General features: G+C 70.9%; 386 protein-coding genes, 2 tRNA genes, 3 rRNA genes, 1 pseudogene and 1 riboswitch. Of the genes and pseudogenes, 116 read left to right on the plus strand and 276 right to left on the minus strand.

Features of this window, described 5'->3' with window-relative positions:
* On the plus strand, nt 1-1,480 hold a 1,480-nt coding region (gcvPB, locus tag ACXJKD_RS14045), incomplete at its 5' end, for an aminomethyl-transferring glycine dehydrogenase subunit GcvPB (RefSeq protein ID WP_457255238.1).
* A 2-nt stretch (nt 1,481-1,482) separates the two neighbouring features.
* Here the strand turns inward: gcvPB and ACXJKD_RS14050 are convergent.
* Both ACXJKD_RS14050 and ACXJKD_RS14055 read right to left on the minus strand, forming a co-directional pair.
* Nucleotides 1,483-4,569, minus strand: coding sequence for an AAA family ATPase (locus ACXJKD_RS14050; RefSeq protein ID WP_457255239.1), 3,087 nt, complete (start codon nt 4,567-4,569; stop codon nt 1,483-1,485).
* Nucleotides 4,566-5,750, minus strand: coding sequence for an exonuclease SbcCD subunit D (locus ACXJKD_RS14055; RefSeq protein ID WP_457255240.1), 1,185 nt, complete (start codon nt 5,748-5,750; stop codon nt 4,566-4,568). The genes ACXJKD_RS14050 and ACXJKD_RS14055 overlap by 4 nt, the downstream gene beginning before the upstream one ends.
* 135 nt (nt 5,751-5,885) lie before the next feature.
* Here ACXJKD_RS14055 and ACXJKD_RS14060 point away from each other — a divergent pair, with 135 nt between their 5' ends.
* The 3 genes from ACXJKD_RS14060 (at nt 5,886) to ACXJKD_RS14070 (ending at nt 8,732) form a co-directional block, all read left to right on the plus strand.
* A complete protein-coding gene (locus ACXJKD_RS14060) occupies nt 5,886-7,367 on the plus strand; it encodes a glutamate--cysteine ligase (RefSeq protein WP_457255241.1) in 1,482 nt (493 codons plus the stop codon).
* 112 nt (nt 7,368-7,479) lie between these two features.
* The gene (locus tag ACXJKD_RS14065; protein WP_457255242.1) at nt 7,480-8,100 is read left to right on the plus strand and encodes a hypothetical protein; all 621 of its coding nucleotides are present in this window, start codon (nt 7,480-7,482) and stop codon (nt 8,098-8,100) included.
* The gene (locus tag ACXJKD_RS14070) at nt 8,097-8,732 is read left to right on the plus strand and encodes an RES family NAD+ phosphorylase (RefSeq protein ID WP_457255243.1); all 636 of its coding nucleotides are present in this window, start codon (nt 8,097-8,099) and stop codon (nt 8,730-8,732) included. The genes ACXJKD_RS14065 and ACXJKD_RS14070 overlap by 4 nt, the downstream gene beginning before the upstream one ends.
* Before the next feature lie 27 nt (nt 8,733-8,759).
* Here ACXJKD_RS14070 and ACXJKD_RS14075 read toward each other — a convergent pair whose 3' ends face one another.
* Nucleotides 8,760-9,380 carry a histidine phosphatase family protein gene (locus tag ACXJKD_RS14075; RefSeq protein ID WP_457255244.1) on the minus strand — a complete coding sequence of 207 codons (621 nt, stop codon included), beginning with the start codon at nt 9,378-9,380 and terminating at the stop codon, nt 8,760-8,762.
* Between the two features lie 25 nt (nt 9,381-9,405).
* Here ACXJKD_RS14075 and ACXJKD_RS14080 point away from each other — a divergent pair, with 25 nt between their 5' ends.
* Genes ACXJKD_RS14080 through ACXJKD_RS14090 form a run of 3 tightly spaced genes read left to right on the plus strand, consistent with a single transcriptional unit; the run spans nt 9,406 to nt 11,239 of the window.
* Nucleotides 9,406-10,251 (plus strand): PhzF family phenazine biosynthesis protein, encoded by an 846-nt coding sequence (locus ACXJKD_RS14080; RefSeq protein ID WP_457255245.1) that lies wholly within the window; start codon nt 9,406-9,408, stop codon nt 10,249-10,251.
* The gene (locus ACXJKD_RS14085; protein WP_457255246.1) at nt 10,251-10,790 is read left to right on the plus strand and encodes a DUF1697 domain-containing protein; all 540 of its coding nucleotides are present in this window, start codon (nt 10,251-10,253) and stop codon (nt 10,788-10,790) included. Before ACXJKD_RS14080 ends, ACXJKD_RS14085 begins: the two co-directional genes overlap by 1 nt.
* Entirely contained in the window at nt 10,790-11,239 is a 450-nt protein-coding gene (locus ACXJKD_RS14090) for an OsmC family protein (protein WP_457255247.1), read from the plus strand. Before ACXJKD_RS14085 ends, ACXJKD_RS14090 begins: the two co-directional genes overlap by 1 nt.
* On the opposite strand, the gene ACXJKD_RS14095 is transcribed toward ACXJKD_RS14090, so the two are convergent.
* The 3 genes from ACXJKD_RS14095 to tdh are packed head-to-tail and all read right to left on the minus strand — an operon-like array spanning nt 11,236 to nt 14,058.
* Entirely contained in the window at nt 11,236-11,799 is a 564-nt protein-coding gene (locus ACXJKD_RS14095; RefSeq protein WP_457255248.1) for a dihydrofolate reductase family protein, read from the minus strand. The two genes, ACXJKD_RS14090 and ACXJKD_RS14095, sit on opposite strands and share 4 nt — an antisense overlap.
* A 9-nt stretch (nt 11,800-11,808) precedes the next feature.
* Nucleotides 11,809-13,017, minus strand: coding sequence for a glycine C-acetyltransferase (locus tag ACXJKD_RS14100; RefSeq protein WP_457255249.1), 1,209 nt, complete (start codon nt 13,015-13,017; stop codon nt 11,809-11,811).
* Between the two features lie 3 nt (nt 13,018-13,020).
* A complete protein-coding gene (gene tdh / locus ACXJKD_RS14105) occupies nt 13,021-14,058 on the minus strand; it encodes an L-threonine 3-dehydrogenase (protein ID WP_457255250.1) in 1,038 nt (345 codons plus the stop codon).
* Between the two features lie 36 nt (nt 14,059-14,094).
* On the opposite strand from tdh, the gene ACXJKD_RS14110 reads away from it, so the two are divergent.
* The gene (locus tag ACXJKD_RS14110; RefSeq protein WP_457255251.1) at nt 14,095-14,715 is read left to right on the plus strand and encodes an L-threonylcarbamoyladenylate synthase; all 621 of its coding nucleotides are present in this window, start codon (nt 14,095-14,097) and stop codon (nt 14,713-14,715) included.
* A 3-nt stretch (nt 14,716-14,718) separates the two neighbouring features.
* On the opposite strand, the gene ACXJKD_RS14115 is transcribed toward ACXJKD_RS14110, so the two are convergent.
* Entirely contained in the window at nt 14,719-15,594 is an 876-nt protein-coding gene (locus ACXJKD_RS14115; RefSeq protein ID WP_457255252.1) for an aldo/keto reductase, read from the minus strand.
* Between the two features lie 32 nt (nt 15,595-15,626).
* Nucleotides 15,627-16,226, minus strand: coding sequence for a TetR/AcrR family transcriptional regulator (locus ACXJKD_RS14120; protein ID WP_457255253.1), 600 nt, complete (start codon nt 16,224-16,226; stop codon nt 15,627-15,629).
* A 147-nt stretch (nt 16,227-16,373) separates the two neighbouring features.
* On the opposite strand from ACXJKD_RS14120, the gene ACXJKD_RS14125 reads away from it, so the two are divergent.
* Entirely contained in the window at nt 16,374-17,840 is a 1,467-nt protein-coding gene (locus ACXJKD_RS14125; RefSeq protein WP_457255254.1) for an MFS transporter, read from the plus strand.
* 91 nt (nt 17,841-17,931) lie between these two features.
* Here the strand turns inward: ACXJKD_RS14125 and ACXJKD_RS14130 are convergent, their stop codons facing one another.
* A complete protein-coding gene (locus tag ACXJKD_RS14130) occupies nt 17,932-18,342 on the minus strand; it encodes a VOC family protein (protein WP_457255255.1) in 411 nt (136 codons plus the stop codon).
* Between the two features lie 5 nt (nt 18,343-18,347).
* A complete protein-coding gene (locus ACXJKD_RS14135) occupies nt 18,348-18,809 on the minus strand; it encodes a helix-turn-helix transcriptional regulator (RefSeq protein WP_457255256.1) in 462 nt (153 codons plus the stop codon).
* 34 nt (nt 18,810-18,843) lie between these two features.
* On the opposite strand from ACXJKD_RS14135, the gene ACXJKD_RS14140 reads away from it, so the two are divergent.
* Entirely contained in the window at nt 18,844-19,383 is a 540-nt protein-coding gene (locus ACXJKD_RS14140) for a hypothetical protein (protein ID WP_457255257.1), read from the plus strand.
* Here ACXJKD_RS14140 and ACXJKD_RS14145 read toward each other — a convergent pair.
* Nucleotides 19,301-19,660: a single-stranded DNA-binding protein gene (locus tag ACXJKD_RS14145; protein WP_457255258.1), complete on the minus strand. Its 360-nt coding sequence runs from the start codon at nt 19,658-19,660 to the stop codon at nt 19,301-19,303. The genes ACXJKD_RS14140 and ACXJKD_RS14145 overlap by 83 nt on opposite strands.
* A 91-nt stretch (nt 19,661-19,751) precedes the next feature.
* Complete coding sequence (gene cax / locus ACXJKD_RS14150) at nt 19,752-20,849, minus strand: calcium/proton exchanger (protein ID WP_457255259.1); 1,098 nt, start codon at nt 20,847-20,849, stop codon at nt 19,752-19,754.
* 96 nt (nt 20,850-20,945) lie between these two features.
* Here cax and ACXJKD_RS14155 point away from each other — a divergent pair, with 96 nt between their 5' ends.
* The 4 genes from ACXJKD_RS14155 to ACXJKD_RS14170 all read left to right on the plus strand — a co-directional run bounded on the left by ACXJKD_RS14155 (nt 20,946) and on the right by ACXJKD_RS14170 (nt 25,082).
* On the plus strand, nt 20,946-21,458 hold the full coding sequence (locus ACXJKD_RS14155; RefSeq protein ID WP_457255260.1) for a GNAT family N-acetyltransferase: 513 nt from the start codon (nt 20,946-20,948) through the stop codon (nt 21,456-21,458).
* Between the two features lie 252 nt (nt 21,459-21,710).
* Nucleotides 21,711-22,898: a M15 family metallopeptidase gene (locus ACXJKD_RS14160; protein WP_457255261.1), complete on the plus strand. Its 1,188-nt coding sequence runs from the start codon at nt 21,711-21,713 to the stop codon at nt 22,896-22,898.
* An 81-nt stretch (nt 22,899-22,979) separates the two neighbouring features.
* Nucleotides 22,980-24,542, plus strand: a complete 1,563-nt coding sequence (locus ACXJKD_RS14165) for an MFS transporter (protein ID WP_457255262.1) — start codon at nt 22,980-22,982, stop codon at nt 24,540-24,542.
* A gap of 180 nt (nt 24,543-24,722) precedes the next feature.
* Nucleotides 24,723-25,082, plus strand: coding sequence for an RNA polymerase-binding protein RbpA (locus ACXJKD_RS14170; protein WP_056885115.1), 360 nt, complete (start codon nt 24,723-24,725; stop codon nt 25,080-25,082).
* Nucleotides 25,083-25,153: 71 nt separating this feature from the next.
* On the opposite strand, the gene ACXJKD_RS14175 is transcribed toward ACXJKD_RS14170, so the two are convergent.
* The 11 genes from ACXJKD_RS14175 to kdd form a co-directional block, all read right to left on the minus strand.
* Nucleotides 25,154-25,588 carry an FxsA family protein gene (locus ACXJKD_RS14175; RefSeq protein WP_457255263.1) on the minus strand — a complete coding sequence of 145 codons (435 nt, stop codon included), beginning with the start codon at nt 25,586-25,588 and terminating at the stop codon, nt 25,154-25,156.
* Nucleotides 25,589-25,635: 47 nt separating this feature from the next.
* Nucleotides 25,636-26,403, minus strand: a complete 768-nt coding sequence (locus ACXJKD_RS14180) for a polyprenol monophosphomannose synthase (protein ID WP_457255264.1) — start codon at nt 26,401-26,403, stop codon at nt 25,636-25,638.
* Between the two features lie 28 nt (nt 26,404-26,431).
* Nucleotides 26,432-28,072, minus strand: a complete 1,641-nt coding sequence (lnt, locus tag ACXJKD_RS14185; RefSeq protein WP_457255265.1) for an apolipoprotein N-acyltransferase — start codon at nt 28,070-28,072, stop codon at nt 26,432-26,434.
* Between the two features lie 382 nt (nt 28,073-28,454).
* Complete coding sequence (kal, locus tag ACXJKD_RS14190) at nt 28,455-28,847, minus strand: 3-aminobutyryl-CoA ammonia lyase (protein WP_457255266.1); 393 nt, start codon at nt 28,845-28,847, stop codon at nt 28,455-28,457.
* Complete coding sequence (gene kamE, locus ACXJKD_RS14195) at nt 28,847-29,698, minus strand: lysine 5,6-aminomutase subunit beta (protein ID WP_457255267.1); 852 nt, start codon at nt 29,696-29,698, stop codon at nt 28,847-28,849. The genes kal and kamE overlap by 1 nt, the downstream gene beginning before the upstream one ends.
* A complete protein-coding gene (gene kamD, locus ACXJKD_RS14200) occupies nt 29,695-31,284 on the minus strand; it encodes a lysine 5,6-aminomutase subunit alpha (RefSeq protein WP_457255268.1) in 1,590 nt (529 codons plus the stop codon). Before kamD ends, kamE begins: the two co-directional genes overlap by 4 nt.
* Before the next feature lie 77 nt (nt 31,285-31,361).
* Nucleotides 31,362-33,005, minus strand: a complete 1,644-nt coding sequence (locus ACXJKD_RS14205) for an amidohydrolase (protein WP_457255269.1) — start codon at nt 33,003-33,005, stop codon at nt 31,362-31,364.
* Nucleotides 33,006-33,015: 10 nt separating this feature from the next.
* The gene (locus tag ACXJKD_RS14210) at nt 33,016-34,218 is read right to left on the minus strand and encodes an acetate/propionate family kinase (protein WP_457255270.1); all 1,203 of its coding nucleotides are present in this window, start codon (nt 34,216-34,218) and stop codon (nt 33,016-33,018) included.
* Complete coding sequence (gene pta / locus ACXJKD_RS14215; RefSeq protein ID WP_457255271.1) at nt 34,218-36,275, minus strand: phosphate acetyltransferase; 2,058 nt, start codon at nt 36,273-36,275, stop codon at nt 34,218-34,220. Before pta ends, ACXJKD_RS14210 begins: the two co-directional genes overlap by 1 nt.
* Before the next feature lie 9 nt (nt 36,276-36,284).
* Nucleotides 36,285-38,732, minus strand: coding sequence for a phosphoketolase family protein (locus ACXJKD_RS14220; protein ID WP_457255272.1), 2,448 nt, complete (start codon nt 38,730-38,732; stop codon nt 36,285-36,287).
* A 49-nt stretch (nt 38,733-38,781) separates the two neighbouring features.
* Nucleotides 38,782-39,852 (minus strand): L-erythro-3,5-diaminohexanoate dehydrogenase, encoded by a 1,071-nt coding sequence (gene kdd / locus ACXJKD_RS14225; RefSeq protein WP_457255273.1) that lies wholly within the window; start codon nt 39,850-39,852, stop codon nt 38,782-38,784.
* Nucleotides 39,853-39,938: 86 nt separating this feature from the next.
* Between kdd and ACXJKD_RS14230 the strand changes: the two genes are divergently transcribed.
* From ACXJKD_RS14230 to ybaK, 3 genes are all read left to right on the plus strand, one after another.
* Complete coding sequence (locus ACXJKD_RS14230; RefSeq protein WP_457255274.1) at nt 39,939-41,384, plus strand: KamA family radical SAM protein; 1,446 nt, start codon at nt 39,939-39,941, stop codon at nt 41,382-41,384.
* 80 nt (nt 41,385-41,464) lie between these two features.
* Nucleotides 41,465-42,076 (plus strand): biotin transporter BioY, encoded by a 612-nt coding sequence (locus ACXJKD_RS14235; RefSeq protein ID WP_457255275.1) that lies wholly within the window; start codon nt 41,465-41,467, stop codon nt 42,074-42,076.
* Nucleotides 42,077-42,078: 2 nt separating this feature from the next.
* Entirely contained in the window at nt 42,079-42,552 is a 474-nt protein-coding gene (gene ybaK, locus ACXJKD_RS14240; protein WP_457255276.1) for a Cys-tRNA(Pro) deacylase, read from the plus strand.
* Between the two features lie 4 nt (nt 42,553-42,556).
* On the opposite strand, the gene ACXJKD_RS14245 is transcribed toward ybaK, so the two are convergent.
* Entirely contained in the window at nt 42,557-42,979 is a 423-nt protein-coding gene (locus ACXJKD_RS14245) for an Lrp/AsnC family transcriptional regulator (RefSeq protein WP_457255277.1), read from the minus strand.
* Between the two features lie 58 nt (nt 42,980-43,037).
* Between ACXJKD_RS14245 and ACXJKD_RS14250 the strand changes: the two genes are divergently transcribed.
* The gene (locus tag ACXJKD_RS14250) at nt 43,038-44,033 is read left to right on the plus strand and encodes a 5'-3' exonuclease (RefSeq protein ID WP_457255278.1); all 996 of its coding nucleotides are present in this window, start codon (nt 43,038-43,040) and stop codon (nt 44,031-44,033) included.
* Nucleotides 44,034-44,043: 10 nt separating this feature from the next.
* Here ACXJKD_RS14250 and ACXJKD_RS14255 read toward each other — a convergent pair whose 3' ends face one another.
* Nucleotides 44,044-45,393: a DUF222 domain-containing protein gene (locus tag ACXJKD_RS14255; RefSeq protein WP_457255279.1), complete on the minus strand. Its 1,350-nt coding sequence runs from the start codon at nt 45,391-45,393 to the stop codon at nt 44,044-44,046.
* Between the two features lie 253 nt (nt 45,394-45,646).
* Between ACXJKD_RS14255 and ACXJKD_RS14260 the strand changes: the two genes are divergently transcribed.
* A complete protein-coding gene (locus ACXJKD_RS14260) occupies nt 45,647-46,291 on the plus strand; it encodes a LysE family translocator (protein WP_457255280.1) in 645 nt (214 codons plus the stop codon).
* Nucleotides 46,292-46,396: 105 nt separating this feature from the next.
* On the opposite strand, the gene ACXJKD_RS14265 is transcribed toward ACXJKD_RS14260, so the two are convergent.
* The 7 genes from ACXJKD_RS14265 to ACXJKD_RS14295 form a co-directional block, all read right to left on the minus strand.
* On the minus strand, nt 46,397-49,234 hold the full coding sequence (locus ACXJKD_RS14265; protein ID WP_457255281.1) for a DEAD/DEAH box helicase: 2,838 nt from the start codon (nt 49,232-49,234) through the stop codon (nt 46,397-46,399).
* A 10-nt stretch (nt 49,235-49,244) separates the two neighbouring features.
* On the minus strand, nt 49,245-50,144 hold the full coding sequence (locus ACXJKD_RS14270) for a YegS/Rv2252/BmrU family lipid kinase (protein WP_457255282.1): 900 nt from the start codon (nt 50,142-50,144) through the stop codon (nt 49,245-49,247).
* On the minus strand, nt 50,141-50,947 hold the full coding sequence (tatC, locus tag ACXJKD_RS14275) for a twin-arginine translocase subunit TatC (RefSeq protein WP_457255283.1): 807 nt from the start codon (nt 50,945-50,947) through the stop codon (nt 50,141-50,143). Before tatC ends, ACXJKD_RS14270 begins: the two co-directional genes overlap by 4 nt.
* Nucleotides 50,948-50,976: 29 nt before the next feature.
* Entirely contained in the window at nt 50,977-51,264 is a 288-nt protein-coding gene (tatA, locus tag ACXJKD_RS14280) for a Sec-independent protein translocase subunit TatA (protein WP_056921004.1), read from the minus strand.
* Between the two features lie 67 nt (nt 51,265-51,331).
* Entirely contained in the window at nt 51,332-51,643 is a 312-nt protein-coding gene (locus ACXJKD_RS14285) for a hypothetical protein (RefSeq protein ID WP_457255284.1), read from the minus strand.
* 9 nt (nt 51,644-51,652) lie between these two features.
* Nucleotides 51,653-52,636 (minus strand): helix-turn-helix transcriptional regulator, encoded by a 984-nt coding sequence (locus ACXJKD_RS14290; protein ID WP_457255285.1) that lies wholly within the window; start codon nt 52,634-52,636, stop codon nt 51,653-51,655.
* Complete coding sequence (locus ACXJKD_RS14295; protein WP_457255286.1) at nt 52,633-53,622, minus strand: helix-turn-helix transcriptional regulator; 990 nt, start codon at nt 53,620-53,622, stop codon at nt 52,633-52,635. The genes ACXJKD_RS14290 and ACXJKD_RS14295 overlap by 4 nt, the downstream gene beginning before the upstream one ends.
* A gap of 55 nt (nt 53,623-53,677) precedes the next feature.
* Here ACXJKD_RS14295 and ACXJKD_RS14300 point away from each other — a divergent pair, with 55 nt between their 5' ends.
* Complete coding sequence (locus ACXJKD_RS14300; protein WP_457255599.1) at nt 53,678-54,799, plus strand: DUF3866 family protein; 1,122 nt, start codon at nt 53,678-53,680, stop codon at nt 54,797-54,799.
* Between the two features lie 82 nt (nt 54,800-54,881).
* On the opposite strand, the gene ACXJKD_RS14305 is transcribed toward ACXJKD_RS14300, so the two are convergent.
* The 3 genes from ACXJKD_RS14305 to pafA form a co-directional block, all read right to left on the minus strand.
* Complete coding sequence (locus ACXJKD_RS14305) at nt 54,882-55,268, minus strand: FKBP-type peptidyl-prolyl cis-trans isomerase (protein ID WP_457255287.1); 387 nt, start codon at nt 55,266-55,268, stop codon at nt 54,882-54,884.
* 61 nt (nt 55,269-55,329) lie between these two features.
* Nucleotides 55,330-56,277, minus strand: coding sequence for an FKBP-type peptidyl-prolyl cis-trans isomerase (locus ACXJKD_RS14310; protein WP_457255288.1), 948 nt, complete (start codon nt 56,275-56,277; stop codon nt 55,330-55,332).
* Nucleotides 56,278-56,388: 111 nt separating this feature from the next.
* Nucleotides 56,389-57,756, minus strand: a complete 1,368-nt coding sequence (gene pafA, locus ACXJKD_RS14315; protein WP_457255289.1) for a Pup--protein ligase — start codon at nt 57,754-57,756, stop codon at nt 56,389-56,391.
* Nucleotides 57,757-57,813: 57 nt separating this feature from the next.
* Here pafA and ACXJKD_RS14320 point away from each other — a divergent pair, with 57 nt between their 5' ends.
* The 5 genes from ACXJKD_RS14320 (at nt 57,814) to ACXJKD_RS14340 (ending at nt 63,048) form a co-directional block, all read left to right on the plus strand.
* Nucleotides 57,814-59,322: a hypothetical protein gene (locus ACXJKD_RS14320; protein WP_457255290.1), complete on the plus strand. Its 1,509-nt coding sequence runs from the start codon at nt 57,814-57,816 to the stop codon at nt 59,320-59,322.
* Nucleotides 59,315-60,484 carry a hypothetical protein gene (locus tag ACXJKD_RS14325; protein WP_457255291.1) on the plus strand — a complete coding sequence of 390 codons (1,170 nt, stop codon included), beginning with the start codon at nt 59,315-59,317 and terminating at the stop codon, nt 60,482-60,484. The genes ACXJKD_RS14320 and ACXJKD_RS14325 overlap by 8 nt, the downstream gene beginning before the upstream one ends.
* 5 nt (nt 60,485-60,489) lie before the next feature.
* Nucleotides 60,490-61,482, plus strand: coding sequence for an NAD-dependent epimerase/dehydratase family protein (locus ACXJKD_RS14330; protein WP_457255292.1), 993 nt, complete (start codon nt 60,490-60,492; stop codon nt 61,480-61,482).
* 179 nt (nt 61,483-61,661) lie between these two features.
* Nucleotides 61,662-62,297 (plus strand): peroxiredoxin, encoded by a 636-nt coding sequence (locus tag ACXJKD_RS14335; RefSeq protein WP_457255293.1) that lies wholly within the window; start codon nt 61,662-61,664, stop codon nt 62,295-62,297.
* A 25-nt stretch (nt 62,298-62,322) separates the two neighbouring features.
* Nucleotides 62,323-63,048 (plus strand): dienelactone hydrolase family protein, encoded by a 726-nt coding sequence (locus tag ACXJKD_RS14340; RefSeq protein WP_457255294.1) that lies wholly within the window; start codon nt 62,323-62,325, stop codon nt 63,046-63,048.
* A gap of 6 nt (nt 63,049-63,054) precedes the next feature.
* Here the strand turns inward: ACXJKD_RS14340 and prcA are convergent, their stop codons facing one another.
* The 4 genes from prcA to dop are packed head-to-tail and all read right to left on the minus strand — an operon-like array spanning nt 63,055 to nt 66,475.
* The gene (gene prcA, locus ACXJKD_RS14345; protein ID WP_457255295.1) at nt 63,055-63,894 is read right to left on the minus strand and encodes a proteasome subunit alpha; all 840 of its coding nucleotides are present in this window, start codon (nt 63,892-63,894) and stop codon (nt 63,055-63,057) included.
* Nucleotides 63,891-64,718: a proteasome subunit beta gene (prcB, locus tag ACXJKD_RS14350; protein ID WP_457255296.1), complete on the minus strand. Its 828-nt coding sequence runs from the start codon at nt 64,716-64,718 to the stop codon at nt 63,891-63,893. The genes prcA and prcB overlap by 4 nt, the downstream gene beginning before the upstream one ends.
* Nucleotides 64,715-64,921 (minus strand): ubiquitin-like protein Pup, encoded by a 207-nt coding sequence (locus ACXJKD_RS14355; RefSeq protein ID WP_056914404.1) that lies wholly within the window; start codon nt 64,919-64,921, stop codon nt 64,715-64,717. The genes prcB and ACXJKD_RS14355 overlap by 4 nt, the downstream gene beginning before the upstream one ends.
* A gap of 36 nt (nt 64,922-64,957) precedes the next feature.
* Complete coding sequence (gene dop, locus ACXJKD_RS14360) at nt 64,958-66,475, minus strand: depupylase/deamidase Dop (RefSeq protein ID WP_457255297.1); 1,518 nt, start codon at nt 66,473-66,475, stop codon at nt 64,958-64,960.
* Between the two features lie 48 nt (nt 66,476-66,523).
* On the opposite strand from dop, the gene ACXJKD_RS14365 reads away from it, so the two are divergent.
* From ACXJKD_RS14365 to ACXJKD_RS14375, 3 genes are all read left to right on the plus strand, one after another.
* A complete protein-coding gene (locus tag ACXJKD_RS14365; RefSeq protein ID WP_457255298.1) occupies nt 66,524-67,534 on the plus strand; it encodes an alpha/beta hydrolase in 1,011 nt (336 codons plus the stop codon).
* A 66-nt stretch (nt 67,535-67,600) separates the two neighbouring features.
* Nucleotides 67,601-68,590 carry a ribose-phosphate diphosphokinase gene (locus tag ACXJKD_RS14370; protein WP_457255299.1) on the plus strand — a complete coding sequence of 330 codons (990 nt, stop codon included), beginning with the start codon at nt 67,601-67,603 and terminating at the stop codon, nt 68,588-68,590.
* Entirely contained in the window at nt 68,583-69,005 is a 423-nt protein-coding gene (locus tag ACXJKD_RS14375; protein WP_457255300.1) for a DUF3054 domain-containing protein, read from the plus strand. Before ACXJKD_RS14370 ends, ACXJKD_RS14375 begins: the two co-directional genes overlap by 8 nt.
* Nucleotides 69,006-69,022: 17 nt before the next feature.
* Here the strand turns inward: ACXJKD_RS14375 and ACXJKD_RS14380 are convergent, their stop codons facing one another.
* The 4 genes from ACXJKD_RS14380 to ACXJKD_RS14395 form a co-directional block, all read right to left on the minus strand.
* Nucleotides 69,023-69,892, minus strand: a complete 870-nt coding sequence (locus ACXJKD_RS14380) for a sterol desaturase family protein (RefSeq protein ID WP_457255301.1) — start codon at nt 69,890-69,892, stop codon at nt 69,023-69,025.
* A gap of 55 nt (nt 69,893-69,947) precedes the next feature.
* On the minus strand, nt 69,948-71,687 hold the full coding sequence (gene arc, locus ACXJKD_RS14385; protein WP_457255302.1) for a proteasome ATPase: 1,740 nt from the start codon (nt 71,685-71,687) through the stop codon (nt 69,948-69,950).
* Nucleotides 71,688-71,770: 83 nt separating this feature from the next.
* Nucleotides 71,771-72,832: a tRNA (adenine-N1)-methyltransferase gene (locus ACXJKD_RS14390; RefSeq protein ID WP_457255303.1), complete on the minus strand. Its 1,062-nt coding sequence runs from the start codon at nt 72,830-72,832 to the stop codon at nt 71,771-71,773.
* 11 nt (nt 72,833-72,843) lie between these two features.
* Nucleotides 72,844-73,956 (minus strand): site-2 protease family protein, encoded by a 1,113-nt coding sequence (locus ACXJKD_RS14395; protein ID WP_457255304.1) that lies wholly within the window; start codon nt 73,954-73,956, stop codon nt 72,844-72,846.
* Nucleotides 73,957-74,090: 134 nt separating this feature from the next.
* Here ACXJKD_RS14395 and metH point away from each other — a divergent pair, with 134 nt between their 5' ends.
* Together metH and ACXJKD_RS14405 are read left to right on the plus strand one after the other, a co-directional pair.
* A complete protein-coding gene (gene metH, locus ACXJKD_RS14400) occupies nt 74,091-77,816 on the plus strand; it encodes a methionine synthase (protein WP_457255600.1) in 3,726 nt (1,241 codons plus the stop codon).
* A 48-nt stretch (nt 77,817-77,864) separates the two neighbouring features.
* Entirely contained in the window at nt 77,865-78,710 is an 846-nt protein-coding gene (locus tag ACXJKD_RS14405; protein WP_457255305.1) for a RecB family exonuclease, read from the plus strand.
* A 27-nt stretch (nt 78,711-78,737) separates the two neighbouring features.
* Here the strand turns inward: ACXJKD_RS14405 and ACXJKD_RS14410 are convergent, their stop codons facing one another.
* Nucleotides 78,738-79,457 (minus strand): HAD family hydrolase, encoded by a 720-nt coding sequence (locus tag ACXJKD_RS14410; RefSeq protein ID WP_457255306.1) that lies wholly within the window; start codon nt 79,455-79,457, stop codon nt 78,738-78,740.
* A gap of 177 nt (nt 79,458-79,634) precedes the next feature.
* Between ACXJKD_RS14410 and ACXJKD_RS14415 the strand changes: the two genes are divergently transcribed.
* Nucleotides 79,635-80,486 (plus strand): PAC2 family protein, encoded by an 852-nt coding sequence (locus tag ACXJKD_RS14415; protein ID WP_457255601.1) that lies wholly within the window; start codon nt 79,635-79,637, stop codon nt 80,484-80,486.
* 30 nt (nt 80,487-80,516) lie between these two features.
* Here the strand turns inward: ACXJKD_RS14415 and mshC are convergent, their stop codons facing one another.
* From mshC to ACXJKD_RS14435, 4 genes are read right to left on the minus strand one after another with little or no spacing between them, the layout of a single operon-like run.
* A complete protein-coding gene (mshC, locus tag ACXJKD_RS14420) occupies nt 80,517-81,764 on the minus strand; it encodes a cysteine--1-D-myo-inosityl 2-amino-2-deoxy-alpha-D-glucopyranoside ligase (protein WP_457255307.1) in 1,248 nt (415 codons plus the stop codon).
* Nucleotides 81,765-81,786: 22 nt separating this feature from the next.
* The gene (locus tag ACXJKD_RS14425; RefSeq protein ID WP_457255602.1) at nt 81,787-82,659 is read right to left on the minus strand and encodes an SCO1664 family protein; all 873 of its coding nucleotides are present in this window, start codon (nt 82,657-82,659) and stop codon (nt 81,787-81,789) included.
* Entirely contained in the window at nt 82,596-83,135 is a 540-nt protein-coding gene (locus ACXJKD_RS14430) for a DUF3090 domain-containing protein (RefSeq protein WP_457255308.1), read from the minus strand. Before ACXJKD_RS14430 ends, ACXJKD_RS14425 begins: the two co-directional genes overlap by 64 nt.
* Nucleotides 83,136-83,144: 9 nt before the next feature.
* Nucleotides 83,145-83,855 carry an MSMEG_4193 family putative phosphomutase gene (locus ACXJKD_RS14435; RefSeq protein ID WP_457255309.1) on the minus strand — a complete coding sequence of 237 codons (711 nt, stop codon included), beginning with the start codon at nt 83,853-83,855 and terminating at the stop codon, nt 83,145-83,147.
* Nucleotides 83,856-83,913: 58 nt separating this feature from the next.
* Between ACXJKD_RS14435 and corA the strand changes: the two genes are divergently transcribed.
* Nucleotides 83,914-84,894: a magnesium/cobalt transporter CorA gene (gene corA / locus ACXJKD_RS14440; RefSeq protein WP_457255310.1), complete on the plus strand. Its 981-nt coding sequence runs from the start codon at nt 83,914-83,916 to the stop codon at nt 84,892-84,894.
* 18 nt (nt 84,895-84,912) lie between these two features.
* Here corA and ACXJKD_RS14445 read toward each other — a convergent pair whose 3' ends face one another.
* Nucleotides 84,913-85,770 carry an undecaprenyl-diphosphate phosphatase gene (locus ACXJKD_RS14445; RefSeq protein WP_457255311.1) on the minus strand — a complete coding sequence of 286 codons (858 nt, stop codon included), beginning with the start codon at nt 85,768-85,770 and terminating at the stop codon, nt 84,913-84,915.
* Nucleotides 85,771-85,822: 52 nt separating this feature from the next.
* Nucleotides 85,823-86,881, minus strand: a complete 1,059-nt coding sequence (locus tag ACXJKD_RS14450) for an LLM class F420-dependent oxidoreductase (RefSeq protein ID WP_457255312.1) — start codon at nt 86,879-86,881, stop codon at nt 85,823-85,825.
* Between the two features lie 64 nt (nt 86,882-86,945).
* Between ACXJKD_RS14450 and ACXJKD_RS14455 the strand changes: the two genes are divergently transcribed.
* Nucleotides 86,946-87,884, plus strand: coding sequence for an aldo/keto reductase (locus tag ACXJKD_RS14455; RefSeq protein WP_457255313.1), 939 nt, complete (start codon nt 86,946-86,948; stop codon nt 87,882-87,884).
* A 4-nt stretch (nt 87,885-87,888) separates the two neighbouring features.
* Here ACXJKD_RS14455 and ACXJKD_RS14460 read toward each other — a convergent pair whose 3' ends face one another.
* Nucleotides 87,889-88,254 carry a primosomal protein gene (locus ACXJKD_RS14460; protein WP_457255314.1) on the minus strand — a complete coding sequence of 122 codons (366 nt, stop codon included), beginning with the start codon at nt 88,252-88,254 and terminating at the stop codon, nt 87,889-87,891.
* A 39-nt stretch (nt 88,255-88,293) separates the two neighbouring features.
* Here ACXJKD_RS14460 and ACXJKD_RS14465 point away from each other — a divergent pair, with 39 nt between their 5' ends.
* Nucleotides 88,294-88,479 carry a DUF5703 family protein gene (locus ACXJKD_RS14465; protein WP_057377450.1) on the plus strand — a complete coding sequence of 62 codons (186 nt, stop codon included), beginning with the start codon at nt 88,294-88,296 and terminating at the stop codon, nt 88,477-88,479.
* A gap of 44 nt (nt 88,480-88,523) precedes the next feature.
* On the opposite strand, the gene ACXJKD_RS14470 is transcribed toward ACXJKD_RS14465, so the two are convergent.
* On the minus strand, nt 88,524-89,249 hold the full coding sequence (locus ACXJKD_RS14470) for a hypothetical protein (protein WP_457255315.1): 726 nt from the start codon (nt 89,247-89,249) through the stop codon (nt 88,524-88,526).
* Between the two features lie 119 nt (nt 89,250-89,368).
* On the minus strand, nt 89,369-90,709 hold the full coding sequence (locus ACXJKD_RS14475) for a M20/M25/M40 family metallo-hydrolase (protein ID WP_457255316.1): 1,341 nt from the start codon (nt 90,707-90,709) through the stop codon (nt 89,369-89,371).
* Between the two features lie 149 nt (nt 90,710-90,858).
* Between ACXJKD_RS14475 and ACXJKD_RS14480 the strand changes: the two genes are divergently transcribed.
* Nucleotides 90,859-90,946 (plus strand) — tRNA-Leu (locus tag ACXJKD_RS14480).
* A 50-nt stretch (nt 90,947-90,996) separates the two neighbouring features.
* Here ACXJKD_RS14480 and ACXJKD_RS14485 read toward each other — a convergent pair.
* A complete protein-coding gene (locus tag ACXJKD_RS14485) occupies nt 90,997-92,181 on the minus strand; it encodes a phosphodiester glycosidase family protein (RefSeq protein WP_457255317.1) in 1,185 nt (394 codons plus the stop codon).
* A gap of 148 nt (nt 92,182-92,329) precedes the next feature.
* Between ACXJKD_RS14485 and ACXJKD_RS14490 the strand changes: the two genes are divergently transcribed.
* Together ACXJKD_RS14490 and ACXJKD_RS14495 are read left to right on the plus strand one after the other, a co-directional pair.
* The gene (locus ACXJKD_RS14490) at nt 92,330-93,058 is read left to right on the plus strand and encodes a sulfite exporter TauE/SafE family protein (protein ID WP_457255318.1); all 729 of its coding nucleotides are present in this window, start codon (nt 92,330-92,332) and stop codon (nt 93,056-93,058) included.
* Between the two features lie 105 nt (nt 93,059-93,163).
* Nucleotides 93,164-93,346 carry a hypothetical protein gene (locus tag ACXJKD_RS14495; protein WP_056921044.1) on the plus strand — a complete coding sequence of 61 codons (183 nt, stop codon included), beginning with the start codon at nt 93,164-93,166 and terminating at the stop codon, nt 93,344-93,346.
* A gap of 15 nt (nt 93,347-93,361) precedes the next feature.
* On the opposite strand, the gene ACXJKD_RS14500 is transcribed toward ACXJKD_RS14495, so the two are convergent.
* The gene (locus ACXJKD_RS14500; protein WP_457255319.1) at nt 93,362-94,324 is read right to left on the minus strand and encodes an anti-sigma factor RsbA family regulatory protein; all 963 of its coding nucleotides are present in this window, start codon (nt 94,322-94,324) and stop codon (nt 93,362-93,364) included.
* Nucleotides 94,325-94,521: 197 nt separating this feature from the next.
* Here ACXJKD_RS14500 and ald point away from each other — a divergent pair, with 197 nt between their 5' ends.
* The 9 genes from ald to ACXJKD_RS14545 all read left to right on the plus strand — a co-directional run bounded on the left by ald (nt 94,522) and on the right by ACXJKD_RS14545 (nt 101,917).
* Entirely contained in the window at nt 94,522-95,643 is a 1,122-nt protein-coding gene (ald, locus tag ACXJKD_RS14505) for an alanine dehydrogenase (RefSeq protein ID WP_457255320.1), read from the plus strand.
* 49 nt (nt 95,644-95,692) lie between these two features.
* Nucleotides 95,693-97,225, plus strand: coding sequence for an ATP-dependent DNA ligase (locus ACXJKD_RS14510; RefSeq protein WP_457255321.1), 1,533 nt, complete (start codon nt 95,693-95,695; stop codon nt 97,223-97,225).
* A 101-nt stretch (nt 97,226-97,326) separates the two neighbouring features.
* Nucleotides 97,327-97,515 carry a hypothetical protein gene (locus ACXJKD_RS14515; protein ID WP_457255322.1) on the plus strand — a complete coding sequence of 63 codons (189 nt, stop codon included), beginning with the start codon at nt 97,327-97,329 and terminating at the stop codon, nt 97,513-97,515.
* Nucleotides 97,516-97,573: 58 nt separating this feature from the next.
* Nucleotides 97,574-98,017, plus strand: coding sequence for a MarR family winged helix-turn-helix transcriptional regulator (locus ACXJKD_RS14520; RefSeq protein ID WP_457255323.1), 444 nt, complete (start codon nt 97,574-97,576; stop codon nt 98,015-98,017).
* 30 nt (nt 98,018-98,047) lie between these two features.
* Nucleotides 98,048-99,262, plus strand: a complete 1,215-nt coding sequence (locus tag ACXJKD_RS14525; protein ID WP_457255324.1) for an MFS transporter — start codon at nt 98,048-98,050, stop codon at nt 99,260-99,262.
* Between the two features lie 174 nt (nt 99,263-99,436).
* Nucleotides 99,437-100,075 (plus strand): hypothetical protein, encoded by a 639-nt coding sequence (locus ACXJKD_RS14530; protein ID WP_457255325.1) that lies wholly within the window; start codon nt 99,437-99,439, stop codon nt 100,073-100,075.
* Nucleotides 100,069-100,605 (plus strand): hypothetical protein, encoded by a 537-nt coding sequence (locus ACXJKD_RS14535; RefSeq protein ID WP_457255326.1) that lies wholly within the window; start codon nt 100,069-100,071, stop codon nt 100,603-100,605. Before ACXJKD_RS14530 ends, ACXJKD_RS14535 begins: the two co-directional genes overlap by 7 nt.
* 161 nt (nt 100,606-100,766) lie before the next feature.
* Entirely contained in the window at nt 100,767-101,534 is a 768-nt protein-coding gene (locus tag ACXJKD_RS14540; RefSeq protein ID WP_457255327.1) for a HipA family kinase, read from the plus strand.
* Nucleotides 101,531-101,917 carry a DUF3037 domain-containing protein gene (locus ACXJKD_RS14545; RefSeq protein WP_457255328.1) on the plus strand — a complete coding sequence of 129 codons (387 nt, stop codon included), beginning with the start codon at nt 101,531-101,533 and terminating at the stop codon, nt 101,915-101,917. The genes ACXJKD_RS14540 and ACXJKD_RS14545 overlap by 4 nt, the downstream gene beginning before the upstream one ends.
* Nucleotides 101,918-101,927: 10 nt before the next feature.
* On the opposite strand, the gene ACXJKD_RS14550 is transcribed toward ACXJKD_RS14545, so the two are convergent.
* Nucleotides 101,928-102,740 (minus strand): TrmH family RNA methyltransferase, encoded by an 813-nt coding sequence (locus ACXJKD_RS14550; RefSeq protein WP_457255329.1) that lies wholly within the window; start codon nt 102,738-102,740, stop codon nt 101,928-101,930.
* A gap of 132 nt (nt 102,741-102,872) precedes the next feature.
* On the opposite strand from ACXJKD_RS14550, the gene ACXJKD_RS14555 reads away from it, so the two are divergent.
* Nucleotides 102,873-104,639, plus strand: a complete 1,767-nt coding sequence (locus ACXJKD_RS14555; protein WP_457255330.1) for an Ig-like domain-containing protein — start codon at nt 102,873-102,875, stop codon at nt 104,637-104,639.
* Between the two features lie 27 nt (nt 104,640-104,666).
* On the opposite strand, the gene ACXJKD_RS14560 is transcribed toward ACXJKD_RS14555, so the two are convergent.
* The 4 genes from ACXJKD_RS14560 to ACXJKD_RS14575 all read right to left on the minus strand — a co-directional run bounded on the left by ACXJKD_RS14560 (nt 104,667) and on the right by ACXJKD_RS14575 (nt 108,039).
* The gene (locus ACXJKD_RS14560; RefSeq protein WP_457255331.1) at nt 104,667-105,440 is read right to left on the minus strand and encodes a sulfite exporter TauE/SafE family protein; all 774 of its coding nucleotides are present in this window, start codon (nt 105,438-105,440) and stop codon (nt 104,667-104,669) included.
* A 91-nt stretch (nt 105,441-105,531) separates the two neighbouring features.
* Nucleotides 105,532-106,692 (minus strand): SPFH domain-containing protein, encoded by a 1,161-nt coding sequence (locus tag ACXJKD_RS14565; protein ID WP_457255603.1) that lies wholly within the window; start codon nt 106,690-106,692, stop codon nt 105,532-105,534.
* 11 nt (nt 106,693-106,703) lie between these two features.
* A complete protein-coding gene (locus ACXJKD_RS14570) occupies nt 106,704-107,171 on the minus strand; it encodes an NfeD family protein (RefSeq protein WP_457255332.1) in 468 nt (155 codons plus the stop codon).
* A 49-nt stretch (nt 107,172-107,220) separates the two neighbouring features.
* A complete protein-coding gene (locus ACXJKD_RS14575) occupies nt 107,221-108,039 on the minus strand; it encodes an ABC transporter ATP-binding protein (protein ID WP_457255333.1) in 819 nt (272 codons plus the stop codon).
* 32 nt (nt 108,040-108,071) lie between these two features.
* On the opposite strand from ACXJKD_RS14575, the gene ACXJKD_RS14580 reads away from it, so the two are divergent.
* Together ACXJKD_RS14580 and ACXJKD_RS14585 are read left to right on the plus strand one after the other, a co-directional pair.
* Nucleotides 108,072-108,839 (plus strand): hypothetical protein, encoded by a 768-nt coding sequence (locus ACXJKD_RS14580; protein ID WP_457255334.1) that lies wholly within the window; start codon nt 108,072-108,074, stop codon nt 108,837-108,839.
* 42 nt (nt 108,840-108,881) lie between these two features.
* Nucleotides 108,882-110,591, plus strand: coding sequence for an FAD-dependent oxidoreductase (locus ACXJKD_RS14585; RefSeq protein WP_457255335.1), 1,710 nt, complete (start codon nt 108,882-108,884; stop codon nt 110,589-110,591).
* Between the two features lie 16 nt (nt 110,592-110,607).
* Here ACXJKD_RS14585 and glgA read toward each other — a convergent pair whose 3' ends face one another.
* On the minus strand, nt 110,608-111,798 hold the full coding sequence (gene glgA, locus ACXJKD_RS14590; RefSeq protein WP_457255336.1) for a glycogen synthase: 1,191 nt from the start codon (nt 111,796-111,798) through the stop codon (nt 110,608-110,610).
* A gap of 62 nt (nt 111,799-111,860) precedes the next feature.
* On the opposite strand from glgA, the gene glgC reads away from it, so the two are divergent.
* The gene (glgC, locus tag ACXJKD_RS14595; RefSeq protein WP_457255337.1) at nt 111,861-113,114 is read left to right on the plus strand and encodes a glucose-1-phosphate adenylyltransferase; all 1,254 of its coding nucleotides are present in this window, start codon (nt 111,861-111,863) and stop codon (nt 113,112-113,114) included.
* Entirely contained in the window at nt 113,111-113,926 is an 816-nt protein-coding gene (locus ACXJKD_RS14600; protein WP_457255338.1) for an LLM class F420-dependent oxidoreductase, read from the plus strand. Before glgC ends, ACXJKD_RS14600 begins: the two co-directional genes overlap by 4 nt.
* A 378-nt stretch (nt 113,927-114,304) precedes the next feature.
* Here ACXJKD_RS14600 and ACXJKD_RS14605 read toward each other — a convergent pair whose 3' ends face one another.
* Nucleotides 114,305-114,799, minus strand: a complete 495-nt coding sequence (locus tag ACXJKD_RS14605; RefSeq protein ID WP_457255339.1) for a hypothetical protein — start codon at nt 114,797-114,799, stop codon at nt 114,305-114,307.
* 339 nt (nt 114,800-115,138) lie between these two features.
* On the opposite strand from ACXJKD_RS14605, the gene serB reads away from it, so the two are divergent.
* The 3 genes from serB to cphA are packed head-to-tail and all read left to right on the plus strand — an operon-like array spanning nt 115,139 to nt 120,134.
* Complete coding sequence (serB, locus tag ACXJKD_RS14610; protein WP_457255340.1) at nt 115,139-116,362, plus strand: phosphoserine phosphatase SerB; 1,224 nt, start codon at nt 115,139-115,141, stop codon at nt 116,360-116,362.
* Between the two features lie 16 nt (nt 116,363-116,378).
* The gene (locus tag ACXJKD_RS14615; protein WP_457255341.1) at nt 116,379-117,239 is read left to right on the plus strand and encodes a cyanophycinase; all 861 of its coding nucleotides are present in this window, start codon (nt 116,379-116,381) and stop codon (nt 117,237-117,239) included.
* 39 nt (nt 117,240-117,278) lie between these two features.
* Nucleotides 117,279-120,134 (plus strand): cyanophycin synthetase, encoded by a 2,856-nt coding sequence (gene cphA, locus ACXJKD_RS14620; protein ID WP_457255342.1) that lies wholly within the window; start codon nt 117,279-117,281, stop codon nt 120,132-120,134.
* A gap of 31 nt (nt 120,135-120,165) precedes the next feature.
* On the opposite strand, the gene ACXJKD_RS14625 is transcribed toward cphA, so the two are convergent.
* From ACXJKD_RS14625 to fabG, 3 genes are all read right to left on the minus strand, one after another.
* A complete protein-coding gene (locus tag ACXJKD_RS14625) occupies nt 120,166-122,385 on the minus strand; it encodes a tetratricopeptide repeat protein (protein ID WP_457255343.1) in 2,220 nt (739 codons plus the stop codon).
* A 25-nt stretch (nt 122,386-122,410) separates the two neighbouring features.
* Nucleotides 122,411-123,169 (minus strand): enoyl-ACP reductase FabI, encoded by a 759-nt coding sequence (gene fabI / locus ACXJKD_RS14630; protein WP_457255344.1) that lies wholly within the window; start codon nt 123,167-123,169, stop codon nt 122,411-122,413.
* Between the two features lie 82 nt (nt 123,170-123,251).
* Nucleotides 123,252-123,962 (minus strand): 3-oxoacyl-ACP reductase FabG, encoded by a 711-nt coding sequence (gene fabG / locus ACXJKD_RS14635; RefSeq protein WP_457255345.1) that lies wholly within the window; start codon nt 123,960-123,962, stop codon nt 123,252-123,254.
* A 122-nt stretch (nt 123,963-124,084) separates the two neighbouring features.
* Here fabG and ACXJKD_RS14640 point away from each other — a divergent pair, with 122 nt between their 5' ends.
* Both ACXJKD_RS14640 and ACXJKD_RS14645 read left to right on the plus strand, forming a co-directional pair.
* Nucleotides 124,085-124,408: a DUF3099 domain-containing protein gene (locus tag ACXJKD_RS14640; protein ID WP_457255346.1), complete on the plus strand. Its 324-nt coding sequence runs from the start codon at nt 124,085-124,087 to the stop codon at nt 124,406-124,408.
* Entirely contained in the window at nt 124,408-124,617 is a 210-nt protein-coding gene (locus ACXJKD_RS14645; RefSeq protein ID WP_457255347.1) for a hypothetical protein, read from the plus strand. Before ACXJKD_RS14640 ends, ACXJKD_RS14645 begins: the two co-directional genes overlap by 1 nt.
* Nucleotides 124,618-124,647: 30 nt before the next feature.
* Here ACXJKD_RS14645 and moaA read toward each other — a convergent pair whose 3' ends face one another.
* Nucleotides 124,648-125,694, minus strand: coding sequence for a GTP 3',8-cyclase MoaA (moaA, locus tag ACXJKD_RS14650; protein WP_457255348.1), 1,047 nt, complete (start codon nt 125,692-125,694; stop codon nt 124,648-124,650).
* A 32-nt stretch (nt 125,695-125,726) separates the two neighbouring features.
* Between moaA and ACXJKD_RS14655 the strand changes: the two genes are divergently transcribed.
* Nucleotides 125,727-126,524, plus strand: coding sequence for an SURF1 family cytochrome oxidase biogenesis protein (locus tag ACXJKD_RS14655; protein ID WP_457255349.1), 798 nt, complete (start codon nt 125,727-125,729; stop codon nt 126,522-126,524).
* A gap of 13 nt (nt 126,525-126,537) precedes the next feature.
* Here ACXJKD_RS14655 and ACXJKD_RS14660 read toward each other — a convergent pair whose 3' ends face one another.
* The 10 genes from ACXJKD_RS14660 to ACXJKD_RS14705 form a co-directional block, all read right to left on the minus strand.
* A complete protein-coding gene (locus ACXJKD_RS14660) occupies nt 126,538-128,406 on the minus strand; it encodes an ABC transporter ATP-binding protein (RefSeq protein ID WP_457255604.1) in 1,869 nt (622 codons plus the stop codon).
* A 150-nt stretch (nt 128,407-128,556) separates the two neighbouring features.
* Entirely contained in the window at nt 128,557-129,345 is a 789-nt protein-coding gene (locus ACXJKD_RS14665) for an enoyl-CoA hydratase/isomerase family protein (RefSeq protein WP_457255350.1), read from the minus strand.
* Complete coding sequence (locus tag ACXJKD_RS14670) at nt 129,342-130,046, minus strand: sirohydrochlorin chelatase (protein ID WP_457255351.1); 705 nt, start codon at nt 130,044-130,046, stop codon at nt 129,342-129,344. The genes ACXJKD_RS14665 and ACXJKD_RS14670 overlap by 4 nt, the downstream gene beginning before the upstream one ends.
* Complete coding sequence (cobA, locus tag ACXJKD_RS14675) at nt 130,043-131,335, minus strand: uroporphyrinogen-III C-methyltransferase (protein ID WP_457255352.1); 1,293 nt, start codon at nt 131,333-131,335, stop codon at nt 130,043-130,045. The genes ACXJKD_RS14670 and cobA overlap by 4 nt, the downstream gene beginning before the upstream one ends.
* Nucleotides 131,335-132,693 carry a sulfate adenylyltransferase subunit 1 gene (locus tag ACXJKD_RS14680; RefSeq protein WP_457255353.1) on the minus strand — a complete coding sequence of 453 codons (1,359 nt, stop codon included), beginning with the start codon at nt 132,691-132,693 and terminating at the stop codon, nt 131,335-131,337. Before ACXJKD_RS14680 ends, cobA begins: the two co-directional genes overlap by 1 nt.
* A complete protein-coding gene (gene cysD / locus ACXJKD_RS14685) occupies nt 132,693-133,619 on the minus strand; it encodes a sulfate adenylyltransferase subunit CysD (RefSeq protein ID WP_457255354.1) in 927 nt (308 codons plus the stop codon). The genes ACXJKD_RS14680 and cysD overlap by 1 nt, the downstream gene beginning before the upstream one ends.
* Nucleotides 133,616-134,368, minus strand: a complete 753-nt coding sequence (locus ACXJKD_RS14690; RefSeq protein ID WP_457255355.1) for a phosphoadenylyl-sulfate reductase — start codon at nt 134,366-134,368, stop codon at nt 133,616-133,618. The genes cysD and ACXJKD_RS14690 overlap by 4 nt, the downstream gene beginning before the upstream one ends.
* A complete protein-coding gene (locus ACXJKD_RS14695) occupies nt 134,365-134,571 on the minus strand; it encodes a hypothetical protein (RefSeq protein ID WP_457255356.1) in 207 nt (68 codons plus the stop codon). Before ACXJKD_RS14695 ends, ACXJKD_RS14690 begins: the two co-directional genes overlap by 4 nt.
* Nucleotides 134,568-136,244 (minus strand): nitrite/sulfite reductase, encoded by a 1,677-nt coding sequence (locus tag ACXJKD_RS14700; protein WP_457255357.1) that lies wholly within the window; start codon nt 136,242-136,244, stop codon nt 134,568-134,570. Before ACXJKD_RS14700 ends, ACXJKD_RS14695 begins: the two co-directional genes overlap by 4 nt.
* Before the next feature lie 122 nt (nt 136,245-136,366).
* On the minus strand, nt 136,367-137,968 hold the full coding sequence (locus tag ACXJKD_RS14705) for an ABC-F family ATP-binding cassette domain-containing protein (protein WP_457255358.1): 1,602 nt from the start codon (nt 137,966-137,968) through the stop codon (nt 136,367-136,369).
* Between the two features lie 153 nt (nt 137,969-138,121).
* On the opposite strand from ACXJKD_RS14705, the gene ypfJ reads away from it, so the two are divergent.
* A complete protein-coding gene (gene ypfJ / locus ACXJKD_RS14710) occupies nt 138,122-139,048 on the plus strand; it encodes a KPN_02809 family neutral zinc metallopeptidase (protein WP_457255359.1) in 927 nt (308 codons plus the stop codon).
* A gap of 39 nt (nt 139,049-139,087) precedes the next feature.
* Here the strand turns inward: ypfJ and ACXJKD_RS14715 are convergent, their stop codons facing one another.
* From ACXJKD_RS14715 to ACXJKD_RS14775, 13 genes are all read right to left on the minus strand, one after another.
* The gene (locus tag ACXJKD_RS14715; RefSeq protein WP_457255360.1) at nt 139,088-139,453 is read right to left on the minus strand and encodes a hypothetical protein; all 366 of its coding nucleotides are present in this window, start codon (nt 139,451-139,453) and stop codon (nt 139,088-139,090) included.
* Nucleotides 139,454-139,472: 19 nt separating this feature from the next.
* A complete protein-coding gene (locus ACXJKD_RS14720) occupies nt 139,473-139,988 on the minus strand; it encodes an acVLRF1 family peptidyl-tRNA hydrolase (protein WP_457255361.1) in 516 nt (171 codons plus the stop codon).
* A gap of 29 nt (nt 139,989-140,017) precedes the next feature.
* Nucleotides 140,018-140,347, minus strand: coding sequence for a metal-sulfur cluster assembly factor (locus ACXJKD_RS14725; protein WP_345504884.1), 330 nt, complete (start codon nt 140,345-140,347; stop codon nt 140,018-140,020).
* Nucleotides 140,344-140,817 (minus strand): Fe-S cluster assembly sulfur transfer protein SufU, encoded by a 474-nt coding sequence (sufU, locus tag ACXJKD_RS14730; protein WP_457255362.1) that lies wholly within the window; start codon nt 140,815-140,817, stop codon nt 140,344-140,346. The genes ACXJKD_RS14725 and sufU overlap by 4 nt, the downstream gene beginning before the upstream one ends.
* On the minus strand, nt 140,817-142,115 hold the full coding sequence (locus ACXJKD_RS14735) for a SufS family cysteine desulfurase (RefSeq protein ID WP_457255363.1): 1,299 nt from the start codon (nt 142,113-142,115) through the stop codon (nt 140,817-140,819). Before ACXJKD_RS14735 ends, sufU begins: the two co-directional genes overlap by 1 nt.
* Before the next feature lie 29 nt (nt 142,116-142,144).
* Nucleotides 142,145-142,903 (minus strand): Fe-S cluster assembly ATPase SufC, encoded by a 759-nt coding sequence (sufC, locus tag ACXJKD_RS14740; protein ID WP_457255364.1) that lies wholly within the window; start codon nt 142,901-142,903, stop codon nt 142,145-142,147.
* A 32-nt stretch (nt 142,904-142,935) separates the two neighbouring features.
* Nucleotides 142,936-143,292 (minus strand): non-heme iron oxygenase ferredoxin subunit, encoded by a 357-nt coding sequence (locus tag ACXJKD_RS14745; RefSeq protein ID WP_457255365.1) that lies wholly within the window; start codon nt 143,290-143,292, stop codon nt 142,936-142,938.
* Nucleotides 143,289-144,488 (minus strand): Fe-S cluster assembly protein SufD, encoded by a 1,200-nt coding sequence (gene sufD / locus ACXJKD_RS14750; RefSeq protein ID WP_457255366.1) that lies wholly within the window; start codon nt 144,486-144,488, stop codon nt 143,289-143,291. Before sufD ends, ACXJKD_RS14745 begins: the two co-directional genes overlap by 4 nt.
* Complete coding sequence (sufB, locus tag ACXJKD_RS14755; RefSeq protein WP_457255367.1) at nt 144,485-145,906, minus strand: Fe-S cluster assembly protein SufB; 1,422 nt, start codon at nt 145,904-145,906, stop codon at nt 144,485-144,487. The genes sufD and sufB overlap by 4 nt, the downstream gene beginning before the upstream one ends.
* On the minus strand, nt 145,903-146,694 hold the full coding sequence (locus ACXJKD_RS14760; protein WP_457255368.1) for a helix-turn-helix transcriptional regulator: 792 nt from the start codon (nt 146,692-146,694) through the stop codon (nt 145,903-145,905). The genes sufB and ACXJKD_RS14760 overlap by 4 nt, the downstream gene beginning before the upstream one ends.
* Before the next feature lie 75 nt (nt 146,695-146,769).
* Complete coding sequence (locus tag ACXJKD_RS14765) at nt 146,770-149,793, minus strand: helix-turn-helix transcriptional regulator (protein ID WP_457255369.1); 3,024 nt, start codon at nt 149,791-149,793, stop codon at nt 146,770-146,772.
* 12 nt (nt 149,794-149,805) lie between these two features.
* A complete protein-coding gene (locus ACXJKD_RS14770) occupies nt 149,806-150,000 on the minus strand; it encodes a hypothetical protein (protein ID WP_457255370.1) in 195 nt (64 codons plus the stop codon).
* A gap of 123 nt (nt 150,001-150,123) precedes the next feature.
* The gene (locus ACXJKD_RS14775; RefSeq protein ID WP_457255371.1) at nt 150,124-150,309 is read right to left on the minus strand and encodes a hypothetical protein; all 186 of its coding nucleotides are present in this window, start codon (nt 150,307-150,309) and stop codon (nt 150,124-150,126) included.
* A gap of 171 nt (nt 150,310-150,480) precedes the next feature.
* Here ACXJKD_RS14775 and ACXJKD_RS14780 point away from each other — a divergent pair, with 171 nt between their 5' ends.
* From ACXJKD_RS14780 to ACXJKD_RS14800, 5 genes are all read left to right on the plus strand, one after another.
* Nucleotides 150,481-151,191, plus strand: a complete 711-nt coding sequence (locus ACXJKD_RS14780) for an ABC transporter ATP-binding protein (RefSeq protein ID WP_457255372.1) — start codon at nt 150,481-150,483, stop codon at nt 151,189-151,191.
* On the plus strand, nt 151,188-151,961 hold the full coding sequence (locus ACXJKD_RS14785; protein WP_457255373.1) for an ABC transporter permease: 774 nt from the start codon (nt 151,188-151,190) through the stop codon (nt 151,959-151,961). The genes ACXJKD_RS14780 and ACXJKD_RS14785 overlap by 4 nt, the downstream gene beginning before the upstream one ends.
* Nucleotides 151,962-152,196: 235 nt before the next feature.
* Entirely contained in the window at nt 152,197-153,123 is a 927-nt protein-coding gene (locus ACXJKD_RS14790) for a COX15/CtaA family protein (RefSeq protein WP_457255374.1), read from the plus strand.
* A gap of 69 nt (nt 153,124-153,192) precedes the next feature.
* Complete coding sequence (locus ACXJKD_RS14795; RefSeq protein WP_457255375.1) at nt 153,193-153,774, plus strand: ArsR/SmtB family transcription factor; 582 nt, start codon at nt 153,193-153,195, stop codon at nt 153,772-153,774.
* Complete coding sequence (locus ACXJKD_RS14800) at nt 153,771-155,057, plus strand: MFS transporter (RefSeq protein ID WP_457255376.1); 1,287 nt, start codon at nt 153,771-153,773, stop codon at nt 155,055-155,057. Before ACXJKD_RS14795 ends, ACXJKD_RS14800 begins: the two co-directional genes overlap by 4 nt.
* Here ACXJKD_RS14800 and ACXJKD_RS14805 read toward each other — a convergent pair.
* On the minus strand, nt 155,044-155,994 hold the full coding sequence (locus ACXJKD_RS14805; RefSeq protein ID WP_457255377.1) for a heme o synthase: 951 nt from the start codon (nt 155,992-155,994) through the stop codon (nt 155,044-155,046). The two genes, ACXJKD_RS14800 and ACXJKD_RS14805, sit on opposite strands and share 14 nt — an antisense overlap.
* Before the next feature lie 170 nt (nt 155,995-156,164).
* On the opposite strand from ACXJKD_RS14805, the gene tkt reads away from it, so the two are divergent.
* The 6 genes from tkt to pgl are packed head-to-tail and all read left to right on the plus strand — an operon-like array spanning nt 156,165 to nt 164,557.
* Nucleotides 156,165-158,333: a transketolase gene (gene tkt, locus ACXJKD_RS14810; RefSeq protein ID WP_457255378.1), complete on the plus strand. Its 2,169-nt coding sequence runs from the start codon at nt 156,165-156,167 to the stop codon at nt 158,331-158,333.
* Between the two features lie 6 nt (nt 158,334-158,339).
* A complete protein-coding gene (gene tal, locus ACXJKD_RS14815; protein ID WP_457255379.1) occupies nt 158,340-159,479 on the plus strand; it encodes a transaldolase in 1,140 nt (379 codons plus the stop codon).
* Nucleotides 159,476-161,146: a glucose-6-phosphate isomerase gene (locus ACXJKD_RS14820; protein ID WP_457255380.1), complete on the plus strand. Its 1,671-nt coding sequence runs from the start codon at nt 159,476-159,478 to the stop codon at nt 161,144-161,146. Before tal ends, ACXJKD_RS14820 begins: the two co-directional genes overlap by 4 nt.
* Nucleotides 161,143-162,687, plus strand: coding sequence for a glucose-6-phosphate dehydrogenase (zwf, locus tag ACXJKD_RS14825; protein WP_457255381.1), 1,545 nt, complete (start codon nt 161,143-161,145; stop codon nt 162,685-162,687). Before ACXJKD_RS14820 ends, zwf begins: the two co-directional genes overlap by 4 nt.
* Nucleotides 162,684-163,820: a glucose-6-phosphate dehydrogenase assembly protein OpcA gene (opcA, locus tag ACXJKD_RS14830; RefSeq protein WP_457255382.1), complete on the plus strand. Its 1,137-nt coding sequence runs from the start codon at nt 162,684-162,686 to the stop codon at nt 163,818-163,820. The genes zwf and opcA overlap by 4 nt, the downstream gene beginning before the upstream one ends.
* The gene (pgl, locus tag ACXJKD_RS14835) at nt 163,817-164,557 is read left to right on the plus strand and encodes a 6-phosphogluconolactonase (RefSeq protein ID WP_457255383.1); all 741 of its coding nucleotides are present in this window, start codon (nt 163,817-163,819) and stop codon (nt 164,555-164,557) included. Before opcA ends, pgl begins: the two co-directional genes overlap by 4 nt.
* Here pgl and ACXJKD_RS14840 read toward each other — a convergent pair.
* The 11 genes from ACXJKD_RS14840 to ACXJKD_RS14890 form a co-directional block, all read right to left on the minus strand.
* A complete protein-coding gene (locus ACXJKD_RS14840; protein ID WP_082592485.1) occupies nt 164,547-164,897 on the minus strand; it encodes an RNA polymerase-binding protein RbpA in 351 nt (116 codons plus the stop codon). The two genes, pgl and ACXJKD_RS14840, sit on opposite strands and share 11 nt — an antisense overlap.
* A 65-nt stretch (nt 164,898-164,962) precedes the next feature.
* Nucleotides 164,963-165,208: a preprotein translocase subunit SecG gene (secG, locus tag ACXJKD_RS14845; protein ID WP_056921105.1), complete on the minus strand. Its 246-nt coding sequence runs from the start codon at nt 165,206-165,208 to the stop codon at nt 164,963-164,965.
* A gap of 73 nt (nt 165,209-165,281) precedes the next feature.
* Nucleotides 165,282-166,088, minus strand: a complete 807-nt coding sequence (gene tpiA, locus ACXJKD_RS14850) for a triose-phosphate isomerase (protein ID WP_457255384.1) — start codon at nt 166,086-166,088, stop codon at nt 165,282-165,284.
* A 94-nt stretch (nt 166,089-166,182) separates the two neighbouring features.
* Nucleotides 166,183-167,409 carry a phosphoglycerate kinase gene (locus tag ACXJKD_RS14855; protein WP_457255385.1) on the minus strand — a complete coding sequence of 409 codons (1,227 nt, stop codon included), beginning with the start codon at nt 167,407-167,409 and terminating at the stop codon, nt 166,183-166,185.
* A 20-nt stretch (nt 167,410-167,429) separates the two neighbouring features.
* Nucleotides 167,430-168,434, minus strand: a complete 1,005-nt coding sequence (gene gap / locus ACXJKD_RS14860) for a type I glyceraldehyde-3-phosphate dehydrogenase (RefSeq protein WP_457255386.1) — start codon at nt 168,432-168,434, stop codon at nt 167,430-167,432.
* A 145-nt stretch (nt 168,435-168,579) separates the two neighbouring features.
* A complete protein-coding gene (locus ACXJKD_RS14865) occupies nt 168,580-169,752 on the minus strand; it encodes a nucleotide sugar dehydrogenase (protein ID WP_457255387.1) in 1,173 nt (390 codons plus the stop codon).
* 33 nt (nt 169,753-169,785) lie between these two features.
* Nucleotides 169,786-170,766 carry a DNA-binding protein WhiA gene (gene whiA / locus ACXJKD_RS14870; protein ID WP_056921110.1) on the minus strand — a complete coding sequence of 327 codons (981 nt, stop codon included), beginning with the start codon at nt 170,764-170,766 and terminating at the stop codon, nt 169,786-169,788.
* Between the two features lie 171 nt (nt 170,767-170,937).
* Nucleotides 170,938-171,873 carry a gluconeogenesis factor YvcK family protein gene (locus tag ACXJKD_RS14875; RefSeq protein ID WP_457255388.1) on the minus strand — a complete coding sequence of 312 codons (936 nt, stop codon included), beginning with the start codon at nt 171,871-171,873 and terminating at the stop codon, nt 170,938-170,940.
* On the minus strand, nt 171,870-172,799 hold the full coding sequence (gene rapZ / locus ACXJKD_RS14880; RefSeq protein WP_457255389.1) for an RNase adapter RapZ: 930 nt from the start codon (nt 172,797-172,799) through the stop codon (nt 171,870-171,872). The genes ACXJKD_RS14875 and rapZ overlap by 4 nt, the downstream gene beginning before the upstream one ends.
* A gap of 28 nt (nt 172,800-172,827) precedes the next feature.
* Nucleotides 172,828-174,798, minus strand: a complete 1,971-nt coding sequence (gene uvrC, locus ACXJKD_RS14885) for an excinuclease ABC subunit UvrC (RefSeq protein ID WP_457255390.1) — start codon at nt 174,796-174,798, stop codon at nt 172,828-172,830.
* A 108-nt stretch (nt 174,799-174,906) separates the two neighbouring features.
* Nucleotides 174,907-175,419 (minus strand): Rieske (2Fe-2S) protein, encoded by a 513-nt coding sequence (locus tag ACXJKD_RS14890; protein WP_457255391.1) that lies wholly within the window; start codon nt 175,417-175,419, stop codon nt 174,907-174,909.
* A 271-nt stretch (nt 175,420-175,690) separates the two neighbouring features.
* On the opposite strand from ACXJKD_RS14890, the gene ACXJKD_RS14895 reads away from it, so the two are divergent.
* The 5 genes from ACXJKD_RS14895 to ACXJKD_RS14915 all read left to right on the plus strand — a co-directional run bounded on the left by ACXJKD_RS14895 (nt 175,691) and on the right by ACXJKD_RS14915 (nt 180,732).
* The gene (locus ACXJKD_RS14895) at nt 175,691-176,821 is read left to right on the plus strand and encodes a branched-chain amino acid ABC transporter substrate-binding protein (protein ID WP_457255392.1); all 1,131 of its coding nucleotides are present in this window, start codon (nt 175,691-175,693) and stop codon (nt 176,819-176,821) included.
* Nucleotides 176,822-176,936: 115 nt separating this feature from the next.
* Nucleotides 176,937-177,923: a branched-chain amino acid ABC transporter permease gene (locus tag ACXJKD_RS14900; protein ID WP_457255393.1), complete on the plus strand. Its 987-nt coding sequence runs from the start codon at nt 176,937-176,939 to the stop codon at nt 177,921-177,923.
* Entirely contained in the window at nt 177,920-179,050 is a 1,131-nt protein-coding gene (locus ACXJKD_RS14905) for a branched-chain amino acid ABC transporter permease (RefSeq protein WP_457255394.1), read from the plus strand. Before ACXJKD_RS14900 ends, ACXJKD_RS14905 begins: the two co-directional genes overlap by 4 nt.
* The gene (locus ACXJKD_RS14910) at nt 179,043-180,023 is read left to right on the plus strand and encodes an ABC transporter ATP-binding protein (protein WP_457255395.1); all 981 of its coding nucleotides are present in this window, start codon (nt 179,043-179,045) and stop codon (nt 180,021-180,023) included. Before ACXJKD_RS14905 ends, ACXJKD_RS14910 begins: the two co-directional genes overlap by 8 nt.
* Entirely contained in the window at nt 180,013-180,732 is a 720-nt protein-coding gene (locus ACXJKD_RS14915) for an ABC transporter ATP-binding protein (protein WP_457255605.1), read from the plus strand. The genes ACXJKD_RS14910 and ACXJKD_RS14915 overlap by 11 nt, the downstream gene beginning before the upstream one ends.
* Before the next feature lie 83 nt (nt 180,733-180,815).
* Here ACXJKD_RS14915 and uvrA read toward each other — a convergent pair whose 3' ends face one another.
* Entirely contained in the window at nt 180,816-183,932 is a 3,117-nt protein-coding gene (uvrA, locus tag ACXJKD_RS14920) for an excinuclease ABC subunit UvrA (RefSeq protein ID WP_457255396.1), read from the minus strand.
* Between the two features lie 99 nt (nt 183,933-184,031).
* Between uvrA and ACXJKD_RS14925 the strand changes: the two genes are divergently transcribed.
* Both ACXJKD_RS14925 and ACXJKD_RS14930 read left to right on the plus strand, forming a co-directional pair.
* Entirely contained in the window at nt 184,032-185,858 is a 1,827-nt protein-coding gene (locus tag ACXJKD_RS14925) for a glycoside hydrolase family 15 protein (RefSeq protein ID WP_457255397.1), read from the plus strand.
* Nucleotides 185,855-186,592, plus strand: coding sequence for a maleylpyruvate isomerase family mycothiol-dependent enzyme (locus tag ACXJKD_RS14930; protein WP_457255398.1), 738 nt, complete (start codon nt 185,855-185,857; stop codon nt 186,590-186,592). The genes ACXJKD_RS14925 and ACXJKD_RS14930 overlap by 4 nt, the downstream gene beginning before the upstream one ends.
* A gap of 22 nt (nt 186,593-186,614) precedes the next feature.
* On the opposite strand, the gene ACXJKD_RS14935 is transcribed toward ACXJKD_RS14930, so the two are convergent.
* The 3 genes from ACXJKD_RS14935 to ACXJKD_RS14945 form a co-directional block, all read right to left on the minus strand.
* On the minus strand, nt 186,615-187,262 hold the full coding sequence (locus tag ACXJKD_RS14935; RefSeq protein WP_457255399.1) for a response regulator transcription factor: 648 nt from the start codon (nt 187,260-187,262) through the stop codon (nt 186,615-186,617).
* Between the two features lie 185 nt (nt 187,263-187,447).
* The gene (locus tag ACXJKD_RS14940; protein WP_056921120.1) at nt 187,448-188,098 is read right to left on the minus strand and encodes a response regulator; all 651 of its coding nucleotides are present in this window, start codon (nt 188,096-188,098) and stop codon (nt 187,448-187,450) included.
* On the minus strand, nt 188,095-188,583 hold the full coding sequence (locus tag ACXJKD_RS14945) for a sensor histidine kinase (protein WP_457255400.1): 489 nt from the start codon (nt 188,581-188,583) through the stop codon (nt 188,095-188,097). The genes ACXJKD_RS14940 and ACXJKD_RS14945 overlap by 4 nt, the downstream gene beginning before the upstream one ends.
* Nucleotides 188,584-189,072: 489 nt before the next feature.
* Here ACXJKD_RS14945 and ACXJKD_RS14950 point away from each other — a divergent pair, with 489 nt between their 5' ends.
* Entirely contained in the window at nt 189,073-189,966 is an 894-nt protein-coding gene (locus ACXJKD_RS14950) for an EamA family transporter (protein ID WP_457255401.1), read from the plus strand.
* Here ACXJKD_RS14950 and ACXJKD_RS14955 read toward each other — a convergent pair.
* Both ACXJKD_RS14955 and ACXJKD_RS14960 read right to left on the minus strand, forming a co-directional pair.
* Nucleotides 189,955-190,959, minus strand: a complete 1,005-nt coding sequence (locus ACXJKD_RS14955) for a TerC family protein (RefSeq protein ID WP_457255606.1) — start codon at nt 190,957-190,959, stop codon at nt 189,955-189,957. The two genes, ACXJKD_RS14950 and ACXJKD_RS14955, sit on opposite strands and share 12 nt — an antisense overlap.
* 327 nt (nt 190,960-191,286) lie before the next feature.
* A complete protein-coding gene (locus ACXJKD_RS14960) occupies nt 191,287-191,640 on the minus strand; it encodes an MmcQ/YjbR family DNA-binding protein (protein ID WP_457255402.1) in 354 nt (117 codons plus the stop codon).
* A 151-nt stretch (nt 191,641-191,791) separates the two neighbouring features.
* Between ACXJKD_RS14960 and ACXJKD_RS14965 the strand changes: the two genes are divergently transcribed.
* A complete protein-coding gene (locus ACXJKD_RS14965) occupies nt 191,792-192,739 on the plus strand; it encodes a hypothetical protein (protein ID WP_457255403.1) in 948 nt (315 codons plus the stop codon).
* Here ACXJKD_RS14965 and ACXJKD_RS14970 read toward each other — a convergent pair.
* The 3 genes from ACXJKD_RS14970 to uvrB form a co-directional block, all read right to left on the minus strand.
* Nucleotides 192,730-196,572 carry an AAA family ATPase gene (locus tag ACXJKD_RS14970; RefSeq protein ID WP_457255404.1) on the minus strand — a complete coding sequence of 1,281 codons (3,843 nt, stop codon included), beginning with the start codon at nt 196,570-196,572 and terminating at the stop codon, nt 192,730-192,732. The genes ACXJKD_RS14965 and ACXJKD_RS14970 overlap by 10 nt on opposite strands.
* Nucleotides 196,569-198,284, minus strand: coding sequence for an MFS transporter (locus ACXJKD_RS14975; protein WP_457255405.1), 1,716 nt, complete (start codon nt 198,282-198,284; stop codon nt 196,569-196,571). The genes ACXJKD_RS14970 and ACXJKD_RS14975 overlap by 4 nt, the downstream gene beginning before the upstream one ends.
* 162 nt (nt 198,285-198,446) lie before the next feature.
* A complete protein-coding gene (uvrB, locus tag ACXJKD_RS14980) occupies nt 198,447-200,555 on the minus strand; it encodes an excinuclease ABC subunit UvrB (protein ID WP_457255406.1) in 2,109 nt (702 codons plus the stop codon).
* A 95-nt stretch (nt 200,556-200,650) separates the two neighbouring features.
* Here uvrB and ACXJKD_RS14985 point away from each other — a divergent pair, with 95 nt between their 5' ends.
* Nucleotides 200,651-201,874 (plus strand): MFS transporter, encoded by a 1,224-nt coding sequence (locus ACXJKD_RS14985; protein ID WP_457255407.1) that lies wholly within the window; start codon nt 200,651-200,653, stop codon nt 201,872-201,874.
* A 14-nt stretch (nt 201,875-201,888) separates the two neighbouring features.
* Here ACXJKD_RS14985 and ACXJKD_RS14990 read toward each other — a convergent pair whose 3' ends face one another.
* The 10 genes from ACXJKD_RS14990 to ACXJKD_RS15035 all read right to left on the minus strand — a co-directional run bounded on the left by ACXJKD_RS14990 (nt 201,889) and on the right by ACXJKD_RS15035 (nt 210,851).
* Complete coding sequence (locus ACXJKD_RS14990; RefSeq protein WP_457255408.1) at nt 201,889-202,212, minus strand: DUF202 domain-containing protein; 324 nt, start codon at nt 202,210-202,212, stop codon at nt 201,889-201,891.
* Nucleotides 202,209-202,586, minus strand: coding sequence for a YidH family protein (locus tag ACXJKD_RS14995; protein WP_457255409.1), 378 nt, complete (start codon nt 202,584-202,586; stop codon nt 202,209-202,211). The genes ACXJKD_RS14990 and ACXJKD_RS14995 overlap by 4 nt, the downstream gene beginning before the upstream one ends.
* Entirely contained in the window at nt 202,579-203,772 is a 1,194-nt protein-coding gene (gene coaE / locus ACXJKD_RS15000) for a dephospho-CoA kinase (protein ID WP_457255410.1), read from the minus strand. Before coaE ends, ACXJKD_RS14995 begins: the two co-directional genes overlap by 8 nt.
* A gap of 10 nt (nt 203,773-203,782) precedes the next feature.
* Complete coding sequence (locus ACXJKD_RS15005) at nt 203,783-204,247, minus strand: PPOX class F420-dependent oxidoreductase (RefSeq protein WP_457255411.1); 465 nt, start codon at nt 204,245-204,247, stop codon at nt 203,783-203,785.
* Nucleotides 204,248-204,257: 10 nt separating this feature from the next.
* On the minus strand, nt 204,258-205,067 hold the full coding sequence (locus ACXJKD_RS15010) for a DUF4184 family protein (protein ID WP_457255412.1): 810 nt from the start codon (nt 205,065-205,067) through the stop codon (nt 204,258-204,260).
* A gap of 28 nt (nt 205,068-205,095) precedes the next feature.
* Nucleotides 205,096-205,599: a hypothetical protein gene (locus ACXJKD_RS15015; RefSeq protein ID WP_457255413.1), complete on the minus strand. Its 504-nt coding sequence runs from the start codon at nt 205,597-205,599 to the stop codon at nt 205,096-205,098.
* Nucleotides 205,600-205,714: 115 nt separating this feature from the next.
* Nucleotides 205,715-207,838: a hypothetical protein gene (locus ACXJKD_RS15020; RefSeq protein WP_457255414.1), complete on the minus strand. Its 2,124-nt coding sequence runs from the start codon at nt 207,836-207,838 to the stop codon at nt 205,715-205,717.
* 355 nt (nt 207,839-208,193) lie between these two features.
* Nucleotides 208,194-208,751, minus strand: coding sequence for a GerMN domain-containing protein (locus tag ACXJKD_RS15025; RefSeq protein ID WP_457255415.1), 558 nt, complete (start codon nt 208,749-208,751; stop codon nt 208,194-208,196).
* Nucleotides 208,752-208,764: 13 nt separating this feature from the next.
* On the minus strand, nt 208,765-210,087 hold the full coding sequence (locus ACXJKD_RS15030; RefSeq protein ID WP_457255416.1) for an ATP-binding protein: 1,323 nt from the start codon (nt 210,085-210,087) through the stop codon (nt 208,765-208,767).
* A gap of 80 nt (nt 210,088-210,167) precedes the next feature.
* Nucleotides 210,168-210,851: a response regulator gene (locus tag ACXJKD_RS15035; protein ID WP_457255417.1), complete on the minus strand. Its 684-nt coding sequence runs from the start codon at nt 210,849-210,851 to the stop codon at nt 210,168-210,170.
* Between the two features lie 241 nt (nt 210,852-211,092).
* Between ACXJKD_RS15035 and ACXJKD_RS15040 the strand changes: the two genes are divergently transcribed.
* From ACXJKD_RS15040 to ACXJKD_RS15060, 5 genes are read left to right on the plus strand one after another with little or no spacing between them, the layout of a single operon-like run.
* Nucleotides 211,093-212,892 carry an ABC transporter substrate-binding protein gene (locus ACXJKD_RS15040; protein WP_457255418.1) on the plus strand — a complete coding sequence of 600 codons (1,800 nt, stop codon included), beginning with the start codon at nt 211,093-211,095 and terminating at the stop codon, nt 212,890-212,892.
* A gap of 10 nt (nt 212,893-212,902) precedes the next feature.
* A complete protein-coding gene (locus ACXJKD_RS15045) occupies nt 212,903-213,964 on the plus strand; it encodes an ABC transporter ATP-binding protein (RefSeq protein WP_457255419.1) in 1,062 nt (353 codons plus the stop codon).
* Nucleotides 213,961-215,040, plus strand: a complete 1,080-nt coding sequence (locus ACXJKD_RS15050; RefSeq protein WP_457255420.1) for an ABC transporter ATP-binding protein — start codon at nt 213,961-213,963, stop codon at nt 215,038-215,040. Before ACXJKD_RS15045 ends, ACXJKD_RS15050 begins: the two co-directional genes overlap by 4 nt.
* The gene (locus ACXJKD_RS15055; RefSeq protein ID WP_457255421.1) at nt 215,037-216,017 is read left to right on the plus strand and encodes an ABC transporter permease; all 981 of its coding nucleotides are present in this window, start codon (nt 215,037-215,039) and stop codon (nt 216,015-216,017) included. Before ACXJKD_RS15050 ends, ACXJKD_RS15055 begins: the two co-directional genes overlap by 4 nt.
* Before the next feature lie 7 nt (nt 216,018-216,024).
* The gene (locus ACXJKD_RS15060) at nt 216,025-216,984 is read left to right on the plus strand and encodes an ABC transporter permease (RefSeq protein ID WP_457255422.1); all 960 of its coding nucleotides are present in this window, start codon (nt 216,025-216,027) and stop codon (nt 216,982-216,984) included.
* A gap of 124 nt (nt 216,985-217,108) precedes the next feature.
* Here ACXJKD_RS15060 and rpsA read toward each other — a convergent pair whose 3' ends face one another.
* Nucleotides 217,109-218,620, minus strand: a complete 1,512-nt coding sequence (gene rpsA / locus ACXJKD_RS15065) for a 30S ribosomal protein S1 (protein WP_457255423.1) — start codon at nt 218,618-218,620, stop codon at nt 217,109-217,111.
* 152 nt (nt 218,621-218,772) lie between these two features.
* Between rpsA and ACXJKD_RS15070 the strand changes: the two genes are divergently transcribed.
* A complete protein-coding gene (locus ACXJKD_RS15070; RefSeq protein WP_457255424.1) occupies nt 218,773-219,588 on the plus strand; it encodes a class I SAM-dependent methyltransferase in 816 nt (271 codons plus the stop codon).
* A 74-nt stretch (nt 219,589-219,662) separates the two neighbouring features.
* Nucleotides 219,663-221,123: an MFS transporter gene (locus tag ACXJKD_RS15075; RefSeq protein ID WP_457255425.1), complete on the plus strand. Its 1,461-nt coding sequence runs from the start codon at nt 219,663-219,665 to the stop codon at nt 221,121-221,123.
* Between the two features lie 92 nt (nt 221,124-221,215).
* Here the strand turns inward: ACXJKD_RS15075 and ACXJKD_RS15080 are convergent, their stop codons facing one another.
* Entirely contained in the window at nt 221,216-222,178 is a 963-nt protein-coding gene (locus tag ACXJKD_RS15080; protein ID WP_457255426.1) for a DUF3068 domain-containing protein, read from the minus strand.
* Nucleotides 222,179-222,357: 179 nt separating this feature from the next.
* Between ACXJKD_RS15080 and ACXJKD_RS15085 the strand changes: the two genes are divergently transcribed.
* On the plus strand, nt 222,358-223,461 hold the full coding sequence (locus ACXJKD_RS15085) for an acyltransferase family protein (RefSeq protein ID WP_457255427.1): 1,104 nt from the start codon (nt 222,358-222,360) through the stop codon (nt 223,459-223,461).
* Here the strand turns inward: ACXJKD_RS15085 and ACXJKD_RS15090 are convergent.
* Both ACXJKD_RS15090 and ACXJKD_RS15095 read right to left on the minus strand, forming a co-directional pair.
* A complete protein-coding gene (locus ACXJKD_RS15090) occupies nt 223,403-227,572 on the minus strand; it encodes an alpha-(1->3)-arabinofuranosyltransferase domain-containing protein (protein ID WP_457255428.1) in 4,170 nt (1,389 codons plus the stop codon). The two genes, ACXJKD_RS15085 and ACXJKD_RS15090, sit on opposite strands and share 59 nt — an antisense overlap.
* Complete coding sequence (locus ACXJKD_RS15095; RefSeq protein ID WP_457255429.1) at nt 227,569-228,300, minus strand: class I SAM-dependent methyltransferase; 732 nt, start codon at nt 228,298-228,300, stop codon at nt 227,569-227,571. Before ACXJKD_RS15095 ends, ACXJKD_RS15090 begins: the two co-directional genes overlap by 4 nt.
* A gap of 67 nt (nt 228,301-228,367) precedes the next feature.
* Here ACXJKD_RS15095 and ACXJKD_RS15100 point away from each other — a divergent pair, with 67 nt between their 5' ends.
* On the plus strand, nt 228,368-229,534 hold the full coding sequence (locus ACXJKD_RS15100) for a glycosyltransferase family 4 protein (RefSeq protein WP_457255430.1): 1,167 nt from the start codon (nt 228,368-228,370) through the stop codon (nt 229,532-229,534).
* A 35-nt stretch (nt 229,535-229,569) separates the two neighbouring features.
* Here the strand turns inward: ACXJKD_RS15100 and ACXJKD_RS15105 are convergent, their stop codons facing one another.
* Both ACXJKD_RS15105 and ACXJKD_RS15110 read right to left on the minus strand, forming a co-directional pair.
* The gene (locus ACXJKD_RS15105) at nt 229,570-229,710 is read right to left on the minus strand and encodes a hypothetical protein (protein ID WP_457255431.1); all 141 of its coding nucleotides are present in this window, start codon (nt 229,708-229,710) and stop codon (nt 229,570-229,572) included.
* Between the two features lie 10 nt (nt 229,711-229,720).
* On the minus strand, nt 229,721-231,460 hold the full coding sequence (locus tag ACXJKD_RS15110; protein WP_457255432.1) for a hypothetical protein: 1,740 nt from the start codon (nt 231,458-231,460) through the stop codon (nt 229,721-229,723).
* A 66-nt stretch (nt 231,461-231,526) separates the two neighbouring features.
* On the opposite strand from ACXJKD_RS15110, the gene ACXJKD_RS15115 reads away from it, so the two are divergent.
* Nucleotides 231,527-232,657: an acyltransferase family protein gene (locus tag ACXJKD_RS15115; RefSeq protein WP_457255433.1), complete on the plus strand. Its 1,131-nt coding sequence runs from the start codon at nt 231,527-231,529 to the stop codon at nt 232,655-232,657.
* On the opposite strand, the gene ACXJKD_RS15120 is transcribed toward ACXJKD_RS15115, so the two are convergent.
* A complete protein-coding gene (locus ACXJKD_RS15120) occupies nt 232,626-233,477 on the minus strand; it encodes a 2OG-Fe(II) oxygenase (protein ID WP_457255434.1) in 852 nt (283 codons plus the stop codon). The two genes, ACXJKD_RS15115 and ACXJKD_RS15120, sit on opposite strands and share 32 nt — an antisense overlap.
* A gap of 109 nt (nt 233,478-233,586) precedes the next feature.
* On the opposite strand from ACXJKD_RS15120, the gene ACXJKD_RS15125 reads away from it, so the two are divergent.
* The 3 genes from ACXJKD_RS15125 to ACXJKD_RS15135 all read left to right on the plus strand — a co-directional run bounded on the left by ACXJKD_RS15125 (nt 233,587) and on the right by ACXJKD_RS15135 (nt 238,904).
* The gene (locus tag ACXJKD_RS15125; protein ID WP_457255435.1) at nt 233,587-235,059 is read left to right on the plus strand and encodes a bifunctional glycosyltransferase/class I SAM-dependent methyltransferase; all 1,473 of its coding nucleotides are present in this window, start codon (nt 233,587-233,589) and stop codon (nt 235,057-235,059) included.
* An 8-nt stretch (nt 235,060-235,067) separates the two neighbouring features.
* Nucleotides 235,068-237,095 (plus strand): hypothetical protein, encoded by a 2,028-nt coding sequence (locus tag ACXJKD_RS15130; protein ID WP_457255436.1) that lies wholly within the window; start codon nt 235,068-235,070, stop codon nt 237,093-237,095.
* 84 nt (nt 237,096-237,179) lie between these two features.
* Nucleotides 237,180-238,904 (plus strand): hypothetical protein, encoded by a 1,725-nt coding sequence (locus ACXJKD_RS15135; protein ID WP_457255437.1) that lies wholly within the window; start codon nt 237,180-237,182, stop codon nt 238,902-238,904.
* A gap of 3 nt (nt 238,905-238,907) precedes the next feature.
* Here the strand turns inward: ACXJKD_RS15135 and polA are convergent, their stop codons facing one another.
* Nucleotides 238,908-241,580 carry a DNA polymerase I gene (polA, locus tag ACXJKD_RS15140; RefSeq protein ID WP_457255438.1) on the minus strand — a complete coding sequence of 891 codons (2,673 nt, stop codon included), beginning with the start codon at nt 241,578-241,580 and terminating at the stop codon, nt 238,908-238,910.
* A 97-nt stretch (nt 241,581-241,677) separates the two neighbouring features.
* Here polA and ACXJKD_RS15145 point away from each other — a divergent pair, with 97 nt between their 5' ends.
* Nucleotides 241,678-242,070, plus strand: a complete 393-nt coding sequence (locus ACXJKD_RS15145; protein WP_457255607.1) for a PaaI family thioesterase — start codon at nt 241,678-241,680, stop codon at nt 242,068-242,070.
* A 4-nt stretch (nt 242,071-242,074) separates the two neighbouring features.
* On the opposite strand, the gene ACXJKD_RS15150 is transcribed toward ACXJKD_RS15145, so the two are convergent.
* The 3 genes from ACXJKD_RS15150 to ACXJKD_RS15160 form a co-directional block, all read right to left on the minus strand.
* Nucleotides 242,075-242,665 carry a GNAT family N-acetyltransferase gene (locus ACXJKD_RS15150; protein WP_457255439.1) on the minus strand — a complete coding sequence of 197 codons (591 nt, stop codon included), beginning with the start codon at nt 242,663-242,665 and terminating at the stop codon, nt 242,075-242,077.
* 271 nt (nt 242,666-242,936) lie between these two features.
* Nucleotides 242,937-243,458, minus strand: a complete 522-nt coding sequence (locus ACXJKD_RS15155; RefSeq protein WP_457255440.1) for a GNAT family N-acetyltransferase — start codon at nt 243,456-243,458, stop codon at nt 242,937-242,939.
* An 11-nt stretch (nt 243,459-243,469) separates the two neighbouring features.
* The gene (locus ACXJKD_RS15160) at nt 243,470-244,096 is read right to left on the minus strand and encodes an ANTAR domain-containing response regulator (RefSeq protein ID WP_457255441.1); all 627 of its coding nucleotides are present in this window, start codon (nt 244,094-244,096) and stop codon (nt 243,470-243,472) included.
* A 150-nt stretch (nt 244,097-244,246) separates the two neighbouring features.
* Here ACXJKD_RS15160 and ACXJKD_RS15165 point away from each other — a divergent pair, with 150 nt between their 5' ends.
* A complete protein-coding gene (locus ACXJKD_RS15165; RefSeq protein ID WP_457255442.1) occupies nt 244,247-245,260 on the plus strand; it encodes a hypothetical protein in 1,014 nt (337 codons plus the stop codon).
* Between the two features lie 90 nt (nt 245,261-245,350).
* Here ACXJKD_RS15165 and ACXJKD_RS15170 read toward each other — a convergent pair whose 3' ends face one another.
* Nucleotides 245,351-245,719 carry a DNA polymerase ligase N-terminal domain-containing protein gene (locus ACXJKD_RS15170; protein ID WP_457255443.1) on the minus strand — a complete coding sequence of 123 codons (369 nt, stop codon included), beginning with the start codon at nt 245,717-245,719 and terminating at the stop codon, nt 245,351-245,353.
* Nucleotides 245,720-246,181: 462 nt separating this feature from the next.
* On the opposite strand from ACXJKD_RS15170, the gene ACXJKD_RS15175 reads away from it, so the two are divergent.
* Nucleotides 246,182-249,178, plus strand: coding sequence for a helix-turn-helix transcriptional regulator (locus ACXJKD_RS15175; RefSeq protein ID WP_457255444.1), 2,997 nt, complete (start codon nt 246,182-246,184; stop codon nt 249,176-249,178).
* Nucleotides 249,179-249,534: 356 nt separating this feature from the next.
* Here ACXJKD_RS15175 and ACXJKD_RS15180 read toward each other — a convergent pair whose 3' ends face one another.
* The 5 genes and pseudogenes from ACXJKD_RS15180 to ACXJKD_RS15200 all read right to left on the minus strand — a co-directional run bounded on the left by ACXJKD_RS15180 (nt 249,535) and on the right by ACXJKD_RS15200 (nt 251,636).
* Entirely contained in the window at nt 249,535-249,738 is a 204-nt protein-coding gene (locus ACXJKD_RS15180) for a hypothetical protein (RefSeq protein WP_457255445.1), read from the minus strand.
* On the minus strand, nt 249,725-250,303 hold the full coding sequence (locus ACXJKD_RS15185; protein WP_457255446.1) for a class I SAM-dependent methyltransferase: 579 nt from the start codon (nt 250,301-250,303) through the stop codon (nt 249,725-249,727). Before ACXJKD_RS15185 ends, ACXJKD_RS15180 begins: the two co-directional genes overlap by 14 nt.
* A complete protein-coding gene (locus ACXJKD_RS15190) occupies nt 250,300-251,121 on the minus strand; it encodes a methylenetetrahydrofolate reductase (RefSeq protein ID WP_457255613.1) in 822 nt (273 codons plus the stop codon). Before ACXJKD_RS15190 ends, ACXJKD_RS15185 begins: the two co-directional genes overlap by 4 nt.
* A 111-nt stretch (nt 251,122-251,232) precedes the next feature.
* Nucleotides 251,233-251,340, minus strand: a pseudogene (locus ACXJKD_RS15195) (methylenetetrahydrofolate reductase C-terminal domain-containing protein); the annotation flags it as partial.
* An 86-nt stretch (nt 251,341-251,426) separates the two neighbouring features.
* Nucleotides 251,427-251,636 (minus strand): DUF6582 domain-containing protein, encoded by a 210-nt coding sequence (locus ACXJKD_RS15200; RefSeq protein WP_457255447.1) that lies wholly within the window; start codon nt 251,634-251,636, stop codon nt 251,427-251,429.
* Nucleotides 251,637-251,919: 283 nt separating this feature from the next.
* Between ACXJKD_RS15200 and ACXJKD_RS15205 the strand changes: the two genes are divergently transcribed.
* Nucleotides 251,920-254,310 carry an FdhF/YdeP family oxidoreductase gene (locus ACXJKD_RS15205; RefSeq protein WP_457255448.1) on the plus strand — a complete coding sequence of 797 codons (2,391 nt, stop codon included), beginning with the start codon at nt 251,920-251,922 and terminating at the stop codon, nt 254,308-254,310.
* A gap of 308 nt (nt 254,311-254,618) precedes the next feature.
* On the opposite strand, the gene ACXJKD_RS15210 is transcribed toward ACXJKD_RS15205, so the two are convergent.
* From ACXJKD_RS15210 to ACXJKD_RS15220, 3 genes are read right to left on the minus strand one after another with little or no spacing between them, the layout of a single operon-like run.
* Nucleotides 254,619-255,434: a hypothetical protein gene (locus ACXJKD_RS15210; RefSeq protein WP_457255449.1), complete on the minus strand. Its 816-nt coding sequence runs from the start codon at nt 255,432-255,434 to the stop codon at nt 254,619-254,621.
* Nucleotides 255,427-255,972, minus strand: a complete 546-nt coding sequence (locus tag ACXJKD_RS15215; RefSeq protein WP_457255450.1) for an RNA polymerase sigma factor — start codon at nt 255,970-255,972, stop codon at nt 255,427-255,429. The genes ACXJKD_RS15210 and ACXJKD_RS15215 overlap by 8 nt, the downstream gene beginning before the upstream one ends.
* A gap of 7 nt (nt 255,973-255,979) precedes the next feature.
* Entirely contained in the window at nt 255,980-256,606 is a 627-nt protein-coding gene (locus tag ACXJKD_RS15220; protein ID WP_457255451.1) for a hypothetical protein, read from the minus strand.
* Between the two features lie 388 nt (nt 256,607-256,994).
* On the opposite strand from ACXJKD_RS15220, the gene ACXJKD_RS15225 reads away from it, so the two are divergent.
* Nucleotides 256,995-257,771 (plus strand): carboxymuconolactone decarboxylase family protein, encoded by a 777-nt coding sequence (locus ACXJKD_RS15225; RefSeq protein ID WP_457255452.1) that lies wholly within the window; start codon nt 256,995-256,997, stop codon nt 257,769-257,771.
* Between the two features lie 86 nt (nt 257,772-257,857).
* Here the strand turns inward: ACXJKD_RS15225 and ACXJKD_RS15230 are convergent, their stop codons facing one another.
* On the minus strand, nt 257,858-258,292 hold the full coding sequence (locus ACXJKD_RS15230) for a MaoC family dehydratase (protein ID WP_457255453.1): 435 nt from the start codon (nt 258,290-258,292) through the stop codon (nt 257,858-257,860).
* A gap of 203 nt (nt 258,293-258,495) precedes the next feature.
* Here ACXJKD_RS15230 and ACXJKD_RS15235 point away from each other — a divergent pair, with 203 nt between their 5' ends.
* A complete protein-coding gene (locus tag ACXJKD_RS15235) occupies nt 258,496-260,109 on the plus strand; it encodes an alpha/beta fold hydrolase (RefSeq protein WP_457255454.1) in 1,614 nt (537 codons plus the stop codon).
* Nucleotides 260,110-260,292: 183 nt separating this feature from the next.
* On the opposite strand, the gene ACXJKD_RS15240 is transcribed toward ACXJKD_RS15235, so the two are convergent.
* The 22 genes from ACXJKD_RS15240 to ACXJKD_RS15345 all read right to left on the minus strand — a co-directional run bounded on the left by ACXJKD_RS15240 (nt 260,293) and on the right by ACXJKD_RS15345 (nt 282,782).
* A tRNA-Leu gene (locus ACXJKD_RS15240) sits at nt 260,293-260,375 on the minus strand.
* Between the two features lie 187 nt (nt 260,376-260,562).
* Nucleotides 260,563-261,129, minus strand: a complete 567-nt coding sequence (locus tag ACXJKD_RS15245; protein ID WP_457255455.1) for a hypothetical protein — start codon at nt 261,127-261,129, stop codon at nt 260,563-260,565.
* A gap of 7 nt (nt 261,130-261,136) precedes the next feature.
* On the minus strand, nt 261,137-262,360 hold the full coding sequence (locus tag ACXJKD_RS15250; protein WP_457255456.1) for a hypothetical protein: 1,224 nt from the start codon (nt 262,358-262,360) through the stop codon (nt 261,137-261,139).
* Nucleotides 262,357-263,097 carry an ATP-binding cassette domain-containing protein gene (locus ACXJKD_RS15255; RefSeq protein ID WP_457255457.1) on the minus strand — a complete coding sequence of 247 codons (741 nt, stop codon included), beginning with the start codon at nt 263,095-263,097 and terminating at the stop codon, nt 262,357-262,359. The genes ACXJKD_RS15250 and ACXJKD_RS15255 overlap by 4 nt, the downstream gene beginning before the upstream one ends.
* The gene (locus ACXJKD_RS15260; RefSeq protein WP_457255458.1) at nt 263,094-263,540 is read right to left on the minus strand and encodes a hypothetical protein; all 447 of its coding nucleotides are present in this window, start codon (nt 263,538-263,540) and stop codon (nt 263,094-263,096) included. The genes ACXJKD_RS15255 and ACXJKD_RS15260 overlap by 4 nt, the downstream gene beginning before the upstream one ends.
* A gap of 248 nt (nt 263,541-263,788) precedes the next feature.
* A complete protein-coding gene (gene pyk / locus ACXJKD_RS15265; protein ID WP_457255459.1) occupies nt 263,789-265,240 on the minus strand; it encodes a pyruvate kinase in 1,452 nt (483 codons plus the stop codon).
* 94 nt (nt 265,241-265,334) lie between these two features.
* Nucleotides 265,335-266,789, minus strand: a complete 1,455-nt coding sequence (locus tag ACXJKD_RS15270) for a glutamate synthase subunit beta (protein ID WP_457255460.1) — start codon at nt 266,787-266,789, stop codon at nt 265,335-265,337.
* A complete protein-coding gene (gltB, locus tag ACXJKD_RS15275; RefSeq protein WP_457255461.1) occupies nt 266,782-271,356 on the minus strand; it encodes a glutamate synthase large subunit in 4,575 nt (1,524 codons plus the stop codon). The genes ACXJKD_RS15270 and gltB overlap by 8 nt, the downstream gene beginning before the upstream one ends.
* Nucleotides 271,357-271,466: 110 nt before the next feature.
* The gene (gene lgt / locus ACXJKD_RS15280) at nt 271,467-272,318 is read right to left on the minus strand and encodes a prolipoprotein diacylglyceryl transferase (RefSeq protein WP_457255608.1); all 852 of its coding nucleotides are present in this window, start codon (nt 272,316-272,318) and stop codon (nt 271,467-271,469) included.
* A gap of 24 nt (nt 272,319-272,342) precedes the next feature.
* Nucleotides 272,343-273,023, minus strand: coding sequence for a hypothetical protein (locus ACXJKD_RS15285; RefSeq protein WP_457255462.1), 681 nt, complete (start codon nt 273,021-273,023; stop codon nt 272,343-272,345).
* Nucleotides 273,024-273,226: 203 nt separating this feature from the next.
* Nucleotides 273,227-274,006 carry a DsbA family protein gene (locus ACXJKD_RS15290; protein WP_457255463.1) on the minus strand — a complete coding sequence of 260 codons (780 nt, stop codon included), beginning with the start codon at nt 274,004-274,006 and terminating at the stop codon, nt 273,227-273,229.
* On the minus strand, nt 274,003-274,566 hold the full coding sequence (locus ACXJKD_RS15295; protein WP_457255464.1) for a DoxX family protein: 564 nt from the start codon (nt 274,564-274,566) through the stop codon (nt 274,003-274,005). The genes ACXJKD_RS15290 and ACXJKD_RS15295 overlap by 4 nt, the downstream gene beginning before the upstream one ends.
* 1 nt (nt 274,567) lies before the next feature.
* Nucleotides 274,568-275,386: a tryptophan synthase subunit alpha gene (gene trpA / locus ACXJKD_RS15300; protein WP_457255465.1), complete on the minus strand. Its 819-nt coding sequence runs from the start codon at nt 275,384-275,386 to the stop codon at nt 274,568-274,570.
* Nucleotides 275,383-276,669 (minus strand): tryptophan synthase subunit beta, encoded by a 1,287-nt coding sequence (gene trpB, locus ACXJKD_RS15305; RefSeq protein WP_457255466.1) that lies wholly within the window; start codon nt 276,667-276,669, stop codon nt 275,383-275,385. The genes trpA and trpB overlap by 4 nt, the downstream gene beginning before the upstream one ends.
* Nucleotides 276,666-277,457, minus strand: a complete 792-nt coding sequence (gene trpC / locus ACXJKD_RS15310) for an indole-3-glycerol phosphate synthase TrpC (RefSeq protein ID WP_457255467.1) — start codon at nt 277,455-277,457, stop codon at nt 276,666-276,668. Before trpC ends, trpB begins: the two co-directional genes overlap by 4 nt.
* A gap of 70 nt (nt 277,458-277,527) precedes the next feature.
* Nucleotides 277,528-277,785, minus strand: a complete 258-nt coding sequence (locus ACXJKD_RS15315; protein ID WP_457255468.1) for an HGxxPAAW family protein — start codon at nt 277,783-277,785, stop codon at nt 277,528-277,530.
* An 82-nt stretch (nt 277,786-277,867) separates the two neighbouring features.
* Nucleotides 277,868-278,467 (minus strand): Trp biosynthesis-associated membrane protein, encoded by a 600-nt coding sequence (locus tag ACXJKD_RS15320; RefSeq protein WP_457255469.1) that lies wholly within the window; start codon nt 278,465-278,467, stop codon nt 277,868-277,870.
* The gene (locus ACXJKD_RS15325; protein WP_457255470.1) at nt 278,464-280,017 is read right to left on the minus strand and encodes an anthranilate synthase component I; all 1,554 of its coding nucleotides are present in this window, start codon (nt 280,015-280,017) and stop codon (nt 278,464-278,466) included. The genes ACXJKD_RS15320 and ACXJKD_RS15325 overlap by 4 nt, the downstream gene beginning before the upstream one ends.
* Nucleotides 280,014-280,379: a phosphoribosyl-AMP cyclohydrolase gene (gene hisI / locus ACXJKD_RS15330; protein ID WP_457255471.1), complete on the minus strand. Its 366-nt coding sequence runs from the start codon at nt 280,377-280,379 to the stop codon at nt 280,014-280,016. The genes ACXJKD_RS15325 and hisI overlap by 4 nt, the downstream gene beginning before the upstream one ends.
* Before the next feature lie 142 nt (nt 280,380-280,521).
* The gene (locus tag ACXJKD_RS15335; protein ID WP_457255472.1) at nt 280,522-281,085 is read right to left on the minus strand and encodes a hypothetical protein; all 564 of its coding nucleotides are present in this window, start codon (nt 281,083-281,085) and stop codon (nt 280,522-280,524) included.
* On the minus strand, nt 281,069-281,641 hold the full coding sequence (locus ACXJKD_RS15340; protein ID WP_457255473.1) for a CDP-alcohol phosphatidyltransferase family protein: 573 nt from the start codon (nt 281,639-281,641) through the stop codon (nt 281,069-281,071). The genes ACXJKD_RS15335 and ACXJKD_RS15340 overlap by 17 nt, the downstream gene beginning before the upstream one ends.
* A 55-nt stretch (nt 281,642-281,696) precedes the next feature.
* The gene (locus ACXJKD_RS15345) at nt 281,697-282,782 is read right to left on the minus strand and encodes a hypothetical protein (protein ID WP_457255474.1); all 1,086 of its coding nucleotides are present in this window, start codon (nt 282,780-282,782) and stop codon (nt 281,697-281,699) included.
* A gap of 166 nt (nt 282,783-282,948) precedes the next feature.
* Here ACXJKD_RS15345 and ACXJKD_RS15350 point away from each other — a divergent pair, with 166 nt between their 5' ends.
* The gene (locus ACXJKD_RS15350) at nt 282,949-284,094 is read left to right on the plus strand and encodes a sensor histidine kinase (RefSeq protein ID WP_457255475.1); all 1,146 of its coding nucleotides are present in this window, start codon (nt 282,949-282,951) and stop codon (nt 284,092-284,094) included.
* Complete coding sequence (locus ACXJKD_RS15355) at nt 284,091-284,729, plus strand: response regulator (protein ID WP_457255476.1); 639 nt, start codon at nt 284,091-284,093, stop codon at nt 284,727-284,729. Before ACXJKD_RS15350 ends, ACXJKD_RS15355 begins: the two co-directional genes overlap by 4 nt.
* Nucleotides 284,730-284,792: 63 nt before the next feature.
* Here ACXJKD_RS15355 and ACXJKD_RS15360 read toward each other — a convergent pair whose 3' ends face one another.
* The 7 genes from ACXJKD_RS15360 to ACXJKD_RS15390 form a co-directional block, all read right to left on the minus strand.
* Nucleotides 284,793-285,512, minus strand: a complete 720-nt coding sequence (locus ACXJKD_RS15360; RefSeq protein WP_457255477.1) for a phage baseplate assembly protein V — start codon at nt 285,510-285,512, stop codon at nt 284,793-284,795.
* Between the two features lie 90 nt (nt 285,513-285,602).
* Nucleotides 285,603-287,381, minus strand: coding sequence for an ATP-binding cassette domain-containing protein (locus ACXJKD_RS15365; protein ID WP_457255478.1), 1,779 nt, complete (start codon nt 287,379-287,381; stop codon nt 285,603-285,605).
* A 218-nt stretch (nt 287,382-287,599) separates the two neighbouring features.
* Entirely contained in the window at nt 287,600-289,669 is a 2,070-nt protein-coding gene (locus ACXJKD_RS15370; protein ID WP_457255479.1) for a spermidine synthase, read from the minus strand.
* A 58-nt stretch (nt 289,670-289,727) separates the two neighbouring features.
* Entirely contained in the window at nt 289,728-290,540 is an 813-nt protein-coding gene (locus ACXJKD_RS15375; RefSeq protein WP_457255480.1) for an LLM class flavin-dependent oxidoreductase, read from the minus strand.
* 283 nt (nt 290,541-290,823) lie between these two features.
* Nucleotides 290,824-291,378, minus strand: coding sequence for a DUF6529 family protein (locus ACXJKD_RS15380; protein ID WP_457255481.1), 555 nt, complete (start codon nt 291,376-291,378; stop codon nt 290,824-290,826).
* A gap of 147 nt (nt 291,379-291,525) precedes the next feature.
* The gene (locus tag ACXJKD_RS15385; protein WP_457255482.1) at nt 291,526-293,307 is read right to left on the minus strand and encodes an ABC transporter ATP-binding protein; all 1,782 of its coding nucleotides are present in this window, start codon (nt 293,305-293,307) and stop codon (nt 291,526-291,528) included.
* Nucleotides 293,304-295,142, minus strand: coding sequence for an ABC transporter ATP-binding protein (locus ACXJKD_RS15390; RefSeq protein ID WP_457255483.1), 1,839 nt, complete (start codon nt 295,140-295,142; stop codon nt 293,304-293,306). The genes ACXJKD_RS15385 and ACXJKD_RS15390 overlap by 4 nt, the downstream gene beginning before the upstream one ends.
* Before the next feature lie 62 nt (nt 295,143-295,204).
* Between ACXJKD_RS15390 and ACXJKD_RS15395 the strand changes: the two genes are divergently transcribed.
* Both ACXJKD_RS15395 and ACXJKD_RS15400 read left to right on the plus strand, forming a co-directional pair.
* The gene (locus tag ACXJKD_RS15395) at nt 295,205-295,849 is read left to right on the plus strand and encodes a TIGR03085 family metal-binding protein (RefSeq protein WP_457255484.1); all 645 of its coding nucleotides are present in this window, start codon (nt 295,205-295,207) and stop codon (nt 295,847-295,849) included.
* 18 nt (nt 295,850-295,867) lie between these two features.
* The gene (locus ACXJKD_RS15400) at nt 295,868-296,161 is read left to right on the plus strand and encodes a DUF1905 domain-containing protein (RefSeq protein ID WP_457255485.1); all 294 of its coding nucleotides are present in this window, start codon (nt 295,868-295,870) and stop codon (nt 296,159-296,161) included.
* Between the two features lie 111 nt (nt 296,162-296,272).
* Here ACXJKD_RS15400 and hisF read toward each other — a convergent pair whose 3' ends face one another.
* Nucleotides 296,273-297,046, minus strand: coding sequence for an imidazole glycerol phosphate synthase subunit HisF (gene hisF, locus ACXJKD_RS15405; protein ID WP_457255486.1), 774 nt, complete (start codon nt 297,044-297,046; stop codon nt 296,273-296,275).
* Nucleotides 297,047-297,077: 31 nt separating this feature from the next.
* Between hisF and ACXJKD_RS15410 the strand changes: the two genes are divergently transcribed.
* From ACXJKD_RS15410 to ACXJKD_RS15425, 4 genes are all read left to right on the plus strand, one after another.
* Nucleotides 297,078-297,665 carry a hypothetical protein gene (locus tag ACXJKD_RS15410; protein ID WP_457255487.1) on the plus strand — a complete coding sequence of 196 codons (588 nt, stop codon included), beginning with the start codon at nt 297,078-297,080 and terminating at the stop codon, nt 297,663-297,665.
* A 62-nt stretch (nt 297,666-297,727) separates the two neighbouring features.
* Nucleotides 297,728-298,303, plus strand: coding sequence for a DUF5655 domain-containing protein (locus ACXJKD_RS15415; RefSeq protein WP_457255488.1), 576 nt, complete (start codon nt 297,728-297,730; stop codon nt 298,301-298,303).
* A gap of 1 nt (nt 298,304) precedes the next feature.
* Entirely contained in the window at nt 298,305-299,423 is a 1,119-nt protein-coding gene (locus tag ACXJKD_RS15420) for an FUSC family protein (protein ID WP_457255489.1), read from the plus strand.
* Between the two features lie 23 nt (nt 299,424-299,446).
* Nucleotides 299,447-300,643, plus strand: coding sequence for an MFS transporter (locus ACXJKD_RS15425; protein ID WP_457255490.1), 1,197 nt, complete (start codon nt 299,447-299,449; stop codon nt 300,641-300,643).
* A gap of 46 nt (nt 300,644-300,689) precedes the next feature.
* Here ACXJKD_RS15425 and ACXJKD_RS15430 read toward each other — a convergent pair whose 3' ends face one another.
* The 10 genes from ACXJKD_RS15430 to rpe all read right to left on the minus strand — a co-directional run bounded on the left by ACXJKD_RS15430 (nt 300,690) and on the right by rpe (nt 309,270).
* Complete coding sequence (locus ACXJKD_RS15430) at nt 300,690-301,214, minus strand: PH domain-containing protein (RefSeq protein ID WP_457255491.1); 525 nt, start codon at nt 301,212-301,214, stop codon at nt 300,690-300,692.
* The gene (gene hisG, locus ACXJKD_RS15435) at nt 301,211-302,056 is read right to left on the minus strand and encodes an ATP phosphoribosyltransferase (protein WP_457255492.1); all 846 of its coding nucleotides are present in this window, start codon (nt 302,054-302,056) and stop codon (nt 301,211-301,213) included. The genes ACXJKD_RS15430 and hisG overlap by 4 nt, the downstream gene beginning before the upstream one ends.
* Before the next feature lie 110 nt (nt 302,057-302,166).
* Nucleotides 302,167-302,430 (minus strand): phosphoribosyl-ATP diphosphatase, encoded by a 264-nt coding sequence (locus tag ACXJKD_RS15440; protein ID WP_457255493.1) that lies wholly within the window; start codon nt 302,428-302,430, stop codon nt 302,167-302,169.
* Nucleotides 302,427-302,912, minus strand: coding sequence for a 6,7-dimethyl-8-ribityllumazine synthase (gene ribH, locus ACXJKD_RS15445; protein ID WP_056923324.1), 486 nt, complete (start codon nt 302,910-302,912; stop codon nt 302,427-302,429). Before ribH ends, ACXJKD_RS15440 begins: the two co-directional genes overlap by 4 nt.
* Nucleotides 302,909-304,135, minus strand: a complete 1,227-nt coding sequence (gene ribB / locus ACXJKD_RS15450) for a 3,4-dihydroxy-2-butanone-4-phosphate synthase (protein WP_457255494.1) — start codon at nt 304,133-304,135, stop codon at nt 302,909-302,911. The genes ribH and ribB overlap by 4 nt, the downstream gene beginning before the upstream one ends.
* Nucleotides 304,132-304,845 (minus strand): nicotinamide riboside transporter PnuC, encoded by a 714-nt coding sequence (pnuC, locus tag ACXJKD_RS15455; protein ID WP_457255495.1) that lies wholly within the window; start codon nt 304,843-304,845, stop codon nt 304,132-304,134. The genes ribB and pnuC overlap by 4 nt, the downstream gene beginning before the upstream one ends.
* Nucleotides 304,842-305,459 (minus strand): riboflavin synthase, encoded by a 618-nt coding sequence (locus tag ACXJKD_RS15460; protein WP_457255496.1) that lies wholly within the window; start codon nt 305,457-305,459, stop codon nt 304,842-304,844. Before ACXJKD_RS15460 ends, pnuC begins: the two co-directional genes overlap by 4 nt.
* A complete protein-coding gene (gene ribD, locus ACXJKD_RS15465; protein ID WP_457255497.1) occupies nt 305,459-306,481 on the minus strand; it encodes a bifunctional diaminohydroxyphosphoribosylaminopyrimidine deaminase/5-amino-6-(5-phosphoribosylamino)uracil reductase RibD in 1,023 nt (340 codons plus the stop codon). Before ribD ends, ACXJKD_RS15460 begins: the two co-directional genes overlap by 1 nt.
* Nucleotides 306,482-306,601: 120 nt before the next feature.
* Nucleotides 306,602-306,732, minus strand: a riboswitch (FMN riboswitch).
* A 57-nt stretch (nt 306,733-306,789) separates the two neighbouring features.
* Nucleotides 306,790-308,475 (minus strand): MFS transporter, encoded by a 1,686-nt coding sequence (locus tag ACXJKD_RS15470; RefSeq protein WP_457255498.1) that lies wholly within the window; start codon nt 308,473-308,475, stop codon nt 306,790-306,792.
* Between the two features lie 138 nt (nt 308,476-308,613).
* Nucleotides 308,614-309,270, minus strand: a complete 657-nt coding sequence (gene rpe / locus ACXJKD_RS15475; RefSeq protein WP_457255499.1) for a ribulose-phosphate 3-epimerase — start codon at nt 309,268-309,270, stop codon at nt 308,614-308,616.
* Between the two features lie 94 nt (nt 309,271-309,364).
* Between rpe and ACXJKD_RS15480 the strand changes: the two genes are divergently transcribed.
* Nucleotides 309,365-310,375, plus strand: a complete 1,011-nt coding sequence (locus ACXJKD_RS15480) for a tetratricopeptide repeat protein (RefSeq protein ID WP_457255500.1) — start codon at nt 309,365-309,367, stop codon at nt 310,373-310,375.
* 32 nt (nt 310,376-310,407) lie between these two features.
* On the opposite strand, the gene ACXJKD_RS15485 is transcribed toward ACXJKD_RS15480, so the two are convergent.
* The 23 genes from ACXJKD_RS15485 to ACXJKD_RS15595 form a co-directional block, all read right to left on the minus strand.
* The gene (locus tag ACXJKD_RS15485; RefSeq protein ID WP_457255501.1) at nt 310,408-311,469 is read right to left on the minus strand and encodes an LLM class flavin-dependent oxidoreductase; all 1,062 of its coding nucleotides are present in this window, start codon (nt 311,467-311,469) and stop codon (nt 310,408-310,410) included.
* A gap of 51 nt (nt 311,470-311,520) precedes the next feature.
* Nucleotides 311,521-313,056: an RsmB/NOP family class I SAM-dependent RNA methyltransferase gene (locus tag ACXJKD_RS15490; RefSeq protein WP_457255502.1), complete on the minus strand. Its 1,536-nt coding sequence runs from the start codon at nt 313,054-313,056 to the stop codon at nt 311,521-311,523.
* The gene (fmt, locus tag ACXJKD_RS15495; protein ID WP_457255503.1) at nt 313,049-313,987 is read right to left on the minus strand and encodes a methionyl-tRNA formyltransferase; all 939 of its coding nucleotides are present in this window, start codon (nt 313,985-313,987) and stop codon (nt 313,049-313,051) included. Before fmt ends, ACXJKD_RS15490 begins: the two co-directional genes overlap by 8 nt.
* Nucleotides 313,987-314,532 (minus strand): peptide deformylase, encoded by a 546-nt coding sequence (gene def, locus ACXJKD_RS15500; RefSeq protein WP_457255504.1) that lies wholly within the window; start codon nt 314,530-314,532, stop codon nt 313,987-313,989. The genes fmt and def overlap by 1 nt, the downstream gene beginning before the upstream one ends.
* A gap of 70 nt (nt 314,533-314,602) precedes the next feature.
* Nucleotides 314,603-316,672 (minus strand): primosomal protein N', encoded by a 2,070-nt coding sequence (locus ACXJKD_RS15505; protein WP_457255505.1) that lies wholly within the window; start codon nt 316,670-316,672, stop codon nt 314,603-314,605.
* Between the two features lie 27 nt (nt 316,673-316,699).
* A complete protein-coding gene (gene metK / locus ACXJKD_RS15510) occupies nt 316,700-317,920 on the minus strand; it encodes a methionine adenosyltransferase (RefSeq protein ID WP_457255506.1) in 1,221 nt (406 codons plus the stop codon).
* A gap of 108 nt (nt 317,921-318,028) precedes the next feature.
* Complete coding sequence (locus ACXJKD_RS15515; RefSeq protein ID WP_457255507.1) at nt 318,029-319,312, minus strand: bifunctional phosphopantothenoylcysteine decarboxylase/phosphopantothenate synthase; 1,284 nt, start codon at nt 319,310-319,312, stop codon at nt 318,029-318,031.
* 11 nt (nt 319,313-319,323) lie between these two features.
* Nucleotides 319,324-319,587 (minus strand): DNA-directed RNA polymerase subunit omega, encoded by a 264-nt coding sequence (gene rpoZ / locus ACXJKD_RS15520; RefSeq protein WP_457255508.1) that lies wholly within the window; start codon nt 319,585-319,587, stop codon nt 319,324-319,326.
* 61 nt (nt 319,588-319,648) lie between these two features.
* Complete coding sequence (gene gmk / locus ACXJKD_RS15525) at nt 319,649-320,233, minus strand: guanylate kinase (protein ID WP_457255509.1); 585 nt, start codon at nt 320,231-320,233, stop codon at nt 319,649-319,651.
* Nucleotides 320,230-320,547 carry an integration host factor, actinobacterial type gene (gene mihF, locus ACXJKD_RS15530; RefSeq protein ID WP_056923337.1) on the minus strand — a complete coding sequence of 106 codons (318 nt, stop codon included), beginning with the start codon at nt 320,545-320,547 and terminating at the stop codon, nt 320,230-320,232. The genes gmk and mihF overlap by 4 nt, the downstream gene beginning before the upstream one ends.
* 136 nt (nt 320,548-320,683) lie before the next feature.
* Nucleotides 320,684-321,574, minus strand: coding sequence for an orotidine-5'-phosphate decarboxylase (gene pyrF / locus ACXJKD_RS15535; protein WP_457255510.1), 891 nt, complete (start codon nt 321,572-321,574; stop codon nt 320,684-320,686).
* The gene (locus ACXJKD_RS15540) at nt 321,571-322,527 is read right to left on the minus strand and encodes a dihydroorotate dehydrogenase (RefSeq protein ID WP_457255511.1); all 957 of its coding nucleotides are present in this window, start codon (nt 322,525-322,527) and stop codon (nt 321,571-321,573) included. The genes pyrF and ACXJKD_RS15540 overlap by 4 nt, the downstream gene beginning before the upstream one ends.
* The gene (locus tag ACXJKD_RS15545) at nt 322,527-323,435 is read right to left on the minus strand and encodes a dihydroorotate dehydrogenase electron transfer subunit (protein WP_457255512.1); all 909 of its coding nucleotides are present in this window, start codon (nt 323,433-323,435) and stop codon (nt 322,527-322,529) included. The genes ACXJKD_RS15540 and ACXJKD_RS15545 overlap by 1 nt, the downstream gene beginning before the upstream one ends.
* Nucleotides 323,432-326,779 carry a carbamoyl-phosphate synthase large subunit gene (carB, locus tag ACXJKD_RS15550; RefSeq protein ID WP_457255513.1) on the minus strand — a complete coding sequence of 1,116 codons (3,348 nt, stop codon included), beginning with the start codon at nt 326,777-326,779 and terminating at the stop codon, nt 323,432-323,434. Before carB ends, ACXJKD_RS15545 begins: the two co-directional genes overlap by 4 nt.
* Nucleotides 326,779-327,978 (minus strand): glutamine-hydrolyzing carbamoyl-phosphate synthase small subunit, encoded by a 1,200-nt coding sequence (carA, locus tag ACXJKD_RS15555; protein ID WP_457255514.1) that lies wholly within the window; start codon nt 327,976-327,978, stop codon nt 326,779-326,781. Before carA ends, carB begins: the two co-directional genes overlap by 1 nt.
* Entirely contained in the window at nt 327,975-328,739 is a 765-nt protein-coding gene (locus ACXJKD_RS15560; protein WP_457255515.1) for a PH-like domain-containing protein, read from the minus strand. The genes carA and ACXJKD_RS15560 overlap by 4 nt, the downstream gene beginning before the upstream one ends.
* A complete protein-coding gene (locus ACXJKD_RS15565) occupies nt 328,736-330,025 on the minus strand; it encodes a dihydroorotase (protein ID WP_457255516.1) in 1,290 nt (429 codons plus the stop codon). The genes ACXJKD_RS15560 and ACXJKD_RS15565 overlap by 4 nt, the downstream gene beginning before the upstream one ends.
* Nucleotides 330,022-331,026, minus strand: a complete 1,005-nt coding sequence (locus ACXJKD_RS15570) for an aspartate carbamoyltransferase catalytic subunit (RefSeq protein ID WP_457255517.1) — start codon at nt 331,024-331,026, stop codon at nt 330,022-330,024. The genes ACXJKD_RS15565 and ACXJKD_RS15570 overlap by 4 nt, the downstream gene beginning before the upstream one ends.
* Nucleotides 331,023-331,637 carry a bifunctional pyr operon transcriptional regulator/uracil phosphoribosyltransferase PyrR gene (gene pyrR / locus ACXJKD_RS15575; protein WP_457255518.1) on the minus strand — a complete coding sequence of 205 codons (615 nt, stop codon included), beginning with the start codon at nt 331,635-331,637 and terminating at the stop codon, nt 331,023-331,025. Before pyrR ends, ACXJKD_RS15570 begins: the two co-directional genes overlap by 4 nt.
* A gap of 147 nt (nt 331,638-331,784) precedes the next feature.
* A complete protein-coding gene (nusB, locus tag ACXJKD_RS15580; RefSeq protein ID WP_457255519.1) occupies nt 331,785-332,198 on the minus strand; it encodes a transcription antitermination factor NusB in 414 nt (137 codons plus the stop codon).
* A gap of 32 nt (nt 332,199-332,230) precedes the next feature.
* Nucleotides 332,231-332,791: an elongation factor P gene (gene efp / locus ACXJKD_RS15585; protein WP_457255520.1), complete on the minus strand. Its 561-nt coding sequence runs from the start codon at nt 332,789-332,791 to the stop codon at nt 332,231-332,233.
* Nucleotides 332,792-332,931: 140 nt separating this feature from the next.
* The gene (locus tag ACXJKD_RS15590) at nt 332,932-333,849 is read right to left on the minus strand and encodes a hypothetical protein (protein ID WP_457255521.1); all 918 of its coding nucleotides are present in this window, start codon (nt 333,847-333,849) and stop codon (nt 332,932-332,934) included.
* A 2-nt stretch (nt 333,850-333,851) separates the two neighbouring features.
* Nucleotides 333,852-334,856, minus strand: a complete 1,005-nt coding sequence (locus ACXJKD_RS15595; protein ID WP_457255522.1) for an SPFH domain-containing protein — start codon at nt 334,854-334,856, stop codon at nt 333,852-333,854.
* Between the two features lie 65 nt (nt 334,857-334,921).
* On the opposite strand from ACXJKD_RS15595, the gene ACXJKD_RS15600 reads away from it, so the two are divergent.
* Nucleotides 334,922-335,596 carry an NUDIX hydrolase gene (locus tag ACXJKD_RS15600; protein WP_457255523.1) on the plus strand — a complete coding sequence of 225 codons (675 nt, stop codon included), beginning with the start codon at nt 334,922-334,924 and terminating at the stop codon, nt 335,594-335,596.
* Between the two features lie 16 nt (nt 335,597-335,612).
* On the opposite strand, the gene ACXJKD_RS15605 is transcribed toward ACXJKD_RS15600, so the two are convergent.
* The 12 genes from ACXJKD_RS15605 to ACXJKD_RS15660 form a co-directional block, all read right to left on the minus strand.
* Complete coding sequence (locus tag ACXJKD_RS15605; RefSeq protein ID WP_457255524.1) at nt 335,613-336,542, minus strand: intradiol ring-cleavage dioxygenase; 930 nt, start codon at nt 336,540-336,542, stop codon at nt 335,613-335,615.
* A 216-nt stretch (nt 336,543-336,758) separates the two neighbouring features.
* On the minus strand, nt 336,759-337,829 hold the full coding sequence (gene aroB, locus ACXJKD_RS15610) for a 3-dehydroquinate synthase (protein WP_457255525.1): 1,071 nt from the start codon (nt 337,827-337,829) through the stop codon (nt 336,759-336,761).
* Nucleotides 337,830-337,842: 13 nt separating this feature from the next.
* Nucleotides 337,843-338,376, minus strand: coding sequence for a shikimate kinase (locus tag ACXJKD_RS15615; protein WP_457255526.1), 534 nt, complete (start codon nt 338,374-338,376; stop codon nt 337,843-337,845).
* Complete coding sequence (gene aroC / locus ACXJKD_RS15620; RefSeq protein WP_457255527.1) at nt 338,373-339,596, minus strand: chorismate synthase; 1,224 nt, start codon at nt 339,594-339,596, stop codon at nt 338,373-338,375. Before aroC ends, ACXJKD_RS15615 begins: the two co-directional genes overlap by 4 nt.
* 37 nt (nt 339,597-339,633) lie before the next feature.
* Nucleotides 339,634-340,329 carry a prepilin peptidase gene (locus ACXJKD_RS15625; protein WP_457255528.1) on the minus strand — a complete coding sequence of 232 codons (696 nt, stop codon included), beginning with the start codon at nt 340,327-340,329 and terminating at the stop codon, nt 339,634-339,636.
* Nucleotides 340,330-340,342: 13 nt separating this feature from the next.
* Entirely contained in the window at nt 340,343-341,161 is an 819-nt protein-coding gene (locus tag ACXJKD_RS15630) for a shikimate dehydrogenase (RefSeq protein ID WP_457255529.1), read from the minus strand.
* A complete protein-coding gene (gene mltG / locus ACXJKD_RS15635; RefSeq protein WP_457255530.1) occupies nt 341,154-342,347 on the minus strand; it encodes an endolytic transglycosylase MltG in 1,194 nt (397 codons plus the stop codon). Before mltG ends, ACXJKD_RS15630 begins: the two co-directional genes overlap by 8 nt.
* Nucleotides 342,344-342,859 (minus strand): Holliday junction resolvase RuvX, encoded by a 516-nt coding sequence (ruvX, locus tag ACXJKD_RS15640; protein WP_457255531.1) that lies wholly within the window; start codon nt 342,857-342,859, stop codon nt 342,344-342,346. Before ruvX ends, mltG begins: the two co-directional genes overlap by 4 nt.
* Before the next feature lie 20 nt (nt 342,860-342,879).
* On the minus strand, nt 342,880-345,582 hold the full coding sequence (alaS, locus tag ACXJKD_RS15645; protein WP_457255532.1) for an alanine--tRNA ligase: 2,703 nt from the start codon (nt 345,580-345,582) through the stop codon (nt 342,880-342,882).
* A 111-nt stretch (nt 345,583-345,693) separates the two neighbouring features.
* The gene (locus ACXJKD_RS15650; RefSeq protein ID WP_157692923.1) at nt 345,694-345,999 is read right to left on the minus strand and encodes a DUF6167 family protein; all 306 of its coding nucleotides are present in this window, start codon (nt 345,997-345,999) and stop codon (nt 345,694-345,696) included.
* Between the two features lie 5 nt (nt 346,000-346,004).
* Nucleotides 346,005-346,388, minus strand: coding sequence for a DUF948 domain-containing protein (locus tag ACXJKD_RS15655; RefSeq protein ID WP_056923355.1), 384 nt, complete (start codon nt 346,386-346,388; stop codon nt 346,005-346,007).
* Nucleotides 346,389-346,426: 38 nt separating this feature from the next.
* Nucleotides 346,427-347,761, minus strand: coding sequence for a replication-associated recombination protein A (locus ACXJKD_RS15660; protein ID WP_457255609.1), 1,335 nt, complete (start codon nt 347,759-347,761; stop codon nt 346,427-346,429).
* 112 nt (nt 347,762-347,873) lie between these two features.
* Here ACXJKD_RS15660 and ACXJKD_RS15665 point away from each other — a divergent pair, with 112 nt between their 5' ends.
* From ACXJKD_RS15665 to ACXJKD_RS15675, 3 genes are all read left to right on the plus strand, one after another.
* Entirely contained in the window at nt 347,874-350,123 is a 2,250-nt protein-coding gene (locus ACXJKD_RS15665; protein ID WP_457255533.1) for an MMPL family transporter, read from the plus strand.
* Nucleotides 350,120-350,872 (plus strand): GNAT family N-acetyltransferase, encoded by a 753-nt coding sequence (locus ACXJKD_RS15670; protein WP_457255534.1) that lies wholly within the window; start codon nt 350,120-350,122, stop codon nt 350,870-350,872. The genes ACXJKD_RS15665 and ACXJKD_RS15670 overlap by 4 nt, the downstream gene beginning before the upstream one ends.
* Before the next feature lie 106 nt (nt 350,873-350,978).
* Nucleotides 350,979-351,803 carry an alpha/beta fold hydrolase gene (locus ACXJKD_RS15675; RefSeq protein ID WP_457255535.1) on the plus strand — a complete coding sequence of 275 codons (825 nt, stop codon included), beginning with the start codon at nt 350,979-350,981 and terminating at the stop codon, nt 351,801-351,803.
* A gap of 18 nt (nt 351,804-351,821) precedes the next feature.
* On the opposite strand, the gene ACXJKD_RS15680 is transcribed toward ACXJKD_RS15675, so the two are convergent.
* Nucleotides 351,822-352,250, minus strand: coding sequence for a VOC family protein (locus ACXJKD_RS15680; protein ID WP_457255536.1), 429 nt, complete (start codon nt 352,248-352,250; stop codon nt 351,822-351,824).
* Between the two features lie 9 nt (nt 352,251-352,259).
* Entirely contained in the window at nt 352,260-352,730 is a 471-nt protein-coding gene (locus ACXJKD_RS15685; RefSeq protein ID WP_457255537.1) for a helix-turn-helix domain-containing protein, read from the minus strand.
* A 115-nt stretch (nt 352,731-352,845) separates the two neighbouring features.
* Between ACXJKD_RS15685 and ACXJKD_RS15690 the strand changes: the two genes are divergently transcribed.
* Nucleotides 352,846-353,256 carry a hypothetical protein gene (locus tag ACXJKD_RS15690; RefSeq protein WP_457255538.1) on the plus strand — a complete coding sequence of 137 codons (411 nt, stop codon included), beginning with the start codon at nt 352,846-352,848 and terminating at the stop codon, nt 353,254-353,256.
* 19 nt (nt 353,257-353,275) lie between these two features.
* Here the strand turns inward: ACXJKD_RS15690 and ACXJKD_RS15695 are convergent, their stop codons facing one another.
* The 36 genes from ACXJKD_RS15695 to ACXJKD_RS15870 all read right to left on the minus strand — a co-directional run bounded on the left by ACXJKD_RS15695 (nt 353,276) and on the right by ACXJKD_RS15870 (nt 393,747).
* Entirely contained in the window at nt 353,276-354,910 is a 1,635-nt protein-coding gene (locus ACXJKD_RS15695; protein ID WP_457255539.1) for a hypothetical protein, read from the minus strand.
* A gap of 124 nt (nt 354,911-355,034) precedes the next feature.
* Complete coding sequence (gene aspS / locus ACXJKD_RS15700) at nt 355,035-356,852, minus strand: aspartate--tRNA ligase (RefSeq protein WP_457255540.1); 1,818 nt, start codon at nt 356,850-356,852, stop codon at nt 355,035-355,037.
* Between the two features lie 102 nt (nt 356,853-356,954).
* The gene (locus ACXJKD_RS15705) at nt 356,955-357,359 is read right to left on the minus strand and encodes a YchJ family protein (RefSeq protein ID WP_457255541.1); all 405 of its coding nucleotides are present in this window, start codon (nt 357,357-357,359) and stop codon (nt 356,955-356,957) included.
* The gene (locus tag ACXJKD_RS15710) at nt 357,356-358,081 is read right to left on the minus strand and encodes a VOC family protein (protein ID WP_457255542.1); all 726 of its coding nucleotides are present in this window, start codon (nt 358,079-358,081) and stop codon (nt 357,356-357,358) included. Before ACXJKD_RS15710 ends, ACXJKD_RS15705 begins: the two co-directional genes overlap by 4 nt.
* A 10-nt stretch (nt 358,082-358,091) precedes the next feature.
* Nucleotides 358,092-358,766 (minus strand): NUDIX domain-containing protein, encoded by a 675-nt coding sequence (locus ACXJKD_RS15715; RefSeq protein ID WP_457255543.1) that lies wholly within the window; start codon nt 358,764-358,766, stop codon nt 358,092-358,094.
* Nucleotides 358,763-360,469: a CTP synthase gene (locus ACXJKD_RS15720; protein ID WP_457255544.1), complete on the minus strand. Its 1,707-nt coding sequence runs from the start codon at nt 360,467-360,469 to the stop codon at nt 358,763-358,765. The genes ACXJKD_RS15715 and ACXJKD_RS15720 overlap by 4 nt, the downstream gene beginning before the upstream one ends.
* Nucleotides 360,470-360,480: 11 nt before the next feature.
* Nucleotides 360,481-361,596, minus strand: coding sequence for a glycosyltransferase family 4 protein (locus tag ACXJKD_RS15725; RefSeq protein WP_457255545.1), 1,116 nt, complete (start codon nt 361,594-361,596; stop codon nt 360,481-360,483).
* Entirely contained in the window at nt 361,593-363,245 is a 1,653-nt protein-coding gene (murJ, locus tag ACXJKD_RS15730; protein ID WP_457255546.1) for a murein biosynthesis integral membrane protein MurJ, read from the minus strand. Before murJ ends, ACXJKD_RS15725 begins: the two co-directional genes overlap by 4 nt.
* A 63-nt stretch (nt 363,246-363,308) precedes the next feature.
* Nucleotides 363,309-364,109, minus strand: coding sequence for a hypothetical protein (locus ACXJKD_RS15735; protein WP_457255547.1), 801 nt, complete (start codon nt 364,107-364,109; stop codon nt 363,309-363,311).
* A gap of 5 nt (nt 364,110-364,114) precedes the next feature.
* Complete coding sequence (locus ACXJKD_RS15740) at nt 364,115-365,056, minus strand: copper transporter (protein WP_457255548.1); 942 nt, start codon at nt 365,054-365,056, stop codon at nt 364,115-364,117.
* The gene (steA, locus tag ACXJKD_RS15745; protein ID WP_457255549.1) at nt 365,053-366,237 is read right to left on the minus strand and encodes a putative cytokinetic ring protein SteA; all 1,185 of its coding nucleotides are present in this window, start codon (nt 366,235-366,237) and stop codon (nt 365,053-365,055) included. The genes ACXJKD_RS15740 and steA overlap by 4 nt, the downstream gene beginning before the upstream one ends.
* A 95-nt stretch (nt 366,238-366,332) precedes the next feature.
* The gene (gene recN / locus ACXJKD_RS15750; RefSeq protein ID WP_457255550.1) at nt 366,333-368,054 is read right to left on the minus strand and encodes a DNA repair protein RecN; all 1,722 of its coding nucleotides are present in this window, start codon (nt 368,052-368,054) and stop codon (nt 366,333-366,335) included.
* A 48-nt stretch (nt 368,055-368,102) separates the two neighbouring features.
* A complete protein-coding gene (locus ACXJKD_RS15755; RefSeq protein ID WP_457255551.1) occupies nt 368,103-369,077 on the minus strand; it encodes an NAD kinase in 975 nt (324 codons plus the stop codon).
* Between the two features lie 38 nt (nt 369,078-369,115).
* Entirely contained in the window at nt 369,116-369,967 is an 852-nt protein-coding gene (locus ACXJKD_RS15760; RefSeq protein WP_457255552.1) for a TlyA family RNA methyltransferase, read from the minus strand.
* Nucleotides 369,964-370,245, minus strand: coding sequence for a hypothetical protein (locus tag ACXJKD_RS15765; RefSeq protein WP_457255553.1), 282 nt, complete (start codon nt 370,243-370,245; stop codon nt 369,964-369,966). Before ACXJKD_RS15765 ends, ACXJKD_RS15760 begins: the two co-directional genes overlap by 4 nt.
* Nucleotides 370,242-371,027 carry a hypothetical protein gene (locus ACXJKD_RS15770; RefSeq protein ID WP_457255554.1) on the minus strand — a complete coding sequence of 262 codons (786 nt, stop codon included), beginning with the start codon at nt 371,025-371,027 and terminating at the stop codon, nt 370,242-370,244. Before ACXJKD_RS15770 ends, ACXJKD_RS15765 begins: the two co-directional genes overlap by 4 nt.
* A gap of 47 nt (nt 371,028-371,074) precedes the next feature.
* Nucleotides 371,075-372,100 carry an HAD-IIA family hydrolase gene (locus ACXJKD_RS15775; protein ID WP_457255555.1) on the minus strand — a complete coding sequence of 342 codons (1,026 nt, stop codon included), beginning with the start codon at nt 372,098-372,100 and terminating at the stop codon, nt 371,075-371,077.
* Nucleotides 372,090-373,127 (minus strand): tetratricopeptide repeat protein, encoded by a 1,038-nt coding sequence (locus ACXJKD_RS15780; protein WP_457255556.1) that lies wholly within the window; start codon nt 373,125-373,127, stop codon nt 372,090-372,092. Before ACXJKD_RS15780 ends, ACXJKD_RS15775 begins: the two co-directional genes overlap by 11 nt.
* Nucleotides 373,128-373,318: 191 nt before the next feature.
* Nucleotides 373,319-373,435 (minus strand): 5S ribosomal RNA (gene rrf / locus ACXJKD_RS15785).
* Nucleotides 373,436-373,505: 70 nt separating this feature from the next.
* A 23S ribosomal RNA gene (locus ACXJKD_RS15790) occupies nt 373,506-376,619 on the minus strand.
* Nucleotides 376,620-376,982: 363 nt separating this feature from the next.
* Nucleotides 376,983-378,508, minus strand: a 16S ribosomal RNA gene (locus ACXJKD_RS15795).
* The 16S, 23S and 5S rRNA genes sit together here, the layout of an rRNA operon.
* Before the next feature lie 707 nt (nt 378,509-379,215).
* Nucleotides 379,216-380,478: a tyrosine--tRNA ligase gene (tyrS, locus tag ACXJKD_RS15800; protein ID WP_457255610.1), complete on the minus strand. Its 1,263-nt coding sequence runs from the start codon at nt 380,476-380,478 to the stop codon at nt 379,216-379,218.
* Nucleotides 380,479-380,540: 62 nt separating this feature from the next.
* Complete coding sequence (locus ACXJKD_RS15805) at nt 380,541-381,215, minus strand: DNA-3-methyladenine glycosylase (protein WP_457255557.1); 675 nt, start codon at nt 381,213-381,215, stop codon at nt 380,541-380,543.
* The gene (locus tag ACXJKD_RS15810) at nt 381,179-381,931 is read right to left on the minus strand and encodes a succinate dehydrogenase/fumarate reductase iron-sulfur subunit (RefSeq protein WP_457255558.1); all 753 of its coding nucleotides are present in this window, start codon (nt 381,929-381,931) and stop codon (nt 381,179-381,181) included. Before ACXJKD_RS15810 ends, ACXJKD_RS15805 begins: the two co-directional genes overlap by 37 nt.
* Nucleotides 381,928-383,859: a fumarate reductase/succinate dehydrogenase flavoprotein subunit gene (locus tag ACXJKD_RS15815; RefSeq protein WP_457255559.1), complete on the minus strand. Its 1,932-nt coding sequence runs from the start codon at nt 383,857-383,859 to the stop codon at nt 381,928-381,930. The genes ACXJKD_RS15810 and ACXJKD_RS15815 overlap by 4 nt, the downstream gene beginning before the upstream one ends.
* A 52-nt stretch (nt 383,860-383,911) precedes the next feature.
* Nucleotides 383,912-384,727 carry a hypothetical protein gene (locus tag ACXJKD_RS15820; RefSeq protein ID WP_457255560.1) on the minus strand — a complete coding sequence of 272 codons (816 nt, stop codon included), beginning with the start codon at nt 384,725-384,727 and terminating at the stop codon, nt 383,912-383,914.
* 1 nt (nt 384,728) lies between these two features.
* Entirely contained in the window at nt 384,729-385,019 is a 291-nt protein-coding gene (locus tag ACXJKD_RS15825) for a hypothetical protein (protein ID WP_457255561.1), read from the minus strand.
* Nucleotides 385,020-385,123: 104 nt separating this feature from the next.
* Nucleotides 385,124-386,575 carry an argininosuccinate lyase gene (argH, locus tag ACXJKD_RS15830; RefSeq protein WP_457255562.1) on the minus strand — a complete coding sequence of 484 codons (1,452 nt, stop codon included), beginning with the start codon at nt 386,573-386,575 and terminating at the stop codon, nt 385,124-385,126.
* A complete protein-coding gene (locus tag ACXJKD_RS15835; RefSeq protein WP_457255563.1) occupies nt 386,572-387,084 on the minus strand; it encodes an arginine repressor in 513 nt (170 codons plus the stop codon). Before ACXJKD_RS15835 ends, argH begins: the two co-directional genes overlap by 4 nt.
* 5 nt (nt 387,085-387,089) lie before the next feature.
* A complete protein-coding gene (argF, locus tag ACXJKD_RS15840; protein ID WP_457255564.1) occupies nt 387,090-388,025 on the minus strand; it encodes an ornithine carbamoyltransferase in 936 nt (311 codons plus the stop codon).
* Complete coding sequence (locus ACXJKD_RS15845; RefSeq protein WP_457255565.1) at nt 388,022-389,305, minus strand: acetylornithine transaminase; 1,284 nt, start codon at nt 389,303-389,305, stop codon at nt 388,022-388,024. Before ACXJKD_RS15845 ends, argF begins: the two co-directional genes overlap by 4 nt.
* Nucleotides 389,305-390,273, minus strand: coding sequence for an acetylglutamate kinase (gene argB / locus ACXJKD_RS15850; protein ID WP_457255566.1), 969 nt, complete (start codon nt 390,271-390,273; stop codon nt 389,305-389,307). Before argB ends, ACXJKD_RS15845 begins: the two co-directional genes overlap by 1 nt.
* Complete coding sequence (argJ, locus tag ACXJKD_RS15855; RefSeq protein WP_457255567.1) at nt 390,270-391,421, minus strand: bifunctional glutamate N-acetyltransferase/amino-acid acetyltransferase ArgJ; 1,152 nt, start codon at nt 391,419-391,421, stop codon at nt 390,270-390,272. Before argJ ends, argB begins: the two co-directional genes overlap by 4 nt.
* Nucleotides 391,418-391,828, minus strand: a complete 411-nt coding sequence (locus ACXJKD_RS15860) for an ACT domain-containing protein (protein WP_457255568.1) — start codon at nt 391,826-391,828, stop codon at nt 391,418-391,420. The genes argJ and ACXJKD_RS15860 overlap by 4 nt, the downstream gene beginning before the upstream one ends.
* Nucleotides 391,825-392,895 (minus strand): N-acetyl-gamma-glutamyl-phosphate reductase, encoded by a 1,071-nt coding sequence (gene argC, locus ACXJKD_RS15865; protein WP_457255569.1) that lies wholly within the window; start codon nt 392,893-392,895, stop codon nt 391,825-391,827. Before argC ends, ACXJKD_RS15860 begins: the two co-directional genes overlap by 4 nt.
* A gap of 66 nt (nt 392,896-392,961) precedes the next feature.
* Nucleotides 392,962-393,747 carry a class I SAM-dependent methyltransferase gene (locus tag ACXJKD_RS15870; protein ID WP_457255570.1) on the minus strand — a complete coding sequence of 262 codons (786 nt, stop codon included), beginning with the start codon at nt 393,745-393,747 and terminating at the stop codon, nt 392,962-392,964.
* Between the two features lie 151 nt (nt 393,748-393,898).
* Between ACXJKD_RS15870 and ACXJKD_RS15875 the strand changes: the two genes are divergently transcribed.
* Nucleotides 393,899-394,405, plus strand: coding sequence for a hypothetical protein (locus ACXJKD_RS15875; RefSeq protein ID WP_457255571.1), 507 nt, complete (start codon nt 393,899-393,901; stop codon nt 394,403-394,405).
* 37 nt (nt 394,406-394,442) lie between these two features.
* On the opposite strand, the gene ACXJKD_RS15880 is transcribed toward ACXJKD_RS15875, so the two are convergent.
* The 8 genes from ACXJKD_RS15880 to infC form a co-directional block, all read right to left on the minus strand.
* Nucleotides 394,443-395,177 (minus strand): SDR family NAD(P)-dependent oxidoreductase, encoded by a 735-nt coding sequence (locus tag ACXJKD_RS15880; RefSeq protein ID WP_457255572.1) that lies wholly within the window; start codon nt 395,175-395,177, stop codon nt 394,443-394,445.
* Nucleotides 395,174-397,738: a phenylalanine--tRNA ligase subunit beta gene (pheT, locus tag ACXJKD_RS15885; RefSeq protein WP_457255573.1), complete on the minus strand. Its 2,565-nt coding sequence runs from the start codon at nt 397,736-397,738 to the stop codon at nt 395,174-395,176. The genes ACXJKD_RS15880 and pheT overlap by 4 nt, the downstream gene beginning before the upstream one ends.
* A complete protein-coding gene (gene pheS / locus ACXJKD_RS15890) occupies nt 397,738-398,844 on the minus strand; it encodes a phenylalanine--tRNA ligase subunit alpha (RefSeq protein ID WP_457255574.1) in 1,107 nt (368 codons plus the stop codon). Before pheS ends, pheT begins: the two co-directional genes overlap by 1 nt.
* Before the next feature lie 332 nt (nt 398,845-399,176).
* On the minus strand, nt 399,177-400,295 hold the full coding sequence (locus tag ACXJKD_RS15895) for a sensor histidine kinase (protein ID WP_457255575.1): 1,119 nt from the start codon (nt 400,293-400,295) through the stop codon (nt 399,177-399,179).
* Nucleotides 400,296-400,305: 10 nt separating this feature from the next.
* Nucleotides 400,306-401,097, minus strand: a complete 792-nt coding sequence (locus tag ACXJKD_RS15900; protein WP_457255576.1) for a TrmH family RNA methyltransferase — start codon at nt 401,095-401,097, stop codon at nt 400,306-400,308.
* A 73-nt stretch (nt 401,098-401,170) separates the two neighbouring features.
* A complete protein-coding gene (gene rplT, locus ACXJKD_RS15905; RefSeq protein WP_457255577.1) occupies nt 401,171-401,557 on the minus strand; it encodes a 50S ribosomal protein L20 in 387 nt (128 codons plus the stop codon).
* Nucleotides 401,558-401,636: 79 nt separating this feature from the next.
* The gene (rpmI, locus tag ACXJKD_RS15910; RefSeq protein ID WP_457255578.1) at nt 401,637-401,831 is read right to left on the minus strand and encodes a 50S ribosomal protein L35; all 195 of its coding nucleotides are present in this window, start codon (nt 401,829-401,831) and stop codon (nt 401,637-401,639) included.
* A 92-nt stretch (nt 401,832-401,923) separates the two neighbouring features.
* On the minus strand, nt 401,924-402,607 hold the full coding sequence (gene infC / locus ACXJKD_RS15915; RefSeq protein ID WP_457255611.1) for a translation initiation factor IF-3: 684 nt from the start codon (nt 402,605-402,607) through the stop codon (nt 401,924-401,926).
* A 318-nt stretch (nt 402,608-402,925) separates the two neighbouring features.
* Between infC and ACXJKD_RS15920 the strand changes: the two genes are divergently transcribed.
* Nucleotides 402,926-403,312 carry a DUF1844 domain-containing protein gene (locus tag ACXJKD_RS15920; RefSeq protein WP_457255579.1) on the plus strand — a complete coding sequence of 129 codons (387 nt, stop codon included), beginning with the start codon at nt 402,926-402,928 and terminating at the stop codon, nt 403,310-403,312.
* Between the two features lie 77 nt (nt 403,313-403,389).
* Here ACXJKD_RS15920 and ACXJKD_RS15925 read toward each other — a convergent pair whose 3' ends face one another.
* A complete protein-coding gene (locus ACXJKD_RS15925; protein ID WP_457255580.1) occupies nt 403,390-404,622 on the minus strand; it encodes an MFS transporter in 1,233 nt (410 codons plus the stop codon).
* Nucleotides 404,623-404,756: 134 nt separating this feature from the next.
* On the opposite strand from ACXJKD_RS15925, the gene ACXJKD_RS15930 reads away from it, so the two are divergent.
* On the plus strand, nt 404,757-405,089 hold the full coding sequence (locus tag ACXJKD_RS15930) for a DUF952 domain-containing protein (protein WP_457255581.1): 333 nt from the start codon (nt 404,757-404,759) through the stop codon (nt 405,087-405,089).
* Between the two features lie 20 nt (nt 405,090-405,109).
* Here the strand turns inward: ACXJKD_RS15930 and ACXJKD_RS15935 are convergent, their stop codons facing one another.
* The 11 genes from ACXJKD_RS15935 to ACXJKD_RS15985 all read right to left on the minus strand — a co-directional run bounded on the left by ACXJKD_RS15935 (nt 405,110) and on the right by ACXJKD_RS15985 (nt 417,384).
* Nucleotides 405,110-405,853, minus strand: a complete 744-nt coding sequence (locus tag ACXJKD_RS15935) for an SseB family protein (protein ID WP_457255582.1) — start codon at nt 405,851-405,853, stop codon at nt 405,110-405,112.
* Nucleotides 405,850-406,584, minus strand: coding sequence for a bifunctional 1-(5-phosphoribosyl)-5-((5-phosphoribosylamino)methylideneamino)imidazole-4-carboxamide isomerase/phosphoribosylanthranilate isomerase PriA (priA, locus tag ACXJKD_RS15940; RefSeq protein ID WP_457255583.1), 735 nt, complete (start codon nt 406,582-406,584; stop codon nt 405,850-405,852). The genes ACXJKD_RS15935 and priA overlap by 4 nt, the downstream gene beginning before the upstream one ends.
* The gene (locus ACXJKD_RS15945) at nt 406,581-406,991 is read right to left on the minus strand and encodes a hypothetical protein (RefSeq protein ID WP_457255584.1); all 411 of its coding nucleotides are present in this window, start codon (nt 406,989-406,991) and stop codon (nt 406,581-406,583) included. The genes priA and ACXJKD_RS15945 overlap by 4 nt, the downstream gene beginning before the upstream one ends.
* On the minus strand, nt 406,988-407,626 hold the full coding sequence (hisH, locus tag ACXJKD_RS15950; protein ID WP_457255585.1) for an imidazole glycerol phosphate synthase subunit HisH: 639 nt from the start codon (nt 407,624-407,626) through the stop codon (nt 406,988-406,990). Before hisH ends, ACXJKD_RS15945 begins: the two co-directional genes overlap by 4 nt.
* Complete coding sequence (locus ACXJKD_RS15955; protein ID WP_457255586.1) at nt 407,623-408,249, minus strand: hypothetical protein; 627 nt, start codon at nt 408,247-408,249, stop codon at nt 407,623-407,625. Before ACXJKD_RS15955 ends, hisH begins: the two co-directional genes overlap by 4 nt.
* Nucleotides 408,246-408,872 (minus strand): imidazoleglycerol-phosphate dehydratase HisB, encoded by a 627-nt coding sequence (gene hisB, locus ACXJKD_RS15960; protein WP_457255612.1) that lies wholly within the window; start codon nt 408,870-408,872, stop codon nt 408,246-408,248. The genes ACXJKD_RS15955 and hisB overlap by 4 nt, the downstream gene beginning before the upstream one ends.
* Nucleotides 408,873-408,898: 26 nt before the next feature.
* The gene (locus ACXJKD_RS15965; protein WP_457255587.1) at nt 408,899-410,035 is read right to left on the minus strand and encodes a histidinol-phosphate transaminase; all 1,137 of its coding nucleotides are present in this window, start codon (nt 410,033-410,035) and stop codon (nt 408,899-408,901) included.
* 7 nt (nt 410,036-410,042) lie between these two features.
* On the minus strand, nt 410,043-411,389 hold the full coding sequence (gene hisD / locus ACXJKD_RS15970; protein WP_457255588.1) for a histidinol dehydrogenase: 1,347 nt from the start codon (nt 411,387-411,389) through the stop codon (nt 410,043-410,045).
* A 43-nt stretch (nt 411,390-411,432) separates the two neighbouring features.
* Nucleotides 411,433-412,884, minus strand: a complete 1,452-nt coding sequence (locus tag ACXJKD_RS15975) for an MFS transporter (protein ID WP_457255589.1) — start codon at nt 412,882-412,884, stop codon at nt 411,433-411,435.
* A 17-nt stretch (nt 412,885-412,901) separates the two neighbouring features.
* Nucleotides 412,902-415,931: a bifunctional [glutamine synthetase] adenylyltransferase/[glutamine synthetase]-adenylyl-L-tyrosine phosphorylase gene (locus tag ACXJKD_RS15980; RefSeq protein WP_457255590.1), complete on the minus strand. Its 3,030-nt coding sequence runs from the start codon at nt 415,929-415,931 to the stop codon at nt 412,902-412,904.
* 115 nt (nt 415,932-416,046) lie between these two features.
* The gene (locus tag ACXJKD_RS15985) at nt 416,047-417,384 is read right to left on the minus strand and encodes a glutamine synthetase family protein (RefSeq protein ID WP_457255591.1); all 1,338 of its coding nucleotides are present in this window, start codon (nt 417,382-417,384) and stop codon (nt 416,047-416,049) included.
* A 241-nt stretch (nt 417,385-417,625) separates the two neighbouring features.
* On the opposite strand from ACXJKD_RS15985, the gene ACXJKD_RS15990 reads away from it, so the two are divergent.
* On the plus strand, nt 417,626-417,814 hold the full coding sequence (locus ACXJKD_RS15990) for a hypothetical protein (protein ID WP_457255592.1): 189 nt from the start codon (nt 417,626-417,628) through the stop codon (nt 417,812-417,814).
* Nucleotides 417,815-417,913: 99 nt separating this feature from the next.
* Here ACXJKD_RS15990 and ACXJKD_RS15995 read toward each other — a convergent pair whose 3' ends face one another.
* Together ACXJKD_RS15995 and ACXJKD_RS16000 are read right to left on the minus strand one after the other, a co-directional pair.
* Nucleotides 417,914-418,858: a cold-shock protein gene (locus ACXJKD_RS15995; RefSeq protein WP_457255593.1), complete on the minus strand. Its 945-nt coding sequence runs from the start codon at nt 418,856-418,858 to the stop codon at nt 417,914-417,916.
* 491 nt (nt 418,859-419,349) lie between these two features.
* On the minus strand, nt 419,350-420,234 hold an 885-nt coding region (locus ACXJKD_RS16000), incomplete at its 5' end, for an HNH endonuclease signature motif containing protein (protein WP_457255594.1).

Consider the following 420,234-nt stretch of genomic DNA (forward strand, 5'->3'; position numbering starts at 1 on the left):
CCCCCCCCGCGACTACCTCACCCACCCGGTGTTCAGCAGCCACCACAGCGAGACGTCGATGCTGCGCTACCTGCGCCGTCTCTCCGACCGCGACTTCGCCCTGGACCGCGGCATGATCCCGCTGGGGTCGTGCACCATGAAGCTCAACGCGACCACCGAGATGGTCGCGGTGACCTGGCCCGAGTTCGCCGAGCTGCACCCGTTCGCTCCGGCCCACCAGACCGAGGGCATCCGCGACCTCATCGGTGAGCTCTCCGACTGGCTCTGTGAGATCACCGGCTACGACGCCGTCTCCCTCCAGCCGAACGCCGGTTCGCAGGGTGAGTTCGCGGGCCTGCTCGCCATCCACGCCTTCCACGAGGCGAACGGCCAGTCGCAGCGCAACATCTGCCTGATCCCCGCCAGCGCGCACGGCACCAACGCCGCGTCCGCGGTGATGGCCGGCATGAAGGTGGTCGTCGTCAAGACCGCCGCAGGTGGCGACGTCGACATGGAGGACCTCAGGGCCAAGATCGAGCAGCACCGCGATGACCTCGCCGCGATCATGGTCACCTACCCGTCCACGCACGGGGTCTTCGAGGACACCATCACCGAGCTGTGCGCGCTCGTGCACGACGCCGGTGGCCAGGTCTACGTGGACGGGGCGAACCTCAACGCCCTCGTCGGGTTGGCGCGTCCCGGCAAGTTCGGGGCGGATGTCTCGCACCTGAACCTGCACAAGACCTTCTGCATCCCGCACGGCGGTGGCGGTCCCGGCGTCGGGCCCGTCGCGGTGCGCTCGCACCTGGCCCCGCACCTGCCCAACCACCCGCTCGCCGCCGAGGCCGGTCCCGAGGGTGGCGTCGGACCCATTTCCGCTGCTCCCTACGGCTCGGCCAGCATCCTGCCGATCTCGTGGGCCTACGTGCGGCTGATGGGTGGCGCCGGTCTGACCCGGGCCACCCAGGTCGCGGTCCTCAATGCCAACTACATCGCCGCCCGACTGCGCGACCACTACCCGGTGCTCTACTCGGGTCACGACGGCGTGGTCGCGCACGAGTGCATCCTCGACCTGCGTGACCTCACCCGGCGCAGCGGTGTGACCGTCGACGACGTGGCCAAGCGGCTCATCGACTACGGCTTCCACGCCCCCACGATGTCCTTCCCGGTGGCCGGGACCTTGATGGTCGAGCCGACCGAGAGCGAGGACCGCTACGAGATCGACCGGTTCTGCGACGCCATGATCGCCATCAGGCACGAGATCGCCGAGGTCGAGGGCGGTGAGGTCGCGGTCGCCGACAGCATGCTGCGCAACGCGCCCCACACGGCGAAGGCCCTGGCCGGCAAGTGGGAGTACCCGTACGAGCGCTCCGCAGCGGCCTTCCCCGTCGGTGTCGAGGCCGCGGACAAGTACTGGCCGCCGGTGGGCCGCATCGACGGCGCGTACGGAGACCGCAACCTCGTCTGCAGCTGCCCGCCGCCGGAGGCGTTCGAGAGCTGAGCTCAGGCCGCTGGGGCGGACTTGTCGGTGCTGGTGACCAGCGCGTTTGAAACAAGCACCGACGAGCCGCGCTCGGTCTTGCGGACCACGATCTGGCTCGGGATGCGGGTGCGCAGCTCGGCGACGTGGCTGACCACCCCGACGGCGCGACCGCCCTCGCGCAGGTCGTCGAGCACGGCCATCACCTGGTCGAGGCTCTCGTCGTCGAGGGTCCCGAACCCCTCGTCGACGAAGAGGGTCTGCAGGTCGAAGCCACCGGCCTCCTCGCGGACGGCGTCGGCGAGGCCGAGCGCGAGGGCGAGCGAGGCCATGAACGACTCGCCTCCGGACAGCGAGGTCGTCGCCCTCGCCTGACCGGTCCACAGGTCGAGGACCTCGAGACCGAGACCGCTGCGGGCACCGCGCGCGGCCAGCCCGTCGGTGTGGCGGAGCTGGTAGCGGCCCTCACCCATGCGGGAGAGCCGCTCGTTCGCCAACGTCGCGACCTTCTCGAGCCGGGCAGCGAGCACGAAGGCGGAGAGCCGCATCCGCAGCTCGTTGCTCGTGCTCGTGCCTGCCACGGCGTCGGCGAGCTCGCGGATGACCTGATGGTGTGACTCCGCCTCCGTGATGCGCCCGCACCGGGCGGTGATGCTGCCCCGCACGCGGTCGAGGCCGCTCATCGTGCGGCGCACCAGGGTGTCAGCGGCCACCGCAGCCGTGTGGGCGGCATGGGCAGCCTCTCGGCCAGCGGCCAGGGCGGTGACATCGACGTCGGCGGACTCCAGAGCCTTCTGGACCTCGGGTTCGGCCAGGGTCGTGCGCGCCACCACGGCCGCTTCGTCGTGGGCGGCCACGCCGGCACGGAGCCGGGTCACCTCGGCGGCTGGCAGCTGTCCGGCCCGGGCCTCTGCGGGGCCGGTTAAGCCGGCAGTGCGGAAGGAGTCGTCGGTCGCGGTGGCCACCGTGGCCGAGTCACGCTCCGCGCGCTCCAGCTCGACGACGGCGGCAGCGTGGGCAGCCGCGACCGTGACGGCCTTGGCGTGGACGGCGCTGGTGGCGGGCATGCGGTCGGGATCGCGCAGGTCTGGAGCGGCCCCGCGCACCCCTGTCTCGGCACAGGGGCAGTGGTCGGCGTGCTGGCCCAGCGCCTCGACCTGAGCTGCCCGGTCGGTCTCCAGCTGGAGACCGACGTCGTCGATCCGCGACGCAAGGGTCGCGCAGGTCTGGCGGTCCTCCACCAGCCTGGTCGTCAGTGACTCGACGGACGCCGTCAGGGTCGTCACCCGGCTGCGCGCCGGGTCGACGGACTGCGCGCACGTGGTCGCCTCGTCGAGGTCGTGGCGGGCCTGCGTGACGGCCGCGTCGAGCGCGACCTGGTCGCGCGACTCGCCACCGAGCTGCTCGCGAAGCTGGACCACCGTGGCCGCGAGGGCCGCAGCGGTGCGTTCGGTAGCCGCGAGCTCGTCAGCGGCGCGCTGCCACCGGACCTCCGCGTCGGAGACCTGGTCCGCCGTCACCAGGTCGGTGGAGGAGGCGAGGTGGGGATGGTCCAGGGCACCGCAGACCGGACAGGGCTGGTCGTCTGCCAGTCGGCTGGCCAGCTCGCCGGCCATGGCGTCGAGTCGAGCCTGGCGGCGGTCCTGGTAGACGTCGCGCAGGTCCTGCGCGGTGGTGCGCTGGGCGGCCACCAGGGTGTGGCAGGCCGTCTGTCGGTCGAGGGTCTGGTCGAGGCTGCGGCGCGCAGCGAGCACCGCGCGGGCGCGCTCGAGCCGCGCCGTCGCGGACTCGAGCCGCGCCGCACCCTGCTGCGCGGTGGTCAGGGCCGCAGTCGCCTCGACCAGCTCGGCCTCCATCGTGGTCACGCGCCCGGCGGACTGTTCGACACTGCGTGCCATGCTGCCCAGCTCACCCCTGAGCAGGGTGGCCGCGCGCTCCCGCTCCTGCACCGCTGCCTGGATGCGCTGCGCGGTCGACAACGCCTGCGCGCCGACGTCGAGCCGCGCGATGACCTCCTCGATGGCAGTCGAGCCCCGGCCGTCGAGGGCCCACCGGGCCACGTCCGGCTGGGTCGAGGCCACCCGTCCCTGCGCTGACTCCAGGGCCGCGGTCACCCGGTCGAGGGCCTTGAGGTCGCCCGCGACGGAGGCGGCGCGCTCGGCCAGCTCGATCCGCGCGGCGGCGGCGTCTCGGCCCTCGGTCTCGGCCTCGAGGGCAGTCAGGGCCGCCTGGGCGACGAGTCCCCGTGACCGCCGGGCGACGGTCTCCTGTGCAAGGGCATGTGCGGTGGAGGCGGCTTCGTCGGCGAGGCGCGTCGCATCGACTGCAGCCAGCCGGGCGGTTGATCCCTCGTCGAGCGCCCTCCGGGCTGCATCGAGCGCGGCGGGGAGCTCGTCGAGCGGCAGGTCGGACCAGTCGCGCGAACCGTCGCCGAGGTCTGGGGCGTCCGCCAGCACGTCGGCGAGGACCGCCAGCTCGGCGTTCAGCGAGGCTCGCTCGTCGGCCACGATGGCAGCAGTGTGCTTGCGCTGCAACGCAAACCAGTCTTCGAGGCCTGCGAAGGACGAGACGTCGAAGAGTCGCTCGAGCAGCGAACGCCGCTCCTCGGGGGTGGCCCGCAGGAACGCGGCGAACTCTCCTTGGGGGAGGAGCACGACCTTGCTGAACTGCTCGAGACCCATGCCGAGCACGTCCTTGACGACGTCGGCGATCTCGTCGTGACGGGTGCTGAGGGCCACCCACTCGGTGCCGCGTCGCTCCCAGAGCACTGCTCGAGCCTGCACCTTGGTCTCGCCCTTGCCCCGGGCCTTGGGGCGCAGGAACTCCGGCGAACGCTCGATCTTCAGGCGTCGCCCACCGGCGGTGAAGTCGAGAGTCACCGACGGGACGACCCCTCGCTCCGCGTGGTCGCTGTGCAGCTGCTTCTTCGAGCGGGCGCCGGGGACGTCGGCATACAAGGCGAACGCGACGGCGTCGAGCAGGCTCGTCTTGCCCGCTCCGGTCGCGCCACGGATCAGGAAGAGGCCAGCGGCCGAAGCCGCGTCGAGGTCGACCTCCACTGTGCCGGCGAACGGACCGAAGGCGGTCACCTGGAGCCGGTGGAGCCTCACGCGACGCCCCGTCGCGCTGCGGGCAGCGTCATCGGCAGCTGGCCCTCGTCGTCGGCACCGGCACGCTGGACCCGCACGGCCTCCACCCCGGCAGCGAGCACGGCGCGCTCCTCCTCGGAGGGTCCGTGCCCACCGCGGACGTGGCCGAGGAAGGCGCAGCACACGTCGAGGTCGGACTCGGTCGCGGTGCGCTGGGTGTAGCTGCGCACCGGCACGGGTGCGCCCTGCGGGTCGAACTGGAGCACCAGGGTGTGGGGGAAGCGCCGCCTGAGCTGCTCCATCGCACCGAGGGGACGCACCGGGTCGGTCAGGGTCACCTGGCACCACGAGCGCTCGGCCGGGGTCAGGGCAGGGTCGGTGAGCAGCAGGTCGATGTCGCCGCGCAGGACGGCCAGCGGGCGCTCGACCGGGGCGTCCACGGCCTCGACGCTGACACCGGACTCGGTGAGGTCGACGAGCCAGGAACCCTTGGTGTGGCTGGCCTCGCTGAAGGACAGCGGCACCGGTGACCCGCTGTAGCGCACGCCGTCCGTGACCCGCTGGCGTCCGTGCAGGTGGCCGAGCGCGACGTAGTCGGCGCCGGCAAAGACCTTGGGGTGGACCGCGGAGACGCCTCCCACCGAGATGTCGCGCTCGGAGTCACTGGTCGCCCCACCGGTGACGAACGCGTGCGCCATGACGACGGAGGGGCCGCCACGGGCGGCGCGGTCTGCCTCGACCCGGGCCAACGCGGCGCGGAGCACCCCGGCGTGGGAACGCTCGGACGCACCCAGCGAGTCGGCGGCGACGGCCGGCTCGAGGTAGGGGAGGGGGTAGACGGCGACGCCGTCGACGAGGACGGGCACGCCGATCGACTCGGTCGCGGTGCGGATGTGCAGGCCGGCGCGGGACAGCAGCTCGCTGGCGAACCCGAGCCTGATCGCCGAGTCGTGGTTGCCGCTCGACAGGACCACCGCGGCGCCTGCGTCGATCAGTCGCGTGACGGCGGCGGAGAGCAGCTCGACCGTGTCGGGGGAGGGTAGTGCGCGGTCGTAGACATCTCCCGAGACGAGGACGGCGTCCACGCCCTCCGCGCGGACCGTCTCCACGAGGTGGTCGACGAACGCCGCCTGGGCGCCGAGCAGCCCCACCTGGTGGAAGGAACGCCCCAGGTGCCAGTCGGAGGTGTGGAGGAACCGCACGTCTGAAGGCTAGGAGAGCGGACCGACAGCCGTTGGCAGGCGCGCCCTGCGCATGGTTAGGTCATCACACACGTCACATCCTGAGGCAAGGCGCCACACCGGTGTCAGGCCCTGGGGAACACCGGAGGAGGTTCCGTGGGCGAAGAGGTCAACGCGCAGAGCTATACGCGCGAGCAACGCCAGCGGTACCGCGAGAAGGTCCGGCAGAACCTCGACGTCTTCGAGCGGATGCTGGCCCAGAGCCAGTTCGAATTCGACCGGCCGATGACCGGCATGGAGATCGAGCTGAACCTCGTCGACGACGCCTACCAGCCCAAGTTCGCCAACGCCGAGGTGCTCGAGGCGATCGCCGATCCCGGCTACCAGACCGAGCTCGCGCAGTACAACATCGAGCTCAACGTCCCGCCCCGCCCGCTCCCGGGTGACTCGGCCATCGAGCTCGAGGACGAGATGCGCGCCTCCCTCAACGCCGCCAGCGCGGCCGCCGAGAAGCGGGGCGCCCACATCGTCGCGGTCGGGATCCTGCCGACGATCATGCCCGAGCACTTCGAGGGCGACTGGATCAGCGCCAACAACCGCTACACCGCGCTCAACGACTCGATCTTCTACGCGCGTGGCGAGGACATCTACCTCGACATCGAGGGGCCGACGGGGGAGCGGGTCGCGACCTACTGCGACTCGATCGCGCCCGAGTCCGCCTGCACCAGCGTCCAGCTGCACCTCCAGGTCGCGCCGCAGGACTTCGCGGCGCACTGGAACGCCGCTCAGGCGCTGGTCGCGCCGCAGATCGCCCTGGCGGCCAACTCGCCCTACTTCTTCGGCAAGCGGCTGCACGCCGAGACGCGGATCGAGCTGTTCAGCCAGGCCACCGACACCCGCAGCATCGAGCTGAAGAACCAGGGGGTCCGCCCACGCGTGTTCTTCGGTGAGCGCTGGATCACCTCGATCTTCGACCTCTTCGAGGAGAACGTCCGCTACTTCCCGGCCCTGCTGGCCGAGGTGAGCGACGAGGACCCGGTGGCCATGCTCGACGCCGGCGAGGCACCCTCGCTGCCCGAGCTGCGGCTGCACAACGGCACCGTCTACCGCTGGAACCGGCCCATCTACGACATCGTTGACGGCACGCCCCACCTGCGCGTCGAGAACCGCGTCCTGCCGGCGGGTCCGACGTTGGTCGACGTGCTGGCCAATGCCGCCTTCTACTACGGCGTGATCCGCAAGCTCGCGTCTGACGACCGCCCGATCTGGTCGAAGATGAGCTTCGCCGCAGCGGAGCAGAACTTCCACAACGCCGCCCGTGACGGCATCGAGTCGCGGCTCTACTGGCCGGGCTTCGGCGAGGTCAGGGCCGAGGAGCTCGTGCTCCGCCACCTCCTGCCGATGGCCCACGAAGGGCTGGCTGACTGGGGCGTCTCGGAGGCCGTGCGCGACCGCTACTTGTCCGTCATCGAGGGTCGCTGCAAGACCAGCACGAACGGCGCGACCTGGCAGACCGACACGGTCGACCGGCTCGAGGCCGCTGGCCTGGACCGCCAGAAGGCCCTGGCCGAGATGCTCAGGCTCTACGCCGAGCACATGCACAGCAACGAACCGGTGCACACCTGGCCGCTGCCCTGACGGGTAGTGTCGGCGCGGCGCGTTACCCTGTCGGTAGACCTTGACGCCCTTGACGCCTTGCCGCTGGTGACGGCGGCGAGGACGGGGAGTGAGACGACCGGCAGGAGGACCGATGGAGCCACGCACGCGCACGACGACCGATCTCGGACACCACAGCGTCGAGTCCACCAGCGTCGAGTGCACCAGCGTCGAGCCCACCAGCGTCGAGCCCACCAGCGTCGACGCCCTCACCGAGGCGGTCCGCGCCCGGGTGCAGCAGCGCGCTGCCGAGCTGGCGGCGCAGGGACGTCGGCTCGACCTCGGTGACGTCGAGGCGATCGCGGACCGCATGGTGGCCGCCCTGCCGACGGTGCACCCCCTCGACCAGCCGCTGGGTCCGTTCTACGACACGACAGGGCTGGTCGCGTGGCTGGGCATCTCCCGCCAGGCGCTCTTCGACCGGGTGCGGCGTGGGACCGTGCTGGCCTGCCGCACCGCCGACGGCCACCTCGTCTACCCGTCGCTGCAGTTCGGTCGCAACGGCGCGGTCCGCCCGGGCGTGCAGGAGGCGGTCGGTGCCTTCGTCCGCAAGGGAGCCGACGGCTGGTCGATCGGCGCCTGGCTCACGACGCCGTCAGCAGCGTTCGACGACCACAGCGCCGTCGACTACCTCGTGGTGCACCGTTCGTCCCCGACCTCGGTGGCGCGGGTGACGGCAGCCGCTGCTGCCGACGCCAGCCACTGGGCCGCATGACGGCGCGCGAGCGGACTGCCCTCGGTCCGCCGCCGGGCTCCGTGGCCGGCTTCCCGGCATACTCCGTCGCCGCCGACACCGACCTGTACCGCGCCCACGGGCGCGACCTGGGCCCGTGGTGGTTCGGCAACGACGGGGCCGGCCGGTTCGACCTCCGGACGCCGCGCGGCACCTGCTACGTCGCGCTCGACCCGTTGAGCGCCCTGCGGGAGCGGCTGGGCCCGGTCCTCGGCAGCTCGCAGGCGGTCCCCGAGAGCCTCCTAGAGGAGGCGGTGGTCTCGCGACTGCGCCTGCCGGCTGCGCGCGACGTCGCCGACACCCAGGACCGCGGCGCGGCCGAGTTCGGGGTGACCCGTGAGATCGAGTCGACCGTCCCGTATGCCGTGCCGCAGGCGTGGGCGCGCGCCTTCGACGACGCGGGTTTCGGGGGAGTGCGCTACGGCCCGCGGTTCACGCCGGGGGACTCGAGCGCGCTCGCGCTGTTCGACGCGGAGGGGGCCGCGGACTGGCCCGTCGATCCCGATCCCGTTCCGGCGCAGCAGGTTCCGGGCGCTCCCGCGGCCATGCCGAATCCTCGGCGCGGCGACCTCACCGTGGTGCGCCCACCGCGCACGAGGACGACGCGAGACTGACCGACCGCGGCCGTGCGCCAGACCGGGTCAGTGGCCGGTCACGGCCGGCCCATGGTTCCAGACCCGGATGGCGGGCTGCTCGCGCTCGAACTGCAGCACGCTCACCGAACCCGCGTCGAGCAGCAGCTGTGCCCCCAGGCGCGGTTCCTGCCGCAGGAAGACGCTGGTGAGGACGCGCAGGCAGTGTCCGTGCCCGACCAGCGCGACGTCACCCTCGGCCATCGCCGCGATGGCGCGCTTGACGACCCGCGACGTGCGGGCCGCCACCTCCTCGACGGTCTCTCCAGGGGTGTCGCCCGGCGGCACCCCGTCCCGGAAGACGGTCCAGTCATAGCCGAGCTCGTCCCGGATCTGGGGTGTCGTCAGGCCCTCGTAGCCGCCGTAGTCCCACTCGAGGAGGTCGTCGTCGACCTCGGGCGTCAGCCCCGCGAGCTCCGCCGTCCGTCGCGCACGCTGCAACGACGAGCTGAGGGTGAGGACGAAGTCGTAGTCGGCGACCAGCCGACCGGCCTGCCGGGCGAGCTCCTCGCCGTGCTCGGTCAGTGGCACGTCGGTGCGCCCGGTGTGCTTCCCGGACCGCGACCACTCGGTCTCGCCGTGGCGCAGCAGCACGAGTCGGCCATCGGGAGTCGGGGGCGGTGAGGTCACGGCGCCAGTCTGACAGAGTGGGCGCATGCGCTTGAGGTACCGGCTGCTCAACGTCTTCGCACACGCGGACGACCCGTTCTCGGGCAACCCGCTGTGCGTCTTCGAGGACGGCTCCGCACTCTCCGACGACCAGATGCTCGCCCTGGCGCGGCAGTTCAACCTGTCCGAGACGACCTTCCTGGTGCCACCGGTCGACGGCGCCGACGCGGGTGTGCGGATCTTCACGACGTCCTTCGAGATGCCCTTCGCCGGCCACCCGACGCTCGGCACCGCCCACGTCGCCCGCGAGCTGCACGGGCTCGGTGACCGCCTCGGGCTCTCCATGCCGGCGGGAGTGATCCCGGTGGCGGCGCAGGGAGACCGGTGGACCCTCACGGCGAACGCGGGCCGGGTCGAGGCAGACCTCGTCGTCGACGACGTGGCTGCGGCGCTCGGGCTGGAGACCGACGACCTCGTCGAGCCCGTGCAGCAGGTCAGCGTGGGCACGTCGCAGGTGATCGCCCAGGCCGCTTCCGTCGACGCGGTACGCCGCGCCCGGGCCAGGCCCGAGCTGCTCGGTGGGTATGCCGGCATGGGCGCCCGAGGTGGCGAGACGCTCGTCTACGTGTGGTCGCCGTCGGGGGAGGGGGCGATCGAGGCGAGGGCCCTGATCAGCGATGGCCAGGCGGTGTCGGAGGATGCCGCCACGGGGTCGGCCTGCTCCAACCTCGGTGCCTGGATGGTGGCCCAGGGTCGGTCCGGCCGCTGGACCGTCAGCCAGGGGGAGCAGGTGTCACGGCCCTCCTCCCTCGAGCTCGCAGTGACCGAGGAGGGGACGGTCACGGTCGGGGGACTGGTCCGCGTCGTGGGTGCTGGAGAGGTCGTGCTGTGATGGCCGGCTACATCGTGTTCCTGCGAGCGGTCAATGTCGGCAAGCGTCAGCTGAAGATGGCCGACGCGCGCGAAGTGTTGTCGGACAACGGTTTCGGCGATGTCGAGTCGTACATCCAGACGGGCAACTTCTTCGTGTCGTCGCCCCTGCGCAGCGTGCCCAAGCTCGAGGCCGAGGTGGGTCGGGTCCTCAGTGCCCACGCCGGCTTCGACATCGTCGCGATCGCCCGCAAGCCCGCCGAGCTGCCGGCCCTGCTCGCGGAGGTGGACGGCATACCCGAGCAGGTGAAGGGGGAGACCAGTCGCTACGTGAGCTTCTGCACCACCACGCCGTCTGCCGCCGCGACCACGGAGCTGCACGCGCAGGAGGCCGCGCGCGAGCGCGCCACGGTCATCGGCAAGGATGTGTTGATGGAGTTCGCGGTGCCGTTCAACGAGGCCAAGCTGACCGGTGCCCGCATCGAGAACATCCTTGGTGTCCCGGGGACCGCCCGGAACATCACCGTCGTCCGCGCGCTGGCGCAGAAGTGGGGTGCCTGATGGCAGAAGAAACCGGCGGTACGGGTCCGGGCCATCGCTCGATCAGCATGACCCGGGTCGAGAAGGGGCTGTACGAGGTGACCAACGCGCGAGGCGGCACGATGCTCATCGGCGGGGGAGGGGACTCCACCGAGTTCACCCCCGTGGAGCTCTTCCTCGCCGCGATCGCGGGCTGCAGCGCCACCGACGTCGACTTCATCACGACCAAGCGGGTCCAGCCCACCTCCTTCACCGTGACGGGGGCGGGGGAGAAGCTGCGGGATGACGACGGCAACAGGATGGGCGACCTCAGGGTGGAGTTCGTGGTGACCTTCCCCGAGGGTGCCGACGGTGACCGGGCCCGCGAGATGCTCCCCAAGGCCATCGCGATGTCCCACGACCGGCTCTGCACGGTCACCCGCACCGTCGTGCTGGGCACCCCCATCGTCAGCGGGTTGGCTGAGGACTAGCGCCGGTCGACCAGGTAGCGCAGGAACACCACCCCGTCGCCGAAGGTGTGCTGCTCGGCGAGCCGTAGGTGGACGGTCGTGTCGCGGGGCAGGGCAGGAGTCCCACCACCCACCGAGACCGGGTGCAGGTAGAGCGAGACCTCGTCGACGAGGCCCGCTCGGAAGGCCTCGGCCGCCAGGGTCGGGCCACCGATGCCGAGGTCGGCTCTCGCCGTGGCCTTGCGCTGCGCGAGGTCCGCGGCGGCCAGGTCCCGCACCAGCTCGGTGCGTGGCGTGTCGACCCCAGTCAGTGTGCTCGACACGACGACCTTGTCGGCCGACTGCCAGATCCGCCGGTAGTCGGCGGACACCGACGAGCGGTCGGACCCCGTGTCGTCGGTGGCCCAGTAGCGCATCACCTCCCACATGCGACGGCCGTAGACGTAGGTGCCCACGGTGCGCTCACGGTCGTTGACGAAGGCGTGCACCTCCTCGCTCGGCGCCGCCCAGGCGAAGCTCCCCGACGCGTCGACGGTGTAGCCGTCGAGCGAGGCGATTGCCGAATAGAGCAGCCGGGCCACCGGGGCGCCTCAGCCGACCCGGTCGCGGGCCGCCACGAAGGCGGCGACACAGGCCCGCACGTCGTCCTCGGAGTGACCGGCGGACAGCTGCACGCGGATGCGCGCGTTGCCCTGCGGCACCACGGGGTACGAGAACGCGATGACGTAGACGCCCTGCTCGAGCATCGCGTCGGCGACCTGGGCCGCCAGTCGCGCGCCGTCGTCGCCGGGGAACATGACCGGGGTGATCGCGTGCTCGCCGGGCAGGAGGGTGAAGCCGGCCTCGGTCATCAGCTCGCGGAACAGGACCGAGTTGGCCTGCAGCCGGGCCCGCGCGTCCTGCGAGCCGGCGGCGATCTCCAGGGCCTTGAGCGAACCGGCCGCGACGCTCGGCGCGACGGCGTTGGAGAACAGGTAGGGGCGCGACCGCTGTCGCAGCAGGTCGACGATCTCGCGGTGCGCGCTGACATAGCCGCCCGACGCGCCACCGAGGGCCTTGCCCAGCGTGCCGGTGAGGATGTCGACCCGGTCCATGACCCCGAACCGTTCGGGAGTGCCGCGACCGCCCTCGCCCACGAACCCCACGGCGTGGCTGTCGTCGACGAGCACCATCGCCCCGAACTCGTCCGCGAGGTCGCAGATCTGGTCCAGCGGCGCCAGGAACCCGTCCATCGAGAAGACCCCGTCGGTCACGACGACCTTGCGTCGGGCACCGGCGGCGGTGGCCGCCTCGAGCTGGGTGCGCAGGTCGGCCATGTCGGCGTTCTTGTAGCGGAACCGCTTCGCCTTGGAGAGCCGGATGCCGTCGATGATCGAGGCGTGGTTCAGCTCGTCGGAGATGATCGCGTCCTCCGCGCCGAAGAGGACCTCGAAGACACCGCCGTTGGCGTCGAAGCAGGACGAGTAGAGGATGGTGTCCTCCATCTGGAGGAAGTCTGACAGCGCCCCCTCCAGCTGCTTGTGCAGCTCCTGCGTGCCACAGATAAACCGCACGCTCGCCATGCCGAATCCCCAGTCCTGCAACGCCTTTGCCGCAGCGGCTTCCACGTCCGGGTGGTCGGCCAGGCCCAGGTAGTTGTTGGCGCAGAAGTTGAGCGCCTCGGCGCGGACCCCGTCCGCGCGTGCGGTCCTGATGTGGGACGACTGCGGCGAGGACAGCTCGCGCTCTCGCTTGTAGAGGCCGGCCTCCTCGATCTCCCGCAGGGTCGCGGCCAGCTCGTCCTTGACGGTGCCGTACATCGCTCAGCTCCAATCCATGATGACCTTGCCGCACTGCCCGGAGCGGGCGGCGGCGAAGGCGTCCTGCCATTGCTCGGCAGGGAGGCGGTGGGTGATGACCGACGCGATCCGGTCGCGCAGGACGGGGGAGTTCCCGAGCATCGAGCTCATCGCGTACCACGTGTCGTACATCTCGCGGCCGTAGATGCCCTTGATGGTGATCATGTGCGTGATCACGCGCCCCCAGTCGATGGGGAAGGGGTCCTTGGGCAGACCCAGCATCGCGACCCGACCACCGTGGTTCATGTGGGCGAGCATGTCCTCCACCGCGCTGGGCACCCCGGACATCTCCAGGCCGACGTCGAAGCCCTCCTTCATGCCCAGGGTCTTCATCGCCTCCCCGAGGTCGGACGTCCGCACGTTGACGACGAGGTCGGCCCCGGCGTCCTTGGCCAGCGCCAGGCGGTAGTCGCTGAGGTCCGTGACGACGATGTGTCGGGCGCCCACGTGGCGCGCCAGTGCGGCGGCCATCACGCCGATCGGCCCGGCGCCGGTGATGACGACGTCCTCGCCCGCCATGGGGAACGACAGTGCCGTGTGGGTGGCGTTGCCCAGGGGGTCGAAGACCGCGCCGAGGTCGGGGTCGAGGTCGTCGGGCTGCACCCACACGTTCGAGGCCGGGATGACGACGAAGTCGGCGAAGGCTCCATCGCGGTTCACCCCGATTCCCTTGGTGTGGATGCACATGTGACGTCGGCCGGCTCGGCAGTTGCGACACGTGCCACAGACGATGTGGCCCTCGCCGGAGGCGCGCTGGCCGACGTGCACCGAGTCGACGTCCTCACCCACCTCGACGACCTCGCCGTAGAACTCGTGGCCGATGGTCATGGGCGCCTTGACGGTCGAGGCCGCCCAGTCGTCCCACTGCTCGAGGTGGAGGTCGGTGCCGCAGAGTCCGGCGCGCAGGACACGGATCTTGACGTCGTGGGGGCCGGGCTGCGGTTCCGGGACGTCCACCATCTCGAGTCCGGGGCCGGCGTGGGTCTTCACGAGTGCTCGCACGCCGAACAACATAGTCGCCCTGTATACAGTCGCTGCATGGCCCGCTATCTCGACGTGCACCCCGTGGACCCGCAGCCACGGGCCATCGGCCAGGCGGTCCAGCTGATCCGGGACGGGGGCCTGGTCGCGTACCCGACCGACTCCGGCTACGCGCTGGGCTGCGCCCTGGGCAACCAGGAGGGCAAGGAGCGGATCGTGCGGATCCGGCACCTCGACGACAGGCACCACTTCACGCTCGTCTGCGCCGACTTCGCCCAGCTCGGGCAGCTCGTGCACATCGACAACCGGGTGTTCCGCGCGATCAAGGCGGCTACCCCGGGTCCCTACACGTTCATCCTGCCGGCCACCAAGGAAGTGCCGCGCCGCCTGCTGCACCCGAAGAAGAAGACCGTGGGTGTCAGGATCCCGGACAACCGCGTGGTGCAGGCGCTGCTGGCCGAGCTGGGGGAGCCGATGCTGTCGAGCACGCTGATCCTGCCCGAGGAGACGGCGCCGATGACCGAGGGCTGGCTGGTGAAGGAAGAGCTGGACCACCAGGTCGACGCGGTCATCGACGCGGGGGAGTGCGGCACCGACCCGACGACCGTGGTCGACTACTCCGACGGCACCCCGGAGGTCACGCGAGTGGGTGCGGGGGACCCGTCGCCGTTCGAGTGAGGGCTACATCTCCTCATGGGTGTCGGGGTCGCCACCGAACAACCGCCCGTCGGGGCGTCCGAGCGCGGTGATCGCGTCCATCTCGGCCCCGGACAGCTCGAACCCGAAGACGTCGAGGTTCTGCCGCTGACGCTCCGGCGTGGCCGACTTGGGCAGCGCGAGCGAGCCGAGCTGCACGTGCCAGCGCAGGATGACCTGCCCCGGCGTGACCTCGTGGGCGGCGGCAGCGTCCGCCACTGCGGGCTCGTCGAAGGGCGCCTGCCGCTTGCCCATGGGACTCCAGGCCTGGGTGCGGATCCCCAGCTCCGCGTGGACCGCTCGCATCGCGGGCTGCGGGAAGTAGGGGTGCAGCTCGATCTGGTTGACGGCCGGTGTCACGCCGCTCTCGTCGATGATCCGGCGCAGGTGTCGTTCAGTGAAGTTGCTGACCCCGATGGTGCGCACCAGGCCGTCGCGCTGGGCCTCGACCAGGGCCTGCCACGCCTGCGGGTAGAGGTCCTGGCTCGGGTTGGGCCAGTGGATCAGCGCGAGGTCGAGCTGCTCGACCTGGAATCGGCTGGCCGAGTCGCGAAGTGACTGCAGCGCAAGCTCTTTCGCGTGGAAGCGGCCCGGGATCTTGGTGGTGAGGGCCACGTCCTCGCGCGGCAGGCCGGAGCGGCGCAGTGCCTCACCGACCTCGGTCTCGTTCCCGTAGTTGACGGCCGAGTCGAGCAGTCGGTAGCCCGACCCCAGAGCCGCGACCATTGCCGCGATGCCGTCCTCGCCCCTGAGCGGGTAGGTGCCGAAACCGATCGCCGGCAGCGTGGTGCCGTCGTTCAGCTCGTATGCCGTGGTGTCGGTGGGCGTGGTGTCGGTGGGCGTGGGGGCCGTCTCGTCCATGGAGAAGAGACTATGACGACCCCGCTCGCGACTCAGCGTGAGACGGCGGCGACCGGTGCGCCGAAACGCAGTCCGTCGTAGACGAGGTCGACCAGCGCCAAGGTCGACGACGGTGGCGTGCTCTTGGGGTCGCTGGTGAGGCAGATGCCGCCGAGGGCCCGGATCAGCTCCGGAGCCGCCACGTCCTTGCGGATGACGCCGGCCTCGGTCGCGGGCGCCAGCACGCGCTCGGCCGCCTCGCGCATCGTGGCGCGGGTCTGCTCGAACTGACCGGCCCGGCTGCCGTTCATCATGGTGCGCAGCAGCGTCACCATGCCCTGCTTCACGGCGTAGAAGTCGACGAAGCCCCGCATCCACTCCCGCAGCGCCTCGCCGGGGTCGTCACTGGACGCCAGCTCGCGGGACCGCTGGTCGAGGGCGTCGATCTGCGCGCCGTACACCGCCAGCACGAGGTCCTCGCGGGTGGGGAAGTGGCGGTAGAGCGTGCCGATGCCCAGGCCGGCAGCCTTGGCGATGTCGTCGAGGGAGGCGTCCGCACCGCGGTCGGCGAAGGCGGCGGTGGCGGCGTCGAGCAGTCGCGACCGGTTGCGCACGGCATCCGCGCGCAACGTCTTGCCCTCGTCAGGGGACATCTTGGCCACCACCTTGCATAACCGGAGGCATCCTCCGTATAGTTCCAGAAGCGGAGTTAATCTCCGCTTCCATCCTTCGCAACGACGCGGAGGGATCCTCCGCTTCAAGGCCATCATAGCTCGCGCTGCCTGGAAGGACCTCCATCCATGAGTTCCACTGTTGCCCCAGCCCGGTCTGCTCGGACCTGGCTCACCCTCGCCGTCGTGCTCACGACGCAGCTGATGATCGTGCTCGACGCGGCCATCGTGAACATCGCGCTGCCGGACATGCAGCAGGCGCTGCACATCGCGCCGGCCAACCTCTCGTGGGTCGTCAACGCCTACACGCTCGCGTTCGGGGGACTCCTCCTGCTCGGCGCCCGCGCGGGCGACCTGTTCGGGCGCCGTGCCGTCTTCGCCGTCGGCATGGTGTTGTTCACCATGGCCTCGCTGCTCGGCGGTTTCGCCGACGCGGGTGCCCACCTGTTCCTGGCCCGTGCCGCCCAAGGTGTCGGTGCCGCGCTGGTGGCGCCGTCCGCCTTGGCCATCCTCATGGGTCTGTACCCCCGTGCAGAGGACCGCACGCGGGCGATCGGCTACTACACGATCGTGTCGGCGAGCGGCGCCGCCATCGGCCTGATCGCCGGGGGACTGCTCACCAACTACGCCTCCTGGCGCTGGGTGATGTTCGTCAACGTCCCGATCGGCCTCGTGGTGCTGGCACTGTCCCGGACCGCCCTGCCGAACAGCCGCGCCCACCACGGCCGGATCGACTACGCCGGAAGCCTGCTCTCCACCGCCGGGATGACCGCACTGGTCTACGGCTTCATCCGGGCGGCTGCCGACGGGTGGGGGAGTGCCACTGCCCTGGCGTCGTTCGCCGTCGCCGTTGCCCTGCTGGCGGGCTTCGTCGCCGTCGAGCGCACCGTGGAGCACCCCATCACGCCGCTGCACCTGTTCGCCGACCGCGAGCGAGCCAGCGCCTACGTGGCCCGGATGTTGTTGGTGGCAGGGAGCATGGGCGCGTTCTTCTTCCTCAGCCAGTACTTCCAGCTCGTGCTGGGATGGTCGCCGGTGCGCACCGGTCTGGCGTTCGTGCCGTTCCCGGTGTCGGTCTTCGTGAGCTCCCAGCTCGCCACCCGGGTCCTCGTGCCCCGGTTCGGGGGCCGGGCGGTCATGCTCGTCGGCATGGTCCTGTCGGCCGTCGGGCTGGTCCTGCTCACCCGGCTCGACGTCGACACCACGTACTCGCACCTGATCGGGTCGATGGTCATCTTCGCCCTCGGCAACGGCACGGCGTTCGTGCCGCTGACCGCCGCGGGCATGGCCCGGGTGGCCCCGCAGGAGGCCGGCGTCGCCTCGGGCCTGGTGAACGTGACGCAGCAGGTCGGGGGAGCAGTCGGTCTGGCTGTCCTGGTCACGGTGTTCGCCACCGCAGGGCCGGGCGCGGCCTCGGGCCCGTCGGCGAGCGTCCGGGCCAGAGAGCTGTTCGTCCTCGGCGCTGACCGCGGGTTCGGCGTCGCAGCGGCGATGATCGCGGTGGCCGTCGTGCTGGTGCTGGCGTTCGCGCGTCCGAGGCGCACGCCGGCTGTGGCACCGGTCGAGACGATGGCCCTCGAGCCCGCCACGACCTAGTGGGGAAGGGTCCGGGAATCGCTAGATTGACATAATGTCGATTATCGGCGTTCTAGCGTGAGCACAAGACGTCGAGCACCCCGCGGTGCTGTCAGCGCCGCTCCTGGATCCTGATCAGGTTGCCGGCAGGGTCCCGGATCGCGCAGTCGCGCACGCCGTAGGGCTGTTCGGTCGGCTCCTGGACGACCTCGGTGCCGCTGGCCTGGACGCGCTCGAACRTGTCGTCCAGGTCAGCCGTCGCCAGCAGGATCCCGCCATACGTGCCCTTGGCCATCATCTCGACGATGGTCCGGCGTTCCTCGTCCGTGATCCCGGGATCCACGGCCGGTGGATGCAGCACGATCGAGGTCCCGGGCTGCCCGGTCGGGCCGACGGTGATCCACCGCATGCCCTGGTAGCCGACGTCGCCCCGGACCTCGAACCCGAGGATGTCGCGGTAGAAGCCGAGCGCGGCTTCCGGGTCGTCGTGCGGCAGGAAGCTCGAGTGGATGGTGATGTCCATGGCCGTCACGCTAGCTGTGGCTCGACGGCTGGTGCTTCTCGATTCCTGACCGGTCGCGTGACTTGCTTGGCCACGCAGGACGGGATGCCGGCGACTGACTCCGCTGCCTCGCGCCGGTAGGTGCTCGGTGGCATCCCGACGAGCTCGGTGAAGCGGCTGCTGAACGTGCCGAGCGACTGGCAGCCCACGGCGAAGCACACGTCGGTGACGCTCAGGTCGCCGCGACGCAGCAGGGCCATCGCCCGCTCGATCCGGCGCGTCATGACGTAGCCGTAGGGCGACTCGCCATAGGCCTTGCGAAACTCACGACTCAGGTGCCCGGCCGACATGTGCGCACCCCTGGCCAGGGCCTCCACGTCGAGCGGCTGTGCGTACTCGCGGTCGATCCGGTCCCGGACGCGTCGGAGCACCGCCAGGTCACGCAGCTGCTGGGTGCGTGGGGCGCCTGCGGGCGAGCTGGTGGTCACACAGCGATCGTGCCACGAGGTGCCGGGTGGGACCATGGGCGAACTGCCCGGCGAGGAGGACGTCATGGACCTGTCGAGCTTCTATGCCTTCTTGTCCGCCAGCTGCTTCACGCTGGTGGGCCTGTGGTGGAACGTGCTCGAGCGGCGGCCCCAGCTCTTGTCCACGCCCGAGGTGCGCAAGCTCGCCGGCGGCATCTACCTGTCGTTCCTCCTGCCGGCCCTGATGGGCCTGTTCGCCCAGGTGGCTCCGGACCGACCGTTCATGTGGCGCACGACGTTCGGGCTGGTGTCGCTCGTCGGGATCGTCTCGACCTGGCGGCTGATCCAGCTCGACGGTCGGGTCCCCCACCCCGGCCCGTTCCGCCGCTACCGGTGGGTGGTCGTCGTCCTCTACACCGCGATCCTGGTGCTCGGGCTGGTGCCGTCCTTGGCGGGCTTGCTCGACCTGGCGCCGATCCAGCTGGCGGCGATCGCCCTCATCTGCCTGATCGTCATCGCCCACGGGCTGACCTGGGAGTTCCTGACCCAGCGCGAAGCCGCTTCAGCGACAACGCCTCCACCTCGTAGCGACTGACCGTCACCGTGCCCGTGCGGAAGAACCGCCGCCGCAGTGCGCCGACCACCTCGACGAGGTCCTGCGCCTTCAGCCCGCGGGCGCTGCGACGGGTGCGAGCCGACCAGCACGCCACGTCGATGGTGTCGACGCGCCCGGCGCCGGTGTCAGTAGACCGCGGCACGACCACCCGCAGCTGAGCCACGCGGTCACCACTCGGCAGCTCGCGTTCCTGCGCGTCCACGCTGATCCGACCGACCAGCCTGACCTCGTTCTTCCACTCCCCGGCCTCGTCCATGGGTCAACCGTGGGGCCACTCCCCCACTTCTGCCATCGCCCCATCCGATGCCTGGGGACAAGTCCGGGGGCGCATCCCGGCTGTGGACAACTCATCCCCACCAGAACGAGGTGGCGATCACGGCATACACCGCGATCAGGGCCGCACCCTCGATCCAGGTGGACTCACCGTCGAAGGTGATGAAGGCCGTGAGGATCACGGCGATCACGACCGACACCACCAGCATCGGCGCGAACACCAGGGTGAGCGACGCGAACCCGAAGACCGCCGAGAGGACCACCAGGAGCGGCGCGAGGACGAGGGCGATCTGGATCGGCGAGTTGATGACGATCGAGAACGCGTACTCGGACCGGTTCTGCGCGGCTAGCTGCACCCCCACGACGTTCTCGATCGCGTTGCCGGCGATGGCGACGATGACCAGGCCCGCGAAGGCGTCCGAGATGCTGAGGGCGTTCATGGCCGGCTCGAGCGCCACGACGAACCAGTCGGAGACGAAGGCGGCGGCCGCTGCGGCGGCCGCGAGCAGGCCGACGGCGAGCCACACCGGCCACCGTGGTGCCTCAGCCTGACCGGCGCCCGTCTCCGCCTCGCTGCCGGACTCCTTCCGCAACGAGGCCGGGAGGGTGAGCGCGAAGAGCACGAGCAGCACGACGGAGACGATGAGCGACAGTGTCTTCTCGTGCGCCGCGGCCGGGGTGTGGACGTAGTGGGCCAGTGACGGCACGACCATCGCGGCCACCGAGAGCACCATCAGGACGATGATGCTGCGCGCCCGCTCCGAGTTGAGCTGCTGGGTGCCGTGCTTCAGGCCCCCCACGAGGAAGGCCAGACCGAGCACGAGCAGCAGGTTGGCCAGGATCGAGCCGATCAGGGCTGCCTGCACCACCCCGACCAGCCCGGCCTTGAGCGCGAACAGCGCGATGAACAGCTCGGGCAGGTTGCCCAGGGCCGACTGCAGCACCCCGGTGGCCCCCGGACCGAACCGGTCGCCGAGCTGCTCGACCGACCGTCCGACGAGCGACGCCAGCAGGGTCACCGCGACGGCGGAGCAGACGAACGGCAGCACCGCTCCCCCGCCGGCGAATCGGGTCACCGCCGCAGCGAGGACAGCCAGACCGCCCGCGCCGAGGATGACGTAGTCGGAGCGGATGAAGGTGGTGGTGCTGGTGGTGGTGCTGGTGGTGGGCATCGCGTGTCCCCTTCAGGCGAGCAGACGAAAGCGGCGTGGAGGAGTCTCCACGCCGCGCGCGAAAGTGACAAACGTCATGGGTGGCAGACTCGGAGCATGGAGGCCCCCGACGTGCTGCGTCCGATGACCGACGACGACGTGCCCGCCGTGCTGCAGCTCAACGCCGACCACGTGGAGCTCCTCTCCCCCTTGGACGGCGAGCACCTCGCGCGGCTGCGCGGGTGGGCCACCCGCGCCGACGTCATCCAGTGCGACGGCGAGACGGCAGGCTTCGTCCTGGTCTTCGGCCCGGGCACCGACTACGACTCCGAGAACTACCGCTGGTTCAGCGAGCGGTTCGGTGACCGCTTCGACTACCTCGACCGGATCGTCATCGCCGACCGGTTCCGGCGCAGGGGGCTCGCCTCGGCGGTCTACGACGCGGTCGAGGCGGCGGCCGCGCCGAGGGGCCGCCTGGTGCTCGAGGTCAACGTCGACCCCCCGAACGAGCCGTCGCTCGCCTTCCACCGGCGTCGGGGGTTCGAGGAGGTCGGTCGGCTCGGTCCCGCAGGGCACCGCGTCAGCCTGATGGCCAGGAGTTCTCCGCCGAAAGCAGGAGACGGACCGTGACCTTCCCGGGTTACCCTGCGTTGAGGTAGCAGAGCCGCCCGAGGGGGGTGGCGGACGAGGGAGTGGCAGATCGTGGTCGGGCTCGGAATGCGAGCCAGCGTGGTCGCAGGCGCCTTGGCGGTTGTGACGCTGGCAGGTCTCTCCCCGGCATACGCCTCGAGCACGACCCCACCCGTCACATCGTCCTCAAGCACCACAGCCACCCCGCCCCCGGCCTCCACCGTCGCGAGCCGCCCGCCCGCGACCGGCAGCGTGACCACCGGCAGCGGCACCATGTCCGCCGGGGCCACGGCCACGCCGGGCGCCGGTGGCGAGAGCACCCTCAGCCCCTCGGAGCTGGCCGCGCAGATCGCCGCCGCCGATGCCCTGACCGAGGACCTGACCGCCTCCAACGCCGGGATCGCCGCGGCCGCCACCAAGCTGGACCGGCTAGCCCTCGAGGCCAACGCGCTCCTCCAGAAGTACGCCGCCGCGCGGGATGCCGAGCGCGCCGCCCGCGAGGAGGCCAACCGCAACGTCCTGCTCTACCAGCAGCTGAGCACGCGGCTGGGCGAGGACCGCCGGGCCCTGGGCCAGTGGGCCTACCTCGCCTACGCCGGCACCGGCGGCAGCATCAGCGACATGGGCACCCTGCTCGACACCCTGGCCAAGCCCGCCGCGGAGGCGAGCGACACGGCCGCCCAGCTGTCCTACCTCAGCGACCAGCGGAGCTGGCAGATCGAGCGCGTCCAGAACCAGACCCAGCTGCAGCGCACCATCGCCCTCAAGGCGGTCGAGGCGAGCACCCGCGCGACCGAGGCCGCCACCGCGGCCGCTGACGCGAAGAAGAAGCTCGACGTGGTGGTCACGGAGCAGAAGGCGCAGCTCGACGCGACCCGCCAGCTGCACGCCGAGCAGGTCGCCAAGGCCGGACCGGTCGCCGGGCTGCTCCTCGGCAGTGGCGACCCGGCGGCGATCGAGGCGACGAAGCGGCTGCGCGCCGCGCTCGTCGTGCCCGGCGTCCTCGCCGACGGGTCGGTCAAGGCGTGCAGCACCAACGAGGGCGAGTACCCCAACGGCAAGATCCCGGTTGCCGCCCTCTGCCCGCTCTTCGGCGCCGCCGGCCAGAGCCTTCGCCCCGGTGCTGCCGCGGCGTTCAACGCCATGAGCATCGCCTACCAGAAGGACACCGGCTCCCCCATCTGCGTCACCGACTCGTACCGCTCCTACGCCGAGCAGGTCTCCGTCAAGGCGGTCAAGGGCAAGTGGGCTGCCACGCCCGGTCGCAGTGAGCACGGCATGGGCCGCGCGGTCGACCTGTGCGGCGGGATCAACAACTTCGGCACCCCCGCCCACCTGTGGATGAAGCAGAACGCGCCGCTCTACGGGTGGTTCCACCCCGACTGGGCCGAGCCCTCCGGCTCGCTGCCCGAGCCGTGGCACTGGGAGTATGCCGGCTAGTCACCGCACCACCCCGACTCGCCGTCGCATCTGGGTACGAATACCCATCTGACCGACCGGCCGCTGTGCCACCCTTCACGCATGACAACAGAGGCGGCACCGTCACGGTCGACGACGTCGGAGCACCACGCCCACCGCAKGGCCTGGTACTGGTACGACTGGGCCAACTCCGCCTTCGTCACCACGGTGGGGACCGTCCTGTTCGCGCCCTACCTGACCACCGTCGCGAAGGAGGCCGCCTGCCCGGGCCAGGACAGCGACGCGGCCTGCCACGTCGACCTGCACGTCATCCCCGCAGCGGCCGACCTGCCGAGTGGGGTCTGGCAGGTCGGGCTGGCGCTGACGCTGCTGGGACTCGTCGCGCTGGTGCTCACCGTCGTCCAGATGATCCGCAACCGGCCGACCGTGCTGCCGACTCCCATCCCGCTGGCGGTCGCCGGAGCCGGTGGGCTGCTGCTCGTCCTCACGGCTCCGCTCGACCCGGGCTCGGTGGCCTCCTACACCGTCACGCTGTCGACGATCATCAGCGCGGTCCTGCTGGTGTTCGTCGGCGCGATCGCCGACCGCACCCCGCGCCCGGCGCGGCTGCTCGGCGGCTTTGCCTGGGCCGGGGCGGTGGCTGCCTCGCTGCTGTTCTTCCTCCGCGGCGAGAACTGGCGCTTCGGCTCCGTGATGATGATCCTGGCCACCATCGCGCTGGGCTCGTCGCTGGTCGTCTACGACGCCATCCTCTGCCGCATCGCGTCCCCCGACGAGCGTGACGACGTCTCCTCGCGGGGCTGGGCGCTGGGCTACCTCGGGGGTGGCCTGCTCCTGGCGATCAACCTCGTGATCGTCTCCAAACCCGACCTGGTCGGGGTCGACAAGGGCATGGCCGTGCGGATCAGCATGCTGTCGGCCGGTCTGTGGTGGGGCTTGTTCACCCTCATCCCCGTGCGTGGCCTGTGGAACCTGCGGGGCGGCGAGATCGCCCGGGTCGAGGGGCCCTCGGCCGGGATCGTCCGTGGCAGCTACGCCCAGCTCGGTCACACCTTCCGCGACCTGCGGACCTACCCCAACACCCTGATGTTCCTGCTCGCCTACCTCTTCTTCAACGACGGCATCCAGACCGTCATCTCCTCGAGCAGCCTCTACGGCGCGGAGGAGCTCAAGTTCGCGCAGGAGCAGCTGATCGCGCTCATCCTGCTCGTCCAGTTCGTGGCGTTCGGCGGGGCCCTGCTGTTCGGCCGGTTCGCCCGGCGGTACGGCGCGTGGCGCACCATCCTCGGGTCCCTCGTCGCATGGTCGGGCATCGTCATCGCCGCGTTCTTCGTGCCCGAGAAGGCGTTCATCCCCTTCGTCGCCCTCGGTGTGCTCATCGGCATCGTCCTGGGCGGCAGCCAGGCCCTGAGCCGTTCGCTGTTCAGCCAGCTGGTCCCCAAGAGCCGCGAGGCGGAGTTCTTCGCGTTCTACCAGGCCATGGAGCGCGGGACCTCCTGGTTCGGCACCCTGCTGTTCGGCCTCGTCCACCAGCTGACCGACTCCTACCGGCCGGCCATCGTGGCGCTCATCGTCTTCTTCGTCCTCGGCTTCGTCCTGCTCCGGAAGGTCGACGTGCGCCAGGGCATCGTGGATGCCGGCAACGAGGTGCCCGCCGTCGTCTGAGGGTCGCGTCGCGTGTGACTTGCGTCACATCGGACAACGCAGGGGCGTGCTGTTACGTCATCACGGGTACACACCGCGCGGATTCGGAACATTGAACCCATCCGCGGCGTTGGCAGTAACGAATCCCTTTCGCCCCCACCCGAGCGGGCAGGGTACCAAGCACGTTGGGAGAACCCCGTCATGGCAGAACGCACCCTCCGGGGCAGCCGAATGGTTTCGCACAGCCTGGAGACCGACGACCACGTCGTTCCGAGCGAGCGCCAGATCACCGCGTACGTGTGCCCCCTGGGCCACCGTACGGAGCTGCCCTTCTCGATCGAGGCCGAGATCCCGCCCACCTGGGAGTGCCGCTGCGGCGAAGAGGCTCGGCTGGTCGACGGCCCAGAGCCCGAGGCCAAGCAGGTCAAGCACGTCCGCACCCACTGGGACATGCTGCTCGAGCGTCGCTCCATCCCCGAGCTGGAGGAGCTGCTCGAGGAGCGGCTGACCCTCCTGCGCGAGTCGCGCGGCGAGAAGCCGCGCCGCAAGCGCACCGCCTGAATCACCCCGACCACCCAAGAGCATGACGAAGGCCACGCCCGCCAGGGCGTGGCCTTCGTCGTGCCGGGAACCTAGAGGACCTCGCCCTCGATGATGTCCGGCCCCGACGGGGGCTGGCCGCCGGCTCCCCCACGCCCGGTGCCGAAGATCCCCCCGAGGAGCCGCTTCGCCACCACCGCCTCGAGGGCGGTGCGGGCGATCGGACGGGTGAGCGGCAGGATGAAGAAGAAGCCGACGAGGTCGGTCAGGAAGCCGGGTGCGAGCAGCAGCGTGCCGCCCACGAGGACCAGCGCGGCATCCGCCAGCTGGCGGCTGGGCATCTGCCCCGTGGTGAGGGCGGTGGTCAGGGCCTTCCAGGCCCGCGCACCCTCGCGCCGGACCAGCCAGGCCCCCAGTGCGGACTCGACGAGGAGCAGCACCAGGGTCTGCCAGCCACCGATCACCTTGCCGACCGCGATGATGGCCGCGATCTCCAGGACCGGGACGACGAGCAGCAGGACGAACACGACGGCCAACCAGCGCGGCCGGCGTCTGCGGGCGAAGGGCGTGTGACCTACAGCCGGTGCCACGTCGGCTCCCGACGGCCCAGCCGACGCACCTGGTCGGCGCGGTGCGACAGGCCCCAGGCGGTGATCCGCTGGAGGGACTCCCGCATGATGTCGCCGCTCATCTTGGAGTCGCCGATCTCGCGCTCGACGAACGTGATGGGCACCTCGACGACCCGGAGACCGAGGCGCACGGCTCGCTGGGTGAGGTCGACCTGGAAGCAGTAGCCCTGTGACGCCACGTGGTCGAGCCCGATGGTCTCGAGAGCGCTCGCGCGGTAGACCCGGTAGCCCGCCGTCGCGTCGTGCACCGGCATGCCCAGGAGGGCCCGGGTGTAGAGGTTGGCCCCGACGCTGAGCGCCTTGCGGTGCAGCGGCCAGTTCACGACGCTGCCACCACGCACCCACCGGGCACCGATGACCAGGTCGGCGCCCGGCAGGGCGGCGAGGAGGGCCGGGAGCTGCTCGGGTTGGTGGGAGCCGTCGGCGTCCATCTCGACGATGGCGCCGTAGCCCTGGTCCAGACCCCACGCGAAGCCGGCGAGGTAGGCGTTGCCGAGCCCTTGCTTGCCGGGGCGGTGCAGGACGTGCACCTGCGGGTCCGCGGCCACGAGCTCGTCGGCCACCGCCCCGGTGCCGTCGGGCGAGTTGTCGTCGAGGACGAGGACGTCCGCGGAGGGCACTGCCGCCCGCACGCGCTCGACGATGCGGGGCAGGTTCTCGCGCTCGTTGTAGGTCGGGATGCAGACGAGCACCCGGTCGATCTGGTCAGACAACACGCGCTGGTCAGAAGGCGCAGACTGGTCAGACAACGACGCGATCCCTTCGTTCGTGAGCCGGTGCGGTCGGTCCGTCAGCGGCGCGCTCGACCCTAGCGGTCCTGCGCCGCAGCCACAGGCCGAGTGCCAGGAGACCGACGAAGGCGATCCCCGCGGCATACTCCGGCAGGGGGCCCAGCCGGTCGGACGGGGTGACCTCGGTGCGGACCACCGGCGACCCGTAGCGGGCTGCTGCGCTGAACAACGACGTCTTGTCCACGTACGTTCCGTCGGGGTTGATGAAGCCGCTGACGCCCACGGTCGAGACGTGCACGACCGACCGTCCGTGCTCGATGGCGCGCAGCCGGCTGATCGCGAACTGCTGCTCGGACTCGGCCGTGTAGCCGAATGTCGCGTTGTTGGTCTGCACCGCGAGGATGCTGGCGCCGCGCCCCGGTTGGAGGGTCGAGTCGCGCATCAGCCCGTCGTAGGCCACCTCGAAGCAGATGGTGGGGATGATCCAGTAGGGCCGCTCCCCCGCCACCGGGACCTCGAACCCACCCGGCTGGTCCCCTCGGGTGAAGTCCCTGGTGACGAGGTCGACCTTGTCGCTGAAGTTCCGGAAGAAGCTGCGGTACGGGATGTACTCGGCGAACGGCACGGGGTGCTGCTTGACGTACCGCGCCGGGGCGCCGCCACCCGGGAGGTAGAACAGGCTGGCGTTCGAGATGTAGGGGTCCGGTCCCTGCAGGACGGCACCGATGAGCAGCGGCGCCTTGACCGCCTCCAGCGCGAGCTGGATGTCGGCGGCAGCGTCGTCGTTCAGCAGCGGGTCGATGTCGGACGAGTTCTCCGGCCACACGACGAGGGTGGGCGCAGGATGGCCGCTGGCCACGGCCTGGAGGGTCCCCTGCACGTGGTTGTCGAGGACCTTGCGGCGCTCGGCGTTGAAGTCCAGCCCGGCCTTGGGCACGTTGCCCTGCACGAAGAGCACCGACACCGGCCGCCCGTCGGTGGGTGGCGTCGTCACCAGGGCGAGCCCGAGCGGAGTCAGGGCCAGGGCCACCAGGACCGCCCCGAGCAGCCGGTGCGCTGTCGGCGCAGCGGCTCGCGGACGTCCCACCCGGTGGGTGAGCTCCCGCCCCGCGAGGTGGAGCAGCACCCCGAGCGCCGCGACGGCGAAGGTCAGACCTGGTGCGCCACCGAAGCGCGCCAACGGCGCCAAGGGGCTGTCCGCCTGGCTGAACGCGAGCCGGGCCCACGGGAAGCCCCCGAAGGGTGTCGTGCCACGGGCCCACTCCTGCAGGACCCACGCAAGCGGCACCGCGGCATACGCCAGCGGTCGCAACCGCGACCCGAGGAGGGGCTGCTGGACGGCGGTGGTGAGGGCGCACATGACGGCGATGTACAGCGCCTCGAGCGTGGCGAGCGCGATCCACGGGAGGTTGCCCACGTAGACCCCCGACCACGACAGGGTCGGGAGGAAGAACCCGAGACCGTGGGCCAGGCCGAGCAGGAGCGCCAGCCGCCACCGGGTGCCGAGGGCCGCGGCGGACAGCAGGCCGACGCCGACGGGCGCGAGCCACCAGACGTCGTGCTCGGGGAAGGCCTGCGCCGTGAGGAGGCCGGAAGCCGTGGCGACGACGAGGCGGGTCCCCGCTCGCAGGGTCAGGGTCGACGGGGGCACGGAACCACGGTAGGACACGGAACGGCCCACGCTGCCGTTGGGACCAGCAAGGGGCCGACTGGGTGCCGACATCCTGCTGTTGTCTACTAAGCGCGCGGGCCGTACCGCCGTCCACCACCGCCTCGAGCGGGGCACCAGTTCGGGTCACACGTCACTGCTGGCAGGGCGGTGGCTGCGCGCGCTAGCCACCGGGCAATGCGTGCTTCTCCGGTCTGGCTTCCCCCTGGTCGACGGTCCATCAGTGAACAACCGTGGGCCAACTTACCCCCGCGACGGTGCGTGTCAACCCGGTGTTCACGATCGAAAACCCTTGTGCTGCAAGGATTCCGTGGGTAATCGGCGAACGGTCGGCGTGTCGCGCGCGACACGCCGACCGCCTGCGTCAGGCAGTCGGCGCCGGTGGCGGAACCACGACAACACCGCGGGCTGTCGTGGCTACGACGGGTGGGTCCAGGAGAGCGGCCGCGGACTCGCCCCGATCGGGGGCGCCCCGTCCCACCACTCGGACCTCGAACTCCATCTCGCGGCTGCGGGTCCCCGCCCGCACCAGCCGGGCCTCGATCTCGATGACGTCACCCGCGCGGACGGGTGCCTTGAACTGGACATCGGAGTACGACGCGAACAGGCCCTCGTCGCCGTCGGTGCGGATGCACATCTCGGTGGCCACGTCGCCGAACGCCGCGAGCGAGTAGGCGCCGTCGACGAGGTTGCCGGCGTAGTGGGCGTGGCTGTACGGGACGTAGCGGCGATGGGTGACGGTGGTTCCGACGGTCATCACTTCTCCTTCGAGCGGGCGCTGCTGGGGGCGAGGGCGTGCACGAGGTAGCTGGCCACCTCGCCGGGGGTGGTCCCACGTCCGAAGATCCGGTCGACCCCGAGCTTGGGCGCCGACCCCTCCTCGAACCGTGGTCCGCCGACGACGAGCAGCGGCACCTGACCGGCAGGGTATGCCTCGCGGAAGGCCGCACTCATGGTCGTGGTGTTGTGGATGTGGGCGTCACGCTGGGTGACGACCTGGCTGACCATCACGGCGTCGGCCTTCTCGGCCCGGGCACGGGCGACGAGCTCGGGCACGAGCACCTGGGCCCCGAGGTTCACCACCTTGATCTCGCGGTAGTACTCCAGGCCCTTCTCCCCCGCGAACCCCTTGATGTTGAGGATCGCGTCGATCCCGACCGTGTGGGCGTCGGTGCCGATGCAGGCGCCGACCACGACGAGCTTGCGACGCAGTCGCGCCTTGATCGCCTTGTTGACCTCGGTGGGGCTCAGGAGCGGGAACTCGCGCTCCACGACGGTGACCTCGCGGAGGTCGACCAGGTGGGTCGCGCTGCCGTAGACGACGAAGAACGTGAAGTCGGGTCCCATCGGCTTGGCGTGCACGAGCAGCGCCGGCTCCAGGCCCATCTTGGCCGCGAGCTGGAGGGCGGCACCTTCCGCCCGCTTGTCGTGTGGGACGGGCAGCGTGAACGAGACCTGCACCATGCCGTCGCCGGTGGTGTCGCCGTAGGGGCGGACGATGTCGGGTGTCTTGCGCGCTGCCTTGGCGCCCTTCGACCTGCCCTTGGCGGGCATGGGGTCGAGGGGCATCGCCTTGTCGGTCGTGCGCGGGTCCTGGGAGGGGGTCATCGGGTCTCCCCCGTCTCGAGGAGGGTCGTGGCGGGGTTGTCGTAGCCGTCGGCACGGACCACCACCCCGTCGAGTCCCTTGCCGGCGTTCGCGGGGCGCTTCATCAGGCCGAAGGTGCCGTCGGCGATCGCCTCGAGCAGCGGGGCCCGCCCCGGCTCCTCGGTGATGGTCGTCAGCAGGTCGATGGCCTCGGACAGCACTCCCCTGGCCCGCGTCTGGATGAACCCGTCGCGGGGCGGGTGGAAGTCCTCGGTGAGCCCACCGGCGGCGTTGAGCACGTAGCGGACGTTCTGCAGGGCCAGGTCACGGTCGGACAGGAACGGCGTCACGACGGCTTCGGTCATCATGCCGACGAGGAGGATGCCCTGACCGGTCATCGCTCCGACGAGGTTGAAGAACCCGTCGAGGAGGTAGCCGCGGAAGACGTCGCCGGTCATGTGCTTGGTCGGCGGCATCCACTTCAGCGGCGCGTCGGGGAAGAGCTGGCGGGCCAGCAGGGCGTGGGCCAGCTCCATCCGGAACGAGTCGGGGATCTCGGGGTTGATCTCGAAGGCGTGGCCCAGGCCGAGCTGCCAGTCCTCGAGCCCGGCCTCCTTGGCGAAGTACTCGTTGAGCAGCTGGCTCACGGTGACCGTGTGGGCGGCCTCGACGGCGTCGGCGGTGGTGAGGTAGTTGTCCTCGCCGGTGTTGATGATGATCCCGGCGCGGGCGTGGATCTGGCGGCTGAACCGCTGGTCGACGAACGTCCGGATCGGGTTGATGTCGCGGAAGAGGATTCCGTACATCGAGTCGTTGAGCATCATGTCGAGCCGCTCGAGCCCGGCCAGCGTCGCGATCTCGGGCATGCACAGGCCCGAGGCGTAGTTGGTCAGCCGGATGTAGCGACCTAGCTCCTTGGACGTCTCGTCCAGGGCCGCGCGCATGAGGCGGAAGTTCTCCTGGGTGGCGTACGTGCCGGCATACCCCTCGCGGGTGGCGCCCTCGGGCACGTAGTCCAGCAGCGACTGTCCCGTGGAGCGGATCACGGCGATGATGTCGGCGCCCTCGCGAGCGGCGTTCTGCGCCTGGGGGATGTCCTCGTAGATGTCGCCGGTGGCGACGATGAGGTAGATCCAGGGGCGCTGCTCCGGGTCGCCGTGGCGCTTGATGAGGCGGTCGCGGGCGGCGCGCTGCTTGTCGATCGTGCGTATGCCGCGGCTCACCTCGCGGCGCGCGTCCTGGGCGGCCGCGGTGCCTGCCCTGCCCTCCGGCAGCCGGAACTGGACCGAACCGCTGGCGGCCTTCTGGGCCAGGGTCAGGAGGTCCGGGGCCTCTCCCCTGCGCAGCGCGTCGAAGACCGGGCTGGTGATGCCGTGCTCTAGACCGACCTCGGCGCGGACGGCGTCGACGAGGTGGTTGACCCACGGCACCCGCTCGTGGTCGGCGCCACCGAGGCCGGCCAGGCGCAGGGTGGCCCGCTCGACGCTCACGGTGGTGTGGCTCTGGGCCAGCTTCACCACGGGTCGGCCGGCCTTGCGGGCCAGGGTGCGGGCCCGGCGAACATCGGCCGGGTCGAGGTCGAGGAGGGGTTTCACACGCGAAGACACGCGGCAAATCTAGCAGTGAGAGAGAGGATTTCCGGTCAGGGTGATCGGAGGCCGCAAATCCTCTCTCCGGCGATCGACTAGACCGACAGGGCACCCGAGTCGAAGACGGTCCGGCCGCGGACGACGGTGCGCTGGCAGGTCGGAGCCGCGATGCCGGGCGAGAGGTCGGGCAGTCCGGGCGTCCCCGACCGCGGGTCGGTCGACCAGGTCTGGATCCGGTCGTCCGGCGCCTGCACGACGAGGTCGCCCACCTCCCAGATGGCGAACGTGGCGGGCAGCCCGAGGTCGAGGTAGCCACGGTCGTCGAAGCCCGCGGCCCGCCAGCCACCTCGGGTGTGGGCGAGGAAGGCCGACCGGGCCGAGACCCGCTGGCTCTCGTCGTGGTGGAACGCGGCTGCGCGGACTGCTTCCCACGGGGCGAAGGGGGTCACCGGGGAGTCCGACCCGAAGGCGACGGTCATCCCCGCCGCCATCATCGATGCGAACGCGTTCATCGGCGCGGTGTCGGCACCGGCGCGACCGTGCACGCGGTCGGCACCGAGCCGCGCGGCATACATGCCCTGGTGGCCGCCCCAGAACGCGTCGAAGGCCGGCTGCACGCTGGCGCCGACGCCGAGTCGGACGAGCCGCTCGATCCCGTCGCGCGAGACCATCTCGAGGTGCTCCAGCCGGTGTCGCGCGCGGGTGACGACGGGGGCGCCGACCAGCTCGGCGGCGGCCTCGAACCCGGCCACCGCGGTGTCGACCCCGGCGTCGCCGATGACGTGGAACCCGGCCTGGAGCCCGGCCAGCGAGCACGCGGCGACGTGGTCGCGGACCTGCTCGACGGTCAGGTAGGCGTTGCCCGTGTGGCCCGCGGCATCGGCGTACGGCTCCCGCAGGTGGGCGGTGCGCGAGCCAACGGACCCGTCGATGTTGAGGTCTCCGGCCAGGCCCCGCGCACCGCGCAGGGTGGCGACGTCACGGGCCTCCGCCTCGTCGGCGACCAGCTGGGCCCAGTAGCCGAGGGTCTGGGGGCCATCGCCCCGCTCCCCCGCCGCCAGCACCTCGGCGAAGTCGTCGGTGCCCGACAGGGTGCGACCGCCGTTCTCCTGCACGAGCCCGATCCCGGCTGCCGCCGCCGACTGGAGGGCGAGGTCGATGTCGGCCTGTCGCTGGGCCGGGGTGACGGCGCCGTTGAACGCCTCACGCGCGGCGTGGTGGGCGTCGCGGGTCACCAGGCCGTCGCCCTCCCACCCGGGCAGGCCACGCGCACCGGAGGCGGCGGCGAGGGCGGACGAGATGACGGCGGAGTGGCCGTCGACGCGGGGCGAGTAGACGACCCCTCCGTAGGTGGCGCGGTCGAGCTCGGCCCCGGTGTGCGGTCGGTGTTCGGCCCAGCGGTCCTGGTCCCAGTTCGGGGCGTAGACCGGTCGTCCCTGGCTGCGGCGAGCCGCGTCCTCGATGCGGCTCAGTGCCTCGACCACCGAGTGGGTCGCGCCGAGGTCCACGCCGCGCAGTCCGGCGCCGGTCTGGGAGACGTGCGCGTGCGCGTCGACGAAGGCCGGGGCGACGAGGGCGCCGTCGAGCTCGACCACGTGGTCCACGGCGTCGACGTGCACCGCGGCTGCGTCGTCGCCGCCGATCCAGGCGATCGTGCCGGTCGCCTCGTCGACGACCATGGCGTTCGCGAACGGGTCGATCGGGGTGTAGACGAAGCCGCCGCGGTAGAGGGTGCTCACGTCCAGCACCCTAGACGGGGGCGTCCTCCCCTAGGACGGCGAGGCAGGCCCGGGCGATCTCCAGCTCCTCGTTGGTCGGGACGACGTAGGCGGGGATCCGGCTGTCGGCTGCCGTGACCAGCCGTTCGGGGTCGCCGCCGGCGTTGGCGTCGTGGTCGGGGACGACACCGAGGGCGCCCAGGCCGGACAGCACCGCGGCCCGGACGGCGACGCTGTTCTCACCGATGCCGCCGGTGAAGGCGACGGCGTCCACCCGGCCCAGCGCCACGGCATACGCACCGACGTACTTGCGCAGCCGGTAGACCATCACGTCGAAGGCCAGGGCGGCGTTCGCGTCGCCAGCGGTGCGGCGGCGTTCGAGCTCGCGCAGGTCGGAGACGCCCGCGAGGCCGAGGAGGCCGCTGGCCTTGTTGAGCGCCTCGTCGTATGCCGTGGCGTCCAGGTCCGCAACCCGAGCCAGGTAGGCACCCAGCGCCGGGTCGACGTCGCCTGACCGGGTGCCCATCACGAGGCCCTCGAGGGGGGACAGCCCCATCGAGGTGTCGATGCTGCGGCCACCCTGCACCGCGCAGGCGCTGGCGCCGTTGCCGAGGTGGAGCACGATGACGTTGCAGTCCTCAGGGCGGCGGCCGAGGAGCTCGGCGGTCCGCCGCGACACGAAGCGGTGGGACGTGCCGTGGAAGCCGTAGCGCCTGACCTGGTGGCGTTCGCGCCACGCGCTGGGCACGGCATACGTGTGGGCGTGCGCGGGGAGGCTCTGGTGGAAGGCGGTGTCGAAGACCGCCACCTGTGGCACGTCCGGGAACGACTCCCGGGCGCTGAGGATCCCCTCGAGGTTGGCGGGGTTGTGCAGGGGCGCCAGCGGGACCAGCTCACGGATCGCGGCGATCACGCCGTCGTCGATGACCACCGGCTCGGTGAACAGGGGTCCCCCGTGCACGACGCGGTGCCCCACCGCGATGGGCGGGGTCGCCATCAGGTCTGGTCCGTGCTCGCGCAGCGCCGAGCGGGCGGCCTCGAGCGCGGCGCGGTGGTCGGGGCAGCTCACATCGGCCGTCGAGGTGCGGCCGCCGGTGGTGTGCTCGAGGCGCCCGTGGCCACCGATCTGGTCGACGAGGCCGGTCGCCGCGGTCTCGCCCGTCGTCGCGTGGAGGACCTGGTACTTCAGCGACGACGAGCCGGCGTTGACGACCAGGACCGTCCGCGATGACATCAGGCGCCGGCCTGGACGGCGGTGATCGCGATGGTGTTGACGATGTCGCGCACCAGGGCGCCTCGAGAGAGGTCGTTGACGGGTTGGTTGAGTCCCTGGAGCACGGGGCCGATGGCCACCGCCGAGGCGCTGCGCTGCACGGCCTTGTAGGTGTTGTTGCCGGTGTTGAGGTCGGGGAACACCAGCACGGTGGCGCGACCGGCGACCGGGCTGTCCTTGAGCTTGGTCGCTGCGACGTGGGGGTCGACGGCGGCGTCGTACTGGATCGGTCCCTCGACGAGGAGCTCCGGCGCTCGGTGGTGGACCAGGGCGGTGGCGGCCCGCACCTTGTCGACGTCGACGCCGCTGCCCGACTCCCCCGTCGAGTAGGACAGCATCGCGACGCGGGGCTCGATGCCGAACTGCCGGGCCGTGCGCGCCGAAGAGATCGCGATGTCGGCCAGCTGCTCGGCGGTGGGGTCGGGGTTGACGGCGCAGTCGCCGTAGACCAGCACCCGGTCGGCGAGGCACATCAGGAAGACGCTGGAGACGACCGAGACGTCCGGCGCGGTGCGCACGATCTCCAGGGCGGGTCGGATCGTGTGGGCAGTGGTCGTGATGCACCCCGAGACCATGCCGTCGGCCAGCCCCTGGTGCACCATCATCGTGCCGAAGTACGACGGGTCGACCACGCGGTCCCGGGCCTGGTCGAGGGTGACGCCCTTGTGGGCTCGAAGGGTGGCGTAGTCGCTGGCGAAGGACTCGCGCAGCGTGCTGGTGGCCGGGTCGACGACGTCGGCTCCGGAGATGTCCACGCCCAGACGCGCGGCATTCGCCCGGATCGTCTCCTCGGCGCCGAGGAGGGTCAGCCGGGCGATGCCCCTGGACAGGACCAGGTCGGCGGCGAGCAGGATGCGGTCCTCGGCACCCTCGGGCAGCACGATGTGCGCCCCGGCGGCGCGGGCGTCCTCCACCAGGCGGTGCTCGAACATCAGCGGCGTGACCGCGCCACCGCCGGCTGCGACGACCGGACCGAGCAGGGCTTCGGCGTCCAGCCCGCGCTCGACCATGGCGACGGCGGCCTCGAGCTTGCGGGTCGAGTCGGGGGTGAGCCGGCCCCGGGCAGCGCCGAGCCGCGACGCGGTGGTCATCGTGCCGCCGTCGGTGGCGATCACCGGCAGCACGACGTCGAGCCCCTCGATGAGCCGCTCGACCTGGGGCGGCAGGGGGAACCCGCCGTTGAGCACGATCCCGGACAGCGTCGGGAAGGTCTTGGACCGGTGTGCAAGCAGCACCCCGAGCACGACGTCCTCACGGTCGCCGGGCACGATCACCACGCCGCCCTCGATCAGCCGGTCGAGGACGTGCGGCATCGTCATGGCGGCCACGACCAGGCCCATGCACTCGCGGTCGAGCCAGGCGGGGTCGCCGTGCACGAGCCGACCGGCGCAGGCGTCGAGGAGGTCCTTGACGGTCGGTGCCCTGAGCAGCGGGGTCTCGGGCAGGGCCTGCACGGGGACGTGGACGCGCGCTGACACGGCCCGCTGCGTCTCGGTGAGCCGGTCCGGTGACACCTGGTTGGCCACCACCCCTGTGACGTGGGCGTGGGCCTCGCGCGCGGCCTGCACGGCCATCTCGGCGGTCGTGGCCACCTCGACGGGGTCGCGGCCCTGGGCGGGGACGACGAGCAGGAGGCGCGACCCGAGGTTGGCGGCGACGGCCGCGTTGACCGAGAACTCCGTGGGGGCCGCCACGTCGGTGAAGTCCGACCCGACCACCAGCACGACGTCGTGCGCGTGCGCGACCTCGTGGAACCGGTCCACGATCGCCCCCATCGCCCGCTCCGGGTCGGCGTGCAGGTCGTCGTAGGTGACGCCGCAGGCCCGCTCGACGGTCAGGTCGCCCGGCAGCTGCGACAACAGCGTGCGGACCAGCTCGTCGGGCACCCCGGCTCGGACGATGGGCCGGTAGACCCCGACCCTCCCGGCTCGCCTGGACAGCTGGTCGAGCAGCCCGACCGCCACCGCTGACTTGCCGGACTGCGCCTCGGTGCCGGCGATGTAGATGCTGGTGGCCACGGGTCGAAACTACCGGCCCGTCCGGTCGGTCGCCGGGTGGCCGCCCAGGCCGCGCCACGTCCAGTCGGCGATCTCGGGCAGGTCCTCGAGGTGCTCCTCGATGTAGGGCCGGTGCTCGGCCAGCCGTCGCTCGCACAGCTCGGTCAGGGTGTCCCAGCCGGCCACCCGTCGCTCGGCCCTGCGCAGCACCTCCAGGGCGAGGTGGAAACGGCTCATCCGGTTGAGCACGACCATGTCGAACGGCGTCGTCGTGGTGCCCTGCTCGCTGAAGCCGCGCACGTGGAACCGACCCGGGTCGCTGCGGCCGTGGATGAGCTGGTGGACGGCGCGGGGATATCCGTGGAACGCGAAGACCACGTGCTTGTCTGGGGTGAGCAACCCGTCGAACGTGCTGTCCGAGTATCCGTGGGGGTGGTCGTTCTCGGGCAGCAGCGCCATCAGGTCGACCACGTTGACGAACCGCACCCGCAGGTCTGGCACGTGCTCGGCGAGCAGCTCCACCGCGGCCAGCGCCTCCTGGGTCGGCACGTCGCCGGCACACGCCAGCACGATGTCCGGGTCGTCGCCCGGGCCACAGGTGCTGGCCCACTCCCACACGCCGGCGCCGGCGGCGCAGTGCGCGTGGGCCTCGTCGAGGGTGAGGTACTGGAGGTGCTTCTGCTTGTCGACCACGATGAGGTTGACGTGGTTGGTGCTGCGCAGGCAGTGGTCGGTGATCGACAGGGTGGTGTTGGCGTCCGGCGGCAGCCAGACCCGCACGACCTCCGGCGACAGCGGGATGAGGCAGTCGATCAGCCCGGGACCCTGGTGGGAGAAGCCGTTGTGGTCGTTGCGCCAGCAGGTCGAGGTGAGCAGCACGTTCAGGGACGACACGTCAGCGCGCCACGGCAGCTCCTGCGCGTGCTGGAGCCACTTCACGTGCTGGACCGCCATCGACGCCGACACCATCGCGAACGCCTCGTAGGTCGCGAAGACCCCGTGGCGACCGCTGAGCAGGTAGCCCTCGAGCCAGCCCTCGCAGAGGTGCTCGCTCAACACCTCCATGACCCTGCCGTCCGGCCCCAGCTGCTCGTCGGTGTCCCGCAGCGGACCCATGAAGCAGCGGTCGGTCACCTCGAACACCGGCTGCAGCCGGTTGCTCGCGGTCTCGTCCGGCGAGAACAGCCGGAAGGTGCCGCCACCGTCGGGACGGGCCGTCGCGGCATACAGGTCGCGCATGAGCCGACCCGAGGTGATGGTGTTCTCCAGCGAGAGCTGGCCACGCGTGGACGGCGTCACCGTGAACTCGTGCGCCGTGAGGTCCACCTCGGGCAGCTCGGCCCTCAGCCGCCCGCCGTTGGCGTAGGGAGTCGCCGACATCCGCTTGTCCCCCTCCGGCGCGAGGTCACGCAGCGCGGGCACGAGCCGCCCGTCGGCGTCGAAGAGCTGGTCGGGGCGGTAGGTCTGCAGCCACTCCTCGAGCATCCTGAGGTGTTCGGGGTCCTTCGCGAGGCCGGACAGCGGCACCTGGTGGGCGAGGTTCGTGCCCTCGACCTGCTTGCCGTCGACCACGGCCGGACCGGTCCAGCCCTTGGGCGTGCGCAGGACGATCGCCGGCCACGCGTGCCGGACCGGCTGCGCCGGCCCGTCGCCGTCGCGGGCCTCGTCCTGGATCTCCCGGATCCGGTCGTGGGCGGCGGCCAGGGCGGCGCGGAACGCCGGGAACACCTCCTGGGGGTCGTCGCCGCTGACGGTCACGGGGTCCCAGCCCTGGCTGCTCAGGTAGGCCTCGACATCCCCGTCGCTGGTGCGCCCCAGGACGGTCGGCCCCGCGATCTTGTAGCCGTTGACGTGCAGGATCGGCAGCACCGCGCCGTCCCGACGCGGGTTGAGGAAGTTCGGCAGGCGCCAGGAGGCGGCCATCGGGCCGGTCTCGGCCTCCCCGTCACCGACCACGCAGGCCACGACGAGGTCGGGGTGGTCGAACGCCGCCCCGGCGGCATGGACCAGCGCGTAGCCGAGCTCGCCCCCCTCGTGGATGGAGCCCGGGGTCTGCACGCTGACGTGGCTGGGGATGCCCCCGGGCGAGGAGAACTGGCGGAACAGCCGCAGCACGCCCTCGGCGTCGTCACCGACGTGGGGGTAGACCTCGCTGTAGGTGCCCTCGAGCCAGGCTGCCGCCACCAGTGCCGGACCGCCGTGTCCCGGGCCGGTGACGTAGAGCCAGTCGGAGTCGGTCTCGCGGATCCGCCGGTTCACCAGCGCGTAGATCATCGACAGGCCCGGACTCGTGCCCCAGTGCCCGAGCAGTCGCGGCTTGGTGTGGGCCAGGGCCAGCGGCTCGCGGAGCAGGGCGTTGTCGCGCAGGTAGATCTGCCCCACGGTCAGGTAGTTGGCCGCGGCCCACCACCGCAGGTCGAGCTCGAGGTCCTCGGCGGAGTAGGTCAGCTCTTCGGGCACGACGGAGTTCTGCGGCATGCGCCAACCCCACCACGCTGCGTGGCGCAGCGATAGGCCCTTGGTCCTGCTACTCCTCCAGCCGTCCCTCGAACAAGCCGCGCACCGCGGCGTTGCTCCGGATCAGCTCCAGTGCGTATGCCGCATGGCCAGGGACGTAGCCGTTGCCCACCAGCATGCGCACGTCGGCCGCCACGCCCTCGGCGCCGAGGGCGGCTGCCGCGAAGTGCGTCGCCATGGAGAAGTAGATGATCGTGCCGCCCTGGGCGGTCGACAGGATGGCGGGCTGCTCACACCCGGGCACGTCGACGCAGACGACGGTGACGTCAGCCGGACCGCCCGCCGCCGCCACTGCCTCCGAGAGGCCCAACGGGCTGCGCGCGTCGGCGATGACGACCTCGTCGGCCAGGCCGGTGCCTTCGAGCAGGTCGGCCTCACGCTGCACGGGCACCACCGCGATCCGGCGACCGGCTCCGGCATCGGCGGCAGCAGCGAGGGACAGCGAGCCGGACTTGCCGGCCCCGCCGAGGACCGCCACGGTCGGCGCGAGTCCGCGCTCGGCATACTCACGCACGACCCTGGCGACGAGGGCAGGGGCGCCGCACACGTCCATCACCATGAGGGCAAGGTCGGGGTCGAGGTCCTCGGGCAGCTGGGCGGCGATCGATCGCCCGAAGAGGATCGCGTGCCCCTGGGCCGGGACGCGTTCGGACCGCCCGTCCCAACCGCCGAGCTCGTCGGTGATCACGAGCGGGGTCAGGGACAGGGAGACGAGGGTGGCGACGCGGTCGCCGACCGACAGACCGAGGGTCGACTCCGGTCCGACCTCGGCGACGGTGCCGATGAGCATGCCGCCCGAGCCGGTCACGGGGTTCTGCATCTTGCCCCGGGTGGCGACGATGTCGAGGACCTCGGCGCGGACCGCGTCGCCGTCCCCGCCGTGCTTCTCGGTGAGCTGGCGGAACGACGCGGCGTCGAGGTTGAGCGTCTCGATCGCGATCCGCACCTCGTCGGGCCACAGCTCGGCGGTGGCGTCCAACCGGGCTGCGGCCTGCGGGAGGCAGGCCCCGGCCGGTTCGAGCACGCGGTGCAGACCCACCGGCGAGGACGGCGTGGATCGGCGTTCGATCGACGCAGACACAGAATCTCCCATCAATAGCGACACTCACCGCAAAAGTTGCGGCGGTTGGTCGATTTCATCGGAACCTGTCCCGTATCCTGCCATGCATGAGCACCGCGATCGAGCAGCCCTACGTCTACCGGCACCGCGAGCTGGTGGAGCCCGACTGGACCCGGTTCCCCGGCTGGCGTGACGTGACCGCCACCGACTGGGCCAGCGCCCAGTGGCAGCGCGCCCACTGCGTCAAGAACATCAAGCAGCTCCGCGAGCTCATGGGCGACCTGCTCACAGACCCGTTCTACGCCGACCTCGAGCGCGACCAGGCCGAGCGGGCGACGATGTCGATGCTGGTGCCGCCGCAGATGATGAACACCATGGTCAGCGAGCTGACCTGGGCCGACGGCACGCCGCCCGCGGCGGGTGCCGAGTTCACCCGGGCGTTCTACGCCGACCCGATCCGGCGCTACATGCTCCCGGTGTTCTCCGACCGTCGCACCGACTGGCCCTCGCACCCGCACGCCACCCGCGACAGCCTGCACGAGCACGACATGTGGGTCGCCGAGGGCCTCACCCACCGCTACCCCACCAAGGTGCTCGCCGAGCTGCTGCCGACCTGTCCGCAGTACTGCGGCCACTGCACCCGCATGGACCTCGTCGGCAACTCCACGGCGGTGATCGACAAGCTCAAGCTGACCGGCAAGCCCGTCGACCGATACGCGGCGATGCTCGCCTACCTCCAGCAGACCCCGCAGGTGCGCGACGTCGTCGTCTCCGGCGGTGACGTCGCCAACATGCCGTGGAAGAACCTCGAGGGCTTCATCGACAAGCTCCTCGACGTCGACAACATCCGCGACATCCGGCTGGCCACCAAGGCGCTCATGGGTCTGCCGCAGCACTGGCTCCAGCCCGACGTGGTCGAGGGCGTGGCCCGCGTCTCCGCGAAGGCGCGGTCGCGCGGTGTCTCGCTGGCGATCCACACCCACGTCAACAACGCCCAGTCCGTCACCCCGCTCGTCGCGGATGCGGCCAAGGCGATGCTCGAGGCCGGCGTCCGCGACGTGCGCAACCAGGGCGTCCTCATGCGTGGGGTCAACGACACCACCGAGCAGCTGCTCGACCTCTGCTTCGCGCTCCAGGACGACGCGATGATCACCCCGTACTACTTCTACATGTGCGACATGATCCCGTTCTCCGAGCACTGGCGGCTCTCGCTCGCCGAGGCGCAGCACTTGCAGCACTCGATGATGGGTTACCTGCCCGGCTTCGCCACGCCGCGTATCGTGTGCGACGTGCCCTACGTCGGCAAGCGCTGGGTGCACCAGGTCGACAGCTACGACACCGAGCGCGGTATGTCGTTCTGGCGCAAGAACTACCGCACCTCGATCGAGGGCGCGGACACCGACGCGCTGTCACGCGACTACGTCTACTACGACCCGATCTACACGCTGCCCGAGGCCGGTCAGCAGTGGTGGCGCGAGGAGGGCGACCACGAGGCTGCCCACGCCGTGGCCGTCGAGCGCGCCGCCGCCAGCCGTGAGGCGTCGCTCGTCTGAGTCGGTGACCGCGGGCGGTGTGACGTGGTCGACGTGAGACATGCGTATGCCGCGTGGCCGGCTTTCGCTAGGTTGCTCCCGTGACTGCTATCGCCCTCCCCCGCAAGCGCGTCCTCGCCGACTACGTCCCTGCCGTCGCCGGTGTCCCGGCCTCGGTCGGGGCCCGGGTCCGCGACCTCGCCCTCGTCGCCGCAGGTGCCGGTTTCATCGGCCTGCTGGCGCAGTGGCACATCCCGCTCCCCGGCACGCCGGTCCCCCTCACGCTCGGCACCTTCGCGGTGCTGCTCACCGGAGCCTCGCTCGGCGGCCTGCGGGCCCTGCTGAGCGTCGGCACGTACCTCGTCGCCGGTGGCCTCGGGGTCAACTGGTTCGCCAACCACAAGGACGGCTGGGGCGGCGTCACCTTCGGCTACATCATCGGCTATGTCATCGCGGCGACGCTCGTCGGCTGGCTGGCGCAGCGCGGTGGTGACCGGACCGTCGCCAAGACCGTCGTCACCATGGCCCTCGGCAACCTGATCATCTACGCCGTGGGTGTGTCCTGGCTGATGAACGCGACCGGCATGGACCTGCAGGCCGGGCTGAAGGCTGGCATGACCCCGTTCCTCATCGGTGACGCCATCAAGATCGCGGCGGCCGCCGGCCTGCTCCCTGCAGCCTGGTCGCTCGTGAAGCGCGTCGAGAAGCGCTGAGGTTGGCCTCAGGCACTCCTGCCACGACGGCCCTGACCCGACTCGGGCTGGCCTTCGAGCTGCACCCCTACGACCATGACCCGGGAGCGGCCTCCTACGGAATGGAGGCCGCTGCCGCGTTGTCGGTGCCGCCGGGCCAGGTCTTCAAGACCCTGCTCGTGATCGGTGACTCGGGTCTGGCCGTGGGTGTGGTGCCCGTCGACCGGCAGCTCGACCTCAAGGCAGTTGCCTCGGCGCTCGGGCTGAAGAAGGTCGCGATGGCGCAGCCGTCTGACGCCGAACGCTCCACCGGCTACGTCGTGGGTGGCATCTCCCCGATCGGTCAGCGCAAGGCGCTCCCGACGGTCGTCGACGAGTCAGCCCTGAGCTTCGAGCGGGTCTACGTCTCGGGTGGGCGACGCGGGCTCGACCTCTCCCTGGCACCAGGTGACCTGGTGGTCGCGACGAAGGCAACCATCGCGTCGATCGCCCGCTGAGTCTCTACTCCCAGGGCGTCGAGAGCACCACGGTGGTGCGGGTCGCCACGTTGGCGGCGGCCCGGATCCGAGCCAGCAACGTCTCGAGGTCGCCGGGAGTCCGCACCCTGGCCTTGAGGATGTAGTTCTCCTCCCCCGCCACCGAGTGGCAGGCCTCGAGCTCGGTGATGTCGCGCAGTCGGTCGGGGATGTCGTCGGGCGCAGCGGGATCCAGCGGTGAGATGGAGATGAAGGCCGTCAACGGGAGGTCGAGGGCAGTGAAGTCCACGAGCGCGGCATACCCCTTGACGACGCCACGCTCCTCGAGCCGGCGGACCCGCTGGTGCACCGCGGAGGTGGACAGGCCCATGGCCTTGCCCAGGTCGGTGTAGCTCATCCGGCCGTCGGCGCGAAGCAGGTCGACGATGCGTCGATCGAGGTCTTCCACGCCCATACCCTACTGAGGACGGGCCCGTCTCGCGGGTCGTAGTGGGAGCATGTCCGCCATGACCCCGCCCGCCGGCACCGGCCGTCTCATGCTGCTCGACAGCGCTTCCCTCTACTTCCGGGCGTTCTTCGGTGTCCCCGACCAGCGATCTGACCCCTCCCAGCCACCCACGAACGCGATCCGTGGGTTCCTCGACATGATCGCCTCCCTCGTCACGACCCACCAGCCGACCCACCTCGCGGCCTGCTGGGACAACGACTGGCGACCGCAGTGGCGGGTCGACCTGCTGCCCAGCTACAAGGCGCACCGGGTGACGGAGGAGTCGCCCGCACCCGTGGCGGGGACGGCGCCAGACCAGGCCCACCCGGCGTCGGACGACACCGTCGCCGAAGAGGTGCCGGACGACCTGGCGCCCCAGGTGCCGGTCATCGTCGACGCGCTGGCAGCGCTGGGGATCGCCCGGCTGGGGGCCGACGGCTTCGAGGCCGACGACGTGATCGGCACCCTGGCCACCCGGTGGGGCGGCACCATGAAGGTCGACATCGTGACGGGAGACCGCGACCTCTTGCAGCTCGTCGACGACGCTCGAGGCGTGCGCGTTCTCTACACCGGCAAGGGCGGGGTGCGAGACCCCGACCTCGCGACCCAGGACTACCTGCGGGAGCGGTATGCCGTGGAGAGTGGTGACTCCTACCTGGACATGTCGGTCCTGCGCGGCGACACCAGCGACGGTCTTCCCGGGGTCAAGGGCATCGGCGACAAGACCGCGGCTCAGCTCATCGCCGAGTACGGCTCGCTCGCCGGTCTTCGCGCGGCGGTGGACTCTGGGGTTCCGGCCATCAAGGGAGCCCGGCGGGCCAACCTCGAGGCGGCGACGGCGTACCTCGATGTGGCGCCCACCGTGGTGCGGGTGACTCGCGACGCACCGGTCGACGAGGTGGACCTGGCCCTGCCGACCGAGGTTGCGGACCCCGTGCTGATGAGCCGGATCGCGAGCGAGTTCGGGGTGACCAGCTCGTTCAACCGGGTGCTGTCCGCCCTGCGCATCGAGTAGCGGGGTCGAGCTACGCGGCCGCCAGCCTGACCTCGAGGGCGTGCTCGACCCAGCTGAAGTCCGGGCTCGCTCGCCTGGCCTCGAGCAGGGGCGCTGCCGTCGAGTCGTAGGTATGGCCGGTCGGCGTGCGCAGCCGCACCCGGTGTCGCCTGTCTGAGAGCCCAGGCCGACCACCCGCAAGTCCGTCCTGCAGCACCTCTGCGCTCCAGCCCACGGCTTCCTTGGTCTGGTTGCAGGCCTCGCACAGGCCCTGCCCGTTGCCGGCGCTGGTCGGCCCGTCACGACCGGCTGCCACGACGTGGTCGGCGTGCCGGATCGGGGCATCGCACCACGGAGTGCGACAGGTCTTGTCGCGCAGGACCAGGAACCGCCTGAGGCCGTCGGGGAACAGCCGCCTTCGGCTCTCGAGCGCCACGAGCTGCCTCTCGTCCGGGCTGACGAACAGTCGACGGAACCAGATCGGGGCACCACCACGTGCCGCGGCGTCGAGCAGGCGACGGGCGGGACCCGCACCGATCGGCCCGTGACCCAGCACCTCGCTTGGCTGGTCGTCTGAGCCAAGCAGAGCGTCGACCGGCATCACGAGGTTGACCTCGATGGGGACGGCGTCGGCGGTCGCCTGGCCGGTGACCCGCTCGACGAGCGTGTCGGCCATGATCTGGCCGCGGCCACGCCCGTCACCCGCAGCGATCAGCTCGGTCGCGCGGCGGTCCAACGCGGCATACGTGGCGACGCCTTGGGCCACCGGCAGGAGCCCACTCAGGTAGGTCATCGTGTCGGGCGCTGGCCGGAGGGACACGCAGCGCTCGGCGGCGGCCTTGCTGGCCCGACGGGCCACCGACTCCGGGTCGAGCTGGGCGGCGAGCCCTCGCGCTGCTCGCGCCACTTGTGCATCACCCATGGATGGAAGGTCAGCAGCGAGTCGGCGGTCGACCTCACGCCGGTCCTCGACGGACAAGACGGCTGTCTCGCGACACAAGACGGTCGCGCGCCACTCGCTGAGCCGTCCTGCCGTGAGGTGGGCCATCGTCTCGGGCATCTCGTCGACCATCGCCCGAGCGAAGCCCAGGTGCCTCGACCCGCGATGCGGCGACTCGCGCCGCGCCAGCGCGATCTGGGCAGCCACTCCCGTGCCCCGCTCTCGGGCGGGGACGCCCGAGGCGGCCTGCGCGGACTCCTGCGAGGCGGCGAACTTCACCGCCAGCCTGGCCTGCGCGGCCGCGGCCGCACCTTTGAGCGACTCGAGGGTGCTGATCAGGTCGATGCGCTCGGCATCGGACCCACCCTCGAGCGCGGCCAGGGAGGCCATGAAGGTGCGCACGGCGTCGACCGCCTGGCTCACATCCCCCGACTCGAACATGTGTCCACCCTAGAGGGAGGGTCTGACAATGGTTCGGGCTGAAGCCGCCACACTGCACTCACTGCAACAGGCGACGCCGACCTGCACGGAGGGCTCGACCGCAACTCCGAGCGTCAACCCGCTCAAGAGCCCCCTGATCGCGGCCTGAGCGACGAGATTGACCCTTGAAGCGTGCCAAGTAGCCACTCACGGGCCCGTCCCAGCGGGTCGCTGCCGAGCACAACGGTGGGATCGCCTGCCCTATCGTTGACCGGTGCCCAACCAACTCATGCCGTTCCTCGCGGTCATCTCGTTGCTCACGGTGACTCCCGGGCCAGACATGGCCTTGGTGCTTCGTAACGGGATGCGCGGAGGCGTCCGGACCGCTTGGTGGACGGGTCTTGGCTGCTGTGCGGGTATCGCGGTCTACGCGGCCGCTTCTGCGGTCGGGCTGGCGGCGGTGCTTGCCGCCTCCGCCGCCGCGTTCACGGTCATCAAGTTTGCTGGTGCGGCCTACCTCATCTATCTAGGGGTGACGGCGCTCGTGCACTCCCGAAAGGCGGCAGGCGCCGCCGACGACCAAGTCGCGGCCCCAGGTGGCGTCCCCGAGGCGGTACTCGGACGCAAGCAGGCGTTCCGCCAAGGGCTCATGAGCAACCTCCTCAACCCAAAGATTGCGCTGATCTTCCTGACGCTCATTCCGCAGTTCATCTCGCGCGGAGAGGAGCCGTTCGCCACTACAGCAGTTCTCGCTGCGGCGTTCCTCGGCATGGGGATCGTGTGGTGGCGAATCTTCTCGCTTGCCGTCGGCGTTCTCGGGAGCATCATGGCGCGTGACAGAGTGCGCGTCGCTGTTGAGCGGGTCACGGGCCTCGTGCTCATCGCACTCGGTGTGAGGGTCGCCGTCGCCCATCACTGACGCGACCGCTCATCGGCCAGATCCGGTCGTTGCGGGCCCGGCTCGCGGCAGCCACCTCCGACGCCCGGCCGGACCTTCGGACTGCGGATGCTCCGCTCCAACCCCTCAGTCGAGGCGGTCGGCGGCGACCACGCCACGCATCACGGCGTCGATGGCCTTGCGCGACGTGGCGCGCAGGGTCGGCTCAGGAGCCGCGTCACCGATCTGGCCGAGCAGGTCGACCACCTGCTTGCAGCGCCGCACGAAGTCGCCGGCCGCCATGTCGGACCCCCGCAGCACCTCCTCGAGCTGTCGACCGCTTGCCCAGCGGTGCATCATCCAGGCCATCCCGGCGTCGGGGTCGCCGGTGAGCGGCAGGCCCAGCTCGCGCTCGCGGTCCTCGAGCACCGACCAGAGCCGGTTCATCTCGCGGACCGCCTCGGCCACGTCCTCGTTCGGCATCCGCGGTGACGGGTCGGTCTCGTCGCGCCGAGGCTCGTGGATGAGGGCTGACACGACCGACGCGAGCCCGGCCGGGTCGAGCCGCTTCCACACGCCGAGGCGCAGGCACTCGGCCGCGAGCAGGTCCTTCTCGGTGTAGAGGCGACGGAGGTTCTCGCCCTGCGCAGTCACCAGGTCACCGCTGTCGGACAGGTAGCCCATCTCCCCGAGCAGCGTGCAGATCCGGTCGAAGGTCCTGGCGACCGAGTTGGTCCGCCCCTCCACCTTGCGCTGCAGCCCGACGGTCTCGCGCTTGAGCCGCCACCACCGCTCCGCCCAGCGGGCGTGGTCCTCACGGTCGGGACACTGGTGGCACGGGTGGGCCTTGAGCTGGCGACGCAGCTCGGCGATGCGGCCGTCCTCGGCGCTCCCTGCGTATGCCGCGGAGCCACGCGAGCGGGACGGCGGCGGGTCGTGGGGCACCGCGATGCGCAACGAGGTGGCGAGGTCGCGACGGGCTTTGGGGCTCTTGGCGTTGAAGTGCGGCGGCACCTTCACGTGCCCGACGGCCTCGACGGGCGTGGGGACGTCGACGAGCGTCAGCTTGAGCAGCTGCTTGTCCTCGGTGACCACGGTCGGGGCCGGTGTCTCGCCCCGGTAGGACTTGGACGGCTGCACCACGACGGCGTACCCGGCGCGACGACCCGACGGGATCTTGATGACGTCGCCGATCCGCAGCGTCTCCAGCGAGACCGCAGCCTCGGCTCGTCGACTGGCCGACCGCTCCCGGGCGCCGTCCTTCTCCAGCCGGGCGATCTCGTGGCGCAGCGCGGCATACTCCGCGAAGTCGCCGAGGTGGCAGGCCATTCCCTCGGCGTACCCCTCGAGGCCCTCCTCGTTCTTCCGCACGGCGCGGGCCATGCCGACGACGGCACGGTCGGCCTGGAACTGCGCGAACGACGTCTCGAGGATCTCGCGGGACGTCTCGCGCCCCACCTGGGCCACGAGGTTGACGGCCATGTTGTAGGTCGGGCGGAACGACGAGCGGAGCGGGTAGGTGCGGGTGGACGCAAGCCCGGCCACGGCGAGCGGGTCCATCCCCCGGTTCCACTGCACCAGGGCGTGGCCCTCGACGTCGATCCCCCGGCGGCCGGCCCGACCGGTCAGCTGGGTGTACTCGGCCGGCGTGATGTCGGCGTGGGTCTCGCCGTTGAACTTCACGAGCTTCTCGATGACCACGGTGCGCGCCGGCATGTTGATGCCGAGGGCCAGCGTCTCGGTGGCGAAGACCGCCCGGATCCGGCCGGCCGTGAACAGCTCCTCGACGATCTCGCGGAAGGTGGGCAGCATCCCCGCGTGGTGGGCGGCGAACCCTCGGGTGAGGCCGTCGACGAAGTCCCAGTAGCCGAGCACACCGAGGTCCTCGTCGGCCAGGGACGACACCCGCTCCTCGACGGTGCGCCGGATCTTGTCTCCCTCGGCCTCCGTGATCAGCCGGACGCCGTCGCGCAGCAGCTGACCGACCGCCGCCTCGCAGCCAACCCGGCTGAAGATGAAGGTGATCGCGGGGAGGAGTCCCTCACGCTCGAGCCGCTGGACGACCTCCGAGCGCGTCGCTCCCCCGCCGGGACGTCCCCCAGACGTGCGGGCCATTCCCCGGCCGCCGTGACCACCGCCGGGCCCCCGCGGGCCCTTGCCCCTGCCACCGCGGCCGTGCCGGTCGGAGTGTGAGCCGTGACGGGCCCCTTCGTCCCACCGACCGCGTTGCTCCGACTGGCGGATCGCCTGCAGCAGCTCGGGATTCACCCTCGTGGCGTCGATGCCGGTGACGGGAGCGGACGCCTCGTCGACGAACAGGTCGTACATCGACTGCGAGACCATCATGTGCTGCCACAGCGGCACCGGCCGGTGCTCCGACACGATGATGTCGACGCCGCCGCGCACCTCGGACAGCCACGCACCGAACTCCTCGGCGTTGCTCACGGTGGCGGACAGCGAGACGACCTGCACGTCCTGCGGGAGGTGGATGATGACCTCCTCCCACACCGCCCCGCGGAACCGGTCGGCGAGGTAGTGCACCTCGTCCATCACGACGAAGCCGAGGCCGTGCAGGGTGGACGACCCGGCATACATCATGTTGCGGAGCACCTCGGTCGTCATGACGACGACGGGTGCCTCGCCGTTGATCGAGGAGTCGCCGGTGAGCAGCCCGACGTTCTTCGCGCCGTGGCGCCGGACGAGGTCGTTGTACTTCTGGTTGGACAGCGCCTTGATCGGGGTGGTGTAGAACGCCTTGCGACCGCTGGCCAGGGCCAGGTGCACGGCGAACTCACCGACGATGGTCTTGCCCGCACCCGTCGGCGCCGCGACGAGCACGCCACGACCCGCCTCCACGGCTTGGCAGGCCTGCACCTGGAAGTCGTCGAGGGGGAACCCGACCGTGGCCGCGAAGGCGGCCAACTGCGACTTCTCGTATGCCGCGCGGCTGGCGTTTGCGGCGTATCGCTCAGCGGGCGTCGACATGCTCCCGAGCCTACGGTGCGGCAGGCGCCAGCACCGTCACCGCGCCGGGGACCACCTCGACGGTCAGCGGCAGCGGGGCGAACCGCTCGCCGTCGGCGTAGGCCACGATGCCGGCGGCCTCGAGCGTGACCGACCGACCGCGGATGATCTCGACCGCAGGATGACCCACGTGGGCGCCCTTGAACACCTTGGGAAAGACCTTGAGGAACTCCATCGTGCTGATCTCGTGGAGCAGGAGCACGTCGAGCAGGCCGTCGTCGAACTGCGCGTCCGGCAGCACCTGCATGCCTCCCCCGTAGCTCGGTCCGTTGCCGACCACGACGAGCATCGCCTTGGTCTCGTGACGGACCCCGTCCACGGTCACGACATAGGGAATCGCCTTGAACAGCGGGAGCTCGCGGAGGATGGCGAGGTTGTAGCGCATCTGCCCCTTGGGCCACGGCCAGGTGTTGGCACGCTCGTTGACGAGCGAGTCGAAGCCGGCACCGAGCACCCCCACGTACCAGTGCCGGATGCCGTGGGCGTCGACGTGGCGGACGGCATCGATGGTGCGGGGCACGCCGGTGGTCACGAGGTCGGCCGCCCGCACCGGGTCGTGGACCGGCAGGCCCAGGCCACGGGCGACGTCGTTCCCGGTGCCGGCGGCGATGATGGCCAGCGTCGTCTTGGTCTCCGCCGCGAGGTCGACGCCGAGGTGCACCATGCCGTCACCACCCACCACGGCCAGGACGTCCAGGCCCTGCGCGATGGCGCCGAGCGCGCGGTCGCGAGCCGCGGCATACGTCTCGTCGGAGAGGTCGACGACGTCGTGGCCGGCCGCCCTCATCCGCTGGGCGACCTCGATGCCGAGCGACATCCCCCGGTTCTTCCCCGAGGTGGGGTTGACGACCAGGCCGATGCGCTTGGTCACAACGACGAGGCCTCGTCGTCGGGCACCTCGACCCACTCGGGACGGTTCTTGCGGCGCGCCCGCTCGATGAGCTTGCTGACGAGGATGGCCGCCACGTAGAGGATGCACAGCGGTATGGCCAACAGGAACATCGTGAACGCGTCCGGCGTCGGCGTGGCGATGGCCGAGATGACGAAGATGCCGAAGATCGCCGGCCGCCAGGCATTGATCATCGCGGAGGCGGGCAGGATCCCGATGGCGTTGAGCGCCACCAGGAAGACGGGCATCAGGAACGCGCAGCCGAAGGCCAGGATGAACCGGGTGACGAACGAGAAGTAGTCGCTGACCTGCTGGATGTTCGACGCGCCGGCAGGCGTGAACCCGTAGAGCACCTCCAGCACCTTCGGCAGCACGTAGTAGGCCAGTGCACAGCCCGCCAGGAACAGCGGAACGGTCGCCGCGATGAACGCGAGCGACACCCGCCGCTCCTTCTTGGTGAGGCCCGGCACGATGAAGGCCCACAGCTGGTAGAGCCACACCGGGCTCGAGAGCAGCACCCCGACGAAGATCGACAGGCTGACCTGCTGGGAGAAGGCCGCGGTGGCGTTACCGAAGTTCAGGCTGATGACGCTCGTGGGGTTCTGGTTCTTGTACTCGTTGAACGGTGCCGCCAGTTGGTCGTAGACCCGCTCGTAGGAGATCCAGCCCAGCACCGCACCCGCGAGGAGGGTGATCGCGGAGATCAGGAACCGTCGGCGGAGCTCGCGCAGGTGGTCGCCGAGGGACATCCGCCCCTCAGGGTTGCGGGCACGCCGGAAGGCCATGGTCGTGGGTGGCGAAGGAGCTGGGGACTCTAGGAGGCGCCGGAGCTGTTGTCCGTGCGCGGGGTGTTGTCCTCGCGGATCGGGTTGGTGCCCTCGGTGCCGGGGCTCGCGCCCGCGTCCTTGACCGTCTCGCCCTTCACGGTGTCAGCGCTCGCCGCCGACTTGCCGTCGTTCTTCATCTCGTCGACCTCGGACTTGAAGATGCGCATCGACCGACCGATGGAGCGCGCGGCATCCGGAAGGCGCTTGAAGCCGAAGAGCACGACCAGGAGGACGAGCAAGATGATGAGGTGCCAGCCCTCGAACAGTCCGCGCATGCTACTCATTTCCTCTCGGTCACCAGGTGACCATGATCTCGGTCGTGCCGGGGGTGCGGCACTGCAGTCAGTCTAGGTGTCGGGCCCAGCTTGGACGCCGCGCGGCCAGCCGGGCGCGCCGCTGCTGCTTCAACGAGGCGCGGGTGGCGTCGCGTTCCCGGCGCAGCTGACGGGGGTCGCCGAAGATGTCGGCTTGCGGAGGAGGAGGTCGCTCACCGAGGCGGTCGGTCTCGGCCTGCAGCGCGGCCACGGTCCGGGAGGAGCGGCTGACCTCGGCCGTGAGCTCCTTGAACTGGCCCCAGACGCCCCAGGCGCGGGTCGCCAGGTAGGCCAGCGCGATCAGCACCAGCAGCGCCCAGATCAGGATCCACCACCACACGGGACGACCCTACTCGTAGGCCTGCAGGGCCTCCTGTGCGCCCTCGCGCACGGAGGCCGCCACGTCGGCCGGGGCGAGGACCGTGCCGCGGCCGCCGAGCCGCCAGACCAGCCGACGGAGCCAGAGGGTGTCGGCCGTGCGCAGGGTGACGGTCTGCGACCCGTCGGGCTCGGTCTGCACCGAGTCCACCGGGTAGTAGTCACTGACCCAGGTGGCCCCCGGCTGCAGTCGCAGGGTGACGGGGGTGTCGTCCGGACGGGGGGTGAAGGCCCCCAGGTCGAGGTCCCGCAGCTGGGCATCGGGCGGTGGAGTGCCGTCCTCGTCGAGCACCTCGAGGCGGGCGATCCGGTCCATGCGGAAGGTGCGGGTGTCCTGGGCGAGGTGGCACCACCCCTCGAGGTACCAGCGCGAGTCGAGGTTCACCACGCGCATGGGGTCGACGTCACGCTCGGTGGCCTCGTCGCGGCTCGGCACGAGGTAGCGCAGGTGCACCCGGCGATGCCCCTCGACCGCACGGCGGGCGTCGGCCAGCAGGTCAGCCTCGACCCCCTCGTTGATCGACACCTCGACGCGGGCTGCGGCCTCGGCGCTCGCGCCGGTGGCCTGCTCGAGCTTGGCCATCGCCCGCTCGATGGCGTCCCGCTCCCCCAGGCCGGGGACCGAGGCCAGCGCACGCAGTCCCACCATGAGGGTCAGGGCTTCGTCGCGACCGAGCCGCAGCGGCCGCGCGATGGTGTCAGCGTTGGTGACGAAGACCCTGCCGTTCTCCCACTGGGCGTCGATCAGCTCGTCGGGCATCTGCCCGTAGCCACAGAGGTAGAGCAGGCGCAGGTCGGTCTCGAGCTGCTCGACCGTGATACCGAGCTCGGCGGCTGCCTGGTCGAGGTCGATCCCCTGCCGGGCGACGAGCCACGGCACCATCGTCAGGAGCCGGGCCAGCCGGTCGGTGGCCGTCTCCGGGAGGGTCCTGGCCCTCTTGGGAGGCGGCGTCATGCCGCACCGCCCGAGTGCGCGGCCAGCGCGCCACGCAGTCGCTGGACCACCAGCTCGCGCACCTCCGGCGGAGACGTGACGACGACGTCAGCGCCGTAGCCAGACACCTCGTCGGCCAGCGCGTCGTCGTCGCCGAACGGCACCACCAGCTCGCTCCACTCCCCCAGGTCGGTCGTGCTCGTGGCCCGGCGACGCAACGTGTTGCCCCGGTCGGCACGGACCCGGACGACCGCGTCGCGGGTCTGCTGCTCACCCACGGAGGTGCTGATCATCTCCTGCGCGCGGTGGTCGGCGGGCACGGCATACGGCTGCGCCTGCCTGACCTCGGTGACGTCGCCGTCGATGCGCGACAGCCGGAAGACCCTCGCCGCATCGCGGTCCAGGTCGAAACCCGTGAGGTACCAGCGACCGTGCCACGACGCGAGCCCCCAGGGCTGCACGACGCGGGTCATCACCGCGCCCTCGCCACCAGTGCGGTAGCCGAAGGAGATCGTGCGCTGCCCGACGACGGCGTTCTTGACCGGCTCGAAGGCCGGCTCGCTGGTGCCGAGGCGGGGCTCGATGCCGATGAGCGAGTCACCGTCACGTTCGATGCCGGCCGCCTTGAGCTTGCGCAGCGCCTGGGCCGCGGGACCGGCCAGCGAGGCGTGCGCCCACGTGCGGCTCGCCAACCCCAGCACGGCCAGCTCGTCGGCCTCGAAGGAGATGTCCGGGAGGGCGTACTCACGCTGGTCGATCCGGTAGCCCACCTCGTCGTCCCACGCCCCGCCGATGTCCTCGGTGACGAGCGGGATGCCGAGCTCGCGCAGCTCGTCCTTGTCGCGCTCGAACATCCGGTCGAAGGCCTCGTCGCTGGTGGCGTCGCCGTACTGCGGGACGACGGCACGGATCCGCGACTTGGGCAGGGGGCGGCGGGTGTAGAGCAGGCAGAGCACGAGGTTGAGCAGGCGCTCGGTCTTGGCCGCCGGACCGGTGGGGGAACTCACCCGCCCGACGCTACCCGAGTGGGACCCGCCCCTCGTGGCTAGTCTGCGTGTCGTGATGCAGTGGCGCGAGGGAACGGTCGAGCAGGTGCGTGGCCGGTGGCCGGGCGCCGTGGAGTATGCCGTGCGGCTGGGCGGTGCTCACCCTGACGACCATGACGGAGCCGAGCTCGTCCGGGCGCTCGCCTACACCGCCCTGGTCGGTGAGCCGCAGGTCGGTGACCGGGTGCTGCTCAACGCCTCCGCGCTGCTCCGGGGGCTCGGCACCGGGGGCTTGGCCTTCATCGTGGCCGCGCCCGACCGGCTGCCGGTGGACCCCGAGGCGACCGGGGGGCACATCGTCAAGGCGAGGTACACCCCGCAGCAGCAGATGTTCATGGCGGTGGACGAGCAGGACAGCCCGCACCACGACGTCATGACCGGGCCGCTGGCCGCCTCCGGTGACCTGCTGGGCATGCCCGTTGTCGTCGCCGACCTGCACTCCGCCCTGCCGGCCGTGCTCGCCGGGATCCGGCTCGACCGCCCGCACGCCCGGGTGGTCTACCTCATGACGGACGGGGGCGCCCTGCCACTCGCCTTCTCGCGGAACGTCGCGACGCTGACCGACGAGGGCTGGCTGGCCGGCACCGTGACGGTGGGCCAGGCCTACGGCGGCCAGTACGAGGCGGTGACCTTGCACTCCGGGCTGCTCGCGGCGAAGCACGTGCTCGCCGCCGACATCGCGGTCGTCATCCAGGGTCCGGGCAACGTCGGCACCGGCACCGCCTGGGGCTACACCGGAGTCGCCGCAGGCGAGGCGCTCAACGCCGTCAGCACGCTCGGCGGCCGAGGGGTCGCGGCGCTGCGGGTGTCGGACGCCGACGCCCGTGAGCGGCACCGCGGGATCTCCCACCACAGCACCACGGCCTACGGCCGGATCTGCCTCGTGGCGGCGGACGTCCCGCTGCCCACGGACCGGTCGGAGTTCGGGCTGCTCGTCGCCGAGCAGGCGCACGCCATGGTGCGAAGTGCCCAGGGCGCGCTGACCGTGCGGGAAGTCGACGCCGACGGTCTCGACGCTGCCCTGCGGGCCGTGCCGGTGCGGCTGTCGACCATGGGTCGCTCCCTCGACGAGGACCACGCGGCCTTCCTCTACAGCGCAGCAGCCGGGCGCCACGCCGCTCACCTTTATCGGGTGTAGGGACAACGTTGCGCTTCACCCGAGAACCGAACTCGGGTGAAGCGCAACGTTGTCGGGTCCAGCTCCGGGCGGACCGGTCTGCTCAGCGCACGTCCACGAGGTCGACCACGAAGATCAGGGTCTCGCCCGGCTTGATCGCGCCGCCGGCGCCACGGTCGCCGTAGCCCAGGTGCGGGGGGATGACCAGCTTGCGACGGCCGCCGACCTTCATGCCGACGATGCCGTCGTCCCAGCCACGGATGACCTGGCCGACGCCGAGCCGGAAGTCCAGCGGCGCGCCGCGGTTCCACGAGGCGTCGAACTCCTCGCCGGTCGAGTGGGCGACCCCGACGTAGTGCGCCGAGATGGTGTCGCCGGCTCCGGCCTCCTGGCCGTCACCCTCGGTGAGGTCCTCGATGATCAGCTCCGCAGGGGCCGCGTCGCCGGGGAAGTCGATCTCGGGCTTGGTGGTGTTGGGGTCGAAACCCATGGGGTTGCTCCTTCGCAGGGGGATGGTCGGGCTGGGGGTGGTTCAGGTGGAGCTGGGCGGGTCAGTAGGCCGCGAGGATGTCGACGACGAACACGAGGGTGTCCGTGCCCTTGATCTTCGGGGGGCTCCCTGCGGCGCCGTAGCCGTCGGCCGGCGGGACCACCATGAGGACGCGGCTGCCGACGGTCTTGCCGACGAGCTGTGCGTCCCAGGCCTTGATGACCTGCTGCTTGCCGATCACGGTCTCGAAGTACTTGGTGGGGCTGTTGGCGGAGGAGTCGAAGATGGACCCGTCCTTCCAGAGCGCACCGGTGTAGGTCACGCGGATGGTCTGCCCGGCCTGCACCGTGGCGCCGGAGCCCTCGATCAGGGCCTGGCCGACGGTCTTGGTCGGCGGCTTGGCGCCCGTGGGGATGGTGATGGTGGCGGCCTTGCCGGTCTCCACCTTCACCGTGGGCAGACCCTTCGCCGGCGCGACCTCCTTGCCCTCGGCGGAGGCCAGCGGCTTGGTCGCCGCCAGCACGTCCATGAGGAACACGACCGTGTCGGTGCCCCCGACCTTGATCTCCGCGTTGCCCTGCGTGCCGAACGCGTCCTTGGGCGGCATGGCCACCAGCACGCGCGAACCGATCCTCTGGTTCAGCAGGCCCTTCTTGAGGCCGGGCAGCAGGTCGCTGGCGCCGAGGTTGAGGCCGAGGTTCTGCTTGCCGAAGTTGCTGTCCAGCACCGAGGAGTCGTTGCCATTGACCAGGACGTACTTGAGGCTGACGATCTCGTCTCCCTTGACCGTCGCGCCGGTGCCGGCCTTGACGACCTTGGTGGTTGTCTCGGCCACCGTGAGCGGCTTGGGGTTGACCGTCACGGTCGGGGCGGTGGTGTCGCTCCCCCCGGTCACCGTGATCTTGTCGAGCGCGGAGCCCTTGGTCTCCTTGGTGTCACCGCAGCCGGTGAGCGCCAGGGCTGCCGCCAGAGCGGCGGCAGTGAGGGCAGGAAAACGTCGCAGATGCACGGTGAAGGACTTTCGCTGGGGGCGGGGAACCAGCGCCCACCATAACCTTCACGGCTGGCAAAGCCCGATTCGTCCCGCTGTGCCGGCCACCCGGCCCACCGATCCGCGGACTCAGCCGCGCATGCCCTCGATGAGCCGGTCGACGCGGGCGTCCACGGCAGCGAAGGGGTCCTTGCAGAGCACCGTGCGCTGGGCCTGGTCGTTGAGCTTGAGGTGCACCCAGTCGACGGTGAAGTCGCGTCGGTGCTCCTGCGCGGCCTTGATGAAGTCGCCCCGCAGCTTGGCCCGAGTGGTCTGCGGCGGCACCGTCTTGGCCTCGAAGACTTCCGGGTCGGTGGTGATGCGCGCTGCCCGACCGTGCTTCTGGAGCAGGTAGAACACGCCGCGCTCGCGGTTGACGTCGTGGTAGGCGAGGTCGAGCTGGGCGATCCGGGCGTGCTCCATCGGCAGGTCGTGCTTGGCCATGTAGCCGGTGATGAGCTTGTGCTTGATCACCCAGTCGATCTCGGTGTCGACCAGGGACAGGTCACCGGTGTCGACCGCGTGGATGGTGCGCTCCCACAGGTCGAGGACCTGCTTGTGGATCGGGTCCTCGAGGCCCTCCCGGTCGGCGAAGGCCTGGGCGCGTTCGARGTACTCGGACTGGATCTGCAGCGCGGACAGCTCCCGGCCGTTGCTGAGGCGGACGGTCTTGCGGCCGGTCATGTCGTGGCTCATCTCGCGGATCGCCCGGATGGGGTTCTCCAGCGTGAGGTCGCGCACCACCATGCCGGCCTCGATCATCCGCAGCACGAGGTCGGCCGACCCGACCTTGAGCATGGTGGTCGTCTCGCTCATGTTCGAGTCGCCGACGATCACGTGGAGCCGGCGGTAGCGCTCGGCGTCGGCATGGGGCTCGTCGCGGGTGTTGATGATCGGACGGCTGCGGGTGGTCGCCGACGAGACGCCCTCCCAGATGTGGTCGGCCCGCTGGCTCACGCAGTAGGTGGCGCCCTTGGAGGTGGTGACGACCTTGCCCGCGCCACAGGTGATCTGGCGGCTGACCAGGAACGGGATGAGCACGTCCGACAGCTGCTGGAACTCCCCGGCCCGGCCCACGAGGAAGTTCTCGTGGCAGCCGTAGGAGTTGCCGGCCGAGTCGGTGTTGTTCTTGAAGACATAGATCTCGCCCTCGATGCCCTCCTCCGCGAGCCGCTCCTGGGCGTCGGCCACCAGGCCCTCGATGATCCGCTCCCCCGCCTTGTCGTGGACCACGAGCTGGCGGACGTGGTCGCACTCAGGGGTGGCGTACTCGGGGTGGGAGCCGACGTCGAGGTAGAGCCTGCTGCCGTTGGAGAGGAACACGTTGGACGAGCGGCCCCACGAGACCACCTTGCGGAAGAGATATCGGGCCACCTCGTCGGGGGTCAGCCGTCGCTGCCCCTCGAACGTGCACGTGATGCCGTACTCGTTCTCGATCCCGAAGATCCGCCGGTCCATGATCCCACTCTAGGCTTTACCAGCCTCTGGTCCGCGAGGTTGACGCACCGTGGAATCATGGGCGCCATGCCCGACGCCCACGCAGCGGACGGGGGAAGCCGTAGCCCAGGCTCGACCACCACCCAGGTGGGCGACCTGACGCGGCACACCCAGTCCATCCTCGAACGCGCACAGGCCTATGCCGACGCCATGCGAGCCGAGACCGACGAGGTCCTGGCCGCCGCACGAGCTGACGCCTCCCGCATCCGCGACGAGGTCCAGTCGCTGCTCGACGACGCCCAGCGCCAGCACGCCGACGCGGTGCGCGACCGCGAGCAGGCCGGGCGCGCGCTGGCGGACGCGACCCGCGAGGCGGAGTCGCTCGTCGCCGACGCCGCCGAGCAGGCCTCGATGCTCAACGAGTCGGCGAGCCGCACGAGCGACGAGGCGGTCACCTCCGCGCGCGCCGAGGCAGCGGCCCTCCTCGAGGAGGCCACCGCGCGCGCGGAGTCCCTACGCAGCAGCGCCCAGGTGGACTACGACGCCGCGATGGCGAGGTATGCCGCGCACGAAGCCGAGCGCGACGCGGACTTCCGTGCGGGTGTCGAGAAGATGGACCTCCACTTCGCCGAGCGCGACGAGCAGGAGCAGGCCGCGCGGGCCGCCTTGCTGGAGGAGGCCACCGCAGCGGCGGCGCAGCACCGCGAGGACGCCCAGATCGAGGCCGAGCGCATGATCGGCGCCGCCGCGATCCACGAGGAGGAGACGGCCACCAAGGCCGCCGCCCTGCTGGAACAGGCCCGGACGGATGCCCAGGAACGCCTCGACCGGGCCCACGCCGAGGCCGGCGAGATCATGACCCAGGCCGAGGACCACCTCAAGTGGGGCCAGGACACGGTGCGCCGCATCCTCGACGAGGGTGACGCCGAGGTGCGCCGGATGCGCAAGGAGACCCACCGCGAGCTGGCGGCCAGGGTCCGCTCACGGCGCCAGCTGATCCAGACCGCCCTCGCCCAGACGGCCCACCGAGCCCGCTCTGACCGCGAGTCGGCCAAACTGGAGTCCGACCGGCTCCGCGCCCAGGCCGAAGCCGTGATGGCCGCCGCGCAGGCACAGGCCGAACGCACCACCGCCGCGGCGGCCGCCGAAGCCGAGCGGGTGCGCTGGACCGCCGCCGAGACCGAGCGCGCGGCGGACGAACGCGCCGAGCGGCGGCTGGAGGAGGCCGAGAAGGCCGCGCGGATGGTCCGGGAGCGGACCGCCCAGGAGATCGAACGCCTCCAGCGCGAGACGCACGAGTCGCACCGCCAGGCCCGCGAGGAGCTGGTCACCACGACCGCCCAGGCCCGGGCCGATGCGGACCGGGTGCGCGACGAAGCGCGTGCCATGCTCGAACGCGCACGGTCCGAGGTGGCCGCCCTCGCCTCCCGCCGTCAGGACATCACGACCCAGCTGGGCCACCTGTCGGGCGTGATCAACGCGCTCTCGGTCCCCGAGAAGTCCGCAGACCCCGCGAGCCCCGACACCCCCGACACGCCAGACACCCCCGACCCCATCCCCCAWGAAGAACGGAACGACCATGAGTGACACGACCTCCTTCCGCAGCGTCCTGCGCGGCTACGACCCGGCGCAGGTCGACCAGTGGCGTGCGGAGCACGCGGGTGCCCTCGAGCAGGCGCGCCAGGAGGCAGCCGAACGCACCGTCGAGGTCACCGAGCTGCGAGCCTCGCTCGCCCGCGCCCAGGACGAGCAGACCGGCGCCGCCCAGGAGCTCGCCAGCCTCCGCGAGGAGCAGAGCAAGGCCGCCGCCCCCACCTACGCCAACCTCGGCGAGCGGATCGGCACCATCCTCGGCCTCGCCGACGAGGAGGCCGACGAGATCCGGTCCAACGCGCGGGCCGACGCCGAGACCCTCAAGGGCACCACCACCCTCGAGGCCGACCGCGTCCGCGCCGAGGCAGACCGCTACGCCGAGGACGTCCGCACCAAGGCCGATGCCCAGGCGACCCAGGTCGTCGAGAAGGCCAAGCAGCAGGCTGACGCGATCCTCGACGACGCCGACCGCGAGGCTTCCGCCCGCCGTGAGGAGGCCGAGGCCTTCTACGAGCACCAGCGGGCCCGTGCCGCCTCGGCCGCCGCCGACTTCGAGGCCACCCTCGGCCAGCGGCGCGACAAGGCCGCCGCCGAGTTCTCGGCCCAGATGGCCGCCCAGCAGGACGCCCTCACCCAGGCGCAGGACCGCGCCTCGACCCTGTCCGCCGACAGCGAGCGGGCCCACGCCGAGGCCCAGGCCGAGAGCCAGCGCGCCCTCGAGGCAGCCAAGGCGGAGGCCGAGCACCTCGTCGCCGCCGCCCGCGAGCAGGCCGAGCGCATCCGTCGCGACTCCGAGCGTGAGCTGTCCGCCGCGACGCAGCGGCGGGACAGCATCACCGCGCAGCTGAGCAACGTCCGGCAGATGCTCGCGACCCTCGGCGGGGCCGCGATGGTCGACGGACTCGACGAGCACCACGACGCCCCGGCTGAGCCGGCCGCCGCGGCGGCGGTGCCAGTCGAGGACATCGACGACGAGGACGAGGCGGAGCTGGTCGACGAGGGCGGGGTCGACGAGGGCGGGGTCGACGAGGCCGGGGCCGACCAGGTCGAGGACCTCGACGACGTCGCGGACGACGACACCGACGAGGACGACGAGGCCGAGGACGACGCGGACGACGAGGCCGAGGTCGACGAGAAGGCCGGCACGCGGGCCTGAGTCCCGTGTCGCTGCTCGTCCTCGGCGGGACCGCCTGGCTCGGCCGCGAGGTCGCTGCCGCCGGCGTGGCGCTGGGCCAGGACGTCACGATCCTGGCCCGAGGCCAGTCCGGTGCGCCTCCGGACGGCGTCGAGGTGGTCCGTGCGGACCGCGCTGCCCCTCGTGCCTACGACGAGGTCCGCGGCCGCGACTGGGACGTCGTCATCGACGTCGCCCGTCAGCCGAGCCACGTGGCCGGGGCGCTGGAAGCCCTCGGCGACCGCGCCGCGTCCTGGGTCTTCGTCTCGTCCGCCTCGGTCTACGCCGGTGGCGAGGTTCCGGGCGCAGACGAGAGCGCGGAGCTGCTGCCCGCCCACGAGGCTGACGACGATGGCTGGGAGACCTACGGTGCCCGCAAGGTCGCGGGTGAACGACTCGTCCTCGACGCCGTGGGCGAACGGGCCCTCGTGGCTCGCTCGGGCCTGATCGCCGGGCCCGGTGACCACACCGACCGCACCGGCTACTGGCCGGTGCGGTTTGCCCACCCGGCCAGCCCTGACGATGCGGTGCTGGTGCCCGACAGCCCACTGCTGACCCAGGTGCTGGACGTCCGGGACCTCGCGCAGTGGCTGGTGTCAGCTGGCCTCTCCCGGGCCGTCGGCGTGGTCAACGCGAGCGGTCCGACGATCCCCTTGGCCGAGCACCTCGCAGCGGCCCGGTCCGTCGCCGGCCACAGGGGTGCCGTCGTGCCCGTCGACCAGGACTGGCTGGCGGCCCACGAGGTCGCCCCCTGGTCCGGGGAGCGCAGCCTCCCCCTGTGGCTGCCGCTGCCGGAGTATGCCGGGTTCATGGCGCGCAGCACCGGCGCGGCCGAGGCCCTGGGCCTCGTCGCGCGACCGCTCGAGCAGACCTTGGCCGACACCCTCGCGTGGGAGGTCGCGTCCGGGCCGGGTCGGGCGCGGCAAGCCGGGTTGTCCCCCTCGGACGAGCTCGCCCTCATCGCCGACGCTCGGAGCTAGGACCGACCCCGCCACGCTGAGCGCCTTGCACACCCTCCAGTACACCGGCCACCTCTGCTGGGCGGACGCCATCGTCGGGCTGGCGGATGTACCAACATCCGGACAGGTCATCCATTCCTCGGGCCGATAACGGCATGTTTGGTCACGACAAACATCGCGTTACCTTCGAGAGGACCGTCATGGCCACCCTGCGACTGGGCGACGACGCCCCCGACTTCACCGCCCAGACCACCGAGGGCGAGCTCACCTTCCACGACTGGAAGGGCGACGGCTGGGCCGTGCTGTTCAGCCACCCCGCCGACTTCACGCCCGTCTGCACCACCGAGCTCGGGCGGGTGGCGCAGCTCAAGGACGAGTGGGCCTCGCGCAACACCAAGGTGCTGGCCGTCTCCGTGGACGCCCTCGAGGACCACACTGCGTGGAAGTCCGACATCGAGGAGGTGTCCGGCGCTGCCGTCACCTACCCGATCGTGGCCGACAAGGACCGCGAGGTCGCCGAGCTCTACGACATGATCCACCCCGGTGCCGGCGACACGTCGCCGGTCCGCTCGGTGTTCCTCATCGACCCGGCCGGCAAGGTGCGCCTGTCGCTGACCTACCCCAAGAGCGCCGGCCGCAACTTCGACGAGATCCTGCGGGCCCTCGACGCGCTCCAGGTCAACGACTCCGGGCCGTTCTCGACCCCCGCCGACTGGAAGGCCGGCGAGCGGATCATCGTGGCCCCGACCGTCACCACCGAGGACGCCCAGGCGCGTTTCAAGGGTGTCGAGGTCGTGAAGCCCTACCTGCGCTTCGCCGACGCGCCGAGCGCCTGAACCGCGCGCGGCCTACGTTGGGGGCATGACCCCAGCCAGCGACTTCACGAGCCACCCCGTCTCCGTCGCCGATGGTGAGGTCCCTGCCGACCTCTACCTGCCCGAGGCCGGCACGGGTCCCGGCGTCGTGCTCTTCCAGGAGATCTTCGGGGTCACCGACTACATCCGTGGTCGCGCCCAGGACCTCGCCGACCTCGGCTACGTCGTGCTGGTGCCGCACCTCTACTGGCGCGTCGGGGACGAGGTCGTCAGCGAGGCTGTCGACGGGCTGCCCCGAGCCATGGAGCTGGTCGGCAAGGTCGACTGGGAGGCCGCCGTCGGCGACGGCGCCGCCAGCCTGGACGCGCTCCAGGACCTCCCGTCGGTGGACGGACCGGTCGGCGTGCTCGGGTTCTGCTTCGGCGGCGGGCTGGCCTTCAACGTCGCTGCCGTCACCGCCGCTGCAGGAGCCGGCCCCGACGCCCTCGTGAGCTACTACGGTTCGGCCCTGCCGAACCTGCTCGGGCTTGCACCGCAGGTCAGCGCGCCCAGCCTGCACCACTTCGGCCTCGCCGACGACTACATCCCGGTGGACACCGTGCGCGAGATCGAGGCGGCGGTCACGGCCGCCCACGACGACGTGACGTTCCTGACCTATCCCGGGGCCGGGCACGCCTTCGACAACCCGTCGCCGGTGTTCCACCACGACGGCGCCTCGCAGGAGGCGTGGGCGGCCACCGCGGCCTGGCTGGCCGAGACGCTGCCCGTCTGAGACGTTTTACTGCGGCCCTTGCTCCGGGCGCTGGGTCTGCGGGTTGCTCGCGTCGTCGCGGGGCGACCCCTCGCCGGTGAGGGTGTCGTGCCGGCCCGGGGTCGGGTCGTCCTCGACGGGGGCGTCGCTGGTCGGGTCGTCGGTGCTGAGCAGCGCGTCGAGCAGGCCGCCACCGATCCGGCGGAAGGTCCGGCGCGGTCGTTCCCGGTCGAGCACGGCCACCTCGAGCTGGGCAGCGGTGAGCGTGCGCGGAGCGCCAGCGGCAGGCGCGACCGGGTCCTGCCCCAGCAGCCCGACGGCCAGGCTGAGCGCGTCGCCAAGGGTGAGCCCGGGGCTCCAGCGGTCCTTGAGCCCGGTCTCGATCGTCTCCGCGGCACCACCCATGGCCACGAAGCCGAGCTCGTCGGCCACCGAGCCGTCGTAGGTGAGGCGGTAGATCTGGTCCTCGTCGGCGGTGGTGCCGACCTCGGCCACGACGATCTCGACCTCGTAGGGCTTGGACTCCTGGGTGAAGACCGTGCCGAGCGTCTGGGCGTAGGCGTTGGCCAGGCCGCGCGCGGTCACGTCGGTGCGGTCGTAGGAGTAGCCGCGCAGGTCGGCATACCGGACGCCCGCGACCCGGAGGTTCTCGAACTCGTTGTACTTGCCGACCGCCGCGAAGGCGATGCGGTCGTAGATCTCGGAGACCTTGTGCAGGGCGCGCGAGGGGTTCTCGGCGACGAAGGCGATGCCCTTGTCGTAGCCGAGCACGACCACGGACCGGCCGCGGGCAATTCCCTTGCGGGCGTAGTCGGCTCGGTCCTTCATGAGCTGCTCGGGCGAGACGTAGAACGGCATGCTGGTCATCGCGCACCTCCCGGGTTGCCCTGTCGTGCCGCGATGACGGCCTCGACCACCTCGCGCAGCTCGTCGTCAGACACGAAGCGCACGCCGTCGACACCGACCACGGCGACGGTGGGCCAGATCCGGCGCCCCACGTCGGGGCCGCCGGTCGCCGAGTCGTCGTCGGCCGCGTCGTAGAGGGCCTCCACGACCACGCTGACCACCTCGTCGGCGGTGAGGCCGGGGTGCCAGACCTTCTTGAGGGCGCCCCTCGCGAACAGCGAACCGGAGCCGACGCTGTGGTGGTCGTGCTCCTCGTAGCACCCGCCCGTGACGTCGTAGGAGAAGATCCGCCCGAGCTGGCGGTCGAGGTCGTAGCCGGCGAACAGCGGCACCACGGACAGGCCCTGCATGGCCATCCCGAGGTTCGACCTGATCATCGAGGCGAGGCGGTTCGCCTTGCCCTCCAACGACAGCAGGGTGCCCTCGATCTTCTCGTAGTGCTCGAGCTCGACCTGGAACAGCTTGACCAGCTCGATGGCGATGCCAGCGGTACCGGCGATCCCGACGGCGGAGTACTCGTCGCCCGCGAACACCTTCTCCATGTCGCGGTTGGCGATGATGTTGCCCATCGTGGCCCGGCGGTCACCGGCCATCACCACGCCACCGGTGAAGGTCGCGGTGACGATGGTCGTGCCGTGCGGCGCCTCGAGGGTGCTGCCCGGGGGCAGCACCCGCCGCGAGGGCAGCAGGGACGGGGCGTGCGCGCCGACGAACTCGGTGAACGAGGACGACCCCGCCGCGAGGTATGCCGCGGGGAGCTTGCCCGCGTCGGACCCAGTGGTCACTGGCCGCCCTTCTGGACGAAGCCGCGGACGAACTCCTCAGCGTTGGACTCGAGGACGCCGTCGATCTCGTCGAGCACGCTGTCGATGTCGGAGTCGAGGTTCTCCTTGCGGGCCGTCGCCTCCGGCGCCGCGGGCGTGGGCTCGGGCGCCTCGTCGGGGGCGTCGTCGCGACGTTGTGGCCGGCTCTGCTCTTGGCTGGGCATTGGTGGGACCTCTCACTCGCGGGGCTTGCGCTCAACCTATCCCGATGCGGACGCCAACTCACGCAACAACGTGGCTGCGTCCGGACTGCGGTCGAGCAGGGGTCCGACCGTGGCCTTGGTGCCGCGCAACGGTTCGAGCATCGGCACCCGCTGGAGGGACGGCTGCCCGGGGATGTCGAAGATGACCGAGTCCCACGACGCGGCCGCGATCTGGTCGGGGTACTTCTCCAGGCACTTGCCCCGGAAGTAGGCCCTGGTGTCGGCCGGCGGCTCGTGGACGGCCTCCAGGACGACCTCCTCGGTGACCAGCTCCTCGAACCGGCCGGCGGCCCGGAGCTTGTGGAAGATCCCGCGGTCGGGGCGCACGTCGGACCACTGGATGTCGATCGCCCGCAGCCGTGAGTCGGACCAGTCGAGCCCGTCGCGCTCGATGTAGCCCTCCATCACTTGCTGCTTGGCCACCCAGTCCAGCTCGCGGGACGCCTCCATGGGGTCCCGCTCCAGCCGGTCGAGGATGACGGCCCACCAGCGCATGACCTCGGCCGTGTCGTCGTCGAGCTCGCCGGCATACCGGTTCGTCAGGTAGCGCTCGGCCAGGCCGTGGTAGCGCCACATCAGCTGCACCGCGGTGAGCTTCGTGCCGTCACGCAGCTCCAGCAGCGTGCGGCACGTGGGGTCGTGGCTGACCGCCTGGAGGGTCGCGACCGGGCGGGCCACAGTCAGGTCGACGTCGATGGCGCGGTCCTCGATCATGGCCAGCACCAACGACGTCATGCCGAGCTTGAGCAGGTTCGCGACGTCGCAATGGTTGGCGTCACCGATGATGACGTGCAGCCGGCGGTAGAGGTCGGCCACCGCGTGCGGCTCGTCGCGGGTGTTGATGATCGGCCGCTTGAGGGTCGTCTCGAGCCCCACCTCGACCTCGAAGAAGTCACTGCGCTGGCTCAGCTGGTAGCCGGCGGTTCGGGAGTCCACCCCGATGCCCACCCGCCCCGACCCGGTGACGACCTGTCGGGCGACGAAGAACGGCACGAGGTGGCGCACGATGTCGGTGAAGGGCGTCTCCCGGCGCATCAGGTAGTTCTCGTGCGTGCCGTAGGACTGGCCCTTGCCGTCGGTGTTGTTCTTGTAGAGGTTGACCCCGGGCGGCACGTGGGAGAGCCGTCGGACTGACTCGGCCATGATCGCCTCGCCGGCCCGGTCGAAGGCGACGGCAGCGCGCGGCGAGGTCACCTCCGGAGAGGAGTACTCGGGGTGCGCGTGGTCCACGTAGAGGCGTGCCCCGTTGGTGAGGACGACGTTGGCGAGGGTGGGGTCCTCCTCGTCGGTCAGCTGGCTCGGGTCGGCGAGACCGCGACCCATCTCGAACCCGCGGGCGTCGCGCAAGGGCGCCTCGTCGGCGTAGTCCCACGAGGCGTGCGCGGCCCGGATGCCCTGCGCGGACGCGTAGGCGTTGACCACCTGCCCCGACAGGATCATGGGGTTGGCAGCGGGGTCGCCCGGCACGGAGATGCCGTACTCGGTCTCGATGCCCATCACCCTGCGGACGGTCATGCCACTCCCGCGCTCATGGGCTCACCCTAGGTGAGAGAGTGACGGACCATGCGGCACTCCCCCTTCGCCCTCTACCCGCGGACCGCGCTGATCAGCGCCCTCCTCGACAGCGGGCTGCGCAAGCCGGTCGAGCGGCAGACCCTGGAGGAGATCCAGGCCGACCGTGGGGCGGTCACCCCGGACCGCCCGCCGTTCTCGTGGGTCACCGGTCGGGTCGACCGGTCCGTCGGCATCACGTACGGCACCGCGCAGACCCGCGACGCCTACGATCTCCCGCTGCGGATCTACCGCCCGCGAGCCGTCCGCGACACCGACGTCGACGTGCCGGTGGTCGTCTTCGTGCACGGCGGTGGCTTCGTGCGGGGCAACGTCGTGATGTACGACCCGCTGTGCACCCTCCTGGCAGCGCAGGTGCGGGCCGTCGTCGTGAGCGTCGACTACCGGCTCGCGCCCGAGCACCGGGCGCCCACGGCGGCCTTCGACGTGACCGACGCCATCGCCTGGGTGGCCGACCACGGTGCCGAGCTGCGCGCCGACACCAGCCGGATCGCGCTCTGTGGCGACAGCGCCGGGGGCAACCTCTCGGCCGTGGCTGCCCAGCTGCTCCGCGACCGCGGCGGCTCGCCGGTCGTCCACCAGGCGCTGCTGTACCCCGCGACCGACATGACCCTGGCGTCGCCGTCCATCGCCGCGAACGCCCACGCGCCGCTGCTCACCCGGGCCAGCATCGTGGCCTTCCGCGAGCTCTACGCGCCGACCGGGTCGGACTGGCGCGACCCCCTGCTGTCGCCGCTCTTCGGCACCCTCCAGGGCCTGCCCCCGGCGCTGGTCCAGACCGCCGACCTGGACCCGCTGCGTGACGACGGGATCCGCTACGCCGATGCCATGCAGGCTGCGGGGGTGCCGGTCCGGCTGACCAACTACGTGCGCGTGCCGCACGGTTTCGTGTCCATCCCGGGGATGGTGCCCACCTCGGCCCAGCACCGGGCCGAGCTCGTCGGCGAGCTGCGCAGACACCTGTATGCCGCCGACGCGCCAGAGCGCGGGCGCGCGGGTTAGGCTCGTCCCAGACCTTCCGTCCGACGATCCAAACCCAGTCCGGCCACCCATCCACCAGGAGTGCCATTGCGGGACATCGTGGTCTTCAGCGGGAGCGCGCACCGCGCCCTGGCCCATCGCATCTGTGAGGCGCTCGGGGTGGACCTCTCCCCTGCCGAGATCAAGCGCTTCAGCAACGACTGCCTGCAGGCCCAGCTCCTGGCGAACTGCCGACAGCGCGACGTCTACATCGTGCAGCCGCTGGTGCCCCCGACCCAGGAGCACCTGATGGAGCTGCTCCTCATGATCGACGCGGCGCGAGGCGCCTCGGCGGCCCAGATCACCGCGGTCATCCCCCACTACGCGTATGCGCGCTCCGACAAGAAGGACGCCTCGCGGATCTCGCTGGGTGGCCGGCTGGTCGCCGACATGCTGGTGGCAGCCGGCGTGGACCGCGTGCTGACCATGACCCTGCACGCCCCACAGGTGCACGGGTTCTTCTCGGTGCCGGTGGACCACCTCACCGCGATCGGCGTGCTGGCCGACCACTTCCGTGGCGGTGACCTCCGGAACTCCGTGGTCGTCTCGCCCGACCTGGGCAACGCCAAGACGGCCACCCAGTTCGCCCGGCTCCTGGGCCTGCCCGTCGCGGCCGGGTCGAAGCAGCGGCTGGCCGACGACCAGGTCATCATCGACTCGATCGTCGGTGACGTGACCGGCAAGCGCGCCATCATCCTCGACGACGAGATCGCCACCGGTGGGTCGATCGTCGAGCTGCTCGACCGGTTGGCCGACCTCGGCTGCACCCGCGCCGATGTCGCCTGCACGCACGGGCTCTTCGCCGGCAAGGCCGTCGAGCGACTCCGGGACCACCCGATGATCGGCGAGGTCATCACGACCGACACCGTGCCGGCGCCGGGCCACTGGCCGGAGCTCCGGGTGCGGTCCGTGGCGCAGCTCTTCGCCGAGGCGATCAAGCGGATCCACGCGGGCGAGTCGGTCAGCAGCCTCTTCGACGGGGTGGATCCGACCCACGCCCCGCCGCAGGCCAGCTTGTTCGACAAGGTCCATGTCTGAGCCGACCGGCGTGCGACCCGTGGTCGCCTTCGTCGCCCTCGTGGTCGACCTGGCCTTCGTGCTGCTCTTCGCGACGATCGGGCGGCTGAGCCACGAGGAGGGCGTCACGGTCGCAGGAGTCCTCGGGGTCGCCGGGCCGTTCGTGGTGGCCCTGCTGGTGGGCTGGCTGGTTGCGCACCGAGGCTCGGGCTGGCCGGTCCGGATGCCCGGGTCGACGTCCGTCTGGCTGGTGACCGTGGTGCTGGGTCTCGTGCTGCGGGTCGCGACCGGAGGCGGCTTCGCCTGGAGCTTCGGGGTGGTCACCCTGGTCGTGCTGGGGCTCTTCCTGATCGGGTGGCGGTGCAGTGTCGAGGTCGTCCGCTTCGCGGGTGAGGGCCTGGCCCGCTGGGCCGATCGGGCGGCGTCCCGCCGTTGACTCAGGACTCGGGTGACTCAGGACTCGGGTGACCAGCCCGGTGGCGCGAAGAGGTAGCCGAGCCGGTCACGCCAGTGCCGCGCCTGCCTGACCTGCCGGACCATCAGGGCGAACTCGGCGTACTGCAACCGGAACGGGTTGAAGGTCGAGACCGGGTGGGTCAGGCCGTAGGTGGGGCGGCGCTGCTCCTCGCGGAAGGTGCCGAAGAGCCGGTCCCACACGATGAGGATGCCGCCGTAGTTGCGGTCGAGGTACTCCGCGTCGCTGGCGTGGTGCACCCGGTGGTGCGACGGCGTGTTGAAGACCAGCTCGATCGGCCGCCACAGCTTGGGGATCGTCTCGGTGTGCACCCAGAACTGGTAGGTCAGGTTGAGCGAGAAGACGAAGAAGATCATCCACGGCGGCAGGCCCACCAGGGGCAGTGGCACCCAGAACAGCAGCTCACCCCACGGGTTCCACTTCTGCCGCAACGCCGTCGTGTAGTTGAAGTGCACGCTGCTGTGGTGGGCCTGGTGCATCGCCCACAGCACCCGGATCCGGTGGCTGCTGCGGTGGTAGGCGTACCAGAGCAGGTCGACGAAGAGCAGCGCGATGACCCAGGTCCACCAGTCGTGCGGGTCGAGGCGCAGGGGCGTCACGGCATACAGGGCGGCGTAGCCGAGCAGCGCCAGGGCTCGGGCACCGAGGTTCACCACGACGGAGCCCACCCCCATAGACAGGCTGGCCACCGAGTCCTGGCTGGCGTAGCCGACGCGGGGCGCCCGGTGATCTGCCCGCGGCGCGTCGGCGTCGGTCTCCAGCACGCGCAGGGCCACCAGCTCCAGCCCGATGAACACGACGAAGAACGGTACGGCGAGCAGCGCAGGGTCGCGCATCAGGTGGTCCACACCCGCTATGTTACCGAGAGTAAGTTAGCCTTGGCTACGGCTACTGCCCGTTCCCCTACAGGTACTGCCCCGTGTTCGCGACGTTGTCGATCGACCGACCCGGCTCGGTGCCGCTCTTGCCGGTGACGAGCGTGCGGATGTAGACGATCCGCTCGCCCTTCTTCCCGGAGATCCGCGCCCAGTCGTCGGGGTTGGTGGTGTTGGGGAGGTCCTCGTTCTCCTTGAACTCGTCGACGCACGAGGCGAGCAGGTGGTCGACCCGGATGCCCTTGGCCCCGATCGTGAGGAAGTCCTTGATCGCCATCTTCTTCGCCCGGTCGACGATGTTCTGGATCATCGCCCCGGAGTTGAAGTCCTTGAAGTAGAGGACCTCCTTGTCGCCGTTGGCGTAGGTCACCTCGAGGAAGCGGTTCTCCTCGATCTCGGAGTACATCCGCTCGACCGTCGCGGTGATCATGGCGTCGACGGTGGCCTGCGGCGACCCGCCGTGCTCGGCCAGGTCGTGCTCGTGCAGCGGCAGGTCGGCGACGAGGTACTTGGTGAAGATGTCGCGGGCGCTCTCGGCGTCGGGGCGCTCGATCTTGATCTTCACGTCGAGTCGGCCCGGGCGCAGGATCGCCGGGTCGATCATGTCCTCGCGGTTGGAGGCGCCGATCACGATGACGTTCTCGAGCCGTTCGACGCCGTCGATCTCGGACAGCAGCTGCGGCACGATGGTCGTCTCGACGTCGCTGGAGACCCCCGAGCCGCGGGTGCGGAACAGGCTGTCCATCTCGTCGAAGAACACCACCACGGGCGTGCCGTCGGAAGCCTTCTCGCGGGCCCGCTGGAAGATCAGCCGGATGTGCCGCTCGGTCTCGCCGACGTACTTGTTGAGCAGCTCGGGGCCCTTGATGTTGAGGAAGAACGACTTGCCGACCGGCTTGCCCTCCTTCTCGGCGACCTTCCTGGCCAGCGATGCGGCCACGGCCTTGGCGATCAGGGTCTTGCCACACCCGGGCGGGCCGTAGAGGAGGACTCCCTTGGGCGGCTTGAGCTTGTGCTCGGTGAACAGGTCGGGGTGGAGGTAGGGCAGCTCCACGGCATCGCGGATCGCCTCGATCTGGCCGGCCAGCCCGCCGATGTCCTCGTAGTCGATGTCGGGGACTTCTTCGAGGACCAGCTCGGAGACCTCGGCCTTGGGGATCCGCTCGTAGACGAACCCGGAGCGCGACTCGAGCATGAGGGCGTCGCCCACGCGGATCGGCTCACCCTCGAGCGACTCGGCCATCCGCACGACGCGCTCCTCGTCGGCGTGCGCGACCACGAGCACCCGGCCCTCGCCGAGGAGCTCCTTGATCATCACCACCTCGCCGATGCGCTCGTAGCCGCAGGTCGCCACGACGTTCATCGCCTCGTTGAGCCGCACCTCGCGCCCCTGGGACAGCTCGGCGGGGTCGACTGCCGGGCTCACCGCCACGTGCATCTTGCGTCCGCCGGTGAGGATGTCGACCGTGGCGTCGTCGTAGGACTCGAGGATCACGCCGTAGGCAGCCGGCGGCTGGGCCAGCCGGTCGACCTCGGACTTCAGCGTGACGATCTGCTCGCGGGCCTCCTTGAGGGTGCGCACGAGCCGCTCGTTCTGCGACGAGACCGTGGCCAGGTTGGACTGGAGCTGGAGCACCTTGGTCTCGAGCTCGCGCGACCGCACCGGGGCGTCGGCGAGGCGCTGGCGCAGGGCGGCGACCTCCTCGGAGAGGAGCTCTGCCTGGCGGCGCTCCTCAGAGTGGTCACCCGGGGTGGCGTGATCGGTCATGTCGGCTCCCTCAAGACCTCAGAGTGGCTAACGACTGCTACCGACCGTCGACTGCCCGGCCGATGACCCAACCTAACCCCGATCTACTCCGCTGACGGGGAGGTTTGCGTCACAGAACGGCGAAGCCGACGGATCTTCTTGTCTGATGGGACGCGCTCCCCCATCTCCTCGGCGGTGAAGTCGCTCTCGGCCCCGAAGGCCAGGCCGCTCTCGAGGGCGCCCTCCTCGTCGGTGGACCCCTTCGCCGGGCGGCGCTTGCGCAGCGGCGGGGTGACGCCGGGAGCCAGCCGGCGGCTGGTGATGAGGAACCCGGTGTGGCCGTGCATGCGGTGCTGCGGCCGGACGGCGAGGCCCTCCAGGTGCCAGCCCCGCACCATCGACTCCCAGGCCTCCGGCTCGGTGTAGCCACCGTGGTCGCGCAGGGCCTCGGCCACCCGCGACAGCTGGGTGGCGGTGGCGACGTAACAGATGATGACGCCGCCGGGGGCGAGGGCGTCGGCCACGACGTCGAGGCACTCCCAGGGGGCCAGCATGTCGAGGACGACGCGGTCGACCGACCCCGGCTCCTCCGCCGTGGGCAGCGACTCGACGAGGTCGCCGACGGTGACCTGCCACGCCGGGTGGTCCTGCCCGAAGAAGGTGCGGGCGTTGCCCTTGGCGATGTCGGCGAAGTCCTCGCGCCGCTCGAACGAGTGCACGTGGCCGTGCTCCCCCACGGCGCGCAGAAGCGACATCGACAGGGCTCCCGACCCCACGCCGGCCTCGACGACCCGGGCACCGGGGAAGACGTCGGCCATGGTGATGATCTGGCCGGCATCCTTGGGGTAGACCACGGCCGCCCCCCGCGGCATCGACATGACGTAGTCGGACAGCAGCGGCCGCAACGCGAGGTACTCGACCCCGGCGGTGTTGCGCACGACCGACCCGTCCGGGGCCCCGATGAGGTCGTCGTGGGCGAGCCGCCCACGGTGCGTGTGGAACTCGCGCCCGGCCTCGAGGCTGATCGTGTGCAGGCGCCCCTTGGGATCGGTCAGCTGGACCCGCTCCCCGACCGCGAACGGTCCCCTGCGCAGGTCGGCTCCGACGGCGGTGACCCGGGCCTCGTCAGGGCTGTCGTCAGGGCTCTGGTCGGGGGCGTCGCTCATGACCGGCGAGTCTAGTTGCGGGCTGCGGCCTCGTTGACCAGCCGGGCGTGGGCGATGCCGTAGACCCGTCCGTGCCAGGTCAGGACCACGTCCTGGTGGCCGGTCGACTGCATGACCTCGACCACGGCCAGCGCGTTCGCATCGGGTGAGACCTCGAGGACGTTGTCGTCCGGGATGCGCACCACCGCGGAGCTGAGCGGGGCTTCCGGATCCAGACCGGGTGGGGTGCCGCCGTCGGGTGAGGCGAGGAAGAGGCACGGTATGCCGCGCGCGTCCGTCGTGACGACGGCGTCGGGGTGGGCGATGGCGACGCGCAGAGGAGTGCGTGGGTCGAGGAAGACGGCCGGCTCCATGACCTGCGCGACGTGGAGCGCCTCCCACTGGGACAGTGCCTGGCCCCGGCGGATGGACTGCGTGGCGCCGCTCCAGAGCACTGATCCGATGACCAGCACCCAGATGGAGTCGAGACCGATCTGCTCGCCCTGCGCGAGCGGCCGGACGAAGAACCAGAGGACCAGGAGGACGGTCAGCACCCTCCCGCACCACCCGGCGACCACGGAGCCCTTGTTGCGGTTGCCGGTGGCCTTCCAGACCAGGCTCTCGACGACCTGTCCGCCGTCCAGCGGCATGCCCGGGAGGAAGTTCAGCACCGCGAGCGAGCCGTTGATGATGACCAGACCCGTCAGCAGGGTGCTCATGCGGTCACCGGAGGTGGTGAGGAGGAGCAGCCATGCCACCACGGCGAGCACGGCGTTCGAGGCCGGCCCCGCGGCCGCGATCGCCGCCAGCCTCCCGGGGGTGCTGCGAGCGGCCTCGAAGGAGGTGTGGCCACCCCACAGGTTCGCGACGATGCGGATCACCGGCATCTTGAACACCCGAGCGGTCACGGCGTGGGCGGCCTCGTGGACCAGCACGCTGACGAGGAGCAGGAGCGCCTGCGTGACGCCGATGGCGATCCCGGTGCCGACCCTGTCCGGGAAGTAGGGGGTGGCCACGATCGCGACGATCACGGCGGCGATGAGGAACCAGCTGGGGGCCAGGTAGACGGGCACCCCGCCGACGCGGGCGATGCGCACGCCGTGGCCGGACTCCTCCGGCTGTTGCTCGGGAGCCCGCGTCGTCATGCGCAGACCCTACGTGACCGGCCACGACCTCCCGGCCGCCACTAGGCCATACTTGTGCGGTGTCCGACTCCCCCGCGCTGCAGCCCGACGCCACCGACCAGCTGAAGACCGCTCTGACCGAGCGGATCCTCGTGATGGACGGCGCCATGGGCACGATGATCCAGCGCGAGGGGCTGGGCGAGGACGACTACCGGGGCGAGCGGTTCGCCGACTGGGAGAGTGACCTCAAGGGCAACAACGACCTGCTGAGCCTCACCCAGCCGGAGATCATCCGAGGCATCCACGCGGCATACCTCGAAGCGGGTGCCGACCTCATCGAGACCAACACCTTCAACGCCCAGCGGATCTCGCTCGCCGACTACGGCATGGAGGCGCTCGCCTACGAGTTCAACCTCGAGTCCGCGCGACTGGCCCGGCAGGCCTGCGACGCGATGACTGAGAAGACCCCGGACCGGCCGCGGTGGGTGCTCGGCGCCCTGGGCCCGACCAACCGCACCGCGTCGATCTCGCCCGACGTCAACGACCCCGGCAAGCGCAACGTCACCTTCGACGAGCTGGTCGAGGCCTACCTCGAGCAGGCGCGTGGCCTGGTCGACGGGGGCAGCGACCTGCTCATCGTCGAGACGATCTTCGACACGCTCAACGCCAAGGCGGCGATCTTCGCCCTCGAGACCCTGTTCGAGGAGCACGAGCGCCGCTGGCCCGTGATCATCTCCGGCACCATCACCGACGCGTCGGGACGCACCCTCTCGGGTCAGGTCACCGAGGCGTTCTGGAACTCGGTGCGCCACGCCCGTCCCCTCGCCGTGGGCCTCAACTGCGCCCTCGGCGCCGCCGAGATGCGCCCGTATGCCGCGGAGCTGGCCCGCGTGGCCGACACCTTCGTCTCGTGCTACCCCAACGCCGGCCTGCCCAACGCGTTCGGCGAGTACGACGAGACCCCCGACGCGATGGCGGGCGTCGTGGGCGAGTTCGCCGAGGCCGGGCTGGTCAACCTGCTCGGTGGCTGCTGCGGCACCACGCCCGACCACATCGCGGCGATCGCCAAGGCCGCCTCGGACCAGAAGCCGCGGGTGCCGGCCGAGGTCGCGCCCGCCCTGCGCCTGTCGGGGCTGGAGCCGCTGACCGTCACCGAGGAGTCGTTGTTCGTCAACGTCGGCGAGCGGACCAACATCACCGGGTCGGCGCGGTTCCGCAAGCTCATCCAGGCCGAGGACTACGGCACCGCGCTCAACGTCGCGCGGCAGCAGGTCGAGTCGGGCGCGCAGGTCATCGACATCAACATGGACGAGGGGATGATCGACGGCGTCGCCGCGATGGACCGCTTCGTCAAGCTGGTCGCGACCGAGCCCGACATCTCGCGGGTCCCCCTGATGGTCGACTCCTCGAAGTGGGACGTCATCGAGGCCGGGCTCAAGTGCGTCCAGGGCAAGTCGATCGTCAACTCCATCTCGATGAAGGAGGGCGTCGAGCCGTTCATCGAGCACGCCCGGCTGTGCCGCAAGTACGGCGCGGCGGTGGTCGTGATGGCGTTCGACGAGGACGGCCAGGCCGACTCGCTCCAGCGTCGCAAGGAGATCTGCCAGCGGGCCTACGACATCCTCACCACGGAGGTCGGGTTCCCCGCCGAGGACATCATCTTCGACCCCAACATCTTCGCGGTGGCGACGGGCATCGAGGAGCATGCGGCCTACGGCACCGACTTCATCGACGCGACCCGGTGGATCAAGGAGCACCTGCCGGGTGCGCTCGTCTCCGGAGGCGTCTCCAACGTGTCGTTCTCGTTCCGCGGCAACAACGCCGTGCGCGAGGCGATCCACGCCGTGTTCCTCTACCACGCCATCCAGGCGGGCATGGACATGGGAATCGTCAACGCCGGTGCCCTGGTCGTCTACGACCAGGTCGACCCCGAGCTCCGCGAACGCATCGAGGACGTCATCCTCAACCGGCGTCCCGACTCCACCGAGCGGCTGCTCGAGATCGCCGACTCGTTCAACACCGGCGACACCAAGCAGGAGGCGATCGCCGAGGAGTGGCGCTCCCTGCCGGTCGGCGAACGCATCACCTACGCCCTGGTCAAGGGCCTCGACGAGCACGCCGAGACCGACACCGAGGAGCTCCGCCAGGAGATCTCGGCGCGCGGCGGTCGACCCATCGAGGTCATCGAGGGGCCGCTCATGGACGGCATGAACGTCGTGGGCGACCTCTTCGGCGCGGGCAAGATGTTCCTGCCGCAGGTGGTGAAGTCGGCGCGGGTCATGAAGAAGGCGGTCGCCTACCTCATCCCCTTCATCGAGGCGGAGAAGACCGAGGCCGAGGTCGCCGAGAACCGGGCCAAGGGCAAGGTCATCATGGCCACCGTCAAGGGCGACGTGCACGACATCGGCAAGAACATCGTCGGCGTCGTCCTCCAGTGCAACAACTACGACGTGGTCGACCTCGGCGTGATGGTGCCGGCCCAGAAGATCCTCGATGCCGCCAGGGCCGAGAAGGCCGACGTCATCGGGCTGTCCGGGCTGATCACCCCGAGCCTCGACGAGATGGTGAACTTCGCGACCGAGATGGAGCGTCAGGGCTTCGACCTGCCGCTGCTCATCGGGGGTGCCACCACCTCACGGGCCCACACCGCCGTCAAGGTGGACCAGAAGTACCACGGCCCGGTCGTGTGGGTGAAGGACGCCTCGCGCTCGGTGCCGGTGGTCGCCCAGCTGCTGTCGGACGAGCTGCGCCCCAAGCTGATGGCCGAGGTCAAGGCCGACTTCGACTCGCTGCGCGCCCGGCACGCCGCCAAGACGACCGAGCGTCCGCTCGTGTCGATCGAGAAGGCCCGCGAGCTGGCCACGCCGATCGACTGGAGCGGCTACCGCCCGCCGGTGCCCCACCTCGTGGCAGCACAGGAGAAGGAGCTGCTGCGCCGTCAGTCGGGCAGCGACCGCAACCGCACGGTCACGCAGTTCGTGCGCACCTTCAAGGACTACCCGATCGCCGAGCTGCGCGACTACATCGACTGGGGCCCGTTCTTCCTGGCCTGGGAGATGAAGGGTCGCTTCCCGGACATCCTCAACAACCCCGCGACGGGCGAGGCCGCGACCCGGCTCTACCAGGACGCGCAGAAGATGCTCGACCAGATCATCGAGCACAAGTGGCTGCGCGCCAACGGCGTCATCGGCCTCTTCCCGGCCAACTCGGTGGGCGACGACATCGAGGTCTACACCGACGAGTCCCGCGAGACCGTGGCCACGACCCTGCACACGCTCCGGCAGCAGGGGCAGCACCGGGAGGGCATCCCCAACCGGGCGATGTCCGACTTCGTCGCGCCCAAGGACAGCGGGCGCTCCGACCACGTCGGGGCCTTCGCCGTCACCGCCGGTCTCGGGTCGCACGACAAGGTCAACGAGTTCAAGGCCGCGATGGACGACTACAACGCGATCCTCCTCGAGGCCCTGGCCGACCGGCTGGCCGAGGCGTTCGCCGAGCGGATGCACGAGCGGGTGCGGCACGACTTCTGGGGCTACGCCCCCGACGAGCACCTCAAGAACCCCGACCTGATCGCCGAGAAGTACGTCGGCATCCGGCCGGCGCCGGGCTACCCCGCCTGCCCCGACCACACCGAGAAGGCCCTCCTGTGGGACCTGCTCCAGGTCGAGCAGAACACCGGGATGGAGCTGACCGAGTCGATGGCCATGTGGCCGGGCGCCTCGGTCTCCGGGTGGTACTTCTCGCACCCGCAGTCCCAGTACTTCGTCGTGGGTCGCCTGGGCCGGGACCAGATCGAGGACTACGCCGAGCGGAAGGGCTGGACCCTCTCCGAGGCCGAGCGCTGGCTGGCCCCCAACCTCGGATACCTGCCCGAGGACTGACGGCACGCCGCGGCACCGTTGTCGGCGCCGCGGCATACCGTGTGATCCATGGTTCCCGCCCTCTCACCGAGCCGGGCCTCGGACTTCAAGCAGTGTCCGTTGCTCTACCGGTTCCGCACCATCGACAAGCTGCCCTCGCCGCCCAGCCCTGCTGCGGCGCGGGGCACGCTGGTGCACGCGGTGCTGGAGCGGTTGTTCGACCTCCCGGCCGACGAGCGCACCCCGGCGGCCGCCCAAGCGCTGTTGGGCCCCCAGTGGGCAGCCCTGGTCGAGCAGGAGCCCGAGCTCGCGGCGATGATCGCCGACGACGACAAGCTCACCGAGGCCGGCTGGTTCGGTGACGCGCAGGCCCTGATCGAGACCTGGTTCACCCTCGAGGACCCGACCCGCCTCGAGCCCGCAGAGCGCGAGCTCTATGTCGAGACCGATGTCGACGGGCTGGTCCTGCGTGGCTACGTCGACCGCCTCGACGTAGCCGCCGACGGGGCGATGCGCGTCGTCGACTACAAGACCGGGCGGTCCCCCAGTGAGCTGTTCGAGGGCAAGGCGCTGTTCCAGATGAAGTTCTACGCCTTGGTGCTGTGGCGGCTGCGCGGTGAGATCCCGCGACTGCTCCAGCTGGTCTACCTCGGCAACGGCGAGGTCGTCCGCTACACCCCCGACGAGCACGACCTGCTCAGCCTCGAGCGCAACCTCAAGGCGGTCTGGACCGCGATCGAACGGGCGGCGACGACGGGCGACTGGCGACCCAAGACCTCGCGGCTGTGCGACTGGTGCGACTTCCGCGAGTTCTGCCCGGCCTGGGGCGGCACTCCCCCGCCGCTGCCGCCTGACGCCGCCCTGATCGCGCTCAACCCGGCGATCTCGGGTCAGGTCGCGCCGACGGACGAGTGAGCGGCGCCAACCCATGCACCAGGCGAGTCAGCGCCGGTGCTGGAGGGCTTTGTCGACGAGAAGGCGGAGGTCGGCCGGGGTCAGCCCGCGCAAGCTCGGAGCCTGCACCGCGCCGGCGATGATCGGCACCGGCACGACGTGGGGCACCGCCAGCGTGGGCACGCCTGCGGCGACGGCGGACCGGACCCCCGTCGGTGAGTCCTCGATGGCAATGCAGTCGGTCACCTCGACACCGAGGGCCCGGGCCGCTGCGAGGTAGGGCTCGGGGTGCGGCTTGCCGTGCTCCACCTCGTCCCCGGTGATCACCGCAGCGAAGGTGCCCTCGGGGAGAGCCGCGAGGACGCTGTCGGCCAACGACCGCCACGACATGGTCACGAGGGCGTTCGGCACGCCGGCCTCGCGGAGGGCGGTGAGCAGCTCGATGGCACCGGGCCGCCACGGGACGTGCTCGGTGACCTGGGCGATGACGCGCCGCAGCAGGTCCTCGACGATCTCGACGGGCTCGAGCGTGATGGGGCTGTTGTCGCGGATGAACTCGGCCGAGACCATGAGGTCGTTGCCGACGAGCTGGTGCGCGTACTCGTCGTTCCAGACCCCTCCCGCCTCCTCCACGATGGCGTGCTCGGCGTTGATCCAGTACGGCTCGGTGTCGACGAGGGTGCCATCCATGTCCCAGAAGACCGCCGCAGGCAGGTCCGCTGCGCGGGAGGTCGAGGGCTCGCTGGCGAGCGGGTGCTGAGACGGCATTGCGGAGGAGCCTTCGTGGTGCGGGAGTGGCGGCGCGCCCGACTATACGCAGCCGTGCGGATGCCTCCGCACCGCGGACCGTAGGCTGGGCGGGACAGCGGTGCCGCCTGCAGGGGCTGTGTGGATTCACGGCTGCGTATTCTTCAAGGCTGTGTCTCATTCAAGAAGGGAGCGATGGTGATCGAACTCGAAGACGTCCCGGAGCTCAACAACCCCGTCGTGATTGCGGCCTTCGAGGGCTGGAACGACGCGGGCGAGGCGGCCACGGCCGTGATCGACCACCTCATCGACGTGTGGGATGCTGACGCCATCGCGGCGCTCGACCCCGAGGACTACTACGACTTCCAGGTGAACCGTCCGCGCGTCGTCCTCGAGGACGGTCGCCGCCGGATCCACTGGCGCACCACGCGGATCCTGGTGGCCCGCTCTGCCGGGCTGGACCGCGACGTCGTGCTCATCCAGGGCATCGAGCCGTCGTTCCGCTGGCGGGCCTTCACGATCGAGCTGATGGAGTTCGCTCAGGAGGTCGGCGCGAGCACGGTCTTCACGCTCGGCGCCCTGATGGCCGACGTGGCCCACACCCGGCCCATCCCGGTCACCGCCACCTCGGACGACGACGACGTGATCCACCGGTTCGACCTCGAGCCGAGCCGCTACGAGGGACCCACCGGGATCGTCGGCGTCCTCGCTGACGCGGCCACCCAGTCGGGCATGCAGTCGCTCTCGTGCTGGGCTGCGGTCCCCCACTACGCGGGACACTCCCCCTCCCCCAAGGCGACCCTCGCGCTGGTCTCCCGGCTCGAGGAGCTGCTCGACGCCACGATCCCCCACGGCGACCTCGCCGAGGGAGCGAAGGCCTGGGAGCGGGGCATCAACGAGCTCGCCGACACCGACGACGAGGTCGCCGAGTACGTCCAGTCCCTCGAGGAGGCGCAGGACACCGCTGACCTGCCCGAGGCGAGTGGTGACGCCATCGCCCGCGAGTTCGAGCGCTACCTGCGTCGCAGAGGCCAGGAAGGGCCCGGCTGACCCGGGTTTCTCCCGTCAGACGGTGCCTCTTCAGACGCGGACGCCGAGGATGGCGTCGAGCGCGCGGGCGAGCACGCCGGCCGCGGTGCCGTCCGTCCCTCCGCGGGTGAGGGTCTGCTTCGCCCAGGCGTCCACGGCCGCCAGCGCGCCAGGGGTGTCGAGGTCGTCGGCGACCCGCGTGCGGATGGCTTCGACCACCTGGGCCGAGTCGGGGGCCGAGTTGACCGACAGCGCCGAGCGCCAGGTGTCGAGGCGGGCCTGAGCCCGCTCGAGGACCGCGTCGGTCCAGGACCACTCGGTGCGGTAGTGCTGTCCGAGCAGGGCCAGCCGGATCGCCATCGGGTCGACACCGTCGGCCAGCAGCTTGGAGACCAGGACCAGGTTGCCCTTGGACTTGCTCATCTTCGCGCCGTCCAGGCCCACCATCGCCTGGTGGGTGTAGGTCCGGGCGAACGGTCGCTGGTCGGTCAGCACGACGGCCTGGGTGGCGCTCATCTCGTGGTGCGGGAAGACCAGGTCGGTGCCACCACCCTGGACGTCGAAGGCCATGCCCAGGTGGTCCAGCGCGATCGCGGTGCACTCGATGTGCCAGCCCGGACGACCCTGCGGGAGCCCCTCGACGGCCCACGACGGTTCGCCGTCGCGGGCGGCCCGCCACAACAGGGGGTCGAGCCGGTCCCGCTTGCCCGCCCGGTCGGGGTCGCCACCACGGTCGGCGAAGACGGCCAGCATCTGCTCGCGGGTCCAGTTGGAGACCGCCCCGAACCCCACGTCGGTCGAGATGTCGAGGTAGAGGTCGTCGCCCTCGGAGTCCGGGGTGTCGACCGAGTAGGCGGCGCCACGCTCGAGCAGGGCGCGCACGGCAGCGCCCACCGGCTCGATGCTCTCGACGACGCCCACGTAGTGGTCGGGCGGGATGACGGCCAGGGCGGTCATGTCCTCGCGGAAGAGGGCGATCTCCTCCGCCGCCAGGTCCTCCCAGTCGACGCCGTCGCGGGTGGCGCGCTCGAGGAGCGGGTCGTCCACGTCGGTGATGTTCTGCACATACTCCACGTCGTGCCCGGCGTCGCGCAGCGCGCGCCCCAGGACGTCGAACGTCACGTACGTCGCCGCGTGGCCCAGGTGGGTCGCGTCGTAGGGCGTGATCCCGCAGACGTACATCCGCGCCGTCGGGCCGGGCGTGATCGCCCGGACCGCTCCGGTCGCCGAGTCGAAGACCTGCACGGGGTGGCCGGTGCCGGGCACGGCGGGAAGGAACGGGGTGGGCCAGGAGATCACAGCGGAAGCCTACGGGGAGGGCTCAGAGCGGCGGCCACGGGATGGCCGGCCAGTCACCGGACGGCACCGGGTATGCCGCGTCGTCGAGCAATGCGACGCACCGGGCCTGCAGGGCGGTCACCTCGACGGGGGTGAGCAACGGGGCGAGGTCGGCTCGCAGGGGGGACCCGCCGTCGGCCAGGGCGTCTCTCACCCGGGTGATCCGGATGAGGTCGTCGTCCGGGAGCGGCTGTCCGGCGAAGCCCCACAGGACGGTGCGCAGCTTGGGGTCCTCGTGCAGGCTCACCCCGTGGTCGAAGCCGCGGAGGCGCTCGCCTTCGCGGACCAGGTGCGACCCCTTGCGGTCGGAGTTGTTGATGACCGCGTCGAACGCGGCGACGGAGCGGACCACCGGGCTGTCCTCGTGGACGACGACCACCGGCCGGCCCCGCTCGTCCTCTCCGCTCAGCACGGCCAGCCAGCCCGGCGGCACCGCGTCGGGCGTGACCAGGTCGACCACGTACTCAGGGGCCGTCTCCGGGTCACCCACCCAGCGCTGCACCGAGCCCGGACCTCGTGGCCCGTCGCGCAGGACCGTCTCGGGCACGACGTCCCACCCGCCGGTCGAGCTGATCAGGTGGGCGGCGACCTCGCGGGCGGCCAGCGACCCGTCCGGGAAGTCCCAGAGCGGTCGTTCGCCCCGGATCGGCTTGTAGATCGCCAGCGGTCCCTCGTCGTCCTCGAGCCGGACCAGCAGCGCGAGGTTCGAGGCGTCGGCCAGCGCTCCCAGCACCACCAGGTCTGCGCGCGTCAGGAGGTCGAGGGAGACCGACGGGCCGCCTGCGGGCTGGGTCAGCGCTTGTACCCGTTCGAGCGCGGGCAGATGTGCCCCTCGGGTTCGAGCGGGCCACCACAGAACGGGCAGGGCGGTCGCCCCGCGGACACGACGGACTGGGCCCGCCTCGCGAATGCGCGGGCCCTGGAGGGTGGCAGCACGACCCGCATCTGTCGCGGCTCCTCGGCGAGGACCTCCGGGTCGACACCCGCCTCCGGGTCGTCAGGGTCGCGGTCGAGGGCCTCGATGATGATCACCTGTCTGTCCTCGTCCCAGGCCAGGCTCAGGGTCGTGACCCGGAAGTCGTCCTCGATGGGGGTGTCGAGCGGCGCGTTGTCGACCACCTCGGCGGTCGCGTGGGCGGCTCCCTCGCCCCCGGCATAGCTGTCGAGCAGGTCGTTGATCCGGTCGGCGAGGACCGAGACCTGCTGCTTCTCCAGCGAGACGCTGGTCAGGCGGCGTCCCTCACTGGCCTGGAGGAAGAAGGTCCGCTGCCCCGGCGGACCGACGGTCCCGGCGACGAACCGGTCCGGTGGATCAAACTCGACGAGCCCCATGGCAAAACTCTAACCGGCTCCCCCACCGACGGTTGCGTCGCCCGACTCCGGGGCCTCCGCCGGTGTCTCCGCCGGGGGCTGGAAACGCGTGAGGTCGGGCGCGAGGTCGTTGGCGGCCAGGAGGAAGGTGTGCCGGCTGCCGTAGCGCACGACCGACACCGAGGCGGGGTCCGCGGTGTAGCGCTGGAAGCGGGCCAGACCCGACCCGGTAGCGTCGGCCAGCGTGGCCTTGAGCAGGTCGCCGTGCGTGACCGCCGCCCACAGCGCGGACTCCCCCGACGTGGCCCCGACCTCGGCGTCGTGACGCCGGACGGCAGCGACGACCCGGTCACTCATCTCGCGCAGGCTCTCCGCGGCATACCGGTCGTCGTCGGGGAACCGCGCGACCTCGGGGTCGTCCTGCACGGTCCGCCAGAGCGGCTCCTTGGCCAGGTCCTTGAGCGCCCGGCCGGTCCACGCGCCGTAGGCGCACTCCTGCAGGTCGTCGTCGACCGTGACCTCGACGCCGGCCGCGGCTGCGAGGGGCCCCGCTGTCTCGAGGCAGCGTTCCAGGGGGCTGCTCACCACGCGCACGACAGGGAGGTCACGGAACCGCTCGGCCAGCTGCGCGGCCTGCTCCCGCCCCCGATCGGTGAGGTGTATGCCGGGTAGCCGGCCCGCGAGGACTCCGTCCCCGTTGGCGCTCGAGTGGCCGTGGCGGACCAGCAGGACGGTGGGCACGTGCGCACTCTACGGCGCGCTTCTCGCGGGACCGTCGCGGACGTGGTGAAGTAGCCCCGTGATCGTCGACCAAGCCATCTACCGCCAAGGCCAGCGTCACCCGTGCGGCGACCTCAGCGACGCCCTCGAGGACCTGCGCGGCGGCGACGACCCGCACGGGTTCCTCTGGATCGGGCTGAAGAACCCCACCGACGCCGAGTTCGACCTCGTCAACGACGAGCTCAAGCTCCACCCGCTCGCGGTCGAGGACGCCGTCAAGGGCAACCAGCGACCCAAGGTCGAGCTGTTCGACAACACCATCTTCGTCGTGATGAAGACCTTGCGGTACATCGAGGAGACCTCGGACGTCGAGACCGGTGAGGTGATGCTGTTCGTCGGCGACCGGTTCGTCGTGACGGTGCGACGAGGCGAGGCCAACCCCCTCGCGGGGGTGCGCCAGGCGCTCGAGGGCAATGTCGCCAGCCTGCGTCACGGCGCCATCGCGGTCGTCCACGCGGTGATGGACAGCATCATCGACAACTACGTCTCCATCGACGCCGAGCTCCAGAAGGACCTCGAGGACATCGAGGCGTCGGTCTTCTCGGGCAGCAACAAGGTCAGCTCGTCGACGATCTACCGGCTCAAGCGCGAGGTCCTGGAGTTCCGGCGGGCCGCCGTCCCCCTGGCCGCGCCACTCAAGATGCTCCACGACGGGTCGCGCTCACCGTTGCCACAGAAGGAGGTGCGACTGCTCTTCCGCGACGTGGCCGACCACCTGCTCGCGGTGATCGACCACGTGGAGTCCTACGACCGGCTGCTCACCGACATCCTCAACGCCCACCTCGCCCAGATCTCGGTCCAGCAGAACTCCGACATGCGCAAGATCTCGGCCTGGGTCGCCATCGCCGCCGTACCCACGATGATCGCGGGGATCTACGGCATGAACTTCGAGAACATGCCCGAGCTGAAGTGGCACTACGGCTACTTCATCGTCGTGGGCATCATGGGCGCCGCGTGCCTGGGGCTCTACCGCGCGTTCCGCAAGTCCGGCTGGCTGTAGGACCGCCGGCCGGCCGACCTAGGTGGCGGTCATCCAGCCGGCGGCGAGCACGACGACCAGCACGAGCCCGAGGGCGACGCGGTACCAGACGAAGGCCGTGATCTTGTTGCTGCTCACGAACTTCAGCAGCCACGCGATCGACGCGTAGGCGACGATGAACGACACGATGACCCCGACGATGATCGGGCCGACGCCGAGCAGCTTGAGGTGGTCGGTCTCGCTCAGCATCTCGAAGATGCCGGCCGCCGTGAGGGCCGGGATCGCCATGAAGAAGGACAGCCTCGTCGCGGTCAGCCGGTCGAGGCCCCGGAACAGTCCGGTCGAGATGGTCGCACCGGAGCGGGACACCCCGGGCACCAGCGAGGCGCACTGCACGAGCCCGATGACGAGCCCGTCGATGAGGGTCACCTGTCCCTCGCCGCGCTCCTCGCCCCGCGTCGTCAGCATGGCGTGACGACTCTCGGCGAGCCACATGACGGCGCTCCAGGCGATGAGGGCGGCAGCGACGACCCACAGGCTGCGCAGGCCCCCGCTGATCAGGTCCTTGGCCGCGAAGCCCACGATCCCCACCGGGATCGAGCCCACGATGACCGCCCAGGCGAGCTGGTAGTCGTGGTGGGTGCGGGCCTGGGCGCTGCCGAGACCGGCGAACCAGGCACCGAGCAGCCGGACGATGTCCTTGCGGAAGTAGAGCAGCGTGGCGAAGATCGCGCCCAGCTGGATGACCGCCGTGTAGGCGGTCACCCCAGGGGCGTCGACCGTGAGGCCGAGCAGCTTCTCCGTGATGGTCAGGTGACCCGTGGAGGAGACCGGGAGGAACTCGGTCAGGCCCTCCACGATGCCCAGGATCAGGGCGTCGAGATAGCTCAGGGTCAACGGTCTGCTTTCCGTTCGGTCGGGTGTGGCCGGGAGCGGTGCGGCGCCAATGTCAGAGGCTAGTCTCCCCCATCAGCTCGGCCATGGTTCGCACGACATGCAGCCGCTCCTCGAGCCCTCCGGCGAACGGCGCGACCGAGAGCGTGCCCGTGCCGGCCTCGGCATACCTCGACATCCGGTCGCGGATCCGGTCCCTCGGCCCGATGAGCGAGGTGGCGTCGATGAACTCGAACGGCACGGCGGCTGCGGCGTCCCGGTGCTGCCTGGCGAGGAAGAGGTCCTGCACCTGCGCCGCCGCCTCCTCGAAGCCCATCCGCACGGCCAGCTGGTTGTAGAAGTTCTGCTCGCGGGAGCCCATGCCGCCGATGTAGAGGGCTGCGTAGGGACGGATGGCGTCAGCGGCCGCCGCCACGTCGTCGGCGATGACGACCGGCACCGACGGTGCCAGGTCGAACCCGTCGAGCGGGTCCTCCTCGGTCCCCTTTCCCGCGCGACGTCGGCCCGACACCACCGACTGCACGAGGTCGCCCGAGTGCTCCGGGCTGAAGAAGATCGCGTGCCACCCGTCGGCCACCTCACCGGCCAGCTCGAGGTTCTTCGGGCCGACGGCCGCGAGGTAGATGGGCAGGTCGGGGCGCGGCGGGTGGACGGTGAGCTTGAGGGCCTTCCCGGGGCCGTCGGGCAGCGGCAGCGTGAAGTGCCGCCCGGCGTACGCGAGGCTCTCGCGGCGCAGCGCCATGCGCACGATGTCGACGTACTCGCGGGTGCGGCCCAACGGGGCGGCGAACGGGACGCCGTGCCACCCCTCGCTCACCTGCGGACCACTGACGCCGAGCCCCAGCCGGAAGCGACCCTTCGACAGGGTGTCGAGGGTCGCGGCGGTCATCGCCGTCATGGCGGGCGTGCGGGCCGGGATCTGCATGACCGCGGCCCCCAGGTCGATCCGCTCGGTCAGCGCCCCGATCCAGGAGAGCACGGTGGGCACGTCCGAGCCGTACGCCTCCGCGGCCCACGCCACGGCATACCCGAGGCGGTCGGCCTCCTGCGCGACGGCCACGTTGTCCTGGTCCACACCCATGCCGAAGTAGCCGAGGTTCACTCCGAGTTCCATGGGAGCGAGGTTAGCGGCGGGTGCGCCGCAGGAACCCGGCGTGGGCCGACTACCGTACGGAACCATGCGTCAGCGACGAATGGGCAGCTCCGGTCTCTCGGTCTCCCGTCTTGCCCTCGGCACGATGACCTGGGGCCGCACGACCGACGAAGAGGGCGCCCGCGAGCAGCTGCGCACGTTCCTCGACGCGGGGGGCACCTTGGTCGACACGGCCCACGGCTACTCCGACGGCACCTCCGAGGAGATCATCGGCCGGCTGATCGAGGACGACGTGCCGCGCGAGGACCTCGTCATCTGCACCAAGTCGGGGATCTCTCGGCGCTCGGGTCACCGGGTCGTCGACACCTCACGCCACAGCCTGCTGAGCCAGCTCGACACGTCTCTCGAACGCCTCGGCACCGACCACGTCGACCTGTGGCTGGTCCACACCTGGTCGGACGAGGCTCCCCTCACCGAGACGCTCTCGGCCCTGGAGTGGGCCGTCAACACCGGCCGGGCGCGCTACGTCGGCGTCTCGAACTTCAGTGGGTGGCAGGTCGCCCGGGCCATGTCGCTGCTCGAGCAGGCGCGAGTCCCGTTGGTGGCCAACGAGGTCGAGTACTCCCTGACCAACCGGACGGCCGAGCCGGACCTGCTTGCCGCCGCCCAGGCCCTCGGGTTCGGGCTGCTCCCCTGGTCTCCGCTGGGTCGCGGTGTCCTGACCGGCAAGTACCGCAACGGGATCCCTGCGGACTCCCGAGCCGCGTCACGCGACTTCCCCCGCTTCACCGCCCGCTACCTCGACGACCGCAGCACGGGCATCGTCGAGGCGTTGGCCATCGCGGCCAAGGGACTCGACGTCAGCCCCACCGAGGTGGCCCTGGCCTGGGTGCGCGATCGCCCGGGCGTCGTCAGCCCGGTGGTCGGGGCGCGCACCACCGCGCAGCTGCGGACCTCACTGGCGAGCGAGTCGCTGGAGCTCCCGGAGGAGCTGGTGGCCGCTCTCGACGAGGTGTCGGTTTGAGCCCTCAGGCCTCGTCGTAGTCCGCGTCGTCCAGGCCTGAGTAGACGCTGCCGTCGCCGTCCTCGTCGCCGTGGTCGTCGAGCTCCTCGTCGTCGTCGTCCGAGTCATCGTCGTCCGAGTCGTCGTCCGAGTCGTCGTCCGAGTCATCGTCGTCGTCGTCCTCGTCGTCACCGTCGTAGATGTCGAGCGGCGTCATCTCGCCGTAGGCCTGGAGGAGGGCGTCGTCGTAGGACGCGAACGCGTCGGCCAGGTCGTCGTAGGCCGCGATGACGGTCGGGTCTTCCTCGCCCCGCTTGGAGGCCGACGCCTCGAGGTGCCGCTCGAACGCGGTCATGAGGTTGGCCAGCGCGCCACGCGGGTCTGCGGTCATGGCTCGACGGTATCGGGTTCTGGGGCAAAATGGCGCTCGATGGTTGAGTACGAGTACCGCGTGGTGAGCTTCACCCGAACCGATTCACGATCCGACATCCGGCGGACGTTGACCGAGCATGCCGAGTACGGCCACTGGGAGCTGCACCGCACCCGCATCTACCTGGGTGGCCAGCAGCGGACCTGGTTGCGCCGCAAGATCATCCGCGCACCTCGCCCGCACTGACGGCGTCAGTGCGGGCGAGCCCCACAGCGGTCCTCGGCGCGCGCTCACCGGACGACTGCGAGCAGGTGTGCCTTGCGCAGGAACGCGAGGCCGAGGGCGATCAACCCTCCCGCCACCACGAGAGTCGGCGCGATCTCGGTCCCGGTGAAGGCCAGCGACGTCGGTAGGCCCGAGCGAGGGTCGGCCGGGCCTCCAGAGCCCGGGCCCGTGGCGCTCGGCACGGCCGACTGCTGCGAGGGGGCTGGGTCACCAACGGCCTTCGGGCACGGGACGACGAGCGGCTGCAGCGGCACCCCCGCCTCCACCAGCTCGGCGATGACGTCGTGGTCGAGGACCACGATGGTCGCCCGAACCGGCAGCACGTCCTGGGGGACGCGGGCACAGACGCCGAGGAACTCCGCCACCGCCGCGTCCACAGCGGCGACGTCGTCGTCAGCAGGAGCCCGCACCTCGGCGCTGGCGCCGGGGTCGTCCTGCGCTTCGCCCGACGGGTCCTGGCCCGGGAGCCCGGGAAGTGTGGGTGGTGCCGGCACCGACGGCAGCGCCGGAGGGCCCGGAGGCGGGCTCGGCAACGCGGGAGCGGCAGTGCCACCGAGCAGCCGGGTGACGGCCGCGGTGGCGGGGTCCGTCACCGTGGTCAGCGCACCACCGAGCGGGGCGGGCGGCGTCGCGGCTCCAGCCGCTCCGGCCGATGACAACCAGACGAGGCCGCCCACCGCCACCGCCCCTCCCAGCCGCGCCAGGTGGGGGCCCGAGAACCTGTGTGCCATCTACTGCTCCTGCCGTCGCGTGGACTCTCATGAGGTCAAACGACGGGCACCACCTGCGGGCTACGCCCACGCATGGCAAAGATTCGGTATGCCGCGGGGCCAGCCCCGCGGCATACCGCTCAGCAGGTGGCGATGAAGCGCTGGAGGACGCGCGTGCCGAACTCGAGCGCGGCCACCGGGACCCGCTCGTCGATGCCGTGGAACATCGGCGCGAAGTCGAGGTCGGCCGGGAGCTGCAGCGGGGCGAACCCGTAGCCCGTGATGCCGAGCTTGCTCAGGGCCTTGTTGTCGGTGCCTCCGGACAGGCAGTAGGGCAGCACCTCGGCGCCAGGGTCCTCGGCCAGGAGGGCAGCCTTCATGGCGTCCACCAGCGGACCCTCGAACGGCGCGTCCAGGGCGATGTCGCGGTGCACGACGTCGACGGTGAGGTGCTCGCCGGCGAGCTCGCGGATGGTGTCGAGGAGCTCGTCGTCGTGACCGGGCAGGAACCGGCAGTCCAGGGAGGCCGAGGCGCTCTGCGGGATGACGTTGTGCTTGTAGCCGGCCTCCGCCATGGTGAAGTTCGCGGTGTCCTGGAGCGTCCCGCGGACGAACCCCTGGGCGCCGCCGAGGTGGTCGAGCAGCTCGTCGAGGTCCTCGTCGGAGTAGGACGTGCCGGTGAGGTCGGACAGCCCGTCGAGCAGCTCGCGGACCGAGGCGATGTACTCGCGCGGCCACTTGTGCTCGTTGACCCGGGTGATCGCCTCGGCGAGGCGGACCAGGGCGTTCTCGTCGTTGGGCACCGAGCCGTGGCCGGCGCGGCCGTGGGCGGTCAGGCGCAGCCAGAGGATGCCCTTCTCGGCGGTCTGCACGAGGTAGGCGCGGGTCTGGCCCTCGGTGGTCGGGATCGTGACGCTGTAGCCGCCGACCTCGGAGACCGCCTCGGTGACCCCCTCGAAGAGCTCGGGGTGGTGGTCGACGACGTGGTGGCTGCCCTTGACCCCACCGGCCTCCTCGTCGGCGAAGAACGCGAAGACGATGTCGCGCGGCGGCTTGGCCCCACGACGGGCGAGGTCGCGGATGTTGGCCAGGATCATCGCGTCCATGTCCTTCATGTCCACCGCGCCGCGACCCCAGATGCAGTCGTCGCGCAGCTCGGCGGACAGCGGGTCGACCTGCCAGTCGTCCGCGTTGGCGGGCACGACGTCGAGGTGGCCGTGGATGCAGAGGGCCGGCCGCTCGCGGTCCTCCCCCTCGACCCGGACCACCACGCTCGTGCGGCCGGGGTCGCTCTCGACCACCGTGGGTTCCAGCCCGACCTCGCGCAGCTGGGCCACGACGTAGTCGGCGGCCTCGCGCTCCCCCGGCCCGCTGCCGTCGCCGTAGTTGGTGCTGTCGATGCGGATCAGGTCGCGGCACAGGCGCACGACCTCGTCGACGGGGCTGGTGGGCTGGCTGCTGGGCTCGGTGACCTCGCTCATGACGTCCAGACTAGGCGTGTCGGGTAGGCCGTGCCCGTGACGTTCTCCCGGGTTCCGTTGAGGGCTGGGCCGTTTGGGAGTTGGGGTGGCCTGCGTGCTATCGTTCCGGGTCGCAGCAGGCCCTCCCCAAGGGGCCTGCGAAGCACCTTGTCCGGGTGGCGGAATGGCAGACGCGCTAGCTTGAGGTGCTAGTGCCCTTTATCGGGCGTGGGGGTTCAAGTCCCCCTCCGGACACCACAGCGAGGACCCCGACACCCACCGTGTCGGGGTCCTTCTGCGTGGGCGGGTCAGCCGGCGGAGAAGACGTTGGGGACGGCCCGTTGCCACTCGGTGCCGGCCCGGTCCAGTCGGATCACCGGGCCAGTGGCCGTGCGCGCCACCATGGTCGTCGAGCCACCACCGTCGAGGTTCGTCGCATCCCAGGATCCCAGCGTGGCCAGGTAGTCGGCCATCTGGTGGATGGTGGCGCCGCCGTAGCGCACCCCGTCGACGGTGGCTCGGCCGGAGACGGTGACGAAGAGCAGGTCACCGCTCTTGGTCCACCCGATGGCGGTGCGCGGCCGCAGCAGCTCGTCGCGGCTGGTGCAGGCGCCGCCGTCCTTGACGCCCCGGTTCAGGAACCGGGCTCCGCGCCCGACGGCCTCGTAGACCGGGAACGGGGCGTCGGTGGAGGCGTGGTAGCTGATGGACACGCTCGTGCCGATCCGGAAGGTGGCCAGCCAGCTCCCGGCCGTGCCGGTGGCCGTCAGGATGGTCTGCCCGGAGGCGGCGGCCTGCCCGCGCGTGGTGCCGGTGCGGACCGCCACGACCTTGCCTCCCGCCACGACGACGTCGGCAGTGCCATAAGGACGACGGGCCTTGCCCCACGACGGCGTGTAGGCGTTGATGCCGCTGCCCGACAGGCTCTGCCAGTTGAGCCCGGTCACTGCCCTGTAGCCATGTCCGGAGGCGGTGACGGTGCCCGTGATCCACAGCCGCGACGGGGCGGAGCGCCCGTCCTTGGCGGTCACGATCGCGGGGTCGTGCGTGGACCGTGCCTTGCGGAGCCAGCCGGAGGTCATCTGCGGCAGGTCGGGCATGGCTCCGACGGTCGGGTTGAACACGCCGCCGTTGACCATCACCACCGAGGTCGGTGCCTCGAGGAAGTACGCCGACGGGATGCGTGAGGTGTTGAGGGTCGACGCTCCGCGAACGCGCGGGTTCGCCGCAGTGGAGGCCGGCACGGTGACGGCCACGATCCGCGTCGACGCCTGCGGGTTGCTCGGGGTCGGCCCGGTGTCCCAGATGCGGGCCGTCGCGCCACCGGCGAGCTTGGTCACGGTAGGCGTGCGCGACAGCAGGGTCGGCGTGGCCCGACACGTCGCCGCGTCCGCGGCCTGTGGCGTGGCCAGGGTGACGGCGCCGGTCAGGCCGGCCACCACGGCCACGGCGGCGCTCAGCGCCACAGGCGTGCGCCAGGTGCGAGCAGTCATCGGTACCGGGTCCTTCGTCGTGCGCAGCCCGGGGGTCGGCTGCTTCACCCGGAAGGGTGCCGTACCCGGGCCGGGGCGCACCAGCGTTCCCGGGAATGGGGGCCGAACACCTGAGGGGGCCGCTTCTCGCAGTGGCTAGGGTCGCAGGGTGCTCGAGGCCCTGCTGCTCGTCGTCGCGGCGCTGCTGATCGGGTACGCCAAGACCGCGATCGGCGGTCTCGCGAGCATCAGCGTCGCCATCTTCGCGAGCGTGATGCCGGCCAGGGAGTCGACCGCGGCGATCCTGTTGCTGCTGATGATCGGCGACGTGGTGGCCGTGTGGCACTACCGGCGCGAGGCCGACTGGGGTCTGTTGCGCCGCCTCATCCCCGCGGTGCTCCCGGGACTCGCCCTCGGCGCGGCCTTCCTCGCCGTGGTCGACGACGCCGTCCTGCGTCGGTCCATCGGGGTGCTCCTGCTCGTGCTGGCCGCCCTCCAGCTGGCCCTGCGCTGGCGGTCGCCCGACGTCGGCCGGGTCGGCAGGTCCCGCACGGCCGCGGTCGGCACCGGCATCGCGGCCGGCTTCACGACCATGACGGCCAACGCGGCGGGTCCCGTGACGACCCTCTACCTCGTGGCGCAGGGGGTCGAGAAGCTGCGGTTCCTCGGGACGAGCGCGCTGCTCTTCTTCGGCGTGAACCTCTGCAAGCTGCCCTTCAGCATCGGGCTCGGGCTGTTCGGTCCCCACACCGTGCAGCGCACCCTGCTCCTGGCGCCGTTCGTCCTGCTCGGGGCCTGGGCGGGGCTCCGGACGGTGCAGCGGCTCAGTCAGGAGCGGTTCGACCAGTCCGTCCTGCTGGCGTCGGCGGTGGCCGCGGTCGCGCTCATCGTCCGCTGAGGGCGGTGCGCTTCCTCAGCCGTTCGGCCATTCCCGGTCGTGAACTCGGCTGACCCCCGGCGCGTCCGCCCACGGCGCAATCGTCTGCCTCCTACCGTCGAAGACGTGAGCACGCAGACCATCCACCGCACCACCAGCCACCACCCGCGCGTCCTGCGCGGGGCGCGGGGCTGGCTGTGGGTGTGCGACTGCGGCAGCGCGTCGTGCCGGACCCCCGCCCAGGCCCCGTTGCCCTGGCGCTCGGCCCTGATCGGTGCGCTGCTGCACTCGTCCACCATCGCGCCCTGACCGAGGACCCCGCTCCTAGAGCCAGGTGTGCACCCGCACCGTGGTGCCCGCCACGGACGACCGCAGCTGCACCAGGTCGCACAGCTGGTTGACCATCCACAGTCCGCGGCCGTCGGGCTCCTCGGTGCCCGGCGCGAGCCGGCCCGCCAGGGGATCAGCGACGACCCCGTCGTCGGTGACTTCGCAGACCAGCGTCTGGCTCGTCCTCCAAAGCCTCAGGGTGCCCGTCCCCCGTCCGTGCACGACGGAGTTGACGCCCAGCTCGTGCAGAGCCAACCCGAGGTCGGCGGCGCGGTCGTCGGCGATGCCGCAGACCCGCGCCACGTGCAGCGCCAGGTCTCGCACCGCCCTGATCGTCTCAGGGGTGATGGCCCGCACGATGGTGGCCGACGGAGCCGCCGGCAGCGGCGACGCGAACGCGACGGCCCCCAGGTCGTGGCCGCCGTAGGAGTCATTGGTGCGGGCCGTGCCATCGCTGCCGGCGACCCAGGGGTGCGTGTGCAGGGCTTCCGAGACGACCTCGTCGGTCAGGGCGTCGACCTCGTAGGGGCAGCGCAGCCACAGCGGGGCGGTCGCCGGGATGGCGTCGTTGAGCAACGCCTCGTGCAGCTGGCACTCGGTGACCTCGACTCCGGTGCGACCCGCCCAGAGCGGCTCACCCACCCCGCGTGAGGGCCGGTCACCTGCTTCGGCGACGAAGTCCACCCAGGCCTGGATGATGCAGGCCGGGTTGGACCCGAGCGTCTCCATCTCGGCGAACCGCACCTGCGTGGCGGCCTCCCCGAGCGCGGCCTGCACCGCCCGGAGACGCACGGCGGGAAGAGCCACCAGGGTCGCCTCACCCGCCAGCACTCCCTGCCGCACGAAGTCCGCGGCGGCCGCGACGAAGGACCGCTGTCCCGACCACAGCATCATGTCGTGCACGTAGCCGTCGTGGGCGCGCTCCATCATCGGGCTGGGCGTGCTCGTCATGCTCATGATGACTCCGTGCGCGGTGGCCCCGGGTGACAGCTCCCCGGACTCCCGTCAGGCTACGCCCGCGTCGGGCCGGGCGAGGGGGAAACGCTTCGAGAGGTTTCCGGCTCATCGGCCCCTGCCGTCTGGGAGGCTGAGGTTGGCAGGCTGGCGCATCTCCGCCATTGTTCGAGGACCACTGCAACCCCCTGGAGGCTTTGATGAAGGTCGGCATTCCGCGCGAGGTCAAGAACAACGAGTACCGCGTCGCGATCACCCCGTCGGGCGTGCACGAGCTCGTCGTCCACGGCCACGAGGTCTTCATCGAGAAGGACGCCGGCGTCGGGTCGTCCATCCTCGACGCCGACTACACGGCTGCGGGCGCCACGATCCTCGACACCGCCGACGACGTCTGGGGCACCGGCGACCTGATCCTCAAGGTCAAGGAGCCGATCGAGCCCGAGTACCACCGGATGCGTGCGGGCCAGACCCTCTTCACCTACCTGCACCTCGCGGCCGACAAGCCGCTCACCGAGGAGCTCGTCAAGCGCAAGGTCACCGGCATCGCCTACGAGACCGTCGAGCTGCCCGACCGCTCACTGCCGTTGCTGGCGCCCATGTCCGAGGTCGCGGGGCGGCTCGCGCCGCAGGTCGGGGCCCACACGCTGATGCGTGCCCAGGGTGGCCGCGGCGTCCTCATGGGAGGCGTGAGCGGGGTGTATGCCGCGAAGGTCGTCGTCATCGGCGCCGGCGTCTCCGGCATGAACGCCGCCGCCATCGCGCTCGGGATGCAGGCCGAGGTGCTCCTGCTCGACCGCGACATCGCCAAGCTGCGCCACGCCGACGCGATCTACCAGGGGCACTGCCAGACGGTGGCCTCCAACACCTACGAGATCGAGCGGGCCATCGAGGACGCCGACCTCGTCATCGGCGCCGTCCTCGTGCCGGGGGCCAAGGCCCCCAAGCTCGTGACCAACGAGCAGGTCTCGCGGATGAAGCCCGGCTCGGTGCTCGTCGACATCTCGATCGACCAGGGCGGCTGTTTCGAGGACTCACGCCCGACGACGCACGCCGACCCGACCTACCAGGTCCACAACTCGGTGTTCTACTGCGTGGCCAACATGCCCGGCGCGGTGCCGCACACCAGCACCTACGCACTGACCAACGTCACCCTCCCGTATGCCGTGCAGCTCGCCAACCAGGGGTGGCGTGACGCCCTCGCGGCGAACCGCCCCTTGGCGTTGGGGCTCAACACCCACGACGGTGCGGTCACCTACGCCCCGGTGGCGGAGGCGCACGGGTTCGACTCGACCGACCTGCAGACCATCCTCGGCAAGGCCTGACACCCGGCTGACCCACGGCGCTGTCACCCGCCACGGCTAGGTTCGGATCGTGCTCTTCGCCCACGTCGTCGCCGCCTCGGCGGCAGCCACCGCCACCCGGTCCCGGTTGGCCAAGACTGCCGCCGTGGCGGACGCGTTGCGCGCGGCCGGCCCCGAGGACGCGGCGACGGTCGCGGCATACCTGTCCGGGGTGCTGCCGCAACGACGGGTCGGGGTGAGCTGGCGAGGCCTGGCCACCCTCCCGACCCCCGCGGCGGAGGCCACCGCGACCGTCAGCGAGATCGACGCAGCGCTGGGCAAGATCGCGCTGATCGCCGGCAGCGGCTCCGGGGCCGCGCGTTCCACCGCGGTGCAGGCGCTGTTCGGTCGGCTGACCGAGCAGGAGCAGGACTACCTCCGGGCGCTGGTCACCGGCCAGGTGCGGCAGGGTGCCCTGGACGGCGTCATGCTCGCCGCCATCGCGCAGGCAGCCGACGTGCCCGAGGCCGCCGTGCGCCGTGCCACCATGCTGGCCGGATATGCCGCGCCCGTCGCCGTCGCCGCCCTGACGGGCGGTGTCACAGCGCTCGACGACATCCACCTCGAGGTCGGACGGCCATTGCGCCCGATGCTGGCCGCCTCCGCGCCCGACGTCGAGGCAGCCTGGGAGCAGGTGGGTGACACCTCGCAGGGGGTGGTGGTCGACGGCAAGCTCGACGGCATCCGGCTGCAGGCCCACCGTGACGGTGCCGACGTGCGCCTGTTCACGCGGTCGCTCGACGACATCACGGACCGGCTGCCCGAGGTGGTCGAGGCGGTCCTGGCGCTGCCGGCCTCCCGGCTCGTCGTCGACGGTGAGGCCATCGCCCTCGACGGAGCGGGACGCCCGCTGCCCTTCCAGCAGACCGCTTCTCGCACGATGAGCAGCACCAACGTCGACGAGCTCAGGGCTGCCGTGCCGGTGACGCCCTACTTCTTCGACCTGCTCCACCTCGACGGCGACGACCTGCTCGAGCTCCCCGCGGCCGAGCGCTTCGACCGGCTCGCAGCCCTCGTCCCACCGGTCAGCCTGGTGCCGCGCATCACCGCGGCCAGCCCGGCTGAGGCGACGGCGTTCTTCGACCAGCTCGTCCGCGACGGTCACGAGGGCGTCGTGGTGAAGTCGCCGAGCGCCCCCTATGCCGCCGGTCGCCGCGGCGCCGGCTGGGTCAAGGTGAAGCCACGGCACACCCTCGACCTGGTGGTGCTGGCGATCGAGTGGGGCAGCGGTCGCCGCAAGGGCTGGCTCTCCAACATCCACCTCGGTGCGCGCGACCCGGAGACCGGCGGCTTCGTCATGCTCGGCAAGACGTTCAAGGGCATGACCGACGAGATGCTCCAGTGGCAGACCGAGCGCTTCACCGAGCTCGCGACCGACGGCACCGACGGCTATGTGGTGCCGGTGCGTCCCGAGCAGGTCGTCGAGATCGCCTTCGACGGCATCCAGACCTCGTCGCGCTACCCCGGCGGGATGGCGCTGCGGTTCGCGCGGGTGCTCCGCTACCGCGACGACAAGACGGCCGACGAGGCCGACACCATCGACACGGTTCGCGCGCTGCGCTGAGTCCCGGTCGGGGTCTGCGCGGACGTATCAGGCGCGACCTCACCGTCCTCCTTGAGTCAGGACGTGCCGCGGGGGGCGGCACGGACGAGGGGGACAGAACCATGGGGACACGACACACCACCAGGGGCGACATCGCCCACCACCACCCGCACGTGCTGCGGGTGAACTTCGGCACGTGGCGCTGGCAGTGCGAGTGCGGCGGCGCGTCCTGCCGCAGTGCGATCGTCCAGCTGAGCTGGCGGGAGGCCGTGCTCGGCGCGCTCAACCACGCCACCTGCCTCGCGCCCTGAGTCGCGCCGGGTCACCCCGGAGGTGCATTGCATAGGTTCTCTATGTAATGTGGGGGCCGTGACCGATCGCGACGAGCTGGGCAACAGCGTCCTGCGTTCCGCCGCACGGCTGACCCGCTGGGCCTCCCGCAACGCGACCTTCGACGTCCCGATGGCCCAGACCCGGCTGCTGGCCCTGGTCGAGGAGCTCGAGCCCGCGCGGATCAGCAGTCTGGCTGCCGCCGACCACACCAGCCAGCCGACGATGAGCATCCAGGTGCAGCGCCTCGAGGCGGAGGGCTGGACCAAGCGCGCGCCCGACCCGGCCGACGCGCGCGCCAGCCTCGTCTCGCTCACCGCCGTCGGCCGGGCCGCCCTGGGGCGGGCCCGTCAGGCGCGTCTGGAGGCCCTGTCCCCCGCGTTCGACCAGCTCGACGCCGAGGCCATCAGCCGGCTCGAGCTCGCCGTCGCGGCCCTCGACGACCTGCTCGCCCGCGCGGCGAGCACTGCACCCACCCCCTGATCCCCCACCAGAGAGAAGCCTGAACCCACCATGTGGCGCCAACCCAAGACCGTCTGGTCCGTCGCCTTCGCCTGTGTCATCGCCTTCATGGGCATCGGCCTGGTCGACCCCATCCTCAAGCCCATCGCCGACGACCTCGGAGCCAGCGCGTCGCAGGTCTCGCTGCTCTTCACCAGCTACATGGCGGTGATGGGGGTCGCGATGCTCGTGACCGGCTGGGTGTCCAGCCGCACCGGAGCCAAGCGGACTCTCCTGCTCGGGCTCGTCGTCATCATCATCGGCGCGGGCCTGGCCGGGGCCCAGGACTCGATCGGCGGGATCGTCGCGTTCCGCGCGGTCTGGGGCCTCGGCAACGCGCTCTTCATCGCGACGGCCCTGGCCACCATCGTCAGTGCCGCCCGCGGCTCGGTGGGCCAGGCGATCGTCCTCTACGAGGCGGCCCTCGGCGTCGGCATCGCCACCGGCCCGCTGCTCGGCGGGTGGCTGGGCGGACACTCGTGGCGCTGGCCGTTCTGGGGCGTGTCCGCGCTGATGGCGGTGGCCCTGGTCGCGATCCTCACCACCCTGCCGGCGACGCCACCGACCGGTCCCCGCAGCAGCATCTCCGCACCGCTCAAGGCCCTGTCGCACCGCGGCCTCCTGACCGTGGGGATCACCGCGCTGCTCTACAACTTCGGCTTCTTCACCTTGCTCGCCTTCACGCCCTTCCCGCTCGCCATGGGCGCGCACCAGGTCGGCCTCATCTTCTTCGGCTGGGGCCTCCTGCTCGCCTTCACGTCGGTGGTCGTGGCACCACGGCTGCAGCGCCGGTTCGGGACCCTGCCCGGCGTCATCGGCGCCCTCGTCGGCTTCGCCGTCATCCTGGCGGCGATGGCCATCGGCACCGACCACAAGCCGGTCCTGGTCGTCGGGGTGGTCCTCGCCGGAGCCTTCCTCGGCATCAACAACACGCTCATCACCGAGACCGTCATGAAGGTCTCGCCGGTCGAGCGCGCAGTGGCCTCGGCGGCCTACAGCTTCGTCCGGTTCGGCGGTGGCGCGATCGCCCCGTGGCTGGCCGGAAAGCTCGGCGAACGCTCGGTCCACGTGCCGTTCTGGGTCGGCTCGAGCGCGGTGCTGCTCGGCGTCGCCGTCCTCCTCACCGCACGACGGGAGATCACTGCCGTCGACCGGGAGCACGCCGACGAGACGGTCGAGCAGGGGCGTCCCCTGGAGGCCGCGGCGCTCACGGTCGGCGACGCCTGAGACGAGACGCCCGAGACCGAGTCTTCCGGGCAGCGTGGTTGCCCGCGACCATCCAGGCGGGGCGAGCGGAGAGTTAGTGCCACTGCGTCACCATTCACCAGCGCGGGCGTCCCATCCACAGGGAGGCAATGCAGCCTCCTCAGGGAGGGAAACCGAATGCGACGCGCACTATCCGTGGGGCTCGCCCTGCTGACCATGATCTTGACGGCTGTCGCCGCGGCAGGTTCGGCACAGGCGTGTGACAACACGACTCACTGCTACGCCACCGCGAGCTACACACGTTCCGGCATCAAGGGCCTCCACGCCACCATCGATCCCTATTACCTGACGTCATCCTCGGGCTACTTCACGACGGACGAAATCTGGTTGACGAGCAGCAGCGCCGCGTACTGGGTCGAAGTCGGGTACATCCGCAACTACGCCACCATCGATGGCATCAGCCAGGGCCTCAGCACTTTCTGGTTCGACTCACGACCCGGGGGCGGAACTCACGGCCACGTCCTTCAAACCAACCCGGCCCTGTCGGCGCGGACGTTCTACATCATGCAGTCATCTCCGACCACTAGCTTCGGAGTCGGAGACGGAACGGCGACCGGTACCTCGACGTCCAACACGATGACTCCCTCCTACGCCCAGGTGGGTTCAGAGACAACCACTTCATCGTCGTGTTCGCGAAGCCACGACTATTCCATGGGCTACTCGGTTGGGTCTGGCTGGGTCGGGTTTCCCAGCGCCTCGACGATCATCAACTCACCCCAACGACTTTCGTGGGTCAGCAGACCCACCAACATGGAAGCAGGTGTCTGGTGTTGAAACTCTCCCGTCCGCCCCTGCACGTCGCGATCGGCGCCGCGGCGCTGGCCATCGTCGGCGTCACGCTCACCATGACCTCGGTCCACGCGCAGCCATGGTCCAGCTCGCCCAAGGACTGGTCACTGAGCGCCAAGGAGACTGCCGAAGCGCGCAAGGCCCTGATGCTCCTCGTGACCCAGTCACAACCGAACAGCACGAACACGGGTCGCGTGCACGGGGCATGGCCGAAGAACCTGACCTCGGGACGTAGCTGGGGCACAGACCGCGCCACGGCCAATGCGGCCATGGGCACCCCCGGATCCGCGCCAGCCACCGACCACCGCCCGGTCGTCTGCGTGGAAGCAAGAGGAACCTTTTCGACCTCTTCGCTCCCGCGGCCGCCGGGGGCTCCAGTCAAGACGTACAGCTACGTCACCAGCTGTTTCGACCCCACCACCGGAGACACCCTGGACATGGGCTATGACGACAAGCCCGTCACCAAGGCCTTCGCAAGCGCCCGCCCGGTCGACACCGACAGCCCACTCCCATAGCACGTAGAGAAGTCCAGCACACAGTGATGGTGTCCCCGGGAGATCCGCCCATAGCAATCAGCGCCAGTTGCGGCCGCAACTCAGTGCGTTGCAGCGTCAGGCGCACAGGCTGGCAACGGCCACAGCCCGGACCGCGACGCCCAGCCCTCTAGGCTGGCGTCGTGCTCGACGAGGTCACCGCCACGCGCTACGTCACGCCCCTCAAGGAGGGCGGGTCGCTGCCCGGCATCGTCGAGGCCGACGACCTGGGCACCTACGTGCTGAAGTTCCGCGGTGCCGGCCAGGGCCCGAAGGTCCTCGTCGCCGAGGTCGTCGTCGGCGAGCTCGCCCGCTCACTCGGCCTGAGCGTGCCACGCCTCGCCGTGGTCGACCTCCAGGCACCGATCGCCAAGTACGAGGCGGACGAGGAGGTCCAGGACCTCCTCACGGCCAGCATCGGCCCCAACCTCGGCATCGACTTCCTGCCCGGCTCGTTCGGCTACGACGGGTCGCGACCCCCGGCACCCGACACCGCCGCCGACATCCTCTGGCTCGACGCCCTCACGGCCAACGTCGACCGCACGTGGAGCAACCCCAACCTCCTGGTCTGGCACCGCAACCCGTGGCTGATCGACCACGGGGCCGCGCTGTACTTCCACCACGGCTGGCCGAGCCGTGGCGCCGACGCCGAACGGTTCGCCGCCCAGCCCTTCGACGCCAGCACCCACGTGCTGCGCGACGTCGCCTCCAGCCCGGCCGCGGCCCACGAGCGGCACGCACCAGGTCTCACCAGGGAGCTCCTGACCGAGGTGGTGGCGGCCGTCCCCGAGGTGTGGCTGGAGCAGGCACCCGGTCTCGACACCGTCGACGCGGTGCGCACGGCATACGTCGACCACTTGCTGGCCCGCGTCGCGAACCCGCCGGCCTGGCTCCCGGGTGAGGCGTCATGACCCGCCACGGCTACCAGTACGTCGTCCTCCGCTGCGTGCCGCGCGTGGAGCGCGAGGAGTTCCTCAACGTCGGTGTGGTGCTCTACAGCCAGGCCGCCGACTTCCTCGAGGCCGCCTACCGCGTCGACGAGGCGCGCCTGCGGGCGTTCGCTCCCCAGGTCAGCGTCGAGGACGTGGACCAGGCCCTGGAGACGATCTGCCAGGTATGCCGCGGGGTCACCGGCGGTGGGTTGCCCACCCTCGGTGGACTGGGACGCCGGTTCGGCTGGCTCAGTGCGCCCCGGAGCACCGTGGTGCAACCCGGCCCGGTGCACGGCGGCCTCACCGACGATCCGGCCGCGGAGCTGGCCGAGCTGCTGCGTCGACTCGTCGACCAGGCCTAGCTGTCCTGATCTAGCGCTGCGGGCGCAACGCCCAGGCGGCCACGGCACCCGCCGCAGCGACGTTGAGGGAGTCCACTCCCCCGGCCATCGGAATGGTCACGGTGAGGTCGGCCGCCTCGAGCGTGTGGTGCGAGAGTCCGTCGCCCTCCGTGCCGAGCACCAGGGCCAGTCGCTCCGGTGGGTCGGCAGCCAGCTCGTCGAGGCTCACCGCGTCGTCGGCGAGGGCCAGGGTCGCGACCGTGAACCCGGCGGCCTGCAGCTCGGTGATCCCCCCGGGCCACGGGTCGATCCGGGTCCACGGGACCTGGAAGACGGTGCCCATCGAGACGCGGATCGCCCTGCGGTACAACGGATCCGCACACTGCGGCGTCACGAGCACCGCGTCCACACCGAGGGCGGCAGCCGAGCGGAACACCGCGCCCACGTTGGTGTGGTCGACGATGTCCTCGAGCACCAGCACCCGTCGGGCGTCGGCCACCAGGGCCGCGACGCTGGGCAGCTCCGGCCGCTGCATCGAGGCCAGCGCACCCCGGTGCAGGTGGAACCCCGTGAGCTGCTCGATCACGTCGTGCTCGCCGACGAAGACCGGCACGCCGTCCGCCTCGGCGTCGGCCACCAGGTCGGCGAGGTCGGTCAGCCAGCGCTCGGCCATCAGGTAGCTGCGCGGTCGGTGACCCGCTCGCAGCGCCCGGCGGATGACCTTCTCCGACTCGGCGATGTACAGGCCGCGCTCGGGCTCGGTGCGCCGTCGCAGCGCGACATCGGTGAGCGACACGTAGTCGGCCAGCCGCGAGTCGGAAGGGTCGGTGATGGCGAGGGGCACGGCGAGCAGGCTAGGCCACCGCCGATTTCAGCGAAAAGCCTGCTGAGGGAGATGCCATCGGTCTAGCCTTTCCGCAGCACAGCTGCGACCGACGCAGGGTCGGCGACGGCGGTTGGTACGAGGGGGCTCGCGATGCGTGGACGGGGAATCTGGGCGCGACTGGTGACGGGCGCTGTCGTGGCTGCGCCCCTGGCCCTGGCGGCTGTCACGGCACCGGCCGTGGCCGCCGGTGAGAGCGAGACGTACCTGTCGTACGTCAGCGCGCCGGGCGACTACATCGGTCAGGGACGAAGCGCCACCCTCGCTGCTCCGACCCAGTTCAGCATCCGTGGCACCGCAGGCTCGGTCACGGTCTCGGCCGACGCGGGGTCGGAGTGGTGGGACTTCACGCTCGCAGCGCCCACCGGCCAGCAGCTGACGACCGGGTCCTACGAGAACGCCACCCGCGCTCCCTTCAACAGCACGTACGGCGGCCTCTCGGTCACCTCGACCGGACGTGGCTGCAACCAGGTCAAGGGTCGCTTCACGATCTTCGCGATCAGCGCGGACACCGCCGGACGCATCACGTCGCTCGATGCGACCCTCACTCAGTTCTGCGACAACAGCACCGGAAGCCTGTCGGCCACCGTCAAGTACGCAGCGCCCTACGTCATCACCCCCGTCCTCACCTCGTCCAACCCCAGCGTGGTGGCCGACCAGCCCGTGACACTGACCGCCAGGACGTCACCCGGCACCGCTGGCGGAGTCGTCTTCTACGACGCGACGACGCCCATCGGCCAGGGCTCCTTCGACACGAACGGCACGGCACGGCTCACCACCTCGCGACTCACCCCGGGCGCGCACTCGCTCTACGCCCAGGTCGGTACCGCCACCTCCGCCCGGTTGCTGCAGCAGGTCGCCGTCCCAGACACCTCCCTGTGGTTCGGGAGCGAGGCCGGCGACTACATCGGGCAGGGTGCCTCGGCCAGCTACCTGCCACCCACGGCCACCGTCGACGCCAGCGGTACCGCCGGGTACGCCACCGTCTCGGTGGACTCACCGGGCACCGGCCAGTGGTGGACCCTCGACGTCGCAGCGCCCCCGGGTGAGACGTTGCAGGCCGGCTCCTACACCGGCGCGGTGCGGGCGCCGTTCCGTGGGGCGGGTCAGCCCGGTCTGAGCTTCTCGGGCACCGGGCGTGGCTGCAACACGCTGACCGGTGACTTCACCGTCCACAGCATCGCGACCGACCCTGCCGGGGCGATCACCAGCCTCGACGTGTCGTTCCGGCAGTACTGCGACAACGCCGTCGCCGGGATGTCGGGGCGGGCGAGGTTCCACACCGTCGCCCCGGACCCACGGGCCGCCACCACGACCACCGTGACCGGCGGCGCGACCAGTGACGGCGGGGTCGCCCTCACCGCGACGGTGACCGGTGGGCCCGCGGTGCCCACGGGCCAGGTGACCTTCCGCGAGGGCCAGACGACGCTCGGGACGGCAGCGCTCGACGGCGGCGGCGCGGCCTACCTGCTCGTGCCCGGGCTCCCGCGAGGGAGTCACACCCTCAGTGCCGACTACGCCGGGAGCACGACTCTCCTGCCGAGCACCGGGACGACCACGGTGGTCGTCCCCGGGATCGCGACCACAACCTCGATGTCCGTCGCCAGGACGGCCAAGACCGGCAAACCCGTGCCGGTGGCGGTCAGCGTGGCGGCCGGCTCCGGCCCCCGGCCCAGCGGAACGGTGCGGCTCTACGACGGGGTCGAGCCAGTGGGGACCGCCGCCACCTTGGTCGACGGCAAGGCCACGGTCGTCTGGACTCCAGTGGCCAAGGGCAACCACAGCCTGACGGTGCGATACCTCGGGAGCTCCACGCACGCCGAGTCGGTGTCGCCGGCCACGGTGGTCAAGGTCACCTGAGCCACGGCGGCGCCATCGGTCCGACCGTCAGCTGAACCAGACGATCTTGATGATGCCGACCAGGCCAACCACGATGATCACGCCGCGCAGGGCGACGGGGGGCAGCCGGCGTCCGACCTTCGCCCCCACGAACCCACCGGCGAACGCCCCGAGCCCGATGAGCAGCGCCACGAGCCAGTCGATCCGGCCCCACGCGACCGCCATGAAGGTGATCGCGGCGACGGCGTTGACGATGGTGGCCAGCACGTTCTTGAAGCCGTTGAGCCGCTGGATCGGCTCGCTCGACAGCGCGCTCATCAGCCCCATCAGGATCACCCCCTGGGCCGCCCCGAAGTAGCCGCCGTAGATGCCCGCCACGAGGACCCCGGCCGTCAGCGCCACCCCGTGCCACGAGGCCGGCGCGACCCCCGCCTCGTGCCGGGCCGCTGCGCGGGCCTGGAGCCTGGGGCCGAGGACGACGAGCAGCAGCCCGAGCCCGATCAGCACCGGGACGATGGCCTGGAACGCCTCTGCGGGCAGGACCAGCAGGAGCACGGCACCGATGACCCCACCGGCCAGCGAGGCCGGTGCCAACCGCCGCAGCGTGCGTCCGGCGCCCTCCAGCTCGGAGCGGTAGCCATGGACTGCCGTCACCCCACCGGCGACCAGCCCCACGGTGTTGGACACGTTGGCCACGACCGGCGGATAGCCGAAGAAGAGCAGCGTCGGGAAGGTGATCAGGGTGCCGGAGCCGACCACGGTGTTGATGGTCCCCGCCGCGAGCCCCGCGAGGAAGATCCCGAAGGCTTCGAAGACGGACACCACGTCACCCTAGCGACGCGGCTCCCCCGCTCCCGACACAGGTATGCCGCCCGCGCAGGTGCGCGGGCGGCATACCGAGGTGGGGTGGAGGTCAGGCCGGCGGCGGAGGCTTGGGGTCCTCGTCGGTCTCCAGGGGCGGGACGGCCGGCGGGGTCGGCGGCTCGAAGTCGGGCACCGCGTCGGCCGGCGGCTGCACCGGGGGCTGGACCCGCCGCACCGGTGCCGCGTGCTCGGTGGCCTCCTGGCTCGCCTTGCCGGCAAGCCCGCGCGCCTCGGCGAGGGCCTGCATGGGGTCCTCGAGGACGGTCTCGTCGAAGGCGTCCGCGAGCTGGCCGGGGTCGACCCACTCGTCCTCGCCCCCGTCGTCCGGGCCGTGTGGCTTGTCGGTGGCGCCGAGCGCCCCGCCGATGCCGCGCAGGGCGTCGGTCAGCTCGCTGGGGATGATCCACATCTTGTTGGAGTCACCCCGCGCGATCTGCGGGAGCACCTGGAGGTACTGGTAGGCCAGCAGCTTCTGGGTGGGCTTGCCACGGTGGATCGCGTCGAAGACCTGCTGGATGGCGCGGGCCTGGCCCTGGGCCTCGAGGATGCGCGCCTGGGCGGAACCCTCGGCCCGCAGGATCTGGCTCTGCTTCTCACCCTCGGCCGTGAGGATCGCGGACTGCTTGGTGCCCTCCGCGTAGAGGATCTGCGCACGACGCTCGCGCTCGGCCTTCATCTGCTTCTCCATCGACTCCTGCACGGAGTGCGGCGGGTCGATGGCCTTGAGCTCGACGCGGTTGACGCGGATGCCCCACTTGCCGGTGGCCTCGTCGAGGACTCCACGGAGCTGGGCGTTGATCTGGTCACGGCTGGTCAGGGTCTGCTCGAGGTCGAGCGAGCCGATGACGTTGCGCAAGGTGGTGACGGTGAGCTGCTCGATGCCCTGGATGAAGTTGGCGATCTCGTACACGGCGGACTTGGCGTCGATGACCGAGTAGTAGATGACCGTGTCGATGTTGACGACCAGGTTGTCGCTGGTGATCACGGGCTGGGGCGGGAAGGACACGACCTGCTCACGCAGGTCGACGTTGGCCCGCACCTTGTCGACGAAGGGGACCAGGAAGTGGATGCCTCCCTCGAGGGTGCGCGCGTAGCGTCCGAGCCGCTCGATGATCAGGGCCGTCTGCTGGGGCACGATGCGGACCGTGCGGAAGAGCACGATCAGCGCAAAGGCGACCAGGATCAGCAGGACGATGAAGCCTGCTCCGATGCCGTCCACGTCTACTCCGTTTTCTGACCCGCCGTGACGCCGGTGACGATCACGGTGGCCCCCTCGATTGATACAACCCGGACCTCTTGGCCGGGCTGGCATGTGGCATCCCCCTGCGGGGTGCGGGCGGACCAGGTCTCGCCGCCCACCTTGACGCGACCGTCGGTCGCGGTGACTGCTTGGAGCACGCGGCCGCTCCGGCCGACGAGACCGGTGGCCCCGATGCCGTGGCTGGCCTCGGCCACCATGAACTTGCGGGTGATGATCGGGCGCACCAGGAGGAGCAGCAGCCCCGCCACGATGACGGCGACCACCACCTGGGCCGGAAACGGCACCCCGACCGCGGAGGCCGCAGCACCTGCCGCGGCGCCGCCGGCGAGCATGAGGAACACGAAGTCGACGGTGGCGGCCTCGATGGCCGCCAGGATCAGTGCCAAACCGAGCCAAGCCAGCCACGGGTTGTCCGCGAACCAGTCCATGACGCCCCTCCCTCTCCGCAGTTCCACACACCTCAGTGGTCCAGCAACTCTAGGACGAAGGAGGGCTCTCTGACGTTCCTTCGGCGACCTTCAGTCGCGCCGTCCACCGGTCGCCCCGACGCTCGAGCTCGAGCGGCATCCCGAAGGTCTCCGAGAGGTTCGCCTCCGTGAGCGTGATCTCGACCGGCCCCTGGGCCACGATCCGTCCCTCGCGCAGCAGCATGACGTCGGTGAAGTGCGGCGGGATCTCCTCGACGTGGTGGGTGACGAGGATCAGCGCGGGTGCCTCGACGTCTGCGGCGAGCACGCCCAGCCGTCGCACGAGGTCCTCACGACCACCGAGGTCGAGGCCGGCGGCGGGCTCGTCGAGCAGCATCAGCTCGGGGTCGGTCATCAGCGCGCGGGCGATCTGGACCCGCTTGCGCTCGCCCTCGGAGAGGGTGCCGTAGGTGCGGTCGGCCAGGTGGTCGGCTCCCAACGCAGCAAGCAGCTCGGAGGCCCGGGCGTGGTCGAACGTCTCGTAGCTCTCACGCCACCGGCCGACGACCCCGTAGGAGGCGGTCACCACGACGTTGTGGACGACCTCGTCGAACGGGATGCGCTCTGCCAGGGCCGCCGAGGCGAGCCCGATCCGTGGCCGCAGCTCGAACACGTCGACCGCTCCCAGCACCTCGCCCAGCACGCCGGCCACGCCACGGGTGGGGTGCATGCGACCGGCAGCGAGCTGGAGCAGCGTCGTCTTGCCGGCGCCGTTCGGGCCGAGGATGACCCAGCGCTGCCCCTCCTCGACCTCCCAGGAGACGTCGTCGAGCAGGGTCGCCTGACCCCGGACGACGCTCACTCCTGCGAACTCAAGGACGTCACTCATGGCACCGGACCCTATCGGCTTAGCATGGCGGGATGCCCGAACTCCCTGCGTCCGTGCGGCTTTCGCTGTGGACGACCCACGCCTGGGCGACGGGGAGCCGGCTGGAGGACGCGATCACCCGGGCCCTGCCCGACATCGACCACGTCGCGGGCGACCTCGACCGCCTCGCGCTGTGGCACGACCTCGGGGAGCAGGCCCTCCTCGTGGCCCTGCCCGCGCCGGGCGACCTGGTCGGCCTGCCGGGCGCGTCGGTCGAGGCCCAAGGCGCGGCGGCGGTGGGCGGCGAGTGCGTGTTCGTCCCCGGTCTCGGCGGGATGTTGGTGCCCACGATCTCGACGTACGGCGCCGGTCCCGAGGGCGGGCTGGACGTCGGCACCCGGGTGGACTGGACGGCATACGACGCGCACCCGGTGCCGCGGCACCGCGTGGAGGCCCTGGAGCCGTCACAGCTCGAACGCCACCTGCGCGACGAGATCCGCACGGCCACCGAGGCCATCGACGCGGTGGGTGGGCAGCCGTTCGGCGCCACTGCGGCGCGTGAGCTCGCCGATGCGGCCATGGGTGGTCGCTGGGGGCTGCCGGGCGGCCTGCCCGGCCGGGCGGCTCGCGTCATCGCCCTCGCCGGCACCATCGACTCGGTCGTCGACGTGGCCCTGTCCGCGGGCGACGGCGCCCTCACCGCCGCGGAGGCGGGCGCGCGACACCGCCTGCTGCTGCGCCTCCAGCGCGCCTCGGAGCGCGCCCTCGCCGATGCCACCAACGCCGCCTGTGCGGTGCTCGCCGGCTGGCGGCCGCAGTAACCCACTGGGTCGGACGCGCCCCGCCGATTAGGCTTGGACACCATGGCGGACCCCGCAATCATCCTGGTGTCGGAGCACCACGCCGACACGCTGCTCGAGGAGTTCCAGAGCAGGTACCAGCGCGACTACGACTTGCGCACGGCCGGTTCGTGCGCCGAGGCCGAGTCCATCGCCCGTGAGATCCGTGACCGTGGCGACCACATCGCCCTCTTCGTCACGGACTCGAGGCTGCCCGACGTCGAGAGCGTCCACTTCGCCTTCCACCGCTGGCGCCTGGTCGTCGCGACCGCGCGCCGGGTCGTGGCAGCCCACTGGGACTACTTCCTCGCCGACGCGCCCGACCTGCGGGTCGGCATGGCGAAGGGCAAGTTCGACGCCTACCTCCTCATGCCGCGCGGTCGGCGTGACGAGGAGTTCCACAACGCCATCACGGACCTGCTGTCCGAGTGGACGTCCACCATCCCCCAGCCCGAGGTCGTCGTCGCCAAGGTCATCTCGCCGACCCACGACGCGCTCACGATGGCGATCCGCGACTTCCTCGACCGGATGGGGATGCAGAACCGGCTCTGGCACCCCGACACCCCTGAGCTGCAGGACTACCTGGCAGGGATCCGCGACCAGCTCGGGGTCGACGAGATCCGGTGGCCGCTCGTCGTGGCCGCCAACCGGGTGCCCATCCAGGCGACGAGCGTCCGCGACGTGGCGATCGCGATCAACGGCGCACCGCGCAACTTCGAGTTCGACGGCGTCGTCGACCTTGCCGTCGTGGGAGGCGGACCCGCCGGGCTGGCGGCCGCCGTCTACGGCGCCTCCGAGGGCCTGTCAGTCGTCGTGCTGGAGGCCGAGGCCATCGGCGGCCAGGCCGGCACGAGCTCGATGATCCGCAACTACCTCGGCTTCCCGCGCGGCATCTCGGGCATGCGACTGGCCCAGCGGGCGCGCAACCAGGCCCTGCGCTTCGGGACCGACTTCCTCACCGGGTGGGAGGTCACCGCGCTCCTGCCCGGCACCGACGAGACGCCTCACCTGCTGCACACGGACGGCGGTGACGTCCGGGCCAGGACCGTCCTGATCTCCAGCGGGGTGGCCTACCGCAAGCTGGGGGTGCCCCCGCTGGAGGCCCTGGTCGGTGCGGGCGTCAACTACGGAGCCGCCATGACCGCAGCCCGCGAGATGGAGGGCTACGACGTCGTCGTGGTCGGTGGCGGCAACTCGGCCGGCCAGGCCGCGCTGCACCTGGCGCGGTTCGCGGGCTCGGTGACGATCGTGGTCCGGCGCCGTGGTCTCGAGGAGACGATGTCGCAGTACCTCATCGACGAGATCGGCTACAACGAGCGGATCTCCGTGCTGCCCTGCACGAGGGTGGTCGACGGCGGCGGCGAGGGCCAGCTCGAGTGGGTGTGCCTCGAGGACACCACCAGTGGTCGGCGCACGACCAAGCCGGCGCGGGGGCTGTTCCTGCTGCTCGGCGCGGAGCCTCGGTGCGACTGGCTCCCACCCCAGCTCGCCCGCGACAAGCACAGCTTCGTCCTCACCGGACGCGACGTCCCCCGCGACCAGTGGATCGACGACGTGCCACCGGCCAACCTCGCCACGACCGTGCCCGGCATCTTCGCCGCCGGCGACATCAGGGCCGGGTCGATGAAGCGGGTCGCGGCAGCCAGCGGCGAGGGCGCCTCGGTGGTGCCTCTCGTGCACGCCTACCTCGCCCCCGCGACCGAGGACGAGCTGGCCTCGGCCCCGGTGTCCTAGCCCGGTCGGGAGCCGGCTAGCCCAACACGTCCTGGTAGACCCGGATCGTGCGGTCACCGATGGTGGCCCACGAGAACGCATCGACCGCGCGGGTGCGCCCGGCCAGCCCCATCGCGGCGGCGCGCGCCGGGTCACTCACCGCATCGTTGAGCGCGTGCGCGAGGTCCGCGACGAACCGATCGGCATCGAGGGGTATGCCGCTGCCGTCCTGCTTCTGCTCGATCGGCACCAACCAGCCGGTCTCGCCGTCCACGACGACCTCGGGGATGCCGCCGGTGGCCGTGGCGACGACGGCCAGCTCACAGGCCATCGCCTCGAGGTTGACGATGCCCAGGGGCTCGTAGATCGACGGGCAGGCGAAGACGGTCGCGGCCGACAGCAGGGCGACCACCTCGGCGCGCGGCAGCATCTCGGGGATCCACACGACGCCCTCACGGGTGGCGCGCAGCTCCTCCATCAGGCCCTGCACCTCGGCCATGATCTCGGGGGTGTCCGGCGAGCCGGCGCACAGGACCAGCTGCACGTCAGGAGGCAGCTGGGCGGCGGCACGCAGGAGGTAGGGAAGTCCCTTCTGGCGCGTGATCCGACCGACGAAGATGACGGACTTCCCGTCGGGGTCGACGCCGTGGCGGCGCACGGTGTCCTCGTCGCGGTGTCGTTGCCAGAGCTGGGAGTCGATGCCGTTGTGGACGACCTTGACCCGCTCCGGGTCGATCGAGGGGTAGCTGCGCAGGACGTCCTGGCGCATGCCCTCGCTCACCGCGATGACCGCGGCGGCCGCCTCGTAGGCGGTGCGTTCGACGAACGACGAGACCCGGTAGCCGCCGCCGAGCTGTTCGGCCTTCCACGGCCGCATCGGCTCGAGGCTGTGCGCGCTCACGACGTGTGGCATCCCGCCGAGGAGCGACGCGACGTGCCCGGCGAAGTTGGCGTACCAGGTGTGCGAGTGGACCAGGTCGGCGCCGACGCAGTCGCCCGCCATCGCAAGGTCGACCCCCATCGTGCGGATCGCGGCGTTCGCGTCCGCGAGGTCCGGCAGGTCGGCATACCCGCTCGTCCCCTCCTCGACCACGGGCACACCGAACGCCCTCACCCGCGCATCGACGTCGCCCCTGTCGCGCAACGCGCGGACGAGCTCGGCGACGTGGACCCCCGCTCCGCCGTAGATGTTGGGCGGGTACTCCTTGGTCAGGATGTCGACTCTCACGCTCGTGAGATTAGACCCGCGCTGGGGTCGCCGCGAGGGCGTCCATTCCCTAGGGTCGAGGCATGCCGTATCGACGTGGGGTTCCCAGGGTTCTTGCCATCGTCCTCGCCGGCGGTGAGGGCAAACGCCTGATGCCGTTGACCGCGGACAGGGCCAAGCCGGCAGTGCCCTTCGGAGGCATCTACCGACTGATCGACTTCGCCCTCAGCAACGTCGTCAACTCCGGCTACCTCAAGATCGTCGTGCTCACGCAGTACAAGTCACACAGCCTCGACCGCCACGTCACCAAGACCTGGCGCATGTCGACGATGCTCGGCAACTACGTGGCCCCCGTCCCGGCGCAGCAACGCGTCGACAAGAACTGGTACCTCGGCTCGGCGAACGCGATCTTCCAGAGCCTCAACCTGATCCACGACGAGAAGCCCGACATCGTCGTGGTCGTGGGCGCCGACCACGTCTACCGGATGGACTTCTCGCAGATGGTCGCCCAGCACATCGAGACCAAGGCGGGCGTCACCGTCGCGGCGATCCGTCAGCCGATCTCGCTGGCCGACCAGTTCGGCGTGATCGAGGTCGACGATGCCGACCGCCGCAAGATCGCCGCCTTCAAGGAGAAGCCCAAGGACGCCAAGGGTCTGCCCGACTCCCCCGACGAGGTGCTGGCGTCGATGGGCAACTACGTCTTCGACGCCGACGTCCTCGTCGACGCGGTGACCAGGGACAACGACCGCGACGGCAGCAAGCACGACATGGGCGGCGACATCGTCCCCGACTTCGTGAACAACGGCGAGGGCTACGTCTACGACTTCAAGGACAACGTCATCCCCGGCGCGACCGACCGTGACCAGGCCTACTGGCGAGACGTCGGGTCGATGGACTCCTACTGGGAGGCGCACATGGACCTCGTCTCCATCCACCCGGTCTTCAACCTCTACAACTACGACTGGCCCATCTACACCGACTACGGCCCGCTCGCGCCGGCGAAGCTCGTCCAGGGCGCGGCGGGTCAGTTCGGCGAGGCGCACAACTCGGCGGTCTCCCCCGGGGTCGTCATCTCCGGCGCCACCGTGACCAACTCGGTGCTCTCGCCGCGGTGCCACATCCACAGCGGCACCACCATCGACGACAGCGTGCTGCTCGACGGCGTCGAGGTCGGGCGCGGGTGCGTCATCAAGCGGGCCATCATCGACAAGGGCGTGCAGGTGCCGGAGAACACCACCATCGGCGTCGACCACGACCGCGACCGCGCCCGCGGGTTCATGGTCACCGAGTCGGGCCTGACCGTCATCGCCAAGTTCCAGGAGGTCACCGCGTGACGGTTGACCGGCCGATCCGGATCGGGGTCCAGCTCCAGCCGCAGCACGCCGAGTACGCCGCGATCCGTCGCGCCGCGGCCGAGGCGGAGGCGATCGGCGTCGACATCGTCTTCAACTGGGACCACTTCTACCCGCTCTATCGCGAGCCGGACGGTGCCCACTTCGAGTGCTGGACGATGCTCGGCGCCTGGGCCGAGGCGACCTCGCGCGTCGAGATCGGCGCGCTGGTCACCTGCAACAGCTACCGCAACCCCCAGCTGCTGGCCGACATGGCCCGGACCGTCGACCACATCAGCGGCGGCCGGCTCATCCTCGGCATCGGGTCGGGCTGGTTCGAGAAGGACTACGACGAGTACGGCTACGAGTTCGGGACTGCTGGTGGTCGGCTGAACAACCTGGCCCGCGACCTGCCCCTGATCAAGTCGCGGTGGGCGAAGCTGAACCCCCCGCCGACGCGCGACATCCCCGTCCTCATCGGCGGCGGTGGCGAACGCAAGACGCTCAAGATCGTGGCCGAGCACGCCACCATCTGGCACGGCTTCGGCAGCGCCGAGACCATCGCACACAAGCACGCCGTCCTCGACGAGTGGTGCGCCAAGCTGGGTCGCGACCCCGCCGAGATCGAGCGCTCCTCGGGCGTCTCCCCCAAGCCCGGTCGCCTCCCCGAGGACGTCAGGGACTACGCCGCCGGCGCCGAGGCCTTGTATGCCGTGGGCACGCGACTCTTCACCGTCGGCATCGGGGGCCCCAGGTACGACCTCGGCCCGATCCGGGATCTCGTCGCCTGGCGCGACGCCCACCAGACGACCTGACCTTCGGCCGTAACTGGGCACGGTCGGCCGGCCTCTGGCGTTGGAGGTTGGCCACGGGCCGAGGTGATCGAGATGGCTCTCGACAGCGTTTGGAGCCAAGACGAGTTCTGCGAGCCACTGAGCAACGCCCTACAGACTAGAGGCCCTCCGATATTTCGGGAGGGCCTCTGTGGTCACCGCACTCGCTGCGCGCGTCGGCGGCGACCTCGTAGCCATTCACCAGTCAGGTAGGTGACCGTTCCCACTGACAGACCGAGAAGGAGCCCCGAAGTCCGGTGCTCGGGCTCGAGGATGAGATAGCCGAACACGGCGAGAGCGACAAGCCACACGACGAGTCCGATGAGGGTTCGCTTCATGGCCACATTCATGAGTGTGGCCTCAGACTCGACACGTCACAAGCGCCAACTGAGTGAGGCCCATGTCCGCCAGCGGAGGCGCAGCCATTCGAATGCGGATGCACTTCTTCTGGTTCAGCCCGGACTGGATGAGGTTCTTGAGCGGCAGGTAGAAGACCGCAACGATGCTTCCCGAGGCGGCGGAGAGCACACCGGGAAGCCACGCACACGCCGCAGCGGACAGCATGTTGATGTAGTCCCAATGGTCTCTCAGCCACCACATCCATGACCAGGAGTAGCGGAGGTAGACGACTGTCCTGATCTGGCCAACGGTGTTGACGGCGACTCCATACCAGTAGTCACTGCCCTTGGCTGCAGAGACGACCACAGACGCCGCCGCAAGCTGCTCGACCTGCCTTTCCGCGTCCTTGGCCGCCGCCAATGCGCGTCCTGACTCGACGCCCTCGACGTAGACCTTGCCGCCCCGGACGATGGTGGCAGGGTCGGTCGCGACCTTTGCGGCCAGCTCGGCCGGCATCCCTGACTCATGAGGATTTTGGCGGCCTTTGAGTCCGACGGGGTCACCGCCCCGGCCGGGGCCGCGGAGAGGATCACCAGGGCAAGCCCTGCGACCGCCGCCACGATGTTGCGTTTCATGTGTCCCCCTTCAAATAGCCGGCTCGTTGGTCGAGCTCGGGCTAGCAGGGAGGGTACGAAAGTAGTCACATCCACGCACGTGACTGGATGTGACTACCTATATCTGTACAGACTCTTTACTCAGGATCGCGGGCAGGCGTTCCTGTCGGGCCGCGCGGGCGGACGGTCGGATGGCGAGACTCCCGCCGACGGCATGGACGGCCGTCGATAGTGTGGCGAGGTGCCCGACCTGACCGCGCAGACGCTCCTCGTGACCATCTCCGGTGAGGACCGGCCGGGAGTCACCAGCACGTTCTTCGACGCCATCGCCGACGTGGGCGCAGAGGTCCTCGACCTCGAGCAGGTCGTCGTCCGAGGCCACCTGACCCTGGCGATGCTGCTCGCGGCCGGCGACGCCCACGAGCGGCTGCGGACCGTGCTCACGACCGTCGGGCGCGACCTCGACCTCAAGGTGAAGATCAAGACGGGCACCGGCGACAGCCGCAGCCGCCGCAGTGGCCGCGCAGCGGTCGTCGTGCTCGGGGCGCCGCTGCGGGCCAGCGGCGTCGCGGCGATCACGGCGCGGATCGCCTCGCACGGCGCGAACATCGACCGCATCAGGCGGCTGTCGCGCTACCCGGTCACGACGGTCGAGTTCGACGTCTCGGGCGCCGACGTCGACCGGCTGCGCCGCGATCTGGCCATGGAGTCGAGCGTCCACGGGCTCGACATCGCGGTCGCCGCGGGGGGCCTGGCCCGGCGCGGCCGGCGGCTCGTCGTCATGGACGTCGACTCGACGCTGATCCAGGACGAGGTCATCGAGCTGCTCGCCAGCCACGCCGGCCGTGAGGCCGAGGTGGCGGCAGTCACCGCTGCTGCGATGCGCGGCGAGCTCGACTTCGCCGACAGCCTGCGTGAGCGGGTCGCCGCCCTCGAGGGCCTCCCGGCCAGCGTGCTCGACGACGTCCGCGCAGCAGTCCAATTCACACCGGGGGCGCGCACCCTCGTCCGCACCCTGAAGCGCCTCGGCTTCACCGTGGCCATCGTGTCGGGCGGCTTCATCGAGATCGTCGAGGACCTCGCCCGCGAGCTGGGCATCGACCACGCCCACGCCAACCGGCTCGAGGTGCGCGACGGCATACTCACCGGACGCCTGGTCGGGGACATCGTGGACCGGGCCGGAAAGGCAGCCGCACTGCGCCGATTCGCTGCTGAGGCGGGCCTCCCGCTGTCGCGCACGGTCGCCATCGGCGACGGGGCGAACGACCTCGACATGCTGGAAGCCGCGGGACTCGGGGTGGCGTTCAACGCCAAGCCGGTGGTGCGCGAGCAGGCCGACACTGCGGTCAACGTGCCCTACCTCGACGCAGTGCTCTACCTGCTGGGGATCACCCGTGAGGAGATCGAGGAGGCGGACGAGGCCGACGGCACGCCGACCCCCGCTCCGCCGATCCCCACCCCCTGACTCCTAGGCTGACGCAATGGCACGTACGCAGGGCCGCAAGGTCCCCACCCTGTTCATCATCGGCGGAGCAGAGGACCGGGTCGGCAAGGCGACCGTGCTCCGCCGGTTCGTGCGCCTCGCGGGTGGCAAGCGCGCTCGGATCGTCCTCATCCCCACGGCGTCGTCGTTCGAGAACGAGGTCGTCGAGTCCTACCGCGAGGTCTTCACCCGCCTGGGCGCCCCCGAGATCCAGGTCGTGAACCCGCCGAGCCGGGTCTCGGCCCACGACCTGGAGCTGGTCGCCCTGCTCGACCAGGCGACGGGCATCTTCATGAGCGGGGGCAGCCAGCTCAAGCTCAGCCAGCGGTTCCCCGGCACCCCGCTGGGCGACGCCCTGACCCGAGCCCACGAGCGGGGCACCGTCATCGGCGGGACCTCGGCCGGTGCCTCGATCATGAGCCAGTTCATGATCTCGATGGGCGAGGAGGGCGTCACACCGCGGCAGCGCTACGGCCAGCTCACCGCCGGGCTGGGGCTGATCGACGGCGTCATCATCGACCAGCACTTCGCGCAGCGGTCTCGCTACGGCCGGCTCATGTCGATGGTGGCGGCCTCCCCCAACCTGATCGGGGTCGGCATCGACGAGGACACCGCCATCGAGGTCCGCGACCGGCGCTTCTTCACGGTGCACGGCAGTGGGGTCGCCTTCGTCCTCGACTGCCGCAGCGCCGAGTCCGACGCGCCCGAGGCCCGACGGGGCGCACCCCTCATGGTCTCCGGCGCAGTCGTGCACTCGCTCCCCGCAGGCGCTACGTTCGACCTCTCGGAGGTTTGCCTCGTCGACTTCGTCGAGAAGCACCCCGATGTCGCGGTGGCCCTCGCGACGGCCAAGGCCTGACCCCACCGCCTCGCACTGCCCGACCCGCAAGGAGATCCCATGGCAGATCGCCCCACCCCCGCTGGTCCTGCTGCACCCGAGCTCTCGATCGTGGAGTCGCGGGTCTATCGCGGCGGGAACATCTGGTCGTACAGCCCGGCGATCCACCTCATCGTCGACCTCGGCGTCCTGGAGGCCTATCCCACGGACACCATCGACGGGTTCACCGACCGGCTGGTCGAGCTGCTGCCGAACCTGCAGAACCACACCTGCTCGCGGGGCGTGAAGGGCGGCTTCATCGAGCGGATGCGCGAGGGCACCTGGCTCGGCCACGTCGCCGAGCACGTCGCCCTGCAGCTCCAGCAGGAGGCCGGGCACGACCTGCGTCGCGGCAAGACCCGGGCGGTCAAGGGCCAGACCGGCGTCTACAACGTCATCTACGACTACGCCGACGAGGCGGTCGGCCTCGCAGCCGGCACGCTCGCCGTCCGGCTCGTCAACCACCTCGTGCAGGCCGAGGAGGGCTTCGACTTCCCCGAGGAGCTCGACGTCTTCCTGCGCCGCGCGCAGCGCACCGCGTTCGGGCCGTCGACCGGCGCCATCCTCGAAGAGGCGATCTCGCGCGACATCCCCTACATCCGCCTGAACTCGGCGTCCCTCGTGCAGCTCGGGCAGGGCGTCCACGCGCAGCGCATCCGCGCCACCATGACCTCGAAGACCGGCGCCCTCGCCGTCGACATCGCCAGCGACAAGGACATGACGACGCGACTGCTCGGCTCCGCCGGTCTGCCGGTGCCCAAGCAGGAGACCGTGCGCACCGCCGACGGCGCGGTTGCCGCCGCGAAGCGGATCGGCTACCCCGTCGTGGTGAAGCCGCTCGACGGCAACCACGGCCGAGGGGTCTGCCTCGACCTCACGACCGAGGAAGCCGTCAGGGCGAGCTTCGTCATCGCCGAGGGCGAGTCACGACGTGGCTACGTCATCGTGGAGTCCCACGTCACCGGCCGCGACTACCGCTGCCTCATCGTGGGCGGCCGGATGCAGGCCATCGCGGAGCGCGTCCCGGCCCACGTGGTCGGCGACGGCACCCACACCGTCACCGAGCTCGTCGAGATCACCAACGCAGACCCGCGGCGCGGGGTCGGTCACGAGAAGGTGCTCACCCGCATCAAGGTCGACGACGCGGCGATCGGGCTGGTGCGCGACCAGGGCTTCGAGCTCGACGACGTGCCGCCCAAGGACCAGATGGTCAAGCTCGCCCTGACCGGCAACATGTCGACCGGTGGCATCTCGGTCGACCGGACCTTCGACGCCCACCCCGACAACGTCGAGATCGCCGAGGAAGCGGCTCGGATGATCGGGCTCGACGTCGCCGGCATCGACTTCATCTGTCCCGACATCGCCTCCCCCGTGCGCGAGACGGGTGGCGCGATCTGCGAGGTGAACGCCGCTCCGGGGTTCCGGATGCACACGCACCCGACGGTGGGTGAGCCGCAGTTCATCGCCAAGCCCGTCGTCGACCTGCTCTTCCCGCCCGGCTCCCCGTCGCGGGTCCCGATCGTCGCCGTCACCGGCACCAACGGCAAGACCACGACGTCGCGGATGATCGCCCACATCTTCAAGGGAATCGGCCACAAGGTCGGCATGACGTCGACGGACGGCATCGTCATCGACGAGCGCCTGGTCTACAAGGCCGACGCCTCGGGTCCGCGGTCCGCGCGGATGGTCCTGCAGAACCCGCGAGTCGACTTCGCCGTGATGGAGGTGGCGCGCGGAGGCATCCTCCGGGAGGGCCTGGGGTACGACCGCAACGACGTCGCCGTCGTCACGAACGTCGCCCCGGACCACCTCGGGATGAAGGGCATCGACACCCTGGCGCAGCTGGCCGACGTCAAGGCCGTCGTCGTGGAAGCGGTGCCGCGCAACGGTTTTGCCGTCCTCAACGCCGACGACGACCTCGTCCGCAAGATGCGCCGGCGTTGCTCCGGCGGGATCGTCTGGTTCTCGTTGCAGCCGCCCGGCAGCAAGGTCCGCGAGTTCGTCGAGGACTACTGCCGTCGCGGCGGGCGCGCGGTGGTGCTCGACCACACCGACCGCGGCGACATGATCGTCATCAAGCACGGACGACGCTCGATGCAGCTGGCCTGGACCCACCTCCTGCCGTCGACCTTCGGTGGCACGGCGAAGTTCAACGTTGCCAACGCCATGGCCGCAGCCGGTGCGGCGTTCGCCGCAGGCGCCGGGCTCCACGAGATCCGCCAGGGTCTGCGCACCTTCACGACGAGCTACTACCTCTCCCCCGGACGCATGAACCTCGTCAACGTGCACAACGTCGACGTCTTCGTCGACTACTGCCACAACGCCCCCGGCATGCGGGTGCTCGGCGAGTTCGTCGAGTCGTATGCCGACCTGAAGGCCGGTCAGTCCGACCTCGGCAAGGTCTCGCGCATCGGCATGATCTCCACGGCGGGCGACCGGCGGGACGACGACATGCGCGAGCTCGGGTCGCTGGCAGCGCGCCACTTCGACGTGGTCGTGGTGCGCGAGGACGAGCGCAAGCGCGGTCGTCCGGCGGGTCAGACCGCCGACCTCATCGCCGAGGGGGCCAAGGCCGAGATCGGCAAGGAGGGCGTGCGCTGCCGCCAGGTCGAGATCGTCCTCAACGAGGTCGACGCGGTGCGGCACTGCATGGCGCGCGCGAACCCCGGCGACGTCGTGGTGCTCTGCGTCGACCAGCACGCGGAGGTGCTCGGCGAGCTCGAGCAGATGACCAAGCACGCCCAGGCGGGTGCCCACAACAAGGAGGGCATCGGCGACCCCGACCTCGACCCGGTCGAGATGCAGTCCGAGGCGCAGCAGTCCGGTGACGACGCCGCAGTGTCCGAGGCATCCGAGGTCGAGCCGGCCACCACCTGACGACCACCCCCAGTAGTKCGGAAGAATGAACTCAGCGGTCGCGCAGCTCCGCGGCATACCCCGACAGGGCACGCTGGTAGGCGAGGGCGTCCTCGTCACCGGCGTGGTGCAGGAGCACCTCGATGAGGTCGGCGACCGACGACTCGGCGTGCCCGCTGTCGACTCCGGCAAGGGCACGGAAGGCCTCGACGGCGACGCTGCCTGGGCGCTCGGCGCTGAGCTCGGTCAGCAGCGAGTAGGCGAGCTCGGGCTGTCCCGCGACCCGCAGGCTCGACGCCAGCTGGATCCTGGCGCGGTGCCGCTGCGGCTCGCGCAGACCGGCTGCGAGGCAGGCGCGGTAGAGCGGGATGGCGTCCTGCTCCTTGCCCGCGGCGTCGAGCGCACTCGCGTGCTCGAAGACCAGCCGCGGGTCAGCCGGGCGCTGGCTGCGCAGCCGGGCTGCGGTGTCGATCCGCTCCTGGTCGTCGGCCAGCTCCCACAGCTCGGCGATCTGGGCCTCGAACTCGTGCTCACCGCGCGCGGCCACCACCTTGCGGCGGATGTCGTCCGGGGTGTCGGCCCTGGCGCCCTGCTCGGCCAGCCACGACGCCACCTGGGAACGCTCGGCGTGGCACATGAGCGCCACGACGTCGCCGTCGGCTGCGCCCGGCACGAGCGCCTGCAGACCGCCCAGCTCGGTCTCGTAGGAGTCGATGTCGGACACCCCGGCGCGGGCGAGACCCGCGCGCAGGTGCGACTCCAGCTCCTCCATCGTGCGCCCGCGAAGGTAGTGCGCCTTGTGGGCGGCGACGACCCGGTCGGCCCGCAGGCCGGCTACCTCGCCGATCGACTCCAGCAGGTCGTCGGTGCGGTCGCCGGCCAGCCCGAGACCCAGGTGCACCTGCCCGCCGGGCACCTTGAGGCCGTGCGCGACGTCCATGAGCGCCTCGAGCCCGGCCTCGTTGTGCGCGAGGTCGACGATGACCGTGATGGCCGCGCCGTCCTCACGCCGCAGGGTGTAGGTGTTCATCCGGCCCGGGTTCAGCTTGTCGTCGGGGACGAAGGTGCGCAGCCCCTCGACGACCGCCGCCCGCGGAAGCCCCAGCCCCAGGGCGGCTGCTGCACCAGCGAGGGCGTTGGCGATGTTGTGGTGCGACAGCCCCGACAGGGTGGCAGGGACGTCGAGGATGCTGATCAGGCGGTCCGGGTCCTGTCCGTTCTGGAGGACCGTGATCGACCCGTCGAGCACGGTGATCGCCCGACCGCCCAGGTCGAGTGACTCACGGATCGCCGGGGCGTCGGCGCGCAGGGTGAAGACCCACGGCTTGCCCTTGATGCCGTTGCGCATGGACCAGACCCGCGGGTCCTCGCCGTTGAGCACGACCCAGCCGCCGGGCCTCGTAGCCTTGGTGATGATGGCCTTGACCTCGGCCAGCTGGTCGACGGTGTCGATCCCCTGCAGGCCCAGGTGGTCGGCCGAGACGTTGGTGACGACGCTGACGTCGTTGGAGGTGACGCCCATTCCCTTGAGCAGCATGCCGCCCCGGGCGGTCTCGAGGATGCCCAGCTCGACGCCGGGGGCAGTCAGCACGCCACGCGCCCCAGCCGGCCCGGAGTAGTCCCCCGCCTCGATGACCTCGCCCTGGACGACGACCCCGTCGGTCGAGGACCAGGCAGTCCGCAGCCCGGCGGTCATGCCGATGTGGCCGAGCAGGCGGGTCGTCGTGGTCTTGCCGTTGGTGCCCGTGATCGATGCGACGGGGATCTGCGGCTTGAGGATCGACGGACGGTCACCGGGTTCGGTGCGCCCGACCACCAGCCCCTCCTGCTCGATCACGTCGCCACCCTCGAGCCAGGCCCGGAGGACCGGGCCGACACCCTGCCCGAGCGCGCGCGCCCGGGTGCGTCGGCGCCATACGAAGGCCATCACGACCGCCTCGGGGGCACTGCCCGGACGGACCCGCACACCCAGTCGCGTGGTGCCGCTCGCGGCGGCCAGCCGGCGCACGGCCCGCTCGACCAGGCGCATGACGAAGCGCTGGCGCTGCTCGGTGCCAGGGGCCCCCGGGCGCGCGCTGCGCATGCCCACGCGGGTGGCCAGGTCGGTGAGGGTCCGCTCGTCCGCCGCGAGGTAACCCGGCAGCTCGAGGCTCACCTTGATCGCCGGCTTGGCGAAGTAGAGGTTCGGGCCTTCGAGGACCCGGACCTCCGTCACCGCAACGGCGGGCTGGGTGAGGGATTCGGGCTGGGCGACGGCGGGGGAAGACGTCATGCGGCGAGCCTAGTAGCGGCGGCGGTCACTGCCCCATCGCGTGGACGCCGCCGTCGACGTGGACGATCTCGCCCGTGGTCGCCGGGAACCAGTCGGAGAGCAGCACAGCGCATGCCTGTGCAGCCGGGACGGCGTTGTTGACGTCCCACCCGAGGGGCGCCCGCTCGTTCCAGGTCTCCTCGAAGGTCTGGAAGCCGGGGATCGACTTCGCGGCCGTGGTGCGGATCGGTCCGGCGGCCACGAGGTTGCAGCGCACGCCCTTCGGTCCGAGGTCACGGGCGAGGTAGCGGTTGGTGGACTCGAAGGCAGCCTTGGCGACGCCCATCCAGTCGTAGACCGGCCAGGCGAACTTCGCGTCGAAGGTCAGGCCCACGATGCTGCCGCCGTCCTTCATCATCGGCAGCGCCGCGACCCCGAGCGACTTCAGCGAGTAGGCCGAGGCGTGCATCGCCGTCGCGACGTCCTCGAAGGTGCCCTCGAGGAAGTTGAACGCGCCCTGGGGGGCGAAGCCGATGGAGTGCAGGACGCCGTCGAGGTGGTCCACGTGCTCGCCGAGCCGCTCCGAGAGGCTGTCCAGGTCGTCCTGGTTGGTGACGTCGAGCTCGATCACGGGAGGCGTGGTGGGCAGCCGCTTGGCGATCGTCTGGGTGATCTTGAACGTGCGACCGAACGACGTGAGCACCACCTCCGCCCCCTGCTCCTGCGCGATCTTCGCGACGTGGAAGGCGATCGAGGAGTCCATGAGGACACCGGTGATCAGGAGCTTCTTGCCCTCGAGCAGCATCTGGGTGCCTTTCGCTGTGGGTGTGGGGGCTGGGGCTGGTGCTGGTGCTGTGGGTTGGGTGGGTTGAGTCGTGGGCGCGGGCTCAGTGGCCCATGCCCAGCCCGCCGTCGACGGGGATCACCGCACCGGTGATGTATGCCGCGTCGTCACCGGCGAGGAAGCGCACCGCTGCCGCGACCTCCTCCGGCTGGGCGAACCGTCCCGCGGGGATGGTTGCCTGGTAGGCCTTCTTGCGGTCCTCGGGCAGCTCGGCAGTCATGTCGGTCTCGATGAAGCCCGGCGCCACGACGTTCGCGGTGATGCCGCGGCCGCCGAGCTCACGGGAGATGGACCTGGCCAGCCCCACGAGACCGGACTTGCTGGCGGAGTAGTTGGTCTGGCCGGGCGAGCCGTAGAGGCCGACGACGCTGGAGATGAAGATGATCCGGCCGTGGCGCTGCTTGATCATGCCCTTGACCGCGCGCCGCGCGCAGCGGAAGGCCCCGGCGAGGTTGGTGTCGATGACGACGTCGAAGTCCTCGTCGGACATCCGCATCAGCAGGGTGTCGCGGGTGACCCCGGCGTTGGCCACGAGGACCTCGACCGGGCCGCCGAGGATCTCCTCGGCCTCGGTGAAGGCCTGGTCGACGGACGCCGAGTCGGTCACCTCGCAGCGCACACCGCGCAGGCCCTCCGGTGGCTCACCCGACCGGTGGGTGATGACGACGTTGTCGCCGCCCTCCATCAGGGCCGTGGCGATGCTGAGACCGATGCCGCGGTTGCCGCCGGTGACCAGCACGTTGCGTCCTGCCATGGATGTCCTCCGGGGGTTCTCGACGATGCTCCGGGCCGGGCGCACACGCACGCTGCGCCTTCGCCGCGACCTTATCGACTACCCATGGGTACACCGCATCCGAGGACGCCTATCGTGGACATGTGCCCCGCCTCCACCGCCACCACCACCACGACGAGCCCGTCGTGCAGTCGGTGACGTCGGTGCCGGAGTCACTGGCCGATGAGCAGGCCGGCCGGATCCGCCGCTACCTGGTGACCATGGGCATCCGCACGGTGTGCTTCGTCCTCGCTGCCGTGACCGCCACCAAGGGCGCCCCCTGGTGGCTCTGGGGCAGCTTCGCCGTGGCAGCCATCGTGCTCCCCTACGTCGCCGTGGTGCTGGCCAACGCCGTGCGCCCTCGGCCGCCGGGGTCGTCCGCGCCGGTCACCCCACGGGGCGATGGTCCCGACCAGATCGGTCACTGATGGAGTCCTTGGTCTGCAGCGCGAAGGCGTGCCGCAACACCGCCGCCTGGGCCCACCTGTGGAACAACCCGAAGCTGCACACGCCCGAGCGCCGGAAGGTCTGGCTGGCCTGCGACGACCACCGCACCTCGCTCGGCGAGTTCCTGTCGATTCGTGGTTTCCTCGTCGAGACGGTGGCAGCGGACGCGATCCCCGAGACCGCCGGCTGACCGGGCGGCTGACCCGGCGACAGCGGTCGGTCAGCCGCCGATGGCCGACATCGGCCGGTCGGGCTGGACGAAGTCGGCCGTCCCGATGCCGTGGCCGGGGAGCTTGCGCCACATCTCGCCCTGGATGAGCGCGCCGAGCTCCTCGTCGCTGGCTCCCTCGCGCAGCGGTCCGAGCAGGTCGGTCTCCTTCTGCGAGAACAGGCAGTTGCGCACCTGGCCGTCTGCGGTGAGCCGGGTGCGGTCGCAGGCCGCGCAGAACGGCGCACTGACGCTCGCGATGATGCCGACCGTGACCGGCCCGCCGTTGACGAGGAACCGCTCGGCCGGCGCACTCCCCCGGTCGGCGGCAGGCAGCGGCGTCAGCTCGAAGCGCTCGGTCAGGCGCTCGCGGATCTCGTCGGCACTGATCATCGTCGAGGCGTCCCAGCCGTGTTGGGCGTCGAGCGGCATCTGCTCGATGAACCGCAGCTCGTAGTCGCGGTCGAGGCACCACTGCAGCAGGTCGGCCACCGAGTGGTCGTTGATCCCCCGCATCGCGACGGCGTTGACCTTCACCGGAGTCAGCCCCGCCGCGGCCGCGGCCTTGAGCCCCAGCTCGACGTCGTGGAGCCGGTCGCGACGGGTGAGGTCGGCGAACTCCTGCGGGTCGATCGTGTCGAGGCTGACGTTGACCCGGTCGAGTCCGGCGTCGGCCAGCGGCTGGGCCAGCCGGTCGAGCCCGATGCCGTTGGTGGTCATGGCGATCCGCGGGCGTGGCTCGAGGGCGGCGACGCGTCGTACGACGTCGACCAGCGACCTGCGCAGCAGGGGCTCGCCACCGGTGAGCCGGATCTGCTGGACACCCAGCCCGACGAAGACCCCGATGACCCTCACGAGCTCGTCGTCGGTGAGCATCTCGGGCTTGGCCAGCCACGGGAGTCCTTCGGCGGGCATGCAGTAGCGGCAGCGCAGGTTGCACCGGTCGGTCACGGAGACGCGCAGGTCGCGCGCCACCCGGCCGAGCTGGTCGGGCAGGCCCACGGTCCCCGCCGGGGCGCGCGAGTCACCGCGCACACTGGGGAAGGGAAGGCCGGTCATGCCCCCTAGCCTAAGCCGGGTACCGTGAAGCAGTGGTCAAGGTGCTCACATCGCGTCGGTGGCTGGGTGCCTTTGGGGTCGCCCTGGCCTTCGCGGTGGCCGCGTACTTCCTCGGCCAGTGGCAGTGGCACCGCTACGAGGCCAAGGCGGCGCGGGCCGACCGGATCCACAGCCACTACGACGCGAAGCCGCAGCCGGTCGCTGACGTGCTCGGGGCAGCCCCCCTGCCGTTGTCCCGCGAGTGGACCCGCATCACCATGCAGGGCCGGTATGCCGCGGACGCCACCCTCCTGGTCCGGAACCGTCCGTTCGACGGCACCTACGGCTACGAGGTGCTCGTGCCTTTCCGGGACACCTCCGGGGACACCGTGCTCGTGGACCGCGGCTGGGTCCAGAACGCCCAGACCGCCGAGACCCTGCCCGATGTGGTCCCGGCACCGACCGGGGACCTGACCGTGACCGGATGGCTGCGTCGCTCCGAGCCGTCGCTGGGCAAGTCACTCCCCCGCGGCCAGCTGGCCAGCATCAACCTCGCGGAGGCCAGCAGCCAGGTCGGCAGCCCGCTGCTCGGTGCCTACGTCATCCTCGAGGTCGAGCGTCTCCCGGACGGGACCGCTCCCCCGCGACCGACCGCCCTGGAGGCACCCGACACCGACCTCGGACCGCACCAGGCCTACGCCTTCCAGTGGTGGCTGGGGATGGTGGCCGGGTTCGTCCTGGTCTGGTTCGGGGCGCGACGGGAGTACCGGGAGGGCCTCGAGCAGATCGCTCCCGAGGGCACCCCCAGACCGGTCAGAAAGGTGCGGATCTGGGACGAGGAGGACGCCTGAGCCGCTCGTCGCGTCAGGCCGGGACGTCAGTCGTGCGGCTCTCCTGGTCGGCGAACTGCGTCGTGTAGAGGTCGTTGTACAGGCCGCCGCGCTCGAGCAGCTCGCGATGCGTGCCGCGCTCGACGATCCGCCCCTGGTCGACGACGAGGATCTGGTCGGCGCCACGCACGGTCGAGAGCCGGTGGGCGATCACGATCGCCGTCCGCCCTTCGAGGGCGGTGTCGAGGGCACGCTGCACCGCGGCCTCGGACTCGCTGTCGAGGTGGGCAGTGGCCTCGTCGAGGACGACCAGGCCGGGTCCCTTGAGCAGGAGCCGCGCGAGGGCCAGTCGCTGCTTCTCGCCGCCGGACAGCCGGTGTCCACGGTCTCCGACGACGGTGTCGAGCCCCTCGGGCAGCGAACCCACCAGTGACCAGACCTGTGCGGCCTTGAGTGCGTCGACGAGCTCGTCGTCGGTGGCCCCGGGAGCGGCATAGCGCAGGTTGGCGCGGATGGTGTCGTGGAACAGGTGGGCTTCCTGGGTGACCATCCCGACGGTGCGGGTCACGGACTCCAGCGTGGCCTCGCGCAGGTCGACCCCGTTGAGCCGCACCGAACCCGTCGACGGGTCGTAGAGGCGCGCCAGCAGCGACGTGATGGTCGTCTTGCCGGCTCCGCTCGGGCCGACCAGCGCCACCAGCTGACCCGGCTCGGCGACGAACCCGATGTCCCTGAGCACGACTCCCCCGCCCTTGCGGTCGCCGGTCGCGACGCTCTCGAGGGAGGCCAGCGACACCTCGTCGGCCGAGGGGTAGCGGAACGCGACGCCGGACAGCTCGACCCGCACCGGCGCGGCGGGGATCGGTCGGGCGTCGACGCGCTCGGTGACCAGGGGCTGGAGGTCGAGCACCTCGAAGACCCGCTCGAACGAGACGAGGGCGGTCATCACGTCGACGCGCACGTTGGACAGCGAGGTGAGCGGGCCGTAGAGCCGTGCCAGCAGCGCCGTGAGGGCGAGCAACGTGCCGACGGTGAGCGAACCGCTCACCGCCATCAGGCCGCCGAAGCCGTAGACCATGGCGGTCGCCAGCGACGCGACGAGGGTGAGGGCGACGAAGAAGATGCTGCGGTTGAGCGCGATCCGGACACCCATGTCGCGGACTCCGGCCGCCTGCTCGGCGTACTCGCGGTCCTCGCGGTGGGGCTCGCCGAAGAGCTTGACGAGGAGCGCGCCAGCCACGTTGAACCGCTCGGTCATGCGTGAGCCGAGGTCGGCGTTGAGGCCCATCTGGGCATGGGTCAACCCCGCCAGGCGTCGTCCCATGAGCCGCGCCGGGAGCAGGAAGAAGGGCACCAGCGCCAGCGACGCGAGCGTCAGCTGCCACGACAGGGTCGCCATGGTGACGATGATCAGGACCAGGGAGACGACGTTGCTCACGACGCTGGACAGCACCGAGGTGAACGCCTGCTGCGCCCCGATGACGTCGCTGTTGAGCCGGCTGACCAGCGCGCCGGTCTGGGCGCGCGTGAAGAAGGCGATCGGCTGACGCAGCACGTGGGAGAAGACCTCGGTGCGCAGGGAGTAGATCAGGCCCTCACCGATCCGGCTCGAGAACCAGCGCTCGACGAGCGTGAGGGCCCCGCTCACGACCGCCAGGGCTGCCACGACCAGGGCGAGCTCGATGACGACGCCGCGGTCGCGCGGGGTGATCCCCCTGTCGATCAGCTCCTTGAGCAGCAGCGGGGTGGCCACGACCAGCGCCGAGTCGATGACGACCAGCACGAGGAACAGCCCGATCTCACGACGGAACGGCTGGGCGTAGGACGCCACCCGACGGGCGGTGCCGGGCGCGAGCTTGCGGTCCTTGACCGAGTCGTCGCGCGTCAGCGACCGCATGGCCATCCAGCCAGCGTGGCTCACGGGGCTTCACTCCTGTGCATCGTGCGTCTCCTGCTCACGGCCGTGGAACGCCACCCGGGCGACGGCTCATTCCCCATCATGGGGCCGGGCACCGACATTGCGCCGAGCGCGCAACGGCGAGGTCGGTGCTGGTCAGCGGGCCAGCTGACCGGCGATGCCGTGCAGCAGCCGGCCCTGCGCCTCGCGCTCGAGCCGCAGCTGGGCCTCCCCCTCCGCCCCCACCGCGCCGCGCAGCAGTGGCTTGAGCTCGCGCAGCGCCGCCGCCGGTGCGGCGAGCAGGGCCGCGACGAGGTCGTCCGTGGTCTCCCGAAGCGCGTCCGCAGGCACCGCGACGTTGGCCAGGCCGATGGCGACGGCCTCGGACGCTCCCACGAACCGCCCCGTGGCGCAGATCTCGAGGGCCCGGGCCACCCCGACGAGGGAGACCAGCGGACCGGTGCCGCCCAGGTCGGGCACGAGCCCGAGCGAGGTCTCGCGCATCGCGAACTGGACGTCGTCGGCCACCACGCGCAGGTCAGCGGCGAGGGCGAGCTGGAAGCCGGCGCCGATCGCGTGGCCCTGCACTGCGGCCACGACCACGGCCGGCACCTCGGCCCAGGCGGAGAAGCCGCCCTGGAAGGACTTGATGGTGTCTGCGGCTCCCTCGGCGCTCTCGACGGCCATCGCGATCATGTCGGTCTCACCGGGCACCCCGCCGGGTGCGAGCATCGCCCGGTCGAGGCCGGCCGAGAACGACGGTCCCTCGCCGCGCAGGACGACGACCCGGACGTCGGGGTCGAGACTCGTGGCGAGCTCCGCGAGGGCCAGCCACAGGCTCGGGGTCTGGGCGTTGCGGCGGTCCGGGTGGTCGAGACTGACGGTGAGGACGGCCCCGTCACGCGCGACGGACAGGTGCGGGTGGGGCTGGGCTGCGTCGGTCACACCGGCAGGCTATCCGCCCGCTCGAGGACGAGGTGGGCGGCCGCCGACGTGCGGGCCAGGGCACCGGGCACCATCGACACACCGGCCCGGCCGCACTGCTGGGCCATCCGGTCGCGCAGGACCCCCTCGGCCACCGTGAACGACACGGCCACCGTGCGCTCGACCTCGTCGGGCAGCCGCCGCAGGACCTGGTCGAGGGTCGACCCGCCGTCGAGGGCAGCCACTCCCCACGGACCCCAGCCCGCGCGCGGGTGCTCGGCGATGGTGTGGCCCACGGTGGCGACGGCTTCGCTGTCGCTCGACCCCGCGGCATACAGGACAACGGCGGTGGTGGGGTCGGGGGCGATGCCCTCGGCGGCCAGCAGCTCCTCGACGGCCTCCAGCAGCAGCTCGTGGGGACCGAGCGGGGCGGCAAGCGAGACCGAGGAGCCGGAGGCGGCCGCGAGCTCGTTGACAGCGGCCGGGACGTCGACCTTCGCGTGGTAGGCGGGCGTGACCAGCACCGGGACGACGACCACGTGCTCACCGAGGTCGGCGCCCGCCTCGGTCGCGTTGGGACCGTGGTGGTCGAGGTATGCCGTGTGGACGGTCCGGTGCGGAGCCAGCTCGCGCACGTGGGTGGCCAGGGTCTCGACACCCTGCGCGTGCCGGGGGTCCGGCGAGCCGTGGGCGAGCAGCACGATGTCGGTGTCGGTGGTCACGCCGTGACGTTACTCCCCGCGAGGTCGCCGAGGTGCTCTCGGAGGGCCACAACCTGACCGACGACGACGACGGCCGGGGCCCGCACGCCGGCCGCCTCGGCATCGGCCGCCGCGGTGGCCAGCGTGGTGGTCGTCGTGCGCTGCTCGGGCGTCCAGCCGCGCTCCACGAGGGCCACCGGCGTGTCGGAGGGGCGCCCGGCGGCGATGAGTGCCGCAGCGGTCTCCGCGAGTCGGGTGACGCCCATCAGGAGGACGAGCGTCGCGTCGGGAGCCGCGTCGGCGGCTGCCGCGAGCACGTGGTCGGCGCCCTCGTGCGCGGACGCGACGACGAAGGACGCCGCCACGCCGCGGTGGGTCACCGGGATGCCTGCTGCCGCAGGGACCGAGACGGCCGACGTCACCCCGGGCACGACCTCGACGGGCACGCCGTGAGCGAGGCAGTGCATGGCCTCCTCGCCACCCCGGCCGAGGACGAACGGGTCGCCGCCCTTGAGCCGCACCACCCGCTTGCCGAGCCGGGCGTGGTGCACCAGCAGCTCGTTGATGCGCTCCTGGGTGACCGGGTGGTTGCCGGGGGTCTTGCCGACGTCGACGACCTCGACCTCGGAGGCGAGCGTCCGGAGCAGCCCGCGCGGGCCCAGCCGGTCGGTGACGACGACGTCCGCAGCGGCCAGCAGGGCTCGTCCGCGCACCGTGATGAGGTCCTCGGCTCCGGGGCCACCGCCCACGAGCGCCACGCGACCCACGCTGACGGGTGCGCCGTCCGCATCGGCCGACTCCGCGCGCCGGACCCGGCGGACCGGCAGGGTGCCGCTCTCGAGGGCCGCGAGCACCGCGTCGCGGACAGCCGTGGCCCGTCGTGGGTCGGCACCAGCGCTCACGGCAACGGTCAGCCCCTCGCTGGCCGTGCCTGCGGTCCCCCGCGCGACCGCAGGGGTCCACGCAGTCGAGGCAGTGGCGTCGTCGGCGCGGACGCACCAGATGCGTGCGGCCTCGGCCTCACGCGCGACCTGGGCGTCGACCTGCGGCTCTCCGGTGGCCGTGTGGACCAGCCACGCAGCCGTGGGGTCGAGCAGGTCGCCGGCCACGTAGTCGCGCTCCTGCCAGCCGAGCCGGCCAGCGGAGACGAGGGCGGCGAGGTCCTCGCAGACGAAGGGGGCGATGACGTCGACCAGGGCCCCGGCCTCGACCAGGGCCGAGGCCTTCCGGGCTGCGACCGGCCCTCCCCCGACCACGACGACCCTGCGACCGGTGAGGTCGAGGGTCAGGGGGTAGGACGGCGAGCCCATCAGATGCCCTCACCGATGCTGCGGTCCGGGGCGTCCGCCATGCCTGCGGCCAGGGTGGAGCCGTCTGCGTCGTCGATGAGCAGGAAGGCGCCGGTCCGGCGCAGCGTGCGGTAGTCGTCGATCGCGATGTCGTCCGCGAGGCGGATGCGCACGCGGCCGATCGCATTGAGCGCCAAGCCATCCGGGGCAGTCCGCTGCTCCATGGTCGCGATGTCGAGCTGGTCCACGACGTCGTCGACGAGGGCTCGGACGGTGCGCGTGCCGACCCTGAGCAGCACCCGGTCACGCTGGCGCAGCGGACGCTCCGACAGCACTGCGACGGTGCCGGACAGGTTGCGGGTCGTCAGGCTCGGCTCGTCTGCGGCGGCGAGCAGGTCGCCCCGCGACACGTCGAGGTCGTCGGTCAGGCGGAGCACCACCGACTGCGGCGCGAAGGCCACGTCGAGCGACTCCAGCGAACCGTCGGCTCGAGCGCGGTCGATGCCGGCGACGGTGGTGCGGGCACCACCGGGCAGGACCGTGACCTCGTCGCCGGGGCGCACCACCCCGGAGGCCAGCCGACCGGCATACCCGCGGTAGTCACGGTGCTCGGCGCTCTGCGGACGGATGACGTACTGCACCGGCATGCGCAGGGGCTGGGCCGACGGGTCCGTGCCGACGGGCACGGACTCGAGGTGCTCGAGCAGGGTGGGTCCGGTGTACCAGCCGGCCCGGTCGGTGCGGTCCACGACGTTGTCGCCGAAGAGGGCCGAGACGGGCACGGCCACGACGTCCTCTATGCCGAACCGCGTTGCGTGGCGGGCGAACTCGGCCACGATCTCGTCGAACCGCTCCTGCGACCAGTCGACCAGGTCCATCTTGTTGACGGCCACCGCGACGTGACGCACCCCGAGCAGCCCGGTGACCGCCAGGTGGCGGCGGGTCTGCTCGACGACCCCGTGGCGGGCATCGATGAGGATCAGGGCGAGCTCGGCGGTGGAGGCGCCCGTGACCATGTTGCGGGTGTACTGCACGTGTCCCGGCGTGTCGGCCAGCACGTAGGAACGCGTCGCCGTCGAGAAGTAGCGGTAGGCGACGTCGATGGTGATGCCCTGCTCGCGCTCGGCCCGGAGGCCGTCGGTCAGCAGGGCGAGGTCGGCGGCGTCCAGACCCCGCTCCCGGCTGACCCGCTCGACCGCGTCGAGCTGATCGGCGAGGACCGACTTCGTGTCGTAGAGCAGCCGGCCCACGAGCGTCGACTTGCCGTCGTCGACCGAGCCGGCGGTGGCCAGCCTGAGCAGGTCGTGACGGTGCGCGGGTGCCAGGTCGTCAGCGGTGGCGAGGGTCACGGCAGCATCCGCCTCACGGGTCGCAGTCATCAGAAGTACCCCTGCTTCTTCCGGTCCTCCATGGCAGCCTCGGACATCCGGTCGTCAGCCCGGGTCGCGCCCCGCTCGGTGAGGCGGGACGCCGCGAGCTCGAGGATCACCCCGGCCACGTCGGCCGCGGCGGAGTCGACGGCGCCGGTGCAGCTCATGTCGCCAACGGTGCGGTAGCGGACCGTCCGGCTCTCGACCCGCTCGGAGCCCTGTGGACCGCCCCAGTCACCGGGCGATAGCCACATGCCGTCACGGGCGAACACCTCGCGCTCGTGGGCGTAGTAGAGGTCGGGCAGGGCGATCCCCTCCCGCTCGATGTAGCGCCAGACGTCGAGCTCCGTCCAGTTGGAGAGCGGGAAGACGCGGACGTGCTCTCCCGGTGCGTGCTTGCCGTTGTAGAGGTCCCAGAGCTCGGGTCGCTGTCGACGCGGGTCCCAGGCCCCGAACGAGTCGCGGAGGCTGAAGACGCGCTCCTTGGCGCGGGCCTTCTCCTCGTCGCGGCGGCCGCCGCCGAAGACGGCGTCGAACTTGCCGGCCTCGATGGCGTCGAGCAGCGGGACGGTCTGCAGCGGGTTGCGGGTGCCGTCAGGTCGCTCGCGCAGCCGGCCGTCGTCGATGTAGTCCTGCACGTGGGCGACGACGAGCCGCACCCCCAGCCGCTCCACCGTCGCATCGCGGTAGTCGAGCACCTCCGGGAAGTTGTGGCCGGTGTCGACGTGCAGGAGCGCGAACGGCAGCGGCCCGGGCGCGAACGCCTTGAGCGCCAGGTGCACCATGACGACCGAGTCCTTGCCTCCCGAGAACAGGATGACCGGTCGCTCGAACTCCCCGGCCACCTCCCGGAAGATGTGGATCGCCTCAGACTCCAGGTGGTCGAGGTGGTCGAGGGTGAAGTGGTCGGGCAACGCCCGCGCGGCAGTCGTCATGTGTGCAGCCCGCATTCGGTCTTGTCCTGACCGGCCCAGCGGCCGGCCCTGGCGTCCTCGCCCTCGGCGACGGGGCGGGTGCAGGGGGCGCAGCCGATCGAGGCGTAGCCCTCCTGGCGCAACGGGTTGAGGAAGACCCCGTGCTCCGCGACGTAGCGGTCGACGTCGTCGTCGGACCAGCCCGCGATCGGGTTGAGCTTGACCATCTCGCGCTTCTCGTCCCAGCCGACGACCCCGATGTCGGTGCGGGTCGGGGCGTCGACGCGGCGCATGCCGGTGACCCAGGCCTGGTGCGTGGACAGCGCGCGGTTGAGCGGCTCCACCTTGCGCATCGCGCAGCACGCGTTCGGGTCGCGGTCGTGCAGCTTGGCGCCGTACTTCTCGTCCTGCTGGGGCACGGTCAGCAGCGGGAGGATGGTGCGGATGTTCAGGGGCAGCATGGCCTCGTAGGCGTCCCGGGTGCCGAGCGTCTCGACGAAGTGGTAGCCGGTGTCGAGGAAGAACACGTCGGCTCCGGGGATGGTCGTCCCGACGAGGTGCACCAGCACCTCGTCGCCCATCGACGACGCCACGGTCAGGTGCTCGCCGAACGTCTCGTGCGCCCAGCGCAGCGCTTCCCGCGCCACCTCCACGCGATGCTCGTATGCCGCGGCGTCGCCCTGCGTCTCCAGCGCGCCGAAGCGCTCCTCGCCTGACTGGGCCAGGGCCCTCAGCTCCTCGACGGAACGGGTGTCGGTGGTCGTGCTCACGCTTCCACTCCTCCCCGGAGCTCGGCTTCCTCGCGGAGGCGACCCGGGATGCGGGTCGTGTCGAGCGTGGCCATCTGCACGGTGAAGACGCGGGCGCAGGCGTTGCAGCGCCACCCGCCCTGGGGCTCCTCGACCGGGCGGAGGTCTTCCTCGGCGCAGAACGGGCAGTAGTAGATGATGCTGGCGCGGGGGCTGTCGCTCATCGCAGGTCGTCCTCCTCGGCGCGGTGGGCCCAGTGCGCGAACGACTCGTCGTCCTCGCGCTGCGCGACGAAGCGGCCGGCGAGGCGCTCGACGTAGTCGGGCAGGTCCTCGGCGCGGACCTTGAGCGCGCGGGTCTTGCGGGCGAGCTGGGGCTCGGTGCCGAGCCCACCCCCGAGGTGCACCTGGAAGATCTCGACGAGGTTGCCGTCGTCGTCGGTCTGCACCATGCCCTTGAGGCCCACGTCGGCGACCTGGGTGCGGGCGCACGAGTTGGGGCAGCCGTTGATGTGGATCGAGAACGGGACGTCCCAGTCGGGCAGGCGCCGCTCCATCTCGGCGATGACGGTGTGGGCCCGCGCCTTCGTCTCGACGAGGGCCAGCTTGCAGAACTCGATGCCGGTGCACGCCATGAGACCGCGCCGCCACTCGCTCGGGGCGGCCGGGAGACCGATCTCGTCCAGGGCCGCCGTCAGGGCTGCGACCTGCTTCTGGGGCACGTCGAGCACGAGCAGCTTCTGGTGGGCGGTGAGCCGCACCCGACCCGAGCCGTGCTTGGCAGCCAGCTCGGCGACGGCAGACAGGGTCGTGCCGCTCACGCGGCCGGCGATCGGGGCGACGCCGACCCAGAAGTTGCCGTCCTGCTGGGGGTGCACGCCCACGTGGTCGCGGCGGTGGGCGCTGGGCGCCGGGGGCGCCGGGCCGTCGAGGAGCACGCGCTTGAGGTACTCGTTCTGGAGGACGTCGCGGAACTTCTCGGCTCCCCAGTCGGCCATCAGGAACTTCAGCCGGGCGCGGTTGCGCAACCGGCGGTAGCCGTAGTCGCGGAAGATCGAGACGACGCCCTTCCAGACGTCGGGGATGTCCTCGAGCGGCACCCAGGCGCCCAGGCGCTGCGCGAACATCGGGTTGGTGGAGAGTCCACCGCCGACCCAGACGTCGAACCCCGGGCCGTGCTCGGGGTGCTCGACCCCGACGAACGAGATGTCGTTGACCTCGTGGGCGACGTCGAGGCTGGGGCTGCCGGAGATCGCGGTCTTGAACTTGCGGGGCAGGTTGGAGAACTCCGGGCTGCCGATGTAGCGGTCGAGGATCTGGCGCACCGCCGGCGTGCCGTCGAGCACCTCGTCGGCCGCGATGCCGGCGACCGGCGAGCCGAGGATGACCCGTGGGGTGTCGCCGCAGGCCTCGGCAGTGGTCAGGCCGACTGCCTCGAGGCGCTGCCAGATCTCCGGCACGTCCTCGACCCGGATCCAGTGCAGCTGGATGTTCTGCCGGTCGGTGACGTCAGCGGTGTCGCGCGCGAACTCGCGGCTGATCTCGGCGACCGTGCGCAGCTGGTCGGCGTCGAGCGCCCCGCCGTCGCTGCGGACGCGCAGCATGAAGAACTCCGCGTCGAGCTCGCTGGGGTCGAGGGTCGCCGTCTTGCCGCCGTCGATGCCGGGCTTGCGTTGCGTGTAGAGACCCCACCACCGCATGCGGCCACGCAGGTCCTCACCCGGGATGCTCGCGAAGCCCTTCTTGGCGTAGACCTCCTCGATGCGGGCCCGCACGTTGAGGCCGTCGTCGGCCTGCTTGAACTCCTCGTTGGCGTTCAGTGGCGTGCGATCGCCGTCGGCCCAGGCGCCGGTGGCCTTGCCTGCCTGCCGCTGGGGACGGATCGGGGTCTGCGTCACCCCACCATTCTGCCAGTTTGCTTATGCGATGCATAACCGTCCATTATCCGACCGCAATCCCCACCAATCCGGTGGGTATGCCGCGGGCGGACGCGCGGGGTGCCGCGCGGCCGGACTCGGGCTCAGGCCAGCGAGATGAGGTCGAGGTAGTCCTGGCCCCAGTGGTCCTCGACGCCGTCGGGCAGCAGCAGGATCCGCTCCGGCTCGAGCGCCTCGACCGCGCCCTCGTCGTGCGTCACGAGGACGACGGCGCCCTTGTAGGTGCGCAGCGCGCCGAGGATCTCCTCGCGCGACGCGGGGTCGAGGTTGTTCGTGGGTTCGTCGAGCAGGAGGACGTTGGCGCTGGAGACGACCAGCATGGCCAGGGAGAGCCGGGTCTTCTCGCCACCGGAGAGCACGCTGGCCGGCTTGTCGACGTCGTCACCGCTGAAGAGGAACGACCCCAGCACCTTGCGCACCTCGGTCTCGCCGAACGAGTCCGGCGCGGCCGTCTTCATGTTGGCGAGCACGGTGCGGGTGATGTCCAGGTTCTCGTGCTCCTGGGCGTAGTAGCCGAGCTTGAGTCCGTGCCCGGGCTCGACCTGGCCGGTGTCGGGCTCGTCGGCCCCCGCGAGCATGCGGAGCAGGGTGGTCTTGCCGGCGCCGTTGAGGCCCAGCACGACGACCCTCGAACCCCTGTCGATCGCCAGGTCGACGTCGGTGAAGACCTCCTGGCTGCCGTAGGAGCGCGAGAGTCCCGAGGCACGCAACGGCGTCTTGCCACAGGGTGCGGGGTCGGGGAACCGCAGCTTGGCGACCTTGTCGCTGGTCCGCTCCCCCTCGACTCCCGCGAGCATCCGCTCGGCGCGCTTGATCATGTTCTGGGCGGCCACCGCCTTGGTCGCCTTGGCCCGCATCTTCTCGGCCTGCTCCATCAGCGCGGCGGCCTTCTTCGTCGCGTTGGCGTACTCGCGCTTGCGGGCCCGCTCGTCGGTCTCGCGCTGCTGGAGGTACGGCTTCCAGCCCACGTTGTAGAGGTCGAGCTCCCCGCGGTTGGCATCGAGGTGGAACACCCGGTTGACCACGGCGTCGAGCAGCTCGACGTCGTGGCTGATCACGACCAGCCCGCCCTGGTAGCCCTTGAGGTAGTCGCGCAGCCAGCCGATCGAGTCGGCGTCGAGGTGGTTCGTGGGCTCGTCGAGCAGCAGCGTCGCGGCACCGGAGAACAGGATCCGCGACAGCTCGACGCGTCGGCGCTGGCCACCGGACAGCGTCCCCAGGGGCTGCCCCAGCACCCGCTCCTCGAGCGACAGCGCACTGGCGATGGTCGCCGCCTCGGACTCCGCGGCATACCCGCCCTCGGCGGTGAACTCCGCCTCGAGCCGCGAGTAGCGACGCATCGCCTTGTCGCGGGTCTCGTCGTCGGCGCTCGCCATGGCGCCCTCCGCCTCCCGCATCTGCGTGATGATCCGGTCGAGGCCACGAGCCGACAGGATGCGGTCGCGGGCCAGCACGTGCAGGTCACCGGTGCGGGGGTCCTGGGGCAGGTAGCCGACCTCGCCGGTGGCGGTCACCGAACCCGCGGCAGGCTGACCCTGACCGGCGAGCACCTTGGTGAGCGTCGTCTTGCCGGCGCCGTTGCGGCCCACCAGCCCGACGCGGTCGCCGGCAGCGATCCGGAACGTCGCGCCGTCGAGCAGGAGCCTGGACCCAGCACGCAGCTCGATCCCACTGGCGGCAATCACGACGGAACTCCAGACATCACAGGCGGGGGTGGGGGCGCTCCGACGAGTTGCGGATGCGCCGCTCAGAGGCTGAGATCACTAGTCTAACTTGCACAGTTGCCCGGCCAGGACAACTGCACCGGGGAGCGACGCACCCACGACCGCGGAGGCCAGATGAGCTTCAACGACGACGTCAACATCGGCGGCTCACAAGTCGGGTCCGGCGGCAGCGGCGGCGGCCCCGGTGGCATGGTCGTCGGCGGCGGCATCGGCGGCATCATCCTGCTGATCATCGCGCTCATCTTCGGCATCAACCCCAGCGACCTGCCCACGAACCCCGGTGGCGGCGGGAGCGACCAGGGCCAGGTCCAGCCCGGCGGCACCGAGCAGGACTCCGAGCTGGCCAACTGCAAGACCGGCGCCGACGCCAACAAGAGCGACGCCTGCCGCGTCAAGGCGACCGTCCTGGCCGTCAACACGTTCTGGTCGCAGGAGCTGCCGAAGTACAAGCGCGAGTACACCCCCGCCACGACGATCCTCTACAACGGCTCGACCCAGTCGGCCTGCGGCACGGCGAGCAACCAGGTAGGGCCGTTCTACTGCCCCCTCGACAAGCAGGTCTACATCGACGCGAGCTTCTTCCAGATCCTCAGCGACCAGTTCGGGTCGAGCAGCGGCCCGCTGGCCCAGGAGTACGTCGTGGCGCACGAGTACGGCCACCACGTGCAGGACCTTCTCGGTCTGCTGGACGAGGCGCAGAAGGACCCCAAGGGCGAGCAGAGCGGCGGGGTGCGCATCGAGCTGATGGCCGACTGCCTCGCCGGCGTCTGGGCCAACCACGCCACCGAGACCAAGGGCGAGAGCACGAAGGGTGGCGACGTGGCGTTCCTCAAGCCGCTGACCGACCAGGACATCAAGGACGCCCTGTCTGCGGCCTCCTCGGTGGGTGACGACCGGATCCAGGAGAAGACCCAGGGAAGGGTCAGCCCCGAGTCGTGGACCCACGGCTCGGCCGCCGCCCGCCAGAAGTGGTTCACCACCGGCTACACGTCGGGCGACCTCAACCAGTGCGACACCCTGAGCCCTGACACGGTCGAGTAGTCGACCCTCCGCCCAGGTCGCAGCCCAGGTCGCGGCGGCTCAGTCGCCCTTGGCGCCCGGGTGCGCCTTGTCGAGCTCCTGCAGCAGGCGGTGCGCCGCCAGCTCGACGTCCTTGTGGCGCCACTCCGCGGCCCGGTAGACACACGCGATGAGGCCGCTGCGGTGGACCTTCGTGAAGTCGCCGTAGGCGAAGGCGTGCCGCGCCTTGGTCTCGTCGTTGGCGCCCTCGGTGAGCCCGAGGAACCAGAGCGGGTACTCGTCCCAGCCGTGCTCCTCGAGGAACCCGTTCTCGGTGTCCGCGTCGGGCTGCACCGCGCCCCACTCGCTGTCGAGCACGACGTCGCCGGCCTTGATCAGGTCGCGGCAGTGCCGGACGGCTGCACGGTTGACCTTGTACTTCGCCATGCCGCCATCATGCGACAGGTCAGTCCTCGATGGTCACCCGAACGGCCCGGCCGCGGCGCAGGGCGTCCTCCAGGACACCGCGCCTGGGGTCGGGGAGGTCGTAGAGCTCGCGTCGCGGGAGCGCGTCGAGGTGCGCCAGCCTGGGGTCGTCGAGCACCGCGCGCACCAGCGCCTTGTCTCCCCCGACGACCAGACCACGGGGTATGCCGCGCGGCAGGATCCGCAGCGCGTGCTCGGTGACGGCGCGCACCAGCTCGTCGGCCTGGTTGCCGCGTCGCCGGGCGAAGCGTTGCTGGGACCAGCCGCCGGCGGCGGTCCGGGACTGGACGTGGCGCTTGCCGACCTTGGACTCGCTGAACGCGGGCCCCTGGGCCAGCCCCACGGCATACCCACCGCGACGGATGAGGAGGACCCCGACCGGGTCGTGCGGGAAGTCCTCCCGTCCGGTGACCCGCTGGGGCGACTCGGCTCCCGCGTTGTTGGCGGCGAAGCGCTCGAGCCAGCCGTCGATCCGCTCGGGAGCGACCTCGACCACGCGGGGCCGGGGGTCAGGCGGGGAAGGGCTCAGAGGTTGAACCCGAGGGCGCGCAGCTGCTCGCGGCCGTCGTCGGTGATCTTGTCCGGGCCCCACGGCGGCATCCACACCCAGTTGACGCGGTAGGACGCGACCAGGCCCTCGAGCGCCTGCGCGGTCTGGTCCTCGATCACGTCGGTCAGCGGGCAGGCCGCCGAGGTGAGGGTCATGTCGAGGACGGCGTGCCGCTGGGCGTCGACGGTGATGCCGTAGACGAGCCCGAGGTCGACGACGTTGATGCCGAGCTCGGGGTCGACCACGTCGCGCATGGCCTCTTCGACGTCGGCGACGTTGGGGGTGGCAGTGGTGGTGTCACTCATGACTCGTCCTTGCTGGTCGTCGTGCTGGTGGTGTCGATGCCTGCTTGGTGCAACGCGTCGGTGAAGGCCATCCATCCCAGCAGAGCACACTTCACGCGTGCTGGGTACTTGCTGACGCCGGCGAAGGCCACGCCGTCACCGATGAGCTCCTCGTCACCGACGTCCGCGCCCTTGGAGGTGAGCATGGCGCGCATCGCCTCGTGGGTGGTCATCGCCTCGGCCACGGTGTGCCCGATGACCTCCTCGGCCAGCACGCTGGTGGAGGCCATCGAGATCGAGCAGCCGAGTGCGTCGTAGGAGATGTCGCGGACCACGGCACCGGCACCGGTGCCCTCGACGTGGACGCGCAGGGTGACCTCGTCGCCGCAGGTGGGGTTGACGTGGTGGACCTCGGCGCCGAACGGCTCGCGCAGCCCGGCGTGGTGCGGTCGCTTGGAGTGCTCGAGGATGAGCTCCTGGTAGAGGTCCATCAGCTGGCCACCCCGAAGATCGCGGGCACCCGGTCGAGCGCGTCGAGCATGGTGTCGACCTCGGCCGGCGTGGTGTAGGCGGCGAGGGTGGCCCGCGTCGTGGCGGTGACGCCCATCCGGCGGTGCAGCGGCCACGCGCAGTGGTGGCCCACGCGGACCGCGACGCCCTCGTCGTCGAGCACCTGCCCGACGTCGTGGGCGTGCACCCCCTGCACGTCGAAGGCGACGGCCCCGACCCGGTCGACTGCGACGGCGGGTCCGACGACCCGCACCCACGGGCGCTGCGCCAGGCCGGCCAGCAGGCGCTCGGTGAGGGCGTGCTCGTGGGCGGCGATGCGGTCGAGGCCGAGCTCGTCGAGGTAGTCGATGGCGGCACCGAGACCCACGACCTGAGCCGAGTTGGGCGACCCGGCCTCGAAGCGCTGCGGCGGCGGGGCGTAGGTGGTCGCCTCCATCCGGACCGTCTCGATCATCGAGCCACCGGTGATGAACGGCGGCATGGCGTGCAGCAGCTCGCGACGACCCCACAGCGCGCCGACGCCCGTGGGCCCGAACATCTTGTGGCCGGAGAACGCCGCGAAGTCGACACCGAGGTCGGCCACGTCGAGCCGCAGGTGCGGCGCGGACTGGCAGGCGTCCAGGACGGTGAGCGCCCCGACCGCGCGGGCTGCGGCGGTGAGCTCGCGGACCGGGTTGATGGTGCCGAGCACGTTGGACACGTGGGTGAACGCGAAGACCTTGGTGCGCTCGGTCAGCAGCTCGCCGAGCGCAGGTCCGTGCACGCCCTCGAGGTCGAGCCGGCCCTCGTCGGTGACGCCGATCCAGCGCAGTGTCGCGCCGGTGCGCCGGGCCAGCTCCTGCCACGGCACGAGGTTGGCGTGGTGCTCCATCTCGGTGATGAGGATCTCGTCGCCCTCGTGCAGGTCGAGCCGGGGGTCCTTGGCCTGGCCCGCCACGGAGTTCGAGAACGCGTAGGCCACGAGGTTGAGGGACTCGGTGGCGTTCTTGGTGAACACCACCTCCTCGTCCGCTCCCCCGACGAACCGGGCCACCGTGGCGCGCGCACCCTCGTAGGCGTCCGTGGCCTCCTCGCTGAGCTGGTGGGCTCCGCGGTGCACGGCGCTGTTGACCTGCTCGCTGAAGGCGCGCTCGGCGTCGAGCGCACCGGCATACCGCTGCGACGTCGCCCCGGAGTCGAGGTAGACGAGCGGCTTCCCGTCTCGCACCGTGCGCGACAGGATCGGGAACCCGGCCCGGATCCGGGCCAGCTCCGCGTCGGTGAAGGTCGTTGCGCTCATGACAGCTGCCGGTGGCTCGTGGTCGGCCCTCAGGCCTGGGTGGCGAGGTAGCGGTCGTAGCCCTCGGCCTCGAGGCGGTCGGCCAGCTCGGGGCCGCCCTCCTCGACGATCTTGCCGTCGACGAAGACGTGCACGAAGTCGGGCTTGATGTAGCGCAGGATGCGCGTGTAGTGCGTGATCAGCAGGACGCCGACGTCGGTGCCCTCCTTGGCGCGGTTGACGCCCTCGGAGACGATGCGCAGGGCGTCGACGTCGAGACCGGAGTCGGTCTCGTCGAGGATCGCGACCTTCGGCCTGAGCAGCTCCATCTGGAGGATCTCGTGGCGCTTCTTCTCGCCACCGGAGAAGCCCTCGTTGACGTTGCGCTCGGCGAACGCGGGGTCCATCCGCAGGGCGTCCATCGAGCCCTTGACGTCCTTGACCCAGGTGCGCAGCTTGGGCGCTTGGCCGTCGATCGCGGTCTTGGCGGTGCGCAGGAAGTTGCTCACCGTCACGCCGGGGACCTCGACGGGGTACTGCATCGCGAGGAACAGGCCCGCGCGGGCGCGCTCGTCGACCTTCATGGCCAGCACGTCCTCGCCGTCGAGGGTCACGGTGCCGCCGGTGACGGTGTACTTCGGGTGCCCGGCGATCGAGTAGGCCAGCGTGGACTTGCCCGAGCCGTTGGGGCCCATGATCGCGTGGGTCTCCCCCGACCTCACGGTCAGGTCGACACCGCGCAGGATCTCCTTGGTGCCCTCCTCGACGTCGACGGTCACGGTCAGGCCGCGGATCTCAAGTGTTGCCATGGTGATTCAGTTCCTCATTCTGTTCGAAGACGTCAGGCGTTCATGGGGGTCGTGCCGACGAAGACCTCGTCGTTCTCGACCCGCACCGGGTAGACGTTGATGGGGATGATCGCGGGCGGGCCCGAGGGCTCACCCGTGCGGATGTCGAACCGCGAGCCGTGCAGCCAGCACTCCAGCGTGCAGCCGTCGAGCTCACCCTCGGAGAGGGAGACGTTCGCGTGACTGCAGGTGTCGTCGACCGCGTGGATGGAACCGGTCTCGGTGCGGATGATCGCGACGATGGTGCCGTTGATGTCGGCCGCGGCCGCACCCTTCTCCGGCAGCTCGTCCACGCGGCAGACCCGCACGAAGTCGGCGTCGTCGGTGACCAGCTCGGGGGCGGCGCTCACGCGACGTCCTCGGTGGCGATGCCGGGCACCGCACCGAGCTCGGCGTCGATGACCTCCATCAGGTGCTCGGAGATCTCGGGCACGCCGATCCGCGCGACGATGCTCGCGAAGAAGCCACGGACGACGAGGCGGCGGGCGACGTCCTCGGGGATGCCCCGGGCCTGCAGGTAGAACAGCTGCTCGTCGTCGAAGCGACCGGTGGCCGAGGCGTGTCCGGCCCCGACGATCTCGCCCGTCTCGATCTCCAGGTTCGGGATCGAGTCGGCGCGACCACCCTCGGTGAGGACGAGGTTGCGGTTGAGCTCGTAGGTGTCGGTGCCCTCGGCGCTGGCGCGGATGAGGACGTCACCGACCCAGACGGTGTGGGCGGTGTCGCCCTGGAGGGCGCCCTTGTACTCGACGTTCGAGTGGCAGTGCGGCGCCTCGTGGTCGACGAAGAGACGGTGCTCCTGGTGCTGACCGGCGTCGGCGAAGTAGACGCCGAGGCCTACGAACGAGCCACCAGGGCCCGAGTAGCGCGCGTTGGTGGAGACGCGGACGATCTCGCCGCCCAGCGTGACGGCGATGTGCCGCAGGCGGGCGTCGCGGCCGATCAGCGCGTCGTTCTGGGTGACGTGGAGCGCGTCGTCGTCCCACTCCTGCACGGTGACGAAGGTGAGGTCCGCGCCGTCGCCGACCCGGATCTCGACGTTGGCGCCGCACTCGGCCGAGCCGCGGTGCGTCAGCACGACGGTGGCCTTGCTGTGCTGCCCTGCGTCGACGACCAGGTGGCCGTTGACGCGCGCCAGGTCAGTGGCAGTGATGGTGATGTGCACCGGCTCGGTGAGCTCGGCCTCGGCCGGGATGCTCACCCGGGTCGCCTGCGCCTCGCCGGCGAAGGCAACCACGGACGCGCGGTCGGCCGGCACGAGCACGCCGGCGGACCGGGGGTCGACCTGCGACACCGTCACGCCAGCCGGCGACTGCACGTCGACCGTGACCTTCCCGGTGTCGGTCGGTGCGACCTGGAACAGCGACGCGAGGCGGTCGACGGGGGTGAACCGCCACTCCTCCTCACGGCCTCCGGGGACGGCGAAGTCGTCCACGGCATAGGAGGTCTTGCGCTCGGCTCGCGACTGGTCGGGGACGAACGCGACGGCGGAGTCCTCGTGGGACCCCACCGGCGCATCGGGGTTCTTCTGGGCCAGCAGGCTCAACCTACGGCTCCTTCCATCTGAAGCTCGATCAGGCGGTTCAGCTCGAGGGCGTACTCCATCGGCAGCTCGCGCGCGATGGGCTCGACGAACCCGCGCACGATCATGGCCATGGCCTCCTCCTCGGTCATCCCGCGGGACATGAGGTAGAACATCTGGTCCTCGGACACCTTGGAGACGGTCGCCTCGTGGCCCATCGTCACGTCGTCCTCGCGGATGTCGACGTAGGGATAGGTGTCGGAGCGGCTGATGGTGTCGACCAGCAGCGCGTCGCAGACGACGCTCGACCGGGAGCCGTGGGCGCCCTCGAGGATCTGCACGAGACCCCGGTAGGACGTGCGGCCACCACCACGGGCCACCGACTTGGAGACGATGGTGCTCGAGGTGTTCGGAGCGGCGTGGACCATCTTGGCGCCGGCGTCCTGGTGCTGGCCCTCGCCCGCGAAGGCGATCGACAGCGTCTCGCCCTTGGCGTGCTCGCCGAGGAGGAAGACGGCCGGGTACTTCATGGTGACCTTGGAGCCGATGTTGCCGTCGATCCACTCCATCGTCGCGCCCTCGRCGGCGGTCGCCCGCTTGGTGACGAGGTTGTAGACGTTGTTGGACCAGTTCTGGATGGTCGTGTAGCGCACGCGGGCGTTCTTCTTCACGATGATCTCGACGACCGCGGAGTGCAGCGAGTCGGACTTGTAGATCGGCGCGGTGCAGCCCTCGACGTAGTGCACGTACGAGCCCTCGTCGGCGATGATCAGGGTGCGCTCGAACTGGCCCATGTTCTCGGTGTTGATCCGGAAGTAGGCCTGCAGCGGGATGTCGACGTGGACGCCCGGCGGCACGTAGATGAACGAGCCACCCGACCAGACCGCGGTGTTGAGCGCGGCGAACTTGTTGTCACCGGCCGGGATGACCGATGCGAAGTACTCGCGGAACAGGTCCTCGTGCTCGCGCAGGCCGGTGTCGGTGTCGACGAAGATGACGCCCTTCTCCTCCAGGTCTTCGCGGATCTGGTGGTAGACGACCTCCGACTCGTACTGCGCCGCGACGCCGGAGACGAGGCGCTGCTTCTCGGCCTCCGGGATGCCCAGGCGGTCGTAGGTGTTCTTGATGTCCTCGGGCAGCTCGTCCCAGCTGGTCGCCTGCTTCTCGGTGGACTTCACGAAGTACTTGATGTTCTGGAAGTCGATGCCGGTGAGGTCGCTGCCCCAGTTGGGCATGGGCTTCTTGCCGAACAGCCGCAGTGACTTCAGGCGCAGGTCGAGCATCCACTGGGGCTCGCTCTTGCGCCCTGAGATGTCGCGCACGACGTCCTCGTTGAGGCCACGCTTGGCGGTCGCGCCAGCGGTGTCGCTGTCGGCCCAGCCGTACTCGTAGCGGCCCAGGTCCTTCAGACCCGGGTTCAGCTCCTCGATGTGGGTGCTCATCGCGTGGATGCCCCTTCAGTTGCAGTTGGTGTGACAGCGGTTGGTGTGACAGGTGTGGTGGATGGCTTGCTGGTGGGGATGAACGTGGTGCACACGTGGTCGCCGTGCGCGAGCGTCGCCAGCCGCTGGACGTGCACGCCCAGCAGGCGCGAGAACGCATCAGTCTCAGCGTCACAGATCTCGGGAAATTCCCGGGCCGCGTCCTGCACGGGGCAGTGCCCCTGGCAGAGCTGTATGCCGGTGAAGGGGCTCTGGGAGCCCGGCTCGCCGACCGGTCGGGCCGAGGCGGCGAACCCGTCGCGCGTCAGGGCGGCGACGAGGGCGTCGACCCGGGCGGCCCGGCTGGTGCCCGCGGCGGCGAGCTGCGCGGCATACCGGGTCTCGACCTCGGCGACGCGGCTCTCGGCGAAGCGGCGCACGGCCCCGTCGCCGGCTTCCTGCGCCAGGAAGCGCAGCGCCTCGGTGGCGAGGTGGTCGTAGTCGGACTCGAGCGCGTGGTGGCCCGCGTCGCTGAGCACGAAGGACCGGGCGGGACGTCCGCGTCCGCGGATGCCGGGGGCCGGCTCGCGCGCGGTGATCAGGCCGGCCTCCTCGAGGTTCTCGAGGTGGCGCCGCACGGCGGGTGCGGTGAGGCCCAGGTCGTCGGCCAGCGTGGCCGCGGTGATCGGGCCCCGTTCGCTGATCGCCTGGAGCACCCGGTCGCGGGTGCGCGACTCGAGCACCAGTGGCGCGTCGTGACCCCGAGCATCGGTCGCGCGGGGCGACACGGAGGCGGAGGGGATATTCACAACACCGATGTTACGTAAATGCTGGTGCCCCTGCCTAGCAAGGTCTACCTAACCTCCGGAGCACCGCGCTCGAGGTCAGTCGAGCAGGCCGCGGTCGCGGGCCACCGCCACGGCCTCGCCGCGGCCGGTGACCCCCAGCTTGGCGATGATGTTGGAGACGTGCACGCTCGCGGTCTTCGCGCTGATGAACAGCTGGGTGCCGATCTGGCGGTTGCTGCGCCCCAGGGCGACCAGCGCGAGGATCTCGGCCTCGCGGGCGGTCAGGGACTCACCCTGGCGCGACGCGGCCTTCGTGGTGGCGCGCGCTCCCCCGCCCTGGCGGATCTCGGCCCGGAGGGGGTCGGCCCCCAGGCGCTGGGCGACCTCCAGCGCGGCAGTCAGCTCCTCGGACCCGCGCGGGTCGCCGACGGACTTGAGGAAGGCGCCCAGGCGCGCCCTCGACCGGGCCGTCTCGTAGGGATGTCCGTAGGCCTCGAACGCGTCGACCGCACCCTGCCACGCCTCGACCAGGCGAACAGGGTCGACGTCTGCCCCGCCGAGCCACTGGAGGCGCAGCGCCTCAGCCCCGGCGCGCGCGAGCCAGGCCGTCGACTCGGGCCCGTCGTTGCCCGGTCGCGCGGTGGCGCGGTCCCACACCTGGGTGGCGGACTCGGCGAGCTCGGTTCCCCTGGCCAGCAGGGCCGGCCGCTCGGAGCTGGGCACCCGCTGGATGTGGCTGCCGAGCTGTCCGAGCAGCAGGGCGTCGAGCCGCAGCTGGCCCTGGAACAACGGGTACCAGACCCGGGTCAGCACCTCGACGACCTCGTCGTGCACGGCGACGGCCTGGGCGAGGTCGTCGGCATGCCCGTGCAGGTCGATGGCGGCGCTGCCGGCCAGCAGGGGGACGAGTCCTTCGCTCTCCCACCAGGGGCGGGAGACCTCGTAGCCCGAGACGGCGGAGTAGTCGCCCTGGGCCGCCGCGACGTACATCCGGGCACCGAGCAGCAGCGAGCGGGCCGGCTCGGGCGGGACCTCGTGGGACACGTCGAGGATGTCGAGCGCCTCCGGCCAGCGACCCCGCTCGTAGGCGGCGATGCCGGCCAGCAGGCGACCGTCGAACGCGTAGGGAGCCCAGGGACGTCCTGCTCCCCTGGCCCGCTCGACCCCGCGTCGGTAGACGTCGACGGCCTCGTCGAGCCGTCCGGCCCGGTGGTGCAGCCACCCGAGGTGGTGGTAGGCCCGGACCTCGGCCGGGTCACCCGGCGCCCTGGACTCGGCGATGATCCGCTCGAGGGTGCGACGGGAGGTCTCGGGGTCGCCGGCGCGCTCGAGGATCCGGGCCTCGACGACGCGCACCTCGTCGGCGACGTCACGCAGCCCCGCAGCCTGGGCCGCTGTCACCGACTCCTCCACTCCCGCGAGGGCCTCGCCGTCGCGACCACGGTCGGCCAGCGCCTGGACCTTGGCGGCGAGCAGCCGGGCCCTGGTCTGCGGGTGGTCGAGGTCTGCGGCGTCGAGCAGCCCGAGCCCTTCCTTGGTGGCCGCGAGGGTGTCGAGGGTGCTCTCGGTGATGCGGGCGGTGGTGGCCAGCGCAGCCAGCAGCTCGGCGCGACCGGCCGGGTCGGCACCGGTCGCGCGGCGAGCGAGGCGGTCCTCGAGCAGCTCGAGCGCCTTGAGCGTCTGGCCCACCGCGGTGGCTGCCGTGGCGGCCCGCAGGGTGACGCCGTCGACATCGGAGTCGGTCTCGGACATCATCGCCAGGGCGTTCTTGAAGTGGCGGAAGGCCTCCTCGGGGCCGGCCATCCGCATCGCGGACTCGCCCGCCTGGACGCTGGCCTCCCGGGCCTGCTCCCGCAGGCCGGCCGCCGTGGCGTGCCTCGCCAGCTCGGCCCAGGTGCCGAGCGTGCGGTCGTCAGCCAACGCCGCGGCATACCGCTCGTGGGCCCTGACCCGCTCGCCCGGCAGGAGGTCGTCGTAGACCGTCTCGCCGAGCAGCGCGTGCCGGAAGGCGTAGCCACCCCTGTCGGTGGGGACGAGGACATGGTGCTCGACGGCGTCGCGCAGGCCGGCGTCGAGCTCGGCCTCGCCGAGCCCAGCCACCGCGGCCAGCAACCGGTGCGAGACGTGGCGACCCGCGGCGGAGGCGACGCGGACGACGTGCTGGCCGGCGGTGTCGAGCTGGTCGAAGCGCACGAGGAGCAGCCGCGAGAGGTCCTCGGCCAGCCCGGAGCCGCCCAGCGCGGTGGCGGCGACGAGCTCCTCGGCGAAGAAGGCGTTGCCCTCGGCCCGTGCGACCACCTCCCTCACCTGGGCCTCGGGCAGGGGCTGGGACTGGAGGCCGCGCACCAGCTCGCGCACGGCTCGGTCGGGCAGCGGCGCGAGGTCGAGGCGCTCGACGTCACCGAGCCGGGCCCAGTGGGCCAGCGTGGTGCGGAGCGGGTGGCGCCGGTGCAGGTCGTCGCTGCGGTAGGAGGCGACGATGCTGACGCGGCGCGCGAAGCCGCGGGTGAAGAGCAGGGTGAGCAGGTCACGGGAGGACTGGTCGGCCCAGTGCACGTCCTCGACGACGAGCAGGAGTGGTGCGTCGCTGGCCAGGTCGTCGAGCGCCGCGTGGACCGCCTCGACGAGGTCGCCGCGGTCGACCACCTCGTCGGCGGGGTCGTCGGGGTTGGGCTCGTGGCGGCGCGACGGGACCAACCGGCTGAGCCCCGGGTGGGCTGACACGACCCGGTCGAGCAGGTCGGGCGAGGTGCTCTCGAGCCGACCGAGGACCTCGATGAAGGGGAGGTAGGGCAGCGCCTGACCGGCTTCGCCCAGGCAGTGCCCGATCAGGACCGACCACCCGGCGTCGCGGGCCCGGCCGGTGACCTCGGCGAGGATGCGGGTCTTGCCGATGCCGGCGTCTCCGGAGAGCAGCACGAGGCCGGTGCCGTCGGGCTCGGTGCTCGCGAGGCCCAGCAGACGGGCGAGCTGGGCTGCCTCGTCGTCACGCCCGACGAACAACCCGGCTGCCGAACGCTCGAAACCCACGGCACCGATTATGTCGGAGTGGTCCGACACGGTGTCGTGGGTCTCGCGATGCCGGGCGGTCGTCAACGGCACGTCGAGCGCGGTCGCCATCGGGCGGCCGGGTCAGGCGACGCGAGCCGCGTGCTGACGGGCGGTGTGCCGTCCGTGCCCGTGCGGGTGGCGCACCCGCTGGATCGCGGCGCGGATCGCGCGACCGTGGTGCCTCGGCGACGAGGCGTGGGCCAGTCCGGCCGAGAGGTTCTCGGTGCGCCACTGGACCTCGGCGGCGACGAACAGCGGGTCTGCGGTGATGCTCATGGTGTGCTCCTTCGTGGTGGTGGTGACTCGGTGTCTCTCGTGATGTCTCAAACCTGATGCCCTGAGGTGGGCGTCCACATGGGGCGAGTGCCTTATCTCCGTCCGGACGCCCTTCGGGGGGCCTTAGACGGGCCGCGGCGTGTGCCGGGTCAGCTGTCCGAGCGGCCGCGGCAGGTGCCAGTCGATGCGGCGCCGACGGACCCGGCGACGCTGGCTGGAGCGGTGTGCGGCGAGGTTCGCGCCGGACAGGCTCTCCTGCTTCCACCGCTGCTCGGCGAGGACGACGTAGGGGTGTGCGGTGAGGCTCATTTGCTCTGCTCCTTCGAGTGGTGCTGGTCGGGTCCTGCGGATGACTCCACAGTTCGCTCCTGAGGTACCCCCTGACATGGGGAAGTCGCCCATGCCTGCGGCACCGTGGGCCGGTCTGAGGCCCTCAGGCCCGCGACCGGGGCGCGGTGGGCCGCGACCTACACTCAGTGCGTGCCACCCGCCGTCCACGTCTCCGGTCTCGCCAAGCGCTACGGCGGTGTGGTCGCCCTCGACGGCGCCACCTGGCACGCCTCAGCAGGAGCCGTCACGGCCGTGCTCGGGCCCAACGGCGCCGGCAAGACGACGATGGTCGAGTGCTGCGAGGGCCTGCGACGCCCCGACGGCGGACAGGTGCGGGTACTCGGCAGCGACCCCTGGAACGCGTCACCGGAGCACCGGGCCCGGGTCGGCGTGATGCTCCAGGACGGTGGTCTCCCCGCCTCCGCGCGTCCCCTTCGCCTGCTGCGCCACCTGAGCGCGATGTATGCCGCGCCCGCACCCCTCGACCCGATCGTCCAGCGGCTCGGGATCGACCGGTTCGCCGACACCACGGTGCGTCGGCTGTCCGGGGGGCAGCGCCAGCGGGTCGCGCTCGCGGCCGCGCTGGTCGGTCGCCCCGAGGTGGCCTTCCTCGACGAGCCCAGTGCCGGCCTCGACCCCCATGCCCGGCTCGACGTCTGGGACCTGGTGCGGTCGCTCGCGGACGACGGGGTCGCCGTCGTGCTGACCACGCACTCCTTCGAGGAGGCCGAGCGGCTGGCCGACCACATCGTCGTCGTCGCGGGTGGTGCGGTCGTCGCCGAGGGGTCGCTCGCCGACGTGACCGGGGGCGACCGGCTCGAGGACCGCTACTTCGCGCTCACCCGCAGGTCCGTCGCATGACGACTGTCGACCCGGCCGTGACCTCGGCCGGCCCCGCGTCCCCGGTCGCACGCGTGCTGGCGCAGGCGCGGTTCGAGGCGACGACCCTGCTGCGCAACGGCGAACAGCTCCTGGTCGCCGTCCTGCTCCCGGCTGCCGTGCTGGTGGGCCTGGTGCACGCCGAGTCGATCTCGCTGGGTGACGGTCGCCGGGTCGACCTGGCGGTGCCCGGGGTGCTGGCCCTGTGCGTCATCTCCTCGGCCTTCACCGGCCAGGCCATCTCGACCGGGTTCGACCGCCGCTACGGCGTCCTGCGGCTGCTCGGCGTCACGCCACTGGGTCGCACCGGGCTGGTGCTGGCCAAGGCGGTGGCCGTGCTGGCCGTCATCGCCGTGCAGGTGCTGCTGATCGGCGCCCTCGGCGCGGCGCTCGGCTGGGAGCCGGCGCCGCGCGGCATACCCGCTGCGGTCGTGGCCCTCGCCCTCGGGACGTGGGCGTTCACGGCCCTGGCCCTGCTGCTCGGCGGCACCCTGCGCGCCGAGGGCGTGCTCGCCGTCGCCAACCTGGTCTGGGTGGCCCTACTGGGTCTGGGTGGGGTGGTGGTCGCCGGCACCGAGCTGCCCGACGGGTTCGCGACCGTGCTGAGGGTGCTGCCCTCAGCGGCGCTCGGTGACAGCCTGCGCACGGCGCTGGTCGACGGCCGGGCCGCCCCCGGCGCGTGGCTCGTCCTGGCCGGCTGGGCGATCGCGGCGACGCTGGCGGCGCGCCGGTTCTTCCGCTGGAGCGACTGACCCGGCTCGCGGGCACTGGCCCAGCAGGCGGTGGCCGCGACGGCCAGGCCGGTCACGAGCCAGCCGGGTCGAGCCGTCAGGGCCGCCACCGCGAACAACGCCGCGTAGCCGACCGCGACCCCCGCCCGCCACGTGTTCGTCACCATGGGTCAAGTCAGCCAGCGAGCGGGCCCGCGCACCATGAGGGGACTCCCCCAACCGCGTCAGGGTCCACCCTGAGCCGTACCCTCGTGCCGTGACCGCCGCACCCGTCCCGACGTCAGCCCCAGCTGTCGCTGAGCCCACCACCGGCGCCGTCTGGCTCCCGAGGATCCTGCTGGCGAACCTCGTCGTCGAGGTGCTCATCGTGGTCACCGGCGGCCTGGTCAGGCTCACCGGCAGCGGGCTCGGCTGCCCGAGCTGGCCGGAGTGCGTGCCCGGGTCCTACACGCCGGTCCCGCACCAGGCTGAGGGCTGGCACCGCTACATCGAGTTCGGCAACCGCACCCTCACCAGCGTGGTGAGCCTCGCCGCCATCGCGACCGTGTATGCCGTGTGGCGCTGGGCCGCTGGCCGTCGCGACCTGCTCGTCCCCGCCGTCGGCGTGCTCGTGGGGGTGGGCGTCCAGGCGGTGCTCGGCGGCATCACGGTCCGCACCGGGCTCAACCCGGTCACCGTCGCCGCCCACTTCCTGGTGTCGATGTGCCTCGTCGCCACCGCCACCTACCTCGCCGTCCGGGCGCAGGAACCGGTCGGTCCGCGGCCCCTGGTCGTGCACCCCCTGGTCGAACGGCTCGGCTGGGCCACCTGCGCGGTGGCCGCCGTGGTGCTGGCCCTCGGCACCGTCGTGACCGGGTCCGGGCCGCACTCGGGTGACGCCGACGAGCCGGCCCGGTTCGGCTTCGACCCGCGCACCATCTCGTGGCTGCACGCCGACGCGGTGATGCTCTTCGTCGGGCTCGTGGTCGCCGTGTGGGTGGCCAGCCGGATCACCACCGAGACCGCCCTTCCCGGCCGGGCCTGGGCGGCGGTCTTCGTGGTGACCCTCGCGCAGGGCGTCGTGGGCTACACGCAGTACGTCACCGGGCTCCCGTGGGTCGTCGTGCTGGTGCACATGCTCCTGGCGACGCTCCTCGTCGTGGCGCTGACCCGCGCGATGGTGCGCCTCCGGTCCGCCGCCTGACCCGCTTCCCCTCCTCCAGTTCCACAAGACCTCTTGTGCAATTAGATTTGTGCAATTACTCTTGTGCGTATGAAGCCCGCAGCCAGACCCGGTATCCGCACCGTCACTGACGCCAAGGCCCTCTCGGCGATGGCGAACCCCTTCCGCTCGCGGATGATGGACGCCCTGAAGGTCGACGGTCCGTCGACCGCGTCGGCCCTGGCCACCCGCACCGGGCAGGCGGTCGGGAGCGCGAGCCACCACCTCAAGGTGCTCCACGAGGCCGGTCTGGTCGAGGAGGCGCCCGAGCTCGCGAAGGACCGCCGTGAGCGGTGGTGGCGCCTCGTCGACGCCGGCACCCGGTGGTCGCGAGCCGACTTCGCCGACGACACGGCCGCGGTGACCGCGGCGTATGCGGCGGAGGCCCTGGGTCTGCAGCGGCAGTTCGAGCGCACCCAGGAGTGGAACGCGAACGCGTCGTCGGCACCCGAGTGGGACGCCGCCGCCTTCGCCACCCAGAACTGGATGCGGCTGTCGCCGGACGAGCTCACCGACGTGGCCAACGAGATCATCGACGTGCTCCTGCGCTGGTCGAGCCGACCCGTGCCCGACGACGGCGTCGAACGCGAGTCCGTCTACGTCTTCGCCCGAGGGTTCCCGGCCCAGCCATGACGACCCACACCACACCGGTTGCCCAGCCTCTCCCACTGGCCCGCAACCGGAACTTCGGCCTGCTCTGGTTCGGCGAGGGCGTCAGCGTCCTCGGCAACGCCACCACCTCCGTGCTGCTCCCCCTTCTCGCCGTCGTCGGCTTCGACGCGGGCGCCGGGTGGATGGGTGCGCTCACGGCAGCGGCCTGGGTGCCCTGGCTCATCATCGGGCTGCCGGCCGGCGCCTGGGTCGACCGGCTCCCGGTGCGCCGGGTCATGGTCGTCAGCGACCTGGTCGCGGCCCTGACCCTCGCGAGCGTGCCGGTCGCCTGGCTCCTCGACGTGCTCACCCTCCCCCACCTCGCCGTCGCCGCGTTCTTCAACGGCGTCTGCACCGTGTTCTTCCGGGCCGCCTACCCCGCGCTGGTGCGCCAGGTGGCCCCGCGCGAACAGCAGGAGCAGGCCTTCGCGCGGTTGTTCGGCACCGAGTCGGCCATGCAGGTCGCCGGCCCCGGGGTCGGCGGGCTCCTCGCCCAGGCGACCTCCGCGGCGGGAGGGCTGCTCGTCGACGCCGTCAGCTTCCTCGTGTCGGCGGTCTGCCTGTGGCGGCTCAAGCTGCCGGCCGCCGAGCCGCAGCCGACGGCCGGCACCGAGGTCGCCTCGCTGGGCCAGCGCATCCGTGAGGGCATCGACTACATCCGCCACGACCGGATCCTGCGCTTCTTCACGGTGATGGGCGGCCTGAGCAACTTCGGCCTCACCGGCTACGCGGCGCTGCTCGTGCTGTTCCTCGTCCGCGAGGTGCACCTGGGGTCCGGTGCGGTCGGGCTGGTGATGGCCGTGGGCTCACTCGGCGGCGTGATCGGGGCGACCATCGCGACGCGGGTCTCGCACCGGCTCGGATCGGCTCGCGCCCTCCTCGCGCTCCAGGTCCTGGCCGGGCCGCCGGCGCTGTTGGTGCCGCTGGGTGCACCGGGCGCCGGGCTGGTGGCCATGGTCGCCGGCATGCTCCTGGTCGGCACCGGTGTGGTCGCCGGCAACGTCGTGAGGGGCGCCTGGCGCAACCGCTACGTCCCCGAGCACATGGTGGCCAGGCAGGTCACGACGGTCCAGGTGATCAACTACGGGACCATGCCGCTGGCCGGCATCGTGGCGGGCGCGATGGGCAGCACCCTCGGACTGCGACCCACCATCGCGGTGATGGCGGCCATCCACGTGCTCGCCTGCGTGTCGATGTTCTGGAGCCCGCTGCGCGGGCTGCGGGACATGCCCGCGGGAGCCGACGCCGACGTCAGCGCGAGATGACGGGCAGGTAGACCAGCGGGTCGATCGCGACCCCGAGGAACAGGATCCCGACGTACGTGATCGAGAAGTGAAAGAGCCGCATCGGCTTGAGCACCGTGGGTCCGGCGCCACTCCTCGCGGCGCGGAAGAGCCGGTGGGCCTCGGCGAGGAACAGCGCACCGGTGACGACGGCGGTGCCCAGGTAGACCCAGCCCATCGGGTTGACCCAGACCAGCGCCAGCGACACGACGACCATCGCCCACGAGTAGGCGACGATCTGTCGGGCCACGACGACGAACTCCTCGACGACCGGCAGCATCGGCACGTGGGCCGCGGCGTAGTCGTCCTTGAACTTCATCGACAGCGGCCAGTAGTGCGGGGGCGTCCAGAAGAAGATGACCAGGAAGAGCATGACGGCCGACCACGACAGCGAGTTCGCGACCGCGGACCAGCCGATGAGGACGGGCATGCACCCGGCCGCCCCGCCCCAGACGATGTTCTGTGCGGTGCGGCGCTTGAGGATCATCGTGTAGCCCACGGCATACATGACGATCGCCCCGAGCGAGAGGACCGCCGACAGCCAGTTGGTGAAGACCGCGAACCACGCGGTCGAGGCGACGGTGAGGACGACGCCGAAGACGAGGCCCTCGCGCGGGCTGATCTCTCCGGTGACCATCGGTCGGCTGCTCGTGCGGTGCATCTCGGCGTCGATGTCGCGGTCGTAGACACAGTTGAACGTGTTGGCTGCGCCGGCACTCAGCGCGCCACCGACGAGGGTCGCGACGATCAGCCAGAGCGACGGAATCCCCTTGTGCGCCAAGAACATCACCGGGATCGTCGTCACGAGCAACAGCTCGATGATCCGCGGCTTGGTGAGCGCGAGGTAGGCCGCGGCCTTGCTTCGGCTCCCGGGAGACGGGGACGCGGAGATCCGGGCAGTCGGATCGAGTGCGGTCACGGCGTCCTTCACGGTGGTGCAGGGGCGGGCGGGGTGGAGCGGCGGCCAGTCTATCCCCGCCCGTGACCTGTCTGGTGGACGGGACTGGATGCGACGCGGGTCACCCTCGGGACTAGTCTCGGATCGTTGCCGTGCGACGCCTGTTCAGCTCAGTGTGAGGAGACCCATCCGTGCCCACCTCGACCCGCTCCGCCAAGTCAACGCCCGCGCGGAAACGCAGCAGCTCGCTGCGTCCGCCGGTGGCGCGAAAGGCCGGCTGGACCGACCTCGACGTCCGCGCCGTGGACACCGTCAGGGTGCTCGCCGCCGACGCCGTGCAGAAGGTCGGCAACGGCCACCCGGGCACGGCCATGAGCCTGGCTCCCGCGGCATACCTGCTCTACCAGAACGTGATGCGCCACGACCCGTCCGACTCCCACTGGCTGGGGCGCGACCGGTTCGTGCTCTCCTGCGGGCACTCCAGCCTCACCCAGTACATCCAGCTCTACCTGTCCGGCTACGGCCTCGAGCTCGCCGACCTCCAGGCCCTGCGCACGTGGGGTTCACTGACCCCCGGCCACCCCGAGGTCCACCACACCAACGGGGTCGAGATCACCACGGGTCCGCTCGGCTCCGGGCTGGCCTCCGCGGTGGGGATGGCGATGGCCCAGCGGCGCCAGCGCGGTCTCTTCGACCCCGACGCGAAGCCGGGCACCAGCCCGTTCGACCACCACGTCTGGGTGCTCGCGTCGGACGGCGACATCATGGAGGGCGTCTCGCACGAGGCCTCTGCCCTGGCCGGTCACCAGGAGCTCGGCAACCTCACGGTCATCTACGACCAGAACACCATCTCGATCGAGGACAAGACCGAGATCTCGTTCTCCGAGGACGTGGGCAAGCGCTACGAGGCCTACGGCTGGAACGTCGTCACGATCGACTGGCGCGGCGACGGCACGAGTGGTGGCTACGTCGAGAACGTCGACCAGCTGCTGGCCGCCCTCGAGAAGAGCCGCACCTCGCGCAAGCCCACCTTCGTGGTGCTGCGCACGATCATCGCCTGGCCTGCGCCCACCAAGCAGGACACCGGCAAGTCGCACGGCTCGGCCCTGGGCGACGCCGAGATCGCCGCCACCAAGGAGCTCCTCGGCTTCGACCCCACGAAGACCTTCGAGGTTCCGCGGCCCCTGCTGACCCACACCCGCAAGGTCGTGGCGCGCGGCAAGGCCGCCCACAAGTCCTGGGACAAGACGTATGCCGCGTGGCGCAAGGCCCAGCCCGAGCGCGCCGCACTGCTCGACCGCCTCGTCGCGGGCCAGCTGCCCGACGGCCTCGACAAGGCCGTCCCGACCTTCGCCGCAGACGCCAAGGGCATCGCGACCCGCGCGGCCTCGGGCAAGGTCCTCGGCGCCCTCGCCGACATCGCCCCGGAGCTGTGGGGCGGCTCGGCCGACCTTGCCGAGTCCAACAACACCACCATGGAGGGCCAGCCCTCCTTCATCCCGAAGTCCAAGCAGACCCGTGAGTGGTCGGGCGGCCCCTACGGCCGCACCCTCCACTTCGGCATCCGCGAGTTCGGGATGGGCCTGATCCTCAACGGCATCGCCCTCGAGGGACTGACTCGCCCCTACGGCGGCACGTTCCTCGTCTTCTCCGACTACATGCGCCCCGCCGTCCGCCTCGCCGCCATCCAGCAGGCGCCGGTGACGTTCGTGTGGACGCACGACTCCATCGGACTCGGCGAGGACGGACCCACCCACCAGCCGATCGAGCACCTCGCCGCCCTGCGGGCCATCCCGTCGTTCGACGTGGTGCGGCCGGCCGACGCCAACGAGACTGGCGCTGCGTGGCTCGCCATCCTCAGGAACCGACGCCCGGCCGGCTTGGCGCTCAGCCGCCAGAACCTCCCCATCGTCGACCGCTCCGGCGCCGACGGAGCAGGCAAGGTCAGCGGGGTCGCCAAGGGCGCCTACGTCCTCTACGACTCCAGCAAGGCGACCCCGGACGTGATCCTCGTGGCCACCGGCTCCGAGGTGCAGCTCGCCGTCGCGGCGCGCGAGACGCTCGAGAAGTCGGGGATCGCCACCCGAGTCGTCTCGATGCCGTGCCGCGAGTGGTTCGAGGACCAGACCCCGGCGTACCGCGAGAAAGTCCTGCCGGCCGCGGTCAAGGCGCGCGTCTCGGTCGAGGCCGGGGTGCCGCAGGGCTGGCGCGACATCGTCGGTGACGCCGGCGAGATCATCGGCATCGACCACTTCGGTGCGTCCGCCGACGCCGCCACGCTCTTCCGCGAGTTCGGATTCACCGCGGCTGCCGTCGTGGCCGCGGCCAAGAAGTCCCTCAAGACCGTCAAGGGAAAGTGAACAGCCATGACTGACAACGCAGCCCTCAAGGCACTCGCCGACAACGGCGTCTCCATCTGGCTGGACGACCTGTCGCGTGAGCGCATCGAGACCGGCAACCTGCAGGAGCTCATCGACACCAAGGGTGTCGTGGGCGTGACGACCAACCCGTCGATCTTCCAGGCCGCGCTGGCCAAGGGCGAGCGGTACGACGCCGACCTGCGGAAGTTCGCCGCCGACGGCAAGACCGTCGACGAGACGGTGTTCGGCCTCACGACCGAGGACGTCCGCAACGCCTGCGACATCCTCAAGCCGGTGTACGACGCCACCAACGGTGTCGACGGCCGSGTCTCCATCGAGGTCGACCCCCGGCTCGCCCACGAGACCGGCAAGACGGTGGCCCAGGCCAAGGAGCTCGCGGCCGCCGTCGACCGCGACAACGTCCTCATCAAGATCCCCGCGACCGTCGAGGGCCTGCCGGCCATCTCGCAGGTGCTCGCCGAGGGCATCAGCGTCAACGTCACGCTGATCTTCTCCCTCGACCGCTACCGCGGCGTCATGAACGCCTTCCTCACCGGTCTCGAGCAGGCCCGCGAAGGCGGCAAGGACCTCTCGAGGATCCACTCCGTCGCCTCGTTCTTCGTCTCGCGCGTCGACACCGAGATCGACAAGCGGCTCGACGCGATCGGCACCGACGAGGCCAAGGGCCTCAAGGGCAAGGCGGCCGTGGCCAACGCGCGACTCGCCTACCAGGCCTTCGAGGAGGTCTTCGCGACCCCGCGCTGGAAGAACCTCGCCGACGACGGGGCCAACGCCCAGCGTCCGCTGTGGGCCTCCACCGGCGTGAAGGACCCGGCCTACTCCGACACCCTCTACGTCACCGAGCTGGTCGCGCCGCAGACCGTCAACACGATGCCGGAGAAGACGCTGGAGGCCGTCGCCGACCACGGCGAGGTCACCGGGGACACCATCGCCGGCACCTACGAGGAGGCCGGCGGCGTCCTCGACGAGCTCGAGGGCCTCGGCATCTCGTACGCCGACGTCACGGCCCAGCTCGAGCGCGAGGGTGTCGACAAGTTCGAGGCCGCCTGGGGCGAGCTGCTCGACGAGGCCCAGTCCGACCTCGACCTGGCCCGCGCCGACGTCGCCGAGGCTGGCGACAAGTGAGCTCACTCGGCGTGGTTGCATCGGGCGCGGCGGCCGACGCCATCGCCAGCAAGGTCGCCGACCTCGTCGAGGCCAAGTTCGCCAGCCGGCTCTTCGCCCAGGACGCCACGCTGTGGGGTCCGGACGCCGAGTCCGAGTCGGCCATCCGGCTGTCCTGGGTCAACCTGCCGCGCTCGTCGCGACCGCTCCTCGGTGAGATCGCCGCGCTGCGCGAGCAGCTCACGGGCGACGGCGTCGACCGGGTCGTCCTCTGTGGGATGGGTGGTTCGTCGCTGGCGCCCGAGGTCATCTGCGGCACCGCCGGCGTCGACCTGGTGGTGCTCGACTCGTCGCAGCCCGACATGGTGCGCGCAGCCATCACCGACCTCGACCGCACCGTCGTCGTGGTCTCGAGCAAGTCCGGCTCCACCGTCGAGACCGACTCGCAGCGGCGTGCCTTCCAGGCCGCCTTCTCCGAGGCCGGCATCGACCCCACGGCCAGGATCGTCATCGTCACCGACCCGGGCAGCCCGCTGGACGAGGAGTCCCGCACGGGCGGATACCGCGTCATCAACGCCGACCCGAACGTCGGCGGGCGCTACTCGGCCCTGACCGCCTTCGGGTTGGTGCCCTCGGGGCTGGCCGGAGCCGACATCGAGGCACTGCTCGACGACGCCGAGGCCGTGGCCGACGTGCTGAGCGCCGACGACGACGGCAACCCGGGTCTGCGCCTCGGCGCGGCCATGGCCGGGACCGACCCGTTGCGCGACAAGTTCGTCATCGTCGATGACGGCTCCGGGATCGTCGGGTTCGCCGACTGGGCCGAGCAGCTCATCGCCGAGAGCACCGGCAAGCAGGGCACCGGCGTCCTGCCCGTGGTCGTGGGCGGCGACTCCGACCCCGAGGTCCGCTGGCCTGCCGCTGACGTGACGGTCGCCCGGCTGGTCGGCGACTCCGACGACGACCTCGACGCCCTCGGCTCGGGTCCCGACGGCGAGGCCGACGGCAGCCGCTCCGAGGTGGCCGTCAGTGGCACCCTCGGCGCCCAGCTGCTCCTCTGGGAGGTGGCCACGGCGGCGGCGGGTCGTCTCCTCGACATCAACCCGTTCGACCAGCCGGACGTCGAGAGCGCCAAGAAGGCCGCTCGTGCGTTGCTGGACAAGGGAATCGGCGACTCCGAGGCCCCCGCCGCCACCGACGGAGCTGTCGAGATCCACTCCCTGGGTGGTGACTGGCTCGGCGCCGCGAGCACCGTGTCCGACGCGCTGGGGGCACTGTTCGCCCAGCTCGACCCCGCGCGCGGCTACGTGTCCGTGATGGCCTACCTCGACCGGATCACCGACGCGGCCCTGGCCGACGTGCGGCCCGGGCTGGCGCGGCACACCGAACGACCCACCACGTTCGGCTGGGGGCCGCGGTTCCTGCACTCGACCGGACAGTTCCACAAGGGCGGCCCGGCCACCGGCGTCTACCTGCAGATCACGACAGCGCCCCACGAGGACCTCGCGATCCCGGGTCGGGAGTTCACCTTCGGTGACTTCATCGCCTCGCAGGCCGCCGGTGACGCCCAGGTCCTCGCCGAGCACCAGCGTCCGGTGCTGCAGCTGCACCTGACCGACCACGACGCCGGGCTGGCGCAGGTCACCCGGGCGCTGACCGACCTGTCCCCCACGGAAGGCAACGCATGAGTCCGACGCGGGTGACGCAGGACAGCAACCCCCTTCGCGACCCTCGCGACAAGCGGCTCCCCCGCATCGCCGGCCCCTGCGGGCTGGTCCTGTTCGGGGTCACCGGCGACCTGGCCCGCAAGAAGCTCATGCCGGCGATCTACGACCTGGCCAACCGTGGGCTCCTGCCACCGGGCTTCTCGCTGGTCGGGTTCGCCCGACGCGACTGGGCCGACCAGGACTTCGGCAAGATCGTCTACGACGCGGTCAAGCAGTATGCGCGCACGCCGTTCCGGGAGAGCGTCTGGCGCAACCTGGCCGAGGGCTTCCGGTTCGTCCCCGGCACGTTCGACGACCCGACGTCCTTCGACCTGCTGGCCGCGACCGTCAAGAACCTCGAGACCGAGCGCGGCACCGGCGGCAACCTCGCCTTCTACCTCTCGATCCCGCCGTCCTCGTTCTCAGTCGTCTGCGAGCAGCTCGAGCGCTCCGGCCTGAGCCGGCCGGAGGGCGACGCCTGGCGACGGGTGGTCATCGAGAAGCCGTTCGGGCACGACCTCAAGAGCGCCCGCGAGCTCAACGACATCGTCGAAGGGGTCTTTCCCCCCGACGCCGTCTTCCGGATCGACCACTACCTCGGCAAGGAGACCGTCCAGAACCTGCTGGCCCTGCGCTTCGCCAACCAGATGTTCGAGCCGGTCTGGAACGCCAACTACGTCGACCACGTGCAGATCACCATGGCCGAGGACATCGGCATCGGGGGACGCGCCGGCTACTACGACGGTATCGGCGCGGCCCGCGACGTGATCCAGAACCACCTGCTCCAGCTCCTCGCACTGACCGCGATGGAGGAGCCGGTCTCGTTCGCGGCCGAGCACCTGCGCTCCGAGAAGGAGAAGGTCCTCTCGGCGGTGCGGCACCCCAAGGACCTCGGCAAGTCGACGGCGCGCGGCCAGTACGCCCCCGGCTGGCAGGGCGGCGAGCAGGTCGGCGGCTACCTCGACGAGGACGGCGTGGCCCCGGGCTCACGCACCGAGACGTATGCCGCGATGAAGGTCGAGATCGACTCGCGCCGCTGGGCCGGGGTCCCGTTCTACCTGCGCACCGGCAAGCGCCTGGGCAAGCGGGTCACCGAGATCGCCGTGGTGTTCAAGAAGGCGCCCCACCTGCCGTTCAACGACACCGCCACCGAGGAGCTCGGGCAGAACGCGATCGTCATCCGGGTGCAGCCCGACGAGGGCATCACCATGCGCTTCGGCGCCAAGGTGCCGGGCGCGCAGATGGAGGTGCGCGACGTGACGATGGACTTCGGCTACGGCCGCGCCTTCACCGAGTCGAGCCCCGAGGCCTACGAGCGGCTGATCCTCGACGTGCTGCTCGGTGACCCGCCGCTGTTCCCCCGCCACGAGGAGGTCGAGCTCTCCTGGGAGATCCTCGACCCGGTCGAGGACTACTGGTCGAAGTCTCGGGCGAAGCTCGAGCCCTACACGGCGGGCGGCTGGGGACCGGCCGGCGCCGACGAGATGATGCGCCGCGACGGCCGTGTCTGGAGGATGCCGTGATCGTCGACCTGCCCAGCACCTCGACCGTGGCGATCAGCAAGAAGCTGGTCGCGCTCCGGCAGGACACCGGGGCGATGGCCCTCGGCCGGGTCCTCACCCTCCTGATCATCGTCGACGAGCAGGACGCCGAGGAGGCGATCCAGTCTGCCAACGACGCCAGCCGCCAACACCCCTGCCGCATCATCGCCGTCGTCATCGGCAACAAGCGTGGACAGTCGCGGATCGACGCGCAGATCCGCGTGGGCGGCGACGCCGGCGCCAGCGAGGTCGTGGTGCTGCGGCTCTACGGCGCGCTGACCGACCACGGGCGCAGCGTCGTCATCCCGCTCCTCCTGCCCGACTCCCCTGTCGTCGCGTGGTGGCCCACCGACGCCCCGACGCACGTCGCGCAGGACCCGATCGGCTCGATGGCCCAGCGACGCATCACCGATGCCGCAGAGTCGAAGAGCCCCCGCGCGACACTCAAGTCGCGCGCCGAGGCCTACACCCGAGGTGACACCGACCTCGCCTGGACCCGGGTCACGCTGTGGCGTGGGCTGCTCGCCGCTGCCCTCGACCAGCCGCCGTTCGAGCCGGTCATCGAGGCGACCGTCACGGGAGGCTCGGACTCGCCGTCCACCGACCTGCTGGCGGCCTGGCTGGCCCTGACCCTGCGGTGCCCGGTGCGCCGCGCCCGGTCCCGCACCGGGACCGGCATGGTCAGCGTGCGGCTCGAACGCCGTAGCGGCGCCATCGACCTGGTCCGCCCCGACGGCTCGATCGCGACCCTCAGCCAGCCGGGACAGCCGGTCCGCCGGATCTCGCTGGCTCGCCGCGCGACCGCGGAGTGCCTTGCCGACGAGCTGCGACGGCTCGACCCCGACGAGATCTACGAGGAGACCATCCGCAACGGGCTGGCGAAGGTGGGCACCAAGTCGGTGACGGCCAGCGAGGCCGTCCGCGAGGGCGAGGCCCCGTCCGTGAAGGAGGCCGAGCGCGCGTCGCGCCGGATCGCCCGGAGCGCAACGAAGGCCAGCAGCGCCGAGATGGTGCAGGTGCCACCCCCGGCACCGAAGGCCGACACCGCCGTCGTCAAGAAGGCGGCCGCCCGCAAGCTGGCCAAGACGAAGTCGACCACGAAGGACAACGGATGACTTCCGCCCCGGTGGTCGTGGTCCACCCCGACAAGCAGTCCGTCGCCGACGGCGGCGCGGCCCGGCTGGTGACGACCCTGCTCGACCTGCAGGCCGCGGGACGGGCCGCGCACGTGTCGCTGACCGGCGGCTCGCTCGGCTCGGCGATCATCGCCTCGATCCTCGAGGTGCCGGCCCACACCGCGGTCGACTGGTCGAAGGTCTCGCTGTGGTGGGGCGATGAGCGCTACCTGCCGGCCGGGGACGCCGACCGCAACGACACCCAGAACGACGCGGCCGGGCTCGACCGCCTCGGGCTCGACCAGGCCAACGTGCACCGCGTCGCGGGCCCCGACGCCAGCGACTCGGCCGAGGACAGCGCCGAGCTGTACTCGGCTTCGGTCCGAGGCAGCGGCGGGGGCGAGTTCGACATCATGATCCTGGGTGTCGGTCCCGACGGCCACGTCGCATCGCTCTTCCCCGGGCACCCCGCCCAGCTGACGACCGACGCGATCGCCGTAGCCGTGCACGACTCCCCCAAACCCCCGCCGGACCGCGTGTCACTCACCTTCGAGTGCCTGAGCCGCTCCGACCGCGTCTGGTTCCTGGTCGCCGGAGCGGACAAGGCGGAGGCCGTCCGCAACGGAGTCGAGGGGGCCGGGCCCGAACTGTCCAGCGCGGCCCAGGTGCGCGGCATACGCGAGACGATCTGGCTCGTCGACGCCGACTCCGCCACCGACCTCCCTGCTACTGGATGAGCTTGCGCTCCCGCAGCGTGGCCAGGGCCTCGTCGAGGATGGCCTTGCCGTCGGCGTCGGAGCGACGCTCCTTCACGTAGGCCAGGTGCGTCTTGTAGGGCTCCACCTTCGGCGGGGCCGGCGGGTTGGCCTCGTCCTGCCCGGCCGGGAAACCGCAGCGGGGGCAGTCCCAGGTCTCGGGGACGGCCAGACCGGGCTCCTCCGCGAACGAGGGGCGCGTCTGGTGGCCGTTGGCGCACCAGTACGAGATGAACACCCGGGGGGCCGCCTCACCGCGCTCGGCCTCGCCCATCGGGCCTGCGCCGACTCGGCTACCTCGGATTGCGTTGCCACCTGCCATGTGCGAATGGTCCTTATCTGGTCAGGGAAGTGAGGGTCTGGGTTTCGTTCGCCGTGCTGGCCGGGTCAGCTGGAGAACCGGTCGATGAGACCGATCCCCACGATGCACGCGAACCAGATGATGCCCACCGCGACGGTGAACCGGTCGAGGTTGCGCTCTGCGACCGACGACGAGCCCAGTGAGGTGGACATGCCACCACCGAACATGTCGGACAGGCCGCCGCCCTTGCCCTTGTGGAGCAGGACCAGCAGCGTCAGGAACAGACCACCGATGACCAGCAGGACCTGCAGGCCAATGCGTACGGCTTCCACGGAGCACCCATCTTGAGTCGACGTCAGTTGTCGCTGCGAAAACGCAGCAGGGGTCAGGATACCTGTTCGATGCTCAGGAGGTGGCCAGGTGGTCCCGGTAGCGGCAGATCGAGGCGAACTCAGCCGGGTCGATCGACGCGCCACCGACGAGGGCGCCGTCGACGTCCTCCTGCGCCATGATCGCCGCGACGTTGCCGGCCTTGACCGACCCGCCGTAGAGCACACGCACCCCGTCGGCCAGGTCACCGGAGTAGAGCTCGGCCAGCTTGGTGCGGATCGCCGCGCAGACCTCCTGCGCGTCCTGGGGGGTCGCGACCTCGCCGGTGCCGATGGCCCAGACCGGCTCGTACGCGATGACGATGGTGGCGGCCTGCGCCGGCGTGACGTCGACCAGGCCCGCCTCGAGCTGCATGAGCACGTGGTCGAGGTGGGTGCCGGCCTGGCGCACCTCCAGGTGCTCGCCCACGCAGAAGATCGGGGTCAGGCCGTGCCGGAGGGCGGCCTTCACCTTGGAGTTCACGATCTCCTCGGTCTCGTGGTGGTACTCGCGGCGCTCGCTGTGGCCGGCCAGCACATAGGTGCAGCCGAGCTTGGCCAGGAAGGCACCCGAGATCTCACCGGTGTAGGCACCGCTGTCGTGGGCCGAGAGGTCCTGGCCGCCGTGCCGCAGGTCGAGCCGGTCGCCGTCGATGAGGGTCTGCACCGAGCGCAGGTCGGTGAACGGCGGCAGCACCGCCACCTCGACGGCGCCGAAGTCGTGGCGACCGTCGCGCAGGGTCCAGTCCAGCTTCTGCACCAGGTGGGTGGCCTGCAGGTGGTCGAGGTTCATCTTCCAGTTGCCCGCCATGAGGGGCGTGCGGCCGGAGGTCTTGGCTGCCATCAGGTGTCGTCCTTGGGAGTATGCCGGTGGGCCGGGCACTGGGCCCGGCCCACCGAAACGGTCGTTGGTCTGGTGCTGGGTGGTCGGCGGTGGTTCAGGCGCTCGGCTCGTCGAGCACCGTCAGGCCCGGGAGCTGCTTGCCCTCGAGGTACTCCAGGCTCGCCCCACCACCGGTGGAGATGTGTCCGAACTGGTCGTCCTCGAACCCCAGCTGTCGGACGGCCGCCGCGGAGTCGCCACCGCCGATGACGGTGAGTGCCCCCTTCTCGGTGACCTCCACCAGGGCCTCGGCGACGGCAGCCGTGCCCGCGGCATACGGGGCCATCTCGAACGCGCCCATCGGACCGTTCCAGAACACCGTCTTGCAGTCCTTGAGCTTCTCGGCGAACAGCACGCCGGACTCGGGGCCGATGTCGAGGCCCATCCGGTCGGCCGGGATCGCGCCGGCCGGGACGACCTCGTGGTCCGCGTCGGCCGAGAAGGCCGTGGCCGCCACGATGTCGACGGGCAGGACGATCTCGACGCCACGCTCCTCGGCCTGGGCGAGGTAGCCCTTGACCTGCTCGACCTGGTCGGCCTCGAGCAGGCTGGAGCCCACTTCGTAGTCCTTGGCGGCGAGGAACGTGAAGACCATGCCGCCCCCGATGAGCAGGCGGTCGGCGGTCTGGAGCAGGTTGTCGATCACGCCGAGCTTGTCGGAGACCTTCGCCCCGCCGAGCACCACGGCATACGGGCGCTCGGGGTCCTCGGTGAGGCGCTTGAGCACGCCGACCTCGGTCTCGACCAGCCCGCCGACGGCCGACGGCAGCAGCCTGGCGACGTCGTAGACGCTGGCCTGCTTGCGGTGCACCACCCCGAACCCGTCGGAGACGAACACGTCGGCCAGGCCCGCGAGCTGCGCGGCGAACTCGGCGCGCTCCTCGTCGGTCTTGGCCGTCTCCCCCGGGTTGAACCGCAGGTTCTCGAGCAGCACGACGTCGCCGTCCTGGGCCGCCTCCACCGCAGCCCGGGCGCTCTCCCCCACCGTGTCAGTGGCGAAGGTGACGTCCCGGCCGAGCAGCTCACCCAGCCGGGTCGCCACCGGGGCCAAGGAGTACTTGTCCTCCGGTGCGCCCTTGGGACGGCCCAGGTGGGCGCACACGACCACGCGCGCCCCCGCCTCGGCCAGCGCCTTGATCGTGGGTGCGGACGCGCGGATCCGCCCGTCGTCCGTGATCGTGCTCCCGCCTGCGTCATCGTCATGCTCGAGGGGCACGTTGAGGTCGGAGCGGACGAGGACGCGCTTGCCGCGCAGGTCGCCCAGCTCGGAGATGGTCTGCATCAGGACTGGCCCCGGCCGGGTCAGAGGGTCTGGCCGACGAGGACCACGAGGTCGGCGAGGCGGTTGGAGTAGCCCCACTCGTTGTCGTACCAGCCGATCACCTTCACCTGGTTGCCGATCACCTTGGTCAGGCCCGCGTCGAAGATGCAGGAGGCCGGGTCGGTCTCGATGTCCTTGGAGACGATGGCGTCCTCGGTGTAGACGAGGATGCCCTTGAGCGGGCCCTCGGCAGCCGCCTTGACCGCCGCGTTGACCTCCTCGGCCGTCGTGTCGCGGCCGGCCTCGAAGGTGAGGTCGGTCGCCGAGCCGGTGGCGATCGGGACCCGCAGCGCGAACCCGTCGAGCTTGCCCTTGAGCTCGGGCAGCACCAGGCCGATGGCCTTGGCGGCGCCGGTCGAGGTGGGCACGATGTTGAGGGCGGCGGCCCGGGCGCGACGCAGGTCCTTGTGCGGGGCGTCCTGGAGGTTCTGGTCCTGGGTGTAGGCGTGGATCGTCGTCATCAGGCCCTTGACGATGCCGAACTCGTCGTTGAGCACCTTGGCCATCGGGCCGAGGCAGTTCGTGGTGCACGAGGCGTTGGAGATGATCGTGTGCTTCGCGGTGTCGTAGTCACCGTCGTTGACACCCATGACGATGGTGATGTCCTCGTTGGACGCCGGCGCCGAGATGATGACCTTCTTGGCCCCACCGTCGATGTGCGCCCTGGCCTTGGTCGCGTCGGTGAAGAACCCGGTGGACTCGACGACGATGTCGGCACCGACGGAGGCCCAGTCGATCTTGGCCGGGTCGCGCTCCTCGAAGACCTTGAACGTCTTGCCACCAGCGGTGATCGAGGTGTCGTCGTAGCTGACCTCGCCGGGGAAGCGACCGAGGATCGAGTCGTACTTGAGCAGGTGGGCCAGCGTCTTGTTGTCCATCAGGTCGTTCGTGGCGACGACCTCGATGTCGGCGCCCGACGCCTCGATGGCGCGGAAGAAGTTGCGGCCGATGCGGCCGAAGCCGTTGATACCTACGCGAACAGTCACGATGCCAAGTCCTTCTGGGATGGGGACGGTATGCCGCGTGCTCGCGGCACGGTGTTGCTCAGCGGTGAGCCTATTGGATGGGTTGGGCCCGCAGGCAGGGCGGTCCGGCGTACGGGCGGGTAACCCGCGGGTGACTTCGCCCCGGTCAGGAGTCGCCGCCGAAGAGGTCGCGGGTGTAGACCTTGTCCGCCACCGGTTCGAGCTCGGCCACCATGCGGTTGGCGACGATCACGTCGGAGAGCTCGGCGAACTCGTCGAGGTCGCGGATCACCCGTGACCCGAAGAAGGTGTCGTCGGCCAGGGCGGGTTCGTAGACGACCACCTGGACACCCTTGGCCTTGATCCGCTTCATGATCCCCTGCACGCTGCTGGACCTGAAGTTGTCGGAGCCGGACTTCATGATGAGCCGGTGGATGCCCACAACCTGGGGCCTGCGGCGCAGGATGTCGGTCGCCACGAAGTCCTTGCGCGTCGTGTTGGCCGTGACGATCGCCTCGATGAGCGACTGCGGGACGTCCTGGTAGTTGGCGAGGAGCTGCTTGGTGTCCTTGGGCAGGCAGTAGCCGCCGTACCCGAACGACGGGTTGTTGTACCCGGGCCCGATCCGAGGGTCGAGGCCCACGCCCTCGATGATCTGGCGGGGGTCGAGGTCGTGGGTCAGCGCGAAGGTGTCGAGCTCGTTGAAGAAGGCCACCCGCATGGCGAGGTAGGTGTTGGCGAACAGCTTGACCGCCTCGGCCTCGGTGCTGTCGGTGAGCAGCACCGGCACGTCCGGCTCGAGGGAGCCCTCGACGAGCAGGTCGGCGAAGGCCCGCCCGCGCTCGCCCAGGTCGCCGACCACGATCCGGGAGGGGTGCAGGCTGTCCCAGAGCGCCCGTCCCTCGCGGAGGAACTCCGGGCTGAAGATGAGGTGGTCGGTACCCAGCCGCTGGGCCAGGGCCCGCGTGAAGCCCACTGGCACAGTCGACTTGACCACCATCACGGCGGTCGGGTTGGCCGCAGCCACGTCGGCCGCCACCTTCTCGACGGTCGAGGTGTTGAAGTAGTTGGTCACCGGGTCGTAGTCGGTGGGGGTCGCGATGACGACGAAGTCTGCGCCGGAGTAGGCCTCGTCGGAGTCGTCGGTGAAGGTGAGCCGCAGCTCCCGGTGGGCGAGGAAGTCCTCGATCTCGGCGTCCTTGATCGGGCTGCGTCCCTCACGCAGTCCCGCGACCCGGGCGCGGTCGATGTCGAACGCGACGACGTCGTGGTGCTGGGCGAGCAGCACGGCCATCGACAGTCCGACGTACCCCGTGCCGACGACGGCGATCCTCGTCATGCTGGCTCCTCGTGGGTGCGTGCGGCAGCTGGCTCAGGCGTCGAGCATGTCGGGCGTGAGGTTGGCCTCCGTGCCCGGGATGCCGAGGTCCTGCGCGCGCTTGTCGGCCATCGCCAGCAGCCGCCGGATCCGGCCGGCGACGGCGTCCTTGGTCATCGGCGGCTGGGCCAGCTGGCCGAGCTCCTCGAGCGAGGCCTGCTTGTGCTCCAAGCGCAGCGCCCCGGCCTCCTTGAGGTGGTCGGGGATGTCGTCGCCGAGGATCTCCATGGCCCGGTGCACCCGGGCCCCGGCGGCGACCGCGGCACGCGCCGACCGGCGCAGGTTGGCGTCGTCGAAGTTGGCCAGCCGGTTGGCCGTGGCGCGGACCTCGCGGCGCATCCGCCGCTCCTCCCACGCCATCACGGCGTCGTGCGCCCCGAGTCGCGTGAGCATGGCCCCGATGGCGTCGCCGTCGCGGATGACGACGCGGTCGACGCCGCGCACCTCGCGGGCCTTGGCCTGGATGCCGAGCCGACGGGCCGCGCCGACGAGGGCCAGGGCTGCCTCCGGTCCGGGGCAGGTCACCTCGAGGGCCGACGACCGGCCGGGCTCGGTGAGCGAGCCGTGCGCGATGAACGCCCCGCGCCAGGCGGCCTCGGCGTCGCACGCCGAGGCGCTGACGACCTTGGGCGGCAGACCACGCACCGGACGACCACGGGCGTCGATCAGCCCGGTCTGGCGGGCCAGTGCCTCGCCGTCCTGGACCACGCGGACGACGTAGCGGCTGCCCTTGCGCAGCCCACCGGCCGCGAGGACGAGCACCTCGGACGGGTGGCCGTAGAGGTCACTGATGTTCTTGCGGAGCCGACGGGCCGCGTTGGCGGTGTCGAGCTCGGCCTCGACCACGATCCGGCCCCCGACGATGTGCAGCCCGCCCGCGAAGCGCAGGGTCGCGGCCACCTCGGACTTGCGGCAGCAGGGCTTCGTGACGTCGAGTCTGCTGAGCTCGTCCTTGACCCGCGCCGTCATCGCCATTGCTTCATCCTGCCATCTCGCTGTCCTGCCCTGGTCCGCTGGCCTGCCCTGATCCGCTGTCGTCCCATGCTCCGCCGTCTCCCCCGTCCGGTGTGCCCGAGGGCACCGGCACCTGCTCGTCCGACTCAACCACGTCCGTCAAGCATGTCGGCCGACGAGGACCCGAAGCGGTCACCCGAAGAGGTCACGGTATGCCGCGGCGAGCCGCAGCGAGTCATGGTGCCCCGGCGCACTGCGTTGCGCCACCGGGGCGAGGACGAGGTCGGCGCCGAGTCGGCCGGCTGCGGCCCGCAACCCCGCCTCGTCGTCGACCGCCGTCGGGTCGGCCAGGACCGCGTCGAGGCGCATCCGTGGCGCGTGGTCGACGAGGGCCTCCACCTGTTGCGCCGCGGTGAAGCCCGCCGTCTCACCGGAGTGCTCGAGGTTGAGCGTCAGCAGGCGGCGGGCGGTGGTGTTGTGCAGGGCCTCGCGCAGGGCCGGGACCATGAGGTGCGGCATGACGGAGGTGAACCACGAGCCCGGGCCCAGGATGAGCCAGTCGGCCTGGAGGACGGCGGCGATCGTCTCGGGTGCGGACGGCGGGTCCTGCGGCTCGAGCGCGATGCTCACCACCGTGCCCCTGGTCGTGGCCACCGCGACCTGACCGCGCAGGGTGGTCAGGCCGTCCGGGTCGCCGGCGTCGAGCCCGTGGACCCGCGCCGTGATCTCCAGTGGCACCGCGGCCATCGGCAGCACCCGCCCGCGGGCGTTGAGGAGGCGTCCGACGAGGTCCAGCCCGACGACCGGGTCCTGGTGGACGTCCCACAGGGCGGTGATCAGCAGGTTGCCGAGCGCGTGGCCGGCGAGCGGGCCGTCGCCGCGGAACCGGTGTTGCAGGACGTCGCGCCAGGTGTGTCCCCACTCCGTGTCGTCGCACAGCGCGGTGAGGGCCATCCGGAGGTCGCCGGGGGGCAGGACGTCGAACTCGTCGCGCAGCCGGCCCGACGACCCGCCGTTGTCGGCCACCGTGACCACGGCGGTGATGTCGTCGGTGACGAGCTTGAGGGCCTCGAGCGAGGCCGCGAGACCGTGGCCACCCCCGAGGGCGACGACTGCCGGCCCGCTCACTCCTGCCCCAGGTCGCGGTGCACGACGAAGGTCGCGATGTCGTCGCTGCTCAGCCGGGTCCGCAGGGCTTCCGCGACTGCGACCGAGCGGTGCTTGCCGCCCGTGCAGCCGACCGCGAGCGTCACGTAGCGACGGCCCTCCCTGATGTAGCCGGCGGTCACCGGCTCCATCAGGTCGACGACGCGGTCGACGAACTCGGGAGCCCCTTCCTGCGCCATGACGAAATCGGCCACCGGGGCGTCGCGACCCGTGAAGTTGCGGAGCTCGGGGATCCAGAACGGGTTCGGGAGGAAGCGCATGTCGAAGACGAAGTCGGCGTCGAGCGGCACGCCGTACTTGAAGCCGAACGACATCACGGCGATCCGCACCTTGTGCCCGGAGTCGCCGGAGAAGACCGGGTGCACCTTCTTGGCGAGCTGGTGGACGTTGAGGCCCGAGGTGTCGATGACGACGTCGGCCCGGGCCCGGAGGTCGGCGAGCATGGCTCGCTCACGGATGATCCCGTCGAGCAGGCGACCGTCGCCTTGGAGGGGGTGGGGGCGGCGGACCGACTCGAAGCGCCGCACGATCGCCTCGTCGGTGGCGTCGAGGAAGACCAGGTTGGGCCGCCAGCCGCGGGCGCGCAGCTCGTCGAGCGCCGTCTGCAGGTGGTCGAAGAAGCCCCGCGCGCGCACGTCGACGACGGCGGCCAGGCGCGGGATGTCGCCCCGACGGGGCGCCTCGTCGGCGAGGTCTGCCAGCGAGACCAGCAGGTGCGGCGGCAGGTTGTCGATGACGTACCAGCCGGAGTCCTCCAGCACGTTGGCCGTGGTCGACCGGCCCGCGCCGCTCATGCCCGTGACGATCACGAGCTCGGCGGGGTCGTGACCTGCGTCGGTGGGACCTGCGTCCGCGACCTCGCTCTCGGACCGCTCGTCCTCGGTCATCCCTGCTCCGTCTCCTGGTTCGTCGCGGTCAGTCATCGTCGAGGATCTCTCCGGTCATCAGGTTGACCGCCGGGGCAGGCGTGCCCGCCGAGACCAACTCTGCCGCAATCGTGGCCGCCAGCGCAGGTCCGATCCCCGAAACCTCCTGCAGCTCCTCGACCGAGGCGGCCCGGACCTTCTTCACCGACCCGAAGTGCCGGAGCAGCGCCTTGCGCCGCGTCTCGCCCAGCCCGGGGATGCCGTCGAGGACGCTGCTCGTCATCGCCTTGGAGCGGCGCTGCCGGTGGAACGTGATGGCGAAGCGGTGCGCCTCGTCGCGGACCCGCTGGAGCAGGTAGAGCCCCTCGCTGGTGCGCGGCAGGATCACGGGGTAGTCCTGGCCCGGCACCCAGACCTCCTCCAGACGCTTGGCCAGCCCGACGACGGCGACGTCGTCGATGCCGAGGGCGGTGAGCGCGGCCTGCGCCGCGTTGACCTGGGGCAGCCCACCGTCGACCACGACGAGGTTGGGTGGGTAGGCGAACTTCTTCGGCTTGCCGGTGTCGGGGTCGATCCGCTCCGGTCCCGCCTCCGGGTCCGGCCCGAGCTCGACGTCGGAGGCCTGGTCACGCTCCTCGAGGTAGCGCTGGAAGCGGCGGGTGAGGACCTCGTCCATCGCCGCGGTGTCGTCGACCTGCTCGCCACGGATGACGAACCGGCGGTACTCGGACTTGCGCGCCAGGCCGTCCTCGAACACGACCATCGACCCGACCACCTGGGAGCCCTGGATGTGGCTGATGTCGTAGCACTCCACCCGCAGCGGTGCGTCTGCCAGGTCGAGGCTGGTCTGCAGCTCCTGCAGCGCCTGGCTGCGGGCGGTGAGGTCGCCGGCGCGGGCGAGCTTGTGCCTCGCGAGGGACTGCTTCGCATTGCGGTGCACCGTCTCGAGGAGGGTGCGCTTGTCGCCCCGCTGGGGCACCCGCAGGTCGACGGCGGAGCCGCGCAGCGACCCGAGCCACACGGCCACGGCGTCGGCCTCGTCGGGGAGCACCGGCACCAGGACCTCGCGCGGGACGCTGTCGCCGGACTCGCCGCCGTAGACCTGCTGCATGAGGTGGCCGACGATCTCCGGGACCGTCTCGGCGTCCATCTCGGCGACCCAGCCCCGCTGCCCCCGGACCCGGCCACCGCGGACGTGGAACACCTGGACCGCGACCTCGAGCCCGTCGTCCTCGAGCGCGAACACGTCGGCGTCGGTGCCGTCACCCAGCACGACCGCCGACTTCTCCAGGGCCTTCCCCAGGGCCACGAGGTCGTCACGCAGCCGGGCCGCCTGCTCGAACTCCAGGGACTTCGACGCGGCCGCCATGTCGCGCTCGAGGCGCTTGACGAAGCGGGTGGTGTTACCGGCCATGAAGTCGCAGAAGTCCTCCGCGATGGCGCGGTGCTCCTCGGGCGTGACCCGACCGACGCACGGCGCCGAGCACTTGTCGATGTAGCCCAGCAGACACGGTCGCCCCACCTGACCGGCTCGCTTGAAGACCCCCGAGGAGCAGGTGCGCAGCGGGAACACCCGCAGCAACAGGTCGAGCGTCTCGCGGATCGCCCAGGCGTGGGCGTAGGGCCCGAAGTAGCGCGTGCCCTTGCGCTTGGCGCCCCGCATCACCTGCGCCCGCGGGAACTCCTCGCCGAGGGTCACGGCGAGGTAGGGGTAGGACTTGTCGTCGCGGTACTTGACGTTGAACCGCGGGTCGTACTCCTTGATCCAGGAGTACTCCAGCTGGAGTGCCTCGACCTCGGTGGACACCACGGTCCACTCGACGCTCGCCGCACTGGTGACCATCGTCGCCGTGCGCGGGTGCAAGGCGGCGATGTCCTGGAAGTAGGAAGACAGCCGCGGGCGCAGCGACTTGGCCTTGCCGACGTAGATGACCCGCTTGGCCGAGTCGCGGAACCGGTAGACCCCCGGGTCGACGGGGATCTCCCCCGGCGCCGGGCGGTAGGTCGACGGGTCAGCCACGGCTCCACTCTATGGAGGGTCACCGACGGCCCGCCCCGCGGGCCACAAGGTATGCCGCGCGGTGACCGCGCGGCATACCTCCCCCTGCGCTCGTGGTGGGCAGGTGGGTCAGGTGACGCTGATCCCGTCGCCGCTCACGGTGACCGTCTTCTCGGGCAGCGCCTTGGTGGCCGGCCCCTGCTTCACGGCGCCGGTGGAGATGTCGTATTTGCTGCCGTGGCAGGCACAGTTGATCGTCCCGTCGGCCACCCCGCTCACCAGGCAGGCCTGATGGGTGCAGACCGCGCTGAACGCCTTGAAGTCGCCGGAGGTGGGCTGCGTGACGACGATCTTCTGGTCGGCGAAGATCTTCCCGCCGCCGACCGGGACGGTGGCCTTGGAGATGGCCTCCTTCGCCGCGTCGGTGACCGAGCTGGCGGCGCCCGTCGCTGCATCCTCGGCGGCACCACACGCGGCCAGCGCGGTCGCGCCGACCCCGGCGAGCCCGACGGACGCCAGCACGGTGCGGCGTGAGGGCCCGGACGCGGGGGCGGCTCCGGGGACCGACGTCGGCTCGGAGACAGGGGTGGGGGTCGGGGTGTCGGGTGGGGTGTCGGGTGGGGTGTCGGGCGGGGTGGTCATGCGCGCGCCTTTCGGTGGAGGTGCCCCCTGCCGGGGGGACTGACCAAGGGGGCCCGGTGGGTGGGCCTGACATGGGTACTACGGGTGACGCTGCCATGACGTTCATGTGCATCTGTCCGTCGGGGTGATAACGACACGGTCACGCATGACGTCGATGTGCCCACATGCGCGGGGAACGGCGGCATAGTCTGCACACACCCCAACCGGGGTGACCCGCGGGCGCAGGCTGTCCCGCGTGCTTCAGATGACTTCAGGAGGAGTCTTGCGTTCCGTGTTCAAGATTGGCGCGCCCCTCGTGGCCGCTGCCCTCGCGCTGACTGCTTGCGGAGGGACCACCGGCGACAGTGGCTCCGGCTCCGGCAGCAAGGCGTGTGACCTCAAGATCGGCTACTTCGGTCCGCTGACCGGAGATGCCGCCAACCTCGGTATCAACATCAAGAACGGCGCCGAGCTCGCCGTCAACGAGTACAACGCCAAGAACGCCGACTGCAAGGTGACGCTGACCTCCTTCGACAGCCAGGGCGACCCCTCGATCGCCCCCGGCCTGGCCCAGAAGGCCGTCACCGACAAGAAGCTGGTCGGCATCGTCGGCCCGGCGTTCTCCGGTGAGTCCAAGGCAGCCGGCCCGATCTTCGCCCAGGCCGGCCTCAACACCATCACCGCCTCGGCGACCAACCCGGCGCTGTCCGAGAACGGCTGGAAGACCTTCCACCGCATCCTCGGCAACGACGCCACCCAGGGTCCCGCTGCCGCGAAGTACATCAAGGACATCCTCAAGGCCGACAAGGTCTTCGTCAGCGATGACACCTCCGAGTACGGCAAGGGCCTGGCCGACATCGTCAAGAAGGACCTCGGCTCCGCCGTGGTCGCGACCGACCAGACGGCAGCCGACGGCAAGCAGGACGACTTCTCGCCGACCGTGACCAAGGCCAAGGCCTCGGGCGCGACCGTGTTCTTCTACGGCGGCTACTACTCGAACGCCAGCAAGCTGGTCAAGCAGCTGAAGAGCGGTGGCTTCACCGGTCAGTTCGTCAGCGCCGACGGCGTCAAGGACGACGGCTTCATCAAGGGCGCCGGCGCGGCGTCCGAGGGCACCATCGTCACCTGCCCGTGTCTCCCCCCGGACCAGGCCCCCGAGTTCGCTGCGGCGTTCAAGAAGGCCTACAACTCCGACCCGGCCACCTACTCGGCCGAGGCCTATGACGCCGCGAACGTCTTCCTCGCTGCGATCAAGGACGGCAAGACGTCCTCCGCGGACATGATGTCGTTCATCAGCTCCTACAGCGCCAAGGGCGTGACCAAGACGGTCAAGTTCGACGCCAAGGGCGAGCCGGCCGAGGTCTCCGTGTGGGCCTACAAGGTCACCGGCGGCAAGATCGTTCCGGACCAGGAAATCAAGTAGTTAGACCGGTTGCGGCCAGGACTCTCGGCAACGGGAGTCCTGGCCGCTACCGTGTTCCCGTCCGGACCCGGACCCGGTCGGCCCTGCTGCGACGGTCCCTCACCACGGAGGTCTGATGGAGCTTCTCCTCAGCAATTTCTGGGCGTACACGATCGGCGGTCTGGCCTTCGGTGCCATCTACGCGCTGATCGCGCTCGGCTACACCCTTGTCTACGGCGTGCTGCGACTGATCAACTTCGCGCACTCCGAGGTCTTCATGTGGGGCAGCTTCGCCGCCGTCTGGGTGCTCCTCGCCCTCGGCGCGAAGGGCGCGACCGGGTTCGGCCTGGTCGGGTTCCTGGTCATCGGTTTCGCGGCGGCCATGGCGGTCTCTGCGGCCGTGGCACTGGGACTCGAGTTCGTGGCCTACCGCCCGCTGCGCAAGCGCAACTCGCCACCGCTGATCGCCCTGATCTCCGCGATCGGCGCCTCCTACGTGCTGTCCGAGGCGATGGGCCTGCGCGACAAGCCGTTCAAGTGGTTCGGGGCCGACGACAACCTGGCCGACTACGTCGGGCGGCCGCGTGAGGCGTCTCCGCTCCCGCTGGACGTCCCGACCGTGCGGCTCTTCTACATCTTCGACTACCACGTCTCGAACATCGACCTGATCGTGCTCGGGTCGGCGATCGTGATGATGGTCGTGCTCGACCAGTTCGTGCAGCGGTCCCGGCTCGGCCGAGGCATCCGCGCTGTCGCCCAGGACCCCGAGGCCGCCGCCCTGATGGGTGTCAACCGCGACCGGGTGATCCGCCTGACCTTCGTGATCGGCGGGGCGATGGCCGGCGCCGCAGCCATGATGTACCTGCTCAAGATCGGGGTGACGCGGTACAACGCGGGCTTCCTGCTCGGTGTGAAGGCGTTCACGGCCGCGGTCCTGGGTGGCATCGGCAACCTGCGCGGAGCCCTCCTGGGCGGGTTCGTGCTCGGCGTCGCGGAGAGCTACGGCTCGGCGGTCTTCGGCTCGAACTGGAAGGACGTGGTCGCGTTCACGCTGCTCGTCGTCATCCTGCTGTTCCGACCCACCGGCCTGCTCGGTGAGTCCCTCGGAAAGGCGCGCGCATGAACCCCGTCTCGTCCTTCTTCCACGGTGTGGCCAACCGGTTCCGTGCCCTCCCCCGCTGGGGCCGGCTCGTGGTGCTGGCCGTCGTGGTCGTGTTGGTCTACTTCCTCCCCATCCTCAACCCGCCGCTGATCACGACGCCCGACTCCGACTTCGGGGCGGTGCTGTTCCTCTGCGCGATGTACGCCCTCGTGGCGATCGGGCTGAACATCGTGATCGGGTATGCCGGGCTGCTCGACCTCGGCTACATCGGCTTCTTCGCGATCGGCGCCTACACCGTCGGCGTCCTGGGTTCGGCCCACGCGAAGCTCCCACTCCTGCTGTGCATCCCCGCCGCGATGGCGGTGACGCTGGTCTCCGGTGTCGTGCTCGGTGCACCGACCCTGCGGGTGCGTGGCGACTACCTCGCCATCGTGACGCTCGGGTTCGGTGAGATCGTCCGCCTGATCCTGGTCAACGCGGACAAGCTGACCAACGGCAACCGCGGCATCTCCGGCATCCCGACGCCGCCCAGCCTCGACCTGTTCGGGGTCCCTCACCTCGTGTGGGACGGCTTGGTCGCCAGGGTCGACCTCGACAACCAGACCCGGTTCATCAAGTTCTCGGTGGTCGACTCGATCCCCTACTACTGGCTGGCGCTGACCCTGGTCTTCGTCGTGCTCTTCCTCGACTGGCGGATGCAGAACTCCCGCGTCGGTCGGGCCTGGGAGGCCACCCGCGAGGACGAGGACGCTGCCGAGCTGATGGGTGTGCCGACCTTCCGGTTCAAGCTGCTGGCGTTCGCCACCGGCGCGGCGATCGGTGGCCTGTCGGGTGCGCTGTTCGCCACCAAGCAGCAGTTCATCAACCCCGACAACTTCACCATCCTCTACTCGGTGCTGTTCGTCGCCATGGTCGTCGTCGGTGGCCAGGGCAACCGCTGGGGCGTGGTCGTCGCGGCCGCGCTGCTGACCTACCTGCCGGAGCGGTTCCGGGACCTGTCCGACGCCCGGTTCCTGCTGTTCGGCCTGGCCCTGATGGCGCTGGCCATCTTCCGCCCGCAGGGCCTGATGCCTGCCCGGAGGAACGTCCGAGCCAAACGGGCCGACGAGGAAACCGAAGTGCTCGAGGAAGGAGCGGCGCATGCCTGACGCCACCAAGGGTCCCGCCGGCGCCGGCCGCCCCGACGACAACGACCCCACGAAGGACCTCGCCGACGACGCGAGCGTCACCCAGGCGGACGCGCACCGTGGCACCCGCGTCGACGACGACACGGTGCTGGCCCCCGACGAGGAGGCCGTGCCCGACACCTCGGTCGACATCTCCGTGGGCGCGGTGGCCGACCTGCCCCCGGGCAAGATGCTCGAGGTCGACGACGTCACCCTCCGCTTCGGTGGTGTCACGGCCCTCGACGGGGTCTCGTTCCACATCAACACCGGGGAGATCCTCGGACTCATCGGGCCGAACGGCGCGGGCAAGACGACCTGCTTCAACGTGATGACCGGCGTCTACCAGCCCACCTCGGGTCAGGCCCGGTTCATGGGTGAGCCGCTCGGCAAGCGCCAGAAGTTCCAGATCACCAAGCTGGGGATCGCGCGGACGTTCCAGAACATCCGCCTGTTCCACAACATGACCGCCATGGAGAACGTGCTCGTCGGTGCCGACGCGCACCACTCCACCGGCATCGGATCGGCCCTGCTGCGGCTCCCGAAGCACAAGGCCGAGGAGGCCGAGGGCAACGAGCGGGCCTACGAGCTGCTCCGGTTCATGGGGCTGGAGAAGCGGGCCGACGAGCTGGCCCGCAACCTCCCCTACGGTGACCAGCGTCGCCTCGAGATCGCCCGCGCCCTGGCGACCAACCCCAAGCTGCTCTGCCTCGACGAGCCCGCTGCCGGGTTCAACCCGGCGGAGAAGTCCCGGCTCATGGAGCTGATCCAGACGATCCGTGACCAGGGCTACACGGTGCTGCTGATCGAGCACGACATGAAGCTCGTCATGGGCGTCACCGACCGCATCGTCGTGCTGGAGTTCGGCAAGAAGATCGCCGAGGGCCTCCCCGCGGAGATCCAGGACAACCCTGCCGTCATCGCGGCCTATCTGGGAGTTGATGAAGATGCTTCTTGAGGTCGAGGACCTCTGCGTCAACTACGGACGCATCGAGGCGATCCGCAACATCTCGTTCACGGTCGAGGAGGGCGAGGTGGTCACGCTGATCGGCGCCAACGGGGCCGGGAAGACCACCACGATGAAGACGGTCTCCGGGTTGCGGCCGGTCCGCCAGGGCACGGTGCGGTTCGAGGGCCAGGACATCACCTCGACCCCCGCGCACGAGCGGCCGGTGCTCGGCATCGCCCAGTCCCCGGAGGGGCGGGGCTGCTTCGTCGGCATGACCGTGCTCGAGAACCTCGACATGGGGGCCTACGCCCGAGCCGACCGCAAGACCCCGAAGATCAAGGAGGACCGGGACCGCGTGTTCGGGCTCTTCCCGCGTCTCGCGGAGCGCCGCAGCCAGGTCGCCGGAACGATGTCCGGCGGTGAGCAGCAGATGCTCGCCATCGGCCGGGCGCTGATGGCCAACCCGAAGCTGCTCCTCCTCGACGAGCCGTCGATGGGTCTGGCGCCCAAGCTGATCCAGCAGATCTTCGACATCATCACCGAGATCAACAAGCAGGGCACCACGGTGCTGCTCGTCGAGCAGAACGCCGCCCAGGCCCTCAAGCGCGCCCACCGCGCGTACATCCTCGAGACCGGTGAGATCGTCCGTGAGGGCACCGGCCAGGAGCTCGCCAACGACCCCGCGGTCAAGGCGGCCTACCTCGGTGGCGACGTCTAGGCGGACCCACCTCCTGTGCCGCGCCACCGGCATACCGCGAACGGCCCCTCGGTGCTCACCGAGGGGCCGTTCGCGTGGGGTGGCTAGGCCTTCTTGGTGGCCTTGCGCGCCGGGGCCTTCGCGGCAACCTTGCTGGTCGCCTTGCGCGCCGGGGCCTTCGTCGCGCTCTTCGCTGCCGACGTCGTCGCAGCCTTGCGGACCGGTGCCTTGGCCGCTGCGTTGGTCGCGGACTTGGTCGCCGTCTTCTTGGTGGCGGCTGCCGCCGCGGTGCGCTTGGCCCCGGTGGCGCGCTGGGGGGTCCGGGCACTGCGGGCCAGGATCGGTGCGAGGAACTGGCCGGTGTAGCTGTCCTCGACCCGCGCGACCTGCTCGGGCGTGCCCTCGGCGACGACCCGGCCTCCGCCGTTGCCACCCTCCGGGCCCATGTCGACGATCCAGTCGGCGTTCTTGATGACGTCGAGGTTGTGCTCGATGACGATGACCGAGTTGCCCTTGTCGACCAGGCCCTGCAGCACCATGAGCAGCTTGCGGATGTCCTCGAAGTGCAGACCCGTGGTGGGCTCGTCGAGGACGTAGATGGTGCGACCGGTGGACCGCTTCTGCAGCTCCGCGGCCAGCTTGACGCGCTGGGCCTCACCACCGGAGAGCGTGGGCGCCGGCTGTCCGAGTCGGACGTAGCCGAGCCCGACCTCGTTGAGCGTCTTCATGTGTCGCGCGATCCCGGGGACGGCGGCGAAGAAGTCGGCGGCCTCCTCGATCGGCATGTCGAGCACGTCGGCGATGGTCTTGCCCTTGAAGTGCACCTCGAGGGTCTCGCGGTTGTAGCGCGCCCCGTGGCAGACCTCGCACGGCACGTAGACGTCCGGGAGGAAGTTCATCTCGATCTTGATGGTGCCGTCGCCGGAGCACGCGTCACAGCGCCCGCCCTTGACGTTGAACGAGAACCGGCCCGGCTGGTAGCCGCGGATCTTCGCCTCGGTCGTGGTGGCGAACAGCTTGCGGATCGCGTCGAACACCCCCGTGTAGGTCGCCGGGTTGGACCGCGGGGTGCGGCCGATCGGGCTCTGGTCGACGTGGACGACCTTGTCGAGGTTGTCGAGGCCCTTGACGGTCTTGTGGCGGCCGGGCACGTGACGGGCACCGTTGAGCTTGTTGGCCAGGACGTTGTAGAGGATGTCGTTGACGAGGGTGGACTTGCCCGAGCCCGAGACGCCGGTGACGGCCACGAGGTTGCCGAGCGGGAAGGACACGTCGACCCCGTGCAGGTTGTGCTCGCGGGCCCCGACGACGGTGACCTCGCGGCCCTTCTCCTGCGGCCGACGCACGGCCGGCATCGGGATCTCGAGGCGACCGGAGAGGTACTTGCCGGTGATCGAGTCGGGATGCTCGAGAAGGCCCTGCACCGGCCCGGAGTGCACGACGACCCCGCCGTGCTCCCCCGCACCCGGACCGATGTCGACGACCCAGTCGGCGGTGGCGATGGTGTCCTCGTCGTGCTCGACGACGATGAGCGTGTTGCCGAGGTCGCGCAGGCGCGTCAGGGTCTCGATCAGGCGGTGGTTGTCACGCTGGTGGAGCCCGATGCTGGGCTCGTCGAGGACGTAGAGGACGCCGACCAGGCCCGACCCGATCTGGGTCGCGAGCCGGATGCGCTGCGCCTCGCCGCCGGACAGGGTGCCGGCCGGCCGGTCGAGCGAGAGGTAGTCGAGCCCCACGTCGAGCAGGAAGCCGAGCCGGGCGTCGATCTCCTTGATGACCCGCTCCGCGATCTGGCGCTCCCGGGTGGTGAAGTCGACCTCCTTGAGGAACTTCGCGCAGTCCGCGATCGCCAGCCCGCAGATGGCGGAGATGCTGCGACCACCGATGTGCACCGCCAGCGACTCGGGCTTGAGCCGGGCCCCACCGCACTCGGGGCACGGCACCTCGCGCATGAACCCCTCGTAGCGCTCCCGGCTCCACTCGGAGTCGGTCTCGGAGTGCCGACGCTTCACGAACGGCACGACACCCTCGAAGCCGGTGGTGTAGGACCGCTCGCGGCCGTAGCGGTTCTTGTAGCGGACGTGCACCTTGTAGTTCTGGCCGTGGAGCAGTGCCTCCCGGGCGCGCGCCGGCAGCGCCTTCCACGGGGTGTCCATCCCGAACTTGAGGTCCTCGCCGAGGGCGGTCATGACCCGCTGGAAGTACTCGGCCGAGCCGCTGGTCGAGGCCCAGGGGGCGATCGCCCCCTCGGCCAGGGTCAGGTCCTCGTCGGGCACGAGGAGCTCCGGGTCGACCTCGAGCTCGGTGCCGAGACCGGTGCACTTGGGGCAGGCACCGAACGGGCTGTTGAACGAGAACGACCGCGGCTCGACCTCGTCCATCGACAGCGGGTGGTCGTTGGGGCAGGCCATCCGCTCGGAGAAGCGCCGCTCGCGCTCGGGGTCCTTGGGGTCCTTGTCGACGAACTCGACGACCAGGACGCCGCCGGCCAGGCCCAGCGCGGTCTCGACCGAGTCGGTGAGGCGGCGCTTGGCCCCGGTGTCGTCGCCCTTGGCCACCAACCGGTCGACCACGACGTCGATGGTGTGCTTGACCTGCTTCTCCAGCTTGGGCGGCTCGGTCAGCGACACGACCTCGCCGTCGACCCTGGCCCGGGAGAAGCCCTTGCTCTGGAGCTCGCTGAACAGGTCGACGTACTCGCCCTTGCGGGCCCGGACGACCGGGGCCAGGACCTGGAACCGGGTCTTCTCGGGCAGCTCGAGGAGGCGGTCGACGATCTGCTGGGGGCTCTGCCGGGTGATCGGCTCGCCACAGACCGGGCAGTGCGGGCGACCGGCGCGCGCGAACAGCAGGCGGAGGTAGTCGTAGACCTCGGTGATGGTGCCGACCGTGGAGCGGGGGTTGCGGTTGGTCGACTTCTGGTCGATGGACACCGCGGGCGACAGGCCCTCGATGAAGTCGACGTCGGGCTTGTCCATCTGGCCGAGGAACTGGCGGGCGTAGGCGGACAGCGACTCGACGTAGCGACGCTGGCCCTCGGCGAAGATCGTGTCGAAGGCGAGCGAGGACTTGCCCGACCCGGACAACCCGGTGAAGACGATCAACGAGTCGCGAGGGAGCTCGACCGACACGTCACGGAGGTTGTGCTCACGGGCCCCCCGGACGATGAGCTGGTCGTGCTGGTGGCGGCGGGCAGGCACGGCTGAAGTCACGCGCCCCATCGTAGGTGGCCGCACCGACACTGCTCGCCGGAGCCCGTGGCGCAGGCCCTCCCCGCGGCATACCCGGCGCAGGCCCACCCCGCGGCATACAGTCGGCGCATGGCCACCCACGCCCCCACTCCGATCGAGGAGTACGCCGTGCTCGGCGACACCGAGACCGCCGCCCTGGTCAGCCGGGCGGGGTCCATCGACTGGCTGTGCCTGCCGCGGTTCGACTCGACGGCGTGCTTCGCAGCGCTCCTGGGCACCCCCGAGCACGGCCGGTGGCTCCTCGGCCCGGTCGGCGAGGCCAGGAGCACCCGGCGCTACGTCGAGAACTCGTTCGTCCTGGAGACCATCCACGAGACCGAGACGGGGGCCGTCAAGGTCCTCGACCTCATGCCGCTCGGCGACGGACGGGCCGACATCATCCGCAGCGTCGAGGGACTGCGCGGCACCGTGCGGATGCGGCACGAGTGGATCGTCCGGTTCGACTACGGCAAGGTGCGTCCATGGGTGTCCCACAGCGTGGGTCACCGGCTCGACGGCGACGTCATCACGGCCGTCGCGGGTCCCGACATGCTGGTGCTCCGGGGCAGCCGGCTCCCCCAGGCGCACGACGGCCACCACGAGGACGAGTTCGAGGTCGCCGCCGGACAGACCCACACCTTCTCGACGACGTGGTTCCCCTCGTTCGAGCAGGTCCCGCCGCCGCTGGACATCGACTCGCGGATCGCGGAGACCATCCGGGTCTCGAACGAGTGGGCCGAGCGCTGCGACTACGAGGGCCCGTACCGCGAGCTCGTCGTGCGGTCACTGCTCACGCTGCGCGGCATGACGCATTCGCGCTACGGCGGCATCGTCGCCGCACCCACGACGAGCCTCCCCGAGGACTTCGGGGGTGAGCGCAACTGGGACTACCGCTACTGCTGGCTGCGCGACGCCTCCCTGACGCTCGAGGCGCTGCTCGCGTCGGGGTACGTGGACGAGGCCCGGCTGTGGCGCAACTGGCTGCTGCGCGCCGTGGCCGGTGATCCCGAGGACCTCCAGATCATGTACGCCATCAACGGGTCGCGACGGCTGCCCGAGCGCACGCTCGACCATCTCCCCGGCTACGCCGGCTCCACCCCCGTGCGGATCGGCAACGGCGCGGTCGACCAGCGCCAGTCCGACGTCCTCGGCGAGGTGATGATCGCGCTGGACGAAGCCCGGGCCAAGGGTCTCGAGGTGTCCACCCAGAGCTGGGCCATGCAGCGGGCGCTCGTGCAGAACCTCGCCCGCCACTGGCAGGAGCCCGACAACGGCCTCTGGGAGATCCGCGGCCCGCTGCGCCACTTCACCCATTCGCGGGTGATGGTGTGGGCGGCGTTCGACCGCGCCGTCCGGGGGGTCGAGAAGTGGGGCCTGGAGGGTCCGGTCGAGCAGTGGCGCGAGCTGCGCGACCAGGTCCGCGAGGAGATCCTCTCGAAGGGCTTCGACGCCCGGCGCAACACGTTCACCCAGCACTACGACACCACCGAGGTGGACGCCTCCTTGCTGCTGATCCCGCTCGTCGGCTTCCTGCCACCCGACGACCCGCGCGTCCTCGGCACCGTCGCCGCGATCGAGCAGGACCTGATGCGTGCGGGCTTCCTGCTGCGCTACCGCACCGAGACCGGGGTGGACGGCCTCGCGGGTGACGAGCACCCCTTCCTGGCCTGCTCGTGGTGGCTGGTGAGCGCGTATGCCGTGTGCGGCCAGCTCGCGAAGGCCCGGGCCCTCATGGACCGGCTCGTGGAGCTGTTCAACGACGTGGGGCTGATCTCGGAGGAGTACGACCCCCACGAGAAGCGGATGGTCGGCAACTTCCCCCAGGCGTTCTCGCACCTCACCTTCATCGGCGCCGCCCACGCCCTCGCCGAGGCGGAGGCGAAGGGCGCCGCCGAGCCCGGGGGTCAGCTGCCGTGAAGGCGGACCCGGGGACCTTCGAGGCCGACCTCGCAGCGGTGCGGCGCCACACCACCCTGCTCGTCGAGCACACCGACACGCTGGCGGACCTGCGGGCGCCGTCGCTGTGCGAAGGCTGGAGCCGGGCGCACGTGCTGGCCCACGTGGCCCGCAACGCGGAGGCCATCCAGCGGCTGGCGCAGTGGGCCGTCGACGGTGAGCCGAGGCCGATGTACCCCGGAGGCACCAAGGGTCGCGATGCGGCGATCGAGGAGGGCGCCGCGAAGCCCGGACCGACCTCCCCCGACGACCACCGGCCCGCCGGGGCGTTCGCCGACGACCTGGCCGTGACGGCCGCCGCGCTGGACCCGCACCTGGCCGCCCTCGGTGGTCCGCTGGCCGTCGACGAGGTCGAGATGCGGGGTGGGCTGATGGTCCCCCCGCTCGTGCTGCCGCAGCTGCGGCTGCGCGAAGTGGTCTTCCACCACGTCGACCTCGACGACGGCTTCACCTTCGCGGACGTCGAGACCGACCTCGTCCGCGGGTTCATCGACGACGCGGTCGGCCGGCTGACGGCGACCGAGCACGCGCCCGGCCTTCGGGTCGTCAGCGACGAGGGCGACGAGTGGGTGGTGGCCGACGGCGCAGCCACGGTGAGGGGACCACGGTCCGGCCTGCTGCTCTGGCTGGCGCGGCGGGACCCCCGCGAGGTCAGCTCGGAGGGCGACCTTCCCCACCTCCCCCGCGGGTCCTAGGCCCGTGCGGGGCCGGTGCCCTTCAACCGGCTGGGACCGTCGCTCCGGTGATTCCGGCACGACGCGCGATCGCGACCGCGGCGAGGGCCGAGTGGACCTTGAGCTTGTGCAGGATGCTCTGCACGTGGGTGCGCACGGTGTTGGGTGAGACGTGCAGGAGCAGCCCGATCTCGGTGCGGCTCATGCCCTCGACGAGGCAGGCCAGGACTTCGAGCTCCCGGCTCGTGAGCTCACGGATGCCCTGCACGTGCTCGACGGTCGTGTGCTGGCCGCGCGAGAGCGACACCAGCACCTCGGCGAGCAGGTCGGCAGGGATGCGGGTCTCGCCGCGGGCCACCCCGCGGATCGCGTCGACCAGGGCGTCGGCGGTCTCGGTCTTGGAGACCCATCCCCGGACCCCCAGCTGGACCGCCTCGACGATCTGGTCACCGGCCTCGGCCCCCGTGGCGATGACGATGCCGAGCGTCGGGTCGTCGGCCAGCGCCTCGCGGGCCAGGGTCAGACCGTCCTCACCCGCGAGGGCGAGGTCCAGCACGACGACGTCGCACTGGGTCTCGCGGAGGCGCCGGAGCCCCTGCGCGACACTGGTCGCCGACCCCTGGACCTCGATGTCGGGGTAGTCCCCGAGGCAGAGGGCCAAGGCGTCCACGAACACCTCATGGTCATCCACGAGCAAGACGCGTACAGGGGCTGGCATGTGCCCCAGCGTCGCGCACCCCCTCGGTCGGCAGAACACGCCAGTGCGGGAGTGGCGCCTACGTCAAAAGGGTGACGGGACTAGTCCCGTCCCTCTGGACGCAAACGTCACTCCCGACCCCCGACCAGACGTTCAACGCAGGTGGTCAGCCCAGGCGGTCAGCGCAGGTGGACCGGCCACGACTCGTGCGAGCCGTGGGCCGACATCAGCGCGGCCGCCTGGAGCCTGGAGTGCACCCCGAGCTTGGTGAGCAGGTTCTGGACGTGCGTCCGGGCCGTGCTCCGCTGCACTCCCAGCGAGGACGCCATCTCCTCGGTGGTCTGGCCGTCCATGATGCAGCGCATGACCTGCCACTCGCGGTCGGTCAGGAACTGCAGGGCCCACAGCGGGTCGTCGGTCGACTTCTGCGGGCGCAGCGCGCGCTGGAGCAGCGACGGCTCGACCGCCAGCTGACCACGGACGGCGCGGTCCAGCATCTCGACGATCTCGACGATCGGCTTCTCCTTGCCGACGTACCCCGACGCACCCTCCGCGATGGCCCGGCCGACGATGCCGTGGTCCGCCTCGGCGGAGAGCATCACGACCTTGGTCTGCGGCGAGATCTCGCGGATCTCGTGGATGGCGGAGACCGAGGTCCCACCCGGGAAGTTCACGTCGAGCAGGCACACGTCGGGACGGTGCATCGCGACCGCACTGACCGCCTCCTCGGGCGTGCCCGCCAGGGCGACGACCTCGTGACCACGGGCGCCGAGCGCGAGGCCCAGGGCCTCGAGCAGGAGCAGGTGGTCGTCGCAGACGACGATCCTCATGACGCCACCCGCCGGAGCTCGGCCCTGGCGAGGCAGATGTCGGCCACGGTTCCCCGGTCTTCACCGGCGTAGAGCCGGAACGACCCGTGGCAAGCGGCAACCATCGCCCGGGTGGTGGTCAGTCCGAGCGACGTGCGGGAGCTGATCTTGCCCAGCCCCGGTCCGTCGTCGGACACCGTGAGGTGGATCCCCTCACGGTCGGTGTAGGTGTCGACCCGCACGTGGCCACCGTCGCCGGCGGCACGCACGGCGTTGTCGAGCACGCAGGCCAGCGCCCGGCTCAACGCCACCGGACGAGCCCAGGCCTCGATGCCCTCGACCATCTCGATGCTGATGACACAGTGCGCGGTGGCCCGGGCTCGGACCACCGCCCGGTGGGCGATGGCACCCAGGTCGGTGGTGCTGACCTCGTCGGCAGCGGCCTCGCTGAGGCTCGTCTCGACGAGCTCGGCGAGCCATCGTGCCTGACCGGCGATACCGTCCATCTTCCGACCGACGTCACCGCCTTCGGTGCCGGCAAGCAGGAGAATCGCAGCCAGCGGTTGCCGCAAGTCATGCAGCAACGCGCGAACGGTGTCGATCTCCCCTCCAGCGACTGGGCGCTGGTGATCTTCGAACAAAGCAGCCATGTATGTCCCTCACAACCCCGCAGACCGAAGACCAGCACCCCCTGTGAGGTCTCCTTGTGGTTCCGCGACTGGACAAAGGTATGAGTTCAAAAAGACGGGCAGCAATAGTCATTAGGGACTAGGTGACCTCACCAATACATGCCGGTTGCCTGCTCTCACCATGGGGTGCTTCACGTGCCGTGCGACGGCGCCGGGAATGTGAACGGTCTAAGTGAAAATCGGCGGGCAGACCTTCTCACTATTTGGATGACTTGTGTCTTACGGCCGGTCAACAACGCATATCTTTCGCCGAAGGGTGGTACAGGAGGACGTTGTCCGGCGCAGCGCTGGCTAGAGTCGCCCACCATGACCACGAGGACACCGGCCCAGCCGCTGCTCCTCGTCCTGACCGCCATCGTCTCGGTCCAGTTCGGAGGCGCGCTGGCCGCCACCCTGGTCCCCGAGATCGGGGCGGGCGGGTCGGTCACCCTGCGCCTGGTCTTCGCGACCGCGATCCTCTGGGCGATCGCCCGACCCCGCGTGCGAGGGCACAGCCGGGCCGCCTGGCTGACCGTCCTCGGGTTCGGCGCCGCGCTGGGCCTGATGAACTTGGCCTTCTACTCCTCGCTGGCCCACCTGCCGATCGGGGTGGCCGTCACCGTCGAGTTCCTCGGCCCGTTGACCCTCGCCACCGCGCTGTCCAGACGACTTCGTGACCTGGCCGCGGTCGGGGCGGCCGCGATCGGGGTGGTGCTGATCTCCGAGGCGCTCGACACCCCCTTCCCGGACGTGGAGTGGACCGGGCTGGGACTGGCCGCGCTCGCGGGCGCCTGCTGGGCGGCATACATCCTCGCGAGCGGTCGCGCCGGCCGCGAGTTCCCGAAGCTCGAGGGCCTCGCCCTGGCGATGGCCGTCGCCCTCGTCGTCGCGCTGCCGTTCGGCGTGACGAGCGTCCCGGACTGGACCGGCGAGTCGGTGGCCAAGGGCCTCGGCATCGCCGTGCTGTCCTCGGTGCTGCCCTACTCGCTCGAGCTGGCCGCCCTGCGCACGCTCAGCGCCCGCGTGTTCGGCATCCTGCTGAGCTTGGAGCCCGCTGCTGCCGCACTGGCCGGACTCGTCGTCCTCGGCCAGCGGCTCGGCCACCTGCAGCTCCTGGGCATGGCCCTGGTGGTGCTGGCCAGCGCCCTGGTGATGGGTGCCGGCCAGCGTCGCGACGAGCGCCCTGACGAGCGTCCCGACCCGGCCCTGTCAGGAGGCTGAGAGCCGCTCGCGCTCGTCCTTGCGGGACTTCCACAGGCTCGCGACGGTCGTCACGCCGAGGATGACCACGATGGCGCCCAGGGACACCGAGATCGGGATGTCCGGAGCACTCTTGACGTGCTCGCCACCGTTGATGAAGGGCAGCTCGTTCTCGTGCAGGGCGTGCAGCACGAGCTTGACGCCGATGAAGGCGAGCAGCACGGCCAAGCCCAGGCTCAGGTAGACCAGCTTCTTGAGCAGCCCGCCGATCAGGAAGTAGAGCTGGCGCAGCCCCATCAGCGCGAACAGGTTGGCCGTGAGCACCAGGTATGGCTCCTTGGTCAGGCCGTAGATCGCGGGGATGGAGTCGAGCGCGAAGAGCAGGTCGGTGGTCCCGAGCGCCATGATGACGATGAACATCGGGGTGGCGAGCTTCTTGCCGTTGATGTGGGTGAACAGCTTGGCCCCGTCGTACTGGTCGGTGGCCGGGAAGCGCTTCTCGACCCACTTCATGAAGCGGTTCTCCTCGTACTCCTCGTCGTCGGTCTCGCCCTCCTTGCCGAGCTTGACCGCGGTGTAGATGAGGAACGCGCCGAAGATGTAGAAGACCCACGAGAACTGGTTGATCGCCGCGGCACCGACCGCGATGAAGATGCCACGCAGGGCGATGGCGATGATGATGCCGATGAGCAGCGCCGACTGCTGGAGCTTCTCAGGCACCCCGAACCTGGCCATGATCAGCAGGAAGATGAACAGGTTGTCGACCGACAGCGAGTACTCGGTCAGCCAGCCGGCGTAGTACTCGGTGGCGAACTTGCCGCCAGCCTGGTCGTGGGTGAAGTACCAGATGCCGAGGCCGAACAGCAGGGCCGCACCGATGTAGAAGGCCAGCGAGATGCTGACCTCCTTGGTCGACGGCACGTGCGGGCGGCGCGCGATGATGAAGACGTCGAAGAGGAGCACGACGGCCATCAGGCCGACGGTGAGGTACCAGACCCAGGTGGGGACTTCCATCTGGGTGGCGGTGGTCGCAACGAACGCGGTCACAGGGGGAACCTTCCGGTCACAACGAGGTGGCCGGAGGTCTCTCCCGCCCCGTGAGGTGCGGACCGGCTCCCCGGGTCGGTATGCCGCGTGGCTGCGTGAGCCGGCGCGACAGGCGACCGTGATGACGAGGACACCGCGTGGGGATACTCCCCTCCGATGGTCAAAAACAAAAGCTACATCGAGGGGGCCCGCCCTCCGATGGTCAAAACACTTCATCGAGGGGGCCAGCCCTTCGATGAACAAGAAGAAGTGTCCCAGACTTGAGCCGCTCCCCCAACTCGGCCCACCGGCTGGTCAGTCCAGGGCCGGCCGGCGGCTCTTGGGAAGCTTGGCCACGACGGTGTCGTAGGAGGTGTCGACCGCCTCGCGGAGCTCGTCGTCAGGGATCGTGCCACCCAGTCGCAGGGTGTTCCAGCCGGACCGGCCGATGTAGGCCATCACCGACGCGTCCTCGGGGTACTGCAGGAGCCACTCGTCGGCCTCGGTGCGGGAGGCGCCGCACTTCAGGCCGACCGACTCGCTGCCCATGAAGGCGAAGATCTTGTCCCCGACCTTGGCGACGAAGTCGCCCTCCCAGGGCTGGTCGGCCCAGGCGCCCGGCTTGGCCAGGCAGTAGTCGCGCAGGGCATCGGCGTCGAAGGTGGTCACAGCAGCGACGGTAGTCCCGACTCGCCCACGAGCGGGTCGACTGGTTGCCGAGGACCATCGTCGACGAGGACTAGGACAACTGAGGTACAGCGGCGAGCCGTGCACCGGCCACGATGGGAGCCCTCGACCACCTGCCGAACTGAGGTCTGCCATGTCCGTACGCCGACTGCGCCCACGCCCCGTCCCGGTCCTGGCCGTGGTGGCCATGATCTGGGCAGCGGCCCTCCTGCTGGTGGCGCCGTCGGCGTCGATGGCAGGATCCGTCAAGGGGTCGCTCGCGGTCATCTCCGTCGGCGACCAGGGCACGGGCTTGGTCGGTGCCGTGGCCGGGCGCCCGTTCACCGTCGTCGTGGAGGCGAGGGACCCCTTGGGTGCGCCGCTCGCGCCCACCCAGAACACCACGATGCGACTCAGCCTGGTCACGGGCTCCGGCACCCTGGCCGGCGTCCTCGAGGGCACCATCGTCAAGGGCACGACGCGCGGCACGATCGCCGGGGCCACCTACGCGCCGTTCGGGAACGCCGTCAAGCTCGCCGTCGGCGTCGTCTCCGGGACCGCCCTGACTGGCACGACCACGACGATCAACGTGGCCGCGACCGCCGTCCGCGCCCAGGCCGCTCCGCGCAGCACCCTGAACGTCACCGACCCCGGCTGCCCGGCTCCCACGCCCACCTCGCCGGTGTGCGGCTTCCTCCAGCTGCCCAACGGGGGCAACGGCACCGTGCTGATGTCGGTCGGCTCGTGCGACACCATCCTCACCTGCCGCACCAAGTCGGGCACCACCGCTCGGCTGGTCACCGCCGAGGTCTCGCTCAAGGACGAGAACGGGGCGCCGCTGTACACGCCGACTGCTCCCGCCACGTTCGTCCTGGCCTGCGACAAGACGCTGTGCGGGCAAGGCGGCGTCAGCTCGTTCCCCGTCACCATCGACCTCACGAACACCGGGGCCTTCACCCAGGTGCCGGACTGCCCCTCCAAGGGCGTGCTGGGCACGGGGCAGACCGCGTGCCGCGACACCGTGCAGTCCACCCGTGACAACGCCGGCGACGTCTACAGCGTCATCCTCTTCACCCACGACATCCGGGGCAGCTACCCGTGATGGAGCTGTTCCTGACCGACCGGCGCCAGCCACGGTAGGGGTGCCCTGAGCACTCCCAGCCGCTCGAGGACGGCGAACGCCTCGTGGTCGGCCAGGGCCACCGACTCCAGGTGGGCCTGGACCGCCAGCAGGAACCCGCGCTCGTGGGCGAGGTCCGGCGCCGCGCTCGCGGCCAGCCCTGCATGCAGTGACGCCCACGCGCCGGCCTCGTCACCCAGCACCGCCTGGGCGCTCGCGCGGACGCGCAACGCCGACGGCAGGAGGGTCGCCGCCCTGAGCGCGGTGATGGTCGCGAGGGCGCGGTGCGTCGCCGCGAGCGCCTCGGCGGAGCGCCCGGCGAGCAGGTGTCCCTCGGCGACGGCGATGTCGGTCTCGCAGACCTCGTGGGGCTCGTGCAGCGCGTGGAACAGGGCACGCGCCTCGTCGAGCAGCCTGCTGCCCTCGTCCGGGCGCCCGGCCCGGTGGTGGGCCCGGCCCTGTTCGCGCAGCACCAGCGCGCGCAGCTCCTCGTCGTCGACCGCCTTGGCGATCCGCAGCACCCCGGCGAGGACGTCCAGGGCCGCCTGGGGGCGCCCCTGCCGGTTCAGCAGGTCGGCGCTGTTGTATGCCGCGTTCGCGGCGTTCGCTGCGTCGCCCACCTTCTCGAAGCTGGCCGCCGCGCGCTGGAAGCCCTCCAGCGCCTCGGTCCAGCGGCCCTGGAGGAGCAGCCGCATGGCGATGTTGTTGTGCGCGTGGGCCTGCCCGCTCAGGTCCCCGAGGGCGGCATACAGCGCCAGGGCCGTCTCGCCGTGGTCGACTCCCGAGCTGGAGCCGGTGAAGACCTCCACGCCGTGCAGCACCAGGTGGGCCTGGGCGAGCGCGTCGTCCTGACCGGCCTGCTCGGCGGTGCCCACCGCCTCCAGCGCGCACCGCGCCGCGTCGGCGTAGCGCCCCTGGCTCATGAGCACGACGCTCCTGCGGGAGAGCAGCCGGGCCCGGGTCGCCAGCGCATCGGGGCCATCGACTCCGACCAGGATCCCCAGGCCGGTCGCGGTGCGCCGCAGGGCGACCGGGTGGCGCCCTTGGCGCTGGGCCACCTTGGCCCCCTTGAGCGAGAGCGCTGCCGACCGCACCGGCGCGCCGACCCAGAGTCGCCTGGCCTGGGCGTAGGCGCGGTCGGCGTCGCGGGACCGGCCGCACAGGAACAACGCGTCACCCCACGACTCGAGGTCGGCCGCCCGCTCCCCCGTGGGCACCGACCCTGATCGCAAGGCGGCCTCGGCCGCCTGGGCGTAGGCGTGGGCGGCGGCCTCCGGTGCGGCCGCAGCCAGTGCCTTCGCGCCCGCCCGCCGAGCACACTCCCACGCGTCCGCGAAGCGTCCGGCCGCGAAGAAGTGGTGCGCCAGCACCTCTGGCCTGCGACCTCGGGCGCGCGGCGAGCGCGACAACACCTCTCCCACCGTCGCGTGCAGTCGGGTCCGCACCCTGATGGGCAGACCGGCATACGCGGTCTCCCGGTGCACCGCGTGTCGGAACTGCCACCGCCGCGCCCCGGCCGGCTCCAGGAAGGCCGACAGCTCGGCGACGTCGTCACGCAGCGTCCGCCCATCGGGGAGATCGGCCACCAGCTCGGCCAGGAGCGCGAGCGTGAACGAGTTCCCGAGCACCGCGGCGCGGCGCAACACCGACCTCTGCCGGGGGGCCAAGGCGTCGATCTGCACCGCCACGAGCTCCTCCACCGAGAGCGGAAGGTCGTCGATCCGGTCGCCGCGCGAGGCCGCCAGGACCAGCTCGCGGATGAACAGGGGGTGCCCACCGGCGCGGGCCACCAGGGCCCGGGCCGCGGCCGGCGGCAGGGGGCGTTCGGGGTCGACCAGCTCGGTCATCAGCTCGCTGGCGGTGGCGGCCAACGGACCGAGCTCGACCACGACGCCTGCAGGGGGTGTGCTGTCGTCGAGCTCCCGCCGGGTCGTCAGCAGGAGCCACGGCAGGTCGTCACAGCGGGCCGCCAGCAGCTCCAGCACCCGCGCACTGTCGCCGTCCATGAGGTGGGCGTCCTCGACCACCAGCAAGGTCGGGGACTGGAGGGCCGCCTCCATGACGGCAACCACCAACCGGTGCAGGGCGTCGGAGCGGAACTCCTCCCCCAGCTCGACCTCGTCGCGTGGTGCGGGCATGGGGACGTCGAAGACCAGGCCGAGCATCGGCAGCAGCCCCTCGAGCTGGGGGTCACGGGCCCGGACCAGGGTGCCCGCCCTCCGGAACCCCTCCTGGGGGTCGACCTCGGAGGACAGCCCGAGAGCTGCGGCGAGGAGGACGCGCACGGTCGCATAGGGCGCCGTGGCACCACTGTGCCCGCACTCGGCCTTGAGCACCTCGAAGTCTTCGGCACCCGCCAGCACCTCGGCGACGAGCCTGGTCTTGCCCATGCCGGGCTGGCCGACGACCGTGACGAGGCCGCCCACTCCGTCACCGAGGCGGTCGAGGGCGGTCCGGATCACCCCGAGCTCGAGTTCTCGGCCGACCATCGCCGTCTCCACCTGGTCGACCACGCGCGAGGTCGGGCGGCCGAGGGTCACGCTGGGCACGGGCTCGGCCAGTCCCTTGAGCCGCAGCGAGCTCGTCGACTCCACCTCCCACCGGGTGCGGCTGTGGTCGAGCAGCTCGGCGGGCAGGCTGATGCTCCCGGGCGAGGCGCGAGCGGCGAGCCTGGCCGCCAGGTTCACGGCACCCCCCTTCACCGAGTAGGTCCGCCGGCTGGCCGGACCCAGGTCTCCGGTGAAGACCCGTCCCTGCGCGACCCCCACCCGGACCGGCAGACGACCGGGCCGGTCGACGACGTGGCGGACTGCCGCCAGGAGGTGGTCGACGTCGTCGCCCGTGCTCTGCGGGGCGCCCGCGACCAGCATCACCTTGCCGCCGTCGACGTCGATGTCGGTCTCGTGGAACGACACCCCGTGCCGGGTCGTCGCCTCCTGGATGGTGCGCACCAGCTCGTCGATGGCGACGGTGAGGGCTTCGGGTCCGTCCTGTTCCACGAGCTCGTCCGTCCCCGAGAAGCGGATGAAGGCCGCCGCGGCGACCCGGTGCTCGGGTTCGCGGTTGCCGTGCGCGACGTGGGCGCGCAGCTGGCTGGGCACCAGCCGGGCACGGTCCGTGGCCGGACCACCCGAGGTCTGGGGCAGGACCGCAGTCAGGTCGCCAACCCCCTCACCGGCGCGAGCTGGGGGCGGGAGGCCGCGCAGGAGGAAGCCCGGACCCGTCGCCTCCCCCACGAACCGCTCCGGCAGGAGAGCGGCCGTCGCACCGTCCACCAGGACCTGCCCAGCCGCGGCCGCCGCCTCGGTCGACGTCACCCGACTGGCCAGGGGCCCGAGCACCATGAGCTCGCGGTGGGCACTCGGGTCTCCCGCCAGGACGAGGTGCACGTCACCGGTGGCCACCCCGGTCGAGGCCCGCAGGACGACGGCCCCCACCGAGGTGCGCAGGTGTCCGACGCGGGACAGCACGGCGCGCATCCTGGCGGCGGCACGGGTGGCGCGCACGGCCGAGCCGTCGCCGGTGGCCAGCAGCAGCACCGCGTCGCCACCCCACTTGAGCAGGTCGCACCCTTCGGCCAGGGCCACCTCGACGAGTGGGCCGAACACGTCGTCCAGGACGTCGCTGAGCTCCTCGGCGCCCGCCCGCCCGCGCGCCGCCAACCTCTCGGTGAGCCGCGTGAAGCCGCTGATGTCGAGGACCACGAGGCTGCCGGACAGCGCCCAGTGCGCTGGGGCGGGGTCGGCCGCCACCCGCCCCCGCAGCAGGACGGGCAGGTAGGGCTCGAGCCGCGAGTCGAGGTCGTCCACCGTCACCCCGCGAGGATCCGGCGGGCCATGACGGTCTCGGCAGCTGTCACCGCCTCGACGTTCCCGAGCACGGCGTCGAGGAAGGCCCGCCGCCCCAACCCGCGGAGAACGGTCGGCTCGACAGCGCGGACCTGGGCCGTCCGCGGCACCTGACGCAGCAGGGCGATCTCGCCGAAGTAGTCGCCGGCGTACTCGGTGCGCAGCAGCACACCGTCGTGCCAGATCTCCACGGCGCCCGACTCGATGATGAAGAACTGGTCGCCCTCCTCGCCCTCGTCGAAGACGAGCGCGCCCGCCGCGACCTCGACCCGGGTCAGCTGCCGTGCGAGACCCTCGAGGGCGGTGCGGTCCAGGGGCGCGAACATCGGCACCGACTCGACCAGCGGCAGTCCCTCCGGCGCGCGCAGCGTCAGGTCTAGCCGACGCATCCGCGGGACCGCCGGAACGACCATCGCGGTCACGAGCAGACCGAGCAGGGCCATGCCCCACTGGAGACCGACGAGGGCGATCAGCAGCGGCATGACGCCGGCACCGACCGCCATCGAGGCGATGTAGGCGGAGTCGAGCGTGCCGAACACGCGACCCAGCAGGTGGTCGGGGGTGAGCCGTTGCAGCAGGGTGTCGAGGTTGACGTCCACGAGCGGGTTGGCCAGGCCGAGCAGGAGCATGACCAGCACGGCGACTGCCACGGTCGGCCAGACCAGGACCAGCACGAGCGGGAGCGACCACAGGACGACGCCCACGCAGAAGTCGAGACCGAGCTGCTGGCGGGAGGCCCGGGACAGCGCCACGAAGCCACCTACCAGGGCGCCCACACCGAGCATGGAGTCGAGGAAGCCGACCCCCGGCGGGCCGAGGTCGACGAGGTCGAAGGCCATCGAGACCACGAAGACAGCCGACGCCCCGGCGATGAGGGTCTGCGCGCAGGTGAGCGCGATGAGCACCCGTAGGTCGCGGTCGCGCCAGATGTAGGTGAAGCCCCCACCCGTCTCGCGCAGGAACGCCCAGCGTTGCTTGGCTTCGGCCGGGTCCTGCGCCGTGTCCTTCGACTCCGTGGCGTCCGCGGGCTCCGGCTCCGCTACCGCGGACGCGGACGCGGGTGTGGCCGGTGCGACCGGGTGCACGCCGTACACCAGGGCAGCCGACCAGAGGAAGGTGGCGGCGTCGAACAAGAGGACCACTTCGACCGAGGTCGACGCCAGCAGGCCGGCCGCCAGGGCGGGTCCGGCGAAGAAGGCCAGGCTCTCCAGGGTGCTGGACGTGCCGTTGACCGCGGTGAGCTCCTCGGGCCGGGACACCAGCGACGGCATCATCGCGCGCTGGGCGGGCCGGAACGGGGTACCCAGGACGGACGCGAGGCCGGCCAGCACGAAGACGACCAGCGGGTCCACGCTCGCCATGGTCGCCGCGATGACCAGCAGCAGGACGCACCGGGCCAGGTCGACGCTGATCATGATTCCCTTGCGGGAGTAGCGGTCGACCAGGGTGGCGGCGAACGGCGTGCAGACGGCCATCAGGATGAACCGCACCACGGCCCAGACCGCCAGCACCTTGGCCCCGCCCACGCTGTACGCCCAGACGGAGATGGCGGTGCCATAGGCCCAGTCGCCGATCACCGACCCGCCGAAGGCGAGCATGATGCGACGCAGGTTGCGGTTGCCGAAAACCGTCCGGACCGCCGTCGAGGACTCGCGGCCGGCCTGTCCAAGCACACTCATCCGCCCAACACCCGCATGAAGTTGTTGGCGCGGCAGGGTCCTGCAGCCATGGTGCACCTCCACCCGTCAGGCTGTCAGGGCCCCACCCACCGTGTCTTCACGCAAATGACGCACACCACGCGCCATGCACCTCAGGAGCCCTCGTCAGGCCCCAAACGACACCTACTGGGTCGCAGCGGACATTTGCCGCAGTTCCTTCTTCAGGTCACCGATCTCGTCACGCAGCCGGGCCGCCAGCTCGAAGTGGAGGTCCGCGGCCGCCTGGTGCATCTGGGCCGACAGCTCCTGGATGAGGTTGGCGAGGTCGTTGGCGGGCAGGTTGCGCAACCGGTCGGCCGCGACCCCGGCGTCGGCCTGGAGGGCGCCACGACCGCCCCGGTTGGCGTTCTTGCCGCGCGACTGGCTGCGGCCCGACCCGAGCAGTGCCTCGGTGTCGGCATCCTCCCGCTGGAGCAGGTCGGTGATGTCGGCGATCTTCTTGCGCAGGGGCTGCGGGTCGACCCCGGCCGCGAGGTTGTAGGCGACCTGGATCTCGCGGCGGCGCTGCGTCTCGTCGATCGCCTCCCGCATCGACGGCGTGACCTTGTCGGCGTACATGTGCACCTGGCCGGACACGTTGCGGGCCGCGCGGCCGATGGTCTGGATCAGCGAGCGGGCCGAGCGGAGGAAGCCCTCCTTGTCGGCGTCGAGGATGCTGACCAAGGACACCTCGGGCAGGTCGAGTCCCTCGCGGAGCAGGTTGATGCCGACGAGGACGTCGTACTCCCCCATCCGGAGCTCGCGCAGCAGCTCCACCCGCCGCAGGGTGTCGACCTCGCTGTGGAGGTAGCGGACCCGCACCCCCTTGTCGAGCAGGTAGTCGGTGAGGTCCTCGGCCATCTTCTTGGTGAGCGTCGTCACCAGGACCCGCTCGTTGACCTTGGTGCGCTCGCCGATCTCGTGGAGCAGGTCGTCGATCTGGCCCTTCGTCGGCTTGAGCACGACCTCGGGGTCGATCAGCCCGGTGGGGCGGATGATCTGCTCGACAACCCCCGTGCTCTGCGCGAGCTCGTAGGGGCCGGGCGTGGCCGAGAGGTAGACGGTCTGGCCGATCCGGTCGAGGAACTCCTCCCACCGCAGCGGCCGGTTGTCCATCGCGGACGGCAGCCGGAAGCCGTGGTCGACGAGCTGGCGCTTGCGCGACATGTCGCCCTCGTACATCGCCCCGATCTGCGGCACGGTGACGTGCGACTCGTCGATGACCAGGAGGAAGTCCTCCGGGAAGTAGTCGAGCAGCGTGTTCGGGGCGGTCCCCCGGCCCCGGCCGTCGATGTGCATCGAGTAGTTCTCGATGCCCGAGCACGACCCGACCTGGCGCATCATCTCGATGTCGTAGGTGGTGCGCATCCGCAGCCGCTGCGCCTCGAGGAGCTTGCCCTGCTTCTCGAACGCGGCGAGCTGGTCGGCCAGCTCGAGCTCGATCCCCCGGATCGCCCGCTCCATCCGCTCGGGGCCGGCGACATAGTGCGTCGCCGGGAAGACGTACATCTCCTGCTCCTCGTGCATGATCTCGCCACTGACGGGGTGGAGGGTGTAAATCCGCTCGATCTCGTCGCCGAAGAACTCGATCCGGACGGCGAGCTCCTCGTAGACCGGGATGATCTCGACCGTGTCTCCGCGCACGCGGAAGGTGCCGCGCGTGAAGGCCAGGTCGTTGCGGGTGTACTGCATCTGGACGAACCGCCGCAGCAGGTCGTCGCGGTTGACCTCGGTGCCGACCCGCAGGCGGGCCATCCGGTCGACGTACTCCTGCGGGGTGCCCAGACCGTAGATGCAGGAGACCGAGGCGACGACGATGACGTCACGACGGGTGAGCAGCGAGTTGGTGGCGCTGTGCCGCAGCCGCTCGACCTCGTCGTTGATCGAGGAGTCCTTCTCGATGTAGGTGTCCGTCTGCGGGATGTAGGCCTCGGGCTGGTAGTAGTCGTAGTAGGAGACGAAGTACTCGACGGCGTTGTTGGGCAGCAGCTCACGGAACTCGTTGGCGAGCTGGGCCGCGAGCGTCTTGTTCGGCGCCATCACGAGGGTCGGCCGTTGCACCTGCTCGACCAGCCACGCGGTGGTCGCGGACTTGCCGGTGCCGGTCGCGCCCAGCAGCACGGTGTTCTTCTCCCCTGCCCGGATCCGCGTCGCGAGGTCGGCGATGGCGGTGGGCTGGTCTCCGGCGGGCTGGAAGTCGGAGATCACCTCGAACGGGGCGACCGTGCGTTGCAGGTCTGTCGTGGGACGCATGCGTCCAGCGTAGGCCGACCCTCCGACAGCGCCCGTCTCAGGATGCGGTGAGACAGACTGCCCCCCCCCGACGACGCGAGGCGTAGGACTGGGTGGTGGCCACCGCAACCAGCCCCCACGACCGGACCGCCGCCCCGTCCACGGAGGTGGGGCCCGGCCGCCGTTGGGCGATGCTCGCGGTGAGCACGCTCGCCCAGACGGCGTCCGCCGTCGCCCTGCACGGACCCGCCTTCCTGATCCCCGTCCTGCACGCCCGCGAGGGGCTTCCGTTGGCCACTGCGGGGCTGGTCAGCGCCGCGCCCATGCTGGGCGTCATGCTCACCCTGGTCGCGTGGGGCGTCGTCGTCGACCGCAGGGGCGAGCGCCTGGCCCTCGTCACCGGACTCGCGGTGACCGCACTCGCCGCCCTCGCGAGCACGACGGCGCGCGGGCCGGTGGGCTGGTGCGCGTGGCTCTTCGTCGCGGGCGCAGCCGCCGCCAGCGCCAACGCCGCCAGCGGGCGGGTCGTGGTCGGCTGGTTCCCAGCGGGCCGGCGAGGGCTCGCCATGGGCATTCGCCAGATGGCCCAGCCACTCGGGGTGGCCGTGGCCGCGGTGACCATGGCCGTGCTGGCCGAGCACCACGGCATCCGCGTGGCGCTGGCGGTGCCCGCTGCGGCTGCTGCCCTCGCGTGCGTGGCGGTCGCCGTGGTCGTCAAGGACCCGCCGCGGCCGCCGCGCACCGTCGACACGGCGCGCAACCCCTACCGCAGCGACCGCACGCTGGCGCGCGTGCACGGCGTCTCGATGCTCCTCGTCGTGCCGCAGTTCCTGGTGTGGACCTACTCGCTCGCCTGGCTGGTCACCGACCGTGGCTGGTCTGCGGCCGCAGCCGGCACCCTGGTCGCCGTGACGCAGGTCGGCGGAGCCGCGGGGCGGATCGCCGTGGGCCACCTGTCCGACCGGGTCGGGAGCCGGATGCGACCGTTGCGGTGGGTCGCGGCCGCGGTCGTGGTGACGATGGGGCTGCTCGGCGTCGCGTCCCACGAGGAGTGGGGTGTCGCCGTGCTCCTGCTCGTCGTCGCGTCGGCGGTCACCGTGGCCGACAACGGCCTCGCGTTCACCGCCGTCGCCGAGCGAGCGGGGCCGTTCTGGTCGGGGCGAGCGCTCGGCGTCCAGAACACCGGCCAGTTCCTCACGGCCGCGGCGGTGCCCCCGCTCGCGGGTGCCCTGGTGAGCTGGACCGGGTATGCCGTGACGTTCGCCTCCGCGTCCCTCTTCGCCCTGGTCGCACTTCCCCTGGTCCCCGTGCGCGACGAGCACCACCCTCCAGGCCGCTGACCCGGGCTGCGCGGTCAGCCCAGCCACGAGGTGACCCCCAGCACGACTCCACCGGTCGCGGCGAGGAGGGTCACCACGGCGACGCGGACCATCGGCTGGAAGGGCGAGTAGCCACGGGTCTCGTCGCGCAGCTGGACGAGACGGCGTCGCACCGACCCCACCAGTGCCACGCTGACGCCCATCGCCGCGGCCCCCGCCGCTGCCCGGAGGGGTCGGTCGGTGCGCAGCGCCACGAGGACCAACGGCACCAGCGCCACCATCGCGGTGATCGCGGTGCGCTGCCAGGCCAGGGCCGTGCGCTCGGGCTGGAGTGCGTCGCGGTCCGGGATGGCGCTCACCGGCCGGCGACCTCCACCACCGCGAGGACGAGGGTGAGACCGCCGAGGACCACGACGCCCCCGGCGAGGAGGAGAAGGGCTTGCGGTGCGGGCAGTGGTCGGGTCAGGCGCAGGGCTCGCTCCACCCGCGCCCAGGCGACGACGGCCCGGACGGCCAGGACGGCTCCGCCGATGCAGGCGGCGGCACCCACGAGGGCCGCCCAGGCCGGGAGGGTCGACAGGCTCGCCAGTGACACGAACGCGACGCCGCCACCGACCAGGGCCAGGGCCGTGCGCATCCACGCCAGGGCGGTCCGCTCGTTGGCGAGCGAGAACCGTGGGTCCGGCTCCTCGCCGACGCCGTAGACGCTCGTGGGCCGGCGCTGCTCAGTCACGCGTCGGCTCCCAGGCCGTGTCGGCCGCCCACGCCTCGGCCCGGGCGTGGACGGAGTCGAACCACGGCTCCTTGGCCTCGGCGTACTCGCTGACCGTCGTGACGGCCGCCGCGATGCGCCGCTTCTCGACCTCGTAGTCGGTGCGGGCCTGCGAGTCCGCCCGCATCCAGTCACGGAACATCAACGCCCACCGCCACCCGGGGCTCCCCACCTCTCGGACGTGGACGTGCGTCACCCGAGACGGGTCGCAGCTGCCGTGCATCCGCTTGGGCCAGAGCCCGTCGGAGCCCCGGTCGAAGTCGGAGAACACGCCTTCGGCGCGGGGGAAGCCCGCAGCGTCGAGCCGCGCCCGCAGGGCCTCGCCGTCCGCGTCGTCGAGGCTCGGCACCCCGATCTGCAGGTCGACCACGTCCTTCGCGACGAGGCCGGGGACCGCAGTGCTGCCGATGTGGTGGGCCGTCACCGCCGTCTCCCCGAAGGCCAACCGCAGGCGCCCGAGCAACCGGCGTGCCTCGTCCGGCCACGAGGGGTCGCTTGCCACCAGCTCCAGCGTCTCGCCACGACGCGACCGTATGCCGCGGCGGACGTTCTCCTCGAAGGGCACCAGGCGCTCGTCCCACAGTGCGTCGACCACCGTCAGCAGGTCGTCCTGGTGGCCGTCGTTGGCGACCCAGACGTCAGCGACGGCGCGCCGCTCCTGGTCGGTGGCCTGGGCAGCGATCCTGCTCCGGGCGTCGGACTCGGTCATGCCCCGGGTCTGCATCAGCCGCTTCACCCGGGTCTCCTCGTCGGCGCCGACGACGACCACGAGGTGGTAGCGCGGGCCGTAGTGCTTCTCGACCAGCAGCGGGACGTCGTGGACGACCACTGCGTCCGACGGCGCGGCCTCGACCAGCTCCCGCGTGCGGTCGGCGATCAGGGGGTGGGTGATCCCCTCGAGGTCGCGGCGCGCACCCTCGTCGGCGAAGACGAGCGCCCCGAGGGCCGGGCGGTTCAGGGCGCCGTCGTCGTCGAGCACGGCGTCGCCGAACCGGTCGACGATCGCTGCCAGGCCGGCACTCCCGGGCGCCACGACCTCCCGCGCCAGGACGTCGGCGTCGATGACGGTGGCCCCGTGTGACGAAAGCCGTTGCGCCACAGTCGACTTCCCGGACCCGATGCCTCCCGTGAGGCCCACGCGGAGCATGCCCACCACCCTAGTCGGCCAGGCGCGGCGGGAAGCCGCCGGTGGCGACCGGGCCCCAGCGAGTCGGGGTGATCCGCAGGATCGACTTGTCCTGGTCGACCATCGCCTGGCGGTACTCGTCCCAGTCCGGGTGCTCCCCCGAGATGTTGCGGAAGTACTCAACGAGCGGCTCGACCGACTCGGGTGCGTCGATCACCTCGCACTCCCCGTCGACCTGCACCCACGCGCCGCCGAAGTCGTCCGAGAGGACGACCACCGACACGTCGGAGCGCCTGCGGGCGTTGACCGTCTTGGCGCGGTCGCGGTAGCTGGAGATCACGATGCGGCCGCTGTCGTCGACCCCGCCGGTCACCGGTGACGCCTGGGGGCGGCCGTCGGCCCGGCTGGTGATGACGAGCATGTGGTGACGGGGCCTGACGAAGTCGAGCAGCCCCTCGAGGTCGACCTGGGTGGTGGTCGCGATCGTCCGTGCCATGCCCCCGAGCCTAGACACCCGCGTCGCGGTCGGCCCCCGCCGGAGCCTGCGTCTTCGCCTCCGCCTCGACGGCAATGGCTCGTCGGCGCACCGTGAGGTGCCACCACGCCGCGACGCCACACGCGGCCAGGCCCAGCCCGCTCACGCCACGGACGACCGCGATGAAGAACACCATCTCGGTGGAGGTCCCGACCACCCACGCGGGCACTGCGAAGGCGAGCGCACACCCCACCGGGAAGGCTGCGAGCAACGCCAGTGCGGTGGTCCGCTCGCGTTCCCCGGCGCATGGCACGTCGCCCGGTGCCGGCGGCGCCGCCTGGCGCCGGAGGCAGTAGGCCAGCACCACCGCACACCCGAGCAGTCCGCTGCCGTACTGCGCCAGCTTGAAGACCGGGAGCCCGTGGTCCTCGGTCAGGAACGGGACCCGCTCGACCACCCACCCGTTCGCGTGGGTGAAGGAGTCCCACCCGACGTGGGTCAGGGCACCCCCGACCACGCAGGGCACGGCCCACAGCGCCGCTCGCAGCGTCGCCGGTGGTGGCACGGGGATCCTGCCGCGGATGCTCCCCGGTGCGAGGTCACGCACGACGGGTGAGGCGACCGACCTCCAGAGCGCCACGAAGAGCAGGCCCAGCGCCAGGTCGAGGGTGACGACCCCCGTCAGCGAGTGCGACAGGTCGCGGTCGATGCGGATCGGCACGAAGTAGAGGAGGTCCGGCACCATCGACCCGATGACCAGCGCCGACGGGACGACCCACGTCGGCCGTCGCTTACCCACCAAGGGCAGGACTGCTGCCACGTGGGCGGGCGTGAACGGCATCCGTGCACCCTAGCCCGGGCCGCACGAGTCAGGATGCGGCCGGCGCGACGGCATCCGAGCGCGGGCCCTCGACCCCGTGCTCACGCACGCTGCTCACGGCATACCGGGGCGTCCCAGCTCCCGGCTCCGCATCCGTGAAGGCGAGCGTGGCGCTGGTGCCCACGAGGACCTCGGCGCCGCCGTCGACGGTGCGGTAGATGCGGTACTCCACCACGGTGTCCGAGTAGGTGTGCGGCACGGTCACCGCCGGTGGCGGCGACCACGACAGCCGCACGGTGGCCCCCTCGCGGGCGGCCCTCACGCGCTGCGGCGGAGGCGGGTTCACCCGCAGCTGCTCCTCGGCGGTGAGCTCCGGGGGCACCGACGTCGGAGCGACCCTCGATGCCGAGGGGCTGGTCGACGTGGCCGTCGTGGACGGGGCCGACATCCCGGGCTGGTGGTCGTCAGGAGCCGTGGAGGCGCACCCTCCCACGGCCACGACCAGGACGATCGCGCTGACGGCTGTCAGCCGTCGGACCAGGTTGGTGCTCATGACACTTCGACGCCTCCTCCCAAGGGGCGGTTCCCCAGAGCCGCCCGCCAGTCGCCCCGAGCCGCCCGACTGGCGGGGAGCCGAAGCTCCCCGCCAGCCGGTGTCGACCCTGCGGTCACTTGTGCAGGTGGTGCTCCTTCGCCTCTTGGTAGGTGAGCTCGTGCGGAGCCTTCTCCGTCGCGCTCAGCCCAGCGGAGATCCCGCCACCAACCGTGCCGCCGCCGTAGGTCAGGTTCGCCCAGTTGTTCTGGGTGCCCAGGACCGTGAGGCCGCCGGCGTTGTTGATGTCGGATGCGACGATCCCGCCCGTGACGCCATCGCAGTTCCAGTTGATCGGCAGGTTCGCGCCACCGACGGTGGTGCGCTGCGTGCCGTTCGGGCAGAACCAGCGGGTGCGGTAGGTCGCCGCACTGGCGCTCCCGAGCCCCGCGTTCTCGTTCAGGGCCGCCTCGTTGAGGTTCGGCAGGGTGAACGATGAGTAGGTGAAGCTCGGCGGGATGGTCCCCGTCCGCGGGATGCCGGTCACCTGGAACGCGTAGTTCATCACGCTCAGGTAGTTCGGCTCGAAGTTGGCGTGGTCGTCACCGCCGTGGCGGAGTCCGAGGTCGTGCCCGAACTCGTGGATGAACGTGCCCACCTTGGCGTCCGAGCTGCCGCCGCCACCCCAGAGCCCGAGCGTCACGACGAAGCTGTCGTTCGGGATGTTGAAGGCGTTGCCACTGCTGCTGCCACCGTCGTAGCCGTGTGCCCAGATCATGTAGTAGTAGACCTTGGCGCGTGCGGCGTTGAAGTTGGCGGACTTGATGGCGTTGAACTGTGCGGCGACCGGGTTGAGGTCGGCGTCGAACGGGACCAGGTTGCCTCCACCGAGGTTGAACGCAGCTCCACGCGCCGCACCGGCGTCGAGGTGCAACCGGATGCCTGCGAGCCCGTCAGGGTTGGCGGCATACGGGGCAGCTGCGTAGGCAGCCACCATGCGGTTCAGGTCTGCGGCGAGCGGCAGGTGGCACGGGCACACGGCCTCGGCACCCATGTAGTCCATCTCGACGTAGAGATCCTTGTGGACCGGGTTCGCACCCGGCAGCGCGACGTCGAACGTGCCGTTGCCGTCGGAGTCGAGGCCGTTGGCCTCCCACCCGTCGAGCAGCTTGTCGCCGTCGGTGTCGATCTGGCCGTAGTAGCGGGCCGACATGACCTGGGCCACCCAGGAGAGGCAGTCCGGGCCGCCGTCGACCGTGAACCTCGCGCTCGTGTCACCCGGGTGGACCAGGCGGCCGAACGAGATGGTGTCGGTGTCCCACAGGTTGCCCTGGCTGTAGCGCGGGAGCGGACGGTCCGTCCCGTCCCAGTCGGGCGGGAAGACATCGACACCGTTGACCTTGCTGAACGGCTCGCCGGCGTTGGCCTGGCCGTCCGCACCGATGAACGTGGTCCGGAACTCACCAACCGGGTTGGAGGCCGAGAACCCGAAGGGCAGCGACGTGGTCATGGCGCCACCAGAGGTCATGCCGTAGCCGTTGGCGACGACGACCTGGGTGAGCGGGAAGCTGGGCTTGTCGTAGACCACGACGAGCGAGGCGCCCTCGGCGAGCGGAGCGGGCGCAGACGTCTTGAACGGGTCGGCGCCGTCGTGCCGGCTCGACGCGAACCCCTTGAGTGCGTACCAGCCGTTGCCGGTCACATAGCTGCCGACGTTCGCCCGGTAGGCGTAGCCGGTGGTCGTGCCGCCCCAGCAGGGACTTCCGCCCTGACCGACCTTGATGCCCCGGATCGGCAGACCCTTGAAGGTCCCCGCCGAGAACGACGAGGACTCCGCATTGCCGAGGATGCTCCAGTAGAGATAGGCCTCGACGACCTTGGCGCCGGCAGGCACCCCGGACACGTAGATCGACCCTGCGCCGCGGTTGCGCAGGCCGACGCCCGAGGCGGTGTAGCCGCCGTGCACCGTCAGCTGTGCATAGGTCGAAGGCGCTGCTCCGGAGACGCCACCCACACCCGAGGTCTTCGAGCCGGTGGCGACGCCCTTGCCGGGTGGCACCTTTGCAGCGATGGCAGTCGCGGCCGATGGTGCCAATGCGTCCACGGCGGCCGCGACGGGCGCCTTGTGGATGCTGATCGACGGTGCCGCCGAAGCGGCCGTCTGTGCTGTCGCGGCTGCCGCAGCAAAGGCTGCACCTGCCGTGACGAGCACGGTGGCGAACCGCGCCGAACGGCGCAGCCCAGTGGTGGTTGATTTCATTGCGAGTCCTCCCCAAGACTCTTGTGTGCCGCCCGCCTGCGACCCGCACCAGCCCTCCGGTCGTCACCGCGCCCCCTGCGCTGGTGGACGGCCGCGGACCGCGACGTCACGTGCACACATCCCCTAGTGCTGCGCCAGGATCCGACGGTGTCGGCCCCCCCTGCTGTCGCAGCACCAATAGGTATAGAGCCAGTAGCCTGCGTTCGCCATCAGCAATATGACGTAGACCGTGGATAGATCCTTCAACTTCCACTCCTCGTGATTCACGACGTGAAGACATCACTGCTCGTGATTCACGACGTGGAGACATCTCGGCGGGCCGCGCCGCGGGCGGCCCGCCGGCCCGCTCGGGCTGCTAGCCCGGGGGGTTGTATGCCGCGTAGTCCACCCGCGTGACCGGCCGCGTCACGAGCTGCCCGCTCGGGTCGGGCATCGGCAGTGCGCGGGTGCCCTGCACCAGCTGGACGCTCTGCGCCAGGCTGTTCGCCGTCACGGTGAACACGAGCTGGGCCATCGCCAGCGACTGCTCGCGGACGGAGATCCGCTCGAAGCCGGACGGCAGGGTGATCCGGGCCACGCCGTCCGCGTCGACGACTCCCCGCAAGGGGGTGCTGGCGATCGGCAGGGCGCTGCGGATGCCGGCCGCGGCCATGGCCGGCGTGACCGGGGCGGCCAGACCGACGAAGGACGGCTCGAGCCCGGCGCCCGGTGGCACGGTGCGGGTCAGGCGGGCCAGGTGGTCGCCCTGCACGAAGTAGACCGCCACCGTGAGCGGCACGCCCTGACGTCTGGGGCCCGACGCGGTCGTCGTCGCCGTCGGTGCCGAGGCAGGGACAGGACTGGCCTGGGTGCCGATCGAACACGCGGACAGGCCCAGGGCGACGGCGACCACGGCGACCACGACGCCGGCCACGCGGCATACCGGGCTAGGACGAGATGGTGGGCAGCTCGACGACAAACCGGGCACCTCCTCCCGGTCGTTCCTCGACGAGCACCTGGCCCTCGTGGAGGGCCACGTGCCGCTGGACGATGGACAGCCCGAGGCCCACGCCGGTGCGCTCGCTCGAGCCACCGCGCGCGAAGCGTTCGAACACCCGCGAGCGGCGCTCGGGCAGGATGCCGGGGCCGGCGTCCTCCACCACGATGCGCAGCCCGTGCGCACCGAGCTCGACCCGGACGGCCGTGCACCCACCTCCGTGCGTCTCGGCGTTGCCGACGAGGTTGGCGACCACCCGCTCGAGGCGACGCTTGTCGACCTCCATGGTGAGGGTGGCGACCGCCGGGTCCACCGTCGTGACGACCCGGCCGGCCGCGGCGTCGGCGGCGCGCCGCACCAGGTCTCCCACCCGGACCGTCTCGCGGACCACCTGGTCGCCCGCGTCGTGGCGGGAGATCTCGAGCAGGTCCACGACCAGGGCGCGGAACCGTTCCAGCTCGTCGGCCAGCAGGTCGACGGGCTCCCGCACCGACTCGGGGAGCTGCTCACGCCGGTTCTGGATGACCTGCATCGAGTTGAGCATGGTCGTCATGGGGGTGCGCAGCTCGTGGCTCACGTCGACCGCGAACCGCGCATCGGCGACGACGTGGCGTTGGAGGTCCTCGACGGTACGGTTGAAGGAGCCGGCCAGCTCCTCGAGGTCAGGGTCACCGGCTGCGTTGAGGCGTGCCGAGAGCTGCCCGGCAGCGACGTCGGCGGCCACCCGGTTGAGCTCGGTGAGTGGGCGCAGGGCCAACCGGCTGGCGAACCGACCGACCCCCAGACCGATCAGGACCGTGACCACGGCGGCCGCGACGAGCCCGAGCGACAGGGCGCGCGCGGTCCGCTGCATCTCCTCGAGGGAGTAGATCTCGAAGTAGCTCCCCCGCCCGCCGTCCAACGGCAGCCCGACCGCGAGGTGCAGCGTCCCGTCGACGCGGATCCGTTGGGTGGCTTCCCGTCCGTCGCCGACGAACGCCACCAGCGAGGTCGGCAGGCTGGCCGGGCCGAGGCTCGGCGAGGTGGCGTACCACCGTCCGTCCACGTGGGCGAGGACCGCGGCCGAGTCGGTGCCGGGCACGCCCTCGAGCACCGTCGGCAGGTCGGCGACGCCGGTCGAGAGGGCGGTCTCCACCTCACCCCGGTCGAGCGAGGTCTCGACGAGGGCGGTCTGCTCCGTCTGCGACACCATGGCGCGGGTCACGAGCGTCCAGGCCAGCCCGGAGAGCAACGCCGAGAGCCCGAGTGCGAGGAGCCCGAAGCCCAGGGTCACCCGCCCCCGCACCCCGAACCTGCGAGCGGGAAGAAACCGACGCAGGCCCCGCGCGCCAGCGCCAGCTCCCCCGCCGGCCACTAGCCCGCCAGCCGGTAGCCCAGCCCCCGGGCCGTGACCACGTAGCGAGGGCTGGCGGGGTCGCGCTCGACCTTGGTCCGCAGCCGGCGGATGTGCACGTCGACGATCCGCGAGTCGCCGAAGTAGCCGTAGCCCCAGACCTTGTCGAGGAGGTCCTCGCGGCTGAGGATGCGCCCCTCGGCGACGGCGAGCTCGGCCAGGAGGCGAAACTCCGTGCGCGTCAAGGCAACCGGCTCCCCGTCACGAAGCACCACGCCGTCGTCGAGACCGATCGACAGGTCGCCCACCATGGGCCGCCTCGGGCGGTGGTCGACGGCGGGCTCGACCCGTCGCAGGAGGGCGCGGATCCTCGCCGACAGCTCCTTGGCGACAAGGGGCTTGGTCACGTAGTCGTCGGCACCAGCCTCCAGCCCCGCGACCACGTCGTGGCTGTCGGAGCGGGCGGTGACCATGATGACCGGGACGTTGCTGCGGTGCCGGATCTCACGGCAGACCGAGAATCCGTCGGTGTCCGGGAGCATCACGTCGAGCAGCACGACATCAGGTTCCTCGCGGGGCAGGTCGGCCAGGCCCTGCTCCCCCGTGGCCGCCTCGGACACGTGGTAGCCCTCGTCCTCCAAGGCCAGGCGGAGCACCCGCCTGACCCGAGGGTCGTCCTCAACCAGCAGCACGCGCCGCGTCACGTCGTCAGTATCACACCGCCCGGCGGAGCCGTCCGGAAGTTCTGTCGCGTATGGCGTTCCGTCACGCAATCGTCATGAAGCCCCGGACTCTGTGACGGAGCATTTGCGGTCGCGTGACGCTTCCCGGCGCGCCCTCCCACGGCTGCGGTGCGGTGCCTAGTTTCGCAGTCGACCTGTCCTGCACGACCGGGCAGACCGCTCCTGTTCAAACCAGCTCCGTCCACCCATCCGAGGAGAAATCATGATCCCCAGGACACGTCGGCTCGCAGCGGTGGCAACCGCCTGCGCTGCGAGCCTCGGACTGGCTGCCTGCGCCAGCAGCACGGGCACCGGTACCGGCTCGTCGGCCACCGGCGGCACCGCCGTCAAGGGCGGCACCCTCAACATGCTGGGAGTCGGCGACGTCGACTACATGGACCCGAACATCAGCTACTACTCGGGTGGCTACGTCGCACTGCGACTGTGGAGCCGACAGCTCTTCACCTACCCCGCCATCAAGGACCAGGTCACCAAGGCCGCCCCCGACCTCGCGACCGCGATCCCGACCGAGGGCAACGGCATCAGCGCCGACGGCAAGACCTACACCTTCACCATCCGCCAGGGCGCGAAGTGGGACACCACCCCGGCCAGGCAGGTGACCGCCCAGGACATGGTTCGAGGGGTCAAGCGCACCTGCAACCCGGTCCAGCCGTTCGGCGGCCTGCCGGACTACGCCGACCTCATCGTCGGCTTCCAGTCGTTCTGCGACGGCTTCGCCAAGGTGGCCAAGACGCCCGCGGCCCTCGCGGCCTACGTCGACAAGACACCAGTGGCCGGTCTCCAGGCGAAGGACGACCAGACCGTGGTCTTCCAGCTCACCCACCCGGCCAGCTACTTCGTCGACATGCTCACCCTGCCGTCCTTCTCCCCGGCGCCCAAGGAGTACGACGCCTACCTGCCGGGCAGCCCGGAGCTGGCCGCGCACACCGTCTCTGACGGCCCCTACAAGATCGACTCCTACACGGCCACGAAGAAGATCTCGATGAGCCGCAACCCCGCGTGGGACCCCGCCACCGACCCGATCCGCAAGGCATACGTCGACAAGGTCGTCATCAACGAGACGGTCAGCCAGGACTCGGTCCAGCAGCAGCTCCAGACCGGCACCCCGAGCGCCGACATGGCCTTCGACACGTTCCCGCCGCCTTCGCAGCTCTCGGCGCTGATCGCGAAGAAGGACCCGCTGCTCAACCTCGGCGAGGGCTCTTCGAACAACCCCTACCTCGTCTACAACACCGTCTCGCCGACCAACAACAAGGCGCTGCAGAAGAAGGAGGTGCGGCAGGCGCTCTCCTACGCGCTCAACCGCACCAACATCATCCAGGTGCTCGGTGGACCCAAGGTCAACCCGCCCCTCACCCACGTCTTGCCGAGCAACGTCGTCGGTGGTGAGCAGAGCTTCGACCCGTACCCGAACGACCCGGCCAAGGCGAAGTCGATGCTGGCGGCCGCCGGCTACCCCAACGGTCTGACGCTGAAGATGTTGTACCGCAACGCCTCCGAGGGACAGAGCAAGTCGTTCCAGACGGTGCAGCAGGACCTTTCGAAGGTCGGCATCAAGGTCGTCGGTGTCCCGTCCCCGAACGCAGACTTCTACACGAAGTACCTCCAGGTGCCGACCGTCGCCCAGCGCGGCGTGTGGGACATCGCGATCGCCGGGTGGGGAGCCGACTGGTACGGCAACGCCGCGCTGTCGTTCTTCAAGCCGCTGTACTTCGGCAAGGCGGCCTTCCCGCCGATCGGCAGCAACTTCGGCTTCTACGACAGCCCGACGACCAACTCCCTCATCGACCAGGCGGCGAACGCCAAGACCGAAGACGAAGCCAGGGTCCTGTGGGCCAAGGCCGACCACCAGGTGATGGACGACGCCATCTTCTTCCCGATCACCAACCCGATCACCGCCAACTACCGGGCGGCCCAGGTGATGAACGCGGTCTACATCCCCGCCTTCCAGCAGTTCGACCCCGCGAACGTGTGGCTCGCCGCGGGCAAGCAGGGTGGCTGAGGACCCCGCCATGGCACTGCTGGAGGTTCGTGACCTCGAGGTCGCCTTCAACACCCCCGACGGTGTCGTCCAGGCCGTGCGCGGACTCTCCTTCGATGTCGAGCGTGGCAGCACGCTCGCCATCGTCGGGGAGTCCGGCTCGGGCAAGAGCGTGGCGACCCAGACCATCGCCGGCCTGACACGCGGCGCCCGGGTGAGCGGCACCGCACGGTTCGACGGCATCGACCTCATCGGAGCCGATCCGGAGGTGCTGCGCCGGGTTCGGGGTGCGCAGATCGGCATGATCTTCCAGGACCCGCTGTCGAGCCTGCACCCCTACTACACGGTCGGGTGGCAGATCGTCGAGATGATCAGGGCGCACCGCAAGGTCACCAAATCCGTTGCGCAGCAACGGGCCGCGGAGCTCCTGTCCATCGTCGGCATCCCCCGTGCCGAGCAGCGGATCCACGACTACCCCCACCAGTTCTCGGGCGGCATGCGACAGCGGGTCATGATCGCCATGGCGATGGCCCTCGACCCGGCGCTGCTCATCGCCGACGAGCCCACCACAGCCCTCGACGTGACCGTGCAGGCGCAGGTGCTCGACGTGATGCGCAGCCTCCAGGAACGGTTCGGGACGGCCATCATCCTCATCACCCACGACCTCGGCGTGGTCGCCGAGATGGCCGACGAGGTGGTGGTCATGTATGCCGGGTCGGTCATGGAGCGGGCACCTCGCCGGACGCTGTTCTACCGGAACCACCACCCCTACACCGAAGGGCTCCTGGCATCGCTGCCGTCCCAGGGCGGCACCGGCCAGCGGCTCACGCCGATCCCGGGGTCGCCACCCTCACTGATCAGCTTGCCGGCAGGGTGCCCGTTCGCGCCGCGCTGCCGCTACGCCTTCGACCGGTGCTGGAGCGTGGCCCCACCGCTGGACATGGTTCACGACGACCCCGAGCACCGCTCCGCCTGCTGGCTCGCCGACGACGCGCAGGCGCGCAGGGAGACGCAGGCGCGCACCGCGGCGTCGGCTGCTGCGGCGGCCGGCTCCGACGACCTCACGCCGACCCCGGCAGGGGTCGGGCCATGAGGTCCGAGGTCCTCCTGCGTGCCGAGGAGGTCACCAAGTCGTTCCCGGTGCGCTCGTCGGGGCTACGACGCACGCACGACGTGGTGCAGGCCGTCGCGGGGGTCAGCCTGGAGGTCCGGCGCGGCGAGACCCTCGGCCTGGTGGGCGAGACCGGGTGCGGGAAGTCCACCCTCGCGCGGTGCCTGGCCCGGCTCTACGACCTGACCTCGGGCACGGTGACCTTCGAGGACCGCGACATCAGCACCCTGTCGGGCCGCGATATGCGCCCCCTGCGCCAGGACATCCAGATGATCTTCCAGGACCCCTACGGCTCGCTGAACCCTCGCCGCCGGGTGGGCTCGATCATCGGCGACCCCTTCGTCATCCACGGGATCGGCTCGGCCGCCGACCGCAAGCGCACGGTCCAGGAGCTGATGGAGCGCGTGGGGTTGAACCCGGAGCACTACAACCGGTTCCCGGCCGAGTTCTCGGGGGGCCAGCGGCAGCGGATCGGAGTGGCTCGCGCGCTCGCGCTGCGGCCCAAGCTCGTGATCTGCGACGAGCCGGTGTCGGCTCTCGACGTGTCGATCCAGGCACAGATCATCAACCTGCTCGTCGACCTCCAGGACGACTTCGGGCTCACGTACCTGTTCATCTCGCACGACCTCTCGGTGATCCGTCACGTGAGCGACCGCATCGCGGTGATGCACCTGGGCAAGATCGCCGAGCTCGCCCCGGCGGCCCAGCTGTTCGACCACACCCGTCACCCGTACACCCGGTCGCTGCTGTCCGCCCTGCCCCATGCCGACCCGGACGTGGCCGACAGCCGCGAGCGGATCGTGCTCGTGGGTGACCTGCCCACCCCGACCAACCCGCCCTCGGGATGCCGGTTCCACACGAGGTGCCCCAAGGCGCGCGAGGACTGCGCCGTCACCGACCCACCCCTGGTCCCGGTGCTCGGGGACGGCCCGGTGCACCTGACGGCGTGCCTGCACCCGCTGGCCGTGGGCGAGGACCTCTCGCGGGCCAAGCCACGGGTCAGTGACACCGAGATCGACACCCGGTCGCGCCGGGCCGAGGAGGCTGAGTCCGCATGAGCGACACCGCAGACGTCGTGGCCGTCATGAGCCCCACGGGCCCCGAGGCCGACCCCCACGCCACCAGCCGGGCCACGGCGGCCACCGGCATCGAAGGCCGCACGCCCTGGCAGCTCGCGTGGCAGCGGCTGCGCCGCGACCGGGTGGCGATGGTGTCGCTCGTCGTGATCGGCCTCATCGTCCTGATGGCCGTCGCGGCACCCGTGGCCGCGCTGATCACCGGTCACCCGGTCAACGAGCAGTACCGCACCACCGGGCTCACCCCCGACGGCCTCCCCCGTGGCCCGTCGAGCGAGTTCTGGCTCGGGACCGACGACCTCGGCCGCGACATCCTCGTCCGCATCGCCTACGGCTCCCGCATCTCGCTGCTCGTCGGCGTCGCCTCGACCGTGCTCACCGTGGTGATCGGCGTGGTGATCGGGCTGGCTGCCGGCTTCCTCGGCGGCCTGGTGGACACCGTGCTGGCCCGTCTCATCGACGTCGTCCTGTCGGTGCCGTTCCTGCTGGTCGCGATCGCGCTGGTCTCGATCACGGGGCCGAGCCTGATCGTCACGGTCCTCGTCATCGGGTTCTTCAGCTGGGCCTCGGTGGCCCGCATCGTCCGGGGTCAGGTGCTGTCGATGCGAGAGCGTGAGTTCGTGGAGGCGGCCCGGTCCCTGGGCGCGTCCAACTCCCGGATCATGTTCGTCGACATCCTGCCCAACGTGCTCGCACCGGTGATCGTCTATGCCTCACTGCTCATCCCGGTGGTCATCGTCGTCGAGGCGACGCTGTCGTTCCTCGGGTTGGGTCTCGCCCCGCCGACGGCCGACTGGGGCGGGATGATCAGCGAGGCCCAGACCTACTACACGACGTCGTGGTGGTTCGTCGTCTTCCCCGGAGCCGCGCTGCTCGTCACGACGCTGGCCTTCAACCTCCTCGGCGACGGCATCCGCGACGCCTTCGACCCGCGCTCCGAGCGCCTGATGGCGAAGTGAGGTCGTCATGGTCCGCTTCCTGATCCGACGAGTCTTCCTCGGCTTCCTCGTGCTGTGGCTGATCACCGTGGCCGTCTTCGGCCTGTTCTTCGTCGCTCCCAACAACGTCGCCCGCACGCTGGCCGGCCGGCAGGCCACCCCCGAGACCGTCGCGGCGATCTCCCACCGGCTCGGGCTGGACCAGCCGTTGTGGAAGCAGTACCTCGACTTCGTGGGCAACGCCCTGCACGGCGACCTCGGCTACGACTACTACCACCAGGTGCCGGTCACGACGATCCTCGGCTCGGCGCTGCCGATCACCCTGTCGCTGGTGTTCGGCGCAGCCTTCCTGTGGCTCGGCCTCGGCGTCTTCAACGGCGTCATCTCGGCCACCCACCCGCGCTCGTTCACCGACCGGTCGCTCACCGCCCTGAGCCTGTTCTTCTACTCCACGCCGACGTTCCTGCTCGGCATCCTGCTGCTCTACGTCCTCTACTTCCGGCTCACCCTCGCCGGGCACACGGCCTTTCCCGCCGGGGGCTATGCGCCCTTCGGCGGTGGCCTGGGCCCGTGGGCGCAGCACCTGGTCCTGCCGTGGTTCACGCTGGCCCTGGTGTCAGCAGCGACCTACACGCGACTGACCCGGGCGTCGATGCTCGACGTGCTCGGCGAGGACTACGTGCGCACCGCCCGGTCCAAGGGGATCGGCGAGCGACGGGTGGTCCTGCGGCACGGGTTGCGGGCCGCGCTCACCCCGATCGTCACGCAGTTCGGGATCGACGTCGGATCGCTGCTGGGCGGCGTCGTCGTCACGGAGACCGTGTTCAGCCTCCCCGGGCTCGGCAAGACCGCCATCGACGCGATTAACCAGCAGGACCTCCCCGTCATCATCGGGATCGTGTTGTTCGCCGCCGCCGCGGTCGTGGTCGCCAACATCCTGGTCGACCTCGCGTATGCCGTGCTCGACCCCCGCGTCCGCCTGCACTGACCGATTCCGCGCCCCAGCCCGGGACGCCGAGAGGCCCGGCCCCCCAACTTGGGGAACCGGGCCTCTCGTGGTCCAGCGACCGAGCCGGCCACGCGGCATACGAGGTATGCCGCGTGGCGCAGGCTCAGTTGCCGGTGAGCTTCTCGCGCAGTGCGGCGAGGGCCTCGTCAGAGGCCAGGGTGCCCTCGGACGCCGGGGCGGCCGGGCGGCTGCTGCTGCTGCCCGTGTCGCTGTCGGAGTCCGCTGCGGACGTACCCGAGTCGGACGAGTAGGACGTCGCGGCACCAGCGTTGGCGGCTGCCTCGGCGTCGGCCTTGGTGGCCTCCTCGACCTGGGTCTTGTGAGCCTCCCAGCGGGTATGGGCCTCGGCGTACTGCTTCTCCCACTTCTCACGCTGGGTGTCGAAGCCCTCGAGCCACTCGTTGGTCTCCGGGTCGAAGCCCTCCGGGTACTTGTAGTTGCCGGCCTCGTCGTACTCCGCGGCCATGCCGTAGAGGGTCGGGTCGAACTCGGCGACGGGCGCGCTGTCGTCGTTGGCCTGCTTGAGGCTCAGCGAGATCCGGCGACGCTCGAGGTCGATGTCGATGACCTTGACGAAGATGTCGGAACCGACCGTGACGACCTGCTCCGGCAGCTCCACGTGGCGCTCGGCCAGCTCGGAGATGTGGACCAGGCCCTCGATGCCGTCGTCCACGCGGACGAACGCACCGAACGGGACCAGCTTGGTGACCTTGCCCGGCACGACCTGACCGATCGCGTGGGTGCGGGCGAAGTGCTGCCACGGGTCTTCCTGCGTCGCCTTGAGCGACAGGGAGACACGCTCGCGGTCCATGTCGACGTCGAGAACCTCGACGGTGACCTCCTGGCCGACCTCGACAACCTCGGACGGGTGGTCGATGTGCTTCCAGGACAGCTCGGACACGTGGACGAGACCGTCGACGCCGCCGAGGTCCACGAACGCACCGAAGTTGACGATGGAGGACACGACGCCGGAGCGGACCTGCCCCTTCTGGAGCTCCTTGAGGAACGTGGTGCGCACTTCGGACTGCGTCTGCTCGAGCCACGCACGGCGCGACAGGACCACGTTGTTGCGGTTCTTGTCGAGCTCGATGATCTTGGCCTCGATCTCCTTGCCCACGTAGGGCTGGAGGTCGCGGACGCGACGCATCTCCACGAGCGAGGCGGGGAGGAAGCCGCGCAGGCCGATGTCGAGGATGAGTCCACCCTTGACGACCTCGATGACGGTGCCGGTGACGACGCCGTCCTCTTCCTTGATCTTCTCGATCGTGCCCCAGGCGCGCTCGTACTGCGCACGCTTCTTGGACAGGATCAGACGACCTTCCTTGTCCTCCTTCTGGAGGACCAGGGCCTCGACCTCGTCGCCGACCTTGACGACCTCAGAGGGGTCGACGTCGTGCTTGATCGAGAGCTCGCGGGAGGGGATGACACCCTCGGTCTTGTAGCCGATGTCGAGCAGGACCTCGTCCCGGTCGACCTTGACGATGACACCCTCGACGATGTCTCCGTCATTGAAATCCTTGATCGTCGCGTCGATTGCGGCGAGCAGTTCTTCCTCGGTGCCGATGTCGTTGATGGCAACCTGAGGGGCGGTCTTTTCGACCGTGCTGGCAGTCATGTAGTAGGAACTCCGATGGTGGACAGTGAATAGAAGGTGGTGGTTGTGCTCACGCGAACCGGGCCGCCACACGGCGGCACGACGAAGCGCGCACACGGAAGTGCCTCCCTACCCTACCGAGGCCGTCCCTGCAGGGTCAAAACGCGAGAGGTATGCCGTTGAGTGAGTATGCGCAGGTCAGCCGTCGCGAGGCGGGCGCCGAGGAGACCGCCGCCGCGAACCGGTCGTGGTGGGACGCCGAGGCCGGCGAGTACTACGCCGAGCACGGGACCTTCCTGGGTGACGCGGACTTCGTCTGGGGACCTGAGGGCTGGCGGGAGGACGAGCTCCGGCTGCTCGGCGACCTCGGCGGTCGCCGGGTGCTCGAGATCGGGGCCGGCGCCGGCCAGTGCGCCCGCTGGGTGGCGGCCGCGGGAGCCGAGGTCGTCGCCACCGACCTGTCAGCCGGGATGGTCCGGCAGGGTCTCGACCTCAACCGCAAGGTCACGGCCCCGGAAGAAGCCGTGCCGTTCACCCAGTGCGACGCGGTCGAGCTGCCCTTCGCCGACGCCTGCTTCGACACGGTGTTCACCGCCTACGGCGCGATCCCCTTCGTGGCGGACACCTCCCGCCTGATGCGCGAGGTGGCACGGGTGCTTCGCCCCGGCGGCCGGTTCGTCTTCTCGACGACCCATCCCTTCCGGTGGGCCTTTCCGGACGACCCCGGGGCCCGCGGCCTGACCGTGACCCAGTCCTACTTCGACCGCACTCCCTACGTGGAGGCCGACTCCGACGGCGAGGCCACCTACGTCGAGCACCACCGCACCGTCGGCGACCGCGTGCGTGAGCTGGTGGCCGCCGGGCTGGTCCTCGTCGACCTCGTCGAGCCCGAGTGGCCCGAGCGCAACCAGCAACAGTGGGGTGGCTGGTCGCCGCTGCGAGGCGGCTACTTCCCCGGCACCGCGATCTTCGTCTGCCTCCGGACCTGATCGGACGTTTCGACCGCGCCAGGGTGGGTACGGAGGGCCCCGGAGTCCCCATCACACCCCGCAGAGGAGCCCTCGTGGCATCAGACGTCGAGACCGGACGCATCACCACCGACATCCCCGGACGGATGGACCGGTTGCCATGGGCGCGATGGCACTGGATGGTCGTCATCGGGCTGGGGACGGTGTGGATCCTCGACGGCCTCGAGGTCACGATCGTGGGCTCGATGTCGGAGGCGCTCAAGCCGAACGACACCGGCCTGGGCCTGAGCAGCTCGGACATCGGCATGGCCGGCGCGGTCTACGTCGCGGGCGCCTGTCTCGGTGCCCTGCTGTTCGGCCAGCTGACCGACCGGTTCGGCCGCAAGAAGCTGTTCCTGGTGACCCTGGGGGTCTACACCTTCGCGACCGTGCTCACGGCGTTCTCGCCGAGTCCGCTGTGGTACTTCATCGCCCGGTTCATCACCGGCATGGGCATCGGGGGTGAGTACGCCGCGATCAACTCGGCGATCGACGAGCTCATCCCCAAGAAGTACCGCGGCCGGGTGGACGTCGCGATCAACGGGTCGTTCTGGGTCGGGGCCGCTGCCGGCTCGCTGCTGACGATCCCGCTCCTCGACCCCAAGGTCCTCGACCCGGCGCTGGGCTGGCGGCTGGCCTTCGGCCTCGGCGCGATCCTGGCCGTCGGCATCCTCGTCGTCCGGCGGCACGTGCCCGAGAGCCCCAGGTGGCTGTTCATCCACGGCCGCGAGGACGAGGGCGAGCAGATCGTCCAGAGCATCGAGCGGACCGTCTCGGACGAGACCGGCACCGACCTGCCGGAGCCGACCGAGGAGCCGATCACGATCCGGCAGCGACGGACCATCTCCATCCCGGAGATCGCCCGCACCGTCTTCACCCTCTATCCCCGCCGCACGGTGCTCTGCTTCTCCCTCTTCGTCGGTCAGGCCTTCCTCTACAACGCCTTCTTCTTCACCTACGGCGACAGCCTCACCACGTTCTTCGGGGTGAAGCAGACCGGCTGGTACATCGCGGTCTTCGCGGTGAGCAACTTCCTCGGTGCCCTGCTGCTCAGCCCGCTGTTCGACAGCATCGGGCGGATCCGGATGATCAGCGGCACCTACATCGTGTCCGGGGTCCTGCTCGGCGTGGCGGGGCTGCTGCTCGGCTCGCTCAATGCGACCACCCTCACCGCCTTCGGCGTCGTGACGTTCTTCTTCGCCTCGGCGGGTGCCAGCGCGGCATACCTCACCGCCAGCGAGGTGTTCCCGCTCGAGACGCGGGCCCTCTGCATCGCGTTCTTCTACGCGATCGGCACCGCCGTCGGCGGCATCAGCGGCCCGCTGCTGTTCGGCAAGCTGATCGACGACGCCTCAGCGTCCAAGGACATCACCGGCCTGGCCCTGGGGTACTTCCTCGGCGCAGCGCTCATGGTGGCCGGCGGGATCATCGAGGCCTTCCTGGGTGTGAAGGCCGAAGGCCAGTCGCTCGAGAGCATCGCCCAGCCGCTGACCGCGGCAGACGCCTCCACCGGGTGACCGCAGGGCCACCTCGGCACGCTGTGGACGCCACGAGGGCCGACCGGATCGCTCCGGTCGGCCCTCGATGGACGTGCTGGGTGGGTGCGGTGTCAGACGGCCTCGCGGCGTCCTCGCGGGGCGGCGCTGCCGCGCACGGCGAGGAAGCCCACCAGGAGCAGGATGACCCCGAGGATGAGGAAGGTCAGCGGGAGGGTGCTGCGCACGAGCGCGAGCTTCGACCCCTTGCCGCCGGCGTCCTCCGCGTTGGCCTTCACCGTCGCGTCGTCGTACTTGATCGTCCCCTTCTGCAGGGTCACGATGTCCTGGCCGTCCTTCTGGAAGCGGGTGTTGAGCACTTCCTCACCCTTGACGACGATGCCGGTGTTGGGCTCGACCCAGATGGTGCGGGTGTTCTCGTAGACGCGGTCGACGGTGACGTTGCCCGTGGCCTTGGGGTCACCGGCGAGCGAGGCCGGCACCTCCTGCTGGGTGTAGGCCGTGGCCGGGATGACCATGCGGTAGACGTAGACGTCGGTGCCGAAGAGGTTCTCGGTGCGGACGAACTTGGCGTCGACCGGCTTCAGCAGGGTGTTGTCCCACCACTGGTAGGTCTGCTTCTGCGCGTTGAAGGGCATCTTGAAGATGAGGCCCTTGTAGGCGGTCGCGGTCCGGTCGGCCGGGTCCTCGGTGGCGGAGTTGTAGGTGTCGCAGCACTGGACGGCCTCGCCGGTGGTGCGGTCCATGGCGACCCGCTGCAGACCGGCGGAGAGCACCACGCCGTTCTGGTCGGTCGAGCGCACGAAGCTGTCCCAGACGGCGACGTTGCCACCCTGCTTCGTCTGCGCGGCCTGGTCAGCCTTCACGAAGCGGGTCGAGGTGAGCGTGAGGCCCGTCTTGGTCTCGAGGTCGGCGACGTAGAACGCCTCCATGTCCTGACCCTGGGACACCGACTTGGAGTACTGGTCGAGCGGAACCTTTGCCAGCGCCGGGTAGGCGTAGACCTTGAGCATCAGTGCAGCGACGAGGAGAAAAGCTCCCAGTCCCAGCCCGATGAGACCAGCGACCTTGCGCATCCAGAAACCTTTCGTTGCGGTCCGACGGCGACCGCGCAGCGCAGGTGCTGGCGCGGCTGGACCCCGGCGGCCAGCTGACTGATGACTATCCTGCGGGCATGGCCGAAGCCGACCCGACTGGCGGGACTCTACCAGCGAGTAGGGCTACGGCGAGTGCACCTTCAGCGAACCCGCGGAGCGTGTCCCCTGACCTGCAACGACTCGGCGCGCTCGACGGTTTGAGGGCCGTCGCGGCGGGTCTGGTCGTGCTCACCCACGTCGGATTCCTGACCGGCGCGGTCTCCTTCGGCGTGGTGGGTCGGCTCCTCGGTCGCGGTGACCTGGGGGTCTCGATCTTCTTCGCCCTGTCGGGCTTCCTCCTGTATGCCGCGATGGGCCGCGAGTGGGCCAGGTCGGGGCGGGTGGACGTGCCGGGCTACTACGCGCGTCGGGCGGTGCGGGTGCTGCCGGCGTTCTGGGTGGGGCTGCTGGTCGTCGGCCTCGTGGTGCGCCCGCCGGCCAGGGTGTGGCTGGCCAACGCGTCCCTCACCCAGATCTACCTCCCCGACGCGCTGCTCGACGGCTACACCCAGACCTGGAGCCTGGCGACCGAGGTTTCCTTCTACCTCGTCCTCCCGTTCGCGTTCCTCGCGCTGCGGCGTCGCACCGGACGCCCGTCGGTGGTCCTGCGCGTGCTCGGGGCCACGTGGGTGCTAGGCCTGGCGGCAGCCGTCGTGTCCGGCCTCGTCGAGATCGGGGGCGACAGCCTGGCCGGGCGCTGGCTGCCGGCGCACTGGCCGGAGTTCGCCCTCGGGATGGCGCTCTCCGTCGTCCGTGACGCCCCCGCCCTGCGCGCGCACCGCGTGCTGCGCGAGCTCGCCGCCTACCCGGGCACCTGCCTGGCGCTGGCTGGTGGCGCCTACCTGCTGGCGACGACCACCGTCGCCGGGCCGCTCACCCTCGGGCCCATCGCCGGCATCCAGCTCGCGGGCAAGGGGGTCCTGGGCTCGATCGTCACGGCCGGTCTCATGGTGCCGCTGCTGTTCGGTGACGGGAGCGACGCGTTCAGCCGCGCGCTGGTGTCGCCGCCGGCGCGGTACCTCGGGCGGATCTCCTACGGCGTGTTCCTGTGGCACCTGCCGGTGTTCGAGGCGATCTATGCCGTGACGGGGATCGACTACTTCACCGGCGGCGCACTCGCCCTCCTGGCCGTGGGGGTGCCGGTCACGCTGGGGATGGCCGCCCTCAGCGAGCGTCTGGTCGAGCGTCCGCTGATGGACCGGGTGCACGCCAGGACGCGCTGACGAGGACGAGGGACGCGACGCACAGGAGGCGGAAGGTGGCCTCGAGAGCCGGAGCGCCCAGCCGCCCCGGGGCCCACCAGGCCTGGACGAGCCCGGCGACCGTGACCAGCCCGACCACCAGACCGCCGACCAGCAGGGCCCGCTGTCGGCGCCGGACTCGCGGCAGGGGTGCCAGGGTCACCAGCACGCACGGTACGGCGACGAGCAGGCCCCACCAGCCGGCGAGCAGGAAGCCCACGAGCACCGCCGCGACCGGCCCGGCCCAGGCGCGCACCCGTGTCGACGATGCCTCCGCTGGGTGGACTGCTGCGACCGCACCGGCTCGACTCCGCGATGGCGTGAGGGCGCTGGCGCCGACCAGCAGCACCAGCACCAGACCCAGGAGCAGCCCCCAGCGGTAGGGGCCGTCGGGACCGAAGGTCACCGTCACCGTCCCACCGGGGCCCTCCGGCACGACGAACCCCTGCCGCCAGCCATCCACGGTGACGGAGTCGAGGCGCCGACCGTCCAGGGTCGCGCGCCAGCCCGGGTTGGCGTTCTGGGACAAGGTCAGGAGCGCCGCCGGGCCCGGTCCCACCGCGGCGGACACGCGACCGGCGGCTGTCTCACCCACCTGGACCGACCGGGCCGGGGCCGGCTTCGCGGAGGACGTGTCGGTGCGCGTCAGGACCAGGCGGTTGGGGACGAAGCCACCCCATGGCTCCACCGCCACCCGTCCGTCGGGTGCACTCATCCGCACCGGTTCGCACGCCTCGTAGGCGAGCTGCCCGACCCCGAAGGCCGCCGACCGCGGTCCACTGACCCGGGTCGGGACGGAGACGCCCTCGACCAGCAGCTGCGGACCGGTGCCGCACCCGGCGGTGAGCTGCTCCTCGGGGGGCGTGGGCTCCAGGCCGTCGATGACCAGCTCGCTGACCTCCATGCCGGCGGCCGGCTTGGCGTCCCGCTCGGCGTCCTGTCGTGTGGCGGCCAGCAGGAGCCGCACGCGCAGGTTGCGACCCGTGGCGGGGCGGATGTCGAAGCTGCCGTCCTGGGCCACCTCGGCGAGCTGCACGGTGCCGTCGACGGTGACCTGCGCCGTCACGTCGCGTCCGGTCAGCCACTCCCCTCGGGTCTGCAGCCGCAGGTGCGAGACCGTGGTCGACCGGGCCAGCTCGAGCGACAGGGTGGGCGTGGCGTCGGCCGGGTCCGGAGCCCATGCGGTGGCCGGGTCGCCGTCCAGCACGGCACCCGGACGTGCCTGCGGCGCCCGCGACAGCCGGCTGCTCGCGGTCACCACGCCGGGCGCACCGAGGTCGAGCACCGCATCGAGGCCCGGACCGGGGACGGCACCCAGGGTGCCGTGCACGGCATACGGGACTCCGTCGGACACCGGGATGGTGCGGTCGAGACCCGCGGCGTCCTCGGGCGCGCGCTGCTCGTCGCGGCACACGAACTCGTCGCGGACCTCGACGCAGCCGTCGGTGCCGCGGTACTGCTCGGAGAGCACGAAGGCGTCGGCCGGCGCCGGGCTCGGGTGCGGCACGACGGCGCTCTCCCTGACCACGAGCCCGGGCACCCGCACCTCGGTGAGCCCGGTGACGAGCGCGTCGGCGCGGCGGTCGGTCTCGAGGATCTCGAGCCGCAGCCGCGTCGTGGGGCCCGAGGGCAGCCCCGTCACCACCTGCGACCGTCCGGTGGCGGCCAGCCGGACGACGGTGTCGCCTTCGTCGGTGGTCACCTTCACGCGCGTCGGTATGCCGAGGAAGTCACCGAAGCGAGTCTTGTCGGCGAGCGCCGAGACCTCGAGGCCGCCGACCGGGCGCGGCCGGTCGAAGGTCATCGTCAGCGAGGGCCGTCCGTCCGCGGCGACCACCCACGCCGTGGTCGCGAGGCCGTCGACGGCGGAGAAGGGCCGGTCGGCCGGGTCGAGCCCGCCGGGGTCGGCGTCGGTGGCCAGCGACCCCGACGCCTCGAGGTCACGCAGCCCCGTCCACGCGACTGTGGTGCGCAGCCGCGGGTCGCTCCAGGGCAGGTAGTCGCGGGCGCCGGACAGGTGGTCGGCCGGCAGGGTCTGGCTCACGTCCCTGCCCCGGATCGCGCCGAAGGCGCGGTCTCGAGCCCGCAGGCCGTCGGTCACCACCCGTCGTCCACCGGCTGCGGCATCGTGGGCGACCCGGGCCGCCGCCGCGCTGGTGGCTGCGTCGCCGTCGAAGACCACTGGTCCGTCGATGCCCGCGTCGCGCAGGTCGGGCAGGCTGTCGCTCGCCCCGGAGGCCGAGACGACCCCCGAGAGCGGCGTCAGCTCTGCAGCGGGGGCGGTCGAGCCCTCGATCGCGTAGACCTCCACGGGCCGCAGGCGCGTGCCGGTGCCATCGACGAAGGTGTTGCCGAAGGCTGCCACCTGCTTCAGCGCGGGCGTCCGGGTGATGGCCGACCGCGCCACCGAGACCGGCACCCCGCCGGTCGACGAGGTGTCGAGGTCGTTGCGCAGCACGACGTGGCGCACCCCGGCCGTGCGGAGCACGTCCACGACGCCGCCCAGGTCGCGGCCGGTCTGCAACCGCGTCTCGACCGAGTCGAGCAGGCGCACCGTGTTGGCGGGCGTCAACGGCACCGCGTCGCGGACGGCGGTGTCGGTCGAGGTCTGGGTGCGCAGGACGAGGTCGAGCGGGCGGCCCCAGGTGTACTCGTCGAAGTTGGACGCGGGGACGACGAGCGCGGTCCCCCCACCCGGTTGCCGGTCGAGCCACCGGCCGGCCTGGCTCCACTCCTGGGGCACCGCGGCGAAGGAGCCGCGCGAGGCCAGCTGGCCGGCCAGTCCGGGCAGCACCGGGCTCAGCGCTGCGACGCAGGCGGTCAGCGCGGCCAGGACCACGACGGGCCGGGCCGCCCGGGCCGGCACGCGGGGCGCCCGACGGTCGCGCTGGACCAGCCAGCCCACGACGTGCGTGAAGGCCACTGCCAGCGGCAGCCGGAGCAGTGGATCGGCCTTGTGCACGTTGCGCAGCGGCGCGAGCGGCCCGTCGAGCAGGTCCTGGACGAGCGGCCGCAGCGGGCTGTCGAGGGGCCCGCTGTGCGGCAGCGCCAGGACGAGGACTCCCAGCAGTGCGAGACCCACGAGGTAGTCGCGGTGCGGCAGCCCACGCAGGGTGAGCCCGGCGAGACCGATCGCCGCGGCCAGGGCGGTCCCGATCACCAGCCCCGGCGCCGCGACGAGGTCGTACCCGGCGTTCCACCAGGGCCCAGCCTGCGTGACGAGGTGGCCGAGCCAGTGGGACGTCCCGCGGAGGTCGTCGAGCAGGCTGATGGTGCGGGTGACCGTGTCGGAGGACTCGATCCAGTCGAGGAACGGCGGCGAGTAGCGGCCCAGCACCAGGAGGGGCACCGCCCACCAGGCCGACGCGGCCACCACCGACGCGGCCCACCACCACGTCAACGGCGTGCGCCACCACCCCCGTCGCGTCACCAGCCACAGACCCGCGGGGACCACGGCGAACGCGGTGGCCGTGGCGTTGACCCCGCCACAGCAGAGGACCGCCAGGGCCGACAGCGCGGCAGCCCGACGGGGGCCCAACCGACCCAGGCCGGCGAGCACCAGTGGCAGGAGGATCGCGGGCGCGAGCAGCGCGGGAGCCGACTCCGACGAGATCGGGCCCAGTGTGCTCACGACCCGGGGTGAGAGGGCGAACGCGACGGCGCCGACCTGCCGGGTGACCGGGTCGGCGACCCGCCAGGCAGCCAGGAGCGCCCGCATCGCCAAGAAGCCTGCGGTCAGCAGGGCTGCCCACCAGAGCCGCTGCACCACCCACGGGGCGGCGACCAGCTGGCCGGCAGCGGCGAAGGGAGCCATCGGGAAGAGGTAGCCGTAGCCCTGGTTCTGCAGGACGCCGAAGGTCGTGCTCGGGTCCCACAGGTGCAGGGCGCGGGACATCAGTCCCCCCGGGTCGAGCGCGAGGTCGATCTTGGTGTCGGCCACCACCTTGCCGGGCTGCTGTGCGAAGGCGACCGACCACAGCACCAGCAGGCAGGTGAGGGTGCGGACCCGGTCGACCAGGGTGGGCACCGTCCGCACCCGGGCCGCCCGGACACCGTCGGGTCGGCGACCTGCGGACACCGAGGAAGCGGTCACCGGCGCCGCAGCACCATCATGAGGTTCCAGGTCGCGACCTCGCGCAGCACCGGCACCTCGACGACCGCCCGCGCCCAGTCGGGGTGGTAGCGCGGCGAGAGCTCCTCGACGACGAGGTCCTCCTGCGTCCGGGCCCAGTGGATCCCGTCGCCGACCCGGGCCGCGAACATGGAGGTCCCGAACCGGTTCTTGGGCGGGCGGCCGTTCACCCGCTCGTAGCGCCGCGCGGCATACTCCCCTCCGAAGACGTGCCACGGCGACGTCTCGTGGCCTCCCCAGGGAGACGCCCACGCGGTGTAGGAGATGAACACGAGCCCGCCGGGGCGCACGACGCGCACCATCTCGCGGGCCACGACACCGGGCCTCTGGACGTGCTCCATGACGTTGCTCGACATGACGACGTCGAGGCTCGCGTCGGCGAACGGCAGCCGCTCCCCCACGCCCACGACGTCCGGGGCCGCGGCGTCGGCGAGGTCCCCCACCGAGACGTCCAGTCCCACGTAGCGCGCCCCGGCACCGGCGAAGGCGGCCGCGAACTGCCGTGGCCCTGCTCCCACGTCGAGGACCCCCGCCCCCGCGAGGTCGGTGTGCCCGGACAGCAGCGCGACCGTGTCGTCGGCGAGGTCGCCGTAGAAGCGGTCGGGGTCGGTCTGCTCCACGAGGAACGACCGGAAGAGGCGGAGCGACCGACCAGCGGTGCGATACCGTCGCGTCGGTCGCTCATTCACCCGTGCATGCTAGCCAGCCGGACCGCATGGTCCGTTCGGGCGTGCCCACACCACCAAGGATTTCTGCGTGCGCAACCCGTTGTCCGTCGTGCTGCTCAACTGGCGGGACATGAACCATCCGGAGGCCGGCGGCTCGGAGAAGTACCTCAGCGAGATCGCGACCGGCCTGGCCTCCCGCGGGCACCGCGTCACCGTCCGCACCGCTGCCTACCCCGGCGCGCTGCCGCGCGAGACCGTCGACGGCGTGCGGTACCTGCGACGCGGCGGTCGCTACGGCGTCTACCTGCGATCCCTGGCCGCACTGGCGCTGGGCCGGCACCGCGCCGACGTGGTCGTCGACGTGCAGAACGGCGTGCCCTTCCTCAGCCCCCTCGTCCGGTCCGGCAGACCGGTCGTCAACCTCGTGCACCACGTGCACCGCGAGCAGTGGGGCGTGGTGTTCGGGCCGACCGTCGCGCGCGCCGGGTGGTTCCTCGAGTCGAAGATCGCGCCCCGCGTCTACGGTCGCAGCCGCTACGTCGCGGTCTCCGAGTCGACGCGTGACGAGCTGGGTGGGCTGGGCGTGGAGGCGTCCCGGGTGACCGTGATCCACAACGGCACGGACGCCGTGGCCGACGAGCACGTGAGCCGGGCGGGGCACCCGGTCGTCCTGGTGCTCGGCCGGCTCGTCCCGCAGAAGCGCGTGGAGATCGCGATGCAGGCCGTGCGCGACCTCGCCGTCGACCGACCCGACCTCGAGCTGTGGGTGGTCGGCTCCGGCTACTGGGACACCGAGCTGCACCGCGTCGCCGACGAGCTCGGCATCCGCGACCGCACCACGTTCACCGGCCACGTCTCCGAGGCGGAGAAGCACCGGCTCCTCGCCGAGGCGTGGGTGCTGGCCCTGCCCAGCCTCAAGGAGGGCTGGGGGCTCGTGGTCGTGGAGGCCGGGGTGCACGGCACGCCCACCGTGGCGTTCGCCGACGTGGGTGGCCTCAACGACTCGGTCCGCGACGGCGAGACCGGGGTGCTCGTGCACGGCGGGCAGGACGAGTTCACCGCTGCGCTGGGCGCGCTGCTCGACGACACCGCCGCCAGGAGCGCCATGAGTGAGCGCGTCGTGCAGTGGGTGACGAGGTTCCGCTGGTCCGAGACGGTCAGCCGGTGGGAGTCACTGCTGTATGCCGCGGCGGCGCGCGAGCTCGACCCGCCGGCGGATCACCGCGTGGTCACGGACAGCGAAACGGACCACTGACTGAGGTCAGCAGCCCGCGGGCGACGTAGGTGCGGTCAGTTGCCGTCGTAGTTGACGACCGGCGCGTTGTTCGCCGCGACGGACGGGGTCAGCGCCGCGGTGCCGCCGAAGATGGCCAGCAGGGCCAGCACGGCACCGGTCACGAGGGCGGCGATGCCGCTGACAGCAGTAGTCATGGGCCGAACCCTACCAGCGAGTTCGGTTGCCTCCGCCATTTCTGTGCAAGCCGCGCCGGGTCGCCAGGACGAGCCACGCGGCGACTGTTGCGAGCGTCACACCCCAGCCCGTGGCGGAGCCCGCCCGCCCATCCGGGTCGCTCGCTCCGGTCACCGCTCCCGTCGTCGGACCGGCCGACCGGTCCACCTCGACGACCAGCACGTGCGCCGTGTCCGCGATGACGCGCCCGGCACCGGCCGGAGGCTGCGGGGTCGGGAGTCCGGTGTCCTTCTCGACGACGACGTAACGAACTCCCTGCGCCACCACCGCATCCCACGCGGCGGCCCCGCCGTCGATCGCGGCGGTGACGGCCTCGGAACGGGGGCTCTCCCCCGCGATCCGGCCCGAGCTGAGCGGTAGCGAGTCGTCGTAGAGCACCCGCTGGTCGACCATGCGCGGGACCAGGCTCAGGCTCACCCGCGCGTCGTTCCAGCCATAGCGGCGGTACTGCCGCCACGGCAGGAGCCCGACGTCCCCGTCGGGAGCACTGGACAGCTCGGCGGCCGTCGCCCGGAGGTCTGCTGGCACCGTGACCGCCTCGATCCGGCTCCGCTCACCCCACGCCAGCGTGGGCAGCAACAGCGGAGCCACGACGGTCAGGCCGATGGCCGGCACGAGCGCGGCACCACGGTGGCGGACCAACCCCTCGACGAGCAGGCCCACCCCGGCCGCCCCGAGGACGACCCACAGCGCCACGACCTTCTGGCTGTCACGAAGCACCGCGCCGCCCGGGACGTCGGCCAGCCGCGACCAGCCATCGGCCAGCCACGGGGTGCCGCTGGCAACGGCCAGGAGCAGGCCGAGCAGCGCGACCACGACCAGGACGGGGAGACCCACAGGTGTGCGCCGGCCCCGGCCGGCGTGCACGGCCACTGCCACGACGCCGGCTGTGGGCAGGACGGCGGTCGCCACCGCGAGCGCCGCGACCCCCCGCTCGGCCGGGTAGGACGCCGGGTTCCAGAAGCCTCCACCTCCCGCGAGTGAGACCACCAGTCCGAAGGGACCGTCGGAGCGCGCGGCGAAGACCGTGAAGCCCGCGGGGTCCGAGGCCAGCCCGCCCCACAACGCGGGCACCGCCCAGGCTGCGGCGCCCCCGACGACGACCGCGAGCCACCCCAGGACGGCGCGCCAGACCGGGCGCGGGACGAGCAGGAGCACCGCGACCGGGGGCCCGACGAGCACGAGGGAGTTCGCGCCGCCGACGGACGCGAGCACCGCCCACCCGCACAGGGCGACCAGCGAGCCCTCCCCGGCTCGGACGCGAAGGGCGGCGCGCACCGCCCAGGGCAGCACGGCATACCCGAGCAGGACGGTCCACTGACCGATGACCAGGCGTTCGGCCACGAACGGGTTCCACACGGCCGCCACCGCCGCGGCGCTGGCCGCGAGGCGACCGGCGGGCGGGCGCACCACGCGGACCAGGCCGGCGGCACCGAGCCCGGCCAGCACGAGGACTCCCCCGAGGACCAGCTTCTGCGCCACGCCGGGGGTGAGCAGCACCCCGAGCAGCCAGGCTGCGACGTCGCTCGGGACGGCGCGCGGAGCCGGGGTGTCAGCGCCCGTGGCGAAGGGCGTCAGTCGGGCGTCAGGTGACCAGGCCAGGTCGTACGCGAGGACGACTCCGGGTCGCAGCGCAGGGCCGAGGACGACCGCCACGAGGCCCACCATCACCACCAGCTCGACGGCGGCGCGTGTCGAGGGGCGGGCCACAGGGGGAGGCTATAGCAACGCTTCGAGTGGGCAGGTTAACCTCTGCCAAACCCACGCGGAGGACCGGTGCACACCCCAGCAGTCACGACCACGCCACGAATCACGACGTTCGACGGACTCCGAGGCATCGCCATCGTGGTCGTCGTGCTGTCGCACGGATGGACGCTCTGGCCGACGGATGGCCTGAGCCGGATCCCGGTGGTCCGGGGCGTGTTCAACAGCGGCAACACGGCCGTGACGGTCTTCTTCGCGGTCGGCGCCTTCCTGCTCTGTAGTGCCGTCCTCGCCGCCGGGGACGGCCCCGGACGGCTCCCCTGGCGGCTGGCCGCCCGACGGTTCATCCGCCTGAGCTCGCAGGTCTACCCGCTGCTGCTGGCTGTCGCCGTGGTCAGCCTGCTCGACTCGACCGACCCGGCCACGGACCAGACCAACCGCCGCACCCTCTGGTCCGTCGCGACCTACACCTGGAACTGGCTGCTGCAGACGGACTCCGCCGACGCGAGACAGGACCTGGGACACCTCTGGTACGTCTCGGTCGACCTCCAGGTGAGCCTCCTCCTGGTGGTGCTCGTCTGGCTCCTGCGTCGTCGACTCCGGGCCCTGCTGATCGTGCTCGCCGCCGGGGTCGTGCTGGTCATGCTGTGGCGGGCCCACATCCTCGACGTCGAGGGGTGGGTGGGCGCATCCCTGCGGACCACCACCCGGTGCGACCCGATCCTCGGGGGCGCGCTGCCCGCCGTGGCTGCCCGACTCCACACCCTCAAGGCACGCGATGCGCGGCTGCTCGCCACGGCAGGGGCCGTGGGGCTCGTCATCGTGGTGGCCAGTGCAGGGAGCGCGGGCGACCTGGCCTACCTGGGGTGGGCCGGGGCGGCTGCGACGGTCGCCACGATCGCGCTCGTCGCGGGACTGGCGGCACCCAGTCGTCCGCTCACGCGTGAGCTCGGCCTGGTCCCGCTGCGCCGGCTCGGGACCCTCTCGCTCGCCATCTACGTGTGGCACTACCCCGTGTTCTGGGCCGTGGCGCGACACTCCCACGGCTGGAGCTGGGTGCCCCGCATGCTGCTCGCCGTCGCCCTGACGGCCCTCGTCGCGGTCCTGACCGAACGACTCTGCGAGCGCCCCACCCAGGGATGGCTGCGCCGCCCCCGGACCGCGCCGGTGCCTACTTCGTCCGTCGCGCCCTCAGGCGGCTGATCCGCTCGAGCAGGCCGTAGGCGTGCTTGTCCGAGAGGCCGAGCTTGCGCTTGGCGCGGTCATAGAGGGCGACCACGCCGCGGTCCACGGCGATCGCCGCGCGCTTGACGACGGCCTCGTCCGGGCGGGCGCGGAAGTTGGTCGACTTGCGGACCGCGTTCTCCTCCTCGGTGAAGTAGTAGAGCGCCATCGACCGGCGGGCGACGTCCTCCGGGCAGGTGAGGGCGTCCGGGTGACCGTGGAAGCTGTCCTCGCTCGTCGTGAAGATGAGCATCCGGTTGCCGGCGGGCTGGACCTTAGCCTGCGCGGCAGTCATGTCCTTGTCCCAGAGCTCGAGCTTGCCGCCCCACTCCTCGCGCCACTCCTCGTTGAGGTAGAGCAGGATGTTGACCCGCCGGCTCCACTGCTCGTTGACGTGGTGGGTGGTGAAGTCGGCGTGGATGTTGAGGTGGCCGCCGCGCAGCGTCTGGTGCAGGCCTCCGCCGTCCATGCTCCAGTCGGGCAGCAGGTCGCGGATGCCGGTCAGCTCCTCGAGGAAGCTCACGAACTCGGGCGACACGAACTCCTTGGCGACCTCGGTCAGGGTCGGCCCCCAGGTGTCGGGCTGGGTGTTGCCGTACTTCGTCTCGTTGACGTGCAGGTAGCCCTTCCAGAAGGGGTCCCGCATGGCGGGGAACTCCTGGGCAGCGCGGGTGAACGCATCGGCGAAGAGCACGTCGTCGAGCACGATGTGGGGGAAGGGCTGGGCGGAGCGGTACTGCTCCGCGAGCTCGGGCAAGCGGGCCTGCAGCGTGCCGAGGTCGACGAGGGCGGCGGTCATTGGGCGGAGTATGCCAGAACGTCCTGCCGCCTCGTTACCAACGGGTAAGATTCCCCGAGCCCAATGCAGTGCGAGGCGAGTCGGGACTCCACGGGGCAGCATGAGAGGGATGACAGTGACGTCAGCAGACGTGGGCTCGGCCGAGCCGGCCGCAGTCCGGATCGGTGTCCTCGTGGTCGCCTACAACGCGGCCACCACCCTCCGACAGACCCTCGACCGCATCCCGTCCAGCTTCCGCGACCAGCTCGACCACGTCCTGGTCTGCGACGACGCGAGCGTCGACGAGACCTACGAGATCGGCCTCGAGTACAAGTCCGGCTCGACCCTCCCGCTGACCGTGATCAAGCACGTCGAGAACCTGCGCTACGGCGGCAACCAGAAGTTCGGGTACCGCTGGGCGATCGAGGAGGGGCTCGACATCGTCGTGCTGCTGCACGGCGACGGCCAGTACGCCCCGGAGGTCATGGAGCAGATCGTCTCGCCGCTGATGACCGGCGCGGCCGACGTCGTGATGGGCTCGCGCATGATGCAGCCTGGTTCAGCCCTCAAGGGCGGTATGCCGCTCTACAAGTACGTGGGCAACCGCATCCTCACGCGGTTCCAGAACGCCATGACGGGTGCGTCCCTCACCGAGTGGCACAGCGGCTACCGCGCCTACCGCACCGACGCGCTGCGCGACGTGCCCTTCGCCGACTACTCCAACGACTTCGACTTCGACACCGAGATCATCCTGGGCATGCTCGCCGCCCGGAAGCGGATCGTCGAGGTGCCGATCCCCACTTACTACGGCGACGAGATCTGCTACGTCAACGGGTTGTCCTACGCCCGCGACGTGGCCGTCGACGTGCTGCGCCACCGGGCCCTCCAGATGGGGTTCGGTGGGTCCACCGGTGGCGGCGGCGTCGACACCGCGGCCTACGAGGTCAAGCACAGCCCGCACTCCTCGCACGGCCAGCTGCTCACCTGGCTGACCGGCATCCCGTCGGCATCGGTGCTCGACGTCGGCTGCTCCGACGGCCTTTTCGCCGGGCTGGTGCGCTCGATGGGGCACCATGTCGTGGGCGTCGACCTGGTCAAGCACGAGGGCATCGGCCAGCGGATCGACGCCTTCGTCGAGGCCGACCTCAACCAGGGGCTCCCGACCGAGGCCGGCTCCGGCTACGACGTGATCGTGGCGGGCGATGTCCTCGAGCACGTCATCGACCCTGACTCACTCATGGCCGACATGGTCTCTCGCCTCGGCGACGACGGCTCGATCCTCGTGAGCATCCCCAACTTCGGCCATTGGTACCCACGGCTGCGGACCGCGTCGGGGAACTTCGACTACGACCAACGCGGGCCGCTGGACCGGGGCCACGTGCGGTTCTTCACCCGCCGCAGCTTCGAGCGCCTCATCGCGGGCGCGGGCCTGCGGATCGTCGAGCGCCGGACCGTCGGCTCGCCGCTCGACGTGCTCGAGCGTGGGGGCAACCCCGTCGTCGGCCGGGTGGCCCGGTTCGCCTCGGCCGTCGACCGTGCTGCCGTGCGGGTCTGGCCGACGCTGTTCGGCTACCAGTTCCTCTACAAGCTGGAGCGAGTTTGAGTTCCCATGTGCGGCGGCGACCACCCCGCGAGGGGTTCGCCACGGCCACGGGTCTGATCCTCGGCGGCATACCCTTCTTTCTCGCTCTCCTGAACTACCGCACCGACCTGCTGCGCACCGCCGTGTCGCAGCGTTACGCGTCGAACTTCTTCGACATCCAGGCGACGGCTTTCCTGCACGGGCAGCTCGACGTGCCGAAGGGCTCGCTGGGCATCGAGGGCTTCGTCATCGACGGCCGAACCTACATGTACTTCCCGCCGTTCCAGGCGCTGCTCCGCGTCCCGGTGCAGCTGGTCACGCACGAGTTCGACGGACGACTGAGCCTGATCTCCATGGGCCTGGCCTGGGTCGTGTTCGCGGTGTTCGCGCAGAAGCTCTTGTGGCTGCTCAGGGTGCAGCTCCGGGGCGACACGCCCCTCACGCGGTTCGAGTGGCTGGGCGCGGCGGTGGTCCTCGGGCTGGCCACCGGGGGCACCACCCTGACCTTCGACGCCTCGCTGCCGTGGGTCTACCACGAGGTGTACCTCTGGTCCACGGCGCTGCTCGTCGGATGCTGCTACTGGATGCTTCGGGTGGTCCTCTCCCCCGACCGCCCGGCGGTGCTGTGGCTGGCCGCCCTCATCCTCGCCGAGGGCCTCACCCGGACCCCTGGCGGCTGGGCCATGGCCGGCACCACGATCCTGCTCGGCGCCACCCTCGCGGTGCGTCATCGCCGGCGGCTCGGCCTGGGCGTGGTCGCGGCCGGAGCCGCACCCTTGGGCGTGGCTGTCCTCTACAACCTGGTCAAGTTCGGCCACCCGTACCTCTTCCCGCTCCAGTCCCAGGTCTGGACCCAGGTGAACGCGCACCGTCGTGAGGCCCTGCGCGTCAACGGTGGCACCATCACCGGCCCCCAGTTCTTCGAGACGTCGCTGGTGAACTACCTGCGCCCGGACGGCCTCCGGTTCGTCGACTACTTCCCCTTCATCACGCTGCCGGCGGAGCCGGCACGGGCGTATGGCGGCGCCTTCCTCGACCAGACCTACCGCACCGGGAGCGTGACCGCCCTGATGCCGGGGCTGGTCCTGCTGACGCTCGTCGGCCTCGTGGCCCTGGTGGGCCTGCGGTCTGGTGCGGGTGTGGCCGCGGTCCGCTGGCCGATGTTCGCGGCGGTGGGCGCCACCGGCGGCATCATGGGCTACGGCTACCTGGCCAACCGGTACACGAGCGACTTCGTGCCGATGCTGGTCCTCGGCGGCTTCGTCGGCTTCTGGGTGGTGGTCGGTCTGGTGCCTCGCGTGCGCGCCCTGCGCGTGGCGGTGGCGGCCGTCCTCGGCGTGCTGTGCGCGTTCAGCATCGTGGCCCAGCTGGCGACCGGCAGTGCCGTGGCAGCCCAGACCTGGGGCGGCGACCGGCTCGCCAGCTACCTCATGGTCCAGCAGCGCCTTCGTCTCGGGGACGGGGCCTCCGCACCCCCACTGACCCGTTCGGACGACGTCCCCCAGACCGGCCGGACCGACCAGCTGCACATCAGGGGAGAGTGCGCCGCCCTCTACCTCAACACCGGCGACCAGTACGAGCCGTGGGCCCTGGTCGAGCAGCGCGACATGGTGGTGACGGTCAGCCCCGTCTTCGAGGACTACCGACCGGGCACCATCGGGCTCTTCCGCCAGACCGGCCTCGAGGACCGCACGATCGGGGTCGAGTTCGACAGCAGGCTGCCCGAAGCCCGACTGGTGATCGAGGACCCGGACGGCAACTTCTACTCGCCCTGGTTCGAGGTGCAGCGCGGCAAGCCGTTCACGGTCACGGCCCACACCACGCCGGAGACCGGCCAGACGCGCATCCGCGTCGACGACCAGCTGGTCTACGACCTGTACGTCGCCACCAGCGAGTGGAACGCGGACTGGTACAACGTGCAGACCACGCTCTCGTTCACCGGGGCCGGCGAGCACGGCAGTGCCAGGCACGCCACGGTCTCGTCCGAGTACGGCCCCGTACCCGACCTGTGCGCCCACCTCGACGGACAAGGCGAAGCAGCCGCCAGCGGCTCCTAGGCCCTCGAGAGTCTGCGACAATTGTGCCCAACTGCGGCGAAATGTCGGCAGTGCGCAGACTTCCGATAGAAAGGCCCGATCTCCGTGGCCACCGAAACAGACCACGAGGTCGAGGACCGCAGCCCGGTGTCGCCCCGACACACCCGGCCGGGCCCGCGCGAATGGAATCGCGTCAAGGGCTCGCTACCGGCCGCAATCCTGGCAGTCGGGATCGGCCTGCAGGCCATTCTCCTCGTCGGCTTCGCGCGCCAGTTCTGGTTCGTCATGGACGACTGGGACTTCCTGTTGTTGCGCGGCACCATTCCGGAGGAGTCGCGCGGCTGGCTCGAGCCGAGGAACGGACACTGGTCGACCCTGACCATCGCCATCTACCGGGCTCTGTTCGCGGTCTTCGGCCTGCGCACCTACCTGCCGTATGCGTTGGTGACCATCGTGTTCCACCTGGCGATCGCGGCCCTGTGGTTCGTTATCCTGCGGCGACTGCAGGCCCGCAAGGTGGCTGCCCTGATCGGGGCGTGGGTGATCCTGTTCCTCGGCATCGGTGGCGACGCCATCCTCTACTCGGCCGCGATGAACCACCTGGGATCGCTGCTCCTCGGACTCATCGCGCTCCTGCTGGCGCTCTCTGAACGCCCCCGCACCTGGGTGGTCGCAGTGCCGCTCGTGGGTGCGCTGATGTTCTCGAACACCGGCGTCAGCGCGGTCTTCTTCGTCGTGGCGTTCGTGGCGATCCGGCACGGGCTCCTGCGGGCGGCCCGCTTGGTCGTGATCCCCGCGGGCGTCTACGTCCTCTGGTACTTGAGGTACGGACACGTCGAGGCCGGCGCCCAGCTGCCCACGGGCGTGTGGGACTACCTCAAGATCCCGCAGCTTGTCTGGCAGGGCATGTCGGCCGCGATCGGGAACGCCCTCGGGTATGCCGAGGTCGGGCCGGCCGTGCTGGTGGCACTGCTCGTGGGGACCGCCCTCGTCAAGAGCCGCAAGGAGAAGCTGAAGCAACTGGCGTGGGCGGGCCTGCTCGCCGCCGTGTTCATGAGCACGACCTTGTCCCTGTCCCGCCAGTTCGTGTCCCCTGACACCGGACGCTATTCCTACTACACGGTCGTCTTCCTCGTCCCAGCCGTCGCACTGTGCATCGAGGGGGTCAGCCGTCTGGCCGTGGAGCCCCGGTGGCTGCCGGCCCTCATCGCGGCGGGTCTCCTCGGCGGCTACGCGGTCAACGGTGTCCTGGCTGAGCGCACGTTCGCAGCCGCCTGGGTGCCGATCACCAGACCATGGCAGGACCGAACCCTCGGCATGGTGGCTGCCGTGGACGCGGGCGAGCGCAGTCTCAACGACTTCTCAGGTGACTTCTACAACGGCGACATCAACCCGCAGCGCATCACCAAACCGAACATCCGTGAGGCCCTGCCACCGGGCAAGGCCACGCCGCAGGGGCGCATCGACGCCGAGGCCCTGTACATGGTCCGGGTCGGCACTACGAGTGCGGTCCTGCCGGCCGCCGGCGGACTCGACCAGATCACAGGGAGCTTCACCGGGCCGATGGAGCCCGGCGCCGGGTGCCACACCTACACGGCCCAGGGACAGCGACCCGCCCTCGTTCTCGGCACCGGTCGGGGGAACGAGATCACGGTGACGAGCCAGAGCACCGAGGTCGTCACCCAGGTCCTGCGCGGACAGAACCTGGCGAGCGTCCAGCGGATGTGGACGGTCGCCCCGGGAACCATCTACGTCTCGACCACAGCCAAGGACGCGCTGCTCTTCATCACCCTCAACGGCGCCGGGGAGTACACGATCTGCAAGTCCTGATGGTCAGTGCGCGGCGTCGAACCAGGAGCGGCCGACGCCGACGCTGACGTCGAGCGGGACGTCCATCTCGATCGCTCCACCCATCTCCTGGCGGACCAGCGCCTCCACGTCAGCCGCCTCGCCGGGGGCGATCTCCAGGACCAGCTCGTCGTGCACCTGCAGGAGCTGACGGGACTGGGCCCCGGACTCTGCGAGCGCCTTCTCGACGCGCAGCATGGCGAGCTTGATGATGTCGGCGGCCGACCCCTGGATGGGCGCGTTCAAGGCCATCCGCTCGGCCATCTCGCGACGCTGTCGGTTGTCGGAGGTGAGGTCGGGCAGGTAGCGGCGCCGCCCCAGCATGGTCTCGGTGTAGCCGGTCCCCCGCGCCTCGGCGACGACCGAGTCGAGGTAGTCCTTGACCCCGCCGAACCGCGCGAAGTACTCGTCCATCAGGCCCTGGGCCTCGCCGGTCGAGATGGTCAGCTGCTTGGACAGGCCGAACGCGGACAGCCCGTAGGCAAGGCCGTAGGACATCGCCTTCACCTTGGAGCGCATCGCCGACGTGACGTCCTCCGGCTCGACCGAGAACACCCGCGACCCGACGAACCGGTGCAGGTCCTCCCCCGACCGGAACGCCTCGATCAGGCCCTCGTCGCCGGACAGGTGCGCCATGATCCGCATCTCGATCTGGCTGTAGTCGGCGGACATCAGCGACTCGAAGCCCTCGCCCACGATGAACACCTCCCGGATCCGGCGCCCTTCGTCGGTGCGGATCGGGATGTTCTGGAGGTTGGGGTCGGTCGAGGACAACCGCCCGGTCGCGGCGATGGTCTGCTGGTAGGTCGTGTGGATGCGCCCGTCGTCGGCCACGGACTTCAGCAGGCCCTCGACGGTGACCCGCAGCCGCGACGAGTCACGGTGCCGCAGGAGCGCCTCGAGGAACGGGTGCTCGGTCTTGGTGAAGAGGTCGTTCAGCGCATCCGCGTCGGTGGTGTAGCCGGTCTTGGTGCGTCGGGTCTTGGGCAGCCCGAGCGTCTCGAAGAGCACGACCTGCAGCTGCTTGGGCGACCCGAGGTTGATCTGGTCGCCGCCGATCGCGTCGTAGGCGTCCTGCTGGGCCTCGCGGACCTTGGCCGCGAAGTCGGCCTCCAGCCCGGTCATCACTTCGACGTCGGCCGCGATGCCAGTGCGCTCCATGCCCGCGAGCACCTGCTCCAGCGGCAGCTCGACGTCCTGCTGCAGGGAGGTGCCGCCGGTGGCCTCGAGCTGCTCGGCCAGCGAACCGGCCAGGTCGAGGACCGCCCGGGCCCGGACCATCGCGTCCTGCGCGCCTGCGTCGGACTCGTCACCGAAGTCGAGCAGGCCCTGGCCGGAGGTGTCGGACTCGGCGCGCAGCTCGCGCCCGAGGTGGCGCAGGACCAGGTCGGCCAGGTCGTAGGACCGCTGGTCGGGCCGCACGAGGTAGGCAGCCAGCGCGGTGTCGGTGGCGATGCCGGCCACCGGCCAACCCCGCGCAGCCAGCGCCAGCAGTGGTCCCTTGGCATCGTGGAACACCTTGGGACGGTCGGCGTCGGCCAGCCACGCGCCGACGGCGGCGTCACCCGCCGGGTCGAGTGCCGTCAGGTCGAGGTATGCCGCGGCGTCGCCGTCCGTGGCCAGCGCCAGGGCGGTGGCGTCCCCGGTGCCCCGACCCCAGTGGCCGACGAGGTGCACCCCCACTGTGGTGCCGGACGCGGCATACTCCTGCAGCCACCCGGCCACCTCGTCGGGCGCGAGCAGCGCGCCGTCGAGGTCGAAGCCGTGGTCGGCCTCCTCCTGCGGCGCGTCGAGGTACTCGAAGAGCCGGTCACGCAGCACCCTGAACTCGAGGCTGTCGAAGACGGTGTGCACCTGCTCGCGGTCCCAGTTCTGGCGCTCGAGGTCGGCGATGCCGAGAGGCAGCTCGAGGTCGCGGACCAGCTGGTTGAGCCGGCGGTTGCGGAGCACTCCGTCGAGGTGCTCACGCAGCGACTCCCCCGCCTTGCCCTTGATCTCGTCGACGTGGGCGACGACCCCGGTGAGGTCGCCGTACTGGGTGATCCACTTCGCGGCGGTCTTCGGACCGACCCCGGGCACCCCGGGCAGGTTGTCGGAGGACTCACCGACGAGGGCGGCCAGGTCGGAGTAGCGCTCCGGGAGCACGCCGTACTTGGCCTCGACCGCGCCAGGCGTCATGCGCGCGAGCTCGGAGACACCCTTGACCGGGTAGAGGACGGTGCTGGTGTCGGTGACGAGCTGGAACGAGTCACGGTCACCCGAGCAGATCAGCACCTCCATGCCCTCGGACAGGGCCTGGGTGGTGAGGGTGGCCAGCACGTCGTCGGCCTCGTAGCCGTCGACCTCGACGTAGCGGATCTTCAGCGCGTCGAGGACCTCGTGCAGCAGCGACACCTGGCCGTGGAACTCGGTGGGGGTGGCCGAGCGACCGGCCTTGTAGTCGGCGTACTGCTCCGTGCGGAACGTCTGGCGGGACACGTCGAACGCCACCGCGAGGTGGGTCGGCTGCTCGTCGCGCATGACGTTGATGAGCATCGAGGTGAAGCCGTAGACAGCATTGGTGTGCTGGCCCGTGCTGGTCGAGAAGTTCTCGGCCGGCAGCGCGAAGAAGGCGCGGTAGGCAAGGGAATGACCGTCGAGGAGCAGGAGGCGACTCACGCATGGCAGCCTATTGGTTATGAGTGACACCCCCGCGACCGCCGGCCCCATGAGCGCCGGCCCCACCCACCCCGAGTTCGCCGCCGCCCTCGAGGCGATGCTGGCGATGAACCCGAACTCGCTGCTCCACCGCATGCAGATCGAGGTGCTGGAGGCATCGCCGGAGCGCCTCGTCGCCCGGATGCCCGTCGAGGGCAACACCCAGCCCTACGGGCTGCTCCACGGGGGCGCCTCGGTCGTCCTGGCCGAGACCCTGGGCTCGATCGGCTCAGCGCTGCACGCCGGCCCGGACCGGATCGCCGTGGGGCTGGACATCAACGCGACGCACCACCGGGCCGCCCGCTCGGGCTTCGTGACCGGCACGGCCACCGCCCTGTCCCTGGGCAACACCCTGGCCTGCTACGACATCGTCATCACCGACGACCAGGACCGGCGCACCTGCACCTGCCGGATCACCTGCCTGCTTCGCGACGCGGCGCCCGGCGCCTGACCCGTCAGCCGGCCAGGCGGCTGTCGGCGCTCGCGCTGGCCGTCGCCCGTGCGCGCAGGGAGCGGCGGCGGTGGAGCAGTGCCTCGATGGAGTGGTGCCGCGGCTCGTCCTGCCCCAGTCGGCGCCGCAGTGCGGACACGCTGGTGACGCGGCGCACCATCTGCGAGGAGAAGCCGAGCCGGGCGAAGAAGCGGTTGGCGTCGCGGTGCTGGGCCGGCACGTTGCAGCCGATCTGCTCGCACCCGCGGGAGTCGGCGTAGAGGGTGACGGCGCTCATCAGCTGACGGGCGACCCCGTGCTTGCGCGAGTCGGGCACGACGTAGAGCTGGTCGATGGTGACGCACGGGACATCGGTCAGCGACGAGAACGGGCTGGTGGCGGCGACGGCGAACCCGACCGGCTGACCGTCCGCCATGGCGACGTAGGCCCGGACGTCCTCGCGGTGCAGGGCGGTCGAGATGCGCCCCTCGGAGGCGGCGCGGGCGGCCACCTCGGGACTGACGCCGGCCTCGACCCGGGAGCACATCCAGAGCTCGGTGAAGGACCGCTCCTCATCCGCGGAGACGCGCCTGACGCTGATCACGGGACGGCTCACCGGGGTTCCTCCATCGTCGGTCTGGACTGCTCACCACCTGCAGACGGCTCCCCCGACGGCCGCGGCGCCTCGAAAGACGACCGAGTCAGGACTCTAGGCCCATTCGAGGGCCCTCGTGAAGGGTTCAACAACTTTCCCGTGTTAACTCTTGTCGCTGTCGGTGTTCCACGGGTGTTACATCACGGGTCGGCGCCGAATCGCTGCTTTCGCCATCGTTTCACGGCGTCCGCGAGGACTCGGCAGCCGGGTCCCCCGGAGGGCTTCCGGAGGCTCAGGCGGGCCGCTCGAAGACGTAGTCGTCCTCGTAGCGGTCACCCACGAGGAAGCGCTTGGTGCCCACCCTGGCGAACCCGCTCTTGGCGTAGAACCGCTGGGCGCGCTCGTTCTCCTGGTTGACCCCGAGCCAGACCCCGACCGCGCCACGCGCCCGGGCCGCCTCGATCGAGGCCTCCATGAGCAGCCGGCTGGTGCCCGCGCCGTGGTGGTCGGGCAGGACGTAGATCTTGCTCAGCTCGGCAGTCGGCCGCAGCGTCAGCGCCGTCCGCACGTCGGGGTCGGCGGGCTCCCCGTGGACCACCATCGCGTAGCCCGTGACGACGTCGTCGCCCACCGAGACGAACAGGTCGCGGGCGGGGTCGGCGAGGTAGCGCGCGAAGCACTCGAGCGACAGGACGTCGGCGATGAAGGTGTCGATCGCCTGCTGGGTGGTGTGCGGAGGGCAGGCCAGCGCGAACGTCGCCGCCGCCACCCGCGCCAGCACCGCGGCGTCACCCTGACCTGCGGGGCGCACCACCACGTCGACGCTCAGGCCTTGTCCATCCCGGCCACGACGGCCTCGGCCACCTCGCGCATGCCGAGGCGACGGTCCATCGCGGTCTTCTGGATCCAGCGGAAGGCCTCGGCCTCGGTGATCTTGAGCTTCTTCATCAGCACGCCCTTGGCGCGGTCGACCGCCTTGCGGGTCTCGAGCCGCTCGCCGAGGTCGCTGATCTCCTGCTCGAGTGCCTTGACCTCGGTCCAGCGGTGCCTGGCGATGTCGATGGCCGGCGTGAGGTCGGAGGCCGTGAACGGCTTGACGATGTAGGCCATCACCCCTGCGTCGCGGGCCCGCTCGACGAGCTCGGTCTGGCTGAAGGCCGTGAGCATGACCACGGGGCAGATGCGGGCGGCGCCGATCTGCTCGGCGGCGGTGATGCCATCCATCACCGGCATCTTCACGTCCATGATCACCAGGTCAGGGGTCAGCTCGGTCGCCATCTCGACGGCCTGCTCACCGTTGCTGGCCTGTCCGACCACGTCATAGCCCGCCTCGACGAGCATCTCGGCGAGGTCGAGGCGAATCAGGGCTTCGTCCTCGGCCACCAGGATCCGGGTGGGCGCGGACGCCGCGGGCGTCGGCAGGGGCGTGGTGGTGTCACGGGTGTCGCTCACGGAAAGAGCCTAGGGGACGTGCGTTAACGGAAGGTTGCGGCGGTCCACGGGCGGACGCCCGGCCCCGCGCGGGCCCGGCCGGGCAGGGGCACGCGCCCCGCACCGGAGGTATGCCGCGGCGGCACCGCACGCGGCATACGGGCTCTGGTTGTGGACGGGTCGAAGGACCAGAATGGAGCCGGTCCCGGAGCCAACCGGGCGAGCTCGTCCGTCGCGGTCCGGCCGTTCCTGGTGTCGGTGTCCGTGGCCTGGCAGCTGGAGCCGTGGCAAGTGGAGAACGTGGTGGGTGAGGCCGCCCGTCCACGCCGCCGACCGACGTCCGCGTCGATGCGGGTGGTGTGGATGCTCGTCGCGTTCGTGGGCGGCGGCCTGCTCGGGCTGTTCCTCGTCCTCCCCCGCACCCGGATGCTGCGCCCCCGCCGCGTGCTCGCCTGCGACCTGTGCCAGCGGCGGCACCGACGCCTGCTGGCGGCGATGGTGGTCCTTGCGCTCCTGTCCGTCGCCGGGTTCGGGCTGCGGCTCTCCCAGCGGGCCCGTGAGCTGCCGGCCTGTGCCGCCGACACCTCGATCGCGGAGGGCCGCCGGGTGATCGACCCGCGTGCCCCGAGCCGGCCGCCGCCGTGGTCGACGGTCCGCTCGGTGATGACGGCGCCGGTGAGCGGGCTCGCGCTCGGCTTCGCCGAGGCCCGGGGCCAGGGCCTGTGCAGTGTCGGCGACCCGCCCATCACCCTGGCCTTCGTGCCGCAGGCCGGCGAGCACATGGGCAGCATGGTCGGCGAGGTCTTCCTGGCCTCGCCCGTGCCCCGCATCAACCCGGTCCGCGCCCGCGACCTGGCCGAGCACGAGTCCCGCCACGTCGACCAGTGGGCCGTGTGCACCATCGTCGGCGGGATCTCGCTGCTCCCGGTCCTCTACCTCGTGGACGACACCCTCTACCCCGGGTCGGAGAACCACTTCGAGCAGGCCGCAGGTCTGTTCGACGGGGCCTATCCCCCGCCACCCGATCCGCCGCGAGGCCCGCAGGGCTGGGCGATCGCGCTGTGGATCGGCGTGGTCCTGCTGCTCACCCGCCGCCGGATCCGCTGGGTGGTCCGGAGCCTGGTGCGGCACACCACGGTCGCCGACCCCGCGCGCTGCGGCGTGCACACGACCGGCTGGCGCTGAGCCGGCTGGCGCTGAGCCGGCTGGCGCTGAGCCGGCTGGCGCTGAGCCGGCTCACCCAGGAGCGGGCCCAACCGGTCTCCCGGGCACTCCTCAGGTGCTCGGCTGGTCCTTCAGGAGGTGGAGCAGCGCGCCCCGGTCGGTGCTGACGAGGGCGTAGCGGCGAGCTCCCCGGCGACCGTGCAGCACGAAGACGGTGCGTCGCTCGGTGCGGTCCTCCAGCTCCCACCAGCCGGTGTCGGCGATCGACTTCGTCTCGTCCTCGTAGGTCGCGTGCTCGAGCGCGTGGTCGTCGACGGGCACCGCGAGGCGGTCCTTCGACGCGCTGGTCGGCAGTCCGCGCGGCACGGCCCACGAGCGCAGGACCCCGTCCTCCTCGAGCCGCAGGTCGAAGTGGTGCTGCGGCTTCTGGTGCTCGTGCAGCACGAAGACCGGACGACCACCCTCCTGCTCAGCGGACACGGCCACCTCCGAGATGCGCCAGCTGGGTGCCGAACGCGGGACCTGAACCAGTAGGAATGCTGCTCAGGGGCCTGGCCACCGACACCCAGTGTGGCTCAAGGTGGACCGTCAGCGGAGGCGGAGGCGTGTTCACGGGCTCACGCCCGACGGGCGTCGCCGTGCTTCTGGAACCAACAGCCGCGCACCGGCTGCCGCCGCGCGGCCTTCCGCCCAGATTGGGCGCTGTTCAGCGGTCTGCGATCGGCGCATGAAGCCAGCCGCAATCCTCGTCCCGCTTGTGTCTGAACCCGGATGTTCCTCCCTGCAAGCCGAGCCGGCCTGTGCGCACGACGAGAAACCTAGGCGCATGCATCGTGCGGGCCAAGAGCCAAGGGCGGCCCGCGACGGTTTGGGGCGATCGTGCGGATTGTTCGTCCCGGAATCGCCCGCTGAAGCGCCCCGTCGAGACTGATGATGGTTGCCATGGGCAGCATCGGGCTTCGACTTGTGGGTAGGGATGCCGAGCGCACGAGGTTGCGCCACTTGGCCGTTAGCGCTCGTGAGGGCTTCCCGTCGACTCTTCTACTTCACGGCGAAGCTGGTATCGGCAAGACGGCCCTGGTCAGGGACCTCCTATCGGCCCTCGAGCCCGGCGTGTTTCATGTGTTGTTCGCAACGTGCCTTCGGTTCGGCGCTGAGGGTCCGGCCCTGCTTCCTTTGTCGACCGCGTTGACAGGTTGGTTGCGCCAGACGGACCCGACGGACCGAGCCAGGCTGTTCCCGAGCGCCCAGCGTGGCGAGGATCTGGTATCGGTGCCACGGTTCGAAGACGTCTCTTCTGATGCGGTTTTGCAGTGGAGCCGCGCGCTGGACACTCTCGTGGACAGTCGGCCAACCCTGCTCGTCGTCGACGATCTTCAGTGGGCGGACCAATCCACGCTCGACGCGCTCTCTTACCTCCTCACTGGCTTCCGCGCAGGCCTTAATGTGGCGCTTCTAGGCACCTACCGCGACACCGACCTCCAGGACGGGCACCGGCTACGTGCATGGCTAGCCGACGTATGGAGGCTTCCAAGTGTCGACTCACTCGCGCTGCAGAGGCTGGACTCTTGGGCCACGGAAGAACTCGTGTCGAGCATTACCCCTGTGCGGTCCAGTGGGCAGATCGTTGAGTCAATCTTCGACAAGTCTCGCGGCAACCCCTACCTGACCGAACTCCTCGTCCGCACGCCCCACACGAGCGACCTCCGCCCGGCATCAATGACCGGCGACGCCGACCTTCGTGACGCCGTCCTGGGAGCCTGGCATCGGCTGGGACCGGTCGCCCGACAGGTCACGCAGCTCTTGTCTGCGGGCGGCCAACCCGTGGAAATCCGCGTGCTGCAAGGTCTGGCCCTTCAGCGGCACATCGGACCGCACGACTTCACGCTGGCTCTGGACGAGGCTGTGGGCAAGGGTGTCGCTCAGGTTCGCCAAAGCGGCGAGGCCTGGTTCGTTCACCCACTGTTCGCGGAGGTGATCGCCGCGACCTTGCCTGCCTGGCAGGTGGCTGACCTTCACCTGCAGTACGCACAGATGTGGTCGGACGCGGAGGCGGTGATTCCCCAGGAACGAACACATCGACTCGCGCTGCACTACGAAGCCGCTGGCAGGTTCGACGATGCCTACCGGTGGTCTCTCGAGGCTGCGGACGAGGCCGGCCGAGTTGGCTCCACCGACGTCGCCGCAGGTCACCTGGCCCGAGCTGTGGATCTCCACCCCAAGCTTTCCTCGGCCATGCAAGCGAGTGTGGACACCCTCGATCTGCAGCGGCGTACCGCGGAGGCATGCGAGCGTGCCGGACGGTACGACGACGCCCTCCGGTTCTACGAGGGGGCACTCGCAGACATCGACCGGAGCGCAAGCCCCGTGGACGCGGCGCGAATGCTGCTGCCCCTGCCATTCCTCCGCGCCTTCCTCGGCCGGGGGTGGGGGATATCGCCCGACGAATGGCTCGAGTGCGTCAGACTCTGCGAAGGACTTGGCCCAACAGCAGAGGAGGCAATGGCCTGGGCCCACATCGCCTTCGGCGAGGTGTTCACGGCAGATGTTCACGCGAGGACGCACGCAGAACACGCCCTCGACGTGGCCCGACAGGCTCGCTCCGGCGCGGCAGTGGCTTGGGCGACCGGCGTACTGTCCCAGACTGAGTGGGGCACCGAGCACGGGCTTGACCTCAGCCTTGAGGCACTCGAGAAGGCAAGGGACGTCGGCGACACGGCGCTGTTGGCACGCACCGCGGTCCTCACCACCAACAGCTACCAGTCGCTCGGCCGGTACGCCGAAGCAGCCACCGTCGCGAACGACGCCTACGCCTCAATCCTTGCCCAAGGGCAAAGGCATGATGCAGCCAATATCGGCTCGGTTGGCGCGCAGTTCCTCATTGCACTCGGCCGGTTCGACGAAGCCCAGTCCCTCGCACGCGAGATCCTGTCCTTCCGGCAAGCCCAGCGCTGGAGTGGCCATGCGCGGTGCGTCGCAGCCATCGTCAGCGCCCGACGCGGTGAGGTCGAGGCGGCCGATCGACACATCCAACGGGCCCATGAGCTCATGCCGGGACACCAGCCCGTTGGCGACCCTTTGGATTGGGCCGAGATGCAGGTGAAGGTTGACATCGGTGAGCCTTGGCGAGCGCTCGACATCGCGGAAGACGTCATGGCCGAAGCGGCATCGATCGACGCTTGGACCGCTGACGAGTACCTCCTGTGGGCGGCGCGGGCGGCCGCGGACCTTGCGGCCGCCGCGACGACAACTCGGCAACGGGAGAGCGCCCACGAACGCCTCCGTGCCTTGGAGGGTTTACGCGCCGCCAACACCAACGCCCTCTTCGCCAGCGTCGGCTCTCGCGACCTGGTTCACCCGGCGTACCTGGCCATGTATCGCGCAGACCGCGCCCGGTGTTACGAGGCACCTGAGCCGGCACGCCTCTGGGACGAGGCGCTCGCGGCAACTCGGGCAGCGGGGCTGCGCTACGAGCAGGCTCGATGCGGTATGCACCTGGCGCGACGCCTCCTGACGGAACCAGGCCAGCGCCAGCGTGCACGGCACGAACTCCGGGAATGCGCGCACCAAGCGGTCGACCTCAGAGCCACGACGCTCCTCGTGGCGATCACGCGCCTAGCAGACCAGGCCCATATCGACCTCGATGCCGGACTCACGCCGCCGAGCGCCGGCCCGGCCAGTGTGGCGGGCGTTCCGGTGACCGTTCGGGAGAGGGAAGTTCTCTCCCACCTCAGGACTGGCGAAACGTATGGCGAGATAGCGCGAGCCCTGTTCATCAGCGAGAAGACAGTGAGTTCCCATGTGTCCAACCTGCTCCGCAAGACCGGCACCCGGAGCCGCATCGAACTCGTCGATGCAGCAATGCGGGAACAGCCCCCTGATACCGAGCAGACGCTGCGCTCACGAACACGTGGAGGTGGCCTCATCGGGGACGTGTGAGTACCCATCCGCCGCAGTCCGGTCTAGCAGGTCGGCCCGACGACGTGCCGACCGCCGAAGCGCCATCGAGTTGGGGCACCTACCTGCGTCACTCCGCCCGCGAGTCGGCTGACTGTCTGGGTCCTCCAGACGGTCTCGAGTAGGTCGCTCGTGGCCGCACCCGCCTGCTGGTTCGTCGTCGGCGCCACGCGACGGAAGCGGAGTGACCTGACGGGCGGCGCCGCGCCAGGCCCCCAACACAGGTACGGTGCCTGCCCTGCATCCGACACCGGCAATCGGCGTCGGGCCAGCTACGCGGGACGTCCAACTGTCACGTCCTTTGCGCGTGATGACTGGCGCTGAAGCCGGGCTCGAGGTCAGGTCGACTGAAGCACGAGCATCCTGCCGCGTATCTCACCGGCCGCGAGCAGCGAGCCCATCCGGCTCGACTGCACTTCAGCCGTCTGCCAGCGGGGATCGTCCTCGTGGCGACGCTGGAGCTCGGCCTGGACGGTGGCCATCACGTCTTCCCAGTCGGCCGGGAAGGCAGCGAAGTGGTCGGTCCAGCTACTGGTCAGCACCCCGCAGTGACGCTCTCTCGAGCAGTTCGTCCAGCGCTTCAACGGTGAGGAAGTTGTTGCCCTCGGGCGGCTCCAGACAGAGGCCTCCGGGGTGCGTGGCGCAGTAGACGATCATCCCGAAGCGCGCCTTCGACCCGAGCACCCGCCGGATCTCGGCCAGGTATGCCGCCTGGTCGTTCACCGTGCACAGCACATCCAGGCTCCACCCCGCTCTGATGGACCCGGTCGCGATCGGCAATTGGGTGCCTGCCTGCAGCGCCGCAAGGCCGAATAGCATGCGCGCGGCGCTGCAGGCTCCGGGCTCAGGGTCGGTCAACAGGGGACGCACGCCGGTTTCTCGTGCCGCGAACGCGGCCGGGCCGCCGACGCCGGCGCCGCAGTCCAGGAAGATGTCCTCGGCCTCGGGCGCCAGGCGGTCGAGCAGCCAGTGCAGCGCGCCCGGGCTGCCGCTGCCTCGGCATCCCGCCGGGATGCGGTAGGCCGGGGCAAGGCCAGCGACCACGTCCGCAGTCCAAACTGCGACAGTGTCGAACTCGGCGTCCATCGAGTCGGGGGAGTCGCTCACCGCCGCACTCCTCGCGTCGTTCGGATCCGGTGGCCGATCTCGGCCTGGATCTCGGCGGCGTCCTGCACGCCGCGTGCCGACGCGAGCCCGGACAGGTTCACCCCGGCTACCCCGGACAACTCCAACAGCTCAACTGCCTCGTCCACAGCCGCTGCGATCCCGGCCGCGACGGGGTCGTCGGCCGTCAGCACCGCCTCGAGGCGCTCAGGTGCGATTGCCAGACCCGGCAGTCCTGCCAGAGCCGCTGCCGAAACCTCGTCGGTGAACACGACGACGGAGGCGATCACCGGTAACTCCAGCCCCGCCACCCGGGCCGTCTCCAGGAACTCGACCAGCTGGGCCCGCCTCGGCACGTGGTTCAGGACGGCCACTCGGGCACCGACCTCCTGCTTGCGCACCAACCTCTTGGGACGCACGGCCACCGGCCGCGCGGTCGGCGTCTCCACCACCGCAATGGGAAGACCGAGCGACGCGGCCAACGCCGCGAGCCGGGTACCGTCCAGATCGAAGGTCTGGGTCACCTCCGGGCGAACGTCGTACGCCCGACCGTCGCCTGTGACGCACAGCACGGTGGCCAGACCGTCCAGGGCGAGGGCGTGTAGCTCCTGTTCGAGACTGATCCGGTTGCGATCCCGGCAGGCAAGCGTCACCCAGGGCACGGCGTCCGCTTCGTCGATCAACCGGGCCAGCGTGCTGGGCGGGAAGTCGGCGCGGTCCTGGTGGTCGCCGACCAGGACCGCGTCGCAGCTCGGCGCGAGCAGCCGGGCGGTGGAGCGCAGCGTCTGCGCATCGGCCGGCGGCGCGCTCAGGTCGGTCAAGATCAACGGTGCCTGCCATGGGCCGGACGGCTCCGAGGGCCGGTCGACGCCCGATGCGCCCCAGTCGCTCGCAGAGCCCTCCGGAAGGTCTGCGAGCCCGTCGAAGACACACGGTGCCGCAATCATCTCGCACTCGCCGTCGAGCCGGACGCCACCGCAAGGGCCGTACACCATTCGCTTGGGACAGCCCGGGACCGGCTGCTGAGACGACAACCGCACAGATCACAGATCTGTCAGGCCTCCCTGCCCACCGCGCGACCAGTCCTGGCGAACCGCACCGTCAGCTCAAGGCGGAAGAGTTCTTGTCAGTCGTCCTTTTTCAGGCTCGGATACGCCTTCTCGACCGCCGCCCGCACCTTCTTCTTCTCGGCCGCCGACCCATGTTGGGCCACCCTTGCCAAAGCGTTCCGGGCGTGCTCGATGTCAGGAATCGGGTACTTCTCCTGCTCAGGCAACGCGAACGACGACTTTTTCAGCTTCTTGCGGTTCTCGCTGTCACTCAGATCCTTCGACACCTCGGTCTCCTTCCATTCGGGTCCGGTCTGGTGCTACCCACTTAGGGCATCGTCCAATCTGCGGGGTATGGAAACGACATCCTGACCGCGTCATATCACCGCTACTGCCTGATGCTTCTCCCACCCGCAGGACTGACCTCCCTCGATCTCCCTCAGGCCCGCCACGGACCGACCCCCGTAAACGGCCTCCGAATGGTTTGTCCCGGACGCGATGGGTACTTTCTAGATGACCTGCGCACGTCCCACCAGGGGCTACCCACGCATCAGCAGAACGAGGCTCAGCATGTCCAAGCACGACGAGGGTGACTACTCCGAGGCCGACCTGGTGGTCAAGAGTCAGGAGGACCACGCAGCCGGCCCCACCGCGGTCGCGGTGTCGATGAGGCGGTCCCTCGACCACATGGGGGTGAAGCGGACGGCGCAGACCCTGCTCAGGCTCAACCAGGCTGAGGGCTTCGACTGCATGAGCTGTGCCTGGCCGGACCCCGACCCGGGTCACCGCCACACGGCAGAGTTTTGCGAGAACGGCGCCAAGGCCGTCGCGGAGGAGGCGACCCGCGACCGGGCCACGCCGGAGTTCTTCGCCCGGCACAGCATCGACGAGCTCGACGCCCACACGGAGCACTGGCTTGGCCAGCAGGGCCGCATCACGCACCCCATGGTCAAGCGGCCGGGTGGCGCGCACTACGAGCCGATCGAGTGGGACGAGGCCTTCGAGCTCATCGGGGCCGAGCTTCGCTCGCTCGCCAGCCCCGACGAGGCGACGTTCTACACCTCCGGGCGGGCCTCCAACGAGTCGGCGTTCGCCTACCAGCTGTTCGTCCGCGCGTTCGGCACCAACAACCTGCCGGACTGCTCGAATATGTGCCACGAGTCCACGAGTATCGCGCTGCAGGAGTCCATCGGCATCGGCAAGGCGAGCGTCACGCTCGACGACGTCCACACGGCGTCCGTCATCGTCATCGCCGGCCAGAACCCCGGGACCAATCACCCGCGCATGCTCTCGGCCCTGGAGATCGCGAAGCAGAACGGCGCGAAGGTCATCTCGATCAACCCGCTGCGTGAGGCCGGGCTGGTCAGGTTCAAGAACCCGCAGAAGCCCAAGGGCGTCATCGGGCACGGCACGGCCATGGCCGACCTGCACCTCCCTGTGAAGGTCAACGGCGACCTTGCCCTCTTCCAGGCGATCGGCTCGCTCCTCGTCGAGTGGGACGCGCTCGACCACGAGTTCATTGAAACCCACGCCACGGGCTTCGAGCAGTGGCGCGACCACGTCCGGGCGGTCGACTGGGACCAGGTCGTCGAGGTGACCGGGCTGTCCCGTGAGCTGATCACGCAGGCCGCCGAGATGCTCCGTGGCTCCACGCGGACGGTCTACTGCTGGGCGATGGGCCTGACGCAGCACCGCAACGGGGTCGCGACCATCAAGGAGGTCGTCAACCTCGCCCTGGCGCAGGGCAACATCGGCCGCGAGGGCGCCGGCCTGCTGCCGGTGCGCGGCCACTCCAACGTCCAGGGCGACCGCACGATGGGCATCTGGGAGCGACCCCCGGCGGCCTTCCTCGACGCCCTCCAGAAGGAGTTCGGCTTCGACCCGCCGCGTGCGCACGGCCTGGACGTCGTCGACTCCCTGCGCGCCATGCGCGACGGCAAGGTCCACTTCTTCATGGGGCTCGGCGGCAACTTCGTGCAGGCGGTGTCGGACACCGACATCGTGATCCCGGCGATGCGCAAGGTCCGCATGACGGTGCAGGTGTCGACGAAGATCAACCGCTCGCACCTCGTCTGCGGCGAGACCGCGCTGATCCTGCCGACCAAGGGCCGCACCGAGAAGGACATCCAAGCCAGTGGTGCCCAGTGGATCTCCGTCGAGGACTCCACCTGCTCGGTGCACGCCTCTCGCGGCCCGCTGGAGCCGGCCAGCCCCCAGCTCAGGTCCGAGGTCGACATCGTCACCAGCATCGCCGAGGCCACGCTCGGGAACCGCCACGGCCTGCAGTGGAAAGCGATGCGCGACGACTACCGCGTCATCCGCCACCACATCGCCAAGGTCGTCCCCGGGTGCGAGGACTACGAGGTCAACGTCCGCAAGCCCGGCGGCATGATCATGCCGCACCCGCCCCGCGACACCCGGACCTTCGACACCAAGTCCGGCAAGGCCGAGTTCGTCGCCTCCCCCATCGAGGTCGTCCACGTCCCCCAGGGCCACGTGCTGCTCCAAACCCTGCGCAGCCACGACCAGTACAACACCACGATCTACGGCCTCAGCGACCGCTACCGCGGCATCGAAGGAGGCCGCAAGGTGATCTTCGTCCACCCAGACGACATCACGGCCTTCGGGCTCAAAGACGGCGACCTCGTCGACATCACCACCCGATGGACCGGCGACGACATCGTCCGCCGCGTCCGCGGGTTCCGCGTGATCAGCTATGACACCCCACGCGGATCCGCTGCCGCCTACTACCCCGAGACCAACCCGCTGGTGCCGCTGGACTCCACGGCCATCGGAAGCAACACCCCGACCTCCAAGTCCGTGGTGGTGTCCCTGACCCCGGCCACCGGCCCCGGCGCGGTGAACGGCACCACGCCGGCGGAGACCGATGGCCCCTCCCAGAACCCCACGGGTTCGGACTGGGACCACAAGAAGACCCCGGAGCCCAAGCACCTGTCCTGAGCACAGCCCGGTCGTCGACGGCACCCACGTCGACCGGGTCGGGATGCTCAGTCGCGCAACAGAGCCTCGAGATCAGAGGCGATGGAGGTGGCATCTGGCAGGTCCGAATCAATGCCGCGTCGAACCACCGCCATAGGACGATGAGTCTGTTCACCCGCCGCGTCTTTCCGCCATGTGCGCTCGCCCATGATGGGCGCGGTCGTGACCGTTCGGGCATGGCTCATGGCTTGACTTGCGGGTGATCCTTGCGGTGGTGGGCCCTGGCAATGGTGGGCAGTGCACAACTAACCCCGACCCTCCGGCCGGGGTTAGTTGGTCATTTCGAGCCACGCGTCGTCCGGTGCGTAGTCCCACTCGGTGACCAGCCCGTTCACGGTGACGGAGGCGTACGCGTACAAGTCCGCGGAGTTGGTGAACGCACAGGGTGTAGGTGCGCCCGACAAGAAGAAGATGTGTACATCCGACGGCTCAGTCGCCCTCTCGCTGGGATAGGCGAAGTCGAAGGGGATGCCGTACGGCGGGCCGACGCGTTCGTCGGTGACGCCGGTCGTCAGGTTCTTGACCCACACTCGCAGCTGCCCGGGTTTCGGGGCGTCGGTGTTGATCCCGAGCTGGCAGTCCGCGGCTCCATCGCGATCGGTGTCGAAGACCAGGCCGTGCTCGATCACGCGGCTCGCGGGGTCAAGTGCTGACGCCAACGGGGGCCTCTCCCGCAGCTTGATGTTCCAAGACAGGGAATGCGATGGGTCCCCGGAGTTGACCTCGCGGATGTCGATCCCACCGTAGGTGGTGTCTGCTTCATCGGTCTGGACCTGCCTCGCCGTGACCCGAGAGGTGTCCGGGCGAAGGGGAGTCCAGTGCCTCGCCAACGCGTCACTGGTGGTCCGGGTGGGCGGATTCGGATTCTTGGCCGGCTGGGGAGCGGTGCGATCGGACCCGCCCAGGAAAGACGTTCCGAGCGTGGCCAGGACGATGAGCACCGCGGCGACAGCAGCAGTGAGCACGGTGCGGGTCCGGTGTCGGTGCGCTCCGCGCTGCTCGATGGCCGAGAAGTCGGGCGGCCGGGCGGCCTGAGCCGCAGTGTCGGACAGGTCCGAGCGCAGGAGCCGGTCGAGGTCAGGCATCGGGCGCCTCCTCGTGACGGGGGTCGGGAGGGTCGGCGAGCAGCAGGGCGAGAGCAGCGCGTCCCCGGCGCAGCCGCGTCTTGACGGTGCCCACGGGGACGCCGGTGGCCTCGGCGACGGCTTGGACAGGGAGGTCGGCCAGGTAGTGCAGCGCGACAGCCTCTCTCTGGTTGGCGGGCAGAGCCCGGAGGGCAGCCATCAGCGCCAGCCGGTCATCCTCGAGCATCGGGTGACGCGCGACCTGCGCGCGGTCGCGGTCGCCGAGCAGCCTGCGCCTGCGCGCGCGGGTGCGGCTGACGTTGACGGCGACCGTGCGCAGCCACGCCTCCGGGTTGTCCAGGCGGGCGAAGGTGCGCCGATGCTGCACCGCGCGCGCGAAGGCCTCCGCGACCACCTCCTCCGCCTCGGTGAGGTCGCGGCACACGCCATACAGCTGGCCGACCAGGCGCCGGTAGGACGCCTCGAAGACGAGGCGCACGCGGTCGGACTCACTGTGGACCTCGTGGGCTACCAGTGGTTCCCCAGTCCCCGCGCTCATGGTGGACCTACCCCTCGATGTGGATCGAGTCGAGGGCGGCCTTCAACTCGGCCTTGTCAGTCGCAGACGTGTGGGCGCCCGTCTCGACCAGGAAGACCTGGCGCCTGCCGTGCACGTCGACGACGTACAGGCTCACGCGTTGGCCGGGAAGGAGCACGAAGTACTTGTCCGCAGGTGTGCTCTTCCAGACCTGCAGACCCAAGACGTCGTCTTCGGCCAGGCGGCACTTCGCCAGGTCGAGGCTCTGTGGGACCTCGAGGTCGATCCGGGTTGCGGGGTACCCGGCCAAGGTGCTGGCCACGGGGCTCCCCTTGACCGGGCCGGGCTGCTCGAGCAGCGCCGTCACGAGGTCTCCCACACGGGATCCGACGGCCACGGGGACACCCTCACCCAGGCACGGGTCGGTGAAGATCTCGTCGACCACGACGGCATAGAACCCGAGCTCGTTGGCCGCGTCGGAGTGCTTGCTGAAGAGGTGGCCGTACTGCACCTCCCAGCCCTCCGGGAACGTCACCGTGTAGTCCGCCACCGACCACGCGGAAGCCGGAATCAGGTAGGTACCTGGCTCGATCGCCACCTGCTCAACGGAGGACCGGCCGCTCGTCGTGGAGTCGCGCGCCCACGTCGGAGTCATCGGCCGCGGGACCTTGTCCGTGGCGTCCCTAGCGCACCCCGTCAGAGCCCCCACCACCAACAACCCAGCCGCTACGACCCGGTGAGGTGCCGGGACATTCATCCCCCGCAGGAACATGCCTGTCATGACCACACGACCCACGAGCGGCCGAAAAGGTTTCACACCAGCGACGATCCCACCCAGCTCGCGGCCCCGGAAGTGTGTCTTGTCGCTGCGTGCCGGCGAACCGAGGACCGCGTTCTCGTGCCGAGGTGATGCGTCACCCCGTCGCCTGCCGGCGCGGTGTCATTGCCGATACCGGAGTCAGGCGCCGGATGCCGTCTCCGGGCCGCGTTGTCAGCCCGGCGTGAAACTTGACGGCGGTGAGAGCGGAAGCAACAGTGCCCACATGGCTGACGAAGTCCAGGGCACTGATGTATCCCGACGTCAGGCGCATGCGGAGGCAACGTATGAGCGCCTCTTCGGGCCGCGAGACGTGACTGCCCCGGACGACGACCCGGAGCTCATGCGTATCCTGCGAGGGTTCATCTTCGGAGACGTTTTCGACACCGGCGCCCTGGACGACCACAGCCGTGAACTCATCACCGTCACCGTATTGACCTGCATGGAGGCCTTGCCGCAGCTGACGTCCCACACCGGGGCCGCGCTCAACGTCGGCGTCGAGCCGGTCGCCATCCGCGAGGCCATCTACCAGCTGGCACCGTTCATCGGTTTCCCCCGCACCCTCAACGCGGTCGCCACGATCAACGAGGTCTTCTCGGCCAGAGGAATCCCGCTCCCGCTGCCGGACCAGGGCACCGTCACCGACGCCGAGCGGTACAGCAAAGGCCTCGCCGTCCAGGCACCCTTGTACGGCAACGAGATCAAGGACAACTTGGCGGATCTACCCGAACCGTTCGACACGGCACTTCCCCAGTTCCTCACCGAGTTCTGCTTCGGCGACTTCTACACCCGACACGGACTTGCTCTGGCCCGGCGCGAGCTACTCGTACTTTGCGCGCTGGCCACCATCGGCGACACCGCCGCACAGCTCGGCCCCCACGGACGCGCCTGCCTGCAAACCGGCAACACCAAGGCCGAGGTGATCGCAGCCCTGGTCCACTGCTTCCCATACATCGGCTTCCCGCGCACGGTCGCTGCGATCCGGGCAGTCAAGGACCTGTAGACGCCCGCCCGTGCGATCCTTCGCCGCCCTACTGCGGCAGAGGCGCGTTTCAACCGTAGTTCAGGCGTCGCGAGGAAGGCTCGACGTCATCCCTGGGCAGCAGACAGGTCCATGCTCCAGCACACGGCGTTGCCTTCGAGGGCCACCACTCCGTCGTCGCGGATCACGCGAACGTCCAGCCAGGTAATCGGCTTGTCGTGCCGCACAGCCGTGACGGTGACCTCGCCGGTGATGGTGTCTCGGGGGCGGACCGGCGCGAGGAACCGCAGGTTCGTCTGCATGAAGACCGTGCCAGGTCCCGGCAGCCGTTCGGCGACGACGGCGTTGAGGATCGCGCTCGTCACGCCCCCTTGGACGACGATGCCGCCGAAGGGAGTGCGCCGCGCAGCTGCCTCGTCGTAGTGGAGTGGGTTGCGATCGCCACTCAGGCTGGTGAACAGCGCGATGTCTTCTTTGGTGATGGTCCGGGACAGGGAAGCCTGTTCGCCCACCCTGGGCGCCCGGTTCGACCACGTGCTCATGACTACCTCGTATTCTGTCGGTGGGACTGGTGGACTCCAGTTGTCCTCGCTGAGGTGCACGGTATGGAGCCGACCTTTCGCAACCCTTCCTCGCGCAGGCCGCCCGCGTTCGCGGACGGGTTGTGCGAGCGACGTCGATGCCTTGGCCGGGGCCACCCTGCACCACTCGACGGGTCCGAGCACGAGGCAGGAAGATCGAGCGCATGGCCAGCACCGACCACCGGGTCGTGGTCCACGTCCAACTCCTGGGTGACGTCGTGGTCCGCGTCGGGGAGCGAGCGGTCGTCGCGGGCGCGCGGGGTCGTCGAGACCCGATCCGCCTCGCCGAGTACCTCGCGCTCGCGCCCGGTCGACGCGCCCACCGCGAGGTGGTGGTGGAGGCCCTGTGGCCGGATGCCTCCATCGACTCGGTCGGCAACCGGCTGCACATGGCGGCTCACTACCTCAGGAGCGCGATCGGCATACCGGAGAGCGTAACGTTCGCCGCCGGCACCGTGGCGCTGTTCCCCGGGGACCTGGTGCACGTCGAGGTCGACGCGGTCGTCTTCGAGCGGCTGGCCCGGACCGCTCTCGACCCGAAGTCCTCACCCGAGGAGCGGGCGTCCTGCGCGGAGCGTGCCCTCGACATGTATCAAGGCGACCTCCTGCCGCACGAGCTCTACGAGGACTGGGCCTTCCACCACCGTCAGCGCCTCCAGATGCGGCATCACGAGCTGCTCCGGAACAGCGGCCGGTTCGCGGAGCTCGTGGCCCTCGACCCGGTCGACGAGGAGGCGCGGGTGGCGCTGATGCGCGAGCTGCTGGACGCCGGAGACCGTGCCGGGGTGCTGCGCCACTTCACCGCGCTGACCGACGCACTGGAGCGTGAGCTGGGGATTGGACCCAGCGCCGAAGCCAGCGCCGTACGGGACCTTGCCCTGACGCCGATCGTGCGGCCGGCGGCGCCGGTCGCGTCTCCGCGGGCTGCAACTCTCGCCGACCAGCGGGTCAGCTTCTGTCACACACCGGACAACGTACGCCTCGCCTACGCGGTCAGTGGATCTGGCCCGCCCTTGGTGAAGGCGTCGAACTGGCTGACCCACCTCGACCACGACTGGGAGAGCCCCATCTGGCAACCGTGGTGGAGCGCGCTCTCGCAGCGACACACTCTCGTGCGTTACGACGAGCGCGGTTGTGGGCTCTCTGACTGGGAGGTGGACGACGACTCCTTCACGCTGGAGGCGTGGGTGCGTGATCTCGAGACCGTCGTCGACGCGATGGGACTGGAGCGCTTCCCGCTGCTCGGCATCTCACACGGCGGACCGATAGCCATCACGTATGCCGCGCGCCACCCCGAGCGCGTATCTCACGTCGTCGTCTACGGCACCTGTGCCCGGGCGACCTGGGCTCGCGCGGACGACGAGCTGCGACGCGAGCTGGCGGCGTTGGGGGAGCTGATCAAGACGTCCTGGGGCGGCGACCAACCGGGCTTCCGACAGGTCTACGACGCGCGGTTCTTGCCCGACGGTCCACTGGAGAGCTGGCGTGCCTTCGACGAGCTGCAGCGACGCTCAGCGTCAGCCCACAACGCCTATCGCCTGTGGCGCGCGTTCGGAGACCTCGACTGCACCGAGGCCGCCCGCACCCTGGACGTGCCGACCCTGATCATGCACTCGTCGGACGACCGGGTTTGGTCCTTCGCCGAGGCAGAGGAGCTGCATTCCATGGTCCGCGGGAGCCGGCTGGTCAGGCTGGACAGCAAGAACCACATCCTGCAGGGCGCCGAGCCGGGGTTCGGGGTGTTCATCGACGAGGTCCACTCCTTCCTGGACAGCTGACCGGAGAGGTGGGATCTCCTGACGTCACAGAGTGGCCGGAACACGACTCGGTCAGCGGCGTACGGCTCAGGAAGCCAGGAACCGACTACCCGGGTGGCCCGCCCACAGGCTGAGCCGTGGACCGGTGTGGACAGCGCGTGGAGACTGCCCACCACCGGTGGTCGTTCCCGCTGGTCAGCTGGGTGCCGAAGGCGGGACTTGAACCCGCACGCCCTTTCGAGCAGAGCATTTTGAGTGCTCCGTGTCTGCCATTCCACCACTTCGGCTTGCCGAACCTCAGACGCTTCGGCCGTGGCCACCTCAGCGGCCTCGGAAAGGATAGCGGTGCGGTGCGCCCGGACGACAAAACGGCACAGCCTCTGCCGCCGGACGACCAGGTGCGGGGCCGCGGCACCACGGTGAGCACGCGGCATACCGGAGCGGCACGGTGCTGGTCGTCGGGCGGCACGCGACTCAGAATGGGGTCCGGCGCAGCGGGTTGGCCACGTAGCCGGCGCCGCACGCCAGGACCAGGATCGCCGCGGCCACGACCCCCGCATCACCGACCGGGACGTGGGCTAGTGGGGCCCACCATCGAGCCGGCTCCCCACGGGAGGTCAGGACGCAGGTGGCGAACAGCAGGAAGCCGTAGAGCATCGACGCGCCTTCTGAGGTCAGCGCGAGGAGCCCGGAAAGCCCTGCGCCCCACCCGATCACGAAGACCAGTCGTCGGGGCACGAGGTCGAACCCCGCCACCGTCTCCGCGACCGTGGCCACCAGGAGGAGCTGGATCACGAACCACAGCAAGCGATACCGCGCACCCGACCGGACGCCCAGGGCCGCTGCCGCGCAGGACCGCAGGCTCAGCGCGAAGCCCATACAGCTGCACAGCACGGCGAGCAGACCGACCGTGATCCCTTGGTACGACTCGCCCAGCGGGCTGGCCAGGATCGGCTGACCGGTGGCCAGGGCGACGCTTGCCAGACCGGTGGACAGCACCGCCAGGCGCCAGTCGTGGTCGGCCAGCCAGCCGCGGATCACCCTGCCCCTACTGGTTGCTGAACGATGGTGGCACCTTCGACAGGTCGCACTCCTGGAGCGCCGTCGCCGCCTGCGTGACCAACGCTCGCGACTCCTCGGCGCCCTTCGAGGTGAGGAGTCGGCCGTAGGGCTCGGCAGTCTTGCCGGTGATCTCCGTCATCACATAGGACTCCACCAGCGCCTCGCTGTAGAACCACGAGTACGGCGGCGGCTCGGGGCCAGACCACAGCCTGCAGGACTTGGGGGCAACAACTTCGCCCAGCACATCTCCCAGCACCAGTGGGGAACGAAGTTTGTCGGAGATCAGCATCAAAAAGTCCATGTGGTCCCTGCCGGGTTGCCACATCACGAAGCGGCTCGGTGACCGGACCCCGAGCTCGCGAAGCACCGCGCCGGTCTCACCGGCCATCTGGGCGGCTCGCTCAGCCCGGGCCCGGAACTCCGGCGGCGCACACACGACGACGGGCGTGCTGGTGCAGATGTCCGTGCGACCAGGCACGACCCGGTAGCTGTCGTCGGTCTCGAAGACCAGCGCGCCGACCACCAGGGCCAGGGCCACAGCCGTGAGCAAGCCGGCTCGGCGACGTCGGTCGGTCACGAGCAGGGCGATGATGGGGGCTCCGACGAGCACCATCCAGACCAGTCGCTTCGCGAAATAGGCCGGGTTGGCGACGGTCCCCAGCATCGTCCCGCTGGAGGTGTACTCGGCCAGGCCGGTGACGATCACCCCCATTCGGTCGAGGATGAGCACCGCGACGGTGAGCAGGGCCGCCACCACCGACCCCAGCCAGGACCTCAGCACGACCCCCAGGGCGTACCCGACGACGAAGACGAGCAACGCTCCGCCGGTCTGGGTGAGGGCCGGCCACGGCGTGGCGTTGGGGATCGACGGCTCACTCCACCGGGAGGTGAGCACGACGAACAGGTTGCCCACGGCATACAGCGCCACGACGGGGACGGCCCACGCCGCGAACGTCGCGCAGAAGTGCCGCCACCGCTGTCGGCCGGCGGGGATCAGGGTGAGGATGCCTCCGACGTCGCGCCAGCCGACGACGGCCGCGCCACCGGTGAGCAGGGGAAGGACGAGGACCTGGGCGACCCCGATCGTCTCCTGGCCCCAGAGCGGGTCACCCACCCAGCCGGCGTCGCGCCCCGACAGCACCGTCGCCATCGCCACAAGCATCAGCCCGGTCACCAGCCACGGCATGCCCTTGCCCCACTGTGCCCTCATGCGCTGCGCTCCTCGGGCTCGATCAGGCCGAGCAGGAAGCTCTCGGCCGACTCGGGGGCACGACCCAGGTCGGCGCGCAACAGGTCGCCCTCGAGTGCCGGGCCGACCACGCCGGCCTGGACGGTGACCATCTGGTCGCAGAACTCGAGGGACGCGGACGCCTCGTGGGTGGCGACCACCACCGGCAGCCGCTCCGAGAGCTCGCGCATCAGCTCCCAGATGCTGCGCGCCGCGCCGACGTCGAGGGAGGCGGTCGGCTCGTCGAGCAGCAGGACTGTCGGCGAGCCCAGCAGGCACTGACCGACCAGCGCTCGCTGCTGCCAGCCACCGCTCAGCTGCCGCATCGGGATGAACGCGTGCTCGACGAGCCCGGCCAGCGCGAGGGCCGACTGCACCTCGGGCTCGCGATCACGGCGCCGGACCCCACGCAGGGCGGCGAGGTAGCGGTAGAGGTCGACCACCGACGAGGCGTTGGCCAGGCGAGCGACCTGCGGCAGCACGGTCGTCCGGTCGGCGAGCTCGACCTCGCCGCGGGCGGGACCGAGCTGCCCGGAGAGCAGCTGCAGGAGCGTCGACTTGCCCGCCCCGTTGAGACCCACGACCGCAGTCAGCCCGGGCCGGGTGCGCCAGTCGGGGCAGGCGAGCACGAAGCTGCCTCGCCGGACCGTGACGTCCCGCAGCCGAGGGCGGAGGTCACCCTCGTCGCCCTCGACTGCGAGCTGATCGGCCGCAGTCACCACTTCTGGTTGGTCCAGGCGCTGCCCTTGCACACGTCCGGGCTGAGGTTGTCGTCCTGGCAGGCCTCGCCACGGAGCTCCGCGGCGTCGTACATGGTGTTGAGGTTGCCGTTGACGAACTTGTCCACCCACACGGCCTTGTAGTTGTTGACCCCCCGCGCATCGTGGGGACCGTCGAACTGCGGGACCGTGTAGTTGTAGTGGATCTTGGCGTAGGCGGGACTGCCACCCGGACGTGGGTCGGACGAGGTGGCGTGTCCGCCGATCACGTCGAGCCCGTAGTCGACCCCCACGGTTCCCTTGCCCTGCGCCACCAACCTCCCACCCTCGTAGGCGTTGACGATGCCCCAGTTGTAGTAGTTGGCGAAGGCCGGTGCCGCCAGCACCGTCAGCCCGAGACCGCACACCACCGGGACGGTTGCCCAGCGCTTGATCGATGTCATGAATATCCCCTCTACCTGGAAGAGCCCACCGGGGAGGCAGAAGCGCCCCACCGGCCGGGCCGTGCCCCAGCAGAAGCCACCCACGGGAGCCGGTGTCCAGCGCCCGCGGACGGCTCCGCTCACCCTTGAGACCCGCCCCGTTCGAACGCGGCCATACAACCACAGTCGGCTATGGTTGGCTAGGTTTCTTCCACAGTCTTCGACGAGAAGGGGTCAATCGAGCGTGACAGAACCGGCCAGGGCGAGGCTCAGTCGTCGAGGTCCTCGTAGGCGGGGGCCACCTTGTTGATGGCGTCGCCCATCTTGTGCACACGCAGCGCGTTGGTGGAGCCCGGGATGCCGGGGGGCGAGCCGGCCACGATGACGACGAGGTCGCCCTCCTGCGCGCGACCCGAGGCGAGCAGCGACTTGTCGACCTGCTGGGCCATCTGGTCGGTGTGCCGGGCCATGGGGACGAGGAAGGTCTCGATGCCCCACGCCAGGGACAGCCGCGAGCGGGTGTGCGGTTCGGGGGTGAACGCCAGCATGGGGATCCGCGGACGGATCCGCGACATCCGCTTCGCGGTGTCACCGGACTGGCTGAACGTGATGAGGTACTTCGCGCCGAGCAGCTCGCCGATCTCGACGGCCGCTGCGGCCACGGCGCCACCCATCGTGTGGGGCTTGGTGCCCAGCGGACGGATCCGCTCGAGCCCGTGCTCCTCGGTGCTCTCGATGATGCGAGCCATCGTCTGCACGGCCACGATCGGGTAGGCACCGACGCTGGTCTCGCCCGAGAGCATGAGCGCGTCAGCACCGTCGAGGACGGCGTTGGCGGCGTCGGAGGCCTCGGCGCGGGTCGGGCGGGGGTTCTCGATCATCGACTCGAGCACCTGGGTGGCGACGATGACCGGCTTGGCGTTGCGGCGCGCGATCTCGATGGCTTCCTTCTGGACGATCGGCACCTCCTCGAGCGGCAGCTCGACGCCGAGGTCGCCACGAGCCACCATCACGCCGTCGAACGCCTCGATGATCTCGACGAGGTTGTCGACCGCCTGCGGCTTCTCGATCTTGGCGATGACGGGCAGCCGGACCCCGACCTCGTCCATCACGGCGTGGACGTCGTCGAGGTCGGCGGCCGAGCGCACGAAGGACAGCGCGATCATGTCGGCGCGCAGCCCGAGGGCCCACCGCAGGTCTTCCTTGTCCTTCTCGGACAGCGCGGGCACGGACACCGCGACGCCGGGGAGGTTGATCCCCTTGTTGTTGGAGACCGTGCCGCCGACGGTGACGACACACGTCACGTCGGTCTCGCTGACGGCGGTCGCCTGGAGGCAGACCTTGCCGTCGTCGATGAGGAGCAGGTCGCCGGGGCGGACGTCGCCGGGCAGGCCCTTGTAGGTCGTGCCGACCTCGGTCACCGAGCCCTCGACGTCGCGGGTGGTGATGGTGAACTCGGCGCCGTTGACGAGGTCGACCGGGCCGTCCTTGAAGCGCGCGGTGCGGATCTTGGGACCCTGCAGGTCGACCAGGACACCGACCGCGTGACCGGTCTCGTCACTGGCCCGGCGGATCTCCTGGTAGATCTTCTCGTGGTCGGCGTACTCGCCGTGCGAGAGGTTGAGGCGGGCCACATCCATCCCCGCGTCGACGAGCTGGCGGATCCTCTCGGGAGTGGATACAGCCGGGCCCAATGTGCAGACGATCTTGGCGCGACGCATGTCCTCGACCTTATCGGTCGACCCACCCGGAACGTGACCCCGGTCACCCTGCGGACAGCCGAGCTCCGGGTATGCCGCGGGCCCGCCGCTGGGGTCAGACGACCAGCGGGCGGTCGTTCGGGTTGATCGGGCGCGGCAGCGCTGTGGCGCCGGTCAGGAAGCGGTCGACCCCGGCCGCGGCAGACCGGCCCTCGGCGATGGCCCACACGATCAAGGACTGCCCACGACCGGCGTCACCGGCCACGAACACACCGGGCACCGACGACATGTAGTCCTGGTCGCGCTTGACGTTGGAGCGCTCGTCGAGCTCGACCTCGAGCTGCTCGACGACGCCCGGGCCCTGCGGGCCGAGGAAGCCCATCGCGAGCAGGATCAGCTGGGCCGGCAGCACGCGTTCGGTGCCCTCGACCTCCTCGAAGCCCCGGTCGCCCATGCGCACGTCGACGACGCGGATGCCGGACACCCTGCCGTCCTCGCCGAGGATCTCCTTGGTGGAGGCGGCGTAGACGCGCTCGCCACCCTCCTCGTGGGCCGACGCGACGCGGAACAGCATCGGGTAGGTGGGCCACGGCTGACCCGCGACCCGCTCCTCACCCGGCTGCGGCATGATCTCGAGGCTGGTGACCGAACGGGCGCCCTGGCGGTGCGAGGTGCCGATGCAGTCGGCGCCGGTGTCGCCACCGCCGATGACGATGACGTCCTTGCCCTCCGCGGTGACCTGTCCCTCGACGGTCTCCCCGAGCGCGACCCGGTTGGCCGGCGGGAGGAAGTCCATCGCCTGCATGACGCCGTCGAGCTCACGCCCGGGCACGGGCAGCTCGCGGGGCACGGTGGCCCCGATGGCCAGGACGACCGCGTCGTAGCGGTCGCGCAGCTGCTTGCCGGTCACGTCGCCACCGACGTCGACCCCGCTGCGGAAGCGTGTCCCCTCGGCCTCCATCTGGGCGATGCGACGGTCGAGGACCGACTTCTCCATCTTGAACTCGGGGATGCCGTAGCGCAGCAGTCCACCGGGCTTGTCGGCGCGCTCGTAGACCGCGACGGTGTGGCCAGCCCGGGTGAGCTGCTGGGCCGCAGCCAGGCCCGCCGGACCGGAGCCGACGACGGCGACGGTCTTGCCGGAGAGCCGCTCGGGCGCCTGCGGCTGGACGTAGCCGGCGTCGAAGGCCCGGTCGATCGTCGTGACCTCGATCTGCTTGATGGTCACCGCGGGCTGGTTGATCCCGAGGACGCAGGCCGTCTCACAGGGGGCCGGGCAGAGCCGACCGGTGAACTCCGGGAAGTTGTTCGTGGCGTGCAGGCGCTCGATGGCCTCGCGCCAGTCGCCCTTCCAGGCGAGGTCGTTCCACTCGGGGATGAGGTTGCCCAAGGGACAACCGCTGTGGCAGAACGGGATCCCGCAGTCCATGCAGCGCCCGGCCTGACGCTGGAGCTGGCCGAGCTCCTGCTCCTCGTAGACCTCTTTCCAGTCCCTGATCCGGACCGGCACGGGGCGACGGGCGGGCAGCTCGCGCTCCCGCGTCTTGAGAAAACCTTGGGGGTCAGCCACGGGAGGCCTCCATGATCCGCTCCCAGACCTCGGAGCCGTTGACGTCTAGTCCCTCCGCCTCGGCGGCGGCGCGCACGTCGAGGACGCGCTGGTAGTCACGTGGGAGGACCAGGGTGAACCGCGACCTGGCCGACTCCCACTCCTCGAGCAGCCGGGCCGCGATGGGCGACTCGGTCTCCTGCAGGTGCTGGGCGAGCAGCTCGCGCACGACCGTTTCGTCGTCGGGACGAAGCCCGGACACGTCGACGAGCTCGGGGTTGACCCGGCCCACGTCGAGGTCGAGGACGTAGGCCACTCCCCCGGACATGCCGGCCGCGAAGTTGCGCCCGGTCGGGCCGAGCACCAGGACGATGCCACCCGTCATGTACTCGCACCCGTGGTCGCCGACCCCCTCGACGACGGCGGTCGCACCGGAGTTGCGGACGCAGAAGCGCTCGCCGACCAGCCCACGGAGGAACAGCTGCCCCGTGGTCGCGCCGTAGCCGATGACGTTGCCGGCGATGACGTTCGCCTCAGCCTGGAGCGGGGCCGCGCGGTCAGGGCGCACCACCACGCGACCGCCCGACAGACCCTTGCCCACGTAGTCGTTGGCGTCGCCGACGAGCCGCAGGGTGACACCCCGCGGGAGGAACGCCCCGAGGGACTGACCGGCCGAGCCGGTCAGGGTCAGGTCGATCGTGTTGTCGGGCAACCCGTCGGGATGGGCCTTGGTGACCTCGTGGCCGAGCAGCGTGCCGATCGTGCGGTTGACGTTGCGCACCGCGACCTCGCCGAGCACCGGGGTGCCGTCGTTGATGGCCTCCCGCGCGATGGTGATGAGGTGGTGGTCGAGGGCCTTCTCGAGCCCATGGTCCTGGGTCGTGGTGTTGCGGCGGGCTGAGCCGTCAGGGCTCTCCACGTCGGCGAAGATCGGCGCGAGGTCGAGCCCAGCGGCCTTCCAGTGGTTGACGGCGCGGGTGGCGTCGATCGCCGACACCTGGCCGATGGCCTCCTCGATGCTGCGGAAACCCAGGGCCGCCAGGTGCTCGCGGACCTCCTCGGCGATGTACTCGAAGAAGGTCTCGACGAACTCGGGCTTGCCGGAGTAGCGCGCGCGCAGCTCCGGGTTCTGGGTGGCGATGCCGACCGGACAGGTGTCGAGGTGGCAGACGCGCATCATGATGCAGCCGCTGACGACGAGCGGAGCCGTGGCGAACCCGAACTCCTCGGCGCCGAGCAGGGCGGCGATGATCACGTCGCGCCCGGTCTTGAGCTGACCGTCGCACTGCACGACGATGCGGTCGCGCAGACCGTTGAGCACCAAGGTCTGCTGGGTCTCGGCGAGGCCGATCTCCCACGGGCCGCCGGCGTGCTTCAGCGAGGTGAGGGGCGAGGCGCCGGTGCCACCGTCGTGGCCGGAGATGAGGACCACGTCGGAGTGCGCCTTGGAGACACCTGCCGCGACCGTGCCGACCCCGATCTCGGAGACCAGCTTGACGTGGATCCGGGCCTCCGGGTTGGCGTTCTTGAGGTCGTGGATCAGCTGGGCGAGGTCTTCGATCGAGTAGATGTCGTGGTGCGGCGGCGGGCTGATGAGACCCACGCCGGGCGTCGAGTGACGGGTCGTGGCGATCCACGGGTAGACCTTGTGACCGGGCAGCTGTCCACCCTCACCGGGCTTGGCCCCCTGCGCCATCTTGATCTGGATGTCGCCCGACTTGGTGAGGTAGAGCGAGGTGACGCCGAACCGGCCGGAGGCGACCTGCTTGATCGTCGACCGCCGCTCCGGGTCCATCAGGCGGTCGACGTCCTCGCCGCCCTCGCCCGTGTTGGAGCGTCCACCGAGGCGGTTCATGGCGACGGCCAGCGTCTCGTGGGCCTCCTGGCTGATCGAGCCGTAGGACATCGCCCCGGTGTTGAAGCGCTTGACGATCTCGCTGATCGGCTCGACCTCGTCGATCGGCACCGGCTGCCGCGGCGAGGCGCCACCGAGGTTGAACAGGCCACGCAGCGTCATGAGCCGCTCGGACTGCTCGTCGATGCGCGAGGTGTACTGCTTGAAGATGTCGTAGCGCCGCTGCCGCGTCGAGTGCTGCAGGCGGAAGACGGTGTCGGGGTCGAACAGGTGCGGCTCACCTTCGCGTCGCCACTGGTACTCACCGCCGACGCCGAGCTTGCGGTGCGGGAGCCGCACCCCGTCCGGGGGGTATGCCGCGGCGTGCCGGGCCGCGGTCTCCGCGGCGAGGACGTCGAGGCCGACGCCACCGAGCTGGCTCACGGTGCCCGTGAAGTAGCGGTCGACGAGCTCCTGCGAGAGCCCGAGGGCCTCGAAGACCTGGGCGCCGCGGTAGGACGCGACGGTGGAGATGCCCATCTTGGACATGACCTTGAGGACGCCCTTGCCGAGCGCCTTGATGAGGTTCTTGACGGCCTGGTCGGCGGTGACGCCTTCAATGGCGCCAGACCGCACCAGGTCCTCCACCGACTCCATGGCGAGGTAGGGGTTGACCGCCGCCGCGCCGTAGCCGATGAGAAGGGCGACGTGGTGGACCTCGCGCACGTCGCCGGCCTCCACGACGAGCCCCACGAGGGTGCGGGTCTTCTCGCGGATGAGGTGGTGGTGGACGGCCGAGGTGAGCAGCAGCGACGGGATCGGCGCGTAGTCGCGACCGGAGTCGCGGTCCGAGAGCACGACGAAGCGGGCCCCCTGGGCGATCGCTGCCGACACCTCGGCGAAGATCTCCTCGAGCCGCGCGGTCATCGCAGCGGCCCCACCCGTGACGTCGTAGAGCCCGCGCACGACGTGGGTCGCGTAGCCCGGCAGGTCGCCGTCGGCGTTGACGTGGACGATCTTGGCGAGGTGGTCGTTGTCGATCACCGGGAAGGGCAGGACGACCTGGCGCGCGTGCGCGGGGCCGGCCGAGAGGGCGTTGCCCTCCGGACCGATGACGGTGCCCAACGAGGTGACGAGCTCCTCGCGGATCGCGTCGAGCGGTGGGTTGGTCACCTGGGCGAACAGCTGGGTGAAGTAGTCGAAGACGAGCCGCGGGCGGTCCGACAGCACCGCGATCGGGGTGTCGGTGCCCATCGAGCCGAGCGCCTCTCCCCCCGTCCTGGCCATCGGCGTGAGGAGGATCTTGAGCTCCTCCTGCGTGTAGCCGAAGGTCTGCTGGCGCCGCGCCACCGAGGCCGCGGTGTGCACGATGTGCTCGCGCTCGGGCAGGTCGTCGAGGTGGATGAGGCCGGCGTGCAGCCACTCGTCGTAGGGGTGCTGGGCCGCCAGCGACGACTTCACCTCGTCGTCGGACACGATGCGGCCGTGCTCCGTGTCGACGAGGAACATCCGCCCCGGCTGGAGCCGTCCCTTGCGCACGACACGGGTCGGGTCGAGGTCGAGGACCCCCGACTCGGAGGCGAGGACGACGAGGCCGTCGTCGGTCACCGAGTAGCGCCCGGGACGTAGGCCGTTGCGGTCCAGGACGGCGCCGATGAGCGATCCGTCGGTGAAGGTCACGCAGGCCGGACCGTCCCACGGCTCCATGAAGGTCGAGTGGAACTCGTAGAACGCCCTGCGGGCGGGGTCCATCTCGTCGTTGTTCTCCCACGCCTCCGGGATCATCATGAGGACCGCGTGGGGCAGCGGACGTCCGCCGAGGTGCAGCAGCTCGAGCGCCTCGTCGAAGGAGGCCGAGTCGGAGGCCTCGGGCGTGCAGATCGGGAACAGCCGGTCGAGGTCACCCGGGATGACGTCGGAGACCAGCTGGCTCTCGCGGGCGCTCATCCAGTTGCGGTTGCCCTTGACGGTGTTGATCTCGCCGTTGTGGGCGATCAGCCGGTAGGGGTGGGCCAGCGGCCAGCTCGGGAAGGTGTTGGTGGAGAACCGCGAGTGGACCAGCGCGAGCTGGGTCTCGAACCGGCGGTCGGACAGGTCGGGGAAGAACGGCTCGAGCTGCCCCGTGGTGAGCATGCCCTTGTAGACGAGCGTGCGACACGACAGGGACGGGAAGTAGACCTCGGTCTCGCGCTCGGCGCGCTTGCGCAGGCAGAAGGCGAGACGGTCGAGCCCCAGGCCGACCATGCGGCCGACCGCAGCCGAGACGAACAGCTGCCGGAAGAACGGCATGCAGTCGCGGGCCGCCTGGCCCACGAGCTCAGCCGCGACCGGCACGTCGCGCCACCCCAGGACGGTGAGCCCTTCCTCAGCTGCGAGCTCCTCGATCCGGGCGACCACCTGGGCACGTTCGGTCTCGTCGGTCGGCAGGAAGGCGGTGCCCACGGCATACGCGCCGTTGACCGGGAGGTCGAACTCGACGACCTCGCGGAAGAACGCGTCGGGGATCTGGGTCAGGATGCCGGCACCGTCGCCCACGAGCGGGTCGGCGCCGGTGGCGCCGCGGTGGTCGAGGTTGCGCAGGGCAGTCAGGGCGTGGTCGACGATGTCGTGACCTGCGCTTCCCCGCATCGTCGCCACGAGGGCCACGCCGCAGGCGTCGTGCTCGTGCTCGCGGCGGTAGAGGCCCGTGTTGGCGGGCTGGGCGGAGAAGCGCGCAGGAGTCACGTTCGGGTCACCGTCCTTGGGGGGAGTCAAGTGCGTTGTGGAACCCAAGTTGGGCACACCATTTCACGCGCGTGGACGGCCTTGGCCACGGCTGCAGGAAGGATAGCCGGTGGGCCGTTTGTCCCGCCATGTGAGCCGACCTATTCCGTATGTTGAGACGCGACCTCTCGGGGAACCGCCACCTCGCGGCGCCTCCCGAACCAGACGATGGCGATGCCGAGCAGGAAGACCAGAATGCTCGTCCACACGTTGACCCGCACGCCGAAGATGGTGTTGGCCTCGTCGCTGCGCATCAGCTCGAAGACGATCCGGCCCATCGGGTAGCCGATGACGTAGAGCCCGAAGAGCTGGCCCTTGCGCAGCGCCCAGCGGCGGTCGGCCAGCACGAGGAAGAGGGCGAGGAGCAGGCACCAGAGCGACTCGTAGAGGAAGGTCGGCTGGAAGGTGCCGAGCACGATGGCCTTGCCGTTCGTGTCGCGCACGGCGTGGCCGGCGGACTGGTCCCACTCGTGGATGGTCAGGCCCCACGGGACGTCGGTGGCCCGGCCGTAGAGCTCGTTGTTGAACCAGTTGCCCCAGCGGCCCAGCGCCTGCGCGACGGCCACCCCTGGGGCAGCGGCGTCGATGTAGTCGAGGAAGGGCACCCCGTGGCGGCGGGCGCCGACCCAGGCCCCGAGCGCACCCAGGGAGATGGCTCCCCAGATGCCGAGGCCGCCCTCCCAGATGTATAGCGCCTTGAGCGGGTGACCGCCCGCGCCAAAGTAGGGCTCGGGCGTGGTGATGACGTGGTAGATCCGGCCGCCGATGATGCCGAACGGGACCGCCCAGGCCGAGATGTCGACGGCCTTCTCCTTGGCGTGGCCCCGGTCGACGAGGCGCCGACCGGTGATCCAGACGGCCACGACGATGCCCGCGAGGATGCACAGCGCGTAGCCACGCAGCGGGAACGGCCCGAGGTGCCAGACCCCGGAGGTCGGGCTGGGGATCACCATGGTCACGCAGGTGAGGCTATCCAGTCACGGGCGTGGGAAGTACGGCAGGTCGGGGTACAGGTCCGCCAAGGCCTTCGTGAGACAGTCCCGACCGGCTTGAACCCGCTCGCCCTGAGCCTCCCCCCGCACCGCGCCGACCATGCCACCGAAGTCGGCGATCCCCTGCACCGCGTATCCCCGCTCGCCCATGCACTGCTGCATCGCGGAGGCCAGCCGCGGCTCCATGTGGGGCGGTGTCTCGGCCGCGTACACGGCCGAGACCGGGAACCAGTACTCCTCTTCGCAGGCGTCAACCCGCTCGGCCTCCCCGTCGGTCATCGCGTCAAGGGTCGGCGCCGTGGTGGGCGTCGCGGAAGTCGTCGGTGCGGTGGTCGTCGCCCCCACCCTCGCGTAGGTGAAGATCCGGCTCGTGCCGGTGACCGGGTCCCAGACCGACGTGGTGACGGCGAAGCCGGCTCGGCGCATGCACTGCGCGTACCCCTCCCAGGCAGCATCCACCTCGCTCCGCGTCACGTGGCCGTCGGCGAGAACGGCCCGCTGGGGCGAGTCCGGGTCCAGCTCGTCGACGATGCGCCGCAGTTGCGCCCGCCCGACGCGGTAGACCCCGGGGTCGGTGTAGGTCGCCACCGCCCGCCCCTGCACGGCGGGCGGCTCGTCGACCTCAGGTCCACACGCGCCGGTCAACGCGAGCACGAGCAACGTCACCGCCGCCCCCCACGGCCGACGAGCCGCCGCCCGACGATCTCGATGCGTCATCTACTGGGGCGTGAGCACGGCCAGGGCCGCGGCCATGCGACCATAAATCTTTCTGGTAGTTATAGTCATGTGGATGACTATAACTACCTATATATGGGCAGTCCTCCGGTCGTCCACAGGCCCGCCCACCAGCGGTGGGCGGCTCGGTGCTGCTACTTCGTCGCCGCCTTGACCGCCGCGGCCAGCTTGTCGCGGGTCAGGCCGCTGAGGTCGACGACCGTGCCGTCCAGCTTGACCGTCGGGGTGCCGTTGACGCCGTCCTTCTCCGACTGGGTCTGCACGGACTCGACCCACTGGTTGTGCGACTTCGCCGTGTAGCACTGCTCCCACGTCGTCAGGGTGGGACCCGTGAGCCCCGCCTGCACCGCGAACTGCCTGAGCTGGGCATCGGTGTAGCCGGCGCCCTCGGTCTTCGGCTGACCCTGGAAGGTGGCCGCGTGGTACTGCAGGAACTTGTCCGCGTCAGCGGCGCACGAGGCGGCGTTCGCGGCGCGGTTCGAGGAGTCGTTGCGCAGGTTGTCGTCGAGGAAGGACAGCGGGTGGGCGACCAGCTTCACCTGGTTGGCCTTGACCAGGTCGACGATCTGGAGCCCGAAGATCTCCTCGAACCGCGCACAGACCGGGCACTGGAAGTCCTCGTACAGGTCGAGGGTGGGCACGTTCGCGGGCGCGCCGGGGTTCACGACCAGCCCGGCGCCCATCGCCGCGACGTTCTTGGGGAGCACCGACCCGCCCGCGGTGGTCGCCTCCTTCTTGTCGCTACTGCCCAGGATCACGGCGGTGATGACCGCTGCGAGCACGACCACGACGACCACGGTCGCCACCACGATGCGGTTCGCTCCCCCGCTCCCACCGCTCTTGGCGTTGCGGATCCCGCCCTTGGGGGCGGCCGCCTGGATCTTCGCCTTGCGGCTGGCGCTGCTGCTGGTCATGCGTGGGGCTGCCTCTCGTGGTCCGGGCTGGCCGGGTGGTTCTCGTGGTCTGGGTGGGAGCCGTCCGGGTGGTCCGAGCCGAGTGGGTCGCCGAACAGGGTCCGCTCGAGGCTGAGGGCCGACCGAGGTCGGACCATCAGCCACAGGGCGCAGGCGAGCAGCCCGACGTCGCGGGCGATCTCCTGCGGATACTGCGTCTGGGAGGCCGCAATGGTTCCCCCCTTGCCGAAACAGCCGCAGTCGATGGACAGGCCGCGCGCCCAGGCCGAGGCGATCCCGATGATGAAGACCACCATCAGGAAGTCGCCCACCACGGCGCTGAACCGGGTGAACAACCCCAGGACCAGCAGCACGCCGATCGCGACCTCGAGGATCGGCAGGCCGTAGCCGAGGTAGCCGGCCACGTCGTAGGGCAGCAGCTGGTAGGCGCGGACCGACCTCGCGGACGTCTCGAGGTGGCCGACCTTGAGCAGTCCGGCCACGAGGACCACGCCACCCAGGACCAGACGGGCGAGCAGCCCGATGACGTCGCGGACCCGCGGGGCCGACAGCGCGCTCATGTCAGCGACCGCTCCGGACGCCTTCGGCCAGCTCACCGACCAGGGCGCGGAGCGAGGCGATGCCGGAGGCCGGGTCGTCCGCCTCGGTGAGGCACCGCACGAGCGCCGAGCCCACGATCACCCCGTCGGCGTAGGCGGCGACCTCGGCCGCCTGCGACCCACCGGAGACCCCGAGGCCCACGCACACGGGCTTGTCGGTGACCGCCTTGGTCCGGTTGACGATGACTGCCGCGGCGTCGCCCATCGACGTCCTCGCGCCGGTCACGCCCATGTGCGACACGGCATACACGAAGCCACGGCACTGGGCGGTCACGGCGGCGATGCGCTGCTCCGTGGAGCTCGGGGCGACGAGGAAGACCCGGTCGAGACCGGTCTCTTCGCTCGCCGCGATCCACTCGGCGCCCTCGTCGGGGATGAGGTCGGGGGTGATGATGCCCGCGCCACCGGCGGCCGCGAGGTCACGCGCGAAGGCGGTGGGCCCGTGGCGCAGGATGAGGTTCCAGTAGGACATCACCAGCGGCGGAGCCCCTGCGTCGCGGACGGCTCGCGTCGCGGTGAAGGCGTCGGCGACGTGGACCCCGCGCTTGAGGGCCTGGTCGGCGGCATAGGCGATGACCGGACCGTCCATGAGCGGGTCGCTGTAGGGGATGCCGACCTCGACGATGTCGACACCCGCCTCGACCATCGCGACCATCGCCTCGATCGAGCCCTCGACCGAGGGGAACCCGACGGGTAGGTAGCCGACGAGGGCGGCGCGGTTCTCCGCGCGGCACTGCTCGAGGACGCGACCGACCCCGATGCCCGTGGTCGTGGAGCTCACAGCTGGGTCCTTCCGTCGCCCTCGGCGCGCGGCTCGTCGGCCGCGCCGCCGGGGACCGTGCCGCTGGGGGTCGCGTCGCCGTCGATGAGGCCGAACCACTCGGCAGCCGTGTGCATGTCCTTGTCGCCACGCCCCGACAGGTTGACCAGCAGCAGGGCGTCGGGGCCGAGCTCACGACCGACCTCGATCGCCCCGGCGAGGGCGTGCGCCGACTCCAGCGCCGGGATGATGCCCTCGGTGCGGCACAGGAGCTCGAACGCCTTCATGGTCTGCTCGTCGGTCGCGTAGCGGTACTCGGCCCGCCCGGTGTCGCGGAGGTGGGCGTGCTCCGGGCCGACGCTCGGGTAGTCGAGTCCCGCCGAGATCGAGTGCGACTCGAGGGTCTGGCCGTCGTCGTCCTGCATGAGGTAGCTAAACGTGCCGTGCAGCACCCCGGGCGAGCTGGCCGCGAACCGCGCTGCGTGCCGGCCCGACTCGATGCCCTCTCCCCCGGCCTCGATGCCGATCAGCCGCACCTCGGCGTCGTCGATGAACCGGTGGAAGATGCCCATGGCGTTGGATCCGCCACCGACACAGGCGATCACGGCGTCGGGAAGGCGTCCGGTGAGGTCGAGCACCTGGGCGCGCGCCTCGACCCCGATCACCCGGTGGAAGTCACGGACCATCTCGGGGAACGGGTGCGGACCCGTCACGGTGCCGAGGATGTAGTGGGTGTTGCCGACGTTGGTGACCCAGTCGCGCAGGGCGTCGTTGATGGCGTCCTTGAGGGTCGCGCTGCCGGTCGGGACGGCGACCACCTCGGCGCCGAGCATCCGCATGCGGGCGACGTTGAGGGCCTGCCGCTCGGTGTCGACCTTGCCCATGTAGATGACGCACTCGAGCCCCATCAGGGCGGCTGCGGTGGCGGTCGCGACGCCGTGCTGACCGGCGCCGGTCTCGGCGATGACGCGCGTCTTGCCCATCCGCTTGGTCAGGAGGGCCTGCGCCAGCACGTTGTTGATCTTGTGGGAGCCGGTGTGGTTGAGGTCCTCGCGCTTGAGGATGATCCGGGCGTCGCCGGCGTGGGCGGCGAACCGCGGCACCTCGGTGATGATGCTCGGACGGCCCGTGTAGGTGCGGTGCAGGCGCTCGAGCTCGCCCATGAACTCGGGGTCGACCATCGCCTTGCGGCGCGCCTCGTCGAGCTCCTCCAGCGCGGGAATGAGTGCCTCGGGCACGTAGCGGCCGCCGAAGTCGCCGAAGCGTCCGGGACGGGCCAGCGGCTCGGGGGTCAGGCCGGTCATGGTGTGGCTCCCGCCGCGATGAGTTCGTATGCCGCGCGGCGCGGGTCGCTGCCACGCACCAGTGCCTCGCCCACCAGCACGGCGTCGGCGCCTTCACCCGCGAACCGGGCGGCGTCCTCCGGTCCACCGACTCCGGACTCGGCCACCTTGACGCAGGTGTCCGGGATCAGGGGCGTGAGCCGGGCGAAGGTGTCGGGGTCGACGGCAAGGGTCTTGAGGTTGCGGGCGTTGACCCCGATCACCGAGGCGCCTGCGTCGACGGCCCGGCGGGTCTCGTCCTCGTCGTGCACCTCGACGAGCGCGGTCATGCCCAGCTCGTGCGCCAGCCCCTGCATGCGGACGAGGTCGTCCTGCCCCAGCGCCGCGACGATGAGCAGGATCAGGTCGGCACCGTGGGCGCGGGCCTCGAACAGCTGGTAGTCGTCGACCATGAAGTCCTTGCGCAGCACCGGGATCCGCACTGCCTTGCGCACCGCGTCGAGGTCGTCGAGCGAGCCGTGGAACCGGCGTCGCTCGGTGAGCACGCTGACCGCCGTGGCTCCACCCGCCTCGTACTCCGCGGCCAGGGCGGCAGGGTCGGCGATCGGTGCCAGCGCACCCTTGCTCGGGCTGGCTCGCTTGACCTCGGCGACCAGCGCCAGACCCGGACGTCGGAGGGCTGCCTCGGCGTCGAGGGCGGGGGCGGCTGACGCCGCCAGCTCCTCGATGCGGTCACGGCCGACGACCGCCTGTGCGCCGGCGAGGTCTTCGCGGACGCCGGCAACGATGTCGTCGAGCACGGTGGGCATGTCGACAGGCTATCCAGCGGAACTGGGAGCTCCGTGCTGGGGTCAGCCGGTGGACGGGTGGCCCTCCGTGTTACTTGACGCCCACCTCGGGCTTGTTGCTGTCGGGGCTGTCCGGACCGTCGAGCGAGGTCGCGCCGTAGCCGGCGAGTGACAGCACCTTCCCGGCCACCGCACCGATGACACAGATGACCATGCCGATGACGAACACCGCGGTGTTCGCGATGGCGACGCCCCAGGCAGCAATGGCCGACCCGAGGAGGATGACGCCGACTCCCGTCCACGCCGCGAGGCTGTGTCCGTGGTCTTCGTGGATCTCTTGCTCTGCCATCGGCTTGGCTCCTGCTGGTGGTCGTGGTCGTGTGGGGTGGGCGCGGTGGGTGCGGGTCGCGGCCGGGTCGGCACCCATTCTGTCAGGTGGCTGCGCCGCCGTCGCGCAGCGTGGGGTCGTCACCGGCATCCAGCCGGTCCCAGTCCGTCGCGACGCGCTGGCCCCGCGCGCCCGCGGACGTCGTGGGGGCCTCGTAGCGGGCGCCCAGCCCCCGCCAGCGGGAGGCACCCAGCCACCCCGCGACGGAGGCGAGCAGGAGCAGCCCGCCGGCGACCACACAGATCCAGGGCCACGCGGTGATCGTGGCGTGCGTCTCGATCGACCCCGTCCGCCCCGCGGCCTTGGCGGCGATGGCGCCCAGGGGGTCCTCGGGCGCCAGGGCGACGCGCGCGGCCACCACCGCCTCCGCGATGCCGGCAAGGGCCAGCACGGCCAGGGTGAGGCGGCGCACCAGCGCACCGCCGGTGGCGCTGGCCAGGGCAGCCGCGGCACCGACGAGGGCGAGGGCGATGACCCCCGAGGCGACCTCGGTGCCGGTGCCGGAGATCCTGCTCGCCCCGAGCACGGCGTCGTCCACCGTGCCGTTGACCCACACCCGGCCGCCACTGGACAGCAGGATGCCGGAGCCGAGGAGGGCCAGCAGCACCACCGCGAGCTTGGAGGTCAGCCGGGAACGGTTCACTCGACGGTCCTCAGGGCGGCGGCCGTGGCCACGGCACGCAGCGCCGCCGCAGCCTTGTTGACGGTCTCCTCGAACTCCGAGGTCGGCACCGAGTCGGCGACGATCCCGGCGCCGGCCTGGACGTGGGCGGTGCCGTCCTTGATGACGGCGGTCCGGATCGCGATGGCCATGTCGAGGTCGCCGTGGAAGTCGAGGTAGCCGACTACTCCGCCGTAGACCCCACGACGGCTGGGCTCGTAGTGCTCGATCAGGCTGAGCGCCCTGGGCTTCGGGGCACCGGACAGGGTGCCGGCCGGGAACGTCGCGACGAGCACGTCATACGCGGACTGGTCGGGGCGGATGTCGCCGACGACGGTGGACTCGAGGTGGGTCACGTGCGAGTAGCGGCGGACGTTCATGAACTCGACGACGTCGACCGTGCCCGCGGCGCACACGCGCTGGAGGTCGTTGCGGCCCAGGTCGACGAGCATCACGTGCTCGGCCCGCTCCTTGGGGTCGGCGAGGAGGTCCTCGGCGAGGCGCTGGTCGTCCTCAGGGGTCTTGCCCCGAGGACGTGAGCCGGCGATCGGGTGGGTGATGGCGCGACGGCCGGTCACCTTGACCAGGGCCTCCGGTGACGAGCCGACCACGTCGTAGGTCGTGCCGTCGCCTGCCGGGAGCCGCAGCAGGTACATGTAGGGACTGGGGTTCGAGGAGCGCAGTGCGCGGTAGACGTCGAGGGCGTCGGCGGGGCATGGTGTCGAGAACCGTTGCGACAGAACGACCTGGAAGACCTCCCCCGCCCGGATGTCCTCCTTGGCCTGCTCGACCATCTCCTCGAAGTGGGCCTGCGTCAGGTTGCTGCGCACCTCGTCACGGGCCGCGGCGAAGGCGACCCGGTCCACGGTGGCGACCGTCGACGCGGCATCGGCCGCGAGGTCGCTCGTCATGGCGTCGAGCCGGAACACGGCGTCGGCCCAGGCGTCCTCGACGCGCTCGTCGGTGGCGTCGTAGTTCACGGCGTTGGCCACGAGCAGCACCGAGCCGTCCGCGTGGTCGAGCACGGCGAGGTCGGTCGCGAGCATCATCGAGATCTCGGGCAGTCCGAGCTCGTCGGGCAGGGTGGCCGGCACCTTCTCCCACCGGCGCACGGCGTCGTAGGTGATCGCGCCGACCATGCCGCCGGTCAGCGGAGGCAGGCCCTCGATGGGTTCGGTGGCGAGGGCGGCCACGGTGTCGCGCAGTGCTTCGAGGGGGTTGCCGTCCGTGGGCACGCCCACCGGCGGCTCGCCGACCCAGTGGGCCTGACCGTCGCGCTCGGTCAGCGTCGCCCGACTGGCCGCACCCACGATGGAGTAGCGCGACCAGACGCCGCCGTGCTCGGCGGACTCGAGCAGGAACGTGCCGGGCGCGTCCTTGGCGAGCTTGCGGTAGACGCCGACCGGCGTCTCGGCGTCGGCCATCAGCCGGCGCACCACCGGGATGACCCGCCGGTCCTTGGCCAGGATCTGGAAGGTCTCGAGGTTCGGCCAGGTGGTGCCGAACGACAGGTCGGGGCTGACGTCCGTCACGGCTCGACCACGCTCGCCCCGAGGTCGCCGGCGTCGAAGCAGGTGCGGTCGCCGGTGTGGCACGCGGCACCGACCTGGTCGACCTTCACGAGCAGCGCGTCACCGTCGCAGTCGAGCGCCACCGAGCGCACGTGCTGGACGTGGCCGCTGGTGTCGCCCTTGCGCCAGTACTCTCCCCGGCTGCGCGACCAGAACGTCACGCGTCCCTCGCCGAGCGTGCGGCGCAGCGCCTCGTCGTCCATCCAGCCGAGCATCAGCACCTCACCGGTGTCGTGCTGCTGGACGATGGCCGCCACGAGGCCCTGCGCGTCACGCTTGAGGCGCGCGGCGATGGCCGGGTCGAGGACTGCTGGCGAGGTCACCCGGCCATTCTGCCGTGCGTGCGTCCGAACGGTCCGCGCCGCCCACCATCCGACGCGTGGCCGGTGCCCGATGCCGCCCATCCGCCCGGCCGCCCATGAGCACGGGGGATGCCGCGTGCCGGCGCGCCGCGCCGCACGACCCTCAGGTGACGAGGTGGGCCACCGGCCAGGCGATCAGCGCGAAGCGCGCCAGCCGTCCGGTCAGGCACCCGGCGACGAAGAGTGGCAGCCGAAGCCGCGCAGTCCCGGCCACGACGCTGACCGCCGCCAGAGGAGGCAGTCCGACCGTCGCGCTGAGGAGGACGACGGAGGTGCCGGGTAGCGGCCGGGCGAGCAGCCGCACGAGGCGTTCGGGCCGAAGCCACACCGGGACCCGTGCCCCGTGCCCCACTGACCACGGTCGGCGGGTCCTGCCACCGCTGCGAGCCCGTGCGCGGGCGCGCACGCGGTCCACGACTCGTCCGACCCTGCCGTCGGGGTGGAGGCGGTGCGGCCCTTCGCGGGCCGTGAGGTAGATCAGCACCTTGGCGAAGCACTGCCCCACGGTGAGGCTGACGGCCAGGCCCAGCCAGAGGTGCGGGTTGCCTGCGGTGGCCGCCGTGAGCAGGGCCTCCGCGTTGATCACCGGGACCAGTCCCGAGACCGCACCAGCGCCCAGGGCCCCGAACAGGAGACCGGCACCCGCGAGCTCACCTGCAGCGCTCATGGCTCACCTCCCGGGTGGTCTTGCTGACGAGCTGGTGCAGGCGGAAGCAGGACCACACCTTGGCCGCGAGGACGGCGGCCGCGAAGAAGGTCGCCACCCCCACCTGACCAGCGAGGCAGGCCAGCACGATGCAGGAGGTGTTGAGTGCTTTCGCCGGGCGGGACCAGTTCCACCGCCAGAGGAGCAGGTCGACGCCGTGGAAGTCGTTGGGGCCCAGCACCTCGAAGGCCAGGAACCCGAGGGAAAGCATGGTGTCCACGACCGCGAACTCGATGACGTAGATCGCCATGGGTACGGCGAGGCGCGGGTCGAGTGCGACGAAGCAGGCCACGCAGGTGAGGCTGTTCGCCCGGTCGGCGACGATGTCGAACACGGCACCGATCCGCGTCTCGAGGCCCATCCGGCGGGCCACCTCGCCGTCGGCCATGTCACCGACCCAGTAGACGAGGTAGGACGCGACCAGCAGACCGGGGCTCGCGTGGGCCAGGGCTGCCATGGCGAGGACGAGCGAGCCGACCGTCCTCAGCAGGGTGATGGCGTTGGGAGCCGTGAGCACGGGTTCGTGGTCGATCCCTCTGGGGCTGGGGGCCACCGCGGCGGGTGACCACACCTCAGCCCAGCGCACGAGCCCACTCCCCCAGCTGGGCGTCGGGCGCCGACGGACGGGCGAACTGGGTGACCGCGCCGGAGGCATCGACGAAGGCGACAACTCCCTCGTCCCAGGCGTTCTGGTTGCCGCGGTTGGCCGCGGAGTCCAGGAACCAGACCGCGGACAGGGGCACGGCGGCATACCCGACAGGCACCCCGAGGTCGCCGACCTCCGACTCGATCTCGGACACGGGCCGGGGGTTGAACTTGTCTCCGGACGGGTCGCTGACCAACCCGAGCAGCGTTGGGGGCGAAGGGTTTCGCGCGACGATGGGCTTCAGCCGCCGCACGGTGGCAGACACCTGGGGGCCGGTGCCGACCACCAGCACGAGCGGCTTGCCCTGGTAGTCGGCCCACGCCAGCTCCCCGCCGCCGAGTCGTTCCACCGTGAAGTCGGGGACCGTGGAGTTGCCCAGAGCGTCCGGACCGCCGCCCAGCTCGTGAAACACCTCCTTCCCGGGTGTGGTGCCGCAGGCCTCGTCCATCCACCCGGCCGCCTCGGGGGTCGGTGGCGGCAGTGACCCGACCGGCGTCGAGTCGCCTACCCGCCGCAGGGCGGAGAGTGCTCGGACGGCCGGCGCGATCCCGTCATCGCCAGGCCGCTCGCGGAAGTCGGAGAGGGTGATCACGAGCTCACCGGTGACCAGGGTCAGCTCACCCATGACGACACCGGCAGGCACGCCGAGCTGTGGCTCGAGGCGCCGGCAGGCGATCACCTCCACGTCCGGCCGCCAGTCGTTCGTGGAGACGACGACCGGGTCCGAGCACCCACCGTCGCCGGAGGACTCGCAGGTGCCGTAGTCGGCCTGGACCTGGAAGGACGGGGCGTTCTCCTCCACGAGGTCGAGCACGGTCAGCGGGAGGTCGTCGTAGGAGGAGCCCAGGTAGTAGGCCGGTTTGCCGGCGGCCCCTATCTGGTCCACCGCCGCACGGAACTCGTTGCTGCTCAACGATTGTCCGGCGGTGAAGCCGCCGCCCTCGCCGCACGCGGCCAGGGCCAGCACGAGGACGACAGCAGTCGTCGCAGGGAGCAGGGTGGGCGGTCTCATCGAAGGTCCTCTCGTTGCCCCTGCTCTGGGTGGATGGCTGCAGCGTGCCGCTCCGGGACGGCCAACCGCGTCGCCGGTGGAGTCCGACCTCGTCATCCCCTGGGGTGGTTCGGGTGTGGACCACAGGACGACCTCCCGAACGCACCCACCCGCGTAGCCTTGGGTCATGTCGGGGCTGGTGCGCCGCCTCACCTGGCGGGACTGGGCAGTCCCTGCGGCGCTCTGGGCCGCGGGGCAGGTCGAGCTGTGGGTGGTCGGCCCGCAGACGGTCGCCGTGCACGGCCCGCGCTGGCCGTTCGCGCTCGTCCTGACCGTCTGTGCCCTGGCCGAGTGCTTCCGTCGCACGTACCCCGTCCCAGCCCTGCTGGTGGTGGTCGGTGCACTCGCGCTCACGACGACGGCGGACCTGCACGCGTTCTTGTTGTCGTCCCTGTACCTGTTGGTCGTCGCCGTGTTCGCCTGCGGGCGCTACGGGAGAGGTCCGACCCGGTATGCCGCGTTGGTGCTTCCCGAGCTGCCGGTGCTGTTGTGGACGTCGGTCATCCCGCAGATCGAGGTGGGCAACGCGTGGGCGTGGGGCCTCAATGCGTGGTGGGTCTTCGCCCTGGGAGCCGCCTTCCAGCACGAGCGCCAGCTGCGCGAGCACGTGGCGCAAGCCGTGGCCGCCCAGTCGCAGGCCGCGTCAGCGGAGCAACGGCTCACCCTGGCCCGCGAGGTCCACGACGTGGTCTCGCACGGCTTGAGCGTCGTGGTGGTGCAGTCGGAGCTCGCGCGGCTGTTCATGACCTCCGACCCGGCGCGCGCCGACGAGGCGATGCGGCGGGTGCAGGACACCGGCCGCGAGGCCCTCGGGGAGACGCGTCGCCTCCTGGAGTCGCTGCGGGACCCGACCCAGAGCGGTCAGACAGCGCAGGCCCCGACGTGGCCCGACGTCCCGGAGCTGGTCCGACGGATGCGGGAGTCCGGCCTGGAGGTCACGCTCGACGCGCCCGGCGACCAACCCACCCTGACCCCGGAGGCGTCTGCGACGGCATACCGAGTCGTGCAGGAGGCGCTGACGAACGCGCTGCGCCACGCGCACACCTCGCCGACGTCCGTCGAGGTGACGCAGCAGGCCGACCTGCTCGTCATCGACGTGCAGAACGAGAGTGAGCCGGCGAGCCAGGCCAACGGGTCGGCGGCCACGCCGGGCTACGGCCTGTCGGGGATGCAGGAGCGGGTGGCCGCCTGCGGTGGCCTGCTGACGACGGGACCCCGGCCCGGTGGTGGCTACCGCGTGCGAGCGGTCCTTCCCTTGCGCGGCAACCCGTGACGACCATCGTCGTCGTCGACGACCAGTTCCTCATCCGCGACGGGGTCGCCGCGATCCTCGACGCCGAGGAGGACTTCACCGTCCTCGGCACCGCGGCCGACGGGGCGGAGGCCGTGGGCCTCATCACGACACTCGCCCCAGACATCGCGCTCATGGACATCCGCATGCCCGAGGTCGACGGGATCGAGGCGACCCGTCAGGTGATCGAGTCGGGGTCTGCCACGAAGATCCTGATCCTCACCACGTTCGGCGCGGACGACTACGTCCTCGCCGCACTCCGGGCGGGCGCGAGCGGCTACCTCCTGAAGGACGCACCACGGGAGTCGCTCGTCGCAGCGATCCGAGCCGTCGCGGCCGGTGACGTCGCCGTCGAGAAGCAGGTGCTGGCCCAGCTCGTGCGCGGCCAACCAGCACGGCGACACCCTGAGGCAGTGGCCGCCGTGGGTCGCCTGTCACCGCGGGAGTCGCAGGTGCTCGAGCTCGTGGCCCAGGGCGCCACCAACCCCGAGATCGCGACGAGCCTGTTCATCGGTGAGACCACCGTCAAGACCCACGTGTCGCGCATCCAGGCCAAGCTCGACGCCCGTGACCGGGTCCACCTGGTCGTCATCGCCCACCGAGCCGGACTCGCCTGACGGCAGCGGCGCGGGTGGATCCGCAAGCCCGGCCCCGGGGGCGATCTCACTCCATGGCACACCTCAGGTGGTCAGGCGGCGACCCAACCAGACCGGGCGTGACGGGTCGCCCGACTCGAAGGCGACCCAGACGCCGTCGCCGACCGCCGGCACCCCGGGGGGATCGGGTACGGGCAGGCAGGACATCGCCCACAACGCCTGATCGCCACTCACGTCGGGCACCCGAACCAGCAGGCGACGGCGCATCAGCGGATCCGTGTTGTCGAGCACCACACCAGCGTGGATCCCGTCGGTGTGACCGGATGCGGCCTCGCTCCAATCGGCGTCAAGGATGACTCGCCCGTTCTGCACGATCACCGACGAGTACTCGCGGTCGTTCCGGTAACGAACGCCGATCGAGCTACCGGACGGCGGTCTCCGGCCATGCACGCCGTCCCCGAACTCGATGATGCTCGCCCCATCAGCGCGTTGGCTGACGAGGTAGTGGTGGTCCCCCGCATCCGAGTCGCCGAAGTCGCTGACGCGGCGCCACGGCCGACCGTCGACCACGACGTCCACCGTGGCTCGGCGCCCAGATCCGTGACGTTCGGTGCCGAGATGGGCCTCCCCCGCGACCCGGTCGGAGTAGCTGCTCAGCAGCTCGGCGACGTAGGCGAACAGCTCCAGCAGCGCCACACCCGGGTCGTGCTCGTGAGCGTCCGTCCAGTCCCTCAGCTCTGTGCGGGCGCGGTGGACCAGGTCCTCGAGCGTGGGCCGATCACGACGACCACCCGTCCCGCTCATGGACCCTGACGTCCGCTCATGACGCCATTATGCGCTCGGAGCTCCTCCGAGCCAGCAGCCAGGCGCGCCGCTTCCACCAGCCCTCTCTCACTATCCCTTGGGCGCGGCCGACGCCTCATCGCGAGCCACGGCAAGCAGCGTGGCGAACCGTCCTCCGGGGATCGCCGCCAGCTCCTTCGGGGTGCCCTGCTCCATCACCGAAGCGTGATCCCCCAGAACGACGACATGGGTGGCACTCGAAGCAAAGGCAAGTCGGTGGCTCACGATGACGACTGTGCGCCGCGGATCCGCCATCCACACTGACAGCGGTCCACGAATCTCGGCGAAGGTGAAGCCATCCACGCCGGCCAAGGGCTCATCCAGGACCACGATCGGTGCCGTGTCAGCCAGGATTCGGGCCAGTGCCAGACGCTGCTTCTGGCCTTCGGACAACGTCTTCGCGCGCTTGTCCAAGAGGTCGCCCGAACCCTCCCCGTGGAGACCTGCCGCGCTCAGGGCCGACGTGAGCAACGAGTCCGCCATGTCATCCGCAGCGAAGAGATTCTCCCTGACCGAGCCGTCGATGACGTGTCCGGTCTGGGCCAGATAGCTCATCTGGAGCAGCATCTCGTCGCTGTTCCAGTCCCGTGTGGGCACTCCGTGAACACGCACTTCGCCTTCGGTGGGCTCGATGAATCCGAGCAACAGTCGTGCAAGGGTTGTCTTGCCGATGCCCGAGCGCCCAACGATGAGCGTGACCCCACCTGACGGGACTCGGAATGAGCAGCCGGCCACAACAGCTGGGCCCTCGCTGGAGTAAGCGAACTGGACGTCTTCGAAGACGACCGCATCGTCTCCAACAGCCGCAGGAGAACCCGACCCCGCACTGCTGGTCAGCCGCTGGCCCAGCAGGTCGACCAATGTCTTGGACGTCGACATCGAACGGCGAACTGAGTCGTATCCGTTCAGCAGTCCCCTGATGGGGCTGGTCAGCCGGGCAAAGAGTGAAACATAGAAATAGGCGTCGCCGACGCTGGTGACGTCGGTCCCTTGCATGGACACGGCGAGAACGACGGCCAGAATGCCGATCTGCCCGAGGTCGTTGATGAAGTTGACGGATCCCAGGTACCTGCTTTCACGGACCGAGAGGTGCCTGTCGATCTTCCCAAGGCCAAGGCTCGAGGCACGGAGCCGCTCGACGTAGGTGTCCCTACGCTCGTGAGCCAGCAGGACGTCCCGGTTCGCGAGCACGTCCGCCGTGAACGAGAAGAGTGAGCGGCGCCGGTCGTCGAACTCCTCACGCTGAGAGCCCAGACGGCGGCCTTGCACGAAGCTGATCGTGGCGAACAGGAGGGCCACTGCTGCACACAGCCCCGCAAAGCCAAGGTGTACCCGCACGAGAACGATCAGGATGGTTCCGAGCGTGAAGAGGTACTGCACGGCCTCGACCAGCAATGCGTAGGCGCCTGACACTGCGCGGGCGCCCTGTTGGATGGCGCCCGCAGCGCCGCCAGGTTCGTCATCCTGTTGGTCGAGTCGAGTCGTCGCCCTGGTGAAGGCGCTCTTCACTCCAGCTTCGAACAGCTCGGAGAAGAGCCGGCAGGAAATGGTCTCCCTGGCGGCCGAGGTGATGACGATGAGGAGTGCAGTGACTGCACTGATCAGCACATAGACCACGACTGCCTGCCCGAACTCCATGCCCGTCAGGAGAGAGCCGGCAACTCTCGACACGGGATCAGAGTCATCCGACCCGACCGCCCCGATGGGCGCGGTGAACAGCGAGGAGTAGTCGTGGTTGTCCACCATGTTGGCAACAGTCGTGATGACTCGGGACTCGATCAGGGACTTGGTCGTGGCTACTACACCGGAGACAACCGAACACGCGATCACGGCCACAACGCTGAAGCGGCTTCCGCGAAGTGTGCTCCTGAGAAACGGAAGAGTTGTCCGCCACATGGCTCCCCCCAACGTGGTGCGCTGGCACTACCCCTCGTGCCAGCAGTCAGCTGGTGCACAGCGAGCCGGAGCCCACTCCGAGATTGTCGGCTGGCCCAGGGCGCCGCCATCCCTCCCGCAAGGCTCCCAGAGCGGGGCGTGAAAGGAAACCGTCAGGCGCGGATGGCGACCAGGTGCCGGTACCCGGTGAGGAGCGCGGCCCCGTAGAGGACCGCCACCACGACCAGCAGGGCGTTGAAGCCGAAGATCAGCGCGAGGTACTCCAACGCCCCACCGACCATGGCGCCGAGGAGGTTGGCTCCGAACGCGACGGTGCTGGAGCCGGCGCCCTTGAACCGCACCGCGAAGAGCAAGTTGGCAATGAAGATCGGCGCGAACGCGATGGTCACGCCCGCCAGGAACCGCGGCACCAGGGACAGGTCGAGCAACGCGTCCTGCGGGATCAGCCAGGCCGCCGCCAGCGCGGCCAGCAACGCGGCATACAAGAGGACGGGGCGACGGATGGTGACGCGCCGCGCCACCTCGATCGCCGCGAGGACGCTGAGGAGCACGCCGGCGAAGACCGCCGCGTTGACCGCCCAGGTGGTGCCGAAGAGCAACGCGAACTGCACGACATTCTTGGTCTCCAGCAACAGGAACGCGGCGCCCATGAAGAAGAGGTCGACGTAGGGCCGCATGGTCCGTAGCGGACCCGCGACCGTGCGCACCCCGACGAGCGAGGCCAGCAGGACCAGCCCCAGCATCCAGAGGTAGAACGACGGGATCGTGCGCGACCCGAGGTACGGGAACGGGCGGTCGTCGACGGACGGCTCCAGCGCGGCGCTCCGGGGCGACCACGTCGTCGTGCACCCACCGGTGCTGGCGTCCTTGCGCAGCGTGAGCACCGCCTGCTGGCGCGGTCCGTAGCTCGGCCCGAGCTGCACGCACGGGGCCGCGTCGTAGACGGTGCGCACGGTGTTGGCGTAGCGGTCGAGCAGCCACGGCTCGTAGTAGTTGTACATCGCGAACGTGCCGTCGGGCTTGAGCAGCGAACGGGCCTGGGTGAGCGCCTGGGTGGTGAACAGGTAGTTCTCCAGCCGCAGCGCCGACTGTCCCGTGACGATGGTCGCGGAGTCGGGCAGTGCGAGCAGGATGAGGTCGTAGTGCCGGTTGGTGCGCTCCATGAAGGCCCGGCCGTCGTCGACATGGGTGGTCACCCGCGGGTCGGAGAACGGACGGTCGGGGTGGTGGTCCCGGCCGAGCTGCATGATCGCGGGGTCGATCTCGACCGCGTCGACGCGCTTGGCGCCCTGCGCGAGCGCCACCGCCACGTCGTTGCCGGTGCCCGCGCCGATGACGAGCACGTCGTCGCGGGAGCCGGCATAGGTGTAGGGGTAGAGGTAGAACGGCGAGTCGCGCCGGATGTCGGCCACCGGGAGCGCGGTCTGGAGCGGAGTGTTGTTGACCTCGACCCGGAACAGCCCGCCGGCCAGCTGGGTGGTGTGGATCTTGTAGTACGGCGACCACTGGAAGCTGCCCACGACGGACTCGGCCCCGAGCATGAGGACCAGGGCCGCGAGGGCGATCGCCGGCCCCCGCCGCAGCAGCCGCAACCGGCGGCCGAGCAGGACGACGAAGACGGCCACTGCGACCAGCCCCCACCCCAGCGGGGGCAGCCGCAGGAACGACAGGGCCGCGAAGCAGACGATGCCGGTCAGGCTGCCGACCACGTCGAGGCGGTAGGCCTCGAGCGGCTCGAACCGCGCGAAGGTGCGCGCGACCTCCTGGGCGAGGGCCATGAGCGTCGCCGCGGCGAGGACGAAGATGACACTCAGGCTGAGCCACCGTGGGAGGGGTGCCAGATCGAACATCCCCACCAGGTGCCACCGCCCGCCACGACCTGTCCCCGTGCGGACCGGAAACGCCAGGACGAAGCCGACCAGCGCGGCGAGGAGGAGCGGCGCCAGCGGGAACAGGTCGCGGGTCGCCCTGGCGCGCAGGAAGCCCATGCCGATGCCGAGGAAGCTCGCCAGCAGGACGAAGTTGGTCATGTGGACGAGGTAGAGGTTGTTGGACGAGGTCCACCGGATCAGCGCCAGCTCCACGAACAGCATGAGGGCGCTGGCGAGGACCAGCCTCGTGCGGTCGCCTGGTGCGAGGAGGCGCTCGGCACCCGTGGGGCGCGCCTCCGCCCGCACGGGGGTGGGCTGGGCGGCGTGGCCCACCTCGTCGTCCAGCTGCATCGCATCCCCCTCGTATGCCGGTCGGCACTGACCGAGGGAACCGTAGCAACAGCGCGGGCTAGTGGCCCGCCAGAGCGGCCACGACGGGGGCCATCACCTCCGCGAAGTCGGCACCGATCACCACGTAGGAGAACCCCAGCTCTGCGCGTCGTCGCTGGAGCTCCTCGATGGCGGCCGCGGGGTCGTCCGGGAGCACGAGCAGCGAGTCTGCCTCGCGCAGCGCGACCGGGTCGGTCTCCCGCGCCGACGCCATGAACGCCGCGATCCCGTCACCGATGACCGGCACGTGGAGCGCGAGCTCGACGTCCCGGGTGGACCGGAAGCCGAGGGCGAGCTCGGCGACCTCGGCGCGGGTGTCACGCGACGTCGTGGAGAAGGTGACCGTGTCGGCGACCTCGCTCGCCAGCGCCTGCGCCTTCGGTCCACGGACCGCCATCACGACCGGCGTGTGGACCTCGGGTCCGTCCAGCTCGCGCAGCTGGGATACGGCTTCGCGCACCTCGCGCAGCCGCTCAGCCGGCGAGGTGACGGGCAGGCCGCGCTCGCGCAGCTCGTCCTCGATACCGGGCCGACCGGTGCCGATGCCCAGCTCGAACCGACCTTCGGTGAGCACCGAGAGTGAGTGCGCCTCCCACGCCAGGCTCCACGCCGGCCGCATGGGCGCGGCAGACACCCAGGTCCCGACGCGGAGGTCGGGAGCGACCGCGGCAGCCAGCGCGAGAGTCGGTGCAGGTGCGGGCTGCCAGAGCGGGACGTCGGGCATGAGCAGCGTCGAGTAGCCGAGGCCGGCGATGCGGCGCACCCGGTCGCGCCACGTCGGCAGGTCGGTGAGCACGGGGGCCACGACCCCGAAGCGGAACGGTCTCGTCATGTGGCTGATCCTGCCCCTGACCCCACGAGGTCGCAGCGTCAGATACCCACGCCTCCCCCGCCGTTGCGCATGCCCCGGATCATCACCTCGGCCTCGTCAGTGCGTGCGCCGGCACGGTGCCTGCCACACCTCACGCAGCGCTCGTCCAGTCCCCTGTCGTCGCTCACGACGTCCCAGCGGTGGCCACGGATCAGGCAGTGGATGTTCCGTCTCGTCCCCATGGTCGAGGGTCCCATCGGAGGCGCGAACGCGCCATACCTCGCCCTCCACGCCCCGTCAGGCGTCAGTAGCCGGAGGCCGGCCAGCCCTTGGCGGCGAGGTACCAGACCGCCGAGGTCAGCACCGCGGCCATCAGCAGCGTGAAGAGCAGCCCACCGGCCACGGGGAGGAACCACCCGGGCGCGTGCTTCGACCGCACCGCGACCACCTTGGTCACCAGGGCGCCGATGACGAGGCAGCCGAGTATGCCGTGCACGAGCGTCCGGGTGGACACGGGCTCTCCGTCGGGCAACGTCCCGTACTCCAGGCCAAGAGCCCAGAGGCAGTGGTAGGCGACGAAGGCGATGAGCAGGACGCCGATCGATCCGGAGACGCGGTGCGCAGTCCCGAGCCACGCGGGCGCCGCTGCGCCCAGCTTGCCGTAGAGCCAGAGTGCACCGAGGAGCTGGAGGACGGCGATCACGCCGATGGCCACGGTGACGACCACCTTCATGGCCAGGACCGTCCGGAAGCCCAGGGTGGTGGTGCCGGCGAGCGTCGGGTCGTGCGCTCTGCCGAACACGCCGAGGAGCACCGCAACCACCGCGCCGGCCGCGAATCCCGTGAGGGGGACGGTCATGCTCCGAGCGGGCGTCGGCCCAGGCGACGAGCTCTCTGCCATGAGGTCAGGATGCTCCTGCGCCCCCACCCCCGCCAGTGTCTGCAACAACCAGCCGTGGCGTACAGAGCTGTCGACCTCCATCGCGCGGCCCTCCGCTCGAGGCCATCAGCCGCGTTGTTGCGCCGCCCACGAGGCGTGCAGCGCGGCATACACGCCGTCCTGACGGACCAGGTCTCGGTGCGGTCCGCGCTCGACGATGCGGCCACGGTCGACGACGACGACCTCGTCGGCGGCCTCGGCCGTGGAGAGCCGGTGCGCGATGGCGATCGAGGTGCGACCACGGGTGAGGCCTTCGAGGGCCCGCTGGAGGCGGACCTCCGTGGAGGGGTCCACCGCCGACGTCGCCTCGTCGAGGACCAACAGGTCGGGGTCGGCGAGGTAGGCGCGGGCCAGGGCGACGAGCTGGCGCTCACCCGCGGACAGGGACTCACCGCGCTGCCCGACCTCGGTCKCCAGTCCCTGCGGCAACCCGGCCAGCCAGGCGTCGAGGCCGAGCTCGGTGATGGCGAGGCGCACGTCCTCGTCGGTGGCCCCGGGTCGACCGAAGCGGACGTTCTCGCGCAGCGTCGCGTCGAAGAGGAAGCCCTCCTGCGGCACGAGCACGACGCGGTCGCGCAGCGAGGAGAACCGCACGTCGCGCAGGTCGACCCCGTCGATCCGCACGGTGCCCTCGGTGGGGTCCATCAGCCGGGTCAGCAGCTTGGCCAGGGTGGACTTGCCCGACCCGGTCTCCCCCACGATCGCCACCCGCGACCGCGGCGCGATCGACAGGTTGACGTCGTGCAGGACGGTGTCACCACCGGGATACGCGAAGGACACCGCGTCGAAGTCGACGGTGATCGGCCCACGGGGCAACGCCTGGCCCTCGTCGCCCGGGTCGGCCACGTCAGCCGGGGTGTCGATGACCCCGATCACCCGGCGCCAACCGGCCACGGCGTTCTGGAGCTCGTTGAGGATCTCGGTGGCCTGCTGCACCGGCTGGGTGAACAGGTTGACGAGGAAGAGGAAGGCCAGCAGCTTGCCCAGGCTGAGGTGACCGCCGGTGGCCTGGACGGTGCCGACGACGAGGACGACGGCCAGGGTCAGGCCGGCCACCAGCTGCCCCGACGAGAACGCCACGACCGACCGGACCTGGGCCCGGATCGAGGCTGCGCGGTGCGCCTCGATGGCCGCGTCGATGCGGGTGGCCGTGCGCTCCTCGACCCCGTAGGCGCGGATGGTGGCGGCTCCCACGACGGACTCCGACACGGCCGCCAGCAGGTCGCCCACTCGTTCGCGGACGATCGTGTAGGCCCGGCCGACGATGGCCTGGAACCGGCGGATCACGAAGAGGAGCGGCACGAAACAGAGCCACACCACGCCGGTGAGCAGCGGGCTGTAGTAGAGCATCAGCCCCGTCGCCACGGCGATCTGTCCGAGGCTGAGCACCAGGATGATGCCGCCGAACTGGACGAACTGGCTGATCGTGTCGACGTCGGAGGTGACACGGCTGACCATCGAGCCGCGGCGCTCGGTGTTCTGGGTGAGCATCGACAGGTCGTGGATGTGGCGGAACGCCTTGAGCCGCAACGACGCCAACCCGGCCTCGGAGGACCGGAAGAGGCGCACGTTCACGGCATACGCACTCGCGGCGGTGATGGCCACGGCGATCAGGGCGAAGAGCACGTAGCGGGTCACCAGGCCGGGGTCGGGGCCGTTCTTGCCGACCAGCCCGTTGTCGGTCGTCTGCTGGACGACGAACGGCACGACGATCCGGCCGACGGTGGTCACGGCGGCGAGCCCGAGGGTGACCCCCAGGCCGCGGCGCAGCTCGGGCGACAGGTCGAGGCCGCGCTTCAGGGTGGCGACCGTGCCCAGCGAGGACGTGGCGTCGATCGAGGTGCTCACGCGTCCACCTCCTCGTCTGCGGCGACGGCGGCGCGCTCGGCAGCCTCGCGGGCGTAGGCGGTGACGAGCCGCTGGTAGCCGATGCACCGCTGCTCGAGCTCCCTGTGGGTGCCGTGGTCGACGACCCGACCCCCTTCGACGTAGACGATCTGGTCGGCGAGCGTGATCGTCGACATGCGGTAGGCGACGACCAGCACCGACGTGCCGGCGCTCGTCCTGCGCAGGCCGGCGAGGATCGCCTGCTCCACCGCGGGGTCGACGGCACTGGTGGCGTCGTCGAGCACCAGCAGCTGAGGGCCACGGATCACGGCTCGGGCCAAGGCGATCCGCTGCCGCTGGCCACCCGACAGGGAGGTGCCGCGCTCCCCCACCCGCGTCTCGATGCCGAGCGGCAGCTCCGTGACGAAGCCGGTGGCCTGCGCGACGTCGAGCGCGGCCCACACCTGCTCGTCGGTGTAGTCGCCGCCGAGCGTGACGTTGCCACTCACGGTGTCGTCGAACATGAAGGTCTGCTGCGGCACCAGCGCCGCCACCGCGGACACCCCGCCGCGAGCCACCTCGCGGAGGTCGAGCCCGTCGAGGGTCACCCGTCCGTGGTGCGGGTCGACGAGGCGGAGCGTGAGGTTGGTCAGCGTGGTCTTGCCCGAGCCGGTGGGTCCGACCAGCGCCACCGTCGAGCCGGCCGCGACCTCGAGCGACACCCCGTGGATGGCCTGGAAGGTCGACTCCTCGCCGGCCTCGTCGATGATGTCGTAGGAGTAGTCGACCCGGTCGAGTCGGGCATGGGAGGCCCCCCGCCGGTCCAGCTGCACCGACCCGAACTCCAGCTCCCCTCGCGCCTTGAGCACGGCGTCGACGCGGTCCCAGCCGACGACGGTGCGCGGCAGCTCGCCGAGCACCCAGCCGAGGGCGCGCACCGGGAAGGCCAGCACGGAGATGAGGTAGGCGACCTGGACGACCGCGGCGGGCGTGAGGGCACCGTTCGCGACCTGGTGCGCGCCGACCGCGAGGACGGCCAGGGTGCCGAGGGTCGGGATCGACTCGATGACGGGGTCGAAGGTGCCTCGGGTGCGACCGACCTCGACGTTGGCCGCCTGCAGCCGTCGGGTGACCTCCTCGAACCGGTCGGACTCCTGCTGCTCGCGACCCATCGACTTCACGATGAGCGCCGCCTCGAAGCTCTCGTGGGCCACCTCGCTGACTTCGGCCCGCAGCTGTTGGGCCCGCGAGACCCGCGGCGACATGGCCCGTTGGAAGACCATGTTGGCGAGGAACAGCGCCGGGAAGACGGTCAGGCCGATGATCGCCATCACCGGGTCGACCAGCACCATCTGCACGATGCCGGCCACCAGCATGATGATCACGCCGATCGCCATCGGCAGCGGCGCGAAGACGTTCCAGGTCGCCTCGACGTCGGCGTTGGCGTTGGAGAGCAGCTGCCCCGACGGGTGTCGGTGGTGCCACGCGAGCGGGAGCCGGAGGTACTGCCGCGTCACCTCGCGGCGGAAGCCGGCCGCGACGTTGTACATCGTGTAGCCAGCAGCGATGCGCCGGATCACGACACCGACGACGTTGATGACGACGACGCCGGCGATCCAGCCGAAGATGGTCCACAGCTGGGCTGCGGTCGCGTGCCCGGCGGCCACGGCCGGCTGCACCTGCTCGCGCGTGACCTTGCCGATCGCCCAGGCCGTGAGCACCGTCATCACGCCGTAGAGGGCGCTCCCGGCGACGGCGAACGCGAACCAGCGTGGCTCGCGCCGCACCCCCACCCACACGATCTGCAGGCTGCGCTTCAGCGACGGCGCCGCATCGGCTGACGCGTCGAGCGACACTGCTGACCTCCGAGAGCTGGGTGGGAAACCCAACCCTCTCACGGGGCAGGCATGATGACGTCATGACCCACCTCGCCCGGCTCGAGCGCGAATCCCTCTGCGACACCTTCGACGAGGTCGGCCCCGGTGCGCCGACCTTGTGCTCGCCGTGGACCACGGCAGACCTGGCGGCACACCTCGTCGTCCGCGAGCGTCGACCCGACCTCGCCCCCGGGATCTGGCTGCCCCCGCTGGCGGCCCGGCTCGAGGACGGGCAGGCCGAGTACGCCACCAAGCCGTGGCCGGAGCTCGTCGACCTGATTCGGTCGGGACCGCCGTCCTGGGCACCGACCCAGCTGTCCTCGGTCGACGACGCGGTGAACTTCGTGGAGTTCTTCATCCACCACGAGGACGTCCTGCGCGGCGACGGGGAGGTCGGGCCTCGACGCGAGGTGCCGCTGCGCGAGCAGAAGGCCCTGTGGAAGACCCTGAAGCGGATGGGCAAGGTCTTCTTCCGACGCAGCCCCGTCGGCGTGGTGCTGGAGCGGACCGACGGCAAGTCGCTCACCGTGCGGGGGGAGACCGAGCTCGGCACCGTCACGCTGCGTGGGGAGGCGACCGAGCTCGTCCTGGCCGCCTACGGTCGCCGTCGCGTGGCCGACCTCCAGGTGACCGGCAGCGACGAGGCCRTCCAGGCGCTCTGGGACGCGCCGCTCGGGCTGTCCTGATCTGACGCAGGAGGAGCCGTGGGAGAGGAGGTCGAGTTCACCGCCCCGTTGTGGGAGTGGGGCGCCCGCGACTCCTGGTACTTCGTGACCCTCGACGAGGAAGCCAGCGAGGTGGTCAGCGAACGTCCACCTCCCGGTCGCGGCTTCGGCTCGGTGCGGGTGCGGGTCACGGTCGGCGCGACGACGTGGACGACCTCGGTCTTCCCCGGTGACGACGGTCGCTACGTCCTGCCCGTCAAGAAGGCCGTGCGGGTGGCCGAGTCGATCGAGGAGGAGGACCCCGTGACGGTGCACCTCGAGGTGCTCGACTAGCCGCGTCCGGGTGACTCAGTCGTCTCGAGTTTTCGTCGCTCATTCATGCAAAAGGCGAGTTAGCGCCGGGCTGGCACGGCGCTAACTCGCCTTTTGCATGAGATATCGCCGCTAGCGGACCGGTATGCCGTCCTGCCGCAGGGCGTCCTTGACGTCACCGATGGTGAGCTCGCCGAAGTGGAAGACACTCGCCGCGAGCACCGCGTCCGCCCCCGCCCGGACGGCGGGGGCGAAGTGCTCGACGCGACCGGCTCCCCCACTGGCGATCAGCGGGATCCGCACCTCTCGGCGCACCAGCTCGATCAGCTCGACGTCGAAGCCGTCCTTGGTGCCGTCGGCATCCATCGAGTTCAGCAGGATCTCCCCGGCCCCCAGCACGGCGGCGCGAGCGCACCACTCGACCGCGTCGAGGCCGGTGCCCTGGCGGCCGCCGTGGGTGGTGACCTCGAAGTCGCCGGTGGGGTTGCCCGCACGGTCGACGCGCCGCCGCACGTCCGCCGAGAGCACGAGCACCTGCGAGCCGAACCGGTCGGCGACCTCGGCGATCAGCTCGGGTCGGGCGATCGCGGCGGTGTTGACGCCCACCTTGTCGGCACCCGCCCGCAGGAGGCGGTCGACGTCGTCCACCGTGCGGACTCCCCCGCCGACGGTCAGCGGGATGAAGACCTGCTCGGCGGTGCGGCCCACGATGTCGTAGGTCGTCTCGCGGTTGCCACTGCTGGCCGTCACGTCGAGGAAGGTCAGCTCGTCCGCACCCTGCTCGCCGTACAGCTTGGCGAGCTCGACCGGGTCGCCCGCGTCGCGCAGGTTCACGAAGTTCACGCCCTTGACGACACGTCCTGCATCGACGTCGAGACAGGGGATGACGCGGGTCGCAACACTCACCCGGCGAGCCTAGCGATCTAGTCTGGAACGCATGCCCGTCGACCAGAGAGCGACCACGCCTGTCGACAAGAGAGCGGTGGTCGCGGCGATCGTCGCCCTCGTCGACGCCAGCCAGCCTCTCTGCGGCACGACGCACCTCATCTGCATCGACGGTCCGAGTGGTGCCGGCAAGACGACGCTGGCCGCTGACGTGGCTGCCGACCTCGCCGCCCCCACCGTGCACATGGACGACCTCTACCCGGGGTGGGACGGCCTGCGGGCCGGCACGCACCGCGCCCAGGAGTGGGTCGTCGGCCCGCTCACTGAGGGCCTGCCCGCCCGCTACCGCCGGTGGGACTGGGCGGCCGGCCAGTACGCCGAGTGGGTGCAGCTGCCGTCCTCGGAGGTGGTCGTCCTCGAGGGTTGTGGCTCCGGCGCGCTGCCCGTGGGCAAGGCTGCCTCGGTGCTGGTCTGGGTGGAGGCCGAGGAGTCGGTGCGCCGAGCCCGTGGGCTGGCGCGCGACCCCGGCTACGCGCCGTTCTGGGACCGCTGGTCCACGCAGGAGCGCCGGCTCTACGAGGCCGACCGCACCTGGGAACGCGCCGACCTGTTCCTCGACACGACCCGCGACCGCCGCTAGCTGTACCCAGCCCGGCTCGGCGTTCGGAGCACGCCGGCCACGCGGCAGACATAATCGGGGCCATGGAACCCGCAGACATGATGGCCGCGGTCACCGGGTCGATGCAGGAGCGCACCGGTCGCACGCTCGACGAGTGGGTCGCGCTGGTCGACGGGTCGGGCGTCGACGGGCTGGACCAGAAGGCCGTGCGGGCCTGGCTGCGTGACGTCCACGGTGTGCAGCAGAACTCCCAGTGGGCCATCGCCGACGCGGCGGCCACGGCGGCCGGGTGGAAGCGACCGGACCCCGACGGCTACACCGATGCCCTCTACGGCGAGGGCAAGGCGCACCTGCGCCCGATCCACGACGCGATCGTCACGCTGGCGGAGGGGCTCGGCGACGACGCCCACCGCGAAGGCCGCGGCACCTACATCCCGGTCGTCCGCCGCACCCAGTTCGTGGCGGTGGCTCCCGGACCCCGCGACACCGTACGCGTGGGCTTCCGGTTCCGCGGCCAGGTGCCCGACGACGAACGGCTCTCCCCCGCCAAGGGATTCGCGCAGGCGACCCACTGGCTGCACCTCACCTCCGACGCGGACGAGGACGACCTGCGCTCGCTCGGGCCGCTCCTCGAGGCCGCCTACGCGCAGAACGGCTGACGTGTCGACCGTCGACCTGGCCCGCGCGGCGCGACGATCGCGCCGCGAGGCACGGGTGCGGACCGACCGGCTGGTCAGCCGGATGTTCTTCATCGTGCAGTGCGGCCTCGGCGCGGCCACGGCATGGTGGGTGGCCAGCGACGTGCTGCACCACAACCGGCCGTTCTTCGCCCCGGTCACGGCGATGATCTCGCTCGGGATGTCCTTCGGCCAGCGGCTGCGCAGGGTCACCGAGGTGATGATCGGGGTCGCCGTGGGGGTCTTCGTCGGCGACGTCTTCGTGCACTTCTTCGGGTCGGGTTTCTGGCAGATCATCGTCGTGGTCGTGCTGTCGATGAGCGTCGCTGCCCTGCTCGGCGCGGGCATGCTGCTCATCACCCAGGCCGGCGTGCAGTCGGTGATCGTCACCACCCTGGTCGCCGGCTCGGGGCAGGCGTTCACGCGCTGGCTCGACGCCGTGGTGGGTGGCTGCGTGGCGCTGGCCTTCACGCTCGTGGCGCCTGCCGCTCCCCTGCGCCGACCACGCCAGCAGGCGTCCCTCGTCGTCCACGAGATCGGCGAGGTGCTCGCCGACACGGCGCGTTCCCTGCGCACCGGAGACTCCGACCTGGCCTCGGCCACCCTGTCCCGCGCGCGGGACTCCGAAGCCATGCTCGACGAGGCCCGGGCGCTGTCCGCCGAGGGCATCGCGGTCGTGCGGCTGTCGCCGTTCCGGCGTCGCCACCTCCCGGGGGTGCAGGCGATCGCCGACCTGCTCGAACCGCTCGACCGCGCCATCCGCAACCTGCGGGTCCTGGTCCGTCGGGCCGCGATCGCGACGTGGCGCGAGGAGGCCGTTCCGACGGCCTACCTGCGGCTGCTCGACTCTCTCGCCGAGACCTGTGAGGACATCGCCCGCGAGCTGGGCGAGCGACGGCTGCCCACCAACGCCCGGGTCGGCCTGCAACGGATCGGTGAGGCCAGCGCGGTCATCGACCCGTCCGCCGGCCTGTCGGGAGAGGTGATGCGCGCCCAGATCCGGTCGATGGTGGTCGACCTGCTGATGCTCACGGGCATGCCGTTGGACGAGGCGCGCGACATGGTGCCCGAGTCGATGACCACCGGCCCGCAGGACGACTGAGCGCGGCTGCGAGACTGGCGGGGATGTCCACTCGCCGCCACCCCCACCTGCCCCCGGTCTGGCTGATGGCGCTCGCGCTCGTCGCCGTCGCTGCCAACCTGCGCACCGCGATGGCCAGCGTGCCGCCGCTCACCGAGACCATCGCCGACGACCTCGGCCTGTCCAACACCGCACTCGGCGCGCTCACCACGCTGCCGGTGCTCTGCATGGGGCTCTTCGCGCCGAGCGCGCAGCGGATCGCCGCGCGGCTGGGTGCCGCGGCCTCGGTCGAGCTGTCGATCGTGTGCGTCGCCGTGGGGCTCGGCCTCCGGCTCGCGGGTGGCGCCACCTGGCCCTTGTATGCCGGGACGTTCCTCGCCGGGGTCGGCATCGCCATCGGTGGCACGCTCCTCCCCGGTCTGGTCAAGGAGCTCTTCCCACCTGAGCGCGCCGGGCTGGTCACCGGGCTGTACATGCTCGCGATGATGGGCGGGGCCGGCGCGTCGTCCGCGTTGTCGGTGCCGCTGGAGGGCTGGCTGGGCTCGTGGCAGGCCTCACTGGCGTCCTGGTCGCTGCTCGCGGTGGTGGGAGTCCTCGCCTGGGTGCCGGTGCTCACGGGGCACGCGCGGCACCGTGCCGCGAACCCGTCCGTCGTGGCCCCGGCCCGGCTCCCTTGGGGTCACGCGACGGCCTGGCTGGTCGCCGGTTACCTCGCGGTCCAGTCGGTCGAGTTCTACTCCACCCTGGCCTGGCTCGCCCCGTCCTACACAGCGCGCGGCTGGGACCCGACCGACGCGGGTTACCTGCTCTCCGTGTTCACCGCCGCCCAGCTGGTCTCGGGACTGCTCGCCCCGGCCCTCACCGACCGCATCCACGACCGGCGAGTGCTGCTGCTCTCGGCCTCGGTGCTCGGACTCCTCGGGCAGGCGGGACTGTGGCTGTCTCCCCACGGCGCGCCCTGGGTGTGGGCGACCGTCCTCGGGTTCGGCCAAGGGGCGTCGTTCGCCCTCGGTCTGGTCCTCATGGTCGACTACGCCGGATCCCCCGCTGCCAGCGCGCGGCTGGCCGGCATGGCGTTCCTGTTCAGCTACACGATCGCGTCGTTCGGTCCCGCCAGCATGGGTGCGCTGCGCGACCTCACGGGCGGGTTCACCGCCATCTGGGGCACGCTCACGGTGCTGATGCTGGCCCAGGTCGGTTTCTCCGCCGTGCTCAGGCCCGGCCTCCGCAAGGTCGAGTGACCTCACCCAGCACGAGCCGCCTCAGTCAGGGGCCGCACCAGGCGCGTCAGTCGAGGGTGACGTCGGGGCTGGTCGCCGACGGCCCGAGCGCCTGCACGAGCGCGGCGAGGCGTCCTGCCTCGGCCCGCCCGAACTCGGCGTCGGCCTTCTGGATCGCCATCACGGCGAGCGTGTCGGTGTCGGACAACGCGAGGCTGACCCACGGGTCACCGCCGGAGAAGCGCACGTCGAGCACCTCCTGCCAGGCCAGCGTGCGGGTCGTGAAGAGGTTGCGCACCGTCAGGCCGTCACGCGTCGGCACCGCCCGGATGGCGGCAAACCTCCACAGCATCAAGGCGATCGCGACGCCGACGCCCACGAAGAAGATCTTGTCGCCGGTGCGCCAGGTGCCTCCCTCGGCGGGACCGGGCAGGAGCACGGCGATCACCGCGAACAGCACCAGGGTCAGCGCAGCGAAGCCGTAGGCCACCTGTCGCCCCCGGCGCGGACGGAAGACCGCGAAGGCAGCTTGCTCGTCCGCGCTGTCGGCGGCCCGGTCCGGAGTCCGACCCGAGGGGGTCACGGCCGTCACAACCGGCAGGCGGCGATGTCGGTCACCAGGATGGCCCGAGCGCCCAGCTCGTAGAGCTCGTCCATGATCGCGTTGGTCCGCGCCCGAGGGACCATGGCCCGCACGGCGGCCCAGTCCTTGTTCTGGAGCGCCGAGACGGTCGGCGACTCGAGCCCCGGGGTGATGGCGCAGGCCGCATCCACCAGCGCGGCCGGCACGTCGTAGTCGAGCATCACGTAGTGACGGGCGGTGACCACGCCGGTCAGCCGGCGGCGCAGCACCTCGACGGCCGCGGTCTCGTGCGAGCCCTCGCGACGGATCAGCACCGCCTCGCTGCGCAGGATCTCCTCGCCGAAGATCTCCAGGCCCTGCTGGCGCAGCGTCGTGCCGGTCTCGACCACGTCGGCGATGACATCGGCCACCCCGAGGGTGATCGCGGTCTCGACGGCGCCGTCGAGGCGGACCACCTGGGCGCTGACGCCCTGGTCGGCCAGGTGCTTGCCGACGAGCCCCGGGTAGCTGGTCGCGACGCGATGACCCGAGATCTCGGCGACGCTGGAGCAGGTGCCGGGCTTCGCGGCATACCGGAACGTGGAGCCACCGAAGCCGAGCGTCATCACCTCGATGGCGGCGCTGCCGGCGTCGAGCAGCAGGTCGCGGCCGGTGACCCCGCAGTCGACGGTGCCGGAGCCGACGTAGACCGCGATGTCCCGCGGTCGCAGGTAGAAGAACTCGACCTCGTTGTCGGTGTCGGTGAGCACGAGCTCCTTGGTGTCGCGGCGCGTGCGGTAGCCCGCCTCGCGCAGCATCTCGACAGCCGGCTCGGACAGCGAACCCTTGTTGGGGACGGCGATGCGCAACATGTGCGTGCCTTCCTGAATGTGGTGGTCTGGCGGCGGTTGCCGGAGGACGGTGGTTGCTGGCGGCGGTGGTTACTGGCGCTGGTGGTTACTGGCGGTGCCGGTGGTGGGTGCTAGAGGTGGCTGTAGACGTCGTCGAGGGAGATCTCGGCCGCGACCATGAGCACCTGCAGGTGGTAGAGCAGCTGGCTGATCTCCTCGGCCGTGCGGTCCTTGCCCTCGTGCTCGGCGGCCATCCAGACCTCGGCCGCCTCCTCCACGATCTTCTTGCCGATGGCATGCACGCCGGCGTCCAGCGCGGCGACGGTGCCGGACCCCTCGGGTCGGCTCACCGCCTTCTCGGCCAGCTCGGCGTACAGGTCGTCGAAAGTCTTCACGCGCCAAGGGTACGGGGAGCGAGGTCGCCGAGGGTGACCGCGGTCGCCACGGCGGCCATCGCCGCCTCGTGCCCCTTGTCCTCACTCGATCCCGGCAGCCCCGCGCGGTCGAGCGCCTGGGCGTCGTCGTCACACGTGAGCACCCCGAACCCGATGGGTATCCCCGTGTGCACGCTCACCTGGGCCAGCCCGTGCGTGACCCCCGAGCAGACGTAGTCGAAGTGCGGGGTGCCACCGCGGATCACGACCCCCAGCGCGACCAGCGCGTCGTATGCCGGGGCGAGCCGCGCGCACGCGACGGTGAGCTCCACCGTGCCCGGCACCCGCACGAGCGGCACGTCGACGACGCCGGCCTCGGCCAGGGCTCGTTGCGCACCCGCGACCAGCCCGTCCATCACCTCGGTGTGCCACGAGGCGGCCACGATCGCGACGCGCAGGCCGCTCCCGTCCGCCGTGACAGCAGGGGCACCGTGTCCGCTCACGCGCTGGCCCCCTGGTCGCTCGCGTCAACCACGAGGTCGTGGCCCATCCGGTCGCGCTTGGTGCGCAGGTAGGCACGGTTGGCGGCGTTCGGCGCGATCGACAGGCGCTCGACGGCCGCCACGTCGATGCCGTAGCGCGAGAGCGCCTCGACCTTCGCCGGGTTGTTCGTGAGCAGCCGCACCGACGACAGGCCGAGCGCGGAGAGGATGGCCGCGCCGGCGGCATACTCCCTGCCGTCGACGGGCAGGTCGAGCTCGAGCTGGGCGTCGACGGTGTCGAGCCCGGCGTCCTGGAGGGCGTAGGCCTGCAGCTTCGACACCAGGCCGACGCCGCGCCCCTCGTGCCCGCGCAGGTAGACGAGCACGCCACCCTCGGCGGCGATCCGCTCCATCGACCGCTCGAGCTGTGGCCCGCAGTCGCAGCGCAGGGACCCGAAGGCGTCGCCCGTCAGGCACTCGGAGTGCAGTCGCACCAAGGGAGCCGGACCGTGGGCACCCCTGGGGCTGACCAGGGCGACGTGCTCGTCACCGGTCAGCCGGTCACGGAACCCGATCGTCGCGAACTCCCCGTGCCGGGTGGGCAGGGTGGTCTCGGCCAGCGTCTCGACGCGGTCGTGCAGCTGGCGCCAGGCCACGAGCTGCTCGATGGTGATGACCGGCACGTCGTGGACGGCACCGGTGGCGAGCACTTCCGGCAGGCGCATCATCGTGCCGTCGTCGTTGACCAGCTCGCCGATCGCTCCGGCAGGTGCCAGCCCGGCGAGCCGACACAAGTCGACTGCCGCCTCGGTGTGGCCCGGCCGCTCGAGGACCCCACCCGCCTTGGCCCGCAACGGGATCACGTGTCCGGGACGCACGAACGACGCCGGGGTCGAAAGGGGGTCGGCGAGGAGCCGGATGGTCCGGGCGCGGTCCGCGGCGCTGATGCCGGTCGAGACTCCCTCGGCCGCGTCGATGCTCACCGTGTAGGCGGTCCGCAACGGATCGCGGTTCTCGGCCACCATCAGCGGCAGGCCGAGGCGGTCGGCGGTCGCGTCGGTGACCGGCGCGCAGATGTAGCCACTCGTGTGGCGGATCGTCCAGGCCAGCCACTCGTCGGTGAGGGTCTGCGCCGCGAGGATCACGTCGCCCTCGTTCTCCCGGTCCGCGCTGTCGGTGACCAGCACCGGCCGTCCCTCGCACAGAACTGCGAAGGCGTCCTCGACGGTGGCCAGGCCGATCATGCCGAGACCTCACTCAGCTCGGGCGCCGGGTCGCGCTCCTCACGAGAGGCCTTGAGCCACACGAAGAACCCGTAGATGACCAGGGCGCCGTAGACGACGTAGAGGATGGCCGACGGGTAGAACTTCGAGTGCCACAGGAGCGGCACACCGACCAGGTCGACGGCGATCCAGGCGAGCCAGAAGTCGTTCCAGCCGCGCGCCATCGCGTAGGTCGCCACGATGGAGCCGATGAAGATCCAGGCGTCGCACCAGAAGTACCAGCGCGGCGCCTGCCAGAACGGACCGCTGCCGATCGACGCGAACACCCACTGGATCACGACGACGCCGGCGACCCAGAAGCCCACGTACTGCAGTCGTTCGGTGGCGGTGGCCCACCGTGGCGTGATGGCAGGGGCGTCGTCAGCGCCATGCCGGYGGGACCGCACCTGGTTCCAGCGCCACCAGCCGTAGACGCTGGTGATGATGAAGAAGATCTGCCGCCCGGCCTGGCCGTACAACGTCTCCTGCTGCGGGTTGCTGAACGCGACACCGAAGAACACCGTGAACAGCAGCGCGTTGCCGATGATGCCGACGGGCCAGGCCCACACGCGCCGACGCATGCCGCCGATCGCGGACGCGAAACCGAAGGCGTTGCCGACGATCTCACGCCACAGGATGTGGCTGCTGCCGATGGTGAGCTCGGCCGAGAAGAGCTGTTCGAGCCAGTTCATGCGATGGTCTCCTTGGAGGTGATCAGGCGTTCGACGTACTTGGCCAGGACATCGACCTCGAGGTTGACTTGATCGCCAACTCCCTTGTGTCCCAATGTGGTCAGGGCAAGCGTGGTGGGGATCAGCGAGACGCTGAAGGTGGCGGCGCCGTCGGTGGACCCGGTGAGGGCCGACACCGTGAGGCTGACCCCGTCGACCGTGATCGACCCCTTCTCGACCACGTAGCGGGCCAACGACTCGGGAAGGCTCATCTGCACGACCTCCCAGCGGTCGCCGGGGATGCGGTCGAGGATCTCGGCGGTGCCGTCGACATGGCCCTGGACGATGTGCCCACCGAACCGGCTCGTGGCCGACATCGCCCGCTCCAGGTTGACCGGGTCACCCACCCCGAGCCCCCCGAGGCTGCTGCGGTCGAGGGTCTCGGCCATGACGTCGACGGTGAACTGCCCCTCGCCGTGCTCCACGACCGTCAGGCAGACGCCGTTGACCGAGATGGACGCCCCGTGGACCGCGTCGGACGTGACGAGCGGCCCCGCGACGGTGAGTCGGGCCGACGTGGCGCCGGGCTCGAGCGCGACGACGTGGCCGAGCTCCTCCACGATTCCGGTGAACATCAGGCGGTCTCCTTCAGGGCTGCGGTGATCCGCACGTCGTGGCCGATCAGCGTGATGTCGGTGGGACGCAAGCGAAGTGCCTGGTCGATGGTGGTGATGCCGAGGTCGCTGACCGAAGGACGACCGCGGCCCAGCAGGACCGGGGCGACGTAGGCGACGATCTCGTCGACCAGGCCGCCCGACATGAGGGCCGCCGCGACGGTGGGCCCGCCCTCCAGCCAGACGTGGTGGACGCCGGCCTCGGCCAGCGCAGTCAGGACGTGCTTGGGGTCCCGGGTGCGCAGCTGCCAGGTCGGCGCCGCGTCGTCGAGCACCCGTGCCGTGGCGGGCAGGTCGCGCTCCCCCATCACCACCCGGATCGGCTGGTGCGGGTAGAGCGAACCGTCGGGCTTGCGGGCGGTCAGCTGGGGGTCGTCGAGCAGGGCCGTGCCGGTGCCCACCAGGATCGCCCCACACCGCGACCGCTGCTCGTGCACGTCGGCCCGCGCCTCCTCACCGGTGATCCACTGGCTGGTGCCGTCGGCTGCCGCGCTGCGGCCGTCGAGGGTGGTCGCGAGCTTCCACGTCACCCACGGGAGGCCGGTGGTGACCAGGTGCGTCCAGGTCGGGTTGAGCGCCAGCGCCTCCTCGGCGAGGACGCCCGACTGCACGACCACGCCCTTGCGGAGCAGCCAGGCCGCCCCGCCGGCCGCGACCGGGTTGGGGTCGGCCTGGGCGTAGACCAGGCGGCTCACGCCCGCGGCATACAAGGCCCTGGCACAGGAGGGCGTGCGCCCGACGTGGTTGCACGGTTCGAGCGTGACGTATGCCGTGGTGCCCGCCGCGCGTTCGCCCGCCGCCTCGAGCGCGTCGGCCTCCGCGTGCGGGGTGCCGGCCCCGTGGTGCCAGCCCGCTGCCACGACCTCACCCTCGGGGTCGACGAGCACACACCCGACTCGCGGGTTGGCGTCGGCGTCCGGACCGTGGGCAGCCAGCGCCAGGGCACGGCTCATCATCGCCGTGTCGTCTGGTTGCTCTGCCACTGTCCTGCCCTCGCTCGAGACCGATGGTCGAGCTCCGGGGGTCGTGCAGGGCTGGCCTGCTGGGCGAGATCAGTGACGCGGGGAGGCTGGTGCCACACCGCGGACCCACTGGTCCCGCTGTTGCGTGCTGCCTACCATCCGGACTCTCACCGTCGGTCTGGGAGTTCCACCCAGTCAACCGGCCGCTGGCTGCGGTCGGGTCGCGGACTGTCACCGCCGGTTCGGAATTGCACCGACCCCGGAGCACGTCAGCCTCCAGTATGCCGCAGGGTCAGCGGGTCGGCGCCGACCGGTCCGCGTGATGGTCCTCACGACCGGTCGGTGGACCCCGGGTCCTCGGGGACGAACCGGTCGACCATGCGGTCGACATCCGCGGCGGCTGCACGGGCCGCCGGCGTGAAGCCGAGGACCACCGCCAGGAACCGGGTCGAGAGCAGGGCGCGCAGCCGTACGTCGGTGCGCGCCACCACGGTCGCGGTCCTGCGGGAGTCGCGCAGGAGGGCGATCTCGCCGAAGCCCTCCCCCGGCCCGAGGGTGGTGACGAGCGCCCCGTCGCCCAGGACCTCGACCGCACCGGACTCGATGACGAAGTAGCGGTCGCCCACGTCACCCTGGCTGAACACCACCTGCCCGGCGGGGACGGCGACCGGTTCCAGACCGCGAGCCAGCTGCTCGATGGACGGCAGCGGCAGGGTGCGGAGCATCGGCACCTGCTGGAGGAGCTGGACGTCGAGGTCGTGGCCGCCCACCGAGCGGTCCAGCTGCCGCAGCCGCCCCCACGAGGCCACGGCGAGCACCGGGCACAGGAGGCCGATGCCGAAGAGCGCCGAGCGCGGGCCGAACCCGTCGACGACCCACGCCGCGACGAGCGCGCCGACGCCGACCGACACCGCGACCAGGCTCTCCAACACCCCGAACACCCGCGCCAGCACCTCGTCGGGGGCCATCCGCGCCAACAGGGTGAACCCGGCGACGTCGACCAGCGCGTTGCCGATGCCGACGAGGGCGATCAGGCCGAGCGCCGCCCCCTCCTGCGGGACGACGCCGATGAGCGCGATCGGCAGCCCCCACAACGCGACGCCGACCGCGAACCACACTGCCAGACGTCGGGTGCCCACGAGGAGGGAGGCAGCCAGCGAGCCGAGCACCGCACCCACCCCGACCGCCGTCATGAGCGCGCCGGCCCCGGACTCCCCCGTGCCGAGCAGCTCGATGGCCACGACGACGGACAGCACGGTCAGCGCGCCACGGGTGAAGGACTGAGCCGCCGCCAGGCCGAGGACCAGGGCCAGACCCCGGTGGCGGGTGACCGCCTTGAGCCCGTCGACCACCTCACGGACCAGGCGGGGGCTGCTGGCCGCCGCCGGGCGAGGCGGGGCCTCGTACCGAAGGCGGAGCAGCAGCAGGGCCGACCACCACGACGCCGCGGCGGCCACCCAGAAGACCGCGGACACGTCGGCGACCTCCAGGAGCACCGCGGCGAGCAGCGGTCCGACCAGCGTGGCGGCGGAGTCGAGCAGCCCGCGCACCACGTTGGCGCTGGCCAGCTCGCTGCCCGTGTGGCACAGGGACGGGAGCAGCGCGGAGTGGGCAGGCCGGAACAGGGTGGCCGCGATCGTCGAGAGGACGGCGAGTGCATAGATGAGGACCGGTGGCGCGCCGACCGCGGCCACCACCGCGGCGGCAGCCGTGACGGCCCCACGCACCATGGAGACCACGACCAGGACGCGTTCGCGCCGGCCACGGTCGGCCAGGGGCGAGAGGAGGGGCGCACACACAGCGGCAGGGACCATGCGGATCAGCCCGACGAGCCCGAGGGCGGTGGCACCGCCGGCGCGGTAGGCGACGATCCCGAGGGCCACCGTGAAGGCCCACTCGGCGGTCCAGGCCCCGAGGAAGCTCAGCTGCGCCCGCCGCAGCTGGGGGTTGCGGGCGTTGCTGGTGAACGCGACCGCGGCGTTGGCCAGCCGGCTGCGACTGCCCGCCTCCGCCATGAGCAGACTCTAGGCCCGCACCGCGAGGTGGCTCCAGACCTGCGGTCGGTTATCACCCGCCTACCCGGGGGTGGGACGAGTCCGGCTGACCAGCCACGGCTTCCGGCGTTCGGCTGACCGAGGCGGGCGTAAGTCAGCTCAGTGCTCGTGACCTGCGGCGAGCTCGCGCAGCTCGTCGACCGCTGCGGCGGCGTCCTCGGCCCCGTAGACGGCCGACCCCGCCACGAACACGTCAGCCCCTGCCTCGGCGCACTGCTCGATGGTGCTGGCCGACACTCCCCCGTCGACCTGCACCCAGATCTCACCACCGTGGCGCCGGACCGCTTCGCGGACCTGGGCGACCTTGGGCATCTGGTCGGCCATGAACGACTGGCCACCGAACCCGGGCTCGACCGTCATCACCAGGACCATGTCGAGGTCTGGCAGGAGGTCCTCGTAGGGGGCGAACGACGTGCCCGGCTTGATCGCCATCCCTGCGCGGGCGCCGAGCCCGCGGAGGTTCCGGGCCAGGGAACGCGGGTCGTGCGCAGCCTCGATGTGGAACGTCACCGACGAACCGCCCGCCTCGGCATACATCGGCGCCCACCGGTCGGGGTCCTCGATCATGAGGTGGCAGTCCAGCGGGATGGGGCTGACCCGGGCCAGTGCCTCGACGACGGGGAGCCCGAGGGTGAGGTTGGGCACGAAGTGCCCGTCCATCACGTCCACGTGGGCCCAGTCGGCGTTCGCGATGCGGCGGAGCTCGGTCTCCAGGTTGGCGAAGTCCGCGGACAGGATGCTGGGCGAGATCTGCACGCGGGCAACAGTAGTAGGGGGCCGTCCTAGTCCCAACGGACGGCCTCGGGCCAGACCCGCACGAGCGCCCGGCCCCACCCGCCAGACTTCGAGCGTGACCCCGCTGATGACCGCCGTGCTCGGGTTCGCCCTCGTGGCCATCCTGATCGTCGCCGTCGCGCACTGGCGGGCCCGGCGCACCATCACGTCGATGACGACGCTGTTGATGGGTGGCGACCACGAGCGCGTGCTCGCACACCGTGCCCCACCGAAGGCCTACCGACCGTTGGCCGACCGGCTCCGCGCCACGAGCGCGCTGCTGACCGGCCGGAACGAGCTCGCCCTGCGCCTCCTCGACACGAGTCGAGTGCCCACCTCGGTGTCCGACCGCGTCGGCGACCTCGACCTGCACCTCCGAGCCGGGGCCCTGATCGCCATGGGTCGCTACGCCGAGTCCGTCGCCGTCCTCGGCGACGACCCGAGCGGGGGCATCGTCCGCCACCAACGTGCCCAGGTGGCCATCGAGACTGGCGACGACGCCACCGCCCTACGACTGCTCGCGGCCCCCGACGCCGAACCGGACGAGGAGTCCGGCCGCCTGCGCATCCTCGGTGACCTGCACATCCGCAGGGGGCGGCTGACAGAGGGCGAGGCCCTGGTTCGACAGGCCCGCGCCGCCTACGCCGGCTCCAGCATGGCCGGTCGCGAGGTCGACACGGGGTACTGCCACCACCACCTCGGCGAGGCTGCCCTGGCTCGGAGCGACGCGGCGGGCGCCCTGGCCCAGTTCACGACGGCGCTGGCGCTGCTGTCGGTCCGACCGGACAACGCCCCCGGACTGGCCGCCGTCCATGCCAGGCTCGCGGAGGCCTACGCCCTGTCCGGGGAAGCTCGGCTCGCGCAGCAGCACCTCGACGAGGCCGTGCAGCGCGGCGACCTCGTCGGCTCGCCCAGCCTGTCGACGACGCTCGAACGCACCCAGGGGGTGGTCGCCCTCCACCTCGGGCGACTCGACGACGCTCGACGTCACCTGCGCACCGCCCGCGTCGGCCACCTCGAGCTGGGCGAGCTGCCTGCCGCCGCGGAGGTCGCCGAGCTGCTCGCCGACCTCGACGCCACCCGCTGACCTCGGACCCTGGCGGGTAGTACCCAGGCGGCTCAGGCGGCCTGCTGCCCGAAGGCCTCGGCCAGCAGGGACAGGGTCGCCTCTCGAGCCGGGGCCCGGTCGGCCGGCGTACCCGCCAGTGCACCCGCGACGGGATGCACCATGACCTCGTCGACGGCGTGCTCGGCCGCCAGCGCAGCCACCTGAGCGGCGACCGCGTCCGGCGTACCGACCACCCAACGGCTCCGCATCTCGTCGGCGAGCGCCCGGTGCGCGTCCGCGATCCCCGCGTCCTCGGCGTGCTCGACGAGCAGCTGGGCCGCCAGCGGGCCACCGGTGCGCAGCGCCACCATCGACGCCAGGTTGGGCAGCACGAGCCGGTCGGCCTCGGCCTGGGTGGGCGCCACCACGACGTTGAGGGTGAGGAAGGTGCGAGGGGTCGGATGGCTCGCAGTCGGCGTGTACCCCGACCGGTAGAGCTCCAGGGCAGCCGCGGTGCCCCGACCCGAGAAGTGGTGGGCGAAGACGTACGGCAGTCCGCGCTCAGCGGCGAGCCGAGCTGAGTAGTCCGACGAGCCGAGCAGCCACACCTCCGGCACCGACTCGGCGCGTGGGGTGGCGTTCAGCGGGTGGACCTCGCCGCCGACCCGGATGCCCACGCCCTCGGTCGACATCAGCGAGATGACGTCGTCGACGTACTGCGGGAACCGCGCCACCGCGTCGGCCTCCACTCCCCCGGCGCCGTGCCGCAGGGCGTAGCTGGTCACCGGGTCGGTGCCGGGCGCCCGACCGATGCCGAGGTCGATCCGCCCCGGGTGCGCCGCCTCGAGCAGCGCGAACTGCTCGGCTACCACGAGGGGTGCGTGGTTCGGCAGCATCACGCCGCCAGAGCCGACGCGGATCCGTTCCGTGGCCGCCGCGACCATGGCGATGAGCACAGGCGGGTTCGTCGCCGCGACCGCGGGCATGTTGTGGTGTTCTGCCAGCCAGTAGCGCCGGTAGCCGTGCCGATCGGCGACCTGCGCCAGTGACCGGGTCGCGGCCAACGCCTGACCAGTGCTCTGGTCCTGACGGACAGGGACGAGGTCGAGGACGGACAGCGCGGGGGTGTTCACCTGTGGGCCAACCTGCCACCCGTGGCGACTATTCCGGTGGCCGGACCGAGGTCAGGCCTTCTTGCGCAGCAGCGCCAGGAACATCCCGTCGGTGCCGTGGACGTGCGGCCACAGCTGCACGGTCGGTCCCGCTCCCGGCACGACGACCTGCGCACCGTCGGCCCCCAGCACGAACTCGCGGGCGTCGAGGAGCTCGACGTCGGTGCGCCGTTTGGTCACGTCACCCACGACGAACGACGTCTCGGCCAGGTGGGGACTGCAGGTCGCGTAGGCGATGACCCCACCGACGGCCGTGGCGTCGATCGCGGAGGCGAGCAGCTCGCGCTGGAGCTTGCCCAGGTCGGCGAGATCGGCCGGCGTTCGGCGCCACCGCGCCTCCGGGCGACGCCGCAGCGCGCCCAGCCCGGTGCAGGGGGCGTCGACCAGCACCCGGTCGTACCGGCCGGGCTCGTCCTCGCCCACCAGCCGGCCGTCGCTGGTGCGCACGATGACGGATCGGCCCTCGGCGCGCGCCCTCGCGATGGCCGGTCGCAGCGTCTGCCGCACCAGGTCGGTGCGGTGGTCGCTGACCTCGTTGGCGGTCAGGTCGGCGCCGGCCTCGACGGCCAGTCCGGCGAGCAGCCCGGCCTTCCCTCCCGGGCCTGCGCAGAGGTCGAGCCACTGCTCGGCACCCGAGGACTCGACCGGCACGCGTGCGAGCGCGAGGGCGACCAGCTGCGAGCCCTCGTCCTGGACCGCTGCGCGTCCCTCACGCACCGCCGGTATGCCGCCCGGGTCGCCTCCCTCGAGCACCGCACCGAGCGGTGAGAGCGGCGAGGCGGACGCCCCGGCGTCGACGAGCTCGCGCACGGTGGCCAGCCCGGGGCGGGCGACCAGCGAGACCTTGGCCGGGGCGTTGTCCGCGGTCACCAGCGCGGTGAGCTCGGCGTCCACGGTCTCTGCGGTCGCGGCGCCGTGGCCGAGCAGCGCAGCGCGCAGGGCCTTGACGATCCATTCGGGGTGGGACTGCTCGACGGCCAGCTGTGCGGTGAGCTCGCCCGACGGGACGACCTCCGCCAGCCACGCCTCGAGGTCGCGCTCGCTGACCCGTCGCATGACGGCATTGACGAACCCGGCCGCCCCGGCACCGTTCACCTTGCGCGCCAGGCCCACCGTCTCGTCGACGGCGGCGTGGGTCGGTACCCGCATGCCCAGGAGCTGGTGGGCCCCGAGCCGGAGCGTGTCGAGGACGTTGGGGTCGATCTTGTCCGGGGCCCGCCCGGCCGCCACGGCGATGACCGGGTCGTAGAGGCCGTGCATCCGGATCGCGCCGTAGACGAGCTCCGTCGTGAACGCGGCATCACGCCCCTGGATGCCACGGTCGCGGAGCACCCTCGGGAGCTCGAGGTTGGCGTAGGCGCCGTCGGCGACGGCCCGCAGGACCGTGTAGGCCGCGAGCCGCTGCGGGTCACCACCACGGTTGCGCTCACTCGGTCGCTGCGCAGAGCGTTCCCGGCCACCATGCGTGCGCTCTGGTCGCTGGCGACCCCTGGCATTGCGCCGGCCGCCCTCGTCCGGGTGCGGGTTCCGTGGTCCCTGATCACTCATGGCTGAACCGCTCTCCCACGTCGATACGGACGCCGCGGGCCCAGTCGGCCGCGGCCATCTCCTTCTTGCCGTGCGGCTGCACCGCCGAGAGGCGCACCACGCCACTCGCCGTGCCGACGTGCACCTCACGCTTCCCCGCAGCGAGCTCCCCCGGCGACAGCGCCGGACCGGCATACGCGAGGTCGGGGAGCACGGGGGCGAGCTTGACCCGGGTGTCACGGAAGGTGGACCACGCGCCGGGTGCGGGGGTGCACCCGCGCACCAGGCGGTCGACGGCGACCGCCGGACGGTCCCAGCGCACCTGGGCGTCGGCGACCTCCAGCTTGGGGGCGAGCGACACCCCTTCGTCGGACTGTGGGACCGGGGTCAGGGAGCCGTCGGCGAGCCCGTCCATCGTGGCGACGAGCAGTCCCGCCCCACCCTCGGCGAGCCGGTCCAGCAGGTCGCCCGAGGTGTCGCGGGGGCGGATCCGCTCGGTCATCAGGCCGAACACCGGGCCGGTGTCGAGACCGGCCTCGATGAGGAACGTCGACGCACCGGTCACCTCGTCGCCCGCCATGACGGCGTGCTGCACCGGCGCGGCCCCGCGCCAGGCGGGCAGCAGCGAGAAGTGCAGGTTGACCCAGCCGTGGCGCGGGATGTCGAGCGCGACCTGCGGGATCAGGGCGCCGTACGCGACGACCGGGCACGCGTCGGGGGCGAGCTCGCGGAGCCGGTCGAGGAAGTCGGGGTCCCGGGGACGGTCGGGCGTCAGCACCTCGATGCCGAGCTCCTCGGCCCGCTGGCGGACCGGCGACGTGACGACCCCCCGACCACGCCCGGCCCGGGCGTCGGGGCGGGTGATGACGGCCACGACGTCGTGGGGGGAGGCAACCAGGGCGTCGAGCGACGGCACCGCCGGCGCGGGAGTGCCGGCGAAGACCAGACGCATCACATACCCCGGCCGAAGGTGGCGTGCGGGCTGACCTTGACCACCGGGGTCGTGCCACCGCCCCACTCGGCCTCGCGGATCGCCCGCATGGCCGCCTTGCGCTGCTCGCGGTCCATCCGGTCGATGAAGAGGATCCCGTCGAGGTGGTCGGTCTCGTGCTGGAGGCAGCGGGCGAGCAGCTCGGACCCCTCGATGACCACCGGCTCACCGAACTGGTTGAAGCCCTTGGCGACCGTGCGCAGCGCGCGCGGCGTCTCGAAGCGCAGCCCGGGGAAGGACAGGCAGCCCTCCTCGCCCTCCTGCAGGTCGGTCGACAGGTCGAGGTCGGGGTTGACCAGGTGGCCCAGCTCGCCGTCGACCCAGTAGGTGAACACCCGCAGCCCGACGCCGATCTGCGGAGCCGCCAAACCTGCTCCTGGCGCGTCCACCATCGTCTCGGTGAGGTCCTTCACGAGCTGGCGCAGCTCCCGGTCGAAGTCCACGACGGGCGCCGCGGGCGTGCGGAGGACGGGATCACCGAAGAGGCGGATGTTCTGGATCGACACGCGCAGCAGTCTAGGCGGGGCCTCGCGGCGCCCGATGCAGGGCAAGACCCGCCGCCCGGGGACGACGCGGTCAGGTGGCGGGGTCGCGCGGGTCCATCCGCACCTGGATCGAGGCCTTCTCCTTGCGGGCGCTGCGGACCGACCGCATGGCTGCCAGCGACTCGGCGAGGGCCGCCCGTTGGTCCAGGGGACACCGCAGGAGCATGCGGTCCGCGTCGTCGGCCACCTGGAGCGGTCCGAGGCGGTCGACGCCGTCAGGCAGGTGGGCCAGCCGCAGCGCCGCGTCAACGGCCCGGCGCTCCCCGGTGACCGCGGCGAGGGCCACGGTCGGAGGCAGGGAGAGCTCCCGACGGTCGGCGAGCTCGCGAGCCGCGAACCACGCCGGGTCCCAGCGGACCAGGGCCTCGACCACGGGCAGCGTCGTGTGGGTGGGGGCACCGCACAGCACCAGCTGCCCACCGTCGAGGGCGCCGCGAGTGAGGGCGCCGGCGGCGGTCCAGCGCCGCAGGGCCTCCTCACCAGCATCGAGGGTTGGCCGGTCGAGACTGGCCCAGGCGTCGAGCAGGAGGCACGCGGCATACCCGCCCTCGGCCACCGGCTCGGCGCCCGGGGTGGCGATGACGAGGGCCGGCGTGGCCGCCACCCGCTCGAGGACAGCGCCGGCGCCCGAGGTGTGCACCGGCACCCCGGGGAAGGCCCGGCCCAGCTCTTCGGCGGTGCGCCGGGCGCCGACGACCGACGAGCGCAGCTCGCGACCGCCGCAGTGCCGGCACTCGAACCGGCCCACGCCACGACCGCACCAGCGGCAGGCGGGCTCGGCCCGGCGGGACCCGAGCGCGACGGGGCCGCCGCAGTGCCCGCAGCGCACGGCGGTGCGGCAGGTCTGGCAGGAGAGGGAGGGCACGTAGCCACGGCGGGGCACCTGGACGAGCACGGGTCCGCTCTCCAGCGCAGCCTTGGCCGTGCGCCAGGCGATCGACGGCAGGTGGGCCGATGCGGCCGCGGCATCGCGCTCGACCTCGACGCCCTCGCCCGCGACCTGGACCCGAGGGACCACCCCGCGCACCGACGCACCAGCGATGACGCGCAGGTCGCCGGTCTCGACGAGGCGCTGCACCGCGGCGGTGCGGGTGAAGCCACCGGAGAGCACCGCGGCGCCCTCCACCCGTGCTCGCGCGAGCAGTACGTCACGCACGTGGGGGTAGGGGGCCCGGGGCTCGTCGAGCAGGTCGTCGCCGTCGTCCCACCACGCCACGAGGCCGAGCTCGCGGACCGGCGCGAAAGCAGCTGCGCGGGTGCCGACCACGACGGACACATGGCCCCGCAGGACCTTGAGCCACGCGGTGTAGCGGGCCTGGGGACCTTGGTCGGCGGTGAGGCGGACGTGCCGCCCCGGTCCGAGGGCGGCGGTGAGCGCGGCGTCCACGCGGGCGACGTCGCGGTGGTCGGGCACGACCAGCACGCTCCCGCGCCCGGCGGCGAGCGTGGCGGCGGCAGCAGCGGCCAGCGCGGCCGGCCAGTCCTGCTCGGGGGACACGGTCGGCAGCGCGAGCCACGAGGCGGCGGGCGACTCGCCCGCCGCGAGCCGCGCGAGGTAGGCCGGCCCCGCGGCATACCTGCTCCAGGCCGGGCTGGCGGCGGCCGGCGCCGGGAGCGGGTCCGGAGTGGGCGCCTCGAGGGCGAGCGCCTTCTCCGCTGCCGCGTGGCGGGGCGGGACAGCCAGTCGGAGCACGTCGCCGAGGGTGCCCGCGCACGACGCGGCGACCTCGGTCGCCACCTGCAGCTGGGTCGGCGTCAGCACCGGCTCGGCCGACACCACCCGACGGATCAGCGCGAGCCGTCCCTCGTGCTCGGCCTGCGGTTGCCGGTCGACCACGAACCCGTCGAGGTCCTGACCGGCGAAGCGCACCTTGACCCGGACACCCGGCACAGCCGTCTCGGCCAGCGCCTCGGGCACGAGGTACTCGAAGGGGCGCGCGAGGTGGGCCAGCCCGGTGTCCACCACGACCGAGGCCACCGGGTCGGTGGACGCGGTGGCCTGGTCGGTGGTGCGGGGCGTGCGGGCGGGCTTGGTGAGGGCAGAGCGGATCAGCGCGAGCTGCTCGCCCGCCTGCTCACCCTGTCCGCCCGGTCCACTCACGGGAGCGAACCTAGCGAACGGGTCCGACTAGCCCTTGACTGCCTTCTGCAGCGCCTCGACGCGGTCGGTGCGCTCCCAGGTGAAGGGGTTGTCGACGTGGCCGGCCTCGGTGCGACCGAAGTGGCCGTAGGCCGCGGTCGGCTTGTAGATCGGACGCAGCAGGTCGAGGTCCTGGACGATGGCGCCGGGGCGCAGGTCGAAGACCGACGCGATGGCGGCCTGGATCTTGTCGACCGGCGCCGACTCGGTGCCGAAGGTCTCGACGTAGAGACCGACCGGCTGCGCCTTGCCGATGGCGTAGGCGACCTGGACCTCGCAGCGGCGGGCCAGCCCGGCGGCGACGACGTTCTTGGCGACCCAGCGCATGGCGTAGGCGGCCGAGCGGTCGACCTTCGACGGGTCCTTGCCGGAGAAGGCACCGCCACCGTGGCGGGACATGCCGCCGTAGGTGTCGACGATGATCTTGCGACCGGTGAGGCCGGCGTCACCCATCGGGCCGCCGATGACGAAGTTGCCGGTGGGGTTGATCAGGGTGCGGTAGTTCGACACGTCGAGGTCGGTGCCCTCGTCGGCGAGCTCGGCCAGCACCGGCGAGATCACGTGCTCGATGATGTCGGGGGCGAGCAGGCCCTCGAGGGAGATGTCCTCGGCGTGCTGCGTGGACAGCACCACGGTGTCGAGCCGGACCGCCTTGTCTCCGTCGTAGCCGATGGTGACCTGGGTCTTGCCGTCGGGGCGCAGGTAGGCGACGTCGCCGCTCTTGCGGACCGCGGTGAGGCGCTCGGCGAGGCGGTGCGCCAGGTGGATCGGCAGCGGCATGAGCTCTGCGGTGTCCTCGCACGCGTAGCCGAACATCAGGCCCTGGTCGCCGGCACCCTGCTTGTCGAGCGGGTCCACGCCACCGGTGCGGTTCTCGTAGGCGGTGTCGACGCCCTGCGCGATGTCGGGGCTCTGCTGACCGATCGACACCTCGACCCCGCACGAGGCCCCGTCGAAGCCCTTGGTCGACGAGTCGTAGCCGATGCCCAGCACGGTGTCACGGACGATCTTCGGGATCTCCACGTAGGCCTCGGTGGTGACCTCTCCGGCGACGTGCACGAGGCCGGTGGTCACCATCGTCTCCACCGCGACCCGGCTGCCCGGGTCCTGGGCGAGCATGGCGTCGAGGATCGAGTCGGAGATCTGGTCACAGATCTTGTCCGGGTGACCCTCGGTGACTGACTCGGACGTGAACAGGCGTGCAGACACTCAAATCTCCTTCGGGGCGGCGATCGCTGTCGGTGCTGTCGGTACTGACGGTGCTGACAAGGGCCGCGAGGACGAGCACGGCTGCGCGACCCCGAGAGTGTACCTAGGTCAGAGGATCTCCTGAACGGCGTCCCACACCGCGGCGGCGACGACCTCCTTGGAGGCCGGCCCGGCGTCGACGACGTGGCTCGAGCCCTGGCGCAGGATGTGCACGGTGTTGTCGTCGCGGCCGAAGGTCTTGTCGACACCCACCTCGTTGACCACGAGGAGGTCGCACCCCTTGCGGGCCAGCTTGGCGCGCCCGTGCTCGAGCACTCCACCGTGCTCGTCACCGGTCTCGGCGGCGAACCCGACGATGACCGGTGTGGCCTCCTCGCCGCGCGCCTCGACCAGCCCTGCGAGGACGTCGGGGTTGCGCACGAGCGTGATGGTCGGGGCCGCGTCGGGGTCGGCCGGGTCGTGCGACTTCTTGATCTTGGCGTCGGTGTAGTGCGCCGGGCGGAAGTCGGCCACGGCGGCTGCCATCACGACGACGTCGGCGTCCTTGGCGGCTCGCTCGACGGCGGCCTGCAGCTCGAGGGCGGTCGACACGGGCACGACGGTGACCCCGGGGGGCGCGGCGAGCGCGGTGTTCGCGGCGACGAGAGTCACCGAGGCGCCCCGGCTCGCGGCCACGGCAGCCAGGGCGTACCCCTGCTTGCCCGAGCTCCGGTTGCCCAGGTAGCGCACGGGGTCGAGCGGCTCACGGGTGCCTCCCGCCGACACGACGACGGTGCGACCCGCGAGCTCCTGCGAGCCCGGCAGGATCGGCGCTGTCGCGGCTGGCTGGTCGGCGTCGAACGCCATCCGCGTGTGGGGGGCGGGGTGGGCGAGGATCCGCTCGCACACGGCAAACATGGCCTCGGGCTCGGGGAGCCGCCCGGGTCCGGTGTCGGCGCCAGTGAGGCGCCCCGACGCCGGCGGGATGATGTGTATGCCGCGTTCGGCCAGCGTGGACACGTTCGCCTGCGTGGCCGCGTGCTCCCACATCTCGGTGTGCATCGCCGGGGCCATGACGACCGGGCAGCGGGCGGTCAGCAGGACGTTGGTGAGCAGGTCGCCGGCCAGCCCGTGGGCGGCCTTGGCGAGCAGGTCAGCCGTGGCGGGCGCGACGACCACGAGGTCGGCGGTCTGGCCCAGTCGGACGTGCGGCACCTCGTGCACGGAGTCCCAGACCTCGGTGTGCACGGGTTTGCCCGACAGCGCCTCCCACGTGGGTGCGCCGACGAACTGCAGCGCCGAGGAGGTGGGCACGACCGTCACGTCGTGCCCCGCCTCGGTGAACAGCCGCAGCAGCGAACAGGCCTTGTAGGCCGCGATGCCACCACTGACACCGAGGACGATGCGCGCCATGGTGGTGGTTCTCAGCCCTCGATCGGCTCGGAGGTGACGAGGCCCTCGTTGATCTCACGCAGCGCGATGGACATCGGCTTCTCGTGCACCTGGCTGTCGACCAGCGGGCCCACGTTCTCGAGCAGGCCCTCCTGGAGCTGGGAGTAGTACGCGTTGATCTGGCGGGCGCGCTTGGCCGAGAAGATGACCAGGGCGTACTTGGAGTCGGCCTTGGTGAGCAGGTCGTCGATCGGCGGGTTGGTGATGCCGATCGGGTTGGCGACGGTTCCAGACACGGGGGTACTCACTTCTGTAGGTCTTGTCTTGACTGCTGACGTTCTCGTGGTGACGGCGTCGTCAGTGCGATCGCATCAATGATACGAGTTCTTCGGCCGCACGACGAACGTCGTCGTTGACGATGGTCACGTCGAACTCGTCCTCGGCGGCCATCTCGACCTTGGCCGTCTCCAGCCGACGGGTGCGTTCCGCCTCGTCCTCGGTGCCGCGACCGACCAGCCGACGGACCAGCTCGTCCCAGCTCGGCGGGGCCAGGAAGACGAACAGGGCCTCCGGCATGGTGGCCCGCACCTGGCGCGCGCCCTGGAGGTCGATCTCCAGAAGCGCCATCCGGTGGTCGCGCAGCGCCTGCTCGACGGGGCCACGTGGGGTGCCGTAGTGGTTGAACCCGTGCACGATCGCCGACTCGAGCAGCTCGCCGTCCCGCTCCATCCGGGCGAACTCGTCGGTGTCGACGAAGTGGTAGTGCGTGCCCTCCACCTCGCCGGGGCGGGGCTGGCGGGTCGTGGCACTCACGGAGAGCCACACCTCGGGGAAGTTGTCGCGCACGTAGGCGGACAGGGTGCCCTTGCCGACCGCGGTCGGACCGGCGAGCACGACGAGCCGCCTCGGGCGGTCCTCGCCTGCGGGAACGGGTCGGCTCACGCCTCGTCGAAGCGCGTGAGCAGAGCCGAGATCTGGTTGGCGCCGAGACCACGGACGCGGCGGCTCTCGGAGATGCCGACCTCCTCCATGATCTGGCGGGCGCGGACCCGGCCGACACCGGGCATCGACTCCAGCAGCGCGGAGACCTTCATCTTGCCGACGACCTCATTGGCCTTGCCGTCGGTGATGACCTCCTTGAGGGAGCCTTGCGCGTACTTCAGACGGTTCTTGACCGCAGCACGCTCCCGGCGGGCGACTGCAGCCTTCTCGAGGGCCGCGGCACGCTGCTCCGGGGTCAACGGGGGTAGGGCCACGGTGGTACTCCTTGCAGGCAGGTCGGCACGTACTTCGTGTCACGTCATGGGTCGATCCGTGATGTCTTCCGACAATAGCAACCGCGCACGGGGGTTTCGCGTCGAGGTGGCCCCCACGTGCCCTCCAGAGGAGCCGTCAGCGCAGCAGGGCACCCAGCGCGGCGCTGGTCTGGAGGGCGCGGTCACGCAGGGACGCGACGTCCGGTCCGGCCGTCAGCACCTCCCGGCTGCTGGCCGGCAGGACGTTCGGGAGCGCGTCGCCGAAGACCCGGCGCAGGTCGTCCGTGGTGCCTCCCTGGGCACCCACGCCCGGTGACAGCAGCGGTCCATTGACCGCTGCCAGGTCGAGCTGGAGCTCCTGGACGGCTGTCCCGACCGTGGCCCCGACGACCAGGCCGACGCTCCCCAGCTCACCCCTGGCGGCCGCGGCGGCGTTCTCGGCGGCCGCCGACGTGACCATGCTCTCAGCGACGCTCATCTCGCGCAGTCGGGCGTGTTGCACCGTGCGCCCCTCCGGGTTGGAGGTGAGCGCGAGCACGAAGACCCCTCGGTGGGTCTGCGCTGCCAGGTCGAGAGCGGGCCGCAGCGACTCGAAGCCGAGGTAGGGGCTGACCGTCAGGGCGTCGCCGGGGGCGACGGCGTCCTTGCCGAGGTAGGCCTCCGAGTAGGCCGCCATGGTCGAGCCGATGTCGCCGCGCTTGGCGTCGAGGATGACCAGGGTGCCCGCCTCGCGCAGCGCGTCGATGGCGCCCTCGAGGATGGCCACGCCCCGCGACCCGAAGACCTCGAAGAACGCGGACTGGGGCTTCACCACGCCCACGTGCCCGGCGAACGCCTCGACGCAGGCGTCGGTGAACCGGGCCAGGCCGTCGAGGTCGTAGCCGAGGCCCCACGACTCGACCAGCGCACGGTGCGGGTCGATGCCGGCGCAGAGCGGGCCGTGGGTGTCGGTGGTGGCGCGCAGCCGCTGGCCGAAGGTCAGTCCGGTCATGCTCGGCTCCGTGGTCGTGCTCGTGGTGTTCGTCATGCCACCCTCCCGTGGGCCACACCGACGACGTCGGTGAACCGCTCGAATCCCTTGTCCTCCAAGAGCCCCGCCAGCTCTCGGCCCACTCGCACCGGGGCGCTCGGGTCGTTGAAGGTCGCCGTGCCCACCTGGACGGCACTGGCTCCGGCGGCGACCAGCTCGAGGGCGTCGCGTCCGGTGCGCACTCCCCCGACGCCGATGATCGGCACCGTGGGCAGCCGCCCCTCGAGCATCGCCGCCCGGGTCTGCCAGATCGCGCGCACGGCGACCGGGCGGACCGCGGGCCCGGAGAGGCCGCCGGTGACCCCGGCCACCTGCGGCCGGAGCCGGTCGGTGTCGATGACCATGCCGAGCAGGGTGTTGATCATCGTCAGCCCGTCGGCGCCGGCCTTCACGCAGGCCTGCGCGACGCCCACGATGTCAGTCACGTCGGGCGTCAGCTTGGCGAAGATCGGCACGTCGCGGGGCAGCTGCTCGCGGACCAGCGCGACCACCTTGGCGCTGGCCATCGGGTCGCAGGCGAAGACCAGCCCGCGGTTGGCGACGTTGGGGCAGGAGATGTTGACCTCGACCCCGACGACCGCGTCGAAGGCGTCACTGGCCCGCAGGGTCGCCGCCACGTCGGCGAACTCGCCGCTGGTGTTGCCGGCGATGGACACGAGGGTGCGGGCCCCGGCCTGCTTCAGCCAGGCGAGGTCCTGGTCGACGAACGCGGAGATGCCCGGACCCTGGAGTCCGATCGAGTTGAGCATCCCCGAGGGCGTCTCGGCCATCCGTGGGGTGCCGCGGCCGGAGCGCGGGTCGGCCATCACGGACTTGGTCACGAAGGCCCCGAGCTCACGGATGTCGAAGAACCGGGCGAGCTCGCGCCCGTTGGCCGCGCAGCCGGAGGCGGTCATCATCGGGCTCGGCAGGGTCGCGGCGCCGAGGCGCACCGACATGTCGACCGGCATCAGTGACCCCCCACCCGAGGTGCACCGAGGGCGTCGGCGGGCACGGCGCACCGCCCGTCCGAGAACGCGTCCCAGCGCACCCGGTCGCCGCGGAAGACCGGGCCCTCGACACACGAGCGCACCATGCGGGTCGCCCCGTCCGTTCCGGTCACCGGCATCACGCAGGTCATGCAGACGCCCACCCCGCACGCCATCGACTCCTCGACCGCCACCTGCGCCACGGCGCCCTCGGCCGTCGCGACATCGGTGACGGACTTCAGCATCCCCATCGGCCCACAGCCGTAGACGACGGCCGCGCCGGTGCGCCGGATGACCATCGCGAGGACGTCGGACACCCAGCCCTGGTTGCCCATCGAGCCGTCATCGGTGGTGACGGTCACGCCGTCGGCGTAGCGGCGGGCCTCCAGGACGCCGAAGAGCTTGGACTCCGTGGCGGCACCGAGCACCATCTCGACGTGGCAGCCACGCCCGCGCAGCGCCTCGGCGAGCCAGAACAGCGGTGCGCTGCCGTAGCCACCGCCGACGAGGACGCACGCCACCCGCTCGGTGGGCAGTGGGAACGGGCGGCCGAGTGGGCCGACGATGTCGACCTCGTCGTGGGCCCGCAGGGTGCTGAGCCACTCGGTGCCGGCGCCGACCGCGGAGATCACCACGTCGACCGTGCCGCCGTAGGTGCCGGACGGGCTCACCTTGTGGATCGAGAAGCACCGTCGCAGCAGGTTCGCGCTGGTGTCGCCGCCGACCGCCAGGGCGACGAACTGACCGGGGCGGGCCAGCTCGGCCAGGCCGGGGGCCACGAAGGTGAGGTGGTGGTAGGCGCCGGCCCGGCGGGTGGCGATCAGCTCGCCCGTCACCTGGACGACGCCGGACCCCTCGAGGCCGGTATGCCGCGTGCTCGCCGCGCTCACGCGACACCCCCCGCGTTGCCGGGCTTCCTGGGGGCGGCCCCCACTCCGGTGCCGACCCCGTAGAGGTCGAGGTCGCGGGCGTGCTCCTGGAGCGGCTTCACGGTGAACTCACCCTGCATCTGGGCCTCGATGCCCTGCACGGCGGCGGCCAGCTCCTGGACCGTGGTGACGATGGGCTTGTCCATCGAGGTCGTCGCCGCCCTGATCGCGTAGCCGTCGGCCCGCGCGTTGGGACCGCTCGGCGTGTTGACGACCATGGCGATCTGGCCGTCGAGGATGAGGTCGACGATGCTGGAGTCGCCTTCCTCGCGCTCACTGTGCTTGTGCACGACGTCGGACGGGATCCCGTTGCGCCGCAACACATCCGCGGTGCCCGTGGTCGCGACGATGGTGAAGCCGAGGTCGGCGAGCCGCTTGACCGGGAAGATCATTGCCCGCTTGTCGCGGTTGGCGACCGAGACGAAGATCTTGCCCTCGCGCGGCAGGCCGGAACCCGCCGCGAGCATGCCCTTGGCGAAGGCGGTCCCGAAGTCCTGGTCGATGCCCATGACCTCGCCCGTGGAGCGCATCTCCGGCCCCAGCAGGCTGTCGACCACCTGTCCGTCCTTGGTGCGGAACCGCTTGAACGGCAGGACCGCCTCCTTGACCGCGACCGGGGCGTGGCTGGGCATCGAGCCCCCGTCACCGTGGGGCGGCAGCAGGCCCTCCTCGCGCAGCTCCTTGATGGTGGCGCCCAGCATCACCCGGGCCGCGGCCTTGGAGACCGGGACGCCCGTGGCCTTCGCGACGAACGGCACGGTCCGGGAGGCCCGGGGGTTGGCCTCGAGCACGTAGAGGATGTCCTGCGCGAGGGCGAACTGGACGTTCATCAACCCGCGCACACCAATGCCTTCCGCGAGCTTGAGGGTGGCCTCGCGGACCCGCTCCAGCTCGGCGACCCCGAGCGTCACGGGCGGGAGGGTGCAGGCCGAGTCGCCGGAGTGGATGCCGGCCTCCTCGATGTGCTCCATGATCCCGCCGAGGTACATGTCCGTGCCGTCGTAGATCGCGTCGACGTCGATCTCGATGGCGTCGTCGAGGAAGCGGTCGACCAGCACCGGGTGCTCCGGGCTCGCGACGGTGGCCCGCGTGACGTAGGTGGCCAGGGTCTCGTCGTCGTAGACGATCTCCATGCCGCGTCCACCGAGCACGTAGGAGGGCCGCACCAGCACCGGGTAGCCGATCTCGCGCGCCACCTCGACCGCCTCGGCGGCGCTGTAGGCCGTGCCGTGCTTGGGCGCCGGCAGCTGGGCTTCGGCGAGGACCCGGCCGAAGGCCCCACGGTCCTCGGCGAGGTCGATCGCCTCGGGGCTGGTGCCCACGATCGGCACACCGGCCTCCTTCAGCGCCTTGGCGAGCCCGAGCGGGGTCTGGCCACCGAGCTGCACGATGACCCCGGCGACGGGACCGGCCTGCTGCTCGGCGTGCACGACCTCGAGGACGTCCTCGAGGGTCAGCGGCTCGAAGTAGAGGCGACTGCTGGTGTCGTAGTCCGTGGAGACGGTCTCGGGGTTGCAGTTCACCATCACCGTGTCGTATCCGGCGTCGCGCAGGGCGAAGCTGGCGTGCACGCAGGAGTAGTCGAACTCGACGCCCTGGCCGATCCGGTTCGGGCCGCTGCCGAGGATGAGGACCGCCGGCCGCTCGCGGGGCGCGACCTCGGTCTCCTCGTCGTACGCGCTGTAGTGGTACGGGGTCGTCGCGGCGAACTCGGCCGCGCAGGTGTCGACGGTCTTGTAGACCGGGCGCACCCCGAGGGCGTGCCGCACGCCGCGGACGACTGCCTCCGGCATACCCCTCAGGGAGGCGAGCTGCGCGTCGCTGAAGCCGTGCCGCTTGGCCAGCCGCAGCAGGGCCGGCGTGAGCTCGGGCGACGCGCCGACCCGGTCGGCGATGGCGTTGATGAGGGCCATCTGGTCGAGGAACCACGGGTCGATGCCGGTGGCCTCGTGCACCTCCTCGACGGAGAGCCCGCCGCGCATGGCCTGCTGCACGGTGACGATCCGACCGTCGGTCGGTGTCTTGGCCGTGTGCAGGAAGGTGCGGGCCTGCTCCTCGCTGGGGGTCGGGTCATCCCAGTGGAAGGTGCTGCCCTTGCGCTCCAACGAACGCAGCGCCTTCTGGAGCGCCTCGGTGAAGTTGCGGCCGATGGCCATCGCCTCGCCGACGGACTTCATCGTCGTGGTCAGCGTCGGGTCGGCGGCAGGGAACTTCTCGAAGGCGAACCGCGGCACCTTGACCACCACGTAGTCGAGGCTCGGCTCGAACGATGCCGGGGTCTCGCGGGTGATGTCGTTGGGCACCTCGTCGAGGGTGTAGCCGATGGCCATCTTCGCGGCGATCTTGGCGATCGGGAAGCCGGTCGCCTTGGACGCCAGGGCAGAGCTGCGCGAGACGCGCGGGTTCATCTCGATGACGATGATGCGGCCGTCGACCGGGTTGACCGCGAACTGGATGTTGCAGCCACCGGTGTCGACGCCGACCTCGCGGATGATCGCGATGCCGATGTCGCGCAGCCGCTGGTACTCGCGGTCGGTGAGGGTCAGCGCCGGGGCCACCGTGATCGAGTCGCCGGTGTGCACGCCCATCGGGTCGAGGTTCTCGATGGAGCAGACCACCACGACGTTGTCGGCGTGGTCGCGCATCACCTCCAGCTCGTACTCCTTCCACCCGGTGATCGACTCCTCGAGGAGCACCTCGGTGACGGGCGAGTACTGCAGTCCGGCACCGGCAATGCGGCGCAGGTCGGTCTCGTCATAGGCGAAACCGGACCCGAGGCCACCCATCGTGAACGACGGGCGGACGACCACGGGGTAGCCGAGCTGCGTTGCGGCACTAAAGCATTCGTCCATCGAGTGGCAGATGACGGACTTGGCCGACTCCGCACCGCAGCGCTCGACGACGCCCTTGAACTTCTCGCGGTCCTCGCCGAGCTGGATGGCCTCGACGTTGGCCCCGATGAGCGGGCAGTCGTACTTCTCCAGGACTCCGGAGTCGTGCAGCGAGATCGCGCAGTTGAGGGCGGTCTGGCCGCCGAGGGTCGCGAGCACCGCGTCGGGACGCTCGCGGGCGATGATCGCCTCGACGATCTCGGGGGTGATCGGCTCGACGTAGGTGGCGTCGGCGAACTCCGGGTCGGTCATGATCGTCGCCGGGTTGGAGTTCACCAGGATGACGCGGATGCCCTCCTCGCGCAGCACGCGGCAGGCCTGGGTGCCGGAGTAGTCGAACTCGCAGGCCTGGCCGATGACGATCGGCCCCGACCCGATGACGAGGACGCTCTTGATGTCTTCCCGCTTCGGCATCAGGCGCGGTTTCCCTTCTCGTTGTTGCTCATCAACTCGACGAACCGGTCGAACAGGTAGGCCGCGTCGTGCGGACCGGCGGCCGCCTCCGGGTGGTACTGGACCGAGTAGGCGGGGAGGTCGAGGCACTCGAGGCCCTCGACCACGTCGTCGTTGAGACACACGTGCGAGACCCTCACCCGCCCGTAGGCCGTGCCGTCGGCATCGGCGGGCGCCGTCACCTCGCGGTCGGTCGGTGCGTCGACGGCGAACCCGTGGTTGTGGGCGGTCACCTCGACCTTGCCGGTGGTCCGGTCCATCACCGGCTGGTTGATGCCGCGGTGGCCGTACTTCAGCTTGTAGGTGCCGAAGCCCAGCGCGCGGCCGAGCAGCTGGTTGCCGAAGCAGATGCCGAAGAAGGGGATCCGCGCGTCGAGCACCTGGCGCAGCACCGCGACCTCCGCGTCCGCGGTGGCGGGGTCGCCCGGGCCGTTGGAGAAGAACACGCCGTCGGGGCCGCCCTCCCCCACCGCCACGATGTCGTCGATGGTGGAGGTGGCCGGGAGCACGTGCACCTCGATGCCGTGCTGCGCCATGAGGGTGGGCGTCATCGCCTTGATGCCCAGGTCCAGGGCGGCGACGGTGAACCGCCGCTCCCCCACGGCCGGCACGACATACGCCTCGTCGGTGCTCACCTCGGCGGCCAGGGCCGCTCCCTTCATCAGCGGCGCCTGCTGGACCGTCTCGACCAGCTCGGCGACGGACCGCTGCGCCTTCTCGCCGGAGAAGATGCCCACGCGCATCGCCCCGCGCTCGCGCAGGTGGCGGGTCAGCGCGCGGGTGTCGATCCGGCTGATGCCGACCACGCCCTGCTCGACCAGTGCGTCCTCGAGCGAGCGCTGCGACCTCCAGTTGGACGGTCGCAGGGCGGGGTCACGCACGACGTAGCCGGCGACCCAGATCCGCCCCGACTCGTCGTCCTCGTCGTTGATCCCGGTGTTGCCCACGTGCGGCGCGGTCATCACGACCACCTGCCGGTGGTAGCTCGGGTCGGTCAGCGTCTCCTGGTAGCCGCTCATCCCGGTGGAGAAGACGGCCTCCCCGACGGTCTGCCCGGTCGCGCCGTAGGCGTCACCGCGGAAGGTGCGGCCGTCCTCGAGGACGAGGACGGCGGGGGCCCGGTCCAGGCCCAGGTCGAACCCAGTGGCAACGGCGCTCATGATGTCGTCTTTCCGGTGCTGTCGGTGTGCTCGTCGGACCGCTGTGCGGACGGTGCGGCGTCGGTGTGGCGTGCGGACGGGTCGCCGGACTGCTCGACGGTGGAGGTCTCGGAGCTCTCGGTGGTCTCGGAGCTCTCGGTGGTCTCCGAGGTCTCAGCGGTCTCAGCGGTCTCGGCGGGCTCGGGGGTCTCGGCGGGCTCGGGGGTCTCGGCGGGCTCGGGGGTGTCCCCGGTGTGCCACCACAGGGCCGACTCGACCCGCTCGACGTCGGCCTTGTAGCGCGGCAGGAAGCCGGTCTCGTAGACGTCGCCGTTCTCGGCGCGCCACTGCAGGACGACGAGGCGGTTGCCGCCGACGAACTTGCCGACCATGCCGCGCTCGCGCCGGGCCGAGCGCAGGCGCGCCGCGGGGATGACCACCGTCGCCTCGCCCTGGCGGTCGATGCGCACCAGCTCGTCGGCGTCGCCCCGGCTCACGATGAGGGTCGCCTTGGCGCGGTTGCCCAGCCCCTCCACCGTGACCCGCTCCAGGCGGTTCTCGGCCGTGGTGGTGCTGACGTAGATGCCCTCCACGATGACCTGTGCGGGCTTCTCCTTCAGCGCGGGCGCCTCGAGGGAGTGGTCGCGGGACGTCCGGCTGCGCTCCGCGGCGATCGCCGCGGACTCGTGCTGGTGGCGCTTGCGCACCCACGCGGCATACAACAGGGCGTAGATGAGCCCGAGGGCCACGAGCATGACGCCCACGGCTTGCAGACGGGTCACGCGACGGCTCCCTTCTGGGCCGTCACGCGGCCGCCGAACACCGTGGCGTGGACGGCGCCCCGGAGCGTGCGGCCGTGCCACGGGTTGTTGCGCGACAGCGAGAGGGAGGCGCTGCGGTCGACCGTCACGGTGGCGGTCGGGTCGACCAGCGTCAGGTGCGCGGGCGACCCCTCGACGAGGGGCTGGCCGTGGGAGGTCAGCCCGGCGATGCGGGCCGGTGCCTGCGACATCACCCGCGCCACGCCCGCCCAGTCGAGGAGGCCCCCGGCGACCATCACGTCGCTCACCACGGACAGTGCCGTCTCGAGCCCGAGCATGCCGAACGCCGCGTCGACGAAGGCGTGCTCCTTGTCGTGTCGGGCGTGCGGCGCGTGGTCGGTCGCCACTGCGTCGATGGTGCCGTCGGCCAGTGCGGCGCGCAGGGCGTCGACGTCCTCCTGGGGGCGCAGCGGCGGGTTCACCTTGTAGGTGGGGTCGTAACCGCTGAGCAGGTCGGTGGTGAGGACGAGGTGGTGCGGCGTGACCTCGGCCGTGACGGCGATCCCCTGCGCCTTGGCCCACCGGATGACCTCCACGGTCCCGGCCGTCGACACGTGCGCGACGTGGACCCGGGAGCCGGTGTGTCGCGCGAGCATGACGTCGCGGGCCACGATCGACTCCTCGGCGATGCCGGGCCACCCCGGCAACCCGAGGCGACCGGAGAGCTCGCCCTCGTGGGCGCAGGCCTGGGCACCGGCGAGGTGGGGGTCCTGGGCGTGCTGGGAGACGACGCCACCGAAGGCGCGGACGTACTCCAGGGCGCGACGCATCACCCGCGAGTCGTGGACGCAGTGGCCGTCGTCGGAGAAGACCATCACCCCGGCGCGGGAGCGGTGCATGAGCCCGAGCTCGGCGAGCTCCTCGCCGGCCAGGCCCTTGGTGACGGCCCCGACCGGCACGACGTCGACCAGCCCGGCGGCCCGACCGAGGTCGAGGATCCGCTCGGCCGCCTCCGCGGTGTCCGTCACCGGGGTGGTGTTGGCCATGGCCAGGATCGCGGTGAAGCCACCGATCGCGGCGGCGGCAGACCCCGAGGCGATCGTCTCCGCGTCCTCGCGGCCCGGCTCGCGCAGGTGGGTGTGCAGGTCGACCAGCCCGGGCAGCGCCACCAGGCCGTCGGCGTCGAGGACGTCGGCCCCCTTGGCCGAGCGGATCGTGCCGACCTCGACGATCCGGCCGTCCTCGACGAGCAGGTCCTGCGCCCCCGCTCCCGCGAGGTCCGCTCCGGTGACCAGCAGCGTGCTCATGCGGTGCCTTCCTCTCCGGCCAGCAGGTGGTAGAGGACGCTCATCCGCACCGCGACCCCGGCGCTGACCTGGTCGAGGATGAGCGACTGTGCTGCGTCAGCCGCGTCCGCGCCGATCTCGAGCCCTCGGTTCATCGGGCCCGGGTGGCAGATGACGACGTCGGGGTTCGCGGTGACGAGGGTGTCGAGCCGGGGGCGGGTCAGGCCGTAGCCGACCGTGTACTCGCGCGCCGTCGGGAAGAATCCGCCGCTCATCCGCTCGCGCTGCACCCGGAGCATCATCACCGCGTCGGCAGTGGGCAGGACCGCGTCGAAGTCGTGCGTGAGGTCGAAGCCCTCGGCCTTCGCCCAGGCCGTGATGCCGCTGGGCATCAGCGTCGGCGGCGCGACCAGGGTGACGCGGGCGCCGAGCGTCTTGAGGGTGATGAGGTTGGAGCGTACGACGCGCGAGTGGGTGAGGTCGCCGACGATGAGGACGTGCCGGCCCTCCAGGCTCCCGAGCCGGCGCTCCATCGTGTAGGCGTCGAGCAGGGCCTGGGTCGGGTGCTCGTGCATGCCGTCACCGGCGTTGATGACGTGGGCGTCGACCCACTGGCTGACCTGGTGGGCCGCGCCGCTGGCGTGGTGTCGGATGACCAGCGCGTCGACTCCCATCGCCGCGACGGTCAGCACCGTGTCGCGCAGGGACTCGCCCTTGGACGTCGAGGAGCCCTTGCCGCTGATGTTGATGACGTCGGCCGACAGCCACTTGCCGGCGATCTCGAACGAGCTGCGGGTGCGGGTGGAGTCCTCGAAGAAGAGGTTCACCACGGTGCGCCCGCGCAGGGTGGGGAGCTTCTTGACCTCGCGCTGCTGCACTCCGTGCATCTCCGCCGCGGTGTCGAGGATGGCCCGGACCTGCTCACGGTCCAGGTCCGCCGACGACAACAGGTGCCGCTTGGTATGCCGAGTGCTTGCCTGCTGCTCGCGGGTCACGGTGCTGCTCGTGGTGGCGGTGGTCATCGGGTCTCCCCTCCGGCGATGGTGACCTGGTCCTCGACGTGGTCGGGCTCGCTGAGCCGCACCCTGACCTTCTCGCTGCTCGAGGTCGGGAGGTTCTTGCCGACGTGGTCGGCGCGGATCGGCAGCTCGCGGTGGCCGCGGTCGACCAGCACGGCGAGACGCACGATCCTCGGGCGGCCGAGGTCGGAGAGGGCGTCGAGCGCGGCCCGGACCGTGCGGCCGGAGTAGAGCACGTCGTCGACCAGCACCACGACCTTGTCGTCGATCCCGGTGGGCGGGATGTCGGTGTGCATCGGGCTGCGGGTGGGCTGGCGGCGCAGGTCGTCGCGGTGCATGGTCACGTCGAGCGCACCGACCGCGACCGGGGTGCCCTCGACCTCCTCGATGAGCGCCGCGAGCCGTCGCGCCAGGGCAACCCCGCGGGTCGGGATGCCCAGGACCACCAGGTCGGCCGCGCCCTTGTTGTGCTCGAGGATCTCGTGCGCGATCCGCCGCAGGACGCGCGCGATGTCCGACTCGGTCATCACCGAGCGGGCGTCGTCACCGGAGACGGCTTCGGGGACGGGAGCCGTGGGCGGGGCCGCCGAGGGTGCCGCAAAGTCAGGACGCATCGCGTCAGGACCTCCTTCCCTGCCTCACAGGACAGGTCGTTAAAGGATGTCGTTCGCGGGCGACTCTACCTCGTGTCGTGGGCCCGCGGCATACCGGCCCACCGAAGTCGGGTCGCCGTTCTCGGGGGCACCTCGGTCAGCGCCTCGTCACGCGAGGGTGGGCTTGACCTCGGCCAGCCGACCGAGCAGGCCGTTGACGAACTTCGGCGAGTCGTCCGTGGACAGGCTCTTGGCCAGCTCGACCGCTTCGGCGATCGCGACGCTCTCCGGGACCTCGGTCGCGTAGAGCACCTCGAACGCCCCGAGCCGCAGGATGGCGCGGTCGACACTCGGCATCCGCTCGAGGGTCCAGCCCTGCGAGTAGGTCGACAGGAGCTCGTTGATGTCGTTCCAGTGCGCGACGACACCCTCGACCAGGTCGGAGGTGTACTGGTTGAGCGGGACCTCGGTGACCGGCTTGGCCAGCCGCTCGGCCAGCAGGTCACGCGCGTTCATGCCGCGGTTCTCGGCCTCGAACAGGAGGTCGATGGCCCGCTTGCGGGCTTTGCTTCTAGCAGACACGGTGTGCGGGCTCCGATGCGGTTGAGACGGCGCTAGTTGACTCGGCCGAGGTAGGAGCCGTCGCGGGTGTCGACCTTGACCTTGGTGCCCTGCTCGAGGAACAGCGGGACGTTGATCGTCGCGCCCGTCTCGAGGGTGGCGGGCTTGGTGCCACCGGTGGAGCGGTCGCCCTGCAGGCCCGGCTCGGTGTAGGTGATCTCGAGGACGACCGAGGTCGGCAGCTCGACGTAGAGGACCGTGCCGTCGTGGGTCGCGACCTGGGCCGTCTGGTTCTCGAGGAGGTAGTTGGCGACGTCGCCGACGGTGGCCTCGGGGATGTGGATCTGGTCGTAGGTCGAGCCGTCCATGAAGACGTAGTCGGACCCGTCCTTGTAGAGGTACTGCATGTCGCGACGGTCGACGTTCGCGGTCTCGACCTTGACGCCCGCGTTGAAGGTCTTGTCGACCACCTTGCCCGACAGGACGTTCTTGAGCTTGGTCCGCACGAAAGCCGGGCCCTTGCCGGGCTTGACGTGCTGGAACTCCACGACGGTCCACAGCTGGCCCTCGAGGTTCAGGACCAGGCCGTTCTTGAGGTCGTTGGTCGATGCCACGTGAGTGTCTCTCTCTGTTCAGGTGCGCAGGCCGGTCGAGGGCCATCGGTATGCCGCGGGCGTGCGAGCGCGCGGCAGTCCCGGGACGTTGTCATTTCCTGCTACGCCCGGATGTTGCGGGGTGGGAGTCGGCGGACAGTCTAGCCGTCGGCCCCACGCTCCCCCGAATCGCTGACGAGCGCCAGGGTCTGCGCGGCGAGACCGACCTCGATGCGCTGGCCCCACGAGAGCTCGAGGTTGTCGTTCTCCATGCCGTCGCCGAAGACGACGAGGCGGTCGCTCAGCACCTCGAGTCCGAGGGTCCCCGCCGTGAGCAGCCCTTCGGTCAGGGCGGTCCCGGTCGTCGGCGACGGCCACGCCTCGCGGACGAACCACGCCAGCCTGCCGTCCTCGGGAGTGGGGAGCGCGAGGCCGCTGTGTCGTTCGGCCGCCAGCGAGGCACACCAGCCGGTGGCGCCGGTCCCGGTCGAGACGACCAGCCCCGAGGAGGCCTGCCGCTCGGTCAGGTCGTCGACGGCGAGCCGGTAGCGCGCCGTCTGGTGCGACTGGTGCCCGACGAAGACCTCGTTGAGGGCGAGGAGGCGCTGCCCGTCGTCGGTGGACGCCTGCACCATCGTCCGCCGCTGCACGGCGGCTGCTCCGCTCGACGCCTGGAGCAGGACGTGGCGCAGGTGGGCCGGAGCCGGATGGACCAACCCGCCCGCACCGGCGCCCGGCCACGGGTCGATGCCCACCACCGGCTGGCCGTCGAGGTACTTCGCGGCGTTGGCGACCAGCCCGTCCTGACCGACGACGACCACGACGTCGTCGGCGGCGAACAGGAACCGCGGGAGGTCGGCTCGTTCGACGACGCCACGGCGCCAGTCACCGGGGACGGCGCCGGCCACTTCACGCAGCGCCTCGGCCTGGGCCTCGTGGGCCGCCTCCACCCCGGCCAGGTCACGCCCGCGCTGGCGGAGGAAGAACTCGGCCGCCCCACGGGTGCCGTGCCGGTCCAGCAGGGCCTCGAGCTCGGTCCTGCGGTGGACGACCACGACCCGTGGCGCGAGGGTGGCCACGGTCACCCCTCCTCAGGTCGGCCCAGCCTGGCCAGGATGGGGCTGATCAGGTCGGGGGTGAGCACCAGGCTCTGGATGGCCGGGAGGTTGGTGGCGAGCTCCCTGAAGGCCAGGCCGGTGAGGACTCCCTCCGGAAGCGTCGCGTAGACCTGCACCCGAGCCGCCTCGGCCCCGGCCTCCGCCTCGCCGACCTCGCGGATCCTCGAGGCCTGGCTGGTCGAGAGCATCTCGTCGCGGGCGGCCTGGGCCCGGGCCTCGATCTCGGCGGAGGCCGCCTCCTCCTCGGCCTTGCGGCGGGCGTTGGTGCCCCGCTGGCCCACCAGCTCCTGCTCGCGGCGGGCGAGCTCGATCTGGCTCTGCATCTCGTTCTCGGCGATGGTCCGCTCGCGCTCGACCGCGAGCGCACGTCGCTCGTAGGTCGCCTTGTCGGCGTCCTGCTGGACCTGCTCGCGGGTGGGCGTCTGCAGGGCCCGTTCGACGTCGGGCTCCGGTCGCACCGCCACCACCCGGACCTCGACGACCTCCAGGCCCGTCGCCCCGACGCGCCCGTCGGCCCGAACTCCCTGGGTGACCGCTGCACGGACCTCGGCGTAGCCGCGGGTGAGGGCCTCGACCAGGGTCAGTCCGGCCAGCACCTCCAGCGCGTGCTGCTGCGCGCTCTGCGTGAGCAGCGCCCCGAGCTGCCCCAGCGGGTCACTGCGCCAGCGGCCGGTCGCGTCGTCGAGGCCGAAGTCGAGGCGCTCGGCGGCCAGCGCCGGCTGCACGACCCGGAACGTGATGGCCGCCTGCACCGTGACGTCCTGGAAGTCGAGGGTGCGCGCGTGGAACAGCATCGGCAGCTCGCGGTCGTCCACCGGCACCTCGGACAGGATCGCTGACAGCGGCCGGAACCAGAAGGACTGTCCGTTCCCCTCGTGCACGATGGTGCCCGACCGGGTGTGCCGGACCCACGACGTCGAACCGCTGCGCAGGTGCCGAAGGAACGGCACGGTGGTGATGTCAGCCATCTCGAGCTCCTTAATCGTCGTTATGACGATTACTACGATACGACGCTTCTGCTATTCTCGTCAAGGTGACGAATAAGACTCCTGTCCTGGCCGTCGACGTCGTGCTCCTGACCATCCGCGACCACACCCTCCACGTCCTCCTGGTGCGTCGCGGTGTCTCCCCGTTCGCCGGCCGGTGGGCGCTGCCCGGGGGCTTCGTCGAGCCGGACGAGGGACTGGACGACGCCGCCCAGCGCGAGCTCGTCGAGGAGACCGGCATCGTCTCCCCTGCCCACCTCGAGCAGCTCAAGACCTATGGCGACCCGGACCGCGACCCCCGCTCACGGGTGGTCTCGGTGGCCTACATCGCCCTGGTCCCGGACCTTCCCGCGGCGACCGGCGGCAGCGACGCGTCGGAGGCGAGGTACGTCCCGGTGGCCGACGCGCCGCCCCTCCCCTTCGACCACGACACGATCCTCGGCGACGCGGTGGAACGGGCCCGCTCCAAGCTGGAGTACACCTCGCTGGCCACCGCCTTCTGCCCACCGGAGTTCACGGTCGCCCAGCTGCGCCGGGTCTACGAGACGGTCTGGGGGGTCCGGCTGGACCCGAGGAACTTCCACCGCAAGGTGACCGGGGCCAAGGGCTTCCTGGCAGCCACCGGTGCGACGACCAACGTGGACGGCGGGCGCCCCGCCGCGCTGTTCCGGCGCGGTCCGGCCGCCCTCCTGCACCCCGCCCTGCTGCGCACCGACGCATGACCGTCGCTGGACGCGCTCAGACCCCGATCGTCAGGTTGGCGACGTAGCCGTCGGTGGCGTTCCCGGTGACCGTGGCGAGCTGGTAGATGCCGCCGTCGTTGCCGAAGACGTTGTCCGACGTGAGTGACGTCTGCGCCAGGTTGCCGACGCTGGCCTCGTAGCCCGACGTGGCGTACACCTGCGCACAGGGGGCCTCGGGCAGGGCGATCTGGGAGGTCTTGACGATCTGCCCGCTGCTCGTGGCCTGTGACAGGGACTGGTAGACCTCGAAGTGGATGTGCGGCCAGCGGCCCGAGTATGCCGCGGGGAAGATGCTCGTGAAGGTCGCCGTGCCGGAGCCGTTGGTCGCCTGCACCCCGCGCAGGTAGTTCTCGTCGGTGACGCCCTGGGAGTAGAGCGAGTACTGGCCGTCGCGGTCGCAGTGCCAGAGGTAGACGGCGGCCCCGGACAGGGCGGCGTAGCCGTTGCCCGCGTCGGTGACGGTGAGGTTGATGGTGAGCGGGACGCCCTGCGCCTTGGTCGTCGACGAGCCGAAGCTGCTGGTGATGTCGGACCGCACGATGCCCGAGTCGTCGAGTACGTTGGGCCCGTTGGAGCCGTCACCCGGGTAGGGGCCGCCGGTCTCGTCGGGAACCTCGGCCTTAGGGGTGGTCCCGGTGCTGGCGCTCGAGGCGGAGGTCGAGGACGTCGAAGAGGTCGCCGAGCTGGTGCTGGAGGTGGACGACGTGGTCGAGCTGGTCGAGGCCGCCGAGTCGCCGGCGGCGCCGCACGCGGCGAGCGCCGCCGTGGCCCCGAGGCCGCCGAACAGGCCGAGCACCCGACGCCGGTCGAAGAGCGTGGCGATGTCGAACTCGAGCCCGCGGTCGTGGCGCTCGTCGTGCGGCGACCCGAAGTGGTCGGTGCCGTGGTCCTCGTCCTGTTGAGGCGTCTGCTGGTTCGTCGTCATGCGTTCACTCTCGGTGAACGGTCCATGTGATGCATTTGCGGCTGCTGTGCGCTTGCTATGAGCGCACCTAGGGACGCCTTCACCTCGAAAGGTTGTGCTTCACCCGGGAACCGTTCCGGGGTGAAGGTCAACCTTGTCCCTGGACCCGATAAAGGTGGGGCCGAGGAGGTGGGGCCGGGGCAGGTGGGGCCGGGGAGGTGGGGCGGGGGGACGAGCTCAGCGGGAGACCTCGGCGTAGGCGGCCTGGAGCAGCGCCGGGTCGGGGCCCTCGAGCCGCACCGGCCGACCCACGTCGGACAGCACCACGAACCGCAGCAGCGAGCCGCGCGACTTCTTGTCGCGCTTCATCGCGTCGAGCAGCTGCGGCCACCGGTCGCCCCGGTAGGACACCGGCAGCCCCAGCGAGGTGAGGATGGCCCGGTGCCGGTCGACGAGGGTGTCGTCGAGCTTGCCGGCGAGGCGGGCCAGCTCGGCGACGTAGACCATGCCGATCGAGACGGCCGCCCCGTGCCGGAACGCGTAGCGCTCGACCTGTTCGACGGCGTGACCGAAGGTGTGGCCGTAGTTGAGGATCTCGCGCAGGTCGGCCTCCTTGAGGTCCTGCGCGACGACCTCGGCCTTCACCCGGATGGCCCGCTCGATGAGCTCGCGGACGTGGGGGCCGTCGGCGCGCGTGGCGCCCTCGGGGTCGGACTCCACGAGGTCGAGGATCGCCGGGTCGGCGATGAAGCCGCACTTCACGACCTCGGCCAGCCCGGCCACGAAGTCGTGCTTGGGGAGGGTCTCGAGCGTCGCGAGGTCGCAGAGCACCCCGGCCGGCGGGTGGAACGACCCGACGAGGTTCTTGCCCTCCGCGGTGTTGATGCCGGTCTTGCCCCCGACCGCCGCGTCGACCATGGCCAGCAGGGTCGTCGGCACGTGGACGACCCGGATGCCGCGCAGCCAGGTGGCCGCGACGAAGCCCGCCAGGTCGGTGGTCGCCCCTCCCCCGACGCTGACGATGGCGTCGGTGCGGGTGAAGCCGGCCTGCCCGAGGACTCCCCACAGGAAGGCCGCCACCTGTGCGGTCTTGGCTTCCTCGGCATCGGGCACCTCCGCGGCATACGCTTCGAAACCCTTGGCCACCAACGCTTCTCGCACGCCTTCACCCGTCGCCGCGAGGGCGCGCGGGTGCACCACGAGGACCCGCTGGGTGCCCGCGCCGAGCAGCTCGGGCAGCTCACCCAGGAGACCGGTGCCCACGACGACGTCGTAGTCGCCTCCGACACTGATGCGGGTCGTGCTCATGCGGTGGGTCTGTTCATGTGATGTCTCCGGTCGGGGCGCCGAGGAACGCCAGGATCTCCTCGACCACCGCGGCCGGCTTGCGGCCGGCGGTGTCGACCCGCACGGTGGCGAGTCGCTGGTAGGTCGGGCGTCGCTCGTTCATCATCTTGGTCCAGCTGGCCCGGGGGTTGACCATGAGCAGCGGGCGGCTGGCGTCGAAGCCGATGCGGCGGGCGGCGTCGGCGATGCCCACGTCGAGGAAGACGACGGTGTGCCCGGCCAGCGCCGCCTGCACCTGGGGGTCCATCGGGGCTCCCCCACCGAGCGAGACGACGCCGACCTCCTCGGCCAGGGCGCGTAGCACCTCGGTGCGTTCCAGGTCGCGGAAGTGGGACTCGCCGTGGTCGACGAACAGGTCGGGGATGGACTGGCCGGCCGCCACCTCGATGGCTCGGTCGGTGTCGTGGGCGGGCAGGTCGAGCGCGCGGCCCAGCCGGCGGCCGATCGTGCTCTTGCCCACCCCGGGCGGACCGATGAGGACCAGCCGGGGAGTCGTCGTGGCACTCACCACGTGCGCATCGCCTCGGGGATCGCCGCGAGGTATGCCGCGTGGTTGCGCGACGTCTCGGCGACCGAGTCGCCGCCGAACTTCTCCACGCAGGCCTGGGCCAGCACGAGGGCGACCATCGCCTCGGCGACCACCCCGGCCGCAGGGACCGCGCACACGTCGGAGCGCTGGTGGATGGCCTTGGCTGCCTCCGCGCCGGTCGTGTCGACGGTGTCGAGGGCACGAGGGACCGTGGAGATGGGCTTCATGGCCGCCCGTACGCGGAGCACGTCACCGGTGGACATGCCACCTTCGGTGCCACCCGCGCGACCGGTGCGCCGGTGGATCACCCCAGCGGTGTCGCGCTCCATCTCGTCGTGGGCGGCCGAGCCCCGCCGCGCCGCGGTGCGGAAGCCGTCGCCCACCTCGACCCCCTTGATGGCCTGGATGCCCATCAGCGCTGCTGCGAGCTGCGCGTCGAGCCGGCGGTCCCAGTGCACGTGCGAGCCGAGGCCCGGGGGCAGCCCGTAGGCCACGACCTCGACCACGCCACCCAGGGTGTCGCCGTCCTTCTTGGCCGCCTCGACCTCGGCGACCATGGCGGCCGAGCCGACGGCGTCGAGGGTGCGCACCGGGTCGGCGTCGATCTGCTCGACCTGGTCGGGGGTGGGCAGCGGCGCATCCTCGCCGACGCCCGCCATACCGATCGCCACGGTGTGCGAGACCAGCCGGATGCCGTAGGCCTGCTCGAGGAAGCGGGCGGCCACCTCGCCCAGGGCCACGCGGGCGGCTGTCTCCCGGGCCGAGGCGCGTTCGAGCACCGGCCGCGCGTCGTCGAAGCCGTACTTCTGCATGCCCACGAGGTCGGCGTGCCCCGGACGCGGACGGGTGAGCGGCCGGTTGCGGGCGACCTCCTTGTCGGCGTTGACGTCGTCGGCGGCGGCGTAGGCCTCGTCGGAGACGGGGTCGGGCGACATCACCGTCTCCCACTTGGGCCACTCGGTGTTGCCGATCCGGATCGCCACCGGCGAACCCATCGTCACGCCGTGGCGCACTCCCCCGAGGAACTCGACCTCGTCCTGCTCGAACTTCATCCGGGCACCCCGTCCGAAGCCGAGCCGACGTCGGGCCAGCGCGGCGGCGACGTCCTTGGTCGTCACCTCGACCCCGGCCGGAAGGCCCTCGATCGTCGCGAGGAGGGCCGGGCCGTGCGACTCACCTGCGGTCAACCAGCGGAGCATGTGCCGATCCTCCCATGCAGGTCACGGTGCGGTTCCGCTAGGCCACCACGTGGTACTGCACGAGCACGCCGACGAAGGCGCCGACCAGCATCGACGGCCCGAAGGCGATGTGCGAGCGCATCCCCACCCGGCGGCCGACCAGCATGACGAGGGCGATCAGGCCACCCACGAGGAAGCCCGCCATCAGGGCCACGACGGCCTCGCCCACCCCGAGCCACCCCAGCAGCAGGCCGATGAGACCCGACAGCTTCACGTCGCCGAAGCCCAGCGAGCTCGGCGAGAGGAGCAGCATGACGAAGTAGATGGCGTACATCACCGCCAGGCAGGCCAGCGCCCGCACGAGCGCGCCCCAGTCCCCCAGCCCGGCGGTCGCCAGGACCACGAGCGCGAGCAGCGCCGGGTAGGAGGGCAGCACCAGCCCGTCCGGCAGGCGGTGCACGTCGGCGTCGATCCAGACCAGGGCCACCGCCAGCCAGGCGAAGTAGAGGAACGCCGGCAAGGCGGCCCAGCCGGCCTGGTCGCCGATCCGCCAGCCGAGCACGGCCCACTCGCCCGCCACCGCGACGGCCGGCCACCACCAGTGCCGCGGCAGGTCACCGGCCTCGTCCGACTCGACGCGGTAGCCGCCGGTCGCGAGGGCACGTCCGGTGAGCCCGCCCACCACGGCTCCCGCGAGCGCGAGCAGGACCAGCGCCCAGGGAGCGGTCCCGGCGCCGTCCGCCAGCTCGATCACCGGCGCTGTCCCCTCATCGACCCAGCGCCTGTCTCCCGGCGGCATACATCGCCTGGACGGGGGGCTGCTGGCCGGTGAACAGCCGGAACTGCTCGGCGGCCTGGTAGACGAGCATGTCCAGCCCGGACACCACGTCCATGCCGGTCGCCGCCGCGGCCCTGGCCAGCGGGGTCGGCCAGTCGGCGTAGACGACGTCCATCAGGGTCCCGCGGCGCTTGCGCGTGCCGAGCGCCCGCGCAGCGAGCTCGCCCGCCGCCGGCGGCAGGGTGCTCACGACGAGCCCACCCGGGTGGGTCGACCCCCACGACTCCAGGGGCACGAGGTCGATCGCGATCCCCGCGTGCACGGCGAGGCGCAGGGTCTCCGGGCGGACGTCGCCGCGCACCACGAGCCGGATCCGGTGCACGCCGAGCGACCCGAGTGCCAGGACCGCCGACCGAGCGGTGGCCCCGCCCCCGAGCAGCGTGGCGGTGCCGTCGTGCTCGACCTCGGCGAGGGCAGCCTCGAGTCCCCGGACGTCGGTGTTGTGGGCGTCCCAACCGCCGTCGCGGCGCCGCACGAGGGTGTTGACCGAGCCGGTCACCCTGGCCGTCTCGGTGACCGTGGTGGCCACCGAGAACGCCGCTTCCTTGAGCGGCATGGTCAGGCTCAGCCCTCGCCAGGTGGCGTCCAGGCCGGCGACCCACGCGGGCAGCTCACCCTCGGTCAGCTCGTGCGCGACGTAGGACCAGCCGGTGAGCCCCAGCGTGCGGTAGCCCGCCCCGTGCAGCACCGGGGACAGTGAGTGCTCCACCGGTGACCCGAGGACCGCCGCCCGGCGCGGCTCAGCCACCGCCCTCGCACTTCGGCTTGTTCTCCTCGCACCACGTCTGGCGCTGGGCGTTGTTGCGGTCGTGCTCGGCCTGCGTGGTGGCGAACAACGTCTCGCCGGTGTCGTAGTTGACGGTCACGAAGTAGAACCACGGGCCCTCGGTCGGGTTGGCCGCAGCCTCGATCGCAGCCGCACCCGGGCTGCTGATCGGCCCGGGCGGGAGTCCCTTGTGCGTGTACGTGTCGTAGGGGTTCGACTTGGCCGAGTCGTACTCGGTCTTGGTGAGGTTGCCCCGCTTCTTGAGCACGAAGTTCACCGTGGAGTCCATCTGGAGCAGCCCGACGGTCGGACCCGACGGGTTCTCCAGCCGGTTGTCGATGACCCGGGCGACCTTGCCCCGGTCGGCCACGCCGGCCTCACCCTCGACGATCGAGGCCACGATGAGGGTCTTCTGGTAGTCGGCCTCCTCGACCCCGGCCTTGGCCAGCTCGCCGACGGCCTTGGCCACCATGATCTTGAGCTGCTGGGTCGCGGTCGACTTCGCGGGGAACTCGTAGGTCGCCGGGTAGAGGTAGCCCTCGACGTTGCCCTTCGCGACGGCCGGCAGGCCGATCGCGGCCGCGTCCTTGGTCGCTGCGGTGTACTCGGCGACGGGCACACCGGTGCCCTTGGACAGCGCGGCGAAGACCTCCGACTTCCACAGGCCCTCCCGCACCGTCACCCGGGGCACGCTGCGGTTCTTCGGGTCGAGCAGGATGGCCAGCGCTCCCGCTCCGGACATCTGCTTCTTCATCGTGTAGGTGCCCGGCTGGATCGCGGCCGCGCGCGAGTCCCCGGCCGCGGCGTCGAGGTAGGCGCCTGCGCTCTTGACCACGTCGGCCTTCTCCAGCGTCGCGCCGATGGCGCTGCCGGTGTCGCCGTCGTTGACGACGATCTGCACCTCACCGGTGCCGGGACCGGGGTAGTCGTTGCTCTCGAAGAAGCCGTCGACGACGGGCCGCAGGACCGTGTATGCCGCGAACGCCGCGACCGCGACGATCGCCAGCGCGATGAACAGGCATCCCGTGCGCCGGCCCCTGCGCTTCTTCGGGCGGGCGCTGCGGTGGCGTTCGGCACGGGTGCGGACCGGCTGCTCGGCCTCGGGCGTGCCCTCGCGCGCGTCGTCGTGCCCCCCGAAGATCGAGTGCTCCAGATGGGGCTCGGTCATCGCCGCCTGTCCTTCGTCCGGGGCTTGCGCCCACCTGTCCTGACCAGCTCGCCGGGCGGCTGCCCGGAACTACGCTCCGTGTCGAGCGCGGTCTGCAGGATGAGGACTGCAGCCGCTTGGTCGACCACCGAACGTTGCCGCCGGCCGTCGACCCCGCTCGCACGGAGGTTGCGGTGGGCATCGACCGTCGTGAGCCGCTCGTCGACCAGACGGACGGGCACGGGGGCGATGCGCTCCGACAGCCGCCCAGCATACGTGCGCGCGGCCTCCGCGGCGGCACCTTCGTCACCGGCGAGTGTCCTCGGGAGGCCCACGACCACCTCCACCGCCTCCAGCTCGGCGACGACGCCGGCGACCTCCTCGAGGTCCGTGGGGTGGGCGGACGCATCGTCGGGATCCCGCGCGACGGTCCGCACGGGCGTGGCCAGCAGGGCCGACGGGTCGCTGGCGGCGACCCCGACGCGGACGCTGCCGACGTCGATGCCCACCCGCCGTCCTGGGCGGGTGGGCATCGAGGTGGGGGTGGGCTGGTTCACCCAGCGCCCCGGCTGGCGGCCTGGACGGCCCGGTCGACCTGGCCGAGGGCCTCACCGGTGCGGGTGGCGTCGGTGCCGCCGCCCTGGGCGAGGTCGTCCTTGCCGCCTCCGCCACCCCCGAGCGTCTGGGCGGCGAGCCGCACGAGGGCTCCCGCCTTGATCCCGCGGTCGCGGGCACCAGCGTTGGTGGCCACGACGATCGCCGGTCGGCCACCGGAGGTACCGGTCAGCGCGACGACGGATGGCGCGGCGTCGCCCAGGCGGTTGCGCAGGTCGAGCACCATGGTGCGCAGGTCGTCGGCAGTCGTCCCGTCACCGGCGTCGTGGGTCAGGACGCGCACCCCGTCGACGTCGTGGGCATACTCGACGAGCTGGCCGGTCGCGGCCTGCACCTGCTCGCGGCGGAGCTTCTCGAGCTCGCGCTCGGCGTCACGGACGCGCGTCACCAGCGCGGCCACCCGCTCCTTGAGCTCGCCCGGCTGCACCTTGACGATGTCAGTGAGCTCGGCGACGAGCGCCCGCTCCTTCGCGAGGTAGTGCAGCGCCTCCATGCCGACGAAGGCCTCGAGGCGACGGACGCCCGAGCCCACGGACGACTCGCCCGTGACCGTGAGGGCACCGATCTGGCTGGAGTGGCCGACGTGCGTGCCACCGCAGAGCTCGCGCGACCAGGGGCCACCGATCTCGATGACGCGGACCTGCTCGTCGTAGTTCTCGCCGAACAGCGCCAGGGCCCCGAACTCACGGGCCTCGGGCAGCGTCATGTACTGCGCGGAGACCGGCAGGTCCTGGCGCACCGCGAGGTTGGCGACCTCCTCGATCTCGCTGCGGGTCTCGGCCGACAGGCCTTGTCCCCAGGCGAAGTCGAGCCGCAGGTAGCCGGGCTTGTTGTAGGAGCCCGACTGGAGCGCCGTCGGGCCGAGCACCTGGCGGAGCGCGGCGTGCACGACGTGGGTGCCGGAGTGTGCCTGGCAGGCTGAGATGCGCCAGTCGGCATCCACCGCGGCGGAGACGTCCTGTCCCACGCGCAGCGGGCCGGTGACGACCTCGACGGTGTGCGCGACCAGGCCCTTGACCGGGCGCTGGACGTCGACCACCTTCAGGTGCGCCCCGTCGGCGGTGATGATGCCCTCGTCGGCGATCTGGCCACCGGACTCGGCGTAGAACGGGGTGCGGTCGAGGACGACCTGACCCCGCTGACCCGGCTCGAGCTCCTGGACGGCGACACCGTCGACGACGAGGCCGAGGACCTTCGCGTCGGAGGTCAGCTCCTGGTAGGCCCGCCAGTCGGTCGCACCCAGCGCGCGCAGGTCCCTCCAGACCTCGGTGTTGGCGTGCCCACCCTTCTTGGCCTTCGCATCGGCCTTGGCCCGGTCACGCTGCTCCTGCATCAGGCGCGTGAAGCCCTCGCGGTCGACCTCCAGCCCCTGCTCGGACGCCATCTCGAGGGTGAGGTCGATCGGGAAGCCATAGGTGTCGTGCAGCGCGAACGCCTCGTCACCGGCGAGCGTGCTGCCACCGGACGACTTGGTCCGTGCGACCGCGGTGTCGAGGATGGTCGTGCCCGAGGCGAGGGTGCGACGGAACGCCTCCTCCTCGGCATACGCGATCTGCGAGATGCGGTCGAAGCCCGCCTCGAGCTCGGGGTAGGAGTTCTTCATCCGCTCCACCGAGACCGGCAGCAGCAGCGGCAGGCTGGGCTCGTCGTACCCGAGGAGGCGCATCGAGCGCACCGCGCGGCGCAGCATCCGGCGCAGCACGTAGCCACGGCCTTCGTTGCCCGGGGTCACCCCGTCACCGATGAGCATGAGGCTGGAGCGCACGTGGTCGGCCACGACGCGGAGCCGAACGTCGTCCGGGTGGGACTCGCTCGCCGCGTGACCGGAGTGGGCGCCGTACTTCTTGCCGGTGAGGTCGGCGGCCCGCTCGAGGACGGGGTAGACCTCGTCGATCTCGTAAAGGTTGTCGACGCCCTGCAGGAGGGTCGCCATCCGCTCGAGGCCCATGCCGGTGTCGATGTTCTTCTTCGGCAGCTCACCGGAGATGTCGAAGTCGTCCTTGGCGCGGACGGCCGACAGCTCGTACTGCATGAAGACGAGGTTCCAGAACTCGAGGTAGCGGTCCTCGTCGACGGCCGGGCCGCCCTCGCGGCCGTACTCGGGGCCGCGGTCGAGGTAGAGCTCGCTGCACGGCCCGCCCGGACCGGGCACACCCATGTGCCAGTAGTTGTCGAGCTTGCCTCGGCGGGTGATCCGCTCCGCGGGCACCCCGATGGTCTTGTGCCACAGCTCGTAGGCCTCGTCGTCGTCCTCATAGACGGTGGGCCAGATCTTGTCGGCGTCGAGGCCGTAGCCACCCTGGCCCTGCGGCGTGGTGATGAGCTCCCACGCGAACCGGATGGCGCCTTCCTTGAAGTAGTCACCGAACGAGAAGTTGCCGTTCATCTGGAAGAACGTGCCGTGGCGGGAGGTCTTGCCGACCTCCTCGATGTCACCGGTGCGCACGCACTTCTGCACCGACGTGGCGCGGTCCCACAGGGGAGCCTGCTGGCCGAGGAAGTAGGGCTTGAACGGCACCATGCCGGCGTTGACGAACAGGAGGTTGGGGTCGTCGTACACCAGCGGTGACGACGGAACGATCGTGTGGCCCTTGCTCTCGTAGAACGAGAGGAAGCGGCGCCTGATCTCGGCGGTTTCCATGAAGTACTCAGTCCTTAGGCGCATGCGGGGCCACCGGCGGGCCGGCATGACGAATCGTACGGGCAAACAACGGGGGTGTGCCGGGGCGGCGACGCGGGTGCGCCAGCGCCCCTACCGAGCTCGCGGGCCCGTGGGGTCGTCGAGGAGGGCGCGCGCCGACGCGGCGTCGAGTCGGGCCGCACTCGCCTCGGGGTCGTCGGCCGTGCCCGCGTCGATGCCCAGCGCCAGGCGCAGCTCGCCCTCGCGCTCGGCCATGCCCTCGCGCACCGCGGCCGCGAGCTCGCGCAGACCCTCACCGAAGTCGGACAGGCCGTGGGCGACGCCGGCCGGGGTGTAGGCCTCGGCGGCCTTGCTGACCTTGCGCACGGCATACACACCGGCTGCGGCGCCCAGCGCCACCCAGAAGAGACGTGCCACGGTGATCAGCCCCTGCGGCGGCGACGGCCGCCTGCGTTCTTGGTGCCGCTCGCGCTCAGGGCCGAGCGGACACCGTAGGTGAACGCCGCGACCTTCACGACGGGCGAGCCGAGGGTGGCCGCGAACAACGAGGTGAGCGCGCTGGCGTTGGTCGTCATCGCCGACACGTTGGTCGTGATGCCGTCGACCCGCGCGAGCTGCTCGTTGGTGAGGCTGACGGTGTCGGTGAGCTTGAGCAGGGTCGGCTGCACGTTCTCCGTGGTGCTGCGCAGGCTGACCCTCGTCTCGTCGAGGATCTTGCCGGCCTTGCCGATGACGCTGCCCAGTCGGAAGACCAGGAACGCGAAGGCCAGCGCCGCGATCATGCCCGCGATGTCGCCCAAACTCACTGAATCCATGCGGGCACCCTACCCCGTGGCGCCGCAGGTCAGGAGCGGCGGATGCGCGCCTTGAGCCACTCCCAGCGTGGCCCGAGGCGCTCCTCGAACCCGCGGTCGGTCGGCCGGTAGTAGTCGGTCTTTCCCTGCAGGTCGTCGGGCAGGTAGTCCTGCTGGGCCACCCCGTCGGCCTGGTCGTGGGCGTAGACGTAGCCGTCGCCGTGACCGAGCCGGGTGGCGCCGGCATACCCGCTGCCGCGCAGGTGAGGGGGCACCAGGCCGCCCTTGCCCGCCCGCACGTCGGCGATCGCCTCGTTGATGCCGGTGTAGGCGGCGTTGCTCTTGGGGGCCAGCGCGTTGTGCACGACCGCCTGGGCGAGGATGATCCGCGCCTCGGGCATGCCGATCTGGGCGACCGCGTGCATCGCGGCGACCGCCGTCTGCAGGGCCGTGGGGTCGCCCATGCCGACGTCCTCGGACGCGGAGATGACGATGCGCCGGGCGATGAACCGCGGGTCCTCGCCGGCCTCGAGCATCCGGGCCAGGTAGTGCAGGGCGGCGTCGACGTCGGACCCGCGCATCGACTTGATGAGCGCCGAGGCCACGTCGTAGTGCTGGTCGCCGGTCTTGTCGTAGCGCACGCTCGCGAAGGCCACCGCCTGCTCGGTGTGCGCGAGCGTGATCTCCACGGGCCCCTCGTCCGAGGAGCCCGCCGGTATGCCGTCCTGCGCCACCCCAGCGGCTGCCTCCAGGGAGGTGAGGGCTCGCCGCGCGTCGCCGCCGGCGATGCGGACGAGGTGGTCGGTGGCGTCGGCTGCGAGCGCGTAGTCGCCACCGAGCCCGCGCTCGTCGGTGACCGCGGCGGCCAGCACGTCGCGGATCTCCTCGTCCGAGAGCGGTCCGAGCGTGATGAGCATCGACCGCGAGAGCAACGGCGCGATGATCGAGAACGACGGGTTCTCGGTCGTCGCCGCCACGAGGATCACCTGGCGGGTCTCGACACCGGGCAGCAGCGCGTCCTGCTGGGCCTTGGTGAAGCGGTGGATCTCGTCGAGGAAGAGCACGGTCTGGCGGTCGTACATGTCGCGCTCGCGCGCGGCCTGGTCCATCACCGCCCGGACGTCCTTGACCCCCGCGGTGACCGCGGAGAGCTCGACGAACCGGCGGTCGGCCGCGGTCGCGACCAGGTGGGCCAGCGTCGTCTTGCCGGTGCCGGGCGGACCCCAGATGATCGCCGACAACGGGCCGGCGGCTCCCGCGGACCCCTCGATCAGCCGGCGCAGGGGGCTGCCGGGCCGTAGGACGTCGGACTGGCCCCGCACCTCGTCCAGTGAGGCGGGTCGCATCCGCACGGCCAGGGGTGGGAGGGAGGCGCCGGTCGGCATGCTGTCGCCGTTCCGCCCGGCCGACGCCGCGCCCCCATGACCTTGTCGCGACTGCGTCGCGAAGAGATCATCGCCGATACCACTAGTTCCCACGGGTGGCAGGCTATCCCCCGTGCCCGACGCCCCTGACCACGCCGTCCGTCCACGGGACGTCGCGCCGAGCGCCGCGTCGCACCCCGACCGGTCCCGGTCCGCGCTCAGCCACCTGGGCGCCGGGCTGGGGCGGCGCCCGGGAGTCGTCGTGGTCACCTGGGTGCTGTTCGTGCTGCTCGGCTTCGCCGCGGCCGGCGGGGCCTTCGGCAACGAGCGGCTGTTCGACCGGCTCACGACGGGAGAGCCGACCGTGCCCGGTGAGAACGAGACCGGGCGCGACCTGGTCGCCGACTCCGGGACCTCGGGGTTCCAGACCATCACGGTGCGCATCGACGGGGTGGACGTCACCAGCCCGGCGGTCGGGCAGGCCGCGCAGCGAGCGGCCGAGCAGGTCGGGGCGCTGCCCGGCGTGACCCGCGTGGCCTCGCCCTTCGTCGTGCCGGGCGGGCTCACCTCTCCGGCCGCCTCGACGATGCTCGAGGGCGGTTCCCCCACCGCCGACGGATACGTCACCGTGGTGACGGTCGACGACCTGCCCGACGAGTCCGCGTTCCACGCGCTGGAGGACCAGGTCACCGCAGCCGTCCGGACGGCTACCGCGGGCGAGGGGGCCACGGTGACCTCCGGCGGCGTCCGTGACCTCGTCGACGCGATCACGGGACAGCTCGAGGTCGACCTGCGCACCGGTGAGGGCATTGCCCTGCCCGTGAGCTTCCTCGTGATGATCGTCGTGTTCGGTGGTTTCGTCGCCGCCGGCATGCCGATCGCCGGCGCGATCGCCTCCATCGCGGGAGCGCTCGCGTCGCTGCTGGGCTTCTCCTACCTCATCGACCTCGACACCACGGCCGTCAACGTGGTGACGGTCCTCGGGCTCGGCCTCTGCATCGACTACGGGCTGCTCGTCGTGAGCCGGTTCCGCGAGGAGCTGCGGGCCCGCGCCGCCGGCCTGCCCGTCGCGCAGATCCCCCGCGCGATGGTCGTGGACGCCGTGGCTCGCACCGTCGACTCGGCCGGCCGCACCGTGGTCTTCTCCGGCCTCACGGTGGCCATCTCCCTCGGTGGCCTGCTGGTCTTCCAGTCGCCGCTGATGAAGGGCATCGGCGCGGCAGGGGTCTCGGTCGTCGTCATCGCCGTCCTCGTCGGGCTCACCCTGGTGCCCGCGCTCTGCGTGCTGGGGGCGCGTCGGCTGCTGCGCCGGGGCACCGAACAGGCACCGGAGCACGGGGTCTTCTCGCGGCTCGCGCAGTGGGTCCACCGCTTCCCGATCCCGATCATCGTCGTCGTCGCGACCGCCCTGCTGGCCCTGGCCGCGCCCGCCCTCGACCTTCGGCTCACCTCGTCCGGCTCGCAGCTGCTGCCCGTGTCGGCGCCCGAGCGGGTCTTCTTCGACGGGTTGGCCACGGACTACCCCGTGCTGGGCGGAGCCGACGTGACCGTCGTCGCCAAGGCGCCGCTCGACCACGCGCAGCGGTATGCCGCCGACCTGCGGCTGCCCGACGGCGCCCGGGTCCTCGACGTCACGACCTTGCAGGGCGCCGAGAGCATGGTGCGGATCGACGTGCCGGGTGGTCCCCTCGACCAGCCCGCGCGCGACCTGGTCGACCAGCTCCGCGACCAGCGCCCGGAGTTCGGGACCTACGTCGTCGGGCCGGCCTCCGGGCTCAAGGACTTCACGGACTCGATGTGGGAGCGCGCGCCCTATGCGTTCGCCCTCGTCGCCCTCGCCACCCTGGTCCTGCTGTTCCTGATGACGGGGTCGGTCGTGATCCCGATCAAGGCACTCCTGCTCAACGTCGTCTCCCTCGGGGCGTCGCTCGGCATCATCGTGCTGGTCTTCCAGAAGGGCCACCTGGAGGGATTCCTCGGGTTCGACTCGGTGGGGGCCGTCGAGTCCACGATCCCGTTGCTGGTGCTCGCGTTCGGGTTCGGGCTCTCGATGGACTACGAGGTGTTCCTGCTGTCCCGCATCGTCGAGCTGCACGAGCGCGGCTACTCCAACGACGATGCCGTGGTCGTGGGACTGCAGCGCTCGGGTCGCATCATCACCTCGGCCGCCCTGCTCGTGGTCATCGTCTTCTCCGGCTTCGTGGCCGGCCAGCTGCTCATCATCAAGCAGACCGGCGTCGGCCTGGCCACGGCCGTCGCGCTCGACGCCACGCTGGTGCGCATGCTGCTCGTACCCGCCACGATGACGCTCCTCGGCGACTGGAACTGGTGGGCGCCGCAACGCCTGCGCGGGCTGCACGCGCGGTTCGGGATCACCGAGTGACCGAGGCGGTGCGCCCGATCCGGACCCACGAGGAGGCGCTCGAGGCGAGCTCCGGCAGCGCGTTCGTGCGCTACGACGTGCCCGCGCCGCTCGAGGGTGACGGGTTCGCCCTCGGCCGCGCCCTGGCGCTCCCCCGCCGCACCCACACCCGTCGCCTCGGGCTGCTCGTCCTCGGACCGCCTGCCGACGTCGACCCCCTGGTCGCCGCCATCTTCCAAGGAGACCTGCTCGACGCCGAGGTGCGGTCCGTCACCGTGCAGCGTGGCTCGCTCGACGCGGTGGCCAGGCACGTGCGGCTGCAGGAAGGCAACGAGTGGGAGTGGCTCTGCACGACTGCTCCCCCGCCGGAGGTCCCAGCCGAGTCCCGGCTGGTGCCGCTCAGCAGCGGTCACCAGCCGGAGATCGACGACCTCCTCGCCGCGGCCAACCCCGGCACCGACGCCCGGCCGTTCGAGCACCCCGGTCAGCACTGGGTCGGGGTGCGCGACGACCGCGGACGGCTGGTCGCCTGCGGCGTCCGCGAGCGCAGTCTCGCGGGTCACCCGATCCTGTCCGGGATCACCGTCGACCACGCCCACCGCGGGCTCGGGCTGGGCCTGGCCATCACGGCATACCTCACCCGTCGGGCGGTCGAGGACGACGGCGTCTGCACGCTCGGTATGTACTCGCACAACGCCGTCGCACGGCGGCTCTACCTGGGGCTCGGCTACGGGGACGTGCACGAGTGGTCGAGCCGCCGCTTCGGTTGATCGAGCACGGGCTCGACCTCCCGACCTGCGAGGAGGCGGGCGATGTGCCTACATTCGTGCTGACCCCGCAGCAACGCTGAACGGGACTCCCGGCGAGAGGACTGACATGCCCACCCTGTCCAACGGTGACGTCGAGATCCACTACGAGGACACCGGCGGGTCTGGCCGCCCTGTCGTCCTGATCCACGGATGGCCGCTCAGCGGTGCCTCCTGGTCCACCCTGACGCCGGCTCTTCGCGACGCGGGCTACCGGGCCATCGCCTATGACCGGCGCGGCTTCGGGCAGTCGGCCAAGCCCGGCGAGGCCTCCTCCTACGACTACGACACCCTCACCAGCGACCTCGACGCCCTGGTGACCGAGCTGGACCTCACCGATGCCAGCCTCGTGGGCTTCTCCATGGGTGGTGGCGAGGTGGCCCGCTACGTCGGCACCCACGGCGAGGGCCGCGTCCACAGCATCGTCTTCGCGGCCGCGATCCCGCCGTGCCTCCTCAAGGACGAGGACCACCCCGACGGCGCCGTCGACCTCGACACCGTGGCCGAGTGGCAGGGCCAGCTGAGGGCCGACCCGGCCGGGTTCCTCGACGGGTTCCTGACGAACTTCTTCAGCGCGAACGGCGAGCTCAAGGTCACCGAGGACCAGCGCCAGGAGGCGCTCGCCCTCGCAGGCCAGGCCGACGTGCACGCCGCGGCCGAGTGCATCCGCTCCTGGCTGAGCGACTTCACCGGCGACCTGGCCAAGGTCACCGTGCCGACCCTGGTCCTGCACGGCGACAGCGACGCCATCGTCCCGATCGAGGTCTCCGGCCGGCGCACCCATGCGGCCGTTGCCGGCAGCGAGCTCGTCGTGGTCGAGGGCGGCCCGCACGGGGTGTTCGCGAGCCACACCGCGCAGTTCAACGCCGCCATCGTCGAGTTTCTTGCGAAGTAGGGCCAGGCGACGGAGGGGTCAGGCGAAGTCCTCCGGGGTGTACTCGCTCTGCTCTACGAGGACGAGCCAGTYGCCGGAGTTGTCGCGGCAGAGGGCCTCGGTCCCGTAGGGCCGCTTCGACGGGGGCTGGATGAACTCGACTCCCTTGGCGCTGAGCTCCTCGAAGGTCTTCTGGCAGTCGTCGACGCTCAGGCCCAGGCCGTTCATGCCGCCTTCGTCCTGCGCACGCCGGATGGCCGCGACCATCTCGGGGGCCAGCGGCGGACCGGGCACCGCGAGGTTGACGTTCAGCTCGGGCTGCCTGGGGTGCACGACGGTGCACCACCGATAGCCGTCACCGAGCGTGATGTCGTCCTTGAGCTCGAAGCCGAGGACGTCGGTGTAGAAGGCCAGGGCCTCGTCCTGGTCCTTCACGAAGACGCTGACGATGGAGATGTTGGTGATCATGGGTCGACCCTAGGAGGAGGTCGGCTCGGCGTGCTTCTCCTCGATTGCGAGATCGGGCTTCGTGGCAGGCTGCTTCTCGGCCAGGCCCCACATGAACACGAAGCACCCGGGGATGTGCGGCGCCCCCGCGGCATACCGGCGCTGGAAGTCACTCGGGCTCTCACCGACGACCGCCCTGAACCGGCTGCTGAACGACCCGAGGCTCGAGAACCCGACCGCGTGGCACACCTCGGTCACGGTGAGGTTGGTGGCCCGGAGCAGGTCCTGTGCGCGCTCGATCCGCCGCTGCGACAGGTACTCCCCCGGGGTGAGGCCGTAGGTCGCCTTGAACAGCCGCAGGAAGTGGTACTTGCTTAGCCCGGCCACGGCCGCCAGCGAGTCGACGTCGACCTGCTCGGCGTAGCACCGGTCGGCGTGGTCGCGCGCCCGACGCAGGTGCACGAGGACATCGCCCGGTGCGCGTAGTGCCTTGTCTCCCACGGACCCATTCTGCCGGTGGTGGACTAGGCAGAACGCGGGATCTGCCCGACCCGCCCGGCTCCTAGGCTCGTCCTCACCCACCCAGTTGCTCGCAGGGGGCTCGAAAGGATGTCCGATGCGATCCGCTGCCCGCCTGACCATTGCAGCAGCCCTCACCCTTCCCCTCGCCGCGGCAGCCGTCGTGCCGGCCTCCGCGGCCCCTGCCCGGGCCGGGCTCGTCACCGTGCAGTGCGGCTCCACGCTCTACCAGACCTGGGTCAACGGGAACGGCGCGTTCACCCCGGCCCACGACCTCGGGAGCACGAGCACCCTCGTGCCGCTGGCGTTCGGCCCCAGCACCTTCACCCTCACCGACCCCAACGGCGTCGTCGTCGACTCGGGTACCGACCCCGGAGCGGCGAAGGGCCGGTCGGCGAACGCCGCCGGAGCCCAGTGGTGCAGCTACTGGCTCAGCGGGACCGACGGGGACGGCTTCACGTTCTCGGTCACCGGCACCGTCCTGGGCAAGGTGACACCCATCGGCTGAGCGTCTTCCGTCGCCGGCCCTAGCGGGTCAGGGCCTCCCGGACCGCTGCGAAGAAGGCGACGGCCCAGGGCTCGTGCGGCTGCGGGATGTCGGCCGCCAGCTGCTCGAGCCCGCCCGGCCGACCGGGCACCGCGTAGCGGCGGGACATGAGATCGTCGTGGTTGAGCTGCACCACCCGGTGGGCGACCGCGACCGGGTCGCGCTGGGTGATGGCGCCGCGCAGGTGCAGGCCCGACCACACCTCGTCGAAGTCCTGGAGGCCGTTGAAGAAGTTGCGGATCAGCACCCAGAAGACGAAGTCGATCACCTCGTCGGCCCAGCCGTGCACCCGCACGATGCCCGGGACGGTCTCGCCGACGAAGGTGTACTCGTGCTCCACATCGACCACGCGGCCGTAGGCCATCAGGGTCGGCAGGGTGCTGGTGTCGAGCACCCCGAGCCACCGGACCGCCCGGGACAGCAGGCCGACTCCCGCGGCGCTGTCCGAGTAGAGGAAGGTGCTGCGGGCCATCGCGTCCGCTGCCGTCTCGACGAGGCGCCGCAGCGCCGGAAGGGCGTCGGGCAGCTCCTGCCCTACGAGGTCGAAGAACTCGCCCTCGTCCATCAGCCGGCCCTCGACCGCGAAGCGCAGCTCGATCGCGGCGTCCTCCGCCCGACCCGCGAGGTCCGGTGTCATCTCGGCCGTCAGGGCGTCGAGGGCCTCCGTCACCCCGGCAGTGGTCCACGCGGGGACGCTGATCGTGATGCGGTTGGTCGGTTCGCCGGCCGGTGGTCCTGCGGGCGACCCGCCGGGGGATCCGTCCGGCGTGGCGGGGGTGAGCAGGGCGGCGGGGGTCGCCAGCGCGGGGGTGGGCAGCGCGGGGGTGGGCAGCGCGGGGGTGGGCGCGGCGCTCGGGACCCAGCCGTCGCGCTCGACCGGGATCACCGCGGGGTGCATGACCTCGACGGAGGGTGCGCCGTCGAGGATCGCCGCGCCGTCGCCGAAGGTCTCGCGGGCTCGACGACCCGGCAGGGCCTCGAGGTGGTAGCTGTACTCGGCGCACGGCACCCAGGTGTTCGGCATCAGGCCCTTGCGCTCGAGCCACAACCGGGGCGAGGCGGTTCCGTCGAGTCCCACGCAGCTGTGGAAGCCGTTGGTCCGCACCCAGAAGGCCTGGCCGTCGGGCTGCCACGCGGCGAAGTCGGCCCAGCTGTCGGCCAAGGTGTCCAGGTCGTCGGCGGCGGCGCGGACCAGTCGCTCGTCGGCCTGGAACCACGCGGGGTATGCCGTGGGTGGCGGCGCGTCGTCCTCCGGACCGCCGCCGTGCTCGAGCATCGTCCAGGCGATCGCGTCCCAGTACGCCTGCCGCTGGGCCCGGGCCACCCGGCGGTCCTCGCTGCGGAAGTAGCCCATCGCGTCGGGCATGTCCTCGACCGACAGCCAGGCCACCACCACCCGACCGAGCAGGCGGGCCGGTTCGAGCTCCCACAGCTGGTAGCACAACCCGTACCGGCGCTCGACGGCCACGGGCGTGGGCTTCGCGCGACCGAACAACCCCCTGGGCGCAGCGCCGGCGCCCGGGATCGGCACCTCGTCGACTGCCACCCGGGTGATGTCCTTGCGCACGGCGTGGCGACCGTCGGGGCTCGGGATGAGGACAGGCGTCCGGACCATGCGCGGAGCCTAACTTTCGGGCGCGCGTCGCGGCGGCGGTTCCGCCCCACGCCCTGGTCCCCGCCGGAGATTTCGGCCGATCGGCCGACTTGAGGTGCGCCCGAGGGTGCCGGGCGTGGTGGGCTCAGGCCCCGGCGTCGGCCTTCGCGTCGGCCTTCGCGTCGGCTGGCTCGGGCCGGGCGTCGACCCCGGCCTCCTTGCGCTGCTCGGCCGTGATCGGGGCCGGTGCGGCGGTCAGGGGGTCGTAGCCGCCACCCGACTTCGGGAAGGCGATGACGTCGCGGATCGACTCGGTGCCCGCGAGCAGCGAGACGATGCGGTCCCAGCCGAACGCGATGCCACCGTGCGGCGGCGCGCCGAAGGCGAAGGCGTCGAGCAGGAAGCCGAACTTCTCCTGCGCCTCCTCCTCGGACAGGCCCATCACCTTGAACACCCGCTCCTGCACGTCGCGGCGGTGGATACGGATCGACCCGCCACCGATCTCGTTGCCATTGCAGACCATGTCGTAGGCGTAGGCCAGCGCGGGACCGGGGTCGGTGTCGAAGGTGTCGAGGAACTCGGCCTTGGGCGAGGTGAACGCGTGGTGCACCGCGGTCCAGGCACCGGCACCGACGGCGACGTCACCAGCCGCGACCGCCTCGGACGACGGCTCGAAGAGCGGGGCGTCGAGCACCCAGAGGAACGACCAGGCGGCTTCGTCGATGAGCTCGCAGCGGCGGCCGATCTCGAGCCGGGCGGCACCCAGCAGGGCGCGCGACGACTTGGTGGCACCGGCGCCGAAGAAGACGCAGTCGCCCGGCTGGGCACCGACGTGGGCGGCCAGGCCGTCGCGTTCGGCGTCAGTGAGGTTCTTGGCGACCGGACCGCCCAGCGTGCCGTCCTCCTGGACGAGCACGTAGGCCAGGCCCTTGGCACCGCGGCTCTTGGCCCAGTCCTGCCAGGCGTCCAGCTGCTTGCGCGGCTGCGAGGCGCCGCCGGGCATGACGACCGCGCCGACGTACTCGGCCTGGAACACCCGGAACGGCGTGTCCGCGAAGTAGTCGGTGCACTCGACCAGCTCGGTGCCGAACCGCAGGTCGGGCTTGTCGGAGCCGAACCGGCGCATCGCCTCGGCATAGGTCATCTGGAGGAACGGCGTCTGCAGCTCGACCCCGATGAGCTTCCAGACCTCCTTGACGATCTCCTCGCCGAGCTCGAGCACGTCGGCCTGCTCGACGAAGGACATCTCGATGTCGAGCTGGGTGAACTCGGGCTGGCGGTCGGCGCGGAAGTCCTCGTCGCGGTAGCAGCGCGCGATCTGGTAGTAGCGCTCCATGCCGGCGACCATGAGCAGCTGCTTGAACAGCTGGGGGCTCTGCGGGAGCGCGTACCAGGAACCGGGCGCGAGGCGCGCGGGCACGAGGAAGTCGCGGGCACCCTCGGGGGTGGACCTGGTCAGCGTCGGCGTCTCGATCTCGATGAAGTCACGGGCGCCGAGCACGGTGCGGGCCGCAGCGTTGACCCGCGAGCGCAGCCGGATGGCCGACCCCGCCGAGGAGGCACCGGGGCGGCGCAGGTCGAGGTAGCGGTGCTTGAGACGCGCCTCCTCGCCGACCGTGACGCGCTCGTCGATCTGGAACGGCAGCGGCGCGGAGGCGTTGAGCACCTCGATCGAGCTCGCGACGACCTCGACCTCGCCGGTGGGCAGGTCGGGGTTGACGTTGTTCTCGGTGCGGGCGACGACCTCGCCGGTCGCCCGGATGCAGTACTCGTTGCGCAGGTCGTGGGCCGCACCGGTGAGGACCTCGTCCCGAGCCACGACCTGGACGATCCCGCTGGCATCGCGCACGTCCAGGAAGGCCACTCCGCCGTGATCGCGCCGACGGGCGACCCAGCCCGTGAGCGTGACGGTCTGACCGGCGTGGTCGGCGCGCAGGGTGCCGGCCTCATGGGTGCGGAGCACGAGAGATCCTTCGATTCAGTCGGGTGGTGAACCCGGCCATCCTACGGACCGGCCCACACGGCATACGAATCGGTTTGTCCGGGGGTCCCTGGTGGTGGCGGCTCAGCCCACGTCGCCATCGACGTAGACCCAGCGTCCTGCTCGCTTCACGAACCGGCTCCGCTCGTGCAGCACGCCGTCGGCGTGCGCCGCCTCGAACTCCACCTCACCGACCGAGTCGCTGTCTCGTCCGTCCGCGGTCTCCAGCACGGTCAGTCCCTGCCAGGCCGGGCCGCTCGACGCGTCGAGGTCGCTCGGCCGGGTGCGCGGGTGCCACGTGCGCAGCAGGTATGCCGTGTCGTGGACGACGTAGGCGCTGTAGCGGCTGCGCATGAGCCGCACCGCGGACTCGGCGTGCGTGACACCGTCGTGCAGTGGTCGGCAGCACTGTGCGTAGGTCAGGCCGGTGCCGCACGGGCAGGCGTCGGCAGCGGCCGCGTCGTGGGCGACGGCCCCGAAGGCGCTCACTGCGACCTCGACGGGAGGAAGCAGAACTCGTTGCCCGAGGGGTCCTGGAGCGAGGTCCAGGGCAGGTCGCCCCAGTCGTGGTCGAGGCGCACGGCCCCCAGGCCCTCGACGTGGTCGATCAGCGCGGCCAAGTCGTCCCGGGCCTCGAGCCGCAGGTCGAGGTGCAGCTGGTTCTTGCCCATCTTGGGCCTCTCCCGCTCCGCCCGGAGGAACTCCAGGACCGGTCCGCGGCCGGAGGGGTGCCGCAGCGACTGGGGGGCGCTCCCGGCGTAGTCGCGCCAGCCGGTGAGCTCGGCCCAGAACGCCGCATCGCGCGCCGGGTCGTCGCCGAGGATGGGGACCGCCGCGATCGGGCCGGTGTCGCGGTAGGCCTCGCGCTCCTCCATCACGCAGAAGGGGTGACCCTCCGGGTCGGCCAGCACCACCCAGGGCACGTCACCCTGACCGATGTCGAGGTGGGTGGCGCCGAGGCCGATCAGCCGCTCCACGGTGCCGGCCTGGTCGGGACCGGCGTGCAGGTCGAGGTGGAGCCGCGGCGCGGGCAGCAACGGGTCGGTGACCTGCTGGAAGCAGAGGTCGAGGGTCGGCCCACCGTCCACCGACAGCCGGGTCTCGACGATGTCGGACTCATCGGTCAGGGTCTGGGTGCCCAGCGCCTGCTCCCAGAAGTGCCCGAGCACCTGCGACTGGGCAGCATCGAAGACGAGGTTCTCCAGGTACATGGGAGGGACCCTACGCGCGGTGGCCGGGCCAGGGTGCGTCCACCGGTCGCACGGTGGCCCAGTCCTGGTCGCGCGCCGCGAGGGCCGCGAGCACGGCGATGCCGAGGGTGGCGTTGTGGAGGCGACCGGCGAGGAACGCGTCGCGGGCCTCCTCGAGCGCGACCCAGCGCACCGGCATACCCAGCTCCTCGCTGTCGCGCTCGTGGCGCTCCCCCGCCGGCACCGTGGCGAGGTCACGCGCGAGGTAGATGCGCAGCACCTCGTCGAGCCCACCGGGCGAGCTGACGTAGTCGGCGAGCACGTGCCACGTGCCGGCGACCAGGTCCGCCTCCTCGTGCAGCTCACGGGCGGCACCGACGTGCGGCGGCTCCCCGTCGACGTCGAGCAGCCCCGCGGGGATCTCCCACTCGTAGGCCCGCACGGGGTGGCGGTACTGCTGGATGAGGCAGATCCGGCCCCGGGCGTCGAGCGCTGCCACGGCCACCGCGCCGGTGTGGCGGACGTACTCACGGGTCACCTCGCCGGCCTGACCGAGGTCGACGCGGTCACGCACGACGTCCCAGACGATGCCGTGCAGCGCCACCTCGGAGTGCAGGACGGGCAGGTCGGCGTAGCGGTCGGCCAGCTCCCCCTCAGGGCCGCCTGAGCCGTCGAAGCCCTCGAAGCCCTCGGCTCCTTCGGTCACGCCGTGGCGTCCGCCGTGCTGCGCGGGCGCTCCACCTCGACCAGCCGAGCGGCGCGCTGGGCGTTGATCGCGGCCTCGACGAGACCGGCGAAGAGCGGGTGGGCCCGGTGCGGGCGCGACTTGAACTCCGGGTGCGCCTGCGTCGAGACGTAGTAGGGGTGCACCTCGCGGGGCAGCTCGACGAACTCGACGAGGTTCTTGTCCGGGGACAGCCCGGAGAAGACCAGGCCGGCGGCCTCGAGCTCTTCGCGATAGCTGTTGTTGACCTCGTAGCGGTGCCGGTGGCGCTCGTCGACGGCGACCGCGCCGTAGGCCTCGGCGATGACCGAGCCCTCGGTCAGCTTGGCCGGGTAGGAACCGAGCCGCATCGTGCCACCGAGGTCACCGGCACCCTCGACGAACGCCTTCTGCTCCTCCATGGTCGCGATGACCGGGGCGGGGGTGTTCGGGTCGAACTCGGTCGAGCTCGCGCCGTCGATGCCCGCGACGTTCCGGGCGTACTCGATGACCATGCACTGCAGGCCGAGGCAGATACCGAGCGTGGGCACCTGGCGCTCGCGGGCCCACTTCAGGGCCCCGAGCTTGCCCTCGATGCCACGCACGCCGAAGCCACCGGGCACCAGCACGGCGTCGACGCCGCCGAGCGCCTTCTGCGCACCGGACTCGGTCTGGCACTCGTCGCTGGCGACCCACCGGATCGAGACCTTGGCGTCGTGGTGGAACCCACCAGCGCGCATGGCCTCGGTGACCGAGAGGTAGGCGTCGGGCAGGTCGATGTACTTGCCGACCAGCGCGATCTCGACGGTGTGCTCCGGGCTGTGCACCCGGCGCAGCAGCTCGTCCCAGTCGTGCCAGTTGACGTCGCGGAAGTTGAGCCCGAGCCGGCGGATCACGTAGGCGTCGAGGCCCTCCTTGTGCAGGACCTTCGGGATGTCGTAGATGCTCGGGGCGTCGACCGCTGCGGCGCAGGCCTCGGTGTCGACGTCGCACATCAGCGAGATCTTGCGCTTGATGCTGTCGGGGATCTCGCGGTCGGCCCGCAGCACGAGGCCGTCGGGCTGGATGCCGACCTGGCGCAGGGCGGCCACGGAGTGCTGGGTGGGCTTGGTCTTCAGCTCGCCACTCGGGGCGAGGTAGGGCACCAGCGAGACGTGGAGGAAGAACACGTTGTCGCGGCCGACGTCGTGACGCACCTGCCGGGCCGCTTCGAGGAACGGCAGCGACTCGATGTCGCCGACCGTGCCGCCGATCTCGGTGATGATGATGTCGGGAGCCTCACTCGGCTTGACCCCGGGGCTGCCGGCGGCCTGCGCCCGCATCCGTTCCTTGATCTCGTTGGTGATGTGCGGGATGACCTGGACGGTGTCGCCGAGGTACTCACCCCGCCGCTCCTTGGCGATGACCTGGTTGTAGATCTGCCCGGTCGTGACGTTCGCCTTGCCCACGAGGTTGCTGTCGAGGAACCGCTCGTAGTGACCGATGTCGAGGTCGGTCTCCGCACCGTCGTCGGTCACGAAGACCTCGCCGTGCTGGAAGGGGTTCATCGTGCCCGGATCCACATTGAGATAGGGATCCAGCTTCTGCATCGTGACCCGCAGACCGCGGGCCCGGAGCAGATGTCCGAGGCTTGAGGCCGTGAGGCCCTTGCCGAGTGAGGAGGCAACGCCCCCGGTTACGAAGATGTGTTTCGTCTGCTCCACCACGGGATTCAAGCCTACGTCATTCCGAGCATGCCTGAGTACCACTCGTGCCAGCGACTCGCCGTCGCCGTTCCGTCGTCCCACGATGTGGCCCGCTCACGGCCCGCCACGGAGGCGGTATGCCGCGTGGCCGGCTCGGTGAGGTAGCGCGCCACGGACTCGGCGGCCCGACCCGCGTCACCGACCGGCACCAGCGCCCCGATGCCCTCGACGAGGTCGGGCAGCCCGCCCACGTCGGTTGCCACCACCGGCAGCCCGGCGGCCATCGCCTCCTGGACGACCAGCGCCCGGGCCTCCCAGGTCGAGGTCAGGACGAAGACGTCTGCGGCCCGCAGCCAGCGAGCCGGGTCGGGTTGCGGGCCGACGAGGTGCACGGGCAGCCGGTCCGCCTCGATCCGCTGCACGAGGGCCTCGCGCAGGTCGGCGTCGCCGCCCCCGACGACCACTGCCGTGACGGGCACGGGCAGCCGGGCGATCGTGTCGACGAACGTGCCCAGGTCCTTCTGGGGGGCCACCCGCGCGATCGACAGCACAAGGGGCGCGTCGGCGGTCAGCGGCTCGATCCCGTTCTCCTGCAACAGCTCTGCGGCCAGGGCCCGCCGCTCCGCGTCGGGCAGCGGCGCGGCCGCGAGGAGCTCCGGCACCCGCGGGGAAGGAACCGGGGCGAGGCGAGCGTCACGGGCACCCAGACGCTCCGCCTCGACGACCAGGTCGCTGCTGGCGCCCGTGACGACGGTGGCCCGCCGCACGACCAGTCGCTGGACCAGGTCGAGGACACGGCGTCGCGCGCCGCCTCCCAGCACCGCGTTGTGGTGGCTGACGACCACCGGGGTCCGGGTGCCCGCCGAGGCCACGACCGCGACGAGACCGCCTTGGTGGCCGTGGGCGTGCAGGACGTCAGCGCCCCGCACGAGCCCGCGCAGCCGCCGCAGGTCCCTGAGCGAGCCGAGGACGCCGGCGGCCCTGCTCGGCCACCACAGGCGCGCGCCGGCCAGGTCGAACCGTTCCGCGGTGGACCCGTCGGTCACCACGGTGACGTCGTCGCCGAGGGCGCGCAGGTCCGCCGTGAGATCGGCCACGTGGGTGCCGATGCCGCCGGCGCTGCGGCCCAGGAGCATCACGACCCTCACGCGGAGGTCCCCCTGCGCCGGGCGCGGCCGCGTTCGCGCAGGGCCTTCATGGCCTTGCGGTCCGCAACCATCATCACGCCGAGGTAGGCCAGCAGGGTCATCAGCCCGACCAGGAACCCACTGCCGAGGGCCGACCAGAGTGAGTGCGGAGACATTCCGCGCGCCACGGTGTCACCCACGACCAGCCCCACTGCCACGGAGACGACAGCGGCGCCGAGCGTGCGCCCGGCACCCTGCACGGCTTCCGGTCCCCAGGCGGCGCGCACCAAGAGCGCCAGCACTGCCGCGGAGGCCGTCATCCCGACGGTCGAGCCCACGCCGAGCACGCCCAGGGTGGTGCCAGCTCTCGAGCCCTGCGGGATCACCGCGATGGGGATGAGGGCCGCGAGGGCCCAGCCGGCGGCCACGGCCAGGGCGGCGTGGAGGGGGCGGCCCCGCACGTAGAGCGCCCTGGTCAGCAACGCCGCGACGGAGAACCCCACCAGTCCCGGGGCGTAGGCCGACAGGGCGCCGGGGAGGGCCGCGAGCGCTGCTCCCCCGCCCGAGTCGGCGGCCCGGTCGAACGACTCGAAGAACACCCCGACCGGACGCGAGACCGCCATCAGCACGGTCGCGGCGCCCGCCGTGAGCAGCAGGATCCCCCGCAGCGCTGCGGCCAGTGTGTCGCGCGCGGAGGTCCCGACCTGTTCCTTCAGCTCCTCGGCGGCGCTGGTGTGCGCCAGCGCAGGGAAGGCGGACGTCGCGATCGGCACGGCCAGTACGGCATACGGGAGGAGGTAGACGGCCTGGACGTAGGTGTAGACGTTGACGACACCGGTGTCGACGGTGCGTGGGGCGTGGGTGAGCCACAGGGTGGCCGCGACGGCGGCCTGCTGGGCCACCAGCGCGATGACGCCGGCACCGGCCAGCGACCCGGCGCGGCGGGCCACCCCCTCGGGGAAGCTGAACGTCGGCCTCAGCCGGACCCCGGCCCGCACCGCAGGCACGAGCAGGGGCAGGCTCAGCACCACGACACCGAGGGTCGTGCCGCCGGCGAGCACCCAGGTCGCGTCGGTGGAGATGTCGGCCGGCGTCGTCCCCGGCTCGGCGGCGAGCCGGTAGCCGACGTAGGCGGCGATGACGACGAGGCTCGAGAGCAGGGGGGCCAGCGCCGCAGCGAGGAACCTGCGGTGCGCCTGGAGGACGCCGGCCAGCACGACCCCGACGCCGTAGAGGGCCACCTGGGGCGCGAACACCAGGAGCATGGTGGTGCCGAGCTCGGCGGCTCCGGGCACGGTCGAGTCGCCGAGCAGCGCGTCGCTGAGCCACGGCGCCGACAGCGCCAGCAGCACCGACAGGGGCACCAGGACGGCGACCGCCCAGGTGAGCAGGGCCGAGGCGGTCCGGTCCGCGTCGTCACGACGCCCCGCCCCCAGCTGGCTCGCGATCAGGGGCACGGCCACGGCGGCGAGGGCACCACCGGCGGCGACCTCGTAGACGACGTTGGGGAGCATGTTGACGGACTGGTAGGTGTCACCCACCCCGCCCGCGCCGACGGTGCGCGAGAACACGATGGTGCGCCCGAAGCCGGCGAGCCGGGCCAGCAGCGTCACGACGGCGATGAGGGCCGCGGCCTTGGCGACCGACGTGCCGACCGTCCTCGCGGTCATCGGCGACACCGCGTCATCGACGGCACCGCACCATCGACGGCACCGCACCATCGACGACCCGCATCATCGACGACCCAGGGCGTCGAGCTCGCGCAGCCCCGGGGTGGACTCGATCACCGAGGTGAACGAGACCTTCTCCGACGCGAGGGTCAGCGCGGTCAGGGCGGCCAACGCGACCCAGCGACCACGACGGCCGGTGCGCTGCACCAGGGCGGCGCCGAGCAGCGCGCCGGCGCCGTTCGCACCGGTGTCGCCGAGCATGGCCTCCCCCGCCAGGTCGGGTCCGAGCAAGCCTGCGGCGGCACCCACTGCGGCACCGGCAGCCGGTGCGCTGCGTGCCGAGGTCGCCGTGAGGGCACCCAGGACGATGGTCGCCTTGAGCGCGCGACCGGGGCGCAGGTCGAGCAGGTTGAGCAGGTTGGCCGAGCCCGCGATGACCGCACCGCCGACCAGCGTGTCCAGGGCGCCACGGCTGCGGACCCCGCGGTCGATGAGGGCCGCCGAGACGAGGCCGGTCACCCCGAGGCCGAGGACCTTGACCGCGCCGGTCGTGACCTCACCGCGGGCGAGCGCGCCCAGGTGGCCCTTCAGTCCCTTGCTGCTCGAGTCGCCCCTGAGGTCGTCCAGGGCGCCGAAGGCCGCGGACGACCCGGCCGCGAGCACCGGCCCCGGCCCGGCACCCAGCAGCGCTGCGGCACCGGCGGCACCCACGGCATACGCAGGGCCCTCGAGGAGGGTGACCGTGCGGCCGGCATGGTTGGTGCGATCCCAGGTGGACGCCCCGCCGGGCGGGTGGTCGCGAAGGAGGCGGAGCGCAGAGGCGGCGAGCGCCCCGGCAACGGCACCGGACACGAGTGCGCGCACGGCGGCTACTTGGTCGCCAGCTGGGGGAAGGCCGCGGTCGCGTCGGAGGCGAGGCCGTACTGCCCGGACTTGCCCGCCTGCTGCTCGAGCAGCCCGAACACGAGGCTGGCCTGCCCCATCGGGAGCTCGGCGTCGTCCACCGTGGACAGCACCTTGGACTGGTCGCTGTCGTCGCGGGAGGTGGTGACGACGGACGTGGTGTTCGTGGCGCCGGGGCTGAGGCTCGCAGCCACGAGGATCGCTCCCGCGCCAGCCTCGTCGAGCGCTCCGGCGAGGTGGCTCAGGCCGGCCGCCCGGGCCTCGCGCGCGGTCGCATCCGAACCGGTCACGGGACCGGCCACGACCACGGCGATCGAGGCGACCTTGACGTTGTCGGGGGTGTAGCGGATCAGGTCACCGGTGCGCATCGCCTCGAGCGCCGACGCAGCACCTGCGGCGGTGGATCCGGCCTTGGCGAGCACGGACCGCGCGAGGACGGCGTCGACGACGTCGCTCCCGGACTGGTCGATCGGGACCCCCACCTGACTGGCCAGCTGCTGCCCGAGCGTCGCGCGGAAGGCGGCCTTGTCGGGGTCGACCCAGTTGTCCTGCACCGAGATCGTGGACCCGACGACCGCGCCCGCCGAGGCGAGCGTGCCCTGCGTGGACTTGACGAGGTTGGGGTCGGCCCCGGGGAGGACGACGAGGGTGACCGTCGTGTCCTTGAGCCGCTCCGCGAGCAGGCTGCGGTTGCTGGCCGAGGTGAACTCGTCGCGCGCCGAGGTCCCCTTCTCCGCGGCGTCGAGCTCGCTGCGCAGGGAGGCCTTGTCGGCGCGCAGGTTCTTCACCTCGGAGGTGAGCGTGTTGCCGATGTCCTCCTTGAGCGGACCGGCACCGAGCACGATCCCCACGGCGAGGGCCATGAAGATCGAGACGATGGAGACGAGGTGGTAACGAAAGTCGATCACGTGACGATTCCTACGACGAAGGACCAGAGGTCGTCCCACCGGGCGCCGAGCACCTGGAGGAACGCGCGCCCACCAGTGGTGGACCAGAGCGCCGCGAAGAGCGCGCTGAGGCCCCCCAGCAGCATCAGCGTCAGGGCGAGGTTGGAGATGCGGGAGCGGTAGAGCCGGCTGACGCCCTTGGCGTCGATGAGCTTGCCGCCCACGCGCAGCCGGGTGAGGAAGGTGCTGGCCATGCCGCTGCGACCCTTGTCGAGGAACTCGACGAGCGTCGCGTGGGTGCCGACGGCGACGATCAGCTCGGCGCCCTTGTCGTCGGCCAGCAGCATCGCGACGTCCTCGCTCGTGCCGGTGGCCGGGAAGACGACCGGCTCGACGCCGAGCCGCTGGACGCGCTCGAGACCGGGGGCGTTGCCATCGCGGTACGCGTGCACCACGATCTCGGCACCACAGCGCAGGGTCGCGTCGGACACGGAGTCCATGTCACCGACGACCAGGTCGGGCTTGAGGCCGACCTCGAGGAGGGCATCGGCACCGCCGTCGACACCGATGAGCACCGGCCGGTACTCCCGGATGTAGCTGCGCAGCATGCGCAGGTCTTCCTTGTAGTGGTAGCCGCGCACCACGATGAGGGCGTGCCGGCCGTCGATCTTGGTGGTGATGTCGGGGACGCCGACGCCGTCGAGCAGCAGCTCGCGCTCGCGCCGGAGGTACTCCATCGTGTTGGCGGCGAAGGCCTCGAGCTGGACCGCCAGCCCTGCCCGCGCCTCGGTCATCGCCGACTGCACGAGCTCGTGGTCGAAGGCCTGTCCCTTGGCCACGACCTCGTCGCCGACCCAGATCTGGTCCCCGTCGATCCGCACGAGCTGACCGTCGGCGAGGTCGTGCATGACGTCCTTGCCGACGTTGTCGATCAGCGGGATCCCCGCGTCCACGAGGATCTCGGGGCCGAGGTTGGGGTAGCGACCCGAGATGGAGGGAGCGGCGTTGACGACGGCGGCCGGCCGGCACGCCAGCAGGGCCTCCGCGCTCACCTTGTCGATGTCCTGGTGGTCGATGACGGCGATCTCGCCGGGCTTGAGCCGCTTGGTGAGGTTCTTGGTCCGGGCGTCCACGCGCACCAAACCGCGCACCCCCGGGAACTCGGGGTCGCGGGCACGTTGGCGGGTGAACTTCAAAGGCATCCTGACCATCCTCCCATGGGGCAACGGGTATGCCGCACGGCCCACGCGGGCGCGGACCTCGCGACCTGGGTCACGCCCTGCGACGACGGAGTTCGCTAGCTGCGCACCGCGGTGGCGCGACGAGCGGTGGTCTCCTCGACGAGCTCTCGCGCGTGGTCGAGGGCGGTGCCCGTGTCGACACCGGCCATCATGCGGGCGAGCTCGCGCAGCCGTTCCTCGCCGTCGAGCGCGTGCACCCCGCTGGAGGTGATGTGTCCGTCGCTGGCCTTGCGCACGACGAGGTGGCGGTCGGCGTAGGCCGCGACCTGGGGCAGGTGCGTGACCACGACGACCTGGGCGTGCCGCGCCAGCGCGGCCAGCCGGGCGCCGACGTCCAACGCTGCGGCTCCCCCGACCCCGGCATCGACCTCGTCGAAGACGAAGGTGGGGACGTCGCTCCCGCCCGCCGCACCGGTCACGACCTCGAGCGCCAGCATGACCCGGGACAGCTCACCGCCCGAGGCGGCCTTGGCGACGGTGCGGGCCGGGCTGCCGGGGTTGGCCGCAAGCAGGATCTCGACGTCGTCGCCGCCGTGCCGCGCGAGCCCTGACGGGCGTGGGGTGACGGCGACGTCGACGGTCGCCTGGCCCATCGCCAGGTGGGCGAGCTCACCGGTCACTGCGGTGGCGAGCCGTGTCGCCGCGGAGCGCCGGGCCTTGCCGAGGGCCTGGGCCGTGGCGGTGCGCTCGGCGTCGAGCCGGGCCACCTCGGGCTCGAGGGCCTCGATCCGGCTGTCGGAGTTGAGGAGGGCGTCGAGCCGTTGCGCCGAGGCCTTGCCCCAGGCCAGCACGTCGTCGATGGTCTCGCCGTACTTGCGGGTCAGGGCGGTGAGGTCGGCGCGCCGCTGCTGGACCCAGGCCATGCGGGCCGGGTCGACCTCGATGTCGGACAGGTAGCTGCTCAGGTCGGCGGCGAGGTCGGCCGCCAGGTAACCGAGGTCGGCCATCCGGCGGTCCAGCTCCCGCAGCGCCGGGTCGTGGTCGACCTCGCCCGCGAGGGCCGCCCGGGCCGAGGCGATCAGCTCCACGACGCTGGGCGCCGGCTCCGCGGCATACTCGCCCGCTCCGGCGAGGTGGTCGTGGGCCAGTGATGCGGCACCGCGCAGTCCCTCGGCGTGGCCGAGCCGCTCGTCCTCGACGCGGAGCTCGGCGTCCTCCCCCGACTGGGGGTCCACCTGCTCGAGCTGCTCGAGGCCGTGCTGGAGGACCTCGATCTCGCGGGCCCGGTCACGGGCCTGTTCGCGCAGGTCGGCGAGCTCGGCGGACGCGGCCTGGTGGGCGTCGAAGACGTCGGTGTAGGCCAGCAGGGCCTTCTGGAGGGGAGCTCCCCCGAACTGGTCGAGCACGGCGCGGTGCTGGTCGCTCTGGCGCAGGCGCCACTGGTCGGCCTGTCCGTGGACCGCCACGAGGTGCTCACCGATCTCGGCGAGCACGCCCACCGGGGCGGAGCGGCCCCCCACGTGGGCGCGCGAACGGCCCTCCGCGCTGACCGAGCGCACGAGGACCAACCCGTCGGTCACGTCGGCGCCCGCCTCGGCGGCGCGCAGAGCGGCCGGGTGGTCGCTGGCGACGTCGATGAGGCCCTCGACGACTGCGCTCCCCGCACCGGACCGCACCAGGCCGGCGTCGGCCCGGGCACCCAGGAGCAGCCCCAGTCCGGTGACGACCATGGTCTTTCCCGCGCCGGTCTCACCGGTGACGACGTTGAGCCCCGGGTGCAGGTCGAGCACGGCGTCGTCGATGACGCCGAGTCCCTGGATCCTCAGTTCGGACAGCACGGGGCACAGCCTCTCACGCAGGGCCGACCGGGTCGGTCAGGCTGGCGGTCAGGCTGGCGGCTGCACCTCTGCGACGCGGGCGGCATCCTCGCGACGGGCCTCACCGCGCCACCCGTGGATCGACAGGTCGAACTTGGCCACGAGCCGGTCGGTGAACGGCGACGTGCTGAGCCGGGCCAACCGCACCGGCGTCTGCGAGCGCACCACCTCGATCCGCGCGCCCGGGGGCAGGTCCACCGCGCGGCGACCGTCGCACCACAGGGCGCCGGTGCCCAGGGTGTCGGGCACGACCTCGAGGGCGAGGTGCGAGCTGGGGCCGAGCACGAGCGGCCGCGCGAAGAGCGCGTGCGCACTGATGGGCACGAGCAGGAGGGCCTCGACGTCCGGCCAGACGACCGGGCCACCGGCCGAGAAGGCGTAGGCCGTCGACCCCGTCGGGGTGGCGACGACGACGCCGTCGCAGCCCCAGGTGGTGAGGGGTCGGCCGTCGATCTCGGCCACGACCTCGAGCATGCGTTCGCGGTTGGCCTTCTCGACGGTGACCTCGTTGAGGGCCCAGCTCGTGTAGACCGGGTCGCCGTTGACGTGGGCGGTGACCTCGAGGGTCATCCGCTCCTCGACCGAGTACGTCTTGGCGACGATGTGCTCGACAGTGGCGTCGATGTCCTCGCGCTCGGCCTCCGCGAGAAAGCCCACGTGGCCCAGGTTGACCCCGAGCAGCGGTGCGCCCGTCCCCCGGGACACCTCGGCGCCGCGCAGGATCGTCCCGTCACCCCCGAGCACGCAGACCAGCTCACAGCCCTCCGCCGCGGCGTCCCCGTCGACCAGGGTCACGCCCGGGTGCTGGGCCAGGTTGACGGCGGTGGCCTCGTCGCGCTGGACGACCACCTCGATCCCGGCGGCGTGCAGGCGCTCGACCACGGCGGTGGCCACGTCCTGCGCCTCCTGGCGGCGCGGGTGGGCCACGAGCAGGATCCGGCGACCCGGCGTGCTGCTGCCTGGGTCGGTGCTCCCTGAACTCATGGTGTGCTCCCCACGGTCTGGTGTCCCTTCGAGGTCAGTCATGGCGCGGTCACGTCGTCAGCGGCCTTCACCAGAGCCTCCCATCCCATCGACTGCGCGTCGCGGGGGGTCAGCCACAGGAGGTACTCGACGTTGCCCTCGCCGCCCTCGATCGGGCTGCGGGCCAGGCCCCGGGGGTGCAGGCCCGCGGCCACCGCCGCGCGGGCGACCTCGGTGACCGCCCACGCACGGTCACCCTGCGCCCGGACGATGCCGCCCTTGCCCAGCCGGGTGCGGCCGACCTCGAACTGCGGCTTGACCAGCACCACCACGTCACCCTCGTCGGTGAGCAGCCCCCGGAAGGTGTCGAGCACCAGGGTCAGCGAGATGAAGCTCAGGTCGGCGACGAGCAGGTCGACCGGTCCCCCGATGGCTGCGGCCGTGAGGTCCCGCACCGTGGTCCGCGACCGGTCGGTGACCCGCGGGTCATCGGCGAGGGCTGGGACGAGCTGGCCGTGCCCGACGTCGAGGGCGATGACGTGGGCCGCCCCGTGGTGGAGCAGGACCTGGGTGAACCCACCGGTCGAGGCGCCCACGTCGAGACAGCGTTTTCCAGCGGCCTCCAGGCCCGGTGGCCCGAACGTCTCCAGGGCCCCCAACAGCTTGTATGCCGCGCGGCTCACCCAGCGCGGCCCCTCCTCGCGCACCTCGATGCGCTGGCCGGGGGCGACCGGGATCGAGGGCTTCGCGGCGGGCTTGCCGTCGATGCTCACGTCACCGGCGTCGACCAGCGTGCGAGCGTGCCCCCGCGACCGGGCCAGGCCGCGCCGGACGAGCTCGAGATCGAGCCGAGCCGTGTCGCGCGGCACGGGGTCGCGCGGCACGGCGTCGCGCGGTGTGGAGTCGCTCACTCGCCGCCGAGGTCGGACAGCCGGGCCTGGAGGGTCTCCTGCACCCGCTGACCCGCGTCGATCTGGGCGTCCAGGTCGTCGGTTGGTGCATTCTGCAGGTCCTGCAACGCCGAGTCGATCACGATGTCACCGGTGGCCTGGTCACCCAGGCCCGTACCGAGGGACTCGGCCTGGTCGGCGGGGTTCTCGTGCCGCGAGGCGTGGGCCACGGCGGCGCCCGACGAGGGCGTCTCCGGGTCGGCAGCGCCCTGGTCGTCGCTCGGGTGTTCGTCGCTCATTCTGCTGCCTTCGTGGCTGTGGTCTTCTTCGCGGTGGTCTTCTTTGCGGGCGCAGCCTTCTTCGCAGTGGTCTTGCTTGCGGAGGTCTTCTTCGTGGCCGCCCCCTTCTTCGCCGGCGCAGCCTTCGCGGCGGGCGCAGCCTTCTTCGCAGTGGTCTTGCTTGCGGAGGTCTTCTTCGTGGCCGCCGCCTTCTTCGCCGGCGCAGCYTTCGTGGCGGGCGCTGCGTTCTTCGCAGCGGATTTCCTTGCGGTGGTCTTCGCGGCCGCCTTCGTCGCCGGCGCAGCCTTCGCGGCGGGCGCAGCCTTCGCGGCGGGCGCAGCCGGTGCGGCGGGCGCAGCCGGTGCGGCTGCCGGGGCCGCGGGTCGAGCCGCGGTGGAGATGGCTCCGGAGCGGCTGACCGTCCTGCCGAGCGAGCTGCGGGACGCGCCGGCCACGGCGGAGGCGCCGGTCGCCACCAGGAGCGCTCGGAGCTCGACGATCTCCTTGGTCACCGTGGTCAGGGCGGCGCGGGCGGCATCGACATCCGCCACCCGGGCCACATCAGCCTTCTTGAGTGCTGACTCGACCTCGGTCTGGATCAGGGTGAGCAGGTTGGCGCGGTTGGCCCTGGCTGCTTCGAGGAGCTGGTCGGCGAGCGTGGAGGCCTGCACCGCCCGCCTGGTCACCTCGTCCGCGCCGGGAAGGGCCAGCAGGCCCTGCGCTGCGTCCATCGCCTTGGCCTTGGTCATCTCGCCCAGACCGCTGGCGAGCTGGACATAGCTGCGCACGGATTCGAAAGCCACGGTAGGTCCTCCTCGATGAAGCGGCGGGGTCGCTCGCGCCCCTCACGCTACTGCCAAGCGTCGATCTCGGGAACGAGCCGCTGCACCGCGTCCTCGTCCAGGTCGCCGAGGTCCAGGGCCTCGTGGAGGCACGCCACGCCGGCGCGGGCGGCCTCGATGGCGCTCCCCTTCGACGCCACCTCCCAGGCTCCGTCGACGACGCGCCGCCGGTCGTCCCCGCAGACCCACCACGAGTAGTCGGTCTCGGCGGGCACATAGGCGGCGGACAGCGACCGCAGGTCCTCGAGCAGGTAGGTGGGCCGCATGGCTGCCGGGGCAGACACCAGCGTGGTCACCGAGTCGATGCCGGTCAGCACGAGCGCCGAGTCCATGCCGGCGGCAACCGCTCCGGCGATGTCGGTGTCGAGCCGGTCTCCCACGGCCAGCACCCGAGCCGGGGCTGTCTCCAGCCGAGCGGCACAGAGCTCGTACAGCGGGGCATACGGCTTCCCGACGACTCGCGGCTCCTGCCCCGTGGCCCGCTGGACCGCGGCCACCAGGGTGCCGTTGCCGGGAGCGGTGCCCCGGTGGGTGGGCAGGGTCGCGTCGGTGTTGGTGGCGACCCAGACGGCCCCGGCTGCCACGGCATACGCCGCCTCCGACAGATCGGCAGCGGTGACGGCCGCGCCGTACCCCTGGAGCACGGCGGCCACGACGTGGTCCAGCGACTCGCGCGTCTGGTGGGGGGTGGCCACCTCGAATCCTTGGTGTTGCAACGCTTCCCGCACCCCGATCCCACCGATCGCCAGGACCCTCGAGCCCGCCGGCACCAGGGTGCGCAAGACCGCCGCCCCTGCCTGCGAGCTCGTCGCGACATCGCGCGCCCGCACGTGCAGGCCGAGATCGGTCAAGTGTCCCGCGACCTCGTCCGGCGGCCGCGACGCGTTGTTGGTGGCGTAGACGATCGGGACCGTCAGGGCGGACAGCGCCGAGACGGCGTGCTCCACCGCGTCCGGACCCCGGTAGACCACGCCGTCGAGGTCACAGACGACCGCGGCATACCGGTCGACGAGGTGCGGCCCGCTAGCGGGCATCGCCACCGGGCTCGCGGCTCTGGGCAGGGGCGGCGTCGCCCTCGTCGTCGTCCTCCTCACCGTCGAGCAGGTCGGTGAGGATCACCCCGTCGAGCTCGGCCAGCCGCTCCGCGGCGTCGGTCTCCAGCTCGTCGTCGGCATCCGCGGCGCGCGCGAACCAGTCGCGGGCGTCGTCGTCGCGGCCGAGGGCCAGCTGGGCCTCGGCGTAGGCGTAGGACAACCGGGCCGACCACGGCTTGCGAGCAGAACCCTTGAGCTGCGGGATCTGCAGTGCCTGCTGCGAGGCCTCGAGCTGTCCGAGGTCACGCCGGATGCCGGAGATGACGATGGCCAGCTCGACGCGGTCCTCGACGGCGAGCGTCTTGGCCTCGGGCGACATGGCGAGCTCGAGCGCCCGCTCCGGGCGGCCCAGGCCACGCTCACAGTCGACCATCAGCGCCAACAGGTGCGAGGAACCGCTCAGCCGACGCGCGGTGCGGAACTCGCTCAGTGCCCGGGCCCACTCACCCTTGCGATAAGCCACCAGGCCCAGGGCCTCGCGCGCGGCGGGAACGCGACCCGCGCGACGGACGGCCGTCTCGGCGTGGGCCTCGGCGCTCTCGAGGTCGTCGACCTCGAGCAGCGCAGCGACCATGACGAGGTGCTGAGCCACGCCCTCGGCGTTCTCCTTGCTCAGGGTGCGCAGCTGCTGGTGGACGGAGCGGTCGAGCTCCTTGCCGGTCACGCCTTCGGCGATCCGCGGTTCGGGGAGCTTGGGCTTCTTGGGCGCCAGCCGGGGACCCGTCGTCCTCGCGTCTCCGGCGCCGCCGGCGCCACCGTCGCGGCGGTCACCACGGCCGGCACCGCCACGCTCGGGTCGACCGCCCGAGCCACCGCGGCCGCCCCGGGACGGACCGTCACCTCGACTGGTGGAACCACCGTCCCGACGAGGGCCCGAGGAGCGCCCACCGCCTGCGCCGGGGGGACGACCACCACCCGATGAGGGTCGACGGTTCTGGCCACCACGGCCTGGCTGGTTCTCGGGCACGTTTTGCTCCTCGCTGTGCAGTAATCGTGTGCAGTCTACGGACTGTCGCCGTGGCGGGACACCGTGGTCCGCGCCGGCCGGCGACGTCGCGCGGCCCGTGCAGGTCCTTTCCGACCATGCCCGGAAAGGCAGAGCCAGGAAAAGACAATGCAAAAGGGCCATCCCGAGTGGGATGGCCCTTTTGAAAGTATGTCCGGCTGCGTCCTACTCTCCCACACCGTCACCAGTGCAGTACCATCGGCGCTGAAGGGCTTAGCTTCCGGGTTCGGAATGGAGCCGGGCGTTTCCCCTTCGCTATGACAGCCGAAACTCTATGGAGATTTCAATCGATTCCCGACCGTATCTCGGGAACCACACAGTGGACGCGTAACATCTTTGTTAGTCAAGTTATCGGCTTATTAGTACCAGTCAGCTACATGCGTTACCGCACTTCCACGTCTGGCCTATCAACCCAGTAGTCTAGCTGGGAGCCTCTCGGACCGAAGTCCATGGAAACCTCATCTTGAAGCACGCTTCCCGCTTAGATGCTTTCAGCGGTTATCGTTTCCGAACGTAGCTAATCAGCCGTGCTCTTGGCAGAACAACTGACACACCAGAGGTTCGTCCATCCCGGTCCTCTCGTACTAGGGATAGCCCTTCTCAAGTTTCCTACGCGCACAGCGGATAGGGACCGAACTGTCTCACGACGTTCTAAACCCAGCTCGCGTACCGCTTTAATGGGCGAACAGCCCAACCCTTGGGACCTACTCCAGCCCCAGGATGCGACGAGCCGACATCGAGGTGCCAAACCATGCCGTCGATATGGACTCTTGGGCAAGATCAGCCTGTTATCCCCGGGGTACCTTTTATCCGTTGAGCGACGGCGCTTCCACAAGCCACCGCCGGATCACTAGTCCCGACTTTCGTCCCTGCTCGAGATGCCTCTCTCACAGTCAAGCTCCCTTGTGCACTTACACTCGAAACCTGATTGCCAACCAGGCTGAGGGAACCTTTGGGCGCCTCCGTTACCTTTTAGGAGGCAACCGCCCCAGTTAAACTACCCACCAGGCACTGTCCCTGATCCGGATCACGGACCGAGGTTAGATATCCAGAACGACCAGAGTGGTATTTCAACGTTGACTCCACCGACACTGGCGTGCCGGCTTCAAAGTCTCCCACCTATCCTACACAAGCCGTACCGAACACCAATACCAAGCTGTAGTAAAGGTCCCGGGGTCTTTCCGTCCTGCTGCGCGTAACGAGCATCTTTACTCGTAGTGCAATTTCGCCGAGTTCATGGTTGAGACAGTGGAGAAGTCGTTACGCCATTCGTGCAGGTCGGAACTTACCCGACAAGGAATTTCGCTACCTTAGGATGGTTATAGTTACCACCGCCGTTTACTGGGGCTTAAATTCTCAGCTTCGCTCCGAAGAACTAACCGGTCCTCTTAACCTTCCAGCACCGGGCAGGCGTCAGTCCGTATACATCGTCTTGCGACTTCGCACGGACCTGTGTTTTTAGTAAACAGTCGCTTCTCCCTGGTCTCTGCGGCCGATCACGCTCGGGCAGCAAGTGCCGTCACGATCAGGGCCCCCCTTCTCCCGAAGTTACGGGGGTATTTTGCCGAATTCCTTAACCATGATTCACTCGATCGCCTTGGTATTCTCTACCTAACCACCTGAGTCGGTTTGGGGTACGGGCGGCTCGAACCTCGCTAGAAGATTTTCTAGGCAGCATAGGATCACCCTCTTCCCGCATACGCGGTCACTATCAGGTCTCAGGATATGTGTGAGGCGGATTTGCCTACCTCACTCCCTACACCCTTGGACGTGGACTACCATCGCCACGCGGAGGCTACCTTCCTGCGTCTCTCCATTGCTTGACTAGTACTAGATCGGGTCGCGCGCTCCACTCGAATCAGTCCGAAGACGTCATCGAGCTTCAGGCGCTTAGCATCACTAGGTTCGTCATGGGCGGTTCTTCGCCGGTTCCGGAATATCAACCGGATGTCCATCGACTACGCCTGTCGGCCTCGCCTTAGGTCCCGACTTACCCAGGGCAGATTAGCTTGACCCTGGAACCCTTGGTTATTCGGCGGACGGGTTTCTCGCCCGTCATTCGCTACTCATGCCTGCATTCTCACTCGTGTGGCCTCCACGGCTGGATCACTCCGCCGCTTCCCTGGCCACACGACGCTCCCCTACCCATCAACACGCTTGGACCGTGGATCCTCAGATGTCACGGCCGGGCAAAGTGTCAATGCCACAGCTTCGGTGGTGTGCTTGAGCCCCGCTACATTGTCGGCGCGGAATCACTTGACCAGTGAGCTATTACGCACTCTTTAAAGGGTGGCTGCTTCTAAGCCAACCTCCTGGTTGTCAATGCAACTCCACATCCTTTCCCACTTAGCACACGCTTAGGGACCTTAGATGGTGGTCTGGGCTGTTTCCCTCTCGACTACGGAGCTTATCCCCCGCAGTCTCACTGCCACGCTCTCACTTACCGGCATTCGGAGTTTGGCTAACGTCAGTAACCTGGTGAGGCCCATTAGCTATCCAGTAGCTCTACCTCCGGTAAGAAACACGTGACGCTGCACCTAAATGCATTTCGGGGAGAAYCAGCTATCACGGAGTTTGATTGGCCTTTCACCCCTACCCACAGCTCATCCCCTCAGTTTTCAACCTAAGTGGGTTCGGTCCTCCACGACGTCTTACCGTCGCTTCAACCTGGCCATGGGTAGATCACTCCGCTTCGGGTCTAGACCCAGCGACTAAATCGCCCTATTCGGACTCGCTTTCGCTACGGCTTCCCCACACGGGTTAACCTCGCCACTGAGCACTAACTCGCAGGCTCATTCTTCAAAAGGCACGCTGTCACCCCACAAGGAGGCTCCAACGGATTGTAGGCAAACGGTTTCAGGATCTATTTCACTCCCCTCCCGGGGTACTTTTCACCTTTCCCTCACGGTACTTGTCCGCTATCGGTCACCAGGGAATATTTAGGCTTAGCGGGTGGTCCCGCCAGATTCACACGGGATTTCTCGGGCCCCGTGCTACTTGGGATACTTCTCTGGAGTTCGCGTCATTTCGTCTACGGGGGTCGCACCCTCTGTGCCGGGCCTTTCAATGCCCTTCGACTATAACGCGAATTTTTGACTCCATGTCAGGATGTCAGTCCTGACCGAAAAGTCCCACGACCCCGACCATGCAACGCCTGACAGCTATCACACATGATCGGTTTAGCCTCTTCCGCTTTCGCTCGCCACTACTCACGGAATCGCGGTTGCTTTCTCTTCCTGTGGGTACTGAGATGTTTCACTTCCCCACGTTCCCTCTACCCGCCCTATGTGTTCAGGCGGGAGTGACTGGACTTGCCTCCAGCCGGGTTTCCCCATTCGGAAATCCTCGGATCACAGTCTGGTTATCGACTCCCCGAGGCTTATCGCAGATTCCTACGTCCTTCTTCGGTTCCTGGTGCCAAGGCATCCACCGTTTGCCCTTATAAACTTGAGTTTACAAAGATGCTCGCGTCCACTGTGTAGTTCTCAAGGTACGGGCGGCCCCTCCCCTGTTTCGGTGCCTACCGCTGGTCGCTGTACAACAGCACCGTGCGGCGGTTCATCCGTGGGGAGGGTCCTGGCCGATCTACCGGCCTGAGGTTCAAGCTTTCGCCCGAAGCCCTCAGGACCCAACAACGTGTCAGGCGCCGGCACCCTCTCGATTGCGTTCCACTGTCAGGTCCGAGGACCTGACTTGTACTTGCGACACGAGTCGGTGTCAGCGCCAAATAATCGATGTTCCACCCTTGAGCTCCTGGTGTAGGACATACGCCTACAGACCAGGCTCTGGATCGCTTTCGCGACCAGTGCTCCTTAGAAAGGAGGTGATCCAGCCGCACCTTCCGGTACGGCTACCTTGTTACGACTTAGTCCCAATCGCCAGTCCCACCTTCGACGGCTCCCCCTCAAAGAGTTGGGCCACCGGCTTCGGGTGTTACCGACTTTCGTGACTTGACGGGCGGTGTGTACAAGGCCCGGGAACGTATTCACCGCAGCGTTGCTGATCTGCGATTACTAGCGACTCCGACTTCATGGGGTCGAGTTGCAGACCCCAATCCGAACTGAGACCGGTTTTTTGGGATTCGCTCCACCTCGCGGTTTCGCAGCCCTTTGTACCGGCCATTGTAGCATGCGTGAAGCCCAAGACATAAGGGGCATGATGATTTGACGTCATCCCCACCTTCCTCCGAGTTGACCCCGGCAGTCTCCTATGAGTCCCCACCATTACGTGCTGGCAACATAGAACGAGGGTTGCGCTCGTTGCGGGACTTAACCCAACATCTCACGACACGAGCTGACGACAACCATGCACCACCTGTATGCGAGTGTCCAAAGAGTTCTGCATCTCTGCAGCGTTCTCGCATATGTCAAGCCTTGGTAAGGTTCTTCGCGTTGCATCGAATTAATCCGCATGCTCCGCCGCTTGTGCGGGCCCCCGTCAATTCCTTTGAGTTTTAGCCTTGCGGCCGTACTCCCCAGGCGGGGAACTTAATGCGTTAGCTGCGGCACGGATCTCGTGGAATGAGACCCACACCTAGTTCCCAACGTTTACGGCATGGACTACCAGGGTATCTAATCCTGTTCGCTCCCCATGCTTTCGCTTCTCAGCGTCAGTAGTGGCCCAGAGACCTGCCTTCGCCATCGGTGTTCCTCCTGATATCTGCGCATTTCACCGCTACACCAGGAATTCCAGTCTCCCCTACCACACTCTAGTCTGCCCGTACCCACCGCAAGTCCGAGGTTGAGCCTCGGATTTTCACGGCAGACGCGACAAACCGCCTACAAGCTCTTTACGCCCAATAATTCCGGACAACGCTCGCACCCTACGTATTACCGCGGCTGCTGGCACGTAGTTAGCCGGTGCTTCTTCTGCAGGTACCGTCACTTTCGCTTCTTCCCTGCTGAAAGAGGTTTACAACCCGAAGGCCGTCATCCCTCACGCGGCGTCGCTGCATCAGGCTTTCGCCCATTGTGCAATATTCCCCACTGCTGCCTCCCGTAGGAGTCTGGGCCGTGTCTCAGTCCCAGTGTGGCCGGTCGCCCTCTCAGGCCGGCTACCCGTCGTCGCCTTGGTGAGCCATTACCTCACCAACAAGCTGATAGGCCGCGAGTCCATCCCAGACCGAAAAACTTTCCAGACGATAGCCATGCAGCTTCGTCTCGTATCCGGTATTAGCTCCGGTTTCCCGGGGTTATTCCAGAGTCTGGGGCAGGTTACTCACGTGTTACTCACCCGTTCGCCACTGATCCGGTAGGAGCAAGCTCCCACCATCACCGTTCGACTTGCATGTGTTAAGCACGCCGCCAGCGTTCGTCCTGAGCCAGGATCAAACTCTCCATTGATGTTTAGCTCGTGATCCGAGGACCACGAAACTGTTACCCAAGAAGGGTTGTTTCGCTGACTGAGCAAGAACAACTAGCTATTGCTAGAAATTCATTGTCAACCAAAGGATTTTCGTTCGACGTGACTGCATCCCCAGACCTTTGGCCTGGTTCGCTGCCACCTCGAGACGAGGTAATTGGCATCGATTTTTGACACGCTGTTGAGTTCTCAAGGTTCGGACGCGCACCATCCGCTGACCTTCCGGTCGGCGTTCGGGGCAACCCTTCAAAGTTACTCGCTTCGCTCTTGGGCGTCAAATCCTTGCGCTTCCTGCTGGAAGCGGTGGATTGAGCGCGCTTGGCTCTCCGCGAGGTGTTCCACTGTAGCAGGCTGGCGATGTTCCAAAAACTCAGCGTTTCCAGAAACTCACTAGCCGGCGTCCAGCAGCCCTTCCGGGCCGCCCAGATGCCCTCCGGCGAACCGGATGCTTTTCTGTGGAGCGCCCACTGTAGCAGCCTCTCGGCCCGCCTCTGACCACCCTTGCGGGCGCTCCGGAGCGTCTGGTTTCCCAGGTGCTTTTCGGTGGGATCTGCCCCGGGACCGGCCTACTTCGCGCGAACTTTCGTTCACCGCGGTGGTGTCCGTTCCTCCCTGTCGGGCTGACGTCGAGAACATTAGACGGGGCTTCCCGCAAAACACAAATCCGCAGGTCAGCGACCTGTTGGGGTCACGTGGCGCGGCGGCCGGCGGCCAGGGACTTGCGTCCTCGACGCAGGAGGGCGACGCGTCCGTGCAGGAAGTCGGACTCCTCAAGCACCTGCTCGGGGTCGGCCAGCTTCACGTTGTTGAGCGAGGCGCCGCCGTCACCGATCGCCCGGCGCGCGGCGTTGCGGGAGTCGACCAGACCCACGGCCACGAGGGCATCGGTCACCGACATCCCCACCGAGACCTCTCCCCCGGGCAGCTCCCCCGTGGCGTCACCCAGGGTGCCGGCGTCGAGGGCGGTGACGTCGCCCCTCCCGAAGAGCGCTTCGGAGGCGGCCTGCACCGCTGCGGTGGCCTCCGCGCCGTGCACGAGCGTCGTGACATCGGCCGCCAGGGTCTTCTGGCACTCACGGAGGAACGGCTTCTCGGCCAGCGACTGCTCGAGTCGCGCGATCTCGTCGGCGGTGCGGTCGGTGAACACCTTGAGTAGCTTGACCACCGAGGCGTCCTCGGTGTTGATCCAGTACTGGTAGAACGCGTAGGGGCTGGTCATTTCAGGGTCCAGCCAGATGGCGTTGCCCTCGCTCTTGCCGAACTTGTTGCCGGCCGCATCGGTGAGCAGGGGTGTGGTGAGGAGGTGGACCGACTTCCCCTCCACCCGGTGGATGAGGTCGGAACCGGCGGTGAGGTTGCCCCACTGGTCCTGCCCACCCGTCTGCAGGGTGCAGCCGTAGTCGCGGAAGAGCTGGAGGTAGTCGAGTCCCTGCAGCAGCTGGTAGCTGAACTCCGTGTACGAGATCCCTTCCTCCGAGTTCAGCCGTGCGGCCACCGCGTCCTTCTTGACCATCTGGTTGACGCGGAAGTGCTTGCCGATGTCGCGCAGGAAGTCCAGGGCCGACAGCGGCTCCGTCCAGTCGAGGTTGTTGACGAAGACCGCCGGGTTGTCACCCTCCACCGACAGGAACGGGCGCACCTGCCGCTCGATGTTCGCGACCCACTCGGCCGTCTGTTCCTTGGTCTTGAGGATGCGTTCCGACGACGGACGAGGGTCGCCGATGAGACCCGTCGAACCACCGACCAGGCAGATCACCCGGTGGCCGGCCCGTTGCAGGTGGCGCAGCACGACCAGCTGCACGAGGTTGCCGAAGTGCAGGGACGGAGCGGTGGGGTCGAAGCCGCAGTACGCCGTGATCGGCCCGTCGGCGAGGGCGTCGCGCAGCGCGGACTCGTCGGTGGTCTGGGCCACCAGTCCTCGCCACTGCAGCTCGTCGAGGATGTTGCTCACGGTGGGTCGCTCCTTCGCGTCGCACGTCGTGCCGCGCTGTCGCGGCACGACCACAGCCTGCCCTATGCCCCGTGCCTGCGTGCACGGGACGTGGTTGGTCGATTCGGTGCCGGTCGGTACACCGACACCGTCGGCTCGCCGTCCAGCCAGAACCGCCACGGGTACGCCGCCGCGTCACCGCCTGCTCCCGACACCCCCACGCGCGGGCCGGTGCGGATGGCCCGGGCGGGCGTGGGGCGCGGGGCGGCGTGCAGCGCGACCGGGCCCGCCGGGGCGCACGCGTCGAGACCGGACTGCTCCCCACGCAGCCCGAGGGTGGTCGCGAGCCGGGCCGGCCCCCGCGCCCAGTCGCGTCGGGTCACCCCGGTGCGGCGGGCGGCGGCCACGTCCTCACCCGCCACGACCTCCCCGGCGCGCAGGAGGACTGCGCTGGCCTCCCCCTCCGGGCCACACACCAGGTTGGCGCACCAGTGCATGCCATAGGTGAAGTAGACGTAGAGGTGACCCGCGGCGCCGAACATGACCTCGGTGCGCGGCGTGGGGCCGCGAAAGGCGTGTGACCCCGGGTCGGCCGTCCCGGCATACGCCTCGACCTCGGTGAGCCGGAGCGTGACGCCCGCGTGCGAGATGGTGGCCCCGAGCAGCGCCGGAGCGACGTCGAGGACGTCCTCCGAGAAGAAGTCTCGCTCGAGCCGGTGGCCTAGCTCGACCGACGACGGATCTTGTTGCCCAGCCACACGACGGGATCGTAGTGACGGTCGACGACGCGCTCCTTCAGCGGGATCAGCGCGTTGTCGGTGATCTTGATGTGCTCGGGGCAGACCTCGGTGCAGCACTTGGTGATGTTGCAGTACCCGAGCCCGTGCTCCTCCTTGGCCGCGGGGCGGCGGTCGGCGGTGTCGAGAGGGTGCATGTCGAGCTCGGCCACCCGCATGAGGAATCGCGGTCCGGCGAAGTTGGTCTTGTTGTCCTCGTGGTCACGGACGACGTGGCAGACGTCCTGGCAGAGGAAGCACTCGATGCACTTGCGGAACTCCTGGCTGCGCTCCACGTCGACCTGCTGCATGCGGTAGTCGCCCGGCTGGAGGTCGGCAGGCGGGCTGAACGCCTGCACCTCGCGCGCCTTCTGGTAGTTGAAGGACACGTCGGTCACGAGGTCGCGCATCACGGGGAAGGTGCGCAGCGGCGTCACCGTGATGACCTGCTCCTCCGTGAACGTGCTCATCCGCGTCATGCAGAGCAGCCGTGGCTTGCCGTTGATCTCCGCACTGCAGGAGCCGCACTTGCCGGCCTTGCAGTTCCACCGGACCGCGAGGTCGGGGGTCTGCGTCGCCTGCAGCCGGTGGATGATGTCGAGGACGACCTCGCCCTCGTTGACCTCCACGGTGTAGTCCTCGAGACCGCCCCCCGAGGCGTCCCCGCGCCACACCTTGAACCTGGCGTCGTAGCTCATGACCGGTCGCTCCCGTCGGCGCTGCCCTGCTGGGCGGACGTGCCGCCCGCGTCCAAGCGGGACAGCTCTGGTGCGGTGAGGTACTTGGACAGCTCGGTGCGCTCGAACAGCTCGAGCAGGTCCTGGCGGATCTCGGGGACCGGCCGGCGCTCGAGCTGGACGGCGTCGGACCCGTCGAGCGTGCAGATCAGGTTGACCCCCCTCCACTCAGGGTCCATGCCGGGGAAGTCCTCGCGGGTGTGGCCGCCACGCGACTCCGTGCGCTCGAGGGCGGCCAGGGCGACGCAGCGGCAGACGGCGAGCATGTTGCGCAGGTCGAGGGCCAGGTGCCAGCCGGGGTTGAACTGCCGATGTCCTTCCACCCCAACGGATTTCGCACGCTCGTCGAGGTCGTCGAGCATGTCGAGTGCTTCGCGGACCTCGCCCTCCCGGCGGATGATCCCGACCAGGTCGTTCATCTTCTGCTGGAGCTCCTGGTGAAGCGAGTAGGGGTTCTCCGAGGCGTCGCGGAACGGCGCCAGGGCGGTCTCCGCCGCCTGGTCGACGTCTGCGTCCTGAATCGCGGGACGCGAATCACCAAGCGTTGCAATGTATTCGGATGCACCCACTCCGGCGCGGCGGCCGAAGACCAGCAGGTCGGAGAGGCTGTTGCCGCCGAGCCGGTTGGACCCGTGCATGCCCCCCGCGACCTCGCCCGCGGCATACAGGCCCGGCACGGAGGTGGCCGCGGTGTCGGCGTCGACCTCGACGCCACCCATCACGTAGTGGCAGGTGGGGCCGACCTCCATCGGCTCTGCCGTGATGTCGACGTCAGCCAGCTCCTTGAACTGGTGGTGCATCGACGGCAGCCGCCGCCGGATCTCCTCGGCCGGGAGCCGCGTCGACACGTCGAGGAAGACGCCGCCGTGCGGTGAGCTGCGCCCCTCCTTGACCTCGTTGTTGATGGCGCGGGCGACCTCGTCACGCGGCAGGAGCTCTGGGGGTCGCTTGTTGTTCTCGGGGTCCTTGTACCAGCGGTCCGCCTCCTCCTCGCTGTCGGCGTACTGGCCGCGGAAGACGTCGGGGACGTAGTCGAACATGAAGCGGTTGCCCTCGGAGTTGCGCAGCACTCCCCCGTCGCCGCGCACCGACTCGGTGACGAGGATGCCCTTGACCGACGGCGGCCAGACCATGCCCGTGGGGTGGAACTGGATGAACTCCATGTTGATGAGGGAGGCGCCCGCGCGCAGGGCCAGGGCGTGCCCGTCGCCGGTGTACTCCCAGGAGTTGCTGGTGACCTTGAAGGACTTGCCGATGCCACCCGTGGCCAGGATGACGGCCGGTGCGGAGAAGAGCACGAACCGGCCCGACTCCCGCCAGTAGCCGAACGCGCCGGCCACGGCGCCGTCGGCCTTGAGGATGTCGGTGATGGTCAGCTCGGCGAACACCTTGAGCCGGCCCTCGTAGTCGCCGGTCTCGCGGTGGTCCTCCTGCTGCAGGCTGACGATCTTCTGCTGGAGCGTGCGGATCAGCTCCAGGCCGGTGCGGTCACCGACGTGGGCGAGCCGCGGGTACTCGTGGCCACCGAAGTTGCGCTGGCTGATGCGGCCGTCGGGCGTGCGGTCGAAGAGCGCGCCGTAGGTCTCGAGCTCCCACACCCGCATGGGGGCCTCCTTGGCGTGCAGCTCGGCCATCCGCGGGTTGTTGAGGAACTTGCCCCCGCGCATGGTGTCGCGGAAGTGGGTCTGCCAGTTGTCCTTCTCGTTGGCGTTGCCCATCGAGGCAGCGATACCGCCCTCGGCCATCACGGTGTGGGCCTTGCCGAAGAGGCTCTTGCAGATGATCGCCGTCCGGAGCCCCTGCTCCCTCGCCTCGATCGCTGCACGCAGCCCGGCGCCACCCGCCCCGATGACGATGACGTCGTAGTCGTGCCTCTCGAGGTCGGTCACTCGCACTCCTTGGGTCTGTCGTGGCCCGTGGGCCGGTCACGTGGGCGGGGGGCTAGTTGATGATGCGGAAGTCGCCGATCGTGCCCGCCGAGACGAGGGCGATGTAGGCGTCGGTCACCACGAGGCTGCCGAGCGTCACCCACGCGAACAGCATGTGGCGGGCGTTGAGCTTTCCCACCAGGCCCCACGCCTTGTAGCGCAGCGGGTGCTTGCTGAAGTGGTTGAGCCGGCCGCCGACGATGTTGCGGCAGGAGTGGCAGCCGAGGGTGTAGCACCAGAGCAGCACGACGTTGGCCAGCAGGATGAGCGTGCCGAGACCGAGGCCGAAGCCACCGTCCTTGCCGCGGAACGCGTGCAGCACGTCGTAGGTGTTGATGAGGCTGATGACCACCGCCGCGTAGAAGAAGTAGCGGTGCAGGTTCTGCATGATCAGCGGGAACCGGGTCTCACCGGAGTACTCCCGGTGCGCCTCGGGCACCGCGCAGGCCGACGGCGAGTTCCAGAACGAGCGATAGTAGGCCTTGCGGTAGTAGTAGCAGGTGAGCCGGAAGAGTAGGAGGAACGGCAGCGTCAGCGCCGCGAAGGGGATGAGCGCCGGCCACTCCCCGAACGGCGTGCCGAAGTGGGTCGAGCCCGGCACGCAGGACGTCGACAGGCACGGCGAGTAGAACGGCGTCAGGTAGCCGTAGTCGGCGACGAAGTAGTCCTTCTGCAGGCTGGCCCGCACGAGGCCGTAGAGCAGCCAGGCCGAGAAGCAGACGAACGTGACGAAGGGCTGGAGCCACCAGCGGTCCTCGCGGAGGGTGCGCGCAGCGATGCGGGCCCGACCGGGGGCATGGACGCCTCCGCTGAAGGGGACGTTCGACACCTCAGTGGCCCCGGGAAGGGCCGACGCCCTCGTCCTCGGCATCGGACCACAGCGAGGGGTCGTACTCCTCGTCGGTGATGAAGACGATCTCGCCCGGCCCGCCGGCACGGTCCTGGGAGCCGACCCCGGCTCCGCGCGCCACGAGGTCGACGTCGTCGGCGAGGCGCACCACGTCGTCTCGCAGTCGTTGCACGTCGATGGTGTTGCCGAGCTCCTTCGAGAGCGCGGTCACTGCCCGTCGCAGCCCGGCCACGTGACCTGCAGCCGCTGTGAGGTCGTCGCTGACGCCCATGACACCGTCCCTTCGCAACGCGGATGCGGGTCGCCGGTGACCCGCATCACGAACCTATCGCGTGCTTCCCGAGATTTCTCGGAAGCGGACGGACGGGTATGCCGTCAGCGCACCCGGATCGGTGCGCCCGCCCAGGCGCGGGCCTCGGTGACCGTCGCGGCCACGCGGTCGCGCTGCTCCGCGACGCGGTCCGGGGCGGTGCCACCCCGGGCGTTGCGGGAGGCGAGCGAGCCCTGGACGCTCAGGACGTCGCGGACGCCGGGTGTGAGGTGCTCGGAGATGCCGGCGAGGTCGGCGTCGCTGAGGTCCCACAGCTCGATCCCACGGTCCTCGCACGCTCGCACGCAGGCTCCGGCGACCTCGTGGGCCACGCGGAACGGCACCCCCTCGCGCACCAGCCACTCGGCGATGTCGGTGGCCAGCGAGAAGCCTTGCGGCGCGAGCGAGGCCAGCCGCTCGGTGTCGAAGACCAGGGTGGCCACCATGCCGCTGAACGCCGGCAGCAGGACCTCGAGGGTGTCGACGGCGTCGAACACCGGCTCCTTGTCCTCCTGGAGGTCGCGGTTGTAGGCCAGCGGCAGGGCCTTGAGCGTCGTCAGGAGTCCGGTGAGGTCCCCGACGAGCCGGCCCGCCTTGCCCCGCGCGAGCTCGGCGACGTCCGGGTTCTTCTTCTGCGGCATGATGCTCGACCCGGTCGAGTAGGCGTCGTCGAGCGTGACGAACGAGAACTCCTTGGTCGCCCAGAGCACGACCTCCTCGGCGAGTCGTGAGATGTCGATCGCGGTCATGGCCGCGATGAAGGCGAACTCGGCCACGAAGTCCCGTGACGCGGTGCCGTCGATGGAGTTCTCGACCGACGTGGTGAACCCCAGGTCGGCGGCCACCGCCTCGGGGTCGAGCCCGAGGGACGAGCCCGCGAGGGCACCCGACCCGTAGGGAGAGACCGCCGCACGGACGTCCCAGTCCTGGAGCCGCTGGACGTCGCGCAGGAGCGGCCAGGCGTGGGCGAGCAGGTGGTGGGCGAGGAGCACCGGCTGGGCGTGTTGCAGGTGGGTGCGGCCGGGCATCGGCACGTCGGCGTGGCGGGTGGCCTGGTCGACGAGGGCGTCGACGACGTCGAGCACCAGGCCCGCGACTGAGCGGGCGTGGTCGCGCAGGTACATGCGGAAGAGCGTGGCGATCTGGTCGTTGCGTGAGCGACCGGCCCGCAGCCGCCCTCCGACGTCGGACCCGGCCCGCTCGATCAGGCCGCGCTCGAGGGCGGTGTGGACGTCCTCGTCGTCGTCACCGGGCAGGAAGGCCCCGGACGCGACGTCGTCGGAGAGCGCCGCCAGCCCGGCCAGCATCGCGTCGAGGTTCGCGTCGTCGAGCAGCCCGGCCGCGTGGAGCACCCGGGCGTGGGCGCGCGACCCGGCGATGTCGTACTGCGCCAGGCGCCAGTCGAAGTGGGTCGACTTGCTGAGCGCGGCGAGCGCGTCGGCCGGACCGCCTGCGAAGCGTCCGCCCCAGAGACTGACCTTCTCCTGGCTCCCATCTGGTGTCACAGCCGGGCTCACTCGTTCTCCTCGGTAGTCGGGCTGGCGCGGCCGAGCAGGTCGCCGGCGACCTTGCGGCTCGCGGCTGCGCCGGTGGTGATGACCATGATGGTGTCGTCGCCCGCGATGGTGCCGAGCACCCCGGTCAGTGCGGCGTGGTCGATGGCCGAGGCCAGGTAGTTCGCGGCGCCCGGTGGCGTGCGCAGCACGACCAGGTTGTGCGACGGCTCGGCGGTGACCAGCAGCTCCTCGCACACGCGTCGCAGCCTCGCGGTGAGCGCGGTGCCGTCCGGCGCCGGGCGGGCGGTGCGGTCACCGCCTTCTCCCGGCACGGCATACACGAGGGTGCGCCCGGAGCGCACCTTGACGGCGCCGATCTCGAGGAGGTCCCTCGACAACGTGGCCTGGGTGACGTCGATGCCGTCGTCGGCGAGGAGGTCGAGCAGCTCGTTCTGCGAGCGCACCTCGGTGCGCCCGAGGATCGCGACGATCCGCTGCTGGCGTCCGGTCCTGGTGGCGGCGATGCTCATCCGGCTCAGGCCCCCTCGAGGAGGAAGGACAGCAGCGCCTTCTGCGCGTGCAGGCGGTTCTCCGCCTCGTCCCACACGACCGACTGGGGTCCGTCGATGACCTCGGCCTCGACCTCGAAGCCGCGGTAGGCCGGCAGGCAGTGCAGGAAGATCGCGTCAGGAGCAGCCTTCGCCATGAGGGACTGGGTCACGGCGAACGGTGCGAACGGGCTCTGCGCTCCCTGGCGGTCCCCCTTCTCCCCCTCCATGCCCATCGAGACCCAGGTGTCGGTGACCACCACGTCGACGCCCTCGACCGCGGCGACGGGGTCGTCGGTCACGAGGACCGAGCCACCCTGCGTCGCCGCGAGCTCCCGGGCCCTGGCGAGGATCGCCGCCGCCGGCTGGTGGGCGGCGGGGGTGCCGATGCGCACGTGCATCCCGGCCAGCGCGCACCCCAGCAGGTAGGAGTGGGCCATGTTGTTGGCGCCGTCGCCGACGTAGCCGAGGGTGCGGCCGGCGAGGGTGCCCTTGTGCTCGAGCACGGTGAGGAGGTCGGCGAGGATCTGGCAGGGGTGGAAGTCATCCGTCAGGGCGTTCACGACGGGGACACCGGCATGCGCGGCCATCTCCTCGATCCGGTCCTGGCCGTAGGTGCGCCAGACGACCGCGGCCGACTGCGGGCCGAGGATGCGGGCCGTGTCGGCCACCGACTCGCGGGTGCCGATCTGCGCGAGGTTGCCGTCGACGACGAGCGGGTAGCCGCCCAGGGCGGTGATGGCCCCCGCGAAGGAGACCTGGGTGCGCAGGGTGGGCTTGTCGAACACGACGGAAACGGTGCGCGGACCCTCGAGCGGGCGCCGTGAGAAGGGCGCGGCCTTGAGCTCGACGGCGCGCCGCAGGACCAGGGCCTGCTCCTCGGCCGTCAGGTCGTCGTCGCGCAGGAAGTGTCGGAGGGTCATGACGCGTCCTCGGAGGTGGTCTCGTGGGGGGTGGCGGGGCTCGTGGTGCGGGCGCTCGTGGTGGGGGCGCTCGTGGTGCCGGCGCTGGCGGCGGCCGACGCCGCGTCGAGCAGAGCGGGCAGGGCGTGCACGAAGGAGTCGAGCTCCTCGGTGGTGACGACCAGCGGCGGGGCGAGCCGGAGCGCGTCCGGAGCCACCGGGTTGACGATGAAGCCGGCCTCGCGCGCGAGCGCGGCGACCTGGGCCGCTACGGGCTCGGTCAGGACGATGGCGCGGAGCAGCCCGGCCCCCCTCACCTCAGCCACCAGCGGGTGACCCAGGGCCGTCACCGAGTCGACCAGGTGCTGACCGGCCTCGGCGGCGTGGGCGAGCAGCCCCTGCTCCTCGATGGTGTCGAGCACCGCGAGGCCCGCCGCGGCGGCGAGGGGGTTGCCTCCGAACGTGCTGCCGTGCTGGCCGGCGGTGAGCAGCCCGGCGACCTCGGGGCCGAAGGCGACCAGGGCACCGATCGGCACTCCCCCGCCGAGCCCCTTGGCGAGCGTGATGGCGTCCGGCACGATCCCGGCCTGCTGGAAGGCGAACCACGTGCCGGTGCGGCCGATCCCCGTCTGGATCTCGTCGAGGACGAGCAGGGCGCCGTGCTGCTGCGTGAGCTGGCGGGCGAGCTGCAGGTATGCCGTGCCCGGGCTGAGCACGCCGGCCTCACCTTGCACCGGTTCGAGCACGACGGCAGCGGTCTCGGAGCTGACCGCTGAGCGCAGGGCGGCCTCGTCGCCGAAGGGGACGTGCGTGACGCCGGGGATGAGCGGTTCGAAGGGCTCGCGGTAGGCGAGCTTGTGGGTGAGCGCGAGGGCTCCGGTGGTGCGGCCGTGGAACGCGCCCTCGGCCGCGACGATGCCGCTGCGCCCGGTGCGACGGCTCAGCTTGATGGCGGCCTCGATGGCCTCGGCGCCGGAGTTGGCGAAGAAGACGGCCGAGCCCTGCGGAGCCCCGGCGAGCGCCACGAGCCGTTCGGCCAGCGCGATCTGGCCCTCGGAGGTGAACAGGTTCGAGACGTGGATCGCCTCACCGGCCTGCTTGCTGATGGCAGCGACCAGGGCCGGGTGACCGTGGCCGAGCGCGTTCACCGCGATGCCACCGACCAGGTCGAGGTAGCGGTTGCCGTCGACGTCCCACACGTGGCACCCGCTGCCGTGCGACAGCACCAGGGGTGGCAGCCCGAAGACCCCCATGACCGAACGCTGGTAGCGCTCCAGCAGCTCGTCGTTGCGCGCGCCCATCAGGACTCCTCGTCGGCGACGATCATGGTGCCGATCCCCTCGGAGGTGAAGACCTCGAGGAGCAGCGAGTGGGGTTGACGACCGTCGATCACGTGGGCCTGCGGCACTCCGCCCTGGACCGCCCGGATGCACGCCTCGAGCTTCGGGATCATGCCGGCGTCGACCCGCTCCAGCAGCTCCTGGGCACCCCCGACCGTCAGCGACGACAGCAGCGAGTCACGGTCGGGCCAGTCGGCGTAGACGCCCTCGACGTCGGTGAGCATCACCAGCTTGTGCGCCTTCAACGCCACCGCCAGCGCAGCGGCGGCGGTGTCAGCGTTGATGTTGAGGACCTGGCCGTCCACGTCGAGGTCGGGGGCGACCGTCGACACGACGGGGATCCGGCCGGCGTCGAGGATGTCCTGCACGGCTCCGGGGTTGACCGTCTCGACGTCACCGACCAGGCCGAGGTCGACCTCCTCACCGTCGATGTGGGTGCCGCGACGGCGGGCGCCGAACAGGGCGGCGTCCTCCCCCGACAACCCGACCGCGACCGGGCCGTGCTGGTTGAGCAGGCCGACGAGCTCCCGGCCCACCTGGCCGGTGAGTACCATGCGGACCACGTCCATCACCTCGGGGGTGGTCACCCGCAGGCCGCCGCGGAACTCGCTCTGCAGCCCGAGCCGGTCGAGCATGGCGGCGATCTGTGGGCCGCCACCGTGCACGACGACGGGGCGCAGGCCGGCATACCGGAGGAAGGCCACGTCCTGGGCGAAGGCGGCCTTGAGGTCGTCGTCCACCATCGCGTTGCCGCCGTACTTGACCACGACCAGCGCGCCCCGGAACTGCTCGAGCCACGGCAGCGCCTCGACGAGGGTCTGTGCCTTCCCCTGGGCGACCCGCAGCGCGGCCGCGCCGATGTGCCCGCGGACGGTGTTGGTCGACCGCCGCGCGGGTGCGGCGTCGGACGTGGTGACTGGAGTGCTCATGAGGAGTAGGCCGAGTTCTCGTGGACGTAGTCATGGGTGAGGTCGTTGGTCCAGACCGTGGCCGCTTCGCCGCCGGCGTGCAGGTCGACCACGACGTGCACCTCCCGCGGGGTCAGGTCGACCAGGCTGCGGTCCTCCCCGACTCCCCCGGCGCGGCAGACCTCGACCCCGTTGATGGAGACGTCGAGGGCCTGCGGGTCGAACTCGGCGCCGGTCGTGCCGACCGCGGCCAGCACCCGTCCCCAGTTGGGGTCGTTGCCGAAGACCGCGCACTTGAAGAGGTTGTTGCGCGCGATCGACCGGGCCACCTCGAGGGCGTCGACCTCCGAGGCTGCGGTGCGCACCTCGATGGCGATGTCGTGGTGGGCGCCCTCCGCGTCGGCGATGAGCTGGCGGGCCAGGCTCGCGCAGACCTCGGTCACGGCGTGCGTCAGCTGGTCGGCATCGACCGGCACCCCCGAGGCGCCGGACGCCAGCAGGACCACCGTGTCGTTGGTGGACTGGCAGCCGTCGGAGTCGATCCGGTCGAACGTCACCGCCGTGGCGGCTCGCAGGCTGTCGCTGAGCTGGTCTGCGTCGACGACGGCATCCGTGGTGACGACGACGAGCATCGTCGCGAGGGCCGGCGCGAGCATGCCCGCACCCTTGGCCATCCCGCCGACGGACCAGCCGTCGCGCTCGGCGACCGCCACCTTGTGGACGGTGTCCGTCGTCGTGATCGCGATGGCCGCGTCAGGCCCACCGTCGGCGGACAGCGCGGCGGCCGCGGACTTCACGCCGGCGAGCACCTTGTCCATCGGGAGCAGCTCGCCGATGAGGCCGGTCGAGCAGACCACCACGTCGTGCGAGGAGAGGCCGAGGAGCTCGGCGACCTTCTCTGCCGTCGCGTGCGTGTCGGCGAAGCCCTGAGCGCCGGTGCACGCGTTGGCCCCACCGGAGTTGAGGACGACCGCGTCGACCCGGCCGTCGAGCGACGACTGCCGCGACCACGTCACGGGTGCCGCCTCGACCCGGTTGCTGGTGAAGACCGCCGCAGCGTGGTGGTCGGGTCCGTCGTTGACCACCAGGGCGAGGTCAGGGTTGCCGCTCGCCTTGAGGCCGGCGGTGACCCCCGAGGCGCGGAAGCCGCGGGGCGTGGTCACGCTCACGAGGTCGCCCCACCGAGGCGGGCGGGAGCGGCGGTGTTGCCATCGCGCTTCCAGGTCGCCATCGCCTCGTCGGCGTGCTGGGCCTCGATGAGGATCCAGTCGGTGTCGTAGGTCGACAGGGCGAGGATGCTGATGCCTTGCTTGGCCAGTGGCTCGAGCAGGCCCGAGAGCACCCCCACCGTGGAGAAGTCGAGGGGTCCGGCGATCTCGAAGGCGACCAGCGGACCCTGCACCTTCGTGCCCGACGGCACCGACTCGTAGGCGCACACGATCGAGGTCTCGCTGTCGGTGTACGTGATCGAGGCGAGTGGCCCGGTCCGCCAGTCCCAGGCCGGCTCCTCACCAGCGGGCAGGCGGGCGAAGCCCACCTCCACCGCGTGCCTCATCAGGTGCAGGGGCAGGCTCATGGCGCCACCCCTGCCACCGGAAGTCCGGTCGTCTCGGCCAGGCCGAGCGCGAGGTTCATGCACTGCACCGCAGCACCTGCCGTTCCCTTGGTGAGGTTGTCGACCGCAGCGACCGCGACGACGCGCCCGGCGCGTTCGTCGACGGTGACCTGGACGTGGACGCTGTTGCTCCCGAGCACGCTGGCTGTCGACGGCCACTGGCCTTCGGGGAGCAGGTGGACGAAGGCTTCGTCGGCATAGGACTTCTCCCACGCCTCCCGTATGCCGCGTGCGTCGGCGGGTGCGTCGCCGTCGGCCGAGGACGGCCGCAGGCGGGCGGTGCAGGTGGCCAGGATGCCGCGGGGCATCGGGGCCAGGGTCGGCGTGAACGACACCTGCACGTCGGCCGCACCCGGACCGGCTGCCGCGGTGAGGTTCTGCTCGATCTCGGGGGTGTGCCGGTGGGTGCCGCCGACCCCGTAGGGGGACATCGCGCCCATCACCTCGGCGCCGAGCAGGTGGGGCTTCAGGGACTTCCCTGCGCCCGAGGTCCCGGACGCCGCCACGACGACGACATCGCGCGGGTCCAGCAGACCGGCGGCGAAGCCGGGCGCGAGCGCGAGCGAGACGGCCGTCGGGTAGCACCCGGGCACCGCGACCCTCCGGGTCCCCAGGAGTGCCTCACGCTGGCGGCCACCGCCCACGGGCAGCTCGGGCAGGCCGTAGGCCCACGCACCGGCATACGGGGTGTCGTAGAACGTGGTCCACGCCTGCTCGTCGCGCAGCCGGAAGTCGGCGCCGCAGTCGATGACTGTCACCGAGTCGGGCAGCTGGGCGGCCAGCGCGGCCGAGTGTCCGTGCGGGAGCGCGAGGAAGACGACGTCGTGACCGGCGAGGACCTCGAGGGTCGTGTCCTCGACCACGCGCTCTGCGAGCGGGGTGAGGTGTGGGTGCAGGTCGCCGAGGCGGCGGCCTGCGCTCGACCCCGCCGTCAACGCCCCGATCTCGACGTCGGGGTGGCCGAGCAGGAGCCGCAGGAGCTCTCCCCCGGCGTACCCGCTCGCTCCAGCGACTGCTGCCTTGACCATGTGCATAAACATACACGCTCATGCAGAATCATGCACACCGTCAGTCCCGTGCGCCGGGAACGACTGCTACGGCTCGATGCGCCGCGCCAGCCAGCGCCTCCCCCGCCGCACGAAGGTCGGGACAGCCGAGGTGGTGACGACCTGGTCGCCGATCCGCACGAAGCGCGCCATCTTCTGCCCCGCCGGGTGCCCCCAGTCGCCGAGGTACTCATATCTCCACGGCCCGAAGCTCGCGGCCCACTTGAGGTCGTCCGAGTAGTGCCAGAAGACGTTCTTCTCGTTGAAGAACGGCTTGTCCCGCTTCGAGGGGACCACCAGGTCGATGGGGGTCGACGCCGGTCGCATGAAGAACGTGGCGTAGAACGAGCCGCCCTCACGCATCGACGGCGCGAGGCGGTGCAGGCACAGCCGGATGTGGTTGAGGGACACGTGGGTGAACACCGACTGGGCGATGGCATAGTCGAACGGCACCCCGAAGTCGACGTCGAACCGGTCGTTGGCGCGCAGGTTCGCCACCGGCAGTCGCGCGCGCTGGTCGTCACTGAGCTCCACGTCGTAGCCCGCCTGGATCAGGCTGTGGTTGGCCTCCACGGCGTAGTAGTGCCCGGGGTCGAGGTAGTCGACGAAGTGGCGTCCGGCACGAAACGGTCCACACCCGATGTCGACCACCCGATGGTGCGGCAGCAGGCCCTGGCCGCGCAGGTAGGTCAGCTGGCGCTCGCCGTGGGTGCCCCAGATGCCGCCGATGAAGGCGCGGTGAGCTCCCGCGTCGATCTCCTCGGGCGTGAACTCACGACCCGAGTAGTCCGGCTGCTCGCCGGCGGTCTCCACGCGGTGTTCGATCGTGCCCATGGCGCCTCCTCGTCCGCCGCCACCCTAGTGGGATCCAGGTCAGGACACTCCGTAAAGACGTGGCCATGAACCTATGGTTTCTAGTCATGCCCATCTATGGTGCTGTGACGAAGTCACCCAAGAGGTGCTGACGAGCGGAGTGGAGGGCACAGTGCACCGTCACGTGGCGGCGCTGGCTGCTGTCGCGGCCTTGGTGGTGAGTGGTTGTGATCACGAGCAGAAACCACCGACGCCGAAGCTGTGCCGCGGACTGGTCGACGTCTCGGACTCCGCTGCGTTCGTGCAGTACAGCCTCAGGAAGGACCGGTACTGGGATGTCACCCTGGCGCTGCTCCAGAACCCCTGCGCCTACGCGGTCGACGTCGTAGGGGTGGAGGTCGGCGCAGCGATGGGGGCAACCGGACAGGGGGCGTCGGTTGCACCTCGACCCGATCAGGTCTTCGCCGCTGCAGCGGTGCCGCCGGTCGCCTTGCCTCCGCTGGAGCAGTTCCGGGTGCCCGCTGGCAGCACGGTTCAGGTCGTGGGGAGGTTTGCGGTGAGCGGCGGAGAACCGGTGCACGTCCCGACGGCGACCCTCACCTTCCGCGGTGGCGAACAGACCGGCACGATGACCCTGACGCCCCGGGTGTCACTCTGCACCTGCGGACCTCCCAGCTGAGGTCCCGAGGCCCGAACGCCATCCGAGGACGGCTCGATCAGGTCAGCGGGTCGTCGTCGCCCCAGCGCAGCAGGCCGAGCGTGCGGTCCGACTCGGCCAGGCCCTGGGCCGCCCGCGCCTTCAGCGACGCAGGGGTGTCGACCCCGGCCCGCACCATGCGGCCGTTCCACTCGTCGAGCTCGCCACGGGCGATCGCCAGCAGCAGCTCGGCCACCACGGCGGGCTCGGTCCACTCGGTGCGGTCCCGGTGCGCGTCCATCGCCTCGGTCATGTCGGTGCGCACGACCCCGGGCGCGAGGTCGAACGCCCGGACCCCGCGGTCGGCGTTGAGCCCGGTGGCGGCAGTCAGCCTGGCGAGCGCGCCCTTGCCCACGTTGTAGGCAGTCGCGATGTCGTAGTTGCGGTAGGCCGCCCCGGAGTTGATGTTGACGATGCGCCCCGAACCTGCAGCCACCATGTGCGGCAGCACCGCGCGCGTCATCAGGTAGGGACCCCGGAGGTTGACCTCGATGGTCTCCCACCACTGCTCGGGGTCGCTGTCCAACAGCCCGACCTCGCGGTCGATCACCCCAGCGTTGTTGACCAGCAGGTCGACCCGACCGTGGCGACCGATCACCTCGGCGACCCACCGCTCGACGGCTACGGGATCGGTGACGGGCGCGACCGCGCGCGAACCCCGCTCGACGGCATACCCGGCGTCCTCGAGGGCGACGGCGAGGTGGTGACCGATGCCCCTCGAGGCACCGGTCACGACCGCGACGGGAGCCGTCACCGCTGGCTCGCGCCCGCGCGGGTCGCGGCTTCTCCGACGGCGCGGTCGCGCAGGGTACTGACCTCGTCGGTGGTGAGGGTGCGGTCGACAGCCCGGAAGGTGAGGCGGTAGGCGAGCGACTTGCGGCCCTCGCCCACCTGCTCGCCGCGGTAGACGTCGAACAGCACGACCGACTCCAGGCTCTCGCCTGCTCCAGCGCGCAGTGCCGCCTCCACGTCAGCCGCCGGGACCTGCTCGTCGACGACGAGGGCCACGTCGGTGTGCGCCAGCGGATAGGTCGACAGGGCCCGCGCGTCCAGCGGGACGCCGGTGGCGGCCACGAGGACGTCGACGTCGAGCTCGCCCGCCACGGTGCGGGGCGGCAGCTCGAGCGCGCTGGTCACCTTGGGGTGCAGCTCACCGGCGTGGCCGACCAGCGTCCCGTCGGCGAGTGCCAGCTGGGCACACCGACCCGGGTGCCAGGGCGCCCGCTCGGCCGCGCTGACCACGAGCTCGAGTCCGACGGACCGACCGACAGCCAGGGCCCACGCGACGGCGTCGGCCGCCTCGGCCTGCCGACCCGGTCCCCACGGACCGCCTCGCTCCACCTCACCGGCTGCCGCATATGCCGCGTGGCGCGGCTGCGCGGGCACGGCACCGAGGATGGCAGCCAGGGTGGCGTCGTCCGGTCGGGTCTCGATACCGGGCACGGGCGCGCTGGTGGGCTCACTGCTGGCGCGCGTGACCAGACCGATCTCGTAGACGGCGACGTCGCGCGACCCGCGCGCGACGTTGCGACGCAGCGTGTCGAGCAGGGTGTCGAGCACCGACGTCCGCATCAGCGGCGCCTCGTCGGACAACGGGTTGACCAGCCGCACGGCCGCCCGACGCTCGTCGTCGGCCGGCAAGGCGAGCCGGTCGAAGAGCGACGGTGCGACGAAGGGGTAGCTCAGCACCTCGACGAGACCCTGGTGGGCCAACGTGGTGGCGATGACGCGACGGATCCGCTGGCTGTGGGTCAGCCCTCGCCCGGCCGCCTTCGGCTGCGGGAGGACCGAGGGGATCTGGTCGTAGCCGCGCACCCGCGCGACCTCCTCGACCAGCTCGGGTCCGTTGGTCAGGTCAGGACGCCACGACGGTGGCAGCACCGCGACGTGGCCGCCGGCAGCAGCGGGCTCGTCCGCGGCCTCCACGACCTCGCACCCGATGGCGCGCAGGGTCGAGAGGACCTCGGCCCGCGGGTACTCCAGCCCGATGTAGCGGGTGGGCAGTGACGTGTCGAAGTCGAACGGCTCCGCGGCGACCCGCAGGTCGACGTCAGTGACGCCCTCGTCGGCCGTGCCGCCGCCGTGGACGACGAGCAGGTCGACCGCGAGCTGTGCCGCGGCTGCTGTCACCGCGTGGTCGACCCCGCGCTCGAACCGCTTGGACGCCTCGGTGGTGAGCCGGTGGCGGCGCGACGAGCGGGCGACCGTGATCGGGTCGAAGTGGGCCGCCTCGATGAGGACGTTGGTCGTCGTGCCGGTGACCTCCGACGTCGCACCGCCCATGACGCCGGCGATGGCGAGCGGGGTGTCGGCGCCGTCGACGATCAGCAGGTCCTCGGGGTCGAGGCGCCGCGCGACGTCGTCGAGGGTCGTGAGCTGCTCCCCCGCCCGCGCCCGCCGGGTGCCGACCGACCCGGACAGCGTGTCGAGGTCGAAGGCGTGCAACGGCTGGCCGAGCAGCAGCATCACGTAGTTGGTGACGTCGACGGCCAGCGAGATCGGCCGCATCCCCACCTGGGTCAACCGCTTCTGCATCCAGCGCGGGCTGGCGGCCGTGACGTCGACGCCGCGGACCACCCTCGCCACGTACCGGTCGCACCCGACTCGACCGCCGAGCGGGGCGTCGTCGGTGAGGTGCACGGCATACCCGTGGTCGTTGGCCTGCGGGACCACGAGGTCGGCGGCGGCGGCCGGGTCGTGGAAGGCCGCGCCCGTCGACAACGCGTACTCGCGCGCGATGCCGCGCAACGAGAAGCAGTACCCGCGGTCGGGCGTGACGTTTACCTCGACGACCTCGTCGGCCAGGTCGAGCAGTGCGATGGCGTCGTCACCCGGCTTCAGGTCTGCCGCGACCTCCGCACCGAGCAGCTCGGTCAACACGATGATCCCGGAGTGGTCGTCACCGAGGCCGAGCTCGGCCTGGCTGCAGATCATGCCGTGGGAGACGTGGCCATAGGTGTTGCGCGCGGAGATCTCGAAGCCCCCGGGCAGCACCCCTCCGGGGAGGACGCAGACAACGAGGTCACCCACGCCGAAGTTGTGCGCCCCGCACACGATCTCCTGGGGCTTGCCCTCCGTGACCCGCTGGCCGTGCTCACCGACGTCGACGGTGCACCAGTTGATGGTCTTGCCGTTCTTCTGCGGCTCGGGCTCGACGGACAGCACCCGCCCGACGACGATGGGGCCGGAGATGTCGCCACCGTGCAGCCCCTCTTCCTCGAGGCCGACCCGCACGAGGGCGGCAGCGATGTCCTCACCGGTGGCGTCCGAAGGGACGTCGGCGAGCTCGCGCAGCCAGGACACAGGCGCGTGCATCAGATCTCCATTCCGAACTGCTGGGAGAAACGGACGTCTCCCTCGACGATGTCGTGCATGTCCCCGACGTTGTGGCGCAGCATGAGCGAGCGCTCGATGCCCAGGCCGAACGCGAAACCGGTGTAGCGGTCGGTGTCGACACCGGCCGCGCGCAGCACGCGCTGGTTGACCATGCCAGAGCCACCCAGCTCGATCCAGCCGGTGCCACCGCAGGTGCGGCAGCGTTCGCCGTCGAGCGAACCCGAGCCGCCGCAGATCCAGCACCGGCAGTCGATCTCGGCACTGGGCTCGGTGAACGGGAAGTAGTTGGGCCGCAGCCGCGTCACGATGCCCTCGCCGAACAGCCGCTGGACGAACGCGTCGAGGGTGCCCTTGAGGTGGGCCATGGTGATGCCTTCGTCGACGACCAGCCCCTCGAACTGGTGGAAGACCGGCGTGTGCGTGGCGTCGAGGTCGTCGGTGCGGAAGACCTTGCCCGGGCACAGGACGTAGATCGGCGGCTCGCGGTCGAGCATCGTGCGGACCTGCACCGGTGAGGTGTGGGTGCGCAGCACCAGCCCGGAGCCGGCCGGCTCGACGAAGAAGGTGTCCTGCTCCTGGCGGGCGGGGTGGTCCGCGGGGATGTTGAGGGCGTCGAAGGTCAGCCACTCCGACTCGACCTCGGGACCCTCGGCGATCTCCCAGCCCATCGAGACGAAGATGTCCTCGACCCGCTCGGAGACCAGGCTGATCGGGTGTCGCGCCCCCAGCGGCCGTCGCGGGACGCGCACCGTCAGGTCGACCGTCTCCTCGACGAGGATGCGGCGGTCCCGGTCGGCCTCGAGCTCGGCCTGACGGGCGGCCAGCGCCTGGGACACCTGCCCTCGTGCCTGGCCCACCCGCTTGCCGGCCTCGGCCTTCGCGCTCGGCGGCAGGGCGCCGATCTCGCGGTTGGCCAGCGCGAGCGGGCTCTTCTCCCCCTGGTGGGCCAGCCGGGCGGCCTTGAGCTCATCGAGCGTGGCGGCCGCCGCGATCGCCTGCTGGGCGTCGGCCACGGCCCGGTCGACCTCGGCCGGGTCGAGCGCGGCCACCTCGACGGGGTCGTACTGCTTGTTCGGTCCTGACATCTCTTCCACTCTGCTCGTCTGCTCGTCTGCTCGTCGGCTCGGCACAACGGCGGCGCCGCAGGCGGGCCCACCGGAGGCGGTGCGTCGAAAGTCTATGGGCCGCCGGCCTGCGTCCCGGGGTCCGGGTTCAGCCTTCGGGGGCGAGCGCTGGGTGCGAGAGGTATGCCGCGGGTGCGGCGTCGTGACGCGCGCAGAGGCGTCGCCGGGTGGCCCTCAGTGCAGCGGTGCGACCGCGCCCGAAGGCCCGGTAAATCGCTCCAGCTCGCTGCTCACGCCGCCAGCCTGACCGTGTCCCCTTGAACGGCGCAACCCGGTTTCACCGGATGGGCGGCTCAGGAGAGGTAGTCGGGCGGCTCGGACGGCAGGCTGATCCGGAACTGCGCGCCACCGGCGTGGCCGTCCTCCACCTGGACCCGTCCGCCGTGCGCTTCGACCAGTCCCTTGACGACGTAGAGCCCGAGCCCGGTGCTGCCCCGCCCGGAGCCGTGCCAGAACCGGCTGAACACGAGGTGGCGGTGGTCGGAGGCGATGCCCTTGCCCTGGTCGGCGACCAGCAGGTCGACGCCGGCGGCGTGGTGACCCTTGGCCTCGAGCGCGGCCTGCCCGTCGTCGGAGGAGCGCTGGGCCGCGAGGGTGACCACCCCCTCCCCGTGGCGGAAGGCGTTCTCGATGAGGTTCGACAGGATCTGGTCGAGCCGGTCGGGGTCGGCCCAGACCTCGGGCATCTCGTCGGAGACGTCGATCGCGAACCGGTCGCGTTCGAGCCCGCTGGCCACCGCCCGCTCGACGTGCCGGTGGAAGACGGCCGAGACGTCGATCGGCAGGGGGCGGATCTGGAGCCGCCCGGAGTCGATCCGCGAGACGTCCAACAGCTCGGTGATCAACCGGGTGACACGGTCGGCGTCGGCCTCGATGGTCTCCAGCATCAGCCGCTTCTGGTCGTCGGTGAAGCGGTCCCACCGGCGCAGCAGCGTGGACGAGAAGCCCTTGACCGACGTGAGCGGCGATCGCAGCTCGTGGGCGACCGTCGAGATCACGGCGGCGTTCTCGGCCTCGGCGCGTCGGCGGTAGGTCGCGTCGCGCATGAGGATGTTGACCCGGTTCACCGGCTGGCTGCGCCCGGGCCGCAGGTACTTGGCGGTGACCAGCACCTCGCGACCGTTGTGCCGGAGCATGAGGAGCTTCTCGCGGTGACCAGTGCGGATCAGCAGCCCACCCCACGGGTTGGTGACGGTCCACCAGGACGAGCCGTCGCTGTCCTGGAGATCGACCGCCTCGCGGATGTCAGCACCGACGAGCTCCTCCCGAGGACGCCCGAGGATGCGGGTCGCACGGGTGTTCACGAACAGGATGCGACCGTCGCCATCCGCGGCGACCAGGCCGTCCGGGATCAGCTCGGCGGCAACACCGGCGGACTCGTTGTCCATCAGCATGCCGGGCTGGAAGTCCATGCCGCCGACCTTAACGGTTGTGTGCTGCCGCAGACGCGTAGAGGCACACCGTGGCGGCCATGGCGAGGTTGAGCGACTCGGCCTTGCCGTAGATCGGGACGCGGACGACCTCATCGCACAGGTCGCGCACCTCGGGCGCCAGGCCCCAGGCCTCGTTCCCCATCACCCAGGCGTGGGCCGGTGCCAGGTCGACGTCGGGCAGCAGGACCGCGCCCGCTCCGTCGGCCGCGAGGACCCTGATCCCGGCCGCTCGAAGACGGCTCACGGTCTCGTCGGTCGGCAGGCCGGTCACCAGCGGCAGGTGGAACAGCGAGCCGGCTGTCGACCGCACCACCTTGGGCGAGTGCACGTCGACCGACGCGTCGCTCACGAGCACCGCGTCGGCACCGGCTGCGTCGGCGCCGCGGATGACCGTGCCCGCGTTGCCCGGGTCGCGCACGTTGGTGAGCAGCACCAGCAGGCGAGGCCCGGTCGCGAGCACCTCGTCGAGGGTGGCGGTCGTCGTGGTGCAGACCGCCGCCAGCCCCTGGGGGGTGGGCGTGTCGCACATCGCGGCGAGCACCTCGTCGCTGACCTCGTGCAGGTAGAGCCCGGCCTGGGTCGCCGCCTCGACGATGTCGGCATGGCGGGTCCAAGCCTGTCCCGTCACGTAGAGGTCCACCACCTGCTCGGGGTGGTGGACGACCGCCTCACGGACCGACTGCGGCCCCTCCGCGAGGAACCGTCCGGTCCGCAGACGCACTGAGCGCCGGGACAGTGCCTTCACCGACTTCACCCGCTCGGCCCCTGGGTTGGTCATCACAGACCTGCTGAACAGAGGTGGCTCGCGGTGGGTCGGCGGGGGCATGTCCCGGCGCTCGGAGTTGCTTGGTCGATCAGGCCGACGCGGCCGCGGTCTCCGTGGTCGCCGGCACGTTCGCGCGGGCGATCTCGACGAGGGCGCTGAAGGCAGCCTCGTCGCTGACGGCGAGCTCGGCCAGCATGCGACGGTCGACCTCGATCTCCGCGGCCTTGAGGCCCTGGATGAACCGGTTGTAGGTCATGCCATTCGCGCGGGCCCCGGCGTTGATGCGCTGGATCCACAGGCGACGGAAGTCACCCTTGCGGGCGCGACGGTCACGGTAGGCGTACCCGAGGGAGTGGGTGACCTGCTCCTTGGCCTTGCGGTAGAGCCGCGAACGCTGTCCGCGGTAACCGCTGGCGCGCTCGAGGACGACCCGGCGCTTCTTCTGGGCGTTGACCGCCCGCTTCACGCGTGCCACGTGAGTTCTCCTTGCTGTGTAGGTCTAGCGTCCGGAACTGCTGTGCTGAGCCCGGCTGTGCTGGTGGGGTGGGCTCGGCTCAGCGGCCGAGAAGCTTCTTGACCTTCTTGGCGTCCGGCTTGGACACCTCGACGTCGTTCGCGATCGAGCGGGTGTACTTCGAGGACTTGTGCTCGAGGTAGTGGCGGCCGTTGGTCTGCTCGCGCATGACCTTGCCGCTGCCGGTGATCTTGAACCGCTTCTTGGCACCGGAGTGCGTCTTCATCTTCGGCATGGCTGCCGATCTCCTTGCTGTCGATGCGCTCGCCTGATGAGGCGACCGACTGTTCGGTGGTTCGTGCGTCTGTTCGGTCGTGCGGGTGGTGCTCAGGCCTGGTCGGCCGTGGCCTCCGCTGCCGCAGGGGCTGCGTCGGGGGTGGTCTGCTCGGGGCTCTGCTCCGGGGCCTGCTCCGGGGCCTGCTCAGGGGCTGCGGACTGCTCCGCACCGGTGGCCGGCTCGTGCGAGGTCCGTGCGCGGCGCTGCTCTGCCATCGCCTCGGACTTCTTCTTCGTCGGGGCCAGCACCATGATCATGTTGCGGCCGTCCTGCTTGGGGGCCGACTCCACGGTGCCCAGCTCCAGCACGTCCTCCGCGAGGCGCTGCAGGAGGCGGAACCCGAGCTCGGGACGCGACTGCTCGCGTCCGCGGAACATGATCGTCACCTTGACCTTGTCGCCGCCCTTGAGGAACCGCTCGACGTGGCCCTTCTTGGTGCCGTAGTCGTGCGGGTCGATCTTGGGGCGGAGCTTGATCTCCTTGATGACCGTGTTGACCTGGTTCTTGCGCGCTTCGCGAGCCTTCAGTGCCGCCTCGTACTTGAACTTGCCGAAGTCCATGAGCTTGGCGACGGGAGGCTTGGCCATCGGGGCGACCTCGACGAGGTCGAGGTCTGCCTCGGCGGCCAGACGCAGCGCGTCTTCGACGCGCACGATGCCGACCTGTTCTCCGTTGGGGCCAACCAACCGCACTTCGGGTACCCGAATGCGGTCGTTGATGCGAGGTTCGCTGATGTTGGTGCTCCTCTGTGGGAAGTTCACTGCCGTGAAGGTACGTCTGCTGATGTCACCGTCGGCCGCTGCAACGAAGAAAGGCTCCCCGTCGCCGTTGCGCGGGAAGCCTCACCTGTCCGTCACTGGCCTCCGAGGGGAGGTATGCCGCCTGGCTTGCGCCCGCGGCATACGCCTCGGTGACCCCGTGGACCCGGCAACCGTGCGGTTGACGCGGGTGGAAGCAGGTGCTGCTTCACTTGCACACCGCGCCCGCTGCTGGGCGACCCTCTCAGGTCACCCGACGATGGACACGGCCGGTCGATCTGAAAGGCTACCAGCGTGAGCACCGAATCTCCCAATCCCGCCGCAGCCGCCGATCACGACGTCGTCGCAGGTCACGAGCAGGCCACCCGGGACATCGCCGAGGTGCCGGCCGTCGAGGTCATCACCACCGCCGCCATCCACCTGATGAGCGCCGCAGCGGTCAAGTGTGGGCTCGCCGAGGGACCCGACGCGGCCGACCAGCTCGACCTCGACGAGGCCCGGCGACTGATCTCGGCGCTCGCCGGGCTGGTGACGGCCAGCGCCCCCGACCTGGGCAGCCAGCACGCCGCTCCGCTGCGCGATGGGCTGAAGTCACTGCAGCTGGCGTTCCGCGAGGCCTCGGTCATCCAGGACCCGCCCGGGCAGGGGCCCGGCGAGAAGCTCACCGGCTCCGTCGTCTGACCGGCGTCACCGACCCTGGTCAGCCCTGGTCGCGCACCGTCGTCGACCGGGGACCTCGGCCCGACGGCCTAGCGGGATCAGGCGTCGGCCGTGGCGCGCACGCGGTTCGCGGCCCGACGCTCGCTCGCCCGCCCGGAGGTGGCCACCGCGCCCACCAGGGCGACCAGCAGCCCGGCACCAGCCACGACGAGGAACCCTGCCTGCCAACCGCGGTGGTCGATGGCGAACCCGGCGAGCGGCGCGCCCAGCGCCATGCCGCCGGTCATGAACGAGCCGTGCCAGCCCATCGCCTCGCCGCGGGCCGACCCCGGCACGACGCGACTGACCTGGTCGACGGTGGCCGTGATGGTCGGGGCGCAGAAGAGGCCCGCGACGAACGACAGGACCGCCAGCGACCCGACGCCCATGGCGAAGGCCATCGGCGCACTGACCAGGGCCAGCCCGCCGAGCAGCCAGAAGGCGGACACCGACTTCTGCAGGCCGCCGTAGACCAGGCCGCCCAACAGCGAGCCGAAGCCCCACACGGCGAGGACCCACCCGATCGACGGCTGGGCGTCGAAGTCGCGCAGGGCGGCGACGATCGCGATGTCGGTGCCACCGAGGACGAGGGTGGTCGCGGCCGCAGCCAGGCAGATCACCAGGAACCGCGCCCGGAACCACTCCGAACGCACGACCCGCGGCACCTCGGCGCTGACCCCTTCGTCGTCCACCGGGGCCTCGGCCTCGTCGTGCAGCACCGGGTTGGCGAACCACAGGAGCACCCCGGCCAGCACGCCCAGCATCTCGATGGCGAACAGGACCCACTGGGTGGGCCACACGGTCGCGGCCCAGACGCCGGCGGCCGGTCCGACCATGAAGGACAGCTCGACCGCGACGGAGTCGAGCGAGATCGCGGTGCGGCGATCGTCCTCGTCGACGGCGGCGATGACGGCCTGCCGGATGATCGAGAACGACGGGATCACGAACAGCCCCGCCAGCGCGGCGAGCGCGAGCAGCCACCAGTAGGAGACGAACGGGGCGATCGACCAGCAGACCGCGGCCACGACGATCGACGGCACGACCACCCGGCGCAGGCCCCGACGGTCGAGCAGCTTGCCGCGCCACGGACCGCTGACCGCGATGGCGATGGTCGCCGCGGCCGACACCAGCCCCGCCGCGGCATACGGCCGACCCAGGTGGCTGACGACGTGGAGGGTCAGCACCACGCCACCGGCGAAGATCGGCATGCGCACCAGGAAGCCCAGCACCAGCGCCTGTCGCAGGGCGGCACTCGCGAGGACGCGACGGTAACGGGCGTTGGCGAGCAGCACCCCCCTACTGTCGCACCAGCCACCGACACCGGCCAAACCACTTTTGCTCCTGTCAGTGAACACAGTGGTCATGTCACGGTGCTCCTGTCAGTGAACACAGTGGTCCTGTCAGTCACGGCGGTAGGTTCGTCGCCGTGACGATCTACCACCTCGCCGAGCCCACGCACTGGGCGGCCGCCGTCGCCACGGGCTCCTACGCGCAGTCGACCCGCGGTCGGACCATGCAGGAGGAAGGGTTCATCCACTGCTCGTCGGACCAGCAGTGGCCAGTGGTGCGCCGGGCCTACTACGGCGACCTCACCGGCCCGTTGCTGCTGCTCGAGATCGACGAGACCCGGCTCACCGAGCCGCCCGTCGTCGAGGTCGGCAACCCGCAGACCGGTGAGACCTTCCCCCACCTGTATGCCGCCCTGCCGGTCGATGCCGTCGTGCGCGTCACCGAGCTGCCGCCACCGCACGACGAATGAGGCCTCCGAGGACCCGCGCCTCAGGAGATCGCGAAGGCCAGTCCGTCGATGCGAGCGCGGATCTCGCCGTCGGTCGCCAGCCGCTCGCCGACCGCCGTCGCGACGGCTTGGACCGCGGCCGAGTCCAGGCCGGGCCGCAGGGTCAGCGAGATCCGCAGGACCCCCTCGCCCGGGGCGCCGGGACCGATCTCGTGGGACACCACCGCATCCTGCTCACGCACGGCCGCTGCCACCGATCGCCGGACCACCTCGTCCTCGTGGGCGGGCAGCCACTCGCGTTGCTGGGCCAGCGCCCAGACCATGCTGGGTCGCAGGGCGACCGTGGCGGGTCCGGCGACGTCGACGACCATCACGTCGCACCGCTCGCTGACCGCCGCCTGGCCGGCGCGGGCCGCAGTGACCGGCACGGGGCGGGCCTGGGGGTCCCAGGCCGCGATGGCGGCCATCGAGGAGAAGACCGGCAGGGCACGGGTGCCATCCGGGGCCACGAGGGTCACGGCGGCCAGGTCGGTCTGCTTCTCGACGGTGAGCGCACCAGTGGAGTGCTCCCCCGAGGTGTCGACCGAGACGGGCTCGGCCACGATGGGCACGAGCAGCCGTGCGGCGCCGAGCGCAGCCATCAGCGCGACCTCGTCACCCGGGTCGGCGAGGGCGCCCCTCAGCGCGGGGTCGGCCGCACCGGTGTCGCCGTCGAAGCCGGTGCTGGTGAGCTCCCTGCCCCCGAACGGGGTGCCGGCCGAGTCCTGCTGGCCGCTCCCACTCACGGCCGGCCCGCCACGTCGAGGGCGTCCGGCAGGGTGAACGCCCCGCGGTAGAGCGCGGACCCGATGATCGCACCCTCGACGCCCTGCGGCACCAGCCCCCGGATGGCCTCGATGTCGGCGAGCGTCGAGACGCCACCGGACGCCACGACCGGGCGGTCGGTGCGCGCACAGACGTCGCGGAGCAGGTCGAGGTTCGGGCCCTTGAGCATCCCGTCCTTGTTGACGTCGGTGACGACGTAGCGGGCGCAGCCCTCGCGGTCCAGCCGGTCGAGGGTCTCCCACAGGTCGCCGCCGTCCTTGGTCCAGCCCCGCGCGGCGAGCGTCGTGCCCCGCACGTCGAGCCCCACGGCGACGCGGTCACCGTGCTCGGCGATGGCGCGGGCGGTCCACTCCGGGTCCTCGAGTGCCGCCGTCCCGAGGTTGACCCTGCGGCACCCGGTGGCCAGAGCCGCGTCGAGGGACTCGGCGTCCCGGATCCCGCCACTCATCTCCACCCGGATGTCGAGCCGGCCCACGATGTCGGCGAGCAGGTCCCGGTTGGAGCCCCGCCCGAACGCCGCGTCCAGGTCGACGAGGTGCAGCCACTCGGCGCCCTGCTCCTGCCAGGCGAGCGCGGCCTCCCACGGGTCGCCGAACTCTCCGCCGCTGCCCGCCACGCCCTGGACGAGCTGGACGGCGCGGCCGCCCTGGACGTCGACGGCGGGCAGGAGCTCGAGCCGGGGGGCGCTCATGGGGTGTCCTCGGTGGGTGGCGTGGCTGGGGTGGGTGGTGTGGACTCGACAACGGGAGCAGTGGGCTCGACGAGGGGCGCCGCGTCCTCCAGGGGCGGCTCCGCCGCGTCGTGGTGGCGGCCCTGCAGGTAGAGGTAGCCGCCGACGACGAGCAGGGCCAGCAGCACCAGACCGATCCGTACCGGCCACGACGCGTCGAGCAGCAGGGTCACCACCAGCGTGCCGAGCGCGGCACCGACCGTCGTCGCGACCTTCGGCCGGGTGCGTCGACGGGTGGTGGCGGTCGGGCGTCGGCGTCGCGCCGTGCTCGTGGCCCTGCGGGTGGTGGCCCGGCGGGCGGTCGCCTTGCGGGCGGTCGACTTCTTGGCGGTCTTCGCCGCGTTGGTGGACTTCCTCGTGGGACTCACAGCGATCGCACCCAGTTCTCGAGCAGGGACAGGCCGGCATCCCCGGACTTCTCGGGGTGGAACTGCGTCGCGCTCAGCGGACCGTTCTCGACCGCTGCGACGAAGCGGCCACCGTGGTCGGCCCAGGTGACCTTGGGCGCGACGGCGGCGAAGGCACCACGGGGCTCCTCCAAGGTCCAGGCCTGCACGGCATACGAGTGGACGAAGTAGAAGCGCTCGGACTCGACGCCCGCGAAGAGGGTGGAGCCGGCGGCGACGTCGACGTCGGACCAGCCCATGTGGGGCACCACCTCCGCCTGCAGTCGGGACACCGACCCCGGCCACTCCCCCAGTCCCTCCTGGGGGGAGCCGCTCGGCTCGTCGGAGCCGTCGAACAGCACCTGCATGCCGACACAGACGCCGAGCACCGGTCGGCCGCCCGAGAGCCGCAGGTCGATCACGGCGGGACCGTCGGCAGCGCGCAGGCCGGCCATGCAGGCGTGGAAGTTGCCGACCCCGGGCACGAACAGCCCGTCCGCCGCCAGCGCGGTCGACCGCTCGCCGGTCAGCTCGACGTCGGCGCCGACGTGCTCGAGCGCGCGCACCGCCGACCTGACGTTGCCGCTGCCGTAGTCGAAGACGACCAGCCGGCTCATGAGTTCTCCTCCAGCTCTGAACGATGACGGGCCTGTTCGGCCATCCGGGCGTCGAAACGGGCCACCGACTGGGCGGTCGGCGCCACCACCTGGCCGCGCAACCCGACCTTGGGGCCGACGAAGTCGGAGCCGGGGAGTCCCAGCGCCGAGAGCAGGTCGGTGATGATCACGTCAGCGCGCCCGTCGCGGCCGCCCACGACCTCGGCCACCGCGCGGGGGTCCCCGCTGCGTCCCGCGGCGGCGAGGAGGTCGGAGGGTCGGGCCAGCTCGAGTCCGGGCGCCCGGACCAGCCCGGCCCCGGGCTCCCAGACGAGCCACCGGACGGCGGCCCGCCAGCCGGGACCCTGGACGGTGACGACTGCGCGCCCGTCGATGGTGAAGAACCCGAGGGCACTGCGCAGGCGCCGTGGGACCGGCCGCGCCGCGAGCACCGTGACGGCGTCGTCGTAGGGCGGCTCCGCGCGCGAGGACGACTCGATCGGCAGCACGGCGGTCCAGGGTCCGAGCGGGATGACCTGGCAGGCCACCAACCCTCGGCGCACCCACGTCGACACCGGCCCGGTCTCGCCGCTCACCAGGAGCAGTCCGCGCGCCTCCTGCGCGGGCTGCCACGGCGCGCTCACGTGGAGAGGCTGCCCTTCGCGCTGGGTATGCCGCTGACCCGGGGGTCGCGCGCGACGGCCGCACGCAGGGCCCGCGCCACCGCCTTGAACTGGGCCTCGACGATGTGGTGGGGGTCGCGCCCGGACAGCACGCGCACGTGCAGCGCGATCCCGGCCCGACCGGCGAAGGACTCCCAGACGTGGCGGGTGAGCGACCCGACATAGGTGCCGCCGATCACGACGTAGGCCTGGCCCTCGGGCTCGCCGGTGTGCACGACGTAGGGGCGCCCGGCCACGTCGACGACCGCCTGCACCAGGGCCTCGTCGAGCGGGACCGTCGCGTCGCCGAAGCGGGAGATGCCGCGCTTGTCACCCAGCGCCTCGCGCAGGGCGTCGCCGAGCACGATCGCGACGTCCTCGACCGTGTGGTGCGCGTCGACGTGCACGTCACCGGTCGCCTTGACCCGGAGGTCGATCAGCGAGTGCTTGGCCAGCGAGGCGAGCATGTGGTCGTAGAAGGGCACGCCGGTCGAGATGTCGGACTGTCCCGTGCCGTCGAGGTTGAGCTCCAGCTCCACGCTGGACTCCGACGTGGAGCGGCTCAACGAGACGGTGCGGTCACCGGCCCGGGTGTCGGGGGTCACTGCCTCTGGCGTCCCGGCCTCGTGCGTCACGGCGCGCTCCTGTCCTGCTCAGGTCGGGCGACCTGCGCCATGGCGGCGAGGAACGCACCGGTCTCGGCCGGGGTCCCGGCCGTGACACGAAGATAGTGGGGTATCCCCACGTCGCGGACCAGTACTCCCCGGTCCAGCAGTGCCCGCCACGTCTGCGCGGCGTCGTCGAGCCCCCCGAACAGGACGAAGTTGGCGTCACTGGCGACCGGGTCGAGCCCTAGCCGCGCCAGGTCCACCACGATCCGGTCGCGCTGCTCCTTGATGACCTCGACGGTCGCGAGCATCTCGGGCGCGTGCCGCAGCGCGGCCAGCGCGATCGCCTGCGTGGGAGCCGACAGGTGGTAGGGCAGCCGCACGAGTCGGAGGGCGTCGACCAGGGCAGGGTGGGCGGCGAGGTAGCCGAGCCGCCCTCCCGCGAACGCGAACGCCTTGCTCATGGTCCGGGTGACGACGAGCCTCGGGCGGCCCTCGAGCAGGGTCAGCGCGCTGGGCGTGCCCGGGCGGGCGAACTCCTCGTAGGCCTCGTCGACGACCACGACGGCACGCTCGGCCGCGGCATACACGGCCTCGACGACGTCGAGGCCCAGGGCGGTGCCCGTGGGGTTGTTCGGTGAACAGAGGAAGACGACGTGCGGGTCGTGGGCGCGCACCTGGGCGACCGCGGACTCGACCGTCAGGTCGAAGGGCGTGCCGCCGGCTCCACGCAGCCCGTCGACCCAGGTGCTGCCGACCGAGCCGCTGATGATCGGGTGCATGGAGTAGGCCGGGGTGAAGCCGAGCGCCCTGCGCCCGGGGCCGCCGAACGCCAGGACCACGTGCTGCAGCACCTCGTTGGAGCCGTTGCCGGCCCAGACCTGCGCCGCGTCGACCGCGGTGCCCGAGGATGACAGGTATGCCGCGAGGGCAGTCCGCAGCTCGGTGAACTCACGGTCGGGGTAGCGGTTCAGGTCGGCCGCGACCGCCGCGACCGCAGCGGTGATCTCGGCCACGACGGACGGCGGGACCGGGTAGGAGTTCTCGTTGGTGTTGAGCCGGACGGGCACATCGAGCTGCGGTGCGCCGTAAGGCTTTTCGCCTCGAAGATCGTCACGGAGCAGCGCTGTGATGCCGCCGTCCTCGGGGGGCTGGGCCATGGTCGGGTCAGCCCTGCCCGAAGCGGACCTGGACCGCCTCGCCGTGGGCCGGGAGGTCCTCGGCCTGCGCCAGCGTGACCACGTGGTGGGCCACCTCCTCCAGCGCTGCCTCGGAGTAGGTGACGACGTGCACTCCGCGCAGGAACGACTGCACCGACAGCCCACTGCTGTGGCAGGCGCAGCCGCCGGTGGGGAGGACGTGGTTGGACCCGGCGACGTAGTCACCCAGGCTGACCGGCGAGTGCGGTCCGACGAAGATCGCGCCGGCGTTGCGGACCCGGTCGCTGACGGCGGCGGCGTCGGCCACCTGCAGCTCGAGGTGCTCGGCGGCGTAGGCGTTGACGACGGCCAGGCCGGCGTCGAGGTCGTCGACCAGCACGATGCCCGACTGCGGGCCGGTCAGCGCCTCGCGGACCCGCTCGGAGTGCTTGGTGTTGGCCACCCGGTCCTCGAGGTCGGCACGCACGGCGTCGGCGAGCACCACCGAGTCGGTCACGAGCACCGAGGCGGCCTGGGGGTCGTGCTCCGCCTGGGACACCAGGTCGGCCGAGACGTGGGCGGGCACCGCGGTGTCGTCGGCGAGGATCGCGATCTCGGTCGGTCCGGCCTCGGAGTCGATCCCGATGACGCCCTTGAGGTAGCGCTTGGCCGCGGCGACGTAGATGTTGCCCGGTCCGGTGACCAGGCTGACCGGCTCGCACACCACGGGTGCACCGCTCGGGTCGGACTCGTCCTCGAACCCGAAGGCGAAGGCCGCCACGGCCTGGGCGCCGCCGACGGCATACACCTCCTCGACACCCAGCAACGCGCAGGCGGCGAGGACGGTCGGGTGCGGGTAGCCGGTGAAGACGCCGGAGTTGTCGCGCTGGGGCGGGCTGGCCACGGCCAGCGAGCCGACCCCGGCGATCTGGGCCGGGACGACGTTCATGACGACGCTGGACGGGTAGACCGCGCGACCACCCGGGACGTAGAGACCGACCCGGTCGACCGGCACCCAGCGCTCGCTGACCTCGCCACCGGGCACGACGGTGGTGGTCGTGGTGGAACGCCGCTGGTCCTCGTGCACGAGGCGCACGCGCCGGATCGCCTCGTCGAGCGCGGCGCGGACCTGCGGGTCGACGTCCTCGAGGGCGGCCGTCAGCACGTCGGCCGGCACCCGCAGGCTGGTCGGACGGACGCCGTCGAACCGCTCCCCCAGCTCGTAGAGGGCCGGGGCGCCTCGATGACGGACGTCCTCACAGATCGGCCGGACCGTCTCGACTGCGGCAGCGACGTCGAACTCGGCACGGGGCAGCAGGTGGCGCAGCTCGCGGACGCCCAGCTCCTGTCCGCGCAGGTCGATCGTGGAGAGCATGCGGCAAGTCTAGGTGGGGCACGTGGGGCGTCCCGGTGCGGTCTCAGCCCCCGGTCTCGCGCTCCCCGGGGCGGCCGGAGCCCGACACGGTCTGCGGCGTGGCCGCGTCGACCACACCGGGGCTGGGCACGAAGGCGACCTGGACCGGCGCGCCCTGCTCGATGGCCGAGGGCGCGCCGGGCGCCACGGGTGAGACCGGCGTCGCCGGTGCGACCCCCTCCGCCGACTCCTCATCGGTGGTGAAGGTCGCCTCCAGGCTGCCGGCCAGCTCGTCCTTGGGCCACCGCGCGGCCAGCAGGACGAGGACTCCCAAGGTCACCACCGCACAGATGCCGACCGAGGCCGCTGGGGTGGTCCGCTCGGAGATCCAGCCGGCGAACAGGAAGCACGCACCTGTCACGCCCACCGACAGCGCGCCGGCGAGCCCGAAGACCCTGCCGCGCATGGCCGTGGGGACGAGCAGGGTGAAGGCCGCCTGCAGCGGCAGCATGTAGCACTGGAGGGCACCGCAGACGAACCACGCGGCCCACACCACCGGCAGTGGCGGTTCGAAGATCGTCGCGAGGAGCGGCAGGGGGGTCAGCAGGGCGAGGCGGAGCACGAGCGAGGACTGGCGCTCCGCGGGGAGCCGACCGATGAGCAGCAGCCCGACCACGGCACCGAGGATCGGTGAGGCCATCAGCAGGCCGCCCCAGGTCGACGACGTGCTGTGCTGCGCGGCATACGGCAGGGCCACGGCTTCCGGCGCGGCGATCGCCAGTGCGCTCGCCAGCGACAGCCCCAGCATCGACAGCAGGACCCGGCTGGCGCGGATCTGGCGCCAGCCCTGGCGCAGGTCGGCCAGCATGCTGAGCAGCGGGGCGTCGTCGGGCACGACGACGGACTTGGGCGGCTTCACGAGGGTCAGGATCGCAGCGCCCACGATGAACGTCAGCAGGTCGAGCAGGAGCGCCTTGGTGTCACCCATCAGGCTCACGACGGCACCACCGATGGCCAGCCCGATGGCCTGGTTCACTTGCGCCGCAAGGGTGCTCAGCCCGAAGGCGCGGGTGTAGAGGCGTCGGTCGGGGAAGATGTCGGTGAGCAGCATCTGGCTGGCGGTGACCGCGGGGCCACCGACGAACTCGATCACGGCCACCAGCGTCAGGACCAGCACGAAGGACTGGGTCGTAGCCACCACGAGGATGAGGACGCCGACCAGCAGGGCTCGGATCAGGTGACTGCCGATGAGGCAGATCCGTGGGGGTATCCGGTCACAGATCGGCGAGAGGAGGGCCCGGCCCAGCACGCTCGGCACCAGCGAGACCGCGAAGGTCGCCGCCGTGGCGAGCGCCGATCCGGTCCACTCGAAGACGACCGCCGCGACCGTGATGCGGGCGATGTAGTCGCCCCACGTGGACAGCGTCGCGACCGCGAAAACGGGTAGGAAGACAGGCGTGCGGAGCACCTCGGCGAACGAGGGCACCGCGACGGAGTCGTCCCTGCCGGTGGCCATGCGCCGACCGTACCTTCCTAGGCGGAACCGTAAAAGTTGAACTCTGTCACGGTACGCGCATGTCGGGCTGCCCGCCGGTAGGTCTCGGCAAGATCTGCTCCGCTCCCGGGCTCTCCCCCGAGGATGCGGCTCACGCCGTCGGCCACCCGCAGGTCCGACGGGACGCTCTCCACCGGGCGACCCCGGTAGAGCACCGAGGCGTTGCGCAGGCGCGACGCGAACGACCAGGCGTCGCGCAGGGCCGAGGCCTGGTCGGCCGCGATCAGCCCGGCCTCCTCCGCGGCGTCCAGCGCCGGAAGGGTGCTCGTGGTCCGGAGCGCCGGGACGGCGTGGGCGTGTCGCATCTGGATGAGCTGGACGGTCCACTCGACGTCGGACAGGCCACCGCGTCCGAGCTTGAAGTGGCTCTTGGGGTCGGCGCCCCGGGGCAGCCGCTCGGCCTCCATGCGGGCCTTGAGCGTCCGGATCTCCCTGACCTGCGGCTCGGTGAGACCGGCCTCGGGCCACCGCAACGGGTCGATCAGCGCGACGAACCGCTGTCCCAGGTCGAGGTCACCGGCCAGCGGGTTGGCGCGCAGCAACGCCTGGGACTCCCAGGTGAGCGACCAGCGTCCGTAGTAGGCGCGGTAGCTGCCCAGGCTGCGGACGAGGGGTCCGCTCTTGCCCTCGGGTCGCAGGTCGGCGTCCAGGCCCAGCTGCGGGTCGGGGCCTGCCGAGGAGAGCAGACGACGCAGCTCCTGCACCGTCTCGAGGGCCTGCTCCTGCGCCGCGGCCTCGTTCGCGCCCTCGTGAGGGTCGTGCACGAAGAGCACGTCGGCGTCGGAGCCATAGGCCATCTCGCCGCCCCCGAGCCGGCCCATGCCGACCACGAGGATGTCGGTGACGAGCGAGCCGTGCTCGGACTCCACGGCCTGGATCGCGACCTGCAGCGCGGTCTCGACGAGGGCTGCGGTCAGGTCGGTGAGCGCTGCACCCACGCCGGCCAGGTCGAGGCTGCCGGCCAGGTCGGCCACGGCGATGCGGAAGAGCTCCTGTCGCCGGATGCTGCGCGCCGCTCGCACTGCCTTGTCGGGGTCGGACTGTCGTCCGGCTGCCGCGCTCATCCGGCGGACGAGGTCCTCACGCGAGATGGGGGTGAGGCCCCCGGCGTCGCCGAGGATCGCGACCGACTCCGGCGCGCCGACGAGGAGGTCCGCGGCATACCGGCTGCGGGCGAGGGTGTGCGCGAGCCGCTCCGCGGCCGAGCCCTCGTCGCGCAGGAGGCGCAGGTACCAGTGCGTCGAGCCGAGCTCCTCGCTCACCTTGCGGAACGCGAGCAGCCCACCGTCGGGGTCGGCCTCGTCGGCGAACCAGCCGAGCATCACCGGGAGCAGGGTGCGCTGGATGGACGCGCGGCGGCTCACGCCCGCGGTCAGCACCTCGAGGTGACGCATGGCGCCGGCCGGGTCGCGGAAGCCGAGGGCGGCCAGCCGCTCCCTGGCGGCCTCGGGAGCCAGCCGAGCGTCGCTCGAGCTGAGCCGGGCCACCGCGGCCAGCAGCGGTCGGTAGAAGAGTCGCTCGTGGATCCGTCGGACCTCGCGGGCCTGCTGCTGCCACTGCGTGACGACTGCCTTCGCGGCGTCGGAGCGGTGCCCGAGCGCCCGGCCCAGGCGGCGCAGGTCGCTGTCGGCGGTCGGCATGAGGTGGGTGCGCCGCAGGCGGAACAGCTGGATGCGGTGCTCGAGGGTCCGCAACAACCGGTAGGAGGCGTCGAGGGTGGCCGCGTCGTCGCGACCGACGTAGCCGCCGCGCGCGAGGGCGTCCAGCGCCTCCAAGGTGGTGCCCGAGCGCAGCGAGTCGTCGGAGCGACCGTGCACCAGCTGGAGCAGCTGCACGCTGAACTCGACGTCACGCAGCCCACCGGGACCCAGCTTGAGCTGGCGCGCGGCCTCACCGGACGGCACGTGCTGCTCCACGCGGCGACGCATCGCCTGGACGTCCTCGACGAAGTTGTCGCGCGACGCCGCGCGCCAGACGAGCGGGTTGACGGCCGCGATGTAGGCCGCGCCGAGCTCGCGGTCACCGGCCACCGGACGGGCCTTGAGCAGCGCCTGGAACTCCCAGGTCTTCGCCCAGCGCTCGTAGTAGGCGCGGTGGCTGTCGATGGTCCGCACCAGGGGGCCGTTCTTGCCCTCCGGACGCAGGGCCGCGTCGACCGGCCACAGCGTGCCCTGACCGGTGCTGGTCGAGCAGGCGCGCATGAGGTGGGTCGCCAGACCGGTGGCCGCCGCGATGGCGCTGGCCTCGTCGACGCCCTCACGGGGCTCGGCGACGAAGATGACGTCGACATCACTGACGTAGTTGAGCTCGCGGCCACCGGTCTTGCCCATGCCGATGACGGCGAAGTCGCAGAGCTCGGCCTGCTCCCCCAGCTCGGCGCGGGCGATGACCAGCGCCGCCTCGAGCGCCGCCTCGGCCAGGTCGGCCAGCGCGGCCGCCGCCTCGGGAAGCGCCCGCTCGGGCTCCCCCGACGTGAGGTCCAGGGCCGCGATCGCGAGCAGCTGGCGTCGATAGCCGATCCGCAGGGCGTCGTATGCCGTGTGCGCGCCGGGCGCGCGCACCGCGGCCACGAGCTCCTCGACGCGTTCGGTCGGCGTCAGTGGGCGGGCCTGCGCCACGCTGCTCCAGTGCTCGGGGTGGGCCACGAGGTGGTCGCCGAGCGCCGTCGAGGCCCCGAGCACCGCCAGCAGCCGATCTCGCGCGGGTCCGCGATGGCGCAGGGCCGCGACCAGACCGGCCACCTGGGCGCCGACGCCGGACTCGTCGTCGCGGCGACGGGGGGCGGAGGCCCGCAACGACTCCATCAGCCTGACCAGGCTGAGGAGGGCGAGGTCGGGGTCGGCCACGACGCCGAGGGCGTCGGGCAGGCCATCGCTGAAGAGGTCGTCGAGCGGGTCGACGAGACCGGCCAGGGCAGGGTCACCGAGCAGCTGGACGGCGCGCGGCGGGTCGGCGAACCCGAGTCGGGCCAGGGTGGCCGTCTGCGAGACAAGGCGGCCGGAGGTCACCGGGTCAGCCTAGTTGCTGCCGTCGGGCCACTCGGGCCTACGCCCACGTCGCTGACCGACGGTTGCCCCGCGGTGGCCCAGCTGACCTGCACGGAGGCGTACCCCGGCGATGCCGTCAGAGGCCGGGGAGGTAGCGCTCGAGCTCGAACCGGGTGATCTCGCCGCGGTAGTCGTCCCACTCGGCCCGCTTGTTGCGCAGGAAGAAGTCGAAGACGTGCTCACCCAGGGTGTCGGCGACGAGCTCGCTCTTCTCCATCACACGGATGGCCTCGTAGAGCGAGGTGGGCAGCGGCTCGATGCCCATCGCCTGGCGCTCCGACGAGGTCAGGCCCCAGACGTCGTCCTCGGTCTCGGCGGGCAGGTCGTAGTCCTCCTCGATGCCCTTCAGCCCGGCCGACAGCATCAGCGCGAAGGCGAGGTAGGGGTTGCAGGCCGCGTCGAGGGTGCGGACCTCCACCCGACTGCTCTGGCCCTTGGCCGGCTTGTACATCGGGACGCGCACCATCGCGGAGCGGTTGTTGTGGCCCCAGGTCAGGTGGGCCGGAGCCTCACCACCACCCCAGAGGCGCTTGTAGGAGTTGACCCACTGGTTGGTCACGGCGGTGATCTCGGCGCCGTGCCGCAGCAGTCCGGCGATGAACTGCCGGCCGACCTTGCTCAGCTGGTAGGGGGCGCCGGCCTCGTAGAAGGCGTTGCTGTCGCCGTCGAACAGCGACATGTGGGTGTGCATGCCGGAGCCCGGGTGCTCGGAGAAGGGCTTGGGCATGAAGGAGGCGAAGATGCCCTGCTCGAGGGCGACCTCCTTGATGACGGTGCGGAAGGTCATGATGTTGTCGGCCGTCGAGAGGGCGTCGGCGTAGCGCAGGTCGATCTCGTTCTGACCGGGGCCGCCCTCGTGGTGGCTGAACTCCACCGAGATGCCCATCGACTCGAGCATGGTGATCGCCGCGCGCCGGAAGTCGTGGCCGGTGCCGTGCGGGACGTGGTCGAAGTAGCCCGCCTGGTCGACCGGCTCGGGGTGCTCCCCCGGCTTGAACCCGGCCTTGAGCAGGTAGAACTCGATCTCGGGGTGGGTGTAGAAGGTGAAGCCCAGGTCGCTGGCCCGCCCCAGCGCCCGCTGCAGGACATGGCGCGGGTCGGCGTGGCTCGGTGAGCCGTCGGGCAGGGTGATGTCGCAGAACATCCGGGCCGTCCCCGGGTTGTCACCGCGCCACGGGAGCACCTGGAACGTCGCCGGGTCGGGCTTGGCCAGCATGTCCGCCTCGTAGACCCGCGCGAAGCCCTCGATGGCCGAGCCGTCGAAGCCGATGCCCTCGGCGAAGGCCCCCTCCAGCTCGGCGGGGGCGACGGCGACGGACTTGAGGGTCCCCAGCACATCGGTGAACCACAACCGCACGAAGCGGATGTCGCGCTCCTCGATGGTGCGAAGGACGAACTCCTGCTGACGATCCATGTGTCGGATCTTGCCCTAGTTGTGTTTCCCCGGCGTTACGTGCCACGCGGGGAGACCGTGCTCAACACCCTCTTCGTATGCCGCGGGCCCCTTCTCCGCCGGATCCTTCCCCGAGAGCGGCATCGGCGGATGGTCGGTGGGCCCGTCCCGGCCCGGCTCGAACGGGCTGCTCCCCTCACCAAATGCGGGACAGATGAACGCTTTGCCTCTCCTAGAGCTCCCAGACGTCTACCTTCGGGACGTGGACTTCGAGGGAGACGAGCTGCTGTGGATCAACAACGCCTTGGCCGAGGTCCTTGGTGGGCCCGCAGCCATCGAGGAGTGGGAGTTCCACACCCGGATCGGTGGCAACCGCGATGATGTGACGGCTCTGCTCCAGAAGGTGAACGAGGAGATTGGTGCTCTTCGTCGGGCCGACCCCGAGTGGTAGCGCCGACCACGAATGGGGCATGCGCCCTGTCCGCGGCATGAGCGTGCGGCGGGATCGGGACACGGCTGAGCACCAACTCCGCCCGGACCGCCGTCCCGCTCACACCCGTTCGACGCGGTCGGCCTGTGGTCCTCGATCGCTCTGTCGCACCTGGTACCTGACCCGATCGCCCTGGTACAGCGCCTCGGCGCCTCTGAGGACCGACACGTGCACGAACAGGTCCGCGCCACCCGCGTCCGGGGTGATGAACCCGAACCCCCGCTCCGCGTCGTAGCGCGCGACCACTCCTTCGCCGCCGCGCGCCGGGACGTCGGATGCCTCCCGGTGTCCCGACCGAGCGCGGGTCGTCGACGTCGCGGGTGCGCCCCGCGGTGTCGAGCTGCGCGCGAGGCGCACGTCGCGAGCCTGCGGACCCTTCTCGCTCACGACGATGTCGTACGTCACCCGGTCCCCCTCGTCCAGCCCGGGGAGCCCGTCGGCCAGCTCCCGGACGTGGACGAAGACATCGGGGCCGCCCGACTCGGGGGTGATGAACCCGAAGCCCTTGTCGCCGTCGTACCACGACACGGTGCCGTTTGCCCCATCGGATGCCACGGCCTGCTGGGCGGCCTGGGCTCCCAAGGGGAGCAGATGGTCAGCCTGCGGTCCCTTCTCCCCGTCGACGACGAGGAACGCCACCCGCTGCCCCTGCGAGACCACGCCACCCCCCACGATGGCCGAACTGTGCACGAAGATCTCGGCAGCACCGCCGTCGGCCGTGATGAAGCCGTACCCCTTGGCAGGCTCGTACCAGGACACGGTGCCGAGCACGCCCAGCGGTGTGTCGGCGGCCCTGTCAGCCGTGACCCGGACGCGGCGTGCCTGCGGGCCGCGGTCCCCTTCGCCGATCTCGAACTCGACCACCTGCCCCTCCCGGAGCAGCTTCATCGCGTCGTCGCTGACGATCTCGGACGCATGCACGTACAGGTCCTCTGCCTCCTGCCCGAGGGCGATGAAGCCGAACCCCCGGTCGGCATCGAACCAGCGGACGGTTCCCTCGGTCACGGCTGACTCCTTGTCGAAGCTACGGTCGGTGTTCCCCCCAGTGTCCCCGACGGGACTGCGACCAGCGCCCGGCGCCAGACGGTGCTCGCACCGTCGTGGCAAGTGCCCAACGGCGACATCCACGGCGCCCGGTGCCGCGCCGACAGCGGCAGATGAGCGCGGTTTGGACAGGGTGGTCAGGCATCGGATTGCGCCGATAGGTCTCAGGTAGCGGTGACGTGCTCACCGATGCGCTCTCCTCGATCCGCACCCGCCAGTCGTCCAACAGTCGTCGAAGGTCACCGGCATCGAAGCCCCGCGTGGCGGCAAGGACGAAACGCAGTCGTTGAGTGCCTCGGTGAAGAGTCGCCAGTCCGGTCCCAGATCGACATCGATCTGGCCGTCTTCGCGCCTATTGAACCGAGCCTCCATGGACGGCACTATCTCATCCGCCCATCGGTAGATCCGGTTGACCGTGCGTGGCGCGCACCCGTCTCGGGGAACTGGTTCGGTCAGGCGGCCTGGTGGCCGTGGCGGTCCAGGGGCCGGGTGGTGTGGGTGCGGCCGTCGGGGGCGGTCCAGGTGCAGACGCCGAGCTCGTCCATGGTGACCTGCCAGCCGGCGTGGTGCTTGAACCCGTGGTGGGTGGCGCACAGGGTCTGCAGGTTGGTGACGGTGGTCGGCCCGTCGGGATGTCGGACCACGTGGTCGAGCTGGCAGCGTCTGGCGGCGGTGGCGCAGCCGGGGAACCGGCAGGTGCCGTCCCGGGACCGGACGGCTCGCGCGGTGGCGGCGCCGGGCCGGTAGGTGCGCGGGTCCTGCCAGCGGATCGCGCCGGTGACCGAGTCGCTGCGGGCGAGCCGGACGGTGACGTCGGGATCGGACAGGAGGGCGACGACGTCCGAGGGAAGCAGCGAGCCGAGCAGCGGCACCTCGGTGTGCGCGGACACGAACCACAGGCTGTCGTCGTGGTCGTGCAGGACCCCGTCGTCGAGCTCCTCGCACCCACCCGGGTCGACGTACCCGCCCCCCGGCTCGGGGTCCCCTTCATCGCCAGGCTGGGTGAGGCAGTCGATGGACACGCCAGCGCCGGGCCCGGTGCCGCCTCCGGTGCCACCCCGGGTGCCGGCCTCTGTGCCGCCTTGGTCGTCCATCGGGGCGACGAGCTCGATGGTGGTGCTGATCGTGGCGTTGGCGGCGATCAGGTCAGCCAGGGCGTCGACCCGCAGCGCCCCGATCCGCTGGCCGGGTCGGGCGCGGGCGTACTCGGCCGCCAGCCCGTCCACCGCGTGCCAGACACGCATCGCGACCGGGGTCGGCAGGTCGGCCACCAACCGGGTCATGCCGGTGCACTCCCCGGGCCGGACCCGCACGTCAGCACGCGCCCGGGCCAGCTC

The organism is Pedococcus sp. P5_B7, from assembly GCF_054049895.1.

Coding starts and splice junctions, on each gene's coding strand:
- ACXJKD_RS15605 (WP_457255524.1), bottom strand. CDS start 336,542: ATGACGACGAACCAGCAGACGCCTCAACAGGACGAGGACCACGGCACC.
- ACXJKD_RS14735 (WP_457255363.1), bottom strand. CDS start 142,115: ATGAGCGCAACGACCTTCACCGACGCGGAGCTGGCCCGGATCCGGGCC.
- priA (WP_457255583.1), bottom strand. CDS start 406,584: ATGAGCGCCCCCCGGCTCGAGCTCCTGCCCGCCGTCGACGTCCAGGGC.
- carB (WP_457255513.1), bottom strand. CDS start 326,779: ATGCCGAAGCGGGAAGACATCAAGAGCGTCCTCGTCATCGGGTCGGGG.
- ACXJKD_RS15235 (WP_457255454.1), top strand. CDS start 258,496: ATGGCCAGCACCGACCACCGGGTCGTGGTCCACGTCCAACTCCTGGGT.
- ACXJKD_RS15005 (WP_457255411.1), bottom strand. CDS start 204,247: ATGGCACGGACGATCGCGACCACCACCCAGGTCGACCTCGAGGGGCTG.
- trpB (WP_457255466.1), bottom strand. CDS start 276,669: ATGACCGGCCTGACCCCCGAGCCGCTGGCCCGTCCCGGACGCTTCGGC.
- ald (WP_457255320.1), top strand. CDS start 94,522: ATGAAGGTCGGCATTCCGCGCGAGGTCAAGAACAACGAGTACCGCGTC.
- cysD (WP_457255354.1), bottom strand. CDS start 133,619: ATGACGACTGCCGCGCGGGCGTTGCCCGACCACTTCACCCTCGACCAC.
- ACXJKD_RS15775 (WP_457255555.1), bottom strand. CDS start 372,100: ATGCCCGCTAGCGGGCCGCACCTCGTCGACCGGTATGCCGCGGTCGTC.
- ACXJKD_RS14865 (WP_457255387.1), bottom strand. CDS start 169,752: ATGACGAGGATCGCCGTCGTCGGCACGGGGTACGTCGGACTGTCGATG.
- ACXJKD_RS14255 (WP_457255279.1), bottom strand. CDS start 45,393: ATGTTCGAGTCGGGGGATGTGAGCCAGGCGGTCGACGCCGTGCGCACC.
- ACXJKD_RS14325 (WP_457255291.1), top strand. CDS start 59,315: ATGAGTGACACGACCTCCTTCCGCAGCGTCCTGCGCGGCTACGACCCG.
- ACXJKD_RS15755 (WP_457255551.1), bottom strand. CDS start 369,077: ATGAGTTCAGGGAGCACCGACCCAGGCAGCAGCACGCCGGGTCGCCGG.
- whiA (WP_056921110.1), bottom strand. CDS start 170,766: ATGGCGATGACGGCGCGGGTCAAGGACGAGCTCAGCAGACTCGACGTC.
- ACXJKD_RS14940 (WP_056921120.1), bottom strand. CDS start 188,098: ATGAGGATCGTCGTCTGCGACGACCACCTGCTCCTGCTCGAGGCCCTG.
- ACXJKD_RS15350 (WP_457255475.1), top strand. CDS start 282,949: ATGTCGGGGCTGGTGCGCCGCCTCACCTGGCGGGACTGGGCAGTCCCT.
- aroB (WP_457255525.1), bottom strand. CDS start 337,829: ATGAGCACGACCCGCATCAGTGTCGGAGGCGACTACGACGTCGTCGTG.
- ACXJKD_RS15120 (WP_457255434.1), bottom strand. CDS start 233,477: ATGACCGCCGCCCTCGTCGACCTCGGCACGCTGCAGGCCCGCTTGCCC.
- ACXJKD_RS14500 (WP_457255319.1), bottom strand. CDS start 94,324: ATGAGCATGACGAGCACGCCCAGCCCGATGATGGAGCGCGCCCACGAC.
- ACXJKD_RS14070 (WP_457255243.1), top strand. CDS start 8,097: ATGACGGCGCGCGAGCGGACTGCCCTCGGTCCGCCGCCGGGCTCCGTG.
- arc (WP_457255302.1), bottom strand. CDS start 71,687: ATGACCGATCACGCCACCCCGGGTGACCACTCTGAGGAGCGCCGCCAG.
- ACXJKD_RS15380 (WP_457255481.1), bottom strand. CDS start 291,378: ATGACCGTCCCCCTCACGGGATTCGCGGCCGGCGCGGTGGTTGCGGTG.
- ACXJKD_RS15335 (WP_457255472.1), bottom strand. CDS start 281,085: ATGAGCGCTGCAGGTGAGCTCGCGGGTGCCGGTCTCCTGTTCGGGGCC.
- ACXJKD_RS14585 (WP_457255335.1), top strand. CDS start 108,882: ATGGCGGACCCCGCAATCATCCTGGTGTCGGAGCACCACGCCGACACG.
- rpsA (WP_457255423.1), bottom strand. CDS start 218,620: ATGACTGCCAGCACGGTCGAAAAGACCGCCCCTCAGGTTGCCATCAAC.
- ACXJKD_RS14460 (WP_457255314.1), bottom strand. CDS start 88,254: ATGACCGCAGACCCGCGTGGCGCGCTGGCCAACCTCATGACCGCGTTC.
- ACXJKD_RS15660 (WP_457255609.1), bottom strand. CDS start 347,761: ATGCCGACCGGCGCCTCCCTCCCACCCCTGGCCGTGCGGATGCGACCC.
- ACXJKD_RS15565 (WP_457255516.1), bottom strand. CDS start 330,025: ATGAGCACGCTGCTGGTCACCGGAGCGGACCTCGCGGGAGCGGGGGCG.
- argC (WP_457255569.1), bottom strand. CDS start 392,895: ATGGTCAAGGCAGCAGTCGCTGGAGCGAGCGGGTACGCCGGGGGAGAG.
- ACXJKD_RS15415 (WP_457255488.1), top strand. CDS start 297,728: ATGGAACCCGCAGACATGATGGCCGCGGTCACCGGGTCGATGCAGGAG.
- argB (WP_457255566.1), bottom strand. CDS start 390,273: ATGAGCACTCCAGTCACCACGTCCGACGCCGCACCCGCGCGGCGGTCG.
- ACXJKD_RS14785 (WP_457255373.1), top strand. CDS start 151,188: ATGACGACTGTCGACCCGGCCGTGACCTCGGCCGGCCCCGCGTCCCCG.
- ACXJKD_RS14855 (WP_457255385.1), bottom strand. CDS start 167,409: ATGCAGACCATCTCCGAGCTGGGCGACCTGCGCGGCAAGCGCGTCCTC.
- ACXJKD_RS14450 (WP_457255312.1), bottom strand. CDS start 86,881: ATGGAACTCGGAGTGAACCTCGGCTACTTCGGCATGGGTGTGGACCAG.
- ACXJKD_RS15145 (WP_457255607.1), top strand. CDS start 241,678: ATGCTGGCGATGAACCCGAACTCGCTGCTCCACCGCATGCAGATCGAG.
- ACXJKD_RS14715 (WP_457255360.1), bottom strand. CDS start 139,453: ATGGCGAAGTACAAGGTCAACCGTGCAGCCGTCCGGCACTGCCGCGAC.
- ACXJKD_RS15295 (WP_457255464.1), bottom strand. CDS start 274,566: ATGAGCGCGCTGTCGGCCCCGCGGGTCCGCGACGTCATCGGGCTGCTC.
- aroC (WP_457255527.1), bottom strand. CDS start 339,596: ATGCTCCGCTGGTTGACCGCAGGTGAGTCGCACGGCCCGGCCCTCCTC.
- trpC (WP_457255467.1), bottom strand. CDS start 277,457: ATGCCCACCGTGCTCGACGACATCGTTGCCGGCGTCCGCGAAGACCTC.
- ACXJKD_RS14905 (WP_457255394.1), top strand. CDS start 177,920: ATGAACCCCGTCTCGTCCTTCTTCCACGGTGTGGCCAACCGGTTCCGT.
- ACXJKD_RS14725 (WP_345504884.1), bottom strand. CDS start 140,347: ATGAGTGACACCACCACTGCCACCCCCAACGTCGCCGACGTCGAAGAG.
- fmt (WP_457255503.1), bottom strand. CDS start 313,987: ATGCGTCTGGTCTTCGCCGGCACTCCCGCGCCGGCGGTGCCGTCGCTC.
- ACXJKD_RS14515 (WP_457255322.1), top strand. CDS start 97,327: ATGGGGACACGACACACCACCAGGGGCGACATCGCCCACCACCACCCG.
- ACXJKD_RS15010 (WP_457255412.1), bottom strand. CDS start 205,067: ATGCCGTTCACGCCCGCCCACGTGGCAGCAGTCCTGCCCTTGGTGGGT.
- ACXJKD_RS15125 (WP_457255435.1), top strand. CDS start 233,587: ATGACAGTGACGTCAGCAGACGTGGGCTCGGCCGAGCCGGCCGCAGTC.
- ACXJKD_RS15765 (WP_457255553.1), bottom strand. CDS start 370,245: ATGAGCGACGAACACCCGAGCGACGACCAGGGCGCTGCCGACCCGGAG.
- sufC (WP_457255364.1), bottom strand. CDS start 142,903: ATGGCAACACTTGAGATCCGCGGCCTGACCGTGACCGTCGACGTCGAG.
- tatC (WP_457255283.1), bottom strand. CDS start 50,947: ATGGCCTTCCGGCGTGCCCGCAACCCTGAGGGGCGGATGTCCCTCGGC.
- ACXJKD_RS15370 (WP_457255479.1), bottom strand. CDS start 289,669: ATGCAGCTGGACGACGAGGTGGGCCACGCCGCCCAGCCCACCCCCGTG.
- ACXJKD_RS14365 (WP_457255298.1), top strand. CDS start 66,524: ATGCGGCACTCCCCCTTCGCCCTCTACCCGCGGACCGCGCTGATCAGC.
- ACXJKD_RS15205 (WP_457255448.1), top strand. CDS start 251,920: ATGTCCAAGCACGACGAGGGTGACTACTCCGAGGCCGACCTGGTGGTC.
- ACXJKD_RS14155 (WP_457255260.1), top strand. CDS start 20,946: ATGGAGGCCCCCGACGTGCTGCGTCCGATGACCGACGACGACGTGCCC.
- tpiA (WP_457255384.1), bottom strand. CDS start 166,088: ATGGCAGCCAAGACCTCCGGCCGCACGCCCCTCATGGCGGGCAACTGG.
- murJ (WP_457255546.1), bottom strand. CDS start 363,245: ATGACCGCGAGGACGGTCGGCACGTCGGTCGCCAAGGCCGCGGCCCTC.
- pyrR (WP_457255518.1), bottom strand. CDS start 331,637: ATGCGTCCTGACTTTGCGGCACCCTCGGCGGCCCCGCCCACGGCTCCC.
- ACXJKD_RS14660 (WP_457255604.1), bottom strand. CDS start 128,406: ATGGCCATGCGGTCGCTGACGCGCGACGACTCGGTCAAGGACCGCAAG.
- ACXJKD_RS15250 (WP_457255456.1), bottom strand. CDS start 262,360: ATGAGGGCACAGTGGGGCAAGGGCATGCCGTGGCTGGTGACCGGGCTG.
- ACXJKD_RS15985 (WP_457255591.1), bottom strand. CDS start 417,384: ATGGATCGTCAGCAGGAGTTCGTCCTTCGCACCATCGAGGAGCGCGAC.
- ACXJKD_RS15230 (WP_457255453.1), bottom strand. CDS start 258,292: ATGAGCACGTGGTCGAACCGGGCGCCCAGGGTGGGCGAACAGGCTTCC.
- metH (WP_457255600.1), top strand. CDS start 74,091: ATGGACGGCGCCATGGGCACGATGATCCAGCGCGAGGGGCTGGGCGAG.
- ACXJKD_RS14605 (WP_457255339.1), bottom strand. CDS start 114,799: ATGCCGGCCGAGCTGGCCGCAAAGGTCGCGACCGACCCTGCCACCATC.
- ACXJKD_RS15360 (WP_457255477.1), bottom strand. CDS start 285,512: ATGAGCGGGACGGGTGGTCGTCGTGATCGGCCCACGCTCGAGGACCTG.
- prcA (WP_457255295.1), bottom strand. CDS start 63,894: ATGACCAGCATGCCGTTCTACGTCTCGCCCGAGCAGCTCATGAAGGAC.
- ACXJKD_RS14140 (WP_457255257.1), top strand. CDS start 18,844: ATGGGCGAACTGCCCGGCGAGGAGGACGTCATGGACCTGTCGAGCTTC.
- tatA (WP_056921004.1), bottom strand. CDS start 51,264: ATGCGCGGACTGTTCGAGGGCTGGCACCTCATCATCTTGCTCGTCCTC.
- rpmI (WP_457255578.1), bottom strand. CDS start 401,831: ATGCCGAAGATGAAGACGCACTCCGGTGCCAAGAAGCGGTTCAAGATC.
- ACXJKD_RS15825 (WP_457255561.1), bottom strand. CDS start 385,019: ATGGGCGTCAGCGACGACCTCACAGCGGCTGCAGGTCACGTGGCCGGG.
- ACXJKD_RS14915 (WP_457255605.1), top strand. CDS start 180,013: ATGCTTCTTGAGGTCGAGGACCTCTGCGTCAACTACGGACGCATCGAG.
- ACXJKD_RS14525 (WP_457255324.1), top strand. CDS start 98,048: ATGTGGCGCCAACCCAAGACCGTCTGGTCCGTCGCCTTCGCCTGTGTC.
- ACXJKD_RS14945 (WP_457255400.1), bottom strand. CDS start 188,583: ATGGACGGTATCGCCGGTCAGGCACGATGGCTCGCCGAGCTCGTCGAG.
- ACXJKD_RS14545 (WP_457255328.1), top strand. CDS start 101,531: ATGACCCGCCACGGCTACCAGTACGTCGTCCTCCGCTGCGTGCCGCGC.
- ACXJKD_RS14795 (WP_457255375.1), top strand. CDS start 153,193: ATGAAGCCCGCAGCCAGACCCGGTATCCGCACCGTCACTGACGCCAAG.
- kal (WP_457255266.1), bottom strand. CDS start 28,847: ATGACCGTCGGAACCACCGTCACCCATCGCCGCTACGTCCCGTACAGC.
- ACXJKD_RS14125 (WP_457255254.1), top strand. CDS start 16,374: ATGAGTTCCACTGTTGCCCCAGCCCGGTCTGCTCGGACCTGGCTCACC.
- ACXJKD_RS14170 (WP_056885115.1), top strand. CDS start 24,723: ATGGCAGAACGCACCCTCCGGGGCAGCCGAATGGTTTCGCACAGCCTG.
- ACXJKD_RS15870 (WP_457255570.1), bottom strand. CDS start 393,747: ATGGGCACGATCGAACACCGCGTGGAGACCGCCGGCGAGCAGCCGGAC.
- ACXJKD_RS14305 (WP_457255287.1), bottom strand. CDS start 55,268: ATGGGTTTCGACCCCAACACCACCAAGCCCGAGATCGACTTCCCCGGC.
- ACXJKD_RS14570 (WP_457255332.1), bottom strand. CDS start 107,171: ATGGACTGGTTCGCGGACAACCCGTGGCTGGCTTGGCTCGGTTTGGCA.
- ACXJKD_RS15045 (WP_457255419.1), top strand. CDS start 212,903: ATGGCACTGCTGGAGGTTCGTGACCTCGAGGTCGCCTTCAACACCCCC.
- ypfJ (WP_457255359.1), top strand. CDS start 138,122: ATGAGCTTCAACGACGACGTCAACATCGGCGGCTCACAAGTCGGGTCC.
- pheT (WP_457255573.1), bottom strand. CDS start 397,738: ATGCACGCGCCTGTGTCCTGGCTGCGCGAGCTCGCCGACGTCCCTTCG.
- ACXJKD_RS14220 (WP_457255272.1), bottom strand. CDS start 38,732: ATGCCGCAGAACTCCGTCGTGCCCGAAGAGCTGACCTACTCCGCCGAG.
- ACXJKD_RS15020 (WP_457255414.1), bottom strand. CDS start 207,838: ATGAAATCAACCACCACTGGGCTGCGCCGTTCGGCGCGGTTCGCCACC.
- ACXJKD_RS15080 (WP_457255426.1), bottom strand. CDS start 222,178: ATGCGCAAGGTCGCTGGTCTCATCGGGCTGGGACTGGGAGCTTTTCTC.
- ACXJKD_RS15375 (WP_457255480.1), bottom strand. CDS start 290,540: ATGACGAGACCGTTCCGCTTCGGGGTCGTGGCCCCCGTGCTCACCGAC.
- ACXJKD_RS15860 (WP_457255568.1), bottom strand. CDS start 391,828: ATGAGCCTGCCCCTGCACCTGATGAGGCACGCGGTGGAGGTGGGCTTC.
- ACXJKD_RS15175 (WP_457255444.1), top strand. CDS start 246,182: ATGGGCAGCATCGGGCTTCGACTTGTGGGTAGGGATGCCGAGCGCACG.
- ACXJKD_RS15425 (WP_457255490.1), top strand. CDS start 299,447: ATGTCCACTCGCCGCCACCCCCACCTGCCCCCGGTCTGGCTGATGGCG.
- ACXJKD_RS14615 (WP_457255341.1), top strand. CDS start 116,379: ATGGCACGTACGCAGGGCCGCAAGGTCCCCACCCTGTTCATCATCGGC.
- dop (WP_457255297.1), bottom strand. CDS start 66,475: ATGACCGTCCGCAGGGTGATGGGCATCGAGACCGAGTACGGCATCTCC.
- ACXJKD_RS14110 (WP_457255251.1), top strand. CDS start 14,095: ATGGCCCGCTATCTCGACGTGCACCCCGTGGACCCGCAGCCACGGGCC.
- ACXJKD_RS15105 (WP_457255431.1), bottom strand. CDS start 229,710: ATGACTACTGCTGTCAGCGGCATCGCCGCCCTCGTGACCGGTGCCGTG.
- ACXJKD_RS14340 (WP_457255294.1), top strand. CDS start 62,323: ATGACCCCAGCCAGCGACTTCACGAGCCACCCCGTCTCCGTCGCCGAT.
- ACXJKD_RS15895 (WP_457255575.1), bottom strand. CDS start 400,295: ATGGACTTCCAGCCCGGCATGCTGATGGACAACGAGTCCGCCGGTGTT.
- ACXJKD_RS15215 (WP_457255450.1), bottom strand. CDS start 255,972: ATGAGCGCGGGGACTGGGGAACCACTGGTAGCCCACGAGGTCCACAGT.
- pyk (WP_457255459.1), bottom strand. CDS start 265,240: ATGCGTCGCGCCAAGATCGTCTGCACATTGGGCCCGGCTGTATCCACT.
- ACXJKD_RS14405 (WP_457255305.1), top strand. CDS start 77,865: ATGGTTCCCGCCCTCTCACCGAGCCGGGCCTCGGACTTCAAGCAGTGT.
- ACXJKD_RS14475 (WP_457255316.1), bottom strand. CDS start 90,709: ATGAGCGAGGTCACCGAGCCCAGCAGCCAGCCCACCAGCCCCGTCGAC.
- ACXJKD_RS14465 (WP_057377450.1), top strand. CDS start 88,294: ATGGTTGAGTACGAGTACCGCGTGGTGAGCTTCACCCGAACCGATTCA.
- ACXJKD_RS15690 (WP_457255538.1), top strand. CDS start 352,846: ATGCGATCCGCTGCCCGCCTGACCATTGCAGCAGCCCTCACCCTTCCC.
- ACXJKD_RS14090 (WP_457255247.1), top strand. CDS start 10,790: ATGGCAGAAGAAACCGGCGGTACGGGTCCGGGCCATCGCTCGATCAGC.
- ACXJKD_RS15975 (WP_457255589.1), bottom strand. CDS start 412,884: ATGGCCACCGGCAGGGACGACTCCGTCGCGGTGCCCTCGTTCGCCGAG.
- ACXJKD_RS15050 (WP_457255420.1), top strand. CDS start 213,961: ATGAGGTCCGAGGTCCTCCTGCGTGCCGAGGAGGTCACCAAGTCGTTC.
- hisG (WP_457255492.1), bottom strand. CDS start 302,056: ATGTTGCGCATCGCCGTCCCCAACAAGGGTTCGCTGTCCGAGCCGGCT.
- ACXJKD_RS14680 (WP_457255353.1), bottom strand. CDS start 132,693: ATGACTGCGACCCGTGAGGCGGATGCTGCCGTGACCCTCGCCACCGCT.
- ACXJKD_RS14840 (WP_082592485.1), bottom strand. CDS start 164,897: ATGGCAGGTGGCAACGCAATCCGAGGTAGCCGAGTCGGCGCAGGCCCG.
- ACXJKD_RS14115 (WP_457255252.1), bottom strand. CDS start 15,594: ATGGACGAGACGGCCCCCACGCCCACCGACACCACGCCCACCGACACC.
- ACXJKD_RS14975 (WP_457255405.1), bottom strand. CDS start 198,284: ATGAGTGTGCTTGGACAGGCCGGCCGCGAGTCCTCGACGGCGGTCCGG.
- moaA (WP_457255348.1), bottom strand. CDS start 125,694: ATGACCGGCCTTCCCTTCCCCAGTGTGCGCGGTGACTCGCGCGCCCCG.
- ACXJKD_RS14965 (WP_457255403.1), top strand. CDS start 191,792: ATGTCCGTACGCCGACTGCGCCCACGCCCCGTCCCGGTCCTGGCCGTG.
- ACXJKD_RS14955 (WP_457255606.1), bottom strand. CDS start 190,959: ATGGAAGTCCCCACCTGGGTCTGGTACCTCACCGTCGGCCTGATGGCC.
- ACXJKD_RS15070 (WP_457255424.1), top strand. CDS start 218,773: ATGCCGTTGAGTGAGTATGCGCAGGTCAGCCGTCGCGAGGCGGGCGCC.
- ACXJKD_RS14455 (WP_457255313.1), top strand. CDS start 86,946: ATGCGTCAGCGACGAATGGGCAGCTCCGGTCTCTCGGTCTCCCGTCTT.
- ACXJKD_RS15225 (WP_457255452.1), top strand. CDS start 256,995: ATGGCTGACGAAGTCCAGGGCACTGATGTATCCCGACGTCAGGCGCAT.
- steA (WP_457255549.1), bottom strand. CDS start 366,237: ATGCCTTTGAAGTTCACCCGCCAACGTGCCCGCGACCCCGAGTTCCCG.
- ACXJKD_RS14300 (WP_457255599.1), top strand. CDS start 53,678: ATGCAGTGGCGCGAGGGAACGGTCGAGCAGGTGCGTGGCCGGTGGCCG.
- lgt (WP_457255608.1), bottom strand. CDS start 272,318: ATGGTGATCCCCAGCCCGACCTCCGGGGTCTGGCACCTCGGGCCGTTC.
- ACXJKD_RS14910 (WP_457255395.1), top strand. CDS start 179,043: ATGCCTGACGCCACCAAGGGTCCCGCCGGCGCCGGCCGCCCCGACGAC.
- uvrB (WP_457255406.1), bottom strand. CDS start 200,555: ATGCGTCCCACGACAGACCTGCAACGCACGGTCGCCCCGTTCGAGGTG.
- ACXJKD_RS15835 (WP_457255563.1), bottom strand. CDS start 387,084: ATGAGCATCGCCGCCACCAGGACCGGACGCCAGCAGCGGATCGTCGCG.
- ACXJKD_RS14410 (WP_457255306.1), bottom strand. CDS start 79,457: ATGCCGTCTCAGCACCCGCTCGCCAGCGAGCCCTCGACCTCCCGCGCA.
- ACXJKD_RS14065 (WP_457255242.1), top strand. CDS start 7,480: ATGGAGCCACGCACGCGCACGACGACCGATCTCGGACACCACAGCGTC.
- coaE (WP_457255410.1), bottom strand. CDS start 203,772: ATGCTCCGCGTGGGCCTCACGGGAGGCATCGGGTCCGGGAAGTCGACT.
- carA (WP_457255514.1), bottom strand. CDS start 327,978: ATGAGCGCCGTTGCCACTGGGTTCGACCTGGGCCTGGACCGGGCCCCC.
- ACXJKD_RS14085 (WP_457255246.1), top strand. CDS start 10,251: ATGGCCGGCTACATCGTGTTCCTGCGAGCGGTCAATGTCGGCAAGCGT.
- ACXJKD_RS14775 (WP_457255371.1), bottom strand. CDS start 150,309: ATGAGCCTCACCGCACACCCCTACGTCGTCCTCGCCGAGCAGCGGTGG.
- ACXJKD_RS14925 (WP_457255397.1), top strand. CDS start 184,032: ATGGCCACCCACGCCCCCACTCCGATCGAGGAGTACGCCGTGCTCGGC.
- ACXJKD_RS15260 (WP_457255458.1), bottom strand. CDS start 263,540: ATGACATCGATCAAGCGCTGGGCAACCGTCCCGGTGGTGTGCGGTCTC.
- ACXJKD_RS15710 (WP_457255542.1), bottom strand. CDS start 358,081: ATGTACCTGGAGAACCTCGTCTTCGATGCTGCCCAGTCGCAGGTGCTC.
- ACXJKD_RS15515 (WP_457255507.1), bottom strand. CDS start 319,312: ATGGCGCGCATCGTCCTCGGTGTCAGTGGTGGCATCGCGGCCTACAAG.
- ACXJKD_RS15470 (WP_457255498.1), bottom strand. CDS start 308,475: ATGGCGGAGGCGGGCAGTCGCAGCCGGCTGGCCAACGCCGCGGTCGCG.
- ACXJKD_RS15220 (WP_457255451.1), bottom strand. CDS start 256,606: ATGACTCCGACGTGGGCGCGCGACTCCACGACGAGCGGCCGGTCCTCC.
- sufU (WP_457255362.1), bottom strand. CDS start 140,817: ATGGACCTCTACCAGGAGCTCATCCTCGAGCACTCCAAGCGACCGCAC.
- ACXJKD_RS14765 (WP_457255369.1), bottom strand. CDS start 149,793: ATGGCGACCGCGCTCGACGTGCCGTTGACGACCGCCCGGCATCGCGAG.
- ACXJKD_RS14355 (WP_056914404.1), bottom strand. CDS start 64,921: ATGCCCAGCCAAGAGCAGAGCCGGCCACAACGTCGCGACGACGCCCCC.
- ACXJKD_RS15410 (WP_457255487.1), top strand. CDS start 297,078: ATGCCCGTCGACCAGAGAGCGACCACGCCTGTCGACAAGAGAGCGGTG.
- ACXJKD_RS15490 (WP_457255502.1), bottom strand. CDS start 313,056: ATGAGTGATCAGGGACCACGGAACCCGCACCCGGACGAGGGCGGCCGG.
- ACXJKD_RS15845 (WP_457255565.1), bottom strand. CDS start 389,305: ATGGGCGCGCGCAACGACGAGCTGCTGGAGCGCTACCAGCGTTCGGTC.
- ACXJKD_RS15540 (WP_457255511.1), bottom strand. CDS start 322,527: ATGCCGGTCGACATGTCGGTGCGCCTCGGCGCCGCGACCCTGCCGAGC.
- ACXJKD_RS15040 (WP_457255418.1), top strand. CDS start 211,093: ATGATCCCCAGGACACGTCGGCTCGCAGCGGTGGCAACCGCCTGCGCT.
- ACXJKD_RS14230 (WP_457255274.1), top strand. CDS start 39,939: ATGAGCACCGCGATCGAGCAGCCCTACGTCTACCGGCACCGCGAGCTG.
- ACXJKD_RS14250 (WP_457255278.1), top strand. CDS start 43,038: ATGACCCCGCCCGCCGGCACCGGCCGTCTCATGCTGCTCGACAGCGCT.
- ACXJKD_RS14210 (WP_457255270.1), bottom strand. CDS start 34,218: ATGTCATCGCGGACGGTCCTGGTCGTCAACGCCGGCTCGTCGTCGCTG.
- ACXJKD_RS14770 (WP_457255370.1), bottom strand. CDS start 150,000: ATGAGCATCACCGCAGACCCGCTGTTCGTCGCCGCCGAGGTCCAGTGG.
- ACXJKD_RS15460 (WP_457255496.1), bottom strand. CDS start 305,459: ATGTTCACCGGAATCGTGGAGGAGCTCGGCCACGTCGTCGCGCTCGAG.
- ACXJKD_RS14430 (WP_457255308.1), bottom strand. CDS start 83,135: ATGGGGCTCGTCGAGTTTGATCCACCGGACCGGTTCGTCGCCGGGACC.
- ACXJKD_RS14290 (WP_457255285.1), bottom strand. CDS start 52,636: ATGACGCCGCCTCCCAAGAGGGCCAGGACCCTCCCGGAGACGGCCACC.
- ACXJKD_RS14800 (WP_457255376.1), top strand. CDS start 153,771: ATGACGACCCACACCACACCGGTTGCCCAGCCTCTCCCACTGGCCCGC.
- ACXJKD_RS15290 (WP_457255463.1), bottom strand. CDS start 274,006: ATGACCAGCAGCAGCGCCAGCCGCAAGGCGAAGATCCAGGCGGCCGCC.
- ACXJKD_RS15315 (WP_457255468.1), bottom strand. CDS start 277,785: ATGGCAGAGCAAGAGATCCACGAAGACCACGGACACAGCCTCGCGGCG.
- ACXJKD_RS14575 (WP_457255333.1), bottom strand. CDS start 108,039: ATGAGTGACGTCCTTGAGTTCGCAGGAGTGAGCGTCGTCCGGGGTCAG.
- ACXJKD_RS15055 (WP_457255421.1), top strand. CDS start 215,037: ATGAGCGACACCGCAGACGTCGTGGCCGTCATGAGCCCCACGGGCCCC.
- ACXJKD_RS14580 (WP_457255334.1), top strand. CDS start 108,072: ATGCCCGAACTCCCTGCGTCCGTGCGGCTTTCGCTGTGGACGACCCAC.
- alaS (WP_457255532.1), bottom strand. CDS start 345,582: ATGGAAACCGCCGAGATCAGGCGCCGCTTCCTCTCGTTCTACGAGAGC.
- ACXJKD_RS14950 (WP_457255401.1), top strand. CDS start 189,073: ATGACCACGAGGACACCGGCCCAGCCGCTGCTCCTCGTCCTGACCGCC.
- ACXJKD_RS14555 (WP_457255330.1), top strand. CDS start 102,873: ATGCGTGGACGGGGAATCTGGGCGCGACTGGTGACGGGCGCTGTCGTG.
- ACXJKD_RS15695 (WP_457255539.1), bottom strand. CDS start 354,910: ATGGTCCGGACGCCTGTCCTCATCCCGAGCCCCGACGGTCGCCACGCC.
- fabG (WP_457255345.1), bottom strand. CDS start 123,962: ATGGCAGGACGCAACGTGCTGGTCACCGGCGGCAACCGCGGCATCGGT.
- glgC (WP_457255337.1), top strand. CDS start 111,861: ATGCCGTATCGACGTGGGGTTCCCAGGGTTCTTGCCATCGTCCTCGCC.
- ACXJKD_RS14100 (WP_457255249.1), bottom strand. CDS start 13,017: ATGTACGGCACCGTCAAGGACGAGCTGGCCGCGACCCTGCGGGAGATC.
- ACXJKD_RS14120 (WP_457255253.1), bottom strand. CDS start 16,226: ATGTCCCCTGACGAGGGCAAGACGTTGCGCGCGGATGCCGTGCGCAAC.
- argF (WP_457255564.1), bottom strand. CDS start 388,025: ATGACCCTCCGACACTTCCTGCGCGACGACGACCTGACGGCCGAGGAG.
- ACXJKD_RS14900 (WP_457255393.1), top strand. CDS start 176,937: ATGGAGCTTCTCCTCAGCAATTTCTGGGCGTACACGATCGGCGGTCTG.
- ACXJKD_RS15810 (WP_457255558.1), bottom strand. CDS start 381,931: ATGAGCTACGACGCCAGGTTCAAGGTGTGGCGCGGGGACGCCTCGGGG.
- ribB (WP_457255494.1), bottom strand. CDS start 304,135: ATGATCGGCCTGGCCACCGTCGAGGACGCCTTCGCAGTTCTGTGCGAG.
- cobA (WP_457255352.1), bottom strand. CDS start 131,335: ATGGGCTCGCCGTCCTACCCCCTGACCCTCGACCTCACCGGTCGCAGG.
- hisD (WP_457255588.1), bottom strand. CDS start 411,389: ATGCTCTCCACGATCGACCTGCGCGGACAGGAGCTGGGCGTCCGCGAG.
- ACXJKD_RS14395 (WP_457255304.1), bottom strand. CDS start 73,956: ATGACGACGCGGGCTCCCGAGCAACAGCCGGAGGAGTCCGGCCACGGC.
- ACXJKD_RS14265 (WP_457255281.1), bottom strand. CDS start 49,234: ATGTCGACGCCCGCTGAGCGATACGCCGCAAACGCCAGCCGCGCGGCA.
- rapZ (WP_457255389.1), bottom strand. CDS start 172,799: ATGACCGAGGACGAGCGGTCCGAGAGCGAGGTCGCGGACGCAGGTCCC.
- ACXJKD_RS15345 (WP_457255474.1), bottom strand. CDS start 282,782: ATGAGACCGCCCACCCTGCTCCCTGCGACGACTGCTGTCGTCCTCGTG.
- hisH (WP_457255585.1), bottom strand. CDS start 407,626: ATGAGCCGGCTGGTCGTCTTCGACTACGGCAGCGGCAACGTCAGGTCG.
- pheS (WP_457255574.1), bottom strand. CDS start 398,844: ATGTCAGGACCGAACAAGCAGTACGACCCCGTCGAGGTGGCCGCGCTC.
- fabI (WP_457255344.1), bottom strand. CDS start 123,169: ATGCTGCTCGAGGGCAAGAAGCTCCTGATCACCGGTGTCCTCATGGAC.
- ACXJKD_RS15965 (WP_457255587.1), bottom strand. CDS start 410,035: ATGGCCCAGCCCCCCGAGGACGGCGGCATCACAGCGCTGCTCCGTGAC.
- mltG (WP_457255530.1), bottom strand. CDS start 342,347: ATGACCGAGCCCCATCTGGAGCACTCGATCTTCGGGGGGCACGACGAC.
- ACXJKD_RS15060 (WP_457255422.1), top strand. CDS start 216,025: ATGGTCCGCTTCCTGATCCGACGAGTCTTCCTCGGCTTCCTCGTGCTG.
- ruvX (WP_457255531.1), bottom strand. CDS start 342,859: ATGCCCACCCGCCCAGGACGGCGGGTGGGCATCGACGTCGGCAGCGTC.
- ACXJKD_RS15595 (WP_457255522.1), bottom strand. CDS start 334,856: ATGGCTGACATCACCACCGTGCCGTTCCTTCGGCACCTGCGCAGCGGT.
- ACXJKD_RS14695 (WP_457255356.1), bottom strand. CDS start 134,571: ATGAGCGACAGCCCCCGCGCCAGCATCATCTACTACTGCCCGTTCTGC.
- ACXJKD_RS14390 (WP_457255303.1), bottom strand. CDS start 72,832: ATGAGCGACGCCCCCGACCAGAGCCCTGACGACAGCCCTGACGAGGCC.
- ACXJKD_RS14145 (WP_457255258.1), bottom strand. CDS start 19,660: ATGGACGAGGCCGGGGAGTGGAAGAACGAGGTCAGGCTGGTCGGTCGG.
- ACXJKD_RS14335 (WP_457255293.1), top strand. CDS start 61,662: ATGGCCACCCTGCGACTGGGCGACGACGCCCCCGACTTCACCGCCCAG.
- ACXJKD_RS14080 (WP_457255245.1), top strand. CDS start 9,406: ATGCGCTTGAGGTACCGGCTGCTCAACGTCTTCGCACACGCGGACGAC.
- ACXJKD_RS14890 (WP_457255391.1), bottom strand. CDS start 175,419: ATGACCACCCCGCCCGACACCCCACCCGACACCCCACCCGACACCCCG.
- pyrF (WP_457255510.1), bottom strand. CDS start 321,574: ATGACGAACACCACGAGCACGACCACGGAGCCGAGCATGACCGGACTG.
- ACXJKD_RS15570 (WP_457255517.1), bottom strand. CDS start 331,026: ATGACCACCGCCACCACGAGCAGCACCGTGACCCGCGAGCAGCAGGCA.
- ACXJKD_RS15675 (WP_457255535.1), top strand. CDS start 350,979: ATGCCCACCCTGTCCAACGGTGACGTCGAGATCCACTACGAGGACACC.
- ACXJKD_RS14625 (WP_457255343.1), bottom strand. CDS start 122,385: ATGACGTCTTCCCCCGCCGTCGCCCAGCCCGAATCCCTCACCCAGCCC.
- ACXJKD_RS15210 (WP_457255449.1), bottom strand. CDS start 255,434: ATGCCTGACCTCGACCGGCTCCTGCGCTCGGACCTGTCCGACACTGCG.
- ACXJKD_RS14470 (WP_457255315.1), bottom strand. CDS start 89,249: ATGGCACACAGGTTCTCGGGCCCCCACCTGGCGCGGCTGGGAGGGGCG.
- kamE (WP_457255267.1), bottom strand. CDS start 29,698: ATGACCCCCTCCCAGGACCCGCGCACGACCGACAAGGCGATGCCCCTC.
- ACXJKD_RS15015 (WP_457255413.1), bottom strand. CDS start 205,599: ATGAGCACCAACCTGGTCCGACGGCTGACAGCCGTCAGCGCGATCGTC.
- zwf (WP_457255381.1), top strand. CDS start 161,143: ATGAGTCCGACGCGGGTGACGCAGGACAGCAACCCCCTTCGCGACCCT.
- ACXJKD_RS14375 (WP_457255300.1), top strand. CDS start 68,583: ATGTCTGAGCCGACCGGCGTGCGACCCGTGGTCGCCTTCGTCGCCCTC.
- pgl (WP_457255383.1), top strand. CDS start 163,817: ATGACTTCCGCCCCGGTGGTCGTGGTCCACCCCGACAAGCAGTCCGTC.
- cax (WP_457255259.1), bottom strand. CDS start 20,849: ATGCCCACCACCAGCACCACCACCAGCACCACCACCTTCATCCGCTCC.
- cphA (WP_457255342.1), top strand. CDS start 117,279: ATGGCAGATCGCCCCACCCCCGCTGGTCCTGCTGCACCCGAGCTCTCG.
- uvrA (WP_457255396.1), bottom strand. CDS start 183,932: ATGGGGCGCGTGACTTCAGCCGTGCCTGCCCGCCGCCACCAGCACGAC.
- ACXJKD_RS14645 (WP_457255347.1), top strand. CDS start 124,408: ATGGAGTCCTTGGTCTGCAGCGCGAAGGCGTGCCGCAACACCGCCGCC.
- ACXJKD_RS14485 (WP_457255317.1), bottom strand. CDS start 92,181: ATGACTGCTCGCACCTGGCGCACGCCTGTGGCGCTGAGCGCCGCCGTG.